Here is a 461,373-nt window from a genome sequence, read left to right as displayed (position 1 = left end):
CTAAGTTGGCGTGTCTACCGTACATTTTATTGGTATCCAAACCTTTTTTCTCCATGAACCGAAGAATCACAGCGTCGTAAAATAGTAAAAGTGTTTGCTCAAATAATGAGCCCATTGGTTGAATCGTCTTAAAATCACTCTCCGAGTGATCTTTAGGTGAGCCAGGCAACTTAATTGTGATATCCGCTAATTGTCCAATAGTGGACTCAGGGAAAATGGTTACAGCTGCAATCGTCCCACCGATGCTTTTTGCCTTCTCAGCCATGGAAACTAAACCTTTCGTTTCTCCTGAACCTGATCCAATGATTAAGATGTCATCTTTTTCAAAGTTAGGGGTTACTGTTTCGCCAATCACATAGGCATCTATCCCCATGTGCATCATTCGCATGGCGAATGATTTGGCCATAAATCCAGATCTACCTGCGCCTGCAACAAAGATTTTTTTTGATTCAAGAATCCCATTAACTAATTTTTCAGCTTCATCATTCGAAATTAAATCTACGGAGCGATTTAACTCTTTTATGATTTCAGCTAGGTATTGAGTTGTATTCATGATCTGAATTACCCTTGATTAATCATTTGTTGCATTTTGGCAGCAGCAGCTTTTTTATCAGCTTGTCCAGTAATCCCGCCACCTACAATGACAAGGTCTGGTTGTACTTTGATGACTTCTGGAAGTGTGTCTAACTTAATACCACCTGCGATTGCAGTTTTAGCATTTTTTACAACACCTTTGATGGTTTGTAAATCTTCAAAAGAGTTCTTTCCAACTGCTTGAAGATCGTAGCCAGTATGAACACAAATATAATCAACGCCCATAGCGTCCACTTCTTTTGCACGTCCAGCAAGGTCTTTTACAGCAATCATATCAACAAGGATTTTTTTACCTTGTTTTTTCGCTTCTTCAACAGCACCTTTGATTGACATATCTTCAGCAGTTCCAAGAATTGTGACGATATCTGCACCTGCTTCAGAAGCTTTCATTACTTCATAACCAGCTGCATCCATGATTTTTAGGTCTGCTAATACCTTTAAGTTAGGGAATGCTTTTTTAACTGCTTTTACAGCATGAAGACCTTCGTTAATTACAACCGGTGTACCGATTTCAACGATATCAATATGTTCCTCTACTTCTTTTACCAGTTCAATTGCTTCTGGGATATTTACTAAATCTAATGCTAATTGTAATTCCATCTATATTCACTCCTATAATTTTTTTATTGTTGTACAGTGATAATATCTCCAAAGGGTAATAATACTTTTACAGTAATATTATCCTTATAGTGCATTATCTGTACCTGCCAGCAATAAGGGATATCATGTTCTCTCGCTGAACAATTGCAAGTATACAACGTATATAACAACAATAAAAGTACGCACTTTTATTTTACATAGTGTTAAAAAGTATACTATAAGACAAACCGTTTATATAGTCTTACTATTAACTTTAAAAGAAACAATGCACCATTCCGCATGGCCTATTTTCTGTATAAGTTGCTTGATAATTGCCCAAATTGTCATTGTTGATGTTGTTTATAAAAATCTCTTATTAATAAAGACATTTCTAGCTGGGGGATTGAATGAATAAATTTTTTGATTATATTCTTTTAACAGTAGGAGCGGCTATTGTAGCAATGGGATTAGAAATGATATTAGCGCCAAATGGGCTGGTAGATGATGGGGTAACTGCCTTATCAATTATGGCAAATGCCATGTGGGGCTTACCAATATTTGCACTTTTTTTAGGTTTAAATATCCCTATCTTACTCTTTACAGCTAAAGAAGTCGGAAAAACATTTGTGATTAGAACATTGTATGCAAACATCATTACTTCTTTTGGATTAGTTCTTTTTGAATCCATGCCTGTTATTACACAATAGGATGTGTTAATTGTTATTTACGGTGGAGTAATTTTAGTTGTAGGGGTAGGAATTGTTGTAAAAAGCGGAGGGGCCATCGATGGAATTGAAATGCTGGCTATATGGTTTAACCGGCATCATCGAATACCGATTGGCACATTCTTATTAGCTGTTAATGTTGTAATTATCCATCATTCTTTAACTCCTTTCTTGAACAGCAGAATTGAATTATATATTCACTGCTAATACATAATGTATGGAAGGATATTACAAGTACATACTTTTATTTTATATAGTGAAAAAAGTATACTGTGGGTTATAATAAATATGGAGGTGAAGTGAAATGTCACGAATGCAGAATAAGATGTTTAATTGTGAAAAAGAATTAACTCTTTCCGTTATCGGTGGTAAATGGAAGATGCTTATACTATGGCATCTAGGAAAAGAGGGAACGAAGCGATTTGGTGAACTGAAAGCTCTTATGCCAGGGATCACGCAGAGAATGCTAGTTAATCAATTGCGAGAACTGGAAGAAGACTTGATTGTAAAACGCGAAGTCTATCCCGTGGTTCCTCCAAAAGTAGAATACTCCCTTACTGAACAAGGAAGAAGCTTGATGCCGATTCTCGATGCTATGTATAACTGGGGGAAAGATTATATGGAAACTGCTGGGTTGAATCCTTTAGTAAGACAAGAGTCGATTAGGTGAATTTTAACTGGTAATCTAAGGTTGACTCCGGCCAAGGGGGTCAACCTCTTTTCATGATAATTTAATAATTATTTTTAGTATTTTGTAATGCCTCAAAATAAAGCTGATAATTAACTTTTATTTTCATTTTTCCCCAAGCGGCTAACCATACCTTTTCGCTGATGGGTTTGGAAAAGGGGCTAAGGGTGTGTCACGATTTGAAGAGGATCCACCTTCAGCTCTTGCATTTTTTTTATGAGGTCCGTAGTTTTCATTTCTAATTCAGTTTCAATTTCCTTATGAAGCTGCATCAGTTCATTTCCGTTGAGGATATTTTTATTACCTTGATATTCCTCAATTCTTCCATTTAGTTTCACGTTTATTGTAACTAGGGAAAGATTTTTATCCAAATCCACATTTACTCTTGAGCGTAGAGGTCCAATAACCACATCTAATTTGGTTATTGGGAAAAACTTCAAATAGTGATCATTGTCAAGAAGTTGAAATATTTGATCTTCGGTATTTGTGACCGTTTCTTTTAATTTATCATTGCTAAAAAAAGCAGTCCCCTCGTAAGTAAAGTTATCTTTCGCTACTTTGAAAACAGGAAGAACGGGATCTGAAAATGGTGAAAACAGCTTATTTTTATATTCATGCAAATTGAAAATGGTCATTTCACCTTGTTTTTTCCTCTCATAGTGTCTTAGCATCCGATACAGGTAATAATCAAGGTTTTCTTGCTTCTTTGCTTGTCTGTTAATATATTCGTCAAAATTACCTTTAACGATGACTAAATACATTCGTTGCGAAATATCATAGTCTGTCAATAGCGTGTTAATCAACTGAATAATCCCTTGTTTCGCTAATTCCTCATGAATTAAAAACAAACGGAGTTGTCCAACCTTCAATTCACGATAATATCTTAAATTAAAGTCTTTTCCTCCCTGTTTAAGGAGATCAACATCTAGTGATAATAAGCTTTTTGGCTCATTTACTAATGGAGGGACTAATGTACTCATTTTTATTTTTCCTTTTTCGCCTTTACTAATTGACCAAAAAGTAACAGGGGCAATATCTTCAATTGTATTGTTCTCAACAAATGGGGCACATCCTGGAATCATGACTAATGAAACAAAGATTCCCCAAACTAAAAGCATTTTCTTTCGTCTCATGCTTTTACACGCCCTTTTAGCTTTGTCAATAGGAGCAAGAATGTTGGGACGATAAAGTAAGTTATTCCACTTAACCAAATTTGAATATTCAGGAGAATATTCTGTTCGGTTTCAATGGACCAAATCCAATTATTCACAATTACAAAGCAGAGAAATAACATAATACAAGTGACAGCAAAACCCATACTTGAAGGTTGGGTACTTGTTTTTTTTAGGATGATTCTTGTAGCCCCATATATACATAACAAGAAAATTGATAAAGCAAACACCAATAAAAACATATGTAGTGAAATCAGGATAATATCCAGTCGTTCAAACATGGGAGATTGTAAGTATCGAATCATATGAATAATAGGGTATTTACTTTTACTTAAATAATTTGAACCGAAAAAGAATAAACTCGCAATAAACAATAGCAAATACTCTGAAGTAGAAAGAGCATTCGCATAGGTTAAATATTTACTCATTTTTTGTTGTGGTTTGATCCAAGGAATTAAACAGATTAAATACTCTGGTCCTGAATATGAAGCCCAAATGAGTAACAATCCTTTCCATGAATCAGTTGTCCAACTTGTTGGTATCAAGGGATACAAATCATGTAATGCAGCGATTGGTGGAATAAAAAAGGGATAATATAAAAAATTATCCAAAAAATACATAAAAAAACAATTACCACAAACCGTATGGTATTCTTCATTCCTAGTGAAGCAACATAGGAGCTCGTAAGAAGAATGAAAAAAATAATCCAATTTGAATTCATTGATGGGAAAATAAAATCATGAATGACTTCTAAGTATCCGAGTGTGATCACCGTTATTTTGATTAGTATCAATATAAGGCCTATAAAAGTCAAAAGTCTTACCATTCGAACACCAAAAAGCTCTACAAAACCTTGATATCCCTTTTTAGCATAATTTGATTCTAGCCATTTGCATAACAGCCTTATATTGAGTTGGGAAAAGATTGCCATTGCAACAATGCCCCAAATCATAAACGGGTGTAATAAGTAGGTAGGCATTAAAAAAATAGGTAAAGCATTTGGAAACGGTTGACGATGAAAAAGGCATAGATTCCGTTAAATTTAGATGATTTATCAAATAAGGAAAATGTGGTCAACTTTGAATCACATCCTTCGTTTGTATCTCCATTTCTGTAAAGGGTGTAAATGATCCGGACGGGATTTCATGTTAATTAAAGGCCCACTAATAAAGAGATCAATCCAGTCCTCCCAGTAAAATGGAGCGATTGGTGAAAAATAGGGTTGTTTTAAGGAAGTAAGACCATTTAGATGTGCCAAAATGGCAACTGCTCCCATGGCAATGCCAAAAACACCAAAAAAGGATGAAAGGAGAAGAAAACCAAATTGAATGAGTGTATTTGCCTTCGTCATCAAATAGTTTGGTACTAAAAATGAGGAGATGGTTGAAATACAAACTAATACAATTAATACTTTGCTCGCAAAACCCGCTTGAACCGCTGCTTGACCGATAACTATACCACCAATCACCCCTAAGGTTTGACTTGATTTGGTCGGCATCCGTAAACTCGCTTCTTTTATGATTTCAAGAATAGTTAACATCACTATTGCTTCCCAAAATGGTGTAAAAGGTAGTTTACTTATAGATTCCACTATAACAAATAGTATTTGTAAGGGAATCATTTGATAATGGTGGGTTGTTAGTGCAACATAAAATGGTATCAGTGTGACGGACAGAAAAAAGCTTAAATATCGAACAACTCTTAAAATACTTGCAACCGGCCAACGATTAATATAATCCTCAGGTGATTGGAAAAGGTGAAAAAAGGTGATTGGTGCAATTAATACAAGCGGTGTGTTCTCAACCAAGATAGTTAATTTACCGAGCCCTAAGGAATAAGCACAAACATCTAGGCGGTCAGTTTGTTGGAATTGTGGAAAAATACTGTGATGATGTTCCTCCATAAATGCTGCTACCTGGGATGAATCGAAAAATAAATCAAAGTTAATTTCAGAGATTTTCTTTCTTGCTATTGATATATATTCAGGATTGGTTAACCCGTCTATGTACATTAGGACAACCGTTGTTTCACTTAATGAACCTACTTTTTATTTCTCTGTTTTTAATTCAGTAATAGGAAGTCTTCTGCGTATGAGGGTGATATTTGGTTCTAATTGTTCAGTGAAACTATCTTTTGCACCGTATAAAATTGTTTCTGTTTCAGAGGTTTCAATCCCCCTACTTAATTCGTTAGGAAGAGGAATGACCAACCATTGTTCTTGGATACAATCATTCAGAAGTACAGCACCGGTGAGGAGTAATTTCTGTGCCTCTTCAAGTGATTGGATCTTCATTACTTTAGGTGTGGCTATGCTTTCGTAAATCATGGCATGTGGGCATTGGATAACAGGTTCTATTATCGATTCATTCAAACGATCCTGGTCAATTAAGGTTCTTAAATAGATTAAGACAACTTTTTGATCGTTAAGTGTAGTGCGTTCGATTATCTCTACATCGTCCATATTGTCTAAAACCTGTTTTAGAGAGTCTAGTGAAATCTTCCTTTGCACAGGTTGTTGTGTGTCACTACTATCATTAGCAATGCCTTTACCCTTTTTCCAAAACATAAACATCCCCCACTGATATAAGCTGCCATTTGTTCACTTTAGAAAAAGTGTAATGGTAATTCTTCCTTTTAGTATGAAAAAGAAAAGATTATTTAATCCTAATAAAATTAAGGTAGGGGAAACTATATAAATTTTACAGTATAGTTTTTTCACTATGTAATGAAAAAGTGCGTCCTGTTCAAATTTTTCATTTCGCTAATAATAGAATTAAATGATTATGACAAATAGAAAGAAGGGGATTGTATGCAAATGAGAGTAACAGCCGTTCAGTATTTCTTCATACCATTAGCTCTTTTAAAGAGTTTGCAGACCAGGTGGAGCATTATATAAAAACAGCAGAAGAATTCGTATTCGATTTTATCATCTTCCCTGAATTTTTCACTACTCAACTTATGTCCATTGGCAACGATAAAGGGGAAGCATTAACCATCCAAGAATTACCTGATTATACCGATCAGTACCGGTCGTTATTTATCGAACTTGCCAAACAATATAAGATGCACATTATAGGTGGAACACATGTGATCCGTAAGGGTGATCGCCTTTATAACGTTGCGCATATGTTTTACCCGGATGGAAGAGTGGTGGAACAAGCCAAACTTCATATAACTCTAACAGAGGTACATGAGTGGAATATGAGTCCCGGAGACGGTCTGGAAGTTTTCGAGACACTTAAAGCTGCTGGAATAGAAATGGTCCCAAATTGGGTAAAAGCATGATTAAAAATCCTTTTGTATGCTTACGCAAGGATTGTGAGTACAGACCAGCAAAGTCAATATCAAGTGAAAAGTCCGGAGGGAAAAACATGAAACAAATCAAAAGCAAGAATTTCGTGATCAAATTGCCCAAGATCAACTTACAGTTGGAATTTTTACGGCAACTTGGTGCCCGGACGCAAACGTTTAGATATGTTCATTGATGAAATTACAGCGGAGCATCCAGACAAACAATGGTTTAAAATTGACCGTGATGAGTTCCCGGAAATTTCTGAGGAACAAAATGTAATGGGAACTCCATCATTATTAGTATTTAAAAATGGTGAAAAACTTGCTCATTTGCATAGTGCGAACGCCAAAACTGCAGATTCAGTAAGAGAATACTTAAACAACTTATAAAATAGCCTCTTCCGAACGGCAGGATTTATTTTCAGATCGTTGAGAAATTTCTTCTCACCGATCTGTATAAGACCTTCGATTCATTTGAATATTCTTAAGGCTCTATTCGCAAACTTTGTTGCTTTTTAATATATTATAGGTTCAAAATTCATTCATTATCGTATAGTTAGAAAGTAATTAGAAAGTATTTAGGAGGTAGTGGCAACGGAGCAAATCCAAAAGAGATTCTTGTTTCTTCGGTAACTACATGTTTTACAGCAACTCTTACGTTTGTACTTGCAAGCAGAAACCTGCCTGTTGCAGAACTTACAGTGAACTCAGAGGCAAATATATCTGATAATGAATTTAAAATTATCCATTATCCTCACATCGTTTTATCTAAAGATGCAACAGAAGAACAAATTCAATCCGCACAAAGAGCGACGGAAGCAGCAGACAAAGGGTGCGAAGTCGGAAATTTATTGAAAAAAGCAGATGTTAAAATTGAAATTCAAGGTATGTTCAAGCGATTAGTGAACTTGTCAAGGGATTGGATATGCCGGCTATCGTGGAAACACTTCGGCAAGTGGATGTTTATACGAAGAATGCGATCCTTCCTAAATACGGGGCGCATTTGCCAGGCGGAAAAGCGTAAAAAAACAAGTTGTGCGAATCTATGTAATCGCACAACTTGTTTCGTTTAATCGAGAGATCTTAAAGACAATCTGTTGGGATGATAAAATCGATTATCAAAGAACAACTGGTCAAAATCGTCTACTTTTTTTAAATGCACGTCTTATGGCACTGTTGCTTTTTATCATTCTTTTGCTTCTAGAGCTTTTCTTTCCTTGAATTCTGCTTTAATTTTCGCCAATGTATCGGCATCCGTTATAAGGTGTAAGGCTGTTAAGGCCAATGCTTTGGCACCAGTGAGAAGTCCGTGATCGCCAGTTGGAGACGCGGCTGCCTCTTTGAATGGGATGGTATGTGGGACAATCTCGTCTGCACCAATTTTAATATAGGGATGGATGGTTGGAACAACTTGGCTAATATTCCCGGCGTCTGTAGAGCCAATGCCTTTGTCTTCTACCGCAATTGTTTCACCCAATTCTTGGACTACTTCCTTGAATACAGCATCAAAACTACTATTTAATAGAAGATTATCGACTTCATTTTGAAAAGCGATGATGTTTACCTTTGCGCCTGTGGCTAAAGCGGCTGCTTCGGCTACAGCTTTAACCTTACGTGTGACTTCATTCAATCTTGTTCTAGTAGCAGCTCGAATATAGAATCTAGCTTTGGCATATTCAGGAATAATATTCGGTGCATCACCGCCATGTGTGATGATGCCGTGAATGCGGACATCGTCATGGAGTTGCTGTCTTAAAGCATTGATTCCATTAAAGAGCTGTATTACAGCATCTAAGGCATTGATTCCTTCATGCGGGGAAGCTGCAGCATGGGCTGGTTTTCCAATGTACTCAAAGTCGAGCGGATCAACAGCAAGCGATGTACTCGTCAATCTTGTTTGGCCGTGCGGATGAACCATAAGAGCGGCGTCAATTCCTTCTACCAATCCATGTTTGACAAAACTTCCTTTTGCACTGCCATTTGGACCGCCTTCTTCAGCGGGTGTACCGAAAACAACGGCTTCGCCACCGGTTTCTTCTAACACCTTGCTTAAGGCTATGGCTGCTGCCACACTAGTCGTTCCAATAATATTATGGCCGCATCCATGTCCCAATCCTGGGAGGGCATCATATTCTGCAAGGAATGCGATGGATGGACCTGGCTTGGCTGATTTTTTGCGAGCGATAAATGAAGTTTCATGTCCGGCAACGGCCTTTTCAACGTCGAATCCTTCTTTTTCAAGAATGTCCTTTAAAAGGGCAGATGCAAAAAACTCTTCATTGCCGATTTCCGGCTTTTCATGAATTTGGTGGCTTGTGGAAAGGTAACGCTCTTTATTGCTTTCTACATTTTTAATGATTACTTCTTTTAATGCTGTGAATGATTGTACAGATACTGTCATGGTGTCTCTCCTCTATTTTTAAGAGGTTCCTGCTATGGAGCAAGAACCTCTTAATATTGTTATTTATTAGAGATTCAGTTTTTATAAAAATGTTAATCTTACCAACCGATATTTTTTAAAGGAACAAAGGTTGGGATTAAATTACCATCATATTCTTTATCAATAAATTTCGCTGTGTCCTCTTCTTGAAAAAGTTCTGCAATTCTCTTAAGGGTCTTGTTGTTTTTGTCTTTTGCATTTACGGCAATAATATTAATGTATGGTGTCGCAGTTTCACTTTCATGGAAAATGGCATCTTTTAACGGCTTAAGTCCAGCATCATTTGCAATACCATTATTGATCACAGAAGCGGCAACGTCTGGCAATACGCGTGGCGTTTGGGCTGGAACCACTTGAACGAATTTAATATTTTTTGGGTTTTCCTTCACTTGGTCAACAGAGCCATTTGGGTCAAAGTCTTGAGGTAACTTAATCAGACCTGCTTCTTGAAGGAGCAGTAAGGCACGGCCTTGGTTAGACGCGTCATTTGGTATAGCAATTTTGGCACCTTCTGGAATATCCTTTACATCTTTATATTTTTCAGAGTAGATTCCCATTGGAGCAAGAACAGTTGTTGCAATTGGGACAAGATCTAGTTTGTGTTCTTTAATGAAGACATCGAAGTAGGCAACTGTCTGGAATGCATTCGCATCAAGCTCGCCTTCTGCAAGAGCGGTGTTTGGAGCGACATAATCAGAGAATTTTACGATTTCAATATTGATGCCCTCTTTCTTTGCTTTCTTGGCTACAAAGTCCCACTGACGCGTATCGGTTCCACTAACCCCAAGCTTGACCATGACGGACTCTTTACCAGAAGCTTTTTTGTCCTCTGATTGATTAGAGCATCCGGCTCCAAATACGGCTAGTGTAAAAATAATGATGGTGAATAAAAGTTTTTTCATGTTGTTTTCCTCCTACGTTATCTACGTCTTATTTTTTTTGCTAAAATATTGCCTAATGACTGTAATCCTTGAACAATCACAATCAGAATGACTACGGTTATGATCATCGTGATCGTATCAAAACGCTGGTAACCATATGTAATGGCTATGTCGCCGATTCCGCCGCCGCCGACTGTACCTGCCATTGCGGTTGCACCGACAAGTCCGATGGTGGCAATGGTAAGCGAGAGAACGAGGGAGCCGAGTGCCTCTGGAACTAGAAACTTCGTAATAATTTGCCACGGGGTTGCACCCATGGCCTCTGCTGCTTCAATGACCCCAGGATCGACTTCTAACAGGGAATTCTCTACTAATCTTGCAATGTAGGGACCTGCATAGAAGACCAGCGGTACAACGGCTGCTGCCGTTCCGATGGACGTTCCGACAATCAATCGTGTAACCGGAATAATGGCCACTAATAAAATAATGAACGGTACCGATCGAAAAATATTAATAATTGCACTTAAAATCGTGAAAAGCGGGATATTTTCAAGAATTTGGCCTTTCCTAGTGACGACTAGCAAAATTCCAAGCGGTAATCCAAGGATGGCTGAAAATACTAGCGAGAAGGCGACCATCTGGATGGTTTCAACTAAAGCTGTGATGATTTGATCTGAACTAACTAGCATGTGCTTTCACTTCCTTAACACTGATGTTCTTCTCGTTGATATATGTTAGTGCTCGAATGACTTCTTTGTCAGGCCCCTGGAATTCTACTATTAAGTTTCCAAAAGGGGTACCTTGAAGTTCGGTAATGTTGCCAAATAAGACATTGATATGGATATCAAATTGCTTCGCAAGCTCGGAAAGCAGCGGCTGACCGGCTGAAGTGCCGACAAAATTGATTCGAAACACCTTCTGCATTCCTTCGTGTTTTTCAATGATTTTTATGATTGAATCAGGAAGCTGATCGTTCATGACAGTGCTGACAAAGTTCTTGGCTGTTTGGGTCTTAGGTGCTGAGAAGACGTCAAATACTGTTCCCTCTTCAATTATTTTTCCTGCTTCAATGACTGCGACCCGATCGCAGATTTCTCTGATCACCGCCATTTCGTGAGTAATGAGGAGAATCGTAATGTTATATTCCTGATTAATCCTTTTCAAAAGCTGTAAAATCGAGCTCGTTGTTTGCGGGTCGAGAGCTGATGTAGCTTCATCACAAAGGAGAATAGATGGCTGGGTTGCTAATGCCCTGGCAATCCCAATTCTTTGCTTTTGTCCTCCGGAAAGCTGGTCTGGGTAATAGTCGGCTTTGTCAGCTAAGCCAACAAATTCTAATAGTTCGTGAACCCGCTTTTTGATGGTTTCCTTAGGCTGTTTTTCAAGCAGGAGGGGCATTGCCACGTTTGCAAAGACTGTTTTAGAGTTTAATAGATTAAAATGTTGAAAGACCATCCCAATGTTTTTCTTAATCTTTCGGACTTCTTTCACAGAAAGAGTGGTGAGGTCATGACCATCAACAATCACTTTTCCTGATGTCGGACGCTCCAATAAGTTTACACAGCGGATTAGTGAGCTTTTACCCGCACCACTGAATCCAATGACGCCGAATATCTCCCCTTTATTTATTTTCAAATCAATTCCATTCAACGCGGCAACCTGTTGGCCGCTGCTTTCGTAAATCTTTTTAAGATTCTGAAATTCAATCATGTTGTAAATCTCCTTTGTGGGAAGTGTCCCTTTATGTAAGTTTCAAGCAGGGGGTGATAACCGAAAAAAACCTCTTCTTGGAAATAAGAAGAGGGCATGTCAATAGAAGACAACAGCTAGATACTCTTCTTAACTTCCAAGCTTGGAGCTTGCTGGAATTGGCACAGAAAATAGAAAATTCCGCTGCCGAGGCTTCATAGGGCCAGTCCCTCCGCCTCTCTCGATAAGAATATTATTCAATTAAAAATAAAAACCCTCTTCAATCACAAGAAGAGGGCGAATTAAAATAATTGGAGATCCTCTTCTTATCTTTCAAGTTACACTTGCTGGATTTGGCACAGAATCAGGATGATTTCCGCTGCCGAGGCTTCAAAGGGCCAGTCCCTCCACCTCTCTGGATAAGAAAAATTTGAATTTATTCATTTTTTTAACTTATTTAACTTGTTTATTAATTTATCGTAATATAGTAAAAATGTCTAGTGTTTTTTTAAAAAAAATTTTAGTGCCTGTCGTGAAAAAGTGAATTACTAATGCAAGCAATCAAAAAAAACAGCTGAGACTGACCCCGCTACTCCAAAAAACATCCTAATTTCCTTGCTTTTTCCGTATCCCAAAACGTTGAAAGAATGCCTGTTTGGTGATCAGATATAATGTTAAGAATCTATCTTTTTTAATCTGAATTTGGATTGATAAGCGACCGTTTCGATGATTCTAAAAGGAGTTCGGTCGGTTAGAGGCTTGATAAACGACCGCTTTGATGAATTCAAAAGGGTTTGGGTAGTTTAGACGCATGATAAGCGACCGTTTAGATGAATTCAAAAGGGTTTGGGTAGTTTAGAGCCTTGATAAACGACCGTTTCGATGAATTCAAAAGGGTTTGGGTAGTTTAGCCCCATGATAAGCGACCGTTTAGATGAATTCAAAAGGGTTTGGGTAGTTTAGAGCCATGATAAACGACCGCTTCAATGAATTCAAAAGGGTTTGGGTAGTTTAGCCCCATGATAAGCGACCGTTTCGATGAATTCAAAAGGGTTTGGGTAGTTTAGAGCCTTGATAAACGACCGCTTTGAAGATTTCAAAAGGGATTGAGTCGTTTAGACCCATGATAAGCGACCTCTTTGAAGAATTCAAAAGGGTTTGGGTAGTTTAGACGCATGATAAACGACTGCTTCGATGAATTCAAAAGGGTTTGGGTAGTTTAGAGCCTTGATAAACGACCGCTTCGATGAATTCAAAAGGGTTTGGGTAGTTTAGAGCCATGATAAACGACCGCTTCAATGAATTCAAAAGGGTTTGGGTAGTTTAGAGCCTTGATAAACGACCGCTTTGAAGATTTCAAAAGGAGTTGGGTAGTTTAGAGCCTTGATAAACTACCGCTTCAATTAATTCCAAAGGGGTTGAGTCGTTTACACGCATGATAAACGACCGCTTCGATGAATTCAAAGGGGTACGGTCGTTTAGACCTTTGATAAGCGACTAAAGGGGACAGTTTTCTTGCTGAATTTAAGCAAGAATACTGTCCCCAGGTCATACACTTTCTCATTTCTATAAATCAAGTTCTTGTGGGGGTTCGTCATTTAGATTTAGAAGGCGGACAGCTTCTGGTTTTATTTCTAAAAACACGTAGTTCGGATCTTCAGGACCAGTAAACCATTTTTCAAATGATGCTTCCCAGAATTTCTTTTTCAATTCTGGTGAATCATTCATGACAGCTGTTCCTTCCATTTCAATATAGGAGTCGTTTAGACCTTTCCCTTCAAACCCTAACAAAACAGCAATAGACGAATTTTTTTCTAGTTCTTCTACTTTCTCTGTGTCTCTTTTCGTTGGAGTATACAAGGTTAAGTCATCATGATAAAACGTCATATACCGGGAATGAGGCTTATTATTTTCAACCGTTGAAAGAATGCCTGTTTGGTGATTCGATATAATAGTAAGAATCTTTTCTTTTAAATCTGGATTTCCCATATTATCTACTCCCTTTTTTAAGTTACTTTTACTTTCCCTCTTGATAATAGTAAATAAACTGTAAAAAATTAACTTTTCTAACTATGTTGTTTAGGAAAGCCTATTCGTTGGAGGATTTTACATGGTTTCGAAAGAAGGCAAAGATATATGAAAGTGGATGTATGGGTGAAGGAAGGATTAAATGGCCAGGAGCATATATGGCTTAAGAGATCCCTCGATCCGATAGTGAAAAGAATATGTATCCAAGAAAAAGGCTCATTTACCTAATTGGTAATGGGCTCTTTTAGCTGGGAGGAAGCACTAAAAATTTTTTCTATAATAGATAGGTTATTCTTTAATATACTCTAACGAGTAAATATGCGTTCTCGTTAGATCAATTACATTTTGGATAAATTCGTCTTGAGTTTCTTTGAAATCATTTGTAATCCAATTCAGTAGCAGCCCGTAAAAGCCATAAGCTGTATAACGTTTAAAATAATCCATGTTGACTGGTATGTTGTTAATTGTTTCAAATATAAATTGTTCCTGATAAATTTTTAAGAGGGTTTGAGGGAATCTTGTATGTAATCCTGGTAAAGTGTCTTCGTATTTAATCAGCTCAAAAAAACCCCGGTGTCCATATATGTAGGAAACGATGTTAAAGGATGGTGCTTTTAGTTTTGCTGTATATACTTTATGTCCAGGTACATATGGTTTTCCAACTGAATCTTCTAACCCTTGAAGCATGGAATCGAGTAAATCGTTTGCAAGTTCAATTTTATCTTGGTAATGAACATAAAAGGTACTACGGTTGTAAGCGGCATAATTTACAATGTCTTTTACAGAAATAGAATGATAACCCGTCTCCTTTATAAGTTCGATTAGTGCTAGCTTTAAATGTTCTTTTGTACGATTTTTCCGTTGAGATGTCACAATTTGTTGATCATTCATCAAAAAAACCTCCCTAAAATGGACAATTGAGTTCCATGTGTCTATGTATTAGACACTTAATGATATCTTAATGGTTGTTAAATGTGAACAAAATAGTACAATTGAATTGTGAACAAAATAGCACAAAAAGTAGATTTATGTATCTTTTTTGGCTAAGATGTGATAATAGGATTGAACTTATTATTTGGGAGGAATCTATTATGGGAAAATTACAAGATAAAGTAGCCGTAATTACTGGAGGAGCATCCGGTATCGGTGCAGCAACAGCACGTTTATTCGTGTCAGAAGGAGCCAAAGTGGTCCTTGTTGATTTAAATGAAGAAAAAGGGAAAGCTTTTGAAAAAGAATTGAAAACGCTTAACGCCGAAGCTCTATTTGTAAAAGCAAATATTACTAGTGAAGAAGATGTAGCCGATGTCTTTAAACAGGCAGTTGAAGCTTTCGGTAAAGTCGATGTTGTATTCAACAATGCAGGTATCGGGCGTGTTCATTCTTCACATGATTTAGAGTACTCTGAGTGGCGGAATACCGTAAATGTTGATTTAGATGGTGTATTCTTAGTAGCACGGGAAGCGATCCGTGAAATGTTAAAAACGGGCGGCGGTACAATTGTGAATACGGCTTCTATGTACGGCTGGGTTGGTTCGCCTGGTTCAGCAGCCTATAACGCAGCAAAAGGCGGCGTGATTAACTTAACACGTTCACTTGCACTTGAATATGCAGAACAAAATATTCGTATTAATTCATTATGCCCTGGTTTCATTGATACCCCAATTATTCCAGAAGAAAGTAAACAAGTATTAGCTGCGATGACTCCGATGAAACGTCTTGGCCAAGCGGAAGAAATGGCAAAAGCTGTACTATTCATGGCAAGTGACGATTCCTCATTCATGACTGGGAATAGCTTAACTGTTGATGGTGGCTATACAGCTCAATAATTGTAAATGTAAAAAAAGAATCTCGTTTCATCTTGCTCATCACCTTAAGCGGTGGTGGGTTTTTCGTTTTAGGTGAACAGTCAGAGTAATAAGGAGGAGTAAGACTGATACTGTAAAAAGAATGAGAGATTCTTAACTTAATGCTAAAAAGAAGTCTAACTCTTAATAAAGATTAGACTTCTTTTTCATATTATTTTTGTTTTTCAAATTGGAGAATCCCTTTGTCAACCGATACCCATCCTTTATACCCCAGATGGATGGTATCCTTAAAGAAATATTTATCGTACTCATGACCTGATAAATCTAACACAGGAAATCCGTTCTTTTCAATTTGTTTTTTAACCTTCACATAATATGCCTTGCGTCCTTTGGTTGGAAAACCGGTATAATCTGACCAGTAACCATTAACGGGAATGGAAACAAATAAAGGTTTTGCATGGGCTTCTTTTAGTACATCGAGGACCAGTTGCAGATCTTGATATTGTTTAGATTTTGCATAACTTGCTCCCTTTTTATACTCATGAAGTTTGTCCAATTTAGGTTGTAACATGGCTTTATAATACAAATCATTCACATAGAACGGATTAGTTGTTGCTCTTTTGGCAGCCATATGGCCGGCAGCGTCTTCAAGCTCAGCCCAAGATTTATTCTGTGTGAGGGCTGGTTTTGGATGAAGCTTTTTCAAATGGACATCTAGTAAAGAAAGAATTAAATCTCTTCGTTCCAACAAATGTAAAAATCCATAAGCAAAGGGCTTGATGACCATGGCTTTGGTTTGGTGCCAATGATCATGATATAAATTAGCCTCCAACAGAGAAGAAAGGATCCAATCACTTTTTACTACATTAAAGGCTAAAAGGCGTTTGGATCCTTCTATCACTAATGGATGATTCACTTTTGGGTGTAACGCAAATTGGTACCCTTGTAAAACAGAAAAGTTGGGTGCAAAGTGGGATTCATCCGAGCCTTCAGGCACAAACCACTGCGGTGATAAGACGAAAACGATTCTTTTGCCTTTTAACTCATCCTCATGAGCTGAAAAGTTTAAAAAGTGAATGAGTGGCTCAGTGCCCCCCCTTCCAACTAAAAACGGTGTGAAGCCATGTGGATTCACATGAAAATAGTTTGATGGATGAAATGGGTCTAATCGAGCCAATTCAGAAGAACCATAAATAGGCAAATAGGCAGGATTTTCTAACATCTTCTGTTGAACCAAATATCCTTGAAACATGTTTGGGTCTAATCCTGCGGCATCTCGCTCCACCAACTTTTCATTAATTAACGGCAGTAACCATTGGGCTGGAAAAAACAACAGAATCGAAAATAAGATAACTGCCACAATCAAGGGTTTAAAGGAGGAGCGGACCATTACCGATTCTCCAATTGACCAATAATGGCATTCGGAGTATTCCATTCTTCTCTTTCAAAATCAGAAATCCCCACTGTGATCTCTAAACGTTCTTCAATTTCAACAAGCAATGAAACCGTTCCGAAGGAGTCCAATAGACCTTCCTTAAATAAATCGATATTTAAATTTTCCCTTACAATATCCGAATCACAAATCTCTTCTAAAATATCCAATACTGTCTCTTTTATTGACATGATAATTCCTCCTAATATTAAAATAATCGACCGGAAAAGATTAAAAATCCAAAGCAAATGAAGTGGAAGGTGATGACGATTCCGATTGCATGTGTCCATTTATTCTTTTTCCAGAAAGAATGTTTTTTGTTTTTTCGTTCAAACCAATCAAAACTGATGATTAAAAGCGCATGATATAATCCATACACAATATAATGAAGTTCCGGACCGTGCCAGATACCCATTAATAAAAAGAGAAGCAGATAACCAAGATAGGAAATGGTGAAACGGTTTTTGATCCACTTTTTCTTTTGCATCATGAAGGCAAATCGCATGTACACGTAATCCCGGAACCAAAATGAAAGTGACATGTGCCAACGGTTCCAAAAGTCTTTAATATTTCTGCTCAAAAAAGGAAGATTAAAGTTTTCAGGCGTCTTAACCCCCATAATATAGCTGAAACCGATGGCAAAGTTGCTATATCCAGCAAAGTCAAAAAATAAATATAAACTGTATAGATACATATAACTAATATCGGACAGCAGCGTATGGTTTTGGATAAAAAGGGTTGAAATTAATTTACTATTGATGAGAAATCCGATAATAAATTTATATAAAAAGCCTAAGAAAATCTTATTAATGCCCTTATAAAGAAGCTCATGATATTCTTCTCTGGAAGGAACGGCAGCTATATCCTTTTTAAATCGTTTAAAACGGTCAATTGGACCTGAGGATATGGTTGGAAAAAACAATAAGAACGAAAGTTGTTCTTTTATCGTCAAAGATTTTAATGAACCATCTCGAATATCAATTACCATTTGGATATTTTTAAAGGTTAGATAAGAAATTCCTAAAAATCCAAACCAGTTATTCAATTCGAAAGCAGGCAAGATTTTTATTAACAATAATGGGATGATGGAAAGAAAAATAGCAAGATAAAAAACAAGTGACGAATTTTGCTTTGATCGATACCGTATATAAACCGAAACAAGGATGATCTCCCAAATGACATAGGCAATAAGGGAATACGCTTGGTGAAGGTCAGCTGCGAATGCCAGAAAAAGAACGACAACCGTAACGAAAGCGTTATACCAGCCTAACCTTTTTTGTCGGTATCCCGCTGCTACGACAGGGATTAGCAAGATGCCAACAATCATAAAATACAGTAAAGTTGCATAGGGCGTCATGCAGTAACCTCTTGTAATACTCTTTTTCGGTCAACCTTGCCGTTATTCGTCATGGGAAGAGCTGAGCGATAAACAAACTTTCTCGGTACCATGTATTGCGGTAAAAGAGCACGCAATTCTTTTTTTAATTGACTGGTAAGGTGAAATTCCTTTTCATATTCATGTGGAGCTGGGACGATCACCGCTGTCAAAAATTCGCATTTCCCGTCTTTGTAATTAGGTACAATCATTACGCTTTGCACTAACGGCAGCGAAGAAAGCTGGGCTTCAATCTCTTCTATCTCCATTCGGTATCCATTCACTTTTACTTGGAAATCCATTCTTCCTGCGTAAAATAACATTCCATCTTTTTTATAGCCAAGGTCTCCTGTTGTATAAGCAGGCTGCCCATTAAAGACAAAAAAGGATTGACGAGTCAAATTGGGTTGATTCAAATACCCTTTGCTCACATGAGGACCGGTTATAATGATTTGACCTTTTTCCCCATCTGGTAGTTCATCAAATGATTCCGATAAAATATAAACTTCGCCATCTTGTTTCGAAATGCCAATTGGCAATGATTCGTACGTTTCGATTAAAGAATCATCCACTTTGATACTTGTTGCAGCAACGGTACATTCAGTAGGACCATACGTATTGAATATAGTCGCTTTTGGGAACCTCTTTCTCAATTTTAAAGCTGTTCCATTTGGTAAAGCTTCTCCGCAAAATAAAAATGTGGTTAATTCAGGAAGTAGAGATGCGGAAAACTGTTCATCTGATAAGCAATAGTCCACAAAGGATGGAGTAGACGTCCACACATTCGCGGAGGACTTTTCAAGCGATAAAAATAATTCTTTAGGCGCTGCGACATACTCTTTGGGCAGCATCCAAAGGGTTCCTCCTAAGAATAAACTAGGGTACAGATCCATCACTGACAAATCAAACGAAAAAGGTGCTTGGTTTAAAAAGACTTGATGGTTTGCTAACCCGAAATCATTCGTCATCCAGTGAGTAAAACTCATTAAATTGTTATAAGAAATTTGGACACCTTTTGGATTTCCTGTGCTCCCTGAAGTATAGATGATATAAAAGGTTTCATCATTGAGAACATAATAATCGGAAGAAACGGTTTTTCCTTGATTTTTTACAAGAGCATCTCGTAAACGATCTCCATTCAAACGTTGGGATAGATGTTCCAATCCTACTGGAGGCAGATCAATAGGAGATAACATCATGTTCGCCCCAGAATCTTGGATAATTCTTGCAATTCGATCATCTGGAATAGAGGTATCAACCGGAATATAAGGATGACCAGATTTAACGCATGCTAAAAAACACACAAGCATCAAGGGTTCCATGTGACCATAAACCACAATAGGAGTAGAATCATCCGGCAAAAGATTGTTTAAAAAATAAGCTAAAGACTCGGACATATCATAAAGCTGCCTATAGGTAAGGCTCTCATTTCTGCATGAAAAAGCGGTCTTTTCAGGATATAATTCAGACCATTTTTGAAGATTTGAATAAAGATTCATGGTGTCACCTCTAAAATTCGTTATAAATAAAAGTGCCGGAATTTTTAAATCCATAAATGGTTAATAAGCCTAACAGAATTAAAAAATAAAATAACAATCTCATCATCCACCTTGTGGCAGGATGACAGAATAAAGATTTTACATGATGAAAAAGTGAATTCATAAATGCCTCCTAACTGGGAAATAAAGCACTTACTGATTTTACTATGAAATTCGATTTGTTTTAGAATTTTAATCAAAATTTAATCCTAGGTGTATGGCGGATTAGTGAAATTGACGGCAGTGTTTTTTGATTTTAAGGTATAATTTTAATAGTATGGAATAAGGAAGGTGAAAAATAAATGAGACCACAAAATCAAGTAGCAGCCTATTTCACAAACAATGAATCTTTACTGGCATTACAAATTGTTGAAGGTGTTCTTCAAAGGATGAATCTTGTCATTTCCGAAGAAGAAAAGCAGCAAGCTATCGAAATGTATATAGAACTTTTTAAGTTTTTAGGAAAGTCGATCTGGGAGGATTCAGAAGGAGTACCAGAGGACCTTCTATCATGGAGCAAAAGGAATGCAGATCAGCAAGTCGCTTCAGGCGGAAAAATATCAGAGATTGCAGTTAGGTATCCGCCTACTAGAGAAGTCTTTACAGATCTGATAACCAAACTAAGTGACGATTTTGGGATTTCATTAAAAGAAAGTATATCTATTATTAAAAGGTTTAACTCAATCCTTGATGTCAGCTTAAACGAAACAATTCTATCATTTGAAATGCTTTCCGAAAATTACAAGGAAAAGACTAAGAGAGAATTGGCAGAACTGTCGGCACCTGTTGTTTTGATTCAGGAGGGTGTCGCGATACTGCCATTAATCGGAGAAATAGATTTTTATAGAGCCAATTATATTTTAGACAAGGTTGTTCCGAAAATCGCAGACCTGCAATTACAATATATTATCGCAGACTATTCAGGTATCTTAAATCTTGATCAAGAAATTGCAAGTTTTATGAGAACGATTGGAGACATTCTTATTCTATTAGATATAGGACTCATTGTTACCGGTCTGCGGCCTGAGCTTGCCATGACTGTTGTAAAAAATGGAATTGACATGTCTACCATTAAAACATTTGCTCATGTTAAACAAGCGTTAGAATGGATTAACTTAAATGGAAAAGTTTAAACCATGTGAACTAAGTTAGGTAAACTACGGGGGCATTACTGAAAGATCCGGCTGAGGTTGATTTTAATTTAGCTGTATATTCTCCCTTCTCCTCAGCTTATAGAAATGAACTGTTTCCAACGCTATTATGCTCATCCGTGTTATGGGACGCATTTGACATCTAATTAATTTCCATCATAGCCAAAATTCATATGCTGATAGCGTCCTTGAATAATTTGGTAGACGCCATATAAAATTAGTCCAACAGCCACTATAGCAAGTAAAAACTGGCCGAATGGCTGGCTTGCTAATTCTGTTAAAGCACCGCCAAGCCCTTTTGATTCATTGGGATTATGAGTATATGCTGTGCGAATGAAGAAAAAGCCGACCATACTCAGAACAATCCCTCGTGAAATCAGACCTAGTTTACCTGACAATCGTGCGATTTTACGTTCCTTATCATTCATTTCATAGGTTTTGAATTTAGACATGAATTTCTCTTTTACACCACTATAAAGTTCATAAACACCATATCCAATAATAATTGCCCCTACTATTCCAACTACCCATACGCCAAAAGGCTGTTCCATTAATTTAGCCGAAATCGTTTTCCCCGAATTGTCACCACCAGCATCCCCCGTGTGACTAGCTAATTTTATTGCACCAAATGCAACATTCGTATAAATGACCCCACTTATTAAATAACCAGTTCTTCTAATCAGACCTTTAGCATCAGTACCTTCATTTTCAGGATCGTTAATCGCTTTAATAAAATCCCATAAGATGTAACCAATCAAACCAATTCCGATAATCCATAATGCAACTTCACCAAAAGGCATTTCGGCGATTGATTGAAGTACTCCAGATGTCCCAGTCATATCGCCTCCGGGTCCGGATGCTGCTAAAGTTGCTAGTATCCCAATCATGCTGTACACGATACCTTTAGCCATATAACCTAAACGACCAAAACGACGCACCCATGGTTTCACTTTTCTGATTTTAGCATTTGCTTCTTGTTTTGACGGCGAATTCATATAATGTACACTTCCCCTACAATTAACTTTTTATATGAGGTTCCCGTTTCACCGTAAAAAGAAACAACCATCCCATAAAAAAGTTTGTGATTGCTGGATTAAAACCTGTTTATAATCATTAAGAAGATATAACCGGAGGAAAGTAAAAGGCAAATCAAGACAGGTTTAATGGAGTTATTGCTTCAGGTATACATACGCTAGCAATTTCTTTTAAGCTTTGGGTTGAAGAAGGTTTCTACGGTGATGATGTCATTGCTGGAACTCTGATGAATAATATTAAATTTATAAAGCCTGTGTATCCTGAAGAGGAATTGCATATTATGGTTGAGGTTATTGTTTCTTATAAACCTCCAACTAAATTTGAATCATCATAACACGCACAAAAAAACCATACAATATTATCATTGTATGGCAAACAATATTAAGTAAGATCGTTTAGCAAACGCTTAAGGATCATCAATTCTTGCTCAAGCTCTTCAAATTTAAATCCAAATAATCAGCCAGTTCTCTCTGTGTTGTTTAAGCAGTACACACTTTCCTTTTAATAAAAAATCTTATGCGGTAGTGCGATATTGCATAGCAGGAACGTATAAACTTCAAGCATAAAAAAAGAGGAAAGTATTTCTCTCCTTGTTACTGAGGTTCATTTCCGTGAATAGGCGAACCAGTTGAAGTGTGTTCATTTACCCAATCAAGAGATACCTTCGAAACGGCTGACCAATTAGGAATTTGGTTGCTATGTTGCTCTACCCAGCTCATGCAATATTGGGGATCTATGCTCTTTTCTAGGCATTGGGATAAGAAAGACTGAATGTTTTCCTCAGTACAGTTTTCCCATGAATCACACGTTTCAGCCCAAATACGTTCCATTTCCTGTTTAATATCGTTTACCATATTTAATTCCTCCTTAATTAAATCTACAAAATAAGTTTGTCCAAGGAGAAGAAATATATTTACAGAAGAGGTTCGATGTAGACCGAAACAGTTCGATTAGGAGAGTAATGTAACCAGAACCTTTAGCACAATAAAAAAGTCACTAAAATTGCAGCTGGATCTTCAACTCTTGCACCCGTTGGCTTAAGAACAATATTTCACAATCTTGCTTCTTGGATAAAAGCTATTACTAAAATTTTTATTTTATTTTGTGTAAATATTCTAAATATTTAAAAAAGCTTACTCAAAGAGTAAGCTTAACCGCGATAAACACTATCACATGTTCCAGCTTTTGGTTCATAATAACAATGATTTTTAAATGGACCAGAATGAGGTTGACCGTACCAGGTTGGAGGGCATGGAGCATGTGGATTAAAATACCAAAGGGCATATTTCCCTGGGTGTTGTCTCCATTAATCCAAATTCTGTTTTGCTAATCTTCTTTCAGCAGTTCTCGCTCTTTGATAAAATACATTTCCTTTTTGAACAGCCTCAAAGGAAAAATTTCCTCCTTTTACTTGAAAAATAACTTGGTTAACTGTTCTTAAACCTTTAAAATCTATACAATTTGCTACTAGACGATTCACAATTACATTTCCAACATATAACATTCCCTGTTTTCCTTCACCTTCGGCTTCTGCTCTCATCATCCTTGCCATTAAGTCAACGTCTGAACTTCGGTAACTTACTCTAGGCATTTTTCCACCTCCAAAATATAGTATGAAAAAAAGCCTACATTCATGTCATAGTTTATATAATAAGAATGCTTAGTTTTTAAAGCTTACAGTTTTTAAGTAAAATGAAAACTATTGCATTCTTTTTATACCATTATTCAACTAAATACGACGTTAGCTAAATAAGAAAAAGCCGCTACAACGGCAGCCACTTCCTTACCACTTACTTCCTAACCTGTTTAGATATTACCTACAGACATTACAATCTTTGAGAATCCATTGATTTACAGGAAGGACATTGAGCGTTAGGTATACTCATTTCTTTATGTACCCATTCATATTGACAACTAGAGCAGTGTAGAACTGTATGTTTTTTCTTGAACTCTATTGATTCATTCAAATATCTCTCATAATCTTGGGGGTACATATCTGCTAATGTACGAAATACAAAATTTCGATCACACTCAGTTCCGTCCCAATATTCTTTACCATTTTTATACTCAATCATTTCTAACACATCCTACTACTTTGTCTACAGTCTTATATTCATAATAGCACAAAATTTGGTAAAATTTGTCTTGCTATTCTTGTTAAACTAACCTGACCGTCACTTTAAGTACAATTTTCGTAAGTTTATAATTATAGTCAAACATGCGGACGACTTATGGGCAACAGTCAACCCTTACCAAAAAATATCATCCATAGGTGGGAAACGGTCTATTTCTATTTCCGGCCACATGGATTTACGGATTATCATAGTTTACAATAAAGGTAAGTAAATGTTTGAAAATTCTAATAGATTGAGGGATGAAATTGGCAATGGGAGAGAAAAAGAATCCAAATATGTTAAATCTGTTAAAGATTCCGAGTGGAGAAGATGTCATTATTGGACGAATGTATATAGGGGAATATTTTGGAGGACTAAAAATCTAGATGCTATAAAAAAATGGTACAGTGAAGTGTTGAAGATTGAAATAGAAAATTGGAATGGGACTATTATTAAACCCCATTTAGGAAATGAGACGATCTTTTCTTTCTTTACTGAAGATGACCTTTACTTCCCAACAGAACAGCAAGTGATGTTAAATTTCCAAGTTTATAATCTAAACGAGACGATTAAGCATCTTGAACAAATTGGAGTACCTCTTGCAAAGGAAAAAGAGATGAGTGAATTTGGTCAGTTTATTTGGATTAAAGATCCAGAAGGTAGACTAGTTGAGCTCTGGGAGAAATAACGGGTTGTAATTATTCATATTTTGTTGAACAAACAGGTGCTTGAGCGAAACAAGGAGTTGTAGTTGCAGCTCCTTTTTCTTGTTGGACTAATGTGGCAGGTTAGTGGCCTGTTGTTTAATAAGAGGTTCCTTGTTTATATCTACTACGGCCCAGCACGGAATAGTAAAAAGATTTTGTGGTACACTTAAATAACAAAAAACATAAAGGGAGGAATTATATGAATACAATCAACAAGAGAAAGCCCAATAAACTAAAAATGATTTTACGAGGATTATTGGTAATTATCGGTGGATTTATAGCCGCATATGGACTAGAAACAGTATTAATCCCAAATAACGTATCAGATGGCGGTGTGACAGGTTTAAGTATTGTTGGCTCAAAACTATTTGATCTACCGTTAGGTGTCTTAATTGCTGTCATAAATATTCCGTTTATATGGCTGGGTTATAAACAAATTGGGAAAAGTTTTGCGCTTTTTTCGATTATCGGAATAGTTTCATTAGCTGTTGGTACAAGCCTACTGCATCACACACCGGCTATTATTGAAGGAGATACTTTGTTAATTACGGTTGTTGGTGGTATTATTCTTGGTTTTGGGATGGGGTTAGCCTTGCGTAATGGTGGTGCATTAGATGGAATTGATATGCTTGCTGTACTGCTAGCTCGTAAATTACCGTTTGGGACAAGTGATTTCATTCTTTTTTTAAATGTATTTGTATTTATTGTTGTTTCAACCGTATTCGGCCTACAGGGGGCGATACTTTCGGCAATAGCTTACTTTATTGCTTCTAAAGTAATTCACATTGTTGAAGAAGGTTTAAGCGGATCAAAAACCTTTCAAATCATCACAACTGAACCTGAAACAATGGTAGAGACAATACGTGACCGCTTAGGTCGCGGTGCAACTTATAAAGAAGCTTATGGTGGCTTTTCTCACGAAAAGTTTAAAGAAATCACCTGTGTAATCAATCGCTTAGAAGAAACCAAGCTAAAGGAAATTATAAATGAAATTGATCCAAAATCATTTGTTACAGTATATGATGTAGCAGAAGTTAAGGGAGGTAATTTCAGAAAAAATAATATTCACTAAATAAAAGTTTGTGAACAAATACACTTACACTAACGAGTGCAATACTTTAAGATCCAGTTGCCAAAAATTCTTGGCGGCTTTTTGTTATTAAGCTAACGAAGCAGGGTAGTTTCATAAGCAATACTGAAGTTTTTAACATAATCATCCCAATTATGTGTTAAAAGCAGTGTGATTTCATAAGAAACACACTGCTTTTATAGTTTATTTTTCCTATGTGGGTACCTCAAAAGAGAACTACTTAGAGTGTAACCTAGCCGATTTTTTCAAATTTGTTTCGCATCAAAAATATAAATAGAAACATAAAAAGGGGAATCATATAACTGATTGATTCTGTAATGAAGGTCGTCGATTGGTCTCGTATCAGAAGAATTCCTCCACCTGAACTTCCAAGCGTTCCGTTAAAGATCCCGTAACAGACGTTCAGTCCCCAATGAATGCCTGTATCTGCCCAAATGGAGCCAGTTTTATAAATCGCATACGTAACCGATAATCCAAGCACAAGAGAAAAAAGAGTGTTCCATAGGCTGAATCCTTCATTCCATGAATCATCAAGCGCATAAATTGCAAGAGAGATGAGAAACACCCATTTCATTGGTATTTTCCCTTTTAAATGTCCGAATACATAACCTCGAATAATAATGTCGTTTAAAAAGGAACCGACCAAAAACGTCAGCATGATCATGAAAAGTGTTAATAACAATTGAGGAAACGGTTGTATTCCGGTAATCCCAAAGCCATGAAGGAGATATTGTATAGCATATTTGACCAGCCAAAAAGAAAAGCCGATGACAAACCCAAGCATTATATTCTTTGACCATTTGGGATGAAAGCTGATTCCGATATTTTTATATTCTTTTGCCTTGGTTAGAATTAGGATTCCTTTCAATAATGGAAAAAACAAAAGGACTAATAAAACCTGTAGCCAAAATTGACCTGATTTTGCAATTCCAATGTTCAAATACAAATCCAGCACAATGAAACCTGCCAATACTTTACCGAAATAACCCATATGTATCTCCTTATTCTTTTTATTCTTATCATAAGAATAAAACAAGGCGATGCCTAGTCTTTTTTTCGAATTGATATCCTCCGCCAAACAATTCCTCTAATGTTCTATCATATGGTTGCTGAATTCTTTTTCAGCAGTCTACTTACTTTTCTTAAAACAAAATTATTATATATTTTATACCTTAGCCCAGAATATACCTGAGGTGAGAAAATGGGGAAAATCTTGATGCCCTTAATTCTACTGCTTTTTATTTCGCCAATATTCTCACTGGGAATCGGATTATTGAATTGGAAAAGCTATTCAACTAACCTGTCCCGTTAGTGGAACAGGAAAAGGGATCGCCGCAGCAATCCCTTTCTTAAATTCAAGCACCCGTTAGTCAAATTTTATTCTCAACAAGATCAGGTTTTACAGAATAATCAATGTTGTTTTTTATCTTACCTGGTGCAGTTTCTTTTATAAACAAACTTATTACAAAACATACTATTAATCCAAATAGTGCGATATATATTGTATTTTCAATTCCATAATTTTGAGCTATATAGCCTGCAAAAGATGGCATTATTCCTCCACCGAATATTTCCCCAACTCCAATTGGTAAACCTGCAGCAGAAGCGATAAGAGCTGGTGGAACAGATTCAGTAGTGATTGGTCCAGCTAATAAGCATAAAAACCCAAAAACACATGTTGCAATAATAAAAAGTAATGCAAACAAAAGTACAGGAGCACTTGAAGTATTAATAAATAAAAAGATCATGATAATAGAGATAACACAAGCACCAATCGCAACGGGTTTTCTACCAAGGCGATCAGAAATTGCAGGTAATAAAAGTTGTCCCACAAATCCCCCAAAACCTATAGCTGACATAATAAAGCCCATTTGTTTCATATCTAGCTTTAAGTAATCCGTCAAATAACTTGGGACCATTGCGCTTAAACTAAATACTCCACCCATAACAAAACATAGACCTAATGTTCCTAAAACTACATTTCTATATTTAAAGACATCTTTCCATCCTTGTTTCTCTTTTTTAATTACTACCACTTCTTCTTTTTCATTATATTCAGGCTCTCGAACAACTCGATATAAAAGAAATGCTATAACGATTCCTGGTATTGCAACAAGTGCAAAAACCCAATGCCAAGAAGGTACAACACCTAACAATTGAGTGGCTATAATAGGACCGAAACCCAAGCCGAAAAGTGCATAGGTACTTTGTTGAAAACCCATATTTAAACCGCGTCTGCTTGGCTTGGATGCTTCTGATGTGGCAGCAATACTAACTGGACAGAAAGCGCCTTCAAAAACCCCCATGATCGAACGGATAAATAATAAACTCATTAGTCCTCCTGCTAACCCTGTGACACCAGCTAGAAGAGAAAATACTAACATTGAAACAATTAAGATTCCTCTTCTTCCAATTTTATCTGAGAGCCGTCCCATGAAGATGCAAAATAATCCAAAGGTGACCCCAAGTATAGCAATAACATTACCTAGATCTTGATAGCTCAAATTTAAATCCTTCATCATTTCAGGGAATAAAGGGGTAATTATCCAACGATCTAACCCAACTAATCCAAATCCGAATGCTAATAATAAAACCGCTTTCCATTCATAATTAGAATTCCATGATTTTGTTTTCATTTTGTAACCCCTTCGATCTCAGAACAAAGTTCGTTTGTGGTCATAACTCTTCCAAATGCTTTACTCATTATTTCTAAGGTAGCATTATGAGAAGCTTCATCTAATCCACCGTTGCCATCACTTACAAATACCACCTTAAAATCTCTCATAAATGCACTACGAGCTGTACTTTCACAACAAATATTTGTTACAGTTCCGATAATAATAACCGTATCTACTTTATTTAAACCTTTTATAGTACGAATAACTGTTTCTAACTGAGTGTTGTGAAAAGCGTCGTATCTATGCTTTAAAATATGAGTTTCATGTGGTTGCATAGAAAGTTCATCAACAATATCAATTCCATTAGTACCTTTTCGTAAACCAGATTCTTTGAGTTTGGGAATATAAAGCATCTCTAGTGGTGAAACTTCATATTCATCGTATAATACCTGGCTAGTAAAGATGACTGGAACGTCGTTTTCCCTACACTTATTAACGATTTTAGCCATGTTAGGTAAGTATTCTCTTGCCATAGGAACTTCCATTATTGCTCCTTCACGAACAAAGTCATTTTGCATATCAATTACTAAAAGAACGGCTTTTTCCTTTTCAAACTCCCATGGTTTTTCAACTGCTTCAATCATATTAAATCCTCCTTAAAAATAAATTATAGATTTTACATCTTTATATTGAAGCAAGTTTTATGCCAATCTATTAAAAAAACTAATGATGATGATAGTTTTAGGCCTAAATCTATGCATATAAATCTTTAGATTTTGACGTCAGGCTCTGCATTCTTCTTGCTTTTAGTGAAAAATTATACGGACCATTTATTTAGTGATAGCTATTTAAAATAATATGATCACACTCTTAAAATGGATACTACTCACAATAGATATATCTCAATTCATAAAAGAAGTGTTCAATTATGAAACAAAAAATTCAGATAATAATAAAAAATCAGTAAAATATATTGACTTTAATTAATATTTAGAATAATGTTTCAAAATAGAACATGTTTAAATATGGTACATAAAGTGGGGGGATTTACCTGAATAAGATTAAAATAGGTTTATTATTTTCATTGACCGGAATAACATCATTTACTGAACAAGGTCAATATCAGGCTGCCCTTTATGCCCTAGAAAAATATAAAGACACTAAAGCAAAAGATGAACCTGATTTTGAATTTTTCCTTAGAGATATTAAATCCGATCCATATGAAGCTAATATTCAAGCTAAAAGTTTGTTAGAGGATGGAGTGAAACTCTTTATTAGTGGGTCAACTTCAGCCTGTCGGAAGTCGATTTTGTCTATCATTGAAGAAAATGATGGATTACTATTCTATCCCCTTCTCTACGAAGGTCAAGAAACTCATCCGAATGTAGTTTATACTGGAGAAGTACCTTATCAGCAAATTAGACCCATGATTGATTATATCGTTCAAAATTATGGTTCGGACATTTTTTTAATCGGATCAGATTATATATTTCCTCGTAAATCAAACGAACAAGTCCGGGATTACGCCAATAAAAGAGGAGCAAATATTGTTGGAGAGGTTTATCTTCCTTTAGGAACAACTAATTTCCCAAATGTTATCAATCAGATAAAATTGAAAAAACCGAACGCAGTCTTATCAACATTAGTTGGAAAAAGTATTGTTCATTTTTACCGAAGTTATTATAAGCATGGTTCTTCACCTATTTTTAGCCCTACCATCACAGAAATCGAAGTAAAAGCCATTGGATCTAAGTATATGGAAAATCATTATGGATGTAGTGGATATTTCCAATCATTAGATACCACCGAGAATCAACAATTTGTAAAAGAATATAAAGAGCATAATGGCAGGGAACAAGTCCTCTCTTCTAGAATAATGAATACCTATATTGCTGTACAAATGTTACTCCAAGCTATCTGTAAGTGTCGTAGTACTTCTAGATCTCGTATTCTAGAGGCTTTAAAGGGCAATAACTTTTTAACACCTGCGGGTATTGTTAAAGTAGATCCTACATTTCATTTAGAAAGACCCATTCGGATTGGGCGTGTTAATCAGAATGGGCAATTTAATATCTCATGGGACTCGGACAGTACCGTTCCTGCAAAAGTGATTCATTCGTCTGTAGAAAGTCTAGAAACAGATGTAAATTGGCCAGCAATTCTTGATACATGGAGTGAAGATAATAAGATAGCCAGTGTAGTATTAAATTCCGAAAGTAAAATTATTTATATTAATCCAGAAGCATATCAGATATTAGGATTAAGAATAGGTAACTATGTGGATGTTAACTCTCTTTATAAATTACCTTCTATAATGTCTTTTAATATGAAAATTTTAACGAATGAATCCTTTTATATTATAAATTTAACTGAAAAGACAGAGTATATTCCTAAAGAACAACATAATGTGGAATTTGCCTTTGATCGAATTCAAACGAAAAACTCGTTATTTATAAAAGAACTATCGACAGCTAAAATTGCTTCCCAATCAGATTCTAATATTATTATTCTTGGAGAAACGGGATCTGGAAAAGAAGTGCTTGCACGTTCTATCCATAATCAAAGCCCTCGTTGTAATGGACCTTTTATTGCTATAAATATGGGGGCAATTCCTAAAGAGTTAATCCATAGTGAATTATTTGGATATATTGAGGGCTCATTTACTGGTGCAAGAAAAGGGGGAGCTATGGGGAAATTTGAAGCAGCTCATAAAGGAACCCTTTTTTTAGATGAGATAGGTGAAATGCCACTTGATATCCAAGTGTCCTTATTAAGGGTGATTGAGGAAAGGAAGGTTACACGTATTGGCGATGTTAAAGAACGCCCAATAGATATAAGAATTATAGCAGCTACAAATAAAAATCTTAATGAAGAAATTGCCTATAATGGTACCTTTCGTTCAGATTTGTTTTATCGTTTGAATGTTTTTTCCATAACTATCCCACCATTACGTCAAAGAAAAGAAGATATTCATAAATTGGCCATTACCTTCTTACAAACATTAGGTGAAGTTTATAAAACTGGGCAAAAACAGATTAGTCAGAGTGCATTAAAAATTCTTCATGATTATCAATGGCCTGGAAATATTAGAGAATTACGTAATGTGATAGAATATGCGTTCCATTTTATAAAAGAAGGTGTTCTATTAGATGATATACATTTGCCACATTACCTTCAGGAACAAAAATTAAATGATCAGGTTTTGAATACATCCTTACAAAGTATGGAGCAAGATGTAATTATTCAAGCGCTTCAACAAAGTGAAAGTATAGTTGAAACAGCAGAGAAGTTAGGTATATCTAGAGGTACTCTATATAGAAAGATGAAAAAGTGGAATATTCCAAGGTCATTATTAAGAAATTAATCTATATAAAATTTTGGTAAGAAGGATTACTGCTACTATAATCTGATTACAACATTTCAAGTCCTTCACTTATATGACGGGTTTAATAGAATTCAATCAATTTTCCTTTTTTGGGAAGATGTGAAACAAGAAAATCCAGGGTGTGATAGGCGTCGGTAATTAGAGATTATAAACGATTCCCTAATAGGCATAAAATACAATAGAAAATTATAATTGTTTTATAAACGGCACAATCATATAATTGTGTGAAAAAAGGATGCGTATCATGCCAATTAATTCTTTTGAAAACTATCCGATGAGCTGGAAGCCATCGATTGATAAAACTGAAAAGCCTATTTATCAAGCACTCGAAAGGCAATTGGAACAGGATATACTAAACGGAGTTTTGCTCCCTGGAACAAAACTTCCTCCACAAAGAGAACTGGCTGATTATTTGGGATTTAAATTTAAGTACCATTTCAAAAGCTTTTAAAGTTTGTGAGTTAAAGGGCTTGCTAAGTGCATCAGTGGGAAGTGGGACATTTGTATCGTATGATGCGTTATCGAATGCGTATTTACTTGAAGATACAAAGCCGAAGCACTTAATTGAAATGGGAGCAACACTTCCAGATCATGCTTCTTACGAGCCACTGCTACTGCAGCTAAAAAGTATGCTTCAAGAGACAGATTATGAAAAATGGTTTGGTTATGGTCGAGCAGGCGAAAGCCTTTGGCAAAAGGATGCAGCTATAAAGCTAATCCAAAGAGGTGGGTTTGAAACAACCGTTGATCACATTTTATTTGCAAATGGGGGTCAAAATGCGATTGCTGCTACCTTGGCAAGTCTTTGTAAGCCTGGAGATCGCATTGGTGTTGACCATCATACGTACCCTGGCTTAAAAACTGTTGCAGCAATGCTTAGTGTGCAAATCGTACCGATAAAATCAGAGAACTATGAAATGAGTCCGACGTCCTTTGAATATGCGTGTAAAAATGATAATATTAAAGGCATTTACTTGATCCCAGTTTATCATAATCCCACAGCCACTTTTATGTCTGTTGAGAATCGAAAAATGATTGCAGCCATTGCCAAAAAGTATAAACAGTTCGTTATTGAAGATGCATCGTACCATCTTCTCAACAAAAAACCACTTCCAGCAATCGCATTATTTGCCCCGGAACAGGTCATCTATATTGCAAGTTTATCCAAGTCATTAGCACCAGGGTTACGACTAGCCTATGTAGCAGTGCCGAGTCAATTCAAGGAGCCGATTTCAAAGGCACTTTATAACTTAAATATAACCGTGTCCCCGTTATTAGCAGAACGAACTGCACGTACGATTGTATCGAATCAATTTGAAGTCTTAATTGAGGTCATCGGGAACAAACCATTCGTAGAAACCATATCGTAAATCAATATTTGGGTGACTATACGTGTCTTGGCGTTGAAACAGGCATCTTTCGTTGGCTGCTATTACCAGGCAAGATTACAGGTGCTGATTTTGAAACGTTAGCTGCACAGCAGGGAGTACAAGTATATGCGGCTGAACGTTTTGTAGTTGGAAATAGTTGTCCAGAAAGGGCTGTAAGGATTTCTGTCTGTGCACCTAAAACAATCGATGAGCTGGAGCAAGGATTGATGATCCTTAAACGTTTGCTAAACGATCTTACCTAATATTGTTAGCCATACAAATATAATATTGTATGGTTTTTTTGTGCGTGGTATGATGATTCAAATCTAGCTGGAGGTTTATCAGAAATAGAATTTTCTAGAAAGGTAGGGTAGATAATGTTACATAAAGATAATGTAAAAGCGTTAGACGTTCAATCTGCTTGGTTACAAGGCTACATTAATTCTTTAGAAAAACAAAAATCGTTATACAAGCGTACATTATGGATTGTAAGTATTTCACAAATTTTTGGCGGTGCGGGGTTAGCAGCCGGAGTGACTGTGGGGGCACTTCTTGCACAGCAAATGCTTGGGACTGATGCGTTTGCTGGAATTCCCTCCGCTTTACTTACTTTAGGCTCAGCAGGAGCAGCATTATTTGTTGGGAGACTGTCTCAACGTTATGGCCGTCGGACAGGTCTGACAGCGGGTTTTATGATCGGTGGACTTGGGGCAATTGGAGTCATAATGGCAGCAATCATAAATAGTGTCTTCCTTTTATTTGCTTCGTTACTTGTTTATGGTGCAGGGTCAGCAACCAATTTACAAGCTCGTTATGCAGGTACGGACTTAGCAAATAGTAAACAGCGAGCCACTGCTATAAGTATTACGCTGGTTTTTACAACATTTGGTGCCGTTGCAGGTCCAAATTTAGTGAATGTGATGGGGGATTTCGCGCTTTCTATTGGAGTCCCATCACTTTCCGGTCCTTTCATTTTAGCAGCAGCAGCTTATATTTTAGCAGGTCTTGTCCTGTTCATATTGCTTCGTCCAGAACCGTTAGTTATAGCAAGAGCAATAGAAGCGGCCAAACAGGAACGTAACGATAAAAGACAATTGGCAACAACTGAACATATAGAAAATAAACGAGGAATAATTGTTGGTGCAACGATTATGGTCCTTACTCAAATTGTAATGGTAGCTATTATGACAATGACGCCAGTTCATATGTTGCATCATGGACATAGCTTGGGTGCAGTGGGTCTAGTTATTGGCTTTCATATAGGTGCCATGTATCTCCCTTCACTGGCTACAGGTGTCCTTGTTGATAAGTTGGGGCGTACTGCGATGGCTATTGCTTCTGGAACTACGCTGCTTCTGGCAGGATTAATAGCAGCATTTGCACCAGGAGATTCTATGGTTCTTCTAGTCATTGCTCTTTCTTTACTAGGTTTAGGATGGAATTTTGGATTGATAAGTGGGACCGCACTTATTGTTGATTCAACTGAAACTTCCACACGGGCTAAAACTCAAGGTACAGTGGATGTTTTAATTGCGTTGTCAGGAGCTGCTGGCGGAGCCTTGTCTGGAATGATTGTAGCAGGTTCAAGTTATCTAACATTATCAGTTGTTGGAGGGATTTTATCCTTATTACTAATTCCAGTGGTAATATGGTCTCGTGGAAGTAAAAAATAAAAATAAACAAGAAAATCGCAGCTCCTGTGGAATTGCTTATGACTAACATTAAAATATGGAATGTATGCTCGTTCGAGTCAATTTCGTAGAGACTCTTAATAGAAATGCGAAGCTGTCATCGAGGCAGCTTTTTTCATTGTAACGGGGATGAATCGTTGAAAAATGTACATAGCATATGAGATTGTAAATTTGCAAATTTCCTTAAAGCATATTAAAGAAAATTGATCATAATATAATAAATATTAAGTTAAGCTACGGAGGAAATATTTAATGATAGATACAAATGGAGTTAGTGAAAATAGAATTGTATTATTAGATGGACTTCTTGGATTTGCATTGTTTGGAATATTTTTAATTAACATAGCTTCATTCACTATTGGTGGTCCACCTGGATTTGTTGAAAGCAATAATTACTTTAGCAATTTAGTCACAGCATTTTTGCTTATCTTTGTTGAATCAAAATTCTTTACGCTCTTTTCATTCCTATTTGGGATTGGTTTTTCTATTCAATTACTAAGTGCAAAAAACAAAAATAAATCATTTTTTCCACAATTCTCACGTAGATTAGCAGTTTTATTTATATTTGGGTGTGCACATATTTTTTTTCTTTGGGAAGGAGATATACTACTACTCTACTCTATGGTTGGAGTAATATTACTTTATTTTAGGAGATCTAGTGAAAAGACAATGATTAAATGGATTATTGGGCTTCTTATCATTCCTATAATAATATTGACGATAGCCCTTATTACTATATCAATACTTAGAACAATTCCAGAGTTAGGGATGAAAATAAAGTTAGCTGAGGTTTCATTTATAAATGAATTTAAAAATGCACAAGAACATACAATGGAATCTTTTTTAAACAGCTCCTATCTAACATTAGCAAAAGAAAGATTTTTCGGCTATTTGGGTCTTTTTCCTTTATTACTTTCAAGAGTTCCTTCAGTTTTAGCAATGTTTTTATTGGGATATTTAGTTGGTAAGAAGAGATATTTTTATAATTTAGATAAAAATAAAAAACTATTATTAAAGATTTCAAAATGGGGTCTTGTTGTAGGTATACCCACTAAACATCTTTATAATTGTAATGTTTAAGATACTTCCTCCGTTATCGAGCGTAATAATTTTATTTTATAACCAATATCTAACTGGCCCTATATTATCTTTAAGTTTTGCATCGTCATTTATTTTATTATTTAACCACAAATATATTAATAAATTATTAAAATATTTTATTTACACAGGTCGTTTATCATTATCAAATTATATATTTCAATCTATCATATACTCATTCCTATTTTATAAGTATGGTCTGGGTCTTTATGGGAAAATAAATACTTGGCAAGCAGTTATTATAGCAATTTTTATTTATTTTCTTATGATTTACATAAGTAAATGGTGGTTATCTTACTATAGAATGGGGCTGCTAGAATGGTTTTGGAGAACTCTAACCAAGTTAGAATTCCAGACGCTAAAAAGAAAAGATAAAGGCTCTTTAATTAAAAGAGATCAATAAAGTCGTATATTCCATAATCGGGCGTTCTTGTTGACCTAACTCTTTAAGTTTTTGTGCAGCCTAGTAACCCTTCTCTGGATCCCGGCTTGTTAAAATCCCCTTAAAACCATTCAAAGCCAATTGTTTGACCAGCTCATATCCAATTCCTCGATTCCCGCCGGTGACTAGGGAAATTTTTATCATTTGACATTTTAAAACCCCCACTAACTTCCACTAATTTAGGATAAAGTTAAGTTTTAATTAGTAATCTCAATTTTATTGTTTTTATGAACATCTTCCGTTCCTGCATCCAAAGCAGTCTTGTAATACCAACATTTATGCTCGATGAGTTCCATTGTTTTTTTTAGCTCTTCCATCTGAGTTTCTACACTTGCTTTTCTATCCATAAACAAGGCATATCTTTGCTGCAGCGTAGAATCCCCGTCAGTACACCAATCAATGAAATTTTTAATTTCCTTAATAGGCATTCCGGTTGATTTTAGACATTCAATTATCTTTAAAGCGTCGATATCGGATTCTTTAAACAGTCTTGTTCCGCTGGCTGTCCGTTCTACAAAAGGCATAAGTCCCTCTTTGTCGTAGTAACGCAAGGTATATACTGTAAGATTCAATTCTTTTGCAACTTCACTGATAGAATATGTCTTCAACATTTATCTCCCTTTCATAACAATTTAGACCTAGAGTTAACTCTAATGGTGTAAGAGGAATTTATCATGGTATTTGCTGAATGTCAAAGTCAATTTAAAGGAAATTAATAAACTGCTTGTTTTAATAATTGTAAACTAAACTTTAAAAAAATTTGGTTAGATTGATAGATGATTTGAAACCTATATGGTCGAGAAGATTTAAAAAAATATAAAATAATCACTTGACCTAGAGTTAACTATAGGTATTAACATTGTTTTGCAAGAGAAAAAGTAGGGGTAGAACTAATTAGAGGAAAATTTAACTTGAGTTCATTTATACCCGGCCCAAGAGCACCCTCTTGAAAAACTATAAATTATTGGAGGTTTTATTTATGATAATTGCTAAAGCACGAGCTGTAGACGGTCCCGACAAACCATTTCGAGCTGCTGAAATTAAAAGAAGAGACCTTGATTTGCATGATGTTCTGATTGAAATTAAATATGCAGGGATATGCCATTCTGACATCCATACTGCTCATGGCGAATGGGGCCCAGTGAACTATCCACTCGTGCCTGGACATGAGATAGCGGGAATTGTCACCGATGTAGGAGCAGAGGTCACAAAGTACAAGGTCGGTGACCGGGTAGGGGTCGGATGTATGGTTGACTCATGTGGGGAATGTGAGAATTGCCGTAAGGGAGAAGAACAATACTGTCTCAAGGGAAATATTCAAACCTACGCTGGTGTTGACAAATACGGCGAGCCTACTCAAGGCGGCTATTCTACCCATATTGTCGTACAGGAAGATTTCGTACTCAGAATTCCTGATAGCATTGAGTTTGATGTCGCAGCACCATTGCTTTGCGCAGGTATTACGACATATTCTCCATTAAACCATTGGGGAGCTGGTCCAGGTAAGAAAGTTGCGGTTGTAGGTATGGGTGGTCTTGGTCATATGGCTGTCCAAATTGCACATGCTATGGGTGCTGAGGTCACCGTTCTATCACAAACATTGAAAAAAAAGGAAGATGGTTTGAAATTAGGCGCAGGCCATTACTATTCCACAAGTGACCCGGTAACATTCGAGAAACTTGCTGGATACTTTGACCTTATTATTAATACGGTAAGTGCAAAGATTAACCTGGATGCATATTTAGGATTGCTTACTCTTGATGGTACTTTGGTAAATGTCGGTGCTCCTGCAGAACCGTTGTCACTAAGTGTAATAAATTTGATCGGTCATCGCCGTTCATTTGCAGGTTCAATGATTGGTGGCATTCGTGAGACCCAGGAAATGTTAGACTTCTGTGCGGAGCATAACATTGTTCCTAAAATTGAAGTTATTTCGGCTGATCAGATTGATGAAGCCTACGAACGTGTATTAGCTTCTGATGTGAAGTATCGATTCGTAATTGACATTAGCACAATGTGAGTTCGGTTAAGGAAGCCCCCAATTTTGTGTCTAAAAAAGGGATACTTTGTTCACCTGGGACAAGAACAACGAGAAAATAATATCAGATCATATGTCAATTAGTGATATGATTGTTCGTCCAACTGTTCAGTCAATCTAAATATATAGATTGAATTAGGGCTCTATTCATACTTTTTCCTCTATGCTACTTTATTGGATGTAGGATAGAGGAAAAAGTAAAAACTACTCCATAAAGTGGAATGACTTCATCGATACAACAATAGACAAATAGTCTCACAAAGGATGATTTTATAAAGTGCTTACCTTTGAAAGTAAAAACACAATACCTGTTAATCAATTGTTCTTAATAAATGATTAACCTAAAATTTGGTGAAACTACATGTAAAATTGACTTTGCTTATTAATAGCAAAAAAAGATAGGTGGTTTTTAAAAATGAACATGAAAGAGTTTATTGATTTTTGTAAGAAAGGTAATCCAATTTCAGGTGAGGACAAAGAATTACATGGGTTATTAACTCAATGTAGTTATGAAGCCCAAAAGATAACAATGGCATTAAATAATTCCTATCATTCAAGAGAAGAAATCGTAGAGACTTTTAGTGAATTGACAGGTGAAAAAGTGGATTCGTCTTTTATGTGTTTTCCGCCATTTTATACAGACTTTGGTAAAAATATCACTATTGGAAAGAACGTGTTTTTAAACACAGGATGTTCATTCCAAGACAGAGGTGGAATCACTATTGGAAACGGTTCTATGATAGGCATGAATGTTACGATTGCTACACTTAATCATGGGTTATCCTTAGAAACAAGAAACACAACATACCCCTCTCCAGTCGTAATTGGCGAAAATGTGTGGATTGGGTCAAACGCAACAATACTACCCGGCGTAACGATTGGGAACAACTCTGTTGTTGCAGCAGGAGCAGTCGTAACTAAGGATGTCACTGAAAATACTGTTGTTGCAGGAGTGCCAGCAAAAGTTATAAAAATAATTAATAATAATTTAGAGTAAAAACTTTCAAATTGTACGAACACATCATAATCCATGCTTGGGTTGAACAGCATTCAGGACAAAAAAGAATTAGTTTGTCATGAAATATTCACCTTTTTATGAAAAGCATCCTGTCCGTTTTCTTCAAAAAACGATATATCTTCTATGAAAGAAATTTTTTTGAAGAAAGGCAGGGGTCAATAAAAGATTTTTTATATATGTTTATAATAGGTAATGTAACACTATCCCATTTTTCTTTATCATCTATTGAAACCCAATCTACTTCAATAATGTCTTCATTATCCTTAATATCTCTGTCAATAAATGATTTACCCCCTGTTATTTCAGCCAAGAATGTATATTTTCCTGATCCACTAAGAAAGAGATTTTTTATCTTTATAGAATAGCCAGTCTCTTCTCTAATTTCTCTTATACAAGCTTCCTCTGGTGTTTCCCCTTTTTCAATTCCTCCACCGGGAAAATTCCAAACAACCGCACCGCGCTGAACATGTTGTTTTACCATTAATATTTTTCCGTTCTGATATACAAGTCCTTGAGAAATCATATATTTTCCCTTCTCTCCATTAATATATTTAGAATTCAATTTTTAGTTCAGATATCCTGTTAAACTAATCTTATAATACGAACGGGCAGTTTAGTTGAATAAGGAATTCGTTTCTTTTATATTCAAAATAGTATAAAACTGACTTAAATAAGAGGTGGCTTGAATGCTTTTTCATTATCATTTTTGGACGCCGTATGTTGAAGAAACAGAAAATTTCTATAAAGAGAATGGCTTCCGTATATCTCAACGCTTAGGGAAATACAACGGGGATTTTCAAATGTTTAATCCTCCTTTAAGATGGGATGATTTCCGTGAAAAAAATGTTCTTTTTCGCATTATAGAGGTAAGAAAAGGGGCGGTAAATATTACTTTTGGTTTTGGAAAGAAGATATTGTTTGACCATATCGGTTTTTTAGTTTCGGAAGAAGAAAAAAGTAAAATATGTGAAAACGCTGAAAAAATGAATTGGATTGTTGACAGAAATGAACGGAGAACGTTTATTATAACCCCTTATAATTTTAGGATTGAACTCCAAGTAAACTTAGATGTAATAGACTCTTTAAATAATGAAATAAAAATAGAAAAGCTGAAATTGGTAACAAAAATGGAAGGAGTGGATAGGGATCTATCCCAATTATTTAATAAGCCCATTTATAATATAACTTCCAAGGTTGGCAACGAAGTTACAATTGAAGAAGTCGTAATAAAAGGCTTATTATCCGAAGAGATTATTGACCCTAATGGAGTTAGAATTTTTAATAATAATTAGATATTGGGAAGCCATTTCTTGTTGAACTAACCAGTGGTATGGTAAAGATGGGATGGCTGAGGTTCCGTTTTCTTATTGGCTAACATGGTAGTTAAAGAAAAAATTTAAAAGTACTTAATTTTTATATAAAGGGGATGGGAGAAATGATAAAGGGGCTTTATGAAGCACATATACCTGTGAAAAATTTAGAAGTTTCAATTGAATTTTACCGAAAGTTAGGTTTGAAATTAGCTTGGCGTGATGAAGATACTGCATTCTTTTGGATAGAAGAAGGAAAAAGTTGGTTGGGGTTGTGGGAAGGAAAGGAATACCAAACTCCATACCATCCTTCTTTAAGACATATAGCTTTTCGAGTCACATATCAGGATTTAAAAGAGTCATTAAAATGGCTTGAATCCATTCAAGTTGAACCTGTTCCCTTTGGACGGAGGACATCGATTGAGCCTTTTGTGAGACCAAATCAAGGAAATGCTTCTGTTTATTTTAATGACCCAAATGGAAACAGTTTAGAATTGATGTGCTTTATTGACGCTCCACATGAATTAAAACATATTACAGAAAAGTTGTCATTTGAGGAATGGGAGAAATTAGTTACTAATAAATTAAAATAATCAAACCCTCTCTTTTCCTTGATATTTCGTGATTTCTTGTGAACTTTTGCGAATAGGGTTTGAGAATCTCATTCTTTATAAAAGGAGCCTTAAAAAAACTTAAAGAATCTTTTCATAATTAATAAGAGTTAAGTATTCGTTAATGTGTTGCTCCCCTGTTTTTTTATAGCCTAATTTCTCATAAAAATGGCGATTTCTACGGTTGTCCTTAGGTGTATCAAGTGACCACTTTTTAACTTTAGGGAATTGCCTTTCCAACTCCTGTAAAATTTTAAATCCCAATCCTTTATTTTGAAATTCAGAGCCAAGGAAAATTCGATACAAATAATTATGATCTTTAGTTTGCTTTACAAGACAGATTCCGCCAGCAAGCCTGCCATCAACGAAAATAGAATAGTGCAAAGAATTTTGCATTCTAAAAAAAAAGTAATCTAATGATTCAGTTGCAGGACTTGTATGATAATCCTTATATTTGATTAAATCTGAAAGAAACGCTTCTTTTTGAATCTTTAACAATTCGTTTGCTTCCGACTTTTTTGATGGTATTATCTTAAATTTCAATTTCTCCACCTCTTACTCCATTTCTGTCATTATATGAACATCTGCCACATTGTTTAATTAAATGAAAAAGTTCTTCAGCTATCGAAAATAAGGACTTACGCTCAAAAATGTGCTTCTCTTTTTATAATAATTCTTCTTTAACTAAAGGGGCAGCATTCCTGTAATTAAGGAAAATGGAGTTTGAACAAAAAAACAATCTCTTGGTAGAATGAAAGAGTCCTGACGCTGGCCAGCAAAAAGGACAAATCTCTCAAAATACCAGGAGGCTTTAAAATGAATTATAACCAGAATAAGAAGATTGCTCAAATAACTTCTCAAACTCTTATTATAGGAGTCGATATTGCTAAATTTAAGCATGTGGCACGTGCCCAGGATTTTAGAGGTATAGAGTTTGGATCATCATGTCAATTCGAAAATACAAAAGAAGGTTTTGAGCTTTTTCTACAATGGATTTCGGAAATCAAAAAAGAACAGAATATGGATAAAGTCATGGTTGGCATGGAGCCAACAGGACACTATTGGTTTAATCTCGCTCATATTTTAAAAGAAAACGGGATTAAATTTGTGGCTGTAAATCCCTTGCACGTCAAGAAAAGCAAGGTGTTGGATGATAACTCACCTACTAAGAATGATTTGAAAGACGCTAAAGTTATAGCCCAGCTGGTCAAAGACGGAAGATACGCCGAACCTACGATACCACAAGGTGTTTATGCCGAACTCCGTGTGGCAAAGAAAATACGCGATCTTTTAACAGAGGATCTCCAAACGGTCCAAGGGCAGGTTCACAACTGGATTGATCGGTACTTTCCTGAATTTCTAACAGTCTTTAAGAAGTGGGAGGGCAAGGCAGCGTTACAATTTTTAAAGCTCTATGCCTTACCTCATGAAATCGTAAATTTCTCTGAACATGAACTGCTTTCCCATTTAAGAAAATCCGTAACACGGAGTGTGGGATTAAGTAAGATTCGGGAGTTAAAGCAAGCAGCCAGTAAGTCCATCGGACTTCGACAAGGCTCCGAAATGGCTAAATTAGAGCTAAAAACGATTCTGGCTAAATATAAATTAATTCAGTTGAAATTCGAAGAATTGGATGCAAAAATAGATGGTTTACTTGATGAAATACCAGGTGTACCACAAATGTTAGCCATAAAAGGTGTGGGAAGGGATACAATTGCCGACTTCTTTGCGGAGGTTGGTGATCTTAGAGAATATTCTCATCCCCGGCAAATTATTAAGCTGGCCGGCTTAAGCTTAAAAGAAAATACATCCGGTAAGCACAAAGGAAAAACGACCATCACAAAAAGAGGACGAAAGAAACTGAGGGCTCTGTTATACAGGGTTTGTATGATTCTCGTCGCCAAAAATTCTGCATTTAAGACATTACATGCTTACTATACTCAACGTACAGATAATCCATTAAAGAAGATGCAGTCTCTTATCGCTTTATGTAATAAACTGATCCGTATCTTCTTTAGTATAGGTAAAAAGAAATTTGAGTTTAGTGAAGAAAAGATGTTAAAAGACATCCCTCATTTGTCAGTATTAAAGAAGGCAGAATTGGCCGCTTAATTTTGTTTTTTGTTTAGATAAATAATAGTTATTGTTTTATGGTTTTGGGGACATTCGAAGCACGGATTAGTCGGCAAAGCAACTAAATTACGGGCTAAGACCCTGTGGGGCAGCATGGCCGACATCCACCTCATGGTAAGGTTGGACGAAGGAATTTGAGAGCGAAGACTCTGTGAGACATGGGAGGGTTGACCTCCATGAGAAATGTGGACATCTACCAGTGCAATCATATTTTGACTCACCCACCAATTTTTGTAATTGGCTGGTTAGTGGGTAACGGCTCTTTTTTCTTTTGAAGTCCAATTTTATCCTTTCCAGTGATTATTCCCCAACTATTAAACATTTACCGTAAGGTAAACTACTTTGAAAATCTAAGAAAACAGGAGAAAACGGGAGATTTTCCTTTCTTCATTGAGGGAGGGAGTATAGTTGTATAAAGGTATAAAAAGAATGCAATATTTTTCATTTTACTTAAAAACTGTATGCTATAAAAACTAAGAATTCTTATTATATAAAAAATAACATGAATGTAGGCTTTTTTTCATAAATTAATTTGGGAGGCGATGAAATGCCAAGAGTAAGGGCTAGAAGTCATGAAGTAGATGAAATGGCAAGAATGATGAGAGCAGAAGCAGAAGGCGAAGGAAAGCAAGGAATGTTATATGTTGGAAATGTAATAATAAATCGTGTTGTAGCACAATGCTTAGATTTCAAAGGTGTAACCACTGTTCATGATGCAATATTTCAAGTACAAGGAGGAAATTTTTCTTTTGAAGCAGTGCAAAAAGGGAATGTATTTTATCAAAGATCAAGAACTTCTGAAAGAAGATTAGCACAACAAAATATAAATGGTTGGAGAGATCATCCTGCGAAATTTGCTCTTTGGTATTTTAATCCAACGGCGCCAGGGTGTCCTCCTACATGGTACGATCAACCTCATACTGGTGCATTTAAAGAACATTGTTTTTATGAACCAAAACCTGGAACATGTGATAGTGTTTATAGAGGTTAAGCTTACTCTTCGAGTAAGTTTTTTACATAATTAGAATATTTACACAAAATAAAATAAAACTTTAATTAATAGTTTTTATCTAGGAAAGCAAGATTGTGAAATATTGTACTTAAGCTAACGGGGTGCTTTTGTTGCAGAATATAATTGAAGTCGATTCCAAAGGGACATCGGCTTTTTTTACTTTCGGTGTCATAACTTAAGAGTAATGGCACCCCATCCATGAATAAAGGAAGTCCATCAGAGAGTAACGACACTCCATCCATGAAAAGAGGGTCCGTTCACCCACTACTTTAAAACTTTGTGTAGTGGGGATCTGACCCTTTTTTATGAGAATTTTTTTTACTGAACAATGGGATTTTCATGACCAATGCGACGCTTAGCAAAATTATCACGAGTCCGGCGACAACATTTGGAGTGACGGTTTCTCCGAGGAAAATAGCGCTCCAAATCACCCCGAATACTGGAACTAAAAAGGTTACACTAAGTGTAGTGACAGGTCCGGTATTTCGGATAAGGGAAAAAAATAATAAATAGGCAAGTGCCGTACAAAATACTGCAAGTCCAAGTACTGCTACAATCACAATGGTTGAAGGTATTGCCTGCGGAATGGTTGCACTTGCGAACGGAATCATTACCACGCTGGCACCCAGTTGTTGACCAATCGCCATGGCCATTGGCTTTTCGCCCTGGAATGCCTTTGAGGAATACACGCCGGCAATAGCATAGGAAACGGCAGCAAGCAGTGAACATAAAATCCAAATGGGAAGACGTCCGCCGGGGTGGGCGTCCCATCCAACCAATACAGCTACACCGATAACACCAAGGATTAGACCAATTACTTTTTTAGCCGTGAGTGATTCCTTCATCCAAATCCACGCGACCAGCGCCGTAAATAGTGGTGTAGTTGCATTTAAAATGGAGGCGAACGAAGCGGATAGGTGAAGTTCAGCTGTTGCGATGAGTGTGAAAGGTAACGCCGCATTCAACAGTCCAAGTATTAAATATTGCTTCCATTTTTTAAACAAACGGGCTCGCTGTCTGAGGACAACCAGGTAAAGTAATAGGGCTACGCTTGCAATCGATACACGGAGAAAGATTAGAACAACAGGTCCGAGGGCATGAGCTCCTATTCTCATAAAGATGAAAGATGCGCCCCAGAGCGCTGCCAAACTGAACAACATAAGAAGATCTTTTGGTTTCATGAAAATGCCTCCAGTTTTTTCAACAAAAGCTGACATGAACATATTTTAACATATTCAGCGAATATGCCGAGCTATATTCCCTGAATTAGCAAGAGGTACACCGATTGTCACGACAGAAAAAAGAAACGATCGTGTATATTTATATAAAAATTAATCTTCAACAATCGGGCAAATTTTTTTGAATAAGAAGGCGTCTTTTTTTCCATTAAATGGAGTAAGGGTTATTGAATAAATGAGCCCAATTCTTGAAGAACAATCTCAAAGGAATTTAGATTAAAGTATAGATGTAATTGTGATGGATTGCTCTTAAACTATCGTGGCAGGTTACTTTAAGAATGATTATAATTGAATAAGGAACTTAACTCAGAGGTGTTGCAGTTTCTTAATTAAGGAGGTATATGATGAAGTTTTTTATAAAGTTAAATACTATTAGTGCCTTATACGCTATAGCGTTGTTTATAGCAATCGAACTCATAATAAATGTATCTCATATTAGTACGTTAACTGGCTGGGAATGGGATAATGTTTACTTTGTAATTGCTGCTATTAATGTTATTGGACTTCTACTTTCGACAATTTTCTTCATTTACTTAACAAAAAAATGGACTATAGGTAGAAAATACAGCTATTTGTCACTCCTTTTGTGGGCACCATATTTTATTCTTTTTTTCTCTTTTTTCCCTGTTGTTTTGCCTATTAATGAAGGAGTAACACTTTTTCCAAGATTTAACCTTCTGATTTATGGGTCTGTCATTTTGTATCCTGTTTACATATTATTTATTAATCTATATGCTTCACCTCTAAGTACAGATTATGAGGAATAAGGCGTTAATAATGAAGGTCACTTTTTGCACCTTATTCATCTCGCTTATTGGAACTAACGGGGTGCAAGAGTTTAAGAAGGATCGTAACAGCTGCGGTCCTTTTCTTATTGAAGTAACGTTGCAGTTTAGCTTAAAAAGGATAGTAGGAATAAATGGAGAATATATATGAATTAATTAAAAATAGGAGGGATATTATGGAACACGAATTAAAGGAATTTATTAAGGAAAGTGATATCGCAATCAAACAGGAAAATTTTGATCAGCTAATGAATTACTATACGGAAGATGCAATCTTGGTTGTAAAACCAGGTATGATTGCAAGAGGTAAGGAGGAAATTAAATCAGCGTATATTAAAATAGCGAAATATTTCAATAACAGTCTTGTCCCAACACAAGGGGAAATGATTGTTTTGGAAGCTGGAGACACAGCCCTAGTTTTATCCCAAACCTTTCTTGAAGCTGATAAAAATGATAGTGAATTTTCAATGGATAGACGAGCAACATATGTGTTTAAGAAGACTCCACAAGGTGAGTGGCTTTGTGCCATAGACAACTCATATGGCACGGATTTAATCAACAAATAGTCAATAATAGTTTGGGAATCATTCCTTAAACAAACGGGGGCGATTGTTCAATATGAGCAGTCGCTTTTTCTATCGGTCATGTTAGGGGAAGAGGGATTACTCTGCTACATGGAATATTATTATGAAAGGAGTGAACTAAATGGATAACCCTGTAATAATTGAGGATTATAACTCAAATTGGTCTAAGGAATTTGAGAAGGAAAAAGGGAAATTAATAAAAATCCTAAATGATAGGATTATATCAATTGAACATATAGGCAGTACATCGGTTCATGGATTAAGCGCCAAGCCCATATTGGATATTGCTATTGCAGTACATAATATAGAAGATGTAGATGAGTTCATTGAGTCTTTAAAACAAATAGGATATGAATTTGTACATCATAAAGGATTTCCAGAAAGACGTTTTTTTAGAAAGGGGCAATGGAGAGCTGGAACACATCATTTACATTTTTATGAGTTTGAAAGTGAAAGCTGGAATAATCAACTCCTTTTTAGAAATTATCTAAGAATGCACCCGGATTTTCTAGAAAAGTATCATCAGTTAAAAGAGGAATTAGCTAATAAATATCGTTTTGACAGGGTTTCATATACTGAGGCAAAGGGGCCATTTATACAGAATGTATTAAAAAAAGCTAAAGAAGAGGTTGAAAAGGAACAAAAACCATATTGATAAAAATATGGAAAACTAGTAATTATTTTACAAGTATTTCGCTATAATTTAAGGGGGGATTACATAAGCAATTGAAATGATGATAAATTTGTCGAAAGTGGGGTTGTGATGAATAAAGGCTTGATAAAGCGGTTATCTATTAATCTATTAAAGCTAGTGGTAAAAACTATTTTATTATTAATCGGTGTGAGCAGTATTACTTCTCTTCAATCATTGGTTATTTCGGGGGAGCAAACAAGTTATGGCTTTTTTCCTAAAGACTTTGGATTTTATCCGATTCAGTTTTTTAAATCAGTATTTGAAACCTTTTCGCATTTGTCCTCTTTACTCGATTCTAAATTTTTTTATGGGGGATTAGATTACGATGTGTTTCCTTATATTCTAGATAAATATATATATACTATGGTGATCCTATTTTCTGCATTAATCATAACAATCCTTGTTTCTTTCTTTTTTTCGTATGTCTTTCTTTTCCTTTCTAAGCACTATAAAAAGATGTTTAAAAGTTTGTTAGTAGTAATGGATTCTGTACCAGATATCATTATTATCTTAGGAAGCCAATTAGTGGTTATCCGTCTATACCAAGAAACAGGATTCAAACTCCTCAAATTGTATGGATTCAGAGAAAATATTTATCTTCTTCCGATCATCTGTTTAAGCTTTGTACCTATCGTAATGGTAACTAAGATTATGATTAAAATCTTTGAAGAAGAAATCGAAGAGCAATATGTGGAATTTGCTACAGCTAAAGGGTTGTCACGATCGACAGTGTTTTTAAAACATGTTGTTCGAAACGTAGGGAAATCATTATTCAGCCATATCGGCTTAATTTATTTTTATATGCTCTCATCCTTATTTGTGATTGAATACCTATTTCAAATGCAAGGCCTTACAGCACTTATTTATCGAGTGGATGATAGCAGCCTATCTTTTGTCGCAATCATCCTGATTTTAATTCCTTTTGGGTTATTGCGAGCGGCTTCTTTCAGAATGTATGAAAGGAGAGTTTTTCATGACGAAGGATAGACGTTCTAACCTAATCGTATCTGTCATTTGTGGTTTTTTATTTCTTTTATTAGCAGCTAGTTTTATAGTTGAATTTGGCATAAAAGATTCCGTTGAACCTGATCGGCTCCTCTATACTTCAGAAGGGAAGGCGTTAAAACCACCATTTCCATCATCACTTGAACATCCATTAGGAACAGATAAAAATGGAAATGACCTCATGCTGAAGTTGATCAGTGGCTTTAAATATACACTAATCATAGCAGCCATTGTCACTTTTCTGAGAATGATCATTGGAATGATCGGCAGCTTGTCAATATTGTTTTTCCTAAAGCGTCTAAAGCCATATATTGAATCATTTCTAACCCCATTTCTTTATGTACCTGCCTTCATTTTGTATATGACTTTAGTAGGGACAGAAGAATTCCTATTAAATAGGCACGGAAAATACTTTCTGATTGTTTATCAGATGCTTGTTATTGCTTTGATAGGATTTCCTCCTTTGTTTTCTCTGTTAATGAAGGAATTTGAGCAGTTATTAACGAAGGACTACGTCGTCGCCTCCAGGTTATTAGGAGCAAGTAAGTTTCATTTAGCAAAAAAACAACTATTTCCTGTCTTCAAAAAGAGATTTTTGGTTGTCTTTATCCAGCAAACCATTGCGACGATCACCTTATTAATTTATCTTGGTGTGTTCCAACGATTTATTGGCGGGAAAGCAAAGGGAGGCATCATTGGAGATGATGATAAGTCCCTATCCAATTCTAGTGAATGGGGCGGAATGATTGGACAAAGTATATTTGATATGGTGCACTATCCGAGGCTATTAATCTATCCTGCCCTTGCCGTGATCGGGTTAATACTCTTGTTGAATATTATCATGAAGCAATTAGAAAACAATGATAGATAACCATAGAGAGAAAAGAATACATACTAAAAGAAAAGGAATTCGAAAAGACCTCAACATAGAGGTCTTTTACTATGTAGAATTCTTCAGCGTTTCTTTTTGGAAAATCCGGTCATAAGAAAACAGGTAATAAAGGCAACTGTTGTAACGATTATAGCAAAAACGAATCCTATTGCCGCCATAAAGGTATCATCACCTGGATAGGCTGGTTTTAGAGTCACGAACCAGTATACAATTATGAAAGTCAAGATTATATAAAAACTGCTGCCGACGGCCCCAATCTTCAAACGGTTTCTTCTTGAACCTTGCCATACTTTATTTATTACTATCCATGAAAAAACACTTCCAATTACTGCTAAAAACATTACAAGTAAATGGAGATATGGAATGAAGAAATGCATTAACAAATAAAGCGCAAGACACGTTGAAAAAAATAAAACGGCATTCAGGACGAATAAGAATGTTCCCATTACCCAATGATTTTGAAATCCTTTAGCATTTCTTAGCTTCTGCACCAGTTTATTGTTATCGCCAAGTATGTCTATAGTAGGATTCTTGAGGAAAATAACAAGTAACATGCCAATAAGACCGATTAATAAAATCGATGACATACCATCCACCCCTATAAGTTCAGTGTTAAATCTGTAATTCTCTTAAAACTCCTCAAAATTATCTACCAAATTTTCCTATTATAGAAAAACCTTCTCTTAATGATTTTAAATAGGAAATAAAAATACATAGAATTTCTATGTATAAGAATAAACTAAATCTACCTTTAAGTAAACCTATTCTATCCATTTATAATAGTTCCACCGTTTACATGAAGAATTTGTCCTGTTACATATGAGGAGTCGTCCGACGCCAAATAAACATATGCAGGTGCTAGTTCAAAAGGTTGTGCAGCACGTTTCATTGGAGTTTCACTTCCAAATGTTGCATAAGTTTCTGGTGGACCGCTTGAAGGAATAAGAGGAGTCCATACAGGTCCAGGAGCAACGCCATTAACTCGGATTCCTTGTTTAATGGCCGATAATGCTAACGAGCGGGTGAATGAAACGATTGCTCCCTTGGTAGAGGCATAATCGATAGCGTATTCATGTCCGTCGTATGCAGCGATTGAAGTTGTATTGATAATGGAGCTTCCTATTTTAAGATAGGGAATGGATGCTTGTGTAAGATAAAAATATGAAAAAATGTTTGTTTGAAAAGTACGTTTAAGCTGCATTACTGATATGTCGCTAATACTATCTTGTGTATGTGCTTCACCTGCATTATTGACCAGGATTTCAAAATGGCCAAATACTTCAATAGTCTTCTGAACAACATAATAACAAAACTTCTCATCCCCTATATCTCCAGCGATCGTTAGGCATTGTCTTCCCAATTGTTTAATTCTGTCTTTTGTTTCTAATGCATCCCCATGCTCATTTAAATAAACAATAACAACATCCGCCCCCTCTTTTGCAAAGGCAATGGCGACAGCTCGGCCGATACCGCTGTCTCCTCCAGTAATGATGGCGGTTTTGTTCAATAGCTTGTTGCTTCCACTATAATAAGGATTTTCGGAGATAGGTCTTGGAATCATAAAGGATTCAATACCTGGATGCTGAGGTTGGTATTGCGGGGGAAATGTGATCGGAACTGTTTCGCACTTTTTTACATACCCAAAATGATGATACATAATAAGCCTCCTTCGTTATGTGTTATTTAGCATATTCTTAAAAAGATTATAGGTGAATGCCTAAAAAGTCTTTCTGTTTTTGAACCTTTGATTCAATATTCGTTGAAAAGAAACAGTGATTCGATAAGGTATATTTTTTTGGAATAGGTGGAAATTAAAGGTGGCTTTGAGCAATCTATTTCCATTGAGGAGGCAGTTGGGGTGAAAACAAAAAAGTGGATGTTTTGTTTGGGTGCCATTCTAGCGTTCATTTTAACTTTAAATAAACCGGTATATGCTTTTATTCCTTCTAAAGATCAAATTGTAAAACCTGGAAAGGTGAAATGGCAGAAGGACCAAGATCAACCTGCTTTTGACCTCTGGGGAAGAACCTTCTCACGTAAAGAGGCCCATGATTTAATGCAAACAGCAAAGGGAAGGGAGCTATTATCTTCTAAGAATGGTGCTGTAAAAATTGATCAAGCTCTATTAAATTTAGGAAGAAAGTCATTTTACGAAGAAACATTTGGAAATGAAGTCTATTTATCCGATATTCTCGGTGCTTTTAACGGACCGCTTACAATTGAAAATTTTCAGAAAGCAATAAAAGAGTTAAACGGAAAGGGAACAACGAATTTACAGGTCGAATTAGCAGAAACAGTAACGATCGGGGGAAAAACATATAAAAAAGGAACAAAAGTGGATACCGGATTTGATGTGGTAAAAGGTTCTAATGAAGTTCTTGGTTTGCCGATTGTAAGAGCAGAGGGAAGGTTAAAAGTTGGACTTAGCTGTGCCGCATGCCATGCCACTGTTGATCCAATTACTCAAAAAGTAATCGAAGGGGCTGTTAATACGGATGCTAATTTCGGACTTCTCCTTGCTTTAGGTACCAACACAACAGCTTATTTTGCACGTACTGAAATTGCATCTTTAAAGGATTATATAAAGAACTTAGAGAAAACGGTTGTAACGAGTGAAGGTAAAAAAGAACCACTACCAGATGCAAAGGCGTTGGAAGCGGCTGTTGATGAAAGTGTAATCAAATGGCCGAAGGGAAACTTTGATATTACCAGTGATTTTATTAGTAATCCTACGCAGATCCCGGATTCTTTCACTTTAGGGGATCATCCTTACAGCTGGAGTGGTTTTGCAATGGCTGGCCCGTTTAAAGGGCTAAGTACGTTAAATAATGCTGTTCATGCCCAAGGTTCTGATTTGACGACAATTGCCGAAGCCAGTCGAGCTCTTTTTGGAATCGACAAAGAGGTATATTTAGGAACTATTTTGCAGAATGCGGCGAATCCTAAATATCGGTTTGATCCGGCTAAAGGGAAAAAGCCTTCAGAATTTTTTGTACAAGTCGATCCTACTCCAAATGCTCCTGGTGTAAACAAAGCGGTTAAATTACCAACCTATCCGAGGTCTTCACTTATATCACCGAATGGGCTTATTGTTAGTTCGCCAGGAACAAATGTCGGTGAACAAAACAACGGAATGTCAGCGTTTCAAAATACCCTTGTTCCTCCAAAAACATCGATTAAGATATCAGATGAGGAAAAGCAATTAGGCAAACAGATATATGCACGCGGAAGCTGTATAACTTGTCATGCAGGAAGTGTTTATACCAATAACCAAATTATACCGGTAGAACAAATTGGTACCGAACCGACGCGTGCGATTGGATTAAGAAAAGTAGGCGAGTTTTTAACAGTTCCGCTTATTTATTCACCTGATACACCTGTGCCTGTTCCCAAAGATCCATTAGTGTTAAGAGTTCCGACTCGAGGATTAGACCCTGGGCAAATCAACCTTGCATTTGCAATTGGAAATACAAGCGGGGGCTATAAAGTTCCTAGTCTTATTGGCCTGTATTGGTCTGCGCCATATCTCCATGATGGAGGAGTTGCTGTTGGAGCAAACACTAAAAATCAATTAGGAATAGAAGGAACATTAAATAAAAGTATTTTACCTGATCCTTATAACAGTATCCGCGCATTAGTCGATAAAAATTTGAGAACTCAAGTTATAAAAGCAAATCAATCTTCCGAAAGCCTGAGGAAATCAAATGTAACAGGCGAAGGGCATGAATATTGGATAGATGCTTCAACCGGTTTTTCTCAACAAGAACAAGACGCTTTGATTAAGTATTTACTAACATTGGAATAACCCATTAAAGACAGGCAGTCATAAATAACGCCTGTCTTTAATGGGTTTTTATTTTTTGGTTGTCTTTTATGAAAATTAGGTATAGACGTTTTAAAAAGTAATGAATATAATGGAATTATAAATGAATGAATCATTCATTCTAAAAAAAGGGTGGATTGAATGAAACCACTAAATTGGAATATAAAAGGGAAATACGTGATTATTACAGGTGCGACAAGCGGCATTGGTTTAGCGGCCGCCAAGGCTTTAGCTGCTAAAGGAGCAAAATTGGGTATCGTTGTCCGAAATGAGGCAAAGGCACAAGAAGCCGTAAAGCAAATTAAAGCCGCTGCAAACGGGAATACCATAATCGATGTTTTTCTGGCTGACCTGTCATCCCTACAATCTATTCGCAAAGTGGGAGCAGCTATTTTATCAAAATGTCCAAGAATTGATGTCTTAATTAACAACGCAGGTGCTTTATTCCAAAACTATCAAACAACTGACGAAGGCAAAGAAATGACATGGGCTCTCAATCATCTTGGACCATTCCTCCTTACGAAGCTTCTAATGGAACGATTGAAGGAAAGTACCCCTGCAAGGATTATCACCACGTCTTCCCACGGTCATAAAATGGCGAAAAAGGGCTTGGACTTTAATGATCTAATGGGAGAAGGTCTTTACCGCCCCTTTAAAAAATTAATGGGCGGCCCTACCCTCCGCTACGGACAGACAAAGCTTGCCAACATATTGTTTACCGCAGAGCTCGGGAGTTTGCTCGAAGGAACCGGTGTTACTTCCTATTGTTTCGACCCTGGGTTAGTGAATACGAACTTTAATCAGCACAACGGCGTGTTGGCGGAAATGACAATGGCCGTGATGAGACTATTTTCCCGCACACCGGAAAAGGGGGCAGAAACTCTTGTTTGGCTGGCAGAATCTGATGAAATTAGCGGGGAAACGGGTTTATACTATGCTGACAAAAAGGTGCAGATTCCGGCTGAAATCACGAAGGATCGAGAACTGGCAAAAAAATTATGGATGGTCAGTGAAGAACAAATATTAATTTAGGGAGATAATCATTAGTAAACATTTGAGGATAGAATCCTCATTTTAAAAATTGGAGTGAAAACGGATGGCACCATTAAATGAACAAAAATTAGACCAATTACAGATACAAAGGATAGAGCAAATTAAAAAAGCGGCTTTAAAGGTTTTTGCAAAGCGGGGAATTATCGGAACAAAAATGAGTATGATAGCGGACGAAGCGGGAATAAGCCAGGGCTTATCATATCGATATTTTAAATCCAAAGAAGAGCTTTTCGTTACATTAATCGAGGATGCCCTGAAGGAGGCACAGTCCTCAATGGCGCAGGTAGATAAACTTCCCGGTACCCCATTTGAAAAAATAAGAACATTAACAAAAAATATGCTCGAAGACAGCAATAAGCAGTCCTTTATGCTTATTCAGCAAGCAAGAGTATCCGATGAGGTACCGGAGAAGGCCAGGCAGCTCCTTGAACAATACACCATTACCGATCCTATCCAACAACTGATTCCGATTTTTATCAAAGGGCAGGAAATGGGGGAATTTTGCGAAGGTGACCCGCATAAGCTCTTATTCTGTTATTTTTCCATCATTACAGGGCTAATGCTTCAAGAAATACAAGCCGATGAAAACTATTGGATTGATGAGATTGATGTATTGATGAAAGTTATAATTAGGTGAGTTTCCTAGGGGGCTAATTTTTCTCCCTTTTGTTTTTTCTTGTATATAATTCATTTATCCTGAATTGAAAAACTCATTTAGATTAGATACAGTGAACCGTATCATAAGTAATTGAGTTTTTTGTATTTGATAGAGGTGAATAGGCCGTCCCCAAGGGTTATAATTAACTAACTTTTAGGGACAGTCTCGTTTTGAATATTGAGAGATAGGGCTTTATAATATTTGAGAAATGCTTAACTTATATATCCAATTTTTCTTAATGAGTGGGCAACTTATCAGGATTCATAGTTATATACATTTCGTTAATTTTATTATTACTTATATAAAAACTAATGATACTTTGAACCTTGCCATTCATATAAACCACAATTGCTGGCTGACCATTGCCCTTTTTTATTTCAAAATAAAAGTCTTCAGGAGCCTTTTTGATAATCCCGTATAAAAAGGCCAAAACGTTGGATTGGGATTCGATTGGACGAACAGCGGCCTTGACTTTTCCTCCGCCATCAGAATATAGAGTGACTTTTTCAGATATAAGTTCTAATAAGGCATCCATATTTTGCATTTGAAACGCTTGGATAAAGCGATCAATAATGGATTTATTCTTCTCATAGTTTAAACTTTCACCCTCTATGCTTGAGATTTTTTGCTTAGCCCGGCTAAAAATTTTCCTACAGTTTTCTTCTTTCTTTTCAATGATGTTACTAATCTCTAAATAGGAGAAATTAAATACTTCTCTTAAAAGGAGGACTGCTCGTTCATCTGGTGCCAAATGTTCCATCATCCGTAAATAAGCAATACTCAATCCTTCTTTTTGAAGAAAAACTTCAGATGGACCAAAGTCAGGTGAACTCTCTAGTAATAAGGGCTCGGGATTCCATGGTCCCACGTAATGTTCTCGTCTGTACCGCGCTGACTTTAATACATCTAGACAGCGGTTAGTCATGATTTTACAGAGATACGCTTTCTTATTATCTATCTTTTGGTCATCAATTTGGTATGCTTTTAAAAAGGTTTCTTGTACAATGTCTTCTGCTTCCGCTACTGCACCTAACATCCGATAACCTATTGAAAACAACAAGGGTTTAAAAAGGTTATAATCCCCATTACTAATTTGCACAATATTCACCTCTTTTCTTTTTGAGTAATTTCTTCAGCTGCCTGTATCCCGCTGCTAACGGCTCCTTCTGCCAGAATGGAATGAGGAGAAGCCCAGTCTCCTGCTATATATAATCCCGGGATATCTGTTTTAGAACGGAGCAGTTTGTACTCATCTCCAATTTGAGGTAAGCGCTGATTAACGATAATTTGTGGGATATAGCGACTTGTAATCATGTATTTTTGCCATCCTGGCTGCATCTTTTCTAAGAATTGTTCAAGCTCATTTTGAACCTTTTTACTATCTATGTGATCATCAGGGTGGTGATATTTAAACACATGCAGAACTGCACTTTTTCCATCTTCAGAGAGTCGGGCATAATTTGATTGTACGGAAAAATAGAGGGGATCAGATATGCTCATGGCAAATAATCGCTTTGGATTAGGAAGTCGAGTTAAAGCAACATCAAGCGTAGCTCCTTTTACAGTTGTTGTTTGAGTAAAAAAGCTGCTTTGGGAGAGATTAACCTTTTCACCTAACATTTTATTAAGTTCGTTAGGAGCAGTTGTACAAATCACATACTTCCCGAGAATTTCCTCGCCATTAGATAGAACTAATTTAATATGATCATGTTCAACTGGGGCAATTTGTTTTACTGCTGTATGTGTTTGAACTTGAACACCTCCAATGACTGCTTGATTGTGGAGTTGGTCGATAATCGTTTGCCAGCCGCCATCTAGATAAAGTACACCACCCATTACAGTCTTCAAATGCGATACAATTAATTTTGCGCTTACCTTTTCAGGAGCATGACAATACGTCGCAAGTCTACCTAATATATATAGTAATGACTGAACTTTTTTAGATAGTGCTGCTTGCTTAACCCATTGTTCAAATGTTTGTCCTGCTAATTTTTCGGTATCAATACTATTAACTTTTATTATAAACGTAATCCATTCTATACGTTCTTTCCAATTTAAAAGACTTGTTGAAAAAAGTCCTAAAAGAGTGAAAGGTGCAGCATATTCCATATTATTTTCAACTAAAACGCCACCTAATTTAGGTGATTTACCATTAAGTTTAATACCCAATTCTTCGAGAATGGATTTGGCTTTTCCTTTTTTATAAAAGGCATGGGGGCCTAGATTCAAATACTGATGATTAATCTTATTTGTTCTAGCCCTCCCGCCAACATTTTTCCCCTTTTCTAGTATTAATATAGATAAATCATTTTTTGCTAAATAATTTGCTGCAACATAACCTGCTAACCCACTACCAACAATGACAATATCCCACTTTTGAGTCATAAGATAACCTCCTATTGTTATTTCATACTCAAGACGATGAAGGGTGGATATATGTGACGATGTTTTAAATAAATTTTCTAACTGAGCATAAATCACTTTTTTATCGAGAATGGTCATGGTGTCTGTTTATTATGGATGGCACTAATCTCAAAATGAGCCCATTCATTTAAGAGCTTTGTACATGTTCTAAAATTGGTGCCTGACCCCCGATGCGTTAACACTTTAACACATCGGGGGTCAGGCCCTTTTTTTATGGGTTTCCAAAAATATTTTCTTATCTACCTGTTCTTTTTAGCCCTTTCTTTATATATAAGAAGTGAATGGCAAAGGTCTGATGGATTAATCAACTTGATGTGATGCAAGGATACAGATGATCCATTCAGATTGGCCTAAAAGAAAGGGTGGAGATAGGATGAGTAAATTAATCATTAATGAGGCGCCGGTGATGATTATTCCTTCTTTGGCAGTGAAGCTGGGATTAAACGAAGACGTGGTTCTGAGCAGATCCATTATTGGGTGACATCAAGTACCCATGTAATCGAGGGACGAAAATGGATCTACAATACCTATAAGGAATGGCAAAAGCAGCTTCCATTTTGGTCGGAGAGTACCATCAAACGAACCATTCGCTCACTCGAGGACCAAGGCTACTTGCTTTCAGGTAATTTTAATCAACTGAAAATCGATAAGACTAAATGGTATACCATCAACTATGAACGTCTGGAAATATTAGAACAAGTCCAAGAGTCTGAGCAGTCGTTTACTCAAAATCAATCTTTCAGTACATCAGCCTGCTCGGTGGAGGACACAAGCCTGAACCAAGCATTACCAGAGAGTACTTCAGAGATTACTACAGATAAAAAAACTCCTATCGTCGAGATCATCAACTACCTCAATGAAAAAACAAAAGCAAACTATAAAACAAGTACATATAAAATGCAGGAAATGATCAGAGCCAGAATAAAAGAAGGCTTTACATTGGAGGATTTTAAAAAGGTCATCGATATAAAGACAGCAGACTGGATGGATAACCCGCGAATGAATCAATACTTAAGGCCGGCTACCTTATTTAGCGATAAATTTGAATCCTATCTCAACCAGAAGTCCGCCAAGAAAACATTGAACGAGGAGGATTTTGATTTAGATGATGCAGCGGGAGATCTTTGAATTATTAAAAAAAATAGCCGTTTATTTTGATCCCTTTGTTGTGGATCAGGAGAAAGTGAACCTGTGGCATGATGTGTTAAAGGATTATGCGTTTGACGAGATCCAAGAAAACTTGTTGGCCTTTGTAAAGGGGTCCGCCTTTCCGCCCAAATTAACAGATTTACTCTCAAAGTCCCCCTAAAAAAGGGAATGATACTGGGGATGTTGAATTATTAATTCTTGATATTGAAATAGTAAGGAGAATTTTCTTTTATGCAAATCTCTAGTGAATTTCAGGGAAAAATAATCAACGTCTTTGGGTCCGATGGAGAGTTCTGGTTAGAGTCTTTAGAGAAAACAGTCCAAGCTTATTTACAAAAATGGAATCTTACCAGTGAAGGTCCTGTTAATAATCTTTCCTATAATTATGTATTGAAGGTAAACAATTCAGAGGGAACCCCGTTGATTCTAAAGCTAGGCGTGCCTAACTTTGATACACGAAATGAGATGGTAACACTGAAAGCCTATGATGGAAACGGCTGTGCCAAGCTGTTGAAGTCTGATCCGGAAAAAGGCGTTATGTTGTTAGAGCGGCTCGTCCCTGGAAGGCTGCTTTCAGAGGAAAAGGATGAAATGCTTGTGGTGGAAACATTTATAAAGGTGTGGAAAGCGATTCGCCGACCTGTAACGAACGGAACATCAACACCACCCCTTATACACTGGATTGAGGGACTGCAGCGATATCGGAAGAAATTCCCCAATGGACCTATTTCTTACGAACATGTTCAGTTAGCAGAGGACTTTTTCCAACAGGTGATTGATTCATCGGCTGGTTCTGAACTTCTTCATGGTGATCTGCATCATGAAAACATATTGTATTCCGAGCAACAAGGCTGGTTGGCGATTGATCCAAAAGGAGTTGCGGGGGATCCGTATTTTGATGTCGTTTCCTTTTTGGTGAATCAATTAGAGTCAAAGGATGACCCAAAAAGCATCCTGAAACTCCGAGTGGATACAATCAGTGACCAACTGCAACTTGACCGTCAACGCTTGTTAAAAGCAGCGGTGGCTTTAGGGACACTCTATGCTTGTTGGGGGATAGAGGACCAGGCGGATTGGGAAACCACCTATCAATGTGTGAAATGGTTCATTGAGTTTCTAGAATAGCAGAATATAAAAAAGACGATCCGACCTCCGATTCGTCTTTTTGCAATCAAATAAATCCAGAATGATATGAGCCACCTCTAAATAGAATGGAGTAAAGATGACTCAATTTATGAATGGTGGTAATAGAATGGATGAAATAACGATTGACCCTTTTATCCATGTACGTATGGTGAAAAGTTTTGAATACCATCCTAAAGGCAAGAAAATCAGCTTTATTTCCGATTTTACTGGGCTGCCACAGGTATGGGAGCTTGATAGAGAGGACAGGTGGCCTGCCCAAACATCTTTTACAATGAAAGGAATCACCTTTATTAAATATATTGCCAGCACATCGGATCTTATTATTGGGATGGACGTGGATGGGGATGAAAAGGAGCAATTGTACTTATTAAAAGAGGGTGGCGAAAAAATAGCACTGACCAACTCACCTAAACATATTCATTTGTTTGGTGACAGTTCTCCCGATGGGAAATGGATCGCATGGTCCAGCAACCGTCGAAGTCAAAATTCTTTAGATGTTTATATTCAAAATCTGGAGACACTGGAAATCCGACTTGTGTTTGCCGCCGATGGGACGTATTTAGTTGAAAAATGGTTTCCAGATGGAAAAACACTATTGGTTAAAAAAGCAAACTCGCCACTTGATCATGATCTAGGGGTATTTTCGCTTTCAACTGGAAAAATGAACTGGATTACAGCGCATATGGGTGAAGCGAGCTATAAAGATATTCATTTTAATAAGGATGGGGACCATATTTACCTATTAACGAATCAGGACAGAGAATTCTTCGGGCTCGCATTCATTCACATAGCCAGTAAACAATTGACTTGGCTCGAACAGGGAGAGTGGGATATTGAAGACCTGGTCTTGAATAAGGATAAAAATAAATTAGCTTTTTCCATGAACGAAGGAGGAATATCGAAGGGCAATCTGGTAGACCTTGTTCAAAGTAAGCTGTATACATGGGAAACTCCAATGGGAGTAATCAGTAATCTTAGATTTACACCTGACCAACAAAAGGTGGGATTTGTCCTAAATGGACCCACGCATCCTTCTGACATCTGGGAGGTGGAGCTTAACACCCTTCAAGCCAAACGGCTTACGTATATCTCCCGTGCTCCAATCCTGGAGGAAAAACTAATTGAGCCAGAAATCATATCGTTTCCATCATTTGACCAACGTCCGATACCTGCTTTTTACTATAAGCCCAATCATAGAGACGAGGGATCCCCACTTGTCGTCTATATTCATGGTGGACCCGAAAGTCAAACCCGTGCTGTCTACAGCCCTTTTTTACAATTTTTTTTAACCCAAGGTTATGCTGTGGCTGCTCCTAATATCCGCGGAAGTACAGGTTATGGAAAAACATACACTCACCTTGATGATGGCCGCAAACGAATGGACGCCCTGAAGGATGTCATTTGTCTAGTGGAATGGCTTAAAAAAACAGGGGAGATTATTCCGGAAAAGGTAGCGATTGTGGGTGGAAGCTATGGTGGATTTATCGTGCTTGCTGCTACCAGCCACTATCCGAATATGTGGGCAGCTGGTATCGATATTGTAGGAATGTCCAGCCTCCGAACATTCTTACAAACAACTAGTCCTTGGCGGAAAAAGCTGAGGGAAGCAGAATATGGAACCATTGAAAAAGACGGAGAATACTTCGACCAAATCGACCCGTTGAATCATGCGGATAACATTGCAGCTCCTTTAATGGTCATTCATGGTGTTAATGACCCACGTGTTTCTATTCAAGAATCTGAGCAGATCGTCAGGAAACTAAAGAATCGAGATCATCCAGTAGAGTTTATTCGCATTGAAGAGGAAGGGCATACGATGGTGAAATTAAAAAATAAAATCAATTCGTATTCGATGATGGCAGAGTTCCTTAAAAAACACCTTGGGCCAAATTAGTTTTGCAAGAGCCTGGCATATAGCTTGGCTTTTTTTGTTTGGCTCTAGAATAGGAGAATAGTAGGATTTTTTGGTTTTTCTAAACAGAACAAATGTTTTGTTGTAAGATAAGGAGAGTAAAAATTGAAATAGGGGTGTAATAACTAGTGAATGGTACAGCACACGCAGCAATTGGCGCGGCAACAGGATTTATCGTGGCGAACACTTTTCAATCCTCTCCTTCTGAGACTCTCTTTTTTGTCGGATTAGGGGCGGTTTCGGGATTAATGCCCGATCTTGACATTGATGGAAAGCTTCGCGGCAAAATTACCTTATCCCATAAAGCCATTCGGATGGCTGCTCAGTTGATCGGGATATTGATGGTTTTTTATAGTTTTTATGAATGCCACGCTACAGAGAAATGGTTTGGTCTCGGGATTGGAATAGGGATTATGGTGGTTTCGGGGTTCATTAAGCAAAAGCATATGTTAACGATCACCGGAATTGGAGTACTGATGGGAGGGTTCTCTTTATCGGAAATGTGGCTAATCCTGCTGGGGGTTTATATAATAATTGCGTCCTTGGCTTCGCACCGGAGCTATACCCATTCAATCCTAGGCGTCATATTCTTTGGGATCATTGCTTCAAAATTAGAAGGATCTCTCGGAATTGAGGGTGTCTTCTACACTTGTATAGGTGGATACATCAGTCATTTGATAGCAGATTTAAAAATACTACCGTTCAATAAACAGGGGATTAAGCCGTTATTACCAATTTCTTCGGTAGAAATATAGATTTGGAAATTTAAAGAGGGCCCCCCGTCAAATAGCGGGTTTTCACCCAGGGATTTAGTGCCTGACCCCCAGTGCGTTAACACAATAACGCATCGGGGGTCAGGCACTTTTTTTCTCTTAGAACATAAGTAGTAACTATTCCATCAAGAGATTATAAACGATGAAAAATTCACCCTTGACTTCCATTACCAAAAAGGAGATTCTTGTAAAAAAAAGGAATTTTCGAGGTGACTTAATTTTGAGAGAAGCAAAACATGTGATTGATAATGAATTGACCACCCTCCCAGATTCAGCAACCAATGAAGAAGTAAATAACCTGAAAAAATTGGCAGAAAAAGACCTTTTTCAATGCCCATACTGTAAAGCTAAATTAATAGTCAAGAGTGGTGATGAAAGAGGATTATATTTTTCCCATCAACACTCGGAAGCATGTGAATTATCTAAGAAGATTGACCAGGCTGAAAAAAGGTATAGAAAACAGAATGAGAGAGAAACAAAGGTTCATCATGCGATGCTAGCTATCCTTCATGATGAACTAGCAAACCAGGCTAAAACGAATACAAAGATTAAGCTTGATTACGGATATAAAGCAAAACCAGAACTAAAAGAATATCCCGATATATGGTTGAGGCTTGGTGAAGAAGAATATGGTCTATCTATTGTTACGAATGTTAACTCTTCTGTAGATAGCAAACTAGCAAATCAAATCACCAAAAGACACCAATATTTCTTTGAACAAGGGATGAAACCGATTTGGTTTATCGAAAAAGATGAACAATCGATTGAAAAGGGTAAAAATGCTTTAGTGCTGTGGGATGCTGAATTATCGATTTCTTCTAAAACCACTGAAGATAAAAAGTGGGATTCAATGCTTACGGAACTAGTCAAGGATAAACAGTTTTTTTCTTATTTTAATTACCCTGTATCAATGGATCCTGTAACGGTAGATGCAAGAAGTATGTATTATATTTATTCAAATGGGGACAGAATTGTCGTTAAAGTCATGCGTTTCTTAAAGGATCGGGTGGTAAAGCCATACCGTGCGTTTCTCCTAAATGAAGGCTATGAGATTCCTTTTGCTGACGCATTAGTGGTAAAAAATGAATTCTTACTGAGCCAGCCCAAAGTAGAAGAAGAAAGTCGAAAAGAATTTATGAAGGAATTTAAGCTACGGCAGTTCCAATTTCAAGAACAGCAAAGAATAGAAGAAGAACAATGGCAATTAGAGGCAGAGCAAAGGGAAAAATTAAGGTTAGAAATGATGGAACAGGAGCAAGAGCGGAAAAAGCAGTTATTGAAGCAAATGCTAGAACAAAAGCAACAAACCAGTAATCAATATACTAAACATCAAGATGATTGGGAAATGGATAAGGAACATAAGAGTTTTTCAAACTCCTATAACCCTTCAACAAGTAGGAGGGAAATATCTAATAAAACACTAGTAGGTGAAATCAATGAACTGCTCGCAAAGACAAGTGAAACCGAAGAAAGGAACATTTCTTTAATGTCTAAGGCAAAACACCAAAGAATTATTGAAGAAATGTCTAAAGTCTGGGGGAAAGAGAATGCGAGTAAACAAATAAATAGTAAACCTTCTAATATGCCTTCTGAAGAAAAGTCTAATGATGACAAAAGGAACAAACTAAAAGAAGAGGTATTAGCTCACTATGTTAATGGGCAGCAATATATTAATGGCAGCCAAAGGAAATGGAAGGAATTTGTATTATATCGTTTTAATCAAGTATACGAAAAGACGTTAACGGTACAAGAGTTGATGGAATTAATGAAAAATGCAGGGATTACTTTTAATCAATCTGAAAAAATAGTTTACTATCCTCTTAGAGATTATCTAAATTTTATAGAAAAAAAGTCAAAGAAGCCCTTGGATTTAATATAAGGGCTTTTCGTTAAAAATGCTGTGGAACATAGATGTGAAACAAGAAATTCGGGGTGTGACAGGCAACTGAAATTTGTTATGTATTATTGGGGGATATTTAATGATTAACATGGAATATGAAACCTGGCTTAATGTATGCCAAGGGATTTTCAATCAAAGTAAACAATCACAAAAGCATTACCTGCAATTGTACCCTTTTACCGTTTTATCTGATGAAGAAAAAGAACAAATTAAAAGTGAAGGGTTCTTTAATAAGTTTATTAAAAATGGCGCACTTTTTAAGAATAAGCTAGTTTTTGATTTTCCAAAGCATTATATTCAAAAGAATAACAGCTCATTTCGAAATTCTAGGTTGGTATCACCAATAATATATATTTATTTGGAATGTATAGGGTATCATGTATGTAATGCGTATACTAAAGATTCTATTGCAACAAGGTGTTACTATGCAGGGAATATACAGGAATTAGATTTTCATTACAAAAAGAGCTATGAGCGTTATTATGCTGATATTAATGAATGCTCTCAACGATTCCAGTATTACTATAAGTTTGATGTTACTAATTTCTTTGACAGTCTAGATATTAACATCTTATTTGATCACATAAATAGAAAATCTACTATTATTGATTCAAGAACGGCATTGATCTATAAAAGATTAATGCAATCTATTGGACGCGGGAAGTATCCCACTATAGAAAAATCATGTTCACTATCATTTTTAGCAACTTATGTTTACTTAGATTTGTTTGATAGTAAACTAGAAGAATTTTTAGGTAATCTAAATGAAATAGAGGACTTCCAGATTATTAGATATGTTGATGATCTCTTTATATTTTTTAATACAAGTGCTGACTTGTTAAATGAAGCCGTTTCAATTATAAAAAACTTTGTTATTCATAATTATAGGGAGATTAACCTAAGTTTAAATGAACAGAAAAGTAACTATGGAATTGCTAATGATATAAGTGAAGAACTAAGTGCTGCTTTATATGACCACTACGTTAATGAGCAAGATATTGATATATCGAGCATGTTTGACGAAAATAATATGAAAGTCTTTGTTGATAAATTGTACGACATTGCAAGGGAAAGGTGGCATAACCATGATCGGTATAGAGAAATAAAAGATGAGGTTTTTACGATTTCTGGTGTACAGTATTCTTCCGATGAAGTATTTCGATACTTAATTTACTATAGAAAAAGAATATTTAATAATGCAGAACTCATAAGTAAATTCAAAAGATTGATAAGACAAGATTACAAGATAATTAAGTACGATACTAAGAATCTAATTAATATGATATTAAACACACGTGATGGGGATTTAATAAGGTTTTTCTTGAACGAGATATTCCGAAATAATAATTTAGATTCTTTTGATATTGCTATGATTATAAATTATTTAATATTAAGGAATTTCCAACATCAAGATTTGCTAAGCAAATTAGAGGAATATGAACCGAATATATATAAATACATAACTTTGTATTGTAAAAATTCGTTTTTGGATTCACTTTTAGAACAAGAGAATAATAGCTATCTAAATTTATTATTTACAAACGACTATGATTTTAATAACGATTTGAAAGTTTGGTATATATATTTTATGTACCAACATTACAAGTATAGCAACGATATCTTAGAGGCTTTCTCATATTATAAATCTTATTTTGATAGGGTCACTGCCCTATTGATGCATTATAAGGGAATCGAACAAACCGGAAAAGGCAAACCTAATTACAAGATGTATTATAAACAAGGATCAATAATAAAAGGTTACCAAAGAATAAGATTTAACCAGGAGGTTACTAATATTGAAGAGTTAATAGAGAAAGCTCACGACTTAAGAAATCACAATCCAATAAATCACTCAGGTGCTGAAGTGATGGATGATGAAACATTAAATCTTGATATGATAGAAAATATTATCGCAGATTTGGAAATTTTATTAAAAATAGGATTTACAGGAGAGACTATTATAAAGGAGAGTTAAATATTGGCTTTAAAAGATCAACCAGACGTTCGATATGCTTTATGGCAAGCTTATCAAAGAAGATGTGCTATTTGTCATGAGGATTTATTTAATTATTCTGATTTGGAAATAGATCATATAATTGCTGAATCAGTAGGAAAAAATGATAAAAAGTTAAGAGAAGTATTAAATACATATGAATTACCTGAGGATTTTAATTTAAATAGTTTAGAGAATTTAAGGCCAGCCCATAGCAAATGCAATAATAAGAAGAGGAATAATGAGGCGCCTAAGGAAATAACTGCAGAATTATTAAGAATAGCAAAAAATAAATTAAGAGATGTAAAAACACAGATTAAAAGGTTTGAAGAGGATGCTAAATATGCACTTAATATTGAAGCCGTAAAAAGTCATTTGAAAAATGGAGATATTACGCTAGAGCAATATGTTGATCGGATAAATAATTATATAGCTGATTACGGGGTAGAAGAATTCAAAAGTCAAACAGCATTTAGTAGTCATATATTATATAAAAATAAGACAGTAATGTTGGAAGGGTATTTACCTAAAGTTAAAGAGCCTAAGGGCAGTTGTTTATTAACATTTAATAGTTTTTATATTAGGGGAACTACTATTAGTTTGGGACATAAAGAAATATTAAAAAATTTATATCCAGGAAACCATACTCCAATTGAATTTGAAATGAGGAGTTACATAATAGCTAAAATAAATGATGACAGTTTTATAGTACAACTAGGAAATTCGAGGTTTACACTGAATATAGATGAGTTGAAGAACTTATGTTCAGTTATTGATAAATTTATAATAGAGTATATAACAGCTCTTGAAAATATAGAAAATCATCTTAAAGCAAATGAATTTATTCCTCATCAATATGACTTAACTAAGTATCAATTGGTAAAGATTCAAAAAGACTTATGGACTTCTATGCTTGAGTTTTCGAAAAGAAATGATTATGAACTGGGGAATACTAAATGGAATATTTTTGATACCTCAGGTAATAACATGTTAAAAGTTTATATTAAAGAAAAAACTAATAAGTACGATGAAGGGTATAAATGTATTATTCATAGTTTTATTGAAGATAGTTATAGTTGGGAACCATCTGATTATGTATGGTTAGTATGGTGGGATATAAATCATAGCAATGAATATAAATTAAGAAAATACTGGAATGTACAACAGACATATGATTGGTTAACAAAAGAGTTTTTACCATATGTGATTTTTAATAGAAATAAGCCTTATAAAAAAACAAAATTATTTTTTAAAAGGAAATTGTCATATGATGAGTTTAAGGGATCTATTAATATTAAGGAATATTATTTCACTGGAGAAAAAAGGTGTTATTCAATTGAACAAATTGGTGATTCAAATAAATTAATTGACTTGGTTAGCGAACTTAACTTACTCTACTCAGTTACAAACAATGTGTGTCTTCAGAGAAAAGATATTATAGGTCTTTTTGATTCAATATTACTTAGTTTAAAAGAATGTGATCATCCAGACTATCATTATATATGTTCAAAGCTTGGTTTAACTAAAACAACGAACAAGGAAGAGATTAAAGAAGCGATTCTAGACGAAATAAATACTCTATGCTTAGATGATACATTAAAAATATCAGGATATAAACTAGATATATTATTTAGGGTGTTATATTCAAATTTAAAATGTATGTCGCAAAACCTTCAATACGATGAAATTAAAAGTTATTTAAAATTTATTGAACCATTTATTAAAGATTTTAATAGATTTAAGGTAGTAGAATGTTATAGTTAAGAAAAAACAAATCTCTTTGTGCTGGAATTGACAGGGTAGAGGTCTTAGTTTGATCTCTTCCCCTTTTTCTTAGTTATTTTACCCTATCCAATGTTACGCTGAACCGTATCATAAGCAAAAATATTACTTTTTAGAAAGTAATACCGCATCCTCTATTCCTCCTAAATGGAGGATCTTTTTATTTACCCCTAAATATAGTACAATTCTACATATCCAATAAATAACAGTTTGATAGTAGAGTTTTAGTTAGGGGCAAAAATAATGGATGCAATTGAAAAGAAACTAATTGTGAATTCCGATAAGGGTAACTTATTAAGAGAATTAGTAAAATCAATGAGCGAGTGTGAAAGGTTTTATTTTAGTGTGGCTTTCATTAATTTCAGTGGGCTGCAACTTCTGCTTGATCCCTTAAAAGAAGCAGAGAATAAGGGAATCAAAGGGAAAATCATTACTTCTACGTATCTCAATTTTACAGATGCAAAGGCATTAGAAAAAATTAGAGAGTTTTATAATGTTGATTTAAAGGTTTTTGTTACGGATAAAGAAATTGGTTTCCATACCAAAGCATACATATTTGAGTATAAAGATAGTTATAAGGTGATTATTGGTTCATCTAATATCACCCAAAGTGCCCTTAAAAGCAATATTGAGTGGAATGTGGAAATCGTTACGAAAGAGAATGGCCGGTTTATCCAGGATGTTTTAAAGGAATATGAATATCTTTGGAATATGAGCGAGGTTGCGGACCAGGCATTTATTAGTAGATACGAGGAATTTCTAAAGAACCTCAAAAGTACGCAAATAACCCATCAAATGATTTATGAGAACAAACAATATATTGTCCAAAATAGAATGCAAAAGCGAGCTACCGAGAACCTGGAAAGATTAAGAAGTTTCGGAGAGAAAAAAGCTCTTGTAATCGCCGCAACTGGAACGGGTAAAACGTATATGTCGGCATTTGATGTGAAGAGTTTGAAGCCGAAGAAACTCCTTTTTATTGTACATAGAGAAGAAATTTTGAAAAAAGCTAAAGAAACCTTTGAAATTCTCTTACCTAATGAGGGGATTACTTTTGGTTTACTAACAGGGAATCACAAGCAAAAAAATATGGATTATGTATTTGCCACCATTCAAACGATTTCTAGGTGTTTTCATGAATTTGAAAAAGATGAATTTGATTATTTGATTATTGATGAAGCCCATCATGCGCCTAGCCCAACCTACCAAACGGTTTTAAATTATTTTGAGCCTAAATTCACCTTAGGGATGACGGCAACTCCTGAACGAAGTGACGGGTACAATGTCTTTGATCTGTTCGATAATAATGTGGCCCTGGAGGTGCGCTTACACGAAGCTTTAGAGGATGAACTAGTTATTCCCTTTCACTATTTTGGTATTACAGATATTGAAGGTATTGATTTAAGTGATGTGGATATTGACGATATTAATGAAATCACCAAACGGTTAAAGGTCAATGAACGGGTGGATTTCATAATAGAAAAAATGGACTTTTACGGTCATGATGGCGACAAAAGAAAAGGCCTTGGTTTCTGTGTGAGTATTGAGCATGCTCAATATATGGCGAGTGAGTTTAATAAACGAGGATACACAAGTGTTTGTTTATACGGTGCGGATTCTTCAGAAAAACGTGGACACTATATTAATCGATTAGAAAATGACCATGACGAGTTAGAATTTATTTTTACGGTTGATATTTTTAATGAGGGCGTTGACATTCCTTCAATCAATACCGTACTAATGTTAAGACCGACCAACTCCCCAATAGTATTTATTCAACAACTTGGCAGAGGTTTGCGAAAATATGCAAATAAGGAGTTCTTAACAGTCCTCGATTTTATTGGGAATCATAATAAGACGTTCCTGATTGCTTTAGCGTTAAATGGGAGTCGTTACTACGACAAGGAGAGTTTAAAAGTCGCAGTTGCGACAGGGTTTGCTAATATCCCTGGGTGTACTCATATTCAGATGGATAAAATCTCAGAGGAAAGAATTCTAGCTCAAATAGATAAAGAAAACTTTAATTCCATGAAGTATCTAAAGGAAGAGTACTTCGAATTTAAGAAGCTTAACCAGGGGCGGATTCCTTCCTTATTGTTAGATTATCTTAAATATGATGGTGCTCCCGATCCTGTGAAATTTATTGATAGGGAAAAAACATATTTATCCTTCATTGCCAAGGTGGAGAAGGATGATTATTTAAAAAATCTTTTACTGAACGAAAAATTCGAAGATACTTTGAAGGAATTATCCAGTAAGCTCCCACTCAAGCGGATTTACGAGTTTGTTATCATTCGATATTTATTAGAGCATGAGGAAATTAACATAGAAATTGCCAAGCAGCAAATATTAAAAATGATTAATGATGTTGATGATGATAGTGTGTTACATGCCTTTGAGTGCTTAAATCAAAATTACTATGATAGTGTCCAGATTAAGAATAAACCAAAGTTAGTTCAGTACAGTAACGGAAAGCTGATTAAAACGCCACTTTTCAAAGAGCTAGTAGAGAATGAGGAATACCGTAAGTTTATTGAGGACATTATTACCTATGGAATTTTCCGATACGAAAAGGAATTCAAAGGGGAATACTACGGTGTCCCGTATTTTAAATTATATGAGCAATACCAAATGATAGATGCAGCCTTACTGTCTAACTATAGGAAAATTCATAGTTCTTTTAGGGGTTCGGGACTTCTTACGAATGGGAATAATTATTTCTTATTTATCGATCTTCATAAGGAAGATGACATCAAGGAAAGCATCAATTATAAGGATAAATTTATCGATGAGCGTTATTTTCAATGGCAAACTCCAAATAGCACTTCCCAAAATACCGATAGAGGGCAAAACATTATTTTTAATAAACGGCGCGGAATCAACCTTCATCTATTTGTAAGGAAGTACAGAGAAATCGACGGAAAGAACGAGCCGTATATTTATATCGGAAAAGGGGATTCCGTCCAATTTGAAGGTGAGAAACCCATTACTGCAAAATTAAAATTGGAAAATGAAATTCCATCAACCTTGTTTACGGAATTCACCAAAAAAGTATAGTCTTCTCAATACGAGAAGACTATTTTTCTTGGATTAATTGTTCAACCGCTGGAATATCAGCTGGAGCCCATTTTAGCGAATCTAAATTTTCTCTTTTTAGCCAAGTTAGCTTAGAATGTTCACTTCTTGTCGGAATTCCTTCAACAACTCTGCATTTAATCGAGATCAAATTTATGATAAATGTTTCGTATTCATGGGTATTGTCATTAAATACTTCTTTAAAGGTCTCGATCTTACAGTCCAACTCTTCAGTAATTTCTCTTTCTAGCGCAGAGAAAATGTCTTCGTTGGCTTCCACTTTTCCACCTGGAAACTCCCATCTATTAGGAATGGACATTTCTGGTGATCTTAGGGCACATAAAATTTCATTTTTTTCATTTTCAATAATCGCTGCGACAACTTTTACGAGTTTTTTCATGATAGCCTCCTACAAAGGTTGATTTATTAGTGTAATGATATCATCTTTTACTAGAAAATTCTCTTTAACATAAACTATTAAAGAAGCCTGGTGATTTAAGGATTTAATATAGTTGAAAAATACTTTTGTACTATAATTCTGGAATCTCGATCATGCCTAACCGACTTTGTTGTTTTATAATGAAAAAAGAATCCCTGGCAGTATGGGGGAGATTTCCTGTTAAATTTCTCAATAAAGGAGATTGACAATGAAGCTTAGAAAAACAGAGGAAAAAGATATTGATCGTGTTATGGAAATAATTAACCAGGCACAGGAGTATTTCAAAAAAAGTAATATTGATCAGTGGCAGGATAACTATCCTTCCATTCAAACGATCAAAGATGATATTGCCAAGGGCGATAGCTATGTGCTATTGAATGATGAAACGATTGTGGCTACTGCCGTTATTTCCTTTGATGAAGAGATAACCTATAGAAAAATTTATGATGGTCAGTGGCTTAGTAATGGTGAATATGCGGTCATCCATAGACTGGCTGTCGATCATAACTACAAAGGTTTAGGGATATCCTCAGAAATCATCAGAAACGTAGAAAGAATGTGTGTAGAAAAAGGGGTTCATAGTATTAAAGTCGATACACATGAACAGAACTTATCCATGCAGCGACTTCTTCAGAAAAATGATTTCACCCTTTGTGGCGTCATTTATTTAAAGGATAGGAGTAAACGAGTCGCTTTTGAAAAGTTACTATAAATACGGCGGTCCGCAGGGGGGTTCTATGTTAAACGAAGAAAAGATCATTTCACTAATTAGAGAAGATCAATGGATGATGGACATTTTAAAAACCGCAAAATCACTGGATTTACCAGATTGGTGGGTTTGTGCTGGATTTGTTCGCTCAAAAATTTGGGATACCATTCATGAGTTTTCAAAAAGAACACCCATTCAGGATATTGATGTGATTTATTTTGATCCGACAAACATGAATGAATCCGAGGAAAAGAGACTTGAAGAAAGATTGTTCTCCCTTATGCCAACGATTCCTTGGTCCGTAAAGAATGAGGCGCGAATGCACATTCGGAACAATCTGCCTCCCTATACGTCTGCAGTGGATGCGATATCAAAGTTTCCTGAAACAGCCACGGCATTAGGGGTAAAGCTAGATGAAAAAGACCAGGTCATCCTAACAGCCCCTTGTGGAATAAGTGATGTGGTTCATTTAACGGTGACACCAACAACGTATTTTTGGGAGTCACGGGAGAGAATGGAAATCTATGAAGAACGTATGGCCAAAAAGGATTGGAAATCGACATGGACTAAGGTGGAAATTTTTCATATCTAACCCCAGGTTTATGTGCTTTAAAAAAATAGACAGGAACCTGAAAAAAATACTAAAAATGGAACGAATAGAATCTATTCTAGACATCCTCCCTGTGAAATCTTTTTTCCATAGCTAAGCAATTTCATGATAATCAGAAAAATATTTGATAGGAGAGTTTTGAAAAGGATTAAGATGTGTTATAAACAAATCATATGATACAATTTATTCCCGTTTAAAAAGTTTACCAAAAATTGAAGTGGAAGTATAAAGTGAAGGAAGAATTTACATATTTATTAGATAGTGGAAAAAATACAAGGTACAATATAAAATGGGAGTGTCTTTTTTAAAGGGGGAATGTTTATGGTTACCAGACATGATGTCGCGCTAAAGGCAGGAGTTTCACCATCAACTGTATCGCGCGTCATTAATAATAGAGGGTATGTGGCATTGGAGGCAAGAAAAAGAGTAGAAGCAGCAATTGCTGAACTGAATTATATACCTAACCGCGCCGCACAAAATTTACGGGCCAAGTCCTATAAACAACTTGCTTGTATCTCACCATCGATTAGCAACTCCTTTTTTTCAGAAATGTTTATGGGGATAGAGGAAATGGCCTTAGAGAATGGGTATACTTTATCTTTATATAATATTACTAAGAAAAATCGGGATTATTTAAAGCAAGTTTTAGAAGGTCCTTATGATGGAATGATTTTGCTTGCATCTCATGAATTAATCATGATTAAGGATATTCTCGAAAATAAAAAAATGCCACTGTCTGTCTATTGGGATCGAATAAATATAAATATTCCACGTAATGCAGGGATTCCTCATGTATATGTCGATTTGAAGAAAGTAATGAAGCAATCTGTAGAATATTTGATAAAAAATGGACATACGGAAATTCTCTTTTTAGGCCATTATTATAATGAAGATAGACGAAGTAATCCTAGGTACAGGGGTTATGAAATTGCCATGAAAGAACATCACTTACCGATTAAAGATTATTATAAAATATTCATCGAAATGTATGAAGACAAATTGACCACTGGATATGAAGCTATAAAGATGTTATTGGACAAAGGACAATATTTTACTGCTGTAGCCGCTTCTAATGATTTGCTAGCAGCTGGGGCAATAAGAGCGATTATTGAAAGCGGAAAAAAGGTTCCTGAAGATATTTCCGTCATTGGTGTTGATAATATTGAATTAGCTAAAATCGTGACTCCAACGTTAACTACGATGAATATTCCAAAAAGGGAAATCGGCAGAATGCTAGTACAACAGCTGTTGGATCAAATTCACCATGAAAATAGTATGGAGAAAAGTATGGAAGCAGAAGTTACATTAAAGGAAAGAGAATCTGTAAGAAATATAAAACTTTAAAATAGCAATTGACAACGGTTACAAAATAATTTATCGTAAAAGCATAGCAGGAAGAGATATCTAGTTGAATAGATCGATAAGAGATTTGTTTAAAGGATATTTTATTAAATAATGTGGTTACGTGACCATATTATTTTTTCTGCAATGTGGTCACGTAACCACATTATTTTTTTGGGTTGGTGGTCACGTGACCACAAAATGATAAAAGGGGAGTGGAAAAATTGAAAAAGTTGTCATTGCTGTTAGCTTTGTTGCTCATAACATCTGTTTTCTTGGCAGCATGCGGAAGCGGGAAAGATGAAAAGGCTAGTTCTACGAATGGAAAAACTACGATTACTGTTGCATCTTGGAATGCTGCTGCAGATGCTTTAACTGAACAGATTGAGGGATTTAACAAAAAGTACCCGGATATAAAAGTTGAAATACTACGGACTGATACCGGATATTCAAAAATTACCCCAGCTTTGGCAGCAGGAACAGGAGCTCCGGATGTTATCCAAACTCAAGCAAGGGACTTGCCGGCATTCCTGGAAAAGTTCCCTGATCAGTTTGTTGATATTACAGACAAAACAGAAAAATATAAAGATGATTTTCTTGCATCCTCATGGAAAAGCGTCACAAAAGACAATAAAGTATATGCAATGCCATGGGATATAGGTCCAACTGCTTTATATTATAGAAAAGATTTATTTGAAAAAGCGGGCATTGATGTTGGATCTATTAAAACTTGGGATGATTATATTGAAGCTGGTAAGAAATTAAAAGAAGCGATCCCTGGCACAGTTATGACCCTATATACCGATGATTTTAATCTTTATGAAATCTTCTTAAACCAATTGGGTGGTTCTTATGTGAAAGACGGAAAAATTAATGTCATTTCACCGGAATCAGAAAAAGCACTTTTACTTCAAAAGAAAATGAAGGATGAGGGCATTGCCATTAATGTTCACGATGGCAATGGACGAATTCCAGCGTTAACGAACGATAAAGCTGCCAGTGTTATTTTACCAGTATGGTATGCGGGTACGTTAAGCCATTCTGTCGAAAAACAAGCAGGCAAATGGGGAATCGTTCCGATCCCAGCATTTGAAGAGGGTGGGAATACACAAGCCAATTTAGGCGGCTCAGTATTGGCTGTGTCAAAGCAGTCAAAAAATGCGGATGCAGCATTCAAATTTGTTGAATATGTTTTAACTACAGATGAAGGCCAAAAGATCATGTTAAAATACGGACTTTTTCCTTCCTATACTCCTTTCTATAAAAATGAAGCATTTAATACAAAAGATGAGTATTTTGGTATGGAATTATACCCATTCTTTGCGGAACAAACCACAACCATTAAAGATATGGAATATGGTCCAATTATGTTAGACGCAACGAAACCACTTAAAGATATGATTGATGGCGTATTAGCAGGAAATGATGCAGATAAAATGATGAAAACGGCTGCAGAATCTATTTCAAAATCAACCAAGCTTAAAGTAAATAATTAGAAAAAATAGGTCAGGTAGGTGTTTGTAAGTTGAACACCTACTCCTATTTATAGGAGGTGCCCAAATGCCGGAAACAGCTGTAGAAAAAAGGACAGAACCTTCTGTTGCAAGAAAGAAAAAATGGAATCGGAAAAAAATGACTCCCTATCTATTTCTATCTCCCTTTTTCATCGTGTTTGCTATTTTCATGATCTATCCCATTTTCGAGTCATTGTATTTATCCTTCACCTCTGCCCAAGGAAACCACGCGGAATGGGTTGGGTTTGAAAACTTTAAAAACATCCTGACGGACGGGCTATTTTGGAAATCGCTCTATAATGTTTTTGTCATTTTAATTGTTCAAGTGCCGGTTATGCTCATTATAGGGACATTTTTAGCGGTTCTATTAAACTCAAAATTTATTAAGGGAAAGGCAATCTTTCGATTATTTATTTTTTTGCCGGTTTTAATTGATTTAGTCACCTATTCCATTGTATTTACCCTTATTTTTAATGAGCAATATGGAATGATGAATTACGTCTTAGGACTCATACATATTGAGCCAATTCATTGGTTTAGTGACCCGTTCTGGTCAAAAGTGTTAATCATTATTGCTTTGACGTGGAGATGGACCGGTTATAATACGATTATTTTGCTAGCGGGCATTACTTCCATTGATGATTCGTTGTATGAATCTGCTGAAGTTGATGGTGCCAGTAAATTCACCCAATTCTTTAAGATTACGATTCCAATGTTAAAACCAATTCTTCTTTTTTGTGCCATTCTTTCTACGATTGGTACGATTCAATTATTTACCGAGCCTTCTTTATTAACTGCGGGAGGACCAAACAATGCAACCAATACTCCTGTGATGTATCTTTATCAATTTGGATTTCAAAGCTTCCAATTTGGTTATGCATCAGCAGCAGCGTATGTCATTACCATTATCGTTGGGATTATAAGTTTCTTTCAAATTAAAGTTTCAAAAGGAGGAGAGATTTAATGAAACGATCGTCCTTCATACCAAAATCAGCAGGATATCTATTTTTAATCATTGTCAGTATCGCCTCTGTGTATCCGTTTTATTGGATGTTTGTAGGTTCTACCCTGTCAGATGGTGACATTTTTCAAAGTCCTCCGAAGTTATTACCGAGCGGGGAATTTCTTACTAATTTAACTGGGCTGGCAGCATCTGCTCCTATTTGGAAGGCGCTGGGGAATAGTTTGCTGATCTCTATCATTTTTACGATTGCAACATTATATTTATGCGCTATTGCAGGATATGCATTCGCTAAATATGAGTTTAAAGGGAAAAATATTATGTTCCTTATCGTACTAGTAACGATGATGCTTCCACACCAAGTTACCTTAATTCCTTTGTTCAAAATGATCATCGGGTTAGGCTGGCAAGATCAGCCTCAGGCTGTTATTTTACCAGCGCTGGCCAATGCATTCGGTGTCTTTTTTATGAGGCAGAATATGATGAGTATTCCGACTGAAATGATAGAAGCAGCCAGAATTGATGGTGCAAGTGAAATGTCTATTTTCCACAGAATTATTTTGCCAACATCATTACCGCCTTTAGCAGCATTAGGAATACTGAGCTTTATCCAGCAATGGGGAAATTATTTATGGCCGCTTATCATTTTACAGGATAGAGAAAGTACGACATTACCAGTTCTGTTATCCCAATTAGTTGCTCCGGGCCAGGTCGTCTACTATGGTCAAGTATTAGCAGGAACCGTTGTCAGTATCGTACCGGTATTAATCTTATTCCTGTTTTTGCAAAAGTATTTTATCGCTGGAATATATGGCGGTTCTGTTAAAGGTTAATGTCGAGGGGAGAATGAACATGCGTTTACAAAATGATTGGGAAAACTTAGAGGTCTTACATAAGAATCGCCTTAAACCTAGGTCATACTTTTTTAGCTATAAAAGCAAAAAAGCAGCCATTACGTATGAGCGGGGAGATTCACAGGGATTCTTATTACTTAATGGTAATTGGAAATTTTATTACGCGAACTCACCAATTGAATCACCGAGTGATTTTTACAATGAGGATTACTCCACTGATCATTGGGCCAATATCAGTGTTCCATCTCATTGGCAATTAAAAGGATACGGGAAACCACATTATACAAATGTCCAGTATCCCTTTCCAGCAGAACCCCCTTATATTCCATCTGAGAATCCAACGGGTGCATACAGCAGAACATTTTATTTAACAAAGGAAGCATTAATAGGTAAGTTACATTTAATGTTTGAGGGTGTCGACAGCTCCTTCCATGTTTGGGTTAATGGATCTTTCGTCGGGTATAGTCAAGGCAGCCGGCTTCCTTCAGAGTTTGATATCACACATGCTGCAAAAGAAGGGGAAAATAGAATTTCTGTACGCGTATACCAATGGGCCGAATCCTCCTATATTGAAGATCAAGATATGTGGTGGCTAAGTGGAATATTTAGGGATGTTTATATCATTTCAAAACCAACTACCCATATCTGGGATCTGTTTTTGAATGGAATTTTAGAAAAAGACTATAAAGATGGAAGGCTAGATTTTGAGATTGCCTTATCAGGGGAGTATAAAGATCACAAAGTGGAAGTGGAAATACAAGAGAAGGGCACTGTTATTGCCTTGCATCAACAATGTTTAGAGAGCGAAATGGTGACAGGATCCATCCACTTGAACAATGTGAAGCCGTGGAATGCTGAAACACCCATCTTATATGATGTGCTGGTTACTTTAGTAAATCCGTCGGGGGAAGTGGTTGAAGTCATTCCACAAAGGTGCGGATTTAGAACGGTTGAGATTAAAGGCGGCCAGTTACTCGTGAATGGTGCAGCCATTATGTTTAAGGGTGTAAATCGACATGATGCACATCCTGATTTCGGAAGGGCTGTCCCTTTACGTTCAATGATCGAGGACCTAGTTTTAATGAAACAGCATAACATTAATGCTATCCGTACAGCGCATTATCCTAATGACCCGAGGTTTTATGATCTTTGTGATCAATTTGGTTTTTTTGTAATCGATGAAACAGATCTTGAATGTCATGGTATGACAAAGATTGGGAAGCCGCATTTGTTAAGTAATGATCCAGCGTGGAAAAATGCCTATTTAGATAGAATGGAAAGAATGGTAGAACGCGATAAGAACCATCCTTCTGTTATTATGTGGTCTTTAGGCAACGAGTCAGGATTTGGACAAAATCATATTGCCATGTATGAATGGGCAAAAACAAGGGATGCTTCAAGACTGGTCCACTACGAAGGGGAGACCAGGGAAATTCTTTTAGAGGATAACTTTGTCCCAACTAAGGATCCAATAGCTTCGGATGTTCATACTTCAATGTACACGCCCATTGAAAAATTGAAGGTAATTGGCGGATTAACGTACTTGGAAAAACCTCATATTTTATGTGAGTATGCACACGCAATGGGGAATGGCCCAGGCGGTTTCAAAGAATATTGGGAGACATTTTATGCCTATGACCGATTGCAGGGTGGTTTTGTTTGGGAATGGGTTGATCACGGTTTACGCCAATATACGCAAGAAGGTAAAGAATACTTTGCATACGGCGGTGATTTTGGCGAGACACCTCATGATGGAAACTTTGTTATCGATGGATTGGTTCGGCCAAATCGTGAGCCGTCCCCAGCATTAGCTGAATTAAAAAAAGTGATGGAACCAGTAATCACATCCAATTTTAATATGAAAGAAAAAACAGTCCTGATACAAAATCAATATGATTTTTCCGATTTATCAAGTTTACTATGCGAGTGGTTTATTGAAGCTGACGGTCAAATCCTTGAGTGTGGCATTGTTGAGGTACCGGAAATTCCTCCACACACTGCAAAGTTGGTCGATTTACCGATTCAGCTGCCAAATGTGGTACAGGAAAATACAGAATATTGGTTAAATCTCGTTTGGAAGACGAAAGAAAGGACACTATGGGCTGATGCAGGTCATACTGTTGCGTGGTCACAGTATGAGCTTCCAATCTCCCGTTTTGTTCAGATTGAACAGCCAACTTCAGGTCATTTATCGATTTTAGATCAAACTTCAAAGACAAAAATAACTGGGCTAAACTTCCAATTGGTCTTCAATAAACAAAATGGACGAATTGAAGATTTTTGTTATGATGACCAGCTAGTAATGTCCAAAGGACCAAGGTTACATTTCTGGAGAGCACCAATCGATAATGATTTATTGGGGTCGGAAGAGTTTAACGCAAGCTCCGTTACAAAACGTTGGAAGGAATTTGGTGTCCATGCGATTCAACATCGAATGATTAGAACGGATGTCACCATCGGTGAAGACAGCCAGTCCATTGTCATTGAGTGTGAAGCCAAACTGGCACCTCCTGTTCTTGCGTGGGGATTCCATGTGATCTATCTCTACACCATCTATGCAAATGGAAAAATCACAGTAGAGATCAAGGGCGTGAAATCGGGTGAGGGACCTCAGTATCTGCCGCGGATTGGTGTTGAGATGGTGGTAGAAGGTACCTGCGATTACGTGCAGTGGTATGGTTTGGGACCAAATGAAGCCTATGTTGATAGCAGGCAAGCGGCAAGGATGAGCGTTTGGTCATCAACTGTTGATGGCTTACATACGCCGTATGTGTTCCCGCAAGAAAACGGGAACCGCCATCAAACAAAATGGGCAAGTTTTACACAAGAGAGTGGAAAAGGGCTGTTCATCAATGGTTCTCCTTTTGATTTCACTGCAAGCTATTATACGGTTGAACAGTTGGAGGCAGCCAAACATACATTTGATCTATTTAAACAGCCGTATATCACATTGCATGTTGATAAACAGCAATATGGGCTGGGCTCAGCAAGCTGTGGTCAGGAAGTACAGGAACCGTATCGCTTGAAAAACGAGAATTTTGATCTTTCGTTTTCGATTGTGCCATATGATGAAAATGCCCATTCTCCTATTGCTTTAAGTAAAAAGTTTCATAGCATGATATATCAAGAGAAAAAAGAAATGCAGAAACAGTAATAGGGCTTGCGTATAGAACCTTGCACAGAAACACACAAAGGCACAACCAGCAATAAAAACGCTAGTTGTGCCTTTGTGCACGCAAAACTTCCGATTGTCCTTATCACCTAGAAATTTTAGACATGATCTATTTGTTTCTATTGCTAAGCAACGTAATTGAGTCAAATCCCTATTAATTAAGGTGCGGTAATACCTTTCATTACCTGGTCCACTAATGTGTCAATAAATGCTGAATCTACTTTTTTCTTATAGATCAGGATCCGAAAGTAAACAGGACCGTATAACATATCTGAGATTACATCAGTGTTAATGATAGCTTGGATTTCACCATCAGCAATTGCCCGCTCAAGGATTAATTTAGCATCCTCACGACGCGGTTTAAGATAATAGGAGTAAAACATTTTAGCTAGTTCTGAATCATCTCCACTTTCTGCAACAAGGGCTACCACCGTTCTGCCCAAAGATCCGTTCAGAACATCTGCAAGAGTATAAAGGTGTTGTCGAAAATTTTCACGAATCGATGTATTTTCGTGAAAATGTAAATGTGCTTCGGTCGACATAAGAAAGGCATCAAGGATAAGAAAGGATTTGTTAGCCCACCACCGGTAGATCGTAGCCTTGCCGACACCGGCATGTGCAGCAATGGCTTCCATGGTCAAAGCGGAATAGCCAGTTTCCTCTAATAAATCAATGGTTGCGGTAAGAATGGCAATTTTAGATGCCTCACTTCGCGGTCTTCCTACTGAGTGCTGTGTAGATTGTTTTTTATCTGACATTTTCATTCCTCACTTAATAAATGTTTTGATTCTAGCGACATTTACACATACCATAATTTTATTGAATTTACTTACATAAATCCCATAAAACTAACCCCTTCTTACGATCATGCAAAATTATTTTAAGCTTTTTCTACTTTCAAGATTTTTTCCTCTTTTACGACTCTTGCTAATTTCTTAGGACGCCAAATTTGTTCAAATATAAGAGCCACTAGCATGCCAACCATTACACCGTTACTAAATACATATTGTAAGACGGTTGGTAATGCAGAGAAAATAGTTGGTGGTAGGAACATGACCCCTGTTCCAAGAGAAAGTGCTGTACTTAAAATGGTCAACCGTCTTTGATCAAGAGGTTCTTTCAAGACAGAACTGATCCCTATTCCTACCATTGAAGTAAACGAGGCGAGCATTGCAGCATAAGCAACTGGGCTAGGCAGCATTGCAAGCAGTGAATACACTTTTGGGAAAAAGGAAATAACGGCTAGAACGATACTTCCGATGAAGAATGGAAGCATACGGCTTTGGCCTGTCATTCGAACAAACCCTGCAGCTACGGAAAAGGGAACCACACCAACTGTAGAAAAGACGCCTGATAACATGGTATTGATTCCGCTAATAATGCCGGAACTTTTTAAAGATCCTTGTTTTCGCTCTTCTTTTTCATGTGAATCTTCAGCTTTTTCATTAAACACTTGTTTCATAGCGGCTACACTGGCAATAATACTAGAAATCAAGACAAAGGCAACCATAATGGAAGAAACAAACATACCTGTATCAAGCGAAGGCAGTCCCCATACAAATACGTCTGGTAATGAAATAATCGAAGATGTTTCTGGCATTGGCTGCGAACCGAAAAATAGAATAAAAGCAAGAGAACCTACCACCATCCCAATAAGGACAGCATAACTTTTTAACCAGCCTTTACCCCAAACAGACAGGGCAAGTACTAAAATAAAGATCACAAATGAAAGAATGACAATGCCTGGTTGAATTTTAGTTGATGCATCTTTGACACCAATCATTCCTTTAAGAAACATCCCACTCAATTGAAAGCCAAGAATCGTTAAGTAAACACCATTTACAAGTGGTGTAAAGAACTTAAGTAATTTATTCATCCACCCTGTTAAGCCAACGACAATGAGAAAGGCCCCTGTTAAAAGCATGGCACCTTCTAATAATTGCAGGGAACCACCAGCTTTTTCTACCCCTTGTGCGACAGCCATTTGTCCCATTAACGTAAATACTCCAAGCCATATCCCAGCAGGACCATCAGGAATTGGCAAACGATGCCCTAACCATCCGGATAATAAAGACGAGACCCCCACAACTAAAAACGTCCTTTGCATTAATTCGGATATCTCTAGAGGAGACATGTGAAAGACTTGACCAACGATAATCGGAATCGTTAGCGAATTAGCAAGTAAAAATATAAACCATTGTAAGGAGCCGATACTGGTATCCAATTTTGAATTTTTCATCATCCATCCCTTTCTTTTACTAAAAAATTATGAAGTTTGTTTAAATATAAAACGATACGTTCTGTTTTGTATTATAAACACTTATTTATTTTTTGCAACCTTTTTTAATCAATTTTGGTTTGGCAAATGGATTGTCACATACTTTAGGATTCAGAAAAACTGAATTTTGAGTCGTCTTTTTCTGTTTGATCTTTAATAGGAATGTTCAAGCAAAAAAAAAGGAAAGCATTCTGTTCAACACAGAACACTTTCCTTTAGAGAAGTGGTAACTTTATTTAATTATTTGACTTCTGGTTTCTCTTTTCCCATTGAGTCAAATAATTGTGTAGATGATAAGGCATTGAATGGCATAGATACATTATGTTTAATCCCTTGGAGGTAAGACGCTTTTAAGTCTTTAAGTAGAACGGCTAAGGCAGTGTCAGCAGTCCATTCCGAAATATCGCTCCAATTTCTAACTACCCAGCTATCACCTGTACTAACTTTTAATAGGTTTAATATTTCTTCTTGAGGTAAGTTATAGTGGCTTCCTAATTTAAGTCCTTCAGCTAGAGCATTCATGTTAATACCAAGAATTAGATTATTAACTAATTTTGCAACTTGGCTGTTGCCTGGATTCTCGCCATAGTAGAATATATTGGATCCCATCGCTTCAAAGTATGGTTGGAAAGATTTCACGATTGTCTCTGAACCAGATGTCATAATCGATAATGTTCCAGCTTGAGCTCCTGAAGCACCACCACTTACCGCAGCGCTAATTAATCTCAAATCACTTTCTTCTTCGACTTTTTTGCCTAATTCATTCATAGTTTCAGGGTCAAGTGTACTCATGACGATGATGGTTTTCCCTTTAGGTTGGGCAGATAATATAGCACCTTCACCAAAAATAATGTCAACATTTTGGTCATAGTCACGAACCATTGAGATTATTGCTTCGTCAGCTTGTTCCGCCACTTCTTTTAAAGTTTCTACCATTGTAATTCCAGCGGCTTTTGCCTTCTCATAAACACCTTTATAGGCATCATAACCGATTACTTCAAAACCAGCTTTTTTTAAATTAACGGCCATCGGGAAGCCCATTGTTCCTAATCCAACAAATCCAATTTTTTTACTCATGAATAATTCCTCCTATATCATTATAATTAAATTTTTGTTCACAATTTGTTCACACTTATTATACATCTCCTGTTTGTATGAGTAAAATGAATAAAGGTAATGAAACATATGTATATATTTCATAGAACGGAGATAATATTCATGGACAACTATCACCAAAAGTTTTACTAACTTAAATATGAAAAAAAGGAATGCATAGTATGAGTTATATGTATTTTACGAATAACGAAAACTGCGTTATAGTGATTTTTGTCACATGCAAATAATGCTTTAGGAGGAAAAGAACATGGAAAAAGATCGTTACCAAAGAGGATTAGATATTATAAATGAGATTACAGTAACAGATAACAAGGAAATTGGAACACACATGGATATTGTAGCCGCATTTAAAGATATTGCACCTGATTTAGAAAGTTATATTGTTGAATTTGCCTTCGGTGATATTTATTCAAGAGAGGGCACAACTCCACAACAAAAAACGATTGCCACAATCGCTTCTCTTGTAGCTCTAGGTACTGAACCGCAATTGGAATTGCATATCAACGTAGGAGTTACAATTGGATTAACTCCACAAGAAATTGTTGGAACGATCGTGCACTTGATTCCTTATACAGGCTTCCCTAAGGTCTTGAATGCTCTTAAAATTGTTAAAAAAGTCTTTGCTCAAAGAAATGTAAAAATGAATGATAAAGAATTGCAGACACAGCAATAAAACACCTAACAAGCCTTAAACGCCACCTGCTAACGCGGGTGGATTTATTTACCTGTTATTGTGAATAATTTCACAAAGATTTTAAAAATAGCATCAGAATATAATTAAGAGAGCAGGAGGATATTAAGTAAAGAATGCAGATGAAAAACTATGGACAAAAGATTTTATTATTATGTCCATCACAAACTTCATCATTATGATTATTTTTTATTTATTAATGGTTACAATGGCTTCATACGCTGTAACAGAGTTTCATGCTTCTGTTTCACAAGCTGGTCTTGTAGCCGGAATTTATATTGTCGGAACATTAATAGGCCGGATTGTTACAGGCCGCATTATTAACAAAGTCGGCACGAAAAAAATATTAATGATTGGTTTAATTCTATTCCCTATAACCATGTCATTCTATTTTATTCAAGCGGGGATTACCGTATTGATCATTAGCCGTCTGGTAAATGGTTTTGCAGTTGGGATTGCTTCTACAGCTATAAGTACAGTCGTAGCGCAAATTTTACCAGTTTCTCGTAAAGGTGAAGGAATTGGTTACTTTAGTATGAGTTCAACACTTGGAACAGCCATCGGACCGTTCTTCGGTTTGTTTTTGAGCCAACACACTACTTATTTTGTTATTTTTATGTTGTGTATGATTTTTGCTATTTTAGCGCTAGTTATTGCCTTATTTACAAAAATATCGAAAATCCAAGCACATAGAGTTCAAGAAGCAAAAGGCTTTCATATTTCTCAATTTATTGATGGAAAAGCACTTCCTATCTCCATTTTGACGTTATTATTTGCCTTAGGCTATGCAAGCCTTATTGCTTTCCTTAACTTTTTTGCAGATGAACGTGATTTACTTGGTTCATCAAGCTTTTTCTTCTTAGCATACGCAATTGCCGTTCTTCTCACACGTCCATTTACAGGTCATCTCATGGATACAAAAGGTGCTAACTATATTGTCTATCCATGTGCCGTTTTATTTGGAGTAGGTTTACTTCTTTTAAGTATCTCGCATAGTGCCTTCCTTCTATTACTTTCAGGCGCTATCATTGGGATTGGTTTTGGTAATATTTCTTCTGCCTTTCAAGCGCTTGCGATTAAAGTAACGACGCCAGAAAAAGTGGGATTAGCTACTTCCACATACTTTATTGGTTTAGACATAGGTCTTGGCTTCGGCCCTTATTTCTTAGGATTTTTAGTACCGGTCCTTGGCTACAGCAATTTGTATGTATGGTTAGGTATTTTTATGTTTGTCCTAATTATTTTCTATCTCTTCTTACATGGTCGAAAGGACCATTTAGTAGTAAATAATAATGAAATACGTTTAAAAGAGATATCGCCTAATTAATAGAAACTGTTAATTTGGGATAATGTTTGATTAAAAATAGAATCCTTATCGCGATTTACTTTCACATTGAAAGCTCTTGTTTTGAATAGTCTTTATTCAAACGAGAGCTTTTTTTTCATATTTTTATTGAATAGTTTTTAAAAAGTTTACTGACGGATAGTCTGCACCACTGAAAATCTAGTAATACATTTATCATTTTCATGATTCAGGAGGTAATGCAGCTGAAATATACTGGATAAATTCACGAACTGGAGGTGAAGGATATTTCTTTTTCTTGGAAATAAATCCTAAATTCCAAGGAAAGCTTGGATTAACGATGGGAATCGCTTTGATTAAATCTTGATCGACTTTTTTTGCAACGGGTCTTGGAAAAATCGAAATCCCTAAGTTTTCGCCAATCATTGCACTAATAAAATCCCATTCCGAACTTTCATAAGCAATTTCCGGACGAAATCCAGCTCGCAGGCATTCTTGAATAATGAGGTCATGAATAGCAAACTCTTGCTTAAATAGAATGAAGGTTTCATTTTGTAGCTCTTTCATTTCAACATTTTCCCTTTGCGCTAATGGATGAGAATGATGGACGAAGAGCGCCAGTTCTTGATAAACAAAGGGAACAACATTAAACTCCTTTTCATCCACCGGCAGCATCACCACACCAAGATCTAATATTCCGTCTTGGACTGCCTGTTTAACCTTTCTTGAATCATCTTCAAAAAGTTTTATTTTGATATCGGGGTACAGAGTATTAAATCCTTTAATGATTTTTGGAAAAAATAAAAAGCCAATGATTGGCGGTATGCCAATTTTTATTTTTCCTTTTTTTAAGTTCATTAAATCATAAAGGTGGGTAGTTAAATCATTTAGTGATTCCATAATAATTTCCCCTTCCGCCAAAACAATCTCGCCTGCTTCCGTTAATTCAATGTTCTTTGCGGAACGGTCAATCAGTTCTAAATTTAATTCTTCTTCCAAACTTTTGACGACTTTACTTAGTGTAGATTGTGATAAATGGAGGGATTTCGAAGCTTTGGTAAAACTTTTATATTTGGCTACTTCTATAAAGTAAGTGAGGTGACGTATGTCCATGAATGTAATCTCCAATCTATGAAAAATATATATTAATTGTTTTTCTTTTATTCATTTTACTCATACTCAGTGGAGATGTATACATAATGGGAACAAAATTTACACTATAAAAGTGGCATCATGAATTAATCATTTAAAACAAAGTGTCCATAATTAAGTAAAGTCCCGCTCCATAAAAACCTCCACTCAAAATCCAATCAAATTCACTTCAATTGTAATCTATTGTTCACCTACAGTTCACAATCCAATTATAAACTAAGGATGTTTAAAAGAGATTGGAGGAATTAAGATGAGTATGGCTTGGAAAGAAATGAAGAAAAATAAAGTAAGATTTTTGATTTTAGGCTCCATTGTTTTTCTTGTTAGTTTATTAACATTTATAATATCTGGTTTGGCAAATGGATTGTCACAAGACAATGCTGCATTAATTAAAGATTTACCGAATGGACAATTTTATTTGACAAAAGATGCCGATCAAACCTATAACCTTTCTAGAATAGATAGCAGTGTACAAGATAAAATTTTAACTAAACAAACAGATGCTGTTGCATTTTCAATTCAAATGGGATTTTTGAATGATGATGATGCCAAGCAACGAAGTGTAGCATTTGTTACATCGACCGATTCCGAGTTGTTTATGCATGTTAAAAAAGGAGAAATCGTATTAGATCGGTCTATGGAAGATAAGGGAATAAAAATTGGCGATAGCTTAACTAATAATCAATACAGCGGCAAGTTTATCGTAAAAGGTTTTGTAGACCAAAAGAAATTCAACCATGCACCTGTCGCTTATATCAATCTGGCAGACTACAAGGAAATTTACCGGGTTAATGAAATGCAATTGATTTTCGTACCGGGAGAAAATCCACCAGAAACAGTCACAGGGTTAGGATTGTATTCTAAAAATCAGTTTCTAAATACGATATCCAGTTATAAAGCAGAGCAGACCACTCTCAATATGATTGTTTGGTTTTTAGTTGCCATTAGCGGAATGTTATTTGCGATCTTTTTCTACATGATGAACGTTCAAAAAATTGGTTTATACGGTATTTTAAAAGCAATCGGGGTAAAAACAAGTACCTTGTTTAAAATGATGTGGGCACAAATGATCGTTATTACAGTCATGACACTAGCTATATCCATTACGCTCAGTCAAGTTTTTAATAGGCTTGCACCTAATGGAGTGCCTTTTCATTTGACACTTGAAACATCAGGACAATTATCCTTAGTCTTTATATTGATTGGTTTTATTGGGGCTACGATTTCAGGTATACAGATTAAAAAAGTAGAACCACTACAAGCGATCCAACAAGGAGAGGTTTAATATGACCATATTTACAATAGATGAAGTGAGAAAAACTTTTACAAATGGCGAAGTTAAAGAGGAAATCCTAAAAGGAGTCAATCTTTCTCTTAGAGAAGGTGAGTTAACGGCATTAGTAGGTGCTTCTGGCTCTGGTAAAAGTACACTTCTAACCATTGCGGCAGGACTTCAACCCGCTTCAGATGGGCAAGTCATATTTGAAGGTAAAAATATGACGACCATGAATTCAGAACAAGTGCGTGAAATACGGGCAAGTAAATTTGGTTTTGTCTTTCAGCTCGCACATTTAGTTCCTTTTCTCACAGTAGAAGAGCAACTAATACTTATGCTGGATGTATCAGAATCTAAATTAAAGAAACATGAACAAAAAAAGGAAATTAACAAAATACTTAAATTAGTAGAAATGGATCATCGGAAATATGCCTATCCCTCCTCATTATCTGGCGGAGAAAAGCAGCGGGTTGCCATTGCTCGTGCCATTATCCATAAACCAAAGGTTCTGTTCGCGGATGAGCCAACTGCAAGTCTGGATTCAAAAAGGTCTAAAGATGTGATGATGTTAATTCGGGATTTAACTAAAACGCTAAACCTTACTACTCTTATGGTTACCCATGACGAGGAAATGCTTGCTTATGCGGATTCTATCATTAAAATGAGTGATGGGATGGTTTTGCAAAATCTAAATTAATTATTTTAAAATAAATCAAACATAAATTGTATTTTTATAGGAGAAAAAACGATGACAACTATTTTAATTGTTGATGACGACATCAATATATTAAATCTAGTCAACATTCAACTATCTAATCAAGGCTATCATGTATTACAAGCAAAAGATGGGATTGAAGCATTGGGCGTACTTAAAAAGGAAGCTTGTGATTTAGCAGTTGTGGATGTGATGATGCCATTCATGGATGGCTTTGAACTAACGAGTAAGATTCGCCAACAGTATGATATTCCAGTCCTCCTTTTAACAGCTAAAAACCAGATCGAGGATAAGGAGCAAGGTTTTCAAGCCGGAACAGATGATTATCTCGTTAAGCCCTTTGAACCAAAGGAATTACTCTTTCGTATAAAAGCATTGTTACGGCGATATGATCATCAAGTAGACGAATCCATTCTACGTATTGGCAGTACAACCATAAATAAAAAAAGCTATGAAGTTCAGATTGGGAACCGAACGTTGCTTTTACCCTTAAAGGAATTTGAACTTTTATATTATTTAGTTTCTAATCCGAAACAAGTGTTTTCAAGAGAACACCTAATTGAACAGATTTGGGGGATGGATTATGAAGGGGATGAAAGAACGGTAGATGTTCATATAAAAAGAGTAAGGGAACGTTTTTCTACATTAACGGATGATTTCCAGATAAAAACAATACGTGGGGTTGGATATCTTTTGGAGGTCCAACGTAGATGAGAACTCTTTATGTGAAATTTATTGTCATAACCATTGGTATGATGCTGATAAGCTTTATCGTTGCTTTTTTAATTTCAAATATTTATTACGATCAAAAACTAAAGCCCTTTAATGACCAAAAAAACACAAAAGTTGCTCTAGACATTGCCACATTTGCAAAAGAACATCCAACGATCAACTTACGAGATTATTTAGAGAGCATTTCTGCTGTTGGATATCAAATTTATGTAGTCGATAACCTTGGGGATGAAAATTTTTTTGGTGAGCCCTTCAGAGATAAAAGTCTTTCCGAACCAACGAAAGAGCATGTATTAAATGGTCAAATTTTTCATGGTATGCTTCACCTCCCACGGGAAACATTTGTCACAGGCTTTTTTGCCAATGAACTTAGGAACACAATTGGTGTGCCATTAAAGCACAATGGAAAAAGCTATGCTCTTTTTATTAGGCCAGATATAAAATTTCTTTTCAACGAGATGCATATTTTATTTGGCTGGATCCTAATACAGGCAATTTCTTTGACCATCGTGATGGTACTGATTTGTACAAGATATTTAATCAAACCTATTTCTACGTTAACTAAAGCAACAAACTCACTATCAACTGGAAATTATCATGTTGAACTGGATATTAAGCGTCATGATGAGTTAGGGCAGCTTTCCCATAGCTTTTTACAAATGGCAAGAAAGTTAGAACAAATGGATGAAATGAGAAAGGAATTTATCTCAAATATCTCGCATGATATTCAGTCACCTCTTTCTAATATAAATGGGTATACGAATCTATTGGATAATGATTTACTAAGCAAAGTAGAAAGAACTCAATACGTTTCAATCATTAACGGTGAAATTAGAAGGCTTTCTACATTAACCAAACAATTGTTACTTCTTGCTTCATTAGACCGAAATGAGGATGTAATGAAGAAAAGATTATTCAACGTTGGTCAGCAAATAAAAGAATTAATCCGGAATTACCAATGGGCAATTAATGAAAAAGAAATCATGCTTAGCTACTCATTGCCAGATATCGAAATAATGGGTGACCCTTCCTTGCTTGAAACTGTTTGGGATAATCTTTTATCAAATGCCATTAAATATAATAAAGCTAATGGAAGTATAGACATATCAATTGAAGAAAGAGGAAAGTCGATCTTCGTTACTTTTGCTGATACAGGAATAGGGATGAGCGATATGGAAGTGGAAAGGATATTTGACCGCTTTTATCGGGCAGATAAAGCACGGACAAGAACTGTTGAGGGAACAGGTTTGGGTCTGTCGATTGTTGCAAACATTGTCGAGCGGCATGGAGGGCATATTACTTTGAAGAGTAAAGAAAAAGCAGGGTCCACTTTTATAATAGAATTACCAGTTAACTAGAGACAAGAGATGTTGGCATGACGTTTCAGCATCTCTTGTTCTACTGCATTTTATGATCTGGTCGTATCAACTGTTTTTCCAATGCTTCTGAAGGATTTTTTTCAAAAAGCACCTGTTCAGAAGATGGTTTGAAATAGTCTCAAAAAATACTTCAATACTTCTTCTTCTGTCCAATATTTTTCTTTAATCGTCCTACCAGAGGTACAACAATGATACCTGCTATGACGACCTGCATCACGTTTCCGGGGATGGAGCCGAGTGGCTGTATCCAGTTACCATAAAGGAAGACTTCGGCAAAATAGTAACCGACGACTTTTATAATCAGTGCAACGACTACTGCCAATGAGTGGACAAATACTCTTTTGCCGGGTACCTTTTCAGAGATGAGGCCGGCTAAAAAGCCCATTGCCCCTACGATGACAAACGTAAACGGTGCCCATGCTGCCCAACCGGAGATGAGATCGAAGAAACCCATTCCGAAGGCTCCTGCTATGAATCCTGTTTTCTTGCCGTATACCAAGGCTGCTATAAAAAGCGGCACGTTCCCCAGATGGATTAAACCTCCATTACCCATTATTGGGAGCTTAAAGTTTATGAACATGGTCGCCACAAGGGTTAATGCGATGAAAAGGGCATTGATAACGATGGCCCTTGTTTTAGTAGATTCAGTCGATGCGAATGTGGAATTCATATGATAACCCCTTTCCTATTTCAAAATAATATCATACACCATATTAGCTACTTAATAAATATAAAATTCTACATATTTGGGCAGATACAGATTCTGGTAAAATAGACATATGGGAGAAGTGTTTACTAGATACATTCCATTACCCCATTACCCTAGTGTGCTAAACTATCATCAATAGATTTGATAGTTTTAAGGGAAATTAGGGAAAATTTTTCATAGGCGGTGCTTGAATCATGCAACTATATTTTTACGATGAAAAATATAAAAGTGACATCGAAGAGTATCAAATAACAGCGGAACAACTTCGCTTTACTGGATCGCCGGCAGACAGCATCAAACTTTCAAATGAAGATCCTGATCGGTATTCCATCTTGGCTATGGATCAAGTTCAACTGGTCACCTTTTTTGATCTACATAAAAACGAAGGTGCAAAACCTTTTTCAAATAATCCTCAGTCCGTTTTAGTAAGGGCCTTTTCAACAGATTATCGCTACCAAGGGAAGGGGTATGCAAAACAAGCCCTTAGGCTATTACCCTCATTTGTAAAGGAACACTTTAGTGACATGAATGAAATTGTACTGGCAGTTAACATTCAAAATAAAGCTGCGCAAGAATTATATAAAAAATGTGGATTTGTTGATGAGGGTGAACGGAGGATAGGGAAAAAAGGAGAACTAATCATTATGAGTTATCATTTGTAGATTTTTGAAAAAGGATGTCCCCAAAAAGGGTAACCTAGGACAAGGGAACTGGTAAATGTACCCCATCCTAGGGGGGAGATTAATCATAGCGTACTTGTTCTTCTCCATCAATCATTAACTCAAGTTCTGTCAAAAAGTTGAGTTCAAGCGGTGCAGGTAACCGTTCCATAATTTCTCTAATTTCGATAAGATTTTCTGCATCTTCGATCGTAGATGGCGGCTGTTCCAAATGTTGATACCAAATCTTTAATTGGTCAATAAACTCATAAAAATGCCTCTCAAACAGCTCGGCATATTCTTCGCTTTCATCCTCTGAAGCGATTTTCATCCTTTCCCAATCTTCAAGAGCGGTGTCTAATTTTTCTTTAACACGATCTATCACATCATCACTCCTTTTTGGGTATCTAATGGTGCTTCTAATAGTATATAGGAAAATGAAAGTCTAGATCATCTAACATGAAATGTACGAAACGAATGATTAAATTCTTGATAAAAGAAAGAGCATTAATTATTAAGTCTACGGCTGCCGAACCATTTTACGATTTCAGGATCAGTATGGGAAAAGAACAAGCTCTTTTTCGTATCTAACGTCGCAATTGTCTCCATATCCTCTTGGCTTAATTCAAAGTCAAAGATATGGAAGTTTTCGATGATTCTTTCTTTATGAACAGATTTTGGAATCACCACGACTCCTCTTTGGGTCAACCAACGTAAAATCACCTGAGCAACGGATTTATTATACTTTTCAGCCAGTGCTACTAAAACTTCATTCTGGAAGAGATTATTTTTTCCTTCAGCAAAAGGCGCCCAAGATTCTATCTGAATATTGTTCTCTTCCATAACTTTCGCACTTTCTATTTGCTGGCAGAAAGGATGTGTTTCAACCTGGTTTACGGCAGGAATTACTTCATTATGAATCATCAAATCTACCAGACGATCCATCTGAAAATTACTAACTCCGATCGCTTTAATCTTACCCTCGCGGTACAATTCCTCCATCGCACGCCAAGAACCATATACATCGCCAAATGGCTGATGAATTAAATACAAATCTATATAATCTAATTGCAATTTTTCCAGTGACTTTGCAAATGCTTTTTTTGTGCGTTCATAACCGGCATCCTCAAGCCAGAGCTTTGTCGTAATAAATAATTCCTCTCTTGGCACGCCACTCCTTTTGATTGCTCTGCCAACCGCTTCCTCATTTTGATAAGAGGCAGCAGTATCAATAAGACGATAGCCTGCCATAATGGCGTCATAAACACTCTGTTCACATTCATCTGCATCGTTCATTTGATAAACACCAAAGCCGAGGATGGGCATCTCAACACCATTGTTCAACATTACTTTTTGCATATAAATTCCTCCTGTTTTTTAACTAGTAAGTGTGGGTTATTTGCCCACTCTATTTGCGTATTCAGCTGGATAACGGTCTCCTGAAATCTCGATCTTCGAGAGTGTATTGTTCAAATCACTAAGTTCCTTATGAGTCAATTCAACGTCCGCTGCGCCAAGATTTTCTTCTAAGCGCTCCAATTTGCGTGTGCCAGGAATCGGAACAATCCATGGCTTCTGAGCAAGTACCCATGCGAGTGAGATTTGAGCCGGCGTTGCGTTTTTCCCTACAGCTATCTTCTTGATCAATTCGACTAAAACTTGATTTGCTTCGATATTCTCTGGTTTGAAACGAGGCACGATGCTGCGGAAGTCGGACTGAACAAATGTAGCATCCTTATTAATTTTTCCAGTAAGAAAGCCCTTGCCCAACGGACTGAACGGAACGAAGCCAATCCCAAGTTCTTCAAGCGTAGGCAGCAGTTCTTCTTCAGGACTTCTCCACATCATGGAATATTCACTTTGAATGGCTGTAAGCGGCTGAACTTTGTTTGCACGGCGAATGGTTTCCACCCCAGCTTCAGAAAGTCCCCAATGTTTAACCTTACCTTCGTGGATGAGGTCTTGTACCATTCCTGCTACTTCCTCTATTGGTACATTTGGGTCAACACGATGCTGATAGTAAAGATCAATGGTATCAACCTTTAGTCGTTTAAGCGAGCCTTCGACTGATTGCCTAATGTGCTCCGGCTTACTGTCAAGCACCTGCTTGCCATTTACCATTTTAATACCGAATTTAGTAGCGATGACCACCTCTCCCTTAAATGGAGCAAGCGCTTCGCCTACCAACTCCTCATTTACATATGGACCATACACTTCGGCGGTGTCGAAAAAAGTCACACCATGGTCAATCGCCTTATGGATCAGCGAAATCATTTCTTTCTTGTTTGATGCCGGACCGTACCCATGACTCATTCCCATGCATCCAAGCCCAATTGCAGAGACTTCCAGGTCACTTTTTCCTAATTTCCGCTTTTGCATCCTAAATCATCCTTTCTTTTTTATGATTTTTTACCCGCCACCGATAGAACCATACGGCATTTCGCCAAGATCGGAGGGTGGAATAACAGAAAGCTTCTGTATCTATTATGCACCAAAATAAAAAGCGACCGATATCCAATTCGTATCAAATGATTGCCTATTCCTCTCACAACGACTTTCGAGACAGGTGAATATGAATTATAATAGGACTATCCAGGACAAAGGAATAGAAGGAGGATCTTATGTCTGACCGAATCGATCAACTGCAAGATGAGCTTGCCAAACTCATAGAGTGTTATTCAGGACAAGATGGTGTGCATGCAACGGCTATTCCATCTTTATTTTTTATTCGCCGCTCCCATGTTACCGGTCCCAATCACAGTGTATACAAGCCGTCCTTATGCATTATCGTTCAAGGTGCGAAGGAAGTATCGCTGGCACAGGAGCGCTTTAGGTACAGTCCTGCCAATTACCTTGTTGCATCGGTTGGCCTGCCGGTTATCGGGCAAGTAGTGGAAGCCTCTGCCGATGTTCCATATTTGGCTCTCAATCTTGTCCTTCCACCGAGTCAAATCTTAGAGGTTTTACGTGATGCTGAAATTCGAGGTGGAAGGAAAGAGAATGCTAAGCGAGCCATGTTTGTCAGTCCGACAGAGTTGTCTATGTTGGAAGCGGTTGTCAGGTTTGCCCGTTTGCTAGACAATCCGCAGGATATTCCGGTACTTGCTCCTCTTTTTATGAAGGAAATTCTTTATCGGGTTCTGCAAGGACCTCATGGGGGGGGCGCTAGAACAAATTGCAATAGAAGGCAGTTCTGCCTATCAAATTAGTAACGTGATCGAACATATCCTGAAGAACTTTGATAGGTCGTTTCTGATTGAAGAGCTTGCCGAAATCGCGAATATGAGTGTATCTTCGCTTCATAGGCACTTTAAAGAGGTAACCGCTATGAGTCCTATTCAGTTCCAAAAACAACTGCGACTGCAGGAAGCACGGCGTCTTTTATTATCTGAGGCAACAGATGCCACTGATGTCGCATTCCGAGTAGGGTATGAAAGTGCATCACAATTTAGCCGTGAATATGCTCGTATGTTTGGTCTTCCACCTATAGAAGATGCTAAGCGCCTGAGGGAGAAATATGAGCAAACGATTAAGTCTTGATTTCCCTGCTGAAAAGGGGCATTTTCTGTTTTAATTATAGATAGGTATTCTTTACAAAAATCTGAGGGTTGTTCCTGTATGGATTGAGAAGATTGTACCTAAAGTAACTTGGGCGATTGCTGAAAATGAGCAGTCGTTTTTTTGTGCTAATAAACAGGTAAGGTCCCTACGGATGACTGGGTGGTAAAAAGCGGCTGCTCATCCGAACATTTCACAGGATGTGCAAGATGAGGGCAATGTAGGGAGGAAAAAGTCCTATACATTTAATAAGAGATGTCTTATAATTTTTTGTAAATAAAGGTAAATAAACCATTTAATGGATTTTGTGGCCATTAAGATGGTTAAGTGGGAGGAAAATAAATGGGGATAGTCTTACTTATTTTAGCAGGGGTTATCGAGGTTGGATTAGCGGTACATAGCATCATAACTAAATCCAATCAAAAGCGCATAAGGAATTGGGTACGCATTGGCGCTTTCATTATTTTTGTTGTATTTGTAACCATCTTCAGGTGGAGTTTAAGGTGGTGGCTATTGGCAGCTGTGCTTTTTATTTTTGGAATTATAGCAGTGATTTCCTTACTAAGAAACAAGGAAGAGAAAAGATATCGCCCTGTAGGTAACGTCTTAAAGGCAGTTGGGATGTAGGTATTGATTGCTGTTGGTTTGCTACCTGCAATCATTTTTCCACAGCATAAGGTAGTAGCCGCTACTGGTGATTATGATGTCACGACAAAATTGTATACCTTAACAGATGACAAGCGTATCGAAACTTTCACGGATTCAGGCGAGAACAGAAAGGTAAATATTGAATTTTGGTATCCACAGAAGGCAGATAGGAAATATCCACTAATCGTATTTTCTCATGGTGCGTTTGGGATTAAGGCAAGCAATACCTCTACCTTTGAAAATCTAGCAAGTAACGGGTATGTCGTTGTTTCCATTGACCATCCATATCACTCTTTGTATACGAGAGATACAGATGGCAATATGACGATGGCAGATCGTTCCTTCATGAAGGAAGTGGAAGATGCTAATAATGGTGTTTTTGATGAGGGAACTTCCTTTGAGCTCGGACAAAAATGGTTGAAAGTGAGAACAGACGACATCAATTTTGTAATCGATACCATTAAGCAACAAGCGGGTGATCAGGCTTCGGATGAAGTGTATCAACGGATCGACACAACTAAAATCGGTTTAATGGGTCATTCCTTAGGCGGTGCAGCAGCTGCAAAACTTGGCAGAGATCGTCATGACATTGCTGCTGTCGTCAACCTGGATGCAGATTTGCTTGGAGAAGAGCTTGGAGTGGAGAATGGCAAGACAGTAATTAATAAAGATATTTATCCGGTGCCTTTACTTAGTATCTATTCTGATACGATGAAGAACTTAATGGATAGCGTTACGGATCCAAATATCGTCCTTCCGCAAAAATATATCTCGGATACTGCTCCTGATGCATATGAAGTGTATATAAAAGGAACAAATCACATGAGTCTTACCGATTTACCGCTCGTATCACCGTTTCTAGTCAATATGATTAATGGTTCAACAGATAAAGGCACTACCGCGCATGAAGCTGATAAATACAATGTGCTAGAAACGATGAATGACCTTGTACTGAAATTTTTTAATAGTTACGTGAAGGGTGAAGGTAGTTTTAAAGCAGCAGGAACGTACTAGAAACAATCATTTTAGGTTATATCTAGAGCAGCCTATTGTCGGATAGGAGGCGCAAATTGTCGGAAAGGGGCTTCGTATTGTCGGATAAGAGGAGTCAATTGTCGGGAAGGAGCTGCTTATTGTCGGGAAGGAGCTGCTTATTGTCGGGAAGGAGCTGCTTATTGTCGGATAAGAGGCGCCAACTGTCGGATAGGAGCTGCTTACTTGCTGATAAGAGACGCCAACTGTCGGATAGAAGCTAATTACTTGCGGATAATCATTCACAAACTCTTGATGTAGACCCCAAAGTTGAATCTTCAGGTCCAACTCTAGGGGTTCACATCACAATATGGTTTTTTAATCGTGCATTGCTCCTGCCTCTCGGGAAGTCATTGCACCTTGTCCTTCGCTTACATCCTTTTGAATTTCTTGTTTTACTTTTTGGGCATCAGTTCCGGCAAATTCTGGTTTCATAATGGAGCCCAAATTCTCTGTCGCTTGCTGATCTTTTTGCATAAAAGCCCTCCTCAATTTTTTGTTTAACCATCTTAGTATTTACAAAAAACCACTCGCTATGTTCCGTGGATTTGAGAGGATTCACAAAGAGTAAGGGGGCTTTCATTAGACAATTCTGTTGCTGCGGCAGCCCCTTTATCATGACTGGCTAATAGGCAGTTGGTTGACTAAAGGTACTTAAAAACAAATAAGAGAACCAAGAGTGTAAACCAACACTATCTCGGTTCTCTTATATTTGGTAATCCCTTATTGATTGCCGAAATTTCCAGCAAATCGCTTCACAACTTCTTGTATTTCCGCCATTTTTTCAGGCTTAATTAAGGTAATCATCTTAGGGATAAACTGTTGAATATCATCTTGTGTGAAAGTACCCTCTGATTGCTTCTTAAAGTTTTCTGTAAGGATTTCTTTTGCCTCATCAACCTTATCTTCTTTTACTTTATCTAAAATAAAATTTAAAAACATTTCTTGTGCTTGTTTGTCCATTACATTTGCCTCCTAAAAAAATTATTATGAAACCTTTTGGTGTCGTTAATATTGTAACACCAAAAGGTTTTATGTCAAAATAGTTTAATTTAGTTATTCCGAAAAGGAGTTCGAATGAACGCAAAGTGAGGAAATATTTTAATGTTTGATTTTCATCGAATATTCTTGTGTGAGCCGTCACAGCTGGGCTGCTTTTGAGATAGTCCACAAGTGCAATCATTTAATCCCTTGCCATCGAGAATTTGCTGCCTATATTTTTCAACCCTTGACTCGCGAGTTTTGGATTGTTTCGGTTGAGAAAAATAAAGAATGTATGCTCTTTGCCGTCCTGGCGTCAATGCTTCAAAAGCTGTTTGCAAGGCAGGGGTTTCATCGAATTTATTTTGAAGTTCTTCAGGAATTATGTATTCGGTATTCTTTTTAAAATTTACTTCCAAACCGGCTTTTTCAACTTCAATGGCTTCAAAAATATAGGCTTTCAAAATGGCTTCCATTTCAACTATTTCTTTAACATTGGTGAACCGAATCTGGCGCGCCGCCTGTACATTCTCTGTTTGTTGGATTAGAATCCCATGGGCATCCTGTAACAAGGCACCTTTGTGAAAGAGAAGCGCACAATATTCTTTAAATCCATGTATTAATACGATGTTTTTTTTCTCAAATGTGTAACAAGGATGCATCCACTTAAATTCTTCGGTCAGCTCACAGGCAAGAACGATATTTCTCAACTTCTCATATTCTTCCTGCCACTTTTCAGCTTTACTTATAAATTCATCAACCTTAGGATTCATTCTACTATTTGTCATCAAGAACACCTCTCTTCCATTTTTCAATCAGTTGACAGTCAAGAATGGTCATTCTCAATTTCTCCAATTCTTTCTGTCCCTTTTTGGCTTTACTTGAATATACAACAGCCTTGAATCTTTTTCCATGACCTATTTGGCAAACTTGCTTGAATCTGTTAAGAGACCAAACCTTCTCGATCGGTGTCGTGTCAAGCATACCTAGCTTGGAAAACCTGGGAGCTTATGTAGCTGATTTTCCCCATGAGTCCAAGAAAATAGGCATCCACGTCTTGATTGTCCTTACTGTAAGCTTTAAAAACTAAGCCATTCTTATTTTATAAACCATGACATCAGTGCAGACATTTTTTCATACTATATTTTGGGGGTGAAAAAATGCCAAGGGTAAATTACCGAAGTTCAGACGTTGACCTAATGGCAAGGATGATGAGAGCGGAAGCCGAAGGAGAAGGCAAACAAGGAATGTTATATGTTGGAAATGTAATTGTGAATCGTCTAAAAGCAGATTGTTTAGATTTTAAAAATTTAAGAAAAATTCCAGATGTCATTTTTCAAGTGCAAGGAGGAAATTTTTCATTTGAAGCTGTTCAAAAAGGGAATGTATTTTATCAAAGAGCGAGAACTGCAGAAAAAAGATTAGCCAAACAGAATTTGGATTATTGGAGAGAACACCCAGGAAAATATGCACTTTGGTATTTCAATCCATATGCTCCATGTCCTCCAACCTGGTACGATCAACCTCAATCTGGTCAATATAAAAATCATTGTTATTATGAACCAAAAGCCGGAACCTGTGATAATGTTTATATCGGAAGTTGAGCTTACTCTATGAGTGAGCTTTTTTATATGCTTTTCCCATTTAAGCTAAATGGCTGCATTGATTGATGAAGGAGGAACGCTTATTATATTATTCTAAAGGGCTGTAATTATTTTTGGTGCAATTGAGTATTTGATGTGAATTATGTTGTGAAATTAATTGTGGAATTCCAAGTTTTGATTTTGCTAAAAAACCGAACTCGTTTTAAAATCCACGAAGCGGTAGTTTATCAAGGCTCTAAACGCCCGAACCCCTTTCAGAATCCACGAAGCGGTAGTTTATCAAGGCTCTAAACGCCCGAACTCGTTATAGAATCCAAGAACCGGTCGCTTATCAAGGCTCTAAACGCCCGAACCCTTTATAGAATCAAAGAAGCGGTAGTTTATCAAAGCTCTAAACGCCCGAACCCTTTATAGAATCCAAGAAGCGGTCGCTTAACAAGGCTCTAAACGCCCGAACTCAAATCAACGAAACGGTCGCTTTCAATCCAATTTTCAGCTTACCCGGGAACTCACCAGCAACCCCTGTGCTGCTACATACACTCCGGACATGTTGAGACGGTGGTTTGGCTGACAAATGTAAAGATTTGTTATAGGATATTAGAGATGGGTTTGATTGGCTTAAATATTGAGGGGGAACCTCCAAATAGTGGGAAGTGATTGATGATGAATTTACAAATGGTAATGCAGGAGCTTGAAGCTCTCGGCAAGGAACGAACCAAGAAAATTTACATATCCAATGGTGCGCACGAGCCGCTTTTTGGCGTGGCTACAGGTGCTATGAAACCAATCGCCAAGAAAATAAAAATAAATCAACCTTTGGCTGAGCAGCTTTACGCCACAGGAAACTACGACGCAATGTACTTTGCAGGTATCATTGCAGACCCAAAAGCTATGACTGAGGCGGACTTTGAGCATTGGATCGATGGGGCGTATTTTTATATGCTGTCCGATTTTGTGGTTGCTGTAACTTTAGCTGAAGCAGATATAGCACAAGATGTTGCTGATAAATGGATCGCAAGCGGTGAAGAGTTGAGAATGTCAGCGGGCTGGAGTTGCTACTGCTGGCTTTTGGGTAATCGTCCGGACGGTGAATTTTCCGAAAGCAAGCTTGCCAATATGCTTGAACTGGTGGAAAAAACGATTCATGATGCTCCAGAACGAACAAAATCCGCTATGAATAATTTCATTTACACAGTGGGTATTTCATATTCACCACTCCATGAAAAAGCGGTCGAGACCGCAAAGGCAGTAGGCCCAGTAGAGGTCAAGCGGGACAACAAAAAAAGCAGTTTTCTAAACGCCTTCGAGAGTATTCAAAAGGAAGTAGATAAAGGAAGGCTTGGTTTCAAACGCAAATATGTAAGATGTTAAACAAGAAGACACCACTCAATGGAAAAGTGTGGTGTCTTCTTGTTTTTAATGAATCATCATGCTTAACGACTAGTGTAACCAGCATCAGCGTGGATAGTTGTTCCAGTGACATAAGATGATTGATCTGAAGCTAACCAAAGACTAGCTTGAGCAACTTCTTCAGCTTTTCCAAATCGATTTAAAAGGCTAAGTTGAGGAGCATATTCTGCTTCATTTAAGCCAAACTGTTCTAAAGCCCCACGTAGCATGGGAGTATCAATAGCACCTGGTGCCACTGAATTTACACGAATGTTATGGGCGCCGTTTTCAAGAGCAGCAACCTTTGTCATTCCTACTACACCATGTTTAGCTGCCACATAAGCAATGTTATTTGGTTGAGGACGGAATCCGCTTACTGATGAAATATTGATGATTGATCCGCCTTCACCTTGCTTGATCATTTGTTGTAGTTCATATTTCAAACATAGTGCAGTTCCTGTAAGATCAACAGAGATTAACTTGTTCCAGTAATCTTCATCGAATTCTGCTACTAATTTATCATCTGGAGTTAAAGCTGCATTATTAACAGCTACATCAAGACGTCCATATTTTTCAACAGTTGCATTAACAAGATTTTGTACTTGTTCTGATTTAGAAATATCAACTTTTACAAAATAGGCAGTTCCTCCATTAGCTTCAATTTCAGAAACTGCTGCTTGTCCTTTTTCTTCGTTAAAGTCGGCAACTACTACTTTCGCTTTTGCTTCTGCGAAAAGTTTTGCTGTAGCAAGTCCCATCCCCATTGCTGCGCCTGTTACAATTGCTACTTTACCGTCTAATACTGGAAAGGTCATAGTGTTATTCCCCCTTAGTTTTGTAATCCTCTTATTTTGAAAATATGCCAAAATAAATGGAATATATCTCAATACTGAGATATTTTTGAAACAAATCAAGTATAATTTATTAATGAAAAGGCTTCAATATGCAATAATATAGGAAGTGTATGAAAACGAACATTTGGGTCGATTTTGTACGTTAAAAATGTAAGAAGGAGTTTTCATATGCCTATTCTACATCCTGATAAACGTGTAAGGAGAACAAAAGAAAACTTTAAAGCAGCCTTACTATCGTTGATGGAAGAAAAAAGCTTTCATAACATCACAATTACAGAAATCGTACATGCTGCAGATTACAATCGAGGAACCTTCTATGCCCACTATGAAAAAAAGGAAGATTTGTTGGATGAGATCATTGAAGAGATGTTTGAAAAAATGACCGAGGCTTATCGGAAACCGTATCTTGGTTTAAAAGTTGTAAACTTCAATGAAATACGGTCTGATTCAATTGTCTTATTTGATCATTTCTTAGAAAACAAAAGATTTTATAAGCTTATGTTGAATCCAACAACAAACAATAATTTTTATGGAAAAATGATAAAAAGATTAGATCAGTTATTCAGAGAAGAGTTTGAATTCACGTTTACTGAGATAGACCCTAATATTGATATCAACCTTTTTAGCACCTATCGGATACATGGTATTATTGGATTGATTCTAGAATGGATTGACAATGATTTTACACAATCATCCTCGTATATGGGAGATCAACTCATCCATATATTGAGATTTTATACACCGGAAATCTATATCAAAAAGCAAAAAGATTAAGGGCGAGCAACTTTAATACTAATATGTATATATCTTATTAACCAAACGAGCGCAATTTAAGAATAAGAAATGCGCTTTTTCTTTATGTTAAGGGCCATATTGTTGAACAATACAATTTAAGAAAATTGGTAAGGGTGGCATCAGCTTACTGTATGGTAAGGTCATCCTATTTAAAAAAAATAGAACTCTTCCTAATTTAATTATAGCATTTAAAAAATGGTTAATATAGACTGTTTATTCTCATTTACTACTGCTAAAATCAATAGAACATTAATGGTTGGGGGAGATGTGGAATGAGTTCTTTGGTTCTCGGTTTTCAGGAAGTGGAAAAAACGCAGCTTTTGCTCGTTGGCGGAAAAGGGTTAAATTTAGGGGAATTATCAAAAATTCAAGGAATACAAGTACCAGAAGGATTTTGTGTTACAACAGTGGGATATCAAAAAGCCATCGAACAAAACGAAACGTATCATGCTTTGTTGGATCAACTAACAAGGCTAAAAGTAGAAGAGCGAGATCAAATTGGTGAAATCAGCAGGAAGATTCGACAAATCCTTATGGAAGTAGAAATTCCTTCCGATGTTGTGAAAGCCGTTACTCACTATCTCTCCCAGTTTGGCGAGGAACATGCTTATGCAGTGCGTTCTAGTGCGACTGCTGAAGATTTACCACATGCCTCTTTTGCTGGTCAACAAGACACCTATTTAAATATCATCGGCAAAGAAGCTATTTTACAGCATATCAGCAAATGTTGGGCTTCCCTTTTTACGGATCGCGCGGTAATCTACCGTATACAAAATGGATTTGATCACAGTCAAGTGTATTTATCCGTTATCGTTCAAAGAATGGTTTTCCCACAGGCTTCAGGGATTTTATTTACCGCTGATCCGATTACTTCTAACCGAAAGCTGCTATCAATCGATGCCAGTTTTGGGCTTGGAGAAGCATTGGTCTCTGGTTTGGTATCTGCCGATTGTTATAAAGTACAGGAAGATAAAATCGTCGATATGAGGGTAGCAACCAAAAAATTGGCTATCTATGGACGAAAAGAAGGCGGAACAGAGACACAGCAGATCAATCCTGTTCAGCAAAAGACTCAAACACTTACAGAACAACAAATTTTACAATTAGCACGCATCGGAAGACAGATTGAAGCTCATTTTGGCTGCCCACAAGACATCGAATGGTGTTTGGCAGATGATACATTTTATATGGTCCAGAGTCGACCGATCACTACTCTTTTCCCCATCCCCGAAGCGGATGATGAAGAAAATCATGTTTACGTATCTGTCGGTCATCAACAAATGATGACCGACCCTATAAAACCATTGGGATTGTCTTTTCACCTGTTAATAACTCCTGCACCTATGCGTAAAGCTGGTGGAAGGTTGTTTGTGGATGTCACACCAATGCTGGCTTCACCTGACAGCAGAAACATGTTATTAAATACCATGGGACAACACGATCCGCTCATGAAAGATGCACTTACGACTGTTGTAGAGCGAGGAGATTTTATAAAATCGTTACCAAATGATCAAAAAGCACCGCGTCCCAACAGAAACAATACAGATATGCCGGAAGAAATCGAAAACAATCCTACCATTGTTCATGAGTTGATTAAGCGCAGTCAAACGTCGGTAGAAGAGTTAAAACAAAACATTAAAACGAAATCAGGATCGCATCTTTTGGATTTTATTTTGGAAGATATCAAAGAGTTAAAGAAGATTTTATTTGACCCACAAAGTACAGCTGTTTTTATGACTGCTATAAATGCTTCACATTGGATCAATGACAAAATGATGGAGTGGTTAGGTGAAAAAAACGCAGCAGACATACTTTCTCAATCTGTACCAAACAATATTACTTCGGAAATGGGTCTAGCATTATTGGATGTCGCAGATGTGATTCGTCCATATCCAGAAGTAATTGATTATTTACAACATGTAAAAGATGATAACTTTTTGGAAGAACTGGATAAGTTTGAAGGAGGAAGGGAAACCCGAGACGCTTTCAATGCTTTTCTCAACAAATATGGAATGAGATGTGCCGGTGAAATTGATATTACGAGAACACGTTGGAGCGAAAAACCAATTATACTTGTCCCTATGATCATTGGTAACATCAAAAACTTTGAGCCAAATGCCGGCAAGTGGAAATTCGAGCAAGGGCTGCGTGTTGCTTTGGATAAGGAAAAAGAGTTATTAGACCGATTGAAACAATTACCGGATGGTGAACAAAAGGCCAAAGAAACAAAACGAATGATCGATCGTATTCGGAATTTCATCGGTTATCGTGAATATCCAAAATACGGCATGATTAATCGCTACTTCGTTTATAAGCAGGCTTTACTGAAAGAAGCCGAACAACTCGTGAAAGCGGACGTTATTCATGAAAAGGAAGATATATACTATCTCACATTTGAAGAATTCCGCGAAGTCGTACACACAAATAAACTGGATTACCAGATCATCAACAAGCGAAAAGACGATTACAAATTATATGAAAAACTAACGCCTCCGCGTGTGATCACATCTGATGGTGAAACACTCTCAGGTGAGTACAAACGAGAAAATCTCCCAGTCGAAGCTCTTGTGGGGCTGCCTGTTTCTTCCGGAGTTATCGAGGGACGAGCGCGTGTCATCTTAAACATGGAAGATGCTAATCTAGAAGAGGGAGACATATTAGTCACCTCCTTTACTGACCCTAGCTGGACACCATTGTTTGTATCGATAAAAGGCCTAGTCACCGAAGTGGGTGGGCTGATGACTCATGGAGCAGTGATCGCACGTGAATATGGCTTACCCGCAGTTGTCGGGGTGGAAAATGCGACCAAACTGATAAAAGATGGGCAACGAATTCGCGTTTATGGAACAGAAGGGTACATCGAAATATTGTAATTGCTGAATACGTTCAGCTTTAATTAGTAGTATCGCGCTCCAGTGGATATTAGAGCGGTGTTTACAATTCTCTTCTAAGGATTCCACTTAACTGTGCATACTGGATATTTTGAATAAGCTTTATAAGGTGGATTGAATTATCGGGTGCAATAGTTAAACATTCAGTGCCAATTTGGTGGCTTTTTCTTATTCAGTTAACTTACAGTTTATTCCAATAATCATTTAATTTTAGGGTATAACTTTATGTTATACCCTTTTTATCAACATGCCGTGTTTTGCAATTATAATTTATTTCATCGAATGTAAGATTCATTTTTAATGACTTTTGAAATAGCATTTTGGTCCACTTCATTATAATCTTTGAAGATACTCTTCAAGAATTCACCGATACCGCCGGACTTTGCTACTTTATACTCTGTATTATAGGATAGGCCAAAACCGTAACCATACTTGTCACCGGATTTTGCCTGGTATACATAGGAAGGGGATTCATCAAAGCCAGGTACGTCCATTTTTTCTTTTGCTACGGCTTTCTGATTTGCTGGAATTGTTAGAGGAAGTTTTCCCGTTGGATTAAATATCCCACGAATTACATCAATTAAAGCTTCCGTTTTCACTCCGAACGTTCCAATGACAGCCGCTGCATTCGGTTCAATTTCTTGAATCAGCCAAGGACTACTAAAGTTGATGGCAGTAATAGTTGGTACTGATTTCTGTATTTTAATAATCCGATTTTTATTATGAATATTTGTATCCGGTCCTATGGAAATCAATGGTTGCTTCGAAAGCAGATCTTGTTTGGGTTTTATCCAAACAAGTGCATGTGTTGCTTCTTCCAAATGATCCGTCAAAGTGATGTTTGGATCATATTTCTGAATGGTTTTTTTAAATGCAATCGTATTTGCATCCTTCTCACCAGCTGGGAACGACTCGACATAAAGTTTCATATCTTTTATTTTTTTATTATTTAGGGGCAAAAGATTCTGATCATTGCGTAATAAGACGATAGACTTCCGATGGGCTAAATCTGCCTTTTCTTTTGAGGAAGAATTGTTAACCACTTCAAGTGCCTTTTTCGCATCCACATACGGGTTTTCAAATAAACCTAATTTCATCATTTCTGTGAGCAAATATGCTACGGAATGATTGATTTGCTCTTTACTTACCAAACCTTGTTCTACTGCATTTATTAATGGTTGTGGATCATTCTGTCCGGCAAAAATATTTGCTCCAGCTTCCAATGCTTTAGCAACTCTTTCTTCTTTCGGCAAATGTTTAGCACCCCATGCCATATCAATTATTGCCCCTGTATCTGAGTTGACATATCCTTTAAAACCAAGTTTTTCACGCAATAAGTCGGTTATAAAAGCTTTGTTAAAAATAAAACCGACTTCCTCAAATTGCTGGTTTTTCTTAAAGGGAGGAAGCCCTTGATCTGCACTTTTATTACTTGGATAAGCATAGTAAGGGAGTATTGAAGTTGTTCCAGCTTCAATGGCTGCTATAAACGGGGGCAGATGATACTTTTGCAAACTCCCTGCTGTTGGATAAAGATTAAAATTTCCTTCCTCAAAATGTGGATCTTTCCCCAAATATCTTGTTCCCCCGCCAGGAAAATGCTTTGTTGTCATAGAAACACTATTATTGTCAAGTTTGTCACCTTGAAAACCTTTTATTAACGTATAATTGATATCTGAAACTAGTTTAGGACTTTCTCCAAATGTTTCTAAAATTCTTGCCCACAACGGTTGTGTTGCAAGATCAGCATTGTAGCCATACATTTTACGAAGACCAGAGGATGTCCATTCTTTTCGTGCAATTTGAGCAAAGTCTCTAATCAAATCAAGGTCTCGGGTCGCAGCGAGTCCTAATGAATCTGGAAATATGGTAAATTGACCAGGACCATCTTTTGCGGGTACATAGTAATCTTTTGCTTTTTTTAAATCTGTAATATCTGCGATCATAGTGAAATGGTTTCGTGGATTTGAAATAAGAACTGCCGGTATCCCTAATCTTGTTCCTTCAGTCCTTTCTTGCAGTATATTATTTGTATTGGCAATCACATCAGCACTAGGTGACTTACGATAAACAAAATAACGTGCATGTTGATCAATTAAATTGTTCGGCTGTTCCATCTTTGACCCTTCAATTTCCTGAAATTCAGGTATTATCATAAGTCCGGCTTTTTCCTCTAGGGTCATTTTGGATATAAGGTCAGCGACTCGCTTTTCAACCGTTAACTCCCAGTTTTCATAATCATCTAGTTTTCCATTTGAATTTAAATCTTTAAATACTTTTCCATTGACAGTCAGCGTTTCTTTTACCCGTGCCAAGACCTGCAGGTTAACATTTTGGGCATCCACCGAAGGTATGATAAAAAGAAAAGATAAAACCATTGTAATTAAATAAGTAAGAGCCTTTCTTCGTTTCAAATTCATCCATTTCCCTCATTTCAATCTCTAATTGACTGATGGTTTAGTCTCCATTTTCCACTTAATATTTTCCTTTGGAGAAAAATTATCCACTCAACGCAAGGTAAAACAAAAAACTTGTGGGAAAATGAAGTCTCTCTTCTATAGATAAAGTAAATTGCTGTATTAAATAGACCTTTTATTAGAATGATTGCTTGTGAAGGAATGCACTTAAAGTAACGGGGCTTGAGTGAAAGAGCGTTTTTCGTATCCTTTAAGTAATTGATTACAAGAATTCAAAGATCAGACTGCATTATTCAGCGTTTTTTGCTAAAAGGTTTTATTTAAAACAAAAAATTCCACCCTGATTATGACTCAGGGTGGTTTTATTATGGAACCCAAGTAATTATATTATGGTCGATTGATCTTTGACTAGATAAAAGGAGGTTCTTTTTCATTCACTTGTTTAATGTTTTTTTGGGGGTAATGCCTTTTGCTTTTTGTGCAAGAGAATGTAATTTACAAGCAAAAGTAAAATCATACCTAAAAGAGTCCAGATGAATTCACTTAAATTCACAACAATCCCCCCTTGAAATTGGTTATATATTTCTATGCTATACACGACTGTTTTATGTGTGGGACATTTTTAATAAGGTTAATTAGTTTCTAAGTTCCTTATGAAATTGATTCAGAGATAGGATATGTTACTAAGTATTCAGACATGGAAGGGTCTTATTCTAGAAACTTCTCAAACACCTTTGAAAAAGGTACTAAATATTATTCAATCAAGGGTATTAGTACAGATGAAGTTATAGCAATTGAAGAATCAGATGGTTGATATTTAAAGGCTAATAGAGAAGGGAAATATGAAGTAAGAAGTGCATTTGAAGGCTGTCGGGAAGTATACAAATGTGGAGAGGAAAATTTAAGAGATAAGCACCAGAAAGTGCTTACCTAATAACCTCATCCAGAGAAATGATTTTATGATTTAACTCCTTATTCGAATCTAAAACACCTATTACAAATTGATTATCTTCTGTTATTGTCGCATATCTGAAACGTTCATCCCCATTAATAAGGAATGCTGTTTCCTGTTTTGCCTCCAACTTAGCAAAGACATCAGCTGTGTAATCGAGTGGTAGAAAATCATCTAATCCTTCTGTTGGTCTACCAACCCAGTGGAAGAGGAGATCTTTGATTGCATATTGCTCAATCATCGATAGATTTTTCTTGAATTTTAGTTTATTCACCGATACTGTGTTCACTTAATCACTCCTAAGATCGTATGTATAGTCTATACTTTAAAATACCTAACTACAACGGTATTCCTGTGACATAATATTTACATTTTGATTTCGAGCTAATGAAATTATGGGTCCAATTTGTCAATCCTTTTTTCTTATGGTGCAACGGTCGGTTAGTAAAAAAAGAAAAAGCCCCCAAGTAAATATTTACTTGGGGGGCTGTTTTTCATAGGGAAGATATGGAACTTTCTTAGGCGTATATGTAATGACATCAGAAGAAAAAATTCCAATTATTAATTTGTTATCTATCGATTTTGCAAGTATGAGTATAGGTTGATTGTAATCATTTTTAAAGATCAAATCAGGTCCATTCCAACTAACGGTGGCATCCCGCTTTGGTGGAACATATGAAACCTCTTTACTGTGTGAATTACGCTGAACAACTTTTAAACCAGCATTATCAACTGCATTAAAAAGGGTAGATGATACTTGACAAATTCCACCACCAAAGTCCTCTGAAAATTCCCCATTAACGATTACAGTTGCTTGCATATATCCTTTTCCTGCTGTTCTTTCTCCAACCACTTTATTAAAGGAAAATACCTCATCTGGAAATAGAACATAATTATTAATGGCTTTTGCAGCAAGATAAATATTATTGTTTCTTTCTTTGTTATTGGAATTGAAGAATGTTACATATTCCCCAATTTTTTCACTTCTAATATTTCCAAGTAATTCACTATCGACCCTTGGATAAATAGCTAGTAAGGGTACTTCTAAGGTAGATGAACCATTATTAAAATAATAAGAAAAAATATTTTCTGTGAAAACTTGGCGGTTTAAACGGTAACCGAGTTGTTCTGGTATAATATTCCCGTTTTTATCTATAATTGCATTTTTAGGATTTTTAGTTACCTGCTGGTCAATATCGTCCATGAATTTTTTAAACTTTTTTGTATCCAAAATGGGTAATATAGGTAAGTCCATCGAAAAGGTAGTACGGTTGGCAACGGAGATAGGATCACTGTTGTTAGTGATTACTAAACTTCCTGGCATCATCACTTGTTGAGATAAAATTATTAGTCCAAGCGTCCAACTAAAATTCATATGCTTAAAACCTCCCTAATTTAATTATGGGTTAAAACAGCCATTTCATGTAATAGCAGCTATTCATTTATTACGGTCATTTCTGGAAATAAAACCTTTACAACAATGATTGTGAAAAATTTCACTTTAAGTAACGGGTGCAAGAGAAGGAATAGTTACCTAATAGGGGCATAGACCAAGGAGGATTATTACTCTCTTTTCTTGAATCTTGATATTAAACTTTATTAGGCAGGTCTGTGGGAGATAAAACAAAAAAATGACGGAAGGGGAAGTTTATGAATTTTAAATCTCCACAAATTAATCTATATGTTGATAATTTAGAAAAATCAAAAGGGTTTTATCAAAAACTGGGCTTTACACAAACCTTTGTAGCGGAAATAGGTGGTAAGCCGTTACATTACGAACTAATATTGGATGGTTTCAAGTTAGGTATAGCCACTAAAGAATCTACAAAAGAAATTCACGGTTTAAACCCTGGGCAAAATATGGGTTGTGAAATTGTAGTATGGACAGAAGATACCGATTCTGCCATTCAGTATTTAATTGAAAATGGTGCAACTATGTTATCTAATCCTCATAATTTTTTAAATGACTTAAGGTCGGGATGGGTACAAGACCTTGATGGAAACCCAATACAAATCGTTTGTAAAAGAAAAAAATAAGTTTTCTTCAACTAATGGTGAGTGATCCAGGAACAGTTTATATTAATTATGTAAAAACACGAAAGGTTATAAAGGATAGTAAAATAATACTAAAAGTATACTTTTCACCATGGAGAATATATACAGAATAGGAACCTAGATATTTACTTTCTGGTGAAGGGGGAGAATTTCATGAGTAATTTAGTAAATGACAATCTGTATGAAACGAGAAGTAACTTAGTAAAGGAGATTACTTCATTAAGTTATACTGAATTTAATGGTAGGCTTGGTATGGATATGTGGAGTATAGCACAAGTTTGTCATCACTTAGTTTTAGTGGAACAGGTAACAATAAAGGCTATTGAATGGGGATTAATAAAGGTTGATAATACTCAAACAGAGCGTAAAAACGTTCAACTTATGTTGGATCGAACGAAAAAGTTTAAAGCTCCCGAAATCGTTGAACCTGATGTAGAACCATTTGAAGTTCAGTCAATCATTGTTTTATTAAACGACTCTAGAAAAAAATTTCTGACTTTCCTTAGTAAAATAACGGATAAATCGATATTGGCGGAAAAATCATTTAAGCATCCTGCCTTAGGTGAATTACCACTTGACCAATGGATTGAACAGATATATTTGCATGAACAAAGACACACAGAACAAATAAAAGAGATAAAATTACTTTTAGATGCGAGGCACTAAACTTATTATTATCAACAGAATCACCTGTTTGAGTAAAGGGTGCAAGAGCTTTAGAGTGGGTTCCTGCGGCAGCCTGTTTTCTATTTACGCTAACCTGGCAGGATAATTATAGTAGAAACTTGTGTATACTTATATCGTGAAATATCATACGGAGGCATGTGGATTCCTGTTTATTGGGAAATAAAGAGAGAAAAGGAGGGATGTAAATGTCCTATATCGTTGATTTTAAAAATGTGTCTACGGTTGGTTTAGAGTCTTCACCGGTAGTAGAAGCGCTTGCTGGTTTACGTGCTAATGAAGCCCGTTACTTTATGAACAAATACAAGCATGAATTTACGGTTGTACCAGCGAGCGAGTCCTGCGAGACCCTTGATTATGTGAACCGAATTTTGAAAGAAGAACGTGATATTGAGTTTGCGGCCAAACCTTTAGAAACGTCGCGTTTTCAAGTGGAAAATATCAAAATAGCCTACGTCTTTTATGAGGATGGTCTCTCGGTCAACGTCATGTATACGGTTGATGACCCTAAGCCGAAGCGGGCCGTTGGTTTTAAGCTTTCTGAGGGAATGGAGGTACCAAAGGAGTTAGAAGGGAAGTTTAAGTTTGCAAGGCAGAAGTCTAAACTAGCTGGAACAATTCGGGGCTCGTATTTTGTAATTAAAGGAGAATATTAAAGTAAGCAAAAGCGCAAAAAGAGGAATCAAGCCATTGCGGTCTGTCTCATCCACGCTGGGATCAGGCCTATATGGATGCATGGATGGAGAAACAATATTGACTAATGATTTTCTAATATCCTAAGCCCTGGAAAAAGCAGAGACTGAAATTATTCAGTCTCTGCTTTCTTATCATCTAGTTTATCATCTAAATAACTGTCTCTGTTTTTATATGGAATATCGCCAATTTTGGAGTCAATCCCTTTTCTATCTAAAAGTTCCTCGTATTGTTCCATCTTTCTGTTCGGCAGCACGTTCTTTTGCTGACCCGTAATGTCTGTGGCTGAATACGTTTCGTAATCCTCCGTATAGGATTCTTCGTTTTTTCCTTTGTTGTATAGATCATTATAGCTATTATAATCCCCAACGAGGTCGGCAGGAGTTTCCGAGGTTCCAAACCGGGCCACTTCCGCAAAACTATCTTGAGTATCGACAACACCATGTTCTGGACTATGTCTGAAGGAATTAGCTTCGGATGGCTCTAAGAGGTCTTCCTCTACTGGGCGATACTCTTCGTCTGATGTTCCTGGAGAGTGATTGACACAATATAAGGTTGAAGGAAGAGCTTCCAGCCGCTCAAAAGGAATGTCTACTCCACATACCTCGCACTTTCCATACGTACCTTTTTCCATGGCCGCCAGTGCCGTATTAATTTTTTCAAGCTCTCCCTCCTGGTGATCCTCTAAGGCCATTTCTCGTTCACGTTCGAATAATTCTGTACCTAGGTCTGCAGGATGATTGTCATAAGCTGATAATTCATCGACGGTATCCCGCAGGCTTGCATCATTATTACTGTACTTATCGTTAATATTTAGTTGGCCTTCAATGGCCTGTTTGTCCTCATCAAGCCTCTTTTTTAATGTATCAAGCTGGTTTGTAGACAGCATTATGATTCACATCCTCTTTTATAGTTGCTGCTAATCTCTTAAAATATACCCTTTTTGCATAGTATAAAAACCACTGAAAAAATTCTACCAAGCGCTTACTTTTTTGAGCATGTCCAAGTTTGATAGACTTTTTGAACTAGAACAGATATACTTTTCCGTTAGTAAGGAAAAAGGAGTGTATGTTTTTGTTTCATTTTTTATTGAGTTTAATGATAGTAATTATTATTTCTCAATTATTTGGTGCTCTAGCAAAAGTGATTGGCCAGCCTAAAGTAGTTGGGGAAATGATTGGTGGTATAGTCGTGGGCCCTTCTTTTTTGGGTATCCTGTTTCCCAGTATTCAAGAGTGGCTGTTCAATAAAGAAATAAAGGAACAATTGTACCTATTGAGTCAGCTTGGAATATCTTTATATATGTTTCTAATAGGAATTCAAGTAGGTAAAGAAAAGATGGAGGAAAAGCTGCTAAAGAATGCTGTACAACTTGCACTAGTGGGGCTCATTCCTACTTTTTTTATGACATTTGTATTAAGTTGGTATAGTTATCCTTCTTTAGAACAAAAATTTACTACTCAATTAGTCTATTCTTTGTTTATGTCAGCTAGTATCTCTGTAACCGCCTTTCCTGTACTAGTACGAATTTTAGATCAACAAAAGATGATTAAAACAAAGCTGGGGAGGTTTGTTGTTTTAGGTGCAAGTATAGATGATGTCATCGCATGGGTCATGCTTCCAATTATTCTGTCCATTGCCAGCCTAAACTTTTCAGTTAACAGTATGAGCACGATCATTTATATGATCATTTATCTTTTGGTGATGTTTTTTATAATCAAACCTATTTTAAAATATATAGTTACAGATAAGTATAAGGCGGTAAATAATGAATTTTTTGCTTTATTTCTTTTAGTTTTTTTATTTAGCAGTCTTGTATCAGAAAAGATTGGACTTCATGCTATTTTTGGAGGGTTTATAGCAGGATTAATCGTCCCTAAATTAGATAGAGTCACTAAAGAGTTAAATACTAAGATTTCAGATTTTGTTAATACACTATTGGTTCCTATTTACTTCGTAATTTCTGGTTTTAATGTTGATTTAAGCTCTTTTACAAGTAGTAATCATTTAGTCACCGTTTTCATGTTTATTGGACTGGCATTTATAAGCAAATATTTTGCATGTATGATTTATGCAAAAATAATAGGTTATAGTTGGGGAGAGTCCAGTGCTATAGGGGCTTTAATGAATGCAAGAGGATTAATGATCTTAATCTTTGCCAACATTGGTTTAAGTAGTAAGTTAATTTCTAATACTGATTATAGTATTTTGTTCCTTGTTGCGGTTGTTACCACTGCCCTTACTTCCCCATTAGTAAAAAGGTCTTTAAACCATAAAACAAAGGTTCAGGTATAAATAGTTAGTCACCATTTTAAAGGGGCTGTCCAAAAATCAGTAAAAACTGAATTTTTGCGGACAGCCTCTTTCTTTTTTATCAATTCATAAAAGTTGTCGATAAAAGAGTCTAACTTTTCACAGTATGCCTTAACACATGTCTTCATAAACGGGAGGTGAGATTTTTTGGAGAGATTCTCCTGTGCCGATAGGCTTTGGATGAAATAACAGCAAGTATGAAAAGAGCAATCAGGATATAGGCAATCCCGCCAATCAAACCTAAGGAGCGCGGTGCCAGATAATTTAGGGCGAATCCAGATAAAAACATCGATAGCCCCAATATCGTGTTTCCGAGCGTTGCTAATAGTCCAAACATCATTCCTTGATGCTCCTCAGGAATTTCCTTCATTAAAATGGTATCGAAGCAGGCATTGCCAATCCCTGACATAAAGCCCGCCCCGCAAAATAGAAGAAAGGCAAAGACCACCATATGGGTTCTACTTAAAAATAATAGACAGGCTCCCTCTAGCATTAAACAAAGTAAACCTATACCTAAAAAATGATTTCTTAGGCGATTGGCAACCAAATAGCTTAAGGTTAACCCAATCCCTAATGCCCCATAAAATAGACCCACACCGATATCGCCCAGCTGATACTCCTTCACAGCGTAAACACTAATCAGGACATTATCGATTCCGTTCATGAAAGCAATTAAGACCTCACAGATTAAAAGGATGAGAACGGGAGCAGACATCAAAATAATTTTTTTGAATACAGCGAACAGCGCAACTTTTTCATTAGGCTCATGGCCTTCCTTTACTCGTTCATTTTCGGAGAACCGAATTGTCGAGATGATCGCGGCTGCCCCTAAGAAGGAGGCGGCATTGAACCAAAACGTTACATTTGCTCCGAACATAAAGGCCACGATTCCTCCTGAAAAGGCTCCACCGATTAAAACAATCCCAATCAATACTTGTTCCAAGCTATTCACCCTTATGAGCAGATCTTTGTTCACGAGGAGAGGGATGGCAGCCTTTCTTGTTGGGCTATAGATGGCTTCTCCAGCAGCTAAAAGGAATGAACTGAGATAGACAATCCAAAGATCCTCTTGACTGTGAACAAATAAGAAGGACAAGGCAAACACAATTCGAATCAAATCGGTTGTAACTAAGATGATTTTTCTCGGAAACCGGTCTGCCAGCCATCCGCCTAATGGTCCAAAAAAGATAAAGGGAATTAACCGGATGGCCAACGTCATGCCGACGGCCAAACCTGATCCGGTTAGTTGTAAAAGCATCGCCAATACAGCAACGGAACTAAAGCGATCCCCAATTCCATTCACCACTCCGGCAAGGAATAACTTCCGATACTGTTTTTCTTCCTTTAAAGCCGAAATACCCAAAATCATCACCTACTTTAATTGTAATCTAATTTTATATATATCTAATTAGCTGATCAAAAAAATTGGACGCCGGGTGACGTCCTTTCAACTCAACCACCATAATTCTATAGGGTTTAATTCATATTGATTATTTTCTCGGTACATATACTGACACATGATGAGTTCGCGTCGTAGTGTGGCATAATCCTCATGGAACTGCTTTAAGTATTCATTGATTTCTTTTTCCGGATAGACTTTGCCAAATTCTAACCCTTTAACCATATGCGCAAGGACAACAAGCTTTTTCTTTCGTTGGGCAGGAACATTTTTCAGTTTTCCATCTTTTGTGAAGAAGTTATCGAGAATCGCAGTGCGTTCCTCCGCTGTTACGGACATTTCCGAACTCGCGTCTCCTCCGGTTCCAACCGTTAAAATGGCTTTGGCACTATTTTCTAATGTCTTGGTGTTAAGCGAAAAATAGATCGTGTTTTTATCACGTTTTTCTTTTATAAGGCCAACCTCTCTTAGTTTCGCGATATGGTGGGTAATCGTTGGCGGTTTGAGCCCGAGCTTTCCTGCAATCGCTTGGCCATGCAATGGACCCTGTTGGAGCAGACCGATAATCCGAACCCGTGTAAGATCGCCTAGTGCTTTATGGAATTCAACAATTTTATTTATTTGCATTCTGCATTCACCTGCTTTAATAATTATCTAATTAGATGATAATCGAATTACTATAATTAATCAATGGGTAAATATAGTTGAAACACGTTATTTTTCTTTTGTAAAAGAGAGTTATTTTTAAAGATACAAAAAAGAAGTAGTATGTAACTTTAAAAACGTTACATACTACTTCTTTATATACGGTAGACACCCTTTATGCAATAAGAAAAAGCCGCCAATGAAAGGCAGCTGGATCTTTAACTTTTGTAAAGGTTAGTGATATTCCGAATAAGATTCAATACTTTCTTCTTTTTGTTCAATTTCATTTATTTTTTGACGTGTATATCTATTGGAATATAACAACAATAAAAGAAATAAAACTAAACATCCGCTAATAATCAACAAGAAATATTGGAACCAAGCACCGAAATCTAAATAGTCCAATTATAATCCTCCTTTTCATATTAACTTTTCCTTACTTTAGGGCACCAATTAACTAAAATTTATATACCCAAAAACAAGTAGATGAATCATATAAATGAACAAAAAAATTTGTAACCCGACCCCCTATTCAACCTATTGCCAAATAAATAAGGCTTACTGCCGAAATAGTAAGCCTACAAACGATTGGATTATATTAAACTATGATTTGACCTTTATTCCTGCAAAAATAAATCCAGCCCCAGTAAACAGTGCCCCAAGGACCTCAATCATAGTCTGGAAATCACCCGCTACACTCGCTGTTGCAAACACGATCGTGCCAATCAGCAGCGAGTAGCCTGCATAGGCAGGAAGCACCTTTCCTCTTATGATCGAAATTCCTAACAAAATCATACCTATAACAAATAATAGAGGACCAAACGTATAGAGTGGTTCGTTAGCAGGTGTGGTGAAGACAAGGCTAGATTTTTTCATGGAAGCCTCGGCCATTTCCACATAGACAATCGCTGTGACGATGATATTGCCAATGTTCCCAAGGAGCATCGCTAAGAATCCAACTACTCCATTTTTCTCTCCTTGATATATGTACAGACAAAAAAACACAAAGATCAGCAGTAAATGAGCCAGGAAAATAAGTAGGCTTCCAGAAATGGAGCCATAATCCCCCGCGCCTAGATTTAGAGTATGGGCGACAATCAGCAGGAGCCCTGCCAGTATAGAGGTGATTTTTCCTAGACGTGCTATCGATTGATTCATATCGTTTCACTCCTTTAATTTTATATAGTTAATGGCTTGGAAAAAAGTAGAATGATAGAGCTGACATCATGTCTGACAAAGCATGAACAAAAATGAGAGGGACGAGCCAGCGCGTTTTCAAAGAGACGATTGGAATCATGACCCTGGAATAACCATGATAAAACGATAGAGTGAGTAATATATAAAAACGGAACGGGAAGAGCGATATGCTAAAGGGCCCAAAAGATTATGAAGAAAATCAACAAGATTCTTGGTTGGTTTGGCAATTTTTCAACTCCTTTCATAATCACTTTACTAACAGTTAAAATTGTTTTACTATTTAGAACATAAAATGAACTGTTAGGAATGTAAAGTAAATTTTTCCAAAAAGGAGTACGAGCTTTGCAGGGCGGAATCACTTGAGGTCTTATTGGGAAATTCATTAGCTCATTATTTGAGAGTCATCTCATTATCTAAAGAAAGTGATGGTTATATATGAGAGTCATAGGTATTGATTTATCAGGGCCAAGTAATCATAAGGATACGGTCCTTACTGTTTTTGAAAAACAGAGAAACCAATTAAAATTTGTGAAATGGATTAGTCCTATCAGTGATCAAGGGATATTAAATGAGATTTTAGAACAAAGTCAATTAGATGAAGTCGTAGTAGGCATTGATGCCCCTTTATCTTACGAAGATGGGGGAGGGGACAGGCAAGGGGACCGGGAACTTAGAAAGTTTATTGTTTCTTTAGGAATGAAGCCAGGATCTATTATGCCTCCTACACTAAATCGAATGGTGTATTTAACGCTAAGAGGAATTAAGCTTAGTAGAGAAATTGAGAATCTTAAAGCTCCCAATCCTATCTCAATCGTTGAGGTTCACCCTGGAGCTGTGATTGGGTCAAGGCTGTCAAAAGCTGATTTTGAATTTGTGCTGAACTACAAGCAAAATTTGTTATCACGAATGTTTATTTGGAATTGGCTAGGCCAGCAGAATTTAATCGAACTCCCTGTTTTAGGAGAGGAACCGAGTCATTGGATTGATGCCTGTGCGGCTGCATTAGGTGCTTGGCATTGGAAAGAGCCTCAATTAAAATCAAGCTGGATATTCCCAGCAAATCCGCCCCTCCATCCATACGACTACTGTTGTTAAGGCGGATTTTATGATATATCCGCTAATTATTAGATGATATCCGCGAATCCAGGTCACATATCCGCGAATCAAAAAAACAACAATATTATAGATAATTTAAAAAATGAAAAAGGGGCTGTCCTAAAGCCAGTGAAAACTGGACGATAGGACAGCCCTTTTGCATGCAGTATATTAGAATTTTTTCATCCAAGTCATGAAGTTTTCGATCACAGAATCTAAAAATTTTACAGTTGCTTCATCTGTTAAGTTACCTTCAGCATCGATTTTTGTATGTGCGGCACCCACATAAACTTCATTGCCGATGAGTACTGGTGAGCTAAGACCAGCAGCAAATAAAATATCACGTAAATGCAGTTGTGCTTTCACCGTACCTAAGACTCCCATAGAAGCACCCATTATAAACGATGGTTTACCGATCATGACTTTATCGACACGTGATAACCAATCAATAGCGTTTACTAAAACGCCAGGAACGGTACCGTTATATTCAGGTGTTACCCATAAAACAGCATCTGCAGCTTTTACTTTTGCCTTGAAATCAACAACCGCTTGAGGTGGTTCATTTTCGATATCTTGATTGTACATAGGGATATCATTTAATGGTAAAATTTCAAGATCAAATTTGTTCACATAGCGAGATTTAATATACTCAGCTAATTTTTTGTTTAATGAATCCTTGCGAATACTACCGACAATTGCGACTACTTTCATGTAAAAACCTCCAATAATTGAATATCAGTTGATTTAGTAGATTAGACATACTTTGATATTGATGTAGAGACTTTTTAGATGCATCTACAATAGCTGCTGACAGTTTACCCTACATCAATAGAATCCAGTTAATTTTATAGTAAAGTAATAATAATTCATAATAAAAAGCACTTTTACTTTTGTAATGAGGGGAGTTTTGATCAACTCTTATTACTCTTCATTGATGTCTTATAGTCATTTATATGCGTTTTTAGCAGTTGTTGTATTACTTACAATAATGGCATTTTGATCTTGAATTTGAATGGACTGCTTAGCTTGTGGTCGATGATGGAACAGATAGTATAGGATAACCGATAGTAAAGTAATGATCCCTGCTACAGCATACATCATGCTGTAATTAACGAAGGAAGCGATTAGTCCCATAAAATAAGAACCTAATCCATAACCCGAGTCAAAAAACAAAAAGAACGTTGCCGTTGCAATCCCTCTACGATGGATAGGGGACAGCTTCACAGCAAGAGCCTGAAAACATGGAAATAGTGCCCCATATCCAATTCCCATTATTAAGCCGGAAAACAAAACCATCATTCCGGAATGAGCTTGACTTAACATGATTAAACCGAAAGCAAACATCAAAATGGCTGGATAATACAAATAATGTTCTTTATATTTATCAAATACTTTCCCAACGATTGGCCGAAACAATACAATCATCATGGCAAACACAACAAAAAATAAACTTGCAAATTGAGTTTGATTAATTTCAGCAGTAAAAGAATCCTAGAATATTTCGAACTTTGACTAATCTAAATAAAAAAATATATGTAACTCTCTTAGCGGGGGAATGAGTTTTTTACTAGCTTTTTTTCATGAAGTTGTTCTCGTCTCTATTGCGAAAACCGGCACACCAAAAAACCGCCCTTAAGCTATGCAGGCGGTTTTTTACCAGAATCGCTAATTTCATTTTGCAGACCACTTGTGAGAGTGGTCTTTTAAAATACCTTAGTCTGGGTAAGTTGTGAGTATAAATCGAGTGCTTCTTTCACAGATAAACCTTTGTGGACAATTCCGTTAATGGCTCGGATCATCGCTTCCGGGTATTCGGACTGCCAGATATTACGGCCCATATCGACGCCGGCTGCGCCCTGATTCATCGCATTATAGGTTAGGTCAAGGGCGTCTTTAATCGTTTCCAATTTAGGACCGCCGGCAATGACAATTGGTACGGGACATGTGCTTGTTACTTTCTCGAAGTCCTCACAATAATAGGTTTTAACAATGTCTGCGCCCATTTCTGATGCAATCCGGGAAGCAAGGCTTAGGAATCTAGCATCCCGTTTTTCTAGTTCTTTGCCGACAGCGGTAATGGCCAAAACAGGAATTCCATATTCATGTGATTCCGTGACCACATTCGCTAAGTTAGTCACTGTTTGCGTCTCGTTAGCAGAACCGACGAAAATAGAAACACCGACACCAACAACATTGTGTCTAATGGCTTCTTTTACTGGGGTAACGATGTGTTCATTGGAAAGATCATTTAGGACACTAGGACCGCCGGATACACGTAACAGGATTGGCTTATTAACGTCTGCAGGTATACAAGCATCAAGTGTCCCCCGCGTGACAAATAAGGAGTCTGTGTGAGGTATTAGGTTTTTAACAGTTTCACCTGGCTTTTCCAGGCCGTGGATGGGCCCGAGAAAATAGCCGTGATCAATGGCAAGCATAACCGCTCTTCCATTTGGTAAAATTTGATTCATCCTGTTTTTAAATCCCCAATTCATCTATTCATTCACTCCTTCATGTTTGGATTTTCGACGATCACTGTATCTCTTTCGCTGATATGTGGCGATTTTATAAAGACCGCCTTAAAATCAACGGTATTTGTATTTTTTAAATAGTGTTCTTCCATTGGACTTACCTGAAGCATATCACCTGGTCTTACATGGACAGGCTTACCGTTTATATAAATATCAATTTCACCTTCAAGAATATAAAAGATTTCTTCACAGGTCGTATGATAGTGGTTATCGTGGTCATCACCTGGTTTTAAAAGGACTACTCCCAAATCAACATTGGGTCCTTTTGTTAAGTATTTTGGGCCGTGGGTATCATAACGATATTGATTATTTTCCTCGCTTGTGTGAAACATTCATTTCACCTCCTTTCAATTAGATGGTTAATCCAGGAGCAATCCACATATGGGTAGTCATGCCTAAATCCGCTAATTTAAGCTGTTCGGCGTAGACTTTACGCCAGTTTTCATAGATCGTTTTATATTTTTCGTGGTTTTCTAGATTAGGAGTGTGGATTCTTTCCCATTTCACTATGTCAGCAATAGCAGATTCTAAGCTTGGGTATAAACTGGCACCTACTCCTGCAACAATGGCAGTACCTAGTGCGGCAGCTTCCTTCTCCACGGGTACTTTAATAGGAATCCCAAGAACATCTGCTAGGGTTTGGCTCCAAAGCTTGCCTTTTGAGGCGCCGCCGGCAAAAATTGCTTCTTTAGGAAATTGCCCGGTTACTTCTTCCACAACTTTTAGATTTCCATAGGTTATGAGGGCAGCATTTTCTTGTATCGCTTTAAACATTTCTTTTTTACCAGTTTTGTTGGGATCAAGGCTGAGGTTAAGGAAGGATGGTGCGGCATGTCTCCAAGAGATATAATCCATGACATCAGAAAAGATGGGTATGATCCCATTCGAGCCGATTGGGACGTCTTTTGCCTTTTCTTCTAGGATTTCATAGGCATCCCGTCCTGTTTGCTTGGCTTCGAGCTTTTCCAATTCACAAAAGGCATCTCGAAACCATCGCATGACAAGGCCGGGGAAGAAGGCAATGGTTTCAATTTGCCACAAATCAGGAACAGCATGACAATTTACACGAATCCGATTGTGGGGATCCACGTTCGAAGTCTTAATGTTAATTTCCTGCTGCCAAAAGCTGCCGCCGCAAATAACGGTTTGGGTATCCTTAATGGCACCGACACCAATGGAAGCCAGCTGGGCATCACCACCGCCACTAAAGACAGGGGTGCCTTTTGCAAGACCAGTATAAGAAGCAATTGACTCTGGAATCGTTCCAAGTAATTCACCTGCTTCATTAACGGATGGGAAAATATTTGCTTTAAGCTCACAGGCCTCAGCAATTGCTGGAGTCCATGAACGACTTTTTATATCGAAAATTCCTGTGGTACAGCCATTAGAAGGGTCAACTTGAAGTTTGTTAGTGAGTTTATAGAGGATCCAATCGTTGATCATGGTTAAGTAGGAAATTTGTTGGTAGATTTCAGGCTGGTTGTTTTTAATCCAAAGGAGGCGGGGGAGGGCACCCAGCGCAAAGGTTTGCCCGCTAAGCTCATACAGCTTTTTTTCAAGCTCATTGTCACTGTTTTTAAGTTCCTTGGCTTCTTCCACCGCGCGGGCATCCACATTGGCGCAAGCCCAGATTTCTTTGCCATTCTGATCATAAAGGACAAATCCTTCACGCATGCTTGTTGCACTAATGGCCTTAATCGCTTGAGCGTCAACCCCCGATTGGACGAGGACCTGTGAAATACAGGTCTGAATGATTTCCCAATTCATTTTTACATCAAAATCCATTGAACCGGGATAACGGGGATCTTCAATATGTGTCCATTCAACCTGGGAAACGGCTATTTGCCTGCCGGCTGTATCAAAAAGCACGGCGCGGACACTGCCAGTCCCGGCGTCAAAGACGAGGATGTACTCCATTCAAAAAAACCTCCTTTTTAATTAGAGCGTTAGCTGTTTCTTCATCAGTAATTAGGGTATCGATATAACCTCCTTTTAAAGCACCAAATATAGCATCGACCTTCTGGGCACCACCGGCAACGCCAATGACATTATTCAGCTTTTTCAAGGTGTTGAGATGGGTGCCGATTAAGCGATGATGGTGTGGTAATTCAAGAATATGCCCATCAGCGTCGAAAAATTGCCCCAAAATATCGCCTACAGCATTTTGATTTTTAATGTAAATTAATTCATTCAGGGTCATCTTTTCTTCTTTAATAATCGTTGATTCTGATGATAGGCCGCCAATCCCTACCACAACATGGTTGGATAGGCTTGCTAAATCGAGAATATTCCTGACAGGTGGCTCAGACAGCATATTTTTCGCCATTTCTTCTGTGGATGCTAGGAAGGGTGCGGGAATGACATGAATGCCGCCTTTGAATTTATCCAAGCCGCCTTCTAAAGAGTAATCACGTTTATGGAAGTAATAATTAACTCCTCCTGTAAGAGTGACCATTGATACTTGAATAAAAGGATCGATCGTTAATGATTCAATTGTCCGGGAGACAGCTTCGCCCCAGCCGAATCCTAATAGTTCATTATTGCTAATATTATTCTCAATATATTGTGCAGCTGCTTTTGATAGGGAGCGGCTCAGTTCCTCCTTAGGTGTAGGAATAACGAAAGCACGCGGAAGGTTAAATGCATCAAGCAGCTGGTGCTCGATTTCTAAACAATTCACCCCATGACCTTTAATATGAAATTGAACAATATTTTCGGCACGTGCTCGGTCAAGTAAACGAACCACTTTATTTCTTGATAAATTGAGCCTATCTGAGATTTCGGTTTGGGTTAGATTATCCTTGTAATAATACCAGGCAACTTTGACTAGAAGATTTTCGGTAAATGCATCATTGTTTGACAAAGTCCTCAACCTTTCAACAAATAATCATTTGGTAAACAAATGTTCAACTTTAATATCGAGTATAGGGCCTGAAAAGTAAAAAGTCAATTATTTCTAAATATTTAGATTATTTGTTATTAACGTATTGACTATAGGTAAAATGTCATTTAATATTTTGGTTGTAAGCGCTTTATTGTATGGAGATGAATTTGGATTAAATTTAAACAAAAGTTAACTCTCTTAAAAAATGTTTAGGTTTAATAGATTATAAAACTAGTAAAGCGGGTGAAAAAATGCAGGACCAGCTGATTCATATTCAGCAAATCTATAAACAATTTGCCGGGAATCCCGTGTTAAAAGGAGTTGACCTCACTCTTGATAAGGGAGAAGTTTTTGCCATTGTCGGCGGAAACGGTGCTGGTAAGTCTACATTAATGAAAATCCTAACAGGGTTATATCGTCCTGATGAAGGGCAGATTGTCGTTAAAGGGGAGGCTGTTTCTTTTCATCAACCTGCAGATGCTCATAAGCAGGGGATCTATTTAGTCCCGCAGGAACCACTTATTTTCCCCAACATGACGATTCGAGAAAATGTTACGATCGGTTTTAAAGAGAAAAAGGCCGAGTGTGAAAAGAGAATTCAGCATTATCTCTCCGTTTTAGGCTGGAATTTGGATATGAACCGTAAGGGGTTCAGCTTATCCATTGCTGAACAGCAGCTTGTAGAGTTACTTAGAGGGTTAATCAGAAATGCAAAGATTCTTATCTTAGATGAACCGACCTCAACCTTAACATTTAGTGAAATCAATTCACTTTTTTCTACTATAAAAAAGCTGACGAATGATGGGCTTGGGGTCTTCTACATTACCCACCGTCTTTCTGAAATATTTGAGCTTGCTGATTCTGTGGCTGTCTTAAGGGACGGAGTGATATCTGCCAAGGGGACTGTCCGAGAATTTACCTATGAGAAATTGCTAAAAGGGTTAATGCCAGAACAAACTATTAATACCATTAGCAGGTTGGAAGATTCGAGCGAAAAAATAGTGATGAAAGAAATAAAGGGACCTAATTCCTCCTCTACCATATCAGATAATCCGGTTCTATCAGTTACGGACTTATCCGGGCATCGTTTTCACCATGTCACCTTTGATCTTTATCCTGGTGAAATCTTAGGGATTGCGGGTGTCGTCGGTGCGGGACGAACAGAGCTTGCCTCCGCCATCTTTGGTTTAGAACCGTGGGTTTCCGGTGATGTTCTCTTACTTCGTGAGAGCATTAAGCGTCTTTCAATACGAGAACGGATTAATCGGGGGCTGGTATATGTCCCTGAGGACCGACATCAACACGGTATTTTTTCCATCGCCTCCATAAAAATGAATATCACTTCAACCATCCTGCATACATTCCAACACTTATTCCTCCCATTTAAAAAAGAAAAAGAAATCTCCGTGAAAGCGATCAACAGCCTAAAGGTGGTTACAACAGGACAGAATCAATTAGTAGGCAATTTATCTGGTGGAAATCAACAGAAGATTGTTCTTTCAAAATATCTTGAAACAGGACCTAAACTCATTATTTTAGATGAACCGACACGAGGAATTGATGCCGGAGCCCGCCGGGATATTTACAAAATGATTGATGAATTAAAAGAACAGGGTTTAGCCGTGATTTTAATTTCTTCTGACACAGAAGAAATCGTTCAATTGTGTGATCGTGTCCTTGTCATGCATGAAGGAAGGATGACTTCAACCATTGCGAAAGAGAATGTTACCGTCGATTCCATCACCTCAGCAGCATTTGGGATTAAAAAGGAGTTGAAGGCTCTATGAAACTCTTATCGAAGCTCATCAAAGAAAGGGAAGTATCGATTGTTCTCCTTATCATTGTCTTTATCGGAATGGTTGGCACCATTAATAGTAAGTTTGTAACTGGGAACAGTCTAATTCTCCTGGTTAGCAGCAGTATCATTCTACTAATACTCGCTGTGGGTCAATCCTTTGTTCTGCTGACGGCAGAAATAGATGTTTCGGTAGGGTCAACAATGGGGCTATCGGCAGCGGTTTGCGGTCTGCTCTTAACGAACGGAGTTACAGGATGGGCGGCAGCCATTTTGGTCCTGATGGTTGGATTGCTGGCCGGCCTGTTTAATGGAATTGGCGTGGCTTTCTTTAAAATCCCCGCCATCATCATGACATTAGGTACATTAGGTATTTTAAGAGGTTCCATGATTATTTTAACCGGTGGAAAGTGGATTGAGGACATCCCTAACTATTTCAAAAAGCTATCAGGGACTGATTTTTTCGGTCTTCCGCTGCCAATTTGGATTGGGCTTATGATTCTGATTGCCTCGTTTCTAGTTTTGAAGCTGACGAAATTCGGCCGCTACTTTTATGCTGTTGGGGATAATGCGGATGGAGCCCGTTTGATAGGGATTCCAGTTTCAAAGATTAGAGTTCTGGCGTTTGTGCTTTCAGGATTGTCGGCATCGATAGCCGGGATGATTTTTGTGATGAATATTGGCTTCGTGCCAAATCAAACAGGCAGCGGCATGGAACTGCAGGTTATTGCAGCGGCTGTATTGGGTGGTGTGAGCTTAAATGGTGGATTAGGGACCGTACTTGGTGCAGGACTCGGTGCCATTTTTTTAACAGCTATTAATAGCTCGTTAATTTACTTAAAAATACCAGCCTACTGGAATAATGCAATATCGGGCTTTTTACTACTCCTCATTGTCATTAGTGATTCTAGATTCCAAAGCTATTTAGTGAAAAGTCAGTTTAATAAAAGCAAAAGGATGGAGATGCGGGTAAATTCCGTAAAAGGAGGGATTCAAAACGATGATCAAACAGATCAGGCCTCTCTTTAGGTGGGAAAGTGCGCTTGTTATTTTTCTCATCCTTGAACTCATTTTCTTTGGAGTGATGAATCCAGATTTTTTAAACTTTACTAATCTTATTTTTAGTATGAATGATTATGTCTATATCGGACTAGCCGCAATTCCAATGACCTATGTCATTATTACGGGTGGAATTGATGTCTCCATCGGGTCAACGATTGGATTAACTTCCATCTCGATTGGTGTTCTGTGGATGAATGGTGTAAATGTGTGGCTCGCGGTCTTGATGGCTCTCGTAATAAGTGCCTGTGCGGGTGCGGTGAATGGCGTCATTGTCGCTAATAGTAATGTTCAGCCATTGGTTGTTACATTAGGAAGTATGTTTCTTTTCTCTGGGATCGCTTTAGTAATGTCTGGTGGAAGCAAAGCGTCAGGATATGAAGGCATTAGCGGTTTCCCCGATTCGTTTGTCCAACTGGCAAATGGTGAAACATGGGGTTTGCCTAATCCCATTCTATTTTTAGTCTTTTTTATGATCCTTTTTGCCGTGATTTTAACCCTGACACGCTTTGGCAGACAGGTGTTTCTGATAGGAATAAACATAAAATCAGCCCGGTACAGCGGAATATGTACAAAGTCTATCTTAATTTGGTCGTATATTATAGCCGGTTTAGGAGGTGGTATCAGTGGCGTAATCTTAACATCCTACTTCAGTTCTGCTAGGTCAGACCTCGGTACAGAAGCAGTTTTGCCTGTTATTACCGCAGTTGTACTAGGCGGGACTAGTATTACGGGTGGAAAGGGCTCAGTTATTGGTACAGGAATTGCCAGTATTGTTATTGGAATGATGCAGTATGGTTTACAAATGATTAATATGACAAGTGAGGAAACCAGTGTAGTAATTGGATTTTTATTAATCGCAGCCGTATTACTTCGTTTAACCAATTGGAGTAATCTCCCATTATTTATTAAAAAATTTAATAAAAAGGCGGTTGTAAATGGACCGCAAAAAGGAGTGTAGATTAATGAAGAAATCTGGAATAATAAAGTTGTTCACTGTTGTATTATCAGTATTCTTGCTGCTTGCAGCTTGCAGCAGCGGCGGGGAAAAGGCGTCAAGCGGGGATAGTACAAAGAAGAAGGATGTTAAATTAGCGTTTATTCCTAAATTGACTGGGGTTGGATTTTTCACTTCAGGAGGGGAAGGCGCCAAGGAAATGGCAAAAGAACTAGGTGTCGACTTAACCTATGATGGTCCAAGTGAAGCGAACGTTGCTGGTCAGGTGAAATATATTAATAACTTTGTTAATCAAGGTTATAAAGCGCTCATGATCTCATCCACATCTGTTGACGGCCTAAACCAAGCATTGGATCGTGCCAAGAAACGCGGCGTTAAAATTTTAACTTGGGATTCAGACGTGAATCCAAAACACCGCTCTTTTTATATAAACCAAGGAACACCGGAACAATTAGGCGGTCTGCTGATAGAAATGACAGCTAAACAAATTCCAGACAAAGCTAAAGTGGCTTTCTTCTACTCCAGTCCCACAGTAACAGACCAAAACCAATGGGTGGAGGCTGCGAAAGCAAAAATTAAAGCAGAGCACCCAGGGTGGGAAATTGTGACGACTCAATTCGGTGAAAATGATGCCCAAAAGTCTCTAACGGTGGGTCAAAATATAATTAAGACTTATCCGGATATTGATGCGGTCATTTGTCCAGATGCTACTGCTTTACCAGCAATGGCACAAGCAGCTGAGAACCTTAAAGTAGCAGGTAAGATTGCGATCACAGGTTTTTCCACTCCAAATGTTATGAGAGATTTTGTTAAACGTGATACGGTTAAGCAATTTGGACTTTGGGATGTTAAAAAGCAGGGGGCACTTGCCGCTTATGTAGCCTATCTTATGACGGTTAAAGGTAAGGACCTAAAGGTTGGTGATGAGTTTGACGTACCGAATGTAGGTCACGTTAAAATCGAACCGAATACCATTCAAGGCTATGATTACACAGATGACCGCAGCGGGATTATCTTATTACCAGAGCGAGTCGTGTTTACGAAGGAGAATATTGATAACTACGATTTTTAAAATAGGGGAAGACTGCCGTAACTGGCAGTTTTTCTTATTTTGGTTAGGGCCAAACCAGATGGATGGAAAACTGAGTATGGAGTGTGAGGAAACATGAAAACTGAACATAAATGGGACAAAAAGTTGGCAAAGGAGCTTAAGAAAGGTTTAGCTGAACTGGTTTATCGATCCAATTTATTAGGCTCTGACCGTGGGGTAGCCAACTGGGGTGGTGGCAATACATCGGTAAAAACAACCATGAAAGATAAGCAAGGGCAGGAAGTAGACATCTTGTGGGTGAAAGGCAGCGGGTCTGACCTTGGTACAATAAAGGCCGATCAGTTTACAGCCCTTAATTTATCAGCTATAAAACCATTATTTAATAGAGAAGAGATGAGTGATAAAGAGATGATTGCCTTACTCTCTCAATGTATGATGGATTCCAATCACCCTCGTTCCTCGATTGAAACTCTATTGCATGCCTTTTTACCGTTTAAACATGTGGATCACACACATCCAGATGCGATTATTGCCATTTGTTGTGCAGATAATGGAAAAGAAATTGCGAAGGAAGTTTTTGGTGAGCGATTCGTTTGGGTTCCTTATGTACGCCCGGGCTTTAAACTATCAAAACTTATATTTGAAGCAGTAAATGCAAATCCAAACGCTGAGCTTGTTTTAATGGAAAAGCATGGGCTCGTCGCATGGGGTGAAACTTCTGAAGAATCTTATGATAAGACCATAAAAATCATTCAAGATGCTGAAGCTTATATTAATTTAGAGATGAAGAAAATGCCTCTATTTGGAGGAAAAAAATATGTTTCTTTACATTTAGTTGAAAGAGAAGCTGTCTTACAAAAAGGTTTACAGGCGGTTCATGAAATAATTAACAAGGAAAAGGAAATGAAATTGAATTATGACAATTCTGAAGAGGTTCTTCGTTTTGTCAACAGTCATGAAGCTCATGCCCTTTCACAAATCGGACCCGCATGTCCAGATCATTTACTCCACACCAAACGCCTGCCGCTATATATTAACTGGAATCCTCAAGGGGAAACAGGTGAGGAACTTGTCGATAAAATAAAGAAAGAATTGGGTAAATATAAAGAGGATTATCTAGCTTATTTTAATAAAAATAAGAATCCAGGCGATCGAATCAGTGAAACATTCCCACGTGTATTACTTATACCGGGAGTAGGAATGGTTAATACAGGAAAAGATGATTTTTCAGCCCGGTTAAGCGGAGAACTTTATAAACGGGCCATAGCAGTTATGGCAGCCGCCACTGCTATAGGGAATTTTGTTTCACTCAATGAAAAAGAATCCTATGATGTAGAATACTGGCCCTTGGAATTGTATAAATTGAGCCTAGATACAAAGAAATAGGAGGGAAGCAGGAACTCAATCTACATAAGGTAGAGAGGTTCCTTTCTACTCATCACATTGGCTGACATTGATTTCAAAGCTGGTTTTAAAACGGATAAAACTGATACGTAAGAACACCAACGACGATTCCTGTCAGGGCTCCAAAAAAGACTTCTGCGGGCTGATGTCCTAATAGTTCTTTTAGTTTTTCTTTGGACTCGGTTTTCTTTAGATTTGGGTTTTTTAAGGATTCGATGAGAAGGTTGAAGTCAATTAACAATTTATTTAATATTTCCGCATGATAGCCAGCGTGTCTTCGCACACCCATAGCATCATGCATAACAATCACGGAAACCACGACCGATATGGCAAAGGCATTTGACTGAATTCCTGACGTTAATCCAATGGCTGTGGTCAATGAAATAATCGTAGCTGTGTGGGAGCTGGGCATTCCCCCTGTACTAAACATCAGGTTCCATTTTAATTCACCAGTTGTTAAAAGATGTATAGGAATTTTAACAAACTGAGCAATCAACATACCTAAAAGGGCTGCTAAAAGGGGATAGGATAAAAACATGTGGTCCTCCTAATCATTTGTCTGTCCTTGAATAATGTAAAACTATATAACTTTTCTAAATATATATACTATTTACCTATTTAATGCAACCATAAACTTGTCTTCCTAGTATGAATAACAAACTATTTTTTCAAAAAATTTCAAGGGTTCGAAGATGAGTGAGGCGACAGAAGTCAAATCTAGATCATAAAAAAATGTGCAGAAGGTAAAAAAAGGCAAACAGTGACTGTCACTGTTCGCCTTTATACATAGCGATTTCGACCCGACAACATCCCAAATAGCGTAAGGACTACAGAAATGACCGTTAGCGTAATAAGTGGAATGGTCCACAAATGGGTTTTGTCATACAAAAATCCGATAAACAACGGACCCACTGCTGCTAGGATATAACCAGTGGATTGGATCATCCCAGATAGTTCTGCAGCTTGAGTGGCATTTTGTGAGCGAAGTCCAATATAACTAAGAGCAAGTGGAAAGTTTCCTCCCAAGGCTATCCCAATTAAAATAATACTTATGATTAAAACGGGATATGATGAGCCCAGCAGTAATCCTCCGTAACCAATAATGGTGAACATCCCTAACATGAACGCAATCCATATTTGAGACCGGTACCGACCTGCGATGACAGGGATGAAGAAGCTTGCGGGCAGGCCCACTAGCTGGGTAAATGAAAGCATCCAGCCGGCTGTTCCCATACTTAATCCATGACTATGTAAGATTTCAGGTAACCATGAAATCGTGACATAAAATAAAAAGGACTGAAATCCCATAAATATGGAAATTTGCCAAGCAAGAGGTGATCCCCACATATGAGAAGATTTAGAAGCAACCTTTTTTAGTACACTTTGATTCCCTTGATTGAATCTAAGCAGATAAGTCCACAACAAGATCGCGATGATAGCTGGTATGCCCCATACGATAAGGGCTCCTTGCCAGCCAAGACTTAAATCTTCTGCTAACGGAACACTAAGTCCTGATGCTAAGGAGGCAATCAATCCCATTGAGGTGGAATACACACTTGTCATGAGCCCGAATTTGTGTGGGAATTTATCCTTTACCACGGCAGGCAGCAGAACATTTCCAATCGCTATACCCATCCCAATAAAAAGAGTCCCAATAAAAAGGAAAAACGTCATAGGAATGGACCGAATTCCGATTCCGATTACGAGGGAAATCAACCCTGCTAGCAGAGTCTTCTCATTTGTTAAACGATTAGCCAGCTTTGGAACAATGGGTGACATGGCGGCAAAAACGAGTAAAGGGAAACTCATTAATAGTCCTGCACTCCAATGGGCCAGTCCAACATCATCCTGAATCATTCCTACTAATGGTCCTACGGATGTAAGGGAGGGGCGCAGATTAAATGCGACTAGAACAATTCCAGCCACTAAAAAAAATATATATGTCGATTTCGTATGAGCAGTTGACTCTTGTAACTCCACGATTAGAACTCCCTTCAGAAAAACAAACTTTCTACAGTATAACATATAGGTCAAATTGAGCGGTAAATTGAGCTAAGGTGGTAAAGGGAGGTTCATAGGGAAGGGACAAGGGACAAGAGACGCCGTGAATGAGCCGTCCTTGTCCCCGTAAGAGTTTCCAATTTTTTATTCTATAAAAACTATCAGTGTCTCTCCAGCAAATAGAGATGTCCGCTTTGCTTATTCTTTAACCCCAATCACACGAATCCTTTTATAATCAACAATCCAGCTGCCGTCCTTATATAGAACTTCCTTTAATTTGTTCTCAACATTAGTTATGATACGTTCTTTTGTTTGATCAGGGATACCCTCCAATAAGCTGCTGCCAAACATAGCAATCCAGTTTCTAATGCCTTTGTCTCCATCCAACCGGGTTGGGCGATCAAAGTGGTGAGCAAAGGTCACTCTAAATCCTGCTTGTTCCATTAATGACGAGTATTCAGCAATACTGGGAAAAAACCAAGGGAATTGTTCTTCCCTAAAAGGTAAACCTTCTGCCTCAATTTGTTTCATTATTTCTTTGTATAATACTTCAACATTTCCCTTGCCCCCAAATTCAGCAACAAATCGTCCACCCGGTTTTAAGCTTTTATAAATACCATCTAATGCTGGCACTGGTTGTTTGATCCAATGGAGTGCAGCATTAGAAAAAACCGCATCAAATTCATTTTCAAAGTCTAATGCTGTCGCATCTTGAACGATAAACGTAATAGTGGGGTATTTATTTCTTGCTAGTTCAATCATTTGATCAGATTGGTCCACCCCTATGATTTCCGCCCCAAACTGAGCTAACTGCTTTGCTAAATCTCCTGTTCCGCAGCCAACATCAAGGATTTTCTCACCCTTTTGCGGAGCTAATAATTCAATTAAGCTCTCTCCAAAATGGGATACAAATGAATGTTTAGAATCATAAAGATCGGCATTCCAAGTGTCCCTTGTTTTTTCCATCTTGCAACGCGCTCCTTTTTGTAAGAAATTTAATAATAATTAGATTATAATGGAGAAGTTAAATAATGGATATTAACAAAAAAAGAGAAAGTTAATAACCAACCGTTATTGAATTGAGGGACCAATATGGATATAAAGTGGTTAAGAACCTTTATTATTTCGGCAAAATATGAAAATTTCCGGGAAGCCTCTGAGGAACTTTTTCTAACTCAACCGGCTGTAACCAAACATATTAAACGGCTGGAAGAAAGCCTAAACATTCTCTTATTTGAACGAATCGGAAATAAAGTCGCCCTTACACCGGCAGGCCATAGGTTTTTATCCTATGCGAGGGAGTTAATGACAAATTATGAACAAGGGATGATCGACTTTGAATCGTGGAAACAAGGATATAACCGAAAGTTGGTAATAACAGCGGCTCCACAAATTGCCTCATCCTTTCTGCCCGCTTTATTAAGGCAGTTTATGGAAAAGAATCCGCATATAGAAGTGCTCATCAATGTATTAAATTCTTATGATATAGGCCATGAAATAAGTGGAGGAAGGGCGGACGTAGGTCTAACTAGAATCCTGCCTGTTCAAACCAATATAAAGATAGCGACGGTGCATGAAGAATCGGTCATCTTAGTTGGACCTAATGAACCTTGCTTAAATGAACAGACCGCTCTCGAAAAATATAGGCTTATCACACATAACCACCCAGATTATTGGGAGCAGCTTTTGCCCGATATCATGAGGCACTATCCTAGGGTGCAAACGATGAAAGTAAATCAAATAGAGGTGACAAAACGATTCATTGAGGAAGGACTTGGTGTTTCCTATTTACCTAGTACGGTAGTTAAAGAAGAAATTAGTAGGAATAAGCTGGTTGAAATTATTCCAGATAAAATCGTTACACCTACTTCTTCTACCTATCTATTAACAAAAGTAGAAACGGATGAAGTGGTTAGTTTTACTCGTTTTTTAAAAGAGGCTATTTCGAGGTTATAGTTTATAGGGTACACAATGGCTGGTGTACCTCTACAAATATATTAATCATACAAATTGTGCTGCAAAAATAGATAAAATGATTATTGGCTACCCAGCTGCCTCCATTTTATGAGATAGGGTCGTCAATAAGCGCTATTAACTACCGTGTTGCTTCATTTTAGGAGTGTAGAGTCGCCAATAAGCGCTATTAACTACCGTGTTGCTTCATTTTAGGAGTGTAGAGTCGTCAATAAGCGCTATTAACTACCGTGGTGCCTCATTTTTAGGAGATAGGGTCGTCAATAAGCGCTATTAACTACCGTAGTACCTCATTTTTAGGAGTGTCCGGTCGTCAATAACCGCTATAGACTACCGTGCAGCCCCCATTTAAAGAGTCACGGTCGTCAATAGCTTACTGTTTGCCTGTGTCAAGGTCTGCTGTTAAGGATGTCTCAGCCGGTCTCTCGCCGTTTTGTAAATCAGCGATAGTCAGGCCGAAATTCATTTCCAAATGAGGATAATCCTTGAATCCCTTCCAATCGCCTCCCCATTCAAACCCTAGCGCTTTCGCTATTTTGACAACCTCAGCCCAATCGGCTTTTGCATTTCCATTTCGATCATAGTCCCTATCCCAAACCACATCACCTGAAGGCGTCTCTAATGCAAAATCAATGGCAAGTCCAAAATTATGATAAGACTCTCCGCCCTTTGCATTGGTCACAATATTTCCCTCCGTCGTACGGCCTTGTTCATAAAGCCGATCCTGTTCTTCCGCACTACGGAAACTATCCGTAATCACGACCACTATGCCTTTATCAGCCGCCTTCTGAATCAATTGATCTGTGCGTTCCTTTACAATCGGATTCAGTTCAGTGGGGAAGGGAACTGCCTCCTTCTTTTTCACATCCGTAGAGGGGTTAGAATCCAAATAGAAGAGGATGCCGATCAAGACAAGTGCAAAAGTAAATAATACACTTCCTACCCTTTTCTTTTTTAACTTCAAAATGACAAATCCCTTCGAAAAAAATTATTTCATCATAATAGGACGAAAAAAATTATATTGTTGTTTCATATATTTATATCTATTAAACTATAACGTCAATTTCTTTATTATAGCTTAAAAACAAATCTTTGAAAAAGGTAACTGATACCTGGTGATAGGGATCGAAAACAAAGCTGTTAGTGGAACCGCTTTTCCTCCTTGGAATAAACTGACCGTGAATAATTGTGAGATAACTTAACGAATTATTTACCTTTCAAATATATTTACTTAATATTTGCCTGTTAGATTATAAGAGTAAACAAAAACAAAACAAAAATAAAAAATGTAAAACAAAAATAAAACAAAAATATAAAGTTGTATCTGGGAGGTAACATGGCTAAATTAACGATTCGAAATTTATCCAAAGAGTATAGTGGCGGTGTAAAGGCAGTCAAGGATTTTAATTTATCGATAGATGATGAAGAGTTTATTGTATTTGTCGGACCATCCGGGTGTGGGAAATCGACAACCTTGAGAATGATCGCTGGATTAGAAAGCATCAGTGCGGGGGAAATTCTCATCGATGATAAAATAGTGAATCGTCTTCATCCAAAGGACAGAGATATTGCCATGGTTTTTCAAAACTATGCCCTCTATCCCCATATGACGGTATTTGGAAATATGGCTTTTTCGTTAAAGTTAAGAAAAATACCGAAACAAGAAATTAAAGAACGAGTGCACAAGGCAGCGAAAATATTAGATATTGAATCATTATTAGATCGAAAACCGAAGGCTTTATCAGGTGGACAAAGGCAGCGTGTTGCCCTCGGAAGAGCGATTGTTCGTGATGCAAAAGTTTTTTTAATGGACGAGCCCCTTTCGAATCTTGATGCGAAACTAAGAACACAAACTCGTACGGAAATTATGAAACTACATAAAGAGTTAAAAACCACGACCATTTACGTTACCCATGACCAAACGGAAGCGATGACAATGGCCACGAGAATTGTCGTATTAAAAGACGGTGTTATTCAACAGGTGGGAACACCAAGAGAAGTCTATGCAAAACCAAAAAATATATTTGTCGGCAGTTTCATTGGTGCACCAGCGATGAATTTTATTGAAGGAAGATTAGTAGACAAGGGGCTTGAGGCAGCAGGCACCGTTATTTCGCTGCCAAGCGGACAAATGAATCTATTAAAAGCAAGAGGATATATGAATAAAGCCATCGTGATTGGGATACGGCCAGAACATATAAAAATTTCTAATGACAAAAAAGCCGACATAAACTACCATTTTCAAACCAATGTAGAATTAGCGGAGCTAACAGGATCGGAGACGATTTTACATCTGAAACTGAACAACCAGGACATTATTGCAAAAGTGGATGCGGTTGAACCATTTGTATCAGGACAATCGATTGAGATGATCTTTGATGTGGAACATATTCATTTTTTTGACAAAGAATCGACTGAGCGAATCGAATTACCTTCGATAGGAATGAACGATGATGAAGCAGTTGTCGCTATTTAAAACAACACTAGGAAATTATCAATTAATGGTAACCCCTGATTCACATCAGTCACATATTATTTTTCGGGTAGAAGTGCCTGAGTCAACGCAAGAGCTACAGATCCATTATTCATATTCCCCTAGTGAAGAAAAACTGGACGGAAATCTAGATTATTTATTTTCACGTTATCAACATGACAACAACATGGCAGCTTCTGATCGAGCTCATGTTTCAGAGGTAAGAAACCTTATTACCATTTCGGCGCGGTCTAATCAAGGGTATGAAGGAGGCTGTCATCGATTTGAACCAACCGGAACGATTATCATTAGTCAAACGGCTTCTTCTCCAGGGATGTATACGAGGAAGATTGAGCCAGGCTTTTGGGATATATCTCTAAATCTTCATTCGGTGGTCACACCGAAAACGACCATTCATTGTACGATCGAGGCTTTACATGAAGAGGACCCAATAGTGCATCAGCCCATTCAAATTGAACACCTGAAAAAAATGCCTTTAAATAGAGAGCGAATTAAAGAAGGGCTATTTCATTATCAAAAGGTAGAACTGCATTCACACACCCATCATAGTGATGCCGTCCATTCTACTATCGAGTTAATAACAGAGGCAGTGAAACAGGAAATTGATTGGCTTGCGATCACCGATCATAATACGTTAAGCGTGTTTGATGATGTTTCTAGTATCAATCACTCGATTCAAATCATAAAAGGTATGGAAATGACCACATTTTTCGGCCATTTCTTAACATTAGGCTATCAAAATCAACTACCCCTCGATTGGACTTTAATCGATCGTTTTACTATCAATGAAAAACTAAAGGAACTGAAAGCGCGAGGCTTAGTGATAGGGATTGCACATCCTTTCGACGTGGGGAGCCCCTATTGTACAGGGTGCAGGTGGCAGTATGTATTAGAAACACTGGAACATATCGACTTCATTGAAGTATGGAACTCTGAGGATCCGCATCTTTCCTTATCGAATGCCGATGCCATTGCAAAATGGACTCAGCTGTTAAATGGCGGCATTGAAATTGCAGCAACATGTGGAAGGGATTGGCATCATTCCCATACAACAAAAAAACCTGCCTCCCTTTATGTGCTAGCCGATATAAACGCAGACGAACAAGAGATCATAAACTCGGTGAAGCTTGGCAGGAGTTATATGACTTTGACAGCGAAAATCGAATGGATGATTAATGATAAATGGACTATTGGTGACAGAATGAAGATCGATGATGGAAGTGACATGATCATCCAGATAAGACTTTCCGAGGCTGACAATGTCCATGTCGTGAAAATCGAATCGAATTTGGGAGATATATATGAAACGACACAAGTTCATATCCTCTATAAGCTTAAGAGAATGAAAGATTTACTGTGGCTGAGAGTCTCAGCATTTGATGAAGATTTCAACCGAATCTTACTAACAAATCCTGTCTATTTTTCTAAAAAAGAAATGGAGACCGGAGAGGAGGATGACTAGATGGAGATCACAACAAGTAAGATGATCGAGGCATCAACAGTGGTGGAGGATAGCAGAAAGAAGAAAAAGAAACATGTTCAGCCGATGAAGGTGACTTTTGAAACTATATGGCAGCATCGAGCTCTGTATCTCATGCTCCTACCTTGCATAGTTTTCTTTATTATTTTTTCTTATTTACCTATGGCTGGTATGGTATTAGCGTTTAAAGAGTTTCGCTTTGATACAGGAATATTTGGCGGGGAATGGGTGGGCCTTAAATATTTTGAACGTTTCTTCCAGGATCCCCAAAGTTGGACCTTTATTAAAAATACGCTCATTATCAGTTCGATGAAATTGATCTTAGCATTGCCGTTTCCAATTATTTTGGCACTGCTGCTGAATGAAATAAAAAACAATAAAATCCGCAGCTTTATCCAAAGCATTACCTACCTGCCTCATTTTATTTCGTGGGTGGTGGTTGTAGGAATTTTGCAAAGTATTTTAGCACCCAATACCGGGCTGCTAAATCAATTCATATCTTTTATGGGAGGTGATGGGAGCACATTTTTCTTAATGGAAGAAAAGAATTTTCATTCGATTATGTTTTGGAGCTATGTTTGGAAGGATATTGGCTGGAATTCGATCATTTATTTTGCCGCCATTGCGGGGATTAATCCAAGCCTTTATGAAGCGGCTGCCATTGATGGAGCAAATAGATGGAGACAAATTTGGCATATCACCTTAACAGGTATTCGACCAACGATCTTAATTCTATTTATCCTATCGTTAGGGAATATCCTGTCCGCAGGCTTTGATCAAATTTATTTGTTGAAAACACCAGGGAATGCTGAAGTTTCTGAAATTATTGATACGTATGTGATACGAACCGGGCTGCAAAGCGGGCAATTTGGGTATGCCACTGCAGTTGGGATGATGCAAGGGATTGTAGGGTTGATTTTAGTCCTAGTAGTTAACCGTTTTTCGAGCAAGAAATTTAATACTTCATTATGGTAAACAAATTTCGGGAGGAACCCATTACTATGAAAAAACTGTCATCAAAATTTTTACTACTACTTATCGTAGGCATTCTGATGCTTACTGCTTGTTCGAAAAAGACGGAAGAGAGCGCAAGTCGAGAAAAGCCTAAAGATGCACCAGATACATGGATTGCCGATCGCACCATAAAAGGGCTTGTATTTGAGAGTGATGGGGACGTTTCAGCTGAAATGAATCCAGAAATCGCTGCAGAATTAAAGAAAAAAACGGGTATTACCTTAGAGTTACAAGGGATTACAGTTGAGGATTCAACTGAAGCGCTAACTTCAGGGCTGGCAGCCGGGGATTTACCAGATTTTATTGCCTATTATTTGAACAATAGCGGTCGTCCAGAAATGCAGATCTTATTAAAAGGTGCACGTGAAGGAATGTTCACCGATTTAACACCAATGCTCAAAGACACAAAGATCTATAGCAAGTATTTTAAAGATGGATACTTACCGAAAGATACGAAAGACAATATTATGTTTCGCGATGAATTTAAGGGGGCAAGCTACTTTACTCATATGTCCATTCCACGTGAGCCTGGTACCGTTACTCGGAAATATGTTGGCGGCCCCTATATCCTTAAAGACATAGTTGATCAATTAGGCATCAATCCAGCTGAAATTGATACAACGGACAAGCTTCGTGATTTAGCAGAGAAGATTAAGGCTGGTAATTTTAAAGATGTGAATGGCAAGCCAATCACGCCGATTGGTCCAACTGCTTGGGGCGGGGCAGACAGAGATTTTATTTTCAATGATCTTGTCTGGTCAGGCGATTCAGGTGAGAAATTCTTAAAAGATAAAGATGGAAAAATCAAGCATGAATCACAAACAGATTATGGTTTAAAACGCGTTAATTTTGTTCGAGGATTATTACATGATGGTCTTCTTCACCCTGAATTTTTCACAATGGAGGAAAATAAGGCAAAAGAAGGTATTGTGAACAAATCGTTTGGAATTGTAGCTGATATGCATAATTATGTTGTGCAAAACAATGATATGAAATATGTTCCACTGGGACCGCTCAATACTGCTGAAGGAAAGTACCAAATGCAAGTATCTTACAAATCCGGATATGCGGGTTGGTCGATTCCTTCCACAACGAAGCATCCAGAGGATATTGTGAAACTAGCAGACTTTTTAGCAAGCCGTGAAGGGAAATTACTTAGTCAGTATGGAATCGAAGGCAGAGACTATACATTAGATGAAAAAGGGAATCCACTTGTGAAAAAAGAAGTTTTAGATTTAAAGGAAAATGATCCAGCTGCTGCTGCGGAACTAGGCTTCAGGGGTGCGGGGTCTTACTGGGCTGAGCATCTTGGGTATACAGATATGGATAATTTCGCAGACTTTGGTGAACATGAATATGGTGACAGAGTCCGTGGTGAAGATACAAAAGCCGCTGAAAAAATCCTTCAAATGTGGAATTACGATGAGAAGTTTAAGAATGCAAAAGTAGTAGATGGTTCAACGCCTAAAACCTTTATTTTTGAATATAAAAATGGAGACAATTTGAATATTGCCTTAGATACGTACAATGAAAATTTATTACGTGCCTACTACAGTAAGTCAGATGAAGAAGCTAAGAAAATCTTAGATGACTCAAAGAAATTACTAGAAAAGTCAGGATTAAATGATTATATCAAACTCATTGAAGAAAAAGAAAAAGAAGGAACGACGATTAAATATTAAAAGAACAAGCTTCCTTTCTCAATAGAGGAAGGGAGCATTTTTTTTCAAGGAGGGATTTCAATGTTCGACGAGCATGAAAAATATGGGCGCTTCTTTAAAACGTTCAATCTGATCATAATGGTTCTTCTTTGTCTATCGATTATTCTTCCATTTTTAAATATCCTCGCATTATCGTTTAATGAAGGAACAGATGCGCAAAGGGGCGGAATCCATTTTTTTCCGAGAGAGTTTAGTTTTGCAAATTATCTAGAAGTATTTAAGCAATCGTCGATTATCAATGCCTTTGGCATCAGTCTATTCAGAACAGTAGTGGGTACCATCATCAGTGTGTTTTTAACAGCGATGGCTGCCTATGCTCTGAAATCAAAGACACTGCCAGGCAGGAAAATCATCACGTTTGTTATTTTCTTCACGATGCTATTTAGCGGTGGAATTGTCCCTTACTATTTGGTGTTAACAGAGCTGCATTTAACCAACACCATTTGGGTCTATATCATTCCAAGTCTATATAGTGTTTGGAATATTTTAATCATGAAGACGTTTTTTCAACAAATACCAGAGAGCATTGAAGAAGCGGCGAAAATTGACGGCTGCAGTGAATTTCAAATCTTCTTAAGAATCATCCTGCCAATGAGTAAACCGGTGATCGCCACGATTGGACTATTTAATGCGGTTGGTCATTGGAATGATTGGTTCTCTGGCTCTTTCTATGTACGAAATCCTGAACTAAAACCACTTGCCACACTTTTACAAGAAATGCTAACGAAACAACAGGCGATGGCGGATGCATTACTGAGAAATTCAGGTGCTTATGCGATGTTGGAGAAAATGACGATTACGGGTGACTCTTTGAAAATGGCCACGATTATTATTGTTGTAGCGCCAATTATTATGATTTATCCGTTTATCCAAAAATACTTTGTTAAAGGTGTCAATATTGGTTCAGTCAAAGAATAGGAGAGAAAAAAGATGGAACATATAATGAGAGAAGATGGAAAGTTTACGATTTTGCAATTAACTGATTTACATATAGGGTCAATGCCGTTTCATGAACATGATGATCTGACATTTCAACACATAAAAGATATGACTGAAAAAGCAAATCCCGATTTGATTGTCATTACGGGAGATTTAATTTGGTCTGAAGGTGTCCCAGGTCCTGAAAAAAGTTTTGATGAATTGATCAAGGTATTAAATCAATTAAATAAACCGATTGCGATTACCTATGGGAACCACGATTCTGAAGAAGGAATCACACGCACCGACTTAAGGGAAATGGAAGAAAAAATCGAACAATTAGTGGAAAAGAAGCATTTGCATATTGTTGAGGACCGGGCCTCTTATTGCGTTGAAATCAAAAATCAAGATTGCGATGTTGAACATGTCCTTTATTTCATAGATAGTGGTTCGATCGACCCGTTAGGAATTGGCACCTATGAGTTCGTGCATCCTGACCAGGTATCATGGTTTAATGAAGTCTCTAAGCACTATCATAATAGAGGGAAAGAGTATAAACAAAATCTCTTATTCTTACATATCCCGCTGCCAGAATATAAAGAGGCATTGATGTATGGCAATGTAGCCGGAAGTAAAAATGAGACCATTTCTTCGCCAATGTTGAATACCGGTTTATTTACTTCTTTATTACTAGATGGCAATGTGGCTGGTGTGTTTTGCGGTCATGATCATGATAATGACTTTGTTGCTGACTATCAAGGAATTAAATTGTGCTATGGCAGAATCAGCGGGTTCCAATGTTACGGGGAACTAACGCGTGGTGCACGAGTGATTGAACTCCATGACAATCAATCGTTTGAAACCCATCTCATTGAAACAACCCGCTACCCAAACTATAAATAATGAAGAACTATCAAGAGGTTCCTACATTTCGATATCTGTTTATTCCTTTATTAGTAGAGCAGTTTTTTCAGCTATTATTAGGCAACATTGATGTATTAATGCTTAGTCAGTATTCTGATAATAGTGTGGCGGCGGTAGGGTTGGCAAATCAAATCATCGTTGTGACGACGATGATCTATGGATTTATTAATATTGGGACAACGATTCAGCTTACCCAGCTTTCAAGTACGAGCCAAAAGGAAAAAAGCACAAAGGTGGTTGTCCATGCCTTTTATTTAAATATCATTTTCACCATCATCATGACGACTGGACTAGTGGTATTTAACAAAAGCTTCCTTCAATGGCTTCACACACCAGAAAATTTAATCGAAGAAGCTGCAATCTATTTAAAAGTGATCGCCTATGGATTTATTTTTCATTCGATCATGGGCTTAGCAGCGAGTATTTTTAGAAGTTACTCGTTGGTTAAGCTTGTGATGTTTGTAACCGTACTGACAAATATTTTGAATATTCTTCTTAACTCCATCGTTCTCTTTACACCTTTTACCCTTTTGGGTACGGGTGTTCCAGGTGTGGCTGCTGCGACAAATATCAGCCGAATGATTGGTATGATCATTTTATGTATTTATTTTATTAGGCAAAAAGAGCTCCTATTTGGAAGTATCAATTGGTTGAAAATAGAAGCGAAGGTTATGAAAAAAATACTAGTTCTCGGTATTCCTTCAGCGGGAGAACATGTTTCTTATAATTTATCCCAAGTGATTATCACTGGTTTTATTGCCAGCTTAGGTGCTGCCACAATTACCGCCAAGATTTATGCGCAAACCATCACATCGATTGTATTTGCCTGTTCGATGGCGATTTCACAGGCTGCTCAAATTATTACGGGGAAGCTAATTGGGAATAAGTTGACGGATACAGCGTATTCTTTTTCTGTAAAATTACTGAGGAAGAGTATACTTTTAACCACCTTATGTACAGCCGTAATCGCAGGTTTATCATCATCGATTGTTCCTTTTTTTACATCAAACGAGGAAATTATTAAGCTTTCGGTATTGCTTGTCTTTCTAAGTATTCTCCTTGAACCTGCCAGGACAGCGAATGTGATTCTTGTTTCGTCACTGAATGTTGCAGGTGATGTGAAATACCCGGTATTGATCAGTATCATTGTCGTCTGGGGGTTTGTCATACCAATGAGTTTTATTATCGGTATTTGGTTACACTATGGCTTAATCGGAATATGGATTGTATTTATACTAGATGAGTGGATTCGTGCGGGCTTATTATTTTTGAGATGGAAAAAAGGACATTGGAAATCCTTGAATATTTTGGTAGATTAATAGTGACATAGGTTTATATTAGAGATTGGCTTAGAGGTGGATGCAAGGATGAATAAAGAGGAGCGGCATCAATTTATTTTAACCCAATTAGGAAGGCATCATAAAATTATGGTGACGGATTTAGCCAGACTGCAAAATGTAACCCCTGAAACAATCAGAAGAGATCTTGCAGAGTTAGAGATGAATGAGCAGCTGTCGCGTATCCATGGTGGTGCAGTTCCGTATGTTTCAACTCAAAAAGAGATGGTATATGAAAAGAAATTATCCCTTCATTATGAAGAAAAGTTAAAAATCGCTAAAAAGGCTGCTGAGCTTATCCAAAATGGTGATACAATCGCGGTGGATGTAGGTACAACCACGGTTCATATTGCCGATATGATTGAAGATCGCCAAGGCTTAACGATTGTAACCAACTCGTTAAGTGCAGCAAACCGATTTAATTTTGCGATTGAAGAGAAACGAATTTCAGGTCAGGTTATTATGCTGCCAGGGATCACCAATCCGGAGCAATCCTCCGTCAAGGGTACCTATACAGTTGAATTTTTAAAAAGATTTAATTTTAACCGTGCGTTTATTTCTTGCGGTGGTGTTACCAGAGATGCTGTCTATGATTATGATATGGATGAATCACTTGTTTCCGAAATCATGATTCAACATAGCCAGGAAGCGATTTTACTGACGGATTCTTCAAAATTAAATAAAACATCATTCTTTGAAATAAGTTCACTCTCGAGTCTAACGAAGATAATTTGTGATAAAGAAAAACCGTTAGACTGGCCTGAAAGCGGGAATGAATGGATATCTATTTACTAATGCAGCTTTAAAGGGAAGGATGAAACAAATGAAAGTAGATTATCATATACATCTTGAAGAGGGTCCATATTCGCTTTCTTTTGTTGAAAAAAGTTTGCAAGCAATTGAGCATTTTGGTTCATTTGATGAAAATCATCATACGAAGGAATGGTTGGTCAAATCAATTGAAACGATGAGCACACGATTACAAAAAAGTGAATATTCAACATGGTGGTTGGACTTCTACTTGCAAGAGGCACTAAATAAAGGAATCAAAGAAGTCGGCATTGTCGATCATTTATATCGTTTTAAGGAAACGAAAGACTATTTTACTAGATATATAGATGTTCATTCTGAAGAAATTGGTAAAAAACAAGCGGATTGGTTAGAGAAGGTAATGGTGAGAAGCTTACATGAGTTTGTTTCGTTTATCAATGATGCTAAAAAAGACTGGGCTGCAAAAGGAATCGTGCTAAAGCTGGGAATTGAAGCAGACTTTTTTGTTGGCGGCGAAGAGGAATTGAAAACTATTTTGAGTGATTATGAATTTGATTATGTAATCGGATCTGTCCATTTTCATAATGGATGGGGTTTTGATAATCCTCAACTTCAATATAAATTTCAGGAATTCGACTTGAATGAACTTTATCATTCTCATTTTGAAACCGTTAAAAAAGCCGCAATGAGCGGACTGTTTGATATTATTGCCCATTTGGATAATATGAAAGTATTTAATTATCGGCCAAATGAAAAAGAATTAGTGAATGTGTATAAAGAGGTAGCCCAAACGTTAGTAGAGAATGATGTCGCAACAGAGATCAATCCAGGATTGTATTACCGCTATCCTGTTAAAGAATTTTGTCCAAGCCCAATGTTTTTGGATATTTTAATCCATGCTGGTGTCAAGTTTACGACGTCCTCCGATTCGCATTTTCCTAATGATCTAGGTATTTACTCAGATGAAATAAAAAAGATGTTAATGGATAAAGGTGTGAACGAAGTAGCCACGTTTGATAAGAGAAAAAGAGTTATGAAGCCATTTTTGACTAATCAAAATTGATCAAGAACAACTCAATTGAATTACGAAGCAAAGGGGCGGTTCTCTTGCTTCTGAGTGAGCTATCATACAGTTCCTCGGAAGCAGAAGAAACGTCCCTATTTTTAATAGTTAAAAATTCGAGGACATATGTCCTTTTCAAACAACGGGGAGATATCTTTTAATAGAGAGAGAAATTGAAATTAGGGGAGAAAAAGGATGAAGGGATTTATCTTTGCATTTTTGGGCGGGGCTTTTATTACCCTGCAAGGAATAGCTAATACACGGATTAGCGACGATATCGGCACATGGCAAGCAGCAACGATTACCCAGTTCACTGGATTCATAATGGCTTTGATAATTTTAATGTTCGTTCGAGACGGTAAATGGCAAGACTTTAAACAAGTGAAACCATTATATTTGATTGGGGGCGCCTTTGCTGCGATTGTCATTTTTAGTAATGTCACCTCTATTCAAAGAATAGGTGTCACCCTTAGTATATCAGCGATACTGATTGCTCAGCTAATTCTGACTTTTATCATAGATAGTAACGGATGGTTTGGCCTGGAAAAGCAGAAGATGAAGCTGCCACAGTTTATTGGCATCGGGATGATGATTGCAGGTGTGGTCATCCTAAGGTCTTAACCGACAGGCATGAGCAGGTAAATATGGAGGTAAAACAGAATGAAAGAACGAAACGATCAGGAGCAATTGCACGCATACATTCAGAAATATCAACTTGATTCTATATTTCATGAACCATTGATTCCATATTTGTCGCTCTTCAGCTTTGAGCAGGGGGAACTCATTTGTTCCCAAGGTGAAGCGTCACAGTATTTGTATATTCTTGTTAAGGGGAAGGTTAAAATCTCCACCAGTTCGCCAGAAGGTAAAACACTGATTCTATGTTTTAAAAAACCGCTGGAAGTGATTGGAGATATCGAGTATGTCCGCGGCATTGATATCATTAATACCGTGGAGGCGGTATCGTCGGTTTGGATGATTGGTATTCACCATCGCTGGCTGAAGAAATATGGAAGTGATCATGCGCCGCTGCTGCAATTTTTATTGGATATTATCACGAAGAAGTTTCAGTTAAAAAACAATTCGATGAGCTTTAATATCATGTATCCCGTTGAAGTCCGCTTGGCTAGTTATCTATTGTCGGTTTCCTTTGATGAATCAGATTCCCATCTAAGGATTAGCATCAAGGATGCAGCCAATTTAATTGGAACGAGTTATCGCCATTTAAATCGAGTCATCACTCAGTTATGTGAAGAGGGTCTAATTGAGCGGAATCGAGGTTCCATTTTAGTGAAGGATCGGAATGGCTTAAGGGACCTCGCAGGAGATAACATTTACGAATAACCTTGAAAAATAACAACACTGGGAGTGAAATCGGATGTTTCTAGGATTATTATTTGCGATTATCGCCGGTTCGCTGGTAGCTTTGCAAAATATTTTTAACAGTAAGGTCAATGAACGGACCGGGTCATGGGCCACGACGACCTTAGTATTAGGGATGGGATTCCTGGCTTCATTGACGTTTGGTCTTTTCTTTGAAGGAAGACAGTTATTCCACTTGGAAAATATGAAAATGTGGTATTGGTTCAGTGGATTGATCGGCGTAGGTGTGGTGGTTTGTCTTGTGCAAGGGATCAAGCGGCTTGGACCCACTTATGCCATTGCGATCGCTCTGACATCACAGCTGTTGTTTGCCTTATTGGGGGACTCACTAGGCTGGCTTGGGATGAAAAAGGTCCCGTTTACGTTTAATCAGTTGCTTGGTGTGCTGGTCATCGTGGGCGGAATTATTGTCTTTAAATTTGGCGGAAGCGGTGCGGGGCAGAAAGTGTTTACTTGGCCATTTGCGAAAGGGAATAAAGTTTCCGAAATTCAAGAGTAGTTTCAGCGTTTTTACCAGGAATCGTTTCTCGAGAATAGGAACGGTTCTTTTTTTATCTAAACTACTCGATTTGTTTGCGAAATCCTCTGGTCTTGTCCCCATCTGTAGTTCATGCGGACAGTAAATATTTTGAACTAACCGCATTTTTCTATTAATATAGTAAGTAAAATGATTGCGCTTTCTTACTAAGGGGGATATTGCATTTTAGGGTGATCATGCACCGCAGCTTTTATCTAATTTTCGATCTATCTTGAAAACAGGATGTGTTAGCATGAATGTCAAAGTTTCGGAAGAGAGTTATAGCAAGGTGGAAGTTGCAGGTGACCGCAAAATTATTACATCTGCATCTGTTTTCGGGATTCTCAGGCAGCAGCTTGCTAAAAATATTGGCATCAAGAGGATCAAGGGATTTTTATTTCATTATGGCTGGGAAATGGGTGTCAAAGTTGCCAAAGAAGCGGTGCAAACTGAATCTTCGCTTGAAAATCTCATCAAGCATGGGCCGATACTCCACATTCAGAATGGTCATATAAGAGGGATTAAACATGACTGCTCCTATGAATTAGACGAAAACAGCCAGATCGATTACTTTTTTTCATCGGGAACATGGATTGATTCTTATGAGGCAGAGGAGCATTTAAACCGTTTTGGCATATCTAATGTTCCAATATGTCATACATTGATTGGCTTTGCGAGTGGTTTTATGACAACGATATTTGGGGAGCCGCTTCTAGCGAGAGAGATCACATGTGTCGGGAAAGGCGATTCGGAGTGCCGCTGGGTGATGAAGCCGAAAAAGGAATGGGAAAAGGAACTTCAAGATGAGCATGAACTGTATTTTTATCATGAAACACCGATTGTAAAAGAGCTGGAGTTAACCTATGACCAATTGTTGGACCAAAAAAATGTCGTTACTCGCTTGGCCAATTTCCAAAACAAATTAACCGAAGAGATTATCAATGGCAGTGATTTGCAAACCATCGCTGATATGGTATATAAATATCTGCAAATCCCCATTATCGTCGAAGATACGGTGCACCGTCCGATTGCTTATTCAGGGCTGGCGACGGAAACATATGTGGATTTAAAAGCCGATATGGAAAGTTATCTTCGTGAAAATCGATTAAACAAGAAAGTGCTTTTACCTTTTAGAAAAAAAGTGATCAAAACGTCGATTCAGGAACGTCTCATCACACCAATCCTTTTACAAAAAGAGGTAATCGGTTATTGTACCTTACTCTATGATGAAATGAAGAATCATCATTACGAGGAGGATTATTTATTTTTAGATAGATTTGCCAATGCTGCATCTCTCATTCTCCTAAATGAGAAGACAAAATTTGAAACGCTTGAAAGAATGAAAGGAAATTTCCTTGAGCAAATATTGGAGGGCCGATTGCCTGCAGATGAAATGATTAAGCGGGGGAAATATACAGGTTTAAACCTTGAACAGAACTATTATATATCGGTTATGGAATATAAGAACGCCCACAGTTCGATTGAAGATGAGTTTCTGTTGCAGGAACAAATTTTTGAAACGACTTTCCGTTATTTTAACGAAAAAAAGCACAATATCTTGGTTGGGCACAGGGATGGCAGCATGGTTTTATTCATGACAGATGAAACCATTCAAAATAAGGCAATCTATGATGTTATGAAAGAATACCTCGATTATATGATGAAATTATATCCTCAAGGGCAATACAAGCTTGGCATTAGCCATTTAGGGAACAATATTCAGCGGGCCGCAAGATGTTACGAGGAAGCCGTGATTGCCTTACGATTAGCAGGCAAGAAAAAGATAGTGCCCTTTCAATCATTGGGAATTGTTGGGGTGCTGATCAGTACAAAAAATATCAGCGGGATTAAAATGATTGCCGAGCAGGAGCTTGGTCCTTTATACAACTTGAAGGATCCAAAAATGCTGGAACTTTTGAAAACGCTTTATAGCTTTTTGCTTAATGGTGGAAAACTTGAGCAGACGATGTGTGATTTATCCTTATCGATGAGCGGGCTCCGCCATCGGATAAATCGAATTGAAAGTTTACTGGAAAAAGACCTTCGTGATCCAAATGAAATGCATCAATTCTTACTGATTTTAAAATCGTTGATTGCGATAGGGGAACTTCCGTTAGAATAGACGCCATCCGGCCTTATGCTGGATGGTTTTTCTTTGTTTTCTTGCAGCTTCTTTTTTCAGGATGAACAAATTTTGTCTAATTAGTAAAAAAACATGAACAATTAATGTTCTAGTATGAAGATTTAGAATTATATAAACTTTATTTACAAGGTGCAAATAGTAATAAAATCCTTGAATCGTAAATGTAAGCGGTGTCACACTAATTGACTAACGGACGTCGGTCCATAACCTATTATTTTTCTTAACAATCATTTTTAACTAAACAAAAGGAGTGAAGAAAATGGCAAGTTTCGTATTAAAAGGAGAAGATATCACAGTTGAAGATTTACTAGCCGGAGCGGAACGAATCGGAAAATTAGCAGAGCAAGAAGCGCAAGAAACGGAGAAAAATGCGACTATTTCACAAAATGTGGTCGATCTCATCAAAGAAACGCAAATCGCACGAATGATGCTGCCTAAAAAATATGACGGTCCGCAGGCAGATTTGAAAACGTTTGCTAAGGTAGTTCGCAAGGTGGCGAATTACAATATTTCAGCAGCATGGCTGACCTATCTGTATCCGCTTCACAATATGCTTCCAGCCTTTCTTCCTGAAAAAGGTGCAGACGAAGTCATTAATCAAGGCGGGCTGATTGCCGATATCTTTGCTGCATTGGGCACAGCAGAACGGGATGGGGATGGTTACCGCATCAGCGGAAAGTGGAGTTTTGTAAGCGGCATCAACTATAGTGATTGGGTTGGTGTTGGGGTGATGATTCAGTTCCCTGACAGTGAAAAACCTGTCTATTGTTTGCCAATGCTAAAAGCATCCGAAGTGGAAGTGGTCCACAATTGGGATACATTTGGCTTAAGAGGATCGGGCAGTAACCAAATTATTGCGGACAATGTATTTGTCCCAATGGACCGGATTTTACGTATAGACCAAGCAGAGCTAACAAGAAGACCACCGATAGAAGAATATGATGTGGACTATCCTTTCTATCATGTTCCATTCTTCCCTTCCTTCTATCTTGGATTCGGTTATATGGCACTGGGCGGAGCAGAGCGGATTTTAAAGGAATTTAAAGTCCTTACTGAAAAACGTGTGCGTTTAATGGACGGTGTAAGGGAAAGTGAGTCACCAAGAAGCCAACGGGTGTTAGCTGAAATGACAACTGATTTTCATATAGCAGAAGCGCTCCTGGACAAATACATTGACCTCCTGGAAAACTATGAAAAAGATGGCTGTAAAACAGCGCCTTCCGAATTCTTTGCGATTCGCACAAAAGCAATTAAGATTTGCACGGATATTGCAGTGAGGGCTCTGTTAACTCTAGGCGGAGGCGCTCTTTATAAAGGCGGTCCAATGGAATTATTCTTACGCGATATCATCTCCGTTGCCACACATAAAACTTCTTTATACGAAGATGCAGTTGCTGCATACGGTAAAGATTTGTTTGGTTTTGAGAGCGGCGTAAGAGGATAAGATCTACAAATTTAAGTAATAGGAGGATTTATATAATGGATGATCGTCAGTTTCGCAGTGCAATGGGGAAGTTTGCCACGGGGGTAACCGTGATAGCCACAGAAGTAGAGGGAGAAATTCACGGAATGACAGCGAATGCCTTCATGTCCGTATCGCTTGATCCAAAGCTTGTCGTCATTTCGATCGGGGAAAAAGCAAAAATCCTAAACAAAATAAAAGAAAGCCAGATTTTCACTGTTAATATCCTAGCTGCTGATCAGCAAGAGCTTTCGATGATTTTCGCAGGACAATTGAAAGACCACAAGGAAGTGAGCTTTGACCGCCTGGATGGAAAGCCGGTATTACCTGGTTCCGTGGGGCAAGTTGCCTGTGAAGTATCTGCAGAACATGTTGAAGGGGACCATACCTTATTTATTGGCAAGGTAACGGATATTCACCTTGAAGATGCAGAGCCCCTGATTTTTTATAATGGAAAGTACCGTTCATTAGTGGAAGTAGAGCCTGTGACCATCTAAGGATATGAGAGGAGACTGTTATGAAAACAATTCATTTAAACCGCAGTAATTTGGCAGACTGGCAGGAAAAGGCGAGGCCAAATGTGATGGCGCTTGGTTGTTTCGACGGTCTCCATCATGGACATTGTGCAGTTATCAACACTGCTTATCAAACGGCAAGAGAAAAAGGTGTATCTTTAGCAGTTATGAGTTTCTTCCCTCACCCGAAAACGGTGATTTCGAATGGAAAGATTCACGTTCAATATTTAATGCCTCTTGCTGAAAAAGAGGAGAAGCTCCGGAAAATGGGAGTCGATACATTTTACGTTGTTGAATTTGATCGTGAGTTTGCCGGATTATCGCCAGAACAGTTTGCTATGCAGTATTTAAACGGCCTTGGTGTTGTTCATGCAGTAGCCGGATTTGATTTTTCCTATGGCGCTCGCGGGGGCGGAAATATGGAGCGGTTAAAGTACGACTCCGGCGGCCAAATTGAGGTCACAAAGGTAGCAAAGGTACAACTTAGGGGCGAGAAGATTAGCAGCTCCTGCATTCGCGAACGGCTGTTAAACGGGAGGGTCGAAGAACTGCCCGATTTACTCGGTCAATTCTATGAAACACAGTGCGAATGGAATGGAGAGCGTTTCATTCTGTATCCGTATTATACCCTTCCTGGTCCCGGCCGCTATCGAGTTACATTGGAAAATCTAAGCGGTTCTTTTCAAACAGAAGTTACCGTCCTGAATGATGGCACAACACTCAAATGTACGGATGAAATTCCTTTTAAAGGGTCACTATCGATATTCTGGAAAAAACAAATCGTTGAATCTAGGAAACTACGGATATCTTAAAATCTGAAAAGGAGATGAGCGAATGGCTAAAATTATTGCAGGCGTCGCGATGTCACATAGTCCAATGATCATGACAAATGAAGCAGGAGGCCGAGAGAAAGGACAGCGGTTCCTTAATACGGCGGCTGAAATGAAAAAGTATCTCGAAGATTCAGGTGCCGATGTGATGGTATTAGTATCTGATGATCATTTTAATAGTTATTTCTACGATCATATGCCTGCCTTCACGATTGGAATTGGTGAGTGTGAAGGCTGGGGAGACTGGCAGCTGCCAAAATACCAAATCCCTGTGCAACAAGAACTGGCGAAGCATATTCTTCACACTGGCTTAGAAAACAATGTTGATTTTGCGTTTACGTTAAAAATGAAGGTGGATCACGGTCATACACAAGGAATTTACTTTTTAAATCCAGATCTGCAAATACCGGTGGTTCCAATTGCCGTTAATACTTCGGCTCCGCCGCTGCCAACCATGGAACGCTGCTTCCAAATGGGAGAAGTCATCCGTAAAGCAATTGAATCATGGGATAAAGATCTCAAGGTTGCAATTGTCGCTTCAGGCGGATTATCCCACTGGGTGCCGATTCCGAAGATTGAAAGCGAAAAACCGGAAGATCAATTCTTGGTGAATGTTTTAAAAAATGGTCGTCAGGAAATAGAGCAGCTGGATGAATATTTAAAGCTGCGGGAAACAAATGTCACCCGAATCAAATCAGGGCCTGTTAACGAGCAAATCGACCGAGAATTTTTACGCTTGATTGCTGAAAAGGACTATGCAACATTAAGAAACTGGAGTGCTGATTATATTGAGGAACATCTAGGAAACGGCGGTCAGGAAATTCGCAACTGGCTTGTCCTGCTTGGTGCCTTGCAAAGCTTTGATACAAGTATCGCTTGCTATGAGCCTATTCCAGAATGGGTAACCGGGATGGCGATCGTTCAGTTCAGCCAGCCGGTTGAGCAAAATAATCCTGAGAAATCATCTGAGTACGAGGTAAGTATTTAAAAATATTTAGGGTGCTAGTGTTCATTGCCTGAACAGGAGATTTGGAGTGCTCTTGAGGTAAATGAAAGAGAGTTACATTGCCCGCGAAAGGGAAAAAGTTGGTCGCAAGGTCGATGAAAAAGCAGATCATTACCCAAAAAGCAAAAAAGAGCATTCCCGCAGTCAATGAAAAGGTGACTCAATTTTAAAACCAACAATCATAACTAAAAAAGGAGAGATTTAGATGACAATCTGGACAGACTTAGCTGATTTGGAATATAAACTTTATTATGTAAATGCAAATGATATTAAAACGAGAGTACTAGAAGCAGGAACAGGTGAGCCATTGATTTTGCTTCATGGTACCGGCGGTCATATTGAGGCCTATGCACGTAATATTAGAGGTTTAAGCGAGCACTTTCGCGTGATTTGCATCGATATGGTTGGACACGGCTATACAGCGAAACCAGATTGCCAATATGGAATTGATTATTATAGCGAACATTTATTAGCAGTTATTCAAGCTTTAGGATTAACAAAAGTATATCTTTCTGGTGAATCATTAGGCGGCTGGGTCGCAGCATGGTTTGCCGCTGAGCATCCAGAGTATGTAAAAGCCATGGTGTTAAATACACCAGGAAACGTTAATAACAAACCTGAAGTCATGGAAGGGCTGAAGAATTCAACGTTAAAAGCGGTTCTTGAAGCAAACTATGAAAACGTCAAAACAAGACTTGAGTGGTTAATGTATGATAAGAGCCAGGTAACCGAAGAATTAATTGAATCTCGTTACAAAATTTATACACAACCCTCTTATCAAGAAGCGGTTCATCATATTGTCTGCCTGCAGGATATTGAAGTAAGAAAGCTGTACAGCTGGGATCCATCATGGTGCGGTAAAATCAATGTTCCAACATTATTAGCTTGGACAGACCATGACCCAACCTCTACTGTTGAGGAAGCGAAACCGATTCAGGATATGATTCCACATAGTGAGTTAGTTGTCATTAAAGATGCCGGACACTGGCCGCAATGGGAGAAACCAGAAGAGTTCAATGCTGTATTGACAGACTTCTTATTAAAAAATAGTAAAGAAGCTGCTAAGCAGGATGAAACACTAGTAACAAAATAATAGAACCACCCTTTGAGAGCAATATTAAATTGATTCATAGTTTAACATGATTTTGAATCTATCAAATAGTGCTCTATTTTTTTATAAAAGGAGTTTTTTCTATGAGTAGTAATCAAGTCATTCATCGTGCTCAACATGTTTATGAGCTTTTGCTTCAGGCTGAAGCAGCAAAGAAATCAATCACACCTCTATCAGAAATCTATCCAGATTTAACGATGGAAGAGGCTTATCAGGCCCAGCTTTTAGGAATTGACCAAAAGGTTCAAGATGGGCAAAAAATCGTCGGCAAAAAGATTGGGTTAACCTCTGTTGCCATGCAGCAGTTGTTAGGTGTGGATCAGCCGGATTACGGTCATCTAATGAATACCATGGAAGTTAGTAATAACGGGATCATCCATTTAGCTGACTTGTTCCAGCCGAAGGTGGAAGGTGAGATTGCCTTTGTTCTCCGCAAGGATTTGACGGGGCCATCTGTCACCATCGAGGATGTCCTTGATGCGACAGAATACATCGCCCCCGCCTTAGAAATTGTCGACAGCCGGATTACTGACTGGAAAATTACCTTAGCTGACACGATTGCCGATAATGCATCCAGCGGATTGTTTGTCATTGGCGATGAGCGGTTTTCGCTCACAGATATCGATCTGCCATTGATTGAAATGAAATTGTTTAAAAATGGTCAATTGATCAATACAGGATATGGTTCAGATGTATTAGGCCATCCTGCAAAATGTGTAGCCTGGCTGGCAAATAAGTTATCCGACTACAATGTTGTGTTGAAAGCAGGGGAAGTAATTTTATCAGGGGCATTGTCCGCAGCCGTTGTGGCCGAAAAAGGGGATCGGTTCACCGCTGGATTTTCGCATATCGGAAAAGTAGAAGTCACATTTAAGTAACGAAACACAAGGACCTTTCCATTTGAGGGGGGAAAGGTCCTAGTAACATCATTTTATGAATACGGACAAAATGGGAGAAATTTAAGGAGGTCCTTTATGGAAAAGAAGAAAAGTGCAGTATCAAAACGAGCATGGGTGATCATCTTCCTGTTATTTTTATTAACAGTCATTAGTAACGCGGATAAAGCGATTATTGGGTTTGCCTCGGTTCCGATTATGAAGGAATTAGCATTATCGCCAGAACAATGGGGGATTGTTGGCAGTGTCTTCTTCTTACTATATTCACTCGCAGCTGTGTTAGGCGGCAGCCTTGCCGATAAAATTGGTGCGAAAAAAGTAATTGCTGGAATGGTATTGGTTTGGTCGATTGTTCAATTTTCAACGATCTTTGTCAGCAGTTTTACTTATTTATTGGTAACGAGAATCATTTTAGGAGCAGGGGAAGGGCCTTCTTACGCTTTAGCGATGACAGCTGCCTCAAAATATCTACCAAAGGAAAAATTGGGGATTGGTTTAACCTTGGTTTCAATTGGCGGACCTCTGGGTGTTGCCATCTCTGCCCCTGCCTTAATGCATCTCATCATGAATTATGGCTGGCGTTCTGCATTTATCTCAACCGGAGTAGTGGGCTTTATTTGGATAATCGTCTGGTTATGGATTGCAAAAGAGAAAGCGGTTACTGATACGGAACTTGCTACAGAAAAGGGTAATTCGCAATTACAAAACGTTCAGAACGAGTCAAAATTCACCTCTGTCTTATTCTCGAAAAACTTCATCTTTGTCGCATTATGTGGGTTTGCTACTTATTGGTCCTTTACAATCGGGCTGAACTGGCTCCCGAATTATTTAGAAAATGTCCGCCACCTAAGCGAAGGCACGTTGAAAATTGTCGTAGCCTTGCCGTGGATTATGATTACCCTTTCGCAAATTATCTTTTCAACTATTTCCGACCGGCTTTACCACAAGACGAAAAGTGTTGTAAAAGGACGAATTTTTATCTTAGGTCCGGTGATGTTAGCAGGGGCAGTCAGTTACTTTTTTGGAGCCTTGGTAAGCTCTAATATTCTAGCAATTGTCTTATTATCACTTGGATTAACATTTGGATGTATTACCTTGGTTATGGGACCGGCCATTTTAGTAGATTTGGTTTCACCTAAACATCAAGGGAAAATTCAAGGCTGGTTCATGGCACTTACCTCATTGGGCGGTATTGTGGGACCATATGTAACGGGTTATTTCATTGAACACTCAGCAAGTCCGGCTGTTGGCTTTCAATACGCGTTCCAGTTATGCGGGGTCATCCTTCTTGTGTTTGGTGGATTAGTTTGGCTTGTAGTTCGTCCTAAAAATACTGAAAATTCAGCTATATTAAATGCAAATACTCAAAATGTCATGTAAAATAGAGCTAACTGCACATAGAAGCGAACATTTCCAGTTCGCTTTTATGCATTATTTCTTTGATGGAGAGGGAGGACGAGTATGGGCTTGCAAGTGGTACGTTTTAAAAAGGAAGGTAAAGAACGGTGGGGAGTTGTATCAAGAGGAAGGATTCTTGTATTACAAAAAGCCTATCGCAGCTTAGCAGAATTTTTAGAAGAGGGAACGGAAGAGGCAAGGAAGGTAAAGGAAGTTGGAAGTGCTGAGGTCGTTTCCTTTGCTGATGTGGAGCTCTTAAGTCCTGTTACAAAACCGGCACGAATTATCTGCCAAGGGGCTAATTATGCCACCCATCGTACGGAAGCAGGATTTGAGGCTCAGAAGCCGCCATTTAACCTGTTTTTTAGTAAAGCAGATAGTAGTTTATGTGGAGCAAATAGCGAAATTGTACGTCCAGAGCATGTTAAATTATTAGATTACGAGATCGAACTAGGATTAATCATTGGAACCGATCTTACAGGCCCTGTTAGAGTGACTGAAGACAATCTTCATCAATATATTGCTGGTCTTGTGATCGTCGATGATGTTTCTTCGCGTGACGTTCAGTTTACGGAAGGGCAATGGTTAAAAGGAAAAAGTTATCGGACATTTGCTCCGGCCGGTCCCTTTTTCTATTTATTGGAACAAGATGAAGTATCGAAAATTCATAACCTAGAGTTGAACCTCTGGGTTAATGATGAGCTGCGCCAATCGGCTAATTCGAGTCAACTGCTGTTTAAACCTGCAGAAACCTTAACCGAGCTTTCTGAAATGATGGATTTATCAAAGGGTGACTTGATTCTTACTGGAACAACCGGCGGAGTGGCCTTAAATCTTACTCCAGAAGTGAATAGCCAACTTTCAAATGCATCTTTGCCTGCCCATCAAAAGTTGGAGATTTTATTAGAGAGCCAAGCTGATAATGGCCGATACCTGAAGGACGGTGATGTCATCCGCTGCCAAATCAAAAGCCCGGATGGCACGATTGATTTAGGCGAGCAGAAGAACCTTGTGGTGACGGAAAATAAAAAGCCAGTCAACGTTTAAGCTGCCGAATGAGACCAGGGAGTGTTTGCTCATATATAAATGTAGTAGAATGTAAGTGTTTAAATTGAAAACGTTCAGAAAACCCTTCTCAAGTGAAGGGGGGATGGAAAGTCTTCTCATTATGAGGAGACTTTTTTTATAAGATTATTTAATATGAATGAACAAAAAAGTATGTCAGATTTAATTCCAAGTTTTTTTATAGGATATATTGACTTTCTTTATTGTGCCGAATATAATTGAAATAAAATTTCGAATATAGAAATTAGCGTTTCTATTAATGAAACAAAACTAATATAATTATAGAGTACTACATAACAAACTGTCGAAAGATCAAGAAGGTACTAATGATCCTTGTGCCCCCTTTAATATGGAGGTAGTAGAGGTCATTTTATACATTAAATTATCAGAAAAAGGTGAAAAAATGGATAATTCTTTTGATTTATCAGCATGTGAAATTCCAGTCCCAGGCGCTGAATGGGATTTTCGTGTAGAGGGCTCACCAAGATGGGTAAGGGTTATGTTTGGCGGTGAAACGATTGTGGATAGTAAACGCGCTGTGTTGGCGTACGAATCTGGAAGACTTCCAGTTTATTATTTTCCTCAAGAGGATGTACGGATGGACCTGTTGGTTCCGACAGATCATCAATCCGTTTGTTCACACAAAGGGACAGCTTCCTATTGGTCTATTAAAGTCGGAGAACATGTTTCTGAGAATGCAGCATGGAGCTATTTGACACCAAATCCAGTTGCCAAGGATATCGAAGGGTATATCTCGTTTTATTGGAACAAAACCGATTCATGGTTTGAAGAGGAAACGGAGATTTTTGTCCATGCACGTGACCCTTATACGCGTGTCGATGCCATTCCTAGCTCTCGTCATATTCAAGTAGTTGTAGGCGGGGAAGTGGTTGCAGAAAGTAATCGACCTGTGATTGTGTTCGAAACTGGATTAGCTACGCGTTATTATCTTCCAAAAGAAGATGTGCGGCAGGATGTCCTTTTACCCTCAGAGCTCACAACACGCTGCCCCTATAAAGGGATTGCTTCATATTATTCTGTTAAAGTTGGCGATCAATTTTTCAAAGATGTGGTATGGAGCTATCAAGATCCTGTTCCAGCCGTTTCAGATATCGCTGGGCTTCTTTGTTTTTATAGTGAGGAAGTTGACGCCGTTTATGTAGATGGTGAAAAGTGGGAGCTGCCTACTACCCAACGGCTGCCATACAAAATCCTTGAAAGGTAAAAATACATGAAGAAATGATTCAACGGATGATTGGAGGAGGTGGTTGAGATGGAAGGTGTGTCAGCAGTAGAGTTTAAAGGAGTCAGCAAAGACTATGGATCCGGACCAGTGGTGAAGGATCTACACCTCGCCATTCCAAGTGGAAAGATTGTTACATTGATAGGTCCTTCGGGCTGTGGGAAAACAACGATTTTAAAAATGATTAACCGGTTAATAGAGCCCGATTCAGGTACGATTGAGGTAGAGGAAAAAGATGTAAGCAAAATGAACCCAGTGGAATTGCGGAGAAGTATCGGCTATGTTATTCAACAAATTGGATTGTTTCCACATATGACCATTGAAGATAACATCACAGTAGTACCACGGTTAAAAGGCGAAAAAAAGAAAAGTTTAATCGGGCGGACGGAGGAACTGCTGAAATTAATCGGGCTTGATTATCAGAGTTTTCGTCGTCGCTATCCACGTGAACTGAGTGGAGGTCAGCAGCAGCGAATTGGGGTAGCACGTGCATTAGCGGCTGAACCATCGATTATTCTGATGGATGAACCGTTTAGCGCGTTGGATCCGATCAGCAGAGAACAGCTGCAAAACGAATTAATGAGACTGAACCAATCGGTAAAGAAAACAATTGTTTTTGTCACGCATGATATCGATGAAGCCTTGAAAATAGCAGACACGATTATTCTTTTAAAAGAAGGAAGACCTGTTCAAGTGGGCACACCTGAACAACTCCTGAAAAATCCGGCGAACGACTTTGTTCGGATGTTTATCGGTGAAGAGAGAATTAAACGAGCGGTTGTCGAACAACCATTCCAAACAACTGCAGATTTAATGACAAATCCTTCGTCAGTTACATCAGATGTACCACTTTTTGAAACAGTCGAACGAATGAAACAATCCTCTTCTTCTTATTTAGTCGTCACGGACAAGAACTCTTGTTATTCAGGGGTGATTACGTTCACTGATGCGGACACCGTAATGAAGGAAGAAAATGATGCGACGATTGAGCACGTATTGCGCCAGGATTTCCCAATCGTGAGGATAGAGACGCCAATCGATGAAATCTTTGGCATGATGATCAATTATCCAGTCCTTCCTGTACTGGATGATCAGCGGCGATACCTTGGCATGATCACTCGTGACCGTGTCCTAGGGGAATTAGCGAAACAAACGAAACGAGAGGGAGTTTTGAAATGAATCGACTTTTAGACTCCTTTGTAACCGATTGGCCTGAAATATTAATAAAGACACAAGAGCATATTCTTCTTTCGCTCATTGCTGTAGTGGCAGCATGTGTCATTGCCATTCCACTAGGTATTTACCTAACAAATAATAAACGGCTCGCCCAGCCCATTTTAGCCGTTGTATCGATTATTCAAACCATTCCAAGCTTAGCGATGTTTGGATTCATGATTCCATTGTTCGGTATCGGGGTATTGCCTGCTGGTATTGCGTTGACATTGTATGCCCTGCTGCCTGTGCTTCAAAACACGTACGTAGGGATTAGTGAGGTAGATTCAGCACTTATAGAATCAGGTCATGGTATGGGAATGACAAAATGGCAGGTACTTCGAATGGTTCAACTTCCAGTAGCAAGCAGCTTTATCATGGCTGGTGTACGGATGGTGGCCGTCCAAACTATTAGCGGTGCAACGATTGCGACCTACATTGCTGCTGGCGGGCTGGGAGATATTATTACAAAAGGAATCGCCATGATTGATACGGTTACTATTTTGGAAGGTGCTATACCAGTTTGTTTGCTTGTATTAATCGTAAATTTATTTCTGCTAGGCTTAGGGTGGATTTTGGTTCCCAAGGGATTACGTAAAAATTAATCATAATTTAATTAAAAAGAGGAGATGACCCAATGAAATTACTAAAAGCAGGACATTTTGTATCAAAGAAAAGTTTACTAGCTTTATTATTTGCCATATTAATGGTGGTAGGAACTGCCTGCAGCAGTACTACTAATAGCAGCGACAGTAAAAGCGGCGGCACAATCACATTGAGCAGTAAAGGGTTCGCAGAACAGGAAATTTTAGCAAATATGTTAAAGCTTATAGTAGAAAACGACACCAATGTGAAAGTGAATATTAAAAGCAATCTGACTGATAATGTCTTGTGGGAAGCATTCAAAAAGGGAGATATTGATGCGAATGTGGAATATACTGGGACCGCATTGCTTCAATATTTAAAAAAGGATCCGATTTACGATTCCCAGCAGGTTTACGATACCGTATCTAAAGAATACAAGGACAAGTATAAATGGACATGGCTCGATCCGATTGGTTTTAACGATACGTATGCTTTAGCGATTAGACAAGAAGATGCTGATAAATATGGAATCTCAACCACTTCCCAATTAGCTGAACATTCCGATAAGTTTATTTTTGGCAGCGCCCAGGAATTTTTAAATCGTCCTGATGGTTATCCAGCTATCAAAGAAAAATATAATACCAAATTCAAAGATGTAAAGGCATTCGGAGCTCAGCTTGATTATCAAGCTATTTCACAAAAACAAGTAGATGCCATTATCGTGTATACCACAGATGGAAGAATCCCTGACAGCAAATTAAAGGTATTGGAAGATGATAAACATTTGTTCCTTCCATATGATGCTGCTCCAATCGTAAAAGATTCAGTCCTAAAGAGCCATCCTGAATTAAAGGATGCTTTGAATAAGCTTGCTGGAAAAATTACCGATGAAGATATGCAAAAGCTGAACGCTAAAGTAGACGGTGCCCATGAAAAAGCGGCAACGGTTGCAAAGGATTTTCTGACCGAAAAAGGCTTACTTAAATAAAATATAGAAACAAAGCTATTAAACTATTGAAGGAGGAGTGATAAACATGGAAAGAATCACCGCTGCGAGAGGGATCACTCTCAGGTGCAAAGGGTGGAGGCAGGAAGCACTCCTTCGCATGTTAGAAAACGTGATGGAAAATGGAGAAAATCAAGATGAATTGATTATTTATGGTTCACTTGGAAAAGCCGCACGGAATTGGCCTTCATATCACGCGATTGTCCGAACGTTAAAGGAACTGGAAGAGGATGAAACCCTTGTTATTCAATCTGGAAAACCAATTGGGATCTTCAAGACTCATAAACAGGCTCCCCTAGTTGTAATGGCAAACTGTAATATTGTAGGACGCTGGGCAACCCCAGAAAATTTTTATAAGCTTCAAGAGCAAGGGTTAATTATTTGGGGTGGCCTAACGGCTGCGGCCTGGCAATATATTGGCTCCCAAGGCGTAATCGAGGGGACATACGAAATTTTTCAAAGCATTGCTAGAATGCATTTTGACGGTGATTTACGCGGCCGTTTTATCCTAACAGCTGGTCTTGGGGGGATGGGAGGATCTCAGCCCCTAGCTGGAACGATGGCGGGTGCCGCTATCCTTTGTGTGGAAGTCAATGAAGAAAAAGTGGATAAACGAATAAAAGTAGGGTATTTGCAGCGCAAAACCTATAGCCTTGATGAAGCACTTGGCTTGATTTTTGAGGCTTTAAAAAAGCAGGAAAGCATTTCAGTCGGTCTGGTTGGAAATGCGGCAGAAGTATATTCTGAGTTGCTTTCCAGAGGAATTATCCCTGATATCGTAACAGATCAAACAGCCGCTCATGACCTTTTATATGGATATATCCCGGCTGGTTACACTTTGGAAACAGCCGCAGCGGCCCGAAAATCGGACCCTGATAAGTTACAGGCGGATGCCGGTGCCTCGATCGCCAAAGAAGTGGAAGCCATGCTTGCCTTCAAATCGAAAGGCTCCATCGTGTTCGACAATGGCAATAACATACGCACACAAGCAGAAAAATTTGGGGTAACGGACGCCTTTACCATTGATATCTTTACTGAGGCGTTTTTGCGGCCGCTTTTTGCGAGGGCGATTGGACCGTTCCGCTGGATTGCCTTAAGCGGTGATCCCAATGATATCAAAATCATTGACGAATTTATTCTGAAAGAATTTGCTGATAATGATATCGTGACAAATTGGATTAGTCTGGCCAGTACCTACATTCCAGTTGAAGGACTTCCTGCAAGAATTGGCTGGTTTGGTCACGGTGATCGGACCAAATTGGCGATTGCGGTCAATCAAATGGTCAGGGAAGGAATCTTATCAGGACCTATCGCCTTCTCAAGGGATCATCTTGATGCAGGCGCAATGGCCCATCCGAATATTATGACAGAACGAATGAAGGACGGCAGTGATGCCATTTCCGATTGGCCATTGCTTAACGCCATGCTTAATTGTTCATCCATGGCCGACCTTGTTGCCATTCATTCAGGTGGCGGAGGGTATGCTGGTTTTATGACAAGTGCTGGAGTCACGATTGTGGCTGATGGCAGTGAAGAAACAGATTTGCGGCTAAGCACAGCCCTTACAAATGATACCGGTATCGGTGTCCTCCGATATGCAGATGCAGGCTATGAAGAATCGTTTGATGAAATAGACAAAAAAGGTATCCAACGCGTAAATACGAATGATACGGGAGGCGTATTATCATGAGAGAATTGACAAAAGATGATGTTCTTGCGGCAGTAAAAGGCGGCAGCGTGTATGCAAGCGGGGGCGGAGGCTGGGCCGAACATGGTATGGAAATTGGCGGAGCAGCTGTGGCCCTCGATAAAGTCAAGCTTTACTCCGTTGATGAAATTCCTGACGATGCTATTATTTTGACTTGCACAGCGATCGGAGCTCCTGGAGAGTCGACTGACTGGCAAATGCTCGGTAAAGATTATATAAAGGCCGTTGAACTCGTTATGAAAGAATATGACGGAAAAATTGCAGGTGTGATGACACCGCAAAATGGGATGTCCAGTACAATCAATGGCTGGCTCCCTGCTGCGGCACTTGGACTATTCGTGGTGGACGCAACAGGTGATATGCGAGCCCATCCAACAGGGAAAATGGGATCACTCGGATTAGTTTCCAACAACGAATATATAACGATTCAAGCTGTTGCTGGCGGAAAGCAGGAAACGGGATCTTATTTGGAAATGGCTGTAAAAGGTACAGTAGCAAAAACTTCGAATGTATTAAGAACAGCTTCTGATATGTCAGGAGGGTTTATCGCGGCAGCGAGGCATCCGCTTCCGGCTAAATTCATTAAAGAGAATGCGGCAATTGGCGGAATCTCCTTGGCCATCGATCTGGGTAAAGCGATTTTGGAAGCAGAACCTCAAGGTCCAGACTACGTAATGGAAACTATTTGTCAGAAAACGGGTGGAGAGTTTATTGGCAAAGGAACGGTATCGAAAAAAGACGTCCATTATGCAAATGCCTTCGATATTGGAACGATTGAGATCACAAATGCCGATCAGCAATTGACTCTTCACGTCATGAACGAATATATGGCAGTAGATGATAACAATGGCCGGCGCCTGTCAACTTTTCCAGATGTGATCACTACTTTTTCCTTGGAAACCGGAGCACCCATTAGTGCGGGCCGTGTAAAGGAAGGGATGGAGATTGGTGTATTTAGGATTGATAAATCCAAATTCCCACTCAGTTCAAGTGTAAAGGATCCAGAGGTCTATCCAGAAGTGGAACAAGTGCTTGGAATTGATTTATATACTCACGCATTTGGCGGAGTGGAAAAGTCTTATGCCTGATACAATGGATGCTCTAGTGCTTGATGGCAGCGGTCTTACTACTAAAGAAGTGTATGACGTTGCCCACAACAATCGTAAGGTTCTCATCAGTGAGCATGCATTTCAACGATTAATAAAAGCCCGAAGCTTTATCTTCGACCTTGTGGAACAGGATATTCCTGTCTATGGTTTTAATCGCGGAGTGGGCTGGAACAAAGACAAGATCGTCGATCCGTCTTTTTTTGCCCAATATAACCGTAACCTGATTTTATCTCATTGTGCCGGTGTTTCTCCTGATGCTGGTGAAGAAGAAGTCCGTGCCGTTATGCTTGCCAGGCTGAACGGACTTCTTCTTGGGCACTCTGGAATTCAGCCCGAAATAGCTAAGAGATACGCTGACTTTTTAAATTTTGGAATCCACCCGGTGCTCCCGTTGCGTGGTTCTGTTGGAGCATCCGATATCACCGTCCTTTCTCATATTGGTCTTGCTTTTATTGGGGAAGGGGAAGTCATGATGCATGGCATTAGACTTCCTGCAGCGGAAGCATTGGCAGCAAACGGCCTGACCGCTTTAGTGCTCGGACCGAAGGATGCCTTGGCAATTGTTAGTTCGAATGCACTGTCTGCGGGAACTGGGGCGTTGGCACTGTATGAAGGTTTTAATTTGTTACAGTTAGCTGATATTGTATATGCTTTGTCACTTGAAGCCATGCGCGGTAATGTAAGTCCTCTGGATGAATCTGTCCATCAGGTTAGACCCTTTGCAGGACAGCTGCAAAGCCTCGAAACCGTCCGTAAATTGCTTCGAGGGAGTGACCTGTGGGAAAATTACAATCATGAATCACTACAGGATCCGCTTAGTTTCCGCGATGCCTGTCAAATAAACGGCGCAGCACGAGATGCGCTATCCTATACAATCGGGCATTTAGAGATGCATCTCAACAGCTCAGATGACAATCCTTGCGTCCTTCCAGATAAAAGACAGATCTTGTCATGTGCTAATTTTGATCCAATTTCCTGGACACTTGGATTTGAAATGCTGGGTCAGGCCTTGCATCACGTTTCTAAAAGCGCTTGCTATCGGACCATTAAGCTCGGCAATCCGGCCTTTACAGGGTTGAGTCGCTTTTTAACCCCAGATGAGGATCAATCGATTGGTTATTGCACAGCACAGAAGACGATCACCGCACTTGATGCAGAGATCCGTCATTTATCTAATCCAGCATCAGCAGATTACCTGTCATTGGCGGGAGATATTGAGGATCATGGGACAAATGCACCTTTTGTTGTTTCGAAAACGAGAGACATTATCGACAGGATGTATTATATTCTCGGTATTGAGGCACTGCATGCAGTGCAAGCAATTGATCTGCGGACTGGGATTAAACTTGGCCAAGGAACCGAGGCAGCTTATCGTACTATCAGATCAATCGTTCCATTTCTATCAGAGGACAGAAATTTAACCGTAGACTTTGAAAAAGTGTATCAGATATTCCGAAATGGAAAGTTGCTCAATCAGGTACATGATGCTCTATCCTTAACACATTAACAACATGAACAGAAGAGGGGGAAGGCCATGTCACAAGTTGATTCAGATCAGCTGCAAACGTTAGACCGTGGACTTGACATTCTTTTGAGAATGGTTCAACACGAAGAACCTGTAGGTGTTGGAGAACTGGCGGCAGCATCAGGTTATAATAAATCTACTACTTTCAGGATTCTCCGCACCCTTCAGAAACGAGGTTTTGTTTCTCAACTTTTGGAGGGCAAATATGAAGTACGTGTGGAAACCTTTCAGATGATCATGAATTCCTTATCGGGTAGAATTAACCTTCAACGGATCGCCAGAAGTGAACTGGAGAATCTCGCATGTCAAGTAAATGAAACGGTAACCTTATCAGGAATTTTGAACAGAGAGGTCCAATGTCTTGATAAAGTGGACAGTACTGCGTCTGTTCATGTGACCCATTTACGGGGAAGATTAAGCCCGATGCATGTAGGGGCATCGGGAAAAGCCATTTTAGCTTTCCTAGAACCGGAAGAACAAGAATTTTATTTAACTCCTGATAATTTACGCTCTATGACAAACGATACGATTGTAGATCGCGACTTATTATTAAAGGATTTGGAATGGACGCGCAATCATGGATATTCAAAATCACAAGGCGAACTAGATAGAGGAGTTAGTGCAGTCGCAGCTCCCGTGTTTAACCAGTTTGGCAAGGTGGTAGGCAGTATTACGATCATGGGGTTTTCACAAGATTTTACAATAGAGGCTACTGATTCATATGGCAAAGCTGTAAAGAACGCAGCTGCCATGGTATCAGGATACTTAGGGCATGCTTTACCAAGCAATCAACAGTAGGGAAGTGATTGTCTTTATGAAAAAGAGTATTTTTGATCTAACTATTCAAGGCAATCTTGTCCTGCCTGATGGAGAAATTTTAAAAAATGGAACCCTCGCTGTTCAATCTGGTAAGATTGCTGCCATTTTTAATGAAGGTGTAACAGTCGAAGCTGAAAAGACGATAGATGCAAAGGGGCAATGGGTTTTACCAGGTGCCATTGATGCTCATGTTCATTGTTACAGTGAACCGCGAGAGGGAATTAAAGGGGCAACAAGGTCGGCAGCTGCAGGTGGTGTAACAACCATTATTGATATGCCCTATGATGCAGATGAACCCGTTTGGACTGCGGAATTATTAGAAAAAAAGAAACTGCTAGTTCCCCAAGAAGCCTATGTGGATGTAGCTCTCCTGGCAACGATTCGCCCGGAAAACGAGCTGGATGAGATTCCTCGACTCGTCGAGGCGGGAGCATGTGGGTTCAAGCTTTCAACCTTCAATACAGATTCCTATCGATTTCCTAGAATTGGAGACGGGTTGATGCTAGCAGCTTTTCAAAAAATCGCGGATACCGGAAGGGCAGTTGGTCTGCACGCAGAAAATGATGAAATCGTCCGCTACTATAGTGCTATTTTCGAACAGGGTGACGGAAGGGATGCTGTTCTCCATTGCAAAGCAAGGCCGCCAGTAGCAGAAAGTGTAGCGGTAGCAACCGCACTTGAATTGGCTGAATGGGCTGGCGTCCATGTTCACTTTCATCATACCACAGTTCCTCGAGCCGTCCGTCTGGCTGAACAATACCTTGAAGATGGGGTACAGGTCAGTGTAGAAACCTGTATTCATTATCTAGTTTTTACGGAAGATGATATGACTGCATACGGTGCTCGTGCAAAAATCAATCCTCCGTTACGAACGGAAGCAGCGAAGGAGCAATTGTGGCAGCAATGTAAAAATGGACAAATTGGTTTGGTTACGTCTGACCATGCTCCATGGCAGATTGACCGTAAGGCGAATGAAAATATTTTCCAGAATTCCTCAGGCGCTCCAGGAGTCGAAACGATTCTTCCTCTGCTCTATTCAGAAGGGGTAGCAAAAGGGAAAATTACCATTCATGATCTAGTCCGTCTCCTATGTGAAAATCCGGCCCGGGTTTACGGTTTCTCAGACCGAAAAGGGTCGCTTCGAGTAGGGGCAGATGCAGATATGGTCATTATCAATCCAGATATCCAGTGGGAATTGGATGAAGCCGAACAACATAGTTTTGCTGGTTGGAGTTTATACCATGGACGCCCGATGGAAGGTAAAATTACTGCAACCATCGTACGTGGGCAAGAGGTTTATGATGGTCAGGAAATTTCCTCATTACCTTCCGGCCAATTTGTAGAACCGGGGCATTCAGCACTATTACCACTAAAACCGCAGAAGGAAACGAATTATTATGCTAAAGTCTGAGGTAAAAGCTGATGTTTCTAGGCTATGGAAGGACATTGAGTCATTAAGTAAACTGACAGACCCAGGCCGCCCTTGGACCCGTCGTCCATTCACGCCGTTGTATGCACAGGGAAGATCTTGGCTTCGACAATCCATGGAATCTTTAAATCTCAATGTCTATCAAGATTCTGCGTCTAATTTGATTGGTCAACTTCCTGGTTCGTCACCAGAGCTTCCTCCCATTCTGATCGGTTCTCATACGGACACCGTCATGGGTGGCGGTCGATTTGACGGGATAATCGGGGTTCTAATCGGATTAGAAGTAGTAAGAATCCTTTCGGAAATGGACATTAAACTTAAACACACATTGGAAATTGTCGATTTTACCGCAGAGGAACCAACGGATTTTGGTATATCCACTGTGGGAAGCCGTGGAATGGTCGGTAATCTGTCTGAAGAGATGCTATCTAGTAGAGATGCAAGTGGGAGAACGCTTGCAGAATGTATTAAAGAAGCAGGCGGTAATCCGGCAACTATTTTAGTAGATTCACGGAAACCTGGTTCTGTTGCGTTATACTTAGAAGTTCATATTGAACAAGGGCCGGTATTGATTCAATCCGGGTGCCCGCTTGCCGTTGTCACCGGAATCGTAGGCATACAACGCTTTCAAGTTAAAGTAGTAGGACAGTCAGATCATGCAGGAACAACCCCGATGGAAATGAGACGAGATGCTTTACCGGCAGCAGGCGAATTGTTTGTAGTGCTCGAAAAGATATGTAGGCGAAACTATCATGAACAAGTAGTCGGAACGGTTGGGACGGTGTCAGTCAATCCCAATGCTGCTAATGTTGTACCAGGGGAAGTTACGTTTAAATTTGAAGTACGCAGTATCGATCCAGTTTTGATTGATCGGGTATGTGAAGAATTTCTCTCAGAAGCCAAATTGCTAGTTCAAAAAAGAGGGCTGAGCCTACAAATTGAATCGTTAACACGCTCTGAACCAGTGGTGGTATCTGAAATGGTTCGATCAGCGCTTCATCAGGCATGTGTGGACACGGCAGGAAATGTCATAGAAATTCCAAGTGGTGCAGGTCATGATGGAAATCAACTCGACCGGATCGCGCCGATTGGTATGATTTTTGTCCCAAGTTTAGATGGCCGCAGTCATTGTCCAGAAGAGTGGACCGATGCAGAATATATCGCCCAAGGAGCCGAAGCACTGGCCAGGGCACTTATTGCATTAGATCAAGAAATTTTGTAAATAATTTAAAAAGATTGTGAGGCTGTCCCAATTGGTTGTTTTCACGACCCATTTGAGGCAGCCTCAAATTTTTTCCGGACCCACATGAGTGGTGCATGTAAGCAGTGAAGCCGAAGTTTTTGTTTTTGCCGCTTCTAGTGACTATAATATGGGTGAGAAGATTACAAAAATTGTCCTCATGCTCCACACATGAACGTGAAAGGTGAATGATATGAAATTCTATAGCTCCATTCTAGATTTAATAGGGAATACCCCTACAGTAAAACTAAATAAGCTCCCGGACCGATCTGGTGCAGAAGTATACATAAAACTGGAATCCTTTAACCCGGGCGGAAGCGTTAAAGACCGTGCGGCGATGAAGATGATCGAACGTGCGGAGCAAGAAGGGAAGCTGATCCCTGGAAAAAGTACGATTATTGAACCGACATCCGGAAATACGGGGATTGGCATTGCCATGGTAGCTGCCGTGAAAGGCTACCGCTGTATTATTACCATGCCTGACAATGCTACACAAGAGCGTGTAAAGATCTTAAAAGCATACGGAGCGGAAGTATTTTTAACCCCGGGAAACTTGCGTATGCAAGGAGCGATCGATGAGGCGAATCGGATGGCCAACAATCTGCCTGATAGCTTTATTCCGATGCAGTTTGAGAACCCAGCCAATGCGGATGCACACCGAGGAACGACAGCAGTTGAAATTATGGAGGCTTTTGATGGGAAATTGGATGCCTTAGTAGTAACAGCAGGAACGGGCGGCACGGTCACGGGTGTTGGTGAGGAATTAAAGAAATCCATTCCAAATTTAAAAATATATGTAGTAGAGCCATTCGGGTCACCGGTTATTTCAGGTGGTAAACCGGGGCCTCATAAAATCCCAGGGACAGGACCTGGTTTTATTCCTAAGATTTTAAACCGTGAGATTTTTGATGAAATTCTGCTCATCAAGGATGAAGATGCACAAGTCATGGCTCGCCGTCTTGCCGCGGAAGAAGGGATCTTTGTTGGAGCATCAGGAGCATCTACTGCCCATTTTGCGGTAGAAATTGCAAAAAATCTGCCATCAACAGCAAGGGTACTGTGTTTGGCACCAGACACTGGGGAACGTTATTTATCCTCTGACTTATTTCCAAGTTAAAGGAGATGCGATACGAAGTCAAAAAGAAAAAAGATAGTTAATGTGATATTAACTATCTTTTTTCTTTTCCTTCCACTCAGACCAATTATTAATCCGTGGGTGGGCAGCATGACGGTTATAGGATTGATCTTTCAGAAAAACCTTCACGGCTTGTCCAGATAAAGTATCCAAAATCTCTGGTTTGTCGTCAAAGTAGTAATCCAAATGTAATTGCTTAATAATGTTTACTTTTTCGTGATCCTTCATTCCCCAAAAGAACCGATCATCATGAACCGGAAACCCATGTTCCACTAACCATTTCTTTGTGCGCTCGCCATGTTCTTGATACCTTGCTGTAATATAAAAGATTTCGTGACCCTGCTGTTCAAGCTCCTGTAATAGTTCAACAGCGCCTGGAAAGGCTGGACAATCGGTGTAGTAAATTTCCTCTAACGTATCTTTCCACATCCGCGAACCTTCCTCAGCTGTCATTCCAAAGGGCTCATGAATCTCCACCGTTTTTAAGGCATCGAATATTTCGGGCCCTAATTGTTGCCCCAATTTTTTATTATAGATTTGAAAGGCATGCCCTCTTAAATTAATCAGCGTATCATCAATATCAAAACCAAGTCTCATCTAAACACCTCTTTTGATAAAAAATGGAAAGCGCCCGGGCGCCCTCCATCTCTAGTAAATTGGATATCCTGTAAATTTAAAGTCTTTCCCAATTGGGGTAACCGTTAAATTTGATAATTCAACTGCATCACTCATTGTCTCAATGCCGGTTCCTTCCAAAAAGGTAGGAGCGTTCTTTCCGCCAACTAGCTTTGGAGCCATATACAGGACGACTTTATCAATTAATTTTTTTTCAAATAGAGAAGCGTTAATGGTTCCGCCAGCTTCTATTAAAACAGATGAGATCAGTTTTTCTCCTAAGATCTTCATCACATCTGTAGGATTCACTAGGTCTGAGCCGCTTGTTACAAAGACAGTGATTCCACGTTCCTCTAACATTTTTCGTTGGTCTTTGTTATAGCTCTCACTTGTGAAAACCCAAGTCTCTGCCTGATGATCTGTAATCACCTTAGCATCTAACGGAATTCTAAGCGAAGAGTCTAAAATCACTCGAAGGGGATTTCGTCCATTAGGAATCCTAGAGGTCAGCTCAGGATTGTCTTCAATCACGGTATTTACCCCAACAAGGATCGCCATATTTTCACTTCTTAGCTGATGCACATCCTGCCTGGCATCAGCTGAAGTAATCCACTTGCTGCTGGCCGTATGGGTAGCGGTTTTGCCATCAAGAGTGGTCGCTGCTTTCAAGGTAACAAAGGGAGTTTTCTCGACGATAAATTTATTAAAGACTTCGTTCATCTGTTGTGATTCTTGTTCACAAACTCCTGTGATGACTTCTACGCCAGCATCCTCAAGGATTTTAACCCCATTTCCAGCTACAATCGGATTAGGGTCCAACGTGGCGATGACCACTTTTTTAATTCCTGCCTCCACAAGCGCCACCGCACAAGGGCCTGTTCTGCCATGATGGGAACAAGGTTCAAGTGTTACATAAATGGTACCACCCTTTGCGTGATCTCCAGCCATACGAAGCGCATGAATTTCCGCATGCGGTTCACCTGCCTTCATATGGGCTCCAACTCCGACGATGCGGTTGTCATTTACAATCACAGCACCAACGAGCGGATTCGGATCCGTCTGACCTTTCATCGCTTGAGCATTTTTTAATGCCAATTGCATATAAAATTCATCATTCATCATACAAATAAAACCTCCTGCTTTTCAGGAGGAATGGTGTCAGGCACCATTCCTGTGTATATCATTTCAAAAATAGCCCTTGCGCCTATCAATCTTTTAATGGTGCCATATGTCCTGATTTTTTTACTTTTGTTTGCAGGTACTTTTCATTGTACTCAGAGATATCTCCCCATAAAGGAGTTCTGCCAGAGACAGGTGCACCTGCTGCCTTCAAGGCTTTTAGCTTTTTAGGATTGTTTGTAATGAGTGTAACAGGCTTCGATCTTAGCGCCTTAAGAACCTCGATGGCGTCATCGTAGTTTCTTGAATCATCTGGGAATCCTAATCCTTCATTGGCTTCAACTGTATCATATCCATTTTCTTGAAGAATATAGGCCATTGCTTTGCTAAATAAACCAATTCCTCTGCCTTCATGGTTGGCTAAATAAAATAACGCGCCTGTTCCATGTTCAGCAATCATTTTCATTGACTGCTTGAGCTGATAGCCACAGTCACAGCGCTTGCTTCCAAAGATATCTCCTGTGTGACAAATGGAATGCATTCTAATCAATGCATCATCGCCATATTCAAAGTCTCCATAAACAAGAACACTTGATTGCTGGTGGTCTGCTAAATTGGCTGAAGTTAATTGCTCGATTACTTGATGTAAATCCTCGGTTACTTTGTCGCTTTTCAGCCAGCTATACCATTTAAATTCAACCGTTTTTCCATATAAATTGACGGGCAGCTTGATTGGTCCTACCAAATAAATAGCTTCACTGCCTTTTTTGATTAATTTTATTTTATCCATTAAAAGAGAATGTACATCTAATTTTGCTTGAACTTGTTCCACAAAAAATTCCCCCGATCCCCATAGTTCATATATTTGAGTATTCCAGCTGTGCTAAGCCCGGACTGGAATATTAAAATTTTCTTGATAGGTTTTTTCCTTTATCATCTGCTGTTTCTGCAATTTCTCCACATCTTCACGTCGGGCCTGTTCGAATTTGATTAATTGGGCCGCACTCACATCTTTCTTGTTGAGCGCTTCGCGAATCACATCTGCTAAAACATCTGCATCCATTAAGGCACAATTTATGCCAAACGCACCGGTTGGGCTCATCGTATGGGCAGCGTCGCCCATGATCACGACTCCGTCTTTGCTCCAAGTAGGACTATGACTACTTTGAACATTTAATAAAATAAATTTATCCCATGATTGAATATGGGTACGTACTGTTTCGGTTAACTCTGGAAATGTTGCAATTACTTGTTCAATAAACGGTGCAAAGGATTCCTTTTTTAATGTTGAGTAGGAACCTTCTTCAATATTCCAACCGATTTGAATATATCCGCCTGCTTGAGTAAACAAAGCAAACTGTTGTCCATCGACCAATGCATTTTTTATCGTTGGCTCCCAGCCTGAAGGGCTCGGAATTTTTGCCCAAAGTAAATCGTAGCCATGTTTAATGGTAGAAAATGGAAAATCAGCAAGCTTTCTTACTGATGAGAAACGCCCATCCGCGCCAATCACGATCTTGCTTTTTATCGTTACTTCTTGGTCACCGGTTTTAGCTTTTAGACCGGCCACGCTGCCATTTGTATTAAAAATTAACTCGGTTACCTTTGTTCCCATCATAAGTTTGTAAGTCTCATACGATTCAGCCTCTGAAATCAATACGCTTAACAAATTCTTTTGTGGAACATGGATGCCGACATGCCGTTCTTCTGCACTAGGTGTAACGGTCTTGATTACTTTTCCAAGATGGTAATATTCTACCCGTTGCATCAAAAGCAGTCCAGCTTGTTGCACTTTATCATAAAGACCATATTTTTTTAAAACTTGTTCTCCGTCCTGATTGAGATGTTCGCCCCTGAATTCTTTATCGATCCCGACATGACGTTCAAGAACAATTGTGGAAACACCACTTTTCGCAAGCAAATATCCTAGTAAAGCGCCGCCGGGACCTGCACCGACAATACAAACATCCGCTTCAAGATTCATGTTAAAACCACCTTATTCTGTCTCGTCTTTTTCGAGAGATTTATTTGCAATTCATGCTGTTTATCTAGAACCTGTTTGTCAAGATGAATGACAAGGTATTATGTGTATTAAAATGATGTATTGATGAAACCAGTTGTTTGGTGTAAAATTTTTGTAGACGTATTTTTTGTTAGTCACTTACTTTATGTAACTAATTATATTTTTATTAGTTATTTGTGTCAAATAAATTTATTAGATATGGTAATTAAATTGTGATTGTAATAATTAATAGGGGGTGAAGAACAATGAATGAGCCTGTAATTTGTCCTCGATTTGAGAAGGCCATGGGGATGATGAGCCAGCGTTGGACAGGTCTTGTCATTTATCAGCTGCTTACAGGATCGAAGCGGTTCTGCACTTTAGAATCATCTATGGGTATAAGCGGAAGGGTCCTTTCAGAGCGATTAAAAGAATTAGAAAGTCATGGAATTGTTAAACGAGAGGTATTCCCGGAAACACCGGTGCGAATTGAATATTCTCTAACTGAAAAAGGGCAAGCCTTAGAGCCCATTGTAAAAGAAATCGAAAAATGGTCACAAGCATGGATCGCACTTGAATCAGATCAATAAAACTCAAATTTACGGATGGTGAAGACCGTCCTTTTTTTATTTAAAAAAGACCTATCCTCAGAAGGTCTTTATCACATAAGATGTAGTGTTTAGAAAAACTTTTTTTAAAGGGTTAGATTTTATCAATCCGGTTATCGCCGGCTCGCTGGTCGGTTTGCAAAATATTTTTAATTATTCTGTGGCAGACGGAAGAGCCAAGGAACATCTAAAGATATCCTTGCCTGCCACTAAGGGCAATTAAATTTAAATGAATTTATATTAGAATCTAAACGTTTGATTTTAGAGGTAAAACTACTACTCTCTTTTTGGTTCTACCCTCATTTAAATCTTTATTGCCCTTCTCCAGTACTGGCTCCACCTACGCCAAATACCATGATAGCCACGCATGCTATCCCCTCTAATTGTACTATATACCCTGTTTGTTAATAAAATATGTCTTAGATGTTAAATAGTAATTAAAGTTTAATTAAATCAAACCATAGTTTGCACTACAAGGACAGCCTCTTTTAGCGAGATAGAATACCAAAACATTGAAATGATAAGGGTTGTTTGGTAGAATAATACAAACTTGACAAGCACTTTATAAAAGGAGATTGACCTATGATAAATGAAGAACATGAAATATTAGTAAATAAAGCGATTGAAAATGCACCTAGCTGGTTAATGGAAGATATTGAAAGTATAGTCAAAAAGGAGCAAACCAAACTTAGAATAAGCCATGTCATTTCTGAACTTTATTCAAGGTATTCATTCGGTTTTCGCCATATCACTTCATCCATGAATCAAAGCTCAGAATGGGCCATTACTTCCCACGATCGTTTAAACTTCATTGATAACAATCTAGATTTGATCGAGTACATGCTCAAAAGAGTTCAAAAGTAAATCAAAAAAAGAGGATTTCTCAAAATATGGGGTCAGACCCCGCAATTTGAGAAATCCTCTTATTTTTCTTCTATGGTGTAGTAGTGGAAGGGCTCTTCACTTTAATCTCAAGTTTTTCACTTAAAAAGGTAGAGCCCAGTATAAGGACACCACCTGCGATTTGAATCCAGGTCATGCTTTCATTTAAGAAAATCGCTGCCATGATGACAGCAGAAATCGGATCTATGTAGCTGAGTACAGCAATTGTTTGCCCCTTTAGTTCTTGGATGCTAGTAAAATATAAAAAATAGGCAAATCCCGTATGTACGATACCAAGGATTAAAATAAAAATAATCGACGTAGAGCTTAGACCAGCGAAGTTAAAATGACCTTGCCATATCACATAAGGAAGCAGAACCAAAGCAGCAACCATTAATTGCACTAAAGTAATTTCAAAACCAGCTAAATTTTTGATAAATTTGTTCATTAAGATTACACTTGCATATAATGCAGCGGCCATAAGCCCATATAAAATACCGACAACGTGATTCTGTGAACCGCTTGTATCACCAGCCCCAGGATTAACGATTAGAAATAATCCAATCATCGCTGCGATAATGCAGCCAACCTTCCAGATTGTTAATTTCTCTTTCAAAATCCAAGGTGCTAATATCATCACAAATATCGGTGCAAAATAATAGCTAATGGTAGCGTTCGATATCGTAGTATACCGATAGGACTCAAACAGAAAGATCCAATTAAGCCCAATCGCTCCTCCCGATAATAGGAGCAGAATTGCATTTTGTTTCAACGCTTTGATAGATGGTTTATGTTTCACTAGAAAACTAGCAGCTAGCAGGAATAGACTCCCGATGACCCCTCTTAAAAACGCGATCTCACTTGAACCAAGGTCAATTTTTTTTACAAAAACCCCGATACTTCCAAAAATGAGCATGGTGATGATAAGTCTCGTTTTTCCTTTCATGTTGACCCCTCCTAGTTCATAATCCAACCACAAAATGATCGATTTCTCAACTGATTTTTAGCGAGGAGGGCATAATAAAATAACAACATCAATAAAATCAATTAAAATCCTAATTGCTTTACAAAATATTTATTTTGAATCTATAATATTCTAATTCGAGATAAAATAAATGAATTTATTTTATATAATTAAGAATAATAGTAAACAAAAAAGTTACTGTGGAGGAGAACATGATGGAGAATCATACGAAAAATAAACAATCCGGTATGGAAATTGGGATTTATACATTAGCCGATTTAGGTCCAGATCCACTAACAGGGCAAACAATCAGTGCTAAACAGCGGCTAGACGAAATCATCGAAGCGGGGAAAATGGCGGATGAGGCTGGCTTGGACGTATTCGGTGTAGGAGAACATCATCGTCTCGACTATGCCGTTTCTGCCCCGCCGGTTGTATTATCAGCTCTATCCCAAGTTACAAAGCAGATTAAACTGACAAGTACGACGACGGTATTAAATACGGTAGACCCTGTCCGGTTATTTGAGGATTTTGCAACACTTGATCTCTTGTCGAATGGACGGGCAGAAATCATTGCGGGGCGTGGTGCGTTCATCGAATCCTTCCCGCTATTCGGTTACGATGTGAACAAGTATGATGAATTGTTTGAAGAACATATAGAGTTATTTCTGAAGCTCAATGCGGAGGAGAGAGTTACCTGGACAGGTCAATTTCGTTCAGCATTGAGAAATGCGGATATTTCACCGCGGCCTGTTCAAAAAAATATTCCCTTATGGGTTGGGGTCGGAGGTACGCCAGAAAGCGCAGCACGAGCCGGTCGGTTAGGGACTGGATTAGCGTTAGCGATACTAGGCGGCGATCCACTTCAATTTAAACCACTTGTAGACATTTACCGTCAAGCTGCGAGTCAAGCAGGTCATGCGCCTGAAGCATTGAAAGTTGGGGTAACAGGTCATGCCTTTATTTCCAAAACGACGCAGCAGGCTAAAGATGAATTCTACCCATATCATTCAAATTACTGGGGATACCTCAATCGCCAGCGTGGGATGAATACCCGGATGTCCAGAGCCGATTTTGAAAGGTTAGCAGCACCGGAAACGGCCTTATTTGTCGGTAGTTCACAGCAAATCATCGAAAAAATTCTCCATCAATACGAGCTTTACGGCCATCAGCGCTTTATTGCCCAAATGGACATTGGCGGTATGCCATTTAAAAAAGTAGCCGAGAACATTGAACGACTAGCAACTGAGGTAGCACCAGTCGTTCGCAGGGAAACAAGTAAATAAAAGGTATAAGAGACACTAAAAAACAAAAAACCCCCTTAAGTTGGACAAAAATCCATCTTAAGGGGGTTTTTTGTATGGTGATAAATAAAAATTTAAGCTTTTCTTAAGAAACACCAAATAAAATGGAGAAAAGATAAAGTTAATGTTTGAATTGGAGGAATTTCATAGATGAAAAAGAATTATACGAAAATTGTCCTAGATTTAATGTTGGCCATCACCTTTGTGCTGCTAATGAATCCAAGAGTATTCGATGGTTTACCGTTTCATGAAATTGCAGGTCTAGTAATAGGAGTAGCAATTCTTATCCACATCGGATTGAACTATCGCTGGGTGATCAATACAACCAAAAAGATTTTTGACGCAAAACTCCCTAATAAAACACGATTTAGTTATCTGTTAAATATACTGCTATTAATTTCGATGGCTACCGTAATGATAACGGGTATATTAATTTCGCGAGTAGTTTTACCATCTCTTGCCATTCAAGAAGGTCACTCGCTTAGGGGGATTCATGGTTTATCTGCTGACGCAACTCTTGCATTAGTTGGTCTCCATATTGGCGTACATTGGCAATGGGTTATGAATATCTGTAAAAGAGCCGTTAAATCGAAAAAAGGGAAATTTAGGAAGGGTGTTATTGCATCAGTCGTCCTATCTCTCGCCATTTTGGCAGGGGGAATACAATGGTTTGCTTCAACTGCTTCTCCAAGCACGGGTGATTTCAAACAGGAACAAAGGCAGCCAAGTGGGCAATCAGCTAATGGGACCACAGCAAATACAACCAATTTACGTCAAGGACCCCCTGACGGAGATTTTCGTGAAGGGAAATTTCATGGAAAGGAGGGACATGGCGGCAGCAGCAACCCGTTTCTCGTGGTTCTTAATTATTTTGTGATTTGGGCAGCAATCATCATTCCTACTTTTTATCTGGAAAAGAGAATCTTAAGGAATAAACGAAAAACCAGAGATGCTCAACCAAAAGTACAATTTTAAATACTAAAACGGCTTTATGCAGTAGAAGAGGTTTTAAGGAATGGCTCAGTTCATAACTGAGTTCTTTCCTTTAAAAAACATATAACTACACCAACACGAAAGTTGTTTTGAGAAATTAACAGAACCTGTTAAGAATCGCTTCTGCTATTTGTAGTGGGATTAGTTTGCTAATTCGATAACAAAAAAAACGACAGATTACTGTCGCTTCCTCAAATTAAAGGTAGAAAATCAATCTCTTTCTCTTGCTCTCTGTGTATCTCTAATATTCTTTTGAACCGTTATGGCTGCAAATAAACTAAGAACAAACGCCATACCATAAAATCCCTTTTCGCTTAAATCAATACTTCCTGCATTGAATAAACCGATACCCATTAATGAAATAGATACTATAAGTGCAACCCAACTAATACCATAATAAATATTAGTAACAGGGATTCCCTCATCTTTATCTCTCACTGCTTTTTGTAAAGAAACCGCTGAATAGAGTCCGAATACTAAAACTGCGAAGTAATATCCTTTTTCGTTCAGTTGCATCACTGCGTTATATAAGCCAATTAGATACGCCGAAACACCTACCAATAATGCCGCCCAAGAAGCTCCCTTGAAAGCTGGAGTCGGTTCTCCCTCTTTCCTTTCTATTTTCATCTTTAAATCATTTTGTTTTCCTTTATCTAATAAAACCTCATTATCATTCGACATTGAATGTTTCGCCTCCTAATATAAATGGAGCATCGCAAATCCACAGTAATGCCCTGCCTAAATCCATTATACGGAAATTTCTTACAATTAATAGCTAATTTTTCTAAATTTCCAAGATTTATATAATCTTAAAATTTACAATTCTTTATCCCTTCTCAACATTCAATTTACCGAAGCTTAATATTTTTGCGTTTTAATAGAGTGGTAACAAGAATTTGGGGAGGGAAAGAAAAAGATGAAAAAAAGGTTATCGGTTGCATTAACACTTAGTTTAATGATCCCGGCAGTAACACCTGCGGCGGCAGCAGGGAAGGATATAACAATCAATTCTTTTAAATTTAATTCAATGCAAGCTCCAACGACGATCGAAGATATGGTAAAAACATATACGGGTGCTTCGGTGGATGTTACCTATAGTAACGGAGCCACCAAGAATTTCCCGCTTACATATAAACAGTTATTCCTTTCAGATGAAAACATCGTCACCAACAAAGGGATTAAAATTCCTGCAGGAACTCCGATTGATGCAAATGGAGATCCGATTATTGATAAAAGTGTACCTGGACAAGAGTCCTACTATATTTCAGATGCACCGGATTCCAATAGCTTAATGAATGTTGGCGGCAAACTGTTCATGGTATCCCATTTTGAATATGATACGCTTGATAATTCAGGCAGTTCTGCCTATGGTGTCGTTCCAGCATCGATGACTTTAACGGAATTAAATCAAGATAAGAAAAATGGTGAACTATCCGTTAAGCAGGCAAAAAAAGTCGATTTCTCACTTGTTAATGGTCTTTGGATTCCATGTAATGGTTCTACGTCTCCATGGGGAACTCATTTAGGTTCTGAAGAATATGAGCCAAACGCTCGTCTATTCGAATCAGAGATCGGAACAGATAAAGATTCCACAAACGTTAAAGGTTTTGCCAAGCTTTACTTTGGTGATGAATCAAAAGCAAATCCATATAATTATGGCTGGATTCCTGAAGTAACTGTAAAAGCAAATGGTGATACAAGTGTTGTAAAACACTATAGTACTGGTCGTTTTTCTCATGAATTGATGCAAGTCATGCCTGATAATAAGACAGCCTTTTTCGGTGATGATGGAAACTACACAGTTACGTTCATGTATGTAGCTGACAAAGAAAAAGACTTATCTGCCGGTACCTTGTATGCCGCTAAATTCGGACAAACTAGCACAGATAATGGTGGAGCAGGCAATCTAGAATGGATCAAGCTAGGTCATGCAACGGATGATGAGGTTAGAGCTATTATTGACAAGGGCACAAAATTCAGTGATATCTTTGAAACCGCTACTGAACCAACTGAAGGCTTTACGGCTATTAAAACAGACTCAAGCGCTGCAAAAATAGAATATTTAAAAGTAAAACCTGGAATGGAAAAAGCAGCTGCATTTTTAGAATCACGTCGTTATGCAGCATTAAAAGGTGCAACAGCTGAGTTCCGCAAAATGGAAGGTTTAGCAGTTAACGCGAAAGATAAAAAAGCCTATATGGCTATGTCTGAAATCGGTAAAGGTATGCTTGAAGATACGAAGAAAGCTGATCCTGCCGATGATATTCGCTTACCACAAATTCTTGCCGGCGGAACCTTTGAATTGAATCTAACTGGCGGACAAAAAGATAAGGATGGCAATGCTATTAATAGTAATTATGTAGCTTCTGCTATGAAGGCACTAGTGGTTGGAGAAGACTTAGCTGCACCGGATGCCTATGGCAATAAATCCAATCCAGATAAAGTTTCTAAACCAGATAACTTAAGCTACTCTGAAAAGATGAGAACCTTATTTATTGGTGAAGATGGCGGAGAACATACCAATAATTTTGTATGGGCTTATAACATTGATACAAAAGAATTATCCCGTGTGCTTTCCGTACCAGCAGGTGCTGAAGCAACAGGTTTACGTGTTCTTGATAACTTTAATGGTTTCTCTTATATTTTAAGCAATTATCAACATCCAGGGGATGAACTTCAAAACTTCCAAGGAACGGCTGTTGACAAGGAAGAGCTAGAAAAGGCAATGCAAGAGGGTATCGGTATCCTTAAAAAAGGTGGTATTGGATATATCGCTGGAATGCCACAGACGAATGATTTACATGTTGGCTGGCACTTCAATTCTGGTAAATGGTTCTTCTATGATGAAAATGGTAATATGCAAAAAGGCTGGGTAAAGGTTGGACCAAAATGGTATTTCCTTGAAGATTCCGGTGAAATGAAAACTGGCTGGGTGAAAGATAAAAACAAATGGTATTATCTTGGATCATCTGGCGAGATGAAATCCGGCTGGGTAAAAGATAAGGCAAAATGGTACTATCTTGGGTCTTCAGGAGAAATGAAAACTGGCTGGGTAAAAGATAAAAACAAATGGTACTATCTTGGTTCATCTGGTGAGATGAAATCCGGCTGGGTAAAAGATAAAGCTAAATGGTACTATCTTGGAACATCGGGAGAAATGAAAACTGGCTGGGTAAAAGATAAAGCCAAATGGTACTATCTTGGAACATCGGGAGAAATGAAGACCGGATGGGTAAAAGATAAAAATAAATGGTACTATCTTGGTTCATCAGGAGAAATGAAAACCGGCTGGGTAAAAGTGGGCCAGAAGTGGTATTATCTATATAAAGATGGCAGCATGGCGGCAAATACCACTGTCAATGGGTACAAAGTTAATAAAAATGGTGAATGGATTAAATAATTTTTAATCATTTTCATAAGTTAAAGGCGAACAGTGTTGTCACTGTTCGCCTATTTGTGTGTATTGTTAAGCTTATTAGTATGTTGCAAAACGTAATGATTTTTAAATATAAAAGCAACAGGATAGTTTATAAATAGATTTGAAGCTGTATTATGGCCGGAAAAATTGCACCACCGTTCCATTGCCTTCCATAACTTCTACCTCTGCAAAAGCACCATTGATGAATGTTATTTGCGGTGGAACATGGCCGCAATCTATATCATAAATAATCGGAATCTGCAGCTCATCTGAAAGGTCTTTGTAAACATCTTCAAACGTATAGTTATCCACTGTCATATTAGCAGAACTTCGGCCAAACATAAGACCTGAGCAATCCTGAAACCAACCTGCTAGCTTCATTTGAACTAATGATCTTCGCAGATCAGCAGTATTCAGCTCACAGTTTTCTAAATACCAAATGATAGGCTCTCTAGGGATATGTTGTTGTCTAAATTTCTGTACATCACCAAACGGTGTACCAATCAGATGTCTGATAATATCTATACAGCCACCCAGTAAACGACCTTGAATTTTTACTTTGCGATTTAAGACAGTCTTCCAAGAGGTTTGTTCAGTTAAATGAAAAACACAAGGTGAAGGAGTATCGTGTTGCCAATCCTTTTGATATAGTTTGGACGAATGCTGAAGGATAGACTCTCCCGTTTTCGTCGACAATACCGACTTCCACATGGCGGTTGTTTCATCTGAGTATTCTCCTCTTAAATCCACTAGATTAGTGCCGTGCGCCGTAGCGATTCCAGTTTTTAAGGTGATGGCCAGCAATAATCCACTAATATCGGAGTAGCCTAAAATCCACTTGTTGTTTATATTTTCAAAGTCAATATGTTCGAGAGTTTCCAGTAATAACTCCCCGCCCCAAGGAGGAATGATAAGGTCAATTTCACTGTTACTCATCATCGCATTAAATTCAGCAGCTCTTATTGTGGCAAGAGCTGATTTTGCCTTCTGCTGTGTCCAAACAGTTTCACTACAGATAACCTTGAACCCTTCTTGTTCCAGCCTGCTGGATGCCTGTTTAACTAGCCCATGTAATTCAGTTGGCACCCCTGAAGAGGGCGCAGTTACTCCGATTGTAGCTTCATTGTGTAAATGCGGATAGGTAATCATTGATATCCCCCTTTGACGCTTTTAGATGATTTTACCAGAATAAAATTGCTCATAAGGATTATTAAAGTTGATTCAGCACCAACGGAACAAATTCCGCATAGCTGTCAATGTGAAAGTCCGCCTCAATGTTGCTGTTTTGAAAAGCAACGGTCTTAATATTTAAATTCCTTGCCGGAATTAAATCTAAATCCCGGTCACCGACTACCAAATCAATATGATAGGTTTTTAAAACGTATTCATATGAAGAAACATGAGGTTTTCTAGTAAATCCTTGTTCTTCAACGGAAACAATTTCTTTAAAGTATTTCACTAAATTGAATTTTTCAAGGAGAAAAATGGTGGATTCCTTATCTCGATGAGTCACAATAATATTGTTATCAGCCAATGCTAAAACATCCTCTAAATGATCAAAGGGCGTGCTGTTTAACTTCGAATAATAATTATGCAATTTTGTGTATTCTTCTCTTTTCTCCTCATCAATTCCATAATGCTTAAAGGCTGTTTTGGAATCGATTTTTAACCACTTCAACACTTCACTCGGATCTAACTCTTGCTGACTTAAATGGATGAATCCCTTGACCAATGATGAATAAGTATCAAAAAGGGTTCCATCAAAATCCCACAATATGTTCAAAACTATCCCTCTATTCAAAAATAAGATGTCCATGCTCTTAAAACACCATTTTACCATTAAAATATAACATGTTTAAATTCGTGGTTTAAGCTTTTCATACATAAAGAACTCTAAAGTTGGAAAACTATTTAAAAAATGGGGGTGGTTCATGATGAAAAAAAGGATGATAAAGTCGCTTCTCGATAAACTTCAAACTGAACCACAATTTACTGAGCAGTCAAATACAAAGGAAATTGAATTAAAAAAACAAGATATTAGCAGAAATTATGATCAAAATTTAGAGCTATTTAAGTCCATATTTAGTGTTCCGAAGAATACAGATGTCAAGGTCCATGAGTTTATCATTCGCGGGCTTGAACGTCGTGCCTTTCTATTTTTCATAAGTACAATGGTAGATCTAGAGCATATCAAAGAAGGCATCATGGAAAAACTATTATTAAATAAGCAACCCTCCGCAAAAATTCCTGAAATTGTTTCATACCCAATGGGGAAAACTGTATCTAATATTGGAGAAATCACGGAGTTTATTACGGGTGGAATTACGGCACTCTTTGTGGAAGGAGATCCTCAATGCTATTTATTTGAAACGACAAAAATTCATGGCCGCTCCATTGAAAAATCTGATAATGAAGTGATTGTAAAAGGAGCAAAAGAAGCATTTACCGAAAAAGTAGTCGATAATATTGCTTTGATCCGTAAAAAGATAAAAAATGAAAACCTGATTTTCGAGTCTCTCGTTCTTTCGAAACGATCAAGAAACGATGCGTTCCTTGTTTACCAAAAAGACCTGGTGAATGAAGAGTTGCTTAGCGAGATAAAAGATAGGTTAGATTCGATAAATACTGATAAAATGATCGATTTGAGCTTGGTTGAACAATATCTTGAAGAAAGACCCAGGTCCCTATTTCCAACTTTGCTTTATACTGAACGCCCAGACCGAGCATCCTCTTTCATAGAGGAAGGGCACATCGTTTTATTAATGTCTAATTCGCCTAGTTGTCTGATAATGCCAGCTACCTTTTGGGCATTGATGCATTCACCGGAAGATCATTATCTTCGGACACCCTATGGTAATTTCATAAGGATCATGCGATTTATGGCTTTATTTATCGCCCTTTTTTCTTCCTCTTTATATATTGCTATTACAAACTATCATGTTGGGATGATACCGCCAGACTTATTAATGGCCATTGCAGGATCCAGAGAACGAGTACCTTTTCCCTCTGTCATTGAGATTTTGATGATGGAAATTGCCTTTGAACTTATTCGAGAGGCAGGATTACGTGTTCCATCACCGATTGGGCCTACAATTGGAATTGTCGGTGCGTTAATTCTAGGCCAAGCCGCTGTACAAGCCAATATTATTAGTCCGATTGTTATTATTGTCATCGCCTTAAGTGGCCTAAGTTCCTTTATTGTCAGTGATGTAAGCATGAATTTTGCGATCCGCATCACACGCTTTTTGTTTATTTTTGCCGCGGGTTTTATGGGTGTTTATGGAGCCACTGCTTTATTTACGGCTGGTCTCTTTTACATAGTGTCTTTAAAATCCTTCGGAGTACCTTACTTTGCACCCATGACGCCACATTTTTATTCATCGAAGGACTTAATAATCCGCCATGTTCCGATGAAAGAGAGGTTTCGCCCAGGGTACTTAAAACCAAAGGATATGGTTAAACAAAGAAAGGGATAAAACCTATATGAAGCAGCAACCTGGAAAACTTGGAATGCGTGAATATCTGTCCATTACTATTTTAGTGGTAGGATTGCAAACAACTGAGGATACATTTTCATCTTTATATAAACATGTACAAAATGCATCATGGATGGTTCCGATCCTGTCAGCTGGCCTTTTTTTTATACCACTCTTTTTATTAGTAAGGACTTTATCCGTGTTTCAAGACAAAAATCTATTTACTGTCATTCAAAAACTTCTCGGAAAATACATCGGTTTTGTCATTTGCCTGCTGATTTTTTTGATGAGTTCATATGCTATTTCGTTTGATACAAGAGTCTATGTCAATATTATTCGAACCTTTTATTTTACAACGACCCCTAACCTCGTGATTTATGCTATCTTAATGGCGGTTTGTGCTTATGGGGCTAAAAAAGGAATTGAGCATGTTGGTTCGGTTGCGTATCTCATCCTTTTTTATGCCATTGTTTTCATGTATTTAGCATTACTATTAAGTTTCCAGGATAGCACTTTTGATGCCATCTTTCCTATTTGGGGTCCGGGAAAACTTGAAATTTTGAAGCAAAGTTCCTTTAGCACTAACCTTTTTTCTAGTTTTTTCCTGTTTGCCATGCTCTTACCGTACTTCAGGTCATTCAAAGATTTTCAAAAAGGAACATGGATTGCCTATGTTTATATCCCAATCCAACTTAGTGCTGCTTTTTTCTCTTACATATGCTTGTTTGATAAGTCGCTCAATACAATGGGTTATCCTTTCCATACGCTCATTCGTTATATTCACCTTGGAAGTTACCTCCCAAATATCGAAATCATTTTTTTTGTGGTATGGATTTTGGCGACATTTATTCGTTTCACAGCGTATTTGTATTTAACTGCTCTTATGTTTGGATATTTATTTAAAATTAAAGACTTTGAATACTTAATCCCGTCTATTGCGACGATTTATTTACTAATTGGTAGTATACCGGAGTCAGCGATTAATGTTAGTTCCCAATTAAAACCCCTTATACAAATTGTGGAGGGCCCTGCGTTTGCTGCCATTTCGCTTTTTATATGGTTAGTCGCACTACTAAAAGGAGAATTTAAACATGCAAAGAACAGGAACAGTATGTAAAGGTTTGTTGTTTTTAGTCATGGTTTGTTTATTAACAGGTTGTTGGGATCGTGAAGAACTTGAAGATAAGTCCTATGTGATTGGTTTAGGAATTGATCCTTCCAAACAAAAAGGGAAAATCAAAATAACCATGCTGCTGGCCAATCCGGAAGTAGGGAGCATGCAAGGCGGTGGTGGTTCAACAGAAAAGCCACGAGAAATCATTTCGTTTGATGCGAATGATATTATGGCAGCAAAAGGGACAGCTAACGCAATCGTTTCTCGAAGTATAAGTTATGAATTTTTACGAATCATGGTTGTTTCTGAGGAATATGCCAGAAACAAAAAATTTGCCGCGTTGATTTCAGACGCTTTAAAAGATAAGGAAATCCGCTTGAATAGTTATTTAGCTGTATCAAAAGAACCGGCAAGTAAGTATTTTGTGAAAAATCATCCTAAAATGGAAACAAGACCCCATAAGTACTTTCAATACATGATTGATCATGGGATTGAAAATGGGTTGATTCCAGATTCGACACTCTTTCGTTATTTTAAAACAGTGGAGAGAGGGACAGATCTCTATTTAGCGATGTACACTTCAGCTGTAAGAGAGAAGCATCCTAAGATTAAAAGGGAAGATGAATATATGGCAGGACAAGTAAATGCTACAGGAGAGCTGGATAATACTCAATTTATTGGATCAGCTGTCTTCAAGAATGGTGTCATGATTGATAAGTTAACAGGTCAAGAAACACGTATGGTTAATATTCTTGATGATACGACGAACATTAAAGATATATTAGTGGATGTACCTAATCCATTTTCGCAAAAACAAACACAGTTTGCTGCAAGATTATTGAAAGATGAAAATAATAAAGTGAAAATGAATGTAAAAGGCGGACAACTAAAGATTTTTATTACCCTCCCTTTACAGATTGAAATCATGACAAACCCATCGATGGTGAGTTTTTCTGTTGCAAAAAATCGGCATATATTAAAAAAGCAAATAACTAATGACCTTAAAGCATTGAATGAAAATCTGTTGAAAAAGACACAAAGGGAACTAAAAGGGGCACCCTTTCCCTTATCTTTCTATGCAAGAAAATATTTTGGAACAAATCAAGAATTTAAAAAATTTAATTTTGGAAAAAAGTATGTGGATGCTGACATTACGGTGATCCCTAAAATTGAAATTATTGATTATGGTAAACAAACTAAAAAACCTGTAAGGGTGGGGAAATAGGTGTGAATTTATTTATCTACATTTGTTTGTTTATGATTACGATTTATACCTTTGGTTTTGGGGTTACCTTATGGAAGGAAAAACAAAAAGTAGGTTCCATGGTCGTTTTTCTACTGACCATTACCATTGTGGTATTACCATTCTTTTCGATTTTTCGATAAAGGGATTTAGCAAAAAATGGTTGCTAACTCTATAAATTAGTAGGTATCATAGAGTTAACAACCATTTTTATGGAAGGCCTGGAGTTACTGATGAAATTAAACAGGAAAAACCACCTGCTATGGATTGCATTAGGCATTTCACAGCTTCTCTTTATTGTATTAATGCCAGTATGGTTAAGGCTTTTAACCTATCTTCATCCTGTTGTTTTGGGAGTTGTTTGGATATGTGTGACAATTCTTGTGATGTTTGTGGTTTATTATGTACATAAAAGGACTATCGAAATACCTAAATATTTCTTAAAAATTGTAATAAGTATTTATAGTGTAGGTTTAATCGTTTTACTATTTTTTCGCCCAGCGAACCAAGTGTATAGTCGAATAAATGTTATCCCATTTAGAACCATTATTGGCTTCCTTACCGGAGATGGCAATTTTCTTATAGCTTTTTATAATCTGGCAGCGAATATATTGCTTTTTGTGCCGTATGGTGTGGTGACGCTTTTATTGTATAAAAATCCATCAAGGTGGAAGTTAGTTTTCATACCAGCTGTTGTCATTCTTCTGATTGAAATGACACAGCACCTTACCAAAAAAGGCAGTATGGATATTGATGATTTTATTTTAAATCTGCTAGGGGTAGGGATTGGGTATTTTTTGTATCCGGTGATTCAAAGAGTTGTCAAAGTCAAACCCACTCAAAATTAAGGAGTGGGAAAATACATAAATTCGTTCTAGCATAATTGATTGTGCCCGAAGCCGCTCATCGGAAAGGGCTGACGGTCACAAAAAAAGATAATTATGCCCGAAGCACTCCATCGGAAAGGGCTGACGGTCACAAAAAAAGATAATTGTGCCCGAAGTACCCCATCGGAAAGGGCTGACGGTCACAAAAAAAGATAATTGTGCTCGAAGCACCCCATCGGAAAGGGCTGACGGTCACAAAAAAAGATAATTGTGCTCGAAGCCCCTCATCGGAAAGGGCTGACGGCCACAATAATAGCTGCTATCTTTAAAAGGGGGAATGGTCCTTTGAAATCTGCGTTAATACTTGGAGGTACACAGTTTGTTGGAAAAAGGTTAGTTCAATTACTACTGGATGAAGGCGTTGAGGTGACAATAGCAACGAGAGGAAGGACTCCAGATTTCTTTGGTGACAAAGTATCAAGATTGAAAATCAGTCGGGAAGATCGTGAGTCCCTCCAACAAGCCTTTCAAGATAAGCACTGGGATGTTGTCTTTGATCAAACTTGTTATTCTTCCCAAGAAGCCTCGGATACCTTGGAGGCATTAGAGGGGAAAATCGACAAATACGTGTTTACTTCCAGTCAGGCTGTGTATAATTTTGGTACAAAACAGAAGGAAGAGAGTTTTAATCCACTCGAATTTAATCCTATTTAAAAAAACAGAAGCGAGTATATTGGCTATGTTGGCTACCAAGAAGCGAAGCGTGCGGCCGAAGCGATTCTTTTTCAAAAGGCAAGTGTCCCTGTTGTCGCTGTCAGATTTCCGATTATTATTGGGAAAGATGATTATACGAATAGATTAAAGTTCCATGTTGATCATGTAAAAAATGAGCAGCCAATGTTCATTGAGTATTCTGACTTTCGATATAGTTTTATAGATTCAGAGGAAGCAGCCCAGTTTTTATTAAATATGGCTGTGACTGATTACCAAGGAATGATTAATCCAGGCTCCAGCGACGATATTAGTTTAAAAGAATTAGTAACACATATCGAAAAACTTACAGAAAAAAAGGCGATTTTAGATAAAGATGGAATCCCATCGCCCTACAATTTACCTGGTTCGTGGTCAGTGGATACGAGTCGTGCCAATTCATTAGGATACACGTTCAGGTCCCTAGATACACTGCTGGAGCAATTAATTCACTTTTACATTAAGTAGGAATATCTTCGTCTCCTCAAACTTAAGCTCTGAATATTGAACACTTCCAAAAATTCAAAATGGGAGAGTGATTGAATGATCGCTGGAATAATTATCGCCGGTTTCATATTAACAGGTTTAATTACGATTGTTATATCTAATAGACCAAAATTATCAAAGGAAAACATCCCGGTGCGTTTGGGTGTCCTCGATGATATCCCGATTCAACCATTACTTGAAAAACTAACTTCCGCTTTAGATGAGGATTATATCCAGCAAGTTAAGTATCGTTTCCTTCAGGAGAATCCTAAACGGACAGAGGATGAATTTGAATGGCGGTTGTTTGAGCTAAAACGTTATTTCTTGGTGGCAAATATATTACAGAAGACGCCCATGTTTAGTGAAGAAGTAGATGAAGTCTGGCATGAAATGATTCTTTTTACGCAGAAATATCAAAGATTTTCGGAGCATTTTTTGGGGACAATGCTCCACCATACTCCAAACGCAAAAACCGCACCAGCTCCGCAGGAACGGGCATTTTTTGACTGGGTGTTTTCACAAATGTTTCAAATTACCGCATTTAGCTGGAAGTCATGGGGGAGTTTTTTCAGGTATCCACTCGATGTTCACGTATTAAAGGAATTTAAAGAAGCCAGCAAGGAAATTTTAGTAGAAAAATACTTTAAGGTAAATGAAGATAACAAGGATATGATTGATTATCTAGTCGATCGTATGAAAAAACAATTGAGCGAGGCTGAAAGGAATTATCGGGACGACAAAAAAGGTTCCTTTGCGAGGCAGCGAACATTTGGTGATATGACCCCGCTATCGCTTGTTATGGTCTTTTTCTCCTGTTTTTATTATGATGAGTATTGGAATTATGCAAAAGCATATGCCATTGCCAATTCTACTAATTCCACGAGCGGCTGTACTACCGCCATATTTTGCGGTGCTGCTTCTTCCGATAATTCAGGTGGCGGCGATCATGGAGGGTCAAGCTGCTCCAGTGGATCAAGCTGCTCCAGCTGTGGCAGTGGATGTTCATCTTAAACATGGGGTCTGACCCCTTCATGAAAACTAAAGTTGACCTTTCAAAAAAATTCAGCTGTTTGAAGAATTATTTCGGGACGCTAAGCGTTCTTTTTTTTTCACGTTTATGATACAGTAATGGGGAAAATGAATATGCAACGTATGGGAGCGACTGGTGTGAACGGATGGAAACGAAATTTGTGGGTATTATGGATAGGTGTCTTTTTTACATCGGCAAGTTTTTCGATGGTGATTCCGTTTTTGCCTATCTTTCTTCCACAAATCGGTGTCACTGAAAATGTTGAAATGTGGTCAGGATTATTATTTAGTGCTGCTTTTTTTGCAGGAGCAATCGCTTCTCCATTTTGGGGGAGTGTAGCTGATAAATATGGAAGAAAACCGATGATTATCCGGGCGGGGTTTTGTCTATTTCTTATCTATACTTTAACGGCATTTGTAACCAATCCATATCAGTTATTAGCCCTGCGAATTTCTCAGGGGTTATTAACAGGGTTTATACCTGGAGCGATTGCGTTAATCGGGACCAATACACCGAGTAAAAATGTCGGCTATGCCCTGTCGATGATTTCCACAGCATCTGCTTCTGGTGGAATTGTGGGACCGCTGCTAGGTGGAGGGATTGCCCATTTGGTTGGAAATCGGTGGGCCTTTGGCAGTGCTGGAATTATTGTTTTAATCTCGACGATCTTGGTCGTTTTTTGGGTGACAGAGGAAAACTTTACCCCTAGTAAAAAACGGGGCTCAGTTAAAAATGATATCAAGGAAGCATGGAGCAATCGGCCCTTAATGATGGTCCTGCTCTTGACAATTGTCACAGCGGGTTCGATTATGACGATTGAACCGATTCTTCCTTTATATATAGTCAAATTGGGTGGATCTGCTGATAAGGCTTCGCTGTTAGCGGGTATTGTGTTTTCGCTGCCGGGAATCGCCAGCGCCTTATTTGCTCCGATTTGGGGCAGATGGGCCGATAAAGTAGGATTTCATCGGGTTCTTGTCATTGGATTGCTCGGCGGCGGACTTGGAACATTGGCACAAATCCTTTTTAGTGAAATTATCGGATTTTCAGTTATACGGTTTGTGTTCGGTGTCTTTTTCTGTGCTGTTTATCCCGCATTAAATGGTCTTGTCGTGAAATCGACAGCGGCTGATTTCCGTGGCAGGGCCTTCGGTTTAAGTCAAACGGCTAACCAAATCGGCGGCATGATAGGACCAATCATTGGCGGCTTTATAGGCGGAATTTTCCCTGTTCAAATTGTGTTTGTGGCAACAGGTATCTTACTGTTGAGTGCAATGGGAGCAGCTTATTGGAAGGGCAAAGATTTAATCAATATTAAGAAAACAATGCAATGAAAAGGAACTCGAATGAGTTTCTTTTTTTTTGCGTTATTCTAAACAAACCTTAACAAAACTTAACGAAACTAAATAAAACTTAACAAAAGTCATTGTGATCATTAAAATCATCGATTACAATTTTCTTAAAATCAATGTCCGTTATGACAAGTATTCGTGAGTGTAAGAAATAAACTAAAATAGATGAGGCGAGAAGACTCATGGCGTATCAAATAGAAGCTTTAGAACTAGAACCTTCAATATTACACCAATTCTTATCCATAGCATTAGGTGGGAATGCCTTTTTACATTCCTATATTGATGACTGTTATCGAAAAAATGAGTGGCAGTATTTTGAAGCCTACCAACAGAGTGGATTGAAAGGAAATTCGCTATTTTCCATGTACACCACAAAAAGTGAAGAAAAAATCAGGAAAGTGGCAGGGGTGATAGAATGGTGTTATTACAACCAACAATTTTCACAGCTTGATCAACTCATCAAAAAAGGATACAAATTTGTTTATCAGTATTTTCAACAGCATCCAGCAATCGATTTTGATCATTTCATGCGAAGCTTTGGCAAGAGACAAAAGAGCAAGAATGTAAAGGAAATAGAGTTAATCTATCAAAATATTGTTCTATGGTATCTGTGTGTGCGAGAAAACAAACTGTTTAATACAAACAATGTGGCCTGGCAATCATTTCAGGATGTATTATGTACCTCCATGAATGAGATTCAAGTGCAAAAGTTAATTTTTTCAGAAGAGATGGTGGATAAACATCGGGAAGAGATAGAAGAATTTTATGAGGAATACCATATTCCCAAAAATCCACGTTTCGATTCGTTAGGTTCTTTTTTAGAATACCTGATCAGCGATAAATTAATTGCCATTTATGAAGCACACCCTCATTATGGTACAGAAAAGGCCGAACAATTGGTATTTCAAGACTCTCCTACAAAATACATAGGGGCTTTAGGCGGCTGGCTTAAGACACTTAAAATTCATGAGTTAGATGCAACTGAACAAATCCCATTGACAAAAACGGATCTGGATATGGTTTTTTTGGAACTCTTGCATGCCAAAAAGTTTAATTATATTTCTAAAGAAGAACAAGATTTGTTTTTTATTGCTTGTCTCTATTTAAAGTGCCTCAGCTCTCTTTACCGAGAAACGAAACATTTTTATTTGGATCAATCGAAAAGGGATTATTATATCGAAATGAAGTCCAAAGAGTCGCAAATGAATGAGAAAGAAACCTCCCTGTTACGAAGGAAACAGGAATGGCACCTCAGTAAAAAAAGACAACAAAGAGAAATCGAAGGATTAACACAGGAGCTTCGAGAGGCACAGGCCAAAATAGGTAAACTGGAACAGCAAATTGACAATATGGAAGATTATACGGATGAGGTACATGCCCTCCGAAACTTTGTCTATTGGGAGGAGCAGGACCAAACTAATGTTGAGAGGGGCCCCTCATTAAAGACTATGACCGAGTTGATTCAGTCTAAGCGAATCCTCATTTTTGGAGGATCTCCGAGTTGGCGGCAAAAATTAAAAGAGCTTCATCCAACCGTGGAGTTTATTGATGTGGACGAGAAGAACAGGGACATTTCGAAAATTCATCGAGTGGATGCAGTCTTTATTAATACAACAGTATTTTCCCATTCTTTTTATAATAAAATTATGAAGGAATTGAGTAAAAGTGAAACCCGTCTGTTCTACTTAAATGGACAAAGCAATATTGAGAAAACGACGCTCGAAATGTATAAATGGCTGACGGAATGAGGAGAGAAGAATGTAGTGTTTACAAAAAGTGAGGATGTCTCTACAAGGGGTCTGACCCCTTATCTTAGACATCCTCTTTGTAATGGCTGAATCAAATTTACTCTCGTTTCGCCAATCCATGCATGATAAATTGAATGGTGCGCTCCGTCTCGAGTTCGTCATCCCATTGACCATTTGGGAAAAAAATATAGCGAGTAACCAAGTAGCCCATGATATTGGTAATTACAAGTCTTGCGACACTTTCTGGCGGCATCTCAATCAATTGCCCTTTTGCTTGATAGCTTTTGATGACACCTGAAACACGCTCGAAGATTGTATTCGCTATAAGTTCAATAAATTGTTCTCGCAGCTCCGGTTGAAAGGGGATTTCTTGCAGCATGATTCTAATAACCGGGAGGAGCTTCTTTAAAACCTCTCGCCGGTTATCAATTGCAGCTCGCAGAAAATCTTCAACCTGGTCATATTGTTGATTGAGTACTTTATCAAAGTCTTTAATAATATAAGGGCCAATCAACTTGGTCATCATGGGTGCCACAATTGACATTAACAAGTCCTTTTTTGTTTTATAATGCCGGAAAATGGTTCCTTCAGCGACGCCTGCCTTTTTGGCAATTTCACTTGTCGATGTCGAGGCGTAACCTTTTTCCGAAAAGGATTCAATCGCAGCTATCAGGATTTTTTTTTGTTTATCGGTTAATTTTTCTTCCTCAAATAGCTGTTGAATCATTATCTCTTCTTCTAACATTGTGTACTCCTTCATCTTTCATTCATTTCTTCTTAGATAAGATATCTGCATTTATTTAGATTTTGCGATACTTTTTCAAGGCTAATACATTAAGAATAATAAATACAAGAGCAAACCCTAATAATACAAGAAGGTCGGTTGCAATTTCACTTATATCTAAACCTTTATACATAACAGCCACCAACGCATCGCCGCCATAGAACATCGGCATACACCTAGCAATTACCTGCATCCAGCCTGGCATACTATCGAACGGAAAGATCCCTGCGAAAAAAACCTGAGGGATAATCGCAATCGGAATAAACTGCATCATTTGAAATTCAGAATTGGCAAAGGCCGATAAAAGAATACCAAGGGATAGCGCAACAAGGGCTAAGCATAAGTTAATTAAAATGACATTCCACAAGGAGCCAACAAGCATAATATCTAATACTTTGACGGCATAAAAAACAACAATCAGTGTTTGGATCACCGCGAATAAACCGTATCCGAAAAGGTAGCCGAACACAATCTCTCTCCGTTGGATTGGTGTAGCCAATAATCTCTCAAGTGTTCCTGTTGTCCGTTCACGTAATAAGGCAATTCCGGAAATAAGAAAGACAAAGAAAAAAACAAAGAAACCAACTAATATGGGACTTAACTGATCAAAAAATGTCGTATCCTCACTGCCATAGATATAGGTAGTCTCCATTTTTGGAGCCTTTACTGTCTCCATTTTTACAGGTGTACCTTGTAATTTACTCTGAATGGTTTGCATGAAAGTTGATATATTCTTTGCTTGTTTCTTGGCATTTTCAGCTGCAAGGGCTTGCCCAATTTTCATCTGTAAGGCTTTTGCAGTAGAAGGCTGCTCATTTGAAAGGGTTAGTTTGATTTCTTCACCGTTAAATTGAAGCACTCCATCAAGATCATCATCTTTGATCACTTTGTTTGGATTGGAGAGTTGTCCATACTGTTTTACCACAATATCTTTACCTTTTAATTGTTTCACGATCGAAGCATCCGCACCTGTAACCCCAATTCGTGGGTCCACGGTATTGCCGCCAAGTAAGTAATGGAGGAGGGTGAGAATCAATAATGGGGCAACCATCATCATCGCTAAGGCCCGTTTATCACGTAACATTTGATGGATAATCCGTTTAACTAAAGCCAGGACTCTCATTTCTTTTCCCCTCCAGCCTTTAAAAATACCTCTTCTAAAGTCGTTATTCCATATTGTTTCTTTAATTCATGTGGCGCCCCGCTGGTGATAATTTCTCCATCTCTGACCATGGCAAGACGATCACATTTTTCCGCCTCGTCCATCACATGTGTAGTTACTAAAATGGTTTTACCTGACTTCTTCAAACGATGAATCTCAGCCCAAATCGATTGTCGTAATTCTGGGTCAATCCCTACGGTAGGTTCATCTAATACCAGGACTTGGGGATCTTGTATTAAGGCAACGGCGAGTGATAATCTTCGTTTCATGCCGCCTGAATAGTCCTGAACTTTCTTCCTTAGTTCGGAAGTAAGGTTCACTAAATTGGCTGCATAGGCGATCCGTTCTTTTTGCACTTCTTTTTTTAGTTTAAAAAGAGAAGCGAAGAAGGCGAGATTTTCTTCACCGGTTAAATCTGTGTATAAGGCATCAGCTTGGGCCATGTAGCCAATTTTTTGCAATAAATTCAAGTTAGGAACGGCAGTATCTAATACCTGTACATCCCCTTCGGAAGGACGATCCATTCCGACAATGATTTTTACTAAGGTTGTTTTTCCTGAACCAGAAGGCCCAATCAACCCGTAAATTTGGCCAGGCTCCACAGACAGATTAATCTTGTTTAAGACGAGCTTTTTCCCAAAACTTTTGCTGACATCCTTGATAACGATCGATGCTGACATCGATAAACCCCCTCCGGGAAGATAAAATGAGTGATTACTCACTTTATTTTATAGCGGTAGGGGATAAGAGGTCAATGGCGTTAAGGTGAACTAATCAAAAATATATTTGATCTATTTTGCAGAAGTCTTATCTGAGGCAATGAAAAATCTAGAATTTAAAGGTAACTCAAAAAAAGCCCCACTTCCCATCAAGTTGAGGAGAAATAAGGCCTTTTTGATAAACCTATTCTATTCTGTTACTGGTTTTTTCAAGATACCAAGCAATATGGCTGAAACGATTGCGCCTATTACAACTGCCAGCAAGTATAACAACCAGTTACCATCCACTAGTGGAATAACGAATACGCCACCGTGTGGGGCACGAAGTCCAATATGGAACAACATCGATAAGGCACCGGCTACTGCTGAACCCGCCATAACAGAAGGGATGACACGAAGCGGATCCGCCGCTGCAAATGGGATCGCTCCTTCTGTGATAAAGGATAACCCCATAATATAGTTCACTTTGCCTGCTTCACGATCTTGTTGACTAAATTTCTTTTTAAATACTGTGGTTGCAATGGCAATCCCTAATGGAGGGACCATACCAGCAGCCATAATGGCAGCCATTGGTTCGTAGACACCATTTGCTAATAATCCAGTACCAAATACGTAGGCTGCCTTGTTGATTGGACCACCCATGTCAAACGACATCATTAAACCTAAAATAATTCCTAGTAAAATAGCATTTCCTGTACCAAGACCAGATAACCACTCAGAAATCGCGGTATTTAAGGCACCAACTGGTTTATTAATAACATACACCATGATAAATCCGGTTAAGGCAATCCCCAATAGTGGATATAATAGAATCGTTTTAATTCCTTCTAATGACGATGGCATACCAGTTAATACTTTTTTCAAGCCAACAACTAAATAACCTGCTAAGAAACCGGCGACAAGACCACCTAAGAAACCGGCGCCACCGCTATTTGCTAACATACCGCCGACCATACCAGCAGCAAACCCGGGGCGGTCCGCAATACTCATCGCAATAAATCCAGCTAATACCGGCACCATTAAGGCAAAGGCATTACCGCCGCCAATTGTCTTTAATACAGCGGCAAAAGCATTGTAAGTTGGATCATCAGGATTAGCAGAATTAAAGCCAAACATGAAGCTAATCGCGATTAAAATCCCACCGCCAACAACAAACGGAAGCATATTGGAAACACCGTTCATTAAGTGCTTATAAATAGTTGAGCCAATCCCTCGGCCTGATTGTTCATTTTCATTTTTCGCTTTATTATTTCCGTGATAGATGGGTGCATCTTGCTTTAAGGCTCGCTCAATTAATTGCTGTGGTTTCCGAATCCCATCGGCAACAGGGGTTTCAAGCACATGTTTTCCATTAAAACGATCCATTTCAACCTTGGTATCAGCGGCGACAATAACCGCGACAGCGTTTCCAATTTCTTCATCCGTTAGGACATTCTTGGCACCGCCTGATCCATTTGTCTCAACCTTAATATCGACACCCATTTCAGCTGCTTTTGCTCTTAATGCATCTGCAGACATATACGTATGGGCGATCCCTGTCGGACAAGCTGTTACGGCCACAATAAATTGTTTCTTGCCAGTCATGGATTGAGGTTCTTCGTCCTCTTCCGTGTCATAGCTATCGATGATTTGTAAAACGTCTGTTGCTGATTTCGCTGCTAAAAGCTGTTTGCGTGCTTCATCCTTCATTAAAATAGTGGAAAGGCGGGCAAGTGCTTCTAAGTGTGTATTATTTGCTCCTTCAGTCGCTGCAATCATAAAGAAAAGGTGAGCAGGCTGACCATCGAGCGACTCATAGTTCACGCCGGCAGTTGATCTTCCAAAGACAATCGCCGCTTGCTTTACCGCTTTTGTTTTTGCATGAGGAATGGCGATTCCATCGCCAATCCCAGTGGTACTTAGCTCTTCTCGTTTAATAATCTCGTTTTTAAAATCAACTCGGTTGGTTAACTTACCAGCTGAATCTAATACGGATACCAGCTCTTCAATAACATCTATTTTTTGATTACTTTTTAAGGATAGATTAATAGTTTCTTTGGTCAATAGCTCTGTTATTCTCATCATCATTCTCCTCGGCGTTCAATTTTTACTTGAGGTAATAAACTTTCTACCTTTTCCGGTGTACATAAGCCAATAGAAAAAGCTGTTGCACTGCCCGAAGCCACACTATAACGAAAGGCTTCCTCAATGGATTTTGTTTTTTGATAGGTGGCAATAAATCCTGCTACCATAGAATCTCCTGCACCGACCGAGCTTTTGACTTCCCCTTTAGGGACAGTAGCAATTAAGGTGAAATCCTTGTTAATAAGGACGGCGCCTTTATCGGCAAGGGATACAATGACATTTTGAACGCCTTTGTTAATTAATTTTCTACCGTAAGGCATGACCTCTTCACATGTGGTAATAGTGGTATTAAATAAATCCCCAAGTTCATGATGATTCGGTTTGATCAAAAACGGTTTTAATGGGAGCACTTTTTTTAATAATTCGCCTTCAGCATCGACAACAAATTTTGTCTCGTTCTCATTGCAAATTTTCACCAGTTCTTCATACGTGCCTGCTGGCATGGTCGAAGGAATGCTCCCTGCTAAAACAAGGGTATCTTCGTTTGTTAATGCTTGTATTTTCCGCTTCAACGCTTCAAAATTTTCTGTCGTAATGCTAGGGCCGGTTGCGTTGATTTCTGTTTCGGTTTCGGACTTAAGCTTTACATTGATTCTTGTATCTTCTTTTACGCTGACGAAATCTGTTTCAATATTTAATGCATGTAAGTATTGGACAATATAATCACCTGTAAAGCCACCGATAAACCCAAGTGCTTTGCTGTCAACATCTAATCTCTTTAAGACTTGGGATACGTTAATCCCTTTGCCGCCTGGCAATTTGGTTTCATTTTTTGTCCGGTTTAATTCACCTATATGGACTTGGTCCAGTTGAACAATGTAGTCGAGAGATGGGTTCAACGTTAATGTGTAAATCATGATGTAACCACCTTAATGTTTGTCTTATTTAAAAATAGTTCCTTCGTATCAAAGTCTATTTCATTCGTTATGATGACTGCCTCATGGAGGTCAGCTATTTTTGCAAAGGCAATTTCCGAAAACTTTGATTCATCCGCGATAACAAAGGCTTCGCGAGATAATGAAATGGCGAGTTGTTTGATCATTGCTTCTTCCTGATCGGGTGTTGTATATCCAAATTGGGGATGAATTCCATTCACACCCATAAAACATTTATCAAAACGATATTGTTCAAGACTTTCTAATGCGCCACGACCGATGATAGCCTTGGTAGTGGGCTTTGCATATCCACCGATTAAAAAAGTTTTAATATTTCTCTCAAGTAGTTCATTGGCATGTGTAAGGCCATTTGTTACAACCACTATATTCGTAGGAAGATATGGAATCATTTCAAAAACGGTTGATCCGGCATCTAAATAGATACATTCATCCGCTTCCACTAAACTGGCAGCATACGCAGCTATTTGCTTTTTTGCTTGAAGGTTTTTGGATGATTTCTCACTCATACTTGGTTCTTGAAGCTTTCCTTGCAGTCTGGCAGCACCACCATGGACTCTCTTTAGGAATTTCCCTTGTTCTAACTGTGTTAAATCCCTGCGAATGGTTGATTCTGAGGAATTAGTCAGCTCCACAAGGTCTTGCAGCTTGACCGTATTCTTTTTCTTTAATTCAGCTAAAATCATTTGATGGCGTTCTGGCTCTAACAAACTACCACCTCCTAAAACGCTTTCATTATTTATGCTTTTATTTTATTCCTTTATCATTCAAAAATCAATCAAAAACTTTCAAAAAGAACCACATTTCATTCAAAAAGCTTCACACTTTCATCATATAATGGGAAAAACGAATAAGTCATTTGGTATAGCTTGCTCCTAATAAGTTCATTTAATGAATAAAGGAAAGAAGTGCTATTGAGTCCAACCAGACGGTTAGTAGTTCTGGTATAATAATGTTAGGAATGGGAATTTTATACTACGATTATTATGAGATTTATTATGGGATGGTTGATGTTAAAAATATAATAGTATGAATTCATTTTTGAAGGGAGTCATTCATGTGTTATCTTTTGAGGAAAAAAAGGCTATTTTTCATTCATTTCAATTGAAGGAAAAGAAAATTAGTAATGGAAGAGTAAGCTTTGTTTATCCTGAAAGTATCCAAAAGGGTCAAGTTTTGGCAACACAACTACATCCAAGTGGAAATGGCTACGTGATTGGTAAGTATATGTCTGAAGAAACCATTATGAATCATGGGTACGAAGTAGACCCTCGCGGTTGGATTTCAATCAAGGTTTTTTCAAAGGATGAAATAGCAAAGGTGATAACAGAGGCGATGAAGTCGATGTCGATGAAGCCTGAAGGGACGGAGGTTTTTGTTGAACAGCAGGAACCTATAAAAAGGGCAGACACTTTTCCAGAAAATAAGGAAGAGAACACACAGATAGATAATCTAGCTCCTGAAATGGTGGAACTACCTAAAGAGGTGTCTGATGATTCTGAACTAGCGATCACAAGGAAAAGCAATGTAAAACAAGATGAATCGGTTGAGACGGTTCAGCCTTCGGCACGTGAAATGTATCCTGGTTCATGTTTATTTGCCTGGATGGGACTAACTTTATCGACAATGGAATACGGCTTTTTGGTTTGGAGGCAGGCCGTAAGAAAATACGCAGAGATCGGTTCGAAAATACATAAAAAAGCATAAGCATCATAAAACCTTGCTTTGGTGATATATTAACAGAGATGCAAATCCCAAGATGTGACGGCCTATATTACGGAGATCGTCGCGAAAAAAGAGAATAAGTAAGTGGTGCTGACCAGAATAGATTATCTGGTCAGTTTTTATTTTTGTTACAATAGTCTCAAAGAATATAACTTTTGAAATTGCGGTCTTTCTTAAGGACAAAACGAGCTGGTGAATCTACGAAACTGTCTTTAATCCCTCCATTGTCCTAATTGACCATTAAATTTGTCAGTGATACTATTAAAAAAATTGAAAGTTCTCGGTATGAAACCAAGTAAAACTCCAATAAATAGTTTTGTAAGTGAGTGGAAAAGGGATGTGAATATATTGATTAATCAGCCCAACACATTAAGTGACGAAAGCAGCCGAAATCATCTTCACGCTGATTGTGAAAACTGTTTTGGCTTGTGCTGTGTGGCTTTGCCATTTGCAGCATCAGCAGACTTTGCAATAGGTAAGGAAGGTGGTACCCCTTGTCCTAATTTACAATCGGATTTTCGTTGTGGAATTCATAAAGACCTTCGACAGAAAGGTTTTAAGGGCTGTACTGTATATGAATGCTTTGGGGCGGGACAAAAGGTTTCACAAGTCACCTTTGGCGGTAATGATTGGCGGGGGCATCCATACACGGCGAAGCAAATGTTCGATGTGTTCCCTATCATGCACCAACTTCATGAGATGCTTTGGTATTTAACCGAAGCCCTAGAATTGAAAGAAGCGAGTTCACTTCATCGTGATCTTCGTCAGGCTCTGGATGAGACAGAAGGGCTTACTCTTCTAAGTCCAAATTTACTCATGGAACTGGACGTGACAGCACACAGGGTGACCGTCAATGCGCTACTTTTACGGACGAGTGAACTTGTACGTGCCGAATCAATTCGTAATCAAGCGAGTTCTAAAAAGAGTCCGAAAACCTATGGACGGGGTGCCGATCTCATTGGTGTGAATCTAAGAAAAGCTGACCTCAAGGGTGCCAATTTAAGAGGAGCATATCTTATTGCGGCGGACCTGAGAGAAGCCGATCTAAGAGGAGCCGATTTTATCGGAGCAGACTTCCGAGATACGGATCTTAGAGGAGCCGATTTGACTGGGAGTATTTTTCTTACTCAAGATCAACTAAATGCAGCCAAAGGTGACCCTAATACAAAGCTGCCGCCATCTCTTACACATCCCAAACACTGGTTGCCATAGCGGATAACTGAATATTTTATTTTAAAAAAAGCTCTTTTCGTAAACTTTGTTGCTATTTATCCAAATGTTTTCCTTCTTAGTGGCAAATTCGGACAAATTTGAGGTTTTCTAAAGCACCGTCTTGTTCGAAAAACAACCAACTTTGCGAAATCAGCCTTAAAGAATAACTGTAAACTACGATACTTTATTGAAATATTTGTAAAAAATGATCCTATCTGAAACCATTGTCAACCCCAATTTATATTATAATTTTTGGGAATTACCCATAAAATTAGGAAAAATGATAGAACTAACGTGTTCATAAATAATTCGTTAAAAGACTAGTATTATCGTAAAAAACAGGAATTATAAAGAAGCAAGCAGTGCTTTATTGTAAAATCCTTCCTCAAATATGACAAAAATCATATGTTACGATGAATATGCAAATGATCGGCAAATCGTCAAAACAGGAGGGAATTTACATGATCAAGAAAAAAGTAATTCTAACTGCAGCCGCTGCGGTAACATTAGTAATGGCCAACCCGGTTCTAAATAAGGCACATGCAGCAACTACAAGCCCATCTGTGCAGGAAAAGGTATATATTTACCAAGGTACTAACATGAATGAGCTTAATAGTATCATAGAAAAATACCTTACTAGTTTTGGATATAATTTTACGCAAACTACAGTGAAGCCACCTGCGCAGACGCAGACGAATCAAACAGGGACATCACAACAGCCTGCTCAGACTATAAAGGCTAAACCTGTACAGCAACAGCAAACATCACCAAAACCAAATACAAATACAACAAATACAACCCAAAACACCAGTACGTTAAGTGCGTATGAACAAAAGGTAGTGGACCTTACCAATCAGGAGCGTGCTAAAAACGGCTTACCTGCCTTAAAGGTTGATACAACTCTTAGCAAAATGGCGCATGAGAAATCCCGTGATATGTCGGCTAATGGCTACTTTAGCCACACAAGCCCAACGTATGGATCTCCCTTTGATATGATGAAGAAATATGGGATTACGTATCGTTCTGCAGGGGAAAACATTGCAATGGGTCAACGATCCCCTGAAGAAGTCGTCAAGGGATGGATGAATAGTGAGGGACATAGAAAAAACATTCTTAGCTCGAACTACAATTATATTGGCGTGGGCTATGTCGGCCAAGGCAATTATTGGACACAAGAGTTTATTGGAAAATAAACATACCAAAAAGCTTGAGGGGATCCTTCAAGCTTTTTGGTTATTTTAGAATTTATAAGCTTAATCCCGTTTTAAAGGAATCCAAATTTCGGAGTAATAATCAGGACTCCACGGGTCGCCGTCGGCATAGACTTCTAATTGGGGGGTGCCGGCCGGCTTAAAATGATTGGATGGAAACCATTCTGAGTAAATTTGGCTCCATGCCTGCTGAATGGCCTCGGGCACTGCCCCATGCACTTCGAAAACAATCCATTTTGAGGCAGGAATTTCAAGCTGTAATAACCCTTCAGGTAGCTCACCACTATATTCTGCAGCAATCCAGTAATCCATCACAGGTTCGGATTGTTGGTCACCTTTGTCCACACAGATGCCTACTACCCCTTTAATTTGACCATTATTCAACGTAAATAGCCGTTCATTGGTACCATCTTCATGAACATCAATCCACATTTTAGGGATCTCTCTTAAATTCTCTCCATTGACGCAAGAAAACTCTCGCTTCACTCCCACGACTTGAAACCTGTCTCTTTCGATCAGTTTGTAATTCATTGGATCTGCTCCTTTCAAAGTCACCTGATTAATAAACTAATCTTGTCCATTTATCCTTTTTATGAATAGATTTTTATCCTATTTTAACCTCTTTTACTTAAAAGTGTAATAGGAAACCAACAGTTTAATTCCTTTTTCAACCAAATCCTTTTATACTAAAAAGTAGACAACGGAATATTAAATAGGGTTGAACCTTTGATAAAGAATTAAGCATGAACGGATTTCATAGAATAGTAAATTGCCGTGAATGGGGGAGTTTAGTGAGGAAAATAACATTATCCAATGGGAAAACCATTGAGGTGGAGTGTTTAAGCTGTGCTTTAACAAGTGGTATTATCGAGCCTGATGGAGGAGTTGTCATCGAGACGGCCCATTTCCATGCGCACCAGGATGTCGCCTATCCGATAAAGGGTTTAATCATTCTTGCATCCAAGCGGCATATTAAATGTTTTGATGAATTAACAGAAGAAGAAAAACTTGATTACATAAATATTTTAACAAAAATTAGAAAAGCCCAACGAGAAGTGTTGGGGATTGAACAAGTTTATTATTTTTACAATGAAGATACCACACACCATTTTCACACCTGGATGGTTCCACGGTATGAGTGGATGGAGAAATTTGGCCGATCGGTCGAATCCGTTCGACCTGTATTGCTTCATGCCAGAAACGAAATGAATGATAAAGTGAATGTAGGAAAAGTAATGGACGCCATTAAACAGCTTACCGAAGCGCTAAATCATAAATAGCTAGGAGGAAAGAGAGTGGACATTTTATTATCAACTGTGTTTGTTGGTCTGGCAAAAACCGTCGGAGAAAAGGATGCAATACAACCTATGGATCGGGAATGGACCAGTGCCATTTTTAAAGAACCGGTACATGGTCCTGTATGGGTTGGAAAAACCGGTTTAACGGGTGATGGGCAATGGGATCAAAAAAATCATGGCGGACCAGAAAAAGCTGTTTTTGCCTATGCACTCGATAATTATACCTATTGGCAAACGGAACAGGGAATTTCAGAAATTGGACCAGGTGGTATGGGTGAGAATTTTGCGATGGACCATGTTTCAGAGGATCGAATTTCGATTGGCGATACCTTTCAAGTGGGTGAAGCCGTTGTGCAAGTGTCGCAGCCAAGACAGCCGTGCTGGAAACCGGCCCGCCGTTTTAAAACAAAAACCCTCGCACTGCAGTTGCAAAATACAGGCAAAACAGGGTGGTACTTCCGTGTGTTGAAAGAAGGAACTATCGAGGCAGGGCAATCTTTTGCCTTACTAGAACGGCCCTATCCACAATGGACGATTCAAAAGTGCAATGAAATTCTCCATGGAAAAAACCCTGATTATCTGCAAATGCAGGAACTGGCACAATGTGAATATTTGGCTCCAGGCATGAAGGGCACTTTAGAAAAACGGTTAGAAAACAGAGAGATGCCAGATATCCGAAATCGAGTGCTAGGGCCGAATAAATAATTAAAATTAAAAGCCTGTATCATAGCATAGATTCCTAGATACAGGCCATAAGTTTATAAAATAAAGTTGGCAAACAGATACAACAACACAATACTGACTAAAATACATATATTTGAAATCGTGCCAATCAAAAGAGTGGTTTTGTATTTAAATTCATGTGCATAGGGAATAACAGCCATTCCTATTGGGAGAATTAACCCCATTAATAGGGTATTGCGAAACATTTCACTAAAAGGCAGGAACAAATACAAAGCCACACCCACTAATAAGCCAAAGCCATATCGAAAAAGTACAAATTTCGTGATGGGTCGTAAGTATTGTTTTTCAAATGAGAAATTCAGATATAATCCTAGTAATAATAATGATAAAGGCATATTGGCCTTCGAGATGATGGTGGCAACATCAATGACTCCAGAAGGTAAATGAATATGGCTAAAATTTAATATACTCATAATGATATAGGACATAAACGGAATCGATTTGCTGAACTTTTTTAAAATCGAAACGGGTTTTAATGCTAACCCTTCTTCTGAAAAATAGCTCCCGACTATATAAACAAGTCCAAACACGAGGATGGAATTACCAACATCAAACATGCCAAAATAAAGAAGGCCCTCTGCCCCCCAAATCGCCTCAACAATGGGATAAACAAACAGACCGACATTGAATCCTGAGGTGAGCATCATTAAGGTTCCCTTTAGTTCCTTCTGTTCACTTTTAAATAAGAAAAATGCTAGAAAGACAGTAAGAAATCCATACAGCACAACAATAATGGGGATCATGATTAATGAAAGTTCAATTTTGACGGAATTGAGCGCCACAATCACCAAAGCGGGGAGCGTGATATTAAAAATAATTCTCGAGATGATTTCTCCATCACTTTCTTTTAAGATGTTCATTCTTTTTAAAAGATAGCCTAGCGCTATGATTGCGATTATATATAAGAATTCTTGATTCAACTGGTATTCCTTCTTCCTTTGAAACGGGTATTAGCCTTGTACACTCCATTTTTTCAAACTAGCTCTGGAGAATACATAAAATAAATAATAACATCAAGTAAAAATTATTTATAGTCCGTAAATCAAATCTTCTGTGTGTTTAATAGAATAAGATAGGAATATGCAAAGGTATATGGTAAAATTTTTCAAAAAAGGAAGGTGGTAGTCTAGTGGAGTTTAAGGTAAAAAAAGGGGAATTTGATTCATTAGAACAATTAGTTAACTCTCTTGAATGTATTCCTAGAAAGCAGTCGACCCTTTTAATCGGAATCGATGGCTGCGGCGGCTCTGGAAAAAGTACATTAGCCCATGTATTAAAAGAGGCATGTTCAAACGTAACGATTGTCCATATGGATGACTTTTATCTTCCGAAAGGGCAGCTTATCCAGTGTCATCCAACACAAAAGCCAGTTGGTGCAGATGTTGAGTGGGAACGGGTATTCAAGCAAGTAATAGAACCGATTAGTCATGATCAAAATGGCCATTACCAGCGTTATGATTGGGATAAGGATCAATTAGCAGAATGGCATAGTGTCCCTGTTGGTGGCATTGTCATTGTGGAAGGTGTGTATTCCACGCGGATAGAATTAGCGAAGTATTACGATTTGACCATTTGGGTGGAATGTCCAAGGGAATTACGGCTGGCTAGAGGGATTGAACGAGACGGTGAAGAAGCGCGTCAGACATGGGAAAATAATTGGATGATATCCGAGGATATTTATATAAAAGAACAAAAGCCACAGGAAAGAGCAGACCTTTTAGTAGAATGAGGGTTAGTCCAAGAGGGAACATTTTTAAAAATGCCCCTGCTTATTGATAAGATAAGAAAGTAAAAAATCTTCGAAAATTGTCCAGCTCCAGCGCTCTAGCGCTTTTCTGATTATCTCGTTGACTCTTTAAACGTAATCTTCATTACTTTTTCGGTTTCATTGTTAAATTCAATATCTACATAAACCCCAAATTCTCTATTGTTTTCTTTTAACCAGAGTTTGAATTTTTCGGTGGAGGAGGGAGAACTGGTTTTCCTTCCAATATGAAGGTAGTCGATGATTTTCGCATTTGGATATCTTTCTTTGGTTTTCTCCATGGCCAAGGTACCCCACTTCGCATATGGCGGGACGGGTTTCTGTTGTGCATTTACAATATCCATCAGCTGCAGTTGACTTGGACCAATTGAAACAAAACCAATGGCGACTAACAAACTTATCAACAGTTTTCTCATGTTATCCCCCTTTTCAATTAGCATTGCATTTCACGCCTTTACTTATGTAAAAAAACATAAAAACTTCCCCATAGTTTTAATTGAGGTGAATAAAGAGTGTACAAACTTTATGACGGACAAATAGAAAGAAACGAGTTTTCCACGATTCCCTATACATGGATTCGAAATGATCAACCGAACATGGCCATCTGTATCATGCTGCCAGGGCTTGGCTATACAACAAAGCAGCCGCTGTTTCATTATGCAACAGGAATGTGCTTGGATCAGAATGTTGATGTGCTTCACGTTAATTATAATTTTGTAAAAAATGAACAGTTTAAAATACTTTCGGAAACAGAGCAAAAGCAGTGGATGGATGAAGATGTAAGGGCAGTTGTTGAGGAAGTATTAAAGGGCGCCCATTATGAGCAGTTTTTTTTGTTGAGTAAATCGATTGGAACGATACCAATGGCAATGGAATGGACACAAAGGAATTATATTCAAGATGCCATCGGGATATGGCTAACCCCTCTATTTAAAGAAGACACAGTGTACGAATCACTCCTACATACTGACCAGCCTTCCCTTTGTGTTATTGGGGATAAGGATCATCATTACCTCGAAGATCGCGTTATATCATTGAAAAATAATCAACAAGTCAGAACGCTTGTGGTTCCCGAGGCTGATCATAGTTTGGAAATTAAGGGAGATATGCTCGGGACGATTGATGCACTGAGGTTAATCATGGAACACGTTCAAGAGTTTATCGTCAGAAACAAGATATGAAACAAATGAAAGTGAATTAATGGAGGGGGATTTTTTCGTGTATATACGAGAAATCAGCACTTCAGATGCTGAAAAATTGGTCCATCTCATTCAGCAAGTAGAGGCTGAATCTGAATATATGCTGATGGAAGCGGGCGAAAGACAACTTACGCCTGAACGGCATAGAAAAACGATAGAAAATATGGAAAGTCTTGAGAATAGTACAATCTTTGTTGCCGAAAAAGACAATCAATTGGCTGGCTATTTGTTGGCGATTGGCGGCACTGCGAGAAGAACAAAACATTCTGTTTATATCGTTATTGGTATTTTGCAGGATTTTAGAGGACAGGGGATTGGGACAAAACTTTTTGAGGCACTTGATAAGTGGGTGATAGGTCGAAATATTCACCGCCTGGAACTAACAACAGTCATTCGGAATGAGGCTGCTTTGGCCTTGTATATGAAAATGGGCTTTGAGATTGAGGGAACAAAAAAGAAGTCTCTTTTCATTAATGGGGAATTTGTGGATGAATATTACATGTCAAAGCTTGTCCCATGTCGCTGAACGGAAACTTTTAGTTCGAGGTTAATTGGTTTAATGTATAATATTGGTATAAATAAAAAATTATGGGGGTTATTTGATGGGGAATGTTGGTATGTTTAACCTTTTTTCATTCATTCCTTTTTTGGTTTATTTGTTAATACTGGGTTTCGTTATTTATTTTATTCTCAGAGGAATACGATTCATGAATGAAAAAACGAAATTGGATCAAGAAAGAAATGAGAAGTTGGATTCTCTGATAAAGGTTTTACAAGACCGTAAGGATTCTAGCCAGTAGGGGAGAGACCGTGAACATGGAAATTAGACTACTACATCCATCCGATGCAGACAACTACTGGAAATTAAGATTAGAAGCATTAAAGCAAAACCCGGAAGCATTTTTAACAAGTTACGAAGAATCCGTAAAACGAGAAAATCCCGTTGAACAGGTTGCGCGCAATTTTACAGAAGAGGGGAACTACACGTTTGGGGCGTTTGATAATGGGACGCTTATCGGGATGGTCACATTACTACAGGAGGAACGTGTGAAGATCCGGCACCGCGCAAACATTTTTGCCATGTATGTTACGCCCAAAAAACAAGGGATGGGTGTTGGGAAAGCATTAATGACCGAGGCCATTCATAGAGCTCAAGAAATAAAAGAGATAGAAAAAATAAATTTAACCGTCACTGCCAGTAATGAAAAGGCGAAGCGTCTTTATCAAAAGTTAGGATTTAAAGCATATGGGGTAGAGGAAAAGGCCCTTAAAATAGACGGTGTCTACTATGATGATGAATACATGGTTCTCCACATGTGAAATTTTCACATGGTGCCTGACACCTTTTTTATGCTGTTATCCATAAAATCACAGAAATTCCTTGAATATAGAAATTAATTAAAGTAAGATAAATATACGTTATAACGAAAGGGTGACTTTAAAGCCGATGATTTACTAATCCTATTTTGAACAAGTATTTCGGATAAACGAATATATTTTTTGGATAGGATTAGCAGGGCTTTTTTATATTAGAAGGGTAAAGTACATGGTGTACTCTGCCATTTTGATGCCTTTTTGCCTCCTATCCAGAAATGCTGGATATGGAGGTTTTTTTATGGAACAAACAAAATCAGATGTTACCATGGGTTCTTTATTTCGTAATAAAGTAATCCGAACATTATTGCTCTCAACGTTTTTTCTACAGATTGGTATTTGGGTACGGAATTATTCGATCTTGTTATTTGTGGTTGAAAAGACAAATGAAGATCCAGTGGCAGTATCGCTCATTTCAGTAGCCGAGTTTGCGCCAATCTTTCTGTTTTCTTTTATAGGTGGAACCTTTGCCGATCGCTGGAAACCGAAGCGGACTATGATTTGGTGTGACTTTCTCAGTGCTGTTTCAATCTTTGTGGTGCTGTTGACCCTAGTCTTTGGCGGCTGGAAAGTGATCTTCTTTGCCACATTGGTTTCGTCCATTTTGTCACAGTTTTCACAACCGTCAGGTATGAAGTTGTTCAAGCTTCATGTGAAAGAAGAATTAATTCAAATGGGAATGTCCATTTATCAGACCATTTTTGCCCTGTTTATGATTCTTGGCCCGGTACTTGGTACGTTTGTATACCAGCATTTTGGTATTGATGTTGCGATTGCCGTTATGGGAGTAGCTTTCTTACTTTCTGCCGCGATCTTATTCTTACTTCCAACGGACTATGAGGTTGAAGAGACGAAGGAGAATACGACCCTAACTCAAGAAATGAAGGCCGGGTTCAAATATGTGTGGAACAGCCGTGCCCTGACATTGCTTGGCGGAAGTTTTGCGGCGGCGGGATTCGCGCTGGGACTGACCCAGCCCTTAACCGTGTTCCTTGTTACCGAACAGCTTGGTTTACCCAAAGAGCAATTGCAATGGCTGATGGCGGCATTTGGGATCGGGATGATTTTAGGAGGCGGGCTCACGGTGGGGTTTACAAAAAAAACGCCGCCACAAATCCTGCTTGCGATCGGTATGAGTGCTAGTGCCCTTGGATTTTTAGTGATGGGGTTTTCCGACATGTTCTGGCTTACGCTGACAGCAGAGTTTGTCAGTGGTCTGTTTATGCCGTGCATCCATATTGGAATCAATACGATGATCTTGAAGAACACAGATGCAGCCTTTATTGGACGTGTAAATGGAATTTTGAACCCAGTCTTCATGGGAACCATGGTCATTACGATGACAGCAAGCGGCTGGCTGAAACAGACGTTTTCCCTTGTGGTGATGTATGAAGCCTCGGCGCTCCTATTTTTGGTTGGAGTTCTGATCCTGGTTCCACTATTCAAAAGTTCGACTGTATTGAAAAAAAGTGAAGAAATTTAACTTTTAAAGGAATCCGGAAAATTCTCGGAGGATGTCTCAAAACAAAGGGTAAGACCCCATAACCTCAAATAGCGCTGAGCTTTTCCTAACATGCGACTATATATTGAGTGTTAAACGTGGGGTCAGCCTCTTTTCAGACATCCTCTTTTCTGTTTCCTTCTAATCAAAATACTTGGTAAAATTAAGAAGGAAAAATCACGAGTAACGGAGGCTAAATCGATGGACGTAATTGAACAAGCGCTACAAACAGCTGCAAAGGCACATGCCAAGCAGTACAGGAAAGGAACAGATATCCCTTACATTACGCATCCAGCAGCCGTTGGAATGATCTTAATGAAGGCCGGATACAGTGACACAATCGTTGCCGCAGGGATTCTCCATGATACAGTCGAAGACACGGATATTACTTTAAAGGACATTGAAAGGGATTTTGGGCTTGAAATTGCTAAGGTTGTGGAAGGATGTTCAGAACCAGATAAGTCGCAATCATGGCAGCAACGAAAGGAGCATACCATTGAATTTTTAAAAGGTGCTTCAAGTGATATCCGAGCAGTTGCCTGTGCGGACAAACTACATAATATTCGGTCCATCCTAGACGATTATCAACAACATGGTGAGGAAATCTGGAGAAGATTTAATGCTGGTAAAGAAAAGCAGCGATGGTATTATACCAATATAGTTGAAAGTTTGAGATACCATAATTCTTTTCCACTAATAGAAGAATTAGAAGAAGAGATTAGACGCTTATTTACGTAAAATTAGCAAGATGTAGAGTAGATGGAGGTTGGCACAACTGTGATAACGTTTTACAAAGTCGTTGTATTCATTCATATTTTTTCTGCCATTATCGGAATGGGACCAGGTTTTATTTTAACAACGGTTGTTAAATCTGGAAAGACCATGACTGAATTACGACATTCCTATAAGATTAGACATAAGTTACATATTTTTGTTATGGTGGGTGGTACTCTTTTGCTGATTACAGGATTAACCATGAGCTTTTTAAATCCAAGCTTGTTTCGGATGGGGTGGTATATCACTAGCCTGGTTCTCTTTTTGGCGGCACTTGCCATCGGTCCGTTAGTCCTCTCCCCTAGGTCAAAACCAGTGAAGGAATTATTAGCTTCACATAAAGGGGATGAGATTCCTGATGAATATTGGCGCCTGTCAAAAGTGTTATTTCGATATGAACATCTTGAAAATGTGATTTTCTTAATCATTATTGCGCTTATGATTTTAAAACCATTTTAACAAGGAAGGTAAACCACACTCTTCTTTTTCGAGAAAATTCCCTGGATTAAAATATTTAAACTTACTTTTTAAAATAATCTAAAAACACACTTGACAGGTAGGAAAAGTCAGAATAAAATGGAAATAATTCAAAGTATTAATCACTAACTAAATATTAAGCTGATTGGTCAACCAAAGGCTTATACTCACTCAAGCGGGTATAAGCCTTTTTTCAGTTTTAAAGGGGGAATAGTTGCCACAAACCAATCATGAATAAGTAGAGACCGTATTGAAGTCTGCCGGTATATGTATTTTTTTGGGATTAAAACCAAGTATTCTTATGAGTTATGATGTATTTAAGGAGGATGATCATATGGCGGTAGTTGATCAAACGAAAGCGAATTTAATTCTCTCCACTTTAAAGAATATAGAGTATGGTTCTGTCACGATAACCGTTCATGACGGCACCATCACACAAATTGATAAAACCGAGAAAACTCGCTTTGAATCAAAACGATTTGCCTCTAAAGATCAAAAGAGATGATTAAAAAAGAAACAAAACTACTAATCTATCATTTAAAAGTGAAATGGCCGATCAGTCCACTGAAGGCTGCTTATTTTTAGATGTGCTAAAAGTACCTATTGCCAAGAAACCCAGGCAATGATTCTTTCTGCATGCTCTAAAAATTAAGCAGTCTTTTTTATTTTAAAAATAGGGGGGAAATAAATGAAAACATTATACAAATTCTCAATGGCACTTATTCTTTTGGCAGTTATTTTAGCAGGGTGCAGTTCAGATAAGACGAGTGGGCAAAATTCAAATAAGGAAGATACAACCACCAAACAGGAAACAACGGCAAAGGCAAAGAAGGAACCGGTCGAATTATTAAACGTGTCGTATGACCCAACGCGTGAACTTTATGAAGAGTTTAATAAAGAATTCTCTCAATATTGGAAAGAGAAAACGGGGCAGCAGGTTACCATCCAGCAATCCCATGGTGGATCAGGGAAACAGGGACGTGCCGTTATTGATGGTCTTCAGGCTGATGTTGTGACGCTGGCACTGGCCTATGACATTGATGAGATTGCAAACCTAGGCGGCTTACTTTCGAAGGATTGGCAAAAGAGACTTAAGGATAACTCCACTCCTTATACCTCAACCATTGTGTTTCTCGTCAAAAAAGGAAATCCAAAGGGTATTAAGGATTGGAACGATTTAACGAAAAAAGGTGTTTCCGTCATTACCCCGAACCCTAAGACATCTGGTGGTGCAAGATGGAATTATTTAGCCGCATGGGCTTATGCAAAAGAAAAATATAATGGTGATGAAGCTAAAATCAAATCCTTTATGGGTCAATTATATGGGAATGTGGAAGTACTAGATTCTGGTGCACGCGGGGCAACTACCACATTTGTTGAACGAGGCATTGGTGATGTCTTGATTGCCTGGGAGAATGAGGCGTTCCTCACACTAAATGAATTAGGCAAAGATAAGTTTGAAATTGTTGTTCCATCTATTAGCATTCTGGCCGAACCACCAGTAGCTGTTGTTGATAAAAATGTGGAGAAAAAAGGAACAAAAGAAGTGGCCGAAGCTTATTTGCAATATCTCTATACAGATAAAGGGCAGGAAATTGTCGCAAAAAATTACTATCGTCCTCGCAACGAAGAAATTCTTAAAAAATATGCTGATGTCTTTCCAAAAATCAATTTAGTGACCATCGATAAAGATTTTGGCGGCTGGAAAAAAGCCCAGGAAACGCACTTTAGTGACGGCGGAACGTTTGATCAAATCTATCAGCCAAAGTAAGTTCAGTAACTGATTATTTTGGGCCTTCCAAAGCACACGGTTATGGGAGGTCCAAGTATCTTCGACGGAAGGGGTCAACCTCATGGCTCGTGTTCAAAGCATAAAAATGAAAAAAGGCGGCATACTGCCAGGATTTGGGCTATCGCTAGGGTTTACGATGTTTTACGTTAGTTTCCTCGTCATTTTGCCATTATCGATGATCTTTATTAATTCTTTCTCGGTGGAATGGTCAAAAATTTGGGAGACGATTTCTGACCCGCGAGTGGTTGCCTCCTATAGGCTAAGTATTGGGGCATCTTTATTTGCAGCATTAATCAACGTCGTTTTTGGGGTGTTAATCGCTTGGGTATTGGTTCGCTATCAGTTTCCGGGGAAGCGAATCATCGATGGTCTGGTGGATTTACCATTTGCCCTGCCAACGGCAATTGCCGGCATTGCCTTAACAACCTTATATACAGAGAACGGCTGGATTGGCCAATTTTTGAATTTCAAAGTGGCGTTTACACCGATTGGCATTACCCTGGCTCTTACCTTTATCGGGTTACCCTTCGTTGTGAGAACGGTGCAGCCTGTTTTGCAGAACGTGGATAAAGAAATCGAGGAAGCCTCGGCGGCCTTAGGGGCAAATCGACTGCAGACCTTTGTAAAAGTCATTTTTCCCGAGTTATTGCCCGCAGCACTGACTGGCTTTGCATTAGCATTTGCTAGAGCCTTAGGAGAGTATGGATCGGTCGTTTTTATAGCTGGAAATATGCCGATGCGTACGGAAATTACTCCTCTATTAATCATGACGAAACTAGAACAATATGATTATGCAGGCGCCACGGCCATTGCCGCCGTTATGCTGATTTTTTCATTTATTTTGTTATTAGTTATTAATCTATTGCAATGGTGGACAAACCGAAAATTTATTTAAAAATACTAGATTTGTGGATTCGCAAATAAACCAGGTCAATTCGCAAATAAACGATCCAATTTCGCAAATAAACCTTTCTGATTCGCAAATAAAATCATATTTTCCGCAAATAAGAATCTCGTAAGTAGTATTTTTGATTAAAAATTCAATAAAAAAGGCTTTATTTCACGTAAAAGATAGTAAATGGCATTATAAATCACAAAAACATCCAAATAAATGGGGGGATTATGATGGCAGGCCAAGTTTCACTGCAATATTCGAGTACACCAGTACAGAATTCCACCCAAGACGCTGAACCACGGTGGGTTCGCTATTTACTGATTACACTAGCATTAGGATTTTTATGTTTGTTTTTAGTCCTACCGCTTGCAGCCATTTTTATTAAAGCCTTTGAAAAGGGAAGTACTGTTTTCTTAGCAGCCATCAGCAGTCCTGATGCTTTAGCTGCGATTAAGCTAACTGTTATCGTTGCTCTCATAACCGTTCCCTTAAATGCCATCTTTGGTGTTGCCGCAGCCTGGGCGGTAACGAAGTTCAATTTTAAAGGAAAAAGCCTGTTGATTACGATTATTGATCTACCCTTTGCGATCTCTCCTGTCATCGCGGGCTTGGTGTTTGTTTTATTATTTAGTTCCCACGGTTTATTTGGTCCTTGGTTACAAGCGCATGATATTAAAATTATTTTTGCCGTTCCTGGGATTGTCATCGCTACCTTGTTAATCACACTGCCCTTTGTGGCGCGCGAGTTAATTCCGTTGATGCAGACCCAGGGAACAACCGATGAGGAAGCCTCGATGACGCTGGGCGCAAGCGGCTGGAAAACGTTTTTCCTGGTGACCTTGCCAAATATTAAGTGGGGCTTGCTGTATGGGATTATTTTGTGTACTGCGCGTACAATTGGTGAATTCGGCGCCGTGTCGGTTGTCTCTGGCCATATTCGCGGGATGACGAATACGATGCCGCTTCATATTGAAATTTTATACAATGAATATCAATTTTCAGCTGCTTTTGCGGTTGCATCCTTAATGTCCATGTTTGCGATCTTCACCTTGGTTGTAAAAAATGTGATTGAATGGAAAGCAAAAAAATCCATGATACCAGAAGAAGGAGAGTCCTAAGATGAGTATTCAAATACGAGACATCTCAAAATCATTCGGGACCTTTAAAGCCCTTGACCACATCAATATCGATATTCAAACGGGAGAATTAATCGCCCTCCTCGGTCCTTCTGGATCTGGAAAAACCTCGCTGCTACGAATTATTGCAGGATTAGAAGCCGCCAATCAGGGAGTTATTCTATTTGGAGAAGAAGATATGACCCATATTAGTACAAAAGAGCGTAAAGTAGGGTTTGTATTTCAGCATTATGCGTTATTTCGTCATATGACTGTGTTTGATAATATTGCTTATGGTTTAAAGGTTCGTCCTCGAAAAAGCAGACCCTCCAAAAAGGAGATTGCGGAGAAGGTCAATGAATTATTGAAACTAGTAAAATTAGAGGCTTTTGCCAATCGCTACCCATCCCATTTATCAGGCGGGCAACGGCAGCGGGTCGCCCTTGCTAGAGCATTAGCCGTTGAGCCCAAGGTTCTTTTGTTAGATGAACCGTTTGGTGCGTTGGATGCGAAGGTAAGAAAAGATCTCCGCAGGTGGTTACGAAAATTACATCATGATTATCAGATTACGAGCATTTTTGTAACACATGATCAAGAGGAAGCACTTGATGTTGCCGATCGCGTCGTAGTCATGAATGAAGGAAAGATTGAGCAGATTGGCACGCCAGAAGAGGTCTATGAAAATCCTAATAGTCCCTTTGTTTATCACTTCTTAGGGGATGTGAATCTATTTAAGGGCCGCTTGCATAAAGGGAAACTGCAGCATGGCGATTTTGAAGTGGATGCCCCTGAATTCGCAGGAACCGTGAATCGAGAAGCAGTAGGATATGTTAGACCGCATGATATAAACATTCAAAGAGAATCAAGCTCGGATGCGGTCTCGGCCAAGGTTAACTATATTCATTTAGTCGGTGCAGTTGCCCAACTTGAACTCATCCGCACAGACACGGGCGACTTTTTAGAAGCAGAATTAACGAAAGAACACTTCCGAAGCCTGCAACTAAAAACTGGTGAGGAAGTGTACGTAAAACCAACCCAATTAAAAGTATTTATTCCAGAGGATTATACCATTTAAGAAAGAAAATATAGGAGGCCTTACTTCATCAGTAGAAGTAAGGCTTTTTTTATAATAAAATAGAAGAAATAGTTAGTACCAAAACAAAAAAGAGAAAATGTTGAAACCTTATTGGGTGTATCACGTATATGTATACATAAGTAGACACAGCATATTTTAAAATTTTAAAAGACAGGATGATCTAAACATTGGGCTCGAATATTTTACAAGTTGGACAATATATTGTTGATATTTATTACTGGTTAATTTTAATATCTATTTTTGGTTCTTGGTTTCCTCAATTCAACTCCACTAAAGTTGGTATGTGGATTGGAAAACTAGTTGAGCCGTATTTATCAATCTTTAGAAAATTTATTCCGCCGCTGGGTGCCATTGATTTTTCTCCAATTATTGCTTTATTTGCCTATCGCTTTTTATCGGGATTTGCCCTTCAAGGCCTCCGCGAAGTAGTAATTATGATTGGCATTTAATTCAAAATGAAAGGGGAGTCACCATAAAATGATCAATTTACAGGAAATTTTAGCACTGGATTTTGCTTATTTAAAAACTTTTACAAACCGTACGGATACTGAATGGGGCTCCCTATTCTGTAATGAAAATCAACCCACCTATTACGACGCAAATCATGCTCATATTAGTGATCCATGTGATCAGCCAAACTTGGTCGTTAATGAAGTTATTCACTTTTATCAAGCTAGAAACATCATACCCAGGTTTTTTATTTACAATTTAGATGATCAGCAAAAGCTCCTTTCTGAATTAAAAACGAACCATTTTAAATACGAGGAATTAACTAGTATTGTGCAATTATGGAATCATCGGGTAACGGAAATTGAACATAATGAACGAGTTACGATTGAAAAAGTTACTGAAGAAAATTTTCAGGAAGCGTTAGAAATTGAGGGAAGCATAAAAGAATTTGGCGGAATGGAAGCCATTAAAAAGGTATATAAGCAGCAATTCGAGCATCCCTCTTTCACCCATTATCTTCTTCGTTTTGATGGCAAAGCCTGTTCCACAGCTTGTATCTTTGCAGAGGGGAATTATGCGCGAATGGAAAGTGTTGCAACCCTTGAAGCGTTTAGAGGAAAAGGCTTAATCGGAGAAATCATTCAATTCATTCAAAAAGAAGTTATCAATAGTGGAATAGAACAGTTATGGGTCTTTCCAATAAATGAATCAGTTGAAAAGGTATACCAAAAGTACGGTTTTCAAACCGTCGGCACATTGAAAATGGGGCATGCATTTTTAGGAGGAAGAAGTATTAAAGAAATTCAATCATAACCTTCTTGATTAGCTGCGAATTGCTAGAGTTCAAAGGAATTAGGCTGTCAATAACGACAGTCCTTTTTACTTTTGGGTGGGATCAATTCTTTTTCATGCGTAAATCATCAATGTGCACCGCACCCCCTATTCGAACTTATGGTATAATAAAGTGACAAACGTTAAACCATAGTATTTATGATGATAGGGGGCAAAGTAAAATGGATAAAGAAATGATCATGCCTGCTGAAATATCCATAAAAGATAAGAAACAAAATGAAAAGGGAAAAGTCACTCGGGCTGCACTTTTTGCTGGAAGCAAGGTAATTGAGGTCTTAGCTGCCGGTGATGAAAGCTATTATCTTGTCTACTACAAAAATTCCCTTATTTATGGTGCTAAGTTAAAAAATATAGAAGAAGGCACGTTTATTCAAAAGGCATTTCAAGAGGGTATTGTTATTGAGGCGCCTAATCCAATGTTAACTGCATTCATTCCCCATCAATCTATAACGATTCCTAATAAAAATAAACTTTTCTCCCACCTTCAACAACATTTTACCTTACAGGAAGTGGCCTATATTACCACAACACTTGATTCATTTTTTGAAAAGAATCAGTTGATTAGTATCATTGACAAAGTCTTCTTTCACTTTAGAAGAAGCGGAAAATTTATGAAGTCCTTTCAGGTCATTCAACTTTTACACGATTTTTCTCCTACATTAAAATCTGCTAAGGAACGATTGGATTCACACGAATTCAGTGCTTACCACGATTTTTACCATTCTGCTGACTTGCCATCCATCCTAAAAAAGGATCCTCTTTTTGTTGAAATACACTGTTTCAAAAATCGCTCTCATCCCGAAAAAAGAAAATTTTTAGAGGAAATATTAATAAAACAAGATAGCTTAGGTGCGCTTTTATTATGGCTGGAAAATCATGATCGACTACAAGAAGATAAATCCATTGAAACGTATACTGAAATTGCCCTACGTTTTATTACAATGGAAGAATGGATCTTTACTTTAGGTCAGGTCAGCCTCAATCCGTTTCGCATTTTACCTGATTCAAAACTAATTATGGAAAAGATGCTTCAAATGGGTCATTATGAGAAAGCCGCCTTATGTTTGTTCCCGTTTATAAATGACCTTCCATCATCTTATGACGCCATCCTCCGAAACATCTGGGAGAATTCCGACTATAATTTTGTCTTATCGCACTTAGAGGAATTCGTACCTTTGTTACAACATCTGCCCTCCCAGGACAATACAAAGCATTTGGAAGAAAAAATTTTCCAAATTGCGGTTAGGCTCCTGGAGGAAAACGACCTGCCATTTGTTCAGGAGAAACTTTTATCCATTCAACAGCTTTTCCCGCAATCAGAAGTAATCAAAAAGATCAATAAGATGCTTGAGTTGGTAGAAAACCCAGATCGAATGATGGATTTAGGCGATTTTTATGCCGAATTTAAACAATTTGATAAGGCCATTGATTGCTTTTTTTGGGAAATGGAATTGCAGCCGCAAAATCCTTCACCAGTAAGAAGAATCAGCAAAATGTACCAATATAAAGGCTTAGCCAAAGAAGCCGCAGCCTATCAAAAAATCTACGACCAACTAAAAAGCAATCAAGAAACCGGATGAAAAAAAGGTGTCAGGCACCATTATGTGCCTTGACACCTTTTTTATTGTGTAGAGAGTAGTTTGAGGAACTGCTGGGTATCTTCTAATGAGGAAACCCATTTTTATCATTTTTGAATTCAAAAGGAAAAATCGCAGCGGTTCCTTATCCGTTGCGGCCTTTCCTTTTTTTATTATACCTCACCCACTAATGGCAGGATAATTTCGACTTGGGTCCCTTCATTGGGCTTACTCTTTATAAAAATTTCTCCATCGTAGGAATCAATGATTCGCTTACAGACGGTCAAGCCGAGGCCAGAGCCATCTTTTTTTAACGTAAAGAATGGATCAAAGGCTTGAGTAATTTGATTCTCCCTCATTCCCACTCCAGTATCAGCAACCGTAATCTTACAGGAATCCATCCATTTAACGACAGATATAGTTAATTTCCCACCATGGGGCATAGCCTGTAAAGCATTTTTGGTTAGATTTAGAATTACTTGCTTTAACTGATCTTTGACGCAAGATACCGGCAGCCTTTCTGAAACTGATTCGATGATTAATTCCACATTCATGAAATTAGCTTCTGACAAAATAATCGGTTCAATTTCAGTAATAATCTCATTCGCAATATACGTTTCAAGTGTATAGGCTGTTGGTTTTCCAAGAACAAGCAATTCACTAACAATGGCATTAATTCGATCGATCTCCGTCTGAATGACATCGAAATAGGATAATGCCTTCTCATCTCGATATTCTTCACTTAGAAGTTTTACCAATCCTTTAATACCTGTTAATGGATTTCTTATTTCATGGGCTGTGCTGGCTGCGAGATTCCCGATTAACTCAAGCTTATGCATTTCCGTTTGTTTCTTTTCCTTTTCTAGTTTTCTTTTTAAAAAGAAATATTGAGCAGATAAAAAAAGGATACTAAAGGCGGTAATAAAAACAATCAGTGTATAAAAAAAGGTTTTCCAAAATAGTTCGTTCAAATTAGAATCAACTGTTATTGTAAGAACCCAAGGTAGTTTGGCAAAATTCATGCTGTAATTTACCGAGTGATCTTTAGAAATATCGCCTACTTTAATTAAGGTTTGCTTTGTATGATCCGTCACGATGATCATTTCATCTTTTACTAACTTTTCTACTGCCTTTTCAACTTCATCCAACCGTAAACTTGCAACGAGCACACTCTTTACTTGTCCATCTTCCACGATAGGGGTTGCAAGTGAGATAATCATCCTGCCTGTGACACGACCAATATGTGGTTCCGATAAAGTAGTTTTTTGTGTGGTGATCGCCTCCTGGAAATAGGGGCGATCACTTGCATTGACGACACTAGCTATTGTATTTGTACTGAATAATATGTCTCCCTTGGAGTCAGCCCAGAAGAAACCAGAAAAACGAGGATCTTTTCCAGTCGTTTCTCGAAGGATCTTTTCTACATCATCTAGGTTATTATGTTGAATTTTAATGGAGGTGGCCAGCATTTCTAATCGGCCTACCGTTTCACCGAGAAAGTTCTCAATATTCATGGCATGAAAGTTTGCAATCTCTTGTGCTTTGCTTTTATTTTGACTTTCAGCAATTTTAACTTGATGATGCGCTAATATCGTACTGATTGCGATAGAAGGAATGATAGTAAAAAGTAATATTAGCAATCTATTCTTGAATGCGGATTTAAGAAAACGGTTGGGACTCAAACGATCTACCCCTCTAACTGATATATAACCCCATTCATTTTACAATCTTTTTCTATCTTAGAATATAGATTTTGAAATATGTTTTCTATAAAAATAAGTCAAAATCGAAAAAAACAAATTAGGAATGGGATATTGCCATTTCATGTTAATGCGAATTTCATAAACTATTAGTAGGTATCAAAACAATATTACTAGTTCTAGGTAGATTACCAGTAAAAAAGGAGGAGGTGTTAATCTTTGCAAAAGGGAAGGAAACGAAGACGGTGTTCTTTGTGCATTTTTCCAGAATATAGATGGTGTGGTCCAGGCTGCAGCGGACCGGGGGCACCTATTAATGATGTGGATGCCTGTTGTCAGAGACATGACCGCTGCCTTAGCCGAGGAATTTCCCCGTGCGAGTGTGATTGGGAATTTATGAATTGTCTCCGCCTCAAAAAGAATCGATATTCCGATAAAGGTAGAAAAGCAGCACTCATGTATGATTTTATGAAAGTAAAAACGTCGCTCACTTGCGGGCAGCACCGCCGGTATTCCCCATAATATTGATCTTGCCTAATCAAAGTGAAGAGGCAGTTGCGTTGAAAAAAAAATCCTTTTCGGTGAATATAGAAGTAAGTTTATTTCGAAAGGGCGAAATACATGTACTTCTTCTATTGGTTTCTTAAATGTGGATGGCTGTTGCTGATTATTTTTATTGGAAATATTTATTTAAGCAACATGGGTTTGTGGTCTGTGGCCATATGTGTGGTTCTATTTTTAGGAGGGAATATGCTGATTAATAAAAAGATGGAACAGTCCATGGGACAGTATTTTATTAACCAATTTCCTATTCTCACGGAGTTGAAGGCCGGGCAAAGCATCTCTGTTGAATTGAAAAATGGAGAGGAATTAGTCAATTACGTTTTTATCTCGGCTTCAATTGATGCTATCTTAATTAGTCCTAAGGAACCTTCAACACTAGAAATGAAGGACAACGAGAAGCGTTGGATCCACTTGAAAAAAGTGAAAGCAATCCAATAGCTTAAAGACCCGCCACGTGCGGGTTTAATTTTTATAATCACCTAAACGTAATAAATATATTGTTGAATAGGCTATGAAAATATATTCACGTAAATTTTCCCAATATCTTCTATGAAACCAGCATTGGTTTTCTTATTATAGTGGCTATGTTAGTATTGGTGCCTGACACCCTAGTATTCACTTTTTTCCCAATTATGCCGAGGGTTGAGCCGTGATATGATATTTTTGAAAATTGAAATAAATATATCATTAGGAGGCGGTAGAGGATGAAGAAGAGAACGTCGATCATTTTGGCATTGGGTTTAACGGTGGGGGCACTTTTACCTATTACGGCTGCAGCAAAAACAATTCCCTACAATGTAACAATAACGAAGGAAGTGAATCAGTTTGGAAAGGATGCCAAGGTGACCTGGAAAAAGGGACAAAGTGTTCCATCCTTTGTTCATGGAAAGCTTTCTACTAAGGCCTATAAAGATAAAGTGGCTATTAAACAATTTTTAAAAGAAAACAAAGAACTCTATCAATTAGATACTGATAAAGATTTGACATTACTTAATGTGGAGAGGGACGAGCTTGGCAACACGCATTTTAACTTTGTCCAGTCCGTACAAGGAGTACCTTTAGATGGGGCAATGTTCAAAGTACATACCAATCAAAATGGTATGGTAACGGCCGTTAATGGTGACGTATTCCCCGAGGCTTCCTCCTATTTTAAAGGGGCCTTAAAAGCACAGCTTTCTAAAGATACTGCACTTAAGACTGCGTGGAAATCCATTCAGTTAACCAAAGAGGACACACAGACTAACGCGGAAGCAGGACCAACTGGTGAAAAATTTGCAGATACAGTTGAAAAGGCAGAACTAGTTGTTTATAAAAAAGCAAATGATTTTTATCTTGCGTATAAAACACACCTTCAATTTATTCAACCATACCCAGCAAACTGGGTGGTTTATGTGGATGCCGTAAATGGTAATGTCTTAGATTCCTATAATGCTGTGAATGACGCCGGTACTGGAATTGGGGTACTAGGAGATACGAAAACGCTGAATACTTATTATTCAAATGGCACCTATTATTTGTATGATACTACGAAGCCAATGGCGGGTGTTATTGAAACATTTACAGCTAAAAATTTATCACGCTTACCTGGCAGTTATTCTGTTGATGCTGATAATAATTTTAATGCAACGTCACAACGTGCAGACGTGGATGCCCACTACTATGCAGGTGTTGTTTACGATTATTATAAAAATACGTTTAACCGAAACAGCTTTGATAACAATGGAGCAACACTGCGTTCGACCGTGCATTACGGTAGAAATTATAACAATGCTTTTTGGAATGGTGCTCAGATGGTGTATGGAGACGGTGACGGAACGACCTTTACTTCTTTGTCAGGATCACTGGACGTAATCGCACACGAATTAACACATGCCGTAACTGAGAGAACAGCGGGGCTGGAATATCAATATCAATCCGGTGCCTTAAATGAATCGATTTCCGATACATTCGGAGTATTTCTTGACAAAGCAGACTATTTAATAGGTGAAGACGTGTATACCCCGAAAATAGCAGGAGATGCCTTGCGGAGCTTATCAAATCCTAGTCTTTATAACCAGCCAGAGCATATGAGCAATTATGTAAATACGACTTCTGATAACGGCGGTGTGCATACAAATAGTGGTATTCCAAACAAAGCTGCGTATCTTACGATTTCGAAATTAGGCTTCGATACTACACAGAAAATTTATTATCGTGCCCTTACGATTTATCTTGCTCCACAGAGTAACTTTAGTGATGCACGGGCATCTCTCCTAGCTGCGGCTGCCGATCTATACGGCACCGGCAGCACACAATACAATGCTGTCGCCTCTGCTTGGACACAAGTAGGCGTAAACTAAAAATAAAAAGTCAGCCATCACACATTGTGGTGGCTGATAATTATTTGTATCACCCCAATTGGTATAGGCAAGGTTAAGTATATGATAAAGGTAGAAAGGGTGTCAGGCACCAAAAAATGCATGGTAATAGTGAAAAAGGTGTCAGGCACCAAAGAGGGCAAAAAAAATAGATTGGTGAGGTCACCAATCAAATTATGGGAAGTTTTAAGAAATGAGTCAATTGAAACATTTCCTAATTAAGTTACTTTCATAATAAGGAAAACTTGTGTAGAACTTATATAGATCTTGTGTGGAAGTTGTGAAGATTCCCAAACATTTAGGAAGGCCGGTGTCCATTTAAGACAACTTCAGCCATAAAGGGCGAGTAGGTCTTTAATAGTTTCGTTGATTCATCAGCTAACACCCCACCAAGGTAATGATGCAATCGCTTTTTGATATAGGTGTTAGATTCAATGAAATGAGCCATTTCCATGTATTTATCCTCAACCGAAAAAACTACATTTCGAATATTAGCCAAAGTAATCGTTGATAAACACATCATGCATGGTTCCACCGTCGTGTACAAAATACACTCTCGGGCATGCTTGCGTAAATAGGATGCACATTGATTCATGGCATTGATTTCTGCATGCGCAAGTTCGCTATCCATAGTATTAATCCGATTGGACCCTCGTGATAGGATGGTGCCATTGTGTACAATGACCGTTCCAATTGGCCGGTCCCCGCGTTTCCCGGCATCTTCTGCTTCTTTTAATGCTTCTTGCATAAAGAAATGATGATTATACTCATGAAAATTTGGTATCAAAATCGATCCCCACCTTTATTTTTCTATATTCTAAAAATAGCAGATACTTACAATAAATGTTAGTCCTGCTTTACCTGTTTCATCTTGTAATAGGCCAAAATCTAGTCCTATTCAATAGTTAGACATACACTGTTTAGAACCAGTTAAAAAGGAGGGAAATAAAATGGAAAGACAACAAGACGGTTATATGGGTGCTCAAGGATATGGTTATCATCATGGACATGGCGGATACTATCCAGGGCATGGCGGGTATTACCCAAGTCCAGTTGGCTATCATCATGGCCATAGTGGATACTATCCAGGACATGGCTATCATCATGGTCACGGCGGATACTATCCAGGACACGGCTATCATCATGGTCACGGCGGATATTATCCAGGTCATGGTTATCACCACGGACATGGCACGTATACACCAGGTCATCGTTAATCAAATCCAATGATTTTCGATAAAAGAGAGGAGTCTCTATTATTAATTCAGAGCCACTTCTCTTTCTTTTACACAAATAAAATGATAAAAATAAGTCAACTTCGGTTTGTTCCGCTCAATATTGAAGAAATTTTAAAATAAAATAAAGATAAAACCGTCACAAAAGTAGTGGCGGTTTTTGTTTTAGGACAGTAATTAGTGTTAAGATTAATGTTATTCCAATCTTCCTGATGTGGAAGGCAAGATTTTGTCTACATTAAGAGTAGGATTATTAAATTTGATGGGATGACGCAATGAATAATGAAGTTAATCTAAAGGTGAAAACAAAGTTTGTCAATAAATTTATAAGCGGCTATCCACTTATAACTAAGGAATCCATCGTGAATGGAGACGCAAAAGTTATAGAGGGTTCTACCGTTCGATTGGTCGACGAGAAGAACCATTTTATTGCCAAAGGTTATTATGGAAAACAAAATAAGGGTCTTGGCTGGGTGCTTAGTAAAAATGAACATGTCTCATTTGATGAAGAATTTTTTGGGAAGAAGCTTAAAGAAGCTCTAAAGGGTAGAGAATCATTTTATAAAAGTACGGATACCACCGCGTTTCGGGTGTTTAATGGTGAAGGTGATGGAATCGGCGGGTTGACGATTGATTATTTTGCTGGATATTATTTGATAACCTGGTACAGCAAGGGTATCTATCATTTTCGCGATTTTATCATTCATGCTTTAATGGAATTGGTTGATTTTCAAGGAATATATCAGAAAAAGCGCTTTGATATGGAAGGTAAATATATTGAAGAGGATGACTTTGTCGCGGGTGAGAGGGGCGAGTTTCCGCTTATTGTTAAGGAAAATGGCGTTAATTTTGCAATTTATTTAAATGAAAGTGCCATGGTCGGGGTGTTTTTAGATCAACGGGATGTAAGGAGAACAATTCGGGATGTGTATGCAAAGGGGAAGACGGTTTTAAATACTTTCTCTTATACGGGGGCTTTTTCCGTTTTTGCAGCCTTAGGTGGAGCAACCAAAACGACAAGTGTGGATCTTGCCAATCGTAGCCGAAGTAAGACGATTGAACAGTTTCGTATAAATGAAATTGATCCTGAAGGACAATCCATCATTGTTGACGATGTCTTTAAGTACTTTAAGTATGCAGCCAAAAAACAGTTAAAGTTTGACATGGTCATTTTGGATCCGCCAAGCTTTGCGCGGTCAAAGAAATTTGTCTTTAGTGCGGAAAAGGACTATAAGAATCTCCTTATAGAAGCGATCGCGATTACAGAGGATAACGGGACGATTGTGGCTTCCACCAATAGCAGTGCATTTGGGATGGAAAAGTTCAAAAGTTTTATTGATGCTGCCTTTAAGGAATCAGGAAAAAGATACCGAATATTGGAGGAATTTTCACTTCCCGACGATTTCAAAACCATTAAAGAATATCCAGAAGGAAACTATTTAAAAGTCATCTATATAAAGAAAATGAAATAAGAAAGGTGTCAGGCATCATGTGAAATTTTCACATGGTGCCTGACACCTTTTCTAATCTTAATTAGTTGTGTTTATTTGAAATTGTCTTATAATAAGGTTATAGAAATGTTCACGGAATTGTCACAATTACACTTGTAAGTATTTAAAATGGTTGATTAAACATATTATTAACATGAATTTGGGAGGGGAATGGACTTGATTAAGGCAGCAGTAGCGGGAGTAGTGGGTTTTATTTTAATTTTTATTGAATCAATGATTGTCATGAATCTAAAAGGTTATGAAACAATTGAATTTGGTGGTATGGCTCCGTTCATAAATGTCTGGGCAATGAATTTCTTCTTTGTCTTTGCTATTCTTACACAGGTCACAAATTGGTACGAGAACAAGGTGAATTTAAAAGAGGATAAAAGTTTTTAAGAATCATCATAAAAATAAAAAAAGCGGTTCAATCTGGAAAACTTCCAGATTGAACCGCTTTTTAGTTTAGTTAGGCGTTATGTTTAACTGTTTTGTTTCCTTTGAATGCTGTTTTGCGGATGAATGGGATTACCCAACGGTCAAGACCAATGCGTCCAGCGTTATAGCCAGCGAATAAAATGATTGCTCCCAAGAATAAGTCTGTTGGGATATGTGAGACAGTTCCTGCTAGGAAGAATGAGAAATTCATGAATAAGCCAAAGAACATTGCCGCTGTTGTTAAGCAGCCAAGAATCAGGCCAAGTCCGATTAGGAATTCTCCGAGTGGAACAATTGTATTAAAAATATCTACGTTTGGTAGAGCGAAATGTTGTAAGAAATCCACATACCAGGTATAAACGGCCGCGCCGTCTGGTCCTTTCACAGGATTGGCGATAGCATTCTTTAAAAAGCCTGAAGCATCAAAACCGCCTGTTAACTTGTGGAACCCAGCAGTGATCCAAGAATAACCCATATATAAGCGAATGACAGTCAAAATACCAGCGGCAACTTTATTTTCTCGTAACCAATTTACTACCATGTCTAACACTCCTTGTTTGTTAATAAGATTTATATATTAAGTACACTGTTAATATAGCAAATTTATTTTGAATCGAGGGTATTTTGTTCACTAATTCACAATTTCGTAAAAAGATATTGAACAATTTGTTACAAAGGAAAGTTATAACTATTTTTTTCTCAATTAAACCCATTTTTTAAAAAAGCAATTGATAAAACTAATGACATTAGTTAAAATAAAACTAATATCATTAGTTTAAAGGGAGGATGGCTGGCGTGAGAATAATCAAAAATGGTTCAATTTATCAGGTTACATTTATGGCAAGTGTTTTTCCAGTTAACTGCTATTTAGTGGAAGAAGAGAACAGTTTAACCCTAATTGATGCCGCCCTCGGTTTTTGTGCGAAAGGAATATTGAAGGCCGCTGAAACGATTGGAAAACCAATTACAAAAATTGTGCTGACACATGCGCATGAGGATCATGTTGGTGCACTCGATACAATCAAGGCTGCACTATCGGAGGTACCGGTTTATATTTCTACTCGCGATCATAGATTAATGATGGATGACCGGTCACTCGATGCCGATGAGGAGCAAACGCCAATTAAAGGAGGCGTCCCCAAAAATTTAAAAACGCGGGCGAATATCTTATTGAAGGAAGGCGATCTTATTGGTTCGTTAACTGCGATTGAAACACCGGGCCATACACCTGGATCTATGTCTTTTTTAGATTTGCGGACCAAGGCGTTAATTGCCGGGGATGCCTTTCAAACAAGAGGAGGCATTGCCGTGGCAGGAGATATGAAACCTTGGTTTCCATTCCCGGCCTTTGGCACCTGGAGTAAGAAAACAGCGCTGGCAAGTGCCAAAAAATTAATTACCTATCAGCCAAAACTGCTTGCGGTGGGCCATGGAGAAATGCTCGAGAACCCTTCAGTAGTAATGAAGCAAGCCGCAGAAAGGTTCGAAAGAAAAATAGGATAGAGGAGAAGGAATTTATGTCACCAAGACCAAAAATCGGACTCGATTTAACCACTATATTAGAAGCAGCAGGAGAAATTGCAGACCAATACGGAATGCAGGAGGTTACACTTGCCAATCTGGCAAAGAAGTTAGGGATTCGTCCACCCTCATTATATAATCATTTTGATGGGCTGCCAGATCTTCGGAAGAAACTGGCCATTCACGGAATTGACCGCTTATATGAGGAAATGGCTGATGCTGCAATTAGGGTGTCAGAAACCGACGCTGTTATGGCAATAAGTCTGGCATATGTGAATTTTGCCCGAAAGCATCCGGGAATTTATGAAGCAACATTGCTCGCTCCTGATCCGGAGGCAGAGGATGTCCAACTGGCCGGAGAAAAAATTGTTGACCTCTCCATGGGTGTATTAAAGACTTATCATTTAGAAGGTGATATGGCCCTGCATGCCGTCAGGGGATTGCGCAGTATATTGCATGGCTTTTCTGCCTTAGAGCAAAAAGGCGGATTTAGAATGTCGCTGGATTTGGATGACAGCCTGACGATTATTATTCAGGCCGTACTTACAGGGATGAGAGATAAAGATAAATCCTTTCTAGAAACTAATTGAATCTGGGTGGGGGAAACTAGATAGTCGGCAGCCGATCGGATTCCCAATGGATTAGGTTTCCAACCCATTTATCTTTATAAAACATCAAGTAGAGGGACATTTTGGAGATAGGATAGTAAGGCAAGCTCTGTTATAATGGGATAAACTTTACAATTAAGGAATGATCATTTTGCAAAAAACCGAACAATATGGTTTGATATTGGACGTTGAAACCACTGGATTAGGGCCAACAAAGGATGAGGTCATTGAGCTTGCTTTAAAACTTTTTTCCTTTCGTACGGATTCGGGTGAAATCACTGATATTCTTGAGGAAGATTCCTTTTTACGTGAGCCTCTTTCGAGAACAGCACGAAACAATTATGACAATGCCTTTCAGGTACATGGAATCCCTTACGAGTTAGTCCGAGGGAAAAGCTTCTATGATGTAAAGATTAAAACTTATTTTCATCGTGCGGATGCTGTCTTTGCCCATAATGCTTCCTTTGATCGCAGTTTCCTCTACCACATGTATCCAGAAGTCAACGACTTAAAGTGGTATTGTACGATGAGAAATATCCCTTGGAAAAACTATGGTTTCCCAAATGGTAAGCTTCTAACATTATTACAAGCGCATAATATCACCAATTACCAAACCCATAGAGCACTTGATGATATTACATACTTGATGGATCTGCTCAAAAAAACAAGTCCAAAAGGGAATCTCTATCTTCAAGAAGTACTCGAAAAAGGACCAATGAGAAAATATCAGCCAGCGGCCACACGAACAAGAATGGGCTAATATATGTCCTCCACCCCAATGCATTAACCATGTGTTGGGGTTATTAACGGTGCCTTACATCATTAATACTATTTTTCTTATGAAAAGATGACGATGCTCAATGATAACGCTGTTTATAGGCAGTGTATTGTAGGAGACTCATAATATAAATTTACTTCGAGGTATAGACTAAATGAAATTATTAACGTTAAATTGCCATTCATGGCATGAAGAAAACCAATTAAGGAAAATAAAGTATCTGGCTCTAACGATTGTGGAAAAATCATATGATGTCATTGCCTTGCAAGAGGTAAGCCAAGCGATTGAAGAGGAGCCTGTCTACGGGAAAATAAAGAAAAATAATTATGCTTTCGTTTTGTTAGAGGAGCTTCGAAAGCTTGGTGTATCTGACTACTCTTTAGTATGGGATTTATCTCACTATATAACCAATGGTACCTATGAAGAAGGTGTTGCCATTCTTACTAAACATCCAATAATTGAGGAGCATTCATTTTTCGTTTCCGAAAGTGATGACTATGCTAATAATTGGAAAACACGTAGAATTGTCGGAGCCACAATTAACTATCAAAACAAACCCATTTCTTTTTATTCTTGTCATATGGGATGGTGGCACGATGAAGAGGAACCCTTTAAATACCAGGTAGATAAGCTGCTTCAGCAAGTAAAAATGGACCAGCCATTTTTTCTGATGGGCGATTTTAACAACGATGCTTCTCTTGAGGGGGAGGGGTATGAGTATTTGATTGGCCGTGGTCTTTTTGACACTTACCATTTGGCAGTGGATAAAGATAAAGGAATTACAGTCCAAGGGAAAATTGCAGGCTGGAATGACAACAAGCAAGATTTACGGATTGATTTAATTGTAACGAATCATCCAGTTCAAGTAGACCATTCAAAGGTCATTTTTAACAACAGGAATAAAAATGTTGTATCCGACCATTTTGGGGTAGAGGTTAAGCTTTCATTGAATCTATAACAGTTCATATAAAAAGGAGAAGAGGATGTCCTTTTAACAGGGTTTGTCCCCACGTTAACCACCCAATTGTTGCCAATTGTAGCGGTTGTGGGGTCTGCGCCTTGTTTGGGGACATCCTCCTATTTATTAAAAAAATTCACTTATGTAATATACCAGTTGGTTGTAGGACTAAATAACTTTATTGTCTGCCCTCTGTGAAAATTTGAAAATTAACACCAAATTTATCAATAACACTGCCATATGCAGGGCTAAAGAAAGTCTCTTGGAGCGGCATGCCAACCTGTCCGCCTTCTGTTAATGCTTCAAAAAATTTACGAGCCTGTTCAACGTCGTCAGTTGTAATGCAGATGGTCACTTGATTTCCGCTTTGATGGGGTTGACCAGGAAAGGTATCTGAAAACATGAGTTCAGTCTCACCAACTTTGATGGTTGCATGACTTACAAGATCCTTTGCTTCCGCAGGTAGTGGAAAATCAGGGTTCTCCGGCATTTCTCCAAAAGATTGACTAAAAAGAACTTGGGCCTCCAAGGCGTTCACGTAAAATTGAATCGCTTCCTTTGCATTACCGTTCATCACAAAATAGGGAATCAATCGTAATGTCATAAAATTCAGCTCCTAAGGTTATAATTTTTTCTTGCAATAATCGATAAAACTGAAAACCGGACTTTACTAGACTCTGTCATTGCATAAGCCCACTTCTTATTATTACCGATATTTCCATTATAAAACAAAGAACAAATGTTCGCAATACAAATATTTATTTGGTGCCTGACACCATTTGCACTACGATGGCATACTTAATGGTGCCTGACACCATTATGACTATTTTATTTATTTATTTAATAACGGGAGGTATCTTTCGTTAATTATTTTTAGATGGTGGAGTGCGTGTCCTGCGATGATGTAGGCGAGGGCACGGGTGGTGATTTCTGTATTATTGGCAAACCCTTTTCTTGTCCAGGCGTTATCTGGCATATTTTGAATTAGGGTTATGGCGGCTTGCCGTGTTGCTGTAAAATCTTCGAGGATGGCTTTTACCTCAAGTTGATCGAATTCGGACCCTTGAATATAATCATTTTCGTTAAATCCGGCTAGTGGTGTTTGGTCACCGCGGCCAATTCGAAGGAGACGGTAGCTCATAATTCTTTCGGTATCCGTCATATGACCAAGTACTTCTTTGATACTCCATTTACCAGGGGCATATCGGAATTGAGCATCTTTCTCCGATAATCCAGCAAAAAGTGAGGTTGCCGAAACAAGATTTGCTTTCAAAATCGATAGCAGGTCACCTTCAGGCACTAGACTCACATATGGTAGATAATATTCAGGGTACTCATTTCCTTGTGGCCGTTGTATCATTTCATTCTCTCCCTTCCATTCTCACAACAAAAATTCTATTGCATTTATTCCAGCAAACACTTCTATTATAAAACAACATGTAAGAAGAGAATATATAATAAATTCTGATTTTTATTTACAAAGCCCCTTGCGAGGTGTCAAATATAGAATGATGAACTAAAAAAAGAGTTGCCGCTTTATCCAAGATAAGCAGCAACTCTTTCAATCATTAAAATTAAACCCTTTTATCAAAACGAACACGTTTATTAATAACATACATAACAGGCATACCGACTGCCATGACAACGAACTCACCAACTGCTGTTGTTAGCCATGTAAACATGAAAGGCAAATCAAAGGCCAAATGAAGTTCAAGGGCTATCAAGAACATTGTGAAAGTGAAAACAACTGTATTCACAATCATCCGCGCCCAAATCCCTTTAATAAAACGTGCACAAGCAATTGTGATTAACAAGGCGATCACTGATTGGCCAACACCAAAGATAAGGTCGTATGCCTTCATTGGTGAAAAAAATAAGTTGGTCAGAAATACACCTAAAATGATGCCGTAAATGTACTTCTTGTTAAATACCACTAAATGGTTAAACATTTCCGATACACGGAATTGGACTTGGGTAAATCCAAACGGCTGGATCAAGGCCGAGACAGCAATGTACAAGGCTGCAATAATCCCGTTTACGACAATTCCCTGCACTTTGTTATATGTGTTACCGACCGAGGCAGGTTCTTGGGAATTAGTACTTCCATTAGCACCGATTGGTTTTGCTAATGTGCTAGTTGTTTTTTCCATATCCATTTCTCCTTAGTTTTTTTACGTGGGAGGTTCTCGAACCACGTTATTTTATATACTTGCAAACTAATATAATAATATAAATAAAAGTATGAGTCAATGACATTATTTTGCAATAGAAAAGGATGCAGCTAGGAATACGGCATCCTGTTCATACTAATTATGTACTTCACTCATTAATGCATGGGTGTTGTCCTCTGAGTCTTTAAAGAAGGTCATCCGTGTTTCTTGTTCCCCCATTTTAGCGACGATGTGGGGCTCATCGATAAAAACAACTAATCTATAAGAAATCTAATCATGATTAAATAGGTCACTGAAAACAGTACAAGTAGAAAAAGAACGGAACCATAATAAAGGATTCTTGATTTCTGTTTTCCATTTTCATAACCCATTCCAATTAAAAGACCTCCAAGGATGGTGGCAATCCCAATAGTAGGGTGAATTAAGCTTGCCATCAATATCCCAGCAATAAAAAGCACATACCCCATTAATGGGACAATCTTTTGTAGCTTCAACGCACTCACCTAACTTAAGTAGATTTTAGAAAACGAGTATATCAAATCGATTTTACCATAAATTAACTGTTATGTATGTTGAAAAAATACAAATCAAGTATGTTCATTATCAAATCAAACCAAAAGAATTTTTTTCCAAAAATGTAAATAACTTTGTGGCATCTTGCACATTCTAAAAGAAAAAAAGGAATGGCCATGTGATGAGAAGAAATAAAATGGTTTTACTCGTAATGATGTTATTACCTTGGTTGTCAGTGCCGTTTTTAGGAAAACGGACTGTTAAGCGTTTTATTCCGGGTGCCCTCTTTATAGGTTTATGGGTTTTTGTAGAAAGTATAGTAGCTAAAAGAAGAGTATGGTGGAGGTTCTATGAGAAGCTGTTTCCAAATGTAATGGGTGAAATTCCATTCCTATTGGGACCTTTTTTTGTTGGGTCCTTGTGGATACTTAAATTTACATTTGGAAACTTTTTTCGTTATTTTATATTGAATTTAATAACAGATATTTTGTTTGTCTATCCAGGGATGACTATGTTAAGAAAGATGGGGATTGTTTCTCTTATTAGATTGAAGCATTATCAAATGGGGATCCTTTTTATGGCCAAATCAATTCTCATGTATGGGGTTCAAAGCATCTTTGAAAAAATACGAAAAGAACCAAAATCGCTTATTCAAAAAATATTCTCTTAACAGCAAAGCACCACAAGTTGAAGGATTTTGTTCAACATGTGGTGCTTTGCTGTGCCATGTCCTTCCAGAGGTGTTACGGGTATATTTTTTTAGGTAAACAATAATTACATAAAAAATTAAAATCGAACGTGATAAAATAGTAGATAATTTATTTCTTTGTTGGAGAAATAGACGATGAAATATATCAAGGGAATGGAGCTAAATGTGAATGCTGCACCATGTTGAAATCTACGTGTCAGACTTATCTAAAACGACCGAATTCTGGGATTGGTTTTTATCGGAATTAGGGTACAAGGTGTACCAAAAATGGGACTCGGGGATCAGTTGGAAATATAGAGAAACCTATATTGTTTTTGTACAAGCAACCGAGCGTTATCTTGATATTCCCTACCATCGCTCAAGAGTCGGTTTGAATCATCTAGCCTTTCATGCTCAATCCAAGGATCAGGTTAACGAAATGACGGCGAAATTGAAAGAAAAAGGGGTAAGCATTCTTTACCAGGATAAGCATCCGTTTGCTGGAGGCGACTCCCATTATGCCGTTTTTTTCGAAGATCCGGACAGAATCAAAGTAGAACTGGTAGCTAAGGAAAATTAAAATTTAACAGAGCAAAAAATGATAAATGAGTTATAGGGAATGGGAGACGTGAATATTTCATTTGTCTTTTTATCAAAACCTGTTTGACATGAAACATACTTTTGTTATAAGAAGTTGATAAAAATAGCAAAAAGGCCCCAGTATATTCGGCTTGGGGCCTTCTATCTTCTGCTTTTTATGATATTACTTTTAAACCTGCAACTCCAATGATAATTAAAATAACACTTATTATTCGCCCCAGGTTTTTGGATTCCCCAAAAAGAAACATGTTGATAAAGACAGCCCCAGCAGTCCCAATCCCCACCCATACGGCATAGGCAATACTTAGTTGGAGAAATTGAAATGAAGCATATAGTAATACAAGCGATGCCGCAAAACCTCCAATATACAGGATGCCATTTCGGATGTTTTTTTGTTGACTATATAATTTTAGACCGACAGCACCGGTGACCTCACTCGCAGCTGCAAATAAGACTAATAACCAGCCCATATTAAGCAGCCCCTTTCATGACTTTTTTGCCTTTATGGTTGTCCGAAAGGTTTAAACCAATGCAGCCGATGACAATAAGGACGATAAACAATAGCTTTCCTAAATTGAAGCTGCCACCAAAAAGGTACACATCCATTAACACTGTGCCAACTGTTCCAATTCCTGCAAAAATGGCATAAACTGTACCCGTTGGCAGAGTCTCACATGCTTTAGGAAGAATGTGATAATCCCAAAGTATGACCACTATGACAATTGCCCACTCCCACCAAGTGTCAGCTACATTAAATCCATACACCCATATCCATTCAAATAAACAAGTTAGAGCCACATAAAACCAGGCTTTATTCATTTTATACACCTCTTAGGAACTATCGGCTATTTTGAAGAAAGTAACCTATCCATTTCTTTATCATTATTTTAGGATACCACATTCTTTAAAAAAGTAATTCATTGGGAGTTATCAATGTGTTAAATTTGAGTTTAATGTGATTTATATCACGATATCCCATTGGAAGATTCTTTATAATTACAAGAAATAAGGGAAAAATGAAAGTGGTGGTGAAGAAAGTGGACTACAATTTTAAATCACTTTATAGTGAAATTGGCGGGCAGGAAACGATCGATCAGCTAGTAGAAGCGTTCTATCCGCGCGTTTATGCTGATCCAGAATTAGCACCATTGTTTAAAGGGGACATGGAAGAAATTAAACGTAAGCAGCGGATGTTTTTGCCGCAATTTTTAGGAGGTCCAGCTCTTTACAGCCAGGAATTTGGACCACCTGCAATGAGAGCACGGCACCTTCCATTTGAAGTCACTCCTAGAAGAGCACAGTGTTGGCTTCGCTGCATGAAAGAAGCTTTTCATGAAATTGGTCTTGATCAAAACCCTGCAGGAATCGCTTTTTATGACCGGCTAACCCAAGTCGCAGCAATTATGGTAAACACACCGGACAGTGAATGAAAATAATGGATGTCTCAGACTAAGGGTCAGACCCCATAAAACACTCAACCGATCGCAGATCTTTTCCTATTAAGAAACACTATAGCGTGAGTGTTAAACGTGGTTCAGACCCTTTTAAGATTCTCTTTTTCATACATTTAGAAAGTTAATAAAAAATGTTTGCGCATTCATTTTAAAAGTGATACTATAAATCTATCGATTAGTGCAAACGTTTTCGCTAACGATACATAACGAGAATAGGGGGTATTAGTAGATATTACTGTAAAGTAAGGAAGCGCATAAGTATGAAATTTTAATTTTTTTTACAGTTTTTCTGCTATTTTGTGCAAACGTTTTCGTTGAAGACTAGAGTAAAAAGAATTTTCTAAGGAATACGATTATTTGACTACTACATTAAAATATTTTTATTTAGGCATTAGTGCAAACGTTTTCGCAAAAATATTATTTTGATAGTTTAGTATTCGATTTACTTAGAATATCGATTTTTCTATTAACAAATATGACAAGCATCTATGTTTTCCACGTTGCACAAGCTTTTAGATTCACAAATATCTAATTTGGGGGTAAATCATGAATAAGAAAAAATTATTTTCTGGAATTGGTGCAGGTGTCCTATCGCTAAGCCTTCTTTTAACAGGTTGTGGAAAAGCTGATAATGCCTCTAGTAAAGACACTAAGGGCAATGTAACAATCGATGTTTTCCAATTTAAAGTTGAATTCAAAAAGCAATTTGAAGAAGCTGCGAAAAAATATGAATCAGCGCATAAAGGTGTAAACATCAATATCACCACTGTTGGCGGTGGGGAAGATTATGGAGCTGCCCTAAAATCTAAGTTTGCCTCTGGTAAAGAACCAGCAATCTACAACATCGGTGGACCACAAGATGTTGCAGATTGGCAAAAGAAATTAACGGACCTTTCTGATACAGAAGCATCTAAAGCAGCATTAAAAGGAACACTTGATGGTGTTACGAAAGATGGAAAAGTTCTTGGATTACCATACAACCAAGAAGGTTATGGCTTTATCTATAATAAAAATGTTTTCAAAAAAGCAGGCATTGATCCTGCATCTATCAAAAGCTATGCCGATCTTGAAAAAGCTGTAAAAACACTTGATTCAAAGAAAAAAGACCTTGGTCTAGAAGCAGTGTTTGCTTTGCCTGGTAAAGAAAAATGGGTAACTGGCTTACATTTATCCAATACGTTCCTTGCGCCAGAATTTGATAACAATGTATTAAACTCATTTAATGCAAAAAAAGTTGACTTCAAATATGGTGATGCGTTTAAAAAGGTTCTTGACTTAGAAAATAATTATTCTGTACAGCCAACTGTAAGTCTTGATTACGCTAAACAAGTGGAAGAATTATTCTCACTTCAAAAAGTAGCAATGATTCAACAAGGTAACTGGGCATACGGTTCTATTGCTGGTATTGATGAGGATTTTGCTGCTAATGGCATTGGTTTATTACCAATCCCTGTTGAAGGTTATAAAGAAGATTCGATTCCTGTTGGAGTTCCAATGTATTGGGGCGTAAACAGCAATAAGGACAAAAATACAATTGCAGAATCGAAGAAATTCTTAGACTGGTTATATACTTCTGATGAAGGTAAAGAAATCGTTATTAACGACTTTAAATTTATTCCTGCTTACGATGGCTTTGATGCATCGAAAATTAGTGATCCGCTTTCAAAAGAAATCTACCAATATGCACAAGATGGCAAAACGATTGGTTGGACATTCATGGGCTATCCAACTGGCTGGGGAGAAAATCAGCTAGGTGTTCAAATTCAAAAATATTTGAGCAAAGAAGCTAAATGGGAAGATGTAGTAAAAACATCGCAAGCTGAATGGGAAAAAGCAAGAAATAAATAGTCTCGTATGAACTCTGATAATGAGGATGTCTCATAACAAAGTGTCTGACCCCACAACCTCAACCAATCGCTGAACTTTTTATAAGGCGATTATAAAGTGAGGATTTAACGTAAGGTCAGACCCTTTTGAGACATCCTCATTATAAATTAGCTCAGAGACAAGGGGCTGGTTCATAAGGCGGCACATGATTGTCGAGCAACAAGTCTAGCACCTAGGAAAATAATCTAAGTCAGTTTCCTTTATCTCAGTTGGAGTGCTCCATAAGAAAGGCTTCGGCATCGCATGAAGGAAAAGCGATAGCTTTTCCGAGGTGAACATACGCCGTTGACCAGGGCGCTTGCGCTTTTCTTATCGGTCAGCCCCTTTTCTCTCATAATTAGCAGCAAAATATTATTACATTGGAGGTTCATACCATGTTGCGCACAAAGGATCTATCCTACTGGTTGTTTTTGGCCCCAGTTCTTTTAGGATTGTCTATGGTTGTTATTATTCCGTTGCTTTTTGGTGTTTATTATTCATTCACAGACTGGAATGGTATCGAAGTCGGTGGTTTTATCGGGTTTGAAAACTACGCTAACGTCTTTAAGGATCAAGAGTTTTTAGATTCATTATGGTTTACAGTAAAATTTTCCGTTGTTTCGATTTTACTTATTAATTTCTTTGGATTAGCGTTAGCATTGATTGTTACAACAAAAATTAAATCCAGTAAATTTTTAAGAACCATCTTTTTTATGCCTAACTTGATTGGTGGACTTATTCTTGGATTTATTTGGCAATTTATTTTCACCAAAGTATTTGATGGAATAGGACAGGTATTTGGCATTGAAAGCTTACAGGGCTGGTTATCCACTACGGAAACAGGTTTTTGGGGATTAGTCATTTTAATGAGTTGGCAAATGGCTGGATATATCATGATTATTTATATTTCATACTTAGAAGGGGTTCCGACCGAACTAATTGAAGCGGCTGAAATTGATGGTGCAAGCCCATTCCAACGTTTTCGCTTTATCGTTTTTCCGCTTGTTGCACCTGCCTTTACCGTAAGTTTGTTCTTAACATTATCTAATACCTTCAAGTTATATGACCAAAACTTATCGTTAACTTCCGGGGGACCATATAATTCCACACAAATGGTGGCAATGGAAATTTTCAAAACAGCCTTCGGCGAGAGTGAAATGGCCTACGCACAGGCAAAAGCAGTTATTTTCTTTATCATCGTCGCAGTGATCTCGTTAACGCAAGTTTACATCAATAAGAAAAGGGAGGTTGAAATGTAATGAGCCGAAAAAAGACATGGCCCATTGAGATTCTTGGTATCGTATTAGGTCTCCTATGGCTTTCTCCTTTTTATTTAATGATTGTTAATTCCTTTAAAACCAAAAGAGAAATGTTTTCCGATACTTTAAAACTTCCAGAAGGCTTTAATTTTGATAACTATATTGAGGCATTTACCCAACTAGACTTTGTCAGGACCTTTTTTAACTCTCTCCTGATCACGGTTGTGAGCGTGGTAATCATAATTGTTTTTTCATCCATGGCAGCGTATGCACTTTCACGAAATAAAAGCAGGATGAGTACCATTATCTTCTTTCTGTTTGTTGCAGCGATGCTGATTCCGTTTCAATCCGTAATGATTCCGCTAGTGACAATCTTTGGAAAAATCGAATTGTTAAACCGCACTGGAATCATTTTTATGTATCTCGGCTTTGGAGCGAGTTTATCCATCTTTTTATACCATGGTACATTAAGCGGGATTCCAAAATCACTGGATGAAGCAGCAACAATTGATGGAGCAAATCGTTTTCAAATTTTCTGGTATATCATTTTCCCAATGTTAAAACCCATTACGGTAACGGTGGCAATTTTAAATACTATTTGGATCTGGAATGACTACTTACTGCCATCATTGGTAATTAACCAAGAGGGAATGGAAACCATTCCATTAAAAATGTTCTTCTTCTTTGGGGAGTATACGAAGCAATGGCATTTAGCACTGGCAGGATTAACGCTCGCTATTATTCCAGTCATCATCGCCTACTTCTTTGCACAAAGGGAAATTATCAAAGGAATTTCCGAGGGTGCTGTTAAATAACGAAAATGATTTTTATATAATAGGTAGTAAGTAATCAGCATTTTGGACTATTAGGGGGAAGTAATGGTGATAACAATTAAAGATGTGGCAAAGGAAGCCAATGTTGCACCTTCGACGGTTTCACGGGTAATTGCCAATAACCCTCGAATCAGTGAAAAAACAAAGAGACGTGTGAAAGAGGTAATGGAACAATTAGGATATTATCCTAATTTGCAAGCACGCAGCTTGGTGGCAAAGAGTACTCAAACCATCGGAGTAATCATGCCCAATTCAGCCTATAATTCCTTTAGAAATCCATTCTTCCCTGAAGTACTAAGAGGAATAAGCAAGAACGCCCATGAAAGCAAGTATGGTATTTATCTCTCAACGGGTTCTACGGAAGAAGAGATATATGAAGAAGTGCTTTCGATGGTAAATGGGCGTCGTGTGGATGGAATTGTTCTTTTATATTCACGGGTAAATGACCGAACCATGAAGTATCTTGAGGAATCTGGCTTTCCTTTTACGGTTGTAGGAAGGCCTAGTGTGAATGAGGAAAGAATTACCTATGTGGATAATGACAATGCTTTTATAACAAAGCAAGTAACCAACTATTTGATTGAGCAGGGGCATAAAAACATAGCCTATGTCGGAATCAATCCAGACTTTGTGGTTACCATTGATCGAATAAATGGCTATAAAGCAGCATTAACGGAAGCTGGATTACCTTTTAACGAGGCATACCTTGTTCATGAACAAGTGGTCAATGAAAAAGGGGTGGGTGCCATTCTATCGCTGATGTCGTTAGATGTTCCCCCTACTGCACTTGTCACACAGGACGATTTAATGGCATATGAAATTATTAGTCACTTAGAAAAGTTAAATATAAAAGTGCCCAATGATATTTCTATGGTCAGTTTTAATAACCTTTCGTTATCGGAACACTCTAATCCTCCGTTAACCTCTGTCGATATAGGCACCTTTCAATTAGGCCATGTGGCTACACAATGTTTAATTGAAAAAATTAAAAACCCAGAGATGTTGCCGAAACGAATCACAATACCTACAAAACTAATTGAACGAAAATCAAGTAAGATTAATAAATAAGATGAATAAGGCATATGAAAGAACTAACATAAATAGAGTTAGTGAGGATTTAATATGAAGAAATTATGGTGGAAAGAAGCAGTTGCCTATCAGGTTTATCCTCGTAGTTTTATGGATTCCAATGGGGATGGAATTGGCGATATTCAAGGTATCATCGCAAAACTAGATTATTTGAAGGAATTAGGGATCGACGTTATCTGGGTTAGTCCAATGTATCAATCTCCAAATGATGATAATGGGTATGATATAAGTGATTATCAGGAAATTATGGCTGAATTCGGAACCATGGCTGATTTTGACCTCCTGTTGAGTGAAACTCACCGGCGTGGAATGAAACTAATTCTAGATTTGGTCATTAACCACACGAGTGATGAGCATCCGTGGTTTATTGAATCTCGTTCCTCTAAAGACAATTCAAAGCGGGATTGGTATATTTGGCGGGATGGCAAAGATGGGAAAGAACCGAATAATTGGGAAAGCATCTTCGGAGGTCCCGCTTGGAAATATGACAAACAAACGGACCAGTATTTCATGCACATTTTTTCAAAAAAACAGCCTGACCTCAATTGGGAAAATAAACAGGTTCGAAAGGCCCTTTATGATATGGTCAACTGGTGGCTTGATAAAGGTATTGATGGCTTCAGGGTTGATGCCATCAGTCACATAAAAAAAGAAAAAGGTCTTAAGGATATGCCAAATCCTAAAGGGCTTCCATATGTCCCTTGCTTTGAAAAAATGATGAATGTTAATGGGATTCATACCCTTTTGCAAGAATTAAAAGAAGCGACATTTGCCAACTATGACATTATGACCGTAGGTGAGGCCAACGGGGTAACGGTAGAAGATGTGAAAGATGTGGAACGCTGGGTTGGTGAAGAGGCCGGAAAGTTTAATATGGTGTTTCAATTTGAACATCTTGCACTTTGGGATTTTGAGAAGAAGATAGACCTGGATATTGTTGAGTTAAAGGATGTTTTATCACGCTGGCAAAAAGGCTTAGAAGGCAAGGGCTGGAATGCTTTATTTATTGAAAATCATGACAAGGCCCGTGTTGTTTCCACATGGGGCAATGACAAGGAATATTGGCGTGAAAGTGCCACTGCGTTTGCGGCCATGTACTTTTTCATGCAAGGTACTCCATTTATTTATCAGGGTCAAGAAATCGGGATGACCAACGTCCAATTTGATTCCATTGAAGATTACGATGATGTATCTGCCAAAAATATGTATCATTTGAAACGGGCAGATGATGTTCCACATAAAGAAATCATGAAAGTGATTTGGGCTTCTGGGCGTGATAATTCGAGGACACCGATGCAATGGTCTGCAGAAGAAAATGGCGGTTTCACAATAGGAACACCTTGGCTAAAGGTGAATCCGAACTACAAGGAAATCAATGTCGCTGTACAGCAAAAAGACGCTCATTCTATCCTGAATTTTTACAAAAAAATGATTGCCTTGAAGAAGGAAAATGAAGTGTTTACCTATGGTACGTATGATTTGCTGTTAGAGGATGACCCACAGATTTATGCCTATACCAGGACACTGGCTGGAGAAAAGATGATTGTCATCGCCAACCTTTCCGCACAACCGGCAATATTCCAGGGGGCTACCTTGGAATATCGGAACTTGCTGTTGAACAACTATCCAGTTTCGGAGCATCAACAGATTTCTACGCTTACCTTAAGACCGTATGAGACAAGAGTTTATCGTCCGTAAGTAAAAAAGACGATTTGAAACTAATATTATCCCTTTAGATTTAATGGAAAAAGCAAGCTTTATGGGGTGATCAAGTGAAAATGAAATGGTGGCAAACTGCGGTGGTTTATCAGATTTATCCACGGAGTTTTCAGGACAGCGACGACGATGGCATTGGTGATTTAAAAGGGATTATTCGACGATTAGACTATTTAGAAGAACTAGGAATTACAGCTATTTGGCTTAGCCCTGTTTACCAGTCACCAAATGATGATAATGGTTATGATATTAGTGATTATCAAAATATTATGGCGGAATTTGGAACGATGGATGACATGGATGAGTTAATAAAACAGGCTGACCAACGAAACATCAAAATCATTATGGATTTAGTTGTTAATCACACATCAGATGAGCATAAGTGGTTTATAGAATCCCGTAAAAGTAAAGACAATCCATATCGTGATTATTACGTTTGGCGAGATCCTGTTGACGGTGGTGTACCTAATTTACTAAAATCGACGTTTAGTGGTTCAGCATGGGAGTTTGATGAAAAGAGTGGTCAATATTACTTGCATCTTTTCAGCAAAAAACAGCCGGACTTAAATTGGGAAAATGAAAAAGTCAGACAAGAAGTTTGGGATATGATGAATTTTTGGTTGGAAAAGGGTGTCGGCGGATTTCGGATGGATGTGATAGATTTAGTTGGGAAAATTCCTGATAAAGAAGTCACCGGAAATGGACCGAAATTGCACGATTACTTGCAAGAGATGAATCGGGAAACCTTTGGTAAATACGATGTGTTAACAGTAGGAGAAACCTGGGGGGCAACACCTGAAATTGCTAAACTTTATTCAGATCCGAAACGAAATGAGTTATCCATGGTCTTTCAGTTTGAACATGTGTGTCTGGACCAACAACCCGGTAAAGAAAAATGGGACCTTAAATCATTAGAGGTGAAGGAGTTAAAACAGGCCCTTGGTAAGTGGCAAACAGCCTTAGGTAATGAAGGGTGGAACAGTTTGTTTTGGAACAACCACGATTTACCAAGGATTGTATCCAGGTGGGGGAATGATACAACCTATCGTGTGGAAAGTGCAAAAATGTTTGCCATTTTGCTGCATCTGATGAAGGGGACGCCTTACATCTATCAAGGGGAAGAAATTGGCATGACCAATTACCCTATCCATGATATTAGCGAAGTCGATGATATTGAGAGTGTAAATATGTATCATGAGCGTTTAGCAAACGGCTATCAAAGAGAAGAAATTATTGCTTCTATCAACGCTAAGGGAAGAGATAACGCTCGGACACCAATGCAATGGGATGATACAGAAAATGCTGGTTTTACACTAGGCACACCTTGGTTACATGTGAATCCCAATTATCATCAGATCAATGTAAAAGAAAATCTAGCAGATTCGAATTCTATTTTTTTCTGCTATCAAAAATTGATACAATTGAGAAAAAATAATCCAATTGTGGTCTGGGGAGATTTTGAATTAGTAACGGATGTACCTGAGCAAGTCTTTATGTATCTACGTCGTTATGATGGACAAACTTGGGCTGTAGTGACCAACATTGGATTAGAAATGGCAACCGTGCAACTATCGGATTTGGGACAAAGTAATGATGTGATTATTAGTAATTATCAAAGATCATCAGTTGACTTTAATCATATAGATTTAAAACCGTATGAAGCTTTCGCTGTAAAACTATGATGTCGGTTAAATGTTTATAATAACCTTAAAAAAGTCGTCAGTTTTACGACTAACCTGACATTTCACCAACTGGATGACCCAAAAAGGAGTTTCCCCCTTTTTGGGTCATCTCTATTTTTGCACAAATTTGGACTATTTTTACGTGCATTTCTATTTTTTTCTGTAAAGATATTTAGGAAATGTGAATTTATAGGAACAATTTATTCAATTATTCTAGACGCCTATAGGCTCCTGGAGATATGCCAAATTTCTTCTGAAAAACCCTGTGAAAATAAGGATAGCTGCCAAATCCGCAGTCTTCGGCAATCTGTTCAAGTTTCATAGTGGTATATTTCATCCGTTCTACTGCAGAGGCCAAACGAATGTCCACGGCATATTCAATCATCGTTTTTCCAACAGTGCTTTTAAATAGATGCACGGAACGGGAGACACTAAGACCTGCATGCCGTGCAACATCTTCCACTTTAAAGGCTGTAGTAGCATGTTCTTCAATGTATCGCATCATTCGGGTTACTGTATAAGGGCGATTGAAGGACGACTTCCTCTCATTGACTGCTCGTTCTAAGGATAAACAAAGTGCACGCAGTAGATAATCAGAGAGTTCATTATTTTCTTCAGATAATGGCCGGCGTTCTTCGCTAATGATATGGCGCCATAAGACCAAAAGCTTTTCATCAAGATCAATCCTCGATACAGTCTGCTTGATTGAACGGTTCCACCATTCATCAATCCAAGGGCCTTCACAGGATAAATGATAGTCCCCGCTAATTTGGTTCTCTTTAACCAACAGTTCATAATGATCACCTGGTTGAATGAGCAAGAGATTTCCTTTCTCAAGAACCATTTTTTTTCCCTTTACCACTACTTCGCAGACTCCTTCTGTTTGAAGTCGAAAAAGATATGCCGGGAATCCTGTTTTATGTTGGGAATGATATCGCTGAGTATGATAGGAATACCCGCAAAAGAAAATGTTTGTCGTCATTCTTCACCTTCTGAAAAAATAAAATAGCAAAATAGTTGATATAACAATTATATCATCTATGTTTATTTGTATATACACGGTTTAAGATGGAATCAAATAAGTAAGGCATAGACGCATTCAAAAATAAAAGGTAAATGGAGAAAGGACAAATCAACATGACGAATAAAAACTATAATCTAGTTATTGTTGGCTATGGTGGAATGGGAAGCTATCATGCAAAAATTGTAAAGGACAACCTAAATATAAACGTAATTGGGACTTTTGATATTCGTGAGGAGAGAAGGGAGGCATCCCTGGAAGATGGATATAAAGTGTATGAAAGTTTCTCCGCTGTTTTAGCTGATAAGGAAGTCGATCTCGTTCTGATTGCAACGCCAAACGATGTGCATAAAGATTTAGCCATTGCTGCATTAAACGCAAAGAAGCATGTTATTTGTGAAAAACCTGTCACGATCTATAGCGAAGATTTAGAAGAAATTATGCAGGTGGCAGAAGAGAATGATTGTAAGTTTGTTGTCCACCAAAATCGTAGATGGGATAAAGATTTTCTCACAGTAAAGAAAATTTACGATGAACATATTATCGGTAACGTTTTTCATATTGAATCTCGTGTACAAGGTGCAAATGGGATTCCGGGAGATTGGCGCCACTTGAAAGCCAATGGAGGAGGAATGCTGCTAGACTGGGGAGTTCATTTACTAGATCAATTGCTCTTTATGGTGGACAGTAAGATTACGAGTGTTTACGCCAATTTAAGTTATATTTTAGGCGATGAAGTAGATGATGGCTTTCAAACACATATCACCTTTGAAAATGGCTGCGCAGCTTTAATCGAAGTAGGGACAACGAATTTTATCCAATTGCCAAGATGGTATGTAAAAGGGACTACTGGAACAGCGGTAATCAATGATTGGAGCATATCTGGTAAAATTGTAACCCAAAACCTAGGTACAGATGTAGAAGCGCCAAAACCGATTCTAGCTGGGCAAGGACTAACCAAAACAATGGCACCACCTTCAGAAGCAGCTGTCAGCACATCAAATTTACCAGAAGTTGAGTCAAAAATGGAAAGCTTTTACGATAATGTAGTTTCTGTGATTGAAGGAAAAGCCGAACCAATCGTTAAGAATACGGAAGTGTTGCGTATCTTACACTTGATTGAAACTATTTTTAAAGCAGCCGAAACGAATGAAGTAATAAAGGACTTCGATAGGGTCTAGACGTTCTCAAATAAAGTATAGCCTGTAATGACTGTTGATAATTTTTAAAGATTAATATTAAAGAATATGGAGTTTAATATCTTCCACTTATTTTTTAATGTAAGCAGTTTCACGAAATCTCTTTAAAATAAGATATAAAGTGACAATTAAAGGAGTTGTTAATCATGTTGAAAGTTACAGTTTGGAATGAAAACCGTCATGAGCAAAAAAATCCTGTTGTCAGGGATATTTATCCAACCGGTATCCATGGAACCATTGCCCAATTCCTTCAGGCTGAAGGCTTCGAAACAGGAACAGCTACCCTTGATGAGCCCGAGCATGGCTTAACAGATCAGGTACTAGCTACTACCGATGTTTTAGTTTGGTGGGGGCATCTAGCACATGGAGAAGTGAAAGATGAAGTCGTTCAAAAAGTCCAGCAGCGTGTTCTAGATGGAATGGGACTGATTGTCCTTCACTCCGGTCATTTTTCAAAAATATTTAAAAAGTTAATGGGAACAAGCTGTGATTTAAAATGGCGGGAAGCAGATGAGAAAGAACGCCTTTGGGTCGTTAGCCCAAGCCATCCAATTACTGAAGGAATCTCTGAATATATCGAATTAGAAAAAGAAGAAATGTATGGGGAGCATTTTGATATTCCACAGCCAGATGAACTTATTTTTACAAGCTGGTTTGAAGGCGGCGAGGTATTTCGGAGCGGAATTACCTACAAACGCGGAAATGGAAAGGTATTTTACTTCAGACCCGGACATGAAACCTACGCGACCTACCATAATGAACAAATTCAGCGCGTGATTATCAATGCAGTAAAATGGGCAGCGCCTGTTAAACGTGAACGTCCTGTCTATGGAAATGCGAAACCACTAGAAATAATCAAAGGGGGACAAAGATAATGGAAAAGTTAAGAATTGGAATAATTGGATGCGGCAGTATTGCACAGTATCGCCATTTACCCGAATATAAAGCAAATAAAAATGTTAAGATTGTTGCTGTTTGTGATATCAATGAAGACCGTGTGAAAGAAGTTGCCCTGAAGTACGAAGCTGTGGCTTACACAAACTTTGAAGAACTAATCAGCAGTGGTACAGTGGACGCAATCAGCGTATGTACACCTAATTATCTTCATGCACCTGTCTCAATCGCTGCCTTAAATAATGGACTTCATGTACTTTGTGAAAAGCCGATGGCTACTTCAAAGCAGGAAGCTGATGCCATGGTTACAGCTGCTAAAGAAAACGGCAAAAAGTTAATGATTGGACATAATCAACGCTTTGTGCCGTCACATCAACGAGCACGTCAGTTAATTGCCAATGGTGAAATTGGTAAGATTTATAGTTTCCGGACAGCTTTTGGTCATGGTGGTCCAGAGGGCTGGAGTGTAGATGGAAAAGACAGCTGGTTTTTTGAAAAGGAAAAGGCATTTGTTGGGGCAATGGGCGATTTGGGTGTCCATAAAGCCGATTTACTGAGATATGTATTAGGGGAAGAAATTGTAGAAGTAGGTTCATTTGTAGAAACAAACGCAAAAGATTTTACCGATGTTGATGACAATGCTGTTTGCGTATTAAAAACAGAAAAAGGCATCATTGGTACTCTTGCTGCAAGCTGGGCGTACGTAAAAGAAGATAATTCAACCATTATCTATGGAGAAAAGGCCGTCTTACGTTTAGAGGATGATCCAGTCAATTCCCTATCTGTTCAGTATAAGAATGGAGAAGTGGTAAATTATCAGCTTGGGAAAATTCAATCCAATGAAGAGGGCGGACAAAGTAACTCTCAAGTTATCAACCATTTTGTCGATGCTGTTATTCAAAATCAAGAGCCATCTGTTCCTGGTGAGGATGGCCTGAAATCATTAGCGGTGATTTTGGCAGCGCTTCAATCAAGTGAAACGAAACAAATCGTCAGAGTGAAGGAAGTATAAGCGAAACTTTAGGAGGAGAATTACTATGAAACTAGGTGTGTTCACCGTATTATTTGCGGAAAAATCATTCGAAGAAATGCTTGATACTGTAAAAGAAGCAGGGCTCCATGCAGTGGAAATTGGAACGGGCGGCTATCCAGGAAACAATCATTGTGATTTAGATTCTTTAATAGATAGTACGGAAGCCCGTCAGGACTATATTGGGAAAGTGGCGCAACGCGGCCTAACGATCAGTGCTTTCAGCTGTCACGGCAACCCAATTTCTCCTGATAAGGCGTTTGCTGAGAACTCACACGAAACACTATTAAAAACGATTAAACTTGCTTCGCTTTTGGAAGTTCCAGTTGTTAACTGCTTTTCAGGTACAGCAGGTGACCATGAAGGAGCAAAATATCCAAACTGGCCTGTTACCCCATGGCCAAATGAATATGGAGAAGTGTTAAAGTGGCAATGGGAAGAAAAACTGATTCCCTTTTGGAAAGAGGTTGGTCAATATGCTAAGGAGCATAATGTTAAGATTGGTCTCGAGCTTCATGGCGGTTTTTTAGTCCACACACCATATACATTATTGAGGCTTCGAGAGGAAACCTGTGATGCAATAGGTGCTAATTTAGATCCAAGCCATTTATGGTGGCAAGGTATTGACCCAGTGGCCGCAATAAAAATTTTAGCAAAAGAAAATGCGATTCACCATTTTCATGCCAAAGACACCTATATTGATCAGGAAAATGTGAATATGTATGGTTTAATCGATATGCAGCCATATGGAAAAGTGAAAACGAGAGCTTGGTCTTTCCGCTCGGTTGGCTGTGGACATGACTTAAAAGAATGGTCTGACATGATGAGTGCGTTAAGAACCTATGGTTATGATTATGTGGTCAGTATTGAACATGAAGACCCAATTATGTCAATTGATGAAGGGTTTAAGCGGGCCGTTAATAATTTAAAATCTGTTTTGATTGAGGAGCCTGTCTCCCAAATGTGGTGGGTGTAGAGATGCAAAGTATACCAGTGGCTGTTCAAATGTATACATTGCGTAATGAAAGCGAGAAGGATTTTGCGGGCACATTAAAAAAAGTGGCAGAGCTCGGGTTTAATGGTGTGGAATTCGCTGGTTTTGGCGGCCTAACAGCACAGGAAGTTAAATCATTATTGGACGATCTTGGTCTTCAAGCAGCTGCCTGCCATGTACCGCTTGATGAATTAGAAACCAATTTGTTTGGTGTCATTGAAGATATGAAATTATTAGGTTGTAAATATGTGGTTTGCCCATATTTAATGCCAGAGCGCCGAAGTGAACAGGATTACCATGCACTTGTTTCCTTTTTAGATAAAGCAGGTGAGGTTTGCCTAGGTGAAGGTATTACACTTTGTTATCATAATCATGATTTTGAGCTCGACAATCTGTCAGACGGTAGAAAAGCACTTGAAACGATTTTCGATGATACGAGTGCGAAAAATGTGAAAGCTGAACTAGATATATATTGGCTGACAAAAGCGGGAGAAGAACCAGTTGAGTGGATGAATCGGTATAAAACCCGAACGCCGCTCATTCATTTGAAAGACATGACGACCGATGAGGAGAAGTTTTTCGCAGAACTAGGAACAGGCGGAGTGAATATCGAGGGGGTACTTCAAACGGGAAAGGAAGCTGGTGTCGAGTGGTGGATCGTTGAACAGGATATTAGTCGACTCACTCCATTTCAAAGCCTGGAAATAAGCATCAATTATTTAAAAACAATGCTTCCGTATTTTAAAAAGTAAAAGTTGAATTGGTCATTGAATTTATATCAAAAAAGGAGAAAGACGATTCGGAAGCCGAATCGTCTTTCTTTTACAAAATTAAGCTATTGCTTTCGGTTTTTTGTTACCCGTTTCTTTTTTGCTCATTTTTCTAACGAATGGAATCACCCAACGGTCTAAGCCGATTCTGCCGGCGTTATAACCAGCTGTTAAGATGATGAAGCCTAAGAAAATGTCTCTAGGGTTGTGAGATACGGTGCCTGCAAGGAAGAAGCTGAAGTTCATCACTAGACCAAAGAACATCGCCGTTGTGGTTAAGCAGCCTAGGATTAAACCTAAACCGATGAGTGTTTCACCCCAAGGGACCATGATGTTGAAGATATCAACATTTGGCAAGGCAATATGTTTTAAGAAGTCAACGTACCAGCCAAAAACGACTGCGCCGTCTGGACCTTTTACCGGATTCGCAATTGCGCCTTTTAAAAATCCAGCAGCGTCAAAGCCGCCGCTTGTTAATTTGCCTAAACCTGCTGTGAACCAAGAATAGCCAAGATATAAACGTAGGACTGTTAGGATGGCTGCTGCAATTTTATTTTCTCTTAAAAATGCATTAAACATAAATGATTCCGCCCTTCATTTTTTGTTTTGTTCTTTATACTTACAATATATAACTTTTTTGTATTAATACCACGGCTATAGTGATAAGTTCACAGTTTGTTAGAATTGTTTTGACAAATTATTGAACTGCTTTAATTGTGGCATCAATTATGGCCTGTAAACATCATGTGAAGCAGTAAAATAAGCGTACTTTAACAAGTCCTTGAAGTGGGGTTAAAGTATTGAGAACGTTGCTAATTGGTAAAACCTACGATTGTCAAATTTGTCGATATTTGTTACTTTAAAGATAATTATAATATTTAGCCGACATAAGAAATTTTGTGAATAAAGGTTTACGATAAAGATAAGGGCGGCTCCACCAAATGCATGGAACAAGGGAGAAACATACATGGGAATAAATAAACTAATTGATCAACTACAATGGAAGCTTTTTTTTAGTTTGTTCGTCTTTACAGGGCTGCTCAATCTAGCTGTTTCTATCTTTTATCCTTCTATTGAATTGGTGAAGTATACCTCTATTATTACCCTGATCATTATGCTGCCTCTTCTGTTTGTTACCATTAAGAAAACGAAGAAAAGGGATGAAGAGTTTAGACAAAATAAGCTGAAATTGAAAAATATCTTTGATACCCTCGATGTTGCTATCTGGTCCCATGACTTAAAATCAGATACTCTATTAATTACGCCAGGAATTGAAAAATTGTATGGCTACACGTCTATCGATTTTTATGAGAATTTAGATCTGTGGAGAAAGGTTATCTACCCTGAAGATCAACCTATTTTGTCTGACAGAGCTAAGAAGTTGGAAAGAGGAGAGACCGTTACCAATGTGTACCGAATTATTCGGCCAGATGGAGAAGTGCGCTGGATCCAGGACAGAGGGTTTCCTACACTTGATAGCAATGGAAACTTTGTAGATTTTAATAGTGTCTTGTTTGATATTACTGATCGGAAGGAAAGTGAGGATCGCTACCGTAGTTTAGTAGAAATGTCTCCTGACATTATCGCGGTCGTCAATAATGATAAAATCGAATATATTAATGAAGCGGGTTGCCAATTGGTGGGCGCTGCCCATCCCAAGGAACTGATTGGAAAATCCCCATTGCAGTTTGTGCCAAGTGAAATTGTGGAAGTCTTTAGAAATAAAGGAAGGCATTATCACGATCAAAGAATAAGGCTTGAATTTCAGGTGAAACAATTAAACGGCTTAGCAATTGATGTAGAGATGACTTCTGCTCCTATTCTTTATGAAGGCAGAAATGCTGTTCAAGTCGTGGGCAGGGATATCACGGAGAGGAAAGTTGCTGAGAAAACCATTCAGGAGATGGCCTATCTTGATTCGTTGACAGGTTTACCAAACCGAAACGGATTTAGAAGTCATCTTAATAAAGCATTAAATAGCCAGCAAGAGAATAAAATGCTGTCTGTATTATTCATAGATTTAGACCGGTTTAAAATTATTAATGATACAAAGGGTCATACAGTTGGTGACATCATTCTCCAAAAGGCAGGGCATCGATTAGGATGGACAGTAGAAAATGTGGGATTTGTTTCTAGACAGGGTGGAGATGAGTTTATTATTCTGCTGGAAGGGATGGATAAAAATGGCGTCACCCGGATAGCAGAGCGGATTCTATTTGAATTTTCTAAGCCTTTAGAGGTGAATGGTCAAGAATTTTTTGTCACGCCTAGCATTGGAATTAGTCTCTACCCAACTGATGGTGTAGATGAGGAAACGTTAATTAAAAATGCAGATACAGCCATGTACCAAGCCAAAGAACGCGGAAAAAATAAATTCCGGTTCTATTCTTCTCCTTTGAATGGTATATCGATTCGGAAAATGGAGCTTGAGAACGGTTTGCGAAGGGCGATAGAGAACCAGCAATTTATCTTACATTATCAACCGCAAGTTTCCTTATCAACAGGAGAATTAGTAGGAATTGAGGCGTTAATTCGCTGGCAGCATCCGGAGCATGGGGCGATTGCTCCTTCAGAATTCATTCCATTAGCAGAGGAGACTGGTTTAATTGTACCGATTGGAAAATGGGTATTAAGGGAAGCCTGTAACCAAAGGAAAGCATGGGAGGCAGCGGGGCTTCATAGGGATGTTCCCATCGCTGTAAATGTTTCTGTTCGGCAGTTTGAGGATGACCACCTAATCGAGTATATTTCAACGGTGCTTGATGAAGTGGGACTTGAGGCGAATCAATTAGAATTAGAGATCACAGAAAGTATCATGCAAAACTTAGAGAAGTCAACGATTATCCTTAATGAATTGAAAAAACGAGGTGTCTTGCTCGCCATTGATGACTTTGGAACTGGTTATTCTTCGTTAAGTTATTTAAAGCACCTGCCAATTGATAAAATTAAAATAGATAAATCCTTTGTCGATGATATTCTTCACCATTCTAACCAAGGAATTATGGTAAAAACGATTATTGATATGGGCTTGAATTTGAATTTTACCGTTATTGCTGAAGGAATTGAGACAGACGAACAACTTACCTTTTTAAGAAAAAATGCATGTAAGATTGGTCAAGGGTACTTGTTTAGCAAACCAATCCCGGCCGTCCAAATGGAAGAGTATCTTTTAAATAGTAATTAAAAAAGTGGTATCCGGAATTAATTTGGATACCACTTTTTAGATTGCTCAGTTTGACGCAAAAGATTATTGCCCCCATTTCAGTGCTACCGTTAAGGAACAGCAGTTAATTGGTTGGTTTTGTGTTGTGCGTGTTGATAAGATGAAATTCACACCGGTCGGTGTAAAATTAGTTTGCACAGGGACTTTTAGACCGATCGTCTTAATTAGACGATCAACTTCGGTATGTTTCCCTTGCTGCGCTGCACTCATCAGTTTTCGGGAGAAATCAACGTTACCTAAGCGGTCTAACAATATACTTCCTTGTTCCATTAATAAGCGAAAAGACTTTACGGAACCTTCAAATATTTTAATATCCACGGGTGGATACGTCCGATAAATTGGATAGTTTACCGTATATGTTGGAAAAGGAAACATGGGAGGAAATGCTGGGTAATGAAAAGGGGTGTAGTACATATTTACTCTCCTTCCAAAGGAAAAAACACAAGGCAATATACAGTATGATAAACGATATTTTTGGTTACATAAACTTATTTAGCTATCAAAGTATCCACATCTACCCATTTTTTCGATTTCCGAAATATCTATCTCGTTCCCTGATTGGAAATTGTGATATTCTTTTATGGAGAGTGCGCATGAATAACTTCGTGCACATGAAGAATGTCAGGGAGAGAGAAGCAAATGCTGGAAACAATAAATAAAAAACTTGTAAAAATCATCCCACTGATTACGCCCGTTAGTGTTGTTATCGGTGTGTTACTCAGTGCCTATATAAAAGATTTTTCTTATTTAATTCCATGGATTTTTGCCTTTATGACTTTTGCGGGAAGTTTAAGTTCCAATTTCCGCTCGTTAAAAAATGTGATGCTCCATCCGTTTCCTATTATTATCGGGTTGGTGATTTTGCATGTCCTAATGCCAATTTGGGCATGGGGGATTGGGCATATCGCTTTTTCTGGTGATCTTTACACGATTACTGGCCTAATTTTAGCAATGGTGATTCCAACCGGTGTGACGAGTTTTATTTGGGTTTCCATCTATAAAGGAAACATCCCATTGGTCTTATCGCTTATTTTGATTGATACCTTCCTATCGCCGATTATTGTTCCGTTTTCGCTTTCGTTATTTATTGGACAACAGGTTGAAATGGATTTCGTTAGTATTATGAAAGGAATGATGGGGATGGTTGTGATTCCATCATTGATAGGGATGGCTTTAAACCAAGCCACAAAAGGAAAAATCAATCAGCAATTAGGCGCTCGTCTGGCTCCTTTTTCAAAAATATGCCTAGGAATTGTGGTTATGCTAAATGGGTCAGTTGTGGCTCCTTATTTAAAAGATATCAGTCTTAAGCTGACAGGGATTGTAGCCGTTGTCTTTTTCATTGCCTTAACCGGATACTTGTTTTCCTTTTTAGTGGGTCGTTTGATGAAAAGGGAGCAGGATACCATTATCACCCTTACTTTCACTGGAGGGATGAGAAATATCAGCGCCGGTGCTGTATTAGCCGTCTCCTTTTTTCCTCCAGCAGTAGCAGTTCCAGTGGTGGTTGGCATGCTTTTTCAACAAGTGCTGGCCTCGTTAAACGGACATTTTCTACACCGGTATTATAGTAAGCGGGCAGTGGAGCAAGAATCTATAGCTTTATAATATGAAAAAGGCTCTTTTGTCTAGCTCCAGGCCATACGCCGCTGACCAGGGAGCTTGCACTTTTCTTAACAAGAGGCTCTGTGAAGGACAAACCCCCTACAAGAATTTTCGTCTTTCAACACCCACTATCTTTATAAAGAAGCTTCAATCTGCATCAATCCTAATATGGTTAAATGTAGAAACCTGAAATAACCCTTGATCTGTAAGCTTCAGTTCTGGAATGACCGGAAGAGATAAGAAGGATAGGGTTAAGAATGGGTTGAAATGATCGTTGGCCCCCAATTTTTTGAGGGCAAGGTGTACCTCGTTTAGATTGGCATAAACTTCTTGATAGGAACGATCAGACATTAATCCGGCGATGGAAAGTTCCAATGAGGCAAGAATTCCCCCTTGGTTAACCACAACCATACCACCCTGCATCGCTTTTATGGCATTGGCTGCCACAACCATATCAGAATTGTTGGTTCCGGCAATTATGAGGTTGTGGGAATCATGGGCAATGGTGGTAGCAATTGCCCCCGATTTTAATCCTAAACCTTTAACAATCCCTAAGCCAATTTCTTTTGTCATTTGATGACGTTCAATTACCGCTAATTTTAATTGATCCTCTATAATAGATGGCTGGAAAAATCCTTGTTCGCAAATTTGCACTTGTTCTATCGCATGGATCGTGACGAGACTATTCGGGATGATTTCAATAACATTTGCCTTATTGCTTTTTAAAGAAATTTGAAAGCTATTTTCCGTAAGCTCATGGAAATGAACTGTCTTTCTTAGTGAGGCAGGTGGAACGGAATTGCTATGCTCTAATTCCTTTACAAGGAGCCCATCCTCGACTACAGCAAGCCCGTCTTTATAAACATTTAAAATGTTAATCGTTTCTAGACTATCGAACAAGATAAAATCAGCTTTGTATCCCGGGGCAATGGCACCTTTCTCTTCCAGGCCAAAACATGCTGCGGCATTGATGGATGCCATTTGAATGGCGGTTATAGGGGAGAGTCCAGAAGCAATTGCCAGCCGTACATTGTGATCAATACTGCCTTCATGGACTAGATCATCCAAATGTTTATCATCTGTAACAAATAGACAGCGATGAGCATTGCGCACATTTACAGCTGGAATTAACTGATGTAAGTCTTTGGCAACGGTGCCTTCGCGGATCATCAGGTACATCCCTCTTTGGAGCCGCTCTTTTGCTTCAGCAGCAGTTGTACTCTCATGATCTGTTCTTATGCTCGCAGACATATAGACATTCAAGTCATTTGCGCTTAAACCAGCAGCATGCCCATCAATTTTTTTTCCATTATTTTGACTGTCAGAAAGCTTATTTAGCATATCATGTTCTGCGTTTAAGACGGCTGGGAAATTCATTACTTCTGCCAACCCAAGAACGCGTGGATGAGCATAAAATGGTTTTAAATCTTCTGCTGTGAGCGTAGCACCGGAATGTTCAAAGGCAGTCGCTGGGACGCTTGATGGTAGCATAAAGTAAAAGTCAAATGGAAGGTTCTCGGTAGAGTCAAGCATATATTGGATCCCGTCCGCTCCTAACACATTGGCAATTTCATGCGGATCTGCAATCACAGTGGTTACTCCATGCTGCAGGAGTACCTTGGCAAATTCCATAGCCGTAACAATGGACGACTCTATATGAACATGGCCATCAATGAATGCGGGAGATATATAACGACCTTTTGCATCAATTACATTTTCCCCTTTGTATTCTCCGATGCCTGCAAAGTATCCATCCACAATGGCAATGTCTCCTTCCATTATTTCACCATTAAAGACGTCAATTATCTTTCCATTCTTTATCACAGTATCTGCCGGCTCTTTTCCAGATGCAACAGAGATTCTTCTTTTTAAATGATTACTCTCCATCTTTAACATCCTCTTTGGTTTGAGTTTTATTTTTCATACACAGGTGATTGCATGTTCTAGTATTCCACTTTTTCTCTAGATTTCTCCCATGTTCTAAATGGCAGGTCGCCATTGGCAGGGAAAATTTGTTTCATGGGTATCTTACGGAATTCTAACGGGAGTGAGAGTTGGTCATAAATGAACTGATCATCGAACCCAATCTTCGCTGCATCTTGTTTGGTGCAGGCATAATAAACAGCCTTTGGACGGGACCAATAAATGGCACCAATGCACATTGGGCAGGGCTCGCAGCTCGTATAAATCTCACATTCATCAAGCTGAAAGGCATTTAAATTTCGGCAGGCTTCGCGGATGGCCTGTACCTCAGCATGTGCAGTTGGATCATTTGAAGCTGTTACTTCATTCCGTCCCACACCAATAATGTTCCCATCTTTTACAACAATTGCTCCAAATGGTCCCCCGTGACTGGTTAACACGTTATTAAGAGCTACCTCAATTGCTTTTTCCATTAACTGAAAATCTGACATAACAACCTCTCCCATCTACTATATATAAAATAAACGTTTGCTTACATGCGTCAAATGCCATGTTAAACAAAAAAGTATTATTCATCATAAGCAAAAGGAATAGTAGCGGAACTTTTCCTTGTGAGCTTGAGTTACATTATTCTATAACACACCCATATTTTCTCGAATGATGTTAGGTTCTCTAACAGACTTTTCAAAAACAACCACGTTAGAAGGGAGCACAATCATATCATTGAAAAAAATTTGTCAGTGAGTCCACATTCCCTTTCTCTTTTCCTTTCGCAATAAATGTAAAATAAGGAAAATTATATGTAAGATTATATGACGCCAATGTAGATGCTAGTTCATCTTTTGGATATTATTAGTGAAAAGCTGATGGGAGAATGTTTAACATTATTTTCTAAATAAAAAACATTTCAAACCTTCCATTGAGTTCGAAAAATAGATTAAACAGGGCTGTTTTTTAGGAGGTCTATCCATATTTGAGTTTGAAAAGGGGGTCTGTCATTGAAGGATAACGGGATCATTGCTGTTTTACTTGCAGCAGGCAAGAGCAGTCGGATGCAGGCAAATAAACTTGCACTTTCTTTTGGTGGGACAACAATTGGAAGTTCAGCACTCGAGAATGCGATAAAGTCGGAACTGTCCCATATTATTGTTGTGACAAGAGTGGGTGATCCCTTTCAGTGGATAGATTCTGCTTTATTTCAAGCACCCCTTCGAAATAGATGGACTCCTATTTCTTGTCAAAATGCAGACAAAGGGCAAGCGCATTCTTTACGGTGCGGTTTACTGGCTGCAAAAAAAAGGGAGCCAAGTGGTGTAATGATGCTTCTGGCCGATCAGCCTTTTTTATCAGTAAAGGTGATAAATGATTTAGTCCTAAAATATGAACAGCATGGGAAAAAAGGTATGACTATCCCGTTTCTCGCAGCCTGTTATCAGGCGATACCAAGGCCGCCGATTATTTTTTCGCCACAAACATTTCCACAATTGCTGGAGCTGCAAGGGGATGAGGGCGCAAGAAGGCTTCTTCAAAAACAAAAACCAGCAGGCGAACTAGTAAATTATGAGAATGGCTGGGATTTTTTAGATATTGATACAAAGGAAGATTATGAGGGATTGAAAGGAGTGGGCATCAGCCATGATCAGAAAGGGAGCAACAATGGTTAACTCACCAGCTGTTTGGCTGCCTGATGAGTTGGCTGCAGCATGGCAATTAAAACAAGAACTTGGCAAAGAGGCTTGCTTTATCGCTGGTGGAACGCTCATGCAGACCCATTGGGAAAAAGGTCTTGCCTACCCGCCCCATTTGATAAGTTTGGAACAAATCAAAGCTATGCATGGATGGGGGAAACAGCTGGTTCATGGAGAAAACGTTACGCGAATTGGGGCTTTAACGACATTAGATGTTTGTCGCCTCTTACATCATCTCCCCCTTTTAGTAGAGGCTGTAAAGACGATTGCCGCACCGGCGATTCGTAATAAAGCAACCATTGGCGGAAATATTGCAGGTGGCGCTGGCGATTCCATACCTGCTCTTTTGGTGATGGAGGCCACACTCTCCTTATTTGATGGTAAGGGAATTCACGTTAAATCTCTAGCAGATTTAATAAAAGAGGGTATTGCCTTTCCCGATTCTATTCTCATCTGTATTTACCTATCTGAAAAAATAGAAGCCTATAAAGATAGTTATTTTTATAAAAAAATTGGGCACCGTGAGGCATTTTCTCCCAGCATTGTGACCATTTCTGGCTGTTGTCATCTAAATGAGCAGAAGGAAGTGGAGTACATTCGGCTTGCTGCAGTTGGCAGCCATACTCCGCCTCAAAGACTGGTGGATTGTGAACAGTACCTAATCGGTTCAACCTTGTCCAATGAATTGTTAAAGAAGCTATACCAAGGTATTCATGAAGAGCTAAATTCTACAACGGACGCTTTCTCAACAGCTGATTATAAAAAAACAGTTGCAGCTAATATGATTATTTCCGAGATTGTTAGATTAGCCGGTTAGAGGTGGGGAATCTTATGACATTACGAACTAGCTTTTCCGAAAAGAAAAGGAGAGTACGTCCTGACGGCCCCGAAAAGGTGACCGGCACCCTGAAATATCTTACTGATTTAGCTTTTTCCAACATGTTATTTGGGAAAATTTTAAGAAGTGAACATCCGCATGCTGAAATAGTATCCATTTCGACTGAAGAGGCAAAGCAGCATCCGGGTGTTAGGGCGGTTGTAACCTATCAAGATATTCCTGGTTTAAATGGCTTTGGGCTTATCTTTCCAGACCAGCCTGTGTTGTGTGAGGACCGTGTTCGCTATATTGGTGATGCGGTTGCAGCTGTTGCTGCAGATACAGAAGAAATAGCACTGGAGGCTATCCGATTAATTAAAGTAGATTATAAGCCGCTTCCTGTATTGGACAGTCCAGAAGAGGCGCTTCGACCCGATGCCCCACTTCTTCATCCGGCTGGAAATATCCTTCATCATGCACATTACCAAAAAGGAAATGTCGAACAGGGCTTTCAAAATTGCAGTGTGGTGGTGGAAGAAACCTATGAACTTCCTAGACAAATGCATGCCTATATGGAAACAGAGGGTGGTGTAATTGTCCCTGAACCAGACGGTAAATTAAACGTTTATGTTGGAACACAGCATGGGTTTAAAGATCGGTTTCAATTGGCGAGAATTCTCGATATGCCAGAAACGGATATCCGTGTCGTTTCGAGTCCGATGGGAGGCTCGTTTGGAGGAAAGGATGAGTTAAATATTCAGCCGTATGCGGCGATCCTCGCCCTCGCCACCAACAGTCCTGTGAAGATTCACCAAAGCCGGCAAGAGTCTGTAAAAGCAGGTCTTAAACGTCACCCGATGAAAATTACGATGAAAACAGGTGCCGATGGACAAGGGAACATTCTGGCCCACAAGGTAAAAATTATTGCTGATACAGGAGCATATGCCACTTTGGGTCCTGCCATTTTGGATTTTGCAGTCGAGCATGCACCTGGTCCATACATGATCCCTCATATTGATATAGAGGGGTTTTCCGTTTTTACGAATAATGGTGTGGCGGGTGAATTCAGAGGCTTCGGAGGAAACCAGATAACCTATGCTCTAGAAGGGCAAATCGACCGTCTTACAGAAAAACTGCAAATGGATCCATTTGAATTTCGACTGAAAAATTTACGAAAAACAGAAGATCCTGGGCCATTAGGGCAAAGAATTGCTCCTACAAATGGGGCATGGGACGTACTTCAAATCATAAAACAATATTATGTGGGAAAAGCGACAGATTGGAAACATGAGACTAGTGATAGATGGAAGCTAAGAGGTGCCGGGTTCGCCCTTACCATGCATGGAGGAGGACTTGGAGTTGACCGAGTTGATCCAGCTGGAGGCCGCCTTTCTTTTTCAAAAGATGGAAAGATTGAAGCAGCTTTTGGTTTTGAAGAGTGTGGTCAAGGGCTGTTGGCGGTCATTGAGACATTACTAATCGAGGAATTTGGCTGTACGGACAAAGACATCAAGATTGTTATCGGTGATACGGCTTTGGTGCCTGTCAGCGGCTCATCCACTGCTTCAAGAGCAAGCAGCATGGTGTGGCAGGCTCTCAACAGAATGAAGGATTCGTTCCGTAAGCAAGTTTTAGAACTAACGCAGCTCATAACTGGTATCGCTACTGATCAGCTTCGCTTGGGACCAGGCGGGATATGGCTGGCTGATGAAGGGGAAGCAGAGAAACCTTATGTAACGTATACCGAGATAGCACAAAAAATGCCAATTGGTCGTTCTATTAACGTTCATACGGCCTTTGACTTTCCGACGAGTCCGGATGCAACGGTAGGGGGCAGTCACTATTTATATGCATTCGCTGCTGTTCTTGTCCTTGTTGAGGTGGATTTGTTGACCGGAAAAGTGAAGGTGAGCGCTATCGACCAGGCAGTGGCGGCAGGTCCTGTGGTCAGCCCTTTGGGTTATCAAGGACAAATTGAAGGGGGAGGTGTGATGGCATTAGGCTATACCCTAATGGAGGAAGCGCAAATGGAGAAAGGATTTTATCTAATTGATAATTTTGATTCCTACTTCATTCCTACGATTTGTGATGTTCCCTACGAAATGAATGTCGAGGCGGTGGAAAAACTAGTTGATGGCGATTCTTTCGGACCAAGAGGAGTAGGGGAGATTGGAACGGTAGCTGTGGCTCCTGCTATTGTGAGGGCCATTTACGACGCAACAGGTTGTTGGGTAAACAAATTGCCCGTTTCTCCTGAATTCTTACTAAAATCGATCAGTTTGGGAGAGATGAAACCATGGATGTAAAAAATATTGTCGAGAGTTCAGATCCAGTGCCGCAGGCCCCTAAAATAGAACTCACACTTACCGTAAATGGTGTCCGCCATCAATTACAGGTGGCACCGACAGCAAGACTTATGGATATTCTCCGCGAGGACTTGGTTTTAACAGGTACGAAAATGTCCTGCGAAATTGGGCGCTGTGGTGCCTGTGCCGTCCATATGAATGGCAAATTAGTTAACTCTTGTTTGGTTATGGCGTACCAGGCAAACAATCAATCGATTTGTACGATAGAGGGATTAGCAGAAAAAGATTTTCATCCAATTCAACAGGCATTTTTAGAAGAGTGGGGGTTTCAGTGCGGGTATTGTACACCAGGTATGATTATGGCTGTAAAAGCGTTACTCGATGAATATGCTCAACCGACACAAGCACAAATACAGGAAGCCCTTTCCGGAAACCTTTGCCGCTGTACCGGGTATAGCGGAATCATTCGGGCAGTTGAAAAGGCAATAGAGACATTAAAAGAAAAAGAGAGTAATAGTGAACTTGGTTTATCCATACAGAAATTAAATCAAATGGAAAAAGAGGTGTTCATAGGCACTGTAGGCTGGGTCTTTGAACACTCCCCATGGGTCGCTTCGACGGCGTGGGAGAGTCTGCCGTTTAAATCACGTGAGGAACTCTGCCAAACAATGGTGACGATCGTACAAAATGCCGAGGAACCCTTGCAATTGGCCCTTCTCCGTGCCCATCCTGATCTTGGAACTAGATTAAAAATGTCAGAGGTTTCCCAAAAAGAGCAGGCAGGTGTAGGACTTGATCGGTTATCAAAGGATGAGTTTGCGGAGTTTACATCACTTAATCAGCAGTATGTGAAGAAATTTGAATTTCCTTTTATCATGGCTGTGAAGGGGCAAAACAAGGACACCATCCTTTCTGCTATGAACGAACGGCTGAACTTTGACTATGAGGTGGAATTTAGTACCGCATTGAATGAGGTGTATAAAATCGCCGGTTTCCGCTTAAACGATATGATCAACTAAAGGGGATGAATGAATGAAAAGAACCATGTGTTATGGAAAAGAAGCTGTATGGGTATATCGCACTTACGCAAAACCCCTTACAATGGTCCGCCCCATTCCAGAATCAGCTTTTACGGGCCGCAGAAATATCCTTTTTGGGATGAATGTGAAGGTAGCTGTAGAAGGTGATGCCTTTCTTTCTTCCTTTAAAGAAGGTGATAATACATTAGTTGTCGCAACTGATTCAATGAAAAATTTTATCCTCAGGCATGCAGGGGATTATAACGGGGCCACACTGGAGGGCTTTCTCGAATTTGTCGGCCGGGGCTTTTTAGCAAAATATCCACAAATGACTGGCATTAATATTTCTGGAGAGCAAATTCCCTTTGATGAACTACCGGTCCCAACAAAAGAAAGTTTTGAACCAAGCCCATTGGTTTTTCGCTATTCATTAAATGAGCAGCCCTGCGCAGCAATCGATGTGAACCGCATGGGCGATGTTATTACGACAACGGAGCTTGTCAGCAGCTTGAAGGGATTAAAGTTGATTAAGGTACGGGGCAGTTCATTTTTCGGTTACGTGAAGGATGAGTATACGACACTGCCAGAATCCTATGATCGCCCGCTGTTTATTTTTTTAAATATCGAGTGGCGCTATAACGATCTCAAGGATGCCAGGGGAAATACACCAGATGGTTATGTCGCTGCCGAACAGGTAAGGGATATTGCTTATACTGTTTTTCATGAGGCAAATTCTCCTTCCATCCAAAACCTTATCTATCGAATTGGTCAAAGAATTTTAGAACGTTTTCCTCAATTACTAGAGGTTCGTTTTGAATCGAATAACCGGACATGGGAAACGGTATTGGATGAAATTCCGGCCTCTGAAGAAGGAAAAGTCTTTACGGAGCCACGCCCGCCATTTGGATTTCAGCGGTTCTCCATGACACGTGATGATCTTGTTGATGCTGACAGGTTGGAAGAATGACAGGAAAATTAACGACCCATGTATTGGATTTGAGCATTGGAAGGCCTGCAAGTGGAGTGTTAGTCGAAGTATGGCTGGTGGGTGATGATAACCAATTCGAATTTTTAAAAATCAGCTGCACGAACGAAGATGGCAGAGTGAATCAGCCGCTGCTCGAGAGAGATTTGATGAAAAAAGGGATTTATGAAATTCGTTTTCAGATTGGCGATTATTTTCGACATCGTGTCCCTTTACTCGTTGAACCGTCGTTCCTTGAATGTGTTCCTGTCCGCTTTGGCATTTCCGATCCAACCTCCCATTACCATGTCCCACTCTTGATTTCACCGGGCGGCTACAGTACCTATCGAGGGAGTTAAGGAGGTTTGCTCGTATGACAACAGAAGTGTGGGTAAAAAATGGGCTTGTTTTTTTAGAGGAAGGCTTTTGGGAAGGAAGTATCAAAATCATTGATGGTCGGATTGACTCCTTCGTAGAGAAGGGAGCAGAACTTATAGAAACGAGAGAGTCATCTATTATTGATGCAAGCGGAAGTCTTGTAGTTCCCGGCTTTATTGATGCGCACGTCCATTTTAATGATCCTGGAAGAACTGATTGGGAAGGAATCGAGACAGGCAGCCGTGCCGCAGCTATAGGGGGAACAACCACCATTTTCGATATGCCGCTGAACTGTTCGCCATCCGTAACAGACCTTCAAACTTTACACAATAAGAAAGAACATATAAGTTTATTATCCCATATTGATTATGCACTTTGGGGTGGTATGACAGGTACTAATCTTCATAATCAACAAGAATTAGCCGAAATGAGTGGGGGGATCATCGCTTGGAAGGCATTTATGAGTGAAAGTGGGATTGATGACTTTCCAATCGTAACGCCGGATGGGTTGAAACAAGCGATGCAGGCGGCAAAGGAGCATGATAAAGTTCTTGCCCTGCATGCTGAATGGGGAAAGGAGATTAGCAGACTAACCATTTTTTATAAAAACCATCCTTGGATGAATGAACGAAGGGCGTTTCTAGCCAGCAGGCCTATTGTAGCAGAAGAAAAGGCGGTTAGCTATGCCTTAGAGCTTGCCGCAAAATATGAAACGGCCCTACATTTTGTTCATATCAGTTCCGCAAAAGTCGTTGGACTCATCGAGCAAGCTAAAAAAAGCGGTGTGAATGTGACGGTTGAAACTTGTCCACATTATTTACTTTTTGATGAAGAGGATTTCTTAAAAACAGGTGCTCTGCTTAAATGTGCGCCACCGCTTAGGACGCGGGAAGAGGTGGAAGGATTATGGGATTGTCTGGCAAACGGGTTGATTGATACGATTGGATCCGATCATTCCCCTTGTCTATATTCGATGAAAGCAACGGATTCGATTTGGGATGCATGGGGTGGAATCCAAGGGGTTCAATTTACGTGGCTGGCCTTGCTTGATGAGGCCATTAAGCGAAAAGTAGATTTAAACCACATTCTTCCTTTAGGGACTTCGAATGTAGCCGAACGCTTTGGGATAGCCAATCGGAAAGGCAGAATTCGTTCGGGATTGGATGCTGATTTGGTGTTGATTCGTTTAGATGAGACCACCCTTGCCGATAAAAAATCCTTTGGGTTTCGAAATGCTTATTCGCCATATGAAAATAGAGAGTTTTTGCTAAAAATTAAAAAAACCATACTTCGTGGTGCAGTCATTTATGACAATCAAACAGGTATAACAAAAGAGAAACTAGGTTTATGTCTGTAAGCAAGGGAGGGATTTTGTGGGTAGTTATCCAGTTAATCTGTCTGAAGCAATAGAGTGGTTAAGTAGATTTGGCGCAGTATCCGGTGGTGGAGTTACTAGAACTGTTTATTCCCAGCCATGGAAGGAGGCACAGCAAGCTCTAAAGGGATGGATGGAGGAACTTGGACTTCAAACACATTTTGATGCGGTTGGAAACTTGTTTGCACGATTACCATCTGAGGATTTACAGGCTCCGACCATTTTAGTTGGTTCGCATGTGGATACAGTCACATCTGGTGGAAGGTATGATGGTGCCTATGGAATCCTTGCAGGAATCCTTGCACTAAGAGAGCTTAAAAATCAATATGGTTACCCCAGTCTGAATCTTGAAGTTGTTTCTTTATGCGAAGAGGAAGGGAGCCGCTTTCCGCTTGCCTGCTGGGGCTCTGGAATGATCACAGGGGTTTATTCTTTCCAAGATATTAAGGGACTGATAGATTCAGAGGGAATTGGCTTTGAAGAAGCCATGAAAGAAGCTGGCTTTGGGCTTCCCAATCAAACAGACGTGCAACGTAATGATATCCAAACATTTCTTGAACTACATATCGAACAAGGGCCCAGCCTTGAAAAACTGAATAAATCGATTGGCATCGTTCAAACGATCGTCGGTCAAAAACGATTCCGCATCACGATTAAAGGGGAGCCCAATCATGCTGGTACAACGTCGATGAAGTGGCGTAAAGATCCTCTTCATGGAGCTGCTTCCATGATCCATGACTTATATGAAGCAGCAAAAGAATTTGATGAATATCTTGTCACGACTGTGGGGCAGCTTTTAGTCGAACCGAATGTACCCAATGTAATTCCAGGTCAGGTCTTCTTTACAGTTGATGCCAGACACCCAGTGAAATCTGTCTTAAATTCTTTTTGTGAAAGAATATCAAGTGAATTTATCGAATTTTCTCAACAAATGGGGTTGGATTTGGCGATGGAGATGTGGCATGAGGTTCAACCAGTAGAACTGGATTGGAAGCTTAATGACGCGGTTCAGACTATTTGTACGAGCGGCAATATTTCCTACCATATTATGAATAGCGGGGCAGGACATGATGCCCAACTATTTGCGCAACGATATCCAACCACAATCGTGTTTGTTCCAAGTCAAGGTGGAATTAGTCATTCGCCATTAGAATATACTTCGACTCAAGATTTGCAAATAGGTCTTGATGTATTAATCCAATTACTACATCAGTTAGCATACAAGCAGCAAGGAGGAGTGGCAATATGAGTCATGATAAGGAAAATTTGATTCAGTGGATTGAAGAGCACCAAGCGGAAATGATCAGCTTTTTAAAAAAATTAGTCCAAACACCATCAGATAATCCTGCGGGTGATTGTTTGCCCATTGCATCCGTCTTACACCAACAGCTTAGCGAACTTGGATTTGACGATGTGTCTTTATTAGAAGTAGATGAAGCTGATGTTAAATCAGCTGGGATGATTAGTTTAGCCAATGTAGTAGGAAGTACGGTTTTTGATGATGGAGAAGGAACAAACATTGTTTTAAATGCACACGGTGATGTGGTGCCCCCTGGGTTAGGCTGGAGTGTCGATCCCTACGGAGGCGAAATTATTGATGGGAAGATGTATGGACGGGGCGTGGCGGTGTCCAAATCTGATATTGCTGCCTATTCCTATGCGGTTTTAGCCTTAAAACAGGCTCGGCTTAGCCTGCCGTTGGCGGGAAAAGTCGACTTAGCTTTCACATTTGATGAAGAAACAGGAGGAGAAATAGGGCCAAAATGGCTGCTTGATCAAGGGATCATCAAGCCTGACTTTGTAATTGCCGCTGGATTTACCTATTCAGTAGTTAATGCCCACAATGGGTGTTTACATTTCGAAATCAAAACAGTCGGTAAGTCTGCCCATGCAGCCCTTCCCCATACTGGAGTTGATGCAATTGAGGCAACAGCAAAAATTTTAAATGCTTTATATGAATATCGGAAAACGCTCAGTTCGAAAAAATCTTCGGTTCCTGGTATTGATCATCCAACCTTGGTTGTCGGACTCATTTCAGGTGGAATTAACACCAATGTTGTGCCGGATGAGTGCGCGATTAGGATTGACCGAAGATTGATTCCGGGAGAAGACGCAGTCCAAGCGGAAGCAGAGCTTTATGAAATTGTGAATCAAGCGGTAGCACATATCGAGGGATTAAAAGTTGAGATTAACAAAATACTTCATGCTGATAGCTTCGGACCCGTTTCTGAAGATTCGCCATTAATTGCAGTATTGGGTGTGAATTGGCAATCTATTATGAAGGGCAAGGGTGAGTTATCGATTAACGGAGTACCTATTTATGCAGATGCCCGCCACTTTTATGCTGCAGGAATCCCTACCATTATGTTTGGGGTTGGTCCCAAAGTGTTAGAAGAAGCAAATGGGCACCGGGCAGATGAGCATATTCGTCTAGAGGATTTGTTGGATGCTACAAAAATCATTGCGTGTACCCTTTATGACTTATTGGGCGGTGAAAAGGCATGAGACTAACCCAACGAGAGCAAGAAAAATTAATGGTGGTTGTGGCAGCGGACCTGGCCATAAGACGCAAGGACCTCAACACAGGAAGTAGAAACAATCCTAACTGTTTGTCGTGAAACGCTTCGAAAGAAAATCTTTGAAACAGAGCCAGTCTTTTTAAGAAAATATTAACATGGAATCGGTAGATGCAACAGGCATCGCCGATTTTTAGCGTCATATAATCCAAAATTGTGCGAGAACTATCGTTAAAGTATAATGGAATTAACTTAATACCTTTTTAGGGAGGAACCTATGACAAAACTATTCGTGGATCAAACCATTGAGATTTTTGCACCTGCTTCAAAGGTGTGGGATGTCATAACAATCAGTGAATATAATCGGCAGTGGGCACTGGAGTTCTCAAGCGGAGGGCCACAGTTTCACCTTGAATCCACATGGGAACTTGGCAGTCCAGTACTTTGGAAAGGGCAGGATGGGACAGTGATTGTCGAGGGGAATGTAACAGCCGTGGAAAAGGATAAATTACTTCGCTTTACTGTATTTGACGTTCGCAGCCCGGAAAGACCCCCAGTAACCGAGGATGATGGAATTACCTTCAAATTGTCTGAAAATGATAATAAGACGACGCTGCATGTTTTGCAAGGCGATTTCTCTGTAATGACTGATGGTATCATTTATAGAGATGCAAGCGCGGAGATTTGGGACAAGGTACTGCCGACGGTTAAAGAGATGGCAGAACAACACTAATTTGTGAATTTGCGGGGCTGGGTAATTTTTTACTTAGCCCTTTTTATTATGATAAATTTTATTAAAAAGGAGTTTTTTATATTATGAATATCATTGACCTGCATTGTGACGCTTTGCTTAAACTCCAAGAGGCAAAAGGGGCATTGCGTTTTGCGGATGCGAAAGAACTCCAGACGAATAAATCTCGGTTACAGCAAGGGCAAATCAAGGTCCAATGCTTTGCGATTTTTATTGAACCTGAAATAAAAGGCGATCAGAAATTTCAGGTCTCCCTCGAGCAAATCGATTATTTTTACAAAGAAGTACTAGGGAAAAATCCTGATATGGTCCATATCAAAGAATGGTCTGATTTTGATCGGTTGAAACTAGGTCAGATTGGCGCGATGTTAACACTTGAAGGTGTAGATGCCATTGGCAATGATTTGGCTAAACTTCATATTCTTTATCAGTTGGGGGTTCGGTCTGTGGGCCTCACCTGGAACCCAGCGAATCTAGCTGCTGATGGTGCAGGTGAACCGCGTGGCGGAGGGTTAACACTGTTTGGAAAAGAGATTGTGGAGTTTAATAATGAGCATCAAATTCTGACGGATGTGTCGCATCTTAGTGACAAAGGGATTTGGGAGGTCATTGATCTCGCCAAGTATCCGATTGCTAGTCACTCCAATGCCAGAGCCCTTTGCCGCCACCCAAGGAATTTAACGGATGATCAGGCGAAAGCGATGTTTGCAAAAGGCGGACTGGTTCATGTGGTATACTATCCTACATTTATTAGTGAAACGGGCGAGGCGACCATTCATGACCTGATCAAGCATATTGACCATTTTTGTTCATTAGGCGGCGTGAAACAAATTGGCTTTGGTTCGGATTTTGATGGAATCTCAACCTTTGTCAAGAATTTAGAGGATGCTTCTAAGAGTCAAACTCTTATTAATGAATTGTTAAAGTATTATAAAGAGGATGAGGTAAGAGGTTTTGCCTACGAAAATTTCCTGCATCACCGGCCAGGATTCGGGAGGTAAATAGTCTTGGAACACCTCGCATACTTAGACATAATAGGACTTAAGGAGATAAAACCATGTACCTTAATATAAAAGAAACAGCAGAATATCTATCCGTTCCAGAGTCAACCGTTAAAAGTCTCATCCAACAAAAGAAAATTCGGGCGCTATTTGATGGAAATGAGTACCTGATTTACAAGGAGCAATTTGCTACCCACCTCAAACAAGTTGAGAAGTACAAACAACTTGTTGCAGAAATCCTGAGCGAACCGATTCCAGAAAGTATCGATGTAAAGGACGAAGATTAGGAGATGGCCAATATTTTTCTTAAAAGAGTTTATGAACCTTATGACGAGATGGATGGCTGCCGGATTCTGATTGACAGATTATGGCCACGTGGGATCTCCAAAGATGCCGCAAAATTATCGTATTGGTTTAAAGAAGTGGCACCAAGTGCTGAACTACGGAAATCCTTTTGCCATATCCCAGAACGTTTTGAAGATTTTCGTACTAATTATCTGAATGAACTTCGTACCAATGAAGAAAAGCAACATCTAATCGCGCAAATAATCGATATTGCTTCAAAGGATAAGGTAACTCTTTTATACGGGGCAAAGGATTCAGTTTATAATCACGCTCGAGTATTAATAGAAGAACTGACTAGATTGAAGGATAAATAACACAAAAAAAGCAGTTGGGTCCAAAAATGGCCCAACTGCTTTTTAATTTCTCCGAAAACGGCCCATTACTTCCATGGTTTGAAAGATGTTCACAAACGCCTTGGGGTCAACCGTTTTAATCGTATGTTTAGTTTCATTAAGTTCGAATTTGGTGATGACGGTGGTCAACATCTTTTTAGGCTTATGGGTGTATGCCCCTTCTACGTCTGTAACCGTGACTCCTCTGGCATGGAGTTGGAATAAAGCTGAAGTGAGTTCTTCATACTTTTCCGTCACAATTGTTAAGGTTAATTTGTGCTGAGTAGTATAAACCATATCCACCGCACGACCGGCTACATAAATTGCAATAATCGTATAAAGTGTGATATTCATACCAAATATTAACCCCGAACTCCCAACCACGAAAAGATTCATAACAGTATTTAAAAAGCCCACCTGCATGTTCTTTTTTTTTGCCAATGTTAAGCTGATAATATCCGTTCCGCCGGTGGAACCTCCAAGGCGAATGATTATTCCAACAGCAATTCCGTATAGTGCACCGCCAATAATAGATGAAAGCAGTATATCAGGGCTAATTGCTTTTATCGGAATAAATCGCATACTTAGAGATAATATCAAAACCGCATAACCAGTAAGCAATACAAATCGTTTTCCTAAGTATTTCAATCCTACTAAGAATAAAGGAATATTAATAGCTAAAATAATCGAACCTGTATTAATACCTGTAAAATGTTGAATTAAAAAGGAAATTCCCGTTACCCCGCCTGAGGTTAGCTTATGTGGAATCAGGAAGGTATTAAAGGCAAAGCCGAACAGCATTGCACATAGTCCAATGACTATGATTTGAAAAATTAATCGAAACAAACTAAACACCTCTATCATTTTTTTAACCTTTTAATTAAAAACTTCATTTTAGTTTGAGTCAATATATAAATTTTAATGTTACGATTTTGTCTACAAAAAAAATACACCTTTAAGAGGTGTACGAAGTGAGTCAAAGATTAGAGTACGTATAGATATACAGTTAAGAAATGTGCTAAGCTGCCCAGCAAAATAAATATATGAAAAATTTCGTGGAAGCCCAGGTATTTTGTTTCTAAGAACTTTGGTTTTGCTCCGTAAATAACCCCGCCAATGGTATAGAAGATACCTCCTAAAACCAGTAAAAACAAACCGACCGGGCTTAGACTTCCCGTTAATGGTGAAAAGACAAACAAAATCATCCAGCCCATGGCAAGATACAAGGCCGTAGAAATCCAACGTGGACAATTAAACCAAACCATTTTAAAAACAACTCCGCTGATTGCAATGGCTGAAATGATTGAAAATAAAAGGGCCCCCGTTTTTCCATTCAGGCTAATAAAACAAAAAGGTGTGTATGTACCAGCAATCAACACAAAAATCATCGAATGGTCAAGCCGGCGTAAAAACGCTATCACCTTGGCACGGGCAATAACCATGTGGTACGTAGCCGATGCGGAGTAAAGCAGAATCATACTTACGCCAAAAATAATTACAGCCGAGATGACGAGAGGGGTGGGTGTGGTCATAGCCGCTTTAATCACCATCGCAAGCAGACCGACAAAAGATAAAACCGCTCCTGCCAAATGGGTTAAACCATTGATCGGTTCACGAATGTAATTGTTCATTTTATTATGCCTCCCTATAACATGTAGTTTTAATAACTACTTATAATCATACTGATAAAATGATATCTAGTCAATGTATATTTGTTTAGGTATAATAAAATTATCTAATAGAAACAGTGAGGTTTTTACGATGGAAAATATCAAACAAATCATCGATTCTCTTGGATTAGAAACAAGCTTAACTTTAGAGGAAATTCCAAACATCGATTTATATATGGATCAGGTCATTCAATTATTCGAAAATAAATTCAATGAGTCGAAACGGAATGAGGATGAAAAGGTCCTTACGAAAACGATGATTAATAACTATGCGAAGGGGAAGCTGATATTTCCGATTCAAAATAAGAAATATTCGAAAGACCATTTGATCTTAATGAGCTTGATATATCAGCTTAAAGGAACATTATCTATCAATGATATTAAAGTCACCCTTACGAATGTTAATAAAAAAATTATCAACGAAGAGATAGATTTGGAATCTTTTTATTCAAGCTATTTACAGCTAACAAGTCAAAATGTTACCGATTTTAAAGTAGATATTGAAGAAAGAGTAAAGGATGTTAAAGAAGAAATTTCACAGGCACAAAAAGAAAATTCAACCTACCTTGAGCAAGTACTAATGATCACCTCCCTTGTCCATATGAGTAATTTATATCGAAAAGTGGCAGAAAAGCTTGTGGATGAAATGGTTGTTGAAAAAGATGGAAAGCGTCAAAAGTGATGTTTGACGCTTTTTCCGCTACTTATTTTCATATTTTGAATACCTGATCCAACCTCAATTTTCTCAGGAGAACAGTTTTGAATCCTGATTGAATCAGCTCGATTTTCACCACCGTAGACTTTTATAAATGCCCCTGTATGTTTAAAATTTTTGAAGGAAATTTGATTCATAACCACATTTCTCGCCCGATATTGAATCGCAATCAACGGGTTGCCTTTAAAGTCATCATTAGGGTCGCCTATCAAAGTAAAATGATTAATGACAACATTTTTGTAGGCGGAAATTACCATGCCTCGTGGTGTGGAATCTTTATATAAATTTGAAAAGGTTGGAGCAATTGAAACAAGATTGACTGCTATAATATTGAAGGCCGAGTGGGATTCCGTATCGGTTTTTTTGTGGTGACCGATATGGCGGAAGTTAAAGGAACGGTTATCATTCACTGATAGATGACCCACAATTTGCACATTTGAAGCAGCAGATGAATTTTGGTGGGCCTTAATTTCTACACCGCCAAAGCAGCGAGTGCTGGAATTGTTGACAAGCAAAACATTCCTTGTACCATCATCAATTTCGAACCCATTCGAATTTGAAAAACCTTTTTGATGGGCCCGTCCGCTTGGATCGCACATATGGGAATTGGTGATAAAGATATAGTCGCTATGATGTGTCGTAATACCGTCATCACCAAAGCCATAGCCGGTTAATTCGTCAAGCCAGACATACTTGCTGCCACCGCGGGCCCGATAGCCATCGCCGCCATAATTATACAGCGTGGATGAAATGTCAAAACAATGCAGCCCAGGATTGATTCCTTCCACGTTTTTTACCCAGCCGTACGTAACGTTAGCATAGGTCAAGCAGCTGGAATGATTGCCCCCAGTGCTCGTTTTTTCTACCGCGCCAAGTCTTTCCACATTCCAATCTAAACTCAAGCTTTGGACGAAAAGATGATGATTTCCTTTCCAGTGGTTCATGTTTGTGATCAGCCTAGTCCCTTTGCTGGCTTGATCATGAAGCTTAATGGTTGTTTTCCCTTTGCCTGAACCAACGAGCCATGTCCATGATGGCAGGCGGATGCCTCGTGTGATATACACACCTGGCGGCACGATTACTTTTACTCGTCCATTAGCGATGGCTTTCTTAAAAGCTAGTGTACAATCGGTTTTTCCATCCCCAACCGCGCCATAGTCGATCACATTGACTTCTGTTTTAAGGTTTTCAAGCAACTGGTTAAATTCTTGATCGAGCTTCCCCTTCCAATCAGGAACGATATTGTCCTCATTATCGAGAAAAATCCGTGAAGGTTCCAAAACTCGAGAAAATGTTGCTGTTAGGCGAAATAGACACTCTTGAATTTTTTCAGAGAAGGGAAGTGGCTTTCTTTTTCCAGGTTGGGGTGAATTTGGATTTTTTCGGACTTGGTCAAAACAAAGTTCCGTCTCTTGTAAGGCCTGTTTTATATTTAGTGGAGTTCCGCTAATCTGTTCAAGCAGCTGTTTATTTTTGCGGGGGTCATGGTTTTTATCTAATTTAAGCATATATTTCAACTCCAAGAAAAAGCTTGTTTTAGATATTATACCCTGTTCAGGATAAAAGTAGATTTTTAGTAGCTTCTTTATAATTAAGTTTCTGAGTTTTTAGTTAAATATAAGGGCGTTGTGGTCGTTTAGAACCAAGATAAGCGACTGCTACGATGATTTCAAAAAGGTTCCGGTCGTTTAGAACTAATTAGCGACCGTTTTTTAACATTTTTTACCGAAAGGATAAATGACTTTAAAAAGAAAATACTAACAAATGTTCGGAGGTGGAAACAATGGAACAGAATGAATATGAAAAAATTTATCAACAGTATAAAAAGCAGGGTGAACAACAGGCACAAATGGAAGCTGGACCAGGTAATAGCATCGGAAAAGAAGAGTTTGTAGCGGTTCGGAAAAATAATGATGGTGATATTATTGCGTTTAAGACGAACGCTGGCCGGGAGTTGGATTATTTAACGGCCTTATCAGAGGCAAAGGAAGGAAAGCTTGCCCATGTGGATGTTTTCCATAAATATGGGCGGGATATTATTCGCAGTGAACCAGATGGTATAAAGGAAAACAATCTCGATCATTTACCGGAATTTTAAGGGCCAAGCCTATGTACCCGAACTGGTTGAGAAACCAAGAATGTAAAGCGTGTCCGAATTGTCTATAAACAGTAATCAAAAGAGCCTGGGATTCCAGGCTCTTTTGATTACTCTATTTATGCGTAAGTTCATATTCGTTAATTTTATCGCCATAGGTTAAGGTAACTCCAATTTCGTCCCAGCCATTAAGTAACATTTCTTTCGGATACGGCGCAATCTCAAATGATACCTCAAAGCCCTCATTGTCATAAACCACTTGATCTTCAAGATTGACGGTTAAGCAGTATTCTTCGGATTCACCTTTTTTTATCATATATTGAACCTGTTCTTCACTTGCCACAATAGGAAGGATACCATTTTTAACGCAATTATTTTTAAAAATGTCAGCGAAACTTGGTGCGATTACAATTTTGAAGCCATAATCCTGGACGGCCCAGGGCGCATGTTCACGTGAAGAGCCGCACCCAAAATTTTCACCAGTAACCAAGATTGAAGCACCTGTATATTTCGGATCATTCAACGAAAAATCAGGACGTGGATTACCGTTGTCATCAAAATGCCAATGGTAAAATAAGAATTGGCCAAATCCACTTCGTTCAATCCGCTTTAAGAACTGCTTAGGAATAATTTGGTCTGTATCAATGTTAGCACGGTTTAACGGATAGACAAGACCTTGATGAATGCGTAATGGTTCCATTGTTAGATTACCTCCTGAGCAGTAAATTGACGGACATCGACAAAATGACCTGCGACAGCCGCAGCTGCAGCCATTTCAGGACTAACAAGGTGAGTACGGGCCCCGTTACCTTGGCGTCCTTCAAAATTACGGTTAGAAGTGGAGGCGCAGCGGCCACCAGGTGGAACGATGTCATCGTTCATGGCTAAGCACATGCTGCATCCAGCCTCGCGCCATTCAAAGCCTGCTTCGATAAATACCTTATCAATGCCTTCTTTTTCTGCAGCAAGCTTAACACCAAATGAGCCTGGAACGACAATGGCTTTTACAGAAGGGTTCACCTTCCTACCGCGAACCACTTCGGCTGCTTTGCGTAAATCACTTAACCTTGAGTTTGTACAAGAACCAATAAAGACATGGTCAATTGTCACGCTTGAAAGTGGCTGTCCGGCTTCAAGTCCCATATACTCAAGCGCCCGCTTAATTTCGTCTTTCACATTGGGTTTATCCGTTTCATCTGGACTTGGAACATTTGCAGTAACAGGAATACACATGCCTGGGTTTGTCCCCCAAGTAACCTGAGGTTCCACTTCTGATGCCTCAATCTCAACAACCGCATCATAGGTGGCACCTTCATCCGTAGCAAGGGCACGCCATTTCACTACTGCTTCATCGAATGCTTCACCTTGAGGAACATGTCTTCGGCCGCGTAGGTATTCAAATGTTGTTTCATCCGGTGTAATCAATCCAGCTCTAGCACCGGCTTCGATCGACATGTTACAAACGGTCATGCGTTCATCCATGGAGAGGGCACGAATGGCTTCGCCTGTGTATTCAATCACATAACCAGTTCCAAATTGGATCCCGAATTTAGCGATAATGGCTAAAATTAAGTCTTTTGCCGTAACGCCTGTCCCAAGCTTTCCATTAACTTTTACATTTAAGGTTTTAGGTGGTGCTTGCCAAAGTGTTTGGGTGGCTAGGACATGCTCAACTTCACTCGTACCAATTCCAAATGCAAGTGCACCGAACGCTCCATGTGTTGATGTATGACTATCTCCGCAAACGATTGTTTTTCCAGGCTGGGTTAGACCTAGCTCTGGACCAATGACATGGACAATTCCGTTATCTGGGTGATGAAGGTCAGCAAGCGTCACTCCAAACTCCAGACAATTTTCTTCCAAGGTATCGACTTGTTTTTTTGAAATAGGGTCATTTATCACTAAACGTTGCCGTGTAGGAATATTATGGTCCATTGTCGCAAAGGTTAGATCCGGGCGGCGGACCTTGCGACCGTTCATTCGTAACCCCTCAAATGCCTGAGGAGAGGTTACTTCATGAACGAGATGTAAATCAATATAAAGTAAGTCTGGCTTTCCTTCTTCTTGATGAACAACATGCTGTTCCCAAATTTTTTGAATAATCGTTTTTGGTGTTTGCATAGCTTCCTTCCTCACTGAATATATTTTTTTCTATTGAAAAATGGCGTGGATGTCCCAAAAGGATCTGACCCTTAGATATGAGACACCCTCCACCAGTTAATGAGTAACGTAATTTTTAGTAATAACAGCTGGCGATACATTTTGATGCATTCTGTGACTTAATATAATCCACGATTAATTTAGTCATTTCGGTTGTTCCTACAAGGCGTCCGTCTGCAACTTGGAGATCGCTTGTATGGAAGCCGGCATCGAGAATCGATTGGACAGCATCTTCAATTACTTTAGCTTCATTGTTCAACTCAAAGGAATATCGCAGCATTAAAGCCGCAGACAAGATCATCGCCACTGGATTGGCAATCCCTTTTCCGGCGATGTCCGGTGCAGAACCATGAACGGGCTCATATAAGCCCAGACCATCTTCTCGTAAGCTGGCAGAAGGGAGCATTCCAAGGGAACCAGTTAATACTGAAGCCTCGTCACTTAAGATATCGCCAAATAGATTTTCGGTCACGATGACGTCAAATTGGTTCGGCCTCGTAATTAACTTCATGGCAGCAGCATCGACTAAAACATGTTCCACCGTTACGTCAGGATATTGAGCCTTTTTCTCTTCGACAATTTCGCGCCAAAGTTTGCTTGATTCAAGGACATTAGCTTTATCAACAGAAGTTAGGTGACCGCGCCGCTGCTGGGCTGCTTGAAAGCCTTTATCGACAATTCTTTCAATCTCTTTGCGAGAATAAACAAGTGTATCAACAACGGAGTTTCCGTTATCACGACGTTCGCTTGGTGTTCCAAAATAAAGTCCGCCAGTTAATTCACGTACAATAAGGAGGTCGCTTCCTGAAACCACTTCTTCTTTTAGTGGTGAAGCATGGAGCAGGTTCTTAAAACCTTTGATTGGCCGTAGGTTTGCAAATAAATCCAGTGCTTTACGAATGCCAAGCAATCCACGTTCTGGACGCAGATGAGAGGGGTTTTGATCCCATTTTGGGCCTCCCACGGCACCTAATAAAACAGCGTCTGCCTGTTTACAGGCATCCACAGTTGTTTCGGGAAGAGGTGTGCCATATAGGTCAATGGCTGCTCCTCCGATTTCATGGGTTTCGAAGCTAAAACTATGATTAAATTCTTCAGCAATTGCATTTAACACATCTTTTGCAGAATTAATAACTTCCTTGCCAATCCCATCACCGGGAAGTAAGACAATATGTTTTTTCATTAGAAGCAACCTCCTCATTTTTGTTTTATAAAAGGCGTCTATATAAGACGCCACTTTTTATAGAGTTGCCGTTTCTTTCACAGCGGATTTTTGATTGAAAAATACACGATTGACTGCGTTTAAAAACGATTTAGCCGATGCTTCCAAAACGTCCTGCGCAGAGCCACGGCCGCTAAAGGACTTTCCATCAACAGTCATCTTTACGTGTACTTCAGCAAGGGCATCTCTTCCTTGACCAACAGAGCTCAATCGATAATCTGTAAGATGAATTTCTTCTTTAATAAGTGCTTCTAATGTATTCATTAGTGCTTCAACACTACCTGACCCTGTGCGGGCGGTTTCAACACGTTCACCTTCTGGAGTAATGAGTGCAACAGTAGCAGTAGGGAGGTTGGCTGAACCGTAATGAACTTGGAAAGCTTCTAATTCGTATTTTTTCACATCGATCGTTGTTGTTTGGATATCGGTTAAAATCGTAAATAAATCCTCGTCTGTAACTTCTTTTTTACGATCTGTTAATTGTTTAAAAGAAGTAAAGGCTTCGACTAGTTTTTCTGGTGATAAGGTAAAGCCCATTTGCTCAATCTTATCCTTAAACGCATGGCGGCCCGAATGCTTTCCAAGCACTAAATCATTTGATTTAACCCCGACTAATTCAGGCGTAATAATTTCATAGGTTAGTGTATTTTTTAATACACCGTCCTGATGAATCCCTGATTCGTGCGCAAAGGCATTTTTCCCGACAACTGCTTTGTTAGGTGGAACAATCATGCCTGTAAAGCGGCTCACAAGGTCGCTTGTGCGTTTAATTTCTTTTAAGACTAGATTGGATGTAAAAGGATATTTATCTTTCCGAATATTAAAGGCCACGGCAATTTCCTCTAGTGAGGCATTACCGGCACGTTCGCCAATTCCATTTATTGTACCCTCGATTTGAGTAACACCATTTTCAACAGCCGCAATCGAATTGGCAACAGCCATCCCTAGGTCATCATGGCAATGACAGGATAAAGCAACTTTATGGATATTTGGTACATTTTCTCTAATATAACGGAACATGCGCCCGTATTCTTGCGGTGTTGTATAGCCCACCGTATCAGGAAGATTAATCACGGTTGCACCTGCATCAATAACCTTGGTAATAATTTGAACAAGATAATCAAGATCCGAGCGAGACGCATCCTCAGCTGACCACTCTACATGTGGAAATCTCTGTTTTGCGTATTTAACCATGTCAACTGATGTTTGAATGACTTCCTCTGGTGTTTTTAACAGCTTATATTTCATATGGATGGGGGAGGTTGCAAGAAAAACATGCAACCTTGGTTCTGCAGCATCCTTTAACGCATCCCACGCAATGTCAATGTCCGATTTTGTTGCGCGTGCCAAGCCGGTAACAGATGAGTTTTTAATCGTTTGGGCAATGGCTCTTACTGCTTCAAAATCGCCTTGAGAGGAAGCCGGGAAGCCGGCCTCCATAATATCAACGCCAAATCGTTCTAGCTGTCTGGCAATTTCTAATTTTTCAAGCTGGTTTAGATTCACACCAGGGGACTGTTCGCCATCACGTAAGGTTGTATCAAAGATGTTAACGTGAACCATTGACCACCACTTCTTTCTTTGCATTTACTGGTTTGTTTTTAATAAACGGCATTAATGCACGAAGCTCACGGCCTACTTGTTCAATTTGATGATTGTTTTCAGCACGGTTAATTGCGTTGAATTGTGGGCGGTTTGTTTGGTTCTCTAAAATCCAGCCCTGAGCAAATTTACCGGTTTGAATATCTTTTAATACTTCTTTCATGCGTGCTTTTGTATCTTCATTAACTACACGTGGTCCGGAAACGAAATCTCCCCATTGGGCAGTGTCGGAGATAGAATAGCGCATGTTTTCTAATCCACCTTCGTATAAAAGGTCAACGATTAATTTCAATTCATGTAAACATTCAAAGTAAGCTACTTCAGGCTGATAACCAGCTTCTACAAGTGTTTCGAAGCCAGCTTTGATAAGGGCAGTAGTACCGCCGCAAAGTACAGCTTGCTCTCCGAATAGATCTGTTTCGGTTTCTTCTTGGAAAGTTGTTTCCAATACACCTGCACGAGCTGCGCCGATTCCTTTAGCATAGGCAAGAGCGATATCGCGAGCTTGACCAGTGTAGTCTTGGTAAACAGCATATAGAGCAGGTACTCCAGCACCTTCAGTATAAGTACGGCGAACTAAATGTCCTGGACCTTTTGGTGCAACTAAGAATACGTCAACATCGGCAGGAGGGACGATTTGGCTGAAATGAATATTGAATCCATGTGCAAAAACAAGGGAATTACCAGCTTCAAGATTAGGCTTAATGCTTTCTTCATATACTTTTGGCTGCATCTCGTCAGGAAGAAGTACCATAACAACATCTGCTGCTGCTGTTGCCTCAGCAACAGAACGAACGTCAACACCATCTTCGACTGCCTTATCCCATGATTTACCGCCTCTTAATCCAACAACAACATCAAAGCCGCTTTCTTTTAAGTTAAGAGCGTGAGCGTGACCTTGTGAACCATAACCGATTACTGCAATTTTCTTTCCTTGTAAAACTTCCTCTTGAATATCTCCGTTATAAAGTACCTTTACCATGTTTAATCATCCTTCCAGGAATATTATTATTTTAATAGTGAATATGTTGCTAGTTCGTTTACTTGTGGCTGATGCCCGCGTTGTAAGGCTGTCAGACCAGTTCTGGCAATTTCTTTAATGCCGTAGGGGCGAAGCATTTCAATCAAGGCGTCAATTTTATCAGGACGACCTGTGATTTGAACGGCAAGACTATCTTTACTAACATCAATAATCAAGGCACGGAACGGATCAATAATACCATTGATTTCACTGCGCAGCTGGCTGCTGCTGGCCACTTTTATCAGCGCGAGTTCACGGGCGACAATTGCCTTATCTGTAATATCAGAAACTTTTAAAACATCAATTTGTTTGTTTAATTGTTTCGTAACCTGTTCTAGTCGTTGTTCATCTTCCACCTCCACAACAAGTGTCATTTTTGAAACACCTTCGGTTTCGGATGGACCGACGGAAATACTCTCGATATTGAACTGGCGCCTTTGCAAGAGACCCGTAATCCGATTTAATACTCCGCTACGGTCTCGAACAGTTGCTGTTATGATCCGCTTCATGGTTTCACCCCAATCATTTCGTGAATTCCTTTGCCAGGCGCTATCATTGGGAAAACTTTTTCTTGCTGAAGTACACGGCAATCAACTAATACCGGACCATTATGAGCAAATACTTCCGGTAAAACCGTGATAAGTTCTTCTTGATTGTTAACCCGATAACCCTTAATCGAATAGCTGTCAGCAAGCTTAACAAAATCAGGCTGTGTATGAAGAATCGATTCAGAAATACGGTTTCCGTGCATTAGTTCCTGCCATTGGCGAACCATTCCAAGTGCGCCGTTGTTGACAATAATAATTTTTACAGGAAGGTTTCTTTCATAAATAATCGATAATTCCTGAAGTGTCATTTGAAAGCCGCCATCTCCAACAATCGCTACAACTGTACTATCCGGCTCAGCAATTTGAGCACCAATCGCTGCTGGGAAACCAAAGCCCATTGTGCCAAGTCCACCAGAGGTGATCCAGCGGTGCGGCTCCTTAAAGGTGTAATACTGTGCTGCCCACATTTGGTGCTGTCCGACGTCAGTGGCGACAATTGCTTCACCATTCGTTACTTTATGAATGGCTTCAATTACCCATTGTGGACACATTCCGTTTGGACCATGTTGATACCATAGTGGATACTCGAGCTTGTATTGGTTCAATTTTTCCAACCATTCAGCGGCATTTGGTGATTCTACCTGCTGCTCAAGCAGCTCGCTTAGCGCCTCTTTGGTATCAGAAACGATTGGAAGATGTGTTGGAACATTCTTACCAATTTCGGCAGGGTCGATGTCAATATGGGCAACCTTCGCATATGGGGCGAAGTGTTTAAGATTGCCTGTTAATCTATCATCGAATCGAGCTCCAAAGTTAATTAGCAAATCGCATTCGTAAATGGCCATGTTAGCTGCGTAGGTTCCGTGCATTCCAGCCATTCCTAACGAAAGAGGATGATCTGCAGGAAAAGTACCAAGTCCAAGTAAAGTGGTGACCACTGGGATTTGGTGTTTTTCTGCCAAAGCCGTTAATTCGGCTGATGCTCTTCCGTGGAGTACACCGGCGCCCGAAAGGATTACAGGCTTGACAGCCTTTGAAATGGAATCGGCAAGCTTTTTAATTTGTAATGGATTTGGCTTTGTTGTTGGCTGGTATCCAGGTAAATCAAGGCTTGCTTCTGCAAATTCTCCAGTTAAAAATCCAGCGGAGATATCTTTAGGGACATCGACTAAGACTGGACCTGGCCGTCCGGTAGAAGCAATATGAAAAGCCTCCTTGACGATGCGTGGTAAGTCTGCAATAGATTGGACCTGATAATTATGTTTCGTTATCGGCGTGGTAATTGCCATAACATCTGCCTCTTGAAAGGCATCTGTTCCGATGACGTTTCGTGCAACCTGCCCGGTGAATATAACAAGAGGCAGGGAATCCATCATCGCATCGGTTATTCCTGTGACAAGGTTAGTTGCTCCAGGCCCTGAGGTTGCAATAACAACTCCAGGTTTACCGGTAACGCGGGCATACCCTTCAGCAGCATGGATCATTCCTTGTTCATGTCGGAAGAGAATATGCTCGATAGTACCTTTGGCGCGGTAAATGGCGTCGTATATTGGCAGGACAGCACCACCAGGATATCCAAACAGAGTTTCTACACCTTCTTTTTTTAGTAAGTCGATGAGAAGGTCTGCGCCGGTTCTTGGCTCGATACTAGTTTGGACCTCAAGCTTTTTTGCTTCTACTTTCACGTCATAATCCCTCCTTAAGGGTATTTGAATATTTAAAAAATTATTGGTAGAACGTTGTCAGAAATGCGTTGTTTTGTTATTAACTTCCATCTTATTCCTATTTTTGTAGAATCATAGCTGATTTTTGTAGAATAACTCACTAGATTTGTAGAATTCCCTACCTATTTTGTAGAATAGTCGTTAATTTCAAAAAATTCAACACCCAATTCCGTAGAATTCTCTCAATATTTTATGAAAAACTTCCTCTAAAATAGTAAAAAAGGCCTTTTTCTCCACGAATAAACTGCAGTCAAGACTACAAAGCAGAATAATCGGGGAGAAAAGACCTTTCCATTTCTCGGTACCACCCGGATTTTTACAGTATCCTTACGAATACTGCCTTATGAAGCGACAACTAAAAAACGCTTCTTTTGGTAACAGGTGTCCATGATTGAACACCTGATTGAGCCTACTAAGTTGACTATTCAGCTCAACACTCAGGGATGATGTCAGAATAAGTTGTATTACTGGGCTTCCAGCAACCCCAGCTCTCTGAAAATACAAATTCTTATTCCTTTATTCCCGTCATCGATTTAATATTATTTTTTTGTCAAATGATAATCATTTAACGCTTTTAGTACCTTAACTTCTTTAAGAAGGGGAGGGGTACTAGTAATTCCCTGTATTCTTCTAACTTTGATGACTGTCTAGCTCCAGCACCCTCGCGGCTAGTGTATTTCGCCGCTGACCAGGGCGCTTGCGCTTTTCTTTATATTTTCATAATCCCGCCAGTATTGGCAGAAGTAACAAGTTTTGCATATTTTGCAAGATAACCGGTTTTAATTTTCGGTTCTGGTTTAACCCAGGCCGCACGTCTTTCGGCTAACACTTCATCATCGACAAGAAGTTCAATGGAGCGTGCCTCAAGATCGATTAAGATTTTGTCACCATTTTCAACCAATGCAATTGGGCCGCCTTCAGCTGCTTCTGGTGAGATATGGCCAATTGAAATTCCACGGCTAGCACCAGAGAAGCGGCCGTCAGTGATCAGTGCAACTTCTTTACCTAATCCACGTCCCATAATAGCAGAAGTAGGTGCAAGCATCTCTGGCATGCCCGGACCGCCTTTTGGTCCTTCATAGCGAATAACTACAACGTGCCCTGCCTTAACAGTCCCGTTATTAATATTCTCTTGGGCGTCATCCTGATTTTCAAACACAATGGCTTCACCCAAGAAGGTTTTAATGGAAGGATCTACTGCACCAACTTTGATAACTGCGCCATCTGGAGCAATGTTTCCATATAGGATGGATAGTCCACCAACAGGGCTATATGGATTATCTTTTGTCCGGATAACCGTTTCGTTTGTGATTGTTGCCTCTTTCACATTTTCATAAAGCGTTTTTCCAGTAATCGTTAAACGATCCTTATGCAAGGCGCCATCTACTTTATAAAGTTCGTTAAGGATGGCACTTACTCCACCTGCACGATGGATATCTTCCATTGAGTAATCGGATGCAGGCATAATTTTTGCTAAATAAGGGACTCTTTCAGCAATTTTGTTAATCTCACTTAAGTCATATTCAATACCAGCTTCATGGGCTATTGCCAATGTATGAAGAACGGTATTTGTTGAGCCGCCCATCGCCATATCAAGTGCAAAGGCGTCATCGATGGCATCACGTGTAATGATGTCACGTGGGCGAATATCTTGTTTTACTAGTTCAATTAAATGTCTGGCAGCTTGGCGAATGAGCTCATGTCTTTCTTCTGATGTGGCAACGATTGTGCCGTTACCAGGAACAGTCATTCCTAAAACTTCCATTAAGCAGTTCATCGAGTTAGCTGTAAACATTCCGGAACATGATCCACATGTCGGGCAGGCATTGGTTTCAATGTCTAGCAGCTGCTGCTGACTAATGGTTCCATTATGGTAAGCACCAACACCTTCAAAAACAGAGGTTAGGGAAAGATTCTTCCCCGTTGATGGTGAAACCCCGGCTTCCATTGGGCCTCCTGAAACAAAAACAGAAGGAACGTTGGTTCTTGCGGCTGCCATTAGCATTCCAGGAGTGATTTTGTCACAATTTGGAATGTAAAATACTCCATCAAACCAGTGAGCATTAATGACGGTTTCGGCGCTGTCAGCAATAATCTCGCGACTTGGAAGGGAATAGCGCATCCCAATGTGCCCCATGGCAATCCCATCATCTACGCCAATCGTATTAAATTCAAATGGAATACCACCTGCTTCCCGAATGGCTTCTTTTACAATTTGACCGAAATGATTAAGATGTTTATGTCCTGGAATAATATCAATATACGAGTTACATACTCCAATAAATGGTTTTTCTAAGTCACTCGTTTTTACCCCGGTTGCATATAAAAGACTACGGTGGGGTGCCCGATCAATTCCTTTTTTAATCATATCGCTACGCATCTATTTATCTCCTTACTGACAATGGCGTGGTTTGCTCCAGTTGGATAGCAAGCCACCCCGTCTATCGTGACAATTATTCTAAATTCTTCTAATAATTGATTGGTAATTTATTTTAGGCCTTGTTAACTATTGATGATTATTTTCGATAATCATACAACCAATCGATAACATGGTCAACACAAAAATCTGACAATTCAAATAAATATAAAAAACTGGTAGCGTTTACATCGTTGCTGTGATAAGGAAAAGGAGGGAAGTATTTTTTTGAAAATTTTTTTTATTGAGTTATTAATGAAGGGGGATTATAGAGAAATAGCAGCGGTATGTAAGAGGGAAGTATTGAAACTCCAGTGGTTTACCACTATATTCATGGTACAAAATTAAGGGAATATATTTTGTTTTAACCCATCTTGGCAAGAAATTCGTACACTTCCCGTAAATGGTGAAATCCTTTTTGTTGAGCCAATTGGATATAATGTCTCCAAATTTTTGCGGTCATGATGGCATCACCAAGAGCATGGTGACGATTGAGGACTTCAATACCACATTCATGACAAACTTCATCAAGCGAAGCTGATTTCATGTACGGGTTTGATAAACGGATCAAAAAAGAAGTATCGATAATTCGATGATCAAATTTTGTTTTTAGTAAATCTTGCGTCATTTTTTTCATAAACGATTGTTCATGGTGGGCATGGTGTGCTACGAGAATATCACTTTTAATAAAGTTAAAGAATTGCATGCATACGTCTGTTGCAAGTGGAGCTGTACTTAATTCTGAATCATGAATATTGGTTAATGCAGTAATTTCCTCTGACAATGGAAGGTCTGATTTTACTAAAGTATAAAATGTTTCTTGGTCCTTAATTTGATCGCCTGCCATTTTGATGGCCCCAATCGAGATGATTTGATCTCCTTTTTCTGGATAAAAGCCAGTCGTTTCTAGATCAAACACCACCACTTTTAATTCATTAAGTGGAATGTCTAAGCTGTTTTTCAGTTTCATTTCTCTTTGCAGCTCTCTAATAAAAGCTAACTGCTGAAGAGAGGTTGGTTCTTGTAAACTGGCGTAAATATTGGAATTGAGTCTTCCTGATATATTCCTGAAAAATTGAAACATCTCATTCATTCTCATATAAACCTTCCTTTTCTAGTAACCTTCTGATGTTATGAAAGAGGGCAGCACCATGTTTGATGATGTCCTTAACCTCTTTGGCTTGTTCCTTAGTGAATTGGTTAATGGCTAAATAGTGCCCGGAATCATAGTTTGTATGATCACCAAACAAGAGACGGTAGTTTAGTAGTTTTAAGAATTGCTGTTCATACAATTGTTTGTCACCAGCAGGAAACCAAGTCGCTGGTATTTTTTCAAAACGTAAAAGGGTAGATGTCTCTAGCATACTTTCTTTAATAGAGATAAGGCGTATAGCATTTACATATGGAAAGAGACCGATTTCTTTTATATTCAGTGCACCAGCATGCTTGCCGTGTGTTTCAACTAAAAGCTGGCCTAATATGTTGATGCCCTTTTTTAGGTGCAGAGTATTATTTAAAGACGTTGTAATCAATTTTTCTTTGCTCGTTGTCTTATAGATATGTGTTTTTAAACTATTAACATATGAACTCTCACCATAAATTGTTCTTCCATCCAGGAAAATTAATAGGTATCGGACATGTTCCCATGAGGATTCAAGAATCCAAGTCGTTAATTGCTGCTGCCATTCGGATATTGATTTACACCAGAATGGATTACTGGACATCACGCCTCCATCACAATATGGATAACCAGCTTGATAAAGACCTCTTGAAATTTCCTTTCCTAATGTTAAAAAGTAAGATTTAACGTCATCGTTCTGATTAAGGTAGATAATGCCATGGTCTTGGTCACTCCAAACAGATTGTTCAAATCTTCCAGCACTCCCCATTACAAAAAAAGTGAACAATGATGGCGGCGGACCGTACTGTGCAGATACTTGTTTCAGAGCATTTGCTAAGACCTGTTTGATAATTTCATCATGCAATCGGTTTAGCTTAAAATGGTCGGTGGCAGCCTCCTTCATGTGGTCTTTCCTAAATTCTGCTATTTCCTTGTACATATCATTATTCATCCTGTCACCGCCCTTTATCAAAACAATATGGTAGTGGTTGTCACAGGGTACATCCACTACCGCAATCTATGAAATGAATTTTTTAGGCATTTAGCTTTTGTTCAGCTTTAATCAATTCTGGATATCCATAGCTGCCATGCTCGCTCATATCAAGACCGATAATTTCTTCCTCTTCCGTGACACGCAACCCTTTCATTGCTTTTTTCATGATTGCAAGAAGGATGAAGGAAACGATAAAGGCGAAAGCGCCGCAAGTGACAACTCCCAGTGCTTGAACACCAAGTTGGTGGAACCCGCCGCCATAAAATAAACCAGGCTTTCCGACAGTTGCTAATTCTTTTGTTGCAAAGAATCCTGTAGATAATGTTCCCCAAACCCCTGCGGTGCCGTGGACTGATAGAGCAGCGATTGGATCATCAATTCCATTGCTTTCAAAGAAACGCATGCTATAAAATACGAGGATTCCAGCAATAAAACCGATAAGGACAGCGGCCCATGTTTCAACAAATGCACAGGAAGCCGTAATGGCAACCAGCCCTGCTAAGGCACCATTTAACATCATTGGAACATCTGCTTTACCCAATACCATCCATGAGATAATCATTGCGGCAACTGTACCAGCAGCGGCAGCTAAGTTTGTATTGATGGCAACAAATCCAAAAAATGCTTTATCAACAGATAATGTACTGCCAGCGTTAAAACCAAACCAGCCAACCCATAATAATAATACGCTTAATGCGGTGAATACTTGGTTGTGCCCTGCTAAATTATTTGCTGAACCATCTTTATTAAACTTTCCAATACGAGGTTTTAAGAGAATAGTAGCTGCTAATGCTGCCATGGCACCAGTTAAATGGACAACGGTTGAACCTGCGAAGTCTTGTTTTCCATGTTCTGCTAACCAGCCGCCGCCCCAAATCCAGTGTGCGATAGGAGGATAAACAATGACTGAGAAAAGTACTGCAAACACGAGATATGCACTTAGTTTAGCTCGTTCAGCAAACCCGCCAAACGCGATGGTTAACGAAATACCTGCAAAGGCTAATTGAAATAAAAAGAAAACGGAACCTGATAATGGCAATCCATCAATATCATATCCTGAATAAAAGAAATCAGAGAATCCAATTAGAGGATTTCCTTTACCAAATATTAACCCATACCCGACTGCCCAAAACACGATTGACCCAATTCCAAAGGTAAGAATTGTTTTGCCTGCAATATGTCCTGCATTTTTCATTCTGGTTGATCCTGTTTCGAGAAGGATGAAGCCTCCAATCATTAAAATGACGAGTACAGCTCCTACCATTACCCAAAGACTGTTCATTAAAAATACTGTATCCATTTTTTCTCCCCCTTTATCGTTATGTTAATTTTTATAACATTCAGTGTAGTAGTATTTTTACATGGAATAAGGTCAGGTTTCTATAATATTGGAAGATTATCTAACATGGTTTTTGAGTTTTATTAAAATTTTGACGTTCCTATGGGGGTTAGGGCAAAAAAAAGCCCCGCTTCTTATAAAAGAAACGAAGCTAAGAAAAAGCATGTTAATGATTCTTCCGTAATCCAAATTGGGCATTAAGCTGTCCTTGAATCATTTTCCGTCGAATAACATCTTGATTTTGTTTCTTTTGTTCACGAAGCATTTCCTTTCTTATTTCGTGTGTTTGAACCCCGTCCTCAATTTTATTGGCAATGTCCATCAGTAATTCCACATCAGTGAAGGAAAATTTACGGCTTCCGCCGGGTGACCTTTCAGGAAAGATCAGTTTTCTTTCTTCGTAGTAACGTATTTGCCTTTCAGAAAGACCTGTTAGGTCTCTGACTATGCCAATCGTAATGACTTTTTTATCTTTATATGACAAATCTTTTCCCATCTCAGTCGCTCACCAGCCCTATTGTTTACGATAGTTAGAATATTCGTTTAATATTATATGTTAGATTTTCTCACATGTAATTAAACTTTTGAACTATAATGCTTAATATTTTGAAAAAAATTCATGAGGATTAGAAAGAATGTTATTTTTTTGGGGGTATTGATTTTTTATAAAGACTTGCAAGTTCACTGGTTGTGAGAGATTGGAGCTTAATTGTTGAATCATAAAGTTCTGTTTCGGTTAATTTTTTTAAATAATATTGTCTCAGACGGTTGAGGCCTCTCCGCAATTGAGTTGTCAAATTCCATCCTCCTTCAATTAGACTTTATGCATTTTGAAGTCTTCTTAAAAGTTCGTTACCTTTTGAGCCCATTGTTTTCATCAGCTCCTCATATAATTCATCTCTTAACCTATCTAACTGAAGAATTCTTTCGGCTAATTTAATCTCATGTCTTTGCGCCATTAAGTATCTTCCTTTCAGAGTTTATATAAAAAAGTTAACTTAATTTTTGGCATTTGTCAGTGATGATGTAAGAAAAATTAACAGGATATTTCCTCCTGATGAAGTCCCGTGAGAGAGAATCTTACTATGTAAACTGATGAATGGAAAAAGAACCAGGCATCGGCCTGGTTCTCACATATTTCTTAATACTCTCCATCAAAAGGTGTAAATGGAATGCTAAATCTTCTTTCTAGTACACGAAGTCGTTGATTAACCCGTTGGAGCCGGCGTTGCAGTTGGTTGATCTCTCTTTCTTGCCGTTCATTTTGCCGTTCAAGCTGATTGACACGTCGTTCCAATTGTTGTGGCTGCCTATTAGGGTCATATGGATCTAGTGGAACGTAGGAATTAAAGTTCTCTGTTGGAAGGTAAGGATTCACTTGCTCTGCTGGAAGGTAAGGATTCACTTGCTCTGTTGGAATATAGGGATTCACATGCTCTGCCGGAACATAAGAATTCATTTGGTCTACAGGGACATAGGAATGGTAATCAATCGACATTTGTGGTTGTTGATAATAGCCATGCGGGTACATGTGGGCATCTCTCCTTATGTGATAATACCCTATAAATTATGCAGTAATATATATAGGGAGACGGCGGATGCCTATAGTAAGCTCGATTATAGAAAAAAGCCTAACTTTATAAAGTGAAAACGTTTATAGCACAAGACCATAATCTAAAAAATCTCAATAAAATTATCTCCTATCATATTAGTATAGTAAAAAAATAAAATATTGAATAAACAAATAAAAGCAGTTATAATCAAATATATTCTAAATATTATCAATTTTTTAATAAATTATTATATATAAAAAAATAAATAGGAGGCTAAAACATGAAAAAAATGAAATTAGCAGCAGTAATGATGGCAGCATTTCTCTTAGTCCTATCTGCCTGTGGAACAAGTAAAACAGGGGGAAGCGAGAAGAAGACCTTAAGAGTTGTTACTGATGCTGCTTATGCTCCATTCGAATACCAGGATAAAGGAAAAATTGTCGGTTTTGATGTTGATTTTGTTAATTCAGTAGCCAAAGAAGCTGGCTACGAAGCGAAGATTGAGCATGTTGGCTGGGATCCAATTTTTGTTGAAATTGAAGGTAAAACAGCTGATTTAGCTGTATCTTCTATCACGATTACAGGTGAGCGAGAAGAATCGTATGACTTTACTGTTCCTTACTTCTTATCAAAAAATGAAATCCTCGTACCAAAAGGAAGCTCGATTAAGAGCGCAAAAGATTTAGAAGGTAAAAAGATTGCCGTGCAAAATGGAACAACAGGACAGGAAGTTGTTGAAAAACTTTTTGGTAAAAATAATCCTAATCTAAAAAAGTTTGAAAATAACAATTTAGCTATCCTTGAATTAAAAAATGGCGGCGTAGATGCCGTTGTTGCTGATAACTCGGTAGTAGAAACCTATGTGAAAAATAATCCAAAAGACAATTTCGAATTTATCGAAGACGATGGTGCCTTTCCAAATGAATTTTATGGCCTATTATTACCTAAGGGCAGCAAGCTTAAGGCCGATTTAGATAAGGCTGTTAAAGAAGTAATCGATAATGGAACCTATGCAAAAATCTATAAAAAATGGTTTGATGTTGAACCGGATACAAAAGTTTTAAAAGATCAACAATAACGAAAGGCGGAAGCGTCCGTTGTGCGCTGGAGCTGGATAGTTATCAAAGATTAACACCATCTTTCTATCTTATGGAAATTGCGTAACTTCTAATCATAGGCAGTTACGCAATTTTTGATTAGACTGCTAAATTCATTACATAATAGAAACGCGTAATAGAGGGGGATCGATAATGGATTTTCGGTGGGATATTATTGTAGAATACGCACCTTTGCTATTAAAGGGAACTTTATTAACGATTGGATTCTCGATCGCCAGTATTTTGATTGGTACCATCCTTGGTTTATTTATAGGTTTAGGGAAAATGATGCGAAAAAAGCTATATGCACTGCCGTTTAATTGGTACATTAACGTTTTCCGCGGCACACCGTTAATGGTTCAAATTTTATTAATTCATTTTGCCGTTGTACCCGCATTTTTAGGTACGACGAATGCTATCGTGGCAGCAATATTAGCACTTTCCTTAAATTCAGCAGCGTATGTAGCGGAAATTTTTCGCGCGGGGATTCAGTCGATTGATAAGGGGCAGATGGAGGCAGCCCGTTCACTCGGTATGACACATGTACAAGCTATGAAATTTGTTATATTACCACAAGCACTTAAACGGATGATTCCTCCGCTTGGCAATGAGTTTATTGTTCTCATTAAAGATTCCTCATTAGCTGCATTAATTGCGGCTCCAGAGCTGATGTACTGGGGGCGGGCAATGCAAGGGCAATATATGCGTCCATGGGAGCCATATCTTTCCGCGGCAGTCATTTATCTGGTGCTTACTCTTTCGTTAAACTACCTGTTAACCCGACTTGAAAGGAGATGGGCGACAGAATGATTAAGGTGAAAAATTTAAAAAAGTCCTTTGGAACGAATGAGGTTCTTAAGGATATCAATGTAACGGTTAAACCGCAAGAGGTAGTAGTTGTCATTGGACCATCTGGCTCCGGTAAATCAACATTTCTTCGCTGTATTAATATGTTAGAAACGATTACCGGTGGTCGTGTCTTGATCGAAGGGGTTGATATTACGGATAAAAAAACCGATATCAACAAAATTCGGACTGAAGTGGGCATGGTGTTCCAGCAATTTAATCTATTTCCACATAAAAAGGTCATTGATAATATCATGCTCGCCCCAATCAAAGTAAGAAAAATGTCAGTAGAAAAGGCAAGAGCAAAAGGCTTGGAACTTTTACGAAAAGTGGGGCTAGAGGATAAAGCCGAGGCCTATCCTGATTCGTTATCAGGCGGGCAAAAGCAACGCGTGGCGATTGCCAGAGCACTAGCAATGGAGCCGAAAATCATGCTGTTTGATGAACCAACCTCTGCGCTTGACCCAGAAATGGTCGGCGAGGTTTTGGAGGTAATGAAGCAGCTGGCCAAAGAAGGAATGACGATGGTTGTCGTCACACACGAAATGGGCTTTGCCAAAGAAGTCGGCGACCGTGTCATTTTTATGGATGGCGGCCTGATTGTCGAAGAGAACATTCCGAATGAGTTATTTGATAACCCACAAGAGGAGCGTACCAAGGCCTTTTTAAGTAAGGTATTATAAACAATTTTTCTAAAAGGGAGCTGGAAACAGCTCTTTTTTAGTTGTTAATCATATTGTGACCGCTAAAGCTATTTTTTCAGGTGAACGGTCATAAAAAAGAATAATTGTGCCCGTGCGGTTTTTTTTGGAGGGGTGAACGGTCATAAAAAAGAATAATTGTGCCCGTGCGGCCTTTTTTGGAGAGGCCAGCGGTCACAAAAAAGAAAAATTAAGCCCAGTGTGCTCGTTTTATCAGCAGAAAGGGTACAATAAATTTTTAATTGTACCCTTTGAACTCATTTTCCAAAAAATAAAAAAGATGAACACCGTCATCTCTTCCATCTTTCCAGCTTATGAATATTTCTTGTGAACAGACCAGCAACAAATTTGGGCATTCCAAATTCCACAATCTTATCTTTAACTCTTTCTTTCATTTCCTCTACTGTAAGATCAGGAAGCGTGAATTCTCCATTCATATAGCAGTGACTGCAATATTTTGTGCTTTTGGAGGCATCCTTGTCTGTCCCGCCGCCTAGCTCATCTTTGGCTAAGGGCATTCCACAGCTTTGACAATTTTTATAAGCTGCCATTTTTCACACTCCTCTTCTATTTTTCGAAATCAAACACTTCTACAATTTTATCCGCTTTTACCCTGTTTTGACACAGCCTAAATAATTGCTCCAAAAACTCCTCTACCTCTAACAGTGTGGAAGGAAGTTTGATTTGAACTGTCGTCGTACCAAACATTTGTTTAAAATAAGCTTTTCGTATCGTGTTTTTTCCATCCCTTTTTAACGGATTGTATGTCCAGATAAGATGTGGTCCATCGTCTAGCTCTTCAATTTGGCGAATCTCCGCGCAAGTCGTGGCCTTATTATAAGCATAAATCACTAAATAATAATTGTCATTTCGATGCCAATCAATGAATAAAAAATAATAGCCCGTGTCATATGCTGGGCGAATCACCTCATAGGCGGCTATTGTTTTCTTTCCGTTTGCCCACTGATGAAATTTTGGTAACATCCCGCCGACTAGTGGCAGCCTCTTTATTTCATAGGAGACAGGATTTGAGCTTTCCATTTGATGGGCTAAAAAAATTGCTTGTTCCTTTTCCAAATCATAATTCCCCTTTAGGTGTTTGATTCCATTATACTTTGTGGACCGGACAAAAGTAAGATTGTTCAATCTATTTTTAACGCATAGAAAAGGTCCTATACTATGTTTATTGATTATTCTGAAAAATATTTTAAAGGAGGTTTATCCAAAATGAACTTTTACACAGAAGACCTGTCATTTCAAATCTTGTTAAAAGAATTAATAGACCCGGATTTCTTTGCTTATGCAGACCAGGAACTGACCGTGTTTGGCGAAAAGTGTGCTACAGTCATAGATGAACGAGCTAGATTTACTGACAGGGAAGGACAACCGCGTTTAATAAAATACGATGCGTACGGTGAAGATATTTCTGAAGTATGGGTGAATGAGGGGTATCGAAGAACTAAAGAAGATATGTATCATACAGGCATTGTCGGCTATGTTCATAAGGATATTCCTGCGCTCGGGGTAAAAGGTAATTATATCTATTCATATGCACAGGGGTATATACTCTCCCAAACAGAGCCAGGGTTTTACTGTCCCGTTACACTAACGATGGCGACGGCTTACTTATTAGATCAATATGCCTCAGAGGATATCAAGCAGCGCTTCCTGCCGCATGTTATTTCAACAGGAGAGGTTCCCCTCTATGAGGGAGCCACCTTTTTAACAGAACGTCAAGGAGGCTCGGATGTGGGGGCCAATGAAACAAAAGCTGCCCGGTTTGACGATCACTTTAAACTGACCGGAGAAAAATATTTTGCCTCCAATGCCGGGATGTGCGGGGTTGCCATGGTGTTAGCACGGAGAGAAGGGGCTCCAGCAGGAACGAAAGGGCTGACTTTATTTGCGGTACCGTGGAGAAAGGCTGATGGTACATTAAATGGAATCCGGATTCGCCGCCTGAAGGATAAACTAGGAGTCAGAGCGGTTCCCTCTGCCGAAGTTGAATTTGACGGGGCGGAGGCCTATGTTGTAGGCGATCCGACTAAAGGATTTTACTATATGATGGAGGCACTTAATTTATCGAGGGTCTGCAATGCCGTTGCCTCACTTGGAATCATGAGGCGGGCTTACCGTGAAGCGAGGGAATATGCCTTAAGAAGAGATGCCTTCGGCAGTAAGCTTGCGGCCTATCCAATAGTTAAGGATACGTTAACAAGGTTGGCAGCAAAGTTGGAAATTGAAACAAGGTCTGTTTTTACGTATTTGCCATTATTTGAACGGGTCATGCGCAATGCTGCCAGTCAGACAGAGTCTGTACTCAATCGGCTTTATATCGCCCTTTTGAAAAAAGAAACGGCAGAACAGGCGATTCATTTTTCGCATGAAGCCATTGAAATGCATGGGGGAAATGGTTATATTGAAGATTTTGTTACCCCAAGACTATTACGAGATGCACAGGTCCTTACTGTCTGGGAAGGAACAGCTAACATTCTTGGGCTGGAGGTTCTCCGGTTAATTGAGAAGTTTAACGCAGATGAACTCTTTTTAGAAGAAATGAAGCAGCGCTTACAAAGTATGTCATATTTGCCGTCGGAATGGGTGGAATATGTGAAAAACGGCATTGGTCAACTAGAGAGATTAACTGAATCGTTACGAGCAGCATCGATGGACCACAAATCCTATCATTCGAAAAAGATTGCTGAATGGATGATACAGATCCTTGAAAGCGTGGTGGCGCTTGAATATGCAGCAAGTGGTAACCAGCGTTCGATCAAGGTGATGGAGGTTTTCATTGAAGAAACCTGGAAGGCGCCATATTTGTTTAATGAGGAATTAAGGACAGTCGATTATTTTTCCGAGATAGTTTTGAGTACGGAGAGTGGAAAACAGTGACAGTTAACTCGTTTGTCTTTAAAAAGAAATATAACTGACATCATTTTATAAAATTCCTTTGTTAGAATCGTATAATTGGGACTTAAATGCGGTATATACGTCGTATAGTATATGGAATAATTATGTCACTTTTCCATATGAATGACATAGAGTGTTTGCAATTGGAGGGAAAGACAATGACGTTAGAGGATCAATTAATACAAAAGACGTATTATAAAATGTTCATTAATGAACATGAAAACACTCATCCGATTCGTGTTCTCGGCGAGGCGTTTCAGGAAGAGGCGAAAAAGGATCTGCCAGACTTATCGTCCATACGCTTTGCACAAGGTGAAGTGTATTTTCATCATAAGGATTTTGAGACCGCTATTTTTAAATGGGAAAACATCACCGATGACCTTGAGACCTGGGCTAAGAAAAATTCTGCGGATGCCTATTACGAGCTTGGAATGCTTTCAACTGCGGAGGATATCTATACGGCAATTAAATCGGATAATGCCACATTAAATACAGAGGTTGCCATACAATTATTCTCGCTATATATTGAGCGCGGTAAGATAGATGCGGCTGTTTCCACGATCAAAAAGACAATTGCCGCAAACCCGGACTATCCGCATGTTACCGAAATGGCCCGTACCTTTTTTGAAGAACAGCAGGATTGGAATAATGCCGTTGAACTAGCAGTAATCGAAGCTAAGCGCCTAGAGTCCTTAGAATGGTTTGAGATCCTAAACAGTTATATTGGAAAAGGGGTTACGAAAAGCCATGCTCCGAGCTATTTTATCCAAGCATTAATCCTCTTGTATAGCCTGGATAAGAAAAAGTTTGAGCAGCTCGTTACCTCACTGTGGGGCAGCTACGAACATGAAGAATCTTATTTTACATGGTTAAGAGAAATTAACCAGCTATTGCTAAATCTAGATATCAATCGTGATGATAACTGGTCTGAACTTGCTAGACTTCATAAAGAAGCTTATTTTGACTTAATTGAAGGAAGATATTTTATTAAAATGCTTCAGGATTTTATTCCAGACTTACTAACGAATTGGCTTCGTTTGGCAGATGACGCAAGTATCGTGATATCATCCGCTGCTGTACTTTCGTGGAATGAGCTGTTTCCTGCAAGCATTAGTTCATCCATTGTCCGTGAAGCTGAAGAATTAATCAGCATGACCGAAACGGACATGGATGAACTTGATGAGTGCCTGACACTTTTTGATGCTATTATGAATTGGGCCCAAACACATGAGATGGGTGACAATAACAGAGTAAAATGGTTAGTCGAACAATTAGTAGATTTTGATACACAAAATCTACTCATTACTGGATTAAGCGGAAGTGGAAAATCTACTTTTATTAATAGTGTTCTAGGCGAAGATCTACAGGATTGTCCGACCTCGTCTGTAGTGATGTTCAAAGATGCAGAGGAATTAGAAATCACTGAAATTACGAATCGAGAGATTAATCGTTTGGATGGTTTTTCTGAATTCCAAGAACGCATGGAACGCCGTCGAAATGCCTTAGAATCGATCATTGAATTTAGACTTCCAAACTCCTTTTTACAGGAAAATAGGGTTGCATTCATCGATACCCCAGGATTAAAGGGGAATCATTATGACCGATATGAAGTGTTGAAGAACCTGCATGTGGCCGACACAATCCTTTTTGTGCTTGATGCCAATGCCATGCTTACAGATAATGAGCGAAGTGTTCTGGCACAAATCCAAGAATTAGCACCCGATATTCCAATCCACTTTCTGTTAAGCAAAATGGATACCATTGCGGGTGATCAGGAAGCGTTAAGAATTTATGAAGAAACGAGCTCGACCATTCAGTCTTATTTGCCTGACGCAAAGGTATTTGCCTTTTCATCGGAATATGATAGAGTCTCACAGTTGAAGGACCTCCAAGCGTTTCTTCAGTCAATAAAAAATACCAGAAACATAGAAGATAAACGCTTGGCAAAGCTGTTGTATTTTATCCGAACGACGATTTCAAGTCTTTTACAAAAACGAATTGATGTTGAAAATCAATTAGTTGAGTCTGTGCGCTGGAATGAAGAAATGCTAATAAAGACAAATGGAGCGGTTAATCAACTAAAAGATACGGAAGTCCAAAAAACAAGAGCGATCACGAAAGCATACCGAGCTATTAGGGAATCTATTGAAAAGGATATCTCGGAATCTATTCCTGCTATGCTTAAGGAATGCTCCGTGTTAATCAAGGAAGATAGTAATTTTAGTCAAATTCATTTAGAGCTTAATGATGAAATGAATCGAAGAATCCAAGCTTATGTAGAACAAACAGTACTGCCAAAATTTTATCGCTCTTTGCAGGAATGGATTGGCCAATCCAAAGAGGAATTCGATCAAGCACAAGAATTTTTGAATGAGATGGGTGAAGCCTTTAATCATATGTACGGGGAAGAACGTCTTAAGCTTGAGTGTGATTTTAAAGTGCTTGATGACTGGCTTCGTGATATTGGCCGTATGACAAGTGGATTCCAGCTTGAAACGATTAATATTCTCTTGCGCCGTACTCCGTCACAATTTTTATTAAAAAGTGCAGGGAAACTGTTTGGTGCGCTTTCGCAAAATAAAGCTATGCTTTATAACAAGTACAAATCTTTTGTAGAGAATGAGGATTACTCTGAAGCTGTTGCAGCAATCAGAAAGCAATTTTTTCAGCCGTTTGAGTTGTTTGAAAAATCACTAGAACGGGATGTCATCTTGTTCTTCAAAAGTCCATTAAGGATATTAAATGATTCTGTTGAAGAGGCTCGTTTAGGTATTCAGACCAATCAAGAAATGCTTAATAAAATGAACACCAATCCGGAAATGTTCCGTGATCCATTGACACTTTTTGAGGTAAGACTGCATCAATTCGAATGGATGACCGTTGCTGGCAAAGGAATACAAACCATATATTAAAACAACCCAAAAAGGAAGATGGAATGAACATCTTCCTTTTCTAATGGGACATATCTATCACCTCCTTTATATCGAGGTAGTACATTGTAAGTAAATGCGATTTATGTTGAAATGGACTAGTATGGAGTAAAAAAAGTTTAAAGTAGAATTAGAAATTCAATATTTATAGTAAACATATGGAGGAATAATAATGAAAAGTGCTAACCCCTATGTATTTGTTGACAACTGCCAAGAGGTTATCGAGTATTACCAAAGTGTAATTGGCGGAGAAATAACTAATATTCAGAAAACCGCTGATAACAAGTGCTTACACGCCGAACTCCATCTTGGTAATAGTATTATTCATTTTTCAGATACCTTTGGCCAAACTCACCAGGGTGATAACGTTAGAATCAGCTTAGAGTGTGAAAGCGAAGAAGAAATTAGAAGAGTGTATGACCTATTAAGCAAGGATGGAAAAATAACTGCTAAATTACAGGATACATTTTGGGGAGCGATTCATGCTAATGTAGTGGATCAATTTGGAATTGGCTGGTTACTCAATTACCAGAAATAAACTGAAACGGCATTTAACTATTCAAAAGGGGATGATCTTCAAGATGAACAACCTTACAAAAATGAACATATTAAAACCTGCGAAGGAAGTATATGAAGCCTTCGTTGATCCTTCAAAGATCGGAAATTTTTGGTTCTCGTCAAGTTCAGAAAGATGGGAACAAGGTAAGATCATAACAGTGAGATATGATGAATACAATGCTCAATTAGATATAGAAGTATTGGAAGTGGAAGTAAATAAAAAAATCATGTTTCGTTGGGGTGCAAATGGCGAAGGGCATATTGTTAAACTTATCTTTAAAGCCGTGGATCACAATAGTACCGTGGTGGAAGTAACTGAAGAAGGTTTTAAAGAAAGTGATGAGGATTTTATCAATCAAGTGCTAGACAATAAAGAAGGCTGGGTGTTTATGTTAACCTGCTTAAAAGGTTACTTAGAATTGGGTGCGAATCAATTAAGAGGTGGATTAGTGAAAGATTGAATGTAAAAAGAGCACACTTTATTAATGCATAAAAAAACAGAGGTTATTCCTCTGTTTTTTACATTTAGTTGGGTAGAAGAAGGTCAATTATAAAGATTTGTGGAATATAAATGAAATGAAAAGAATTTTTATTTAATCACGGAGGTACCTATGGTGTTTTTATTTTGGCCGTGTTTGATTGCCTCACTTTTATTCTCCATCATTGCTCTCAGCACAAATAAAGCTAAATTTCTTATCCTATCCGCAATATTAATATTACCTCCCTCACTATATCTAGCAGCTACACCACGCTTCCTCATTTGGGGCTTACTATTTCCTATCCTTTATATTGCTGCGGCTAAATCCATAGCTAAGAGATGGAACCTGTTAGCCATTTTGTTTATCCTACCTAATGTTATTTTAATAGGCTGGCTCGGATTTATTGTTATAAATCAATAGTTTAAGATAGTTTTTCAAAAAGTTTCCCTTAATCTGTGACAGGAAATTTGTCACAGTAAACTCGTTGCCTTAATCTACAATATTTGGTAGCCTATTGGTAATATTCAGCACCACATGGAGCGGGACGTGTCTTGAGTCGAACAAAGGCAATGAAATCATTAACTATGGAAGATTTCCACAGTACCATGAAGGGCATCTGGACGACATCAGTATCTGAAGAAGCTCTCGATGAAGCGCCAATGGCCTATAAGTCAATGAATGAAATTTTAGAAAAAGTTGAAGAGACGGTTGAGATAGCAGGCTTTATTAAACCGGTTTATAACTTTAAAGCCAGTGAAAAATTTAATCCTGCTAGATTTAAAAAAGCAAAGATTTAAAAGAAGAGAGGCTTTTTAGCTTCTCTTTTTATGACGCTTTTGCTTTTTTTAACAAAAAAAGGATTTTTTGGATGATGTATGGAAATAACTTTATAGCAATGAACGAATGGGGGTTACCATGAAACATAAAATATTATTAGTAGAAGACGATATGGCCATTAGCGAAATGGTCAAAGGACAATTTTTAAAAGAGGGATTTGAAGTGGTACCGGCATTTGACGGAGAAGTAGCACTTGAGTTGTTTGCCAACGATACGTTTGATTTGATTTTACTAGATTTAATGCTGCCGAAATTGGACGGAATGGAATTTCTCAAAATCATTCGCGGAAAAAGTATGATTCCTGTTCTAATCATGTCGGCAAAGGATGGAGACTTGGATAAGGCCTTAGGGCTAGGTTTTGGCGCAGATGATTATATTGCCAAGCCCTTTTCGATGATTGAATTAACGGCAAGAGTAAAGGCGGCCATTCGAAGGGCGACTCATTATTCACAAACGGAAACAAAGCAAGAAACAAAGATACTAACGGTCGGAGAGCTAACCTTAGACTTAGAAAATTTTTCATTACAAAAAAGTGGAAGAGAGGTAAGGCTGACTGCTAAAGAGTTTCACATTTTAAAACTATTTATCTCGCATCCAAGCCGTGTTTACACAAAGGCCCAAATTTACAGTTTAGTTTGGGAAGAAGATTATTATGGTGATGAAAATGTGATTAACGTCCATATGAGAAGGCTGAGAGAAAAAATTGAGGATGATCCTTCCTCACCCCAATATATTAAAACATTATGGGGAATCGGGTATAAACTTGGGGAGTTTTAGTGATGGTCATAATTTTAATCTGCATCATAATCGCCTTAGCTTTGCTTAACTATTTACAATATAAATCAAAAAATAATCATAAAGAAAATTTTACTTACATACACAAGAAGCTGAAGGGGATTATTGACGAGCAGACGGATGAAAAGCTTTTGGTACATACTAGTGATGATGACATCAAACAAGTTTTAATCGAAATCAATCGCCTCCTAGAGCATAATCAAAAAATAATGGCGAACTACAATAAAACCGAAATGTCGATGCGAAAAATGCTTGCTAATATCTCGCATGATTTAAAAACACCATTGACGGTGGTGCTCGGTTATCTTGAGATTATGTTGATTGATCCGCAACAAAGTAATAATGAGAATAAAGAACTACTAAAAAAAGTCCACGTTAAAACAGTGGAGGTCTTGGATTTAATTAAAAAGTTCTTCGATCTAGCCAAACTAGAGTCGGGGGATAAAGATTTGCTCCTTACTCGGGTAAACATGAACGAACTATGCCGAAAGAATATTTTAAACTTTTATGAGGTACTAACCTCAAAGGGCTTTGATGTGGCGATTGAGCTGCCAGATGAGACCCTGTATGCACGTGGTAACGAAGAGGAACTCGACCGGGTATTGAATAATTTGATTTCTAATGCGATTCAATATGGCGGCGATGGGAAAGTGCTCGGTTTAACACTTAGAAATGATGACCAGTTTATTTACGTTGATGTTTGGGATCGTGGAAAGGGTATCAGTGAGCTCCATAAGGATTTAGTTTTTGAAAGAATGTACACGCTTGAAGATTCAAGGAACAAATCGTATCAAGGAAGCGGGCTCGGTTTAACTATTACCAAAAGGCTTGTGGAGAAAATGGACGGACACATTCTCCTTACCAGCACGCCATATGAAAAAACGACCTTTACTGTGAAATTAAAGCGAATTACATATTAATGCAGCTAAGGGTACCTCATGACTTGAGATACCCTTTCTTCGACTTAAGATTTTTGTAAGATTTGATTAATAAAAAAGAAAACTCTGCTGACTAGAATAAAAAGTAGTTAAAGAAGAAGGGGAGCTGAAATACATGAGTTATATTATTAGAACAAACCAACTTACCAAGTCCTATAAAGGCAAGGAAGTGGTGTCGAATGTCAATATGAAAGTTAAAAAGGGAGAAATCTACGGCTTTCTTGGGCCGAATGGTGCAGGTAAAACAACAATTATGAAGATGCTCACAAATCTTGTGAAGCCAACGAGCGGCGAAATTGAAATCTTTGGTGAGAAATTAACAAACACTTCCTATGAAGTATTAAAGCGAATGGGGAGCATTATTGAATATCCTGTGTTCTACGACAGACTGACAGCCAGAGAAAACCTTGAATTGCACTGTGAATATATGGGTTATTATGACAAAAAGTCGATTGATGCTGCACTAGAACTAGTCAAATTGAAAAATATTGAGGATAAATCAGTAAAAGACTTCTCACTGGGTATGAAGCAGCGGCTTGGAATTGCGCGGGCAATCATTACCAAGCCGGAGTTATTAATTTTGGATGAACCAATAAATGGACTTGATCCAGTGGGGATTAAAGAGCTGCGCGACATTTTTCATATGCTCTGTCGCGAATATGGTATCACCATGTTGATTTCATCCCATATTCTTGGAGAAATGGAGCAAATTGCCGATACCATCGGCGTAATCAGTGAAGGGAAGTTAATCAAAGAAGTAACTATAGAGGAAATCCACGAACAAAATACGGAGTATATTGAACTAGCAGTGGACGATGTGAAAAAGGCCTTTTATGTCCTCGATGAAATTCTTCATTTGAAGAATTTTAAAGTGGTCGATGCGGCACGCTTCAGAGTCTATGATGCAGAAGTGTCACAATCTGAAATATCTAAGACTCTTATTCTAAACGGTGTCATGATCGAAGAAATCAATAAAAAGAACCATTCACTCGAAGATTATTTCTTAACATTAATTAATGGGGGCGGAATCAGTGCGTAAACTAATCAGTCTTGAAATAAAAAAGTTTAAACTATATTCCTATTTTAAAGGTGTGTTAATTGCCAATGCAGGGATTATAGGCATGCTCTGTTTGATTTATTTTGCCGATAAAATAGAGGGGAATATCGTATTTGGCAGCTATGAAATGGCGTTTGAGGTGATTGGAAGTATTATTCGACCAACCTTTATCATTTTTGCAGCCGTGCTCATAGCGAGGATTATAATAGATGAGTACAAAAGTAATTCAATTACACTCCTGTTTATGTATCCGCTCAGTCGAAAAAAAATCATGGTGGCAAAGTTAACGATTGTTGCTTGCTTTACCTTTTTATCCATCGTTTTTTCTAATTTACTCATAGGCAGCGTGTTTTATTTAGTTGATTCCTATTTGCACTTTGTTCCTCAAGCGTTAACAGCCGGTGTCTTTATGGATGGTTTGATTAGCATGGCCCTTGGTGCACTTGCTGCAACTGGAATGGCCCTTATTCCTCTATTTTTCGGAATGAGAAAGAAATCGGTTCCGGCAACGATTATATCAGCAATTATATTGGTGTCATTGTTAAACTCTTCCATTAATGGTGCTAGCCTGTTAAGCGTTGTTTTGGTGCCCATTATCCTGGCCATCGCAGGCGGCTTTATTGCTTATTTTTCCTTTAGGAATATTGAAAAGGTGGATATAAATTAATGAGCAGAAGGACTGCACCTGTGAATAGGTGCAGCCTTCCTGTTTTTTTTATTAGTATCCTTTTGAATAATCAACCAGATTGGTGGTTGGAGTCTTTCCATAAAGATAATCTAGTAGGTTAGGTATTAAAATATTTTCAATTACCCGCTTATTATAATGCTCAGTTGAACCGGAGGTGTGCGGGGTTATAATCACATTGCTCATCCCCCATAAGGAACTTTCCGAACTTAATGGTTCTGTTTCGAACACATCCAAGCCTGCCCCGGCGATGGTTCCTTCCTGTAATGCTTTAATCAGCTCATCCTCTACAACGATCTCCCCGCGGCCAATATTAATAAAAAAGGCAGAGGATTTCATTTGCTTAAACTGCCTTGCCCCAAATAATTGATGGGTTTCCTTTGTGTGCGGCAATGTAACGACCACATAATCACATTTTGGCAGCAAAGTCTCCAATTGGTCTTGTGTATACATCTCATCAACATAGTCGCTGGGCTTACCTGAGTGCCTGACACCAAGTACATTCATCCCAAATGCCTTAGCAATTTTCGCAGTTTCTTTCCCGATTTCTCCGACACCAATAATACCAATTGTTTTTTCATGCATTTCCAGACCCATATGGGCATGATGCCATGTTTTTGTTTGTTGATTCCTAACGTATGTATGGATTTTTCTTGTTAAGCCGAGCATGAGGGCAAAGATCGTTTCCGATATCGGATAGGCGTGGACCCCATTCGCACTAGTTAAAATAATATCTCTCGATTGCAATTTATCAAGCGGAAGGGAATCTACCCCCGCACTCCATGTTTGCAGCCACTTAAGCTTTGACTCAGGACTAAGGCAATATGCTTCTAACCACTTTCTCCAGCCAGCAATGATTTCCGCATCCTTCACATGTTCCTCTAAGAGCGCTTTATCGTTAGAAACAATCAATTCCCATTCAGGAATGATGTTTGTTATTTGCTGAATCTGATCTTGTTCCAATTTATTGGTTATGACCATTTTTCTTTTTTTCATGTGAATCCTCCATTCTATTAATTACTACTTAACAATAATGATAGCTCAAATCATCTGAAATATTAACTTAATTTGCATAAATTTCTGATATATTTATCAAAATCCATTTGAAGTTGTGGTCTTTCTTTTCTGTGTTCCATCCTGTCCAGAGTTTGGACATTTTGCTTTAAAAAATGTCCAAACCATACACAGATGAAAAAAAGAATAGTGACAAAACAGCCCCATCCTTACGAAAAGTTCCCTCTGGCATAATTCTTGCAAAATAGTAAAATAAAATCTTTTTAAGGAGAGATACATATGCAAATTCAATCATGTCGTGCGATTGTGACAGGGGGAGCTTCAGGTCTTGGGGAGGCAACGGTACGTAACATTGTTGGCAGGGGTGGAAAGGCCGTCATCTTTGACCACTCAGAAGAAAATGGATTAAGACTTCAAAATGAATTAGGAGAGTCAGTATTATTTTTAAAAGCAGATGTAACGAGCGAAGAGGAAATTCAAGAACAAGTTAACAAGGCAGCAGAATATATGGGTGAAGTGAATACGGTTGTAAACTGCGCAGGAATTGGGATTGCAGAGAAGGTACTGGGCAGAAATGGAGCCCACAATTTGTCTTTGTTCTCTCGGGTCATCAATGTAAATTTAATTGGTACCTTCAATGTAATTCGGATTGCTGCTGAGAAAATGACAAGTAATGTAGTGAATGATGAAAACGAAAGAGGCGTTATCATAAATACAGCATCTGTAGCAGCTTATGAAGGACAAATTGGCCAAGCCGCCTATAGTGCCTCAAAAGGCGGGATTGTCGGAATGACTTTGCCGATTGCAAGGGAACTAGCCCGTTATGGAATTCGTGTAATGACGATTGCACCAGGACTGTTCCATACACCGATGTTTGATACACTTCCAGAGGAGGCGCGCGATTCACTTGGGAAAATGATACCGTTTCCCTCGAGGCTCGGCTATCCAAGTGAATATGCCCAGCTTGTGCAAAGTATTATTGAAAACCCAATGCTTAATGGTGAGACGATCCGTCTTGATGGAGCGATTCGCATGCAACCAAAATAATCAGAGGAAAGAGGAGACATTTGTCTTCTCTTTTTTATAATATCAGAATTTATAAGTTTGGCTTCGAGAATTGTCCAGCTCCAACGCCCTAGCGGCTAGTGTCCTTCGCTCTCCGTCCTACGATAAGTCAACATCGAATCGCCTTCGGCTCTTCATGTTTCCTTTATCGCGTTTAACGGGCAGTAGATTCTCAACTGCCCGTAAGAACGCGATCGGCTCAACTAACAAACAATCAGCGAGAAGAACGTTCGCTGATTGAAGTTTCACCTTATCTCAGTTGGAGCGCTCCATCAGGAAGGCTTCGGCAGCTTTGGCATCGCACGAAGGGAAAGCGTTAGCTTTTCCGAGGAGGCCATACGCCGCTGACCAGGGCGCTTGCGCTTTTCTGAGTTTTATATAATTAAAAAATTCAAAAAAATCAGTAGTTTTGATACAATGAAGTTAGGTGAAAAGTAAGGAGTGATGAGATGCTCCAATTTAAAGATATTATAACCCCAGTAGATTTTATCGTGACCGAGGAAACATCCCTTAAAGACGCCATAACACTTATGCATGCAAAGAAGTGGAGCCTACTGCCTGTAACTGATTCTGTCAGGCATCTAGTTGGTGTTTTTACCCGCAGCAGCTTACATCAAATGGTAACTGAAGAATGTCCACTTAAGACCCCTATTAAAACTTACATAAAAAAACAGGTTGAAACAGTAAGCGTCAATACCCCTTATCAAAAAATTGAAGAGATGGTCAAACAAAGCAAGGTTGGAACAGGCGTTGTTATCGATGATCAAAATTGTGTCATCGGCATCTTAACAAAAACAGACATGGTGATGTCACTACTTAACACGTCACAGGAATTACAAACGTTAAAAACATTGAAGAGAACATTAGATACAGCTATAGATCATGCTTTTGATGGAATTGTCATGACAGATGAAAAGAAAAACATCCAGATGGTCAGCCCTCCCCTTTTGGAGCTGTTTGATCTTCCAGTAGAAAAGGTTCTAAATAAACCTGCCGCAAGAGTTTTGCCTCAGCTCCATTTAGAAAATGTTTACGAATCGGAAACTGCAGAGATCAGCGGTTTTCTAGAAATTAATGGGATTAAATACATTGTGCACCGGATTCCGATCCTGGAGGATGGAAAAGTGATTGGTGCCATTGGCAAGGTGGTGTTCCGCCAATTAAACGAGGTCAGTGAATTGTTTAAAAAGCTGCAAAGGGCCGAAAGTAAAGCGGCATTTTATCATCAGCAATATGAAAAATCAGAAACAGCCCGGTTCCAATGGGAGAATATTCTAAGCAACGATCCGAATATGAGTAAATTGAAAAAAAGTGGTTCAAAGGCGGCTAAAGGAAGATCGACGGTGTTGATTCGTGGTGAAAGTGGAACGGGTAAGGAGTTGTTTGCCCATGCTATTCATCATAGCAGTGCAAGAAGCAATGGAAAATTTGTTGTGGTAAATTGTGCAGCCATTCCTGAGCATTTGCTGGAATCGGAGTTTTTTGGTTATGAAGAAGGAGCATTTACAGGTGCCAAACTAAAAGGGAAAATTGGGAAATTTGATCTAGCTAACGGCGGCACACTTTTTCTTGATGAAATTGGTGACATGTCACTTGCCTTGCAGGCAAAGCTGCTGCGTGTCCTTCAAGAGCGGGAATTCTACCGGGTAGGTGGAACAACAAAGATAATAGTAGATGTCCGTATTATTGCTGCTACTAATCGAAACCTGGAAGAAATGGTGAAGGACGATCTTTTTAGAGAGGATTTATACTATCGTCTCAATGTTATCTCCCTCCATATTCCGCCACTTCGTAATCGTCTATATGATGTGGATTATTTAATTAGTCAATTCATGATGGAATTCAATCAAATGCTAGGAACAAGTATAACCGGAATCGAGAATCAAGCACGTGAAGTGTTAGTAAACTATGATTGGCCGGGGAATGTCAGGGAATTGCGAAATGTGATGGAGCGGGCGATGACATTTGCCGAAAATGGAAAGATAAAATACGAGGATCTCCCTGATTACTTGAGTCAGCGTGTTAAAAGGAAGGAACCGGAGATAAATAGGTCGATGGTCGAAAACGCTGAACTTGAAGCAATAAAAAAAGCACTCGTTCAGGTTCAAGGCAATAAAGTAAAAGCCGCTAGATTGCTGGGAATCAGCCGTTCCGGTCTATATGAAAAAATAAAAAAATATAAATTAGTCATGCATAGTTGAAGAGGGGGAAAGAGGGTGTCGAAATTATGGACACTTTTTCCCTTATTATGTGTATTTGAAACACATATTCTCTCTTAGATAGTAAGCAAAATTGAGCACACGTGGTATGGTTTGTAGTATCTGAAAACTGGCATAAAAATTGCAATTTTCTTCGTGAATCTTTTTTATATAAGGAGGATCCTAAATGAACATTGGCAGTTTATTATCACAAAGTGCCCGTAAGTTTCCTACATTACTAGCCATTGAATGTGAAGGCAGAAGCTATCCGTACCGCCAATTTAATGAAGAAGTAAACAGGCTTGCAAATGGTCTGCTTCAGCTTGGTGTTACGAAAGGTGAAAAGCTCGCATTGATGATGAAAAATTCAGATCACTTTGTGTTTACCTTTTTTGCAGCGGCTAAGATTGGAGCTGTTGCCGTCCCGGTAAACTTCCGATTAACGGCACCAGAAGTTCGATATATTTTGGAGCAATCGGATACGACTATTGCCGTGTGTGATAAAGAATTCGAGCAGATCATCGTTGAAGCGAAGCAAGGTACCGGTGTTCGCACTGTAATAACAGTGGGTGAACCAGAAACTGTGGGATTCTATTCCTATGAAAAAATTCTATCAGATAATAATCATGAACCAGCTATTGAAGTTTCCGAGAAAGATGATGTAGAAATTCTGTACACTTCGGGTACAACAGGCCGGCCAAAGGGAGCCCTTTTTGATCATGATCAGATTTTTAAAGTAGGCATATCTGTCGTCATCAACATGGGGATTAGACCGCATGAGAGGATTTTGCATCTTGCACCGCTATTTCATTCAGCCCAATTAAACCTTTTCCTTATCTCAGGTGTGGCCCTTGCTGCCACCCATATTATCCATCGTGATTTTCATCCTGTTAAAACACTACAAGCGATTCAAGAACATAAAATCACCCATCTATTTGCCGTTCCGGCCATGTATAATTTTCTCCTGCAAGTTCCCAATGCTGTGGACTATGATTTATCTTCCATCAAGAGAGTTGGCTACGGGGCAGCACCAATGGCTCCAGAACTTGTTAAGAAAAGCATTCAGCTTTTTGAAACCGATCAATTTTACAATTTGTGCGGCTTGACGGAGGCAGGTCCTGGCGGGATACTCCTTGATCCGGAGGGACATAAACTCCATCTTGGCAAAGGCGGGAAACCCATTTTCATGACGGAAACCAGGGTTGTCAATGAAGAGGGGCAAGATGTATCGCCAGGAGTGATTGGGGAATTTATTGTGAAGAGTCCCATGGTTATGAAGGAGTATTATAAAAAGCCAGAGGAAACCAAGAGTACCTTAAGAAATGGCTGGCTCTATTCTGGTGATTTAGCAACGATCGACGAAGAGGGCTATATCACATTAGTGGACCGAAAAAAAGATATGATCATTTCCGGCGGAGAAAATGTTTACTCTGTTGAGGTGGAGGGTGTTCTGTTTGAACATCCGGATATCCTCGACGCTGCCATAATTGGTTTACCTGATGAGGTTTGGGGTGAGGCAGTATGCGCTGTAATTGTGCCAAAAGAGGGTGCCGAGATCGATGAGCAGGAATTGCGCAGTTTCTGCCGCCAAAAGCTGGCCGGTTATAAGGTGCCAAGGAGAATTTTTATTGAAAAGGAGCTTCCGAGAAACGCTTCTGGAAAAATACTAAAATACCAGCTGAGGAATAAAATGAGAGATGGGAGCAGTATTTAAAAAGTAAGCGTTTCCATATAGAAAGAGAGGTTACTAGAAGTGAAACATCCGTATTTAAATGAAGACCATGAAATTTTTCGTCAGTCATTGAGAAAATTTTTAGAAAAAGAAGCATATCCCTTTTATGAACAATGGGAGGAGGATAGGATGATTCCCCGTTCCTTTTGGAAGAAGATGGGGGAGCAGGGTTTCCTTTGTCCCGATATTGATGAGAAATATGGCGGAAGTGAGGTGGATTGGGGGTTTGCGGTAGTCATTAATGAAGAGCTGGAACGAGTAGGTTCAGGCCTGGTTGGTATCGGACTTCATAATGATATTGTCGTTCCATACATTACCTCCTACGGAACCGAAGAACAAAAGCAGCGTTGGCTCCCGAAGTGTGTCAGCGGTGATATTATCACAGCAATAGCTATGACCGAGCCTGGCACTGGTTCGGATCTGGCCAACATTAAAACAACAGCAAAGCTTGACGGAGACCATTATATTGTTAATGGTCAAAAAACTTTCATCACAAACGGCATCCAATCTGACCTTGTCGTTGTTGCCGTTAAGACCAACCCGCAAGCAGTCCCGAAACATAAAGGTGTCAGTCTGCTCGTCATTGAACGGGATACACCTGGGTTCTCTAGAGGCAGGAAACTAAACAAGGTGGGGCTTCATAGCCAAGATACAGCTGAATTGATTTTCGAAGATTGTCGTGTACCAAAGGAAAATCTGCTCGGTGAGGGAGGCAAGGGCTTTCTTTATTTGATGGAAAAACTCCAGCAGGAACGTCTTCTCGTTGCGATTGCGGCGCAAACGGCTTCGGAAGTGATGCTCAAAATGACGATCGATTATGTAAAAAGCCGGGAAGCGTTCGGAAGGCCGGTGAGCCAGTTTCAAAATACTCAGTTTAAAATCGTTGAAATGGCAACGGATATTGAAATGGGCAGGGCCTTCTTAGACCAGCTAATCGCCGAGCATATTGAAGGTAAGAATGTGGTAACAAAGGTCTCAATGGCAAAATGGAAGCTCACTGACATCGCAAAGCGGATTGCCGCAGAATGTATGCAGCTCCATGGCGGTTATGGATATATGGAAGAATACGAGATTGCAAGACGATTCCGTGATATTCCCGTTTCAAGCATTTACGCAGGTACAAATGAAATTATGAAAACGATTATTGCAAAAAACCTAGGATTATAAAAAAGAGAGGATGAATGTTTTTTATGCGTGAGGTTGTCATAGTTGAAGGTGTTCGTACCCCAGTTGGAAGAAGAAATGGACTGTTAAAGGATATCCGTCCGGACGATTTGGCAGGCTTAACATTAAAAGAGTTGGTAAACCGTGCCGGGATTGATCCGGCAATTGTAGAGGATGTCATTTTAGGATGCGTTACGCAAGCAGGGGAGCAAGCAGGGGATATCGCACGTGTGGCGGCGTTAATTGCGGGCTTTCCTATCGAGGTTCCCGGGACTACGATTGATCGACAATGTGGTTCAAGTCAACAGGCTGTTCATTTTGCTGCTCAAGCGATTCTAGCTGGTGATATGGATGTTGTTATAGCCGGTGGTGTGGAAAGCATGTCCCGTGTTCCTATGGGTACCAACTACAACGGTATTGAAGAACCTTTTAGTCCAACGTTAAGAGCGAAGTATGAAATGATTCATCAAGGTTTGTCTGCTGAACGAATTGCAGAAAAATATGGATTTACCCGGGAAGAGCTCGACCAATTCTCACTCGAAAGCCATCAAAAGGCGCTTAAGGCACAGGAAGAAGGATATTTTACTAGAGAGATTTTTCCGTTAGAAGTGACACTTCCAGATGGAACAACAACTATGATTAAGGAGGATTCAGGGCCAAGAAAAGGAACATCACTCGAAGCATTAGCCGGTCTCCGCACTTCTTTTAAAGAAGATGGAGTAATTCATGCTGGCAACTCCAGTCAGATTAGTGATGGAGCCGCTGCCTTGCTGCTTATGTCCCGTGAAAAGGCAGAGGAACTAGGGTTGAAGCCTCGCTTCCGTGTCCATACCCGCGTGGTCGTGGGTTCAGACCCAACTTTAATGCTAACTGGACCGATTCCTGCTACACAAAAGGCGCTAGAAAAATCAGGTCTTTCTATTCATGATATAGACGTTTTCGAAGTCAATGAGGCCTTTGCTCCAGTGCCGCTTGCTTGGTTGAAAGATACTGGTGCTAATCCAGAAAAACTTAATCCAAACGGCGGCGCTATTGCGCTTGGACATCCACTGGGTGGCAGTGGTGCGCGATTAATGGTGACGATGATGCATGAACTTGAGCGCACTGGCGGTCGATACGGATTGCAAACGATGTGTGAAGGCCACGGTATGGCGAATGCGACAATTATTGAGCGGTTGGATTAGCAAAAAAAATAGATTCGCAAATAAAACATGCCAAATCGCAAATAAACAGTTCAGGAACGCAAATAAAACATGCCAAATCGCAAATAAACGGTACAGAATCGCAAATAAAACATTCCTATTCGTAAATAAGCATCCCAATTTCGCAAATAAACTAGACGAATTCCTAAATAAAGTAATGGAGGCGGTTAAATGAGCACGACGCTCGGCAGAATCTTTAATTTAACGGTGAAAAAGTTTCCTAACAAGCAAGCCATTTATGATGTCAGGAAAAATGTTCGTTACACCTATAAAGAGTGGAATGAACAGGTCAACCGGCTCGCTAATGCCCTGTTAAAAGAAGGGGTGAAAAAAGGTGACCGGGTTTCTACCTTCCTGTTCAATACCGAAGAATTAGGTACCGCTCTCTTTGCCTGTGCGAAAATAGGTGCTGTATTTAACCCGATTAATTTTCGGCTCATGCCCGAAGAAACTGCTTATATTTTATCGGATGCTGCTCCTAAGGTTGTTCTTTTTGAAAAAGCATTGGAGCCTGTTATTTCGGCCATTGAAAATCGCTTTGAAAATATTTCCTTCTGGTTTATTGATGAAGACAAGCCGGACTACGCGGCCGCCTATCAAGAAAAACTGGCCTCCTCTTCACCGGAAGAAGTTCATGCGGAAGTAACAGAAAATGACATCTATGCTTTTATTTATACAAGTGGAACAACGGGAAGACCGAAAGGAGTAATGCATTCGCACCGCAATATGATAGAGCAAAGTTTACTTTGCATTGCTTCCTGTAAAATTGATGCGACCGATGTAGGTCTTGTGACAGCACCGATGTTCCATTGTGCTGAGCTGCATTGTGCCTTTATCCCGAGGGTGCATGCAGGGGCCAGCAACGTGATTCTTCATCAATTTAACCCAAAAGCCATTCTTCAATTATTTGAAAAGGAAAAGATTACGAAATTATTTGCCGCTCCGACGATGTGGAATATGCTCCTTCAGGAGGATTTAAGTCAATATGACCTTTCAAGCCTAAAACTGGGTTTATATGGTGCCGCACCGATGGCTCCCTCGCTCGTTCACGCGATCCATGACCACTTTGGTATCTTCTTAATTCAAGCCTATGGAATGACGGAGATGGGACCAGCAATAACCTATTTATCTGAAGCCGACCAGCTAAGAAAAGCTGGTTCAGCAGGCCAAGCTGCACTAAGTCATGATATTCGAATTGTCCGGACAAGAGAAGACGGCCCATCAGACCCGGATGATATTGTTCCAGCAGGCGAGACAGGAGAAATCATTGTCCAAGGACCATGTTTGATGATTGGCTATTTTAATCGTGAAGAGGCAACGGAAAAAGCGATGTATAAAGGCTGGTACCATTCAGGGGATATCGGCTATCTGGATGAAGAAGGTTATCTTTACGTAAATGACCGTGTTGATGACATGATCATCAGCGGAGGGGAAAATATTTATCCTCGAGAAGTGGAAGATACTTTACATGCACACGAGGGTGTTCTGGATGTGGCCGTTGTGGGACAGCCTGACGATCGCTGGGGTGAAACGGTTACCGCTTTTGTTGTAAAAAAGGATGCAAATATGACCGAACAACAATTAGATGAATACTGCAGAGCAAGTAATAGTCTTGCAAACTATAAGCGGCCGCGAAAATATGTGTTCTGTGAGGCATTGCCGCGGAATGCTAGTGGAAAGATCCAAAAATTTGTTCTAAGGAAACAATTGGAGGAACTTTTTGCACCAGGCTCGAGTAATTCGTAGGAAAGGATTTTGACTATGTTAAAAGGGATTAAAGTCATTGATTTCACGAACTATCTGCCAGGCCCGTTTGCTACGTTACGATTAGCAGAATTGGGGGCGGAAATCATTAAGGTGGAGCAGCCAGAAGGGGATCCTGCCCGAAATACTGGAATGTCTAAACAGGGTATTGGGTTGGTCTTTCTCGCTAACAACCGCCAAAAGAAAAGCATCACGCTGAATTTGAAGGAAACAGAAGATTTAGAAACAGCTTTAAAACTTATCGCCACTGCCGATGTCGTGATTGAAAGCTTTAGACCAGGTGTCATGGAAAAGCTGGGCTTGGGATATGAAACCGTACAAAAGGTAAAGCCGGATATCATTTATTGCTCGATTTCGGGCTATGGGCAGAAGGGGCGGTTAAGTAAGCTGGGTAACCACGATCTTAATTATATGGCGCTAAGTGGGGTCTTGGCCCAGTTCAAAGATAAACAGGGCAGACCTGTCCATCCCTCGATCACCATGGCTGATTATTTGGGCGGGTTTGCCGCAAATGAGCGGATCTTGGCCGGGCTCGTTTCGAGATTTTTGACAGGGCAAGGAAGCTATCATTCTATTTCAATCACTGATCAGCTAGTTTCATTATTAGGAAATCATGTCATGGTTGAAAGGGAAACAGGTGAGGGAACCGGCATTAACGTCCTTAACGGAAGTATAATTGCCTATGGCCTTTATGAAACCAAGGATAAACGGGTTATGAGCTTAGGAGCCTTAGAACCAAAATTTTGGAAAAACTTTTGTGCAGCACATGGACGTGAGGATTGGATCAGCGCCCAGTTTTCCAAAACAGTGGAGACTAACCATGTTTATCACGAAGTTACGGCCCTTTTTAAAAGTAAAACCTTTTATGAATGGATTGAGTTTGCTCAACAGGTAGATTGCTGTATGGCGCCTGTGCTTGAGGTAGGTGAACTGACCGAAAACCCTTATTTTAAAGAAAAAGAGCTCATCTTTACCTCATCCTGGGGAGATTATCAAGTTAAAATGCACAGTGATCTACAGCAGGCCACATATACCCAGCCACCCAAGAAAGATGAGCATAGAGAACAAATAATGAATGATATCTTTGTTTAAAAGGGTTCAGATTGTCGGGATAAAGCCTCGGCAGTCTGTTCTATTATGGGCATCTTTACTATCTGTAAATTGTTACACTGGTCTCTTTAAAAAGAGATCTTTTTTCGTGGAATGAATGATGAATCCGGACTCTATTAATAACTTTTTGAAAGCTGCTTTTTCAAAAAAACTAACCAAGCGTTATAATAGAGTTATGATGAATCAATTTAAGGTAAATAGATTAATTCTATTATTGAAAGGAGTAATCCCTCTTGTTTGACAAAGCACTGCCATTATTAGAATCACATTTCGGTTATAGCTCCTTCCGTAACGGCCAAGAGCAGGCAATTCGTTCCGTATTAACTGCCAACAATACTATATGTGTCATGCCGACTGGCGGCGGTAAATCTATTTGTTATCAAATACCTGCCCTCGTCCTTCCGGGAACCACGATCGTTATTTCCCCCTTGATTTCATTAATGAAGGATCAAGTAGACGCCCTCATTCAAGTAGGAATTCCCGCTACATTTATTAATAGCTCATTGAGTTTTAGTGAAGCAAATAAGCGAATTTATGAGGCAAAGCAAGGGAAGTACAAGCTTTTATATATCGCACCAGAGCGATTAGAATCACCTGAATTTATCCAAGAATTAAAAAATATGGATATCCCTTTAGTTGCTGTGGACGAAGCACATTGTATTTCGCAATGGGGCCATGATTTCCGCCCCAGCTACCGTCAAATTAAACAAATGGTTAAGAGTCTTCCTCAAAAACCGATTGTATTGGCCCTGACAGCAACAGCTACACCCAGGGTTCGAGAGGACATTTGCGATTCCCTGTCAATTGACGAGGAAAATACGATCATTACCGGATTCGAAAGGGAAAATCTCTCATTTTCGGTTATTAAAGGGCAAGACCGCCAAAAATTTCTGTTGGAGTATCTTAAAAAGAATCAACATGAAGCAGGGATTATTTATGCAGCCACGCGGAAAAATGTTGATCAGCTATATGAAAAGCTTCGCAAGCTGAATGTAAATGTGGCCCGTTACCATGCCGGAATGAGGGATGCTGACCGCGCTCAGGAGCAAGAACGATTTTTAGAGGATAGAGCATCGGTTATGGTGGCTACCTCTGCCTTCGGGATGGGGATTGATAAGAGCAATATCCGTTATGTTGTCCATTATCAAATGCCGAAAAACATGGAAAGCTACTATCAGGAAGCGGGCCGTGCCGGACGGGATGGGCTAGAAAGTGAGTGTATTCTGCTCTATTCCCCGCAGGATGTACAGGTTCAACGGTTTTTAATTGACCAGTCAAGCGATCGAAGCCGCATTACACAGGAATTAGAAAAGCTCCAGCAGATGGCAGATTATTGCCATACCGAAAATTGTCTGCAGGAATTTATTTTAAAATATTTTGGTGAAACAGAAACGGAAGACTGCGGCCGATGTGGCAATTGCTTAGATTCGCGGACAAGCATTGATGTAACAAAAGAAGCGCAAATGGTCATGTCCTGTGTGATTCGCATGGGGCAGCGTTTTGGAAAAAACCTAACTGCGCAAGTGCTGACCGGCTCCAAAAATAAAAAAGTAACAGAAATGGGTTTTGACAGGCTGCCTACTTATGGAATCATGAAGGATCGGAGTTCGAAGGAGGTTAGTGACTTTATTGAATTCTTAATCTCACAAGAGTTAATTGCTATCGAACAGGGACAATTTCCAACCATTTATGTTTCTCCGAAAGGAAAAGATATTCTCTTAGGTAAGCAACAGGTGTACCGCAAAGAAACAGTTCAAGTAAAACAAGTTTCGAAGGATGACCCATTGTTTGAAGAACTAAGGGAGGTACGGAAGCGGATTGCTGAAAAAGAAAAAGTACCGCCATTTGTGATTTTCTCGGATGCTGCATTAAAGGATATGTGTGCCAAGCAGCCGAAGTCCAATGAGGAATTTTTAAATGTCAGCGGTGTTGGGGATCTTAAGCTTCAGAAATATGGACTTGAGTTTATTCAAGCTATCCGGACATTTTGTGAAACCAATCCAGATTATCAAAGTGAGGTTATTCCTGTCGAAAAAGCACCGAAGAAGGCAGCCAAAAAAACAGCTTCTGATTCGCATCTGGAAACATTAAGGCTAAACCAAGCTCATCTTTCGATTAAGGAAATGGCAGAGCAGCGTAATTTGGCGGCCAGTACAATTGAAAGTCATCTAATTCAATGTGCCCAGCAAGGTTTAGTCGTTGATTTTTCAAAACATATTCCGGAAGAATACATGACACTTTTGGCGAAAGCAGTGGAAGAAGCAGGCCGTGATCGTTTAAAACCAATCAAGGAGCTGCTGCCTGAAGAGGTCAGTTATTTCATGATAAAAGTATATGTTTATTTTCTGAGTAAAAATAAATAAAATGATGGCTGGTCACAAGGACCAGCTATTTTTCAATCCATACTTTTTATAGAAAAATAGGTAGAATATGTTAAAATTAGATTATCAATCATGATAGAAGGTGAAAATGATTAACGAAGTAGTTTTAGCTATTCAGGATTTAGAAAAACACTATGGTGCAAAAAAAGTCCTTAAAGGAATTGATTTAAAGGTCAACCGCGGGCAAATAATTGGTTATATTGGGCCAAACGGTGCGGGAAAGAGTACAACAATCAAGATTATGCTCGGACTGGAAGGTGACTTTAACGGGAGTGTGGAGATTTTTGGCGAGGAAGTCAATGAGAAGAATATTGATTATAAAAGAAGAATAGGCTATGTTCCAGAAATTGCTGAACTTTATGATAATCTTACTGCAAAGGAATACTTAACCTTTGTCGGAGAATTATATGGAATGGATTTTCAGGCTGCAGATGAGAAAGCACAAAAGCTGATGAAGGTCTTTGGTTTAGCAGAGGTATACCACGCCCGCATTGCCTCTTACTCTAAAGGCATGCGGCAAAAAGTACTTATCATCTCAAGTTTATTACATAACCCTGATCTGTTATTTTTAGATGAACCGTTAAGTGGATTGGATGCCAATAGTGTAATGGTATTTAAGGAAATCCTTGCAATTCTTGCTTCACAAGGAAAAACAATCTTTTATTCGTCTCATATCATGGATGTCGTTGAGAAAATTAGTAATCGCATCATTCTCATTAATGATGGAAAAATTGTCGCCGATGGTAGCTTTAATGAGTTGAAGGAGCAAAACAAGGAAGGGACGTTGGAGCAGATTTTTAATCAACTGACGGGTTTTAATGAATATAAGACTCTGGCAGAGGAATTTGTGTCCATTGTTCAAGAGGTATAATCGATGAAAAACTACCAATCATTGAGATTCCTAGATTTATTTCGCCGCCTTTTTGAAAAATACGGTATCAATTATCTTGTCATGAGAAAAATTTTAGTCGTCAAATTAACGATGGATGGGCGGAGAACTCCGACAATCTTTAACCAGCAGGGAAGGAAAAAGAAGAAGCCAGAGGAAAATGGCTTTATCAAGTCATTAGGAATGTATGTATTATTAAGTGTCATGCTTATTCCACTAGTGGGTTTTGGCGAGAATTATTTTTACCAAATGAGTATCTTTTTTGGTATAGTGATGTTTTTGGTCATGACATCGATGATTTCTGACTTTTCGAATGTTCTCCTTGATATAAGGGACAAGGGGATTCTCTTAACAAAACCAGTGGATAAGAAGACACTCAATGCCGCAAAAACGATTCATATATGCATTTATTTATTCTTTTTGACGGCAGCTCTCTCGGTAGTTCCACTAATAATTGGAACGTTTCGGCATGGCCTGTTATTCTTCATTCTAACTTTAATTGAACTTGTCTTTATTAATTTATTTATTGTCGTTTTAACGTCTATTATCTATTTTTTTATTTTGCGATTCTTTGATGGAGAAAAGCTAAAGGATATCATTAATTACGTCCAAATCGGTTTATCCATTTCGATTGCAATTGGATACCAAGTTTTAGTAAGAGCCTTTAGCTTTGTCGATATGAAAATGACCTTTTCACCAAACTGGTGGCAATTCTTCATTCCTCCAATATGGTTTGGTGCGCCCTTTGAGATATTCTTACGATACCATTCAAACTTTTATCTCTGGACATTTTCTCTTCTTTCCTTAATCATCCCGATTCTTTCAATTGTTATCTATAGCCGGATGATGCCTGCATTTGAAAGAAACCTCCAAAAACTGACGAATAATAGTGTGGGAAAGAAGCCTAAGGAGCAAAGATGGAAAAACGGGCTGGTCCGTTTCATTTGCAGAAGTAATGAGGAAAAGATATTTTTCCGCTTCGCCGATAATATGATGCGAAACGAAAGAGAATTTCGCTTAAAAGTGTACCCTGCATTAGGAATGTCGTTAATTCTTCCATTCATTTTAATGTTTAATGAAATTCAAATGAATTCTTATGCCCATTTGGTTTCAAGTAGATGGTATTTAGCGATTTACTTTTGTTGTTTGATGATTCCCAATGCCGTTATAATGCTAAAATACTCTGGAAAATATAAAGGTGCATGGATATACAAAATGGTACCCTTACAGAATCTAGCAGCCATCTATAGTGCTGTATTAAAGGTTTTTATTGTAAATCTATTTTTTCCAATATATTTCATTATAAGCTTGATTTTTATCGGGATCTTTGGGATGAAGATCATCGATGATCTATTAGTTGTATTGGTTACTGCTATATTATTTACTGTCTTTTGTTCGAACTATCTTAAAGGGACACTGCCGTTCTCTGAATCCTTTGAGGACGCTCAGCAAAGTGCAGGGCTAAAAGTAATTGCTGCCTTCATTTTTGTCGCCGTTTTCGCAGGAATCCATTTTGCAGCAACCCTTATTCCATATGGAGTCGCATTGTATTTAATTCTGCTCATAATCAGTTGCATTTTTTCTTGGAAAGTCGCCTATAAATCGGTGTGGAATTATACCTTATAAACCTGATAATAATAATTATTACTTTTAGAATATTCTTAATTACTGTCGAGATCCCACTGTTCTTGTTGATATTTCCCCGGTAATTTTGTCGATAAAAAGAACAGAGCTTAATGGCTCTGTTCTTTATCATAGTCGGCTAAAAATGGTTTATTAGCATAATAATACATCATGGCCATAAAGACAGCTCCACCAATTAGGTTTCCAATTGTGACTGGAATTAGATTATGGATGACCCCACCCCAGGAAATCGTCCCTGGGTGGTTTAAAACTAAAGCGATGGCAAACGTACACATATTGGCAATGCTATGTTCATATCCGGAAATAAAGAAACAAAAAACAAATAGCATCATTGAAAACATTTTCGGCCCGTCCCCTTTTAATCCCATAGGAAGAAAGAAAGCCATGCAAACAAGCCAATTACAAAGTATTCCTCTGAAGAACAACTGTGTTGTAGGGACTTGCATTTTACCCTCCACTACATGGAGTAAAAAGCCATTTACCGATGCATCTGCAAACAGTCCAGTTGTAAAAATAATAAAGGCAAAGACAGCAGCACCTAAAATATTTCCAAAATAACTGCCAACCCATAACTTGATTACATCTGTCCAAGTCATTTTCTTGCGAAGTGCGGCATAGGTGTAATAAAACGTATTTCCGGTAAATAAATCTCCACCGCCATAAGCGATGAGAATAATGGCCGCTCCAAAAGTGAGTGCTGCCATCGGATAAGCGAATGGGGAGTGTTCTGCATAAAAGAAGTTCCCTGTTTTAAAGGATACAATGACGCCAAAACCAATAAACATGCTGGCAAGCATCGCCCGTAAAAGATAACGGAGTATGCTTTGCTTAAATATTTTTACCTTTTTTAAGGCTAGTTTTTCGACCTCTGCTAAGGGCTGCGTTTCCATGTAGTCATAACCACCATTCTAACTATCGTTATATTATTATCTTATTTTAAACTAAAAGTGGTGGGATATGTATAAATCGGACAAAATTCCCATACCGATATGATCCTGAAATTCAATTACTAGAATAAACGCAGCTTGGCTAACATAGACTTTTTAATAGCTAAAACAACACATTTGTCCCTAAATCAGCTATAATAAGAAGGTTTTGAAACTGATTATAAGGAGTTCAATATGTTAAATAAGAGAAAAATCACCCCACTATATGATCCATGGGAAGCATATTTGGACATTGAGGAATATGGAAAGCCTCAGCTTACAAATATCGAATTCACCACGACAACACTTTGTAATATGCGCTGTGAACATTGTGCGGTAGGATATACACTGCAACCAAAGGATCCTGTTGCCCTTCCGCTTGATTTAATGCTGCAGAGGCTAGATGAAATTCCTACGCTTCGGTCCTTAAGCATTACTGGTGGGGAACCAATGTTATCCCTATCATCTGTGAAAAATTATGTAGTGCCAATTTTACAATATGCACATGAACGGGGAGTACGGACCCAAATCAACTCTAACCTAACCCTTGATTTAGGGCGCTATGAGTTAATTGTCCCTTACCTAGATGTCTTACATATTTCCCATAACTGGGGCACCATTAATGATTTTGTCGAAGGTGGCTTCGCTAGAATGGAGAAGAAGCCGGATTACGACCAACGGGAAAAGTATTTTAAGAGAATGATAGAAAATAGCCGTGCCCTTGTGAGAGCTGGTGTCACGGTTTCAGCCGAAACGATGTTAAATAAGCGAACTCTCCCACATCTGGAAAAAATCCACCGCCAAATTGTAGACGAAATGCATTGTCAGCGTCATGAAGTGCATCCAATGTATCCTAGCGATTTCGCTAGTAATCTTGAAACCTTGTCACTAGAAGAAATTAGAAAGGCTATCCATCACTTGCTGGATATTCGCGATGAAAACGTATGGATGCTGTTTGGGACACTGCCATTTTATGCTTGCAGTGGCAAACAGGAGGATTTAGATCTTTTAAAGAGACTTTATGATAGTAAGAATGTAACCGTTAGAAACGATCCCGATGGCCGTTCCAGGTTGAATGTAAATATATTTAACGGTGATATTATCGTCACCGATTTTGGTGATACACCATCATTAGGAAATATTCAAACGACTTCGCTTGCATCAGCCTATGAAACATGGCAATCCTCTGCCCTTGCGAAAGAATTAAGCTGTCATTGTCCAGCTGTTTCTTGTTTAGGTCCAAACATATTGGTGAAAAATAGCTATTATCAAGATTGGGACTTTAGTTTACGTCAAAATAGAATTGAAAAATAATTACCTTAATAGTTATAACTTCAAAGAGGCCTATTCAGTGATTCATTGAATAGGTTTTTTAATGTTTGAATAAAAATAAATATTTTTTGAAAATTTTTATTGAAATAGGAAATTTTTTTTCGTATAATGAATTCAATTGAAAGTGCTTTCAAAATAATTTTTCGAAAACGTTTACTATTTTAGAAAGGTGGCAGTTAAATGGATGCCTATTTGTTAATAATTACGCTTCTTGCAATTGTTATTGTTATTTTAGGAGTTTCCTGGTTTAAGTGGCATGCGTTTATTAGTTTGACAGTAGCTGGTTTATTTTTAGCTATTATGTCTGGCATGGGATTAGATAAAATTGCAGCCGCTTACGAAACAGGAGTTGGAAGTACGTTAGGACATTTAGTTGGTATTTTAGCATTAGGTACCATTCTGGGTAAGATGTTGTCAGAATCAGGTGCAGGCTTGCAAATTGCTAATTTCTTCATCAAAGTGTTTGGTGAGAAAAAACTGCCATGGGCGATGTTTTTGTCAGGCTTCGTCATTGGAATTCCTGTTTTCTTTGAAGTAGGAATATTGATTTTATTACCATTAGTTATTTCCATTCAAAAAGCATCAAAACAGAATATCTTATTGATTGGCTTGCCAGCAATTGCTGGGTTATCCATCGTGCATGGACTTGTTCCTCCGCATCCTGGTGCAATTGCTGCCATTGGACTGTATGGAGCTAATCTTGGTAAAGTATTACTTTATTCATTAATTATTGCCATTCCTGCTGGTATTATCGGCGGACCATTGTTCGCAAAATGGGTTAATAAGCGTGTGATTCCAGTTGGAGAACCAGAATTAGTTCGCATAGATGAAAATACTGATCGAAAATCTGTACCTAGTGTAGGAATTTCTTTCCTTTCTATTTTAATGCCAGTTATTTTAATGGTATTAGGAACATCAGCTCCATATTTACCTGTTCCATCAGGTTTTGAAAAATTCTTAGTGTTTATTGGAAGCCCAATTATTGCTTTGTTAATTTCTTGTTTCTTTGCCTTTTACTTCCTTGGCTTCCGTCAAGGTATCGATCGTAACGTCATCAAGAAATTCACGGAAGAATGTATTTTACCAGTTGGTTCGATTGTGTTAATTATCGGTGCTGGTGGTGGATTTAAGCAGATCCTTATCGAGAGTGGGGTAGCCAAGGTTATTGCTGGTATGTCTGAAGGAATGTCACTATCACCATTAGTTTTGGCCTTCTTGATTGCGGGATTAATCCGTATTGCTACTGGTTCTGCTACTGTGTCATTAACCACAGCTGCTGGTATTGTAGCGCCAATCGTAGCGCAAATGTCAGGAGTGAATTTAGAATTACTTGTTATCGCTACTGGTGCGGGTTCGTTAATGTTCTCTCATGTTAATGATGCAGGTTTCTGGATGGTAAAAGAGTATCTAGGATTATCAATTAATGAGACATTTAAAACATGGACCGTTCTAGAAACCCTTTTATCGTTTATTGCCTTCGCAGGTGCACTCATTCTGAATATGTTTTTGTAATATAGTTAGTTTTGCTTTTCTATCAGCTTAATTTGGAAAAAACAAGAGGATGACCTGTAAGGTCATCCTTTTTGAGATGGAGCTAATAAGAATAAGGTGTTTTTCCTGGGTGATTACTGAAGTTAGCCCTAAAAAGTTTGTCAAAGCAGTCAACAGATGGTTACATACGTGTATTTGAGATGGCTTCTCGCACTTTTTCGAGAGAGTGCTTTGCCTTCTCCTTATTAAGAAACATAACATTGACATAGAGTGCGTCGATTAGGCTTAATTGGGCAATCCGAGAGGAGAGAGCTTCAGATCGATAATCAGTCTCTTCTGAGCTTGTAAAAAGGGCAACATCCGATAGCTGGCAGATAGGCGATTTTGGATATCCGGTCAGGCAAATCGTTTTTGCTCCATTTTTCTTAGCTGTCTTTAGTATATTAAGAGTGTCTTTATTTGTCCCAGAGTGAGAAATAACAACAGCAACATCACTATCTCTCAACTGAGAAGCCGACATAAGTTGGAAATGGGAATCAATAAATGCAAACGCTTTAATACCTGTACGCACAAATTTGTGAAACGCATCCATAGCTACAACACTTGATCCGCCAGTCCCATAAAATTCGACTCGATTTGCTTGAAGCAGCAGCTCAACTGCTTTTTGAATGGATTCACCGTCAAGAATTTGTAAGGTATTTTCTAACGTTCTGATATTTGATTGAAAAATCTTATCAGCCATCGTTTTTTCATTATCATTTTCATTAATCTCTTCGTGAATCTGTCGAATAGGCTCAATGATTTCGGAAGCAAGCGCAATTTTCAAAGCTTGATACCCCTTGAAGCCAATTCGTTTGCAGAAGCGAAAAACGGTAGCATCAGCTATTTTTAAATCCTCAGCAACTTCATTAATTGTGTTATGAATAATTTTTTCAGGGTTCTCCAAAATATAATCGGCAACTTTTTTTTCCTTTTCACTTAGTCTTGCGTAATAGGATCGTATTTTCCCTAAACAGTTCTGCGCCATAAATCATGTCCTCTCTCTATAAAATCTTAACATTAGTATAGCAGAAACTTTCCTGAAAAAATATTTTTTCAATGAATATTTGATTTAAGAAAAAAATTTTCATATAATGAATTTATATAGTAAAATTTATTTCGGAGGCGGTTTCATAATGAATATTGGTTTAATAGGTTTAGGGAAAATGGGTTACAATTTGGGTCTTAATATGATGGAACATACACATAATGTGGTTGCATTTGATGTGAATAAAGAAGCTGTTGAAAAAATTAGCGGTGAAGGGGCGGCAGGGGCTGCGTCTATTTCTGAACTGGTCGAAAAGCTAGCAAGCCCGAAAGTCGTGTGGCTGATGGTTCCCTCTGGGCCGATAACCCAACAAGTAATCGAGGAACTTAAGGGCTTGTTAAACGCGGGCGATATCGTTATTGATGGAGGCAATTCACATTATAAAGACTCTATCCGAAGAGGAAAGGAACTTTCTGAGAAGGGCATCCATTTCTTTGACGCAGGTACAAGCGGTGGCATGGCTGGTGCAAGGGAAGGCGCCTGTATGATGATTGGTGGAGAAAAGGGTATTTTCGAATACCTTGAGCCGCTTATTCGTGATATCAATGTGGAAAATGGATATCTTTATGCTGGTAAAATCGGGAGTGGTCATTTTTTAAAGATGATTCACAATGGAATTGAATATGGAATGATGCAGGCCATTGCAGAAGGATTTGAAATATTAGAGAAAAGCGATTTTGACTATGATTATGAGAAAGTAGCCAAAGTATGGAATAACGGTTCTGTCATCCGCTCTTGGCTGATGGAACTTACGGAAAATGCCTTTTCGAAAGATCCAAAGCTTGAGACCATCAAGGGGGTTATGCATTCGTCTGGAGAAGGTAAATGGACTATTGAGACGGCACTTGAACTCCAAACAGCGATGCCTGTAACAGCCCTCTCATTAATGATGAGATACCGCTCCCTTGAGGAAGATACCTTCACCGGGAAAGTAGTTGCTGCACTAAGAAATGAATTTGGCGGCCATGCCGTAGAGACCAACTAATATTCAACATAAAATAAGGATGTCACCTAAGGGAGACCCCCATTTAGCGACATCCTTATTTTTGTACTATCACTTTGTTATTTTACCCATTTTTCCTGAAAACTGCTGATAGAAGCATATTCATCATTCAATATGCGGGAGATACGAATATAAATGGGAGTTAAATCTTTATATATTGCCACATTACTTTCAATTGGCTGGTGGGCATGTGTTGAGCCAACCAATTCAGACATAATGGAGAAATCATCAATTTCCCCCAGAGCATACATGCCAAGGACGATTGCACCCAAGCAGGAGCTTTCAAAGCTTTCTGGAACGACTACCTCTTGATTAAAAATATCCGCCATCATTTGGCGCCATAATTCAGACCTTGCAAAGCCGCCGGTAGCTTGGATTTTGCTAGGTACTCCAATCATCTCTTGAAGTGCAAGCAATACGGAATATAAATTTAAAATTACCCCTTCTAGGACGGCACGAATCATATGCTCCCTTTTGTGATGGAGACCAAGGCCGAAAAACGATCCTCTTGCATTAGCATTCCAAAGTGGCGCACGTTCACCAGCTAAGTATGGGTGAAAAATAAGACCATCTGCGCCAGGAGCCACTCGGGAAGCAATCTTTGTCAATACCTCATAAGGGTCTATATCAAGTCGTTTCGCTGTTTCAACTTCGGCTGATGCCAACTCATCTCGCACCCACCTAAAAGTCATACCGCCGTTGTTCACCGGCCCACCCACAACCCAGAGCTTGTCAGTTAATGCGTAGCAGAAAATTCTTCCCTTTGGATCGGTAACCGGACGATCTGTCACGGTCCGAATGGCCCCACTTGTACCAATGGTTACGGCCACCACACCAGGGTCAATTGCATTTACGCCTAGATTGGAAAGAACGCCGTCACTCGCGCCCACGACAAATGGCGTTTCAGCATGTAGTCCAAGCTGTCCTGCATATTCCTCGTTTAAACCTGTTAAATAAAAGGTAGTCGGCACCAATTCTGACAGTTTGTCACTGGTTATTCCAGCGACCTGTAAAGCTTCAACATCCCAAGTGAGCTGTTCCAAATTAAACAAGCCGGTTGCTGATGCGATAGAATAGTCAACGACATATTTGCCAAATAGTTTGTGGAATATGTATTCCTTTATGCCAATGAATTTACGGGTTTGATGAAAAAGTGCAGGCTCGTCGTTGCACAGCCAGGTAATTTTGGCGAGCGGTGACATTGGGTGAATAGGTGTCCCCGTTCTTCTATAAATGGCGAGCCCATTGAGTTCATTTTTTATTGTTTCAGCCCATCCAGTTGCACGGCTATCTGCCCATGTTATGCAACGAGTAAGTGGTTGATCGTTTTCATCCATTGCAATCAGACTGTGCATGGCGGAACTGAACGATACAAGTTTAAGGTATTGGGTATCAATTTTGCCCTTTTTAACTGCTACTTGAATGGTTTCAAGGACAGCCCGAAAAATTTCCTCGGGGTCTTGTTCGGCAATGGCGGGGGCTGGGCTGTATAACGGATATCCAACATGGTGCATGCTGATGACCGTTCCTTTGTCTCCGTAGAGGACCGCCTTTGTACTTGTAGTTCCAATGTCCACGCCAAGATAGTAAGATAGTTTATCCATTAGACAATCTCCTTCATTAATACTTTATCAGTAAGTTAATATAAAAAATAAAAAAAAATTCATCTAATTGCATAAAATGAGAAAAAATATTTCTTATAATTCAATTGTACTGAAATATTCCTCCATTTGAAACTGTTTTCATGAAAAAAAATTTTGCTTATTTAATGAATGAACCTTGGTTAAAAAACAGTGAATATTAGAAGATAGGAATATTATTTACTTAATTTTGATTATAAAACAATTAATATGTAGTCTCGTCGACTAAGTGGTATACCCAAAATCGATAATTGAAGAACGAATGCAGGTTTTAGTAAATCTTGTTGAAATAAAGTGAATAATGGTATTTTTCAGAAAAAAATACAACAATTTGTGGTAATTTCTTACTATCCCCGTTATAATATTTCTGAATACATATACCTATAAGGCAGCCTATTTAAAAGGATATGGGCGCAATGCTGCAGCGGCTAAAGTATTTTATATTATGCCGGCAGTTGAAAAAGAATCATACCGTCCTTATTCATACTACTTCACGAACGCCGCTAAGGGAAAAAATGGAGGAGAAAATATGCTTAAGAAGGCTCTGGTACTATCTATTTCACTTTTTTTAACGGCATCGTTTGGGACAAGCACATTTGCAGCGGAAAAGAGTACTGAATATGAAAAGATACTTACTTCGATTGAAGAAACAAACAGTAATATTGAAGCAAAAATTGCGAAAGCAGTCAAAGAAGCAGACGAACTAGAAGCTAAATATATAGAAGACATTCGTAAAATCGAAGAAGGAGACTCGGTTGTTAAATTAAAAGACCAAAAGAAAAAATTAGAGGCTGAATTAGGGAAAACATCCGATAGGAGCAAGATTGAAAAACTATCAAAGGAATTAGCGGAACTTACTAGCAAATTAGAGACAGAGACAGCTAAAATTAATGAAAAATTAGAATCAATTCAAGCTGAAATTGACAGTTTAGAAGCATTCAACCCGGATGGAAAAAACTCTAAAAAAATCGATGATAAACTTAATAAGCTTAATGAGCAACTTAATAAAAGATTAGAAAAATATAATGATAGAACAGATAGATTTACAGATGATCTAGATAAACTAATAAATGATTTGTACGACGAAACGTTGAAAATGTCCAACGAATCCATAAGAAAGGCAGCAGATAAAGGGATACAAGCAGAAGCCTACTGGACACTTGTCGAGTTAGGAGGAAAGTGGGTTTGGATTGACCCGATTCGAGTCTGCCATTAATAAATGGGGGTTAATTGAAAATGAACGGTCTTCACCTTGGATTAAACGGCAACTTTCGAGAAAAAGTTATTGATTCTTCTTCTGAATTTAGTTTGCTAGCAAAAGGAGATGGAGCGGAAGTCATCTTGCAAACTATTGATGAAGGCAAAACATTTTATGTTTTTCCAGGTGATGAACCAGAAACGATGGAATTTTTCTATATTCTTGATGGAGAATGTGTGTATGAAGAAAAGGATACTAAGACATTTTTAAAAACGGGTGATTATTTTTATATTCATCATCTTAAAGATGCAACGTTTTTTAAGGCACTCTCCGCAATGCGTCTTCTCTGGTTTTCCACGCAACCTGCTTTTCATTTTCTTAGTAAAAGTATTAATGAACTTACAAAGCTTGTGAAGCGGGTGGAGGAAAAAGATCAATACACTTATCAACATAGTGCTAGGGTACAGACTTATTCGATTAACATTGCTAAACAACTCCAACTTTCGAAAGAAAGACTTGAAAATCTTTATTTTGCTTCATTGTTCCATGATGTAGGCAAAATAAATGTTCCAGAGGATATTCTTAATAAGCCTGGTGAACTGACCTGCGAAGAATTTGAAATTTTAAAGAAGCATGCTATAGATGGCTGTGAAATGGTCAGGGCAACCTACTATTCACATATTGGAGATATTATTTTGCAACATCATGAAAGGCTGGATGGTTCAGGCTACCCTGCAGGCCTTAAAGGTGGGCAAATTTTACTGGAAGCGCTTATTATTGGGATTGCAGATACATACGATGCGATGACATCTGATCGAGTGTATAGAAAAGGAATGGATCCCAAAATAGCCATAGCCGAAATTAAAAAGTTAGCAGGCAGTCATTATCAACCAGCTATTGTTGATGCATTTGAAAGAGTATTAATTTTGGATGGTATTTTATAAACAAGTCCCAATCTAATATTGGGGCTTTTTGTTCATTTGAACTAAAACAGCCTCCATTTAAAAATGCAGGCTGTTTATTATTTATAAAATTCATGATATCATTTTTCTTTAAAGGGAAAAGGCCAGCATGAACGGGTAATGAAAGAGAGTTTCATTGATCTTAGTAGAAAAAAACAGTTCATATGGTAATGAAAGATCGTTTCATTTCTAGTAATAATTGTTAGGATAATGTGGTGAAATTAGATGGATCAAGTAGAAAAAACATATGAAATCATGGAAGTATGTTTACTGGCAGGGAAGATTATGCTCCAAAGTGGAGGCGAAACCTACCGGGTTGAGGATACGATGATGCGAATTGCTGCTTCTTTTGGTATTGAGAAATCGCATAGTTATGTGACCCCCACGGGCATTATCTTTTCCGCAGAAGGCTCGGAACCAACAAAGACTAAGCTGATTCGAATATCTGAACGATCAACAGACCTAAAAAAGGTTGCCATGGTAAATAGTGTTTCAAGGAGAATTAGCAGCGGAGACCTAAAATTAGAGGAAGCATTGGAGCAGTTAAAGGAAATTGATTTACGTAATGTGACCTTTCCGTTTCGAATCCAAGTGGCGGCGGCTACCTTAGCAAGCGGCTGTTTTATGATTATGTTTAATGGCGGTTGGAATGATTTTATTCCAGCGATGATTTCCGGAGGGTTCGGTTATTATAGCTTCGTTCGCTTTCATCGCTTTGTCCCGATTAAGTTCTTTTCAGAGTTTTTGGCATCGTTCGTAATCGGATTACTTGCCTTCCTATTTGTTAAATTAGGTGTGGGCCACCAATTAGATACAATTATCATTGGCTCTGTAATGACATTAGTTCCTGGTCTGTTAGTGACAAATGCTATAAGAGACTTAATGGCTGGACATTTGGTTTCAGGATTGTCAAAGGGAGCAGAGGCGTTTCTGACGGCATTTGCGATTGGGGCGGGAATCGCCCTTGTATTATCATTTTTGTGAAGGCAGGTGAATGGAAATGGCAATGGCAATCCTTGCTCAGTTACTAACAAGCTTTTTGGCGACAAGTGCCTTTGGGATTCTTTTTAATGCACCGAAAGAATCATTAATAAAATGCGGGTTAATTGGTATGGGTGGTTGGATCATTTATTATCTGCTTAACGGCTACTTAGGAAATCCCATTGTTGCAACGTTAGCTGCAACTATCTTTATTGCAGTCCTTAGTCAGGAGATGGCAAAGCTTTATAAAATGCCCGTTATTATTTTTAGTGTGGCCGGGATTATTCCACTTGTACCGGGCGGATTGGCTTACGATGCCATGCGGAACTTTGTTGAAAATGATTATAATTCTGCGATTGCCTTAGGAGCCAGAATGCTCATGCTTGCAGGTTCCATTGCCTGTGGGCTTATGTTTTCCGAAGTTTTAAACCAAGTGGTTCGCAAATTAAGTCGAAATATGGTAAGAAAGAACTTAAAAAATCCCTTTTAGCTTTATTCTAAAGGGGATTTTTCTTAAGGAGAAATTAAGGATAAACGCTTATCATCAATATGGAAAAATATTTCTTTTATGTCATTAGTATGATTTGATATGGTTATATAGTAATATCTTTGAAACTATTAGAAAAGTATATGATAAGGAATGGTTTATCCCCTATGAAAAAGTATCTAATCGCTATTATCATTCTATTAATATTATTTATTAGTGCAAAAACAATCTTTGCTGTGATGAGTGAAAAGCAAGCTTATGTCAAAGTGAATGATTCAGGGTCAGCAAAAGCCCGCCAAGTGTCACTTCTAGCAAAAGAAGCTCCAAGTTTACCCAAAAGTATCCTACTGGATGTGCCGTTAATAAACCAAATGGACCAACCCCTGCTTTACAATGGCTGTGAGGTAACAAGTCTTGCAATGATTCTAAATTATTATGGAGAAAAGGTAACGAAGAACGAGTTAGCAGAAAATATCAAAACTGTCCCATTAACCTATAATAATGGGAAAAAGGGGAATCCCAATGTTGGCTTTGTTGGGGATATGGCACACGGTCCAGGACTTGGGGTGTATAATGGCCCTGTATTTGAATTGGCACAGAAGTATGTAGGTGACAAAGCAGTCAATTTAACGAATAAGCCATTTTCTGATATTTTAAAAGAAGTTGGTCAAGGGAATCCCGTTTGGATTATAACAACGTCAAGCTTTGCACCAATCTCAGTGTTTCAAACCTGGGATACTCCTCAAGGAAAAATTGATATAACATTTAGTGAACATAGTGTCGCGATTACCGGGTATGATGAAAACTATATTTATATTAATGATCCATACGGAGAGAAAAATAAGAAATTGAATCGGGAAAATTTTATCAAAGCATGGGAGCAGATGGGAAAGCAAGCGATTGTTATCAAAAAATAAAACCAGCGCTTTCGCTTTTCTTATTGTCCAGCTCCAGCGCCCTAGCGGCTAGTGTCCTTCGCTCTCCGCCCTACGATAAGTCAAGCACGAATGCGCCTCCGGCTCTTCGTGTTTCCTTTATCTCAGTTGGAGCGCTCCAGGCCATACGCCGCTGAACAGGGCGCTTCCGCTTTTCTTATATATTAGACGAAGGCAGAGGGAATACCCTCTGCCTTCTGAGCTTTTGATTCGTATAAATGAATCTTTATCGTAACTTGTGAATGGTTGTCTTGTTACTCATTCATGCAAGGTAAAAACTTAGTTATTGTAATTGTTAATAAAAACAAGTTTGCCGCGGTTATTCTTCCACCTGATGGTTTTATACCTAAACGACGTAAGCCCTACCTCTCTTACATCCTAACGGCTCCGAAGCCGATCCAGTGTGAATAAGTTTTTATATTAAAACGTAAGCAGAATGCCAGAAAATAAATTCTTACATTGCGTTATCATCTCTATTACAAGTTACTCTAAAAGTGAAGCACAAATATTAATGTTACAGTATGTTGTCCATTTTGTCAACAACCTATTTACAGTTATATAATTATTATTTAATAATCCCTTAAAAAGGAATTTTTGTTTGTTTAATAGAAGAAGTATTTAGAACAAACATTGAGGGAGAGTTTTCATGATATTTTTTAGAAGGTTAATATTAACTGCAGCTAAATATCGGTATCGCACAGTCTTGTTGTTTACAACACTGTATATTTTTGTAAACGCAGTGGTTATGAGAGTAATTGAACCGAAGACGTTTGAAAATACCTTTCAGGCAGTTTGGTGGATTTTAACGACGATGACAACAGTAGGGTACGGCGATTTGTATCCGTCGACACAACTAGGTAGAATTTGGGCGATGGTTATCGTTTATACAGTGGGAATCGGTCTTTTTGGTACGGTAATTGGGATGATCGTCGATGCTGTCTCACAATACAAACGGATGAAGGAGGAAGGAAAGATGTCTTTTAAGGGTGAGAACCACTACGTCATTATTGGGTGGACCAAAAAAAGTAAAAACACAATCAAAGAGTTATTTTTTGGAGACGACAAAACAGAGATCGTGTTAATTGATGAGTTAGAGAAGACACCATATGAACATGAACGATTTTTATATATTCAGGGGAGTCCAACGGATGAAGAAACATTAAGAAGGGCAAAAATTGAATGTTCCAAAGCTGTTTTGCTTTTTGCTCAAGATGGCATTGACAACTCTGATTTAGCAGATGGAAAAACGCTATTAACCGCTTCCTCGATTGAGCGGTATGATGAAGGGATAGAAAAAAATATTTATACTATCGCTGAAATATTAAATGAAAAACATGTCGGCAATTTCAAACACGTCAAAATTGACGAGTTTATTCTTTCGCATGAATCGGTGTCCAATCTCATGGCAAAATCAGCTCAGACAAAAGGGGCAAGCCACCTTTTTACACAATTGTTAAGTCGTAAGGATGGAGATGGTGGAAGTGATTTATGGGAAGTAGAAGTGAGGCCTGATTGGAAAACATACGGAGATGCGCACGAGTACCTAAAGCAAAAAGGAGCCCAGCTCATTGCGGACCGTAGTAATCTAAATATCTTGAAAAAATGGAATGAAGCCATACCAAATGAGGCGCGGTTATTTGTCATTTGCGATAAGAATACATATGAATCACTATGAAATAAAAAAACGCATCAAAACTTATGCGCTTTTTTAATAAGTCAAACACCCTGCGATAACAACCCCAATGGAAATGGATAATAACATAAGGAAAAATCCGACCGCTTGGTTATCTTCTTCAATGCTCTGGCTTACATTAAAACGAGGTGTAAGCCATTCAGCTAAGTAAAAAACGACAATCTGTGCCACAATTCCGATTGCTCCCCATATAGCCATATCTGAAATAGAGATAGAATTGGCAGCAGTAGAATACAAGACAATTGCAAGGCCTAGTAGTCGTCCGCCTAGGACGTAGCTAGCTGCTTTATTCCCCTTGGCCATTAAGGAAAACTCCTTAACCTTTGTTGTCACTTCCATAATAATCAGACCAATAAATAAAAGTACAAGCGAAACGACTAAATATAATAAGAAACTCGTCATGTATTTTCCCCCTTGTTAATAATTCCTACTGGTAAGAAATACGATTCGTTACCCGTGATTTTTCCACCCGCCCGAATGCCGATACTACTTGCCTTTCCCGCAATCAGAAAAGAACCGAATACTAGCGAAAGCTCTTCCATACCTTTTTCTGTTTCCAATGTAACAGTTGGAAGAGGCACATACGATTGATAGACAGGCAGTTCTTCCTTATAGGTTTGAAAAGAATTTTGAGTGGTCACATGGGAATGGACATCCCATATCGTCACGGTGTCTCCTTCTCTACCAAACGATGGTTTCTGAACATAGGCTTGCATTCCCGAAAAAGCATCTGCTTCAAGGTAGGTGGGAAGCATATATGCCTTTATCCACTCTTGCTCTTCTTTTGTATAAAAGGCGTCACTTTCTGCTAACCCCCAAATTAAACATTGAATAGACTTCGGCTGCAGTAAAAAGGCAGAAGTTGGATTCAAAATTGAGAGTTTGCCTTCTTTAACGAGCTGTAATAATTCGATTCCAACTTGGTCGCCTGTTATGGGATCCTGATCATTAATCAGGTGCTCAAGTGGGTAGGTTTGGCGATACAACACGTCAATTGGAACCCCTGCGGCATCGACTAAAGCACCGTTCGTAATCCGGAGATCGGACAACGGAATGGTCTGATTGTCAATCTGACACAAACGGCTTAAATATTGGATCGTATTCCAGTCCTCCATATGGTCCGCATGTGCTGTGAACACAACATTCGGTAGCTTTTTATCTTTCGAAGCTTCCAAAACGGCTTTCGTAATTCCGGAAGAGAGCAGCCGTTCACCTCCTTCATTTGGATCATGGAAACCGAATTCTGAGCAAGCCTTCCCATTGATTTGAAAACATTCGACAATGAAAGTTGGAGTGTCACTATTGAATTCAAGTAATTTGAAGCCATCTGCTGTTAATACAAAATCAAAGCGGGCGATAATGGTTTCAGGGTAAAGCTGTTTCAACCTAATAAACGAAAGACTCTCAGGTGGATAGCCAAGTTCAAGGAGTTGCTCATTTGTAAGTATCCGTAACAGCTGGGCTGTTTTAAAAAACACGGTGCCCATCCGTTCAGTAGCTTCTTTTAAAAGGCTGGAGATTTGTGTAGTTATGGGATAAACATGATAAAGACTGTATTCACTTTCGAATAAATCCGACCAAAAGGTTGGAAACTGCGAATAAAAACGGGCTCGACTTTGTTTATAACTGGACATGAATTAACCTCCGAAGCCACCCTTCGAACCACTGCCGAAGCCACCTTTAAAGCTTGAGGAGGAGTGGTATGACTTATAAGAGGATGATTTTAAGAGTGATGATTTATTCCGATAAAAGCTTCCCCCATAAAAAAAATGACCATAATGAGTTGAGCGAGTATCATCACATTGCCAAACACCTTGATCATCGTCCCATTCCCAATCTCTACAGCTGCTGTCATCGGGTTTGGGAGGGCGATCGTCTGAACAACCAGATAGGGTTCCGGCTATAAGTGATGTAAGAACACCAGTCACCAGCCATTGGGTTTTCTTCACACTCTCACGCTCCTTTGTAATTGTTTACTATCTATTATAAAAGCAAAAGAAAGGAAAACAATGGTAAAATAAAAGAAAAATAGTGAATGAGGGATAAATATTGAGGTTGGAATACCGACTGGATGACGAATATCAAAAGTTTCCTGCCCTTTGGCATTACCTGAACTTAACCGTTAGTGAAGTAACTGCAAGAATGACTTGTGAATATTTCATTAAAGAGGGAGAGACATATGTGGTGACGACGACAGCCTTGGACCCGGATGGAACGACTGTCCTATATGTTAAAAAAGAAAATTTCTCAGACGATGTTTCGGAAGAGCACTATTCACATATAGGTTTTGAAGTAAGAGAGCTGCAGCGAACCGGGTCTATTCTTATCGAAAAAAAGGAAGTTTGGAATCATGAGGAAGTGCTGACCGTTCTCCATTCAGATACTATTTACATTCAAAAAGATAAGCTGTTTCTTGAATTTGTCCTTGATTCAAGAGAAATTGACGAAGACCGTAGTTGTTATGTTTATTATGGAAGGTATACGGGAAAAAGTAGATAACTAATAAGTAAGATAAAGGAACAGGACGAGGTACATCTGTCTCGTTAAGAATAATTGAAGGTCTCCTATCACAGTGAACTAGGGACAGAGACAGAGGTTTCATTGTTTTTGCCATTATGTAGGAAGGATTAGTTAATTTTTAATAGGGTAAGGGGATGTCTCAAAAGGGTTTGACCTTTTTAGGGGCATCCTCTTTTTATTGAATTCACAACAATATCCTCTTCCGAAAAAACGATATTACTTTCTTAGGAACAATATAAATGTTTTTATTTGAATAGTACTTTTGTATAGGAAAATTTAATGATTAATGGAAAAAAACGTGGAAAGATATGTATTGGTACTATTTTGAAATAACTTTATTTTTAATAAATATGTTGCATTTTGTCGAAAAAAATTATATTATTTCGTTATGGATTTTTTCAGAACATTTAGATTTTCGACCCAAGGGGGTTACAATTATGGACTTATTTAGAAAGAAATCGATTCAGGCACTCATACAAGAGGCCGGACAGAAAGATGTAACGTTAAAAAAAGAGCTTGGTGCCTTTGATTTATCCATGCTAGGTATTGGAGCGATCATTGGAACTGGAATATTTGTTTTGACTGGTGTTGCAGCTGCAGAACATGCTGGACCTGCACTTATATTATCTTTTATTTTATCCGGATTGGCCTGTGTATTCGCAGCCCTCTGCTATGCAGAATTTGCCTCAACTGTCCCAGTTTCCGGCAGTGCGTATACTTACAGTTATGCTACTTTTGGTGAATTAATAGCTTGGATTTTAGGGTGGGATTTAATCCTTGAATATGGATTAGCCTCGTCAGCTGTTGCCAGTGGTTGGTCAGGATATTTTCAAGGACTGCTTGCTGGTTTTGGCATTCATTTTCCCAAGGCCTTAACAAGTGCGTATGATCCGGCAAATGGGACGTTCATTGATGTTCCAGCAATTCTTATTGTTTTGATTATAACGTTACTTTTAACACAAGGTGTAAAGAAATCAGCTCGATTTAACACCATAATGGTTATCATAAAACTAGCGGTTGTTGTATTATTTATCGGTATCGGTGTATGGTATGTGAAGCCATCAAACTGGACTCCATTTATGCCTTTTGGTATATCGGGGGTCACTACAGGTGCGGCGACCGTATTCTTTGCCTATATTGGCTTTGATGCTGTATCATCGGCTGCGGAAGAAGTGAAAAACCCGCAAAAGAATATGCCAATTGGGATCATTGCTTCACTAATAGTTTGTACCATTTTGTACATCGTGGTTTCAGCTATCTTAACAGGAATTGTTCCTTATCAACAGCTTGATGTGAAAAATCCGGTTGCTTTTGCTCTTAATTATATTCATCAGGACTGGGTGGCAGGATTCATTTCCCTCGGTGCCATTGCCGGAATTACAACGGTATTATTAGTGATGCTTTATGGACAAACTCGTTTATTTTACGCAATTAGCCGTGATGGTCTTTTGCCTAAGGTATTTTCCAAGGTAGACAAAAAGAAACAAACACCTAAGGTTAACTCTTGGATTACATGCTTGTTAGTTTCCATCTTTGCAGGTTTAATACCATTAGGCCGACTAGCCGAGCTAGTGAACATTGGGACATTATTTGCGTTTATGACTGTTTCAGTTGGAATCCTGTATCTGCGGAAAAACAAACAAGCGCCAACCACTGGTTTCCGCGTACCATTTGTACCGTATATCCCAATATTAGCCTTCTTATTCTGTGGCTACCTAGCCTTGCAGCTTCCAGTTATATCGTGGATTAGTTTTGCTGTTTGGTTAGTGATTGGATTGGTCGTTTATTTCGGTTATGGTCACAGACATTCAACCATGAACAGATCAGTAAAACAAATAAAAAAAGTAAGTTAATTCGACTTTTTAAAAGGACTTGCGCAATGCAAGTTCTTTTTTTATGGTGAAATTTATCGAAAAATGTCGAAAATCATAGTTTTTTCATATTTTATGTCATATTTTTCTAAGAAAAATGGTAAGATGGTAGGAGATTCAATTGATTATTAAAATTAGATTATTTTGGAATATAAAAATGCCAAGGAGAAACTTTTATGAAGGAGAGCAACAATAGTCCTAAATTAATTTTTGAAGAGAAAAAAGCGATTACGGTATTTTTATGGTTATTTTATTTTTTGTATTTTTCTTTTGATATTTTTTATAGATATATGTCTACACATAAAACAAAAGATGGGCCTGTATTTATACCAAAGGATGGAATGGGTGTTTGGCTTTATATTCTGGTACTGGGTTTATTGCCTATTGCTATTTATTTAATTAAAAAGAGTAATCCTTATGTGGTTAAATATGTGTTTGTTATTGGATATTTATTCATTGATTTTATTGATAATTTTTTAAGGTATTACGGTTCTTCAAAGCCCTTTTTATCAGGTAATATTGTTGAATTATTGTTAATTCTTTTTACACCAATCTTTGTAAATAAAAAATATTTTTGGATGGTCTCGTTAACTATGATTGGGAAGGACTTGTTGTTAGGAGTAATCCTCCAAGATTTCAATGTTGGTTTTCCCATACTTGTATTCATAGCATTATCAGCATTAGCTTATCTTTTATTATTACGGTTTACTTCTTATATCAATTCTTTAACTAAAGTTTACGAAGAACTTCGTCAAAAGGAAAAATTAATTGTAGTCGGTCAAATGGCTGCAGCCATTGGTCATGAGATACGTAACCCTCTTTCATCGTTAAAGGGATTTACCCAATTACAGCAGGAGAGGTATCCGAATACAAATGACTTTTATCCAATTATGATACAGGAAATTGATCGAATCAATTCAATTGTGAATGATTTAATGTACCTTGGAAAACCGAAGGAAATCAAATTTGAAAAAGCAAGTATTGAAGAGATTATTGCTTATACACTATCGATAACCCAACAACAAGCTGAGAGTCAGAGGGTTACCGTAGAAACGTTAATATCAGGTCCGTTACCTCCACTTGAATGTGATAACAAACAATTAAAACAAGTGTTTCTAAATTTAATTAAGAATGCCATTGAATCCATGCCTGAGGGTGGACGAATAAGGATTACGGTTAAAGTTTCAGAGAGTCATAGAATGTTCATTTCCATTCAGGACGAAGGTTATGGAATCGCAGATGAAAACATCCTAAATTTAGGAGAACCCTTTTTTACTACAAAAAAGGATGGAACTGGTCTAGGATTAATGGTCTCGAGTCAGATAATTAAGGACCACAATGGTGTATTAAAAATTGAAAGTGAGATTGGAAAAGGGACTGAAGTTCAAGTAACCCTCCCAATTAATCAGAAAATTAAAAGCAATTAATAGTTCTATAATTATACAAAAATCAGCAAAATAAAATGTTTCAAGGGATTTATTAATGATATATAATGTAGAGGAATACGGAACATTAGTAGATTTTGTTATAAAATGCAATTTTTAATAGAAGATAGTCTAAATTTTTATTAGGTAGGTGTGTTTGTCACACTTGGAGGATTCTATGATACCGCATGAAGAGCAACGAACTGTGAAATGGTTTCTTTTATTTTCTTATAGTATTGTGATAGGTTATGATGTTTTTTATTATTTTATAGTACCTACTTATATCAAACATGAAAAAAGTGGTTTTTCAAGTGATTTTTGGTTTTTAACTTATATGGTTTTAACGATGCTAATACCAATCTATCTTTATTTGAATAAGGTAAAGAAGCAGTACTGGATTAAGTATGTTTTTGTTATCAGTTATTTATTTATTACATTTTTAGTCGATATGTTAACTTATTCAGGAGAAATTGATATTAATTACAAGAGTGGTAATGTGTTAGAAGTGTTTGTGATATTAGCTGTACCTCTCTTTCTTAATTCAAGGTTTTTTTGGACAGTAACTTTAGGAGTTTCCGCCCGATATATACTTACTGGCATTATTTTGGATACTAGCTATGTTATCTTGCCTGTTTTTCTATTAATTATCTTATCCGGCGTTTCTTATTTTTTATTATTTCGCTTTCAGGGTTATGTAAGAGCTATCCGCAATCTGTTTGATAACCAGCTGGAAGGGATTGTTAAGGGTGTCATTGCAACACTTGAATTAAAAGATCCCTATACAAGGGGCCATAGCGAACGTGTTGCTAATTATGCTTTATTACTAGCTAAAGAGTTGGGCGAATTTTCCAAAGAGAAACTACAGTCATTTTATTATGCTTGTTTATTACATGATATAGGCAAGGTTCATATTCCTGATCAGATTTTAATGAAACCAGGAAAACTTACTATGGAAGAATTTGAAATTATTAAAACACATCCAAGTGTTGGGGCAGAGGCAGTCAAGGATGTTGAGGGAATAAAGGATTGTATTTGCGTGATTCGTTCTCATCATGAACGCTGGGATGGTAAGGGGTATCCTGACCAATTAAAAGGAGAGGTAATCCCATTGCTAGCCAGAGTAACTTCCGTTGCAGATGCATTTGATGCGATGACGTCTTCACGTTCATATAGAGCTGCAATGTCAGTTGAAGAGGCCTACGAACGCATTATTGAAGGCAAGGGTTCACAATTTGATCCACAATTAGTGGAAGAATTTAAGAAGGTTTTCCCTGCATGGGTCAAATTTCATCAAAATTATCCATGGTCAAAAAATTGTGAACTAACCGAGGAGGTGAAATAATGAAAATTCTTAAGCTTAAGAAGGTAAAAACAACATGCTGGTGGTGCCCATTTTTTGGATTATAAAACTAAATTAAAATAAGGATGTCAGCAGATGCTGAACATCCTTATTTTATTATTATTTTAAGTAAAGGGTGTTGATATGAACTTTAATCTAGACTCACTTCTAATGTTGGTTCATTTAAATATTATTAAAGATAAAAAACATTTCATAGTTGAGGATGAGTCTACTGGAGAGTTTTATGAAATGCCGGAGGTCTGCATTGATGCGATTCAACTAATTAATCAGGGTAAAACCTTAGGTGAAATTGAACTGAATCTTAAAGAAAAATACATAGAAGAAGATGTAAATCTAATAGAATTTGCTAAACAGCTATTAGAATTAGGATTAATTGCAGAACTGGATGGTGTAAAAATTGAACATTTAGAAAAGGAAAGTGCTCGGTTAGGATTTTTATGGATATCTCCAAAATTAGGTAAATTCTTTTTTAATAAGCTAGCTTATATTGTTTATGCCACTCTATTTTTTATTAATCTATACCTATTTATCTCCAAACCGTCATTATTTCCCCATTATAAGGATTTGTTTATTTTTGATTATATGACGTTTAATATTCCAGCATGGCTGTTTATAACCTTTTTCTTAGTATTAATCCATGAGTTCGGTCATGTTTTAGCAATGAGAGCGCAAAATCTCCCGACTAAATTGGAGGTTGGCCATCGCTTATTTCTCGTCGTCCTTGAAACGGATATGTCATCAGTATGGAAATTACCTTCGAAAGAGCGCAATGTTTTATATTTAGCTGGCCTATGTTTTGACACTGTTATTCTTTCAATTGCTCTAATCAGTCAATTACTATTAACGAACAGTTCGGGTATTCTCTTTAGTATCCTGAATGTAGTAGTGTTAGATACCGTTATTCGAGTCGTGTATCAATGCTGCATTTATATGAAAACCGATTTATATTATGTGTTTGAAAATGTTTCAGGCTGTTACAACCTGATGGAAAATGCCCAGCAGGTATTACGAAAATGGCTTCCATTTCTATTTTTTAAACCTGCAGAAGATCATTTGGTTTTCGAAGAAGAAAGAAAGATGATTTATTTTTATTCCATTTTTTATCTTGTCGGTGTCGGTTTGACGGTTTCCTTATACACGCTTTATTATATTCCACAATTATTGTTTGCAATTAAAAAGGTTCTTCCTGGTCTTTCAGAGGGGCCGGCGTCTCTTCCTTTCTGGGACGCTGCCTTATTCATGGGACAAATAGTAATTGTTTTTAGCCTGCTGCTTTATTCATGGCGAAAAAAATATGCTAAAAATTAATCGATCAATAATTATGATAAAGTTCCGACAGCTTATGGGCGCTGGAGCTTTTTTATAATATCAGTATTTATAAGTTTTGGCTTCGAAAATTGTCCAGCTCCAGCGCCCTAGCGGCTAGTGTCCTTCGCTCTCCACCCTACGATAAGTCAACATCGAATCGCCTTCGGCTTTTCGTGTTTCCTTTATCTCAGTTGGAGCGCTCCAGGCCATACGCCGCTGAACAGGGCGCTGGAGCTTTTCTTATTTGTGTCAGGAATTTGTCTAAAATAATATTTCTAAGGGTTTTTTTTCCTCATGATAGGGGAGTTCCCCTATATAGATAACACATCCGTTTTTCTTACAATAAAGATAAGAAAAACGGATGTGTTATTTTTTTGGAGGAGGTTCAAGAACATGGAATCAACCATTACAACGACTAAAAAACCTGGACGTACGGTCAATGATGCATTTGCATCACATTTTGCAAAATCAATGTTTTTAACTATTATCGGACTTGCGATATTAACGTTTATTGGCACAAGGATGTTTACACATATTGACTTAAATCTTTATGGATATATGGTAGGAACCATCGTATTTATCGGAGGTTTTTTCTACCGATTTATAGCTTGGGGTGAAAGACCGCCAACTAAGATTTTTATTAAAAAGGGCCAAAAATTACTATTTCGAAAAAACACACCGAAAACAGCTGTTAATCATTTAGCGATTTTTGATTTTATTCGTAATCGCGGAGTTTACCGCTGGGTTCAACATATTTTAATCGGCTGGGGCTGTGTCCTTGCTTGCTTGGTTACCTTTCCACTCGTGTTTAGCTGGATGTATTTTACGATGGAAGACAATGGCTATTATACAGTTGTATTGTTTGGCATGAATCTCATCAACGTTAAGGCTGATGGAATCATTGCTTGGTTCTCTTATAATGCTTTAAATATAGCAGCCATTATGGTTACAGCTGGGGTCGCAATGGCACTGTACCGTCGCTTGAAAAATATGCAAGCAAGAGCTGAACAAAAATTCATGTACGACTTCTTACCACTCTATTTATTATTATTAATTTCGGTTACTGGGCTTCTGTTAACATTTCAGAATGTGGTCTTACATGGCTGGATGCAGCCGCAAATGTCATTGATTCACCAATTTTCCGTTATTGTTACTTTAATCTACTTACCATTCGGAAAGCTTGCTCATATTCCTTTCCGTCCTATGAGCGTATTTGCAAGAAACTACCGTGAGCATTACGGTGAACAACAGATGAAAGAATGCAAGGTTTGCGGCGATCACTTTGTATCCTTCGAACAGTCTAGTGATGTAATCCATGTTTTGGGTGTAAATGATATCGAGTTCAATATGCAGGATGGCTTCAACCTTGCTGAATTGTGCCTGCCATGCCGTAGAAAATACAGAATTTCTAGATTCTCAGGATTCGCCACACATCAAGTGAAGGTCAAGGAGGCAAACCAAAATGCAAAGGGATAAGTTTTTTAAAGAAATCGAAAATGTTCGTCATCCAAATGAGACGCTTGTTAAGACCCACTGCAGCTATTGCGGGATGCAGTGCGGAATGAATTTACGTGTCAATACAAAAACCAATAAAATCATCGGGGTTGAACCTCGTTATGACTGGCCGGTAACAGTCGGCAAGATGTGTCCAAAAGGGGTTACCGCCTATCAACAAACCAATCATGAGGACCGTATCTTAAAGCCATTAATTCGTGATGATGCTTCTTTAAAAGGAACTAAAGAAGGTTTCCGTGAAGCAACATGGGAGGAAGCCTATGATTTAATCGTCAAAAATTTTCAAGAGCTTCAAGGAAATTATGGTAAGGATTCACTAAGTGTTTACAGCGGTGTGTCCATGACAAACGAAAAATGCTATTTAACTGGAAAGTTCGCGCGAGTTGGCTTACAAACTCGTTACATTGATTATAATGGCCGTTTCTGTATGGCAAGTGCTGCTGGCGGCTTTATGAGATCCTTTGGGGTCGACCGAGGTTCAACCCTTCCTTGGACGGATCTTCATGAAACAGATTGCTTGTTTATTGCCGGAAGTAATACAGCTGAGTGCCATCCAACCTCTATGTTCCGCGTATGGGCGGTCCAGGAAAGAGGCGGTTACTTAATCGTAGCTGATCCACGGGAAACGCCAATAGCAAGAAGAGCAGATGTTCACTTAGATCTAAGACCAGGAACAGATCTCGCCTTAGCAAACGGAATCCTAAACTTGTTAATTCAAAACGGTTACGCTGATGAAGAATTTGTAAAAAACCATACCAATGGCTTTGAAGAAACAAAAGAATTGGTAAAACAATTTACTCCAGAATACACAAGCGAACTTACAGGGGTTGCTCCTGAAAAAATCATTCGAGCAGCAGAGATTTATGGGAAAGCCCCAAATGCCATTGTGATGTTTGCCCGTGGTATTGAGCAGCAGCATAAAGGGGTAGACAATGTTTCCGGCTACACAAACATGGCGTTAGTCACAGGGAAAATTGGCCGCCCTAAAGCAGGAGTGGCAACCTTTACAGGCCAAGGGAATGGTCAAGGTGGCCGTGAGCATGGCCAAAAGGCAGATGCGCTTCCAGGTTATCGTAAAATTACTAATCCAGATCATGTGAAGGCTGTCGCGAAGGTGTGGGGAATTGAACCGGAAGAAATGCCGAAAGAAGGGGTATCTGCTTACGAAATGTTTGGATTAATGGAGCAAAAAACAATTCGTGGATTGTACTTATTATGCTCGAATCCGGCGGTATCAGCTCCAAACTTAAATTATGTACGGGAACAATTGAAAAACCTAGACTTTATGGTCTGCGCTGATTTTTACTTATCTGAATCTGCTGAATTTGCGGATGTAATTCTTCCTACGACGACATGGTCGGAAGATGAAGGGACGGTTACAAATCTAGAAGGACGCTGTATTAAAATTAATAAGGCACAAGAGCCGCTTGGGGAATCCAAGCCGGATTGGCAAATTCAAGTGGAGTTATGTGAACGGTTAGACCGGGGAAAATATTTCTCTCATTTAAAAACAGCTAAAGATGTAGCTGATGAATTCCGCTTAGCGTCAAAAGGCGGATATGCTGACTATTACGGAATCACCTGGGATAAAATTGAAAAACAGGACGGTGTGTTCTGGCCATGCAAAGATGAAAATGATCCAGGGACACCACATATGTTTTTAGATAAAAAGTTCTATCACCCAGATGGCAAGGCGAAGATTTGCGCGCTTCCATACCGTCCGCCAGCTGAAGAACCAAATGAAGCCTATCCATTACGGTTAACGACAGGACGTGTCGTCTATCATTATTTATCAGGAAACCAAACGAGAAGAATCAACTTTCTGCGTGATATGTGCCCAGAGCCATTTGTTGAAGTACACCCAGAAACAGCTGCACAATATAACATTGAACACGAGGAATATGTTCGTCTTTTTACAAGGAGAGGCGAAGCGGAATATAAAGTAAAAATCACCGAAGCAATCCGAAAGGATACAGTATTTGTCCCATACCATTGGGGCGGCGATCAATCTATTAATCTCTTAACGATTCCTGCGCTTGACCCAATGTCAAGAATGCCAGAATTCAAGGCTTGTGCCGCTCAGATTGAAAAACTAGAAATGAAGAAGGTGCAATAAATGAAAAAGAGGCTTTATTTAGAACTTGAAAACTGTATAGGATGCCGTTCATGTTTGGCGGCTTGTACACAGTGCGGTGGACATGAGGAACGGAATCGTAACTATGTTTACGATGTGAACCCACTTGTGAACCGGCAAACGATGCCTCTAATGTGCCTTCATTGTGTCAATCCGGCTTGTGCAAGAAGTTGTCCGGCCCAGGCCATTCAAATTCATGAAACAGGGGCTGTGCTTTCCGCTCTTGTAGAAAAGTGTATCGGCTGTCAAAACTGTACGATTGCCTGTCCATATGGGATACCGAAATTTGATACAGAGCAAAATCTCATGTATAAGTGCGATCTATGTATTGACCGTACAAAGGACGGAATCCCGCCAATGTGTGCGAGTGTATGCCCATCCAATACACTGCAATGGCTGACAGATGAAGAGATTGAAGCAAAGCAAAAGCAATATAATCTTGATAATGGTAAGTGGGTAACAAGCATGCCTTATTTAGAAGGCGAAACAAATGTAAAAGTGAACCTCCCTGGAATCTTGCAGGGTGTCACGAAATTGTTTTAGGAGGGATTAACTTGACTGATAAAAATAATAAAATCCCGTTTGAAGAAGATAACTATACGCATAATATAAATCGTAATAATGAAAGAAAACTTGACCGCCGTGGCTTTATGAAGACATTGGTCGGTGCAGCAGGTGTGTTTGCTGTCTCCTCCCTGCCATGGGGAGTACTAGCTGCAAAAGAATTAAATGGACTAGGTGATAAGAAATATCCAAAACATAAAATTACCGATGTTAATTCCCTGCCAGTAGGGGATGCCGTGGATTTTGCCTTCCCGGGCGAACATGACAGTGCCATTTTAATTAGGCTATCAGAAACTAAATATGTAGCATACCAAAATGCCTGTACACATCTGCGCTGCCCTGTATTTTGGAAAAAGGATGAGGAAGAAATGTTATGCCCCTGTCATCACGGGAAATTCGATGTGGAAACGGGTGCACCTATTGCCGGACCGCCTAGACGACCGCTTCCGGAAATCTATGTACAGGTAGAAAACGGTGCTGTTTATGCCGTGGGGGTGAAACGTTATGAAGCGTAGTTACGTACCCGTCGCCCTCCTGCTCGCCGTGCTAATGTTAAATATTATTTTTACCCAATTTATGGTCCATCAATATTTTTATGAAAATTACACCAATACGATTATAGCTGCCATCATCAATGTTATTTTATTCCCGATTGCCATCCTTATTTATAAAAAAGGTGTGAATGTCCATGACTAGTGAGACGTATATTGATTTTTGTTTCGTTAGACCGGAATCAGGCGGTTTTGCTGCTGAAATCGATGAGTTATTGAAAAGCACCTTTACAAAGAAACGTTTGAATTGGTTCCTAGAAGAAAAAACCATCGATGGGGTGGAGATGGTCGTTGCTGAAATAAAGGGAATGAGTGATTGGGATTCAGAAGAAGAAACCATTCAGTACATTGAGGAACAGGCTGAGGAGAAGTTTTGGGAATATCTACAAGGCTATAAAATGTTCATCTATCCTGTTAAGAGAGGATGCAGCAGTTGTGGCACACATTAATGTAGAGGATGTAAAACCATTCGTAAGGGTACCTGTCGAAATTTCCATTCAAGATCAAGAGGGTGGTGACCAGGCACCAGCTGTAAAGAAAACAATAAAAAAGGTTCAATATTGTCCGGATAGAACCCATATTCGTTTTTATTTTGATCATGTTTATTTTCTTGCTGTCCCTTTGACAAGTCTTGTAAATGAATCGGAAGAACAATGGTCAGCCTTTGATCAAGAATGCGGCTTAACATACACCATAAAAAAGGTTCAGGTCTTTAAATAAGAATCTGAACCTTTCTTATATAAAGAATAATTTTGGCAGGAGGGAAAAGATGGATTTATTAAAGCCAAAGCAACAGATTAGCTCCTATATTATCCATTCCCAGGAAGAAGAAATTAAACGGATTGCATTAGAACTTCATGAGGGTGTGGGACAAAATCTGTATAGTATTTTAACAGGTTTACAGTATATTGAAACAGGTGTTAATGAGCCACACATGAAAAATCATGTTCACGAAATGGCACAGCTCATTGAAAAGACGATCCAAGAAATTCGGCTTCTTTCTGTGGAATTACATCCGCCTACCTTAACAACACTTGGATTACTTCCAGCCATGAAGAGTTATATTAAGTTATACACCTCCACATTTGGTATTCTCGTTAATTTGGAGTCGACTGGAGAAGAAAAGTCGATATCTGAGAAGAATAATATCGCCGTCTTTCGTGTGTGCCAAGAGGCGCTTACGAATATTGCAAAGTATGCGGATACCTCGAATATAAACATACACTTTACCTGGCAAGAAGATAGGTTGAAGATTATGATTCAAGACTTCGGAAAAGGATTTCGGTTAGACCAAAATGAAACAAACCATTCCTCAGGTCTTGCTGCCATGAAAGAAAGAATGCTTCTCACTGGCGGGCACTGTACGATTTCTTCTACAATAGGAGAAGGAACATCCATAGAACTATCTCTTCCACTATAAATAAAAGGAGAGTTCATTTTGATAAAAATCCTATTGGTTGATGATCATGCTGTTGTTAGAAGCGGTTTAAAAATGCTTTTAAATACAAACCCAGAATTAGAAGTCATCGGAGAAGCCTCCGAAGGAAATGAAGGAATTAAAAAAGCGTTAAAGTTTAAACCAGATGTGGTGGTCATGGATTTAAGTATGCCACATGGCAAAGATGGACTTTCTGCCACGATAGAATTAAAAAAACTCATGCCGAAAATAAATATTTTAATCTTAACGATGCATGATGATGAAGAATATCTCTTCCGTGCCATTCAAGGCGGTGCTTCAGGCTGTATTCTAAAAAGCGCTCCGCATGATGAATTAATGGCAGCAATATTGGCGGTTGCTGGAGGGGATGCTTATCTTCATCCAGCTGCACAAAAGCGATTAATGGAAGAATATTTAGCTGGTGTAAAACAGGATGGAAATGATACCTATCATCTTTTATCTGAACGGGAAAAAGAAGTGTTAACCTTGATTGCCAAGGGGTATTCAAACAAAGAAATTGCCGAGCAACTTGTCATAAGTGTGAAAACGGTCGAAACTCATAAAGGGAATTTAATGGAAAAATTACAAATGAAGACCCGGCCAGAGTTGGTAGAATACGCCGTGAAAAAGGGGTTATTAGGTTATGGTATTTAAGGAGAATCATCAAGGATGACAGAGATCCGCGAACTTCAAGTTGTTATTGACTTGTGTGATCGGCTAAGAATAGAGACTCAATCTGATTTTGTAGGTTTAGCCTTCCAAAATGAATCAGGCCCTGATGTACGATGGCATTATGCAGCTGGTAATTTAAATGACAAGTATAAACGAATAACAGTCCGTTTCGGAAAAGGAATCGCTGGTAAAATCATTTCAACTGGAAGCCCGATGATGATGACAGATTTTCCAAACGATATTTTTGGTAAAGTGACAGATTATCCGATTGCGCTTGCTGAAAAACTAGTGTCCTCCTATGCAGTCCCTTTATTTTTCAATCATGTTCCCAAAGGGGTTTTGCTCGTGGGGAAAAGGGAAAAATATACCTTTTCTGATGGGGAGCAGGAACAGGTATTGAAAGCTGCTCAAATATTGGAACGACTATTAAAGGAGCATTTAGTGTGATTCGGGGGATGTAAATGGATATGGATATTCAGCAAACAAAAAGTGAACTAATGGATTATAAATTTGCCCTTGATGCCTCATCGATTGTAGCCATCACCGATTCACAGGGCAAAATTACATATGTCAATGATCAGTTTTGTCAAATTTCCCAATACTCACGGGAAGAACTACTAGGCCAAGACCACCGAATCATTAATTCAGGGTATCATTCAAGCGACTTTTTCAAAGATATGTGGAAGACGATGGGGGGAGGAAAAGTATGGAAGGGTGAAATTCGCAATCGGGCAAAAGATGGCACCTATTACTGGGTGGATACGACGATTGTGCCCTTTTTAAATGAAAAGGGAAAGCCCTATCAATATGTGGCCATTCGCTATGAAATAACCGAGAGAAAACGGGTGGAGCAGGAGTTACAAACCATGATGGCAACCATCATTGATGTGCAAGAAGAGGAACGAAAGCGGTTGTCACGAAATTTGCATGATGGACTTGGGCAAAATCTTTATAGCCATTTAATCACGATTAATCGGTTATTATCGGAAATGGATCATCCATTGCTGCACCAAATGCAAAAGGAAGCTGCCCAACTCATTGAAGAGATTCGTGAAATCTCGTGGGAGCTCCGTCCTTCTGTTTTAGATGACCTGGGTTTAGTTCCTGCGATCCGTTCTTTTTTATCCCGGTTTTCAGACCATTATCATATCGATGTTTTTTTTGATTGTGTTTTAAATCGCCGGCTAAATATTAGTATAGAGCTGACCATTTATCGGATTATACAAGAGGCGCTTACTAATATTCGCAAATATGCCAATGTTTCAGAAGCCTCGGTGATCGTACGAGAGATGGATGATGTCATCAGAGTTATGGTTGAAGATAAGGGGAAAGGGTTCGACAAGACCCTGCATTCCTCTGGGGTGGGTCTTTTTAGCATGGACGAACGGGCGCGTTCTGTCAGAGGAGAGCTCACAATCGTAACTTCTCCTGGTAATGGAACTAAGGTTATTCTAGAAATACCTATAACACATGAGAATTAAAAAAGGGTGTGAGGCACTTTTTGGTGCCTTACACCCTTTTCTAATTAGATTTTAAACGAACTTTTTAGAGATACAATTCGGTTAAATACCAGTTTATCTACTGTTGTGTCTTTAGGGTCAACATTAAAGTAACCGTGTCTAAAGAATTGGAATTTTTCCTGTGGCCGGCATTCTCTCATATTTGGCTCGACAAAACCTTGCAGCACTTCCAATGAATTTGGATTGACATGGTCAAGGAAGGTCTTTCCTTCATCACTTGCATCGTCTGGTTCGTCTAAAATAAGCGGTTCATAGAGGCGGAATTCAGCTGGAACTGCATGGGTTGCTTCGACCCAATGAATCGTTCCTTTTACCTTCCTGCCTGTAAAACCGGTACCGCTTTTTGTTTCAGGGTCATACGTGCAGTGAAGCTCCACAATTTCTCCATTTGCATCCTTGACGAATTCCTCACACTTAATGAAATAGGCATTTTTTAAGCGGACCTCATTGCCAGGGAACAAACGGAAGTACTTTTTCGGTGGTTCTTCCATGAAATCATCTTTTTCAATATAAATTTCACGGGAAAACGGAATTTTCCGCATCCCCATTTCAGGATTTTCTGGATTATTTTCTGCATCTAGTAATTCAATTTGGCCTTCTGGATAATTGGTAATGATTACTTTTAATGGGTTAATCACACCCATTGTTCGAGGTGCTTTTAATTTCAAATCTTCTCTGACATAGTGTTCGAGCATTTGTGAATCCACTGCTCCGGAACCTTTATGCACGCCCGTTTCACGAACGAAGGCACGAATGGATTCAGGTGTATAACCCTTTCGTCTCATCCCGGAAATCGTCGGCATACGTGGATCATCCCAACCATCCACAAAGCCTTCCTCCACTAGCTGCTTAAGCTTCCGTTTACTCATTACTGTATTCGTGACATTTAAGCGGCCAAATTCAATTTGTTGTGGTGTGTTTTTCATTTCGCATTTTTCCACAACCCAGTTATAAAGAGGGCGTTGATCTTCAAATTCAATCGTACAAATCGAATGGGTGACTCCTTCAATCGCATCCTCAATTGGATGGGCAAAAGCATACATAGGATAAATACACCATTTATCGCCGGTGTTATGATGCGTTGTATGGGAAATCCGATAAATAACCGGGTCACGCAAATTAATATTCGGTGAGCTCATATCAATTTTTGCACGAAGCACTTTTTGACCATTATCGAACTCGCCGGCCCGCATCCTTTTAAATAAATCGAGGTTTTCCTCAATCGAGCGATCACGGTAAGGGCTATTCTTTCCAGGCTCTGTCAATGTACCACGGTATTCGCGGATTTCATCTGCAGATAGGTCATCAACATAGGCAAGTCCTTTTTCAATTAAAAGAACGGCTCTGTTATACATCTCTTCAAAATAATCGGAAGCAAATAACAAGTTATCCCATTCAAACCCCAGCCATTTTACATCTTCTTTGATCGAGTTTACATATTCAATGTCTTCCTTTAACGGATTCGTATCGTCAAAGCGCAAATTTGTTTTTCCGTTAAAGTCATCTGCTAAGCCGAAATTAATTATAATTGACTTTGCATGACCAATATGTAAATAGCCGTTTGGCTCTGGTGGGAAACGAGTTACGATTTTTTGGTGTTTTCCTGATTCCAAATCTTTTATCATTATATCTTTAATGAAATTTGATGTTTGATTGTCCACCCTTTTCAACCTCTTTCTACATTATCTAGCTCCGGGTGTCATCTGCTTACCTTTTGACAAATAGGCAGGCACCCTAAGCTTTTCTTCATTCGAAAAGAAAAATAGATTTGACTTAGAAAAAAAGGTCCTGCTCCAGGCCATACGCCGCTGACCAGGGCACTTCCACTTTTCTAATTCTATTACTTATAAATAACATAAAATCTGATATTTTTCCATTGTTCCCAACAATTCATGATCAAAACAGGCATAATATGAAAAATTTACAATTTAAATTGGAAAGAAAAGCATAAAAAGGCTAAAATGGTATTTTGAAAAGTATAAATAGAAAGAGGTTGTGGAATGATTAATTTTGCTACAGTTGGAACTGGCTGGATTACAGAATCTTTTATTCAAGCAGCAAAGCTTAGTAAACAATACCATTTAGCCGGAGTGTATTCGCGAACGGAACAAAAAGCGAAGGAAATGGCTGATCAATATAATGCCCCACGCGTTTTTACAAATTTAGAAGATATGGCGGAGAATAAGGAAATTGACGTAGTTTATATTGCCTCGCCAAATTCTCTCCATTTTGAACAGACACTTACCTTTTTGAAAAATAAAAAGCATGTCATCTGTGAGAAACCTATTTTTTCAAATACAGTTGAATTAGAAGCAGCTTACCAAACGGCAGAGGAGAATGGTGTTTATTTATTTGAAGCGATTCGAAATATCCATACCCCTAACTTCCAAATTCTAAAGGAAAAGCTGCCGATGGCAGGGGAATTAAGAAGCACGATTCTTCCATATATAAAATATTCCTCACGCTATGATCAGTTATTACAAGGGGAAGAACCTAATATATTTTCAGCGGCCTATTCTGGAGGCGCATTGGTGGATTTAGGTGTGTATCCCCTTTATTTAGCCGTCTGCTTGTTTGGTGAGCCAAACAAGGTATCGTACCATCCGGTTCTATTGCGAAGTGGGGTTGATGGGAGCGGTACTCTAGTGTTGGATTACGATTCGTTTGTTTGTACCATTCTCTGCTCAAAAATTTCTGATTCGGTGATTCCATGTGAAATTCATGGTGAGAATGGGACTTTTGTTTTGGAAGATGCAGCCCCAATTTCTGCAATCACATTTATGGATAGCCATACAAAGGAGAGTCAGCAGCTAGGTGTTGAGCAAGAAGAACAAAACATGGTCTATGAATGTCTAAATATCGCCCAAATCATCCAATCCCATCAGATTGAAAAATATGAGCAATTAAAAGAATGGAGTAGAATTGTCCTCCGGATTACGGAGGAAGCAAGAAAGCAGAATCATATTGTGTTTGCAACAGAAAAATAAAAGAAGCAGTCTAAAAAGGGTCTGACCTCACGTTTAACACTCAATACATAATCGCTTATTAGAAAAAGTTCAGCGATGTGTTGCGGGTGGGGGGTCTGGCCCTTTGTTTTATTATCAGAATTTATAAGTTTTGGCTTCGAGAATTGTCCAGCTCCAGCGCCCTAGCGGCTAGTGTCCTTCGCTCTCCGCCCTACGATAAGTCAACATCGAATCGCCTCCGGCTCTTCGTGTTTCCTTTATCTCAGTTGGAGCGCTCCAGGCCATACGCCGCTGACCAGGACGCTTCCGCTATTCTTAATTTGACAAATTTAAGAATAGGTGTGTGACATCTTTATGAAATGAAGCGGTCCGATGACTTAAATCACATCCCTCTATTTTTACGTTATTTATAGTTAAGGTGACGAAAGAATGGAGGAAAGCGTATGAAGTCCAAAGCATGGTTTAAGAAACAGTTGAAACGTAAGCCTGTACAAATGACAAGGTATGCCGTACAGGCTGTGTTTTTGTTGTTTTTATTATATGTTGGCTTGCAATTTTATCAATTTTATATGCATTTTGAAACACTTGGAAAAACCCCATTCGTTGAACGGCCATCCGTGGTAGAAGGATTTTTGCCCATCAGTGCTCTAGTCGCGCTAAAGGTATGGCTGACGAGTGGCGAGTTTGATGTAATCCATCCAGCAGGCCTGGTCCTGCTATCGTTTTTCGTTGGGGCAGGTTTGATTTTCCGAAAGTCCTTTTGCAGTTGGATTTGCCCTGTTGGTACAGGTTGTGAAATGATCGCCTGGCTCGGCAGAAAAATTTTTAAAAAGAATTTCGATATGCCCCAATGGCTTGTTTGGCTGTTAACTCCTATTAAATATGTCTTGCTGTTATTTTTTATTGGTATGGTCATTCAAATGCCAACCTTTTCGGCCAAAAACTTTCTAATTGATCCATATAATAAAGTATCTGATGTAAAAATGCTGTTGTTATTTACAAACATCGGCGGTTTTACGTTAAAGTTTATTATTGTTATGTTCATTCTCTCTTTATTTTTTAGAAACTTCTGGTGTCGGTTCCTTTGCCCTTACGGTGCTTTGATAGGATTAGGTTCTATTTTTAGAATTACAAGAATTAAGCGGAATGAAGATACATGTACAAACTGCGAAATGTGTACAAAGGTTTGTCCGCAAAGATTAAAAATTCATAAGGCTGAGACCGTTACTTCCCTAAATTGTTCTGCATGTATGTCTTGTGTGGAAGCTTGTCCAATTAAGGATACGCTGAACATGACAGTTGCTAAGAAAAAGGTAAGTAAATGGTTCGTTCCAGTTACGTTTTTTGTGTTATTCTTTGTTGTCATTGGTATTGCGAAAATGACAGGGCACTGGGATACAACCATTTCCTACCAAGAATGGAAAGAATTGATACCAGATGCACGTTATATTGGCCATTAAATATTGCCTTTATTCTGAGTAGAGTTCAGAAAATTTTCACTTTATATTACCGGTAGGTATGCTTATCATGGAATTATAGCAAGTATGGTTTTAAATACAAGGAGGGAATCCCCATGTCAAAAGCAATTAAAGACTATTCGTTACCAGAAATAATGGAAAGAATTGAAGAGATCTTTAATGAAAATCCCGGACCAATGAAAGGGTTTAATGGGGTAGTTCAATACGATGTTCATGGTGAGGAAACAGGTACATACCAACATTTTTTCCAGGATGGGAAGTTAACGATTAAGAAAGGGGTCGAAGTGACTCCCGATGTTACAATGGCCTTAACATACGATAACTTCAAAAAATTCTTATTAGGAAAACAAAGTGGAGCAGTGGCATTGTTAACAGGAAAGGTAAAGGCAAAAGGCGATATAAGCAAGGGAATGAAGATTGAAACCATTCTCCGCAAGTACAATATAAGAGAACCATTTTAACAGTTTTAATAGTACACTTTGCTAGTGTACTATTTTTATTTATCTAATGAGTTATAAAACACATAGCCCATCAATTTTCATATACATATTGAAAAGAAAAAAATGGGTGAGATAAATGGTTGAAGAGGGTCGACAATTGGTAAAGTGGATTATGTCCTGCCTGCCTATTGGTGCTGACTTGTTTTATCGTGACAATCAGCCCGTATTTCAATGGGCAGATCTAGATCATGATGGGATAAATGAGGTTTTTGGGATTTATCGTTATTACGAGCAACGGTATTTATTTGTTTTGAAACATTATTATGGATCATATCTTACTTATTTTCCTGTCTCACGCGAGATAGAGGAGAGAGCAGTCCAATTGCTAACTGAGTCATTTGAAACGAGATCTGTATACTTATTTCCTGCATCGATTAGAGAACTAGGAGGCAGCAAAGAGGGCTATATTGATGTCAAAGGACAATTTGTTCTTCCACCCATTTACGATCATGCGGAGGATTTTCAGGATAATGGATTAGCGATTGTGAGCCTGATGAACAAATGGGGCGTCATTGATGAAAAAGGATATTTTATTATAAAACCCAAATACGATACGATTCATCTATTTTTTGAAGGCCGGGCGATCGTCAATGACCATCAAGGATTCAAGGTGATTGATGAGAGCGGGAAGGAAATCACAGCAAAGGCATATTCCCTTATTGTCGGTGAATATAAAGAAGGAAGAGTGCGGGCAGTAAACCTAAACAAGCACGGGCAGTCCTTATATGGGTATTTGAATAAGCGAGGGAAGGAAGTAATCCCATTAATTTTTGAATCAGTTAGCGAGTTCAGACAGGGAAAAGCGATTGTAAAAACAACAGATGGCCGCTTTGAACTAATCGACCTCACTGGAAAGGTAGTAGAAACATACCCTTTTGACTTCGTCGGAAACTATGGGCAAGGTCTGCTTGCCTATAAAACAAGTACTGACGGAAAGATTGGTTATATCAATGAACAGGGAAAAACGATCATAGAGCCGCAGTTTGCAAATGCTGGACCATTTATTGACGGTCGGGCCATTGTCAGTTTGTTAGAGAATAACCAAGAACGGTATGGTCTGCTTAATCTAAATGGGCATTTTGTAATTAAACCTAACTACAACCATATTTTATATCTTGGAGAAGAACGCTTCGCCATCGGCAAGGAGATTGCTCCACAGCCATGCGTAAGGTCCATCTACGCCTTAGCTGATTCAGATGGTCATATCCTGACAGGTTTCATTTTTAATGGAATATCAAACTACAAGGACGGGCTTGCTTCCGTCTCTGATGATCAGCACAGCTTCTTTATTGACAAGCATGGTAAGCGGATGGAGCATCTGCCAATGGTCAGTGGCACGGGCGAGCTTAGCTTTGATAAAACGGTTATTAAAGCTGATATTGACCAACGCCGGATGTATTTCAATCGAAACGGTATGATCATTTGGAAACAAGCCAGCACCCTGCCTCTCAGTAATAAATATAGGGTTATTGAGAATAAATATAAGCCAAATAAGGATTATCTTGTCTATTATCCGCAAATTCAAGGAATGGCTAATGCGGATAATGTTAATAAGACACTAAAGGCGTTGGCCGGAGTTAGACCCGTGCCCCCAAATGATCAGCTTGAATCGAACTATACCGGCGATTTCGAGGTAACACATTTTCAGAAAAACTTACTAGTCATAGAGATAACGGCGTACGATTACCCGTTTTGTGCTGCCCATGGAATGCCTGTGAGAAAATACGCTCATATTAACGTAAAAACTGGTTCGATGTATCAGTTAAGTGACTTATTTAAGCCGGGAAGTCCGTATGTAAAAGTGATAAGTGAAAGGATTAGGGATCAATTTAAAAGTAATGATCAATATTCTTCTTATCTCTTTCCAGATGAGTATCACGGAATAAAGGCTGATCAGCCCTTTTTTATAAGTGAGGCTGGGTTAAATATTTACTTTTATCCGTATGAGATTGCTGCTTTTGCAGTCGGTTTTCCAACGTTTACCATCCCGTTTGAAGAGCTAAATGAGATCATCAATCAAAAAGGTGAATTTTGGAAATCGTTTCATTAACGAAAAAAGAACAGGCGTGAATTTAGCATTCACGCCTTACTACATTTATACATGCTTTCTTCTGTAAAATAACCAGTAGCTTCCAAACACGAGAATAAGGAAAAGACCAACTGAACCAGGAACAATATAGTCCTTTATGGATGGCTTTATTACCTTGCCTTTTTCTGTAGGCAATTCCGCATTAGCTGTCTCCTTTTTAGAGGCTAATGCTGCAGAATCCGGCGCTGATTCCTTCGTATTTGAAACAGTGATTATGGAATAGGTTTTATTATTATGAAATGATTCTGTCTGTACAGTACCGTGTATAGAAGAAGACCCAGGCAGAGAGGAAGATGCAAAGACATTGGTTCCTAATAGAAAAAACAACAGTAAAGCAAGAAACGGAATTTTACTATACATCATTTTCAACTCCGATATATTGTTATCTTGTTGTTTATTCTATCATCATACCTACCAGGTTATATCAAATTGTCGGTAATGTTCACAAACCTTTCGAAATTATAGTAACCAGTTCCTTTCAAAAATGTCTCATCAAAGCCTGCGCTATCAAGCATTTCCCCACTTTTTTAAGTGGATTGATGCTTTTACACCCATTGATTTAAATCAATTCCTTTGAAGAAAAGTGATGGTAAACTAACACTATCTTTAATGAAAGGAGGGTGGGAATCATGTTTGAAATTATTGAGAAAAAAGCAGTCATGGATATCCGAGAACGAATAGCAAAAGGGGAGCATCCAAGACGAGAAATACTAAATTTTATAAAAGCAGCACCAATCGGAACTATTTTTGAGCTTCATCTGCCGCATCGGGGGGAACCGTTAATTGCGACTTTGCAGTCTTTCGGAATGAATGTCATTGTTACAGAAATTGAACCGATGCACTTTAGACTTATGGCAGTTAAATTAGACCAGTTTTAGCTCATTGCAGCTAAACTGTTTTAGAGCCAATTTTTAAGCATGTACATCGAAAACATTATTCAATTGGACCTTGCGTACATTTGATTAAAACAGCTGCTTCAGAAAAGTAGTTGTTTTTTTTGAAAAATAATTCTTTATTAAGAACATTAATTTTCGTTATAATAGCGTTGATAGGTTTTTCAACTAGAAAGAATTAGGTCATAGTTTTTCCTTCCCTGTAAATAATAAAAGCAAAAAGGGAGGAATCTGTTTGGAGCATAATCAAGATAGTAAATTTGAAGAATCATTTCTACCCATGACTTCAATTGGAAATGGAATGGGAATGGCAGTGCTGCCAGATGTGTATTGCTATACGGACCAAATTGTCAATCTCGTCTTGGTAGGGGATCCGAAGGTGACGAATAATTTTGTATTGATTGACACTGGTATGCCAAAATCAGCAAATGAAATAAAAGAAATGGTGCTAGAGCGTTTTGGGGAAAATGCCCGCCCAAGAGCAATTGTGTTAACACATGGACATTTTGATCATGTAGGGTCCATAGCGGATTTACTAGAGGAATGGGATATCCCTGTTTACGCACATCAATTAGAAATCCCGTATTTAACAGGGAAAAAGGATTATCCGCCAGGGGATCCGGATGTCGACAACGGGTTTGTGGCTAAAATGTCTCCACTCTTCCCTAATCATGGAATTGATATAAGTGCCCATGTTCAGCCACTTCCTGAGGATGAAACGATCCCACAGATGCCAGATTGGAAATGGATTCACACTCCTGGTCATACACTTGGCCATATTTCACTATACCGTGAAAGAGATGGAGTCTTAATTGCCGGTGATGCCTTTGTAACAGTAAAACAGGAATCCCTTTATAAGGTTATGATGCAAACACAGGAAATCAGCGGCCCTCCTAAATATTATACAACCGATTGGGAAGCTGCTTTTGAATCTGTTAAAAAATTAGAGGCACTTAAACCGAAGGTGGCAGTGACGGGACACGGCATTCCCATGATCGGAGATGAACTAGCTGAAAATCTTAAGCTATTAGTAGATCGGTTTGATGAAATAGCAAGGCCTGATCGTGGAAAATATGTAAATTAATAAATGGAGTGTGAGGTTGCTAGCAATATTAAGCAGCCTTTCATTATCATGAAGAGTTCTTAATAAAGAATGTATTGGCGCATACATATTTAGAAAGAATGAAAAGTATTCATCAATCTTTTTTCGAGGAGGAACTATGAGACTTTGTATATTTTTGCTTGTTGCTGGTTTGCTGGATGCCGTACTAACTCATTTTGGAATCGCTGCTGGTCTTATTGAAGAAGGAAACCCAATGATGAAAACGGTGATTGAAAAAAATTGGTCTTATTTTTATATAATAAAGATCCTTCTGCCCCTTCTGCTGCTTGGTTTATTTTATCTCCGGCCATTTAAAGGAAGGATTAGAACACTGCTCCTCTCTACTTGTGTTCTCTACCTATCTGTTCTTGTCTATCATTTGGTTTGGATTGTCCTCTACCTTAATACATCAACAACCTAATTCTAACTAGACACCCTCTGATTATTACGATAGTATCAATACGATATCAAAAAACAAATAATAAGAAAAGCGGAAGCGCCCTGGTCAGCGGCGTATGGCCTAGAGCGCTCCAACTAGATAAAGTCAAAACTTATACATTCTGATATTAAAAAATGATTTATAAATAAAGGAGTACAAAATGTTAAACAATTTAAAGCCCTTTTTGCAGGAAGCGTGGCAAAAATCAGGATTCCAAACACCCACATCCATTCAAGACAATGCTATTCCACTTATTCTAGAAGGCAAGGATGTCCTTGCTGAGTCACCAACAGGTACCGGAAAGACGCTAGCCTATTTGCTTCCACTGTTAAATAGTCTGGACGTAGATTCGTCATCCTTACAGGCAGTCGTGCTCGCTTCTTCGCAAGAATTGGTGATGCAGGTTTATCAAGAATTTCAAAAGTGGTCCGAAGGCACTGGAATAAGGGGTACTTCGATAATTGGCGGGGCCAATTTGAAACGGCAGCTTGAAAAATTAAAAAAACGTCCCCATGTCATTTTTGCGACACCGGGTCGTTTACTAGAGCTTATTAAACAAAAAAAGGTGAAAATGCATGAAGTAAAAATGGTGGTTCTGGATGAGGGAGATCAGTTACTGATTCATGAGCACCTAAACACTGTTCAACATATTGTAAAGTCTACGATGAGCGACCGCCAAGTCGTCCTATTTTCAGCAACCATGAAGCCTGCAACAGAAAAGCTGGCAAAAGAAATGACAAACGAACCGGAAGTTCTTCGAATTGTAAAAGATGAGATGGCGTCGTCTGGAGAAGTAGACCATATCTTTTTCTCATGTGAACCCAGAGATAAAATCAAACTGCTTGAAAAAATTGCCCGTTTAGATCATAGTAAATCACTTGCTTTTATCAATGATATTGGCGAGATTCAAGTGTTTAAAGAAAAATTACTCTTTAAAGAATTGTCGATTGGCGTCCTGCATAGCGATATGAAAAAACTAGAACGCCAGGCAGCATTAAAGGCGTTTCGTGATGGAAAAATGAATATGCTGATTGCCACAGATATTGCGGCACGTGGTCTTGATATCCAAGGGGTGACCCATGTCGTTCAGATTGATTCTCCAAAGGATATTTCTCAATATGTACACAGAGCCGGTAGAACAGGAAGAATGGGTGCAAATGGTACCATTATCTCACTTGTTACCGAGCGTGAAGAACGAGAATTGAAGCGCTACTGTCGTGAGTTAAACATCCCGCTCCATAAGAGAGTTTTTTATCAAGGGAAAATCATTGCTGAAGAGCAAAGAAATCAAAAATTAAAACGGTAAAATAGGGCAGTGGGGAGATTCCCACTGCTTTTTTATACGAGAAAAAGGAATTTTCACACATGTATGGAATAATAAATGTGAAATGGAGGGGAAAAGGATGGAGAATCCGAAATTAAAGAAATTGCATGACGAATGGTTAGAAGAGGCAACCATTCGCCAAATGCAAGAAAAATTAGCGAGTGGCGAATTAAGTTCAAAAGAGCTTGTGCTCTTGTATTTACATAGAATATCGTTATTTGATAAAGGCATTCATTCCATTCTTGAAGTGAATCCAGATGCTGTCCAAATAGCGGAATCGCTTGATGTGGAATGGCAGAAAAACGGCCCACGCGGTCCGTTGCATGGCATTCCCATTCTAATTAAGGATAATATTGATACCAGGGACAAAATGCATACAAGTGCAGGGTCATTGGCATTAAAGGACTCGATTGCACTAAAGGATTCAATCGTTGCCGAGCGATTACGGCAAGCAGGCGCAGTGATTCTCGGAAAAACAAATATGACAGAATGGGCAAATTTCATGGCGATTGGAATGACGAGTGGTTATAGCTCCAGAGGTGGTCAAGTGTTAAATCCATATGGACCAGGGAAATTTGATGTTGGAGGCTCCAGTTCGGGTTCGGGAGCCGCGATTGCTGCCAATTTTGCCGCTGCTGCAGTCGGAACAGAAACATCGGGCTCGATTTTAAATCCAGCGTGCCAAAACTCTTTAGTTGGAATAAAGCCTACAGTGGGTCTTATTAGCAGAAGAGGGATTATACCACTTGCCCATACACAGGATACAGCAGGACCGATGGCAAGGACAGTTGAAGATGCTGCCATTCTTTTAAGTTCTCTTTGTGGTAAAGATGAGGAGGATCCTATCACCAGCAAAAACCCGTTTACGGAAATCGACTTTACCAAGTTTCTTTCAAAAGAGGGTCTTGAAGGAAAAAGAATTGGGATTGCGACAGAAGGATTTATCGAGCTCTTAAGTAAGGAAAAACAAGAAATTACAGCTAGTGCCTGGGAAGTTCTGAAAAGATCAGGGGCAGAAGTGATTGAAAATGTTGAAATTCCTTCTGCCAAAGCCGAGTGGAAATATGATGTTTTAACGTATGAATTTAAACCGGATTTAAATGCTTATTTGAATAGACTTCACCCCTCCGTATCTGTTCGAACCTTAGCGGATTTGATTACGTTTAATAAAAAATATGAAGAAACGATGCTAAAGTATGGTCAGGCTGTCCTGCTGGAATCACAAGCCACGAGCGGCTCTTTAACGGAAAAAGCCTATATTGAGGCACTGGAATTCGATTATTATCACTCGACAAAACAAGGGATTGATTTCGCTTTAGAAAAGTATGGTCTTGATGTGATTATTTTTCCTAGTGAGGAAGGGTCACATATTAGCGCTAAGGCGGGCTATCCTACCATCGCAGTCCCTGCAGGGTACACAACGGAGGGAGAACCAGTTGGGATATCCATAGCTGGAACCGCTTATAGTGAGCCAGTTTTAATCGAAGTGGCATATGCGTTCGAACAATTAACGGGCTATCGGAAGTCTCCCATACTTAGGCAAGAATAAGTCCGAATGTTTTCACCTATACTATCAATGAATTTTCAAAAAGGAGATGGTTGTGTGGGAAAACAGAAACTAGGCAATGCCAATGCTCAGCGTAATAACAATCGTAAAAAGGGAATGAAATCCAGCGAAGAATTAGTGGAATTTTCAACAGGTGAAGACCTAAAACGGAATCGTCCTAATAGTAAATAATACAAAACAAAGGGTCAGACCCCACAATCTCAACTTATCGCTGATTTTTTCCAATTAAGCGACTATAGTTTGAGTATTAAATGTGAGGTCAGACCCTTTTTTATTTACTCCTCTTTCAATAAGTCCAATGCTTTTTTCGCCGGACCCTCAATAACGTCACCTGCATAGGAAAACCGGGAACCATGGCATGGGCAATCCCACGATTTTTCTGCCTGATTCCATTCACATTCACAGCCTAGATGGGTGCAGGTAGTGTCAACGATATACAGCTTACCACTCTTATCTTTATAGGCACCTGCTCTTTTCCCTCTATACATGACAACAGCGCCTTCGCCGTCCTGTAGATCGTCCGGAATATTTTCGACAATTTCAAGCTTGCCTTTGATTAGGTGTTTGGCTACATCGGCATTCGTACTAATAACGCTTTTAAAGTCTGGATCCGCTTGAAATCTTGATGGAGAATATAGTTCATGGTATTGATTTTTTCGGTTTAAAACATAACCAGTCAATAAGTGTCCTGCAAGAATTCCTGTTGTCATGCCCCATTTTTTATAACCTGTAGCCACTAAAATATGTTCTCTTTCTGCTGTTAACGGACCAATATATGGAAGCTTATCTAAGGTAACCAAATCCTGAGCCGACCAGCGATAATGATATTCCTTGGTCCCAAAAACCTGTTCAGCAAAATCCTGAAGGGCTTCAAAATGCTTTAATGTATCGACTCCCTGCCCGGTCTTGTGGTTTTCACCGCCAATAATCAGTAATTTTTCTCCATTATCTAAAGGCGTATACCGGATCGAACGGACTGGACTGTCAGCACTAATATACATGCCACCTGGGTAATCTTGCTTTGTTTTTATGCCGATTGCATACGATCGGTCAGCATACATCCTCGCAAAATAAAGCCCAAGCTTATCGTAAAAAGGAAAATGCGAGGCAATAATGACATGGTTACATGTTACTCTATGATCAGATTTTGTAACTACCTTTGTCTGCAGGTCATCATCCTCAATGTCTTTAGCAACTGTATTCTCATAAACGGAACAGCCTGCTTTTACGGCATCATCCAAAAGAGCTTTTAGAAATTTTAACGGATGATATTGTGCTTGATTGCTCATCATAAGTGCTGCCTTTGCCTGTATTGAAAAAGGAATGGTATCTTTTAATGCCCCTTTAATATCCAAACTCTTGTAGGCTTCCCATTCTGTTTTAAGCTTGTCCACATACTCCTGTGTCGTTGCATAGACAAAGGCGTCCTCATTGCTAAAATCACAATCAATGCCCATTTCCTTCACCGTTTTTTCAACAAATTGAATCGCCTTCATATGGGATTCATAGTAAAGCCTTGCCTTTTCTTTTCCAAAATGATTAATTAACTCATCATAAATAATATCATGTTGAGCGCTTAGTTTTGCCGTTGTATGGCCGGTTGTTCCATTTAATACACTGCCTGCTTCTAAAATGGCCACCTTTAATCCTTCTTTGGCTAATAAGTAGGCAGCCGTAATCCCTGTTATGCCTGCCCCAACAATCGCCACATCAACTGAAATATCTTGTTCTAATGTCGGAAAAACAGGTAAATCTATCTCACGCCAGTAGGTCCTTGGGAATTGTGGGACTTTTTCAGATGAATTCATATGTACTCCTCCAGCTTTAATATAGTCACATTTTTAATTTTTCCTAAAATGAAAAAATCATGTCATGGAGGGGAAACTTTTAACAAAATAAGTGGATGCCCCAAAGCAAGGGGTCTGACCCCTTGCTTTGGGACATCCATATTTTGAGGGAGAAGTTGAACAGGTGTATAGATATGTTTAGTGGGATTTCGGGGGAGTTTTTACATAGTATCCTTTTCGGACTTTATTTTATCAATACGTGATGCGTCGTCTGAATGGAGTGTTTGACGTAAGAAGTGAAACAAGGTTCCTCCTGCAAGACCCAGACAAAGGACAAAACCGATCGTCGTAATCCACCAAATTGCCGCCAAGTGAGCATCCCCCTTTTTGTCTTGAGTGCCCTGGGGCCTCAAGCATATCTAAATATATGCTTAGAGGGGATAAATTTTTCCAATGCAATTAGCGATTGTTTAATCTTTTTTCTTCAGGTCAGCATAATAATCGACCTTTTTAAGATTGACACCCACAAAGGTTTCAAGAATGGATTGACCGCCGGCAATTGATAATATCAAAATAACCACGAATGTTACTTTTGGAAAAAGCAGATACAAGCCGCCCAGTAAAATAGCACTCCACACGCCGGCGCACCAATAGCATTTTAATAAATACCCAAACATTGAAGTAGGAACTTCCTTCATTTCTACACCATCATTCGTTTCAACTTTGACCTTTTTTACGAAAGGTTTACGGATAAACTCAGTAATTTTATCAAACACAATTAAATGGGTAAGGCGGTAACTTGCTAAAATTAACATGATATAAGTCATCCATGAGAGGTCTCTCACGTTTAAGTCCTCCAAACGCCTTCTGAATAAGGCTTCAATGTCAGCCGTTTAAATTATAAAGTAGAAATTATTTTATCGGTTGCTTGTATATTTTGAGCCTGAAATCAAAATTATATATTCGGAGGAGGCGAAAAAATGAAAAAATCTTTTTGGTTTAGTTTTCTGTTCTTACTATCACTTTTCTGCATTCCAAGTGTTTCTTTTGCTCAGCAAATTTATACCGTTCAGCCGGGGGACTCACTTTGGAAAATCGCTGTCAGGTATCAAGTTGGAATATCAGAGCTGATTTCGGCAAATCCCCAGTTTAAAAATCCTAACTTGATTTATCCAGGTCAAAAGGTAACCATCCCTGACTTAGGCGGGGTAAAATCGGTTGAAAATCAAGTTATTCAATTAACCAATCAGGAGCGTGCAAAAAACGGATTACCGGCAATGACTCCAGATTGGGAGCTATCAAGAGTAGCACGTTACAAGGCCATGGATATGCGCGACAAAAATTACTTTAGTCATACGAGTCCGACATATGGAAGTCCGTTTGACATGATCAAAAACTTTGGTATTTCCTATCGTTCGGCAGCTGAAAACATTGCTGCAGGCCAAACCACACCGCAATCGGTTGTACAGACATGGATGAACAGTTCAGGCCACCGCGCCAATATCCTAAGTTCGAACACCCGAATTGGTGTTGGCTATGCTAAAGGCGGCTCCTACGGGTATTATTGGGTTCAAATGTTTATCTCCAAATAAGGCTAAAAGGGTCAGTTACTTAAGCATTTTGCTTAAGAGACTGACCCTTTCTACGTCTTAAGACCGATATAAAAATCAAGCTCAAGCGCAATTATGGGAAAGAAAGAAAAAAGGTAAGATGATATCAAGCTAAAGAAAAGGAGTGAAAAACAAAATGAAAAAATTTGGTTTACTGTTAGCTGGAGGTGTGGCAGCTGTCATCTTGCTTTCCACAATTGGTCCAATGGTGGGGTTACTCGTAAGTTTAGTGCTCCTGTACTTCATATTCAAACAGTTTTTAAAAGCACAATCAACAGGTGGAAAGATTGGTCTTGGGCTAATTGGTTTAGTTGTCTTAATGGCTTCCATTCACAACGCACCAGCCATCCTTGGAGTAGCAGCAGCATATGTCCTTTACCTCGTTTATAAAAAGTGGAACGGGAATAAACATACTAAAATCAAAGAAGAATCAGACCCATTCGTCAATTTTGAAAAACAATGGGATGAATTAAAAAATTATTAAGAGGAGAGAAAAAACATGACAAACTTATTTTCGAGAATTAAAAACACGATTACGGCTGATTTACACGAGGCGCTAGATCAAAAAGAAAAGCAAAATCCAATTGCCCTTCTTAATCAATACCTTCGTCAATGTGAGCAGGAAACGGAGAAAGTAAGGAAGCTTTTAGAACGTCAATATACGTTGAGAGATGAATTTACGAGAGAATATCATCAAGCAGTGGAGTTAGCTGAAAAAAGAAAGTACCAAGCTGAAATCGCTTCTAAAGCAGGGGAAACAGACCTTTATCAATTTGCTTCAGCCGAGCATCAGCAATATGCTGAACGTGTCTCCCGTTTACATGCCTCTCTTGATCAAGTTAAGGGGCAATTAGGGGAATTAGAAAGAAAATATGAAGACATGAAGCACAAACTAAAAGATATGCATATCCGCCGGATGGAGTTAATGGGGCGCGAAAATGTGACACGCGCAAATCTTCGAATGAATCAAGTGCTTGATTCTCAGCCTTACTCAGATCAATCTCACTCAAAATTCAAGGATATCGAGAACTATCTAGACCGATTAGAGCAGCAAGTAAACAGCTCCTTTTACCGCAGTACCATTGATGTAAGAATTGCTCAATTAGAAAAAGAAATGAAATTGGAAGAAAGCAAGTCCATTTAACGAGAAATATGTTATTCTAAAAGAAAAACGGAGGCGCCTAGGCGCTATAGCTGGACAGGAAAAAAAGGCGTAGGTTTCTGCGCCTTTTAGGCATATAAAAACATAGTGCAATTGAAATACAAATATTCCAATGATGATAAAAAGGGAGGGTGGCCAATGTTTAAAAAGACGAAAAACGATTATATAAGTTGGCTGGTCATAATCGGAATTATTATTCTTCTGTTGGAGATTTTATTTTTTAACAGTGGGCTGATATTCTCCCTTTTATTCTCTGGTGGAATGATTTATTTAGGGCGAAAGAAGTCTGGGAAAAAGCTTGGGAAACTCATTTTTATCGCTGGGATTTTCTTCTTTGTCGTCAGTATCTTCAATATGCTGACCTTTAAATTTTTATTGTTAGCCATTTTACTGCACTTCTTTATTCAGTTTATTAACTCTAAAAAGCAGCCTTCAAAAATTTCACCAGATATTGTCATTTCGCAGCCAACAGAGCAAGAAGAAACACTTATTAAATCAGAACCGTTGTTTGGAAATCTCTTTTTAGGTCAGCAAAAAACTCCTACTAGCGTTTATGAATGGAATGATATTAACATTCAGACAGGAATTGGGGATACGATTATTGATCTTAGTTATACCATGCTGCCAAAAGGGGAAACGGTCATTTTTATTCGAAATATGATTGGAAATATTCAAATCCTTGTTCCGTATGAGATCGATGTCAGTATCCATCATTCCTGTGTGGTAGGTTCGACAAAGGTGTTCGGCAAGCATGAATCGAAGCTTTTCAATCAAGTCTTTCAGCTAAAGACACCAGACTATGAAAAGTCCGAGCACAAAGTGAAAATTTTCACGACACTCGTTGTTGGGAATTTAGAGGTGAGCCGGATATGAGCACAATTCAGCGCCAAATTGTCTGGTGTATCGGCTTTTCTTTCCTCTTTGCTATCATAGTCGGAGCTGTATTTGTTTTTGTCTTTCCTTTGGAGGGGTGGGCTGAATTATGGACCAGGAATTTCATGGATATTCCGATTGTTATTTTTATACCAGCCTTTAGTATTGCAATTGGAACGCTTTTAGGTGGAGTTTCAGGATTTTTTTGGCGAAAACAATTTCTTGCTATTGAATCCTCCTTGCACCAATTAGAGGAGGGAAGAACCATAGACCCAAAAGGAAAGCCTTCTGTAACTGAAATGCAAGCAATTGCTGACCGGATTGAGAAAATTGGCAAACAAATGACCGAGCAAGCGAAGCTATCACAGCGGTTAGCAACTGAAAAGGTGGAAGACCAGGAAGAAAGAATTCAAAAAATGATTGAGCAGGAACGAAATCGGCTCGCCCGAGAATTACATGACTCCGTCAGTCAGCAATTATTTGCGGCATCGATGATGATGTCAGCCATTAATGAAACGAAGGAACAGTCTGAAAACGATTTTGAAGCCAAACAATTGAAACTGGTGGAAGAGATGATCCATCAATCACAGCTTGAAATGCGGGCACTTCTATTACATTTGCGCCCGATTGCCTTGAAAAATAAAAAGCTTCAAGAAGGAATTGAGGAGCTTTTAATCGAATTATCACAAAAGGTATCAATGGATATTAAATGGAAAGTGGAGGATTTTCCGTTAGATAAAGGGGTTGAGGATCATCTTTTCCGGATTCTCCAAGAGTCTGTATCAAACACCTTAAGGCATTCAAAAGCAAGTAAGTTCGAAGTATTATTGGTCAAACGCGACGATCTTGCCATTTTAAGGATTGTTGATGACGGAATCGGCTTTGAAGTCAACGAAATGAAGGCAGGTTCCTATGGCATGCAAAATATGCATGAACGTGCTGTTGAAGTAGGCGGAACGCTTAAAGTGATAAGTGTCAAAAATAAAGGAACAAGGCTGGAAGTAAAGGTTCCGGTGATGAATAATGGAGATGGTGGAAATGATTAGAGTCTTATTTGTTGATGACCATGAAATGGTTAGAATCGGAGTTTCCGCATACTTATCGGCGCAGCCGGACATTGAAGTTGTCGGTGAAGCAGACGATGGAAAAAGAGGGGTAGAGCTTGCCCTTGAACTACGTCCAGACATCATTTTGATGGATTTGGTGATGAAAGAAATGGATGGAATTGAAGCAACAAGGCAAATTATGGAGCAATGGCCAGAAGCAAAGGTTATTATTGTGACAAGCTTTTTGGATGATGAGAAGGTATATCCTGCACTAGAAGCTGGGGCGACCAGTTATATGCTGAAAACCTCTAAAGCAGGTGAAATTGCCAACGCTGTCCGAGCTACATATCATGGTCAGTCCGTCCTTGAACCTGAAGTCACTGGAAAAATGATGGTCAAAATGCGCCAGAAGAGTACTCATTATCCTCACGAAGAACTTACCAGCCGAGAACTTGAAATTCTCCTATTAATGGCGGAGGGAAAAACCAATCAAGACATCGCCGATGAATTATATATTGCATTAAAAACGGTTAAAACCCATGTGAGCAATATTCTAAGCAAGCTGAATGTGCAGGATCGCACCCAGGCTGTCATTTATGCATTTAAGCATTCATTAATAAAATGAACCCCATATAAAGGCTTTCCAAAATGAAAAAATTTTGGATGGCCTTTTTCTTTTTGGCTCTGTTAAGCGATATTGTTGATGCCCTTCATTTTCAAGAGGAAAAATTAACAGGCCTTCTTAAAAAAAATATTGAAAATCATTCTCATTTACTGTTATCATATAAATGAAAATGATTATCATTATTACTGGGGGATTCTATAAATATGAAACTACTTAAAATGTCTGGGATTTTACTAATTTCTAGCAGTCTGCTACTTGGCTGCGCCAATACAGAAAAAACTACTTCGGCAGAAAAGGAAAAACAAACAAAGGATACGTCCTCAGCAGCCCTTACAGGGGTAACCCAAAATTACCGCGAGTATGCCATAGGAGAAATTGAGGAATTTGTAAAGGCCACAGAGGGGTTTACTACGGCAGTAAAGAATGGGGATCTAGAGCAAGCTAAAGCCCTTTATGCTCCAGCCAGAATGTATTATGAGCGGGCAGAACCAATTGCCGAAGTATTTGGGGACCTTGATCCGAAAATCGATGCTCGTGAGGGAGATGTCCCTGAAGCAGAATGGCGGGGTTACCACCGAATTGAAAAAGGATTATGGGTCGACAACACCACCAAAGGATACGAACAATTTGCCGAGCAATTGATGAAAGATGTCACCCTGTTAAGAGCTAAAGTAGATACAGTTGAAGTGACACCGGATTTATTAATTACAGGTGCCGTTGACTTATTAAATGAAGTATCAACTTCGAAGGTAACAGGGGAAGAAGACCGTTATTCACATACTGATTTATATGATTTTGCTGCAAATGTTGAGGGAGCGGAAAAGATTTATCAGCTGTTAAAACCGGAATTAGAGAAAAAAGATAAAGAGATATCTGATGAAATTCAAACCCGTTTTGATGAGGTATATAGTTTATTGAATCAGCAAAAAAGTGGTGATGGCTACAAGCTCTACACAGAGTTAACAGAAGAACAAGTGAAGGAGCTTAGCCAAGCAATCGATGCACTTGCCGAACCGCTTTCACAAATTGGGATCGTTACGGAGGCGTCTTAATTGGTAAAGAATACGAACATCCATGCTGATTCTGCCCTTAACAAAACAAAAATTTCAAGAAGAGATATCCTTAAAACGGCTGGTGTGGGTGGTGTAGGCGTGCTTCTTGGTGCCTCCGGACTCGGCGGGTTACTTACGCTTAAAGATGGAAAAGCGGCTACTACTGAGGTAAAAGAGAACATTCCTTTTTATGGGAAGCATCAAGGCGGTATCACTACGAAAACCCAGAATCATGTGTATTTTGTTTCTTTAGATGTAACAACATCGAAAAAAGAAGAGTTAATCAAGCTGTTCAAGGAATGGACGAAAACAAGCGAACTATTAACAGAGGGCAAGTCTGTCGGTGAGCTATCAAGCAATGAGTTTCTCCCGCCAAAGGATACAGGTGAAGCAGCTGGATTATCATCATCAAATTTAACGATTACTTTTGGTGTGGGTCCAAGTCTATTTGTGAAAGACAACCAAGATCGATTTGGTTTAAGACAAAGGCAGCCCCAAGAATTAGTGGATCTTCCTAAATTCCCTCTGGATGCTTTAGAAGAATCTTGGACAGGCGGCGACCTTTGTATTCAAGCTTGTGCAGATGATTTACAGGTTGCCTTCCATGCAGTGAGAAACTTGATTCGGATTGCACGTGGTAAGGCAATATTGCGTTGGGCACAAACTGGTTTTCAACGCACAAAACAAGCAGACCCAAAAAATGAAACTCCCCGGAATTTATTTGGATTTAAAGATGGTACGGTCAATCCGGATGTTACAAGCGAGAACCAAATGAATGAGCATGTTTGGGTTCAACCCGAGGATGGTCCTGATTGGTTAGTGAATGGCAGCTACCTCGTTGTCCGCCGAATTCAAATGTTTATCGAGGTGTGGGATCGTACGACATTAAAGGAGCAGGAAAAAACGTTTGGACGCTATCGTGACAGCGGTGCACCGCTTGGACAAAAAAATGAATTTGATCAATTAGACTTGAAACAGAAAAATGAGCAGGGCGAATATCATATCCCAATTGATTCACATACCCGACTATCACATGGGGATGGGTCCCAGAAGATACTGCGAAGGGCTTATTCTTATTCTGATGGTATGGATGTGAAAACAGGAAGCTTTGATGCAGGTCTGTTATTTTTATGTTTTCAACGCAAACCAAGTAAACAATTTATTCCCATCCAAGAGCGGCTGGCAAAAATAGATAAGTTAAATGAATATACCTCCCACCGCGGAAGTGCCATTTTTGCTTGTTTACCTGGTGTCAGAAAAGGCGGATATATAGGAGAAACCCTTTTTAATTAATGCTTTTTTTGTTGTTAGAGGAGAGAGACGGATGCAGCGATTAAGGAAAATTTGCCCATTTTTATCATTGTTAATTATACTTTCTTTGTTTATTCAAATAGAGAAACCCGTTTTTGCAGAAGAAAATCACGATGAACTTTTTGTGCTTATTGGCGATAGTTTGATGAAAGCAAAGGATGGCGATTATGTATCTGTTTCGAAAAATATGGAACAGTTTGCAAGCGAATGGAGTTTAATTAAGCGTGCTGATAGTAATGAGGCAAAAAAAGTAGACCAAGAACTGAAAAAGGTTCAGAAATTACTAGACACTAGGATAGAAGAAAAAAAGACTCTTTCAAAAGGCCTTTCCTCTCTGTCAAGTGCAGTCGTTTTGTACGATCAAAAACAAAATCCTCAAGATAAAGCAAAAGGGAAAGAACAAGTAAAGCAATTGCTGCCCCTTATCAATAACCTGAAAAAATCAGTTGAAAATGAGAATGATGCTGTTTTTACAAGTCAGTATCAAGCTATGCTGAACCAATGGAGTGCTTCAGAAAAGGCGGTCCATGATGAGAGTATCGCGGCTTACGGAAATATTGAAAAAGACATGGCCCTTATCCGGATTGCTATTACACAAGAGCCGGCGGATTTGAAAAAGGCAAAAGAGAATTTGGAACAATTGACTGATGAAGTGGAGAATTTCTTGGCAGGTAACGTAACAAAACAGGCCCAAGAAACCCATTCGTTGAGTGAGATATCAAACTTATTAACTAAGGTTGAAAAGAAAATCTCACAAGAAGATTACCTAAGTGCTAATGAGCATTTAAATGAAGCCCTGACCATTTGGCCAATGGTGGAAGGCGATGTTCAAACAAGGAATAGTAAATTGTATAGTGACATAGAAACCAAGATTCCCAGTGCGATTAGTATCTTAAGTTCAAAAAAGGTGAATACCGAAAAGGCATCCGTGATGGTGAAAGATCTAAACAAACGGCTTGCCCCATTACTAAGTAAAACAAATTACTCATTTTGGGATGCCTCTCTGATATTACTGCGTGAAGGCTTAGAGGCTTTATTAATTGTTGCTACATTAATGGCTTTTTTGAAAAAAATGGGGCAATCATCCGCACAAAAATGGATTTGGGTTGGAGTAGCTGCTGGTATTTTTGCCAGTGCGATACTGGCGATTATTATCAATATTGTTTTTTCACAAGTCGTTGCAGCGTCCAGCCGAGAATATATTGAGGGGATAACTGGTATTGTAGCGGTTGTGATGATGTTGACAATCGGAGCCTGGCTTCATAATAAGTCCAGTATTGGAAATTGGAATAAGTATATTAATAAGCAGATGCAACAAGCTGTTGCTAAGGGCAGTCTAATATCCTTCACCTTGATTAGTTTCCTATCCGTCTTTCGAGAAGGGGCAGAGACCATAATTTTTTATGCTGGAATTACCCCCTATATAAATTTAACTCAACTTATAATAGGAGTCATTCTAGCAATTGGTATATTAACAATTGTTGGGTTCGGAATTATTAAATACAGCGTGAAAATTCCACTGCATCTATTTTTTAAAGCAGCAACGATCTTAATTTACTTCTTAGCTTTTAAAATACTTGGCATCAGTATTCATGCCTTACAGATTTCCAATGTGATTTCGACAACTTCAGTTGAAAACTTACGGTTCATAGATTGGTTGGGGCTTTACCCAACCTGGGAAACAACTTTAACTCAATTCCTTTTACTTGCAGTGATTATTTTCTTAACTTACTTGGTTAAAAAAAGACATCGAAAACCAATCATTACTACTACTGTTTAAATGAGGGCTTCCAAAGCTCTTTTTTTATGGTCAAAAAATTCGCTACTAATCAAGGTACTTGTCTCATATGTATATAAAAGTGAGAGAAGAAAGAGGGAATACGAAATTGGCTATTTATTATAAAGGGATACTTTTTCTAGCTGCGTCTGCGTTTTTAGGGGAAGGGATTGAAGTCTTAGTCAATATGATTCTTGCAAAAGAATTGGGTTCCCACGGGTTAGGACTTTATATGACCATTCTGCCTTCCATTTTTTTACTTGTCTTATTATCCAGCTTTGAATTACAGGTTTCAATTTCAAAATTCGTTGCTGAGAGAGAGGAACGTTACCATCGTAATATCCTCTATCATGCGATGACGATTACGATCATCTTCACCAGTATTCTTTTTTTAATAGCGGTTGCCGTTATTCCATTTATTCCTGTATTTAATTCCTACCATCCATACGTAAGATGGCTTGTCATGATCCTGATCCCGGTAATCTCTTTTACCTCCGTTGCCAGGGGCTATTTTATGGGGATTCAGCAGATGGGGAAAATAGCAGTCTCTAATTTTCTTAGGAAGGTTATACAACTTGGCGGGCTGTTCATTGTGTTTCGCTTTTTTGATTTTGATTCGGAGGCATCATTGCTTATTGCCATTTGTGCACTGATTGGCAGTGAATTTGTTGTGTTTCTCTATTTATTCTACATGTTCATTATTCATTTTCAGCAGCTGAAACGACAGCCCTTTTCTAATATGAACAGGAAAGTGGTCCGAAAAAATTTAATGGCAGTATCCATTCCTACGACAGGGCTGCGCTTGTTTTCCGCGTTTACTAATGCCGTTCAACCCTTTATTATCAAGGCTGCTTTAGTTTACTCGGGAATGACCAGTACACTTGCGACAGAGCAATTTGGAATGCTGATGGGTGTGGCCATGTCAATTGGTTTCTTTCCTGCTTTTATTGCCCATTCCTTAATGATTGTACTGATCCCGGGAGTATCTAAAACTCATTCGCAAAAGGATTATCCAACATTACAAAAAATGCTTCAACAAGTGATGAAACTAACCTTTGTATACGGTATTGCTGCAGTAACAATTTTCTATTTCTTCGCCCCCGAATTAACATCTTTATTTTTTAAATCAGCATTACCTGCTGTGTATTTACAGTTACTTTGGCCGTACTTCCTATTTCACTTCTTTATTATGCCGATGCAGGCTTTTCTAATTGGACTGGATATGTTAAAAGAGGCATTTATTCATATCATTTGGTCAACCATTATCTCATTTGCCATCATCCTTTGGCTGGGATCTTCACATGATTGGCAAATGAATGGGGTAATCATTGGAATGAATACGGGTTCGGTTTTATTGGCACTCATGCACTATTTAACCATCTGCAAGAAAATTGGTGTTTCGATATTTATGAAAGGGGTTGTAACAAACGCGACGGAGCAATAAATGTAATTGATAAAATATAGGTAATAAGTGTAGGGGATCGGGCTGTCTTTTCCGTCTATTAAGGTAAACAGTGATTGAAAGGGAAAGGACAGTTAAAATGAAAACATCTTTTGAAAAATTAGTACAGGAACATGGAACCGCTATTTTTAAATATATTTTATCATTAGTGAAACAGAAAGAACTTGCTGAGGATTTATATCAGGAGGCATTACTCTCAGCCTATTTAGCCTATCCTTCTATTAAGGAACAGTCCAAAAACAAAAGCTGGCTGTTTACGATTGCGGTAAACAAATGCCGGGATTATTGGCGGAAGGAAAAAAAGTGTAAGCATTTTTGGAGGGAAGGGGTTTATTCCTATCCAGTCACGTTCGAATCCCACCATATTCCTGAAGAAGAAGTCTTACATAAATTTGCATCAGAGCAAATGGCTGAAAAGGTGATGACCTTACCAGAGATTTATCGAGCTCCTATTTATCTATACTACTATCAAGGTTTGTCTCTGCTCGAGATCGCAAAGAAAGGTAATTTGCCGATGTCGACAGTAAAAACGAGAATGAAAAGAGCGAAGGAACGGCTCAAGCCTAAAATGCAGTCCCTTGCATGATGACTAACGATACTTAATCAACAGGAATTAACAGAAAAGGAGCATGGCTGTAACAGCCATGCTCCTTTTCTGTTAGTCTCTACTATTTACAATCCCTAAGATACGAAGGATGCTAATAAATAGGTTTATAAAATCTAAGTACAAGTTCAATGCCATCAACGGGACTTCTTCTGCGCGCACCCCGTAATGCTTCATCCGGCTGATATCAAACAGAACGTAACCGCTAAATACCAATACGCCAATAAAGGAATATGCAAGCATACCAGTTGAACTTAATGGGAAGAACATATTAAAAATTGAAATGGCCACTAAGGCTAAAAGTGCAGCTAACAAAAATCCACCCAAAAAGGAGAAGTTCTGTTTCGACTTTGCTGCGTAAATCGCAATACCCGTAAAAACAACAGTAGTACTAGCAAATGCCATTACGACAACATTTGCTCCTGATGTAAGCAGGTAATGAGCTACGATGGGATATAAGGTAATCCCAGAGATAAAGGTAAAGATATACAGAAAAGAATATGAAATGGCTTTTTTCCGTCTGAAGAAGAAAGCGGTAATCAGCATGACAAATTCTAAAATCATTAACGGCATAAATAAACCAGGAGGTACGACAAATGCACCCGCCATTGTTCCCAAAAAGGCAATGGCCAATGAAAGAGCAAATGTCCTTAATACGGATGGCATATACTCTGTAGATGTTTGTGTGTACAAATTTTTTCACCTCAAAAATTTATTTGGTACTTAAATATACGATTAAGTGGTCAAGATGTTTCATTTTTTCGTAATAAATCTTTCTGTTCTTTTAATAAATCGCGAATCTCAGTTAAAAGCGCTTCCTGAGGATCCACTTTAACCACAACTTCCGCTGGTTCTTCCTTCTTTTTAAAACGGTTAATGAACTTAACAAATAGAAAAATGGAAAAGGCAATGATAAAAAAGTCAATAACGGTTTGAATAAATAGTCCGTATTTTAAATCGCCATAAGCAAGTTTAGAAAAGGAGTCTGTTTTGCCGATTATCAATCCTATCAAGGGCATGATGATATCCGCGACTAAAGATGAAACAATTTTTCCAAATGCTCCGCCGATGATCACACCGACAGCTAAATCAATGACGTTGCCTTTCATGGCAAACTGCTTAAATTCCTTCCACATGAGTAATTCCTCCATATAGCTTCTTATGATCTTAATTGTATCTTTTATTTATGTGGAAAATCAATCTAGTTGTGGATGTAATACAACATCTTCTCTTTATAATGTAGAGTAACTATTTTGTTTTTCAAACACATAAAACATGACCCAATATAACCCTGCACTCACTAGGGCCAACAAGCAGAGTATAAAGAATGTCCAACCATAGCCTACCCAGACCGTTAATGGGATCGCAAGAGGGGCAATTGTCCGTGCTATGGTAAATCGTAAACTTGCTGCTGCAAAATACTGTCCTCTCATATGTTCAGGTGCAAGTTTGGAAACAAAACTTTGCTGCAAACCGGCTCCCATTAATTCGGCAAACGTGAAAACGGCCATTGCAAAGATAAGCCCCCAAATCCAATTTGTTTGACTAAAAATGACAATGGAAACGGCGTAAACGATAGAGGAGAGAGCAAATACATTGCGTTCATAATATTTGCCCATCCACTTTGTTACAAAAACAGTTAATAGTGCAACAAGGAAGCCATTTTCAGCTAGGACAATTCCAAAAGCCTGCTCCCCTTTGACATCAACTGACCAGTCCCCAATTGAAAATAAATGCTGATTACTAACAAAATCCTTCATATAAACCGGAATTAATAAGTCCAATTGCATAAATGTCTGCCCGGCTAATACGCCAGCAATGATAAATAACAGGAAGGTTTTATCCTTCACAATCAAGGCATAATCTCTAAACTGATCCCTTAAAAAGTAATACCATTTCCCATCACTAGAGAGGAATGTTTGCTTTTGAACCGGGACCGTTTCCCGCGTCCATTTTGCTAAAATCAAGCCTACTAAGATACAAACAGCACCAGCAAATAACAATAATCCAAAGCGATAATTCACATAAAAGATAGCGCCTAAGATTGGCCCGATTACAACGGCAATATTCATAGAAGTATAAAAAATGGCAAACACATTGCTGCGGTGTTTTTCGTCCACTACATCGGCTACCATTGCTTGGCTTGCAGGCCAATAAAATGAACCGAATACTCCCGCAACAGTAAAGGAGATAAACCCTAACCAAGGAGATTGAAACCACGGAGAGCTCGCCAGGGCAAAGCTTAAGAACGAGAGACCCTGTCCGATTGCTGACAGGACCATCATTCGTTTCCGGCCAAAACGGTCGGCACAGTACCCTCCCATTAAGTTAGCAATAACCGAAAAAACCTGTGAAAACACTAATAATAAACCCGCTTTACTTTTGCCGAATTCTTCAGCAAAATAAATCGATAAAAACGGAAAAAACATCCAAAAGGTAATATTTACCATCGCTTCTGCAAACAAGCGAACCTTTAAATTTACATCCCAATCCCTGATCCTCATGAAAAATCCTCGTTTCTCTATATTCGTGCGATTACATCATACTATCGTTATGGAAGATGTTTCAAGTCTAACAGGCAGGGACAATTATTAAATCTTAAGCAAGCGATGTTAGGATGACCGCTAATAAAAGTGTCCAGACATTTTTTCAGCCTAAAATTATGGTATATTAAACGGTACAGAGTCAGTAAAGGAGTTCGAAAAAATGGCAAAAAGTATAGTAATTGCTGAAAAACCTTCCGTAGCACGTGATATAGCAAATGTATTGAAGTGTACGAAAAAAGGAAATGGATTTTTAGAAGGCGACAAATATATCGTTACATGGGCGCTAGGACATTTAGTAACTTTAGCAGATCCTGAGGTATATGATATTAAATATAGAACATGGAACTTAGAAGACCTTCCTATGCTTCCAGAACGCATGAAATTAGTTGTCATGAAACAAACTGGAAAACAGTTTAATACTGTAAAAGCACAGTTAAATCGCAGTGATGTGAATGAAATAATCGTGGCTACTGATGCAGGGAGAGAGGGAGAATTAGTTGCACGCTGGATAATTGATAAAGCAAAAGTTCATAAGCCTATCAAACGTCTGTGGATTTCCTCTGTAACAGATAAAGCGATTAAAGATGGATTCAAAAACTTAAAGCCTGGTAAAGATTATGAAAACTTATATGCTTCTGCAGTAGCACGTTCCGAGGCAGACTGGTATATCGGTTTAAATGCAACTCGTGCCTTAACAACAAAATTTAATGCACAATTAAACTGTGGACGTGTGCAAACACCAACAGTTGCAATGGTTGCAGCACGTGAAGAAGAAATAAAGAATTTCAAACCTCAAACATATTATGGCATTGAAGCTCAAACAGATGGACTTAAATTAACATGGCAAGATGCGAATGGTAATAGTCGTAGCTTTAATAAAGAAAAAGTTGACGCGATCGTTCATTTACTTGGACGTAAAAATGCGACTGTTGTTTCCATTGATCATAAAGCAAAGAAAGCATTCTCACCTGCTTTATATGATTTAACAGAGTTACAACGTGATGCCAATAAAATCTTTGGTTATTCAGCTAAAGAAACGCTAAATATTATGCAAAAACTGTACGAACAACATAAAGTGTTAACATATCCTCGTACAGACTCACGTTATTTATCTTCAGACATTGTTAGTACGCTTCCTGAGCGTTTAAAAGCGTGTGGTGTAGGTGCATATCGTTCACTTGCAAATAAAGTATTATCAAAGCCAATAAAAGCAACAAATGCCTTTGTAGATGATAGGAAAGTAAGTGATCACCATGCCATCATTCCAACTGAAGGTTATGTGAATTTCTCGGCATTTACAGATAAAGAACGTAAAATATATGACCTTGTCATTAAACGTTTCTTAGCTGTATTATTCCCTGCTTTTGAATACGAGCAGTTAACAGTACAAGCAAAAATCGGTGATGAAAAATTCATTGCTAAAGGAAAATCAGTAATAAATGCTGGTTGGAAAGAAGTGTACGAAAACCGTTTCGATGATGAAGAATCAACCGATGATGTAAAAGAGCAGTTATTACCTCGTCTTGAAAAAGGTGATGTATTAACAACAAAGTTAATTGCTCAAACATCAGGTCAAACAAAGCCCCCTGCTCGCTTTACGGAGGCCACTATACTGTCAGCCATGGAAAATCCTGCGAAGTACATGGAAACAAATGATAAGAAGCTTGTTGATACGTTAAAATCAACTGGTGGACTTGGTACAGTTGCAACTCGTGCTGATATTATTGATAAACTATTCAATTCATTCCTAATCGAAAAACGTGGTGGAAAAGAAATCTATATCACTTCTAAAGGTCGCCAACTACTAGATTTAGTACCAGGAGAATTAAAATCGCCAGCAACCACAGCTGAGTGGGAACAAAAACTTGAGCTGATTGCTAAAGGGAAACTAAAAAAAGATGTGTTCATAAATGAAATGAAAGAACATACAAAAGAAATTGTTGCTGAAATTAAAGCAAGTGATAAAAAATACAAGCACGACAACATTTCCACAAAATCATGCCCTGACTGTGGAAAACCAATGCTAGAAGTAAACAGCAAGAAAGGAAAAATGCTTGTCTGCCAAGATCGTGAATGTGGTCATAAAAAGAATGTCGCACGGGTAACAAATGCACGCTGCCCTCAATGTAAAAAGAAAATGGAACTTCGTGGTGAAGGTAAAGGCCAAATCTTCGCATGTAAATGTGGATATCGGGAGAAACTATCTGCTTTTGAAGCACGACGCAAGAAAGAAACTGGAGGAAAAGCGGATAAACAATCCGTGCAGAAGTATTTAAAACAGCAAGAAAAAGAAAATGAACCGCTTAATAATGCCTTTGCCGACTTATTAAAGGGAATAAAATTTGATTAAATTATCCAGTTAAAGAATCGACCTTCACCTTATTATCCTGCTAAAGTATTATTGTGCTAAAATTCTGAAAATTTTATTGACAGACGAGGTTTTATTCACATACAATAATTATTAAATAAATTGTTTTTAGAATGGAATGATCCCTATGAGGCTGCACCTTAATAAAATACATCATAACGTTCTTATGAACATAAAAGAGGCTGGAATCCAAATCTGATTTGATGAGGATTCCAGCCTCTTTCTTTATTCTACTAAAGTGGTAGAGGAGCGGGTTATATGATTACGTTAACAGGCAATAGTTTAACATTAGAGGAAATGAAAGCTGTATTATATCGTAAGGAAAAGGTGGCAGCAGCTGAAAAAAGTTTGGAGGCAGCACAAAAGAGCAGAGAAGCAGTAGAAAGGATTGTTTCCGACTCGAGAGTAGTTTATGGGATTACAACTGGCTTTGGGAAATTCAGCGATGTACTAATAGATAAAGCACATGTTCAAGATCTACAGCTTAATTTAATTCGCTCCCATGCATGCGGGATGGGTGATCCTTTTCCAAAGGCAGCGGCCAAGGCAATGGTCCTTCTTCGCGCAAATGCCTTGTTAAAGGGGTATTCCGGAATAAGGCCTCTTGTTATCGAAAGATTATTGGATTTAGTCAATAAGGATATTATCCCGGTCATTCCGCAGCAAGGGTCGCTTGGTGCTAGCGGTGATCTTGCTCCACTTTCTCATCTAGCTTTGGTTTTAATTGGAGAAGGGGAGGTATTTTACAAAGGAAATCGCATGGACTCGTTTCCAGCACTACAACAAGAAGGTATTCTCCCAGTAACACTTGAGGCAAAGGAAGGTCTTGCCCTTATTAATGGGACACAAGCCATGACAGCAATGGGTGTGGTTGGCTATCTAGAAGCAGAGCAGTTAGCCTTTGAAAGTGAGCTGATTGCTGCAATGACAATAGAAGGATTACACGGCATCATTGACGCCTTTGCGGAAGAAGTTCAAGTGGTAAGGGGGTATAAACAGCAAATTGACACGGCGGCAAGAATTCGTCATTACTTAAGCGATAGTTTATTAACCACACAGCAAGGTGAATTAAGAGTCCAGGATGCTTACTCGCTGCGCTGTATTCCACAGGTCCATGGTGCTTCTTGGCAGGCTTTTGATTATGTAAAAGAAAAATTAGAAATAGAAATGAATGCTGCAACTGACAATCCGTTAATTTTTGATGATGGGGAGAAGGTGATCTCGGGAGGAAATTTTCATGGCCAACCGATCGCTTTTGCCATGGATTTTATGAAAATTGCAGTAGCCGAGCTTGCGAATATTTCGGAAAGACGGATTGAAAGATTAGTCAATCCACAATTGAATAACCTACCGGCATTTTTAAGCCCTCAACCAGGGTTACAATCAGGGGCAATGATCATGCAATATGCAGCTGCAGCCCTCGTATCAGAAAATAAAACTCTTGCTCATCCTGCAAGTGTTGACTCGATACCATCATCGGCAAACCAAGAGGATCATGTAAGCATGGGGACCATCGCATCCAGGCATGCTTACCAAATTATTCAAAACGTAAGAAGAGTCCTCGCCATTGAGTTGATTTGTGCGATGCAGGCAGTAGAAATTCGTGGAGTGGACAAAATGGCAATGCATACAAAAATGTTTTATGAAAAAGGAAGGGAACAAGTGCCATCCATTATACAAGATCGAATTTTTTCAAAGGATATTGAAAAAGCGGCTGAATGGTTAAAGAAAATTGAATTTCATCAATTTATACGGGATTTAAGTGTGGAAAAAGGATAAACCTGATTCACTATTACCTCCCCTATTCCATATAAAAAGGCGTGAAAAGATCACGCCTTTTACTTCATATGATTTGGGAGCCATCGGCCGGTATCTTCGCGCCGCTCGTCCTCATTCTCGACTCTATTTTTAAAAGCCTCTTGAGTTACGATCAATTCCTCGTCCCCGATCGCTTCCTTTACATGCTTTTCCGTTAGGCTATCCTCTGGAAAATCCCCTGGATGATTTTTTTTCTTATGCTCAAAATGTTCTCCGCGTGCCAAAGTCAACACTCCTTTCGTCTTCGGATGTAGCTTTCCCAAACCTAAATAAAAATATCACTTGGTATAACATTTCCAATTTATCGATCGAATTAATGTAATAAAAAAAACTGGTTGATGGGTGGCTCTCACTCATCTCCAGCTTTTTTTTCTTGACTAGTTGGTTTACACATATGGTCCAGCATAAAACCTGCAAACACTATAAAAGCGATGGGGATAGAAAAATTCAATACATGAATAATAGTCATTCTAAGGTCTCACCACCATTAATTGAATATTATTAATATTAAGTTTATTTTTACGTTGTTTACATTATATGCTAAATGTCACAATTTAGACAAATATAATTATTCAATAAATTGGGATTAATTTCTATTATTTTAAAAATAAGGAAGTAAAATGTAGAATAATGGATTAATATGGAAGAAAAAATAGTAAGAAAATTTTTAAAAGTGACAAAATACAACAACCTGTTATAAAAGAACTAGATATAATGGGCATATCAAAACAAATTAAGTCATATTGCCCATAAAGAAAAGAGGAATACTAGAAAATCTGTAATGCTTAAGTTGGAGTGAGGCAGAAAAAGGCAAACTTGTTGAAAAGCAAGGACGCAAAGCCGAGGATCTACGGTAAGGGATGAACTAACTTGCTATGATGGCCGGGTTACCTGGAATACGAAATGTATTTTAGGAGTGAGAAAAATGATAATTACACAAAGAGATGTAGATGTAATCGATCAAGAATGGCTAACACTCATATTAGAGGCAAAAGGACTAGGGCTGTCAATAGAGGAAGTTCGAAATTTTCTTAGTAGAGATGAACAGGAAGAACCATCAGGTACATACTAAAAAAAGCATTCTACAAAAAATGTCATTTTGTAGAATGCTTTTTCTTTTATAATATAAGAATTTAAAGTCTTGGCTTCGAAAATTGTCCAGCTTCAGCGCCCTAGCGGCTAGTGTCCTTCGCTCTCCCCCTACGATAAGTCAAGCACGAATGCACCTCCGGCTCTTCGTGTTTCCTTTATCGCGTTTAACGGGCAGTAGATCCTCAACTGCCCGTAAGCACCCGATCGGCTCAACTAACAATCAGCGAGAAGAACGTTCGCTGATTGAAGTTTCACCTTATCTCAGTTGGAGCGCTCCAGGCCATACGCCGCTGACCAGGGCGCTTCCGCTTTTCTATCTATTCATTCGAATTTTGATTGATCCGCCACTTATTAAATTCAAGGAAATCGCGAAATTGATCCTTTGAAACACCTGAATTCATAGCTTCTTTGACCAGATTCATCCAATCTGTATCCAATTCATCCTTGTCAATTTGTTCGTGTATTAAATGTTCAACAGGAAGATGTAATACAGTAGCAATTTTTTCGAGAAACTGAATAGATGGATTCTTTTGCAGGTTCCTCTCAAGCGAACTTAAATAGGACTTTGCAACCCCAGCTTGTTCAGCTAGTTCGGATAGTGACATTTTCTTTTCTAAGCGGAATTTTTTAACGCGGTCACCAATCATTGAGCCTCACACACCTAATTAATATGATAGTTTATCCCACATTACGGACGGTATAGTTATCCATCAATAACCAAGGGTATTCGAAAAATAATGGGGAATACTTTATATGTTCCATTCTACCAAAAAGAATAGAAAAGTACCATATTAAGAACGATTGAATATTACAATATAATGAACATTAAAAATTTTATTAGTAATTTAAAGTAATTTTGAAAAAATGTGTAGATAGAGTTAATATTAAAAGTGTTGCCAATGATAGCTAAAACTATAATCTTTTTAAGATGACTATGACGAACAATATTATGTGATGTACATAAATATAATCAAAAAGGCAGGGAAATAAATGATAGTCCTAAAATCACAACGTGAAATTGATGCAATGAAGAAGGCTGGAGATATTCTTGCAGCCTGTCATAAAGAAATTGCCAAATTAATAAAACCAGGTGTAACCACATGGGAAATCGACATGTTTGTGGATGAATTTCTTAAGAAAAATGGAGCAACACCAGAACAAAAAGGTTATAAAGGCTATGAATATGCAACATGTGCCAGTATCAATGATGAAATATGTCATGGGTTTCCACGGAAAGAACCTTTAAAAGAAGGTGACATAGTAACAATTGATATGGTCGTTAATTATAATGGGGCATTGGCTGATTCTGCTTGGTCCTACGCAGTGGGTAATGTCTCAGAGGAAACGGATCACTTATTAAAGGTAACGAAGGAGGCCCTGTATCGGGGAATTGCACAAGCTGTAGTGGGCAATCGCATTGGAGATATTGGTCATGCTATCCAAACCTATGTTGAAAGCGAAGGTCTTTCTGTTGTCCGAGACTTTATTGGCCATGGAATTGGTGCAGTTATACACGAGAAACCGGATGTTCCGCATTATGGTTTGCCCGGAAAAGGTGCCAGAATTAAAGAAGGGATGGTATTTACAATTGAACCAATGGTAAATATCGGCCGATACCAAACGAAAATGGATAACAATGGCTGGACAGCAAGAACGATCGATGGAAAATATTCTGCCCAATATGAGCACACGCTCGCCATTACAAAAGATGGTCCCGTAATCTTAACCGAGCAGAAATAAGCAAAAAAAGGATGTCTCAAGGACATCCTTTTTGCTTATACTATTAGAATTTATTAGTTGTGGCTTCGAGAATTGTCCAGCTCCAGCGCCCTAGCGGCTAGTGTCCTTCGCTCTCCGCCCTACGATACATCGAATCGCTAACGCTCTTCGTGTTTCCTTTATCGCGTTTAAGGGGCAGTAGATTCTCAACTGCCCGTAAGCACCCGATCGGCTCAACTAACAATCAGCGAGAAGAACGTTCGCTGATTGAAGTTTCACCTTATCTCAGTTGGAGCGCTCCACAAGGAAGGCTTCGGCAGCAATGGCATCGCACGAAGGGAAAGCGTTAGTTTTTCCGAGGAGGCCATACGCCGCTGAACAGGGCGCTTGCGCTTTTCTTATTTCTTCCTTAAGTTTCCAAGCTCTTCCACCAATGCCTGCATTTCATTAGGGCTAAACGAATTTTTCTTTAAGACCATTTCATAAATTTCCTTTAATTCTTCATACATGTCTTCATCAAAATGAGAAGGCTTGATTGCCCCAAGGTTTAATACTTTTAATTTTTCTTTTATTTGTTCAATCATATATGCAACATTTTCGACAGATTTCTCTGATAAATTCATTTCGTCACCCCGTTCAATTAATAATCCCATCTTTTCATGTTAAAAAGTATCTGTCAATATAAACTTCTTATGTAGTTTATCCAGGAAAAAGAATAAAGACAACTGGCAGATTTGCAAAGGAATGTTTGATAAAGCAAAATAAATGGTAATATATCTATTGGTATTATTTACTTTTTAAGATCGTTTCATGATAATTATTCTTTTTGAAGGAGAGTTTAAGATGACGAGAAAAAACCAATTTTGGAAGGGCATGCTGTTTGGTGCCATCGCAGGTGGAGCTATTAGTTTATTGGATAAACAGACGCGGGAAGCTATGAAGGAAAATGTTCAAAAAACGTCGAGCAGGGTTTCCTACATCATCCGGAATCCTGAAGAAATAACGGATAAAGTAAAGGATACAGCAGCAATGCTTAAGACAACGTTTGAACAGGTAAGTGAAGATATAGTTTATATAACTGATAAGGTCGAGGAGCTTAGAGAACTTACGCCACAGGTAACCGATATGCTAAAAGAAACAAAAGATACCTTTATTGGAATGGAAGAAGACGATCTGTTCAAAGAGGTGCGAGGGGAAAAAGGAAAAATTAATTAAGAAGAGAGGGGAAGAAAATGGACAAGGTTGCGAATGTACGCTCCTCATTGCTAAAGTTGCTTTGGCATCGGATTGAAGAAGACGATATTCCTGGCTTAAGTGCACAATTGGCCTATTTTTTCCTTCTATCCTTGTTTCCACTGTTAATTGTATTGTTTACACTTCTGCCTTATATCCCCATTCCTCATCAAGATATGCTCGGGATCATAAGAGATTTTGCACCAGCTGAAGCAATGAACCTTATTGAAAGAAATGTAAATGAAATTATGGATCATCGAAGCGGCGGATTGCTTTCGTTCGGGATTATCGGCACCATTTGGTCAGCATCTAACGGAATAAACGCAATTGTGAGGGCTTTTAATAAAGCCTACAATGTTGAGGAGAGCCGTTCGTTCATTGTTTCACGAGGCATGGCCATTTTATTAACCTTTGGAATGATTTTTGTTTTTATCCTTGCCATAGTATTGCCTGTTTTTGGAAAAGAAATTGGTATCTTTTTATTTTCCCAATTAGGTTATACAAGTGAATTCATTAAGTTATGGAATGCCCTTAGCTGGCTTGGCAGTGCCATTATTTTATTTATCATTTTTACAGGTTTGTATTGGATTGCCCCAAATGTGAAATTTGGCTGTCGGAGCGCTTTCCCTGGAGCGATATTCGCCACCTTGGGGTGGATTATCTCTTCATTTGGTTTATCTTTTTACGTTGGGAATATTAGTAACTATTCTCTCACCTATGGGAGTATCGGGGCCATCATTGTTTTGATGATCTGGTTATACTTATCAGCATTCATCATTATCTTAGGTGGAGAAATTAATGCCTTTTATAGTGAAAAAAATAAGTCTAACTGCTAATACTTTCCTTCATGAAAGTCGGTCATTTGCTCAAACTATTATTGTAGGAGAGTTTAGCTCTTCAACAAAAAGGGAGGGTTTCAACATGACCAAGCACACAAAAAAGGATGGCGGCACAAAGCAAAAAGGGAAAGGCAGCAAAGGAAATAAAACATCCGGGTCGGCAAACGGTTCTAACGGATACCACTAAGTGAATTCGTCATCTAAAAAAGGCTGGGTGAATTCACCCGGCCTTTTCCTTTATTATTTCTTTAATAAGCGAAGGCTATTTAAAATCACCAAGATGGTGCTGCCTTCATGACCGATGACTCCATATGGCAAATCGAGGAACTGAAAGAAGTTTGCTGAAATTAACAGCATGATAACCATAATAGAGAAAATGACATTTTGCTTAATAATTTTGTTCATCCGCTGTGAAAGGTGGATGGCTTCAGCAATTCTTGGCAAGTCATTTTTCATCAACACAATATCAGCTGTTTCGAGGGCAACATCTGTTCCGCCGCCCATCGCAATTCCAACATTTGCAATCGCTAATGCGGGAGCATCATTAATTCCATCTCCCACCATCGCCACCGTTTTATATTTGGTCATCAATTGCTTCAATTGCTCTACTTTTTCTTCTGGCAGGCATTCAGCAAAAAATTCATCGACATGACTTTCAGCGGCAATGGCTCGGGCCGTTTTTTCACTATCTCCCGTTAGCATAACTGTACGAATACCTTGTTTTTTCAAGTCATCAATGGCTAGCTTAGTTTCTTCACGAACAACGTCTTTCATGGCGATTATGGCATTTAGTTCACCATTAATTTCAATAAATACTAGGGTATTACCGAGGCTTGCTAATTCTTTTGCCTTTCCATCCGCAAATTGATCGACATTTTCTTTGCCGACAAAAGCTGCTTTACCAATTTTCCATTGATCCCCGTTTATTTCAGCTTTCACACCCCAACCAGGTATATCTTCAAGGCTGTCAGGATGGAAAAGTTCTTTTTGTATATTTCGCTTGGCATATTTTACAATGGCCTGAGCCAGCGGATGATTCGAAAGGTTTTCAATCGATGCTGCCTTCCAAATGAGATTTTCTTGTTCTATTCCATCTTTAACAATGATTTCGGTGACTTCTGGCTCTCCTTTTGTCAATGTCCCGGTTTTATCAAACGCGATGGCTCCTAAATGACTTAAATTTTCTAAATGAACCCCGCCTTTTACTAAGATCCCATGTCTAGCACCATTTGAGATTGCTGATAATGTTGCAGGCATAATAGAAGCAACAAGGGCACAAGGAGAAGCTACGACTAATAAAATCATGGCACGATAAAACGACTCATGCCAACTCCAGCCTAATAGGAAATAAGGTAAGAAGAACATGGCGATGACTACTAGCAGGACCACTTTGACGTAAGTTCCTTCAAAACGCTCAATGAAAAGCTGTGATGGTGACTTTTCACTTTGGGCTGATTGAACAAGCTGAATGATTTTTTGAAAAAGCGTATCATTACTTTCCTTGGTTACTTGAACCGTAATCGATCCTGTCATATTTACGGTACCGGCAAAAACTTCTGCTTGATCTCCTTTGGAAACAGGCATGGACTCACCAGTAATAGCTGCTTCATCGATATTAGTTTGACCCTTGACAATAATTCCATCTGAAGGTACTCTTTCGCCAGGTTTGATAAGGATTTGATCGCCAATTACCAGCTCAGAAACAGCTACACGTTTTTCATAGCCATTTTTGATCAGCAAGGCCTCTTGGGGCTGTAACTCCATTAACGAAGAAATTTCCTTATGGCTTTTATTCATGGTGTACGTTTCTAAGGCTCCACTAACTGAAAAAATGAAGATTAATACGGCTCCTTCAGTCCAGTAACCGATAACGGCCGAACCAATGGCCGCAAAAATCATCAGCATTTCTACGTTTAGTTCTTTATTTTCATAGGTGGCCTCAATGCCTTCTCTTGCTTTGGCAAACCCTCCAATCACAAAAGCTAACAGATAAGCAATGATGGAATCAGCACCACTTCCATATTTATCTAAAAGCCAGCCAGCTGCTATCAATATACCACTCACACCTGCTGCGATAAGTTCGGCATTCGGTTTAATTTTTTCGATAAAACTGCTATTTTGAATACTCTTTGCAATCGTCTTTGCTTCGGAACTCATTGTTTCCCCCTCCTTATAGTTCTATCCATTGGACAATTGGGCGTTTGGCTTTTCTATCTAATTGAGAAAAATAATCATAGTCATTACCCCTAAAAAAGCACGAAAGCTGTCATCAGGTGATGACAGCAGGAATCTCAACATTTATTCTATTTCCTTAATCTTACCATTATTTTATGCCTTTAGATACGATTTTGCTTGAAATAAATCATTGTGAATTAGGTTGTTTAAACATTAAAATGCCCTTTCTTCCAAATACTAAGAGGATGACTGAAATCGCGAGCAGTATCGTACTAATCATATAGAAGAAACTAACGTTTTGGGAAAATTTAATAAAGAGTCCGCCGAAAATCGGGCCACTTAAAGAGCCAAGGCTATAAAAGATCCCGCATAATAAATTTCCTGTCGGTAGTAAGTCCTTTGGAACGAGATCGGTCATATAGCTTATGCCAAGTGAAAAGGTTGAGCCAACGACCATTCCCGAGATAAGGAAGGATATAAAAAGACCCACAATGGAGTGTTCCAGGAAACTAGCTGCTGTAAAACTGACAAATCCAAGGAAAAGAACAGTCATTAAAATATTTCTTCGGCCATATTGATCACTTAACATCCCTAACGGAAGCTGGGTAATAATGCCGCCAATAGCAAATGCAGAGAGAACAAGAGAGACGCTGGCAACATCGATGTTTATTCTTAAGGCATAAACGGGAAAACTACCATTTAGAGATGATTCCAAAAAACCATATGCAAATGGCGGTAAGAAAGCTACCCATCCAACTTTTAATGCCTTTCTAAACTGTTTGATGGTTGCAAGAAAAGAATTAATCTTTACTTCCTGCTCCGGAAACTCATTTTTTAAAGAAAAGACAAAACCCCAACCGATTAAACAAAGAAGGGAAGAGATAATAAAGGGAAGGGTCTCATTTACATTCACTAATGGCGTCATTAATGGACCTGTTGCAAAGCCTATCCCAAAGAACAAACCATATAAGGAGATATTTCGTCCCCGCTTTTCGACAGAAGAAAACGAGGTAATCCATGTTTGCGTGGCAAAGTGTAGAGAATGATCGCCAATTCCAATTAGTAAACGTAAGGCAAACCAAAACCAAAATGTTTTCCAAAGAGGAAATAAGGCGAGTGATAAAACGACCAACCCACCCCCAAAGATAATGATCGGTTTATAACCGTATTTTCGTAAAGGAAATTCCATAAATGGGGATACAAGGAGTATTCCGATATAAAGAGCAATGGCATTTAATCCATTTAAGGATGGAGAGACACCGCTTTTTTCAAAAATAACAGCGATCAACGGCAGGAGCATACCTTGAGAAAAACCAGATATGGCCACAATACTGACCAGTATCCAAAAACGTAAATAGGTTTTATTCATAAAATTATCCTCTACTCAACAAAATTTTTTAAATAGTTCCTCAATGATGGTAACGAGAATAACCGCGATTTGCAAGTAAAAGTGACCTAGACATTTCAAACCTTTTTAGGTAAATTTGGGTTCAAGTGGAAAATATCTTACACTAATTATAGGTAAAAAATAGGTTATAAGGAGAGAGTGTGTTGACAAACAAAATCTTTATGCTGATGACATTCATAGGAGTCCCGCTATCCGTGATTGGGACATTGATGCATTGGTCAAATATTGTGCTATTTTTACTATATTGTTTAACGATTGTTGCCTTATCCAGTTTTATGGGAAGGGCAACGGAAAGCTTAGCCATTGTGGCAGGACCACGGATCGGCGGTTTATTGAACGCAACGTTCGGAAACGCCGTTGAGCTGATTATTTCAATCTTTTCACTAAAGGCAGGTTTGGTAGGAATTGTCCTTGCCTCTTTAACTGGATCCGTATTAGGTAACTTACTTTTGGTGGCCGGCCTATCTTTTTTTATTGGCGGATTAAAATTTAAACGGCAGGTGTTTAATGTGTATGACGCTCGGCATAATTCAGGTCTCCTTATGTTTGCTGTCATTATTGCTTTTGTCATTCCAGAAGTATTTTCAATGGGTATGAACGAAACAAAAACGTTATCTCTAAGTATTGGTATTTCCATTGTTCTTATTGTTCTATATCTAGCTGCGTTATTTTTTAAGCTGGTTACACATCGTGGTGTCTATCAAACAGATAAGCCAAAAGCTGTACATGAGGAAGAAGAACCAGAATGGGGAAAAGGAAAGGCCATTACCGTTCTTTTTCTTGCAACAATTGCGGTAGCCTATATTTCTGAGCATCTTGTTCATACCTTTGAATATGTAGGAGAAACATTTGGCTGGTCGGAGTTATTTATCGGGGTTGTTATCGTTGCTATTGTGGGGAATGCAGCGGAGCATGCTTCTGCAGTGCTCATGGCCTTTAAAAATAAAATGGATATAGCTGTTGAAATTGCAATTGGCTCTACCTTACAGGTGGCTATGTTCGTTCTGCCTGTGCTTGTACTACTTTCGCTTTTGTTTGAACAATCAATGCCTTTATTATTTAGCTGGCAGGAATTGATCGCAATGGTATCGTCAGTTCTTCTAATGGTTGTCATTTCAAATGACGGGGAATCTAACTGGTTTGAAGGGTTAACCCTACTGGCTGCATATGTGATTATGGGGATTGGCTTTTTCTTACTATAACATCCATAAACAATAATAAAGACTCTATGCCAAATGGCGCAGAGTCTCTTTTTTTCAAACATATTCACTTTTTTTAAATGTACGAGGTAAATACATATTGCTATGCTATAATGTAACAGCAATAATTTATAAGGGTTCAAAAATCAATCGCTTACTTTGGGACCATCAATCACCAACCTTCATGTTTAGTTAAATAGGAAAACACGATTGTTGAATTTCATATAAGACGGGAATCCCAACCTCCTTAAAATAAGTAAATGGTTTAGCCGATTGATTACAGCCCTCCTTTTTTAAAGGTTAAGTTTATTATAAGTTTAAGTTACAATTTTGTAAATAATCAGATTATTACATTTTTATTACTTTTTTACCAATTCTAAAGGAGCGTCTAATGAAGTTTACGATACGGTTATTATTTTTTATTATTGGGTTAGCAATCATGACCTTTGGAGTATGCATGACGATTAAAGTTTCTGATATCGGATTAGGAGCATGGGATGCATTTAACGTAGCCCTTACTGAAAAAGTAGGGCTTTCAGTTGGAAAATGGGTCATGATTGATGGTGCAGTCCTCATCTTTGTTAATTCGTTTTTAGTAAAAAGGAGACCTGATTTTCTTTCACTGCTAACTATTATTGTCATCGGTTCATTAGTGGACTTTTGGCTTGAGAATGTCTTTGATTTATTTATCGTGGAACCATTTATCGCTAAATTAGGAATGTTATTAGTGGGTATTTTAATCATTGGTTTTGGTGCGTCCATCTATTTGCAGGCTAAGTTTCCACAAAGTCCGATCGATAATTTTATGTTAGCCATTCATGAACGTTTTCGTGTGAATTTAATGGTAGCCAAAACAATTGGTGAAATTACGGCCTTAATACCTGCTTTCTTATTACATGGCCCGATATCCTATGGAACGATTATTATTACTTTTACAGTAGGACCTGCGATACAACTGTTTTTTCCTCATTTTGAAAAATTAATGGGGCGTCTTCAAGCAAAATATTAATCGAAGACCTTGGCAAAAAAAATACTTCCGGCTAATGATGGATAATATTTGTGAACTCCGAAAAAACTACTAGCAGACTTATTAATGTTTCTAGTGAAAGGAGTTTAACTTGTGAAGAAAAATATTTCTTTACTTATGGCATTGCTTTTAATGTTAACCTTTATACCATCCGCTTTTGCTGAAAAAGCACCGGTGAAAAAAGACGCAGTAAAATATCAAGTGCCACCATCAGTTCGCAACATAACGAAGGAAAATACGTATCCGAATTCGACACAGGACCTTCCATTATTGCAGCCAAGTGATTTAACCAAGAAGCTGATTAACTCATCAAGGGTTAAAATTGAAAATCCTGATTTAATTCGCATGCTGAATGAAACGAGTATCAACAGTACCCCATTTGCGGTTGGCTACCGTGCCATCATTTACTTGGGGCAGTGGCCATTGAATTACGAATCGTCGGAAACGTCCCCAAACTGGGAGTATCAAAAAATTAACACGAATTACTTTGATAATCGGGGCGGTAAAGTCCCCTATCAAATCAAATATGTGCAAGAGGCGCAAAAAGTGGTTAGAGGCGGGTTGACAGCCAAAATCGCTAATGCCGAAGATGTGAAAAAGATGATGTTGTTAAAGGCAATGGAAAAGACACGTCTGCCACTTGCGTTTGAAACGATTATCGGGGCTGGAACGAAAAATGATCATATTTATAACATCCCTGCCAATCGTTTGGGCTACTTATTTGCCTACGCACCAGGGGTTAGTGAAAAGGGTAAGGTAACCTACGGGGAAGTTTACTTAATGCTGAAAGGCAGTAAAAAGTTTATCGTCATTAAGAACGTTACCTCCCAAGGCATTGGCGCCTGGATTCCAGTTCAGGATTATGTTTCCTTTGGCTTCGCCGCTTCAGAACGACCACGTTAAGGATGCTGATTTGGACTCCTCCTGTCGAGGGGTCTTTTTATTTTAATTTAAAATAGGACAGAATAGTATTAATCCATTGCCAAAGTCTCTAGATTTCGATAGGATGAAAACGGTAATGAAAGGAGTGAGTAAGTTTGGGCAACCCAATTCAAAATAAAGATACGCAGGTAGATTTTTTAAAGCATCGCTTAAGCATGTTCATTGATGTGCTAGATGCCATCGATCCTGAAGATGCTGACCTTGAGGACATTGACCGCTTAATTGCCATGTTAGACGATATGGAATCTAAATGCCGAGAATTCAATAATCGCGAAAAAGAAGTAAGTGAGTCTGTTTAATTTGCAGGCTCTTTTTTTATTGTAAGTTGTTTTTTTTGAGTACAAGCTAATCCTTTAAATCCACCGGTTTCTAGAGTATAATGTAAGCGTGCAAATTGTTGTAAAATTTAAATAGATTACATTGGGAAACATGGGGAAAGGGGTACTCGAATTGAATATCGAAAAATTTCAAGAGAGCATGTACAAGCTTGTCGTCGAAACTTCAACAAAACTTCCAAAGGACGTTCGCCGAGCGGTGCTGGCAGCGAAAGAAAAGGAAAATGCGGGCACAAGTGCTGCAATGAGCCTTGCTACAATTACCAATAATATTAAAATGGCAGATGACCAAGTTTCACCAATTTGCCAGGATACCGGTTTACCAACGTTTAAAATTAAAACACCTGTTGGGGTGAACCAATTAGAATTAAAATCCGCGATTAAAAATGCGATTGTCCTTGCCACTAAAGAAGGTAAATTGCGTCCAAATGCGGTCGATTCGTTAACTGGTAAAAACAGTGGCGATAACCTTGGTGACGGTGTTCCAGTTATCAAATTTGAGCAATGGGAAAAAGACTACATTGATGTCCGCCTCATTTTAAAGGGCGGCGGTTGTGAAAATAAAAACATTCAATACAGCCTGCCATGTGAGTTAGATGGACTTGGACGCGCAGGCCGTGACCTTGATGGCATTCGCAAATGCATCATGCATTCCGTTTACCAGGCACAGGGACAAGGCTGCAGTGCCGGTTTTATCGGTGTTGGAATTGGCGGAGATCGTTCATCGGGCTACGATTTAGCAAAAGAGCAATTGTTCCGTTCTGTTGAAGATGTTAATCCAAACGAGGATCTTCGTAAACTAGAAGAGTACGTGATGGAGAATGCCAATAAATTAGGAATTGGGACAATGGGCTTCGGCGGCGAAGCTACACTTTTAGGCTGTAAAATTGGTGTGATGCACCGCATTCCAGCAAGCTTCTTTGTTTCCGTTGCATATAACTGCTGGGCATTCCGTCGCTTAGGTATTAGTGTCGATGCTGAGACAGGTGAAATAAATGAGTGGGCCTACCAGGATGGTGAATTCATCGATTTCGCACAAACGGAAGCGGAAAAGGAAACAGCAGCTAGTGTATCTGAAGATGTGATTACGTTAGAGGCACCTATCACGGAAGAACAGATCCGCTCATTAAAAGTCGGCGATGTTGTTCAAATTAACGGATTAATGTACACAGGCCGCGATGCGATACATAAATATTTAAGCGACCACGACGCTCCCGTTGATTTGAATGGCCAAGTCATTTATCATTGCGGTCCTGTTATGTTAAAGGATGAAAATGGTAACTGGCAAGTAAAGGCAGCGGGGCCAACCACAAGTATTCGGGAGGAGCCATACCAAGGCGATATCATGAAGAAATTTGGCATCCGCGCTGTGATGGGAAAAGGCGGAATGGGACCGAAAACATTGGCGGCCTTGAAAGAGCATGGAGGCGTTTATCTGAATGCTATCGGTGGAGCAGCCCAATATTATGCAGAATGCATTAAAGGCGTTGAAGGGGTTGACCTGACGCAATTTGGAATTCCAGAAGCGATGTGGCACCTGCGTGTAGAGGGCTTCACAGCCGTTGTAACAATGGATTCCCACGGCAACAGCCTGCACGCTGACGTGGACAAGTCTTCATTGGAAAAATTAGCTCAGTTTAAGGAACCGGTTTTTAAATAAGGGGTTTGATGAAGGGGATAGGCGCCGCGGTTGGCGTCTATTTTTTATGGCGAGATTTATTTGGGGTTTTGTTTCCAATTATTGTAGAATACGTACTAATATTTGTAGAATCCTCCTATTGAATTGTAGAATACCACGTAAAATTTGTAGAATTTCCACTGTGGTATATGCTTCAAATATAAGATTAGGAATTAATCACCAAATTTTGTAGAATCTAAGCTTATATTTGTAGAATAACTAGAAATTTTTGTAGAATTCCCCTCTCAATTTGTAGAATATCTTTCAATTACTTAAAATTCATAAATATTTCAAATACATTTTAAAGGAATTTGCTGTAAATTACCGAAAATCAATATTAATTATGAAAGGAGGAATTCATTTTGTTCGTAAAAAACCTTACTGTTCCAATTATTTTACTCAAAGCCGAGGCAGTGGAGAAACGAACACCAAAAGATCATCCTAATCTGCTGGATCTAAAGCCATTTATTAAAAATTTACGGTCTGGATTTAATGGGGAAAGGCAAATCAATTTTTATTTAAGTCAATTACCATCCCAAAGGTTTTATATCTTCCACGATCTGCGCCTTCCATATGGAGATGGATATTTTCAAATTGATGCTCTGCTGCTTTCCTCAAAAGGAATTCTTATGTTAGATGGAAAAAACCACTCTGGAAAACTTTCTATCGATAGAAATCAAATGATTCAGGAGTATTTAGACAAGAGAAAAATATATGATAATCCCGTCTTACAGGCCCATCGCCATAACCTATTGTTAAAGTATTTTCTTGAAAAAAACAAAATACCGCTACTGCCAATCGACTCTCTTGTTGTTATAACGAAATCATCTACTGAAGTGAGTATTAGTCCTGATTATAAAGAAGCAGAAAAAAAGATTTGCCGCGCTGGAGACTTATTGAGAAATATAGACGGATTTTACCGTTATAAAAAAGATTTCCTAGATAAAAAAACAATCGAAAAAGTTAAAAAAATCCTCTTAAAAAATCATACTCCATTAGACGTCGATATTTGTAATAAGTTTAGAATTGAAAAATCTCTGATTATCACGGGTGTCGAATGTCCCAATTGTCAGATGATTCCAATGAGGTATTAGAGAAAAAATTGGATCTGCCCAACCTGTCAATGTGTTTCAAAAGATGCATACATAAATGCAATAAAAGATTATTTTTTAATAATGGATTCCTCGTTTACTAATGGGGAATTACGTACATTCCTTCACCTTCCCTCCTCACGATCCACCACCTATTTCTTATCCTTATTAAACTTTCCTTATACAGGTACCACCAAAAATCGTGTCTATCATCAGCCAAAGGATTTCCTTTAAATACTAATTATGTTTCCCCTCATTTAACAAACACTAAAAAAAACTAAAACAGGGGGAACATGGATGAAACGCTTAATAAGCATCTTTACAATGATCTTATTACTAGTGCCCAATATTACCTATGCAGCTGTCTCCAATCAGCCTATCCATTGGGGATTCAAAAAAGCAGCAAATGAAATCCCGCCGGAAGCCGGGGCACAGTATGATCAACTTCTCGAAAAATATGGAGCTTTTTACAAAGGTGATCCCAATTCAAAAAATTTATATGTGACCTTTGATAGCGGCTATGAAAATGGCTATACTCCAAAAATTCTTGAGGTCTTAAAAAAGGAAAAGGTACCCGCGACCTTTTTTGTGACGGGGCATTTTTTAAATTCACAGCCTGAACTGGCGAAACAAATGGTAAAAGAAGGCCATATCCTAGGCAATCATTCCTGGAGTCATCCGGATTTTACGGTCACAGGAGATGCGAAAATTCGCGAAGAGCTTCAAAAGGTTAAAAACAAAGCAACAGAGGTAACTGGTCAAAAGAAAATGAAGTATTTACGTCCACCCCGCGGAGTGTTTAGTGAAAGGACCATGCAAATCGCGAAAGAAGAGGGCTTTACACATGTTTTCTGGTCGCTCGCTTTCGTCGATTGGAATGTTAACCAGCAAAAAGGCTGGCAATATTCATATGACAATATCATGAAGCAAATCCATCCTGGCTGTGTACTTCTGCTTCATTCCGTATCCAAAGATAACGCAGATGCCTTAGAAAAAGCCATCCAGGATTTGAAAAAGAAGGGCTACAAATTTAAAAGCCTTGATGAGTTCCCAAAGAAAAAGTAATAGATGCAAAGCCGGATTCTTCAAGATTCGGCTTTTTTCATTGGAACATGCTATAATACGAACACAGAACTCATTGCTTGAAGAAAAAGATGGAGTGAACAAAATGAAAACAACTGAACAAGGAATCAAAATCCAACTAAATCAAACATTTCCTTTAACGATAAAAAGACTTGGTATTAATGGGGAAGGTGTAGGCTATTTTAAAAAGCAGGTTGTCTTTGTGCCTGGAGCTTTGCCAGGAGAAGAAGTAGTCGTAGAGGCAACGAAAATTAATCCCAAATTTGCCGAAGCCAAAATAAAAAAGATTCGTATTAAATCGCCACATCGTGTTCAGCCGCTTTGTCCTGTTTACGACCAATGTGGTGGGTGTCAGCTTCAGCACTTACAATACGATCAACAGCTCAGTGAAAAACGTGACATTATCATTCAATCACTTGAACGTCATACAAAACTTGCAATTAACAAGCTGGATATTCGGACAACGATTGGCATGGAAGATCCATGGGGCTATCGAAACAAGAGCAGTTTTCAAGTCGGTCAAAAAGATGGCAAAGTACTGGCGGGCCTATATGGCTTAAATTCTCATCAATTAATCAATATTGACCAGTGTGTCGTGCAGCATTCTCTAACGAATGAGGCAACCGCTGTGGTTAAACAAATTTTAGAAGAACTCAGGATTCCAATTTATAATGAAAAATCACGAAAAGGAATCGTTCGGACAATTGTAAGCCGAGTGGGAATCCAAACAGGTGAGTTGCAAGTGGTATTGATTACATCGCAAAAAGAGCTTCCTAAACAGGAGCGTATCATAGAGGAAATTCAAAAAAGGCTGCCAAATGTAAAATCAGTCATGCAAAATATTAACGGGCAAAAAACTTCGTTAATTTTTGGAGATGAGACCCTCCCATTGGCAGGAGAAGAATTTATCCAAGAAACGTTGGGAGATCTGCAATTCGAACTTTCCGCACGGACCTTCTTTCAGTTAAACCCGACGCAAACCATAAAGCTTTATAATGAAGTGAAAAACGCGGCTAATCTAACCGGAACAGAAAAAGTAGTCGATGCCTATTGCGGTGTGGGAACAATCGGGTTATGGCTCGCGGACCAGGCAGCAGAAGTTCGTGGTATGGACGTCATCCCGGAATCCATTGATGATGCTAAGAAAAACGCCAAACGCCATGGATTCACCAATACGAAATATGTTCCGGGAAAAGCCGAAGAAGTTTTACCAAAATGGGTGAAAAAAGGCTGGAAACCAGACGTAATTGTCGTCGACCCGCCAAGAACAGGGCTTGATGGTCAACTAATCCAAACGATTTTACAAGTTCAGCCACAAAAACTAATTTATGTGTCATGCAACCCATCTACCTTGGCAAAAGATATTCAAACGTTAAGTGCAAAATATGATGTGAAATATATTCAACCGGTGGACATGTTCCCGCATACGGCACATGTGGAGTGTATCTCGCAACTCATTTTAAAGAAAGGCAACTAACCCGCTGAAGTGACCCCGTAAAGTTAGACAGGTTATTTTATTAGGCGGCTTGTTGGGCCTGAACTCGGTATTGTACCGGGCTCAGGCCTTTTAATTTTGCCTTGATTCGTTTGTGGTTATCGTATTCTATATATTTTTCTAATTCTTGCTTAAAGTGTTCCACACTTTCAAATTCTTTTAGATAAAGAAATTCTGATTTCATAATGCCAAAGAAATTTTCCATCACTGCGTTATCGTAACAGTTCCCTTTTCGTGACATACTTTTTATAATGCTTCGATTACGGAGGGCATGACGGTATTGTTTCATTTGATAATGCCAGCCTTGATCAGAATGTATAAGAAGTGTATCCTCTTCTGTTAAACGTTCAAAAGCTTGATCTAGCATCGTTGAAACTAGTGAATACGTGGGTCTTGAACCGATCGTATACGTGATGATTTCCCCATTAAATAAATCCAACATCGGTGATAAATATAGCTTTTCTCCAAATAATTTAAACTCCGTAATATCCGTAACCCACTTCTCATTTGGTTTATCTGCCTGGAAATTACGATCTAAAATATTTGGAGCAGACTTACCAATTGTTCCTTTGTAAGAGCGATATTTCTTCATTCGAACAATACTTTTTAATCCTAGTTCATTCATGATACGCTGTACTTTTTTGTGATTTACTTTGTGTCCACGATTTCTAAGTTCATCACGAATACGGCGGTAACCATACCGGCCTTCATGTTCATCATAAATTGCTTGAATCATCTGCATCTGGATCAGGACGACCAAAGTTTTTAACCCAATAATAATAGGTGCTACGCGGAATGCCTGCGAGCTGAAGAAGTGCTTTCACCGGAAATTCTAGCCTTAATTCATAGACTACTTGTGCTTTGTCTTGTTTGGTGATTTTTCCTTGTTTTGAACTAAGGCATTCAACTTTTTTAAATACGCATTCTCCATCCGTAAACGTTCTAACTCCGTTTGAAGTGCTTCAATTGACCCTTCAGCTGGTACTTGCTTTTTTGATGATTTTTGATTCTCATTTTTCAATGATGGACGCCCCTTTTTCTTTAATTGTAGCGCATCCAATCCTTCAGTCTCAAAAGCCATTTTCCATTTTCGAATTGTTTCAGGAGATGGAATATTAAAAATCGCTGCTGTTTCCCTAATAGACGTCCCTTGTTCATTCATATAATTGAGTACGTCCAGTTTATACTGTGCAGGGTAGGATGTATAGCGTTTTTCAAAAGCTTCTTCACCAAAGTATTCAAATTGTTTAATCCAGTTATGGAATACTCCAGAATTAACACCAATAGACTCAGCAACGGTTCTACTTCCTTCATTACCATTTAAATATTTTTTTACTGCATTTATTTTTCCTTGTGGTGTAAATTTCACCATAAAAAATGCACCTCGAATTGTTAGAGTGTGTCTAACAATTCGGGTGCACTTCACCGCTTGGGTGTTGCCTTTTATGTGTCTTGTAACGGATTAACAAAGCTGTATTGAATATGGACAGTACCATTCTGATTACAAGTAATCTTCTCAACCAATGAATGAAGGAGTGTCGGCGTTAACTTGTTTAAGTTCAGAACTTCTTTTAGCTTATTAATTGGACCATATGGACCAATTTTTAATGCCTTAATCATCCGAAATATGAAGATATTAAAGGCTTATACGGGGTTTGTAAAACCATCGAGGAACAAAGCAATTCGGATTTACTGTAACTGACTTACCAAGAGGGCTATTCTTTTTCTTAATCAAGATATATTTGCAACTTTTATTGCTTTTTGTTTATCCTCAAGGAAAACTAAGGTTACAAACGCAAGGAGAACTTCTTGTTTCGAAAATAATTGCCATTTCGACGAAGGAATTGATGCGAAGAAATCCCATGACATCATTCGTAGCCAAATCAACGTTTTTTGTAACAAAATAATTTTTTGGAAACAAAAAGTTTATTTTGGGCAGAAACTATAATTAAGAATCAAGAGACAAACCAAAATCCCCAAGGATTCTTGGGGATAATGATGATTTAGTTCTGTTCTATTCTGAAATGTTGATTAATGACAAAATTGGATTCAAAATGGTTTACCACTTCATTGCGCTCTTCTTTAATACTAATTTTGAATCCAATATCCTCCACTAAAAATATTAACACCTTGATAAACGTTAAATCTGACTAACTAGATTCTAAGAAAAAGTAATGACAACGGATCCATTACCTGTGCCGACACCAGCAGTATTAACCTGGTTCGTGCCGCCGTTAAATGAACCGCCGCCGCCACCGCCGCCGCCAGTGCTGCCGCCGCCGCCGCCGCCGCTAAAACCGCCGCCGCCGCCACCGCCAGATGTAGCTCCGCCGCCGCCGCCGCCGCCGAAACCTCCGTTCCCGCCGGTATTGCCGCCTTGAGTGCCACCAGCGCCGCCTGCTGCAGGAGGTGTGCCGGTAGTAATAGACATTCCTCCGCCGCCACCTGGGGTTCCGTTAGCAGATCCGCCATTTCCGGCCGGAGCAGGGTTAACACCAGCACCGCCTCCGCCGCCGCTGGCACCCGGAGGAGTACCGGCAGCACCTCCATTTCCTGCAATTCCTCCCGCGCCACCCGGATTGCCGCTTGTACCGTTTGGTGAGGTTGCATTTGCATTTACTCCGCCAGTAGTAGCACCGGTACCACCGCCGCCTCCAGCAGCGACCAGCAGGGTCCCTGGAGAAAAAGCTGTAAAGCCAGTTCCCGTACCTACAAAGGAACCGCCGCCACCACCGCCTGTACTAGTACCTGTAGTTCCCATGCCTCCTACTAGTACGGATAGTGTATCACCTGGAGTTACGAGAAAATCCCCCATTATAGAAGCCCCGTTACCGCGTGTAGCCGGAGTTGCACCACCACCTGCCGCACCGATAGCAAGTATTCTAGCAGAAGTAGCACCTGACGGAACAACAACAGATTGAAGTGCTCCTGTAAAAGCAAATGTGAATGTTACCGGCGAAAACGGCGGTACTGCAAATGGAATGAGATCGAGCACATTTTCAAATTTGAACTCCAGCAGCATTTCCTTCTTGATGACGTCACGAAGGGTTCTTTGAACACTTGCGTCAACAGCAAGAAGGTTGGACAACGAAACAGTGGCAGGAGAAAATGTGGTTCTTGTAGGGGTTAATGTGCCAAGAACTAATTGAAGTTTCTCTGCTTCTGAGTTCAATAGGTGAGCGAGAGCTAACTCCTCAAGGGCAATTGAGCTTAAAAGTAATGGAACAGTTTGGGCAATGCTAAGCGAAATGGTAGGCGTTATATTCGGTATGTTGGGATTAGACAATATTAAATCAACTCCTTAAAGATTTTATTTAGGTTCTTTATAATTTACTCAATGTAATATCATGTGGACAGTACGCTTGTCCCTGTTTAAGAGAAAATAATGAAAAGGTGGAGAAGTATTCATTTACAGGATAAAAGCAAAAAATTCCCTATGAGAAAGCGGAGATTTTTATTTGTTCCATATTGTGAAGGTTTTCACTTAAAGTAACGGGTGCTTTTGTTGAAGAATACGAACACTATGAAACCTTTCGCCATTCTTAAGAGGTATTCTCCAGTACATACCGCGAAACTAATAACAGGAAGCTGTGGAAGATGTTCTAAAGTTAAACTGTAGGCATTGAATATGTAGTTGGATGGTATTAACTGGCAGCTAAATGAATTTGATTATCTACAAGCATCCTGCTTTGTCTACCGGAACTAACGTATGTATGAGTTTTGACCGGATACATATATACTTTTAGGTAATGCGGGCTTTTGCTATGAAAAATACCCACCCCTGTCTCTAGAACAACAGGGTTCTAGGACAGAGGAGGTGGTATTTTATCAAGGGACAATATACTTTAGTGCAAAGCTTGGGAACCGCTGATGCTGCTGTTTAATACCTGAATTTCTTCAACTTGCCACTGCTATTACTAGCGTAAGTGTTTCGCCCACTTACTTCATGACAAGTACCATTGGCCTTGACCAATCGAAACTCCATCCGAACCGTTACTGCAAGAAGCCGTTCCCGCTCCCGTTCCTCTAAGTCTAGTAATTCGGTCTGAAAACAGCAGCAAAAGACCTTGTCTAATGATTACTACGCTGATTTTCTGCATCGGCTCAGCTCACCACCTCTTATTTAACGTGATATAAGGATTTCCCACGCTCCATATTCTTTTCATAGTTTTTTCATGTCGAAACTACCTAACGACAGCATTTTGACAGAGGTAGCGGCTCTGACCCTTTTGGGGATTTAACTCTATCGTTAATACAACCTTTTAGGGAATATAGTGCAACATTTAACAGAGGGAATATATTACTGTGGAAAAAAAGAAAATGTTTTCTAATTTATACCAAATTTTCTGAAAAAATTGGAAAAAATTGTTATAATATGTTGTAAATTGTGGGCTGTATTAAATGGGGGATGAATCATGGGTCAAGTAAATATATATAAAATTGCAGAAAGTAAAAGAGTTGAGCTTGTACGGGAACTAGCTGAAAAACTCCAGGAACTAGGCACGATTCGGATTGAAAGGGAAGTGAAGAATAGTCAACTGGAGGAGTTAATGGAAGAGAAACTTGAAGTAAATGAAGGGTTGGACGGAGACAAGGTAAAACCAGAATTAGTTAGAGAAATTTTTAATTTAACTTTATATATATCTTCACCTCAAGAACAAAAAGAAATAAGTTGGAACTGGTTACTTAACGAATTTAATCATGAAACAAAAACTACATTACCAAATCCAAAAGCAGTTTTATTAATCCGGCATAATGATGATTTCTATAGTGTTACTTTTGGATTTGCATATTTTTTAGTAGACAAGTATTGTGATAGGAACTTTGCCTTTAACTTTGCGCGAAAATTAAATTACAAAGAAGTTAAAACAACAGCTTTGACCACCCCCAATTCCCAAAAGAATAAATCAATAAATACTTATGTTAATTATAATGATTTTGAATTTGATAGCGGTGAATCATTTACCAAAATTAAAGCGAAAGTTCAACTTGAAGAACACTTTTCGTTATTTAAAGAAGGTATTGAGGTTGGAAATTCAATTAAGTTCAACATTGGTCATAACTCTTCAGAAAACATTGTAGATTTAATAATGTTTATTGAAAACGTAATGTTGAATTATCCTGACCAGGTCAAAATCCCTGTTTTTAGTAAAGTTGTTGAGGATGATCTAATTGATAAACTGGATAAGAAACTTCAAGCGGCAATCAAGGGAGAAACATATACAGTTAACTTTTCTGAAATAGACATTATTGGGACAAATGAAACATTCAATCATAATGATAATACTTACAGGATTTCTTTTAAAAATAAGCAGAAAATGATTGAAACGCTTACCCAAGAAGAACTTCAAAAATTTGCAGTTGAAAACCAGTTTGACTTAAATGAAAATATTTTAGATATTAAGGTAGTTAGTTTTCAAAACGGAAATTCAGTAAGAACTGATACAATAAAGGATTTAATTGATTATACTGACGATGAAGAACGGTGTCTTTTATCCAAAGGCCAGTGGTTTAAATTTAATGATGATTATTTGAATTACCTAGCAGATTCAATAAATGAGATTGAGACCATTTATAACCCCGAGTACGATTTTGACAAAGATGAACACAAAAAATTTATTGAAAGCAAATTTGCTTTGGAAAAGGGTGAAGAAATATACCAGGGTTTAGAGGATGAAAAAATAAAAGAAAAACTGAAAAAAAAGTACTACAGTGAAAAATACTTCAATATTAATTTGGAGGAAAAATTTGGATTCATAAATTATGATCGCGATTTTACAAGAGTTGGTACAGCTACCGTAGAGGAAATGGATTTGTATAAGGATGGAACATTCTTTGCTGTAAAGATTGGGAATTCCTCCGGAAAGCTCAGTTATGTGGTTGACCAATCTTTACTGACATTAAAAATATATAAACACAAAATGTCGGAAAATGAACTTGAAATAAAAGAAATTGGATTATGGATAATTCTAGACAGAAGAACTAAACTTCCTTTAACTGCAGGTAAGCCTGATCTAAATCATCTAGATATGCTCATTTTAAAAAATAAAATAGATCAATGGAAAAAAGAAGTAAGGCTATTAGGGTATAGACCTGTTATTCGAATTAATTATGTTAAATAAGTTGTTTGTTACAAAGTAAACTCACCAAACATCTCTTGTGTTGCCACATTCACTCAACACACTGCGAAGCTGTTGCGAAGATTGTTCTTGCATAAATAGGAGAGCCTTATCCTTTGGCGGATAAGGCTCTTTTAGCAGTGAGAATTTCACTAATTGAAATGATATTTCGACTCCCGAATGATATGCAAGAACCGGCCCTATGTCTCCCCAGAACGTATCGATGGTGTGATTGCCTTGATTATGGCACTGGACCGGGCAGTTAAGAATGAAAATAGAGAGAGTGTTTATGATGGTCGAGGGATTTTGATACGTCATTTATATTTGCATTTCAAGGGAAAATGCTAAGTATAATAAATTTAATATACTGCCGCGACACCCCCTAAATAATGAAGAGACATACCAATTATATGAGTACGATGAAGGCTTTGATGCCATTGATTGGGATACGATTCACACACTAGGTACAGAAGATCGCTATACAAAGAGTGTGAAAATGGCAGAGTGTCTCACAAATCTTATTGTTCCACCAAAGGTATTTCAAAGTATTTATGTAAAGAGTGAAGAAACACGAAAAATCGTTGAAGAAAAACTAAAAGCTAAAGGGATAAGCCAGAATCCACCCTATATAAATATAGGACCATGGCTTTAAGAATAACCTTATAAAAGAAAGTGAGGTGAAAACGTGATTATTTATACAACCGGTGATTTGTTAAGTTTTTCAGCTGAAGCTCTGGTTAATACTGTAAACTCGAAGGCTATACATCAATGGAATTGAAAAGTTATTCGAAACGGATATCATTGAAAAAACGTTAATGGGGTACACGCTTAGCCAATCCCGTACTATTCATAGCTAAATACCAAAAATTTCGTAGCATCTCACATGGGGGTGCTATTTTTTATGCTCTTTTTTAGGAGGTGAACACTATAAGAATTCCGCGAAAAGGGCTCATATATCAAGAAAAATTACTCCAAAGACTATCAGAGAAACCTTTACTACAATTTTGATGGAAGAAGGTATTCCATTTAACGTCATACAAACATTGTTAGGATATTCAACAAGCAGTTCAGAATCTTACTTCAAAATTACAAATGGAAATATATAGATGTGTTAAAAACACGACCAGATTTTTAAATTAATGGCATGAAATATGAAATTATAATTTATCCTAAGAGACGAATGTAAACTCACCAGCACCCCATGTGTTGCCACATACACTCTGCGCATGTTGAAGCTGTCGCGAAAATAGTTTTAAAATAAATAGAGCCTGTCACTCCCGTATTCAGTCGAGATAATCGACAAAATTGAGGTGGTGACAGGCTCTTTAAAAAGGTTACTTTTTAGAATTCAAAGAGGATAAATCAATATAACCAATGTTTCCAGGATTTTGTGAGCCAACCATCAAATAGGACTTGCCATTTAAATTATCAATGGCTTGAATTCCAGTGACTTCTCCGCCGTCTGGTGCAGAAATGATCCGGGAGAGTTTCTTGGTATCGACATTATAAGCCCATCCAAAGTTATTTGTATGCATGCCGCTGTCTTCGGCAATGAATAAGGTTCCTAACTCTTCAGAGTAAGTAAGGTTGTCCGGGTTGGCGATTTTGTCTACAGCAGCTGTGTTCCCATCCGCATCTGGAGTTGGAAGATCTTCTCCAAGCACTAAGCCAGACATGCCGGTTACTACATAATCACTGTCAATTGAGTGGCCATTACGGTCTTTTTGACCCTTTGCCAGGTTCATTTCATAAACCGCACCAGCTTTAAGCTGTGGTAATTGAATATCATCTACTGGGTCATTGGCATTTTTGGTCATGCCTTTTTCAATATTGGACATGGACATATAGATTTTGTTATCAGCCTTGTTAAAAGTCAATGTTTCCATCTTATTGAACTCGGAAGTCGCTCCAAGGATAGCACCGTAGCGGCGGGATTCCAAGAACGCAGCTGCTTTTTCCATACCTGGTTTTACTTTCAGCCATTCCGTGGTCTTACCGCCATTAGAATTCGTCTTAATTTCTGTAAATCCATTCGCTTTTCCATATGCCGCATCTGTTGTTGTTTCAAAAATATCACTGAATGTTAAGCGTTCAGCCAATTCCTTTATTTCTGCATCTGTGGCATGCCCTAATTTAATCCATTCGATATCAGCAGAACCGCCATTTTTATCGCTCGTTTGATTCCATTTTGCCGCATACAAGGTACCGGCAGATAAATCTTTTGCTTTGTCTGCAATGTACATGAAGGACATCGTATAGCCTCCGTCATCGCCAAAGTAAACGGTCCGGTTATCTGGTGCTACTGTTACATTTTCAAAGGATAAGCGTCCCATGCTGTAGTGTTTGACTGCTTTTGTTTCCCCGTTTGGATGTACTTTTACTTCTGTCGTATGACCATAAAGGTATGGATTGCCCACTGCAGCAGGATCCTGATAATAATTGCGAGCGAATTCCGTTACATCAGAGTTTTCAGGATCTGCTTCGTGTGCACGGGCATTCGGCTCGTATTCTTCACTGCCTAAATGCGTATTCCAAGGAGATAAGACACCAGCACATGGGGTCCAAATTCCTCCATCTGCAGAAAAATCAATCGGATTGATATCCGTAATTTTCAGTTCACCTGTTTTCTTATCCTGTACGACAGTATTTAAGTACAATGCTTTTGGCATATTTCCAAGGCCTTTTTCAGGCATACTTTCAAAGTGGTTAACCATATATAATTTTTCGCTTTTTCCGTTTACACTAAGAAGCGAATTCGCATCAGGTGCTGTAGAAACAATTGGATTTCCATCTTTATCTTTTATGATATTCCCATTTACATCATAAGCGGCACCGACAACTTTGCCGTTAATGACATCGCCAGGGCGGGCTAAGGAATGATATTCTAAAGGTACAATTTTTTGAGAACCATCATTCAATGTAACAATTGCTGATGCCTCACTATACATAGAGGAACGTTCTGCATCCGTATCAGGAGCTTCCATACCTACAAATTCCACTGATTTTACCGGGAGCGGCTTATATGCGTCAGCATGGACATTTACAGCTGAAGGGAAGAGAATGGCTGCGCTTAATATTGGAACGATTACTTTGCTCTTTTTCATTAAATGGTACCTCCGAATAACTTGATAGATTATAACACCACCTAATGATAGCGAAGGAATATTAATAGAACATTCTAGTAATGTAAAATATAAATAAAGATTTTTGGTAAAAAAGTATCATTGATTTGTTTTCTAATTCAATATGCCTTTTCATAGATGTTGCCTACTTGGATTTCGTTCCATTTGCTTCTTTGCCAGTGTAATTTTGTATAAATGCTTTGATTTTACTGGCTTAGACTCTTTTTTTCTGAAATGGATAAATAATTGACTGCCCAGGACGTTTAACACGAATTGTTCCTTTATGTAGGTAAATGTGATTATTTTTTTTGAGTAAATATTCTTTTATAAAGAAAAATATTATGAAAATCTAAGAAAACTGAAGTAATCGGATTGCTTTTTTTATTGAGGGAGGATAGTCATAGTTGAAAACCCATCTCGAAAGCCACCTAAATAGGTGGCTTTTTCACTTTCGATAATACATTTAATATAGACAAAACCACCGATTTTCTGTATCTTTAGTAAGTTATATTACTAAGGAGGAATTAGGCATCATATGAATAAACAAAATCATACCTCAGTAAAAATCATTTCAGCTGATCCATCTGCACTTGGGCTGTTTGGTTTAGCAATGGTTACACTGGTAGCATCATCACAAAAATTAGGACTGACAGAAGGCACGGCTTTAATCCTGCCATGGGCTTTCTTTTTAGGTGGTCTTGCACAATTAATTGCAAGTTTTCTAGATTCTAAACATAATAATGTATTTGGAACAACGGCATTTGGAGCATTTGGATTATTTTGGTTCGGTGTCGGAACAACATGGTTGATACAATTAGGTGCTTTAGGTGAAGCGGTCCATGCTAACGCAGATTCTAAACAGCTAGGTGTCGCATTCGTCGGTTACTTAATCTTTAGCCTATTTATGACGGTCGGTGCAATGGAAACCCATAAAGTACTGTTTTTTATTTTCGTGCTAATTGATTTCTTATTTATCGGATTATCCCTAAGTTCATTTGATATTATGTATGAATTTTCACATATGCTCGCAGCAATCTCTGAATTGCTAGTTGCTTTACTATCATTTTATGGTTCTGCTGCCTCTGTTTTAAACACACATTTTGGGCAAGTTGTTTTACCAGTAGGTAAACCATTTGGCATATTCAAAAATCAAAATGAAAAAGAAAAAAGAAAAGCAATTGCTTAAAGGATAAAAGTTGAGAAAGCAGAAGAATCGTCCGGGATCACTAAAAACATCTCGAAATTCGGTAAACATCATAACATCTTAATCAGCAGAAACAGGATCATCTCCTGTTTCTTTTTTCATTTTATTATTAGGATTTCATCTATGTTTCTACAAGTTGAGATAGGAATCGACTTTGTGTCAGATTTTTCTACATAAAATTACATTTATATTACATTATCGATTGTGCCATTGTTTTTAGGCAATTTGGAATATAAACTAGTAATATAGTAGGGAATTGGAATTCAATGATAGGTATAAAGGGAGATTAGTAATGATAAAAAAAATATTTACATATACGGTTTCGGCTGCGATCCTAGCCACTATGATTCAAGTAACACCTACATATGCAAGTCCAGTAGAATCAACAGTAACACAAGGACAAATCGATACTACTAAAGAACAAATCAATGAATTTGAAACAAAGGTCCAACAATTAGACAATCGAATCAGCTTAGCAATGGAAAAAAGTCAAAAATTAAATGATTCTATAAAAATACAACAAGGAAAAATCTCAGCAACAGAGGCTGAAATTGAAGAATCCAAAAAGTCATTAGAGGCTCACAAAGAGGTTTATTCTGAACGACTAAAGAGCATTCAGTTAGAGGGAAAAATATCAATTGCTACTTACGCAGAACTTTTGCTATCGTCAGATAATATTTCAGAGTTTTTAAATCGTTTTACTGCAATTTCGAATATTATGGAAAGCGACACAGACTTACTGAATGGTTTAAATGAGAAAAAACAAGCGTTAGAAGCATCAGAAGAAAAATTACAAACTGAAATCGATCAATTAAAAAAGAGCCAAGATGAATTAGCTTTTGAACAAAAAAAGATTGAAGAAGATAAAAAAGAAGTTGAAAAAGAATTAGCAACTGCGAAAGATACATTACAAAACCAGCAAGCTCAACAAGAGGCCCAGCAAGAGGCTCAGCGTCAAGCCGAATTAGCGCAACAAGCCGAATTAGCCAGACAGACTGAATTAGCTCAGCAGCAAGCCCAACAACAAGTTCAGCAACAAGCTCAGCCAAAGTCTCAACAGCAGCCTTCAGTAACCAAGGCATCAAGATCAATCCCGTCGGTCGCTGCTGTCAATCCAACTAACGCAGCAACGGCAAGTGCAGTCATTTCATATGCTAAACAATTTTTGGGCGTTCCTTACGTTTGGGGCGGTTCAACGCCAAGCGGATTTGATTGTTCAGGTTTCACTTCGTATGTGTTCCGTTCCGTCGGCATTAACCTTCCAAGGGTGTCACGTGATCAGCAAAATGTTGGAACTAGAATTTCTCCGAGTCAAGTACAACCAGGCGATTTAGTATTCAGGGGGAATCCTGCCTATCATGTCGGTATTTATATTGGAGGCGGGCAATACATTCACGCTCCACAAACGGGCGATGTGGTAAAAATTGCTGCTTATAATCCAGCTAAATTTTCTAGTGCTGCCAGAGTATTGCATTAAGATCAATGTTAACTTAATATAAAAAGACACTGTGGAAGGCTAGAGTGGGATTTTTATTCCTACTCTAGTTTTTTTCGTTGAAAACTAATAATAAATACTCTAGGTGATTTAATGATACACACATATTTAGGTCAGACAATTCGTTTTGAGATCCTTTATAAAAAGCGTACATCCATGGGCATTTATATAGATCTTTATGGAAATGTTGAAGTTCAAGCACCTAAAGGGACATCTGATGAACTAATCTTTCAATTAATAGAGGAAAAGTGGGAGTGGATTCAGCAAAAATCATCAGAAATGAGGGAAAGAGCTCTTGGGCCAAAGGTGAAGAGCTATGACCAAGATGAGCGTTTTCTGTATTTAGGAAACGAATATCCTATAGAGGTCTTTCAGGATGGATCGATCAATCAAGATCATGTTGTTTTTAAAAAGAATACGTTACAAATAAATGTGAAACAACTTGAAGATGAAAAAATAAAGCAAGCCTTGAAACGATTTTATTATCAGCAGTGTAAATCGTTAGTAGAAAAAAGAATTCAAACTTATCAAAGTAATTTTAAAGTAAAACCCCAGTCGATTCGAATCTCGGATAACAACAGTAATTGGGGAACCTGTGATTCTAAGAATCGATTAACATTCAATTGGAAGCTTGCGATGGCGCCACTTGAGGTAATCGACTATGTCGTCGTTCATGAGATGTGCCATATGGTCCATCTGAATCATGATCGTTCCTTTTGGCGGCTGGTTGGTAAAATTCTCCCTGATTATGAGCAAAGGGAGAACTGGCTGGCTTTATCAAGCTGGAAAATGACAGTTTAATATGGCAATCAGATGTTTAATACTCGCTTTTGTTGAAACGAAAGACGGTATAGTATACTCTAATACAATTAAGCCCTTAAGGTATTTTTTTAATGGGCAATAGTCAACAAGGTTATAGGAGGTTTTTAGATTGGATAATAATGATATTTTAATTCGATTAAGATATGCTCTCGATTTAAAAAATGTAGAAATGGTAGAGATATTTAAACAAGGCGGCATGGAATATACTAAAGCAGAAGTGCTCAAGATACTCACAAAATCAAATGACGATTACGATGATGAAATGGATAACGAAGAGAATATAAAATGCAATAATAGTATGTTGGAGTCATTTTTAAATGGGCTGATTATTTTTAAAAGAGGAAAACAAGATCCAAAACCAGGACAACTTGATACGCCGGAACCAACTTTAAAGAAAACGGCAAATGTTAATAATCTCCTTTTAAAGAAAGTAAAAATTGCATTAGCATTAACAAGTGAGGATATGTTAGATATATTCGAAAATGCAGGAATCATTGTTACAAAAGGAGAGTTAAGTGCTTTATTAAGAAAAGAAGGACATAAGAATTATAAAGAGTGCGGTGATAAATACGCTCGGAATTTCTTAAAAGGATTAGCTATTAAATATAGGGGTTAAGTTTGTAAAATGATTCAGACATATAATTAATTGGTGGTTGACAATGGCATGCTTTATTTAATAAAATTGGCAGTTTTCCATGTCTTTCAAGTTCACTTCATTCCCAGAAAGTTTATCTAATCTCTGTACAGGGTATTGAGTAATATAAACTTTTTTAGGAGGTGGCAGTTCATGAAATTGGAAGTAAAATGCAATGTTGAAAATTGTAAGTATTGGGCTGAAGGTGACCAATGTATTGCTGAGTCTATTTATGTGATTGGCCTTCATGGCAGAGAAGCTGAGGATGTTGAGGAAACGGCTTGTAAAACCTTTGAAAAACGCTAATAAATTCTAAATCGCATTATATTAACTGGACGGGCTTATCGCTCGTCCAGTTTTTAATTTAGGCTCAAACCAAAAGTATAATAAATTAGCAGAAGTAGACATTAACTATAGATTTGAAATGGAAAGATGCCAATTGTTTTTATTTCATTTGCATGCTGTTGTATAGTGGATGGAAGGATATTTTTTCGGATTATAAGAACAATCCATTAGAAAAACTTTTTTAAAAGGAAACGAAAATTCAATTAAAGGGAAGGAGAAAGAATGACAATGGAAAATAAAGAGCCAGACTGGAACTTAGATAATAGTTATGCACGTCTTCCTAAATCATTTTATTCCAGCCAGAATCCTACCCCTGTACGCTCACCGAAGTTAATCATTTTCAATAATTCGTTGGCTGCAAGCCTAGGGTTGAACGCTGAAACTTTAAAAAGTGAAGAAGGCGTAGAGGTATTTGCTGGAAACAAGCTTCCTGAAGGTGCTTCGCCTCTTGCTCAAGCATATGCTGGACATCAATTTGGGCATTTTACCATGTTAGGGGACGGCAGGGCTATTTTGCTTGGTGAACAGATTACTCCAACAGGTGAACGGGTTGATATTCAACTTAAAGGTTCCGGTAGAACACCATACTCTCGAGGGGGTGACGGCCGAGCTGCCCTTGGACCGATGCTGCGTGAATATATTATTAGCGAGGCCATGTATTCGCTTGGAATTCCAACCACTCGCAGTCTTGCTGTGGTAGCAACAGGGGAAGAGATCATCCGTGAGACCTACCTGCCCGGTGCGATTCTGACACGTGCGGCCGCCAGTCATATACGCGTCGGTACGTTTCAATATGCTGCAAAATGGGGTACCGTTGAAGAACTGCAGGCACTGGCTGACTATACAATAAAGCGGCATTATTCAGACATTGAAGCTGATAAGAATCGCTATCTTTCGCTGCTTAAGGAAGTGATTAAGCGTCAGGCCGCACTGATTGCCAAATGGCAGATGGTTGGCTTTATCCACGGGGTGATGAACACCGATAACATGACTATTAGCGGTGAATCCATTGATTATGGTCCTTGTGCCTTTATGGATACCTATGACCCGGCCACAGTCTTTAGTTCGATAGACACTCAAGGCCGCTATGCCTATGGCAATCAGCCATATATGGCTGTGTGGAATCTTGCTCGATTTGCTGAAACTCTATTGGCACTGTTGGATGAGAATCAGGAAAAGGCTGTTTCACTCGCCGAGGAAGCGTTATCGGGTTTTTCTGAGTTGTTTGAAAAGAATTGGCTTGCAGGAATGAGAGCAAAGCTGGGGCTATTTAACGAAGAGGAACAGGATGGATCTCTAATTAAAGACCTCCTCAGTTTAATGCAGAAGTACCAAGCAGACTATACGAATACGTTCCGCGCCTTAACTTTTGATCGATATGAGGATACGAACTTGTTTGAGAATGCCGAATTTACTAAGTGGCATGAGTTATGGCAGGAAAGGCGCAGCAGGCAGCAGGAATCGCTAGCTTCTTCGCAGCAGTTAATGCGGAACAGTAATCCAGCGGTAATCCCAAGGAACCATCGGGTAGAAGCTGCATTAGATGCGGCAGTAAAAGAAGAAAATTATAGTGTGATGGAGAAACTTCTAGATGTTCTTTCAAAACCATTCGAGCATACTCCCGAACAAGCTGAATACTCCATACTACCTGCACCTTCAACAAATCCTTATCGAACATTTTGCGGTACATGATAAAAATGTTCGAAAAAAAATCTGTAAACCCTTAGGATTTACAGATTTTTTTTACTTATTTTAAAAATAATACTATCCTTTCTGGTTATAAAGGTACCTTTTTAGTACTATATTTAAATATATTTTAATAGCTTTACAGAAAAATGTTTGATTATACAAGAAAACATTAAGTAGAGGGAATGTACCGTATGAATGAGGAGTTACTAAATAATGCCGATGCACATTACCAATTGGCCGAGCAGAGGGCTGCACAGTACTTTACATCACTTAAGATGCAGGTTATGCAAAAAACCTATGTTTCTGCCCTAACAAAGGATTTCCAGTTATGGAAGCACAACCACATTCATCATCCTTCATTGTTGTCTATCTTTTCACGAAGAAAGGGAAAGCCGGATTCCAAAGACTATTACAATTATATTAAATGGCTGAATTACACGGGAAAACTCGACAATTATCTGGAGCGGAGCATCTCATATATTTTTATGCGCGATCTAGGGAAAGCCTTGGACTCGACCCATACACAAACTAGGGTTCGTCGTGTAGTAGATCGTTTAAAAGGTCATCTGACTCAATCTACATCCAACCGTGGTGACAAAGCGGAATCGTTTAGTATGGCGGGGTTGTACCGGCTTGCCCAGAAGGAAGGCATTGAAACCACAATGATCTGGGTGATAAAAAAACTTAAGAATGTATCCGACCATATTCCAAATGGGATGGATGCTGAGCATGCCCAGCGAAAACTTATTAAGATCATTGCTGGGGTAATCATGCACGAGGTAGAAGAGATGGGCGATGAGCTTTCGGTAGAAGAACGGACACAGAGACTGGATAAAGCTATCAGACTAGGTTATTCCTATGGTTTGACCTATCCCTTTATAGATGATCTTTTAGATGCCCAAGTCCTATCGGAAAAAGAGGAACAGCAATATTCTGATTTGATTCGTACAACCATTATCACGGGATTAGTGCCAAAATTGGGTGAGTGGACTGGAAAAAACAAGGACTTAATCAAATTTATTCATTCGGAATTACGAGAGGCTTTTGAGTATATTAAAGCCCATCAGCGGCCGGAGACAAGCCATAAATTTTTTGAACAATCCTATGTGTTTTATCATTCCCAGGAAGTGGACCGTGTAAAGGATTTAACCAATCCAAATTACAGCAATGAAGAACTTTACATACCAATCATTTTAAAATCCTCCTCTTCCCGATTAATTGTCCGTTCCGTCCTAAGTGCCCCAGAGGATGAAGAATTTGATAATCGGTCATTCTTTTATGGCATCTACAATCAGCTTGCTGATGATTTTGCCGATATGTTTGATGACATGAAAGACGGTGCGGTAACACCCTTTACCTACTATATGAAATATCATGACAAGCGTTTAGATCTGTTAAACCCCTTTGAATTATATTGGGCAGTCATCTCAAATTTAATCCATACCGTATATCACTCAGATCCCAAGACCTGTGAGGTGATTTTAGACCGGGCAATAAACGGTCTAAAACGATTCAAAGTACGAATGGGAACCAAGAAATACACCGAAATAATGGACCTATTTACTGCTGGGATTCCTAAATTTAATCTAGTGATCCAAGAGATGGTCCGAAAAGCGGATGATGTAGATTTCTTTGATAAACTGCTTCGAGATCATATCATTACCATTCTAAAAAAGGAGCGGAAGGAACAGGAAGACTTTTTAAATACGATTGAAACCGTACGCAATCACATCAACGACATCCTTTATATCACTGAAATTAAGGATGATTCCCAGTTGACCGGGCCAATCATTGGTGCTGCAAATTACAGTTTAGAAGGCGATGGAAAACGATTGAGGCCTATTATAACTTGGATTATGGGTGTTAAGGAATATGGATTAAAAAGTGCAGCAATTGCGCCACTTTTACGATCGTTGGAATATATGCATACGGCTTCTCTAATCTTTGATGATCTGCCTTCCCAAGATAATTCACCCATCCGGAGGGGGCGGCCAACCCTGCATGAGGTTTATAACATTGCCGTAGCTGAATTAACCGGTCTCTTTCTGACCCAAAAGGCAATGGAGGAACAAGCGTCTTTGGACCAGTTCGATTCGAAAACGGTCCTTACCTTGATTCGCTATTCGGCCCAAATGACAGCGGATATGTGCATTGGACAGGCGATGGACTTAGACTCCACAGGGAAACAATTGAAACTGGAACAATTGAATATGATGTGCTTTTATAAAACCGGGATGGCATTTGAAGCTTCATTGATCATGCCGGCCATTCTTGCTCAAGCAAATGAATTAGAAATGAAAGCTTTGAAAAAATTCGCCTATCATGCTGGCATCGCGTTTCAGATTAAGGATGATCTCCTTGATGTCGAGGGAGACCTAACGTTACTTGGAAAACCGATTGGAAAAGATGCGGAAAACAACAAAGCCACATTTATGTCAATTCTAGGCGCTGCTGGCGCCAAAAAAGCAATGTGGGATCATTATTGTCTTGCCCTGGAAGCGTTGCAAGAAGTGCCGCGCAAAACCACTTTTCTGAAACATTTAATGAATTATATCGTTAACCGCGACCTTTAAAATTAGTTGTAATTGACCTAATCAAATGGAAAAAACGCTATTATCCCCCAGGTATCGTGGTATAATGCGCATAAGCTTGTATAGTGTTTATTTTTAAAGAATATATTCATTAACGAACGGGGATGATAACGTGTTTATTGTTTCGGAAGCAGCAAAAATAGAATTACAAAATAGGCTGGAATTAGCAGATATAAATCGATATATTCGGTTGCAAATGCGTAAAAGTTGTTTTATGAAAGTGAAGGTGACAATGGATGAATCGATTCAGCCTAATGACACAGAGATTATTATGGATGAGTTGTATTTCATTATTGACAACGGCGAGTGCCATTATTTTAATCATAAAACATTAGACTTTATACCAGATCCCACTGGTTTTAAACAATTTGAAATAATTTAATTGTGTTACGGATTGATCAAGAGCCTGACTTCCTATGGAAGAGGCTCTTTTTTATTTTCATTGAAAAAAGTAAACACTAAATAGCACATGGAAAATTTTTGATTTAATTGTAAAGTTTCTGTTTTTAGATTATTGACATAAATAAGACCACAGGTTACTATAATAGTGTCCTTGTAAAATTGCGAACGACGTTCGACAATGCCGAACAAAAAGGAGGATGGTTGTGACAGAACGTTTAATTCAATCAATTGAAAGAGCAGCTGATGTACTAGAATTATTTTTAGTGACTAAGCCGGAGCTAAGTATCAAAGAGATTAGTGAGAGGCTGGAATTATCTAAAAGCACGGTCCACGGTATTATCAAGACTTTAGAACATAGAGGCTATCTCCAGCAAAATCCCGAAGATTTGAAGTATAAGCTAGGGATCAAACTTTTTGAACTTGGCAATTTTGTGGGCAAGCACCTTGATATCGGGAAAATTGCAAAACCCATTATTAAGGATTTAGTGGATGAATTAAATGAAACCGTTCACTTAGTTACGTTACAGCGTGATGAACTTATTTACATTGAGAAAGTAGAAGGACCGAGTGCACTTACCATTTATTCGCACATTGGAAAAAGAGCTCCTTTTCATAGCACAGGAGTTGGAAAGGCTATACTTGCCCATTTAAACGAAAATGAGGCAAACAGAATTTTATCATCGAATATATTGGAATCGTTTACAGAGTATACGATGACAAATATTGAGGATATCAAAAATCAGTTACCATTCATTCGGGAAAAAGGCTATGCGGTTGACGATGAGGAAATCGAGTTAGGACTTAAATGTGTGGCTGCGCCAATCTTTAATCATCAAGGAAATGTAATCGCTTCAATAAGTTGCGCTGCACCTAAAATGAGGTTGGATGAAATCCGGCTCCCTAAAGTAATAGCGGGAATAAAAAGAGCGGCAGCCGAGATTTCAAGTTGTTTAGGATTTAAAGATAAACACAATAACATCTCTTAGAAGCAAGTATAGAAGGAAAAAAATTATTTATTTAGGAGGAGAATTATTTTGTCAAAAGTAAAAGTTGCTGTCCTTGGCTCAGGGAACATTGGTACAGATTTAATGATTAAACTGGGACGCTCTGAATTGTTAGAGTTGACTGCTGTGATTGGGATTGACCCGCAATCAGACGGCTTACGCCGTGCCAGAGAATTAGGTTATGCAGGTGTTGATACGGGGATCGATGGCTTTTTAGCAGATCCAACCTTAGAAGCAGATATTGTTTTTGATGCAACGTCTGCAAAAGCACATCTCTACAATGCAAAAGTGTTAAAAGAAGCAGGTATAAAAGTAATTGATATGACTCCAGCTGCAGTGGGACCTTATGTGTGTGCAGCCGTAAATATTGAAGACCATTTAGATAAAGATAATATCAATCTAATAACATGTGGTGGTCAGGCAACTATTCCAATGGTTCATGCCGTAAACCGGGTAGCACCTGTTGAGTATGCAGAAATTGTTGCTACGATTGCAAGCTTGAGTGCAGGGCCTGGAACACGTGCCAATATTGATGAATTTACGGAAACGACTTCACGTGCGATTGAAGTGGTTGGCGGAGCTAAAAAAGGAAAAGCGATTATGATCTTAAACCCTGCTGAACCGCCAATCATGATGCGTGATACCGTTTATACGCTAGTAGAAGAAGGAAAAATGGATGAAGCAGCCATTAGACAGTCGATAGCTGAAATGGAACAGGTTGTTCAATCCTATGTGCCAGGTTACCGCGTTCGGACAGAACCTATTTTCGATGGAAATAAAGTTACCATCTTCCTTGAGGTGGAAGGTGCGGGTGATTACTTGCCGATCTATGCAGGAAACCTTGATATCATGACATCAGCCGGTGTAAAAATAGCCGAAGCGTTTGCGAAAACACTATTAACGAAAGAAACAGTTTGAACTGTAGAAAGGGGAAAATAAAATGACAAATGAAAGAGATATTCTTATCACAGAGGTTGCATTGCGAGATGGAAGCCATGCAATTAACCATCAATTTACTGTAGATCAAGTACTAAAAGTGGCAAAAGCATTAAATGAGGCAAATGTTCCTTATATTGAAGTATCACATGGAGACGGTTTAGCTGGGTCATCCTTACAATATGGACTATCACGGACAAATGAAATGGAATTAATTGAAGCAGCCGTATCTGTTGCAGATAAGTCAAAAATTGCCGTGCTTCTATTGCCTGGTATTGGCACTTTACATGAATTAAAAGAAGCAGCTAATTTAGGAGCAAAAATGGCTCGGATCGCTACACATGTTACAGAAGCTGACGTAGCTCCACAGCATATTGCCTATGCAAAAGAATTAGGAATGGAAACAGTTGGATTTTTAATGATGAATCATATGGCTCCAGTCAACAAATTAGTTGAACAAGCAAAGCTAATGGAAAGCTATGGAGCAGATACTGTATACGTTGTTGACTCTGCAGGTTACTTACTTCCTGATCAAGTGCGTGAACGGATTCGTGCATTGAAACAATCTTTAGGCGTTAATGTAGGCTTCCATGGTCATAACAATTTATCGCTTGCAATGGCAAACACGCTTGCTGCCATTGAAGAAGGTGCTACTCGAATCGACGGCAGTGTCCGCTGTTTAGGAGCTGGAGCAGGTAATACCCAAACAGAGGTACTTGTTGCAGTTTGTGAACGAATGGGCATTAAAACTGGGGTAGATTTATATAAAATGATGGACTTGGCAGAAGATATTGTTGCTCCGATTTTACAAGTGCCGCAAGAAATTACAAAAGATAGTTTAACCCTTGGATATGCAGGTGTTTACTCAAGCTTTGCCCTTCATGCTAAACGGGCTGCAGCAAAATTCGGTGTGGATTCACGTGATATCTTAATCGAATTAGGAAAACGAAAAGTAGTTGGCGGTCAAGAAGACATGATCGTTGAAGTGGCAGCTGAAATTGCGAAAAACAAGAATCAAGTTGTTTTAGGCTAAACGAAAGTTTTTCTGGAACCACAAGTAGTTTATTAGTTTCATATTTCTTAAGGAAAAATAGATGGAAGAGGAAATGAGTGTTTTTCTCTTTCATCTCCATATTATTAGCAATTATATTTCAATTTTTGATTTTTCAACTGGGACTTTATTGTAAGCGTTTTATGTCTACCGATAAATAACTTGCTCTTTATCCATTTTTGATAGAAATGGAGTTCTACTACCTTATTTATTGTTAATAATCTCTTCAGTCATAAAGAAAAGTCATAAAAAATAGAGGAGAACTCATATGGAATTAATTATTATTTTATTAGCCCTCGGAATGTTAATGTTTATCGCCTATCGGGGATTTTCAGTCATTATGTTTGCACCACTATGTGCATTATTCGCGGTATTTTTAACAAATCCAGATTTTGTTCTTCCTTTTTTCTCAAACGTTTTCATGGGAAAAATGGTTGAATATATTAAACTTTACTTTCCAATTTTCTTACTAGGAGCAATTTTTGGTAAAGTAGTAGAAATGTCTGGTTTGGCCCGTTCGATTGCGACAACTCTTATCCAATTAGTAGGCCGTAAACGTGCGATGCTAGTAATTGTTTTATTGTGTGCCATCCTTACCTACAGCGGTATCAGTCTTGTCGTTGTTGCCTTTGCTGTTTACCCATTTGCAGCACACCTTTTCAGACAGTCTGATATTCCTAAACGATTAATTCCAGGTACGATTGCCTTAGGGTCATTTACTTTTACAATGGATGCACTTCCAGGTTCACCACAGGTACAAAACGTAATCCCAACAACATTTTTCAAAACAGATCTTTATGCTGCACCAACGCTTGGGATTATTGGAGCCATTTTTATCTTCACAGTTGGTATGCTTTATTTAAATTCACGTCGTAAAAAAGCAGAAAAAGCAGGCGAAGGCTATTACAGCTTCGGAACAATTAAAGAAAAACAAATCGAGATTGATTTAGACCAAAATGAAAGTGTAGCTAGGAAAATATTAGCATTTGTTCCAGTTGTCCTTGTAGGTGTATTAAATAAAGTACTTACATCATTTATTCCAAAATGGTATCCCAATGGCTTTGATTTTTCAAAAATTGGATTAAATTTTCCAAACATTGAAACCTCACAGGTTGTCGGAATCTGGTCAGTTGAAATTGCCCTTATTGTTGGTATCTTAACGACCATATTGTACAATCGAAAACCAGTTGTTATGAACTTCAAAGATGGTATGAACATAGGGATTGCTGGTGCTTTATTAGCTATCATGAACTCTGCGACCGAATATGGTTTTGGTGCCGTCATTTCAAATTTACCTGGTTTCACAATTGCAAGAGATGGGATTGCAAAATTATTTACGAACCCATTATTAAATGGAGCTGTTACGACAAATGTTCTATCAGCCATTTCTGGTTCCGCTTCAGCTGGTATCGCTATTTCACTAGGAATCATGGCAGATAAATACATTGAACTAGCAAATCAATTTGGTATTCCGCTCGAAGTAATGCACCGTGTCATTTCGATGGCTTCTGGCGGGATGGATACACTTCCACATAATGGAGCTGTTATCACCTTACTTGCAATCACCGGTTTAACACATAAGCAGTCCTACCGCGATATTTTTGCTGTAACGATTATTAAAACAATCGCAGCCTTCTTTATCATCGGAGTATACTTAGTAACTGGACTTGTTTAAGTAAATAAGGGAACACAAGCAAGTAGACTTGTCTTAGATGGACAAGTTTACTTGCTTTTTTTCGGCAAAAAAAGCGGCACATTCGCTAAAAAAACACACTTCATCGTCTAATTTTCCGCTTCACAACAGCATTTCCATAATTTAAATTGGAACCAAGAAAAAAAAGATGAAAAAATAGTCAAAATAGTATTATAATTATGAGATAATATATTTTATTAAAATAACAAAGAATCGAACAGGTTCAAAAGAACTAAGGATGGGTGACATATGATGAAGGAATTAAAAATTGATGTTACATTAAGTACAACTAAAAAGGAAAAACAATCAGCAGACAAACTAGAGTTTGGAAAAACCTTTACTGACCATATGTTTGTCTGGGATTATAAGGAGGGGGAAGGTTGGCATAACGCGCGAATTATCCCTTATCAACCCATTACTCTAGATCCTGCAGCTACAGTCTTCCATTATGGTCAAACAGTTTTTGAGGGGCTGAAAGCATATCTGACCAAAAATGAAGAAATCTTATTATTCAGGCCAGATGAAAATATGAAAAGGCTAAACCGATCAAATGACCGCTTGTGTATGCCAGAAATTGATGAGGAATTAGCATTAAGCGCCTTGAAACAACTGATTTTGATTGACAGGGATTGGATTCCTGGAGCGGAAGGTACTTCCCTCTATATTCGTCCCTTTATAATTGCGACAGAACCATACCTAGGTGTTGCGGTCGCAAAAGAATATAAATTTATGATCATTATGTCGCCAGTAGGAGCTTATTACAAAGAGGGAATCGACCCAGTTAAAATTGCTGTTGAAAGTGAATATGTGCGAGCTGTTGCAGGTGGAACTGGTAATGCAAAAACGGCAGGAAATTATGCGGCCAGTTTAAAGGCATCAGAAGTTGCCAGTCAGTACGGTTATTCCCAAGTACTTTGGTTAGATGGAAGAGAAAATCAATACATTGAAGAAGTGGGAAGTATGAATATCTTCTTTAAAATCAATGGCGAAGTGGTTACTCCAGCAATAAATGGAAGTATTCTTGAGGGGATAACAAGAAAATCAATTATTGAGCTATTAAAATATTGGAATGTACCGTTAGTGGAAAGGAAAATTTCCATTCATGAAGTGGAGCAAGCTTACCACGATGGTTTATTAGAGGAAGCATTTGGGACAGGAACTGCAGCAGTTATCTCACCAGTAGGGGAACTCCTATGGAAAAATGAAAAATTAGTTATAAATAACGGAGAAATAGGTGCACTTTCTCAAAAATTATATGATGCATTGACGGGAATTCAAAATGGAACAGAACAAGATCCATTCGGATGGACATTTAGAGTATAAGATGAAAGGTCAATAGTGAGTGATGACGATTAAAACAGTTTCTATTATTGGTCTAGGCGCATTGGGGATTTTATTTGGGAATCAATTATCTAAGAAGATGCGTCCAGACGATTTACGAATTATTGCTGATTGTGAACGCATTAAGAGATACGATGAGGACGGAGTGTATTGTAATGGTGAAAGGTGTCATTTTCACTATGTTACGCCTGAAGAAGAATGTGAACCAGCGGATTTGCTTATTTTCGCTGTAAAATATAATGGGTTACATGATGCGATTCAGGCGGTGAAAAATCATGTCGGAGAACACACCATTATTTTATCCTTGTTAAACGGAATTACGAGTGAATCCATTATTGGTGAAACCTATGGTATGGATAAAGTCTTATACTGTGTGGCCCAAGGCATGGATGCCGTTAAAGTTGGGAATAAACTGACTTATGACCATATGGGCATGCTTTGCTTTGGTGAAAGGGAACCCGGCTTGGTGTCACAAAAGGTAAAGCGGGTTGCAGAGTTTTTTGGAAAAGTGGATGTCCCATATGAAATGGATTCCAATATGTACAAAAGGCAATGGGGAAAATTTATGCTTAATGTAGGGGTAAATCAAACTGTTGCTGTATGTAAAGGCAATTATGGGGATGTTCAAAATGAAGGACCTGCAAGGAATATGATGGTATCTGCCATGAAAGAGGTCATTGCCCTATCGGAAAGGGAAGGGGTTCATTTAAGGGAAGACGATTTAGAGTATTGGTTAAATGTATTAAGCACCTTAAGTCCGGAAGGAAAACCGTCGATGGCCCAAGATGTGGAAGCTAGACGTTTCAGTGAAGTGGAATTATTTGCCGGCACAGTGGTGAAACTTGGTAAAAAATATGGCGTCCCTACACCTACTAACCAGGAGTTATACAATAGAATTACATTAATCGAAAGTCAATATTAACAGAACCTCACCTTGCAACGATCGGTGCTGTAAGGTGGGGTTCTTTTTTGTTTTTGTAGAATAAAGATATTGTGTTGTAAACTATTATAGTGTTATAATGTGGTAGCATGATAATATGGTAACGTACTAAAGCAATTTTATAATCTTATAAAAGGTGGTTTACATTAAATGAAACGTTTAGCAACGATAATACTAGGCATTGCAGCAGTATTCTCTGTTCTTACTGCCTGCTCCAATAGTACATCAGAGAATAAAAAAAGTGATAACAGTTTAGTCATTGGCATTGACGATAAATTTGCCCCAATGGGATTCAGAGATGAAAATAACAAAATTGTTGGCTTTGATATCGATTATGCTAAAGCAGCTGCAGAAAAGATGGGAGCAACCGTTAAATTCCAGCCAATTGATTGGAAAACAAAGGAGTCTGAACTCAGCAGCGGTCGGATTGACCTAATTTGGAATGGATATACTATTACCGATGAACGTAAACAGAAAGTACTTTTCACAAAACCTTACTTAAAAAACGCTCAAGTGGTTGTAACACGATCTGATTCAAAGCTTACTAAGCTAGCTGATTTAGATGGTAAAGTTGTCGGACTACAATCCTTGTCTTCTGCGTCTGATGCCTTAAATGAAAGTCCAATCAAGTCTAAAATTAAGACTATTACTGAGTTTAAAGACAATGTTCTTGCCTTAAATGATTTAAAAAGCGGCCGTTTGGATGCTGTGGTAATTGATGAGGTTGTCATAAATTATTATATGACAAAAGAAAAAGACTCTTTTAAAGTTCTTGAAGAATCTCTTGCACCTGAAGAATATGGTGTGGGTGTGAAAAAAGGAAATGAGGAACTACTTAACAAACTTCAAAAAGCACTTGATGAGATGAATGAGGATGGCACTGCCTCTGAAATTTCTAATAAGTGGTTTGGGGAAGATAAAGTATTAAAGTAAAAACGAATATATAGCAAAGCAGGATTTCCGATGGAAACCCTGTTTTGTTTTTGGAGGAATCCATCTATGTCGGTAGATTATATTATTTCAATTCTTAAACCAATGCTCGAAGGCGCTCAGATGACCGTTCTTTTGTTCATTATTGCGATTATCGTGTCGATTCCATTGGGCTTTTTATTAACACTGGCTGTAAGGAGCAATATTAAGCCGTTGTCTTGGCTTGCCCAAGGCTATATTTACTTGATGCGCGGTACACCCCTCTTATTACAATTATTATTTATTTGTTTTGGTTTGCCAATGATCCCTGTGATTGGTGAGTATTTGGTTTTAGACCGTTTTGTTGCAGCTTGTTTAGGGTTTATTTTAAATTATGCCGCTTATTTCGCAGAAATCTTCCGCGGCGGCTTACTTGCGATTGATAAAGGACAATATGAAGCATCACAGGTACTTGGTTTAAATAAATGGCACATGACCACACGAATTATCATGCCGCAAATGTTTCGAATTGCCCTTCCGGCAGTGGCGAACGAATCCGTTACACTTGTTAAAGACACAGCGCTGCTCTATGCGGTTGCAGTACCGGAATTATTACACTTTGCGGAAACTGCAGTAAATCGCGACTTTACGATTGTTCCTTTTTTGGTCGCAGGTATTATTTATCTACTGATGACACTCATATTGACGCTTATATTTAAATGGATCGAAAAAAGGTTTAGATTTGAATAGAGAGGAGGGCTATGTATGGCAATCATTGAAGTTTCTAATTTAAAAAAGTCGTTTGGTAAGCTTGATGTATTAAAGCAAATTACCTTTAATGTAAATAAAAATGATGTAGTTGCTGTAATTGGTCCATCCGGTTCCGGAAAAAGTACGATGCTTCGCAGTTTGGTCCATCTCGAACAAATTAATGCAGGAAGCATTTTAGTTGCCGGTGATTATCTAGTTAAGGATGGCGTGTATCCAAGACTGCCAGAAATTAAGCAGATTACCTCCAAAATGGGTATGGTTTTCCAGCATTTTAATTTGTTCCCGCATTTGACCGTTCAAGAAAATTTAGAGATGGCCCCTCGATTGGTAAAAAAGGAAACAACTTCAGAACTTCGCCAGCGCAGCACTGAACTTCTGGAAAAAATCGGCCTTACAAATCGAGCTAAGGCATACCCTGCCAATCTTTCTGGTGGTCAAAAACAAAGAGTGGCGATTGCAAGGGCACTAATGATGGATCCTGAAATCCTGTTGTTTGATGAGCCTACCTCAGCATTGGATCCAGAGTTAACCGGTGAGGTGTTGCAGGTCATGAAGGATTTAGCAGAAGAACATATGACGATGATTGTTGTCACACATGAGATGGGATTCGCTAAAGAAGTGGCAAACAAAGTTATTTTTATGGATGATGGGGAAATTGTGGAATCTGGTCATCCGTCAGAAATATTTACAAACCCTCAGCATGACCGGACAAAAGCCTTCTTGAACAGGAGCTTCTAATTGAATAGTCAAAAGAGGATAGCACAAAAGGATCAGAGCCTTTTGTGCTATCCTTTTTTATTCATTTAAAAAGAAATAATCATTCCCTCTTTGCCTGCATATGTTCCCATTGTCGCGCCCATATAACTGACAATAACTTCTTTTGGGTGAAACCGTTTGATCAGTTCCTGTTTTATGGATTCAGCCTCTTTTTCATTTCCTGTATGTGTAATTCCGAAGATAAGGTCTGAGAAATCGGTTCCTCTTTCTTCAATGATTTCTAGGACCCTTCGGTGAAACTTCTTTTTTCCTCTTATTTTTTCTAAAATCTCTACTTTCCCTCCGGCCACTCTTTCTAACACTACTTTGATATTCAAAATTTTGGCCAAGGATCCTTGGAATTTACTAAGTCGCCCGCCTTTAACAATATTCTCTAATGTATCTAAAAGAACAAGAATGTTCATTTTTTCCCTGTAAACGGTTAAGTCAGCCACAATTTCTTCCATTGTATGTCCTTGTTGAGCAAGTTCAGCCGCTCGAATAATTTGGAGACCATGTCCTAATGATCCCGCTAAAGTATCAAAGACGGTTACATTGGCATTGGACAAATCCTTTCCAATACAAGCGGATTGATAGGTGCCGCTAAGCCCTGATGAAATGGTAAGACAAAGGATTTCAGTGTCCATATCATATTGGGAGAAGGCCTTAGCAAACGAGGCAGGGGAGGGTTGTGATGTCTTAGGAAGGATATCCGTAGAAAACATTTTTGTGAAAAATTCCTTCGGTGTAAGATCTACTTTTTCTAAATAATCTTGGTCATCCATGGTAACTGTCAATGGAACCATTGTAATATTATAGTGCTCGATTAATTCTTTTGGTAGATCAGCTGAGCTGTCTGTAATGATTTTAATCATTTACCTTTCCCTCTCTATTAATTTAATGGAATATATTTTAGTATAACAGTTTTACTTCCTATATGGATAAATATAAAATGAAAGAGTACCTAAGACTAATTCCTTATATAATATAGGAAAAGAAGACAGTGCTTACATAAAGTATTTGGTATAATAATTAAAACTGGATTAAAAGAAAAGTCATTCATTTTATTATTTATCATACCAATTTACTAAATCTATATACTTTGGAGGAGTTTTTAATGCCAATTGATGTTCAAGTTGTTTTGTATCAGATATTAATTGTCCTCCTTCCTATATTAGTCTATCATTTGTTTTTTCATGAAAAAAATAGTAAACGCAGTAAAACACATCTAAAGCTTACCCTAATATTGTTACTCGTCTTAATTTTTACAATGTCCTATCCAATCGAATTCTCTGAAGGATATGTATATGATTTTAGAATCATTCCTTTTATCATTTCCTTCGTCTATGGTGGAGCTCTGCCAGGTTTGATTGTCGGGATTGTGTTAATAATTTATCGATTTATCATTGGCGGGGCTGGATTCTATGTTGTCGTGCTAAATTATTCACTAACTTGTGCGGTCCTCCTTTTTATGGGCAATCAGATTAAATCATATAATAAGAAGAAAAAACTAGTGTTTGTTAGTTTGGTTTTTTGGGTAAACACAATGATCGTCATGCTTACACTCTTCCAAACAAAGCAAATAGAGCAAATTAAGTTTATGATGCTTTTTTATACTATCACTTGGATTTGCTTTATGATGGTCATGTATATCATTGAAAATGTCAATCAACAGATTGAATTACGCGAACAATTGCAAAAAGATGAGAAACTAAATGTGATTAGTCAGCTAGCCGCATCGGTTGCTCATGAGGTAAGAAATCCGTTGACATCGGTACGAGGTTTTTTACAGTTAATCTCAGACGATGATAATTTGCACAGTACACAGAAAGATTATATTAAAATTGCCCTAGGTGAATTAGATCATGCACAACTCATCATAAATGATTATTTGTCACTTGCAAAGCCGAATACAGAAGAACTGTCGTTATTAAATATTTCAGATGAGGTAAGAAAGACGATTGCCTTGATGACCTCCTATTCGAATATACAGAACATCACTATTAGTACGGATATCCAAGAGTCACTTTATATTAAAGGGAATAAGGGTGAAATTAAGCAGGTATTAGTTAATATTATAAAAAATGGTATCGAAGCAATGAATACCGGAGGAGTTCTGAGAGTTAATACATATAAGCAGGATGGTATTATTTCCATTGAGATTACTGATAGTGGAAGAGGAATGACAAGAAGCCAACTTAAAAGATTGGGAACGCCTTTTTATACTACAAAAGAAAAGGGAACTGGAGTTGGTCTGACGATTTCGTTTCAACTTATTCAATCGATGAAGGGGAAAATAATGGTCGACAGTAAGGAAGGAAAAGGCTCGATTTTTACGATTCAATTTCCGAGTTTTGACATCGTCGAAAATGGAGGACTTAGAGAGTCAAAATAGTAGACTCGAAAGTAGGGATAGCTAAGGTTAGAAAAGTGTACGATAAGGGTAAAAAAGAAAAATAAAGAAAGGTACCTGTTCTCCATCCGTTATGGAAAGGAAGAACAGGTACCTTTCTTTAAAAAAATTTATCTAACACCCTTCATAAAGCCTTGAATTTTAGGTGCGAGCATTAATAGTAATATACTGAGAACGATAGAGGCACCGCCAATGGCACCAAAGTAGACCATTTCATTCTCAGGAGTGTAAAATTTAACCAATTGTGCATTCAGTGCTTGTGCAGCCGCACTTGATAAGAACCATAAGCTCATTGTTTGTGCTGAGAATGCAGCAGGAGCTAATTTAGTAGTTGCTGATAATCCTACTGGTGATAAACATAATTCACCAAGCACAACGATTAAATAGCTTAAAACCAACCATAATGGGTTTACAAGCGAATCTGTTCCGCCAAAATAAGCAGGCAGAAGAATTACTAGGAATGATACACCAGCGAATAATAAAGCTAAAGAGAACTTCTGCGGTATTGTTGGTTCTTTTTTTCCTAATTTCACCCACAACCATGCAAAAACAGGAGCTAAGGTGATGATAAATAAAGGATTTAAAGATTGGAACCATGCAGGAGAAATTTTTATACCAGCAAAGTTCAGTTGTGTACGTGTATCTGCATAACTTGCCAAGATGGTTGAACCTTGTTCCTGAATGGCCCAAAACATAACAGAGGCAATAAATAACGGAATATATGCAATGAGTCGAGAACGTTCTACGGATGTTGTTTTTTTGCTGCGATACATAACAATAAAATACATTGCTGGAATGAGAATTCCAAGAATACCTACAAGATTAATAAAGGTATCAAACGTTAAAATTCCGGCAGGAATGGTAATTGCACATATAATTGCAATTACAACAATGGCTAATCCAATATAGGTAAAGACTTTTTTCTTCTCAGTAGCTGATAGAGGATTTGCTACAGTTTGACCAGCAAGACCAAGATTTTTCTTTTTTGTTAGGGCAAAAATAACTAAGCCTGCGAACATACCGACAGCAGCGATACTAAAACCTAAGTGGAAACTGTAATCCATTAGAGATCCAACGATTAATGGAGAAATGAATGCTCCTAGGTTAATACTTATATAAAAAATACTGAATCCGGCATCACGACGGTTGTCAGTTTCACTATACATATCACCTACAACATTGGATACGTTCGGTTTGAGCATGCCTGTACCAAGGATAATTAAAACCATGGAAACAAAGAATAAAGTAACAGAGCCCGGAATAGCAAGGGCGATATGACCGAACATGATTAATATTCCACCATAAAATACAGCTTTTGAGGAACCAAATATACGGTCAGCCAGCCATCCGCCAATAATTCCGGACATATAAACAAGAGAACCGTAAATGGACATGATAGAAAGGGCAAGATTTTTGTCCAATCCCAATCCACCTTGGGAAACCTCATAATAAATGTAATAAACGAGGATTGCCCTCATTCCATAATAAGAGAATCGTTCCCAAAATTCTGTAAAGAAAAGAGTGAATAAGCCCTTAGGATGTCCAAAGAATCCTTTTTGAGGTACACTTTCCACAATTTTCTGCCTATTTGTGTTTGACATTTTACAACCTCCCTTTAATTATTCTATAATACTTTCTGTATGTTTGAATTGTCAAAAACTTTTTTTGGAAAATAAGTGTTTGATTGATGAAAACCTTGATAACTCAGTACTTTTAAAAATTGCGTCCATTAAAGAAAGTTTTTTTAAAATAATTAATTTATTCAGACTTAGGAGAATTTTTTATAATTTTAGGAACAAAGTCATAGAAGAGAATTTGATTCTTTTAGATTTTTAGGTGTAGTTATGGCCTTTTCCAACATATTCAACAGAGATGTTTCAAAGTCGCTATTATTATTGTCGAACCATTCCTCAGGTATAATTAAATAATTGCAATTGCTACTGTTTAAGTAACGATAGATAATTTGTGATTCATCTAAATTATCCTTGCTAACCTCTACCGTGTTTGTAGAGGTATTACCGACTAAAGTCGATAAAATAGATGCCTGCATGTTTTTAATATGGTGATTTAGACAATCATTCTCAAGTTTATATTTTTCACTAAACAAAACTTTATTGCCTTTAATAAGGAAAAGTTTGAGGATGTGATCATTAAGGTATTCGATGATGGCAATATTTTTATTTGCCTCTGTAAATTCAATTACTTTTTCTTTATTAATGAGCGAATGGATGATCTCGAGATAGTCTCTGAATTTTGCAGCTGTTTCAAATTCGGCATTACTCGCTGCCTCGTTCATTTGTTGTTTCATTTCTTCAACCAGACTAATATCAGTTCCACTCAGTAAAGTGGTGATTTTGTTCACTATTCTTTTGTACTGTTCAACTGCCTCTTCCTTAAAACAAATACCAATACACAATCCTAACGAATAATTCAAGCAGGGGGAATTCTTATGGGAGGAGCCGCTGCAGCTGATTTTATAGAATTCTTTTATTCCTTGGATGGCTTTTTCCACAGTGTGTTTGCTTGTAAATGGTCCAAAATAAAGATCTCCGTCATCCTTGAAATGAGGTACAACCTCAATTCGAGAGTATCTTCCTTCATCACGGAATTTGATATATGCGTAAGATTGTGGATTTTTCATCTTCTTATTAAATAGGGGCTTTAATTCCTTTATCAATTTACATTCCAGCATAAATGCTTCAAATTCTGTATCTGTCAGAATGTAGTTAAAATCTGCAATATTTGCCTTAAGTTTCTTGATCTTTTGTGGGTGTGCTTTCGAATTTTGGAAGTAATTACTTACTCTATTTTTAAGGTTTTTTGCCTTACCTACATAAATAATCCTGCCTTGTGAATCTTCCATAAGATATACACCTGGGGTGACGGGAAGGTTCTTTACTTTTTCCTTTACGTTCATCTTCATTCCTCCCATTCCTATTTAGTATTTTATCATAAAATAATTGATTGACTTTGACGTTGCGTAAAGGTATATCGTGGATATATAAGGAGGTGATCGAATGGAGTATACAGTGCAAAAGCTGGCCAGCTTAGCAGGAGTGAGCACTAGAACACTTCGGTATTATGATGAGATTGGAATCCTGAAGCCGGCAAGAATCAATTCGTCAGGGTATCGGATCTATGGGCAGGCTGAAGTAGATAGGTTACAGCAAATTCTTTTTTATCGGGAGTTAGACGTAGGTTTAGATAAAATAAAAGATATTGTCACAGCTTCCTCCTTTGATGGTGCAGCCGCACTTAAAGAACATCGTGAAAAACTCCTTGAAAAAAAGCAGCAATTAGAAACATTAATTGCTAATGTGGATAAAACCATTGCCTTAACAGAAGGGAGAATGAACATGTCTAATAAAGAAAAGTTCGAGGGTTTTAAGAAAAAAATGATTGATGATAACGAAAAACAATATGGCAAAGAAATTCGCCGAAAATATGGTAACGATACAGTTGATCAATCAAATAAAAAAGTAATGAATATGACGGAGGAGCAACATGCCGAGGTCACTGCCTTAGCAGAACAAGTGATGGTCACCTTAGCACAAGCTTATAAAACAAGTGACCCAGCTGGAGAACTAGCACAAAAGGCAGCCGCACTTCACAAACAATGGCTATGCTATTACTGGAATGAATACAGTAAGGAGGCCCATGCTGGACTAGCGCAAATGTATGTAGATGATGAAAGATTTACAGCCTACTATGATAAGGAACAGCCAGGAACAGCCGCATTTTTAAGAGATGCAATTCACGTTTACACAGGTGTGAAGAAATAATATTAATATAACAGGTAAATTTATTTAGAAACCTTGGTTGCCTAATACCACGCTGTATTAAAGCGTTAACGTGGTATTAGGCTTTTTTTATTATTTTTTATTTATCGACAAATTTCGCTAGTGACAATAAAGTGATATATGTCATAATAGTTTTAAAATTTATTATATTATAATATTTCGGACAGAACAGAATTATTAAATAATAGAATCATTAGGTAGGTGTAAAGATGAGTAAAGAACCTATTCTGCAAATAAGAAACTTAAAAGTATCATTTCAGTCTGGAAAGAAGCTCTTACCTGCGGTAGATGGGGTTAGTTTTAACTTAAAAGAAGGAGAGATTCTCGGGATCGTAGGTGAATCTGGTAGTGGGAAAAGTGTCACCTCTCTAGCCACCCTAGGATTAATTCCATCGCCGCCTGGAAAAATTGAGCATGGTCAAATTATTTTTGAAGGTAAAGACCTGAAAAATATCTCCGAAAAGGAGTGGCGGAAAATCCGCGGTAATCAAATTTCAATGATATTTCAGGAACCGATGACATCATTGAACCCACTATTTACTGTTGGAAATCAATTAATCGAAGCCATACGATTACATACGAACCTCAATAAGAGAGAAGCCATCATTCGAAGTATTGAGTTATTAAAACTTGTTGGAATTCCGAGAGCCGAGAGCATTCTCAAAGAATATCCCCATCAATTATCGGGAGGGATGAGACAACGGGTCATGATTGCCATGGCGATGGCCTGCAACCCGAAAATGCTGATTGCGGACGAGCCTACAACAGCACTAGATGTCACCATACAAGCACAGATTCTTGCATTAATGAAGGATTTAAATAAAAAAACAAATACATCTATTATTTTCATTACGCACGATTTAGGTGTTGTAGCAGAAATTTGCGAACGCGTGATTGTGATGTATTCAGGGCAAATCGTTGAACAGGGTGATGTCAGAACGATCCTCAAAAATCCTCAGCATCCATATACAAAAGGCCTGTTAAAATCAGTCCCTGAAATAAGAGGAAAAAAAGACCGTCTTTACAGCATTCCTGGAACAGTCCCGGCACCAGGAACCATTCAACAGGGCTGCCGCTTTGCAGCAAGATGTGCAGAAGTATTTGGTCAGTGTCGTGAAGAAGCACCTGAATTATTTAAAACAGAAAATGATGGACATGAGGTGCGCTGTTTCCTACATACATTGAAGGAGGGGAATGACAAGCATGTCGGAGTTACTTCTTGAGGTAAATGGTTTGAAAAAGTACTTTCCGATTACCGGAGGGCTTTTTGGAAGAAAACAGGGTGAAGTCAAAGCCGTTGATGACGTTTCATTCTACGTTAAAAAAGGAGAGACTTTGGGGATTGTCGGTGAAAGCGGCTGCGGGAAATCGACCACTGGCCGTCTGCTCATGCGTTTGATTGAAGCAAGTGAAGGAAAGATCGTTTTTGAAGATAAAGAGATTACTAGCATGTCAAAATCTGAATTGAGAAAAGTTCGCCGCGATATCCAAATGGTCTTCCAAGACCCCTATGCATCGCTGAACCCTAGGCATTCGATTGAACAAATTCTTGAAGAACCACTCATTGTACATGGCATAGGCACTAAAGATGAACGAAGGAAGCAAGTGCGAAAAATGCTTGAGGTAGTCGGCTTAAGCAGCTACCATGCCAAGCGATACCCGCACCAATTCAGCGGAGGTCAGCGTCAGCGGATTGGGATTGCCAAAGCCTTGATGACAAAACCCAAGCTAATTATTGCAGACGAACCTGTATCAGCATTGGACGTATCCATTCAGGCCCAAGTCCTAAACTTGATGAAGGATATCCAAAAGGAGTTTCAACTAACCTACATATTTATCGCACATGATTTGGGTGTTGTACGACATATAAGTGATCGGGTTGGCGTGATGTATTTAGGAAGATTGATAGAGTTATCTGGAAGTGAGGAGCTATATCAAAATCCCCTGCATCCTTACACGAAAGCGCTTTTATCTGCTGTGCCAATTCCAGATCCTGATATTAAGAGAGAAACGATTTTAATTGAGGGTGAGATTCCCAGTCCAGCCAATCCACCCTCAGGGTGTGCCTTCCATACACGATGCTCGCAGGTGATGGAGATTTGTAAAACGACTAGACCAACAGAACAAAATCTGAACGGTCATTTTGCAGCATGTCATTTATATAACAAATGATTTGCGGCATTTATGATAAAAAAAGTAAATACAGGGGGTAAAAACGTATGAAGAAAAGATCGTTTAAACTGCTGTTGATTTCTCTTTTAGCCATCAGCATGTTTTTAGTTGGCTGTAACAGCAAAACCAATGAAGCAACCGGTGGCAAGAAAGAACCTGCTTCTGGTAGTGAAACGAAAAAGGATACATTAGTCTATGGCCGTGGAGGAGATTCTACATCACTTGATCCAATCACCTCAACGGAAGGTGAAACATTTAAAGTAACCGAAAATATTTTTGAAACATTAATCCAATATGGTGAGCAAGATACCACTATTAACCCAGGTCTTGCTGAATCGTGGGAAGTTACTCCTGATGGTTTAACTTACACTTTCAAGCTTCGTCAAGGAGTAAAATTCCATGACGGCACCGATTTTAATGCCGAAGCGGTTGTATTTAACTTTGACCGCTGGATGAATGGCAACGCAGACAGCTTTCCTTACTATACCATGTTTGGTGGATATAAAGGAGAAGCAGGACATGTGATTAAAGAGGTGAAAGCAGTTGATGCAAATACAGTTCAATTTGTTTTGACTAGACCGCAAGCACCATTCCTGAAAAACCTGGCAATGTCTCCGTTTGGAATTGCAAGTCCTACAGCAATTAAAAAGTACGGTGACAAATTCAGACAAAATCCTGTTGGAACAGGACCATTTAAATTTGTTGAGTGGAAAGAAAATGACACCATTACGCTTGAAAAGAACCCTGACTACTGGCAAAAAGGCTTGCCTAAGCTAAACAAAGTTATTTTCCGTGTCATTCCTGAAAATACAGCTCGTCTAAATGCACTTGCCAATGGAGAAATTGACGTAATGGATGGTCTAAACAATTCAGATGAGGCTACTGTTAAAGCGAACGACAAGCTTCAAGTGATAGAACGTCCATCTATGAACGTGGGCTATATAGGTTTAACAACTACTCGTAAACCGTTTGATAATAAACTCGTTCGTCAAGCTATTAACTATGCGGTAGATAAAAAGGCCATCATCAAAGCGTTTTATGGCGGAAAAGCGTTACCTGCTGTCAATCCTATGCCGCCTTCCATCGAAGGCTATAATAAGGCAGTTGAGGCATATCCATACGATTTAGAGAAAGCGAAGGCATTGTTAAAAGAAGCAGGTTATGAAAAAGGATTTAATATTGATCTTTGGGCTATGCCTGTTGCTCGTCCTTACATGCCAGAAGCACAAAAGGTTGCAGAAGTGATTCAAGAGAGCTTAAGTAAAATTGGTGTTAAAGCCAAGATTCAATCGGTTGACTGGGCTACTTATTTAGATAAAGCAGCAAAAGGTGAATTTGATATGTTCATGCTGGGCTGGACAGGCGATAATGGTGACCCTGATAACTTCTTATATACATTGCTTGATAAAGACAGCATTGGAAGCAATAACTACTCCCAATATAGCAATGACCAATTACACGATATTTTAATTAAGGCACAGACAGAAACAGATCAAGCTAAACGTAATACGCTTTATGAAGAAGCGCAAGTGATTATCCATGATGATGCCCCTTGGGTTCCACTTGTTCACTCCACTCCATTGTTAGCAGCAGGTAAAGATGTGGCGAATTATTTACCACACCCAACTGGTTCAGAAGCACTGACAAAAGTGGAATTTAAATAATTTTGGCAGAAAGGGGAGGGAGCATTGCCTCCCTTTTTGCCTACTAAACTCAAGCACGTATTTTTAAAGAGGTGAAAAAATTGCTTACTTATACAGTCCGGCGTGTGTTCTCTTTAATACCTGTTTTAATCGGGATGACTCTCGTTGTTTTTGCTATTATCCATGCCATTCCGGGAAATCCAGCTCAAGTTATTCTTGGTCAAAGAGCAACAGCAGAATCGATTGCCACGTTAACGAAGGAACTAGGCTTGGACAGGCCATGGTACATACAGTATGTAGATTATATTAACGCATTACTTCATGGAGATTTAGGCGTTTCACTTCGGACAAGGGGCCCCATTAACCAAGAAATTTGGTCCTATTTGGCAGCTACTGCGGAACTTACAATAGTCGCAATGTTTGTTGCTGTTATAGTTGGAGTAAATGCTGGAATTGTCAGTGCTTGGTTTTCCAAATCATGGTTTGATTATGTCGCGATGGTCCTTGCACTGATTGGGGTTTCATTACCTATTTTTTGGCTTGGTTTAATGGAGCAATGGGTGTTTTCAATCGAATTAGGCTGGCTTCCGACGACAGGAAGAGAGAATGTTAGAGATCCAGTTTCTGCGATTACGAATCTTTATTTAGTAGATACCCTGTTACAAGGAAGATTCGATCAGTTTATAATCGTTCTTAAACATTTGATTTTGCCAAGCTTGGCTCTTGCCACCATCCCAATGGCCATTATTGCAAGAATGACTCGTGCCACCATGCTGGAAGTTATGAAATCTGATTATATTCGTACTGCAAGGGCGAAAGGACTTAGTATGTTTTGGGTGGTTTATAAACACTCTTTAAAAAATGCGGTAATCCCTGTATTGACCATTATCGGATTGCAAACAGGTCTTCTTTTAGGAGGAGCCATTTTGACGGAGACAATCTTTGGCTGGCCTGGAATTGGCCGATATTTATATGACGCCATTGGTTATCGTGACTATCCAGTTATTCAGTCAGGGATTTTAATTATTGCGGCAATCTTTGTTCTCATTAATTTAGTTGTGGATCTTTTGTATGTCTTTGTTGATCCAAGAATTAAATATACGAAATAGAGGAGGGATTATAAGTGGCAGAACTTGCAAAAAATGCAGCAGATCTTTCTCTGAATGCTGTGGACGAAAAGCTGACACCTCCCTGGAAGGAAGCCTGGATTTCTTTTTATAAAAACCGCTTAGCACTAGCAGGTTTAGGAATTGTTGTCTTTTTTATCATTCTCGCTATCATTGCCCCCATCATTGCTCCATATAGCTTTAAAGAGCAAGTGTTGGGTGATCGGATGCTCCCGCCGTCAAGTGACCATTGGTTTGGAACGGATGACTTTGGACGTGATATTTTTTCTCGTATTGTTTATGGTGCACGGATATCTTTATGGGTTGGATTTTTTTCGGTCTTAGGTTCAGTTGTGGCGGGGACATTACTAGGAATTGTTGCTGGATATTATGGGCGCTGGGTAGATGCGATTATTTCGCGTATTTTTGATATTATGCTGGCCTTTCCAAGTATTCTATTGGCGATTGCGGTTGTTTCTATTTTGGGGCCGTCACTGCAAAACGCTTTGATTGCGATTGCGGTTATTAATATTCCAAACTTTGGACGTCTTGTTCGCTCGAAGGTATTGAGTGTGAAGCAGGAAGAATATATCATGGCAGCCAGAGCTGTTGGCATGAAGGATACCCGAATTCTCTTCCATCATATATTACCAAACAGTATTTCACCGGTTATTGTCCAAGCAACACTAGCCATTGCCACCTCCATTATCGAAGCAGCAGCACTTGGGTTTCTTGGAATGGGTGCTCAAGCACCAACCCCTGAATGGGGAAAAATGCTTGCTGATTCGAAGAATTATATTACACAAGCACCATGGACACTCTTTTTCCCAGGGGTTGCGATCATGCTGACCGTGCTAGGTTTTAATTTAATGGGCGATGGACTACGGGATGTGCTCGATCCAAAAATGAAAAACTAAGCACATAATGCCCGTTATGATGAATGAGACTCCTGTTAGGGGTCTTTTAATATTTTTTCTAATTTGCTCAATTGGTAACATGAAAAAAATGAATTTCATTGTTTTTATATACAGGGAAAGATTATAATTATTACAAGATAACGGCACATTTTTTCGAAAAAATTGTCATGTTTTCTTATCCTTAAGGGAGGTGAAAATATGAAACGTGATGTTTCTCTAAAAGAAATGAGTATTGTTTTTATAGGGTTTATGGGTGTAGGGAAAACGACAATCGGTAAAGCGGTTGCGAAAAAACTTTATCGGGACTTTGTTGATATTGATGAAGAAATTGAAAAAGAATACAAAATGCCGGTTTCACAAATTTTTAATGAAATCGGTGAGAAAGCTTTTCGGGAAAGAGAAAAGACTCTCATTACCAGTTTTTGCAATGATAAAATGAAAATTATTTCCGTCGGTGGCGGGGCTTTTTTACAAGAAGAAATTAAACAGATATGTTTATCTTCATGCTTAGTTATTTTCCTTGATTTATCTTGGGAAAACTGGAAGGATCGTATTAGTCTTTTGATTGATAGCCGTCCTGTTCTACAAGGGAAAACGATAGATGAGATTGAAGAACTTTTTTATAATCGACAAGAAATCTACGCTGACCATCATTCCAAAGTAGTGACTGATAATCAAGATGAAGAAGAAGTTGCCGATTATATTGTTGAATCTTTAAAATTAACGTGGGAATTACATGATTAAATAAATTTTTAGAAGAATTATAGAGACTGGGGTGGTGAAGGTGAAAAAAACGGTTACTGTAAGAGGCGTAACAATCGGGGAAGGGACACCGAAAATTTGCGTACCAATGGTAGGGACTACGTTAGCCCAATTAATAGAAGAGGCAAACTACTTAAAAACAGTTGATTTAGATATTGTGGAATGGCGCGTGGATTTCTTTGAACATGTTGATCGAATTGAGAAAGTGGAGGAAGCCCTTCATGAAATTCGTTCTATTCTTACGGAGACTCCGCTTATTTTCACCTTTCGCAGTGCCAAAGAAGGCGGCGAAAAGGAAGTCAGCACTGCTTTCTATTTTGAATTAAATAAAGCGATTTTAGAGACTGGTTTGATTGAAATCGTTGATGTGGAGTTATTTAATGTAGAATATGATGTTAAATCATTAATTAACGATGCTCATGCAAATAATGTTTACGTTATTATATCTAACCATGATTTTCATAAAACTCCTTCTAAAGAGGAAATTGTTTCTCGCTTACGGAAATCTCAGGAATTGGGCGGTGACCTACCGAAAATAGCGGTGATGCCAACCAATACAGCCGATGTATTAACTCTCCTAGACGCAACAAATACTATGGTCGAAAAGTACGCTGACAGGCCAATCATTACCATGTCGATGGCTGGTAAAGGTGTTATTAGTCGATTGGCTGGCGAAATATTTGGCTCAGCGCTTACTTTTGGAGCGGCAAAAAATGCGTCTGCACCAGGGCAGGTGGCTGTACAGAAATTACGAAGCGTATTAAACCTGCTACACGAAAGTCTTTAAATGATTAGAACAGCACTCATTATTTGGGTGCTGTTTTTAATTCTAAAAAAACTGCTATACAAATAAATTCATTCCAGTTACACTATTCATATGGTTAAGCATATAATTCCAATATGAAAGGTGGGGAATTAATTGTCAGAAATTATTCGTTCAATCCCTCGTCCACTTGTAAAAACAAACCAATGGGTTATAGTTTTAAGTGTGTTGTTCACATGGGTGACCGATATGGAGTGGATTTTATTAATACCGTTTCTTTCAGGGCTATTAGGACTTATTTTCGGGTTTAATCCAATTATGCAGCTGGCAAAACTATTTTTGCGGAAGGAGCCAAAGGCTTACATCCCTGAAGACTGGGAGCAGCAGCAATTTAATCAAACCATTGCCGTTTCTTGCCTTGGGATAGGCTTTGTTAGCTATTTAGCAGGATGGAACACAGTAGGTTATATTTTTACCATCTTAGTTGCTGTTGCTGCATTTGTAGCTATTTTGGGATTTTGTATTGGCTGTTTTATTCATTTCCAATGGAAGCAATATAAATATAGACGGACGCTCCAATAATTGTATTAAATTTAATAAACAACAAGGCCCTTGCAAGATTTGCAAGGGCTTTGTTGTTGTTGCATTTGGTGTTGAATCTCTAGATATTTTCAGACAATTGGTGTCGTTGTTTAATATTCAGTCAGCTAATACTATTTAATTAGATTCGTAATTTATGTATAAGGGAGATGATTTTAAAAAGGACTAGAAAAGATTCAATGTCAGGATCATTGGTAATTGACTAAAAAAATGAAAGCGGTAACAAAAAACGAATCCGATAAAATGGGAGCAGGCATAATGTTTGAAAAGATAACAACAAAAAAATATAAGGAGTGGAGAAAATGAACGGTAACGGAATCTTAAGAGTTGGACGTCTAGAACTAAGGGTATTTGATTTAGAAAAATCAGTTGATTACTACAAAAATGTCATTGGTTTAGATATTACTGGCCGGGATGAAAACCGTGTTTATTTTAAAGCTTGGGATGAATACGATCATCATAGTCTTATACTCCAAAAATCAGACTCCGCTGGTATGGACCATATTGCATTTAAGGTTGCTGATACGGCCGCACTGGAATTACTAGAATACAAGGTAGAACAATTTGGCTGCAAGGTATCGCGCATTTCAAACCGCACTCGGCTAAGTGAAGGGGAAGCGATCCGTTTTCAAATTCCAACAGGGCACTTTGTAGAATTATATACTGATATTGAACATTTAGGACTAGCAACCGGAAAAATCAATCCTCCGCCATGGCCAGATGGATTAAGAGGTATTGCCCCACATCGGCTCGACCACGCTCTTTTAGCTGGAGATGACATAAAAACAACCACCAGGTTCTTTACTGAAGTCCTAGGCTTTAAACAAAGTGAAAAAATTGTCAGTGTTGATGGAGAAGAATTGATTGGAAGCTTCTTAACTACCACTAACAAAGCACATGATATCGCTTTTATTAAAGGACCTGATGCGAAAATACATCACACTGGTTTCTATGTAGATAATTGGTATGAAGTTTTAAAGGCGGCTGATATTTTATCCAAAAACAATGTTGAAGTAGAAATTACTCCAACCAGACATGGAATTACACGCGGCCAAACGGTTTACTTCTTTGACCCGTCTGGAAACAGAAATGAAGCGTTCGCAAGTGGTTATATAACTTATGCGGACTTCCCAACTATTACTTGGACAGAAGATCAGATTGGAGCAGGGATCTTTTATCATCGCCGTGAATTAGTCGAATCCTTTAACTTGGCCTTAACCTAAATTTTTCATTGTTTGCTACATTAATTCACCTTTAATAAAGAAGGCTGTTCAATTGAATGACAGCCTTCTTTTTATGAAAAAAATTCAGAAAAAATTCATGAAATGTTAGAGGAGTGAATCGATATGTTTAGAATAAGTATCAATGAAAGGTCTTTTTCCTGTTCACCAGAAACGAATTTATTAAAAGCAGCGCGGACACAAATGGTGAAGGTACCATATGGTTGTGCAAATGGCGGCTGTGGGATGTGTAAGGCTAAAGTCATTCAAGGGGTGTATCGAATGGATTTATATTCAAAGGAGGCTTTATCTAATAAGGAGCGTTACGATCAAAGTATTTTGCTGTGTAAAACATATCCCTTAAGTGATTTAGAATTTGAGTTGATTAAGGAGAAGGTGAATTAAATGCAGACAGCTTCCCCATTTTCTAATGGGCAGGAGGTGAGAACACCTTATAACTTTTTGGTTCCTGCTGGCTCAGTACTTGTTGATACACATGCATTTGGCTCTTTAAGAAAGGATCTTATTAATAATATTGGTCAAGATAGGGCTAAAGGATTTTTATTTCGCTACGGGTTTAATCTAGGGATGCGGGATGCGAAGGAATGTAAAGAAAATGTGCCGAGCTTGACATTAAATGAATTGATGGAGATTGGACCTAGACTGCATTCATTGAAAGGGTACGTTACGTCAAAGACGACTAAATTAGTAATCAGTAAAGAAGAGTTCAAACTACATTTACTAATGGAAAGCATCTGGGAAAATTCTTACGAAGCTTCCGAACATATTAGTCAAATTGGGTTAGATTCTTCACCCGTTTGTTTTACTCTAGCTGGTTATGCTAGTGGTTTTGTATCGGAAGTAACCAGTGAAACCGTTATTTTTAAAGAGGTTTGCTGCCGTGCTGCTGGAGGAAGTGGCTGTCGGGCAATTGGAAAAACGGTTTCACAATGGGGCAATGCCATTAAAGAAGAGTTATCTTACCTGCAAGAGACTACAATTATTGAAGAATTAGAGTTAACCTATGAAAAATTGCTGCAAGAACGTGATAACAGGATAACTGCTAGTGAAATACATAAAAAGCTAACAGAGGAAGTAATAAAAGGTAAAAATTTGAATGAAATAATGACGGAAATTTATAAATTAACAAAGATTCCTATTGCCATCTATTCAGTTCAGGGTCAGCCGATAGCATCAAGCGGTTTTTCCACGATACAATTAGAAAAAGCAACCCTTGAATTTAAACAGATGTTCCGAGGAAAACTGAATAAAAATTCATCCAAACAGCTAGTCCACACAATCGTTCATCATACGGAATCCTACTCAATGCTTATCTCTCCACTTTATATACACTCGAAGCTTTCAGGATTTTGTACGTTTATTTCCTTCCAACCAGAGGATTACCAAGAGAATCTTGCACACATGATAATGGAAAAAGTAATTTCAGTCTGTTCCCTTTGTCTTTTATTTGAAAAGACAAAATTAGATTCGTTTGAACAGATGAAAGGTTATTTCTTTGATGAAATTCTTAGTGGTCATTATTCATCTAATGATGATATTATTGCAAAAGCTAGTTTTATACAACTGGATTTGACCAAACAATATTGGCTAGGTGTTATAGAATATTCCATTCAACAGGAAAACCTAATGAATGAATTAGGTTTTCACAAAGAACTAATTGCTGTGATTTCAGGTTTTTGCAATCAGCAAAAACGTCACTTTTTAATTAGCCAGAGTGCAAAAAGAATTATTTTATTGGTAACGGAGATACAGAGGAAGAAAAGGGATCAATCAAACTTTTTTACTCAACTACACGACTTTCTTCTTAATCAATATCAAAACAGTGATTTTTTTATTGGAGTGAGTAAGAAAACTGATTCTATTAAGGAAGCGTCAAATGCTTACCAGGAGGCAATCACGGCAAGTAGAATGGTTTCAAAAAATAACCCGATCATCACTTTTGATAGTTTGGGGATTATTGGGGTCTTAATCAATGAAAATAATGTAGAAGATGTGAGGAAATGGGCAAGAAGTGTTTTAGGAAAATTAAAAGTAAATAATCCGAAAAACATTGAATTAATCAAAACCCTCTACTCTTTTATAAAAACCGGCGGGAATTTGGAAAATACCGCTAATTCTTTATCGTTATCGGTTGGTGGTTTACGGTACAGAATTTCTAAAATTGAAGAACTACTGCAAAAAGACATACGAGATCCCATCACCAGTTATCAACTTTTATTATCAATTCAAGCCTTAAATATTATCGGAGACCTTGATTTTAGGGTTTCTAAATATAGTATATAACTCTAAAAAGATGCAGCTAATCCATTAATGATGGAGAGAGTTGTATCTTTTTTCGTATGATGTAATGCATAGTAAATGTATAATCTAACATCTTAAAATGTAAGCGTTTCCAAAATAAAAACCTTTTATTTTCAGTAAAAATGAAAAATTGGGTAATTTTTATATTGAATAATTATATATGTGAATGTATAATAATTCATTATAAAGCAGCCCAGGAGTTGAGAAATAGTGAAGGTCGGTATTATCGGTGGAACAGGTTATGGATCAATTGAGTTAGTCAGATTAATCAATAAGCACCCAGGTTTGGAGATTGGTTCAGTTGTTTCTAATTCACAAGCAGGATTTAGTTTTAGTGATGTATATCCTCATCTCACAAATATGGTGGAGCAGCCACTTGAAACGTTTAATGCAGATCGAATAAGCAGCGAGAATGATCTTGTATTTTTGGCAACCCCTTCAGGTGTGAGCAGTAAACTCCTCCCACAACTAGTTGAAAAGGGGATGAAGTGCATAGACTTATCTGGAGATTTTCGGCTTCGGTCTCCTGAAGAATATGAAATTTGGTATAAACATACAGCTCCTGAGGAGAAATATTTAAGTCAGGCGACATACGGTTTAAGTGAAATTTATAAAGAGGAAATCCAGCATTCCAGTTTAATAGCCAATCCAGGCTGTTATCCAACAGCATCAAATCTTGGTCTATTACCAATCTTGAAAGCAAAATTAGCGGATGAAAAATCAATCATAATAGATGCAAAATCAGGAGTATCTGGTGCGGGGAGAGGCCTTTCCTTAAACGCACATTATGCAGAAATAAATGAAAATATGAAAGCTTATAAACTAGGAAAACATCAACATATTCCTGAAATAGAACAGGTACTTTCTCATGAGAGTGGCAGTCCCATCACCATTACCTTTACGACCCACCTTGTTCCAATGACGAGGGGCATTATGTGTACGATATACGTGAATCTAAAAGAGACTATTTCGACAAAAAAAGTTATCGATTTATATAAACAATTTTATCAGGATTCTCATTTTATAAGAGTACGGCCAGAAGGGAATATTCCATCAACTAAAGAAGTATTGGGTTCGAATTTTTGTGATCTTGGCCTGCATGTTGATGAACGGACCAATCGCTTAACGATCATTTCGGTCATCGACAACTTAGTTAAAGGGGCTGCCGGCCAAGCGATTCAAAATGTAAATTTAATGAACGGCTGGGATGAGCAAACGGGTCTCACCGATATACCAATGTATCCATAAATTAAAAAATTACTAGTTTACTAACATAGTAAAAGGAAAACGAATAGGAATCAAAAAGGGGGAGATCAAATTGACACAAGCCATATCAAGCAGCGAGATCATTATTCTGGATGATGAAAGTATAACCTTACCTAAGGGGTACAGTGCTGGGGGAATTCACTGTGGGGTTAAAAGAAAAAGGCTGGACCTTGGTTATATTGTTTCTGAAGTACCGGCAACAGTTGCAGGAGTGTATACCACAAACCTTTTTCAAGCTGCTCCATTACTTGTAACACAAGAAAGTATTGCAAAAGAAAATAAGATACAAGCGATCCTTGTAAATTCTGGTAACGCGAACGCCTGTACAGGAGAACAAGGACTGAAGGATGCCTTTGAAATGCAAAAAGACTTTGCAAACGAATTGGGGATTCCCGAACATTTAGTTGCCGTTACCTCAACAGGAGTCATTGGAGAATTGTTGCCAATGAGTAAAATTAAATCAGGAATTAAAGAAATCCTTCAGAATGAGCACAAAAATGAACAGAAATTTATGGAAGCGATCCTAACGACAGATACCTGCGTGAAGCATTTAGGAGTCCAGCTGAAAATTGATGGGAAAACCATTAGCATCGGCGGCACATCAAAGGGGTCAGGAATGATTCATCCTAACATGGCCACAATGCTAGGATTTGTTACAACGGATGCAAACATTGCTCCTGACGACTTACTTGCTGCCCTTCGAGATGTCACCAACCAAACCTTTAATATGATTACTGTCGACGGTGATACAAGCACGAACGACATGGTTCTTGTAATGGCTAATGGATTAGCTGCCAATGAGCAGTTAACAAAAGAGCATCCTGACTGGGATTTGTTTGTGAACGGATTACAGTTTGTCTGTGAGACCCTTGCCAAAAAAATTGCCAGAGATGGCGAAGGTGCAACAAAGCTGGTGGAAGTTAAAGTAAACGGAGCATACAGTATTGATGCTGCAAGAGCAGTGGGCAAATCAATTATTTCTTCAAATCTTGTTAAAACAGCTATCTATGGTACTGATCCGAACTGGGGAAGAATTGTGACAGCTGCTGGTTATAGTGGAGTTTTGCTTGAACCCAACTTACTAGAAGTATCATTAGGACAATACAAGGTATTCGAGATGGGGCTGCCTTGCCCTATCGATGAGGAAGAAGTAAAAGGATATTTAGAGCAAGATACGGTTGTCATCCATGTTGATTTAAACCAAGGCGACCATCACGCAACTGCTTGGGGATGCGATTTAACTTACGACTACGTAAAAATTAATGCATCCTACCGCACTTAAGGGAGGACGAAAATGAAGTATTTAGTCATAAAGTGTGGAGGAAGTGTGTTAGATAATCTGCCAAGGTCTTTTTATGAGGATGTTGTTAAGATGCATGAAATGGGGGAGTGGACTCCAATTATTGTTCATGGCGGCGGCCCGCTTATAACCTCTTTATTAAAAAACCTAAATGTTGAAACAACCTTTGTAAATGGTCTTCGCGTAACCAATCATGAAATATTAGATATTGTTGAGATGGTTTTAAGTGGCTCGGTCAACAAACAGGTGGTAAGAAATATTGTTGAAGTAGGCGGAAAGGCAATCGGGGTAAGTGGAGTTGACGGAGGATTATTGAAGGCAGTCCCGACAGCTGATGCGGAGACATTAGGCTTTGTTGGTGAAGTAGTTGGGGTAAATCATACGATGATTAAAGGGATCATCGATCAAGGATATATTCCTATCATTTCACCCATTGGCATTGATGGAAGTGGACAACGATACAATATAAATGGAGATATAGCCGCTAGTGCCATTGCAAAAGCACTCGAAGCGAGTCTTTGTTTCATAAGTGATATTCCAGGAATCTTAATTGAAAAAAATGGAAAGAAAACAAAACTTGATAAAGCTTCTAAAGCTATTATTGAAGAGTTAATTGAAAATAAGACGATTTATGGCGGAATGATTCCAAAAGTACAAGCGGCTATTGACGGTCTTGTTCATCATATACCGGAGGTTGGAATTATTAACGGTTTTGATAAAAATAGCTTGATAGATTATACGAATGGCAAACAAATCGGTACAAAAATTGTGTTAGAAGAGGAGATAGCGTAATGGTAAATGATACTTCCGTCACCCTAACTTCACCTGTTATGGCCACGTACAGTCGTTTCCCCGTCACCTTGGTAAAGGGAAAAGGGAGTTATGTATGGGACGATCAAGGGGAGCAATACTTAGATTTTACTTCGGGAATAGCAACCTGTAACCTAGGGCATGTTCCTGATGTTGTGAAAGAAAAATTGGAGGAGCAGCTGCAAAATTTGTGGCATTGTTCAAACCTCTACCATATTCCGAATCAACAGCAGCTTGCTGAGTTGCTTACAAGCAATAGCTGTGGCGATAAGGTTTTTTTCTGCAATAGTGGTGCTGAAGCAAATGAAGCTGCCATAAAGCTTGCTAGAAGATATGCAAATAAAGTAAAAGGCAGCAGCTCATCGGAAGTCGTCACCTTTCAGCAATCGTTTCATGGCAGAACATTAGCCACCTTAACAGCTACAGGACAGGAGAAAATTCAACATGGCTTTGCTCCGTTAATGCCAGGTTTCAGCTACCTGCCCTTTAATGATGAAAAGGCGATTGAAGAGCTGTCAACCCTGAAACCTGCCGCTGTTTTATTAGAACTTGTCCAGGGTGAAGGCGGAGTGATTCCTGCAAACCCGGACTGGGTAAAGAAACTCGCCCAGATATGTAAAGAAAATGATATCTTGCTTATGGTAGATGAAATACAAACAGGTATAGGGCGAACAGGAACATTATTTTCTTACGAGCAATATTCGATCGAGCCTGATGTCATTACAATTGCCAAAGGCCTTGGCTCAGGGTTTCCGATTGGTGCAATGATTGCCAAAGAAGAGGCCGCAAAGGGATTTGAACCGGGCAGCCATGGGAGTACATTTGGTGGGAATCCCCTAGCAACTGCTGCAGGTCTGGCCACTGTCAGCTATATAGTGGAGAGTCATTTACTAGAGAAGGTCAACGAGCTGACAGAATACCTTGATCTCAAGCTTCAAGGCTTGCAGGAAAAGTATTCTTTTATAAAAGGGATCCGCGGCAAAGGGCTGTTAAAAGGAATGGTTGTTGATGCGAATGCCTCAGATATTGTTCAAAAAGCAATTACCAATCATCTGCTTATTTTAACGGCAGGTCCGAATGTGGTGAGAATTTTACCACCCTTAACTGTAACAAAACAGGAAATTAATGAATTTACTGAAGCATTGGAAAAAACACTCCAAAGTATAGAGAAAGGCGAGTGAGTACTTTGAAACAGGGTTACCTTACTTTGGAAACGGGAGAAGTGTTCGAAGGTGTGCTAATTGGTGCAGAAAAGGATTCTCTCGGGGAAGTTGTATTTAACACCAGTATGACAGGGTATCAAGAAATCATCACAGATCCATCCTATGCAGGACAAATCATCACTTTCTGCTATCCAATTATCGGAAGCTATGGAATTAATGCCATCGATGATGAAAGCATTACACCTGCATTATCCGGTGTCATTATCAGTGATTTATGCGAAACACCAAGCCATTACCAATCAATCAATAAATTTTCTGAAAAACTAAAGCAAGCTGGCGTCCCTGGGATTGCTGGAGTAGATACTAGACTGCTGGTAAAGACGATTCGCAGCCGTGGAACAGTTAAAGGCTATATATGCCAAGAAAAGGAATCGGATTTACCTTCAACCACTAAAACACATTGGGTAGATCAAGTATCAACGAAAAAAATCCAATGCTTCAAAAATAATGGACCCCATGTGGTGCTTTTAGATTACGGCTTTAAGAAGTCTATTCTAAATGCCCTTTTAGAAGAAGACTGTGCGGTTACGATCGTGCCTTACAATACGTCATATGAAAAAGTTAAAGCCTTGAATCCAGATGGTGTTCTGTTAAGTAATGGACCTGGTGATCCGATGGAACTAAAAAAATGGTTTCCGGAAATCAAGAAAATTACGCAATCTTACCCAACGCTAGGTATCTGTCTCGGGCATCAACTAATCGCCCTAGCATATGGGGCAAAAACAACCAAACTAGCCTATGGGCATAGGGGCGGCAATCATCCGGTCAAGGAGTTAACGACCGGAAAGGTTAAAATAACGGCACAGAATCATGGTTATGTGGTTGTGGATGAAAGCATTGATAATAAAGTTTTTACGATAACTTATCGCAATGTGAATGATCAATCCATTGAAGGTCTAAAGCATAAAACCTACCCAATTCAAACAGTCCAATTTCATCCAGAAGCCCATCCCGGACCAAGTGATACCGAATATATATTACACGATTTTGTCAGTCAGATCGCTTCATTGGGAGAGAACGTATATGCCATTAAATAAAAATTTAAAGAAAGTACTGGTAATTGGTTCTGGTCCGATTGTGATTGGGCAGGCAGCAGAATTCGATTATGCCGGTACACAGGCGTGTATCGCCTTAAAAGAAGAGGGAATAGAAGTCGTATTAATTAATAACAATCCAGCCACCATTATGACAGATGAAGCTGTTGCTGATAAGGTGTATATTGAACCCTTAACCATCGAAACAATCGAAAAAATCATTCAGAAGGAAAAACCGGATGGTGTAATAGGTACATTAGGCGGTCAAACAGGTTTAAATTTAACCGTTGAACTATTTGAACAAAAGATATTAGAAAAATACAAGGTGAAATTATTGGGTACCTCTGTTGAGTCTATTAAAAACGGTGAAGACAGAGAAAGGTTCCGTAATCTCATGCTAAAAATCGGTGAACCGATACCTGAGTCAGCCATCATTCACAGCATCGCTGAAGGGGTACAATTCGTTAAGGAGATTGGCTTTCCTGTAATCATACGTCCTGCCTATACCTTAGGAGGGGATGGCGGCGGTTTTGCTTATAATGATGAGGAACTCGAATCGGTCTTAAAAAAAGGTTTAGCAGCAAGTCCTATTCAGCAAGTTTTAGTTGAAAAGAGCATCAAAGGCTGGAAGGAAGTAGAATATGAAGTCATGCGTGATGCAAATGATACGTGCATCATTGTTTGCAACATGGAAAATATGGACGCTGTTGGTGTTCATACAGGTGATTCTGTTGTTGTCGCGCCATCACAAACATTAACAGATGTACAATATCAAATGCTTCGTGATGTTTCCATTAAAGTAATTAGAGAATTGGAGATTATCGGCGGCTGCAACATTCAGTTTGCCCTTCACCCGGAATCCAATCATTATTACATTATTGAGGTGAACCCAAGGGTGAGCCGTTCGTCAGCGCTTGCATCAAAGGCAACTGGATATCCGATTGCAAGGATGGCGGCAAAGTGTGCGATTGGGTACCATCTTGATGAGATTGTAAATCCGATAACTGGTAATACGTTTGCTTCCTTTGAGCCAGCGATTGATTATATTGTGGTAAAACTACCCCGCTTTCCCTTTGACAAGTTTCCAGAAGCCGATCGGACTTTGGGGACCCAAATGAAAGCAACCGGAGAGGTCATGGCAATTGACCGGACTTTTGAAGGTGCATTAAATAAAGCAATTCGGTCGATGGAAATGAATGTGTACGGTCTATGCCTAGAAGAAAATAAATCATTAAATGAAGCTCACCTTTTTGAACTTCTAGAAATAGCTAATGACAGACGGTTATTTGTCATTGCCGAGGCATTTAGAAGAGGAATCTCTCTTGAAAAAGTACAGAAATCGACTGAGATTAACCCGTGGTTTTTGCACAAAATTAGCTCAATCGTTGCGTTAGAACAGGAATTGGCTGCCTATCAATGGGATACTGTTCCTATGAGCCTGCTGAAAGAAGCAAAACGAAATAATGTTGCTGATAAACTTTTATCGCAAATTTATCGTATTTCTGAAAAGCAAATTAGAAGTAAGTGGAAAGAATTAAACTGGAAACCAGGCTATAAAATGGTTGACACCTGCTCAGCTGAATTTGATGCCGTCACACCCTACTACTATTCTACTTGGCATGGTTTTGATGAAGTAGAAGTAACAAGCAAGAAAAAGATCCTTGTTATCGGGTCAGGACCAATTCGAATTGGCCAAGGAATTGAATTTGATTATTGCTCGGTACATGCTGCAAAGGCGATCAAGAAAAAGGGCTATGAGGCAGTAGTGATTAATAACAATCCTGAGACTGTTAGTACGGACTATTCGGTTGCAGACCGTCTTTATTTTGAACCACTTGCCGCAGAAGATGTTCTTCATGTCATTGAAAAAGAAAAGGTCGATGGTGTTTTAATTCAGTTTGGCGGACAAACGGCTATTAACTTGGCCCATGATTTAGAAGAAGAGGGCGTTAACATCTTAGGCACAACTGTTACGAATGTTGACCGTTTAGAGGATCGGAAGGAATTTTACCAACTGCTTGAAGATTTATCTATACCACATATTATCGGTAAAACGGTTGCACATGCTGAAGAATTGGCAGGCGCAGCTGCTAGCTTAGGATACCCTGTACTTGTGCGCCCATCCTATGTCATCGGCGGGCAATCGATGTTTACGATTTTTTCAGAACAAGAATTAAATCAGTATATAGTACAGCTTGAGAAAAACTCAAATACGACTATGTGGCCATTGTTAGTTGATAAATTTATACCTGGTCTAGAATGCGAGGTTGACGTAATCTGTGATGGAGAAAACATCGTTGTTCCAGGTATTTTTGAACATATAGAAAAGGCAGGGGTCCACTCGGGCGACAGCATTTCAGTTTTTCCACCAATTTCTTTGTCAGATAAACTGAAGGAAACATTAATTGAGTATGCTGGGAAAATTGCTAAATCTGCACCTGTTATCGGCATAATGAACATTCAATTTGTCATTTATGAGGAAACAGTCTTTGTTTTAGAGGTAAACCCTCGTTCATCACGGACCGTGCCAATCATGAGTAAAGTGACAGGAGTTCCAATGATAGAATGGGCGACAAGGGTTCAATTAGGGGAATCCTTAACTTCTTTATCCCAAACGCACGGATTACTACCAGAACCTACTTACTTTTCAGTCAAAGCACCAATCTTTTCTTCCAGTAAACTTAAGGGAGTCGATCATGTGCTTGGTCCGGAAATGAAGTCAACTGGTGAAGCTCTTGGAATAGGCACTACCTACCAAGAGGCCCTAGAAAAATCGCTTCCATCCATAAGTGGAGATACAGACAAAAATTATATTTTTTGTTCCATTTCTGACCGTGAAAAACTGGATAGTCTTGCTATTATTCAAGCGTTACTTAAAAGAAAGTACAAGATTGCTGCAACAGAAGGAACTGCTGTATTTCTTCAAAACCATGGCCTTCCCGTTGAGCAAGTAGTCAAGAATGAAGAAGATGTAAATAATCTTTTTCGAAACAGACCTGTTAAGGCTGTTATTAATATACCAAACCAAGGTCGAAATAAAATTAAATTCGGTTTTCAAATACGCGAGCATGCTGTCCGCTTTAAAGTTCCTGTGTTTACCCACCTAGATACCATCGAGGCGACAATTGGCTTGCATAAAGAGCCTAGAAACGAATACGGAGTTTATACGGTTAGTGAGTATTATAATAGTCAAAAGAGAGGTGTCGTTCATGCTAGAAGCAATTAAAACGAATGAAAAAAGTAAGGCAAATAAACCAGCGCTTTCAGGGAAAGACTTTCTACAGCTCTCTGATTTCAGTTCAACCGAAATTATCCACTTACTTAATGTGGCTGTCGAGTTAAAAAAGATGCAAAAACAAGGAATCCCCCATCCATTTTTAAGTGGAAAAGTATTAGGGATGATTTTTGAAAAATCCTCTACGCGTACAAGGGTATCATTTGAAGTGGGGATGTTACAGCTGGGAGGACATGCTATATTTCTAAGCTCAAGGGATATTCAGCTAGGACGTGGAGAAAGTATTTCAGATACGGCGAAGGTATTATCCCGCTATGTAGATGCTATTATGATCCGAACTTTTTCACATGAGTCTGTTGAAGAATTAGCTAATCATGCAACCGTGCCTGTTATTAATGGGTTAACGGACCTGCAACACCCGACCCAAGTTTTAGCAGATTTGCTTACTATCCTTGAACATAAAGGAAAATTGGCTGGATTAAAGCTTTGTTATATTGGAGACGGTAATAATAATATGGCTCATTCCTTAATGGAAGGGGCAGTAAAAGTAGGAATGGACATAAGTATTGCCAGCCCTCCCGGATACTTGCCAAATGGAAAAATCACGGAAAAGGCCATTCAAGCTGGAAAAGAATACGGT

The 461,373-nt window shown here is 38.6% G+C and carries 426 protein-coding genes, 15 pseudogenes and 4 riboswitches (2 of these 445 only partly in view); of the genes and pseudogenes, 302 read left to right on the top strand and 139 right to left on the bottom strand.

The features are described from left to right. Positions 1-553: the 5' portion of a 6-phospho-3-hexuloisomerase gene (hxlB, locus tag AC3ANL_RS22700; RefSeq protein ID WP_488326607.1), read on the bottom strand. The gene continues 5 nt to the left of window position 1, outside the view; the window shows 553 of its 558 coding nt (coding positions 1-553); its start codon is at positions 551-553; its stop codon lies off the left edge, out of view. 8 nt (positions 554-561) lie between these two features. Next, positions 562-1,194 carry a 3-hexulose-6-phosphate synthase gene (hxlA, locus tag AC3ANL_RS22695; RefSeq protein WP_133370872.1) on the bottom strand — a complete coding sequence of 211 codons (633 nt, stop codon included), beginning with the start codon at positions 1,192-1,194 and terminating at the stop codon, positions 562-564. A gap of 386 nt (positions 1,195-1,580) precedes the next feature. Here hxlA and AC3ANL_RS22690 point away from each other — a divergent pair. Together AC3ANL_RS22690 and hxlR are read left to right on the top strand one after the other, a co-directional pair. Further along, positions 1,581-2,045 (top strand): annotated as a pseudogene (locus AC3ANL_RS22690) (YitT family protein); the annotation flags it as partial. Between the two features lie 157 nt (positions 2,046-2,202). Beyond that, positions 2,203-2,568: a transcriptional activator HxlR gene (hxlR, locus tag AC3ANL_RS22685; RefSeq protein WP_488326606.1), complete on the top strand. Its 366-nt coding sequence runs from the start codon at positions 2,203-2,205 to the stop codon at positions 2,566-2,568. Between the two features lie 179 nt (positions 2,569-2,747). Here hxlR and AC3ANL_RS22680 read toward each other — a convergent pair whose 3' ends face one another. The 3 genes and pseudogenes from AC3ANL_RS22680 to AC3ANL_RS22670 all read right to left on the bottom strand — a co-directional run bounded on the left by AC3ANL_RS22680 (position 2,748) and on the right by AC3ANL_RS22670 (position 6,324). Then, positions 2,748-3,719 (bottom strand): Ger(x)C family spore germination protein, encoded by a 972-nt coding sequence (locus AC3ANL_RS22680; RefSeq protein ID WP_488326605.1) that lies wholly within the window; start codon positions 3,717-3,719, stop codon positions 2,748-2,750. After that, positions 3,716-4,378, bottom strand: a complete 663-nt coding sequence (locus tag AC3ANL_RS22675; protein ID WP_488326604.1) for a GerAB/ArcD/ProY family transporter — start codon at positions 4,376-4,378, stop codon at positions 3,716-3,718. The genes AC3ANL_RS22680 and AC3ANL_RS22675 overlap by 4 nt, the downstream gene beginning before the upstream one ends. A 464-nt stretch (positions 4,379-4,842) precedes the next feature. Further along, positions 4,843-6,324, bottom strand: a pseudogene (locus AC3ANL_RS22670) (spore germination protein). A 243-nt stretch (positions 6,325-6,567) separates the two neighbouring features. Between AC3ANL_RS22670 and AC3ANL_RS22665 the strand changes: the two are divergent. The 3 pseudogenes from AC3ANL_RS22665 to AC3ANL_RS22655 all read left to right on the top strand — a co-directional run. After that, positions 6,568-7,001, top strand: a pseudogene (locus tag AC3ANL_RS22665) (nitrilase-related carbon-nitrogen hydrolase); the annotation flags it as partial. A 163-nt stretch (positions 7,002-7,164) separates the two neighbouring features. Then, positions 7,165-7,439 (top strand): annotated as a pseudogene (locus tag AC3ANL_RS22660) (thioredoxin family protein). A gap of 176 nt (positions 7,440-7,615) precedes the next feature. After that, positions 7,616-7,870: pseudogene (locus AC3ANL_RS22655) on the top strand (OsmC family protein); the annotation flags it as partial. 365 nt (positions 7,871-8,235) lie between these two features. Here the strand turns inward: AC3ANL_RS22655 and AC3ANL_RS22650 are convergent. From AC3ANL_RS22650 to AC3ANL_RS22625, 6 genes are all read right to left on the bottom strand, one after another. Then, on the bottom strand, positions 8,236-9,450 hold the full coding sequence (locus tag AC3ANL_RS22650) for a M20 family metallopeptidase (RefSeq protein ID WP_488326603.1): 1,215 nt from the start codon (positions 9,448-9,450) through the stop codon (positions 8,236-8,238). Between the two features lie 98 nt (positions 9,451-9,548). Next, the gene (locus tag AC3ANL_RS22645; RefSeq protein WP_488326602.1) at positions 9,549-10,391 is read right to left on the bottom strand and encodes a MetQ/NlpA family ABC transporter substrate-binding protein; all 843 of its coding nucleotides are present in this window, start codon (positions 10,389-10,391) and stop codon (positions 9,549-9,551) included. A 17-nt stretch (positions 10,392-10,408) separates the two neighbouring features. Then, on the bottom strand, positions 10,409-11,059 hold the full coding sequence (locus AC3ANL_RS22640; protein ID WP_488326601.1) for a methionine ABC transporter permease: 651 nt from the start codon (positions 11,057-11,059) through the stop codon (positions 10,409-10,411). Then, entirely contained in the window at positions 11,049-12,080 is a 1,032-nt protein-coding gene (locus AC3ANL_RS22635) for a methionine ABC transporter ATP-binding protein (RefSeq protein ID WP_488326600.1), read from the bottom strand. The genes AC3ANL_RS22640 and AC3ANL_RS22635 overlap by 11 nt, the downstream gene beginning before the upstream one ends. A gap of 126 nt (positions 12,081-12,206) precedes the next feature. Then, a riboswitch (SAM riboswitch) is annotated at positions 12,207-12,310 on the bottom strand. A gap of 72 nt (positions 12,311-12,382) precedes the next feature. Continuing rightward, positions 12,383-12,485: riboswitch (SAM riboswitch) on the bottom strand. A gap of 1,140 nt (positions 12,486-13,625) precedes the next feature. Further along, a complete protein-coding gene (locus AC3ANL_RS22630; RefSeq protein WP_488326599.1) occupies positions 13,626-14,048 on the bottom strand; it encodes a pyridoxamine 5'-phosphate oxidase family protein in 423 nt (140 codons plus the stop codon). Positions 14,049-14,375: 327 nt separating this feature from the next. Beyond that, entirely contained in the window at positions 14,376-14,978 is a 603-nt protein-coding gene (locus AC3ANL_RS22625) for a TetR/AcrR family transcriptional regulator (protein WP_488326598.1), read from the bottom strand. 200 nt (positions 14,979-15,178) lie between these two features. On the opposite strand from AC3ANL_RS22625, the gene AC3ANL_RS22620 reads away from it, so the two are divergent. Beyond that, positions 15,179-15,916 carry an SDR family NAD(P)-dependent oxidoreductase gene (locus AC3ANL_RS22620; protein WP_488326597.1) on the top strand — a complete coding sequence of 246 codons (738 nt, stop codon included), beginning with the start codon at positions 15,179-15,181 and terminating at the stop codon, positions 15,914-15,916. Between the two features lie 190 nt (positions 15,917-16,106). Here the strand turns inward: AC3ANL_RS22620 and dltD are convergent, their stop codons facing one another. The 5 genes from dltD to dltX are packed head-to-tail and all read right to left on the bottom strand — an operon-like array spanning position 16,107 to position 20,304. Beyond that, positions 16,107-17,285 (bottom strand): D-alanyl-lipoteichoic acid biosynthesis protein DltD, encoded by a 1,179-nt coding sequence (gene dltD, locus AC3ANL_RS22615; protein WP_488326596.1) that lies wholly within the window; start codon positions 17,283-17,285, stop codon positions 16,107-16,109. After that, a complete protein-coding gene (gene dltC / locus AC3ANL_RS22610) occupies positions 17,285-17,518 on the bottom strand; it encodes a D-alanine--poly(phosphoribitol) ligase subunit DltC (protein WP_488326595.1) in 234 nt (77 codons plus the stop codon). The genes dltD and dltC overlap by 1 nt, the downstream gene beginning before the upstream one ends. A 17-nt stretch (positions 17,519-17,535) precedes the next feature. After that, positions 17,536-18,684, bottom strand: coding sequence for a D-alanyl-lipoteichoic acid biosynthesis protein DltB (gene dltB / locus AC3ANL_RS22605; RefSeq protein WP_488326594.1), 1,149 nt, complete (start codon positions 18,682-18,684; stop codon positions 17,536-17,538). Next, complete coding sequence (gene dltA, locus AC3ANL_RS22600) at positions 18,681-20,201, bottom strand: D-alanine--poly(phosphoribitol) ligase subunit DltA (protein ID WP_488326593.1); 1,521 nt, start codon at positions 20,199-20,201, stop codon at positions 18,681-18,683. The genes dltB and dltA overlap by 4 nt, the downstream gene beginning before the upstream one ends. Before the next feature lie 10 nt (positions 20,202-20,211). Continuing rightward, complete coding sequence (dltX, locus tag AC3ANL_RS22595) at positions 20,212-20,304, bottom strand: teichoic acid D-Ala incorporation-associated protein DltX (RefSeq protein ID WP_231507736.1); 93 nt, start codon at positions 20,302-20,304, stop codon at positions 20,212-20,214. Positions 20,305-20,542: 238 nt separating this feature from the next. Between dltX and AC3ANL_RS22590 the strand changes: the two genes are divergently transcribed. Beyond that, a complete protein-coding gene (locus AC3ANL_RS22590; RefSeq protein ID WP_488326592.1) occupies positions 20,543-21,373 on the top strand; it encodes an STAS domain-containing protein in 831 nt (276 codons plus the stop codon). Between the two features lie 164 nt (positions 21,374-21,537). Here AC3ANL_RS22590 and AC3ANL_RS22585 read toward each other — a convergent pair whose 3' ends face one another. After that, positions 21,538-22,386: a DUF1206 domain-containing protein gene (locus AC3ANL_RS22585; protein WP_488326591.1), complete on the bottom strand. Its 849-nt coding sequence runs from the start codon at positions 22,384-22,386 to the stop codon at positions 21,538-21,540. A gap of 146 nt (positions 22,387-22,532) precedes the next feature. Here AC3ANL_RS22585 and AC3ANL_RS22580 point away from each other — a divergent pair. Further along, positions 22,533-22,721: pseudogene (locus AC3ANL_RS22580) on the top strand (MaoC/PaaZ C-terminal domain-containing protein); the annotation flags it as partial. A gap of 298 nt (positions 22,722-23,019) precedes the next feature. Here AC3ANL_RS22580 and AC3ANL_RS22575 read toward each other — a convergent pair. Both AC3ANL_RS22575 and AC3ANL_RS22570 read right to left on the bottom strand, forming a co-directional pair. Then, positions 23,020-23,280 carry a hypothetical protein gene (locus tag AC3ANL_RS22575; RefSeq protein ID WP_488326590.1) on the bottom strand — a complete coding sequence of 87 codons (261 nt, stop codon included), beginning with the start codon at positions 23,278-23,280 and terminating at the stop codon, positions 23,020-23,022. A gap of 296 nt (positions 23,281-23,576) precedes the next feature. Further along, positions 23,577-24,017, bottom strand: a pseudogene (locus tag AC3ANL_RS22570) (cell wall hydrolase). Positions 24,018-24,901: 884 nt separating this feature from the next. On the opposite strand from AC3ANL_RS22570, the gene AC3ANL_RS22565 reads away from it, so the two are divergent. Both AC3ANL_RS22565 and AC3ANL_RS22560 read left to right on the top strand, forming a co-directional pair. Further along, entirely contained in the window at positions 24,902-25,228 is a 327-nt protein-coding gene (locus AC3ANL_RS22565) for a VOC family protein (protein WP_488329809.1), read from the top strand. 218 nt (positions 25,229-25,446) lie between these two features. After that, the gene (locus AC3ANL_RS22560; protein WP_488326589.1) at positions 25,447-26,319 is read left to right on the top strand and encodes a YitT family protein; all 873 of its coding nucleotides are present in this window, start codon (positions 25,447-25,449) and stop codon (positions 26,317-26,319) included. A 250-nt stretch (positions 26,320-26,569) separates the two neighbouring features. Here the strand turns inward: AC3ANL_RS22560 and AC3ANL_RS22555 are convergent, their stop codons facing one another. The 3 genes from AC3ANL_RS22555 to AC3ANL_RS22545 all read right to left on the bottom strand — a co-directional run bounded on the left by AC3ANL_RS22555 (position 26,570) and on the right by AC3ANL_RS22545 (position 29,599). Continuing rightward, entirely contained in the window at positions 26,570-27,328 is a 759-nt protein-coding gene (locus AC3ANL_RS22555; protein ID WP_488326588.1) for a CPBP family glutamic-type intramembrane protease, read from the bottom strand. Between the two features lie 379 nt (positions 27,329-27,707). Then, positions 27,708-28,973: an MFS transporter gene (locus AC3ANL_RS22550; RefSeq protein ID WP_488326587.1), complete on the bottom strand. Its 1,266-nt coding sequence runs from the start codon at positions 28,971-28,973 to the stop codon at positions 27,708-27,710. Further along, positions 28,970-29,599: an isochorismatase family protein gene (locus AC3ANL_RS22545; protein ID WP_488326586.1), complete on the bottom strand. Its 630-nt coding sequence runs from the start codon at positions 29,597-29,599 to the stop codon at positions 28,970-28,972. Before AC3ANL_RS22545 ends, AC3ANL_RS22550 begins: the two co-directional genes overlap by 4 nt. Positions 29,600-30,039: 440 nt before the next feature. Here AC3ANL_RS22545 and AC3ANL_RS22540 point away from each other — a divergent pair, with 440 nt between their 5' ends. From AC3ANL_RS22540 to AC3ANL_RS22520, 5 genes and pseudogenes are all read left to right on the top strand, one after another. Beyond that, positions 30,040-32,319: a transporter substrate-binding protein gene (locus AC3ANL_RS22540; protein ID WP_488326585.1), complete on the top strand. Its 2,280-nt coding sequence runs from the start codon at positions 30,040-30,042 to the stop codon at positions 32,317-32,319. 265 nt (positions 32,320-32,584) lie between these two features. Next, positions 32,585-33,973 (top strand): annotated as a pseudogene (locus AC3ANL_RS22535) (aminotransferase-like domain-containing protein). 111 nt (positions 33,974-34,084) lie between these two features. Further along, positions 34,085-35,383, top strand: coding sequence for an MFS transporter (locus AC3ANL_RS22530; protein ID WP_488329808.1), 1,299 nt, complete (start codon positions 34,085-34,087; stop codon positions 35,381-35,383). Positions 35,384-35,653: 270 nt separating this feature from the next. Then, on the top strand, positions 35,654-36,481 hold the full coding sequence (locus tag AC3ANL_RS22525; protein WP_488326584.1) for a DUF418 domain-containing protein: 828 nt from the start codon (positions 35,654-35,656) through the stop codon (positions 36,479-36,481). Continuing rightward, positions 36,474-36,902 carry a DUF418 domain-containing protein gene (locus AC3ANL_RS22520; RefSeq protein ID WP_488326583.1) on the top strand — a complete coding sequence of 143 codons (429 nt, stop codon included), beginning with the start codon at positions 36,474-36,476 and terminating at the stop codon, positions 36,900-36,902. Before AC3ANL_RS22525 ends, AC3ANL_RS22520 begins: the two co-directional genes overlap by 8 nt. Before the next feature lie 236 nt (positions 36,903-37,138). On the opposite strand, the gene AC3ANL_RS22515 is transcribed toward AC3ANL_RS22520, so the two are convergent. Beyond that, entirely contained in the window at positions 37,139-37,549 is a 411-nt protein-coding gene (locus tag AC3ANL_RS22515; RefSeq protein ID WP_488329807.1) for a MerR family transcriptional regulator, read from the bottom strand. A 371-nt stretch (positions 37,550-37,920) separates the two neighbouring features. Here AC3ANL_RS22515 and AC3ANL_RS22510 point away from each other — a divergent pair, with 371 nt between their 5' ends. Then, the gene (locus AC3ANL_RS22510; protein ID WP_488326582.1) at positions 37,921-38,961 is read left to right on the top strand and encodes an NAD(P)-dependent alcohol dehydrogenase; all 1,041 of its coding nucleotides are present in this window, start codon (positions 37,921-37,923) and stop codon (positions 38,959-38,961) included. A 433-nt stretch (positions 38,962-39,394) separates the two neighbouring features. Continuing rightward, positions 39,395-39,976 carry a sugar O-acetyltransferase gene (locus tag AC3ANL_RS22505; protein ID WP_488326581.1) on the top strand — a complete coding sequence of 194 codons (582 nt, stop codon included), beginning with the start codon at positions 39,395-39,397 and terminating at the stop codon, positions 39,974-39,976. 142 nt (positions 39,977-40,118) lie between these two features. Here AC3ANL_RS22505 and AC3ANL_RS22500 read toward each other — a convergent pair whose 3' ends face one another. Further along, the gene (locus tag AC3ANL_RS22500; protein ID WP_488326580.1) at positions 40,119-40,520 is read right to left on the bottom strand and encodes an NUDIX hydrolase; all 402 of its coding nucleotides are present in this window, start codon (positions 40,518-40,520) and stop codon (positions 40,119-40,121) included. 163 nt (positions 40,521-40,683) lie between these two features. Here AC3ANL_RS22500 and AC3ANL_RS22495 point away from each other — a divergent pair, with 163 nt between their 5' ends. Further along, positions 40,684-41,289 carry a hypothetical protein gene (locus AC3ANL_RS22495; RefSeq protein WP_488326579.1) on the top strand — a complete coding sequence of 202 codons (606 nt, stop codon included), beginning with the start codon at positions 40,684-40,686 and terminating at the stop codon, positions 41,287-41,289. A gap of 143 nt (positions 41,290-41,432) precedes the next feature. Beyond that, on the top strand, positions 41,433-41,900 hold the full coding sequence (locus AC3ANL_RS22490) for a VOC family protein (RefSeq protein WP_488326578.1): 468 nt from the start codon (positions 41,433-41,435) through the stop codon (positions 41,898-41,900). A gap of 99 nt (positions 41,901-41,999) precedes the next feature. Here the strand turns inward: AC3ANL_RS22490 and AC3ANL_RS22485 are convergent, their stop codons facing one another. After that, entirely contained in the window at positions 42,000-42,461 is a 462-nt protein-coding gene (locus AC3ANL_RS22485; protein ID WP_488326577.1) for a GNAT family N-acetyltransferase, read from the bottom strand. A gap of 273 nt (positions 42,462-42,734) precedes the next feature. On the opposite strand from AC3ANL_RS22485, the gene AC3ANL_RS22480 reads away from it, so the two are divergent. Further along, positions 42,735-44,030, top strand: coding sequence for an IS110 family RNA-guided transposase (locus AC3ANL_RS22480; RefSeq protein WP_488326576.1), 1,296 nt, complete (start codon positions 42,735-42,737; stop codon positions 44,028-44,030). A 568-nt stretch (positions 44,031-44,598) separates the two neighbouring features. Further along, positions 44,599-45,042, top strand: coding sequence for a cell wall hydrolase (locus tag AC3ANL_RS22475; protein WP_488326575.1), 444 nt, complete (start codon positions 44,599-44,601; stop codon positions 45,040-45,042). 290 nt (positions 45,043-45,332) lie between these two features. Here the strand turns inward: AC3ANL_RS22475 and AC3ANL_RS22470 are convergent, their stop codons facing one another. Continuing rightward, the gene (locus tag AC3ANL_RS22470; protein WP_488326574.1) at positions 45,333-46,244 is read right to left on the bottom strand and encodes a DMT family transporter; all 912 of its coding nucleotides are present in this window, start codon (positions 46,242-46,244) and stop codon (positions 45,333-45,335) included. 401 nt (positions 46,245-46,645) lie between these two features. Here AC3ANL_RS22470 and AC3ANL_RS22465 point away from each other — a divergent pair, with 401 nt between their 5' ends. The 5 genes from AC3ANL_RS22465 (at position 46,646) to AC3ANL_RS22445 (ending at position 50,240) form a co-directional block, all read left to right on the top strand. Beyond that, entirely contained in the window at positions 46,646-47,068 is a 423-nt protein-coding gene (locus tag AC3ANL_RS22465) for a hypothetical protein (RefSeq protein WP_488326573.1), read from the top strand. Positions 47,069-47,262: 194 nt separating this feature from the next. Then, on the top strand, positions 47,263-47,652 hold the full coding sequence (locus AC3ANL_RS22460; protein WP_488326572.1) for a YybH family protein: 390 nt from the start codon (positions 47,263-47,265) through the stop codon (positions 47,650-47,652). 139 nt (positions 47,653-47,791) lie between these two features. Continuing rightward, positions 47,792-48,325, top strand: coding sequence for a GrpB family protein (locus AC3ANL_RS22455; protein ID WP_488326571.1), 534 nt, complete (start codon positions 47,792-47,794; stop codon positions 48,323-48,325). Positions 48,326-48,433: 108 nt separating this feature from the next. After that, a complete protein-coding gene (locus AC3ANL_RS22450; protein ID WP_488326570.1) occupies positions 48,434-49,351 on the top strand; it encodes an ABC transporter permease subunit in 918 nt (305 codons plus the stop codon). Further along, positions 49,338-50,240 (top strand): ABC transporter permease subunit, encoded by a 903-nt coding sequence (locus AC3ANL_RS22445; protein WP_488326569.1) that lies wholly within the window; start codon positions 49,338-49,340, stop codon positions 50,238-50,240. Before AC3ANL_RS22450 ends, AC3ANL_RS22445 begins: the two co-directional genes overlap by 14 nt. 83 nt (positions 50,241-50,323) lie before the next feature. Here the strand turns inward: AC3ANL_RS22445 and AC3ANL_RS22440 are convergent, their stop codons facing one another. Beyond that, positions 50,324-50,848 (bottom strand): hypothetical protein, encoded by a 525-nt coding sequence (locus AC3ANL_RS22440; protein ID WP_488326568.1) that lies wholly within the window; start codon positions 50,846-50,848, stop codon positions 50,324-50,326. A 179-nt stretch (positions 50,849-51,027) separates the two neighbouring features. After that, positions 51,028-51,918 (bottom strand): SDR family oxidoreductase, encoded by an 891-nt coding sequence (locus tag AC3ANL_RS22435; protein ID WP_488326567.1) that lies wholly within the window; start codon positions 51,916-51,918, stop codon positions 51,028-51,030. A gap of 219 nt (positions 51,919-52,137) precedes the next feature. Between AC3ANL_RS22435 and AC3ANL_RS22430 the strand changes: the two genes are divergently transcribed. The 3 genes from AC3ANL_RS22430 (at position 52,138) to AC3ANL_RS22420 (ending at position 55,774) form a co-directional block, all read left to right on the top strand. Beyond that, complete coding sequence (locus AC3ANL_RS22430) at positions 52,138-54,066, top strand: electron transport protein (protein ID WP_488329806.1); 1,929 nt, start codon at positions 52,138-52,140, stop codon at positions 54,064-54,066. Between the two features lie 159 nt (positions 54,067-54,225). After that, on the top strand, positions 54,226-55,116 hold the full coding sequence (locus tag AC3ANL_RS22425; RefSeq protein ID WP_488326566.1) for an SDR family oxidoreductase: 891 nt from the start codon (positions 54,226-54,228) through the stop codon (positions 55,114-55,116). A gap of 64 nt (positions 55,117-55,180) precedes the next feature. After that, positions 55,181-55,774, top strand: coding sequence for a TetR/AcrR family transcriptional regulator (locus AC3ANL_RS22420; RefSeq protein WP_488326565.1), 594 nt, complete (start codon positions 55,181-55,183; stop codon positions 55,772-55,774). Positions 55,775-56,030: 256 nt separating this feature from the next. On the opposite strand, the gene AC3ANL_RS22415 is transcribed toward AC3ANL_RS22420, so the two are convergent. Together AC3ANL_RS22415 and AC3ANL_RS22410 are read right to left on the bottom strand one after the other, a co-directional pair. Beyond that, complete coding sequence (locus AC3ANL_RS22415) at positions 56,031-56,894, bottom strand: RNA polymerase sigma-70 factor (protein ID WP_488326564.1); 864 nt, start codon at positions 56,892-56,894, stop codon at positions 56,031-56,033. 5 nt (positions 56,895-56,899) lie between these two features. Then, a complete protein-coding gene (locus AC3ANL_RS22410) occupies positions 56,900-58,180 on the bottom strand; it encodes a phytoene desaturase family protein (RefSeq protein WP_488326563.1) in 1,281 nt (426 codons plus the stop codon). A 516-nt stretch (positions 58,181-58,696) separates the two neighbouring features. Here AC3ANL_RS22410 and AC3ANL_RS22405 point away from each other — a divergent pair. The 9 genes from AC3ANL_RS22405 (at position 58,697) to AC3ANL_RS22365 (ending at position 71,931) form a co-directional block, all read left to right on the top strand. Then, positions 58,697-59,347 (top strand): conserved phage C-terminal domain-containing protein, encoded by a 651-nt coding sequence (locus tag AC3ANL_RS22405; protein ID WP_488326562.1) that lies wholly within the window; start codon positions 58,697-58,699, stop codon positions 59,345-59,347. Continuing rightward, the gene (locus AC3ANL_RS22400; RefSeq protein WP_488326561.1) at positions 59,325-59,528 is read left to right on the top strand and encodes a replicative helicase loader/inhibitor; all 204 of its coding nucleotides are present in this window, start codon (positions 59,325-59,327) and stop codon (positions 59,526-59,528) included. Before AC3ANL_RS22405 ends, AC3ANL_RS22400 begins: the two co-directional genes overlap by 23 nt. Before the next feature lie 71 nt (positions 59,529-59,599). Beyond that, positions 59,600-60,493, top strand: a complete 894-nt coding sequence (locus AC3ANL_RS22395) for an aminoglycoside phosphotransferase family protein (RefSeq protein WP_488326560.1) — start codon at positions 59,600-59,602, stop codon at positions 60,491-60,493. A gap of 127 nt (positions 60,494-60,620) precedes the next feature. After that, entirely contained in the window at positions 60,621-62,408 is a 1,788-nt protein-coding gene (locus AC3ANL_RS22390) for a S9 family peptidase (protein WP_488326559.1), read from the top strand. 146 nt (positions 62,409-62,554) lie between these two features. Then, positions 62,555-63,181 carry a metal-dependent hydrolase gene (locus AC3ANL_RS22385; RefSeq protein ID WP_488326558.1) on the top strand — a complete coding sequence of 209 codons (627 nt, stop codon included), beginning with the start codon at positions 62,555-62,557 and terminating at the stop codon, positions 63,179-63,181. A 238-nt stretch (positions 63,182-63,419) separates the two neighbouring features. Then, the gene (locus AC3ANL_RS22380; protein ID WP_488326557.1) at positions 63,420-65,078 is read left to right on the top strand and encodes a competence protein CoiA family protein; all 1,659 of its coding nucleotides are present in this window, start codon (positions 63,420-63,422) and stop codon (positions 65,076-65,078) included. Between the two features lie 100 nt (positions 65,079-65,178). Further along, positions 65,179-67,074, top strand: coding sequence for an AbiA family abortive infection protein (locus AC3ANL_RS22375; RefSeq protein WP_488326556.1), 1,896 nt, complete (start codon positions 65,179-65,181; stop codon positions 67,072-67,074). 3 nt (positions 67,075-67,077) lie between these two features. Continuing rightward, entirely contained in the window at positions 67,078-68,856 is a 1,779-nt protein-coding gene (locus tag AC3ANL_RS22370) for an HNH endonuclease (RefSeq protein WP_488326555.1), read from the top strand. A gap of 261 nt (positions 68,857-69,117) precedes the next feature. Then, the gene (locus AC3ANL_RS22365; protein ID WP_488326554.1) at positions 69,118-71,931 is read left to right on the top strand and encodes a DEAD/DEAH box helicase; all 2,814 of its coding nucleotides are present in this window, start codon (positions 69,118-69,120) and stop codon (positions 71,929-71,931) included. A 19-nt stretch (positions 71,932-71,950) separates the two neighbouring features. Here the strand turns inward: AC3ANL_RS22365 and AC3ANL_RS22360 are convergent, their stop codons facing one another. Next, positions 71,951-72,349, bottom strand: coding sequence for a (deoxy)nucleoside triphosphate pyrophosphohydrolase (locus tag AC3ANL_RS22360; protein ID WP_488326553.1), 399 nt, complete (start codon positions 72,347-72,349; stop codon positions 71,951-71,953). Positions 72,350-72,596: 247 nt separating this feature from the next. Here AC3ANL_RS22360 and AC3ANL_RS22355 point away from each other — a divergent pair, with 247 nt between their 5' ends. The 7 genes from AC3ANL_RS22355 to AC3ANL_RS22325 all read left to right on the top strand — a co-directional run bounded on the left by AC3ANL_RS22355 (position 72,597) and on the right by AC3ANL_RS22325 (position 81,531). Next, positions 72,597-73,100, top strand: a complete 504-nt coding sequence (locus AC3ANL_RS22355; protein WP_488326552.1) for a GNAT family N-acetyltransferase — start codon at positions 72,597-72,599, stop codon at positions 73,098-73,100. Between the two features lie 25 nt (positions 73,101-73,125). Then, positions 73,126-73,689, top strand: coding sequence for a nucleotidyltransferase family protein (locus tag AC3ANL_RS22350; protein WP_488326551.1), 564 nt, complete (start codon positions 73,126-73,128; stop codon positions 73,687-73,689). A 339-nt stretch (positions 73,690-74,028) separates the two neighbouring features. After that, complete coding sequence (locus AC3ANL_RS22345; RefSeq protein WP_488326550.1) at positions 74,029-75,051, top strand: LacI family DNA-binding transcriptional regulator; 1,023 nt, start codon at positions 74,029-74,031, stop codon at positions 75,049-75,051. Between the two features lie 221 nt (positions 75,052-75,272). Then, positions 75,273-76,544: an ABC transporter substrate-binding protein gene (locus AC3ANL_RS22340; RefSeq protein ID WP_488326549.1), complete on the top strand. Its 1,272-nt coding sequence runs from the start codon at positions 75,273-75,275 to the stop codon at positions 76,542-76,544. A 64-nt stretch (positions 76,545-76,608) separates the two neighbouring features. Next, entirely contained in the window at positions 76,609-77,526 is a 918-nt protein-coding gene (locus AC3ANL_RS22335) for a carbohydrate ABC transporter permease (RefSeq protein WP_488326548.1), read from the top strand. Beyond that, on the top strand, positions 77,526-78,356 hold the full coding sequence (locus AC3ANL_RS22330; RefSeq protein WP_488326547.1) for a carbohydrate ABC transporter permease: 831 nt from the start codon (positions 77,526-77,528) through the stop codon (positions 78,354-78,356). Before AC3ANL_RS22335 ends, AC3ANL_RS22330 begins: the two co-directional genes overlap by 1 nt. 19 nt (positions 78,357-78,375) lie before the next feature. Next, positions 78,376-81,531, top strand: coding sequence for a glycoside hydrolase family 2 TIM barrel-domain containing protein (locus AC3ANL_RS22325; RefSeq protein WP_488326546.1), 3,156 nt, complete (start codon positions 78,376-78,378; stop codon positions 81,529-81,531). 176 nt (positions 81,532-81,707) lie between these two features. Here AC3ANL_RS22325 and AC3ANL_RS22320 read toward each other — a convergent pair whose 3' ends face one another. The 3 genes from AC3ANL_RS22320 to AC3ANL_RS22310 all read right to left on the bottom strand — a co-directional run bounded on the left by AC3ANL_RS22320 (position 81,708) and on the right by AC3ANL_RS22310 (position 84,904). Next, entirely contained in the window at positions 81,708-82,307 is a 600-nt protein-coding gene (locus AC3ANL_RS22320) for a TetR/AcrR family transcriptional regulator (protein ID WP_488326545.1), read from the bottom strand. A gap of 122 nt (positions 82,308-82,429) precedes the next feature. Next, a complete protein-coding gene (locus AC3ANL_RS22315; RefSeq protein WP_488326544.1) occupies positions 82,430-83,791 on the bottom strand; it encodes a purine/pyrimidine permease in 1,362 nt (453 codons plus the stop codon). A 276-nt stretch (positions 83,792-84,067) separates the two neighbouring features. Then, positions 84,068-84,904: an NAD(P)-dependent oxidoreductase gene (locus AC3ANL_RS22310; protein WP_488326543.1), complete on the bottom strand. Its 837-nt coding sequence runs from the start codon at positions 84,902-84,904 to the stop codon at positions 84,068-84,070. 286 nt (positions 84,905-85,190) lie between these two features. Here AC3ANL_RS22310 and AC3ANL_RS22305 point away from each other — a divergent pair, with 286 nt between their 5' ends. After that, complete coding sequence (locus AC3ANL_RS22305; RefSeq protein ID WP_488326542.1) at positions 85,191-85,616, top strand: carboxymuconolactone decarboxylase family protein; 426 nt, start codon at positions 85,191-85,193, stop codon at positions 85,614-85,616. Positions 85,617-85,788: 172 nt separating this feature from the next. Beyond that, complete coding sequence (locus AC3ANL_RS22300) at positions 85,789-86,961, top strand: MFS transporter (protein WP_488326541.1); 1,173 nt, start codon at positions 85,789-85,791, stop codon at positions 86,959-86,961. Between the two features lie 198 nt (positions 86,962-87,159). Here the strand turns inward: AC3ANL_RS22300 and AC3ANL_RS22295 are convergent, their stop codons facing one another. Then, positions 87,160-88,050 carry a LysR family transcriptional regulator gene (locus AC3ANL_RS22295; RefSeq protein WP_488326540.1) on the bottom strand — a complete coding sequence of 297 codons (891 nt, stop codon included), beginning with the start codon at positions 88,048-88,050 and terminating at the stop codon, positions 87,160-87,162. A 289-nt stretch (positions 88,051-88,339) separates the two neighbouring features. Here AC3ANL_RS22295 and AC3ANL_RS22290 point away from each other — a divergent pair, with 289 nt between their 5' ends. From AC3ANL_RS22290 to AC3ANL_RS22275, 4 genes are read left to right on the top strand one after another with little or no spacing between them, the layout of a single operon-like run. After that, entirely contained in the window at positions 88,340-89,374 is a 1,035-nt protein-coding gene (locus AC3ANL_RS22290) for an ABC transporter permease (protein WP_488326539.1), read from the top strand. Position 89,375: 1 nt separating this feature from the next. Next, positions 89,376-90,062 carry an ABC transporter ATP-binding protein gene (locus AC3ANL_RS22285; protein ID WP_488326538.1) on the top strand — a complete coding sequence of 229 codons (687 nt, stop codon included), beginning with the start codon at positions 89,376-89,378 and terminating at the stop codon, positions 90,060-90,062. Between the two features lie 51 nt (positions 90,063-90,113). Beyond that, positions 90,114-90,794: a response regulator transcription factor gene (locus AC3ANL_RS22280; protein ID WP_488326537.1), complete on the top strand. Its 681-nt coding sequence runs from the start codon at positions 90,114-90,116 to the stop codon at positions 90,792-90,794. Continuing rightward, a complete protein-coding gene (locus tag AC3ANL_RS22275) occupies positions 90,791-92,170 on the top strand; it encodes a HAMP domain-containing sensor histidine kinase (protein WP_488326536.1) in 1,380 nt (459 codons plus the stop codon). Before AC3ANL_RS22280 ends, AC3ANL_RS22275 begins: the two co-directional genes overlap by 4 nt. Before the next feature lie 151 nt (positions 92,171-92,321). Here the strand turns inward: AC3ANL_RS22275 and AC3ANL_RS22270 are convergent, their stop codons facing one another. Next, the gene (locus AC3ANL_RS22270) at positions 92,322-92,861 is read right to left on the bottom strand and encodes an ECF transporter S component (RefSeq protein WP_488326535.1); all 540 of its coding nucleotides are present in this window, start codon (positions 92,859-92,861) and stop codon (positions 92,322-92,324) included. A gap of 233 nt (positions 92,862-93,094) precedes the next feature. Between AC3ANL_RS22270 and AC3ANL_RS22265 the strand changes: the two genes are divergently transcribed. After that, positions 93,095-93,562: a GNAT family N-acetyltransferase gene (locus AC3ANL_RS22265; protein WP_488326534.1), complete on the top strand. Its 468-nt coding sequence runs from the start codon at positions 93,095-93,097 to the stop codon at positions 93,560-93,562. Positions 93,563-93,641: 79 nt separating this feature from the next. On the opposite strand, the gene AC3ANL_RS22260 is transcribed toward AC3ANL_RS22265, so the two are convergent. The 3 genes from AC3ANL_RS22260 to AC3ANL_RS22250 form a co-directional block, all read right to left on the bottom strand. Continuing rightward, positions 93,642-93,944 carry a hypothetical protein gene (locus AC3ANL_RS22260; protein ID WP_488326533.1) on the bottom strand — a complete coding sequence of 101 codons (303 nt, stop codon included), beginning with the start codon at positions 93,942-93,944 and terminating at the stop codon, positions 93,642-93,644. Between the two features lie 122 nt (positions 93,945-94,066). After that, the gene (locus tag AC3ANL_RS22255) at positions 94,067-94,918 is read right to left on the bottom strand and encodes an aldo/keto reductase (protein ID WP_488326532.1); all 852 of its coding nucleotides are present in this window, start codon (positions 94,916-94,918) and stop codon (positions 94,067-94,069) included. Positions 94,919-94,954: 36 nt separating this feature from the next. Further along, the gene (locus AC3ANL_RS22250) at positions 94,955-95,938 is read right to left on the bottom strand and encodes an aldo/keto reductase (RefSeq protein ID WP_488326531.1); all 984 of its coding nucleotides are present in this window, start codon (positions 95,936-95,938) and stop codon (positions 94,955-94,957) included. 242 nt (positions 95,939-96,180) lie between these two features. Here AC3ANL_RS22250 and AC3ANL_RS22245 point away from each other — a divergent pair. The 3 genes and pseudogenes from AC3ANL_RS22245 (at position 96,181) to AC3ANL_RS22235 (ending at position 98,779) form a co-directional block, all read left to right on the top strand. Further along, a pseudogene (locus AC3ANL_RS22245) lies at positions 96,181-97,099 on the top strand (AraC family transcriptional regulator). Positions 97,100-97,459: 360 nt separating this feature from the next. After that, the gene (locus AC3ANL_RS22240) at positions 97,460-97,744 is read left to right on the top strand and encodes a hypothetical protein (protein WP_488326530.1); all 285 of its coding nucleotides are present in this window, start codon (positions 97,460-97,462) and stop codon (positions 97,742-97,744) included. Between the two features lie 3 nt (positions 97,745-97,747). Further along, positions 97,748-98,779, top strand: coding sequence for an alpha/beta hydrolase family protein (locus AC3ANL_RS22235; protein WP_488326529.1), 1,032 nt, complete (start codon positions 97,748-97,750; stop codon positions 98,777-98,779). Between the two features lie 336 nt (positions 98,780-99,115). Here AC3ANL_RS22235 and AC3ANL_RS22230 read toward each other — a convergent pair whose 3' ends face one another. The 3 genes from AC3ANL_RS22230 to AC3ANL_RS22220 all read right to left on the bottom strand — a co-directional run bounded on the left by AC3ANL_RS22230 (position 99,116) and on the right by AC3ANL_RS22220 (position 100,566). Then, positions 99,116-99,274, bottom strand: a complete 159-nt coding sequence (locus AC3ANL_RS22230; RefSeq protein ID WP_488326528.1) for a hypothetical protein — start codon at positions 99,272-99,274, stop codon at positions 99,116-99,118. Between the two features lie 246 nt (positions 99,275-99,520). Continuing rightward, on the bottom strand, positions 99,521-99,760 hold the full coding sequence (locus AC3ANL_RS22225) for a hypothetical protein (RefSeq protein ID WP_488326527.1): 240 nt from the start codon (positions 99,758-99,760) through the stop codon (positions 99,521-99,523). A 152-nt stretch (positions 99,761-99,912) separates the two neighbouring features. Then, positions 99,913-100,566 carry a YdeI/OmpD-associated family protein gene (locus AC3ANL_RS22220; protein WP_488326526.1) on the bottom strand — a complete coding sequence of 218 codons (654 nt, stop codon included), beginning with the start codon at positions 100,564-100,566 and terminating at the stop codon, positions 99,913-99,915. A 372-nt stretch (positions 100,567-100,938) separates the two neighbouring features. Here AC3ANL_RS22220 and AC3ANL_RS22215 point away from each other — a divergent pair, with 372 nt between their 5' ends. Further along, entirely contained in the window at positions 100,939-101,382 is a 444-nt protein-coding gene (locus AC3ANL_RS22215) for a cell wall hydrolase (RefSeq protein WP_488326525.1), read from the top strand. A gap of 663 nt (positions 101,383-102,045) precedes the next feature. Next, complete coding sequence (locus AC3ANL_RS22210; protein WP_488329805.1) at positions 102,046-102,753, top strand: DNA alkylation repair protein; 708 nt, start codon at positions 102,046-102,048, stop codon at positions 102,751-102,753. A 62-nt stretch (positions 102,754-102,815) separates the two neighbouring features. On the opposite strand, the gene AC3ANL_RS22205 is transcribed toward AC3ANL_RS22210, so the two are convergent. Next, positions 102,816-103,586, bottom strand: coding sequence for an SDR family NAD(P)-dependent oxidoreductase (locus AC3ANL_RS22205; protein ID WP_488326524.1), 771 nt, complete (start codon positions 103,584-103,586; stop codon positions 102,816-102,818). A 207-nt stretch (positions 103,587-103,793) separates the two neighbouring features. Here AC3ANL_RS22205 and AC3ANL_RS22200 point away from each other — a divergent pair, with 207 nt between their 5' ends. Continuing rightward, entirely contained in the window at positions 103,794-104,399 is a 606-nt protein-coding gene (locus tag AC3ANL_RS22200) for a TetR/AcrR family transcriptional regulator (protein ID WP_488326523.1), read from the top strand. Positions 104,400-104,692: 293 nt separating this feature from the next. Next, positions 104,693-107,293 (top strand): phosphoenolpyruvate synthase, encoded by a 2,601-nt coding sequence (ppsA, locus tag AC3ANL_RS22195; RefSeq protein ID WP_488326522.1) that lies wholly within the window; start codon positions 104,693-104,695, stop codon positions 107,291-107,293. Between the two features lie 293 nt (positions 107,294-107,586). Here ppsA and AC3ANL_RS22190 read toward each other — a convergent pair whose 3' ends face one another. The 3 genes from AC3ANL_RS22190 to AC3ANL_RS22180 all read right to left on the bottom strand — a co-directional run bounded on the left by AC3ANL_RS22190 (position 107,587) and on the right by AC3ANL_RS22180 (position 112,055). Further along, on the bottom strand, positions 107,587-109,731 hold the full coding sequence (locus AC3ANL_RS22190; protein ID WP_488326521.1) for a glycoside hydrolase family 3 protein: 2,145 nt from the start codon (positions 109,729-109,731) through the stop codon (positions 107,587-107,589). Positions 109,732-110,654: 923 nt separating this feature from the next. After that, positions 110,655-110,969, bottom strand: coding sequence for a hypothetical protein (locus AC3ANL_RS22185; RefSeq protein WP_488326520.1), 315 nt, complete (start codon positions 110,967-110,969; stop codon positions 110,655-110,657). 186 nt (positions 110,970-111,155) lie between these two features. Continuing rightward, complete coding sequence (locus AC3ANL_RS22180) at positions 111,156-112,055, bottom strand: VanW family protein (protein ID WP_488326519.1); 900 nt, start codon at positions 112,053-112,055, stop codon at positions 111,156-111,158. Between the two features lie 275 nt (positions 112,056-112,330). On the opposite strand from AC3ANL_RS22180, the gene AC3ANL_RS22175 reads away from it, so the two are divergent. The 3 genes from AC3ANL_RS22175 (at position 112,331) to AC3ANL_RS22165 (ending at position 114,075) form a co-directional block, all read left to right on the top strand. After that, positions 112,331-112,717, top strand: a complete 387-nt coding sequence (locus AC3ANL_RS22175; protein ID WP_488326518.1) for a VOC family protein — start codon at positions 112,331-112,333, stop codon at positions 112,715-112,717. A gap of 171 nt (positions 112,718-112,888) precedes the next feature. After that, complete coding sequence (locus tag AC3ANL_RS22170) at positions 112,889-113,401, top strand: DinB family protein (RefSeq protein ID WP_488326517.1); 513 nt, start codon at positions 112,889-112,891, stop codon at positions 113,399-113,401. Between the two features lie 206 nt (positions 113,402-113,607). Then, the gene (locus AC3ANL_RS22165) at positions 113,608-114,075 is read left to right on the top strand and encodes a phage tail protein (protein WP_488326516.1); all 468 of its coding nucleotides are present in this window, start codon (positions 113,608-113,610) and stop codon (positions 114,073-114,075) included. 149 nt (positions 114,076-114,224) lie between these two features. On the opposite strand, the gene AC3ANL_RS22160 is transcribed toward AC3ANL_RS22165, so the two are convergent. Next, positions 114,225-115,001, bottom strand: a complete 777-nt coding sequence (locus AC3ANL_RS22160; RefSeq protein WP_488326515.1) for a TraR/DksA C4-type zinc finger protein — start codon at positions 114,999-115,001, stop codon at positions 114,225-114,227. A gap of 185 nt (positions 115,002-115,186) precedes the next feature. On the opposite strand from AC3ANL_RS22160, the gene AC3ANL_RS22155 reads away from it, so the two are divergent. Beyond that, the gene (locus AC3ANL_RS22155) at positions 115,187-116,407 is read left to right on the top strand and encodes a cation:proton antiporter (protein WP_488326514.1); all 1,221 of its coding nucleotides are present in this window, start codon (positions 115,187-115,189) and stop codon (positions 116,405-116,407) included. A 142-nt stretch (positions 116,408-116,549) separates the two neighbouring features. On the opposite strand, the gene AC3ANL_RS22150 is transcribed toward AC3ANL_RS22155, so the two are convergent. The 4 genes from AC3ANL_RS22150 to AC3ANL_RS22135 form a co-directional block, all read right to left on the bottom strand. Then, on the bottom strand, positions 116,550-117,794 hold the full coding sequence (locus tag AC3ANL_RS22150; RefSeq protein ID WP_488326513.1) for an MFS transporter: 1,245 nt from the start codon (positions 117,792-117,794) through the stop codon (positions 116,550-116,552). Positions 117,795-117,872: 78 nt separating this feature from the next. Further along, positions 117,873-118,451, bottom strand: a complete 579-nt coding sequence (locus tag AC3ANL_RS22145) for a DUF2087 domain-containing protein (RefSeq protein ID WP_488326512.1) — start codon at positions 118,449-118,451, stop codon at positions 117,873-117,875. A gap of 252 nt (positions 118,452-118,703) precedes the next feature. Continuing rightward, the gene (locus tag AC3ANL_RS22140; protein ID WP_488326511.1) at positions 118,704-118,874 is read right to left on the bottom strand and encodes a hypothetical protein; all 171 of its coding nucleotides are present in this window, start codon (positions 118,872-118,874) and stop codon (positions 118,704-118,706) included. Between the two features lie 198 nt (positions 118,875-119,072). Next, positions 119,073-119,627, bottom strand: coding sequence for a hypothetical protein (locus tag AC3ANL_RS22135; RefSeq protein WP_488326510.1), 555 nt, complete (start codon positions 119,625-119,627; stop codon positions 119,073-119,075). A gap of 474 nt (positions 119,628-120,101) precedes the next feature. Between AC3ANL_RS22135 and AC3ANL_RS22130 the strand changes: the two genes are divergently transcribed. Continuing rightward, the gene (locus AC3ANL_RS22130; protein WP_488326509.1) at positions 120,102-120,761 is read left to right on the top strand and encodes a DUF429 domain-containing protein; all 660 of its coding nucleotides are present in this window, start codon (positions 120,102-120,104) and stop codon (positions 120,759-120,761) included. A gap of 171 nt (positions 120,762-120,932) precedes the next feature. Here the strand turns inward: AC3ANL_RS22130 and AC3ANL_RS22125 are convergent, their stop codons facing one another. The 6 genes from AC3ANL_RS22125 to AC3ANL_RS22100 all read right to left on the bottom strand — a co-directional run bounded on the left by AC3ANL_RS22125 (position 120,933) and on the right by AC3ANL_RS22100 (position 126,155). Further along, positions 120,933-121,472, bottom strand: a complete 540-nt coding sequence (locus AC3ANL_RS22125; protein WP_488326508.1) for an NADPH-dependent FMN reductase — start codon at positions 121,470-121,472, stop codon at positions 120,933-120,935. Positions 121,473-121,706: 234 nt separating this feature from the next. Next, complete coding sequence (locus AC3ANL_RS22120; RefSeq protein ID WP_488326507.1) at positions 121,707-122,189, bottom strand: MFS transporter; 483 nt, start codon at positions 122,187-122,189, stop codon at positions 121,707-121,709. A gap of 275 nt (positions 122,190-122,464) precedes the next feature. Then, a complete protein-coding gene (gene lsrF, locus AC3ANL_RS22115; protein WP_488326506.1) occupies positions 122,465-123,256 on the bottom strand; it encodes a 3-hydroxy-5-phosphonooxypentane-2,4-dione thiolase in 792 nt (263 codons plus the stop codon). Positions 123,257-123,264: 8 nt separating this feature from the next. Beyond that, positions 123,265-123,624 carry a cupin domain-containing protein gene (locus AC3ANL_RS22110; RefSeq protein ID WP_488326505.1) on the bottom strand — a complete coding sequence of 120 codons (360 nt, stop codon included), beginning with the start codon at positions 123,622-123,624 and terminating at the stop codon, positions 123,265-123,267. Between the two features lie 19 nt (positions 123,625-123,643). Further along, positions 123,644-125,209: an autoinducer-2 kinase gene (gene lsrK / locus AC3ANL_RS22105; RefSeq protein WP_488326504.1), complete on the bottom strand. Its 1,566-nt coding sequence runs from the start codon at positions 125,207-125,209 to the stop codon at positions 123,644-123,646. Next, on the bottom strand, positions 125,187-126,155 hold the full coding sequence (locus AC3ANL_RS22100; RefSeq protein WP_488326503.1) for a sugar-binding transcriptional regulator: 969 nt from the start codon (positions 126,153-126,155) through the stop codon (positions 125,187-125,189). The genes lsrK and AC3ANL_RS22100 overlap by 23 nt, the downstream gene beginning before the upstream one ends. 272 nt (positions 126,156-126,427) lie before the next feature. Here AC3ANL_RS22100 and AC3ANL_RS22095 point away from each other — a divergent pair, with 272 nt between their 5' ends. From AC3ANL_RS22095 to AC3ANL_RS22075, 5 genes and pseudogenes are all read left to right on the top strand, one after another. After that, positions 126,428-127,963 carry a sugar ABC transporter ATP-binding protein gene (locus tag AC3ANL_RS22095; protein ID WP_488326502.1) on the top strand — a complete coding sequence of 512 codons (1,536 nt, stop codon included), beginning with the start codon at positions 126,428-126,430 and terminating at the stop codon, positions 127,961-127,963. Next, on the top strand, positions 127,960-129,000 hold the full coding sequence (locus tag AC3ANL_RS22090) for an ABC transporter permease subunit (protein WP_488326501.1): 1,041 nt from the start codon (positions 127,960-127,962) through the stop codon (positions 128,998-129,000). Before AC3ANL_RS22095 ends, AC3ANL_RS22090 begins: the two co-directional genes overlap by 4 nt. Next, positions 128,975-129,991, top strand: a complete 1,017-nt coding sequence (locus tag AC3ANL_RS22085; protein WP_488329804.1) for an ABC transporter permease — start codon at positions 128,975-128,977, stop codon at positions 129,989-129,991. Before AC3ANL_RS22090 ends, AC3ANL_RS22085 begins: the two co-directional genes overlap by 26 nt. A 4-nt stretch (positions 129,992-129,995) precedes the next feature. Then, positions 129,996-131,060 (top strand): autoinducer 2 ABC transporter substrate-binding protein LsrB, encoded by a 1,065-nt coding sequence (gene lsrB / locus AC3ANL_RS22080; RefSeq protein WP_488326500.1) that lies wholly within the window; start codon positions 129,996-129,998, stop codon positions 131,058-131,060. A gap of 93 nt (positions 131,061-131,153) precedes the next feature. Next, positions 131,154-132,410 (top strand): annotated as a pseudogene (locus tag AC3ANL_RS22075) (class II aldolase/adducin family protein); the annotation flags it as partial. Between the two features lie 100 nt (positions 132,411-132,510). Here the strand turns inward: AC3ANL_RS22075 and AC3ANL_RS22070 are convergent. The 3 genes from AC3ANL_RS22070 to AC3ANL_RS22060 all read right to left on the bottom strand — a co-directional run bounded on the left by AC3ANL_RS22070 (position 132,511) and on the right by AC3ANL_RS22060 (position 135,410). Continuing rightward, on the bottom strand, positions 132,511-132,981 hold the full coding sequence (locus tag AC3ANL_RS22070; RefSeq protein ID WP_488326499.1) for a divergent PAP2 family protein: 471 nt from the start codon (positions 132,979-132,981) through the stop codon (positions 132,511-132,513). A gap of 242 nt (positions 132,982-133,223) precedes the next feature. Then, complete coding sequence (locus AC3ANL_RS22065) at positions 133,224-134,423, bottom strand: CynX/NimT family MFS transporter (RefSeq protein WP_488326498.1); 1,200 nt, start codon at positions 134,421-134,423, stop codon at positions 133,224-133,226. A 219-nt stretch (positions 134,424-134,642) separates the two neighbouring features. Next, positions 134,643-135,410: a class I SAM-dependent methyltransferase gene (locus AC3ANL_RS22060; protein WP_488326497.1), complete on the bottom strand. Its 768-nt coding sequence runs from the start codon at positions 135,408-135,410 to the stop codon at positions 134,643-134,645. A 126-nt stretch (positions 135,411-135,536) separates the two neighbouring features. On the opposite strand from AC3ANL_RS22060, the gene AC3ANL_RS22055 reads away from it, so the two are divergent. Continuing rightward, a complete protein-coding gene (locus AC3ANL_RS22055) occupies positions 135,537-136,400 on the top strand; it encodes a LysR family transcriptional regulator (RefSeq protein WP_488326496.1) in 864 nt (287 codons plus the stop codon). A gap of 391 nt (positions 136,401-136,791) precedes the next feature. Here the strand turns inward: AC3ANL_RS22055 and AC3ANL_RS22050 are convergent, their stop codons facing one another. Next, positions 136,792-137,382: a M15 family metallopeptidase gene (locus AC3ANL_RS22050; protein ID WP_488326495.1), complete on the bottom strand. Its 591-nt coding sequence runs from the start codon at positions 137,380-137,382 to the stop codon at positions 136,792-136,794. Between the two features lie 372 nt (positions 137,383-137,754). Here AC3ANL_RS22050 and AC3ANL_RS22045 point away from each other — a divergent pair, with 372 nt between their 5' ends. From AC3ANL_RS22045 to cysK, 32 genes are all read left to right on the top strand, one after another. After that, positions 137,755-138,894 carry an ABC transporter ATP-binding protein gene (locus AC3ANL_RS22045; protein ID WP_488326494.1) on the top strand — a complete coding sequence of 380 codons (1,140 nt, stop codon included), beginning with the start codon at positions 137,755-137,757 and terminating at the stop codon, positions 138,892-138,894. Continuing rightward, positions 138,869-140,374 carry a CehA/McbA family metallohydrolase gene (locus AC3ANL_RS22040; protein WP_488326493.1) on the top strand — a complete coding sequence of 502 codons (1,506 nt, stop codon included), beginning with the start codon at positions 138,869-138,871 and terminating at the stop codon, positions 140,372-140,374. Before AC3ANL_RS22045 ends, AC3ANL_RS22040 begins: the two co-directional genes overlap by 26 nt. Positions 140,375-140,458: 84 nt before the next feature. Beyond that, positions 140,459-141,367 (top strand): ABC transporter permease, encoded by a 909-nt coding sequence (locus AC3ANL_RS22035; protein WP_488329803.1) that lies wholly within the window; start codon positions 140,459-140,461, stop codon positions 141,365-141,367. A gap of 26 nt (positions 141,368-141,393) precedes the next feature. After that, on the top strand, positions 141,394-143,088 hold the full coding sequence (locus AC3ANL_RS22030) for an extracellular solute-binding protein (protein WP_488326492.1): 1,695 nt from the start codon (positions 141,394-141,396) through the stop codon (positions 143,086-143,088). A 60-nt stretch (positions 143,089-143,148) separates the two neighbouring features. Beyond that, the gene (locus AC3ANL_RS22025; protein WP_488326491.1) at positions 143,149-144,045 is read left to right on the top strand and encodes a carbohydrate ABC transporter permease; all 897 of its coding nucleotides are present in this window, start codon (positions 143,149-143,151) and stop codon (positions 144,043-144,045) included. Positions 144,046-144,057: 12 nt separating this feature from the next. Next, complete coding sequence (locus tag AC3ANL_RS22020) at positions 144,058-144,948, top strand: metallophosphoesterase family protein (RefSeq protein WP_488326490.1); 891 nt, start codon at positions 144,058-144,060, stop codon at positions 144,946-144,948. After that, positions 144,948-146,288, top strand: coding sequence for an MATE family efflux transporter (locus AC3ANL_RS22015; RefSeq protein ID WP_488326489.1), 1,341 nt, complete (start codon positions 144,948-144,950; stop codon positions 146,286-146,288). Before AC3ANL_RS22020 ends, AC3ANL_RS22015 begins: the two co-directional genes overlap by 1 nt. Positions 146,289-146,336: 48 nt before the next feature. Continuing rightward, on the top strand, positions 146,337-147,101 hold the full coding sequence (locus tag AC3ANL_RS22010) for a DeoR/GlpR family DNA-binding transcription regulator (protein WP_488326488.1): 765 nt from the start codon (positions 146,337-146,339) through the stop codon (positions 147,099-147,101). A 28-nt stretch (positions 147,102-147,129) separates the two neighbouring features. Further along, entirely contained in the window at positions 147,130-148,140 is a 1,011-nt protein-coding gene (locus AC3ANL_RS22005; protein WP_488326487.1) for a histidinol phosphate phosphatase domain-containing protein, read from the top strand. Between the two features lie 195 nt (positions 148,141-148,335). Then, on the top strand, positions 148,336-148,761 hold the full coding sequence (locus AC3ANL_RS22000; RefSeq protein ID WP_488326486.1) for a DMT family transporter: 426 nt from the start codon (positions 148,336-148,338) through the stop codon (positions 148,759-148,761). A gap of 39 nt (positions 148,762-148,800) precedes the next feature. Next, positions 148,801-149,484, top strand: coding sequence for a Crp/Fnr family transcriptional regulator (locus tag AC3ANL_RS21995; protein WP_488326485.1), 684 nt, complete (start codon positions 148,801-148,803; stop codon positions 149,482-149,484). Positions 149,485-149,518: 34 nt separating this feature from the next. Next, a complete protein-coding gene (locus AC3ANL_RS21990; protein ID WP_488326484.1) occupies positions 149,519-150,022 on the top strand; it encodes a DMT family transporter in 504 nt (167 codons plus the stop codon). Positions 150,023-150,293: 271 nt separating this feature from the next. Further along, positions 150,294-152,162: a XylR N-terminal domain-containing protein gene (locus tag AC3ANL_RS21985; RefSeq protein ID WP_488326483.1), complete on the top strand. Its 1,869-nt coding sequence runs from the start codon at positions 150,294-150,296 to the stop codon at positions 152,160-152,162. Between the two features lie 280 nt (positions 152,163-152,442). After that, a complete protein-coding gene (locus AC3ANL_RS21980) occupies positions 152,443-153,627 on the top strand; it encodes an acyl-CoA dehydrogenase family protein (RefSeq protein ID WP_488326482.1) in 1,185 nt (394 codons plus the stop codon). A gap of 35 nt (positions 153,628-153,662) precedes the next feature. Continuing rightward, positions 153,663-154,142, top strand: coding sequence for a flavin reductase family protein (locus tag AC3ANL_RS21975; RefSeq protein ID WP_488326481.1), 480 nt, complete (start codon positions 153,663-153,665; stop codon positions 154,140-154,142). 20 nt (positions 154,143-154,162) lie between these two features. Continuing rightward, a complete protein-coding gene (locus AC3ANL_RS21970; protein WP_488326480.1) occupies positions 154,163-154,972 on the top strand; it encodes an FAD synthetase family protein in 810 nt (269 codons plus the stop codon). 22 nt (positions 154,973-154,994) lie between these two features. Further along, entirely contained in the window at positions 154,995-155,978 is a 984-nt protein-coding gene (locus AC3ANL_RS21965) for a DODA-type extradiol aromatic ring-opening family dioxygenase (protein WP_488326479.1), read from the top strand. A gap of 223 nt (positions 155,979-156,201) precedes the next feature. After that, positions 156,202-157,089, top strand: coding sequence for an alpha/beta fold hydrolase (locus AC3ANL_RS21960; RefSeq protein WP_488326478.1), 888 nt, complete (start codon positions 156,202-156,204; stop codon positions 157,087-157,089). Between the two features lie 101 nt (positions 157,090-157,190). Further along, complete coding sequence (locus AC3ANL_RS21955; protein WP_488326477.1) at positions 157,191-157,985, top strand: 2-keto-4-pentenoate hydratase; 795 nt, start codon at positions 157,191-157,193, stop codon at positions 157,983-157,985. 96 nt (positions 157,986-158,081) lie between these two features. Then, entirely contained in the window at positions 158,082-159,383 is a 1,302-nt protein-coding gene (locus tag AC3ANL_RS21950) for an MFS transporter (RefSeq protein WP_488326476.1), read from the top strand. Positions 159,384-159,464: 81 nt separating this feature from the next. After that, on the top strand, positions 159,465-160,448 hold the full coding sequence (locus AC3ANL_RS21945) for a fumarylacetoacetate hydrolase family protein (RefSeq protein WP_488326475.1): 984 nt from the start codon (positions 159,465-159,467) through the stop codon (positions 160,446-160,448). A 421-nt stretch (positions 160,449-160,869) separates the two neighbouring features. Beyond that, positions 160,870-161,691 carry a DUF427 domain-containing protein gene (locus tag AC3ANL_RS21940; RefSeq protein WP_488326474.1) on the top strand — a complete coding sequence of 274 codons (822 nt, stop codon included), beginning with the start codon at positions 160,870-160,872 and terminating at the stop codon, positions 161,689-161,691. 48 nt (positions 161,692-161,739) lie between these two features. Next, the gene (locus AC3ANL_RS21935; RefSeq protein ID WP_488326473.1) at positions 161,740-162,888 is read left to right on the top strand and encodes a betaine/proline/choline family ABC transporter ATP-binding protein; all 1,149 of its coding nucleotides are present in this window, start codon (positions 161,740-161,742) and stop codon (positions 162,886-162,888) included. Beyond that, complete coding sequence (locus tag AC3ANL_RS21930) at positions 162,885-163,526, top strand: ABC transporter permease (protein ID WP_488326472.1); 642 nt, start codon at positions 162,885-162,887, stop codon at positions 163,524-163,526. Before AC3ANL_RS21935 ends, AC3ANL_RS21930 begins: the two co-directional genes overlap by 4 nt. 32 nt (positions 163,527-163,558) lie before the next feature. Continuing rightward, positions 163,559-164,494, top strand: a complete 936-nt coding sequence (locus AC3ANL_RS21925) for an ABC transporter substrate-binding protein (RefSeq protein WP_488326471.1) — start codon at positions 163,559-163,561, stop codon at positions 164,492-164,494. 46 nt (positions 164,495-164,540) lie between these two features. Then, entirely contained in the window at positions 164,541-166,202 is a 1,662-nt protein-coding gene (ertB, locus tag AC3ANL_RS21920) for a thiourocanate hydratase (protein WP_488326470.1), read from the top strand. Further along, positions 166,199-167,308: a thiohydantoin desulfurase gene (gene ertC, locus AC3ANL_RS21915; protein WP_488326469.1), complete on the top strand. Its 1,110-nt coding sequence runs from the start codon at positions 166,199-166,201 to the stop codon at positions 167,306-167,308. Before ertB ends, ertC begins: the two co-directional genes overlap by 4 nt. Continuing rightward, positions 167,301-168,836 carry an HAL/PAL/TAL family ammonia-lyase gene (locus AC3ANL_RS21910; RefSeq protein WP_488326468.1) on the top strand — a complete coding sequence of 512 codons (1,536 nt, stop codon included), beginning with the start codon at positions 167,301-167,303 and terminating at the stop codon, positions 168,834-168,836. Before ertC ends, AC3ANL_RS21910 begins: the two co-directional genes overlap by 8 nt. Before the next feature lie 27 nt (positions 168,837-168,863). After that, positions 168,864-169,652 (top strand): IclR family transcriptional regulator, encoded by a 789-nt coding sequence (locus AC3ANL_RS21905; protein ID WP_488326467.1) that lies wholly within the window; start codon positions 168,864-168,866, stop codon positions 169,650-169,652. Further along, positions 169,627-171,084 carry a dihydroorotase gene (locus tag AC3ANL_RS21900; RefSeq protein WP_488326466.1) on the top strand — a complete coding sequence of 486 codons (1,458 nt, stop codon included), beginning with the start codon at positions 169,627-169,629 and terminating at the stop codon, positions 171,082-171,084. The genes AC3ANL_RS21905 and AC3ANL_RS21900 overlap by 26 nt, the downstream gene beginning before the upstream one ends. Then, on the top strand, positions 171,071-172,324 hold the full coding sequence (ertE, locus tag AC3ANL_RS21895) for an N-carbamyl-l-glutamate amidohydrolase ErtE (protein ID WP_488326465.1): 1,254 nt from the start codon (positions 171,071-171,073) through the stop codon (positions 172,322-172,324). The genes AC3ANL_RS21900 and ertE overlap by 14 nt, the downstream gene beginning before the upstream one ends. A gap of 211 nt (positions 172,325-172,535) precedes the next feature. After that, the gene (gene cysK, locus AC3ANL_RS21890) at positions 172,536-173,459 is read left to right on the top strand and encodes a cysteine synthase A (RefSeq protein ID WP_488326464.1); all 924 of its coding nucleotides are present in this window, start codon (positions 172,536-172,538) and stop codon (positions 173,457-173,459) included. A 48-nt stretch (positions 173,460-173,507) separates the two neighbouring features. Here cysK and AC3ANL_RS21885 read toward each other — a convergent pair whose 3' ends face one another. The 4 genes from AC3ANL_RS21885 to AC3ANL_RS21870 all read right to left on the bottom strand — a co-directional run bounded on the left by AC3ANL_RS21885 (position 173,508) and on the right by AC3ANL_RS21870 (position 177,195). Continuing rightward, positions 173,508-174,074, bottom strand: a complete 567-nt coding sequence (locus tag AC3ANL_RS21885) for a 5' nucleotidase, NT5C type (RefSeq protein WP_488326463.1) — start codon at positions 174,072-174,074, stop codon at positions 173,508-173,510. 51 nt (positions 174,075-174,125) lie between these two features. Next, entirely contained in the window at positions 174,126-175,214 is a 1,089-nt protein-coding gene (ribD, locus tag AC3ANL_RS21880; RefSeq protein ID WP_488326462.1) for a bifunctional diaminohydroxyphosphoribosylaminopyrimidine deaminase/5-amino-6-(5-phosphoribosylamino)uracil reductase RibD, read from the bottom strand. 85 nt (positions 175,215-175,299) lie between these two features. After that, positions 175,300-176,001: a GTP cyclohydrolase II gene (locus AC3ANL_RS21875; protein ID WP_488329802.1), complete on the bottom strand. Its 702-nt coding sequence runs from the start codon at positions 175,999-176,001 to the stop codon at positions 175,300-175,302. 93 nt (positions 176,002-176,094) lie between these two features. Continuing rightward, complete coding sequence (locus tag AC3ANL_RS21870; RefSeq protein WP_488326461.1) at positions 176,095-177,195, bottom strand: FAD-dependent monooxygenase; 1,101 nt, start codon at positions 177,193-177,195, stop codon at positions 176,095-176,097. Between the two features lie 284 nt (positions 177,196-177,479). Here AC3ANL_RS21870 and AC3ANL_RS21865 point away from each other — a divergent pair, with 284 nt between their 5' ends. Further along, entirely contained in the window at positions 177,480-177,803 is a 324-nt protein-coding gene (locus AC3ANL_RS21865) for a winged helix-turn-helix transcriptional regulator (protein ID WP_488326460.1), read from the top strand. 600 nt (positions 177,804-178,403) lie between these two features. Continuing rightward, positions 178,404-178,685, top strand: a complete 282-nt coding sequence (locus tag AC3ANL_RS21860) for a hypothetical protein (RefSeq protein ID WP_488326459.1) — start codon at positions 178,404-178,406, stop codon at positions 178,683-178,685. A gap of 70 nt (positions 178,686-178,755) precedes the next feature. Here AC3ANL_RS21860 and AC3ANL_RS21855 read toward each other — a convergent pair whose 3' ends face one another. Next, positions 178,756-179,649 carry a DMT family transporter gene (locus AC3ANL_RS21855; RefSeq protein WP_488326458.1) on the bottom strand — a complete coding sequence of 298 codons (894 nt, stop codon included), beginning with the start codon at positions 179,647-179,649 and terminating at the stop codon, positions 178,756-178,758. 230 nt (positions 179,650-179,879) lie between these two features. On the opposite strand from AC3ANL_RS21855, the gene AC3ANL_RS21850 reads away from it, so the two are divergent. Together AC3ANL_RS21850 and AC3ANL_RS21845 are read left to right on the top strand one after the other, a co-directional pair. Then, the gene (locus AC3ANL_RS21850) at positions 179,880-180,953 is read left to right on the top strand and encodes an LLM class flavin-dependent oxidoreductase (protein ID WP_488326457.1); all 1,074 of its coding nucleotides are present in this window, start codon (positions 179,880-179,882) and stop codon (positions 180,951-180,953) included. Positions 180,954-181,121: 168 nt separating this feature from the next. Then, positions 181,122-181,946, top strand: a complete 825-nt coding sequence (locus tag AC3ANL_RS21845) for a DUF4405 domain-containing protein (protein WP_488326456.1) — start codon at positions 181,122-181,124, stop codon at positions 181,944-181,946. A 228-nt stretch (positions 181,947-182,174) separates the two neighbouring features. Here AC3ANL_RS21845 and yiaA read toward each other — a convergent pair whose 3' ends face one another. After that, positions 182,175-182,645, bottom strand: a complete 471-nt coding sequence (yiaA, locus tag AC3ANL_RS21840; protein WP_488326455.1) for an inner membrane protein YiaA — start codon at positions 182,643-182,645, stop codon at positions 182,175-182,177. A gap of 235 nt (positions 182,646-182,880) precedes the next feature. Between yiaA and AC3ANL_RS21835 the strand changes: the two genes are divergently transcribed. Next, positions 182,881-185,364, top strand: coding sequence for a PhoX family protein (locus tag AC3ANL_RS21835; RefSeq protein WP_488326454.1), 2,484 nt, complete (start codon positions 182,881-182,883; stop codon positions 185,362-185,364). A 150-nt stretch (positions 185,365-185,514) separates the two neighbouring features. On the opposite strand, the gene AC3ANL_RS21830 is transcribed toward AC3ANL_RS21835, so the two are convergent. Together AC3ANL_RS21830 and AC3ANL_RS21825 are read right to left on the bottom strand one after the other, a co-directional pair. After that, the gene (locus AC3ANL_RS21830) at positions 185,515-186,531 is read right to left on the bottom strand and encodes a S66 family peptidase (protein ID WP_488326453.1); all 1,017 of its coding nucleotides are present in this window, start codon (positions 186,529-186,531) and stop codon (positions 185,515-185,517) included. Positions 186,532-186,592: 61 nt separating this feature from the next. Then, a complete protein-coding gene (locus tag AC3ANL_RS21825) occupies positions 186,593-187,165 on the bottom strand; it encodes an HAD-IA family hydrolase (protein WP_488326452.1) in 573 nt (190 codons plus the stop codon). A 148-nt stretch (positions 187,166-187,313) separates the two neighbouring features. On the opposite strand from AC3ANL_RS21825, the gene AC3ANL_RS21820 reads away from it, so the two are divergent. The 10 genes from AC3ANL_RS21820 to AC3ANL_RS21775 all read left to right on the top strand — a co-directional run bounded on the left by AC3ANL_RS21820 (position 187,314) and on the right by AC3ANL_RS21775 (position 197,408). Continuing rightward, positions 187,314-188,858 (top strand): spore germination protein, encoded by a 1,545-nt coding sequence (locus tag AC3ANL_RS21820; RefSeq protein WP_488326451.1) that lies wholly within the window; start codon positions 187,314-187,316, stop codon positions 188,856-188,858. Between the two features lie 7 nt (positions 188,859-188,865). Beyond that, complete coding sequence (locus tag AC3ANL_RS21815; RefSeq protein WP_488326450.1) at positions 188,866-189,975, top strand: GerAB/ArcD/ProY family transporter; 1,110 nt, start codon at positions 188,866-188,868, stop codon at positions 189,973-189,975. Beyond that, positions 189,950-191,197, top strand: a complete 1,248-nt coding sequence (locus AC3ANL_RS21810) for a Ger(x)C family spore germination protein (RefSeq protein WP_488326449.1) — start codon at positions 189,950-189,952, stop codon at positions 191,195-191,197. Before AC3ANL_RS21815 ends, AC3ANL_RS21810 begins: the two co-directional genes overlap by 26 nt. Before the next feature lie 2 nt (positions 191,198-191,199). Next, on the top strand, positions 191,200-191,358 hold the full coding sequence (locus tag AC3ANL_RS21805; protein ID WP_488326448.1) for a hypothetical protein: 159 nt from the start codon (positions 191,200-191,202) through the stop codon (positions 191,356-191,358). 90 nt (positions 191,359-191,448) lie between these two features. Further along, positions 191,449-192,063, top strand: coding sequence for a VanZ family protein (locus AC3ANL_RS21800; protein WP_488326447.1), 615 nt, complete (start codon positions 191,449-191,451; stop codon positions 192,061-192,063). 324 nt (positions 192,064-192,387) lie between these two features. After that, on the top strand, positions 192,388-192,756 hold the full coding sequence (locus AC3ANL_RS21795) for an NAD-dependent epimerase/dehydratase family protein (protein ID WP_488326446.1): 369 nt from the start codon (positions 192,388-192,390) through the stop codon (positions 192,754-192,756). A gap of 183 nt (positions 192,757-192,939) precedes the next feature. Beyond that, complete coding sequence (locus tag AC3ANL_RS21790; protein WP_488326445.1) at positions 192,940-193,260, top strand: hypothetical protein; 321 nt, start codon at positions 192,940-192,942, stop codon at positions 193,258-193,260. Between the two features lie 75 nt (positions 193,261-193,335). Next, positions 193,336-194,289: a glycine-rich domain-containing protein gene (locus AC3ANL_RS21785; protein ID WP_488326444.1), complete on the top strand. Its 954-nt coding sequence runs from the start codon at positions 193,336-193,338 to the stop codon at positions 194,287-194,289. A 156-nt stretch (positions 194,290-194,445) separates the two neighbouring features. Beyond that, positions 194,446-195,642 (top strand): MFS transporter, encoded by a 1,197-nt coding sequence (locus tag AC3ANL_RS21780; protein ID WP_488329801.1) that lies wholly within the window; start codon positions 194,446-194,448, stop codon positions 195,640-195,642. A gap of 200 nt (positions 195,643-195,842) precedes the next feature. Further along, positions 195,843-197,408 (top strand): hypothetical protein, encoded by a 1,566-nt coding sequence (locus AC3ANL_RS21775; protein ID WP_488326443.1) that lies wholly within the window; start codon positions 195,843-195,845, stop codon positions 197,406-197,408. A gap of 97 nt (positions 197,409-197,505) precedes the next feature. On the opposite strand, the gene AC3ANL_RS21770 is transcribed toward AC3ANL_RS21775, so the two are convergent. From AC3ANL_RS21770 to AC3ANL_RS21745, 6 genes are all read right to left on the bottom strand, one after another. Further along, positions 197,506-198,153 (bottom strand): TetR/AcrR family transcriptional regulator, encoded by a 648-nt coding sequence (locus tag AC3ANL_RS21770; protein ID WP_488326442.1) that lies wholly within the window; start codon positions 198,151-198,153, stop codon positions 197,506-197,508. A gap of 55 nt (positions 198,154-198,208) precedes the next feature. Further along, positions 198,209-199,315: an ABC transporter permease gene (locus AC3ANL_RS21765; RefSeq protein WP_488326441.1), complete on the bottom strand. Its 1,107-nt coding sequence runs from the start codon at positions 199,313-199,315 to the stop codon at positions 198,209-198,211. Beyond that, the gene (locus tag AC3ANL_RS21760; protein WP_488326440.1) at positions 199,312-200,034 is read right to left on the bottom strand and encodes an ABC transporter ATP-binding protein; all 723 of its coding nucleotides are present in this window, start codon (positions 200,032-200,034) and stop codon (positions 199,312-199,314) included. Before AC3ANL_RS21760 ends, AC3ANL_RS21765 begins: the two co-directional genes overlap by 4 nt. Before the next feature lie 228 nt (positions 200,035-200,262). Continuing rightward, entirely contained in the window at positions 200,263-202,134 is a 1,872-nt protein-coding gene (locus AC3ANL_RS21755; RefSeq protein ID WP_488329800.1) for a PTS fructose transporter subunit IIABC, read from the bottom strand. A 2-nt stretch (positions 202,135-202,136) separates the two neighbouring features. Next, on the bottom strand, positions 202,137-203,054 hold the full coding sequence (gene pfkB, locus AC3ANL_RS21750; protein WP_488326439.1) for a 1-phosphofructokinase: 918 nt from the start codon (positions 203,052-203,054) through the stop codon (positions 202,137-202,139). Further along, entirely contained in the window at positions 203,051-203,800 is a 750-nt protein-coding gene (locus tag AC3ANL_RS21745; RefSeq protein ID WP_488326438.1) for a DeoR/GlpR family DNA-binding transcription regulator, read from the bottom strand. The genes pfkB and AC3ANL_RS21745 overlap by 4 nt, the downstream gene beginning before the upstream one ends. Positions 203,801-204,149: 349 nt before the next feature. Between AC3ANL_RS21745 and AC3ANL_RS21740 the strand changes: the two genes are divergently transcribed. The 3 genes from AC3ANL_RS21740 to AC3ANL_RS21730 all read left to right on the top strand — a co-directional run bounded on the left by AC3ANL_RS21740 (position 204,150) and on the right by AC3ANL_RS21730 (position 207,220). Then, positions 204,150-204,797, top strand: a complete 648-nt coding sequence (locus AC3ANL_RS21740) for a hypothetical protein (RefSeq protein WP_488326437.1) — start codon at positions 204,150-204,152, stop codon at positions 204,795-204,797. 366 nt (positions 204,798-205,163) lie between these two features. Beyond that, the gene (locus tag AC3ANL_RS21735; protein ID WP_488329799.1) at positions 205,164-206,027 is read left to right on the top strand and encodes a pentapeptide repeat-containing protein; all 864 of its coding nucleotides are present in this window, start codon (positions 205,164-205,166) and stop codon (positions 206,025-206,027) included. Positions 206,028-206,488: 461 nt separating this feature from the next. Then, positions 206,489-207,220, top strand: coding sequence for a CAP domain-containing protein (locus AC3ANL_RS21730; protein WP_488326436.1), 732 nt, complete (start codon positions 206,489-206,491; stop codon positions 207,218-207,220). A gap of 60 nt (positions 207,221-207,280) precedes the next feature. Here AC3ANL_RS21730 and AC3ANL_RS21725 read toward each other — a convergent pair whose 3' ends face one another. Next, positions 207,281-207,769: a GyrI-like domain-containing protein gene (locus AC3ANL_RS21725; protein ID WP_488326435.1), complete on the bottom strand. Its 489-nt coding sequence runs from the start codon at positions 207,767-207,769 to the stop codon at positions 207,281-207,283. Positions 207,770-208,029: 260 nt separating this feature from the next. Between AC3ANL_RS21725 and AC3ANL_RS21720 the strand changes: the two genes are divergently transcribed. Continuing rightward, on the top strand, positions 208,030-208,518 hold the full coding sequence (locus AC3ANL_RS21720) for an HIT family protein (RefSeq protein WP_488326434.1): 489 nt from the start codon (positions 208,030-208,032) through the stop codon (positions 208,516-208,518). Positions 208,519-208,533: 15 nt separating this feature from the next. Then, on the top strand, positions 208,534-209,241 hold the full coding sequence (locus AC3ANL_RS21715; RefSeq protein ID WP_488326433.1) for an MOSC domain-containing protein: 708 nt from the start codon (positions 208,534-208,536) through the stop codon (positions 209,239-209,241). Positions 209,242-209,294: 53 nt separating this feature from the next. Here AC3ANL_RS21715 and AC3ANL_RS21710 read toward each other — a convergent pair whose 3' ends face one another. Continuing rightward, on the bottom strand, positions 209,295-210,200 hold the full coding sequence (locus AC3ANL_RS21710; RefSeq protein WP_488326432.1) for an AEC family transporter: 906 nt from the start codon (positions 210,198-210,200) through the stop codon (positions 209,295-209,297). Between the two features lie 275 nt (positions 210,201-210,475). Here AC3ANL_RS21710 and AC3ANL_RS21705 point away from each other — a divergent pair, with 275 nt between their 5' ends. Continuing rightward, positions 210,476-211,009: a uridine kinase family protein gene (locus AC3ANL_RS21705; protein WP_488329798.1), complete on the top strand. Its 534-nt coding sequence runs from the start codon at positions 210,476-210,478 to the stop codon at positions 211,007-211,009. A 110-nt stretch (positions 211,010-211,119) separates the two neighbouring features. Here AC3ANL_RS21705 and AC3ANL_RS21700 read toward each other — a convergent pair whose 3' ends face one another. Then, the gene (locus AC3ANL_RS21700; protein WP_488326431.1) at positions 211,120-211,461 is read right to left on the bottom strand and encodes a YqzG/YhdC family protein; all 342 of its coding nucleotides are present in this window, start codon (positions 211,459-211,461) and stop codon (positions 211,120-211,122) included. A gap of 96 nt (positions 211,462-211,557) precedes the next feature. On the opposite strand from AC3ANL_RS21700, the gene AC3ANL_RS21695 reads away from it, so the two are divergent. The 14 genes from AC3ANL_RS21695 (at position 211,558) to AC3ANL_RS21630 (ending at position 224,150) form a co-directional block, all read left to right on the top strand. Beyond that, positions 211,558-212,226: an alpha/beta family hydrolase gene (locus tag AC3ANL_RS21695; protein ID WP_488326430.1), complete on the top strand. Its 669-nt coding sequence runs from the start codon at positions 211,558-211,560 to the stop codon at positions 212,224-212,226. Between the two features lie 37 nt (positions 212,227-212,263). Further along, positions 212,264-212,770, top strand: coding sequence for a GNAT family N-acetyltransferase (locus AC3ANL_RS21690; protein WP_488326429.1), 507 nt, complete (start codon positions 212,264-212,266; stop codon positions 212,768-212,770). A 290-nt stretch (positions 212,771-213,060) separates the two neighbouring features. Then, positions 213,061-213,564, top strand: coding sequence for a GNAT family N-acetyltransferase (locus AC3ANL_RS21685; RefSeq protein ID WP_488326428.1), 504 nt, complete (start codon positions 213,061-213,063; stop codon positions 213,562-213,564). Between the two features lie 295 nt (positions 213,565-213,859). After that, a complete protein-coding gene (locus AC3ANL_RS21680; protein ID WP_488326427.1) occupies positions 213,860-215,101 on the top strand; it encodes an MFS transporter in 1,242 nt (413 codons plus the stop codon). Between the two features lie 219 nt (positions 215,102-215,320). Continuing rightward, a complete protein-coding gene (locus AC3ANL_RS21675; RefSeq protein ID WP_488326426.1) occupies positions 215,321-215,857 on the top strand; it encodes an HD domain-containing protein in 537 nt (178 codons plus the stop codon). 39 nt (positions 215,858-215,896) lie between these two features. Then, entirely contained in the window at positions 215,897-216,352 is a 456-nt protein-coding gene (locus AC3ANL_RS21670; RefSeq protein WP_488326425.1) for a DUF2269 family protein, read from the top strand. 352 nt (positions 216,353-216,704) lie between these two features. After that, the gene (locus tag AC3ANL_RS21665) at positions 216,705-216,875 is read left to right on the top strand and encodes a YezD family protein (protein ID WP_488326424.1); all 171 of its coding nucleotides are present in this window, start codon (positions 216,705-216,707) and stop codon (positions 216,873-216,875) included. Between the two features lie 183 nt (positions 216,876-217,058). Next, entirely contained in the window at positions 217,059-218,141 is a 1,083-nt protein-coding gene (locus AC3ANL_RS21660; RefSeq protein WP_488326423.1) for a sulfate ABC transporter substrate-binding protein, read from the top strand. An 82-nt stretch (positions 218,142-218,223) separates the two neighbouring features. Beyond that, on the top strand, positions 218,224-219,057 hold the full coding sequence (gene cysT, locus AC3ANL_RS21655) for a sulfate ABC transporter permease subunit CysT (RefSeq protein WP_488326422.1): 834 nt from the start codon (positions 218,224-218,226) through the stop codon (positions 219,055-219,057). A gap of 230 nt (positions 219,058-219,287) precedes the next feature. Next, positions 219,288-220,175 (top strand): sulfate ABC transporter permease subunit CysW, encoded by an 888-nt coding sequence (gene cysW / locus AC3ANL_RS21650; RefSeq protein ID WP_488329797.1) that lies wholly within the window; start codon positions 219,288-219,290, stop codon positions 220,173-220,175. A 1-nt stretch (position 220,176) separates the two neighbouring features. Next, positions 220,177-221,247, top strand: coding sequence for a sulfate/molybdate ABC transporter ATP-binding protein (locus AC3ANL_RS21645; RefSeq protein WP_488326421.1), 1,071 nt, complete (start codon positions 220,177-220,179; stop codon positions 221,245-221,247). 188 nt (positions 221,248-221,435) lie between these two features. Further along, positions 221,436-221,717, top strand: coding sequence for a YggT family protein (locus tag AC3ANL_RS21640; RefSeq protein WP_488326420.1), 282 nt, complete (start codon positions 221,436-221,438; stop codon positions 221,715-221,717). A gap of 28 nt (positions 221,718-221,745) precedes the next feature. Beyond that, positions 221,746-222,531 (top strand): GNAT family N-acetyltransferase, encoded by a 786-nt coding sequence (locus tag AC3ANL_RS21635; protein WP_488326419.1) that lies wholly within the window; start codon positions 221,746-221,748, stop codon positions 222,529-222,531. A 200-nt stretch (positions 222,532-222,731) separates the two neighbouring features. Then, the gene (locus AC3ANL_RS21630; protein ID WP_488326418.1) at positions 222,732-224,150 is read left to right on the top strand and encodes a tetratricopeptide repeat protein; all 1,419 of its coding nucleotides are present in this window, start codon (positions 222,732-222,734) and stop codon (positions 224,148-224,150) included. Positions 224,151-224,320: 170 nt separating this feature from the next. On the opposite strand, the gene AC3ANL_RS21625 is transcribed toward AC3ANL_RS21630, so the two are convergent. Continuing rightward, on the bottom strand, positions 224,321-225,829 hold the full coding sequence (locus AC3ANL_RS21625; protein WP_488326417.1) for an ATP-binding protein: 1,509 nt from the start codon (positions 225,827-225,829) through the stop codon (positions 224,321-224,323). 768 nt (positions 225,830-226,597) lie between these two features. Between AC3ANL_RS21625 and AC3ANL_RS21620 the strand changes: the two genes are divergently transcribed. Beyond that, on the top strand, positions 226,598-226,849 hold the full coding sequence (locus tag AC3ANL_RS21620) for a hypothetical protein (protein WP_488326416.1): 252 nt from the start codon (positions 226,598-226,600) through the stop codon (positions 226,847-226,849). Between the two features lie 266 nt (positions 226,850-227,115). Continuing rightward, complete coding sequence (locus tag AC3ANL_RS21615) at positions 227,116-228,750, top strand: M4 family metallopeptidase (protein ID WP_488326415.1); 1,635 nt, start codon at positions 227,116-227,118, stop codon at positions 228,748-228,750. A 316-nt stretch (positions 228,751-229,066) separates the two neighbouring features. Here the strand turns inward: AC3ANL_RS21615 and AC3ANL_RS21610 are convergent, their stop codons facing one another. Further along, entirely contained in the window at positions 229,067-229,555 is a 489-nt protein-coding gene (locus tag AC3ANL_RS21610; protein WP_488326414.1) for a nucleoside deaminase, read from the bottom strand. A 163-nt stretch (positions 229,556-229,718) separates the two neighbouring features. Here AC3ANL_RS21610 and AC3ANL_RS21605 point away from each other — a divergent pair, with 163 nt between their 5' ends. From AC3ANL_RS21605 to AC3ANL_RS21595, 3 genes are all read left to right on the top strand, one after another. Beyond that, a complete protein-coding gene (locus AC3ANL_RS21605) occupies positions 229,719-229,985 on the top strand; it encodes a hypothetical protein (protein ID WP_488326413.1) in 267 nt (88 codons plus the stop codon). Between the two features lie 293 nt (positions 229,986-230,278). After that, positions 230,279-231,475 carry a class I SAM-dependent rRNA methyltransferase gene (locus tag AC3ANL_RS21600; protein WP_488326412.1) on the top strand — a complete coding sequence of 399 codons (1,197 nt, stop codon included), beginning with the start codon at positions 230,279-230,281 and terminating at the stop codon, positions 231,473-231,475. A 195-nt stretch (positions 231,476-231,670) separates the two neighbouring features. Next, positions 231,671-231,892, top strand: a complete 222-nt coding sequence (locus tag AC3ANL_RS21595) for a hypothetical protein (protein ID WP_488326411.1) — start codon at positions 231,671-231,673, stop codon at positions 231,890-231,892. A 70-nt stretch (positions 231,893-231,962) separates the two neighbouring features. On the opposite strand, the gene AC3ANL_RS21590 is transcribed toward AC3ANL_RS21595, so the two are convergent. Then, positions 231,963-232,472 (bottom strand): DoxX family protein, encoded by a 510-nt coding sequence (locus AC3ANL_RS21590; RefSeq protein ID WP_488326410.1) that lies wholly within the window; start codon positions 232,470-232,472, stop codon positions 231,963-231,965. A 254-nt stretch (positions 232,473-232,726) separates the two neighbouring features. On the opposite strand from AC3ANL_RS21590, the gene AC3ANL_RS21585 reads away from it, so the two are divergent. The 4 genes from AC3ANL_RS21585 to AC3ANL_RS21570 all read left to right on the top strand — a co-directional run bounded on the left by AC3ANL_RS21585 (position 232,727) and on the right by AC3ANL_RS21570 (position 235,796). After that, positions 232,727-233,434: an MBL fold metallo-hydrolase gene (locus AC3ANL_RS21585; RefSeq protein ID WP_488326409.1), complete on the top strand. Its 708-nt coding sequence runs from the start codon at positions 232,727-232,729 to the stop codon at positions 233,432-233,434. 14 nt (positions 233,435-233,448) lie between these two features. Then, positions 233,449-234,042 (top strand): TetR/AcrR family transcriptional regulator, encoded by a 594-nt coding sequence (locus tag AC3ANL_RS21580; RefSeq protein ID WP_488326408.1) that lies wholly within the window; start codon positions 233,449-233,451, stop codon positions 234,040-234,042. A 169-nt stretch (positions 234,043-234,211) separates the two neighbouring features. Further along, positions 234,212-234,820, top strand: coding sequence for an exonuclease domain-containing protein (locus tag AC3ANL_RS21575; RefSeq protein WP_488326407.1), 609 nt, complete (start codon positions 234,212-234,214; stop codon positions 234,818-234,820). A 172-nt stretch (positions 234,821-234,992) separates the two neighbouring features. Further along, positions 234,993-235,796 carry an endonuclease/exonuclease/phosphatase family protein gene (locus AC3ANL_RS21570; RefSeq protein WP_488326406.1) on the top strand — a complete coding sequence of 268 codons (804 nt, stop codon included), beginning with the start codon at positions 234,993-234,995 and terminating at the stop codon, positions 235,794-235,796. Positions 235,797-235,974: 178 nt separating this feature from the next. Here AC3ANL_RS21570 and AC3ANL_RS21565 read toward each other — a convergent pair whose 3' ends face one another. From AC3ANL_RS21565 to AC3ANL_RS21545, 5 genes and pseudogenes are all read right to left on the bottom strand, one after another. Next, a complete protein-coding gene (locus tag AC3ANL_RS21565) occupies positions 235,975-236,400 on the bottom strand; it encodes a VOC family protein (protein WP_488326405.1) in 426 nt (141 codons plus the stop codon). Between the two features lie 228 nt (positions 236,401-236,628). Next, positions 236,629-237,156 (bottom strand): DinB family protein, encoded by a 528-nt coding sequence (locus AC3ANL_RS21560; protein ID WP_488326404.1) that lies wholly within the window; start codon positions 237,154-237,156, stop codon positions 236,629-236,631. A 214-nt stretch (positions 237,157-237,370) separates the two neighbouring features. After that, a complete protein-coding gene (locus AC3ANL_RS21555; protein WP_488326403.1) occupies positions 237,371-237,946 on the bottom strand; it encodes a QueT transporter family protein in 576 nt (191 codons plus the stop codon). Positions 237,947-237,952: 6 nt separating this feature from the next. Next, a riboswitch (PreQ1 riboswitch) is annotated at positions 237,953-237,997 on the bottom strand. A gap of 105 nt (positions 237,998-238,102) precedes the next feature. Then, positions 238,103-238,222, bottom strand: a pseudogene (locus AC3ANL_RS21550) (VOC family protein); the annotation flags it as partial. Next, positions 238,222-238,461 (bottom strand): hypothetical protein, encoded by a 240-nt coding sequence (locus AC3ANL_RS21545; RefSeq protein ID WP_488326402.1) that lies wholly within the window; start codon positions 238,459-238,461, stop codon positions 238,222-238,224. The pseudogene AC3ANL_RS21550 and the gene AC3ANL_RS21545, both read right to left, overlap by 1 nt. A 200-nt stretch (positions 238,462-238,661) precedes the next feature. On the opposite strand from AC3ANL_RS21545, the gene AC3ANL_RS21540 reads away from it, so the two are divergent. Next, positions 238,662-239,150: a hypothetical protein gene (locus tag AC3ANL_RS21540; protein WP_488326401.1), complete on the top strand. Its 489-nt coding sequence runs from the start codon at positions 238,662-238,664 to the stop codon at positions 239,148-239,150. A gap of 208 nt (positions 239,151-239,358) precedes the next feature. Then, complete coding sequence (locus AC3ANL_RS21535; RefSeq protein ID WP_488326400.1) at positions 239,359-239,748, top strand: VOC family protein; 390 nt, start codon at positions 239,359-239,361, stop codon at positions 239,746-239,748. Positions 239,749-239,923: 175 nt separating this feature from the next. Here the strand turns inward: AC3ANL_RS21535 and AC3ANL_RS21530 are convergent, their stop codons facing one another. Beyond that, positions 239,924-240,238 (bottom strand): DMT family transporter, encoded by a 315-nt coding sequence (locus AC3ANL_RS21530; RefSeq protein ID WP_488326399.1) that lies wholly within the window; start codon positions 240,236-240,238, stop codon positions 239,924-239,926. Between the two features lies 1 nt (position 240,239). Further along, on the bottom strand, positions 240,240-240,587 hold the full coding sequence (locus AC3ANL_RS21525; RefSeq protein ID WP_488326398.1) for a DMT family transporter: 348 nt from the start codon (positions 240,585-240,587) through the stop codon (positions 240,240-240,242). A 218-nt stretch (positions 240,588-240,805) separates the two neighbouring features. Between AC3ANL_RS21525 and AC3ANL_RS21520 the strand changes: the two genes are divergently transcribed. The 7 genes from AC3ANL_RS21520 (at position 240,806) to AC3ANL_RS21490 (ending at position 249,667) form a co-directional block, all read left to right on the top strand. Continuing rightward, a complete protein-coding gene (locus AC3ANL_RS21520) occupies positions 240,806-241,198 on the top strand; it encodes a globin domain-containing protein (protein ID WP_488326397.1) in 393 nt (130 codons plus the stop codon). 570 nt (positions 241,199-241,768) lie between these two features. Further along, a complete protein-coding gene (locus tag AC3ANL_RS21515) occupies positions 241,769-243,070 on the top strand; it encodes an ABC transporter substrate-binding protein (RefSeq protein ID WP_488326396.1) in 1,302 nt (433 codons plus the stop codon). A gap of 416 nt (positions 243,071-243,486) precedes the next feature. Then, positions 243,487-244,347 (top strand): carbohydrate ABC transporter permease, encoded by an 861-nt coding sequence (locus AC3ANL_RS21510; protein ID WP_488329796.1) that lies wholly within the window; start codon positions 243,487-243,489, stop codon positions 244,345-244,347. Then, entirely contained in the window at positions 244,347-245,162 is an 816-nt protein-coding gene (locus AC3ANL_RS21505; RefSeq protein ID WP_488326395.1) for a carbohydrate ABC transporter permease, read from the top strand. The genes AC3ANL_RS21510 and AC3ANL_RS21505 overlap by 1 nt, the downstream gene beginning before the upstream one ends. Before the next feature lie 63 nt (positions 245,163-245,225). Beyond that, positions 245,226-246,248, top strand: coding sequence for a LacI family DNA-binding transcriptional regulator (locus AC3ANL_RS21500; RefSeq protein WP_488326394.1), 1,023 nt, complete (start codon positions 245,226-245,228; stop codon positions 246,246-246,248). Positions 246,249-246,302: 54 nt separating this feature from the next. Continuing rightward, positions 246,303-247,967, top strand: coding sequence for a glycoside hydrolase family 13 protein (locus AC3ANL_RS21495; protein ID WP_488326393.1), 1,665 nt, complete (start codon positions 246,303-246,305; stop codon positions 247,965-247,967). 74 nt (positions 247,968-248,041) lie between these two features. Beyond that, positions 248,042-249,667 carry a glycoside hydrolase family 13 protein gene (locus tag AC3ANL_RS21490; protein ID WP_488326392.1) on the top strand — a complete coding sequence of 542 codons (1,626 nt, stop codon included), beginning with the start codon at positions 248,042-248,044 and terminating at the stop codon, positions 249,665-249,667. A 208-nt stretch (positions 249,668-249,875) separates the two neighbouring features. Here AC3ANL_RS21490 and AC3ANL_RS21485 read toward each other — a convergent pair whose 3' ends face one another. Next, positions 249,876-250,649, bottom strand: a complete 774-nt coding sequence (locus tag AC3ANL_RS21485; RefSeq protein WP_488326391.1) for an AraC family transcriptional regulator — start codon at positions 250,647-250,649, stop codon at positions 249,876-249,878. 155 nt (positions 250,650-250,804) lie between these two features. Between AC3ANL_RS21485 and AC3ANL_RS21480 the strand changes: the two genes are divergently transcribed. The 5 genes from AC3ANL_RS21480 (at position 250,805) to AC3ANL_RS21460 (ending at position 255,557) form a co-directional block, all read left to right on the top strand. Beyond that, positions 250,805-251,869, top strand: a complete 1,065-nt coding sequence (locus AC3ANL_RS21480; protein WP_488326390.1) for a Gfo/Idh/MocA family protein — start codon at positions 250,805-250,807, stop codon at positions 251,867-251,869. 164 nt (positions 251,870-252,033) lie between these two features. Next, on the top strand, positions 252,034-252,762 hold the full coding sequence (locus AC3ANL_RS21475) for a ThuA domain-containing protein (RefSeq protein ID WP_488326389.1): 729 nt from the start codon (positions 252,034-252,036) through the stop codon (positions 252,760-252,762). Continuing rightward, a complete protein-coding gene (locus AC3ANL_RS21470; protein WP_488326388.1) occupies positions 252,762-253,793 on the top strand; it encodes a Gfo/Idh/MocA family protein in 1,032 nt (343 codons plus the stop codon). The genes AC3ANL_RS21475 and AC3ANL_RS21470 overlap by 1 nt, the downstream gene beginning before the upstream one ends. Positions 253,794-253,818: 25 nt before the next feature. Beyond that, positions 253,819-254,787, top strand: a complete 969-nt coding sequence (locus AC3ANL_RS21465; protein WP_488326387.1) for a sugar phosphate isomerase/epimerase family protein — start codon at positions 253,819-253,821, stop codon at positions 254,785-254,787. Positions 254,788-254,789: 2 nt separating this feature from the next. After that, positions 254,790-255,557 (top strand): sugar phosphate isomerase/epimerase family protein, encoded by a 768-nt coding sequence (locus AC3ANL_RS21460; RefSeq protein WP_488326386.1) that lies wholly within the window; start codon positions 254,790-254,792, stop codon positions 255,555-255,557. Positions 255,558-255,635: 78 nt separating this feature from the next. Here AC3ANL_RS21460 and AC3ANL_RS21455 read toward each other — a convergent pair whose 3' ends face one another. Then, positions 255,636-256,154, bottom strand: a complete 519-nt coding sequence (locus tag AC3ANL_RS21455) for a DoxX family membrane protein (protein WP_488326385.1) — start codon at positions 256,152-256,154, stop codon at positions 255,636-255,638. A gap of 388 nt (positions 256,155-256,542) precedes the next feature. Here AC3ANL_RS21455 and AC3ANL_RS21450 point away from each other — a divergent pair, with 388 nt between their 5' ends. After that, a complete protein-coding gene (locus AC3ANL_RS21450) occupies positions 256,543-258,759 on the top strand; it encodes a bifunctional diguanylate cyclase/phosphodiesterase (protein WP_488326384.1) in 2,217 nt (738 codons plus the stop codon). A gap of 63 nt (positions 258,760-258,822) precedes the next feature. Here the strand turns inward: AC3ANL_RS21450 and AC3ANL_RS21445 are convergent, their stop codons facing one another. Next, complete coding sequence (locus tag AC3ANL_RS21445; RefSeq protein WP_488326383.1) at positions 258,823-259,212, bottom strand: YuzC family spore coat inner layer protein; 390 nt, start codon at positions 259,210-259,212, stop codon at positions 258,823-258,825. Between the two features lie 225 nt (positions 259,213-259,437). On the opposite strand from AC3ANL_RS21445, the gene AC3ANL_RS21440 reads away from it, so the two are divergent. Then, entirely contained in the window at positions 259,438-260,406 is a 969-nt protein-coding gene (locus AC3ANL_RS21440) for a bile acid:sodium symporter family protein (RefSeq protein WP_488326382.1), read from the top strand. A 144-nt stretch (positions 260,407-260,550) separates the two neighbouring features. Here the strand turns inward: AC3ANL_RS21440 and ade are convergent, their stop codons facing one another. Continuing rightward, positions 260,551-262,290 carry an adenine deaminase gene (gene ade, locus AC3ANL_RS21435; RefSeq protein WP_488326381.1) on the bottom strand — a complete coding sequence of 580 codons (1,740 nt, stop codon included), beginning with the start codon at positions 262,288-262,290 and terminating at the stop codon, positions 260,551-260,553. Positions 262,291-262,346: 56 nt separating this feature from the next. Beyond that, positions 262,347-262,817 carry a nucleoside deaminase gene (locus AC3ANL_RS21430; RefSeq protein WP_488326380.1) on the bottom strand — a complete coding sequence of 157 codons (471 nt, stop codon included), beginning with the start codon at positions 262,815-262,817 and terminating at the stop codon, positions 262,347-262,349. 507 nt (positions 262,818-263,324) lie between these two features. On the opposite strand from AC3ANL_RS21430, the gene AC3ANL_RS21425 reads away from it, so the two are divergent. The 14 genes from AC3ANL_RS21425 to AC3ANL_RS21360 all read left to right on the top strand — a co-directional run bounded on the left by AC3ANL_RS21425 (position 263,325) and on the right by AC3ANL_RS21360 (position 275,800). Further along, positions 263,325-263,990: an NTP transferase domain-containing protein gene (locus AC3ANL_RS21425; protein ID WP_488326379.1), complete on the top strand. Its 666-nt coding sequence runs from the start codon at positions 263,325-263,327 to the stop codon at positions 263,988-263,990. Further along, on the top strand, positions 263,962-264,831 hold the full coding sequence (locus AC3ANL_RS21420; protein WP_488326378.1) for an FAD binding domain-containing protein: 870 nt from the start codon (positions 263,962-263,964) through the stop codon (positions 264,829-264,831). Before AC3ANL_RS21425 ends, AC3ANL_RS21420 begins: the two co-directional genes overlap by 29 nt. A 14-nt stretch (positions 264,832-264,845) precedes the next feature. Beyond that, positions 264,846-267,137 carry a xanthine dehydrogenase subunit D gene (gene pucD, locus AC3ANL_RS21415; RefSeq protein WP_488326377.1) on the top strand — a complete coding sequence of 764 codons (2,292 nt, stop codon included), beginning with the start codon at positions 264,846-264,848 and terminating at the stop codon, positions 267,135-267,137. After that, positions 267,128-268,156 (top strand): 2-oxo-4-hydroxy-4-carboxy-5-ureidoimidazoline decarboxylase, encoded by a 1,029-nt coding sequence (uraD, locus tag AC3ANL_RS21410; protein WP_488326376.1) that lies wholly within the window; start codon positions 267,128-267,130, stop codon positions 268,154-268,156. Before pucD ends, uraD begins: the two co-directional genes overlap by 10 nt. A 13-nt stretch (positions 268,157-268,169) precedes the next feature. After that, complete coding sequence (gene pucL, locus AC3ANL_RS21405; protein ID WP_488326375.1) at positions 268,170-269,123, top strand: factor-independent urate hydroxylase; 954 nt, start codon at positions 268,170-268,172, stop codon at positions 269,121-269,123. After that, the gene (gene uraH, locus AC3ANL_RS21400) at positions 269,120-269,479 is read left to right on the top strand and encodes a hydroxyisourate hydrolase (RefSeq protein ID WP_488326374.1); all 360 of its coding nucleotides are present in this window, start codon (positions 269,120-269,122) and stop codon (positions 269,477-269,479) included. The genes pucL and uraH overlap by 4 nt, the downstream gene beginning before the upstream one ends. A gap of 14 nt (positions 269,480-269,493) precedes the next feature. After that, positions 269,494-270,855 (top strand): allantoinase AllB, encoded by a 1,362-nt coding sequence (gene allB, locus AC3ANL_RS21395; RefSeq protein WP_488326373.1) that lies wholly within the window; start codon positions 269,494-269,496, stop codon positions 270,853-270,855. A 16-nt stretch (positions 270,856-270,871) separates the two neighbouring features. Then, a complete protein-coding gene (locus AC3ANL_RS21390; RefSeq protein ID WP_488326372.1) occupies positions 270,872-272,122 on the top strand; it encodes a hydantoinase/carbamoylase family amidase in 1,251 nt (416 codons plus the stop codon). Next, positions 272,119-273,378, top strand: a complete 1,260-nt coding sequence (locus tag AC3ANL_RS21385; protein WP_488326371.1) for an ArgE/DapE family deacylase — start codon at positions 272,119-272,121, stop codon at positions 273,376-273,378. The genes AC3ANL_RS21390 and AC3ANL_RS21385 overlap by 4 nt, the downstream gene beginning before the upstream one ends. Then, the gene (locus AC3ANL_RS21380; RefSeq protein ID WP_488326370.1) at positions 273,375-273,491 is read left to right on the top strand and encodes an urease subunit gamma; all 117 of its coding nucleotides are present in this window, start codon (positions 273,375-273,377) and stop codon (positions 273,489-273,491) included. The genes AC3ANL_RS21385 and AC3ANL_RS21380 overlap by 4 nt, the downstream gene beginning before the upstream one ends. 175 nt (positions 273,492-273,666) lie before the next feature. Beyond that, positions 273,667-274,122, top strand: coding sequence for an SRPBCC domain-containing protein (locus AC3ANL_RS21375; RefSeq protein WP_488326369.1), 456 nt, complete (start codon positions 273,667-273,669; stop codon positions 274,120-274,122). A gap of 83 nt (positions 274,123-274,205) precedes the next feature. Beyond that, positions 274,206-275,141, top strand: a complete 936-nt coding sequence (locus AC3ANL_RS21370; protein WP_488326368.1) for a dipeptidase — start codon at positions 274,206-274,208, stop codon at positions 275,139-275,141. Between the two features lie 56 nt (positions 275,142-275,197). After that, the gene (locus tag AC3ANL_RS21365) at positions 275,198-275,428 is read left to right on the top strand and encodes an excisionase family DNA-binding protein (protein ID WP_488326367.1); all 231 of its coding nucleotides are present in this window, start codon (positions 275,198-275,200) and stop codon (positions 275,426-275,428) included. Positions 275,429-275,431: 3 nt separating this feature from the next. Further along, positions 275,432-275,800 (top strand): DUF488 domain-containing protein, encoded by a 369-nt coding sequence (locus tag AC3ANL_RS21360; RefSeq protein ID WP_488326366.1) that lies wholly within the window; start codon positions 275,432-275,434, stop codon positions 275,798-275,800. Positions 275,801-275,842: 42 nt separating this feature from the next. Here AC3ANL_RS21360 and AC3ANL_RS21355 read toward each other — a convergent pair whose 3' ends face one another. Continuing rightward, positions 275,843-276,664, bottom strand: a complete 822-nt coding sequence (locus tag AC3ANL_RS21355; RefSeq protein WP_488326365.1) for a YitT family protein — start codon at positions 276,662-276,664, stop codon at positions 275,843-275,845. A gap of 137 nt (positions 276,665-276,801) precedes the next feature. Continuing rightward, on the bottom strand, positions 276,802-277,449 hold the full coding sequence (gene trhA, locus AC3ANL_RS21350; protein ID WP_488326364.1) for a PAQR family membrane homeostasis protein TrhA: 648 nt from the start codon (positions 277,447-277,449) through the stop codon (positions 276,802-276,804). 130 nt (positions 277,450-277,579) lie between these two features. Between trhA and AC3ANL_RS21345 the strand changes: the two genes are divergently transcribed. Then, on the top strand, positions 277,580-278,170 hold the full coding sequence (locus AC3ANL_RS21345; protein WP_488326363.1) for a DUF1836 domain-containing protein: 591 nt from the start codon (positions 277,580-277,582) through the stop codon (positions 278,168-278,170). Here AC3ANL_RS21345 and AC3ANL_RS21340 read toward each other — a convergent pair. Further along, positions 278,161-279,711 (bottom strand): glycosyl hydrolase family 28-related protein, encoded by a 1,551-nt coding sequence (locus AC3ANL_RS21340; RefSeq protein ID WP_488326362.1) that lies wholly within the window; start codon positions 279,709-279,711, stop codon positions 278,161-278,163. The two genes, AC3ANL_RS21345 and AC3ANL_RS21340, sit on opposite strands and share 10 nt — an antisense overlap. A gap of 275 nt (positions 279,712-279,986) precedes the next feature. Between AC3ANL_RS21340 and AC3ANL_RS21335 the strand changes: the two genes are divergently transcribed. Beyond that, complete coding sequence (locus tag AC3ANL_RS21335) at positions 279,987-280,301, top strand: DUF3892 domain-containing protein (protein ID WP_488326361.1); 315 nt, start codon at positions 279,987-279,989, stop codon at positions 280,299-280,301. Between the two features lie 112 nt (positions 280,302-280,413). Here the strand turns inward: AC3ANL_RS21335 and leuD are convergent, their stop codons facing one another. The 14 genes from leuD to AC3ANL_RS21265 all read right to left on the bottom strand — a co-directional run bounded on the left by leuD (position 280,414) and on the right by AC3ANL_RS21265 (position 295,975). After that, a complete protein-coding gene (gene leuD / locus AC3ANL_RS21330; RefSeq protein WP_488326360.1) occupies positions 280,414-280,998 on the bottom strand; it encodes a 3-isopropylmalate dehydratase small subunit in 585 nt (194 codons plus the stop codon). Positions 280,999-281,000: 2 nt separating this feature from the next. Continuing rightward, on the bottom strand, positions 281,001-282,419 hold the full coding sequence (gene leuC / locus AC3ANL_RS21325) for a 3-isopropylmalate dehydratase large subunit (RefSeq protein WP_488326359.1): 1,419 nt from the start codon (positions 282,417-282,419) through the stop codon (positions 281,001-281,003). Between the two features lie 115 nt (positions 282,420-282,534). Further along, positions 282,535-283,641, bottom strand: a complete 1,107-nt coding sequence (leuB, locus tag AC3ANL_RS21320) for a 3-isopropylmalate dehydrogenase (protein ID WP_488326358.1) — start codon at positions 283,639-283,641, stop codon at positions 282,535-282,537. Positions 283,642-283,698: 57 nt separating this feature from the next. Beyond that, complete coding sequence (locus tag AC3ANL_RS21315) at positions 283,699-285,243, bottom strand: 2-isopropylmalate synthase (protein WP_488326357.1); 1,545 nt, start codon at positions 285,241-285,243, stop codon at positions 283,699-283,701. After that, positions 285,230-286,264, bottom strand: coding sequence for a ketol-acid reductoisomerase (gene ilvC / locus AC3ANL_RS21310; RefSeq protein ID WP_488326356.1), 1,035 nt, complete (start codon positions 286,262-286,264; stop codon positions 285,230-285,232). Before ilvC ends, AC3ANL_RS21315 begins: the two co-directional genes overlap by 14 nt. Before the next feature lie 26 nt (positions 286,265-286,290). Further along, positions 286,291-286,812: an acetolactate synthase small subunit gene (ilvN, locus tag AC3ANL_RS21305; protein ID WP_488326355.1), complete on the bottom strand. Its 522-nt coding sequence runs from the start codon at positions 286,810-286,812 to the stop codon at positions 286,291-286,293. Continuing rightward, complete coding sequence (gene ilvB, locus AC3ANL_RS21300) at positions 286,809-288,536, bottom strand: biosynthetic-type acetolactate synthase large subunit (RefSeq protein ID WP_488326354.1); 1,728 nt, start codon at positions 288,534-288,536, stop codon at positions 286,809-286,811. Before ilvB ends, ilvN begins: the two co-directional genes overlap by 4 nt. 748 nt (positions 288,537-289,284) lie before the next feature. Further along, a complete protein-coding gene (ilvD, locus tag AC3ANL_RS21295; protein WP_488326353.1) occupies positions 289,285-290,955 on the bottom strand; it encodes a dihydroxy-acid dehydratase in 1,671 nt (556 codons plus the stop codon). Positions 290,956-291,355: 400 nt separating this feature from the next. Further along, a complete protein-coding gene (locus tag AC3ANL_RS21290) occupies positions 291,356-292,090 on the bottom strand; it encodes an exonuclease domain-containing protein (RefSeq protein ID WP_488326352.1) in 735 nt (244 codons plus the stop codon). Then, entirely contained in the window at positions 292,077-293,063 is a 987-nt protein-coding gene (locus AC3ANL_RS21285) for a DUF294 nucleotidyltransferase-like domain-containing protein (protein WP_488326351.1), read from the bottom strand. Before AC3ANL_RS21285 ends, AC3ANL_RS21290 begins: the two co-directional genes overlap by 14 nt. Before the next feature lie 82 nt (positions 293,064-293,145). Continuing rightward, entirely contained in the window at positions 293,146-294,405 is a 1,260-nt protein-coding gene (locus AC3ANL_RS21280) for an ammonium transporter (RefSeq protein WP_488326350.1), read from the bottom strand. A gap of 205 nt (positions 294,406-294,610) precedes the next feature. Continuing rightward, on the bottom strand, positions 294,611-294,940 hold the full coding sequence (locus AC3ANL_RS21275) for a MerR family transcriptional regulator (RefSeq protein ID WP_488326349.1): 330 nt from the start codon (positions 294,938-294,940) through the stop codon (positions 294,611-294,613). Between the two features lie 325 nt (positions 294,941-295,265). After that, positions 295,266-295,403, bottom strand: coding sequence for a hypothetical protein (locus AC3ANL_RS21270; protein WP_488326348.1), 138 nt, complete (start codon positions 295,401-295,403; stop codon positions 295,266-295,268). 182 nt (positions 295,404-295,585) lie between these two features. Beyond that, complete coding sequence (locus AC3ANL_RS21265; protein WP_488326347.1) at positions 295,586-295,975, bottom strand: hypothetical protein; 390 nt, start codon at positions 295,973-295,975, stop codon at positions 295,586-295,588. Positions 295,976-296,277: 302 nt separating this feature from the next. Between AC3ANL_RS21265 and AC3ANL_RS21260 the strand changes: the two genes are divergently transcribed. The 3 genes from AC3ANL_RS21260 to AC3ANL_RS21250 all read left to right on the top strand — a co-directional run bounded on the left by AC3ANL_RS21260 (position 296,278) and on the right by AC3ANL_RS21250 (position 298,623). Further along, positions 296,278-297,075, top strand: coding sequence for a basic amino acid ABC transporter substrate-binding protein (locus AC3ANL_RS21260; protein WP_488326346.1), 798 nt, complete (start codon positions 296,278-296,280; stop codon positions 297,073-297,075). Positions 297,076-297,247: 172 nt separating this feature from the next. Continuing rightward, positions 297,248-297,904, top strand: a complete 657-nt coding sequence (locus tag AC3ANL_RS21255) for an amino acid ABC transporter permease (protein WP_488326345.1) — start codon at positions 297,248-297,250, stop codon at positions 297,902-297,904. Beyond that, positions 297,901-298,623 carry an amino acid ABC transporter ATP-binding protein gene (locus AC3ANL_RS21250; protein WP_488326344.1) on the top strand — a complete coding sequence of 241 codons (723 nt, stop codon included), beginning with the start codon at positions 297,901-297,903 and terminating at the stop codon, positions 298,621-298,623. Before AC3ANL_RS21255 ends, AC3ANL_RS21250 begins: the two co-directional genes overlap by 4 nt. Positions 298,624-298,931: 308 nt before the next feature. Here the strand turns inward: AC3ANL_RS21250 and AC3ANL_RS21245 are convergent, their stop codons facing one another. Further along, positions 298,932-299,192 (bottom strand): zinc ribbon domain-containing protein, encoded by a 261-nt coding sequence (locus AC3ANL_RS21245; protein WP_488326343.1) that lies wholly within the window; start codon positions 299,190-299,192, stop codon positions 298,932-298,934. A gap of 16 nt (positions 299,193-299,208) precedes the next feature. Next, positions 299,209-299,718 (bottom strand): hypothetical protein, encoded by a 510-nt coding sequence (locus AC3ANL_RS21240; RefSeq protein ID WP_488326342.1) that lies wholly within the window; start codon positions 299,716-299,718, stop codon positions 299,209-299,211. A 150-nt stretch (positions 299,719-299,868) separates the two neighbouring features. Between AC3ANL_RS21240 and AC3ANL_RS21235 the strand changes: the two genes are divergently transcribed. The 9 genes from AC3ANL_RS21235 to AC3ANL_RS21195 all read left to right on the top strand — a co-directional run bounded on the left by AC3ANL_RS21235 (position 299,869) and on the right by AC3ANL_RS21195 (position 309,815). Continuing rightward, the gene (locus AC3ANL_RS21235; protein WP_488326341.1) at positions 299,869-301,536 is read left to right on the top strand and encodes an acyl-CoA dehydrogenase family protein; all 1,668 of its coding nucleotides are present in this window, start codon (positions 299,869-299,871) and stop codon (positions 301,534-301,536) included. A gap of 176 nt (positions 301,537-301,712) precedes the next feature. Continuing rightward, positions 301,713-304,466, top strand: coding sequence for a dynamin family protein (locus AC3ANL_RS21230; protein ID WP_488326340.1), 2,754 nt, complete (start codon positions 301,713-301,715; stop codon positions 304,464-304,466). A 190-nt stretch (positions 304,467-304,656) separates the two neighbouring features. Beyond that, the gene (locus tag AC3ANL_RS21225) at positions 304,657-305,022 is read left to right on the top strand and encodes a VOC family protein (protein WP_488326339.1); all 366 of its coding nucleotides are present in this window, start codon (positions 304,657-304,659) and stop codon (positions 305,020-305,022) included. A 43-nt stretch (positions 305,023-305,065) separates the two neighbouring features. Then, positions 305,066-305,503, top strand: coding sequence for an SRPBCC family protein (locus AC3ANL_RS21220; RefSeq protein ID WP_488326338.1), 438 nt, complete (start codon positions 305,066-305,068; stop codon positions 305,501-305,503). Between the two features lie 569 nt (positions 305,504-306,072). Beyond that, complete coding sequence (locus AC3ANL_RS21215) at positions 306,073-306,318, top strand: RtcB family protein (RefSeq protein WP_488326337.1); 246 nt, start codon at positions 306,073-306,075, stop codon at positions 306,316-306,318. Between the two features lie 118 nt (positions 306,319-306,436). After that, positions 306,437-307,135, top strand: a complete 699-nt coding sequence (locus tag AC3ANL_RS21210; RefSeq protein WP_488326336.1) for a response regulator transcription factor — start codon at positions 306,437-306,439, stop codon at positions 307,133-307,135. 2 nt (positions 307,136-307,137) lie between these two features. Further along, complete coding sequence (locus AC3ANL_RS21205) at positions 307,138-308,073, top strand: sensor histidine kinase (RefSeq protein WP_488326335.1); 936 nt, start codon at positions 307,138-307,140, stop codon at positions 308,071-308,073. Positions 308,074-308,206: 133 nt separating this feature from the next. After that, on the top strand, positions 308,207-309,130 hold the full coding sequence (locus AC3ANL_RS21200; protein ID WP_488326334.1) for an ABC transporter ATP-binding protein: 924 nt from the start codon (positions 308,207-308,209) through the stop codon (positions 309,128-309,130). Beyond that, positions 309,123-309,815 (top strand): ABC transporter permease, encoded by a 693-nt coding sequence (locus AC3ANL_RS21195; protein WP_488326333.1) that lies wholly within the window; start codon positions 309,123-309,125, stop codon positions 309,813-309,815. Before AC3ANL_RS21200 ends, AC3ANL_RS21195 begins: the two co-directional genes overlap by 8 nt. A gap of 51 nt (positions 309,816-309,866) precedes the next feature. Here the strand turns inward: AC3ANL_RS21195 and AC3ANL_RS21190 are convergent, their stop codons facing one another. Continuing rightward, the gene (locus tag AC3ANL_RS21190) at positions 309,867-310,829 is read right to left on the bottom strand and encodes a D-2-hydroxyacid dehydrogenase (RefSeq protein ID WP_488326332.1); all 963 of its coding nucleotides are present in this window, start codon (positions 310,827-310,829) and stop codon (positions 309,867-309,869) included. A gap of 297 nt (positions 310,830-311,126) precedes the next feature. Here AC3ANL_RS21190 and AC3ANL_RS21185 point away from each other — a divergent pair, with 297 nt between their 5' ends. The 10 genes from AC3ANL_RS21185 to AC3ANL_RS21140 all read left to right on the top strand — a co-directional run bounded on the left by AC3ANL_RS21185 (position 311,127) and on the right by AC3ANL_RS21140 (position 325,978). Beyond that, complete coding sequence (locus tag AC3ANL_RS21185; protein ID WP_488326331.1) at positions 311,127-311,894, top strand: 3-hydroxyacyl-CoA dehydrogenase; 768 nt, start codon at positions 311,127-311,129, stop codon at positions 311,892-311,894. A gap of 467 nt (positions 311,895-312,361) precedes the next feature. Further along, complete coding sequence (locus tag AC3ANL_RS21180; RefSeq protein WP_488326330.1) at positions 312,362-314,113, top strand: sigma 54-interacting transcriptional regulator; 1,752 nt, start codon at positions 312,362-312,364, stop codon at positions 314,111-314,113. Positions 314,114-314,297: 184 nt separating this feature from the next. Beyond that, positions 314,298-315,824: a long-chain-fatty-acid--CoA ligase gene (locus AC3ANL_RS21175; RefSeq protein ID WP_488326329.1), complete on the top strand. Its 1,527-nt coding sequence runs from the start codon at positions 314,298-314,300 to the stop codon at positions 315,822-315,824. Positions 315,825-315,863: 39 nt separating this feature from the next. Beyond that, complete coding sequence (locus AC3ANL_RS21170; RefSeq protein ID WP_488326328.1) at positions 315,864-317,009, top strand: acyl-CoA dehydrogenase family protein; 1,146 nt, start codon at positions 315,864-315,866, stop codon at positions 317,007-317,009. A gap of 23 nt (positions 317,010-317,032) precedes the next feature. Further along, positions 317,033-318,190 (top strand): thiolase family protein, encoded by a 1,158-nt coding sequence (locus AC3ANL_RS21165; protein ID WP_488326327.1) that lies wholly within the window; start codon positions 317,033-317,035, stop codon positions 318,188-318,190. 189 nt (positions 318,191-318,379) lie between these two features. Next, a complete protein-coding gene (locus tag AC3ANL_RS21160) occupies positions 318,380-319,954 on the top strand; it encodes a fatty acid--CoA ligase (protein WP_488326326.1) in 1,575 nt (524 codons plus the stop codon). A 15-nt stretch (positions 319,955-319,969) separates the two neighbouring features. Then, positions 319,970-321,064: a CaiB/BaiF CoA transferase family protein gene (locus tag AC3ANL_RS21155; protein ID WP_488326325.1), complete on the top strand. Its 1,095-nt coding sequence runs from the start codon at positions 319,970-319,972 to the stop codon at positions 321,062-321,064. Positions 321,065-321,315: 251 nt separating this feature from the next. Further along, positions 321,316-323,445: a DNA helicase RecQ gene (gene recQ / locus AC3ANL_RS21150; RefSeq protein ID WP_488326324.1), complete on the top strand. Its 2,130-nt coding sequence runs from the start codon at positions 321,316-321,318 to the stop codon at positions 323,443-323,445. 106 nt (positions 323,446-323,551) lie between these two features. Continuing rightward, the gene (locus tag AC3ANL_RS21145) at positions 323,552-324,334 is read left to right on the top strand and encodes an ABC transporter ATP-binding protein (protein WP_488326323.1); all 783 of its coding nucleotides are present in this window, start codon (positions 323,552-323,554) and stop codon (positions 324,332-324,334) included. Positions 324,335-324,337: 3 nt separating this feature from the next. Next, positions 324,338-325,978: a hypothetical protein gene (locus tag AC3ANL_RS21140; protein WP_488326322.1), complete on the top strand. Its 1,641-nt coding sequence runs from the start codon at positions 324,338-324,340 to the stop codon at positions 325,976-325,978. A gap of 107 nt (positions 325,979-326,085) precedes the next feature. On the opposite strand, the gene AC3ANL_RS21135 is transcribed toward AC3ANL_RS21140, so the two are convergent. Then, a complete protein-coding gene (locus tag AC3ANL_RS21135; protein WP_488326321.1) occupies positions 326,086-326,886 on the bottom strand; it encodes a formate/nitrite transporter family protein in 801 nt (266 codons plus the stop codon). A gap of 231 nt (positions 326,887-327,117) precedes the next feature. Between AC3ANL_RS21135 and yfkAB the strand changes: the two genes are divergently transcribed. Next, positions 327,118-328,236, top strand: coding sequence for a radical SAM/CxCxxxxC motif protein YfkAB (yfkAB, locus tag AC3ANL_RS21130; RefSeq protein ID WP_488326320.1), 1,119 nt, complete (start codon positions 327,118-327,120; stop codon positions 328,234-328,236). Positions 328,237-328,434: 198 nt separating this feature from the next. Continuing rightward, complete coding sequence (locus AC3ANL_RS21125) at positions 328,435-329,766, top strand: GntP family permease (RefSeq protein ID WP_488326319.1); 1,332 nt, start codon at positions 328,435-328,437, stop codon at positions 329,764-329,766. 160 nt (positions 329,767-329,926) lie between these two features. On the opposite strand, the gene AC3ANL_RS21120 is transcribed toward AC3ANL_RS21125, so the two are convergent. Beyond that, positions 329,927-330,772 (bottom strand): MurR/RpiR family transcriptional regulator, encoded by an 846-nt coding sequence (locus tag AC3ANL_RS21120; RefSeq protein WP_488326318.1) that lies wholly within the window; start codon positions 330,770-330,772, stop codon positions 329,927-329,929. A gap of 148 nt (positions 330,773-330,920) precedes the next feature. Here AC3ANL_RS21120 and gnd point away from each other — a divergent pair, with 148 nt between their 5' ends. Beyond that, positions 330,921-331,817, top strand: coding sequence for a phosphogluconate dehydrogenase (NAD(+)-dependent, decarboxylating) (gnd, locus tag AC3ANL_RS21115; protein ID WP_488326317.1), 897 nt, complete (start codon positions 330,921-330,923; stop codon positions 331,815-331,817). Positions 331,818-331,894: 77 nt separating this feature from the next. On the opposite strand, the gene gntK is transcribed toward gnd, so the two are convergent. Then, entirely contained in the window at positions 331,895-333,439 is a 1,545-nt protein-coding gene (gntK, locus tag AC3ANL_RS21110; protein WP_488326316.1) for a gluconokinase, read from the bottom strand. Positions 333,440-334,004: 565 nt separating this feature from the next. Between gntK and AC3ANL_RS21105 the strand changes: the two genes are divergently transcribed. The 6 genes from AC3ANL_RS21105 to AC3ANL_RS21080 all read left to right on the top strand — a co-directional run bounded on the left by AC3ANL_RS21105 (position 334,005) and on the right by AC3ANL_RS21080 (position 339,713). Next, positions 334,005-334,691 carry a hypothetical protein gene (locus AC3ANL_RS21105; RefSeq protein ID WP_488326315.1) on the top strand — a complete coding sequence of 229 codons (687 nt, stop codon included), beginning with the start codon at positions 334,005-334,007 and terminating at the stop codon, positions 334,689-334,691. A 20-nt stretch (positions 334,692-334,711) separates the two neighbouring features. Beyond that, positions 334,712-335,617: an HD domain-containing phosphohydrolase gene (locus AC3ANL_RS21100; RefSeq protein ID WP_488326314.1), complete on the top strand. Its 906-nt coding sequence runs from the start codon at positions 334,712-334,714 to the stop codon at positions 335,615-335,617. Positions 335,618-335,860: 243 nt separating this feature from the next. Then, complete coding sequence (locus AC3ANL_RS21095) at positions 335,861-336,619, top strand: threonine/serine exporter family protein (RefSeq protein ID WP_488326313.1); 759 nt, start codon at positions 335,861-335,863, stop codon at positions 336,617-336,619. A 22-nt stretch (positions 336,620-336,641) separates the two neighbouring features. Beyond that, positions 336,642-337,106, top strand: a complete 465-nt coding sequence (locus AC3ANL_RS21090) for a threonine/serine exporter family protein (RefSeq protein ID WP_488329795.1) — start codon at positions 336,642-336,644, stop codon at positions 337,104-337,106. A 164-nt stretch (positions 337,107-337,270) separates the two neighbouring features. Next, entirely contained in the window at positions 337,271-338,020 is a 750-nt protein-coding gene (locus tag AC3ANL_RS21085; protein WP_488326312.1) for a C39 family peptidase, read from the top strand. Positions 338,021-338,684: 664 nt separating this feature from the next. Further along, entirely contained in the window at positions 338,685-339,713 is a 1,029-nt protein-coding gene (locus tag AC3ANL_RS21080; protein ID WP_488326311.1) for a potassium channel family protein, read from the top strand. A gap of 33 nt (positions 339,714-339,746) precedes the next feature. Here AC3ANL_RS21080 and AC3ANL_RS21075 read toward each other — a convergent pair whose 3' ends face one another. Genes AC3ANL_RS21075 through AC3ANL_RS21065 form a run of 3 tightly spaced genes read right to left on the bottom strand, consistent with a single transcriptional unit; the run spans position 339,747 to position 341,680 of the window. Beyond that, complete coding sequence (locus tag AC3ANL_RS21075) at positions 339,747-340,133, bottom strand: DUF350 domain-containing protein (RefSeq protein WP_488326310.1); 387 nt, start codon at positions 340,131-340,133, stop codon at positions 339,747-339,749. After that, entirely contained in the window at positions 340,130-341,365 is a 1,236-nt protein-coding gene (locus AC3ANL_RS21070) for a glutathionylspermidine synthase family protein (RefSeq protein ID WP_488326309.1), read from the bottom strand. The genes AC3ANL_RS21075 and AC3ANL_RS21070 overlap by 4 nt, the downstream gene beginning before the upstream one ends. A 3-nt stretch (positions 341,366-341,368) precedes the next feature. Then, entirely contained in the window at positions 341,369-341,680 is a 312-nt protein-coding gene (locus AC3ANL_RS21065) for a hypothetical protein (RefSeq protein ID WP_488326308.1), read from the bottom strand. Positions 341,681-341,780: 100 nt separating this feature from the next. On the opposite strand from AC3ANL_RS21065, the gene AC3ANL_RS21060 reads away from it, so the two are divergent. From AC3ANL_RS21060 to AC3ANL_RS20985, 16 genes are all read left to right on the top strand, one after another. Then, complete coding sequence (locus AC3ANL_RS21060) at positions 341,781-342,230, top strand: hypothetical protein (protein WP_488326307.1); 450 nt, start codon at positions 341,781-341,783, stop codon at positions 342,228-342,230. 458 nt (positions 342,231-342,688) lie between these two features. Next, positions 342,689-344,104, top strand: coding sequence for a branched-chain amino acid transporter BcaP (bcaP, locus tag AC3ANL_RS21055; RefSeq protein ID WP_488326306.1), 1,416 nt, complete (start codon positions 342,689-342,691; stop codon positions 344,102-344,104). Positions 344,105-344,298: 194 nt separating this feature from the next. Beyond that, the gene (locus AC3ANL_RS21050) at positions 344,299-345,549 is read left to right on the top strand and encodes an ATP-binding protein (protein WP_488326305.1); all 1,251 of its coding nucleotides are present in this window, start codon (positions 344,299-344,301) and stop codon (positions 345,547-345,549) included. A gap of 202 nt (positions 345,550-345,751) precedes the next feature. Further along, positions 345,752-346,888: an HD-GYP domain-containing protein gene (locus tag AC3ANL_RS21045; RefSeq protein ID WP_488326304.1), complete on the top strand. Its 1,137-nt coding sequence runs from the start codon at positions 345,752-345,754 to the stop codon at positions 346,886-346,888. 141 nt (positions 346,889-347,029) lie between these two features. Beyond that, positions 347,030-348,214, top strand: a complete 1,185-nt coding sequence (locus AC3ANL_RS21040) for a hypothetical protein (protein ID WP_488326303.1) — start codon at positions 347,030-347,032, stop codon at positions 348,212-348,214. Between the two features lie 393 nt (positions 348,215-348,607). After that, a complete protein-coding gene (locus tag AC3ANL_RS21035; protein ID WP_488326302.1) occupies positions 348,608-349,690 on the top strand; it encodes a hypothetical protein in 1,083 nt (360 codons plus the stop codon). After that, positions 349,677-351,845, top strand: coding sequence for a molybdopterin oxidoreductase family protein (locus AC3ANL_RS21030; RefSeq protein ID WP_488326301.1), 2,169 nt, complete (start codon positions 349,677-349,679; stop codon positions 351,843-351,845). Before AC3ANL_RS21035 ends, AC3ANL_RS21030 begins: the two co-directional genes overlap by 14 nt. Next, entirely contained in the window at positions 351,846-352,406 is a 561-nt protein-coding gene (locus tag AC3ANL_RS21025; RefSeq protein WP_488326300.1) for a 4Fe-4S dicluster domain-containing protein, read from the top strand. It begins immediately after the preceding gene. Positions 352,407-352,417: 11 nt separating this feature from the next. Then, a complete protein-coding gene (locus AC3ANL_RS21020) occupies positions 352,418-352,942 on the top strand; it encodes a Rieske 2Fe-2S domain-containing protein (RefSeq protein ID WP_488326299.1) in 525 nt (174 codons plus the stop codon). Further along, complete coding sequence (locus tag AC3ANL_RS21015) at positions 352,932-353,123, top strand: hypothetical protein (protein WP_488326298.1); 192 nt, start codon at positions 352,932-352,934, stop codon at positions 353,121-353,123. Before AC3ANL_RS21020 ends, AC3ANL_RS21015 begins: the two co-directional genes overlap by 11 nt. Continuing rightward, positions 353,116-353,427 (top strand): hypothetical protein, encoded by a 312-nt coding sequence (locus tag AC3ANL_RS21010; protein ID WP_488326297.1) that lies wholly within the window; start codon positions 353,116-353,118, stop codon positions 353,425-353,427. Before AC3ANL_RS21015 ends, AC3ANL_RS21010 begins: the two co-directional genes overlap by 8 nt. Beyond that, positions 353,414-353,698 carry a hypothetical protein gene (locus AC3ANL_RS21005; protein ID WP_488326296.1) on the top strand — a complete coding sequence of 95 codons (285 nt, stop codon included), beginning with the start codon at positions 353,414-353,416 and terminating at the stop codon, positions 353,696-353,698. Before AC3ANL_RS21010 ends, AC3ANL_RS21005 begins: the two co-directional genes overlap by 14 nt. A gap of 49 nt (positions 353,699-353,747) precedes the next feature. Continuing rightward, a complete protein-coding gene (locus tag AC3ANL_RS21000; RefSeq protein WP_488326295.1) occupies positions 353,748-354,398 on the top strand; it encodes a sensor histidine kinase in 651 nt (216 codons plus the stop codon). Positions 354,399-354,416: 18 nt separating this feature from the next. Beyond that, the gene (locus tag AC3ANL_RS20995; protein ID WP_488326294.1) at positions 354,417-355,070 is read left to right on the top strand and encodes a response regulator; all 654 of its coding nucleotides are present in this window, start codon (positions 354,417-354,419) and stop codon (positions 355,068-355,070) included. Between the two features lie 15 nt (positions 355,071-355,085). Further along, positions 355,086-355,535: a GAF domain-containing protein gene (locus AC3ANL_RS20990; RefSeq protein ID WP_488326293.1), complete on the top strand. Its 450-nt coding sequence runs from the start codon at positions 355,086-355,088 to the stop codon at positions 355,533-355,535. A 14-nt stretch (positions 355,536-355,549) separates the two neighbouring features. Then, the gene (locus AC3ANL_RS20985; RefSeq protein ID WP_488326292.1) at positions 355,550-356,569 is read left to right on the top strand and encodes a PAS domain-containing sensor histidine kinase; all 1,020 of its coding nucleotides are present in this window, start codon (positions 355,550-355,552) and stop codon (positions 356,567-356,569) included. Positions 356,570-356,613: 44 nt separating this feature from the next. Here the strand turns inward: AC3ANL_RS20985 and AC3ANL_RS20980 are convergent, their stop codons facing one another. Continuing rightward, positions 356,614-358,233 (bottom strand): glutamine--tRNA ligase/YqeY domain fusion protein, encoded by a 1,620-nt coding sequence (locus AC3ANL_RS20980; RefSeq protein WP_488329794.1) that lies wholly within the window; start codon positions 358,231-358,233, stop codon positions 356,614-356,616. A gap of 375 nt (positions 358,234-358,608) precedes the next feature. Between AC3ANL_RS20980 and AC3ANL_RS20975 the strand changes: the two genes are divergently transcribed. The 4 genes from AC3ANL_RS20975 (at position 358,609) to AC3ANL_RS20960 (ending at position 363,602) form a co-directional block, all read left to right on the top strand. After that, positions 358,609-359,595, top strand: a complete 987-nt coding sequence (locus tag AC3ANL_RS20975) for a Gfo/Idh/MocA family protein (RefSeq protein WP_488326291.1) — start codon at positions 358,609-358,611, stop codon at positions 359,593-359,595. 422 nt (positions 359,596-360,017) lie between these two features. Then, a complete protein-coding gene (locus AC3ANL_RS20970; protein WP_488326290.1) occupies positions 360,018-361,034 on the top strand; it encodes a 4Fe-4S binding protein in 1,017 nt (338 codons plus the stop codon). Positions 361,035-361,147: 113 nt separating this feature from the next. Continuing rightward, entirely contained in the window at positions 361,148-361,513 is a 366-nt protein-coding gene (locus AC3ANL_RS20965; protein ID WP_488326289.1) for an SCP2 sterol-binding domain-containing protein, read from the top strand. Between the two features lie 115 nt (positions 361,514-361,628). Beyond that, positions 361,629-363,602, top strand: a complete 1,974-nt coding sequence (locus AC3ANL_RS20960) for a WG repeat-containing protein (protein ID WP_488326288.1) — start codon at positions 361,629-361,631, stop codon at positions 363,600-363,602. A 45-nt stretch (positions 363,603-363,647) separates the two neighbouring features. Here the strand turns inward: AC3ANL_RS20960 and AC3ANL_RS20955 are convergent, their stop codons facing one another. Continuing rightward, positions 363,648-364,004, bottom strand: a complete 357-nt coding sequence (locus AC3ANL_RS20955; RefSeq protein WP_488326287.1) for a hypothetical protein — start codon at positions 364,002-364,004, stop codon at positions 363,648-363,650. A gap of 266 nt (positions 364,005-364,270) precedes the next feature. Between AC3ANL_RS20955 and AC3ANL_RS20950 the strand changes: the two genes are divergently transcribed. The 6 genes from AC3ANL_RS20950 (at position 364,271) to AC3ANL_RS20925 (ending at position 369,137) form a co-directional block, all read left to right on the top strand. Beyond that, the gene (locus AC3ANL_RS20950; RefSeq protein WP_488326286.1) at positions 364,271-364,519 is read left to right on the top strand and encodes an amino acid decarboxylase; all 249 of its coding nucleotides are present in this window, start codon (positions 364,271-364,273) and stop codon (positions 364,517-364,519) included. Positions 364,520-364,814: 295 nt separating this feature from the next. Next, complete coding sequence (locus tag AC3ANL_RS20945) at positions 364,815-365,618, top strand: MBL fold metallo-hydrolase (RefSeq protein ID WP_488329793.1); 804 nt, start codon at positions 364,815-364,817, stop codon at positions 365,616-365,618. Positions 365,619-365,754: 136 nt separating this feature from the next. Beyond that, positions 365,755-366,057, top strand: coding sequence for a DUF5658 family protein (locus AC3ANL_RS20940; protein ID WP_488326285.1), 303 nt, complete (start codon positions 365,755-365,757; stop codon positions 366,055-366,057). A gap of 178 nt (positions 366,058-366,235) precedes the next feature. Further along, positions 366,236-367,381: a DEAD/DEAH box helicase gene (locus AC3ANL_RS20935; RefSeq protein WP_488326284.1), complete on the top strand. Its 1,146-nt coding sequence runs from the start codon at positions 366,236-366,238 to the stop codon at positions 367,379-367,381. A 97-nt stretch (positions 367,382-367,478) separates the two neighbouring features. Further along, complete coding sequence (locus AC3ANL_RS20930) at positions 367,479-368,948, top strand: amidase family protein (RefSeq protein ID WP_488326283.1); 1,470 nt, start codon at positions 367,479-367,481, stop codon at positions 368,946-368,948. A gap of 54 nt (positions 368,949-369,002) precedes the next feature. Beyond that, on the top strand, positions 369,003-369,137 hold the full coding sequence (locus tag AC3ANL_RS20925) for a hypothetical protein (protein ID WP_488326282.1): 135 nt from the start codon (positions 369,003-369,005) through the stop codon (positions 369,135-369,137). Between the two features lie 104 nt (positions 369,138-369,241). Here AC3ANL_RS20925 and AC3ANL_RS20920 read toward each other — a convergent pair whose 3' ends face one another. The 3 genes from AC3ANL_RS20920 to AC3ANL_RS20910 form a co-directional block, all read right to left on the bottom strand. Beyond that, positions 369,242-370,774 carry an FAD-dependent oxidoreductase gene (locus tag AC3ANL_RS20920; RefSeq protein ID WP_488326281.1) on the bottom strand — a complete coding sequence of 511 codons (1,533 nt, stop codon included), beginning with the start codon at positions 370,772-370,774 and terminating at the stop codon, positions 369,242-369,244. 200 nt (positions 370,775-370,974) lie between these two features. After that, positions 370,975-371,124: a hypothetical protein gene (locus tag AC3ANL_RS20915; RefSeq protein WP_488326280.1), complete on the bottom strand. Its 150-nt coding sequence runs from the start codon at positions 371,122-371,124 to the stop codon at positions 370,975-370,977. Positions 371,125-371,223: 99 nt separating this feature from the next. Further along, positions 371,224-371,598, bottom strand: coding sequence for a DUF1360 domain-containing protein (locus tag AC3ANL_RS20910; protein ID WP_488326279.1), 375 nt, complete (start codon positions 371,596-371,598; stop codon positions 371,224-371,226). A 135-nt stretch (positions 371,599-371,733) separates the two neighbouring features. On the opposite strand from AC3ANL_RS20910, the gene safA reads away from it, so the two are divergent. From safA to AC3ANL_RS20855, 11 genes are all read left to right on the top strand, one after another. Continuing rightward, positions 371,734-372,345 carry a SafA/ExsA family spore coat assembly protein gene (gene safA, locus AC3ANL_RS20905; RefSeq protein ID WP_488326278.1) on the top strand — a complete coding sequence of 204 codons (612 nt, stop codon included), beginning with the start codon at positions 371,734-371,736 and terminating at the stop codon, positions 372,343-372,345. A 154-nt stretch (positions 372,346-372,499) separates the two neighbouring features. After that, entirely contained in the window at positions 372,500-372,847 is a 348-nt protein-coding gene (locus tag AC3ANL_RS20900) for a lmo0954 family membrane protein (protein ID WP_488326277.1), read from the top strand. 15 nt (positions 372,848-372,862) lie between these two features. Further along, positions 372,863-373,507 (top strand): PspA/IM30 family protein, encoded by a 645-nt coding sequence (locus tag AC3ANL_RS20895; protein ID WP_488326276.1) that lies wholly within the window; start codon positions 372,863-372,865, stop codon positions 373,505-373,507. 156 nt (positions 373,508-373,663) lie between these two features. Further along, a complete protein-coding gene (gene liaF, locus AC3ANL_RS20890; RefSeq protein WP_488326275.1) occupies positions 373,664-374,398 on the top strand; it encodes a cell wall-active antibiotics response protein LiaF in 735 nt (244 codons plus the stop codon). Continuing rightward, entirely contained in the window at positions 374,395-375,444 is a 1,050-nt protein-coding gene (locus AC3ANL_RS20885; protein WP_488326274.1) for a sensor histidine kinase, read from the top strand. Before liaF ends, AC3ANL_RS20885 begins: the two co-directional genes overlap by 4 nt. Next, on the top strand, positions 375,437-376,069 hold the full coding sequence (locus AC3ANL_RS20880) for a response regulator (protein ID WP_488326273.1): 633 nt from the start codon (positions 375,437-375,439) through the stop codon (positions 376,067-376,069). Before AC3ANL_RS20885 ends, AC3ANL_RS20880 begins: the two co-directional genes overlap by 8 nt. A 203-nt stretch (positions 376,070-376,272) precedes the next feature. Beyond that, positions 376,273-377,121, top strand: coding sequence for an iron uptake system protein EfeO (gene efeO, locus AC3ANL_RS20875; protein ID WP_488326272.1), 849 nt, complete (start codon positions 376,273-376,275; stop codon positions 377,119-377,121). Further along, positions 377,122-378,414, top strand: a complete 1,293-nt coding sequence (gene efeB / locus AC3ANL_RS20870; RefSeq protein WP_488326271.1) for an iron uptake transporter deferrochelatase/peroxidase subunit — start codon at positions 377,122-377,124, stop codon at positions 378,412-378,414. Positions 378,415-378,445: 31 nt separating this feature from the next. Further along, entirely contained in the window at positions 378,446-380,212 is a 1,767-nt protein-coding gene (locus tag AC3ANL_RS20865) for an FTR1 family iron permease (protein ID WP_488326270.1), read from the top strand. A gap of 106 nt (positions 380,213-380,318) precedes the next feature. Further along, positions 380,319-381,653 carry a polysaccharide biosynthesis protein gene (locus AC3ANL_RS20860; protein ID WP_488326269.1) on the top strand — a complete coding sequence of 445 codons (1,335 nt, stop codon included), beginning with the start codon at positions 380,319-380,321 and terminating at the stop codon, positions 381,651-381,653. A 97-nt stretch (positions 381,654-381,750) separates the two neighbouring features. Then, a complete protein-coding gene (locus tag AC3ANL_RS20855; RefSeq protein WP_488326268.1) occupies positions 381,751-382,257 on the top strand; it encodes an RNA polymerase sigma factor in 507 nt (168 codons plus the stop codon). Positions 382,258-382,329: 72 nt separating this feature from the next. Here the strand turns inward: AC3ANL_RS20855 and AC3ANL_RS20850 are convergent, their stop codons facing one another. The 3 genes from AC3ANL_RS20850 to AC3ANL_RS20840 form a co-directional block, all read right to left on the bottom strand. Next, positions 382,330-382,968, bottom strand: coding sequence for a Bax inhibitor-1/YccA family protein (locus AC3ANL_RS20850; protein ID WP_488326267.1), 639 nt, complete (start codon positions 382,966-382,968; stop codon positions 382,330-382,332). A 50-nt stretch (positions 382,969-383,018) separates the two neighbouring features. Further along, complete coding sequence (gene mscL / locus AC3ANL_RS20845) at positions 383,019-383,411, bottom strand: large-conductance mechanosensitive channel protein MscL (RefSeq protein ID WP_488326266.1); 393 nt, start codon at positions 383,409-383,411, stop codon at positions 383,019-383,021. Positions 383,412-383,507: 96 nt separating this feature from the next. Next, positions 383,508-384,779 carry an MDR family MFS transporter gene (locus AC3ANL_RS20840; RefSeq protein ID WP_488326265.1) on the bottom strand — a complete coding sequence of 424 codons (1,272 nt, stop codon included), beginning with the start codon at positions 384,777-384,779 and terminating at the stop codon, positions 383,508-383,510. Positions 384,780-384,981: 202 nt separating this feature from the next. On the opposite strand from AC3ANL_RS20840, the gene AC3ANL_RS20835 reads away from it, so the two are divergent. Further along, on the top strand, positions 384,982-387,171 hold the full coding sequence (locus AC3ANL_RS20835) for a DNA topoisomerase III (RefSeq protein ID WP_488326264.1): 2,190 nt from the start codon (positions 384,982-384,984) through the stop codon (positions 387,169-387,171). Between the two features lie 276 nt (positions 387,172-387,447). Continuing rightward, complete coding sequence (gene hutH, locus AC3ANL_RS20830; protein WP_488326263.1) at positions 387,448-388,968, top strand: histidine ammonia-lyase; 1,521 nt, start codon at positions 387,448-387,450, stop codon at positions 388,966-388,968. A gap of 59 nt (positions 388,969-389,027) precedes the next feature. On the opposite strand, the gene AC3ANL_RS20825 is transcribed toward hutH, so the two are convergent. Then, entirely contained in the window at positions 389,028-389,231 is a 204-nt protein-coding gene (locus tag AC3ANL_RS20825; protein WP_488326262.1) for a hypothetical protein, read from the bottom strand. A gap of 575 nt (positions 389,232-389,806) precedes the next feature. Beyond that, a riboswitch (cyclic di-GMP riboswitch) is annotated at positions 389,807-389,902 on the top strand. Between the two features lie 30 nt (positions 389,903-389,932). On the opposite strand from AC3ANL_RS20825, the gene AC3ANL_RS20820 reads away from it, so the two are divergent. Then, positions 389,933-390,079, top strand: a complete 147-nt coding sequence (locus AC3ANL_RS20820) for an anti-repressor SinI family protein (protein ID WP_488326261.1) — start codon at positions 389,933-389,935, stop codon at positions 390,077-390,079. 337 nt (positions 390,080-390,416) lie between these two features. On the opposite strand, the gene AC3ANL_RS20815 is transcribed toward AC3ANL_RS20820, so the two are convergent. Next, positions 390,417-390,746 (bottom strand): helix-turn-helix domain-containing protein, encoded by a 330-nt coding sequence (locus tag AC3ANL_RS20815; RefSeq protein WP_488326260.1) that lies wholly within the window; start codon positions 390,744-390,746, stop codon positions 390,417-390,419. Between the two features lie 343 nt (positions 390,747-391,089). Between AC3ANL_RS20815 and map the strand changes: the two genes are divergently transcribed. Next, positions 391,090-391,839 (top strand): type I methionyl aminopeptidase, encoded by a 750-nt coding sequence (gene map / locus AC3ANL_RS20810; RefSeq protein WP_488326259.1) that lies wholly within the window; start codon positions 391,090-391,092, stop codon positions 391,837-391,839. A gap of 377 nt (positions 391,840-392,216) precedes the next feature. Here the strand turns inward: map and AC3ANL_RS20805 are convergent, their stop codons facing one another. Continuing rightward, positions 392,217-392,441: a DUF1128 domain-containing protein gene (locus AC3ANL_RS20805; RefSeq protein WP_488326258.1), complete on the bottom strand. Its 225-nt coding sequence runs from the start codon at positions 392,439-392,441 to the stop codon at positions 392,217-392,219. A 220-nt stretch (positions 392,442-392,661) separates the two neighbouring features. Here AC3ANL_RS20805 and AC3ANL_RS20800 point away from each other — a divergent pair, with 220 nt between their 5' ends. After that, complete coding sequence (locus AC3ANL_RS20800) at positions 392,662-393,033, top strand: YtxH domain-containing protein (protein ID WP_488326257.1); 372 nt, start codon at positions 392,662-392,664, stop codon at positions 393,031-393,033. Between the two features lie 17 nt (positions 393,034-393,050). Beyond that, positions 393,051-393,887, top strand: a complete 837-nt coding sequence (locus tag AC3ANL_RS20795; protein ID WP_488326256.1) for a YihY/virulence factor BrkB family protein — start codon at positions 393,051-393,053, stop codon at positions 393,885-393,887. Between the two features lie 243 nt (positions 393,888-394,130). On the opposite strand, the gene AC3ANL_RS20790 is transcribed toward AC3ANL_RS20795, so the two are convergent. Beyond that, positions 394,131-396,047 carry a heavy metal translocating P-type ATPase gene (locus tag AC3ANL_RS20790; RefSeq protein WP_488326255.1) on the bottom strand — a complete coding sequence of 639 codons (1,917 nt, stop codon included), beginning with the start codon at positions 396,045-396,047 and terminating at the stop codon, positions 394,131-394,133. Positions 396,048-396,252: 205 nt separating this feature from the next. Further along, positions 396,253-397,434, bottom strand: a complete 1,182-nt coding sequence (locus AC3ANL_RS20785) for an MFS transporter (protein ID WP_488326254.1) — start codon at positions 397,432-397,434, stop codon at positions 396,253-396,255. A gap of 182 nt (positions 397,435-397,616) precedes the next feature. Here AC3ANL_RS20785 and cax point away from each other — a divergent pair, with 182 nt between their 5' ends. The 8 genes from cax to rlmD all read left to right on the top strand — a co-directional run bounded on the left by cax (position 397,617) and on the right by rlmD (position 406,305). Continuing rightward, entirely contained in the window at positions 397,617-398,675 is a 1,059-nt protein-coding gene (gene cax / locus AC3ANL_RS20780) for a calcium/proton exchanger (RefSeq protein ID WP_488326253.1), read from the top strand. 388 nt (positions 398,676-399,063) lie between these two features. Beyond that, positions 399,064-399,681: a YczE/YyaS/YitT family protein gene (locus AC3ANL_RS20775; RefSeq protein ID WP_488326252.1), complete on the top strand. Its 618-nt coding sequence runs from the start codon at positions 399,064-399,066 to the stop codon at positions 399,679-399,681. A 150-nt stretch (positions 399,682-399,831) separates the two neighbouring features. Next, the gene (locus tag AC3ANL_RS20770; protein WP_488329792.1) at positions 399,832-400,602 is read left to right on the top strand and encodes a YfkD family protein; all 771 of its coding nucleotides are present in this window, start codon (positions 399,832-399,834) and stop codon (positions 400,600-400,602) included. Between the two features lie 134 nt (positions 400,603-400,736). After that, positions 400,737-400,940: an SE1561 family protein gene (locus AC3ANL_RS20765; RefSeq protein ID WP_488326251.1), complete on the top strand. Its 204-nt coding sequence runs from the start codon at positions 400,737-400,739 to the stop codon at positions 400,938-400,940. 151 nt (positions 400,941-401,091) lie between these two features. Beyond that, positions 401,092-402,636, top strand: a complete 1,545-nt coding sequence (locus AC3ANL_RS20760) for a fumarate hydratase (RefSeq protein WP_488326250.1) — start codon at positions 401,092-401,094, stop codon at positions 402,634-402,636. 380 nt (positions 402,637-403,016) lie between these two features. Continuing rightward, positions 403,017-403,748 carry a nuclease-related domain-containing protein gene (locus AC3ANL_RS20755; protein ID WP_488326249.1) on the top strand — a complete coding sequence of 244 codons (732 nt, stop codon included), beginning with the start codon at positions 403,017-403,019 and terminating at the stop codon, positions 403,746-403,748. A gap of 321 nt (positions 403,749-404,069) precedes the next feature. Further along, positions 404,070-404,810 (top strand): delta-lactam-biosynthetic de-N-acetylase, encoded by a 741-nt coding sequence (gene pdaA / locus AC3ANL_RS20750; RefSeq protein WP_488329791.1) that lies wholly within the window; start codon positions 404,070-404,072, stop codon positions 404,808-404,810. A 103-nt stretch (positions 404,811-404,913) separates the two neighbouring features. Further along, positions 404,914-406,305 carry a 23S rRNA (uracil(1939)-C(5))-methyltransferase RlmD gene (gene rlmD, locus AC3ANL_RS20745; protein ID WP_488326248.1) on the top strand — a complete coding sequence of 464 codons (1,392 nt, stop codon included), beginning with the start codon at positions 404,914-404,916 and terminating at the stop codon, positions 406,303-406,305. Positions 406,306-406,345: 40 nt separating this feature from the next. Here rlmD and AC3ANL_RS20740 read toward each other — a convergent pair. After that, positions 406,346-407,695: pseudogene (locus tag AC3ANL_RS20740) on the bottom strand (IS3 family transposase). 352 nt (positions 407,696-408,047) lie between these two features. Between AC3ANL_RS20740 and AC3ANL_RS20735 the strand changes: the two are divergent. Then, a pseudogene (locus AC3ANL_RS20735) lies at positions 408,048-408,230 on the top strand (hypothetical protein); the annotation flags it as partial. A gap of 254 nt (positions 408,231-408,484) precedes the next feature. On the opposite strand, the gene AC3ANL_RS20730 reads toward AC3ANL_RS20735, so the two are convergent. Beyond that, complete coding sequence (locus AC3ANL_RS20730; RefSeq protein ID WP_488326247.1) at positions 408,485-409,609, bottom strand: alpha-helical endospore appendage domain-containing protein; 1,125 nt, start codon at positions 409,607-409,609, stop codon at positions 408,485-408,487. A gap of 658 nt (positions 409,610-410,267) precedes the next feature. Beyond that, entirely contained in the window at positions 410,268-410,423 is a 156-nt protein-coding gene (locus tag AC3ANL_RS20725) for a hypothetical protein (RefSeq protein WP_488326246.1), read from the bottom strand. A gap of 315 nt (positions 410,424-410,738) precedes the next feature. On the opposite strand from AC3ANL_RS20725, the gene AC3ANL_RS20720 reads away from it, so the two are divergent. The 3 genes from AC3ANL_RS20720 (at position 410,739) to AC3ANL_RS20710 (ending at position 413,548) form a co-directional block, all read left to right on the top strand. Then, positions 410,739-412,445, top strand: coding sequence for a DUF6119 family protein (locus tag AC3ANL_RS20720; RefSeq protein WP_488326245.1), 1,707 nt, complete (start codon positions 410,739-410,741; stop codon positions 412,443-412,445). Positions 412,446-412,758: 313 nt separating this feature from the next. Further along, positions 412,759-413,094 carry a DarT ssDNA thymidine ADP-ribosyltransferase family protein gene (locus AC3ANL_RS20715; protein ID WP_488329790.1) on the top strand — a complete coding sequence of 112 codons (336 nt, stop codon included), beginning with the start codon at positions 412,759-412,761 and terminating at the stop codon, positions 413,092-413,094. 301 nt (positions 413,095-413,395) lie between these two features. Further along, entirely contained in the window at positions 413,396-413,548 is a 153-nt protein-coding gene (locus AC3ANL_RS20710; protein ID WP_488329789.1) for a hypothetical protein, read from the top strand. A 228-nt stretch (positions 413,549-413,776) separates the two neighbouring features. Here the strand turns inward: AC3ANL_RS20710 and AC3ANL_RS20705 are convergent, their stop codons facing one another. Further along, a complete protein-coding gene (locus tag AC3ANL_RS20705; protein WP_488326244.1) occupies positions 413,777-415,546 on the bottom strand; it encodes a PhoX family protein in 1,770 nt (589 codons plus the stop codon). A gap of 553 nt (positions 415,547-416,099) precedes the next feature. Between AC3ANL_RS20705 and AC3ANL_RS20700 the strand changes: the two genes are divergently transcribed. From AC3ANL_RS20700 to AC3ANL_RS20615, 18 genes and pseudogenes are all read left to right on the top strand, one after another. Continuing rightward, the gene (locus AC3ANL_RS20700) at positions 416,100-416,750 is read left to right on the top strand and encodes an acetate uptake transporter (protein WP_488326243.1); all 651 of its coding nucleotides are present in this window, start codon (positions 416,100-416,102) and stop codon (positions 416,748-416,750) included. Positions 416,751-417,060: 310 nt separating this feature from the next. Further along, complete coding sequence (locus AC3ANL_RS20695; protein ID WP_488326242.1) at positions 417,061-418,245, top strand: C40 family peptidase; 1,185 nt, start codon at positions 417,061-417,063, stop codon at positions 418,243-418,245. A 111-nt stretch (positions 418,246-418,356) separates the two neighbouring features. Then, a complete protein-coding gene (locus tag AC3ANL_RS20690) occupies positions 418,357-419,064 on the top strand; it encodes a M48 family metallopeptidase (protein WP_488326241.1) in 708 nt (235 codons plus the stop codon). Between the two features lie 130 nt (positions 419,065-419,194). Beyond that, the gene (locus AC3ANL_RS20685) at positions 419,195-419,701 is read left to right on the top strand and encodes a YehS family protein (protein ID WP_488326240.1); all 507 of its coding nucleotides are present in this window, start codon (positions 419,195-419,197) and stop codon (positions 419,699-419,701) included. Between the two features lie 171 nt (positions 419,702-419,872). Beyond that, positions 419,873-420,025: a DUF1540 domain-containing protein gene (locus tag AC3ANL_RS20680; protein WP_488326239.1), complete on the top strand. Its 153-nt coding sequence runs from the start codon at positions 419,873-419,875 to the stop codon at positions 420,023-420,025. A gap of 261 nt (positions 420,026-420,286) precedes the next feature. After that, positions 420,287-421,756: a protein adenylyltransferase SelO gene (locus tag AC3ANL_RS20675; RefSeq protein ID WP_488326238.1), complete on the top strand. Its 1,470-nt coding sequence runs from the start codon at positions 420,287-420,289 to the stop codon at positions 421,754-421,756. 179 nt (positions 421,757-421,935) lie between these two features. After that, positions 421,936-424,326, top strand: coding sequence for a polyprenyl synthetase family protein (locus AC3ANL_RS20670; RefSeq protein ID WP_488326237.1), 2,391 nt, complete (start codon positions 421,936-421,938; stop codon positions 424,324-424,326). A 130-nt stretch (positions 424,327-424,456) separates the two neighbouring features. Next, a complete protein-coding gene (locus tag AC3ANL_RS20665) occupies positions 424,457-424,726 on the top strand; it encodes an iron-sulfur cluster biosynthesis (protein WP_488326236.1) in 270 nt (89 codons plus the stop codon). 223 nt (positions 424,727-424,949) lie between these two features. Then, entirely contained in the window at positions 424,950-425,732 is a 783-nt protein-coding gene (locus AC3ANL_RS20660) for an IclR family transcriptional regulator (RefSeq protein WP_488326235.1), read from the top strand. 48 nt (positions 425,733-425,780) lie between these two features. Next, a complete protein-coding gene (locus tag AC3ANL_RS20655; protein ID WP_488326234.1) occupies positions 425,781-426,668 on the top strand; it encodes an acetaldehyde dehydrogenase (acetylating) in 888 nt (295 codons plus the stop codon). Between the two features lie 22 nt (positions 426,669-426,690). Continuing rightward, positions 426,691-427,719 carry a 4-hydroxy-2-oxovalerate aldolase gene (gene dmpG / locus AC3ANL_RS20650; protein WP_488326233.1) on the top strand — a complete coding sequence of 343 codons (1,029 nt, stop codon included), beginning with the start codon at positions 426,691-426,693 and terminating at the stop codon, positions 427,717-427,719. Positions 427,720-428,005: 286 nt separating this feature from the next. Continuing rightward, positions 428,006-428,650: pseudogene (locus tag AC3ANL_RS20645) on the top strand (GntP family permease); the annotation flags it as partial. Positions 428,651-428,719: 69 nt separating this feature from the next. Continuing rightward, positions 428,720-429,412, top strand: a pseudogene (locus AC3ANL_RS20640) (GntP family permease); the annotation flags it as partial. Between the two features lie 270 nt (positions 429,413-429,682). Next, positions 429,683-430,753 carry a branched-chain amino acid aminotransferase gene (locus AC3ANL_RS20635; RefSeq protein ID WP_488329788.1) on the top strand — a complete coding sequence of 357 codons (1,071 nt, stop codon included), beginning with the start codon at positions 429,683-429,685 and terminating at the stop codon, positions 430,751-430,753. A 22-nt stretch (positions 430,754-430,775) separates the two neighbouring features. Next, positions 430,776-431,693, top strand: a complete 918-nt coding sequence (locus AC3ANL_RS20630) for a ketopantoate reductase family protein (RefSeq protein ID WP_488329787.1) — start codon at positions 430,776-430,778, stop codon at positions 431,691-431,693. 168 nt (positions 431,694-431,861) lie between these two features. Continuing rightward, on the top strand, positions 431,862-432,644 hold the full coding sequence (locus AC3ANL_RS20625; RefSeq protein ID WP_488326232.1) for an amino acid ABC transporter substrate-binding protein: 783 nt from the start codon (positions 431,862-431,864) through the stop codon (positions 432,642-432,644). A gap of 66 nt (positions 432,645-432,710) precedes the next feature. Beyond that, entirely contained in the window at positions 432,711-433,370 is a 660-nt protein-coding gene (locus tag AC3ANL_RS20620; protein WP_488326231.1) for an amino acid ABC transporter permease, read from the top strand. 15 nt (positions 433,371-433,385) lie between these two features. Beyond that, the gene (locus AC3ANL_RS20615) at positions 433,386-434,129 is read left to right on the top strand and encodes an amino acid ABC transporter ATP-binding protein (protein ID WP_488326230.1); all 744 of its coding nucleotides are present in this window, start codon (positions 433,386-433,388) and stop codon (positions 434,127-434,129) included. 65 nt (positions 434,130-434,194) lie between these two features. Here the strand turns inward: AC3ANL_RS20615 and AC3ANL_RS20610 are convergent, their stop codons facing one another. Beyond that, positions 434,195-435,022, bottom strand: a complete 828-nt coding sequence (locus AC3ANL_RS20610) for a DegV family protein (RefSeq protein WP_488326229.1) — start codon at positions 435,020-435,022, stop codon at positions 434,195-434,197. Positions 435,023-435,264: 242 nt separating this feature from the next. Here AC3ANL_RS20610 and AC3ANL_RS20605 point away from each other — a divergent pair, with 242 nt between their 5' ends. After that, a complete protein-coding gene (locus AC3ANL_RS20605; RefSeq protein ID WP_488326228.1) occupies positions 435,265-436,542 on the top strand; it encodes an ATP-binding protein in 1,278 nt (425 codons plus the stop codon). 128 nt (positions 436,543-436,670) lie between these two features. Here the strand turns inward: AC3ANL_RS20605 and AC3ANL_RS20600 are convergent, their stop codons facing one another. Next, on the bottom strand, positions 436,671-438,161 hold the full coding sequence (locus AC3ANL_RS20600) for a peptide MFS transporter (RefSeq protein WP_488326227.1): 1,491 nt from the start codon (positions 438,159-438,161) through the stop codon (positions 436,671-436,673). Positions 438,162-438,361: 200 nt separating this feature from the next. Beyond that, positions 438,362-439,477, bottom strand: coding sequence for a GIY-YIG nuclease family protein (locus tag AC3ANL_RS20595; RefSeq protein ID WP_488326226.1), 1,116 nt, complete (start codon positions 439,475-439,477; stop codon positions 438,362-438,364). A gap of 100 nt (positions 439,478-439,577) precedes the next feature. Between AC3ANL_RS20595 and AC3ANL_RS20590 the strand changes: the two genes are divergently transcribed. The 19 genes from AC3ANL_RS20590 to argF form a co-directional block, all read left to right on the top strand. Then, the gene (locus AC3ANL_RS20590; RefSeq protein ID WP_488326225.1) at positions 439,578-440,342 is read left to right on the top strand and encodes a MerR family transcriptional regulator; all 765 of its coding nucleotides are present in this window, start codon (positions 439,578-439,580) and stop codon (positions 440,340-440,342) included. A 227-nt stretch (positions 440,343-440,569) separates the two neighbouring features. Continuing rightward, positions 440,570-441,583 (top strand): ABC transporter ATP-binding protein, encoded by a 1,014-nt coding sequence (locus AC3ANL_RS20585; protein ID WP_488326224.1) that lies wholly within the window; start codon positions 440,570-440,572, stop codon positions 441,581-441,583. Then, entirely contained in the window at positions 441,564-442,532 is a 969-nt protein-coding gene (locus AC3ANL_RS20580) for an ABC transporter ATP-binding protein (RefSeq protein WP_488326223.1), read from the top strand. The genes AC3ANL_RS20585 and AC3ANL_RS20580 overlap by 20 nt, the downstream gene beginning before the upstream one ends. Before the next feature lie 47 nt (positions 442,533-442,579). Further along, positions 442,580-444,196, top strand: coding sequence for an ABC transporter substrate-binding protein (locus AC3ANL_RS20575; protein WP_488326222.1), 1,617 nt, complete (start codon positions 442,580-442,582; stop codon positions 444,194-444,196). 80 nt (positions 444,197-444,276) lie between these two features. Beyond that, positions 444,277-445,284 carry an ABC transporter permease gene (locus AC3ANL_RS20570; RefSeq protein ID WP_488326221.1) on the top strand — a complete coding sequence of 336 codons (1,008 nt, stop codon included), beginning with the start codon at positions 444,277-444,279 and terminating at the stop codon, positions 445,282-445,284. A gap of 14 nt (positions 445,285-445,298) precedes the next feature. Continuing rightward, positions 445,299-446,198, top strand: coding sequence for a nickel transporter permease (nikC, locus tag AC3ANL_RS20565; RefSeq protein WP_488326220.1), 900 nt, complete (start codon positions 445,299-445,301; stop codon positions 446,196-446,198). A gap of 198 nt (positions 446,199-446,396) precedes the next feature. Then, the gene (locus tag AC3ANL_RS20560; protein WP_488326219.1) at positions 446,397-446,942 is read left to right on the top strand and encodes a shikimate kinase; all 546 of its coding nucleotides are present in this window, start codon (positions 446,397-446,399) and stop codon (positions 446,940-446,942) included. Positions 446,943-446,982: 40 nt separating this feature from the next. After that, complete coding sequence (gene aroD / locus AC3ANL_RS20555) at positions 446,983-447,747, top strand: type I 3-dehydroquinate dehydratase (protein ID WP_488326218.1); 765 nt, start codon at positions 446,983-446,985, stop codon at positions 447,745-447,747. 132 nt (positions 447,748-447,879) lie between these two features. Beyond that, positions 447,880-448,305 (top strand): DUF4395 domain-containing protein, encoded by a 426-nt coding sequence (locus tag AC3ANL_RS20550; protein WP_488326217.1) that lies wholly within the window; start codon positions 447,880-447,882, stop codon positions 448,303-448,305. A 320-nt stretch (positions 448,306-448,625) separates the two neighbouring features. Then, positions 448,626-449,546: a catechol 2,3-dioxygenase gene (locus tag AC3ANL_RS20545; RefSeq protein ID WP_488326216.1), complete on the top strand. Its 921-nt coding sequence runs from the start codon at positions 448,626-448,628 to the stop codon at positions 449,544-449,546. Between the two features lie 123 nt (positions 449,547-449,669). Next, positions 449,670-449,948: a 2Fe-2S iron-sulfur cluster-binding protein gene (locus AC3ANL_RS20540; RefSeq protein ID WP_488326215.1), complete on the top strand. Its 279-nt coding sequence runs from the start codon at positions 449,670-449,672 to the stop codon at positions 449,946-449,948. Then, positions 449,949-451,847: a XylR N-terminal domain-containing protein gene (locus AC3ANL_RS20535; RefSeq protein ID WP_488326214.1), complete on the top strand. Its 1,899-nt coding sequence runs from the start codon at positions 449,949-449,951 to the stop codon at positions 451,845-451,847. Positions 451,848-452,075: 228 nt separating this feature from the next. Continuing rightward, entirely contained in the window at positions 452,076-453,113 is a 1,038-nt protein-coding gene (argC, locus tag AC3ANL_RS20530) for an N-acetyl-gamma-glutamyl-phosphate reductase (protein ID WP_488326213.1), read from the top strand. Between the two features lie 70 nt (positions 453,114-453,183). Further along, complete coding sequence (gene argJ / locus AC3ANL_RS20525; RefSeq protein WP_488326212.1) at positions 453,184-454,413, top strand: bifunctional ornithine acetyltransferase/N-acetylglutamate synthase; 1,230 nt, start codon at positions 453,184-453,186, stop codon at positions 454,411-454,413. A 12-nt stretch (positions 454,414-454,425) separates the two neighbouring features. Further along, the gene (gene argB / locus AC3ANL_RS20520; RefSeq protein WP_488326211.1) at positions 454,426-455,223 is read left to right on the top strand and encodes an acetylglutamate kinase; all 798 of its coding nucleotides are present in this window, start codon (positions 454,426-454,428) and stop codon (positions 455,221-455,223) included. After that, a complete protein-coding gene (argD, locus tag AC3ANL_RS20515) occupies positions 455,223-456,422 on the top strand; it encodes an acetylornithine transaminase (RefSeq protein WP_488326210.1) in 1,200 nt (399 codons plus the stop codon). Before argB ends, argD begins: the two co-directional genes overlap by 1 nt. Positions 456,423-456,427: 5 nt before the next feature. Beyond that, positions 456,428-457,501 (top strand): carbamoyl phosphate synthase small subunit, encoded by a 1,074-nt coding sequence (locus AC3ANL_RS20510; protein WP_488329786.1) that lies wholly within the window; start codon positions 456,428-456,430, stop codon positions 457,499-457,501. Beyond that, positions 457,488-460,724 (top strand): carbamoyl-phosphate synthase (glutamine-hydrolyzing) large subunit, encoded by a 3,237-nt coding sequence (gene carB, locus AC3ANL_RS20505; protein WP_488326209.1) that lies wholly within the window; start codon positions 457,488-457,490, stop codon positions 460,722-460,724. Before AC3ANL_RS20510 ends, carB begins: the two co-directional genes overlap by 14 nt. Next, a protein-coding gene (argF, locus tag AC3ANL_RS20500; protein WP_488326208.1) for an ornithine carbamoyltransferase crosses the window boundary here: on the top strand, positions 460,708-461,373 show its 5' portion. It continues 312 nt past the right edge of the window; 666 of the gene's 978 nt are visible here — the first part of the coding sequence; the start codon lies at positions 460,708-460,710; its stop codon lies beyond the right edge, outside the window. Before carB ends, argF begins: the two co-directional genes overlap by 17 nt.

It is taken from the genome of Neobacillus sp. DHD-1R, assembly GCF_057747995.1.
Note: the sequence above shows the minus strand (reverse complement) of the source record. Positions and strands in the feature narration are given on the sequence as shown.

Coding starts and splice junctions, on each gene's coding strand:
- map (WP_488326259.1), top strand. CDS start 391,090: ATGATAGTCCTAAAATCACAACGTGAAATTGATGCAATGAAGAAGGCT.
- AC3ANL_RS21850 (WP_488326457.1), top strand. CDS start 179,880: ATGATGGAGAATCATACGAAAAATAAACAATCCGGTATGGAAATTGGG.
- AC3ANL_RS22575 (WP_488326590.1), bottom strand. CDS start 23,280: ATGGTAAACGATATTAAACAGGAAATGGAACGTATTTGGGCTGAAACG.
- dltD (WP_488326596.1), bottom strand. CDS start 17,285: ATGGTCCGCTCCTCCTTTAAACCCTTGATTGTGGCAGTTATCTTATTT.
- AC3ANL_RS22490 (WP_488326578.1), top strand. CDS start 41,433: ATGATAAAGGGGCTTTATGAAGCACATATACCTGTGAAAAATTTAGAA.
- AC3ANL_RS21870 (WP_488326461.1), bottom strand. CDS start 177,195: ATGAATCTTGAAGCGGATGTTTGTATTGTCGGTGCAGGTCCCGGCGGC.
- AC3ANL_RS21590 (WP_488326410.1), bottom strand. CDS start 232,472: ATGGTAGTAAATTGGTTACGAGAAAATAAAGTTGCCGCTGGTATTTTG.
- AC3ANL_RS21460 (WP_488326386.1), top strand. CDS start 254,790: ATGCAAAGTATACCAGTGGCTGTTCAAATGTATACATTGCGTAATGAA.
- AC3ANL_RS21480 (WP_488326390.1), top strand. CDS start 250,805: ATGACGAATAAAAACTATAATCTAGTTATTGTTGGCTATGGTGGAATG.
- AC3ANL_RS20775 (WP_488326252.1), top strand. CDS start 399,064: ATGAAGTTTACGATACGGTTATTATTTTTTATTATTGGGTTAGCAATC.
- leuD (WP_488326360.1), bottom strand. CDS start 280,998: ATGGAACCATTACGCATTCATCAAGGTCTTGTCTATCCGTTAAACCGT.
- AC3ANL_RS21955 (WP_488326477.1), top strand. CDS start 157,191: ATGAGTAGTAATCAAGTCATTCATCGTGCTCAACATGTTTATGAGCTT.
- AC3ANL_RS21875 (WP_488329802.1), bottom strand. CDS start 176,001: ATGGATAAAATAAAATTAATCAAAAAAGGCAGTGAAGCTATTTATTTG.
- AC3ANL_RS21270 (WP_488326348.1), bottom strand. CDS start 295,403: ATGGCGCAAAGACATGAGATTAAATTAGCCGAAAGAATTCTTCAGTTA.
- AC3ANL_RS20835 (WP_488326264.1), top strand. CDS start 384,982: ATGGCAAAAAGTATAGTAATTGCTGAAAAACCTTCCGTAGCACGTGAT.
- AC3ANL_RS21600 (WP_488326412.1), top strand. CDS start 230,279: ATGAATAATGAAGTTAATCTAAAGGTGAAAACAAAGTTTGTCAATAAA.
- yiaA (WP_488326455.1), bottom strand. CDS start 182,645: ATGTCGAATGATAATGAGGTTTTATTAGATAAAGGAAAACAAAATGAT.
- AC3ANL_RS20885 (WP_488326274.1), top strand. CDS start 374,395: ATGAGCACAATTCAGCGCCAAATTGTCTGGTGTATCGGCTTTTCTTTC.
- AC3ANL_RS21315 (WP_488326357.1), bottom strand. CDS start 285,243: ATGGTTCACGTTAACATCTTTGATACAACCTTACGTGATGGCGAACAG.
- AC3ANL_RS22190 (WP_488326521.1), bottom strand. CDS start 109,731: ATGAATTTGAAACGAAGAAAGGCTCTTACTTATTTAATTACAATGGTT.
- AC3ANL_RS22410 (WP_488326563.1), bottom strand. CDS start 58,180: ATGACTCAAAAGTGGGATATTGTCATTGTTGGTAGTGGGTTAGCAGGT.
- AC3ANL_RS21340 (WP_488326362.1), bottom strand. CDS start 279,711: ATGCTTAAATTAGATAAAAACCATGACCCCCGCAAAAATAAACAGCTG.
- AC3ANL_RS22360 (WP_488326553.1), bottom strand. CDS start 72,349: ATGAAAAAACTCGTAAAAGTTGTCGCAGCGATTATTGAAAATGAAAAA.
- AC3ANL_RS21420 (WP_488326378.1), top strand. CDS start 263,962: ATGATCAGAAAGGGAGCAACAATGGTTAACTCACCAGCTGTTTGGCTG.
- AC3ANL_RS21465 (WP_488326387.1), top strand. CDS start 253,819: ATGAAACTAGGTGTGTTCACCGTATTATTTGCGGAAAAATCATTCGAA.
- AC3ANL_RS21365 (WP_488326367.1), top strand. CDS start 275,198: ATGTACCTTAATATAAAAGAAACAGCAGAATATCTATCCGTTCCAGAG.
- dltB (WP_488326594.1), bottom strand. CDS start 18,684: ATGACGCCCTATGCAACTTTACTGTATTTTATGATTGTTGGCATCTTG.
- AC3ANL_RS21950 (WP_488326476.1), top strand. CDS start 158,082: ATGGAAAAGAAGAAAAGTGCAGTATCAAAACGAGCATGGGTGATCATC.
- AC3ANL_RS21570 (WP_488326406.1), top strand. CDS start 234,993: ATGAAATTATTAACGTTAAATTGCCATTCATGGCATGAAGAAAACCAA.
- AC3ANL_RS21165 (WP_488326327.1), top strand. CDS start 317,033: ATGCGTGAGGTTGTCATAGTTGAAGGTGTTCGTACCCCAGTTGGAAGA.
- ilvN (WP_488326355.1), bottom strand. CDS start 286,812: ATGAAGCGGATCATAACAGCAACTGTTCGAGACCGTAGCGGAGTATTA.
- ertC (WP_488326469.1), top strand. CDS start 166,199: ATGAGAGAATTGACAAAAGATGATGTTCTTGCGGCAGTAAAAGGCGGC.
- AC3ANL_RS22495 (WP_488326579.1), top strand. CDS start 40,684: ATGCTTTTTCATTATCATTTTTGGACGCCGTATGTTGAAGAAACAGAA.
- liaF (WP_488326275.1), top strand. CDS start 373,664: ATGTTTAAAAAGACGAAAAACGATTATATAAGTTGGCTGGTCATAATC.
- AC3ANL_RS20705 (WP_488326244.1), bottom strand. CDS start 415,546: ATGAAAAAGAGCAAAGTAATCGTTCCAATATTAAGCGCAGCCATTCTC.
- AC3ANL_RS21015 (WP_488326298.1), top strand. CDS start 352,932: ATGAAGCGTAGTTACGTACCCGTCGCCCTCCTGCTCGCCGTGCTAATG.
- dltX (WP_231507736.1), bottom strand. CDS start 20,304: ATGAGATTGTTATTTTATTTTTTAATTCTGTTAGGCTTATTAACCATT.
- AC3ANL_RS22290 (WP_488326539.1), top strand. CDS start 88,340: ATGAGTATGGCTTGGAAAGAAATGAAGAAAAATAAAGTAAGATTTTTG.
- AC3ANL_RS22270 (WP_488326535.1), bottom strand. CDS start 92,861: ATGAATTCCACATTCGCATCGACTGAATCTACTAAAACAAGGGCCATC.
- dmpG (WP_488326233.1), top strand. CDS start 426,691: ATGACAAATGAAAGAGATATTCTTATCACAGAGGTTGCATTGCGAGAT.
- AC3ANL_RS22435 (WP_488326567.1), bottom strand. CDS start 51,918: ATGTATCATCATTTTGGGTATGTAAAAAAGTGCGAAACAGTTCCGATC.
- AC3ANL_RS20820 (WP_488326261.1), top strand. CDS start 389,933: ATGATAATTACACAAAGAGATGTAGATGTAATCGATCAAGAATGGCTA.
- AC3ANL_RS21280 (WP_488326350.1), bottom strand. CDS start 294,405: ATGGATACAGTATTTTTAATGAACAGTCTTTGGGTAATGGTAGGAGCT.
- AC3ANL_RS21095 (WP_488326313.1), top strand. CDS start 335,861: ATGGATCAAGTAGAAAAAACATATGAAATCATGGAAGTATGTTTACTG.
- pdaA (WP_488329791.1), top strand. CDS start 404,070: ATGATCTTATTACTAGTGCCCAATATTACCTATGCAGCTGTCTCCAAT.
- AC3ANL_RS22000 (WP_488326486.1), top strand. CDS start 148,336: ATGAAGGGATTTATCTTTGCATTTTTGGGCGGGGCTTTTATTACCCTG.
- AC3ANL_RS21560 (WP_488326404.1), bottom strand. CDS start 237,156: ATGATACAACGGCCACAAGGAAATGAGTACCCTGAATATTATCTACCA.
- AC3ANL_RS21290 (WP_488326352.1), bottom strand. CDS start 292,090: ATGAGAATGAATGAGATGTTTCAATTTTTCAGGAATATATCAGGAAGA.
- AC3ANL_RS22350 (WP_488326551.1), top strand. CDS start 73,126: ATGTTAAACGAAGAAAAGATCATTTCACTAATTAGAGAAGATCAATGG.
- AC3ANL_RS22510 (WP_488326582.1), top strand. CDS start 37,921: ATGATAATTGCTAAAGCACGAGCTGTAGACGGTCCCGACAAACCATTT.
- AC3ANL_RS21360 (WP_488326366.1), top strand. CDS start 275,432: ATGGCCAATATTTTTCTTAAAAGAGTTTATGAACCTTATGACGAGATG.
- AC3ANL_RS22295 (WP_488326540.1), bottom strand. CDS start 88,050: ATGGACATACGTCACCTCACTTACTTTATAGAAGTAGCCAAATATAAA.
- AC3ANL_RS22555 (WP_488326588.1), bottom strand. CDS start 27,328: ATGGGTTATTTCGGTAAAGTATTGGCAGGTTTCATTGTGCTGGATTTG.
- AC3ANL_RS21200 (WP_488326334.1), top strand. CDS start 308,207: ATGAGTTATATTATTAGAACAAACCAACTTACCAAGTCCTATAAAGGC.
- efeO (WP_488326272.1), top strand. CDS start 376,273: ATGAAACTACTTAAAATGTCTGGGATTTTACTAATTTCTAGCAGTCTG.
- AC3ANL_RS20620 (WP_488326231.1), top strand. CDS start 432,711: ATGTCGGTAGATTATATTATTTCAATTCTTAAACCAATGCTCGAAGGC.
- AC3ANL_RS21900 (WP_488326466.1), top strand. CDS start 169,627: ATGCTTTACCAAGCAATCAACAGTAGGGAAGTGATTGTCTTTATGAAA.
- AC3ANL_RS21385 (WP_488326371.1), top strand. CDS start 272,119: ATGAGTCATGATAAGGAAAATTTGATTCAGTGGATTGAAGAGCACCAA.
- AC3ANL_RS21555 (WP_488326403.1), bottom strand. CDS start 237,946: ATGGAAAAAACAACTAGCACATTAGCAAAACCAATCGGTGCTAATGGA.
- AC3ANL_RS21505 (WP_488326395.1), top strand. CDS start 244,347: ATGAGCCGAAAAAAGACATGGCCCATTGAGATTCTTGGTATCGTATTA.
- rlmD (WP_488326248.1), top strand. CDS start 404,914: ATGAAAACAACTGAACAAGGAATCAAAATCCAACTAAATCAAACATTT.
- AC3ANL_RS21985 (WP_488326483.1), top strand. CDS start 150,294: ATGAATGTCAAAGTTTCGGAAGAGAGTTATAGCAAGGTGGAAGTTGCA.
- AC3ANL_RS21140 (WP_488326322.1), top strand. CDS start 324,338: ATGAAAAACTACCAATCATTGAGATTCCTAGATTTATTTCGCCGCCTT.
- AC3ANL_RS20690 (WP_488326241.1), top strand. CDS start 418,357: ATGATACACACATATTTAGGTCAGACAATTCGTTTTGAGATCCTTTAT.
- AC3ANL_RS21470 (WP_488326388.1), top strand. CDS start 252,762: ATGGAAAAGTTAAGAATTGGAATAATTGGATGCGGCAGTATTGCACAG.
- AC3ANL_RS22315 (WP_488326544.1), bottom strand. CDS start 83,791: ATGATGAAAAATTCAAAATTGGATACCAGTATCGGCTCCTTACAATGG.
- carB (WP_488326209.1), top strand. CDS start 457,488: ATGCCATTAAATAAAAATTTAAAGAAAGTACTGGTAATTGGTTCTGGT.
- AC3ANL_RS22640 (WP_488326601.1), bottom strand. CDS start 11,059: ATGCTAGTTAGTTCAGATCAAATCATCACAGCTTTAGTTGAAACCATC.
- cysK (WP_488326464.1), top strand. CDS start 172,536: ATGAAATTCTATAGCTCCATTCTAGATTTAATAGGGAATACCCCTACA.
- cysT (WP_488326422.1), top strand. CDS start 218,224: ATGGCTCGTGTTCAAAGCATAAAAATGAAAAAAGGCGGCATACTGCCA.
- AC3ANL_RS21485 (WP_488326391.1), bottom strand. CDS start 250,649: ATGACGACAAACATTTTCTTTTGCGGGTATTCCTATCATACTCAGCGA.
- AC3ANL_RS22145 (WP_488326512.1), bottom strand. CDS start 118,451: ATGCAAATAAATAAAATTGTTGAATTCCATAAAGCACTAGGCGATCTT.
- AC3ANL_RS21475 (WP_488326389.1), top strand. CDS start 252,034: ATGTTGAAAGTTACAGTTTGGAATGAAAACCGTCATGAGCAAAAAAAT.
- AC3ANL_RS21010 (WP_488326297.1), top strand. CDS start 353,116: ATGACTAGTGAGACGTATATTGATTTTTGTTTCGTTAGACCGGAATCA.
- AC3ANL_RS20920 (WP_488326281.1), bottom strand. CDS start 370,774: ATGAATTCATCTGAAAAAGTCCCACAATTCCCAAGGACCTACTGGCGT.
- AC3ANL_RS22150 (WP_488326513.1), bottom strand. CDS start 117,794: ATGATTTTGGGTATTTCGGCTTTAAAGGAAGAAAAACAGTATCGGAAG.
- AC3ANL_RS21935 (WP_488326473.1), top strand. CDS start 161,740: ATGGAAGGTGTGTCAGCAGTAGAGTTTAAAGGAGTCAGCAAAGACTAT.
- AC3ANL_RS21085 (WP_488326312.1), top strand. CDS start 337,271: ATGAAAAAGTATCTAATCGCTATTATCATTCTATTAATATTATTTATT.
- AC3ANL_RS21000 (WP_488326295.1), top strand. CDS start 353,748: ATGGATTTATTAAAGCCAAAGCAACAGATTAGCTCCTATATTATCCAT.
- AC3ANL_RS21255 (WP_488326345.1), top strand. CDS start 297,248: ATGGATTTTCGGTGGGATATTATTGTAGAATACGCACCTTTGCTATTA.
- AC3ANL_RS21810 (WP_488326449.1), top strand. CDS start 189,950: ATGCAAAGAACAGGAACAGTATGTAAAGGTTTGTTGTTTTTAGTCATG.
- uraH (WP_488326374.1), top strand. CDS start 269,120: ATGACAGGAAAATTAACGACCCATGTATTGGATTTGAGCATTGGAAGG.
- AC3ANL_RS22430 (WP_488329806.1), top strand. CDS start 52,138: ATGTTTTGTTTGGGTGCCATTCTAGCGTTCATTTTAACTTTAAATAAA.
- AC3ANL_RS21235 (WP_488326341.1), top strand. CDS start 299,869: ATGAACTTTTACACAGAAGACCTGTCATTTCAAATCTTGTTAAAAGAA.
- AC3ANL_RS22445 (WP_488326569.1), top strand. CDS start 49,338: ATGACGAAGGATAGACGTTCTAACCTAATCGTATCTGTCATTTGTGGT.
- AC3ANL_RS21450 (WP_488326384.1), top strand. CDS start 256,543: ATGGGAATAAATAAACTAATTGATCAACTACAATGGAAGCTTTTTTTT.
- AC3ANL_RS21755 (WP_488329800.1), bottom strand. CDS start 202,134: ATGAGAATAACAGAGCTATTGACCAAAGAAACTATTAATCTATCCTTA.
- AC3ANL_RS21785 (WP_488326444.1), top strand. CDS start 193,336: ATGATCGCTGGAATAATTATCGCCGGTTTCATATTAACAGGTTTAATT.
- AC3ANL_RS20935 (WP_488326284.1), top strand. CDS start 366,236: ATGTTAAACAATTTAAAGCCCTTTTTGCAGGAAGCGTGGCAAAAATCA.
- AC3ANL_RS22255 (WP_488326532.1), bottom strand. CDS start 94,918: ATGCAAAAAGTAATGTTGAACAATGGTGTTGAGATGCCCATCCTCGGC.
- AC3ANL_RS22205 (WP_488326524.1), bottom strand. CDS start 103,586: ATGACCTTTCCAGTATTAGACGGTAAAGTAGCAATTGTAACAGGCGCA.
- AC3ANL_RS21990 (WP_488326484.1), top strand. CDS start 149,519: ATGTTTCTAGGATTATTATTTGCGATTATCGCCGGTTCGCTGGTAGCT.
- AC3ANL_RS22110 (WP_488326505.1), bottom strand. CDS start 123,624: ATGTTTCACACAAGCGAGGAAAATAATCAATATCGTTATGATACCCAC.
- AC3ANL_RS20945 (WP_488329793.1), top strand. CDS start 364,815: ATGACTTCAATTGGAAATGGAATGGGAATGGCAGTGCTGCCAGATGTG.
- ilvC (WP_488326356.1), bottom strand. CDS start 286,264: ATGGTAAAGGTACTTTATAACGGAGATATTCAAGAGGAAGTTTTACAA.
- AC3ANL_RS21185 (WP_488326331.1), top strand. CDS start 311,127: ATGCAAATTCAATCATGTCGTGCGATTGTGACAGGGGGAGCTTCAGGT.
- AC3ANL_RS21440 (WP_488326382.1), top strand. CDS start 259,438: ATGCTGGAAACAATAAATAAAAAACTTGTAAAAATCATCCCACTGATT.
- AC3ANL_RS21105 (WP_488326315.1), top strand. CDS start 334,005: ATGCTTAAGAAGGCTCTGGTACTATCTATTTCACTTTTTTTAACGGCA.
- AC3ANL_RS22220 (WP_488326526.1), bottom strand. CDS start 100,566: ATGACAAATAGTAGAATGAATCCTAAGGTTGATGAATTTATAAGTAAA.
- AC3ANL_RS22070 (WP_488326499.1), bottom strand. CDS start 132,981: ATGTTTTTATCCTATCCCCTTTTAGCAGCCCTTTTAGGTATGTTGATT.
- AC3ANL_RS20790 (WP_488326255.1), bottom strand. CDS start 396,047: ATGAGTTCCGAAGCAAAGACGATTGCAAAGAGTATTCAAAATAGCAGT.
- AC3ANL_RS21815 (WP_488326450.1), top strand. CDS start 188,866: ATGAAGCAGCAACCTGGAAAACTTGGAATGCGTGAATATCTGTCCATT.
- AC3ANL_RS20585 (WP_488326224.1), top strand. CDS start 440,570: ATGAGTAAAGAACCTATTCTGCAAATAAGAAACTTAAAAGTATCATTT.
- AC3ANL_RS21040 (WP_488326303.1), top strand. CDS start 347,030: ATGAACTTTAATCTAGACTCACTTCTAATGTTGGTTCATTTAAATATT.
- AC3ANL_RS20545 (WP_488326216.1), top strand. CDS start 448,626: ATGAACGGTAACGGAATCTTAAGAGTTGGACGTCTAGAACTAAGGGTA.
- AC3ANL_RS22500 (WP_488326580.1), bottom strand. CDS start 40,520: ATGATTTCTCAAGGACTTGTATATCAGAACGGAAAAATATTAATGGTA.
- AC3ANL_RS20950 (WP_488326286.1), top strand. CDS start 364,271: ATGTTTGAAATTATTGAGAAAAAAGCAGTCATGGATATCCGAGAACGA.
- AC3ANL_RS20725 (WP_488326246.1), bottom strand. CDS start 410,423: ATGCAGAAAATCAGCGTAGTAATCATTAGACAAGGTCTTTTGCTGCTG.
- AC3ANL_RS22090 (WP_488326501.1), top strand. CDS start 127,960: ATGAAACTCTTATCGAAGCTCATCAAAGAAAGGGAAGTATCGATTGTT.
- AC3ANL_RS20965 (WP_488326289.1), top strand. CDS start 361,148: ATGTCAAAAGCAATTAAAGACTATTCGTTACCAGAAATAATGGAAAGA.
- trhA (WP_488326364.1), bottom strand. CDS start 277,449: ATGAACAATTACATTCGTGAACCGATCAATGGTTTAACCCATTTGGCA.
- AC3ANL_RS21860 (WP_488326459.1), top strand. CDS start 178,404: ATGATAAATGAAGAACATGAAATATTAGTAAATAAAGCGATTGAAAAT.
- AC3ANL_RS21565 (WP_488326405.1), bottom strand. CDS start 236,400: ATGACATTACGATTGATTCCCTATTTTGTGATGAACGGTAATGCAAAG.
- AC3ANL_RS21265 (WP_488326347.1), bottom strand. CDS start 295,975: ATGTACCCGCATGGCTATTATCAACAACCACAAATGTCGATTGATTAC.
- AC3ANL_RS22170 (WP_488326517.1), top strand. CDS start 112,889: ATGAGTAATTTAGTAAATGACAATCTGTATGAAACGAGAAGTAACTTA.
- AC3ANL_RS20940 (WP_488326285.1), top strand. CDS start 365,755: ATGAGACTTTGTATATTTTTGCTTGTTGCTGGTTTGCTGGATGCCGTA.
- AC3ANL_RS22675 (WP_488326604.1), bottom strand. CDS start 4,378: ATGTATTTTTTGGATAATTTTTTATATTATCCCTTTTTTATTCCACCA.
- AC3ANL_RS21765 (WP_488326441.1), bottom strand. CDS start 199,315: ATGAGAGTCCTGGCTTTAGTTAAACGGATTATCCATCAAATGTTACGT.
- AC3ANL_RS21335 (WP_488326361.1), top strand. CDS start 279,987: ATGGAACAGAATGAATATGAAAAAATTTATCAACAGTATAAAAAGCAG.
- AC3ANL_RS22125 (WP_488326508.1), bottom strand. CDS start 121,472: ATGAAAGTAGTCGCAATTGTCGGTAGTATTCGCAAGGATTCATTAAAC.
- ertB (WP_488326470.1), top strand. CDS start 164,541: ATGGAAAGAATCACCGCTGCGAGAGGGATCACTCTCAGGTGCAAAGGG.
- AC3ANL_RS22355 (WP_488326552.1), top strand. CDS start 72,597: ATGAAGCTTAGAAAAACAGAGGAAAAAGATATTGATCGTGTTATGGAA.
- AC3ANL_RS22590 (WP_488326592.1), top strand. CDS start 20,543: ATGAGACCACAAAATCAAGTAGCAGCCTATTTCACAAACAATGAATCT.
- AC3ANL_RS22650 (WP_488326603.1), bottom strand. CDS start 9,450: ATGACAGTATCTGTACAATCATTCACAGCATTAAAAGAAGTAATCATT.
- AC3ANL_RS21790 (WP_488326445.1), top strand. CDS start 192,940: ATGTTCATTGAGTATTCTGACTTTCGATATAGTTTTATAGATTCAGAG.
- AC3ANL_RS20880 (WP_488326273.1), top strand. CDS start 375,437: ATGATTAGAGTCTTATTTGTTGATGACCATGAAATGGTTAGAATCGGA.
- uraD (WP_488326376.1), top strand. CDS start 267,128: ATGGATGTAAAAAATATTGTCGAGAGTTCAGATCCAGTGCCGCAGGCC.
- AC3ANL_RS20900 (WP_488326277.1), top strand. CDS start 372,500: ATGAAAAAATTTGGTTTACTGTTAGCTGGAGGTGTGGCAGCTGTCATC.
- AC3ANL_RS21080 (WP_488326311.1), top strand. CDS start 338,685: ATGATATTTTTTAGAAGGTTAATATTAACTGCAGCTAAATATCGGTAT.
- AC3ANL_RS21495 (WP_488326393.1), top strand. CDS start 246,303: ATGAAGAAATTATGGTGGAAAGAAGCAGTTGCCTATCAGGTTTATCCT.
- AC3ANL_RS22055 (WP_488326496.1), top strand. CDS start 135,537: ATGGATATAAAGTGGTTAAGAACCTTTATTATTTCGGCAAAATATGAA.
- AC3ANL_RS21135 (WP_488326321.1), bottom strand. CDS start 326,886: ATGGAAACGCAGCCCTTAGCAGAGGTCGAAAAACTAGCCTTAAAAAAG.
- AC3ANL_RS21190 (WP_488326332.1), bottom strand. CDS start 310,829: ATGAAAAAAAGAAAAATGGTCATAACCAATAAATTGGAACAAGATCAG.
- AC3ANL_RS21155 (WP_488326325.1), top strand. CDS start 319,970: ATGTTAAAAGGGATTAAAGTCATTGATTTCACGAACTATCTGCCAGGC.
- AC3ANL_RS21620 (WP_488326416.1), top strand. CDS start 226,598: ATGCTGATTAATAAAAAGATGGAACAGTCCATGGGACAGTATTTTATT.
- AC3ANL_RS21525 (WP_488326398.1), bottom strand. CDS start 240,587: ATGAATAAAGCCTGGTTTTATGTGGCTCTAACTTGTTTATTTGAATGG.
- AC3ANL_RS21515 (WP_488326396.1), top strand. CDS start 241,769: ATGAATAAGAAAAAATTATTTTCTGGAATTGGTGCAGGTGTCCTATCG.
- AC3ANL_RS21975 (WP_488326481.1), top strand. CDS start 153,663: ATGGATGATCGTCAGTTTCGCAGTGCAATGGGGAAGTTTGCCACGGGG.
- ribD (WP_488326462.1), bottom strand. CDS start 175,214: ATGATGAATGATGAATTTTATATGCAATTGGCATTAAAAAATGCTCAA.
- AC3ANL_RS22060 (WP_488326497.1), bottom strand. CDS start 135,410: ATGGAAAAAACAAGGGACACTTGGAATGCCGATCTTTATGATTCTAAA.
- AC3ANL_RS21680 (WP_488326427.1), top strand. CDS start 213,860: ATGGAACAAACAAAATCAGATGTTACCATGGGTTCTTTATTTCGTAAT.
- AC3ANL_RS21770 (WP_488326442.1), bottom strand. CDS start 198,153: ATGTTAGAAGAAGAGATAATGATTCAACAGCTATTTGAGGAAGAAAAA.
- AC3ANL_RS20670 (WP_488326237.1), top strand. CDS start 421,936: ATGTACCGTATGAATGAGGAGTTACTAAATAATGCCGATGCACATTAC.
- AC3ANL_RS21175 (WP_488326329.1), top strand. CDS start 314,298: ATGAACATTGGCAGTTTATTATCACAAAGTGCCCGTAAGTTTCCTACA.
- AC3ANL_RS21905 (WP_488326467.1), top strand. CDS start 168,864: ATGTCACAAGTTGATTCAGATCAGCTGCAAACGTTAGACCGTGGACTT.
- AC3ANL_RS21630 (WP_488326418.1), top strand. CDS start 222,732: ATGGATAAAGAAATGATCATGCCTGCTGAAATATCCATAAAAGATAAG.
- AC3ANL_RS22285 (WP_488326538.1), top strand. CDS start 89,376: ATGACCATATTTACAATAGATGAAGTGAGAAAAACTTTTACAAATGGC.
- AC3ANL_RS21075 (WP_488326310.1), bottom strand. CDS start 340,133: ATGACGAGTTTCTTATTATATTTAGTCGTTTCGCTTGTACTTTTATTT.
- AC3ANL_RS20600 (WP_488326227.1), bottom strand. CDS start 438,161: ATGTCAAACACAAATAGGCAGAAAATTGTGGAAAGTGTACCTCAAAAA.
- AC3ANL_RS21960 (WP_488326478.1), top strand. CDS start 156,202: ATGACAATCTGGACAGACTTAGCTGATTTGGAATATAAACTTTATTAT.
- AC3ANL_RS21125 (WP_488326319.1), top strand. CDS start 328,435: ATGGATGCCTATTTGTTAATAATTACGCTTCTTGCAATTGTTATTGTT.
- AC3ANL_RS22460 (WP_488326572.1), top strand. CDS start 47,263: ATGGAACACGAATTAAAGGAATTTATTAAGGAAAGTGATATCGCAATC.
- AC3ANL_RS22450 (WP_488326570.1), top strand. CDS start 48,434: ATGAATAAAGGCTTGATAAAGCGGTTATCTATTAATCTATTAAAGCTA.
- AC3ANL_RS20580 (WP_488326223.1), top strand. CDS start 441,564: ATGTCGGAGTTACTTCTTGAGGTAAATGGTTTGAAAAAGTACTTTCCG.
- AC3ANL_RS22305 (WP_488326542.1), top strand. CDS start 85,191: ATGGAAAAAGATCGTTACCAAAGAGGATTAGATATTATAAATGAGATT.
- AC3ANL_RS21530 (WP_488326399.1), bottom strand. CDS start 240,238: ATGGGCTGGTTATTAGTCTTATTTGCAGCTGCGAGTGAGGTCACCGGT.
- AC3ANL_RS21430 (WP_488326380.1), bottom strand. CDS start 262,817: ATGTCAGATTTTCAGTTAATGGAAAAAGCAATTGAGGTAGCTCTTAAT.
- AC3ANL_RS21455 (WP_488326385.1), bottom strand. CDS start 256,154: ATGTTTAATGCATTTTTAAGAGAAAATAAAATTGCAGCAGCCATCCTA.
- leuB (WP_488326358.1), bottom strand. CDS start 283,641: ATGAAAAAACATATTGTCTTACTTCCCGGTGATGGGATTGGCAAGGAA.
- AC3ANL_RS20985 (WP_488326292.1), top strand. CDS start 355,550: ATGGATATGGATATTCAGCAAACAAAAAGTGAACTAATGGATTATAAA.
- AC3ANL_RS21540 (WP_488326401.1), top strand. CDS start 238,662: ATGAGAAGAAATAAAATGGTTTTACTCGTAATGATGTTATTACCTTGG.
- AC3ANL_RS22225 (WP_488326527.1), bottom strand. CDS start 99,760: ATGGACAAACAAGCACAAGAAATGTTTTTAAATTTTATTTTAGATAAA.
- AC3ANL_RS20625 (WP_488326232.1), top strand. CDS start 431,862: ATGAAACGTTTAGCAACGATAATACTAGGCATTGCAGCAGTATTCTCT.
- AC3ANL_RS22030 (WP_488326492.1), top strand. CDS start 141,394: ATGAAAAAACTGTCATCAAAATTTTTACTACTACTTATCGTAGGCATT.
- AC3ANL_RS21945 (WP_488326475.1), top strand. CDS start 159,465: ATGGGCTTGCAAGTGGTACGTTTTAAAAAGGAAGGTAAAGAACGGTGG.
- AC3ANL_RS22335 (WP_488326548.1), top strand. CDS start 76,609: ATGCCGGAAACAGCTGTAGAAAAAAGGACAGAACCTTCTGTTGCAAGA.
- AC3ANL_RS21090 (WP_488329795.1), top strand. CDS start 336,642: ATGGCAATCCTTGCTCAGTTACTAACAAGCTTTTTGGCGACAAGTGCC.
- AC3ANL_RS20590 (WP_488326225.1), top strand. CDS start 439,578: ATGGAGTATACAGTGCAAAAGCTGGCCAGCTTAGCAGGAGTGAGCACT.
- AC3ANL_RS20970 (WP_488326290.1), top strand. CDS start 360,018: ATGAAGTCCAAAGCATGGTTTAAGAAACAGTTGAAACGTAAGCCTGTA.
- AC3ANL_RS21855 (WP_488326458.1), bottom strand. CDS start 179,649: ATGAAAGGAAAAACGAGACTTATCATCACCATGCTCATTTTTGGAAGT.
- AC3ANL_RS22585 (WP_488326591.1), bottom strand. CDS start 22,386: ATGAATTCGCCGTCAAAACAAGAAGCAAATGCTAAAATCAGAAAAGTG.
- AC3ANL_RS21120 (WP_488326318.1), bottom strand. CDS start 330,772: ATGGCGCAGAACTGTTTAGGGAAAATACGATCCTATTACGCAAGACTA.
- AC3ANL_RS20815 (WP_488326260.1), bottom strand. CDS start 390,746: ATGATTGGTGACCGCGTTAAAAAATTCCGCTTAGAAAAGAAAATGTCA.
- AC3ANL_RS21070 (WP_488326309.1), bottom strand. CDS start 341,365: ATGTCCAGTTATAAACAAAGTCGAGCCCGTTTTTATTCGCAGTTTCCA.
- AC3ANL_RS20800 (WP_488326257.1), top strand. CDS start 392,662: ATGACGAGAAAAAACCAATTTTGGAAGGGCATGCTGTTTGGTGCCATC.
- AC3ANL_RS20605 (WP_488326228.1), top strand. CDS start 435,265: ATGCCAATTGATGTTCAAGTTGTTTTGTATCAGATATTAATTGTCCTC.
- AC3ANL_RS22390 (WP_488326559.1), top strand. CDS start 60,621: ATGGATGAAATAACGATTGACCCTTTTATCCATGTACGTATGGTGAAA.
- AC3ANL_RS22025 (WP_488326491.1), top strand. CDS start 143,149: ATGTTCGACGAGCATGAAAAATATGGGCGCTTCTTTAAAACGTTCAAT.
- pfkB (WP_488326439.1), bottom strand. CDS start 203,054: ATGATTTACACATTAACGTTGAACCCATCTCTCGACTACATTGTTCAA.
- AC3ANL_RS22325 (WP_488326546.1), top strand. CDS start 78,376: ATGCGTTTACAAAATGATTGGGAAAACTTAGAGGTCTTACATAAGAAT.
- mscL (WP_488326266.1), bottom strand. CDS start 383,411: ATGTGGAAGGAATTTAAGCAGTTTGCCATGAAAGGCAACGTCATTGAT.
- AC3ANL_RS22120 (WP_488326507.1), bottom strand. CDS start 122,189: ATGATGATTGTATTGTTTCGGCCAATCGTTGGGAAAGTATTTGATAAA.
- gntK (WP_488326316.1), bottom strand. CDS start 333,439: ATGGATAAACTATCTTACTATCTTGGCGTGGACATTGGAACTACAAGT.
- AC3ANL_RS21865 (WP_488326460.1), top strand. CDS start 177,480: ATGAATGAGCCTGTAATTTGTCCTCGATTTGAGAAGGCCATGGGGATG.
- AC3ANL_RS20770 (WP_488329792.1), top strand. CDS start 399,832: ATGTTAACCTTTATACCATCCGCTTTTGCTGAAAAAGCACCGGTGAAA.
- hxlA (WP_133370872.1), bottom strand. CDS start 1,194: ATGGAATTACAATTAGCATTAGATTTAGTAAATATCCCAGAAGCAATT.
- cysW (WP_488329797.1), top strand. CDS start 219,288: ATGGCAGGCCAAGTTTCACTGCAATATTCGAGTACACCAGTACAGAAT.
- pucL (WP_488326375.1), top strand. CDS start 268,170: ATGAAAAGAACCATGTGTTATGGAAAAGAAGCTGTATGGGTATATCGC.
- lsrF (WP_488326506.1), bottom strand. CDS start 123,256: ATGAATTGGGGATTTAAAAACAGGATGAATCAAATTTTACCAAATGGA.
- AC3ANL_RS21050 (WP_488326305.1), top strand. CDS start 344,299: ATGAAGGAGAGCAACAATAGTCCTAAATTAATTTTTGAAGAGAAAAAA.
- AC3ANL_RS21260 (WP_488326346.1), top strand. CDS start 296,278: ATGAAAAAAATGAAATTAGCAGCAGTAATGATGGCAGCATTTCTCTTA.
- AC3ANL_RS22310 (WP_488326543.1), bottom strand. CDS start 84,904: ATGAGTAAAAAAATTGGATTTGTTGGATTAGGAACAATGGGCTTCCCG.
- AC3ANL_RS21535 (WP_488326400.1), top strand. CDS start 239,359: ATGCTGCACCATGTTGAAATCTACGTGTCAGACTTATCTAAAACGACC.
- AC3ANL_RS21345 (WP_488326363.1), top strand. CDS start 277,580: ATGGAAAATATCAAACAAATCATCGATTCTCTTGGATTAGAAACAAGC.
- AC3ANL_RS20720 (WP_488326245.1), top strand. CDS start 410,739: ATGGGTCAAGTAAATATATATAAAATTGCAGAAAGTAAAAGAGTTGAG.
- AC3ANL_RS20575 (WP_488326222.1), top strand. CDS start 442,580: ATGAAGAAAAGATCGTTTAAACTGCTGTTGATTTCTCTTTTAGCCATC.
- AC3ANL_RS22045 (WP_488326494.1), top strand. CDS start 137,755: ATGGCTAAATTAACGATTCGAAATTTATCCAAAGAGTATAGTGGCGGT.
- AC3ANL_RS22620 (WP_488326597.1), top strand. CDS start 15,179: ATGGGAAAATTACAAGATAAAGTAGCCGTAATTACTGGAGGAGCATCC.
- AC3ANL_RS21145 (WP_488326323.1), top strand. CDS start 323,552: ATGATTAACGAAGTAGTTTTAGCTATTCAGGATTTAGAAAAACACTAT.
- AC3ANL_RS21730 (WP_488326436.1), top strand. CDS start 206,489: ATGATCAAGAAAAAAGTAATTCTAACTGCAGCCGCTGCGGTAACATTA.
- AC3ANL_RS20980 (WP_488329794.1), bottom strand. CDS start 358,233: ATGATAAAAGATTTGGAATCAGGAAAACACCAAAAAATCGTAACTCGT.
- AC3ANL_RS20540 (WP_488326215.1), top strand. CDS start 449,670: ATGTTTAGAATAAGTATCAATGAAAGGTCTTTTTCCTGTTCACCAGAA.
- AC3ANL_RS21445 (WP_488326383.1), bottom strand. CDS start 259,212: ATGTACTACACCCCTTTTCATTACCCAGCATTTCCTCCCATGTTTCCT.
- AC3ANL_RS22625 (WP_488326598.1), bottom strand. CDS start 14,978: ATGAATGATCAACAAATTGTGACATCTCAACGGAAAAATCGTACAAAA.
- AC3ANL_RS22020 (WP_488326490.1), top strand. CDS start 144,058: ATGGAACATATAATGAGAGAAGATGGAAAGTTTACGATTTTGCAATTA.
- AC3ANL_RS22395 (WP_488326560.1), top strand. CDS start 59,600: ATGCAAATCTCTAGTGAATTTCAGGGAAAAATAATCAACGTCTTTGGG.
- AC3ANL_RS20610 (WP_488326229.1), bottom strand. CDS start 435,022: ATGATTAAAATCATTACAGACAGCTCAGCTGATCTACCAAAAGAATTA.
- hxlR (WP_488326606.1), top strand. CDS start 2,203: ATGTCACGAATGCAGAATAAGATGTTTAATTGTGAAAAAGAATTAACT.
- AC3ANL_RS21030 (WP_488326301.1), top strand. CDS start 349,677: ATGCAAAGGGATAAGTTTTTTAAAGAAATCGAAAATGTTCGTCATCCA.
- AC3ANL_RS22175 (WP_488326518.1), top strand. CDS start 112,331: ATGAATTTTAAATCTCCACAAATTAATCTATATGTTGATAATTTAGAA.
- AC3ANL_RS21500 (WP_488326394.1), top strand. CDS start 245,226: ATGGTGATAACAATTAAAGATGTGGCAAAGGAAGCCAATGTTGCACCT.
- AC3ANL_RS21220 (WP_488326338.1), top strand. CDS start 305,066: ATGAACAACCTTACAAAAATGAACATATTAAAACCTGCGAAGGAAGTA.
- AC3ANL_RS22375 (WP_488326556.1), top strand. CDS start 65,179: ATGATTAACATGGAATATGAAACCTGGCTTAATGTATGCCAAGGGATT.
- AC3ANL_RS21980 (WP_488326482.1), top strand. CDS start 152,443: ATGGCAAGTTTCGTATTAAAAGGAGAAGATATCACAGTTGAAGATTTA.
- AC3ANL_RS20840 (WP_488326265.1), bottom strand. CDS start 384,779: ATGAGGATCAGGGATTGGGATGTAAATTTAAAGGTTCGCTTGTTTGCA.
- AC3ANL_RS21605 (WP_488326413.1), top strand. CDS start 229,719: ATGGAAAGACAACAAGACGGTTATATGGGTGCTCAAGGATATGGTTAT.
- yfkAB (WP_488326320.1), top strand. CDS start 327,118: ATGTTAAATAAGAGAAAAATCACCCCACTATATGATCCATGGGAAGCA.
- AC3ANL_RS21845 (WP_488326456.1), top strand. CDS start 181,122: ATGAAAAAGAATTATACGAAAATTGTCCTAGATTTAATGTTGGCCATC.
- AC3ANL_RS20855 (WP_488326268.1), top strand. CDS start 381,751: ATGAAAACATCTTTTGAAAAATTAGTACAGGAACATGGAACCGCTATT.
- AC3ANL_RS20930 (WP_488326283.1), top strand. CDS start 367,479: ATGGAGAATCCGAAATTAAAGAAATTGCATGACGAATGGTTAGAAGAG.
- AC3ANL_RS21645 (WP_488326421.1), top strand. CDS start 220,177: ATGAGTATTCAAATACGAGACATCTCAAAATCATTCGGGACCTTTAAA.
- AC3ANL_RS21100 (WP_488326314.1), top strand. CDS start 334,712: ATGAACGGTCTTCACCTTGGATTAAACGGCAACTTTCGAGAAAAAGTT.
- AC3ANL_RS21205 (WP_488326335.1), top strand. CDS start 307,138: ATGGTCATAATTTTAATCTGCATCATAATCGCCTTAGCTTTGCTTAAC.
- AC3ANL_RS21830 (WP_488326453.1), bottom strand. CDS start 186,531: ATGATTACCTATCCGCATTTACACAATGAAGCTACAATCGGAGTAACT.
- ertE (WP_488326465.1), top strand. CDS start 171,071: ATGCTAAAGTCTGAGGTAAAAGCTGATGTTTCTAGGCTATGGAAGGAC.
- AC3ANL_RS22635 (WP_488326600.1), bottom strand. CDS start 12,080: ATGATTGAATTTCAGAATCTTAAAAAGATTTACGAAAGCAGCGGCCAA.
- AC3ANL_RS21820 (WP_488326451.1), top strand. CDS start 187,314: ATGATGAAAAAAAGGATGATAAAGTCGCTTCTCGATAAACTTCAAACT.
- gnd (WP_488326317.1), top strand. CDS start 330,921: ATGAATATTGGTTTAATAGGTTTAGGGAAAATGGGTTACAATTTGGGT.
- AC3ANL_RS22275 (WP_488326536.1), top strand. CDS start 90,791: ATGAGAACTCTTTATGTGAAATTTATTGTCATAACCATTGGTATGATG.
- AC3ANL_RS22160 (WP_488326515.1), bottom strand. CDS start 115,001: ATGCTGTCTACAAACCAGCTTGATACATTAAAAAAGAGGCTTGATGAG.
- AC3ANL_RS20895 (WP_488326276.1), top strand. CDS start 372,863: ATGACAAACTTATTTTCGAGAATTAAAAACACGATTACGGCTGATTTA.
- AC3ANL_RS22420 (WP_488326565.1), top strand. CDS start 55,181: ATGGCACCATTAAATGAACAAAAATTAGACCAATTACAGATACAAAGG.
- AC3ANL_RS20535 (WP_488326214.1), top strand. CDS start 449,949: ATGCAGACAGCTTCCCCATTTTCTAATGGGCAGGAGGTGAGAACACCT.
- pucD (WP_488326377.1), top strand. CDS start 264,846: ATGACATTACGAACTAGCTTTTCCGAAAAGAAAAGGAGAGTACGTCCT.
- AC3ANL_RS22095 (WP_488326502.1), top strand. CDS start 126,428: ATGCAGGACCAGCTGATTCATATTCAGCAAATCTATAAACAATTTGCC.
- AC3ANL_RS22005 (WP_488326487.1), top strand. CDS start 147,130: ATGAAAGTAGATTATCATATACATCTTGAAGAGGGTCCATATTCGCTT.
- AC3ANL_RS20975 (WP_488326291.1), top strand. CDS start 358,609: ATGATTAATTTTGCTACAGTTGGAACTGGCTGGATTACAGAATCTTTT.
- AC3ANL_RS21910 (WP_488326468.1), top strand. CDS start 167,301: ATGCCTGATACAATGGATGCTCTAGTGCTTGATGGCAGCGGTCTTACT.
- AC3ANL_RS21800 (WP_488326447.1), top strand. CDS start 191,449: ATGAAATTAAACAGGAAAAACCACCTGCTATGGATTGCATTAGGCATT.
- AC3ANL_RS21930 (WP_488326472.1), top strand. CDS start 162,885: ATGAATCGACTTTTAGACTCCTTTGTAACCGATTGGCCTGAAATATTA.
- AC3ANL_RS22505 (WP_488326581.1), top strand. CDS start 39,395: ATGAACATGAAAGAGTTTATTGATTTTTGTAAGAAAGGTAATCCAATT.
- dltC (WP_488326595.1), bottom strand. CDS start 17,518: ATGTCAATAAAAGAGACAGTATTGGATATTTTAGAAGAGATTTGTGAT.
- AC3ANL_RS22035 (WP_488329803.1), top strand. CDS start 140,459: ATGAAGGTGACTTTTGAAACTATATGGCAGCATCGAGCTCTGTATCTC.
- AC3ANL_RS22525 (WP_488326584.1), top strand. CDS start 35,654: ATGATAGATACAAATGGAGTTAGTGAAAATAGAATTGTATTATTAGAT.
- AC3ANL_RS22365 (WP_488326554.1), top strand. CDS start 69,118: ATGGATGCAATTGAAAAGAAACTAATTGTGAATTCCGATAAGGGTAAC.
- AC3ANL_RS21210 (WP_488326336.1), top strand. CDS start 306,437: ATGAAACATAAAATATTATTAGTAGAAGACGATATGGCCATTAGCGAA.
- AC3ANL_RS22210 (WP_488329805.1), top strand. CDS start 102,046: ATGAATTTACAAATGGTAATGCAGGAGCTTGAAGCTCTCGGCAAGGAA.
- AC3ANL_RS21230 (WP_488326340.1), top strand. CDS start 301,713: ATGACGTTAGAGGATCAATTAATACAAAAGACGTATTATAAAATGTTC.
- AC3ANL_RS21925 (WP_488326471.1), top strand. CDS start 163,559: ATGAAATTACTAAAAGCAGGACATTTTGTATCAAAGAAAAGTTTACTA.
- AC3ANL_RS21775 (WP_488326443.1), top strand. CDS start 195,843: ATGGCGTATCAAATAGAAGCTTTAGAACTAGAACCTTCAATATTACAC.
- AC3ANL_RS22470 (WP_488326574.1), bottom strand. CDS start 46,244: ATGAAACCAAAAGATCTTCTTATGTTGTTCAGTTTGGCAGCGCTCTGG.
- AC3ANL_RS21700 (WP_488326431.1), bottom strand. CDS start 211,461: ATGAGAAAACTGTTGATAAGTTTGTTAGTCGCCATTGGTTTTGTTTCA.
- AC3ANL_RS22475 (WP_488326575.1), top strand. CDS start 44,599: ATGCCAAGAGTAAGGGCTAGAAGTCATGAAGTAGATGAAATGGCAAGA.
- lsrK (WP_488326504.1), bottom strand. CDS start 125,209: ATGGAGTACATCCTCGTCTTTGACGCCGGGACTGGCAGTGTCCGCGCC.
- AC3ANL_RS22545 (WP_488326586.1), bottom strand. CDS start 29,599: ATGATTGAAGCAGTTGAAAAACCATGGGAGTTTGAAAAGGAAAAAGCC.
- AC3ANL_RS21685 (WP_488326428.1), top strand. CDS start 213,061: ATGGAAATTAGACTACTACATCCATCCGATGCAGACAACTACTGGAAA.
- allB (WP_488326373.1), top strand. CDS start 269,494: ATGACAACAGAAGTGTGGGTAAAAAATGGGCTTGTTTTTTTAGAGGAA.
- AC3ANL_RS22300 (WP_488326541.1), top strand. CDS start 85,789: ATGTCCATCACAAACTTCATCATTATGATTATTTTTTATTTATTAATG.
- ppsA (WP_488326522.1), top strand. CDS start 104,693: ATGAGTTCTTTGGTTCTCGGTTTTCAGGAAGTGGAAAAAACGCAGCTT.
- lsrB (WP_488326500.1), top strand. CDS start 129,996: ATGAAGAAATCTGGAATAATAAAGTTGTTCACTGTTGTATTATCAGTA.
- ilvD (WP_488326353.1), bottom strand. CDS start 290,955: ATGCGTAGCGATATGATTAAAAAAGGAATTGATCGGGCACCCCACCGT.
- AC3ANL_RS21245 (WP_488326343.1), bottom strand. CDS start 299,192: ATGGCAGCTTATAAAAATTGTCAAAGCTGTGGAATGCCCTTAGCCAAA.
- AC3ANL_RS22010 (WP_488326488.1), top strand. CDS start 146,337: ATGAATAAAGAGGAGCGGCATCAATTTATTTTAACCCAATTAGGAAGG.
- argB (WP_488326211.1), top strand. CDS start 454,426: ATGAAGTATTTAGTCATAAAGTGTGGAGGAAGTGTGTTAGATAATCTG.
- AC3ANL_RS21225 (WP_488326339.1), top strand. CDS start 304,657: ATGAAAAGTGCTAACCCCTATGTATTTGTTGACAACTGCCAAGAGGTT.
- AC3ANL_RS22130 (WP_488326509.1), top strand. CDS start 120,102: ATGAGAGTCATAGGTATTGATTTATCAGGGCCAAGTAATCATAAGGAT.
- AC3ANL_RS21675 (WP_488326426.1), top strand. CDS start 215,321: ATGGACGTAATTGAACAAGCGCTACAAACAGCTGCAAAGGCACATGCC.
- AC3ANL_RS22630 (WP_488326599.1), bottom strand. CDS start 14,048: ATGGGAAATCCAGATTTAAAAGAAAAGATTCTTACTATTATATCGAAT.
- AC3ANL_RS21885 (WP_488326463.1), bottom strand. CDS start 174,074: ATGAGACTTGGTTTTGATATTGATGATACGCTGATTAATTTAAGAGGG.
- AC3ANL_RS22480 (WP_488326576.1), top strand. CDS start 42,735: ATGAATTATAACCAGAATAAGAAGATTGCTCAAATAACTTCTCAAACT.
- AC3ANL_RS21835 (WP_488326454.1), top strand. CDS start 182,881: ATGAAAAAAAGGTTATCGGTTGCATTAACACTTAGTTTAATGATCCCG.
- AC3ANL_RS22320 (WP_488326545.1), bottom strand. CDS start 82,307: ATGTCAGATAAAAAACAATCTACACAGCACTCAGTAGGAAGACCGCGA.
- AC3ANL_RS20955 (WP_488326287.1), bottom strand. CDS start 364,004: ATGATGTATAGTAAAATTCCGTTTCTTGCTTTACTGTTGTTTTTTCTA.
- safA (WP_488326278.1), top strand. CDS start 371,734: ATGAAAAAATCTTTTTGGTTTAGTTTTCTGTTCTTACTATCACTTTTC.
- AC3ANL_RS21965 (WP_488326479.1), top strand. CDS start 154,995: ATGGCTAAAATTATTGCAGGCGTCGCGATGTCACATAGTCCAATGATC.
- AC3ANL_RS20865 (WP_488326270.1), top strand. CDS start 378,446: ATGCAGCGATTAAGGAAAATTTGCCCATTTTTATCATTGTTAATTATA.
- AC3ANL_RS21180 (WP_488326330.1), top strand. CDS start 312,362: ATGCTCCAATTTAAAGATATTATAACCCCAGTAGATTTTATCGTGACC.
- AC3ANL_RS21940 (WP_488326474.1), top strand. CDS start 160,870: ATGGATAATTCTTTTGATTTATCAGCATGTGAAATTCCAGTCCCAGGC.
- AC3ANL_RS22240 (WP_488326530.1), top strand. CDS start 97,460: ATGGGGATAGTCTTACTTATTTTAGCAGGGGTTATCGAGGTTGGATTA.
- AC3ANL_RS21370 (WP_488326368.1), top strand. CDS start 274,206: ATGAATATCATTGACCTGCATTGTGACGCTTTGCTTAAACTCCAAGAG.
- AC3ANL_RS21760 (WP_488326440.1), bottom strand. CDS start 200,034: ATGTCAGCATCGATCGTTATCAAGGATGTCAGCAAAAGTTTTGGGAAA.
- AC3ANL_RS22520 (WP_488326583.1), top strand. CDS start 36,474: ATGTTTAAGATACTTCCTCCGTTATCGAGCGTAATAATTTTATTTTAT.
- AC3ANL_RS21380 (WP_488326370.1), top strand. CDS start 273,375: ATGAGACTAACCCAACGAGAGCAAGAAAAATTAATGGTGGTTGTGGCA.
- AC3ANL_RS22230 (WP_488326528.1), bottom strand. CDS start 99,274: ATGCAAAAAGATCAGCAAGCGACAGAGAATTTGGGCTCCATTATGAAA.
- hutH (WP_488326263.1), top strand. CDS start 387,448: ATGATTACGTTAACAGGCAATAGTTTAACATTAGAGGAAATGAAAGCT.
- bcaP (WP_488326306.1), top strand. CDS start 342,689: ATGGACTTATTTAGAAAGAAATCGATTCAGGCACTCATACAAGAGGCC.
- AC3ANL_RS20695 (WP_488326242.1), top strand. CDS start 417,061: ATGATAAAAAAAATATTTACATATACGGTTTCGGCTGCGATCCTAGCC.
- AC3ANL_RS22455 (WP_488326571.1), top strand. CDS start 47,792: ATGGATAACCCTGTAATAATTGAGGATTATAACTCAAATTGGTCTAAG.
- AC3ANL_RS21665 (WP_488326424.1), top strand. CDS start 216,705: ATGGCGGTAGTTGATCAAACGAAAGCGAATTTAATTCTCTCCACTTTA.
- AC3ANL_RS22645 (WP_488326602.1), bottom strand. CDS start 10,391: ATGAAAAAACTTTTATTCACCATCATTATTTTTACACTAGCCGTATTT.
- AC3ANL_RS21725 (WP_488326435.1), bottom strand. CDS start 207,769: ATGAATTACAAACTGATCGAAAGAGACAGGTTTCAAGTCGTGGGAGTG.
- AC3ANL_RS22560 (WP_488326589.1), top strand. CDS start 25,447: ATGAATACAATCAACAAGAGAAAGCCCAATAAACTAAAAATGATTTTA.
- AC3ANL_RS22180 (WP_488326519.1), bottom strand. CDS start 112,055: ATGAATTTTAGTTGGACGCTTGGACTAATAATTTTATCTCAACAAGTG.
- AC3ANL_RS21160 (WP_488326326.1), top strand. CDS start 318,380: ATGAGCACGACGCTCGGCAGAATCTTTAATTTAACGGTGAAAAAGTTT.
- ade (WP_488326381.1), bottom strand. CDS start 262,290: ATGGAGAGTAATCATTTAAAAAGAAGAATCTCTGTTGCATCTGGAAAA.
- leuC (WP_488326359.1), bottom strand. CDS start 282,419: ATGCAAACACCAAAAACGATTATTCAAAAAATTTGGGAACAGCATGTT.
- AC3ANL_RS22165 (WP_488326516.1), top strand. CDS start 113,608: ATGTCCTATATCGTTGATTTTAAAAATGTGTCTACGGTTGGTTTAGAG.
- AC3ANL_RS20795 (WP_488326256.1), top strand. CDS start 393,051: ATGGACAAGGTTGCGAATGTACGCTCCTCATTGCTAAAGTTGCTTTGG.
- AC3ANL_RS21615 (WP_488326415.1), top strand. CDS start 227,116: ATGAAGAAGAGAACGTCGATCATTTTGGCATTGGGTTTAACGGTGGGG.
- AC3ANL_RS22330 (WP_488326547.1), top strand. CDS start 77,526: ATGAAACGATCGTCCTTCATACCAAAATCAGCAGGATATCTATTTTTA.
- AC3ANL_RS22250 (WP_488326531.1), bottom strand. CDS start 95,938: ATGCAAAAGCGGAAATTAGGAAAAAGTGACCTGGAAGTCTCTGCAATT.
- AC3ANL_RS21660 (WP_488326423.1), top strand. CDS start 217,059: ATGAAAACATTATACAAATTCTCAATGGCACTTATTCTTTTGGCAGTT.
- AC3ANL_RS20595 (WP_488326226.1), bottom strand. CDS start 439,477: ATGAACGTAAAGGAAAAAGTAAAGAACCTTCCCGTCACCCCAGGTGTA.
- AC3ANL_RS22680 (WP_488326605.1), bottom strand. CDS start 3,719: ATGAGACGAAAGAAAATGCTTTTAGTTTGGGGAATCTTTGTTTCATTA.
- AC3ANL_RS20990 (WP_488326293.1), top strand. CDS start 355,086: ATGACAGAGATCCGCGAACTTCAAGTTGTTATTGACTTGTGTGATCGG.
- AC3ANL_RS22265 (WP_488326534.1), top strand. CDS start 93,095: ATGCAACTATATTTTTACGATGAAAAATATAAAAGTGACATCGAAGAG.
- AC3ANL_RS21285 (WP_488326351.1), bottom strand. CDS start 293,063: ATGAATAATGATATGTACAAGGAAATAGCAGAATTTAGGAAAGACCAC.
- AC3ANL_RS20680 (WP_488326239.1), top strand. CDS start 419,873: ATGAAATTGGAAGTAAAATGCAATGTTGAAAATTGTAAGTATTGGGCT.
- AC3ANL_RS22200 (WP_488326523.1), top strand. CDS start 103,794: ATGCCTATTCTACATCCTGATAAACGTGTAAGGAGAACAAAAGAAAAC.
- AC3ANL_RS21580 (WP_488326408.1), top strand. CDS start 233,449: ATGTCACCAAGACCAAAAATCGGACTCGATTTAACCACTATATTAGAA.
- argD (WP_488326210.1), top strand. CDS start 455,223: ATGGTAAATGATACTTCCGTCACCCTAACTTCACCTGTTATGGCCACG.
- AC3ANL_RS21375 (WP_488326369.1), top strand. CDS start 273,667: ATGACAAAACTATTCGTGGATCAAACCATTGAGATTTTTGCACCTGCT.
- AC3ANL_RS22040 (WP_488326493.1), top strand. CDS start 138,869: ATGATGAAGCAGTTGTCGCTATTTAAAACAACACTAGGAAATTATCAA.
- AC3ANL_RS22135 (WP_488326510.1), bottom strand. CDS start 119,627: ATGAATCAATCGATAGCACGTCTAGGAAAAATCACCTCTATACTGGCA.
- AC3ANL_RS21025 (WP_488326300.1), top strand. CDS start 351,846: ATGAAAAAGAGGCTTTATTTAGAACTTGAAAACTGTATAGGATGCCGT.
- AC3ANL_RS20700 (WP_488326243.1), top strand. CDS start 416,100: ATGAATAAACAAAATCATACCTCAGTAAAAATCATTTCAGCTGATCCA.
- AC3ANL_RS20805 (WP_488326258.1), bottom strand. CDS start 392,441: ATGAATTTATCAGAGAAATCTGTCGAAAATGTTGCATATATGATTGAA.
- dltA (WP_488326593.1), bottom strand. CDS start 20,201: ATGAATCTTTATTCAAATCTTCAAAAATGGTCTGAATTATATCCTGAA.
- AC3ANL_RS22465 (WP_488326573.1), top strand. CDS start 46,646: ATGAAGTTTTTTATAAAGTTAAATACTATTAGTGCCTTATACGCTATA.
- AC3ANL_RS21995 (WP_488326485.1), top strand. CDS start 148,801: ATGAAAGAACGAAACGATCAGGAGCAATTGCACGCATACATTCAGAAA.
- AC3ANL_RS20960 (WP_488326288.1), top strand. CDS start 361,629: ATGGTTGAAGAGGGTCGACAATTGGTAAAGTGGATTATGTCCTGCCTG.
- AC3ANL_RS22280 (WP_488326537.1), top strand. CDS start 90,114: ATGACAACTATTTTAATTGTTGATGACGACATCAATATATTAAATCTA.
- AC3ANL_RS21635 (WP_488326419.1), top strand. CDS start 221,746: ATGATCAATTTACAGGAAATTTTAGCACTGGATTTTGCTTATTTAAAA.
- AC3ANL_RS22345 (WP_488326550.1), top strand. CDS start 74,029: ATGGTTACCAGACATGATGTCGCGCTAAAGGCAGGAGTTTCACCATCA.
- AC3ANL_RS21250 (WP_488326344.1), top strand. CDS start 297,901: ATGATTAAGGTGAAAAATTTAAAAAAGTCCTTTGGAACGAATGAGGTT.
- AC3ANL_RS22215 (WP_488326525.1), top strand. CDS start 100,939: ATGCCAAGGGTAAATTACCGAAGTTCAGACGTTGACCTAATGGCAAGG.
- AC3ANL_RS22440 (WP_488326568.1), bottom strand. CDS start 50,848: ATGTCATCGATTTTATTAATCGGTCTTATTGGCATGTTACTTGTTATT.
- AC3ANL_RS20635 (WP_488329788.1), top strand. CDS start 429,683: ATGAAGGAATTAAAAATTGATGTTACATTAAGTACAACTAAAAAGGAA.
- AC3ANL_RS20785 (WP_488326254.1), bottom strand. CDS start 397,434: ATGAATAAAACCTATTTACGTTTTTGGATACTGGTCAGTATTGTGGCC.
- AC3ANL_RS20615 (WP_488326230.1), top strand. CDS start 433,386: ATGGCAATCATTGAAGTTTCTAATTTAAAAAAGTCGTTTGGTAAGCTT.
- AC3ANL_RS22550 (WP_488326587.1), bottom strand. CDS start 28,973: ATGAAAACAAAATCATGGAATTCTAATTATGAATGGAAAGCGGTTTTA.
- AC3ANL_RS22400 (WP_488326561.1), top strand. CDS start 59,325: ATGATGCAGCGGGAGATCTTTGAATTATTAAAAAAAATAGCCGTTTAT.
- AC3ANL_RS20560 (WP_488326219.1), top strand. CDS start 446,397: ATGAAACGTGATGTTTCTCTAAAAGAAATGAGTATTGTTTTTATAGGG.
- AC3ANL_RS22425 (WP_488326566.1), top strand. CDS start 54,226: ATGAAACCACTAAATTGGAATATAAAAGGGAAATACGTGATTATTACA.
- AC3ANL_RS20675 (WP_488326238.1), top strand. CDS start 420,287: ATGACAATGGAAAATAAAGAGCCAGACTGGAACTTAGATAATAGTTAT.
- AC3ANL_RS20630 (WP_488329787.1), top strand. CDS start 430,776: ATGACGATTAAAACAGTTTCTATTATTGGTCTAGGCGCATTGGGGATT.
- AC3ANL_RS21035 (WP_488326302.1), top strand. CDS start 348,608: ATGGAATCAACCATTACAACGACTAAAAAACCTGGACGTACGGTCAAT.
- AC3ANL_RS21970 (WP_488326480.1), top strand. CDS start 154,163: ATGAAAACAATTCATTTAAACCGCAGTAATTTGGCAGACTGGCAGGAA.
- AC3ANL_RS22015 (WP_488326489.1), top strand. CDS start 144,948: ATGAAGAACTATCAAGAGGTTCCTACATTTCGATATCTGTTTATTCCT.
- AC3ANL_RS21275 (WP_488326349.1), bottom strand. CDS start 294,940: ATGGGAAAAGATTTGTCATATAAAGATAAAAAAGTCATTACGATTGGC.